395 protein-coding genes, 6 tRNA genes, 3 rRNA genes, 2 pseudogenes, 2 riboswitches and 1 other annotated feature (2 of these 409 running past the window's edge) are annotated in these 461,373 nt (G+C 56.4%); of the genes and pseudogenes, 162 read left to right on the forward strand and 244 right to left on the reverse strand.

The window, feature by feature from the left end; genetic code table 11:
- Both sbcD and sbcC read left to right on the forward strand, forming a co-directional pair.
- On the forward strand, positions 1-1,113 hold the 3' portion of the coding sequence (gene sbcD, locus AC3WS9_RS16975; RefSeq protein WP_492489467.1) for an exonuclease subunit SbcD. Its footprint begins 93 nt before the window's first position; the window shows 1,113 of its 1,206 coding nt (coding positions 94-1,206); its start codon lies beyond the left edge, outside the window; the stop codon is at positions 1,111-1,113.
- The gene (gene sbcC, locus AC3WS9_RS16980; protein WP_492489469.1) at positions 1,110-4,247 is read left to right on the forward strand and encodes an exonuclease subunit SbcC; all 3,138 of its coding nucleotides are present in this window, start codon (positions 1,110-1,112) and stop codon (positions 4,245-4,247) included. The genes sbcD and sbcC overlap by 4 nt, the downstream gene beginning before the upstream one ends.
- Positions 4,248-4,380: 133 nt before the next feature.
- Here the strand turns inward: sbcC and mak are convergent, their stop codons facing one another.
- The gene (gene mak, locus AC3WS9_RS16985) at positions 4,381-5,286 is read right to left on the reverse strand and encodes a fructokinase (RefSeq protein WP_285153302.1); all 906 of its coding nucleotides are present in this window, start codon (positions 5,284-5,286) and stop codon (positions 4,381-4,383) included.
- 123 nt (positions 5,287-5,409) lie between these two features.
- On the opposite strand from mak, the gene rdgC reads away from it, so the two are divergent.
- On the forward strand, positions 5,410-6,324 hold the full coding sequence (gene rdgC, locus AC3WS9_RS16990; protein WP_282492657.1) for a recombination-associated protein RdgC: 915 nt from the start codon (positions 5,410-5,412) through the stop codon (positions 6,322-6,324).
- A 48-nt stretch (positions 6,325-6,372) separates the two neighbouring features.
- Here the strand turns inward: rdgC and ppnP are convergent, their stop codons facing one another.
- The 5 genes from ppnP to AC3WS9_RS17015 form a co-directional block, all read right to left on the reverse strand.
- Positions 6,373-6,660, reverse strand: a complete 288-nt coding sequence (ppnP, locus tag AC3WS9_RS16995) for a pyrimidine/purine nucleoside phosphorylase (RefSeq protein WP_492489472.1) — start codon at positions 6,658-6,660, stop codon at positions 6,373-6,375.
- Positions 6,661-6,731: 71 nt separating this feature from the next.
- On the reverse strand, positions 6,732-7,409 hold the full coding sequence (locus AC3WS9_RS17000; protein ID WP_282492659.1) for an AroM family protein: 678 nt from the start codon (positions 7,407-7,409) through the stop codon (positions 6,732-6,734).
- A gap of 238 nt (positions 7,410-7,647) precedes the next feature.
- On the reverse strand, positions 7,648-7,839 hold the full coding sequence (yaiA, locus tag AC3WS9_RS17005; RefSeq protein ID WP_282492660.1) for a protein YaiA: 192 nt from the start codon (positions 7,837-7,839) through the stop codon (positions 7,648-7,650).
- A 45-nt stretch (positions 7,840-7,884) separates the two neighbouring features.
- Positions 7,885-8,409 (reverse strand): shikimate kinase AroL, encoded by a 525-nt coding sequence (gene aroL, locus AC3WS9_RS17010; protein WP_492489475.1) that lies wholly within the window; start codon positions 8,407-8,409, stop codon positions 7,885-7,887.
- 270 nt (positions 8,410-8,679) lie between these two features.
- A complete protein-coding gene (locus AC3WS9_RS17015; RefSeq protein ID WP_285145240.1) occupies positions 8,680-9,138 on the reverse strand; it encodes a YaiI/YqxD family protein in 459 nt (152 codons plus the stop codon).
- Positions 9,139-9,235: 97 nt separating this feature from the next.
- Between AC3WS9_RS17015 and proC the strand changes: the two genes are divergently transcribed.
- Complete coding sequence (gene proC, locus AC3WS9_RS17020; protein ID WP_492489476.1) at positions 9,236-10,045, forward strand: pyrroline-5-carboxylate reductase; 810 nt, start codon at positions 9,236-9,238, stop codon at positions 10,043-10,045.
- Between the two features lie 16 nt (positions 10,046-10,061).
- Here the strand turns inward: proC and adrA are convergent, their stop codons facing one another.
- The 6 genes from adrA to AC3WS9_RS17050 all read right to left on the reverse strand — a co-directional run bounded on the left by adrA (position 10,062) and on the right by AC3WS9_RS17050 (position 15,752).
- Entirely contained in the window at positions 10,062-11,177 is a 1,116-nt protein-coding gene (adrA, locus tag AC3WS9_RS17025; RefSeq protein WP_492489478.1) for a diguanylate cyclase AdrA, read from the reverse strand.
- A gap of 89 nt (positions 11,178-11,266) precedes the next feature.
- On the reverse strand, positions 11,267-11,587 hold the full coding sequence (gene psiF / locus AC3WS9_RS17030; protein WP_282492665.1) for a phosphate starvation-inducible protein PsiF: 321 nt from the start codon (positions 11,585-11,587) through the stop codon (positions 11,267-11,269).
- A 91-nt stretch (positions 11,588-11,678) separates the two neighbouring features.
- A complete protein-coding gene (gene phoA / locus AC3WS9_RS17035) occupies positions 11,679-13,094 on the reverse strand; it encodes an alkaline phosphatase (protein ID WP_492489480.1) in 1,416 nt (471 codons plus the stop codon).
- Positions 13,095-13,192: 98 nt separating this feature from the next.
- On the reverse strand, positions 13,193-13,453 hold the full coding sequence (iraP, locus tag AC3WS9_RS17040; protein ID WP_282492667.1) for an anti-adapter protein IraP: 261 nt from the start codon (positions 13,451-13,453) through the stop codon (positions 13,193-13,195).
- Positions 13,454-13,687: 234 nt separating this feature from the next.
- The gene (locus AC3WS9_RS17045; RefSeq protein WP_492489482.1) at positions 13,688-14,899 is read right to left on the reverse strand and encodes a multidrug efflux MFS transporter; all 1,212 of its coding nucleotides are present in this window, start codon (positions 14,897-14,899) and stop codon (positions 13,688-13,690) included.
- A 169-nt stretch (positions 14,900-15,068) separates the two neighbouring features.
- On the reverse strand, positions 15,069-15,752 hold the full coding sequence (locus tag AC3WS9_RS17050; protein ID WP_492489484.1) for an extensin-like domain-containing protein: 684 nt from the start codon (positions 15,750-15,752) through the stop codon (positions 15,069-15,071).
- 108 nt (positions 15,753-15,860) lie between these two features.
- Between AC3WS9_RS17050 and ddlA the strand changes: the two genes are divergently transcribed.
- Positions 15,861-16,961 (forward strand): D-alanine--D-alanine ligase, encoded by a 1,101-nt coding sequence (gene ddlA / locus AC3WS9_RS17055; RefSeq protein WP_492489485.1) that lies wholly within the window; start codon positions 15,861-15,863, stop codon positions 16,959-16,961.
- Here the strand turns inward: ddlA and AC3WS9_RS17060 are convergent.
- Complete coding sequence (locus AC3WS9_RS17060) at positions 16,958-17,194, reverse strand: DUF2754 domain-containing protein (RefSeq protein WP_285145244.1); 237 nt, start codon at positions 17,192-17,194, stop codon at positions 16,958-16,960. The two genes, ddlA and AC3WS9_RS17060, sit on opposite strands and share 4 nt — an antisense overlap.
- Positions 17,195-17,442: 248 nt before the next feature.
- Between AC3WS9_RS17060 and AC3WS9_RS17065 the strand changes: the two genes are divergently transcribed.
- Positions 17,443-17,745 (forward strand): DUF2755 family protein, encoded by a 303-nt coding sequence (locus AC3WS9_RS17065; RefSeq protein ID WP_282492671.1) that lies wholly within the window; start codon positions 17,443-17,445, stop codon positions 17,743-17,745.
- Between the two features lie 3 nt (positions 17,746-17,748).
- Here AC3WS9_RS17065 and AC3WS9_RS17070 read toward each other — a convergent pair whose 3' ends face one another.
- The 3 genes from AC3WS9_RS17070 to AC3WS9_RS17080 form a co-directional block, all read right to left on the reverse strand.
- The gene (locus AC3WS9_RS17070; RefSeq protein ID WP_285149901.1) at positions 17,749-18,849 is read right to left on the reverse strand and encodes a DUF1615 domain-containing protein; all 1,101 of its coding nucleotides are present in this window, start codon (positions 18,847-18,849) and stop codon (positions 17,749-17,751) included.
- A 14-nt stretch (positions 18,850-18,863) separates the two neighbouring features.
- Positions 18,864-20,084: a peptide antibiotic transporter SbmA gene (gene sbmA / locus AC3WS9_RS17075; RefSeq protein ID WP_492489488.1), complete on the reverse strand. Its 1,221-nt coding sequence runs from the start codon at positions 20,082-20,084 to the stop codon at positions 18,864-18,866.
- A 113-nt stretch (positions 20,085-20,197) separates the two neighbouring features.
- Positions 20,198-20,731 carry an isochorismatase family protein gene (locus AC3WS9_RS17080; protein WP_324723696.1) on the reverse strand — a complete coding sequence of 178 codons (534 nt, stop codon included), beginning with the start codon at positions 20,729-20,731 and terminating at the stop codon, positions 20,198-20,200.
- A gap of 203 nt (positions 20,732-20,934) precedes the next feature.
- On the opposite strand from AC3WS9_RS17080, the gene ampH reads away from it, so the two are divergent.
- Positions 20,935-22,092, forward strand: coding sequence for a D-alanyl-D-alanine-carboxypeptidase/endopeptidase AmpH (ampH, locus tag AC3WS9_RS17085; protein WP_285153287.1), 1,158 nt, complete (start codon positions 20,935-20,937; stop codon positions 22,090-22,092).
- A gap of 4 nt (positions 22,093-22,096) precedes the next feature.
- Here the strand turns inward: ampH and AC3WS9_RS17090 are convergent, their stop codons facing one another.
- Together AC3WS9_RS17090 and AC3WS9_RS17095 are read right to left on the reverse strand one after the other, a co-directional pair.
- On the reverse strand, positions 22,097-22,723 hold the full coding sequence (locus AC3WS9_RS17090) for a helix-turn-helix domain-containing protein (RefSeq protein WP_282492676.1): 627 nt from the start codon (positions 22,721-22,723) through the stop codon (positions 22,097-22,099).
- Positions 22,724-22,814: 91 nt separating this feature from the next.
- A complete protein-coding gene (locus AC3WS9_RS17095; protein WP_492489490.1) occupies positions 22,815-25,589 on the reverse strand; it encodes an autotransporter YaiT-related protein in 2,775 nt (924 codons plus the stop codon).
- Positions 25,590-26,051: 462 nt separating this feature from the next.
- Here AC3WS9_RS17095 and hemB point away from each other — a divergent pair, with 462 nt between their 5' ends.
- Positions 26,052-27,026, forward strand: coding sequence for a porphobilinogen synthase (gene hemB, locus AC3WS9_RS17100; RefSeq protein ID WP_285145250.1), 975 nt, complete (start codon positions 26,052-26,054; stop codon positions 27,024-27,026).
- A gap of 131 nt (positions 27,027-27,157) precedes the next feature.
- Positions 27,158-28,858, forward strand: a complete 1,701-nt coding sequence (gene olsF, locus AC3WS9_RS17105; protein ID WP_492489492.1) for a bifunctional ornithine lipid synthase OlsF — start codon at positions 27,158-27,160, stop codon at positions 28,856-28,858.
- A 60-nt stretch (positions 28,859-28,918) separates the two neighbouring features.
- Here the strand turns inward: olsF and tauD are convergent, their stop codons facing one another.
- From tauD to AC3WS9_RS17180, 15 genes are all read right to left on the reverse strand, one after another.
- Positions 28,919-29,770, reverse strand: coding sequence for a taurine dioxygenase (tauD, locus tag AC3WS9_RS17110; protein ID WP_492489494.1), 852 nt, complete (start codon positions 29,768-29,770; stop codon positions 28,919-28,921).
- Positions 29,767-30,594, reverse strand: coding sequence for a taurine ABC transporter permease TauC (gene tauC, locus AC3WS9_RS17115; RefSeq protein ID WP_282492680.1), 828 nt, complete (start codon positions 30,592-30,594; stop codon positions 29,767-29,769). Before tauC ends, tauD begins: the two co-directional genes overlap by 4 nt.
- Entirely contained in the window at positions 30,591-31,358 is a 768-nt protein-coding gene (tauB, locus tag AC3WS9_RS17120; RefSeq protein ID WP_492489496.1) for a taurine ABC transporter ATP-binding subunit, read from the reverse strand. Before tauB ends, tauC begins: the two co-directional genes overlap by 4 nt.
- A 12-nt stretch (positions 31,359-31,370) precedes the next feature.
- A complete protein-coding gene (gene tauA / locus AC3WS9_RS17125; protein WP_095280932.1) occupies positions 31,371-32,333 on the reverse strand; it encodes a taurine ABC transporter substrate-binding protein in 963 nt (320 codons plus the stop codon).
- Positions 32,334-32,471: 138 nt separating this feature from the next.
- Positions 32,472-33,062, reverse strand: a complete 591-nt coding sequence (locus AC3WS9_RS17130; RefSeq protein ID WP_492489498.1) for a hypothetical protein — start codon at positions 33,060-33,062, stop codon at positions 32,472-32,474.
- A 114-nt stretch (positions 33,063-33,176) separates the two neighbouring features.
- Positions 33,177-33,632 carry a hypothetical protein gene (locus AC3WS9_RS17135; protein ID WP_233210434.1) on the reverse strand — a complete coding sequence of 152 codons (456 nt, stop codon included), beginning with the start codon at positions 33,630-33,632 and terminating at the stop codon, positions 33,177-33,179.
- Positions 33,625-34,362 (reverse strand): winged helix-turn-helix domain-containing protein, encoded by a 738-nt coding sequence (locus AC3WS9_RS17140; protein WP_492489501.1) that lies wholly within the window; start codon positions 34,360-34,362, stop codon positions 33,625-33,627. Before AC3WS9_RS17140 ends, AC3WS9_RS17135 begins: the two co-directional genes overlap by 8 nt.
- A 145-nt stretch (positions 34,363-34,507) precedes the next feature.
- Positions 34,508-35,281 (reverse strand): EAL domain-containing protein, encoded by a 774-nt coding sequence (locus AC3WS9_RS17145; protein ID WP_492489503.1) that lies wholly within the window; start codon positions 35,279-35,281, stop codon positions 34,508-34,510.
- Entirely contained in the window at positions 35,281-36,147 is an 867-nt protein-coding gene (locus AC3WS9_RS17150; protein ID WP_492489505.1) for an MrpH family fimbial adhesin, read from the reverse strand. The genes AC3WS9_RS17145 and AC3WS9_RS17150 overlap by 1 nt, the downstream gene beginning before the upstream one ends.
- Before the next feature lie 13 nt (positions 36,148-36,160).
- Positions 36,161-36,643 carry a fimbrial protein gene (locus AC3WS9_RS17155; protein ID WP_492489507.1) on the reverse strand — a complete coding sequence of 161 codons (483 nt, stop codon included), beginning with the start codon at positions 36,641-36,643 and terminating at the stop codon, positions 36,161-36,163.
- On the reverse strand, positions 36,636-37,220 hold the full coding sequence (locus AC3WS9_RS17160) for a fimbrial protein (RefSeq protein ID WP_285145259.1): 585 nt from the start codon (positions 37,218-37,220) through the stop codon (positions 36,636-36,638). Before AC3WS9_RS17160 ends, AC3WS9_RS17155 begins: the two co-directional genes overlap by 8 nt.
- Positions 37,221-37,239: 19 nt before the next feature.
- Entirely contained in the window at positions 37,240-37,995 is a 756-nt protein-coding gene (locus tag AC3WS9_RS17165; protein ID WP_492489509.1) for a fimbria/pilus periplasmic chaperone, read from the reverse strand.
- Between the two features lie 29 nt (positions 37,996-38,024).
- On the reverse strand, positions 38,025-40,511 hold the full coding sequence (locus AC3WS9_RS17170; protein ID WP_492489511.1) for an outer membrane usher protein: 2,487 nt from the start codon (positions 40,509-40,511) through the stop codon (positions 38,025-38,027).
- A 1-nt stretch (position 40,512) separates the two neighbouring features.
- Positions 40,513-41,067, reverse strand: a complete 555-nt coding sequence (locus AC3WS9_RS17175) for a fimbrial protein (protein ID WP_095280923.1) — start codon at positions 41,065-41,067, stop codon at positions 40,513-40,515.
- An 89-nt stretch (positions 41,068-41,156) separates the two neighbouring features.
- Positions 41,157-41,672, reverse strand: coding sequence for a fimbrial protein (locus tag AC3WS9_RS17180; protein ID WP_103949952.1), 516 nt, complete (start codon positions 41,670-41,672; stop codon positions 41,157-41,159).
- A 662-nt stretch (positions 41,673-42,334) separates the two neighbouring features.
- On the opposite strand from AC3WS9_RS17180, the gene AC3WS9_RS17185 reads away from it, so the two are divergent.
- The 6 genes from AC3WS9_RS17185 (at position 42,335) to fbpC (ending at position 50,143) form a co-directional block, all read left to right on the forward strand.
- The gene (locus tag AC3WS9_RS17185) at positions 42,335-42,964 is read left to right on the forward strand and encodes a response regulator (RefSeq protein ID WP_492489513.1); all 630 of its coding nucleotides are present in this window, start codon (positions 42,335-42,337) and stop codon (positions 42,962-42,964) included.
- Complete coding sequence (locus tag AC3WS9_RS17190) at positions 42,964-44,505, forward strand: MASE1 domain-containing sensor histidine kinase (RefSeq protein WP_492489515.1); 1,542 nt, start codon at positions 42,964-42,966, stop codon at positions 44,503-44,505. The genes AC3WS9_RS17185 and AC3WS9_RS17190 overlap by 1 nt, the downstream gene beginning before the upstream one ends.
- A gap of 85 nt (positions 44,506-44,590) precedes the next feature.
- The gene (gene uhpC / locus AC3WS9_RS17195; protein ID WP_492489517.1) at positions 44,591-45,892 is read left to right on the forward strand and encodes an MFS transporter family glucose-6-phosphate receptor UhpC; all 1,302 of its coding nucleotides are present in this window, start codon (positions 44,591-44,593) and stop codon (positions 45,890-45,892) included.
- A gap of 12 nt (positions 45,893-45,904) precedes the next feature.
- The gene (locus AC3WS9_RS17200) at positions 45,905-46,936 is read left to right on the forward strand and encodes an ABC transporter substrate-binding protein (RefSeq protein WP_063135461.1); all 1,032 of its coding nucleotides are present in this window, start codon (positions 45,905-45,907) and stop codon (positions 46,934-46,936) included.
- 77 nt (positions 46,937-47,013) lie between these two features.
- Complete coding sequence (locus AC3WS9_RS17205) at positions 47,014-49,092, forward strand: ABC transporter permease (protein ID WP_282492694.1); 2,079 nt, start codon at positions 47,014-47,016, stop codon at positions 49,090-49,092.
- 4 nt (positions 49,093-49,096) lie between these two features.
- Positions 49,097-50,143: a ferric ABC transporter ATP-binding protein gene (fbpC, locus tag AC3WS9_RS17210; RefSeq protein WP_282492695.1), complete on the forward strand. Its 1,047-nt coding sequence runs from the start codon at positions 49,097-49,099 to the stop codon at positions 50,141-50,143.
- Between the two features lie 42 nt (positions 50,144-50,185).
- Here fbpC and AC3WS9_RS17215 read toward each other — a convergent pair whose 3' ends face one another.
- The 3 genes from AC3WS9_RS17215 to mmuP all read right to left on the reverse strand — a co-directional run bounded on the left by AC3WS9_RS17215 (position 50,186) and on the right by mmuP (position 53,870).
- Positions 50,186-51,148 carry an IS110 family RNA-guided transposase gene (locus AC3WS9_RS17215; RefSeq protein ID WP_492486735.1) on the reverse strand — a complete coding sequence of 321 codons (963 nt, stop codon included), beginning with the start codon at positions 51,146-51,148 and terminating at the stop codon, positions 50,186-50,188.
- A gap of 402 nt (positions 51,149-51,550) precedes the next feature.
- A complete protein-coding gene (mmuM, locus tag AC3WS9_RS17220; RefSeq protein ID WP_492489520.1) occupies positions 51,551-52,483 on the reverse strand; it encodes a homocysteine S-methyltransferase in 933 nt (310 codons plus the stop codon).
- 7 nt (positions 52,484-52,490) lie between these two features.
- Positions 52,491-53,870 carry an S-methylmethionine permease gene (mmuP, locus tag AC3WS9_RS17225; protein ID WP_492489522.1) on the reverse strand — a complete coding sequence of 460 codons (1,380 nt, stop codon included), beginning with the start codon at positions 53,868-53,870 and terminating at the stop codon, positions 52,491-52,493.
- A gap of 417 nt (positions 53,871-54,287) precedes the next feature.
- Here mmuP and AC3WS9_RS17230 point away from each other — a divergent pair, with 417 nt between their 5' ends.
- Entirely contained in the window at positions 54,288-55,397 is a 1,110-nt protein-coding gene (locus tag AC3WS9_RS17230) for an AI-2E family transporter (RefSeq protein ID WP_282492698.1), read from the forward strand.
- Between the two features lie 120 nt (positions 55,398-55,517).
- A complete protein-coding gene (locus AC3WS9_RS17235) occupies positions 55,518-57,302 on the forward strand; it encodes a diguanylate cyclase (RefSeq protein WP_492489524.1) in 1,785 nt (594 codons plus the stop codon).
- Positions 57,303-57,306: 4 nt separating this feature from the next.
- Here AC3WS9_RS17235 and AC3WS9_RS17240 read toward each other — a convergent pair whose 3' ends face one another.
- Positions 57,307-57,912, reverse strand: a complete 606-nt coding sequence (locus AC3WS9_RS17240) for a class I SAM-dependent DNA methyltransferase (protein ID WP_492489526.1) — start codon at positions 57,910-57,912, stop codon at positions 57,307-57,309.
- Positions 57,913-58,023: 111 nt separating this feature from the next.
- Complete coding sequence (locus AC3WS9_RS17245) at positions 58,024-59,577, reverse strand: peptide MFS transporter (RefSeq protein ID WP_285145271.1); 1,554 nt, start codon at positions 59,575-59,577, stop codon at positions 58,024-58,026.
- A 687-nt stretch (positions 59,578-60,264) separates the two neighbouring features.
- Between AC3WS9_RS17245 and AC3WS9_RS17250 the strand changes: the two genes are divergently transcribed.
- Both AC3WS9_RS17250 and AC3WS9_RS17255 read left to right on the forward strand, forming a co-directional pair.
- On the forward strand, positions 60,265-60,918 hold the full coding sequence (locus AC3WS9_RS17250) for a helix-turn-helix transcriptional regulator (RefSeq protein ID WP_492489529.1): 654 nt from the start codon (positions 60,265-60,267) through the stop codon (positions 60,916-60,918).
- Positions 60,919-60,935: 17 nt separating this feature from the next.
- Positions 60,936-62,384, forward strand: coding sequence for a capsule assembly Wzi family protein (locus tag AC3WS9_RS17255; protein WP_492489530.1), 1,449 nt, complete (start codon positions 60,936-60,938; stop codon positions 62,382-62,384).
- A 1-nt stretch (position 62,385) separates the two neighbouring features.
- On the opposite strand, the gene AC3WS9_RS17260 is transcribed toward AC3WS9_RS17255, so the two are convergent.
- The 24 genes from AC3WS9_RS17260 to tssB all read right to left on the reverse strand — a co-directional run bounded on the left by AC3WS9_RS17260 (position 62,386) and on the right by tssB (position 94,827).
- The gene (locus tag AC3WS9_RS17260) at positions 62,386-63,750 is read right to left on the reverse strand and encodes a VasL domain-containing protein (protein WP_492489532.1); all 1,365 of its coding nucleotides are present in this window, start codon (positions 63,748-63,750) and stop codon (positions 62,386-62,388) included.
- Positions 63,751-63,816: 66 nt separating this feature from the next.
- Positions 63,817-64,287: a hypothetical protein gene (locus AC3WS9_RS17265; RefSeq protein ID WP_285158352.1), complete on the reverse strand. Its 471-nt coding sequence runs from the start codon at positions 64,285-64,287 to the stop codon at positions 63,817-63,819.
- An 8-nt stretch (positions 64,288-64,295) separates the two neighbouring features.
- Positions 64,296-64,745 carry a type VI secretion system baseplate subunit TssE gene (gene tssE / locus AC3WS9_RS17270; protein WP_492489535.1) on the reverse strand — a complete coding sequence of 150 codons (450 nt, stop codon included), beginning with the start codon at positions 64,743-64,745 and terminating at the stop codon, positions 64,296-64,298.
- 718 nt (positions 64,746-65,463) lie between these two features.
- The gene (locus tag AC3WS9_RS17275; RefSeq protein WP_492489536.1) at positions 65,464-65,847 is read right to left on the reverse strand and encodes a hypothetical protein; all 384 of its coding nucleotides are present in this window, start codon (positions 65,845-65,847) and stop codon (positions 65,464-65,466) included.
- Positions 65,840-66,823, reverse strand: a complete 984-nt coding sequence (locus tag AC3WS9_RS17280) for a DUF6402 family protein (protein ID WP_492489538.1) — start codon at positions 66,821-66,823, stop codon at positions 65,840-65,842. The genes AC3WS9_RS17275 and AC3WS9_RS17280 overlap by 8 nt, the downstream gene beginning before the upstream one ends.
- Positions 66,824-66,827: 4 nt before the next feature.
- Positions 66,828-69,287: a type VI secretion system Vgr family protein gene (locus tag AC3WS9_RS17285; protein ID WP_492490343.1), complete on the reverse strand. Its 2,460-nt coding sequence runs from the start codon at positions 69,285-69,287 to the stop codon at positions 66,828-66,830.
- Positions 69,288-69,298: 11 nt separating this feature from the next.
- Positions 69,299-69,823 carry a type VI secretion system lipoprotein TssJ gene (tssJ, locus tag AC3WS9_RS17290; RefSeq protein ID WP_492489540.1) on the reverse strand — a complete coding sequence of 175 codons (525 nt, stop codon included), beginning with the start codon at positions 69,821-69,823 and terminating at the stop codon, positions 69,299-69,301.
- Between the two features lie 31 nt (positions 69,824-69,854).
- Complete coding sequence (gene tssG, locus AC3WS9_RS17295; RefSeq protein ID WP_492489542.1) at positions 69,855-70,937, reverse strand: type VI secretion system baseplate subunit TssG; 1,083 nt, start codon at positions 70,935-70,937, stop codon at positions 69,855-69,857.
- Positions 70,901-72,670: a type VI secretion system baseplate subunit TssF gene (tssF, locus tag AC3WS9_RS17300; RefSeq protein ID WP_492489544.1), complete on the reverse strand. Its 1,770-nt coding sequence runs from the start codon at positions 72,668-72,670 to the stop codon at positions 70,901-70,903. The genes tssG and tssF overlap by 37 nt, the downstream gene beginning before the upstream one ends.
- Positions 72,671-72,709: 39 nt before the next feature.
- Complete coding sequence (gene tssA / locus AC3WS9_RS17305) at positions 72,710-74,314, reverse strand: type VI secretion system protein TssA (protein ID WP_492489546.1); 1,605 nt, start codon at positions 74,312-74,314, stop codon at positions 72,710-72,712.
- The gene (locus AC3WS9_RS17310) at positions 74,315-77,692 is read right to left on the reverse strand and encodes an ImcF-related family protein (protein ID WP_492489548.1); all 3,378 of its coding nucleotides are present in this window, start codon (positions 77,690-77,692) and stop codon (positions 74,315-74,317) included.
- 24 nt (positions 77,693-77,716) lie between these two features.
- A complete protein-coding gene (locus AC3WS9_RS17315) occupies positions 77,717-78,877 on the reverse strand; it encodes a hypothetical protein (RefSeq protein WP_492489550.1) in 1,161 nt (386 codons plus the stop codon).
- 2 nt (positions 78,878-78,879) lie between these two features.
- Positions 78,880-79,143 (reverse strand): PAAR domain-containing protein, encoded by a 264-nt coding sequence (locus AC3WS9_RS17320; protein ID WP_492489552.1) that lies wholly within the window; start codon positions 79,141-79,143, stop codon positions 78,880-78,882.
- A 191-nt stretch (positions 79,144-79,334) separates the two neighbouring features.
- The gene (locus tag AC3WS9_RS17325) at positions 79,335-80,159 is read right to left on the reverse strand and encodes an FG-GAP repeat protein (RefSeq protein ID WP_492489554.1); all 825 of its coding nucleotides are present in this window, start codon (positions 80,157-80,159) and stop codon (positions 79,335-79,337) included.
- Positions 80,160-80,164: 5 nt separating this feature from the next.
- Entirely contained in the window at positions 80,165-82,393 is a 2,229-nt protein-coding gene (locus AC3WS9_RS17330) for a glycoside hydrolase family 19 protein (protein WP_492489556.1), read from the reverse strand.
- An 11-nt stretch (positions 82,394-82,404) separates the two neighbouring features.
- Positions 82,405-84,762, reverse strand: coding sequence for a type VI secretion system Vgr family protein (locus tag AC3WS9_RS17335; RefSeq protein WP_492489558.1), 2,358 nt, complete (start codon positions 84,760-84,762; stop codon positions 82,405-82,407).
- 71 nt (positions 84,763-84,833) lie between these two features.
- On the reverse strand, positions 84,834-85,649 hold the full coding sequence (locus AC3WS9_RS17340; RefSeq protein WP_492489560.1) for a lysozyme inhibitor LprI family protein: 816 nt from the start codon (positions 85,647-85,649) through the stop codon (positions 84,834-84,836).
- 47 nt (positions 85,650-85,696) lie between these two features.
- The gene (tssH, locus tag AC3WS9_RS17345; protein WP_492489562.1) at positions 85,697-88,348 is read right to left on the reverse strand and encodes a type VI secretion system ATPase TssH; all 2,652 of its coding nucleotides are present in this window, start codon (positions 88,346-88,348) and stop codon (positions 85,697-85,699) included.
- Between the two features lie 155 nt (positions 88,349-88,503).
- The gene (locus AC3WS9_RS17350) at positions 88,504-88,995 is read right to left on the reverse strand and encodes an Hcp family type VI secretion system effector (protein ID WP_042319939.1); all 492 of its coding nucleotides are present in this window, start codon (positions 88,993-88,995) and stop codon (positions 88,504-88,506) included.
- A gap of 2 nt (positions 88,996-88,997) precedes the next feature.
- Positions 88,998-90,677, reverse strand: coding sequence for an OmpA family protein (locus tag AC3WS9_RS17355; RefSeq protein WP_492489565.1), 1,680 nt, complete (start codon positions 90,675-90,677; stop codon positions 88,998-89,000).
- Positions 90,677-91,393 carry a type VI secretion system protein TssL, short form gene (tssL, locus tag AC3WS9_RS17360; protein ID WP_492489566.1) on the reverse strand — a complete coding sequence of 239 codons (717 nt, stop codon included), beginning with the start codon at positions 91,391-91,393 and terminating at the stop codon, positions 90,677-90,679. Before tssL ends, AC3WS9_RS17355 begins: the two co-directional genes overlap by 1 nt.
- Entirely contained in the window at positions 91,390-92,730 is a 1,341-nt protein-coding gene (gene tssK, locus AC3WS9_RS17365; protein WP_492489568.1) for a type VI secretion system baseplate subunit TssK, read from the reverse strand. Before tssK ends, tssL begins: the two co-directional genes overlap by 4 nt.
- A gap of 13 nt (positions 92,731-92,743) precedes the next feature.
- Positions 92,744-94,294, reverse strand: coding sequence for a type VI secretion system contractile sheath large subunit (tssC, locus tag AC3WS9_RS17370; RefSeq protein WP_492489570.1), 1,551 nt, complete (start codon positions 94,292-94,294; stop codon positions 92,744-92,746).
- Positions 94,295-94,329: 35 nt separating this feature from the next.
- Positions 94,330-94,827, reverse strand: coding sequence for a type VI secretion system contractile sheath small subunit (gene tssB / locus AC3WS9_RS17375; RefSeq protein WP_285145295.1), 498 nt, complete (start codon positions 94,825-94,827; stop codon positions 94,330-94,332).
- Positions 94,828-95,732: 905 nt separating this feature from the next.
- Here tssB and AC3WS9_RS17380 point away from each other — a divergent pair.
- From AC3WS9_RS17380 to AC3WS9_RS17420, 9 genes are all read left to right on the forward strand, one after another.
- The gene (locus AC3WS9_RS17380; RefSeq protein WP_285149858.1) at positions 95,733-96,749 is read left to right on the forward strand and encodes an iron ABC transporter substrate-binding protein; all 1,017 of its coding nucleotides are present in this window, start codon (positions 95,733-95,735) and stop codon (positions 96,747-96,749) included.
- Positions 96,750-96,774: 25 nt separating this feature from the next.
- Positions 96,775-98,349: an ABC transporter permease gene (locus AC3WS9_RS17385; protein ID WP_492489573.1), complete on the forward strand. Its 1,575-nt coding sequence runs from the start codon at positions 96,775-96,777 to the stop codon at positions 98,347-98,349.
- A gap of 1 nt (position 98,350) precedes the next feature.
- Positions 98,351-99,376, forward strand: coding sequence for an ABC transporter ATP-binding protein (locus AC3WS9_RS17390; RefSeq protein WP_492489575.1), 1,026 nt, complete (start codon positions 98,351-98,353; stop codon positions 99,374-99,376).
- 102 nt (positions 99,377-99,478) lie between these two features.
- The gene (locus tag AC3WS9_RS17395; RefSeq protein WP_492489577.1) at positions 99,479-101,119 is read left to right on the forward strand and encodes an ATP-binding protein; all 1,641 of its coding nucleotides are present in this window, start codon (positions 99,479-99,481) and stop codon (positions 101,117-101,119) included.
- Entirely contained in the window at positions 101,097-101,789 is a 693-nt protein-coding gene (locus tag AC3WS9_RS17400; protein WP_285145300.1) for a response regulator, read from the forward strand. The genes AC3WS9_RS17395 and AC3WS9_RS17400 overlap by 23 nt, the downstream gene beginning before the upstream one ends.
- 357 nt (positions 101,790-102,146) lie before the next feature.
- Entirely contained in the window at positions 102,147-102,629 is a 483-nt protein-coding gene (locus AC3WS9_RS17405) for a SymE family type I addiction module toxin (RefSeq protein ID WP_492489579.1), read from the forward strand.
- 689 nt (positions 102,630-103,318) lie between these two features.
- Positions 103,319-104,410, forward strand: coding sequence for an ABC transporter substrate-binding protein (locus AC3WS9_RS17410; RefSeq protein ID WP_282492738.1), 1,092 nt, complete (start codon positions 103,319-103,321; stop codon positions 104,408-104,410).
- 125 nt (positions 104,411-104,535) lie between these two features.
- Positions 104,536-106,305, forward strand: a complete 1,770-nt coding sequence (locus AC3WS9_RS17415; RefSeq protein WP_285154685.1) for an ABC transporter permease — start codon at positions 104,536-104,538, stop codon at positions 106,303-106,305.
- Positions 106,298-107,368 carry an ABC transporter ATP-binding protein gene (locus tag AC3WS9_RS17420; RefSeq protein WP_492489582.1) on the forward strand — a complete coding sequence of 357 codons (1,071 nt, stop codon included), beginning with the start codon at positions 106,298-106,300 and terminating at the stop codon, positions 107,366-107,368. The genes AC3WS9_RS17415 and AC3WS9_RS17420 overlap by 8 nt, the downstream gene beginning before the upstream one ends.
- A gap of 63 nt (positions 107,369-107,431) precedes the next feature.
- Here the strand turns inward: AC3WS9_RS17420 and AC3WS9_RS17425 are convergent, their stop codons facing one another.
- The 5 genes from AC3WS9_RS17425 to proB form a co-directional block, all read right to left on the reverse strand.
- Positions 107,432-107,875: a GNAT family N-acetyltransferase gene (locus AC3WS9_RS17425; protein ID WP_492489584.1), complete on the reverse strand. Its 444-nt coding sequence runs from the start codon at positions 107,873-107,875 to the stop codon at positions 107,432-107,434.
- A gap of 210 nt (positions 107,876-108,085) precedes the next feature.
- Positions 108,086-109,228 carry a hypothetical protein gene (locus tag AC3WS9_RS17430; RefSeq protein ID WP_492489586.1) on the reverse strand — a complete coding sequence of 381 codons (1,143 nt, stop codon included), beginning with the start codon at positions 109,226-109,228 and terminating at the stop codon, positions 108,086-108,088.
- 252 nt (positions 109,229-109,480) lie between these two features.
- A tRNA-Thr gene (locus tag AC3WS9_RS17435) sits at positions 109,481-109,556 on the reverse strand.
- 111 nt (positions 109,557-109,667) lie between these two features.
- Positions 109,668-110,921 carry a glutamate-5-semialdehyde dehydrogenase gene (proA, locus tag AC3WS9_RS17440; protein WP_492489588.1) on the reverse strand — a complete coding sequence of 418 codons (1,254 nt, stop codon included), beginning with the start codon at positions 110,919-110,921 and terminating at the stop codon, positions 109,668-109,670.
- Positions 110,922-110,931: 10 nt separating this feature from the next.
- Positions 110,932-112,035 carry a glutamate 5-kinase gene (proB, locus tag AC3WS9_RS17445; RefSeq protein ID WP_285145324.1) on the reverse strand — a complete coding sequence of 368 codons (1,104 nt, stop codon included), beginning with the start codon at positions 112,033-112,035 and terminating at the stop codon, positions 110,932-110,934.
- 306 nt (positions 112,036-112,341) lie between these two features.
- On the opposite strand from proB, the gene phoE reads away from it, so the two are divergent.
- Positions 112,342-113,394 (forward strand): phosphoporin PhoE, encoded by a 1,053-nt coding sequence (phoE, locus tag AC3WS9_RS17450; protein ID WP_282492746.1) that lies wholly within the window; start codon positions 112,342-112,344, stop codon positions 113,392-113,394.
- A 72-nt stretch (positions 113,395-113,466) separates the two neighbouring features.
- Here phoE and crl read toward each other — a convergent pair whose 3' ends face one another.
- The 3 genes from crl to gpt all read right to left on the reverse strand — a co-directional run bounded on the left by crl (position 113,467) and on the right by gpt (position 115,738).
- Positions 113,467-113,868 (reverse strand): sigma factor-binding protein Crl, encoded by a 402-nt coding sequence (gene crl, locus AC3WS9_RS17455; RefSeq protein WP_282492747.1) that lies wholly within the window; start codon positions 113,866-113,868, stop codon positions 113,467-113,469.
- A 57-nt stretch (positions 113,869-113,925) separates the two neighbouring features.
- On the reverse strand, positions 113,926-115,170 hold the full coding sequence (frsA, locus tag AC3WS9_RS17460) for an esterase FrsA (RefSeq protein WP_285145325.1): 1,245 nt from the start codon (positions 115,168-115,170) through the stop codon (positions 113,926-113,928).
- A 109-nt stretch (positions 115,171-115,279) separates the two neighbouring features.
- Positions 115,280-115,738 (reverse strand): xanthine phosphoribosyltransferase, encoded by a 459-nt coding sequence (gene gpt, locus AC3WS9_RS17465; protein ID WP_282492749.1) that lies wholly within the window; start codon positions 115,736-115,738, stop codon positions 115,280-115,282.
- 258 nt (positions 115,739-115,996) lie between these two features.
- On the opposite strand from gpt, the gene pepD reads away from it, so the two are divergent.
- Positions 115,997-117,454 (forward strand): cytosol nonspecific dipeptidase, encoded by a 1,458-nt coding sequence (gene pepD / locus AC3WS9_RS17470; protein WP_285149849.1) that lies wholly within the window; start codon positions 115,997-115,999, stop codon positions 117,452-117,454.
- Between the two features lie 105 nt (positions 117,455-117,559).
- Here the strand turns inward: pepD and dinB are convergent, their stop codons facing one another.
- Entirely contained in the window at positions 117,560-118,618 is a 1,059-nt protein-coding gene (gene dinB / locus AC3WS9_RS17475; RefSeq protein ID WP_492489592.1) for a DNA polymerase IV, read from the reverse strand.
- Between the two features lie 275 nt (positions 118,619-118,893).
- On the opposite strand from dinB, the gene dpaA reads away from it, so the two are divergent.
- Positions 118,894-119,634 carry a peptidoglycan meso-diaminopimelic acid protein amidase gene (dpaA, locus tag AC3WS9_RS17480; protein WP_282492752.1) on the forward strand — a complete coding sequence of 247 codons (741 nt, stop codon included), beginning with the start codon at positions 118,894-118,896 and terminating at the stop codon, positions 119,632-119,634.
- On the opposite strand, the gene AC3WS9_RS17485 is transcribed toward dpaA, so the two are convergent.
- Together AC3WS9_RS17485 and lpcA are read right to left on the reverse strand one after the other, a co-directional pair.
- On the reverse strand, positions 119,605-120,372 hold the full coding sequence (locus tag AC3WS9_RS17485) for a class II glutamine amidotransferase (protein WP_285154680.1): 768 nt from the start codon (positions 120,370-120,372) through the stop codon (positions 119,605-119,607). The genes dpaA and AC3WS9_RS17485 overlap by 30 nt on opposite strands.
- Before the next feature lie 45 nt (positions 120,373-120,417).
- Positions 120,418-120,996: a D-sedoheptulose 7-phosphate isomerase gene (gene lpcA, locus AC3WS9_RS17490; RefSeq protein ID WP_282492754.1), complete on the reverse strand. Its 579-nt coding sequence runs from the start codon at positions 120,994-120,996 to the stop codon at positions 120,418-120,420.
- Between the two features lie 237 nt (positions 120,997-121,233).
- On the opposite strand from lpcA, the gene fadE reads away from it, so the two are divergent.
- Together fadE and AC3WS9_RS17500 are read left to right on the forward strand one after the other, a co-directional pair.
- Positions 121,234-123,678: an acyl-CoA dehydrogenase FadE gene (gene fadE, locus AC3WS9_RS17495; protein WP_285145332.1), complete on the forward strand. Its 2,445-nt coding sequence runs from the start codon at positions 121,234-121,236 to the stop codon at positions 123,676-123,678.
- Between the two features lie 107 nt (positions 123,679-123,785).
- On the forward strand, positions 123,786-124,556 hold the full coding sequence (locus AC3WS9_RS17500; RefSeq protein WP_282492756.1) for an amidohydrolase: 771 nt from the start codon (positions 123,786-123,788) through the stop codon (positions 124,554-124,556).
- Between the two features lie 105 nt (positions 124,557-124,661).
- Here AC3WS9_RS17500 and AC3WS9_RS17505 read toward each other — a convergent pair whose 3' ends face one another.
- The 9 genes from AC3WS9_RS17505 to dnaQ form a co-directional block, all read right to left on the reverse strand.
- A complete protein-coding gene (locus AC3WS9_RS17505; protein ID WP_285145373.1) occupies positions 124,662-126,263 on the reverse strand; it encodes a gamma-glutamyltransferase family protein in 1,602 nt (533 codons plus the stop codon).
- Between the two features lie 9 nt (positions 126,264-126,272).
- On the reverse strand, positions 126,273-127,148 hold the full coding sequence (locus AC3WS9_RS17510; protein WP_100777517.1) for an ABC transporter permease: 876 nt from the start codon (positions 127,146-127,148) through the stop codon (positions 126,273-126,275).
- Positions 127,149-127,150: 2 nt separating this feature from the next.
- Positions 127,151-128,092, reverse strand: a complete 942-nt coding sequence (locus AC3WS9_RS17515) for an ABC transporter permease (protein ID WP_095280881.1) — start codon at positions 128,090-128,092, stop codon at positions 127,151-127,153.
- 21 nt (positions 128,093-128,113) lie between these two features.
- Positions 128,114-129,628 (reverse strand): ABC transporter substrate-binding protein, encoded by a 1,515-nt coding sequence (locus AC3WS9_RS17520; protein ID WP_282492758.1) that lies wholly within the window; start codon positions 129,626-129,628, stop codon positions 128,114-128,116.
- 2 nt (positions 129,629-129,630) lie between these two features.
- Entirely contained in the window at positions 129,631-130,713 is a 1,083-nt protein-coding gene (locus AC3WS9_RS17525; protein WP_492489596.1) for an ABC transporter ATP-binding protein, read from the reverse strand.
- Entirely contained in the window at positions 130,710-131,723 is a 1,014-nt protein-coding gene (locus AC3WS9_RS17530) for an ABC transporter ATP-binding protein (RefSeq protein WP_492489598.1), read from the reverse strand. The genes AC3WS9_RS17525 and AC3WS9_RS17530 overlap by 4 nt, the downstream gene beginning before the upstream one ends.
- A complete protein-coding gene (locus AC3WS9_RS17535; protein WP_282492761.1) occupies positions 131,720-132,439 on the reverse strand; it encodes a FadR/GntR family transcriptional regulator in 720 nt (239 codons plus the stop codon). The genes AC3WS9_RS17530 and AC3WS9_RS17535 overlap by 4 nt, the downstream gene beginning before the upstream one ends.
- A gap of 381 nt (positions 132,440-132,820) precedes the next feature.
- Positions 132,821-132,897: transfer RNA gene (locus AC3WS9_RS17540), tRNA-Asp, on the reverse strand.
- 130 nt (positions 132,898-133,027) lie between these two features.
- Positions 133,028-133,756 carry a DNA polymerase III subunit epsilon gene (gene dnaQ / locus AC3WS9_RS17545; protein WP_282492762.1) on the reverse strand — a complete coding sequence of 243 codons (729 nt, stop codon included), beginning with the start codon at positions 133,754-133,756 and terminating at the stop codon, positions 133,028-133,030.
- Between dnaQ and rnhA the strand changes: the two are divergent.
- Positions 133,710-134,289: pseudogene (gene rnhA, locus AC3WS9_RS17550) on the forward strand (ribonuclease HI). The gene dnaQ and the pseudogene rnhA overlap by 47 nt on opposite strands.
- On the opposite strand, the gene AC3WS9_RS17555 reads toward rnhA, so the two are convergent.
- Positions 134,290-135,006, reverse strand: a complete 717-nt coding sequence (locus AC3WS9_RS17555; protein WP_282492763.1) for a class I SAM-dependent methyltransferase — start codon at positions 135,004-135,006, stop codon at positions 134,290-134,292.
- A 32-nt stretch (positions 135,007-135,038) separates the two neighbouring features.
- Here AC3WS9_RS17555 and gloB point away from each other — a divergent pair, with 32 nt between their 5' ends.
- Together gloB and mltD are read left to right on the forward strand one after the other, a co-directional pair.
- Positions 135,039-135,794 carry a hydroxyacylglutathione hydrolase gene (gene gloB, locus AC3WS9_RS17560; RefSeq protein WP_492489601.1) on the forward strand — a complete coding sequence of 252 codons (756 nt, stop codon included), beginning with the start codon at positions 135,039-135,041 and terminating at the stop codon, positions 135,792-135,794.
- A gap of 71 nt (positions 135,795-135,865) precedes the next feature.
- Complete coding sequence (gene mltD / locus AC3WS9_RS17565; RefSeq protein ID WP_282492765.1) at positions 135,866-137,224, forward strand: murein transglycosylase D; 1,359 nt, start codon at positions 135,866-135,868, stop codon at positions 137,222-137,224.
- 55 nt (positions 137,225-137,279) lie between these two features.
- Here mltD and AC3WS9_RS17570 read toward each other — a convergent pair whose 3' ends face one another.
- The 3 genes from AC3WS9_RS17570 to AC3WS9_RS17580 form a co-directional block, all read right to left on the reverse strand.
- Positions 137,280-138,050 carry a class I SAM-dependent methyltransferase gene (locus tag AC3WS9_RS17570; RefSeq protein ID WP_492489604.1) on the reverse strand — a complete coding sequence of 257 codons (771 nt, stop codon included), beginning with the start codon at positions 138,048-138,050 and terminating at the stop codon, positions 137,280-137,282.
- A 77-nt stretch (positions 138,051-138,127) separates the two neighbouring features.
- Positions 138,128-138,928, reverse strand: a complete 801-nt coding sequence (locus tag AC3WS9_RS17575; RefSeq protein WP_282492767.1) for an endonuclease/exonuclease/phosphatase family protein — start codon at positions 138,926-138,928, stop codon at positions 138,128-138,130.
- Positions 138,929-139,066: 138 nt separating this feature from the next.
- The gene (locus tag AC3WS9_RS17580; RefSeq protein WP_492489606.1) at positions 139,067-140,242 is read right to left on the reverse strand and encodes an MFS transporter; all 1,176 of its coding nucleotides are present in this window, start codon (positions 140,240-140,242) and stop codon (positions 139,067-139,069) included.
- 104 nt (positions 140,243-140,346) lie between these two features.
- Here AC3WS9_RS17580 and yafC point away from each other — a divergent pair.
- A pseudogene (yafC, locus tag AC3WS9_RS17585) lies at positions 140,347-141,260 on the forward strand (DNA-binding transcriptional regulator YafC).
- A gap of 21 nt (positions 141,261-141,281) precedes the next feature.
- Here the strand turns inward: yafC and dkgB are convergent.
- The 8 genes from dkgB to gmhB form a co-directional block, all read right to left on the reverse strand.
- The gene (gene dkgB / locus AC3WS9_RS17590) at positions 141,282-142,085 is read right to left on the reverse strand and encodes a 2,5-didehydrogluconate reductase DkgB (protein WP_492489608.1); all 804 of its coding nucleotides are present in this window, start codon (positions 142,083-142,085) and stop codon (positions 141,282-141,284) included.
- 162 nt (positions 142,086-142,247) lie between these two features.
- Positions 142,248-142,324, reverse strand: a tRNA-Asp gene (locus AC3WS9_RS17595).
- Between the two features lie 55 nt (positions 142,325-142,379).
- A 5S ribosomal RNA gene (gene rrf / locus AC3WS9_RS17600) occupies positions 142,380-142,495 on the reverse strand.
- A 100-nt stretch (positions 142,496-142,595) separates the two neighbouring features.
- Positions 142,596-145,501: ribosomal RNA gene (locus AC3WS9_RS17605) — 23S ribosomal RNA — on the reverse strand.
- Between the two features lie 209 nt (positions 145,502-145,710).
- A tRNA-Ala gene (locus AC3WS9_RS17610) sits at positions 145,711-145,786 on the reverse strand.
- 109 nt (positions 145,787-145,895) lie between these two features.
- Positions 145,896-145,972 (reverse strand) — tRNA-Ile (locus tag AC3WS9_RS17615).
- Positions 145,973-146,043: 71 nt separating this feature from the next.
- Positions 146,044-147,583: ribosomal RNA gene (locus AC3WS9_RS17620) — 16S ribosomal RNA — on the reverse strand.
- Together the 16S, 23S and 5S rRNA genes with 3 tRNA genes alongside form the textbook arrangement of a ribosomal RNA operon.
- Positions 147,584-147,954: 371 nt before the next feature.
- Positions 147,955-148,521: a D-glycero-beta-D-manno-heptose 1,7-bisphosphate 7-phosphatase gene (gmhB, locus tag AC3WS9_RS17625; protein ID WP_282491730.1), complete on the reverse strand. Its 567-nt coding sequence runs from the start codon at positions 148,519-148,521 to the stop codon at positions 147,955-147,957.
- Positions 148,522-148,709: 188 nt separating this feature from the next.
- On the opposite strand from gmhB, the gene metN reads away from it, so the two are divergent.
- The 6 genes from metN to proS all read left to right on the forward strand — a co-directional run bounded on the left by metN (position 148,710) and on the right by proS (position 154,288).
- Positions 148,710-149,741, forward strand: a complete 1,032-nt coding sequence (gene metN / locus AC3WS9_RS17630) for a methionine ABC transporter ATP-binding protein MetN (protein WP_282491729.1) — start codon at positions 148,710-148,712, stop codon at positions 149,739-149,741.
- Complete coding sequence (locus tag AC3WS9_RS17635) at positions 149,734-150,387, forward strand: methionine ABC transporter permease MetI (protein WP_003856130.1); 654 nt, start codon at positions 149,734-149,736, stop codon at positions 150,385-150,387. The genes metN and AC3WS9_RS17635 overlap by 8 nt, the downstream gene beginning before the upstream one ends.
- Positions 150,388-150,425: 38 nt before the next feature.
- Positions 150,426-151,241: a methionine ABC transporter substrate-binding lipoprotein MetQ gene (gene metQ, locus AC3WS9_RS17640; RefSeq protein ID WP_095280865.1), complete on the forward strand. Its 816-nt coding sequence runs from the start codon at positions 150,426-150,428 to the stop codon at positions 151,239-151,241.
- Between the two features lie 107 nt (positions 151,242-151,348).
- Positions 151,349-151,753 carry an Rcs stress response system protein RcsF gene (gene rcsF, locus AC3WS9_RS17645; protein ID WP_095280864.1) on the forward strand — a complete coding sequence of 135 codons (405 nt, stop codon included), beginning with the start codon at positions 151,349-151,351 and terminating at the stop codon, positions 151,751-151,753.
- Positions 151,750-152,457: a tRNA (N6-threonylcarbamoyladenosine(37)-N6)-methyltransferase TrmO gene (gene tsaA / locus AC3WS9_RS17650; RefSeq protein WP_285145952.1), complete on the forward strand. Its 708-nt coding sequence runs from the start codon at positions 151,750-151,752 to the stop codon at positions 152,455-152,457. The genes rcsF and tsaA overlap by 4 nt, the downstream gene beginning before the upstream one ends.
- A gap of 112 nt (positions 152,458-152,569) precedes the next feature.
- Positions 152,570-154,288, forward strand: coding sequence for a proline--tRNA ligase (proS, locus tag AC3WS9_RS17655; protein ID WP_285150693.1), 1,719 nt, complete (start codon positions 152,570-152,572; stop codon positions 154,286-154,288).
- Between the two features lie 54 nt (positions 154,289-154,342).
- Here proS and nlpE read toward each other — a convergent pair whose 3' ends face one another.
- Genes nlpE through AC3WS9_RS17670 form a run of 3 tightly spaced genes read right to left on the reverse strand, consistent with a single transcriptional unit; the run spans position 154,343 to position 156,040 of the window.
- Positions 154,343-155,041 (reverse strand): envelope stress response activation lipoprotein NlpE, encoded by a 699-nt coding sequence (gene nlpE / locus AC3WS9_RS17660; protein ID WP_285153821.1) that lies wholly within the window; start codon positions 155,039-155,041, stop codon positions 154,343-154,345.
- Positions 155,042-155,075: 34 nt separating this feature from the next.
- A complete protein-coding gene (gene arfB, locus AC3WS9_RS17665) occupies positions 155,076-155,498 on the reverse strand; it encodes an alternative ribosome rescue aminoacyl-tRNA hydrolase ArfB (RefSeq protein WP_282491735.1) in 423 nt (140 codons plus the stop codon).
- Positions 155,495-156,040, reverse strand: a complete 546-nt coding sequence (locus AC3WS9_RS17670) for a YaeQ family protein (RefSeq protein ID WP_324723602.1) — start codon at positions 156,038-156,040, stop codon at positions 155,495-155,497. Before AC3WS9_RS17670 ends, arfB begins: the two co-directional genes overlap by 4 nt.
- 198 nt (positions 156,041-156,238) lie before the next feature.
- Between AC3WS9_RS17670 and AC3WS9_RS17675 the strand changes: the two genes are divergently transcribed.
- Together AC3WS9_RS17675 and rof are read left to right on the forward strand one after the other, a co-directional pair.
- The gene (locus tag AC3WS9_RS17675; protein ID WP_282491724.1) at positions 156,239-156,439 is read left to right on the forward strand and encodes a YaeP family protein; all 201 of its coding nucleotides are present in this window, start codon (positions 156,239-156,241) and stop codon (positions 156,437-156,439) included.
- Positions 156,426-156,686 (forward strand): Rho-binding antiterminator, encoded by a 261-nt coding sequence (gene rof / locus AC3WS9_RS17680; RefSeq protein WP_282491723.1) that lies wholly within the window; start codon positions 156,426-156,428, stop codon positions 156,684-156,686. The genes AC3WS9_RS17675 and rof overlap by 14 nt, the downstream gene beginning before the upstream one ends.
- A 28-nt stretch (positions 156,687-156,714) precedes the next feature.
- Here rof and tilS read toward each other — a convergent pair whose 3' ends face one another.
- The 20 genes from tilS to rpsB all read right to left on the reverse strand — a co-directional run bounded on the left by tilS (position 156,715) and on the right by rpsB (position 180,214).
- Positions 156,715-158,001, reverse strand: coding sequence for a tRNA lysidine(34) synthetase TilS (tilS, locus tag AC3WS9_RS17685; RefSeq protein WP_492489613.1), 1,287 nt, complete (start codon positions 157,999-158,001; stop codon positions 156,715-156,717).
- Between the two features lie 62 nt (positions 158,002-158,063).
- Complete coding sequence (locus tag AC3WS9_RS17690) at positions 158,064-158,453, reverse strand: VOC family protein (RefSeq protein WP_492489615.1); 390 nt, start codon at positions 158,451-158,453, stop codon at positions 158,064-158,066.
- Between the two features lie 59 nt (positions 158,454-158,512).
- Positions 158,513-160,651, reverse strand: a complete 2,139-nt coding sequence (locus AC3WS9_RS17695; RefSeq protein ID WP_492489617.1) for a lysine decarboxylase LdcC — start codon at positions 160,649-160,651, stop codon at positions 158,513-158,515.
- 102 nt (positions 160,652-160,753) lie between these two features.
- Complete coding sequence (gene accA / locus AC3WS9_RS17700) at positions 160,754-161,713, reverse strand: acetyl-CoA carboxylase carboxyl transferase subunit alpha (protein WP_095280853.1); 960 nt, start codon at positions 161,711-161,713, stop codon at positions 160,754-160,756.
- 12 nt (positions 161,714-161,725) lie between these two features.
- A complete protein-coding gene (gene dnaE / locus AC3WS9_RS17705; protein ID WP_492489619.1) occupies positions 161,726-165,208 on the reverse strand; it encodes a DNA polymerase III subunit alpha in 3,483 nt (1,160 codons plus the stop codon).
- A 38-nt stretch (positions 165,209-165,246) separates the two neighbouring features.
- Entirely contained in the window at positions 165,247-165,843 is a 597-nt protein-coding gene (gene rnhB, locus AC3WS9_RS17710) for a ribonuclease HII (RefSeq protein ID WP_285145959.1), read from the reverse strand.
- Positions 165,840-166,988, reverse strand: coding sequence for a lipid-A-disaccharide synthase (gene lpxB, locus AC3WS9_RS17715; RefSeq protein ID WP_492489621.1), 1,149 nt, complete (start codon positions 166,986-166,988; stop codon positions 165,840-165,842). Before lpxB ends, rnhB begins: the two co-directional genes overlap by 4 nt.
- Entirely contained in the window at positions 166,988-167,776 is a 789-nt protein-coding gene (gene lpxA, locus AC3WS9_RS17720) for an acyl-ACP--UDP-N-acetylglucosamine O-acyltransferase (RefSeq protein ID WP_282491715.1), read from the reverse strand. The genes lpxB and lpxA overlap by 1 nt, the downstream gene beginning before the upstream one ends.
- Before the next feature lie 3 nt (positions 167,777-167,779).
- Positions 167,780-168,235, reverse strand: a complete 456-nt coding sequence (fabZ, locus tag AC3WS9_RS17725; RefSeq protein ID WP_007373234.1) for a 3-hydroxyacyl-ACP dehydratase FabZ — start codon at positions 168,233-168,235, stop codon at positions 167,780-167,782.
- Between the two features lie 104 nt (positions 168,236-168,339).
- On the reverse strand, positions 168,340-169,365 hold the full coding sequence (lpxD, locus tag AC3WS9_RS17730) for a UDP-3-O-(3-hydroxymyristoyl)glucosamine N-acyltransferase (protein ID WP_492489624.1): 1,026 nt from the start codon (positions 169,363-169,365) through the stop codon (positions 168,340-168,342).
- A gap of 3 nt (positions 169,366-169,368) precedes the next feature.
- A complete protein-coding gene (gene skp, locus AC3WS9_RS17735; RefSeq protein WP_282491713.1) occupies positions 169,369-169,863 on the reverse strand; it encodes a molecular chaperone Skp in 495 nt (164 codons plus the stop codon).
- A gap of 122 nt (positions 169,864-169,985) precedes the next feature.
- A complete protein-coding gene (gene bamA, locus AC3WS9_RS17740) occupies positions 169,986-172,403 on the reverse strand; it encodes an outer membrane protein assembly factor BamA (RefSeq protein WP_492489626.1) in 2,418 nt (805 codons plus the stop codon).
- 31 nt (positions 172,404-172,434) lie between these two features.
- Positions 172,435-173,793: a sigma E protease regulator RseP gene (gene rseP / locus AC3WS9_RS17745; protein ID WP_282491711.1), complete on the reverse strand. Its 1,359-nt coding sequence runs from the start codon at positions 173,791-173,793 to the stop codon at positions 172,435-172,437.
- 11 nt (positions 173,794-173,804) lie between these two features.
- Positions 173,805-174,662, reverse strand: a complete 858-nt coding sequence (gene cdsA, locus AC3WS9_RS17750; protein ID WP_282491710.1) for a phosphatidate cytidylyltransferase — start codon at positions 174,660-174,662, stop codon at positions 173,805-173,807.
- 12 nt (positions 174,663-174,674) lie between these two features.
- Positions 174,675-175,433, reverse strand: a complete 759-nt coding sequence (gene ispU / locus AC3WS9_RS17755) for a (2E,6E)-farnesyl-diphosphate-specific ditrans,polycis-undecaprenyl-diphosphate synthase (RefSeq protein WP_282491709.1) — start codon at positions 175,431-175,433, stop codon at positions 174,675-174,677.
- Positions 175,434-175,617: 184 nt separating this feature from the next.
- A complete protein-coding gene (gene ispC, locus AC3WS9_RS17760) occupies positions 175,618-176,817 on the reverse strand; it encodes a 1-deoxy-D-xylulose-5-phosphate reductoisomerase (RefSeq protein ID WP_285150686.1) in 1,200 nt (399 codons plus the stop codon).
- 97 nt (positions 176,818-176,914) lie between these two features.
- On the reverse strand, positions 176,915-177,472 hold the full coding sequence (frr, locus tag AC3WS9_RS17765) for a ribosome recycling factor (RefSeq protein ID WP_095280841.1): 558 nt from the start codon (positions 177,470-177,472) through the stop codon (positions 176,915-176,917).
- A 170-nt stretch (positions 177,473-177,642) separates the two neighbouring features.
- Entirely contained in the window at positions 177,643-178,368 is a 726-nt protein-coding gene (pyrH, locus tag AC3WS9_RS17770) for a UMP kinase (RefSeq protein ID WP_100777558.1), read from the reverse strand.
- Positions 178,369-178,517: 149 nt separating this feature from the next.
- Positions 178,518-179,369, reverse strand: a complete 852-nt coding sequence (gene tsf, locus AC3WS9_RS17775; RefSeq protein ID WP_492489631.1) for a translation elongation factor Ts — start codon at positions 179,367-179,369, stop codon at positions 178,518-178,520.
- A gap of 119 nt (positions 179,370-179,488) precedes the next feature.
- Positions 179,489-180,214, reverse strand: a complete 726-nt coding sequence (rpsB, locus tag AC3WS9_RS17780) for a 30S ribosomal protein S2 (protein ID WP_282491706.1) — start codon at positions 180,212-180,214, stop codon at positions 179,489-179,491.
- A gap of 322 nt (positions 180,215-180,536) precedes the next feature.
- On the opposite strand from rpsB, the gene map reads away from it, so the two are divergent.
- The 4 genes from map to AC3WS9_RS17800 all read left to right on the forward strand — a co-directional run bounded on the left by map (position 180,537) and on the right by AC3WS9_RS17800 (position 185,431).
- On the forward strand, positions 180,537-181,331 hold the full coding sequence (gene map, locus AC3WS9_RS17785) for a type I methionyl aminopeptidase (RefSeq protein WP_102104629.1): 795 nt from the start codon (positions 180,537-180,539) through the stop codon (positions 181,329-181,331).
- A gap of 64 nt (positions 181,332-181,395) precedes the next feature.
- The gene (gene glnD / locus AC3WS9_RS17790; protein WP_282491705.1) at positions 181,396-184,071 is read left to right on the forward strand and encodes a bifunctional uridylyltransferase/uridylyl-removing protein GlnD; all 2,676 of its coding nucleotides are present in this window, start codon (positions 181,396-181,398) and stop codon (positions 184,069-184,071) included.
- Between the two features lie 34 nt (positions 184,072-184,105).
- The gene (dapD, locus tag AC3WS9_RS17795) at positions 184,106-184,930 is read left to right on the forward strand and encodes a 2,3,4,5-tetrahydropyridine-2,6-dicarboxylate N-succinyltransferase (RefSeq protein WP_282491704.1); all 825 of its coding nucleotides are present in this window, start codon (positions 184,106-184,108) and stop codon (positions 184,928-184,930) included.
- 111 nt (positions 184,931-185,041) lie between these two features.
- Positions 185,042-185,431, forward strand: coding sequence for a DUF3461 family protein (locus AC3WS9_RS17800; protein ID WP_100777563.1), 390 nt, complete (start codon positions 185,042-185,044; stop codon positions 185,429-185,431).
- Between the two features lie 175 nt (positions 185,432-185,606).
- Here AC3WS9_RS17800 and cdaR read toward each other — a convergent pair whose 3' ends face one another.
- The 3 genes from cdaR to dgt all read right to left on the reverse strand — a co-directional run bounded on the left by cdaR (position 185,607) and on the right by dgt (position 190,011).
- Positions 185,607-186,764 (reverse strand): DNA-binding transcriptional regulator CdaR, encoded by a 1,158-nt coding sequence (cdaR, locus tag AC3WS9_RS17805; protein WP_012016110.1) that lies wholly within the window; start codon positions 186,762-186,764, stop codon positions 185,607-185,609.
- Positions 186,765-186,917: 153 nt separating this feature from the next.
- Positions 186,918-188,366: a serine endoprotease DegP gene (gene degP, locus AC3WS9_RS17810; protein ID WP_285145963.1), complete on the reverse strand. Its 1,449-nt coding sequence runs from the start codon at positions 188,364-188,366 to the stop codon at positions 186,918-186,920.
- Positions 188,367-188,496: 130 nt separating this feature from the next.
- Positions 188,497-190,011: a dGTPase gene (dgt, locus tag AC3WS9_RS17815; protein ID WP_492489635.1), complete on the reverse strand. Its 1,515-nt coding sequence runs from the start codon at positions 190,009-190,011 to the stop codon at positions 188,497-188,499.
- Between the two features lie 82 nt (positions 190,012-190,093).
- Between dgt and mtnN the strand changes: the two genes are divergently transcribed.
- The 3 genes from mtnN to AC3WS9_RS17830 are packed head-to-tail and all read left to right on the forward strand — an operon-like array spanning position 190,094 to position 192,234.
- Complete coding sequence (gene mtnN, locus AC3WS9_RS17820) at positions 190,094-190,792, forward strand: 5'-methylthioadenosine/S-adenosylhomocysteine nucleosidase (RefSeq protein WP_282491701.1); 699 nt, start codon at positions 190,094-190,096, stop codon at positions 190,790-190,792.
- Complete coding sequence (gene btuF, locus AC3WS9_RS17825) at positions 190,785-191,582, forward strand: vitamin B12 ABC transporter substrate-binding protein BtuF (protein ID WP_285153800.1); 798 nt, start codon at positions 190,785-190,787, stop codon at positions 191,580-191,582. The genes mtnN and btuF overlap by 8 nt, the downstream gene beginning before the upstream one ends.
- 28 nt (positions 191,583-191,610) lie before the next feature.
- Entirely contained in the window at positions 191,611-192,234 is a 624-nt protein-coding gene (locus AC3WS9_RS17830; protein ID WP_282491699.1) for a TRIC cation channel family protein, read from the forward strand.
- A gap of 134 nt (positions 192,235-192,368) precedes the next feature.
- On the opposite strand, the gene erpA is transcribed toward AC3WS9_RS17830, so the two are convergent.
- Both erpA and clcA read right to left on the reverse strand, forming a co-directional pair.
- On the reverse strand, positions 192,369-192,713 hold the full coding sequence (gene erpA / locus AC3WS9_RS17835) for an iron-sulfur cluster insertion protein ErpA (protein WP_100777570.1): 345 nt from the start codon (positions 192,711-192,713) through the stop codon (positions 192,369-192,371).
- 85 nt (positions 192,714-192,798) lie between these two features.
- Complete coding sequence (gene clcA / locus AC3WS9_RS17840) at positions 192,799-194,199, reverse strand: H(+)/Cl(-) exchange transporter ClcA (protein WP_492489639.1); 1,401 nt, start codon at positions 194,197-194,199, stop codon at positions 192,799-192,801.
- A gap of 179 nt (positions 194,200-194,378) precedes the next feature.
- Between clcA and hemL the strand changes: the two genes are divergently transcribed.
- On the forward strand, positions 194,379-195,659 hold the full coding sequence (hemL, locus tag AC3WS9_RS17845) for a glutamate-1-semialdehyde 2,1-aminomutase (protein WP_285145970.1): 1,281 nt from the start codon (positions 194,379-194,381) through the stop codon (positions 195,657-195,659).
- Between the two features lie 96 nt (positions 195,660-195,755).
- Here the strand turns inward: hemL and fhuB are convergent, their stop codons facing one another.
- The 6 genes from fhuB to hrpB form a co-directional block, all read right to left on the reverse strand.
- Complete coding sequence (gene fhuB / locus AC3WS9_RS17850) at positions 195,756-197,738, reverse strand: Fe(3+)-hydroxamate ABC transporter permease FhuB (protein ID WP_492489640.1); 1,983 nt, start codon at positions 197,736-197,738, stop codon at positions 195,756-195,758.
- Positions 197,735-198,625, reverse strand: a complete 891-nt coding sequence (gene fhuD / locus AC3WS9_RS17855) for a Fe(3+)-hydroxamate ABC transporter substrate-binding protein FhuD (RefSeq protein ID WP_285153791.1) — start codon at positions 198,623-198,625, stop codon at positions 197,735-197,737. Before fhuD ends, fhuB begins: the two co-directional genes overlap by 4 nt.
- A complete protein-coding gene (gene fhuC / locus AC3WS9_RS17860; RefSeq protein ID WP_282491694.1) occupies positions 198,625-199,422 on the reverse strand; it encodes a Fe3+-hydroxamate ABC transporter ATP-binding protein FhuC in 798 nt (265 codons plus the stop codon). The genes fhuD and fhuC overlap by 1 nt, the downstream gene beginning before the upstream one ends.
- 47 nt (positions 199,423-199,469) lie before the next feature.
- Entirely contained in the window at positions 199,470-201,716 is a 2,247-nt protein-coding gene (fhuA, locus tag AC3WS9_RS17865) for a ferrichrome porin FhuA (protein WP_492489643.1), read from the reverse strand.
- 238 nt (positions 201,717-201,954) lie between these two features.
- A complete protein-coding gene (gene mrcB, locus AC3WS9_RS17870) occupies positions 201,955-204,477 on the reverse strand; it encodes a bifunctional glycosyl transferase/transpeptidase (RefSeq protein ID WP_285153788.1) in 2,523 nt (840 codons plus the stop codon).
- 170 nt (positions 204,478-204,647) lie between these two features.
- Positions 204,648-207,077: an ATP-dependent helicase HrpB gene (gene hrpB / locus AC3WS9_RS17875; protein WP_492489645.1), complete on the reverse strand. Its 2,430-nt coding sequence runs from the start codon at positions 207,075-207,077 to the stop codon at positions 204,648-204,650.
- 73 nt (positions 207,078-207,150) lie between these two features.
- On the opposite strand from hrpB, the gene thpR reads away from it, so the two are divergent.
- The 9 genes from thpR to panD all read left to right on the forward strand — a co-directional run bounded on the left by thpR (position 207,151) and on the right by panD (position 214,316).
- The gene (thpR, locus tag AC3WS9_RS17880) at positions 207,151-207,681 is read left to right on the forward strand and encodes an RNA 2',3'-cyclic phosphodiesterase (protein WP_282491690.1); all 531 of its coding nucleotides are present in this window, start codon (positions 207,151-207,153) and stop codon (positions 207,679-207,681) included.
- Between the two features lie 13 nt (positions 207,682-207,694).
- A complete protein-coding gene (sfsA, locus tag AC3WS9_RS17885) occupies positions 207,695-208,399 on the forward strand; it encodes a DNA/RNA nuclease SfsA (protein WP_282491689.1) in 705 nt (234 codons plus the stop codon).
- Between the two features lie 174 nt (positions 208,400-208,573).
- Complete coding sequence (gene dksA / locus AC3WS9_RS17890) at positions 208,574-209,029, forward strand: RNA polymerase-binding protein DksA (protein ID WP_001155232.1); 456 nt, start codon at positions 208,574-208,576, stop codon at positions 209,027-209,029.
- A gap of 71 nt (positions 209,030-209,100) precedes the next feature.
- Positions 209,101-209,991: a tRNA glutamyl-Q(34) synthetase GluQRS gene (gluQRS, locus tag AC3WS9_RS17895; protein WP_492489655.1), complete on the forward strand. Its 891-nt coding sequence runs from the start codon at positions 209,101-209,103 to the stop codon at positions 209,989-209,991.
- Between the two features lie 176 nt (positions 209,992-210,167).
- Positions 210,168-211,568 (forward strand): polynucleotide adenylyltransferase PcnB, encoded by a 1,401-nt coding sequence (gene pcnB / locus AC3WS9_RS17900; protein ID WP_282491734.1) that lies wholly within the window; start codon positions 210,168-210,170, stop codon positions 211,566-211,568.
- On the forward strand, positions 211,565-212,044 hold the full coding sequence (folK, locus tag AC3WS9_RS17905) for a 2-amino-4-hydroxy-6-hydroxymethyldihydropteridine diphosphokinase (RefSeq protein WP_492489657.1): 480 nt from the start codon (positions 211,565-211,567) through the stop codon (positions 212,042-212,044). The genes pcnB and folK overlap by 4 nt, the downstream gene beginning before the upstream one ends.
- Before the next feature lie 122 nt (positions 212,045-212,166).
- On the forward strand, positions 212,167-212,958 hold the full coding sequence (gene panB / locus AC3WS9_RS17910; RefSeq protein WP_285145979.1) for a 3-methyl-2-oxobutanoate hydroxymethyltransferase: 792 nt from the start codon (positions 212,167-212,169) through the stop codon (positions 212,956-212,958).
- 11 nt (positions 212,959-212,969) lie between these two features.
- Positions 212,970-213,824: a pantoate--beta-alanine ligase gene (gene panC, locus AC3WS9_RS17915; protein WP_282491685.1), complete on the forward strand. Its 855-nt coding sequence runs from the start codon at positions 212,970-212,972 to the stop codon at positions 213,822-213,824.
- 111 nt (positions 213,825-213,935) lie between these two features.
- Positions 213,936-214,316 carry an aspartate 1-decarboxylase gene (panD, locus tag AC3WS9_RS17920; RefSeq protein WP_095284178.1) on the forward strand — a complete coding sequence of 127 codons (381 nt, stop codon included), beginning with the start codon at positions 213,936-213,938 and terminating at the stop codon, positions 214,314-214,316.
- A 1-nt stretch (position 214,317) separates the two neighbouring features.
- Here panD and AC3WS9_RS17925 read toward each other — a convergent pair whose 3' ends face one another.
- The 4 genes from AC3WS9_RS17925 to AC3WS9_RS17940 all read right to left on the reverse strand — a co-directional run bounded on the left by AC3WS9_RS17925 (position 214,318) and on the right by AC3WS9_RS17940 (position 217,870).
- Positions 214,318-215,565: a polysaccharide deacetylase family protein gene (locus tag AC3WS9_RS17925; RefSeq protein WP_285145980.1), complete on the reverse strand. Its 1,248-nt coding sequence runs from the start codon at positions 215,563-215,565 to the stop codon at positions 214,318-214,320.
- A gap of 63 nt (positions 215,566-215,628) precedes the next feature.
- A complete protein-coding gene (locus AC3WS9_RS17930) occupies positions 215,629-216,069 on the reverse strand; it encodes a PTS sugar transporter subunit IIA (protein WP_285145981.1) in 441 nt (146 codons plus the stop codon).
- Positions 216,070-216,176: 107 nt separating this feature from the next.
- Positions 216,177-216,947 carry an ABC transporter permease gene (locus AC3WS9_RS17935; protein ID WP_285145982.1) on the reverse strand — a complete coding sequence of 257 codons (771 nt, stop codon included), beginning with the start codon at positions 216,945-216,947 and terminating at the stop codon, positions 216,177-216,179.
- Entirely contained in the window at positions 216,944-217,870 is a 927-nt protein-coding gene (locus tag AC3WS9_RS17940) for an ABC transporter ATP-binding protein (RefSeq protein ID WP_282491680.1), read from the reverse strand. Before AC3WS9_RS17940 ends, AC3WS9_RS17935 begins: the two co-directional genes overlap by 4 nt.
- 107 nt (positions 217,871-217,977) lie before the next feature.
- Here AC3WS9_RS17940 and can point away from each other — a divergent pair, with 107 nt between their 5' ends.
- Positions 217,978-218,640, forward strand: coding sequence for a carbonate dehydratase (gene can, locus AC3WS9_RS17945; protein ID WP_282491679.1), 663 nt, complete (start codon positions 217,978-217,980; stop codon positions 218,638-218,640).
- Between the two features lie 106 nt (positions 218,641-218,746).
- Here the strand turns inward: can and hpt are convergent, their stop codons facing one another.
- Entirely contained in the window at positions 218,747-219,283 is a 537-nt protein-coding gene (gene hpt, locus AC3WS9_RS17950; RefSeq protein ID WP_095280807.1) for a hypoxanthine phosphoribosyltransferase, read from the reverse strand.
- A gap of 204 nt (positions 219,284-219,487) precedes the next feature.
- Between hpt and AC3WS9_RS17955 the strand changes: the two genes are divergently transcribed.
- Complete coding sequence (locus tag AC3WS9_RS17955; protein WP_492489663.1) at positions 219,488-221,878, forward strand: glucose/quinate/shikimate family membrane-bound PQQ-dependent dehydrogenase; 2,391 nt, start codon at positions 219,488-219,490, stop codon at positions 221,876-221,878.
- Between the two features lie 75 nt (positions 221,879-221,953).
- On the opposite strand, the gene cueO is transcribed toward AC3WS9_RS17955, so the two are convergent.
- Positions 221,954-223,525 carry a multicopper oxidase CueO gene (gene cueO / locus AC3WS9_RS17960; RefSeq protein ID WP_492489665.1) on the reverse strand — a complete coding sequence of 524 codons (1,572 nt, stop codon included), beginning with the start codon at positions 223,523-223,525 and terminating at the stop codon, positions 221,954-221,956.
- A 145-nt stretch (positions 223,526-223,670) separates the two neighbouring features.
- Between cueO and AC3WS9_RS17965 the strand changes: the two genes are divergently transcribed.
- From AC3WS9_RS17965 to speD, 3 genes are all read left to right on the forward strand, one after another.
- Entirely contained in the window at positions 223,671-224,018 is a 348-nt protein-coding gene (locus AC3WS9_RS17965; protein ID WP_282491733.1) for a YacC family pilotin-like protein, read from the forward strand.
- 116 nt (positions 224,019-224,134) lie between these two features.
- Positions 224,135-225,004, forward strand: a complete 870-nt coding sequence (gene speE, locus AC3WS9_RS17970) for a polyamine aminopropyltransferase (RefSeq protein ID WP_285145984.1) — start codon at positions 224,135-224,137, stop codon at positions 225,002-225,004.
- 1 nt (position 225,005) lies between these two features.
- Positions 225,006-225,800, forward strand: a complete 795-nt coding sequence (gene speD / locus AC3WS9_RS17975; RefSeq protein ID WP_282491675.1) for an adenosylmethionine decarboxylase — start codon at positions 225,006-225,008, stop codon at positions 225,798-225,800.
- Between the two features lie 31 nt (positions 225,801-225,831).
- Here speD and yacL read toward each other — a convergent pair whose 3' ends face one another.
- Complete coding sequence (yacL, locus tag AC3WS9_RS17980; protein WP_100777595.1) at positions 225,832-226,194, reverse strand: protein YacL; 363 nt, start codon at positions 226,192-226,194, stop codon at positions 225,832-225,834.
- Between the two features lie 375 nt (positions 226,195-226,569).
- Between yacL and AC3WS9_RS17985 the strand changes: the two genes are divergently transcribed.
- Positions 226,570-227,532: an IS110 family RNA-guided transposase gene (locus AC3WS9_RS17985; RefSeq protein ID WP_492486735.1), complete on the forward strand. Its 963-nt coding sequence runs from the start codon at positions 226,570-226,572 to the stop codon at positions 227,530-227,532.
- A 74-nt stretch (positions 227,533-227,606) separates the two neighbouring features.
- Here the strand turns inward: AC3WS9_RS17985 and acnB are convergent, their stop codons facing one another.
- A complete protein-coding gene (acnB, locus tag AC3WS9_RS17990) occupies positions 227,607-230,204 on the reverse strand; it encodes a bifunctional aconitate hydratase 2/2-methylisocitrate dehydratase (protein ID WP_492489668.1) in 2,598 nt (865 codons plus the stop codon).
- Between the two features lie 925 nt (positions 230,205-231,129).
- Between acnB and AC3WS9_RS17995 the strand changes: the two genes are divergently transcribed.
- Together AC3WS9_RS17995 and AC3WS9_RS18000 are read left to right on the forward strand one after the other, a co-directional pair.
- A complete protein-coding gene (locus tag AC3WS9_RS17995) occupies positions 231,130-232,683 on the forward strand; it encodes a DUF3300 domain-containing protein (protein WP_492489670.1) in 1,554 nt (517 codons plus the stop codon).
- Between the two features lie 10 nt (positions 232,684-232,693).
- Positions 232,694-233,488: a DUF2950 family protein gene (locus tag AC3WS9_RS18000; RefSeq protein WP_492489672.1), complete on the forward strand. Its 795-nt coding sequence runs from the start codon at positions 232,694-232,696 to the stop codon at positions 233,486-233,488.
- Positions 233,489-233,532: 44 nt separating this feature from the next.
- Here AC3WS9_RS18000 and lpdA read toward each other — a convergent pair whose 3' ends face one another.
- The 4 genes from lpdA to pdhR all read right to left on the reverse strand — a co-directional run bounded on the left by lpdA (position 233,533) and on the right by pdhR (position 240,612).
- Complete coding sequence (gene lpdA, locus AC3WS9_RS18005; protein ID WP_100777599.1) at positions 233,533-234,957, reverse strand: dihydrolipoyl dehydrogenase; 1,425 nt, start codon at positions 234,955-234,957, stop codon at positions 233,533-233,535.
- Between the two features lie 199 nt (positions 234,958-235,156).
- A complete protein-coding gene (gene aceF, locus AC3WS9_RS18010; protein WP_282491671.1) occupies positions 235,157-237,046 on the reverse strand; it encodes a pyruvate dehydrogenase complex dihydrolipoyllysine-residue acetyltransferase in 1,890 nt (629 codons plus the stop codon).
- Positions 237,047-237,060: 14 nt separating this feature from the next.
- A complete protein-coding gene (gene aceE / locus AC3WS9_RS18015) occupies positions 237,061-239,724 on the reverse strand; it encodes a pyruvate dehydrogenase (acetyl-transferring), homodimeric type (protein ID WP_095280796.1) in 2,664 nt (887 codons plus the stop codon).
- Between the two features lie 123 nt (positions 239,725-239,847).
- Positions 239,848-240,612, reverse strand: a complete 765-nt coding sequence (gene pdhR, locus AC3WS9_RS18020) for a pyruvate dehydrogenase complex transcriptional repressor PdhR (protein ID WP_103947083.1) — start codon at positions 240,610-240,612, stop codon at positions 239,848-239,850.
- Between the two features lie 537 nt (positions 240,613-241,149).
- On the opposite strand from pdhR, the gene aroP reads away from it, so the two are divergent.
- From aroP to AC3WS9_RS18035, 3 genes are all read left to right on the forward strand, one after another.
- On the forward strand, positions 241,150-242,520 hold the full coding sequence (aroP, locus tag AC3WS9_RS18025) for an aromatic amino acid transporter AroP (protein WP_285145989.1): 1,371 nt from the start codon (positions 241,150-241,152) through the stop codon (positions 242,518-242,520).
- Between the two features lie 161 nt (positions 242,521-242,681).
- Entirely contained in the window at positions 242,682-244,079 is a 1,398-nt protein-coding gene (locus AC3WS9_RS18030; RefSeq protein WP_285150663.1) for a glycoside-pentoside-hexuronide (GPH):cation symporter, read from the forward strand.
- 10 nt (positions 244,080-244,089) lie between these two features.
- Entirely contained in the window at positions 244,090-245,040 is a 951-nt protein-coding gene (locus AC3WS9_RS18035) for a glycoside hydrolase family 43 protein (RefSeq protein ID WP_492489676.1), read from the forward strand.
- 18 nt (positions 245,041-245,058) lie between these two features.
- Here the strand turns inward: AC3WS9_RS18035 and ampE are convergent, their stop codons facing one another.
- Together ampE and ampD are read right to left on the reverse strand one after the other, a co-directional pair.
- On the reverse strand, positions 245,059-245,913 hold the full coding sequence (gene ampE, locus AC3WS9_RS18040) for a beta-lactamase regulator AmpE (RefSeq protein WP_282491666.1): 855 nt from the start codon (positions 245,911-245,913) through the stop codon (positions 245,059-245,061).
- Positions 245,910-246,473 (reverse strand): 1,6-anhydro-N-acetylmuramyl-L-alanine amidase AmpD, encoded by a 564-nt coding sequence (gene ampD, locus AC3WS9_RS18045; RefSeq protein WP_285145993.1) that lies wholly within the window; start codon positions 246,471-246,473, stop codon positions 245,910-245,912. Before ampD ends, ampE begins: the two co-directional genes overlap by 4 nt.
- An 87-nt stretch (positions 246,474-246,560) precedes the next feature.
- On the opposite strand from ampD, the gene nadC reads away from it, so the two are divergent.
- The 4 genes from nadC (at position 246,561) to hofC (ending at position 250,667) form a co-directional block, all read left to right on the forward strand.
- A complete protein-coding gene (gene nadC / locus AC3WS9_RS18050) occupies positions 246,561-247,454 on the forward strand; it encodes a carboxylating nicotinate-nucleotide diphosphorylase (RefSeq protein WP_282491664.1) in 894 nt (297 codons plus the stop codon).
- Positions 247,455-247,646: 192 nt separating this feature from the next.
- On the forward strand, positions 247,647-248,084 hold the full coding sequence (gene ppdD, locus AC3WS9_RS18055) for a prepilin peptidase-dependent pilin (RefSeq protein ID WP_492489679.1): 438 nt from the start codon (positions 247,647-247,649) through the stop codon (positions 248,082-248,084).
- A gap of 11 nt (positions 248,085-248,095) precedes the next feature.
- The gene (gene gspE / locus AC3WS9_RS18060) at positions 248,096-249,481 is read left to right on the forward strand and encodes a type II secretion system protein GspE (protein WP_492489681.1); all 1,386 of its coding nucleotides are present in this window, start codon (positions 248,096-248,098) and stop codon (positions 249,479-249,481) included.
- Positions 249,471-250,667 carry a protein transport protein HofC gene (gene hofC, locus AC3WS9_RS18065; protein ID WP_492489682.1) on the forward strand — a complete coding sequence of 399 codons (1,197 nt, stop codon included), beginning with the start codon at positions 249,471-249,473 and terminating at the stop codon, positions 250,665-250,667. Before gspE ends, hofC begins: the two co-directional genes overlap by 11 nt.
- Positions 250,668-250,702: 35 nt before the next feature.
- Here hofC and AC3WS9_RS18070 read toward each other — a convergent pair whose 3' ends face one another.
- Positions 250,703-251,746 carry a GMP reductase gene (locus AC3WS9_RS18070; protein ID WP_492489684.1) on the reverse strand — a complete coding sequence of 348 codons (1,044 nt, stop codon included), beginning with the start codon at positions 251,744-251,746 and terminating at the stop codon, positions 250,703-250,705.
- Between the two features lie 228 nt (positions 251,747-251,974).
- Between AC3WS9_RS18070 and coaE the strand changes: the two genes are divergently transcribed.
- The 3 genes from coaE to yacG are packed head-to-tail and all read left to right on the forward strand — an operon-like array spanning position 251,975 to position 253,542.
- Entirely contained in the window at positions 251,975-252,595 is a 621-nt protein-coding gene (gene coaE, locus AC3WS9_RS18075) for a dephospho-CoA kinase (protein ID WP_492489686.1), read from the forward strand.
- Positions 252,595-253,338, forward strand: a complete 744-nt coding sequence (gene zapD, locus AC3WS9_RS18080; RefSeq protein WP_282491657.1) for a cell division protein ZapD — start codon at positions 252,595-252,597, stop codon at positions 253,336-253,338. The genes coaE and zapD overlap by 1 nt, the downstream gene beginning before the upstream one ends.
- A 9-nt stretch (positions 253,339-253,347) precedes the next feature.
- The gene (gene yacG / locus AC3WS9_RS18085; RefSeq protein WP_282491656.1) at positions 253,348-253,542 is read left to right on the forward strand and encodes a DNA gyrase inhibitor YacG; all 195 of its coding nucleotides are present in this window, start codon (positions 253,348-253,350) and stop codon (positions 253,540-253,542) included.
- Positions 253,543-253,574: 32 nt separating this feature from the next.
- Here yacG and mutT read toward each other — a convergent pair whose 3' ends face one another.
- The 23 genes from mutT to leuO all read right to left on the reverse strand — a co-directional run bounded on the left by mutT (position 253,575) and on the right by leuO (position 280,817).
- The gene (mutT, locus tag AC3WS9_RS18090) at positions 253,575-253,976 is read right to left on the reverse strand and encodes an 8-oxo-dGTP diphosphatase MutT (protein WP_492489688.1); all 402 of its coding nucleotides are present in this window, start codon (positions 253,974-253,976) and stop codon (positions 253,575-253,577) included.
- A 59-nt stretch (positions 253,977-254,035) separates the two neighbouring features.
- Positions 254,036-256,741, reverse strand: a complete 2,706-nt coding sequence (secA, locus tag AC3WS9_RS18095) for a preprotein translocase subunit SecA (RefSeq protein WP_492489690.1) — start codon at positions 256,739-256,741, stop codon at positions 254,036-254,038.
- Between the two features lie 60 nt (positions 256,742-256,801).
- Complete coding sequence (gene secM / locus AC3WS9_RS18100; protein WP_285153767.1) at positions 256,802-257,305, reverse strand: secA translation cis-regulator SecM; 504 nt, start codon at positions 257,303-257,305, stop codon at positions 256,802-256,804.
- Between the two features lie 275 nt (positions 257,306-257,580).
- The gene (gene lpxC / locus AC3WS9_RS18105) at positions 257,581-258,498 is read right to left on the reverse strand and encodes a UDP-3-O-acyl-N-acetylglucosamine deacetylase (RefSeq protein ID WP_282491652.1); all 918 of its coding nucleotides are present in this window, start codon (positions 258,496-258,498) and stop codon (positions 257,581-257,583) included.
- 101 nt (positions 258,499-258,599) lie between these two features.
- On the reverse strand, positions 258,600-259,751 hold the full coding sequence (gene ftsZ / locus AC3WS9_RS18110; RefSeq protein ID WP_006173842.1) for a cell division protein FtsZ: 1,152 nt from the start codon (positions 259,749-259,751) through the stop codon (positions 258,600-258,602).
- A gap of 111 nt (positions 259,752-259,862) precedes the next feature.
- Complete coding sequence (gene ftsA / locus AC3WS9_RS18115) at positions 259,863-261,119, reverse strand: cell division protein FtsA (RefSeq protein ID WP_095280777.1); 1,257 nt, start codon at positions 261,117-261,119, stop codon at positions 259,863-259,865.
- Positions 261,116-261,958: a cell division protein FtsQ gene (gene ftsQ / locus AC3WS9_RS18120; RefSeq protein WP_095280776.1), complete on the reverse strand. Its 843-nt coding sequence runs from the start codon at positions 261,956-261,958 to the stop codon at positions 261,116-261,118. The genes ftsA and ftsQ overlap by 4 nt, the downstream gene beginning before the upstream one ends.
- A 1-nt stretch (position 261,959) precedes the next feature.
- Positions 261,960-262,880, reverse strand: a complete 921-nt coding sequence (locus AC3WS9_RS18125) for a D-alanine--D-alanine ligase (RefSeq protein WP_492489693.1) — start codon at positions 262,878-262,880, stop codon at positions 261,960-261,962.
- Positions 262,873-264,348 carry a UDP-N-acetylmuramate--L-alanine ligase gene (murC, locus tag AC3WS9_RS18130; protein WP_492489694.1) on the reverse strand — a complete coding sequence of 492 codons (1,476 nt, stop codon included), beginning with the start codon at positions 264,346-264,348 and terminating at the stop codon, positions 262,873-262,875. The genes AC3WS9_RS18125 and murC overlap by 8 nt, the downstream gene beginning before the upstream one ends.
- A 58-nt stretch (positions 264,349-264,406) precedes the next feature.
- Positions 264,407-265,471: an undecaprenyldiphospho-muramoylpentapeptide beta-N-acetylglucosaminyltransferase gene (murG, locus tag AC3WS9_RS18135; protein WP_492489696.1), complete on the reverse strand. Its 1,065-nt coding sequence runs from the start codon at positions 265,469-265,471 to the stop codon at positions 264,407-264,409.
- Positions 265,468-266,712, reverse strand: a complete 1,245-nt coding sequence (gene ftsW, locus AC3WS9_RS18140) for a cell division protein FtsW (RefSeq protein ID WP_095280772.1) — start codon at positions 266,710-266,712, stop codon at positions 265,468-265,470. Before ftsW ends, murG begins: the two co-directional genes overlap by 4 nt.
- Entirely contained in the window at positions 266,712-268,028 is a 1,317-nt protein-coding gene (gene murD / locus AC3WS9_RS18145; RefSeq protein WP_492489698.1) for a UDP-N-acetylmuramoyl-L-alanine--D-glutamate ligase, read from the reverse strand. Before murD ends, ftsW begins: the two co-directional genes overlap by 1 nt.
- A 2-nt stretch (positions 268,029-268,030) precedes the next feature.
- Complete coding sequence (mraY, locus tag AC3WS9_RS18150) at positions 268,031-269,113, reverse strand: phospho-N-acetylmuramoyl-pentapeptide-transferase (RefSeq protein ID WP_095280770.1); 1,083 nt, start codon at positions 269,111-269,113, stop codon at positions 268,031-268,033.
- The gene (murF, locus tag AC3WS9_RS18155; RefSeq protein ID WP_285146004.1) at positions 269,107-270,465 is read right to left on the reverse strand and encodes a UDP-N-acetylmuramoyl-tripeptide--D-alanyl-D-alanine ligase; all 1,359 of its coding nucleotides are present in this window, start codon (positions 270,463-270,465) and stop codon (positions 269,107-269,109) included. The genes mraY and murF overlap by 7 nt, the downstream gene beginning before the upstream one ends.
- Entirely contained in the window at positions 270,462-271,949 is a 1,488-nt protein-coding gene (gene murE, locus AC3WS9_RS18160; protein ID WP_282491646.1) for a UDP-N-acetylmuramoyl-L-alanyl-D-glutamate--2,6-diaminopimelate ligase, read from the reverse strand. The genes murF and murE overlap by 4 nt, the downstream gene beginning before the upstream one ends.
- Positions 271,936-273,702, reverse strand: a complete 1,767-nt coding sequence (locus AC3WS9_RS18165) for a peptidoglycan glycosyltransferase FtsI (RefSeq protein ID WP_282491645.1) — start codon at positions 273,700-273,702, stop codon at positions 271,936-271,938. Before AC3WS9_RS18165 ends, murE begins: the two co-directional genes overlap by 14 nt.
- 15 nt (positions 273,703-273,717) lie before the next feature.
- Positions 273,718-274,083 carry a cell division protein FtsL gene (gene ftsL, locus AC3WS9_RS18170; RefSeq protein WP_014068894.1) on the reverse strand — a complete coding sequence of 122 codons (366 nt, stop codon included), beginning with the start codon at positions 274,081-274,083 and terminating at the stop codon, positions 273,718-273,720.
- Positions 274,080-275,021 (reverse strand): 16S rRNA (cytosine(1402)-N(4))-methyltransferase RsmH, encoded by a 942-nt coding sequence (rsmH, locus tag AC3WS9_RS18175; RefSeq protein ID WP_282491644.1) that lies wholly within the window; start codon positions 275,019-275,021, stop codon positions 274,080-274,082. The genes ftsL and rsmH overlap by 4 nt, the downstream gene beginning before the upstream one ends.
- A 2-nt stretch (positions 275,022-275,023) precedes the next feature.
- Entirely contained in the window at positions 275,024-275,482 is a 459-nt protein-coding gene (gene mraZ, locus AC3WS9_RS18180) for a division/cell wall cluster transcriptional repressor MraZ (protein WP_282491643.1), read from the reverse strand.
- A gap of 600 nt (positions 275,483-276,082) precedes the next feature.
- The gene (gene cra / locus AC3WS9_RS18185) at positions 276,083-277,087 is read right to left on the reverse strand and encodes a catabolite repressor/activator (RefSeq protein ID WP_282491642.1); all 1,005 of its coding nucleotides are present in this window, start codon (positions 277,085-277,087) and stop codon (positions 276,083-276,085) included.
- Positions 277,088-277,267: 180 nt separating this feature from the next.
- The gene (ilvN, locus tag AC3WS9_RS18190; protein WP_006173870.1) at positions 277,268-277,759 is read right to left on the reverse strand and encodes an acetolactate synthase small subunit; all 492 of its coding nucleotides are present in this window, start codon (positions 277,757-277,759) and stop codon (positions 277,268-277,270) included.
- Positions 277,759-279,483 carry an acetolactate synthase 3 large subunit gene (gene ilvI / locus AC3WS9_RS18195; protein WP_492489703.1) on the reverse strand — a complete coding sequence of 575 codons (1,725 nt, stop codon included), beginning with the start codon at positions 279,481-279,483 and terminating at the stop codon, positions 277,759-277,761. The genes ilvN and ilvI overlap by 1 nt, the downstream gene beginning before the upstream one ends.
- A gap of 386 nt (positions 279,484-279,869) precedes the next feature.
- Positions 279,870-280,817 (reverse strand): transcriptional regulator LeuO, encoded by a 948-nt coding sequence (gene leuO / locus AC3WS9_RS18200; RefSeq protein ID WP_282491731.1) that lies wholly within the window; start codon positions 280,815-280,817, stop codon positions 279,870-279,872.
- 632 nt (positions 280,818-281,449) lie between these two features.
- Here leuO and leuL point away from each other — a divergent pair.
- From leuL to leuD, 5 genes are all read left to right on the forward strand, one after another.
- Positions 281,450-281,536, forward strand: a complete 87-nt coding sequence (gene leuL / locus AC3WS9_RS18205; protein WP_350315585.1) for a leu operon leader peptide — start codon at positions 281,450-281,452, stop codon at positions 281,534-281,536.
- A 91-nt stretch (positions 281,537-281,627) separates the two neighbouring features.
- Positions 281,628-283,199 (forward strand): 2-isopropylmalate synthase, encoded by a 1,572-nt coding sequence (gene leuA, locus AC3WS9_RS18210; RefSeq protein ID WP_282491640.1) that lies wholly within the window; start codon positions 281,628-281,630, stop codon positions 283,197-283,199.
- Complete coding sequence (leuB, locus tag AC3WS9_RS18215) at positions 283,199-284,290, forward strand: 3-isopropylmalate dehydrogenase (RefSeq protein ID WP_100777637.1); 1,092 nt, start codon at positions 283,199-283,201, stop codon at positions 284,288-284,290. Before leuA ends, leuB begins: the two co-directional genes overlap by 1 nt.
- Positions 284,291-284,292: 2 nt before the next feature.
- Positions 284,293-285,693: a 3-isopropylmalate dehydratase large subunit gene (gene leuC / locus AC3WS9_RS18220; protein ID WP_285146010.1), complete on the forward strand. Its 1,401-nt coding sequence runs from the start codon at positions 284,293-284,295 to the stop codon at positions 285,691-285,693.
- A gap of 10 nt (positions 285,694-285,703) precedes the next feature.
- On the forward strand, positions 285,704-286,309 hold the full coding sequence (leuD, locus tag AC3WS9_RS18225) for a 3-isopropylmalate dehydratase small subunit (protein ID WP_285146011.1): 606 nt from the start codon (positions 285,704-285,706) through the stop codon (positions 286,307-286,309).
- Between the two features lie 75 nt (positions 286,310-286,384).
- On the opposite strand, the gene AC3WS9_RS18230 is transcribed toward leuD, so the two are convergent.
- Together AC3WS9_RS18230 and sgrT are read right to left on the reverse strand one after the other, a co-directional pair.
- Entirely contained in the window at positions 286,385-287,563 is a 1,179-nt protein-coding gene (locus AC3WS9_RS18230) for a sugar efflux transporter (protein ID WP_492489707.1), read from the reverse strand.
- A 120-nt stretch (positions 287,564-287,683) separates the two neighbouring features.
- Positions 287,684-287,836, reverse strand: coding sequence for a glucose uptake inhibitor SgrT (gene sgrT, locus AC3WS9_RS18235; RefSeq protein WP_095280755.1), 153 nt, complete (start codon positions 287,834-287,836; stop codon positions 287,684-287,686).
- Positions 287,837-287,923: 87 nt separating this feature from the next.
- Here sgrT and sgrR point away from each other — a divergent pair, with 87 nt between their 5' ends.
- From sgrR to thiQ, 4 genes are all read left to right on the forward strand, one after another.
- The gene (gene sgrR, locus AC3WS9_RS18240) at positions 287,924-289,579 is read left to right on the forward strand and encodes an HTH-type transcriptional regulator SgrR (RefSeq protein WP_282491635.1); all 1,656 of its coding nucleotides are present in this window, start codon (positions 287,924-287,926) and stop codon (positions 289,577-289,579) included.
- Between the two features lie 36 nt (positions 289,580-289,615).
- Positions 289,616-289,716: riboswitch (TPP riboswitch) on the forward strand.
- 31 nt (positions 289,717-289,747) lie between these two features.
- Positions 289,748-290,731: a thiamine ABC transporter substrate binding subunit gene (gene thiB / locus AC3WS9_RS18245; RefSeq protein ID WP_492489710.1), complete on the forward strand. Its 984-nt coding sequence runs from the start codon at positions 289,748-289,750 to the stop codon at positions 290,729-290,731.
- Positions 290,707-292,317 (forward strand): thiamine/thiamine pyrophosphate ABC transporter permease ThiP, encoded by a 1,611-nt coding sequence (thiP, locus tag AC3WS9_RS18250; protein ID WP_492489711.1) that lies wholly within the window; start codon positions 290,707-290,709, stop codon positions 292,315-292,317. The genes thiB and thiP overlap by 25 nt, the downstream gene beginning before the upstream one ends.
- Positions 292,301-293,002, forward strand: a complete 702-nt coding sequence (gene thiQ, locus AC3WS9_RS18255; protein WP_492489713.1) for a thiamine ABC transporter ATP-binding protein ThiQ — start codon at positions 292,301-292,303, stop codon at positions 293,000-293,002. Before thiP ends, thiQ begins: the two co-directional genes overlap by 17 nt.
- Positions 293,003-293,088: 86 nt before the next feature.
- On the opposite strand, the gene AC3WS9_RS18260 is transcribed toward thiQ, so the two are convergent.
- Both AC3WS9_RS18260 and araC read right to left on the reverse strand, forming a co-directional pair.
- A complete protein-coding gene (locus tag AC3WS9_RS18260; protein ID WP_285150649.1) occupies positions 293,089-293,856 on the reverse strand; it encodes a DedA family protein in 768 nt (255 codons plus the stop codon).
- Positions 293,857-293,984: 128 nt separating this feature from the next.
- Complete coding sequence (gene araC, locus AC3WS9_RS18265) at positions 293,985-294,827, reverse strand: arabinose operon transcriptional regulator AraC (RefSeq protein WP_282491629.1); 843 nt, start codon at positions 294,825-294,827, stop codon at positions 293,985-293,987.
- Positions 294,828-295,164: 337 nt separating this feature from the next.
- On the opposite strand from araC, the gene araB reads away from it, so the two are divergent.
- From araB to rluA, 8 genes are all read left to right on the forward strand, one after another.
- Entirely contained in the window at positions 295,165-296,874 is a 1,710-nt protein-coding gene (gene araB, locus AC3WS9_RS18270; RefSeq protein ID WP_492489716.1) for a ribulokinase, read from the forward strand.
- 10 nt (positions 296,875-296,884) lie between these two features.
- Positions 296,885-298,387 (forward strand): L-arabinose isomerase, encoded by a 1,503-nt coding sequence (gene araA / locus AC3WS9_RS18275; RefSeq protein WP_492489718.1) that lies wholly within the window; start codon positions 296,885-296,887, stop codon positions 298,385-298,387.
- 103 nt (positions 298,388-298,490) lie between these two features.
- Complete coding sequence (araD, locus tag AC3WS9_RS18280) at positions 298,491-299,186, forward strand: L-ribulose-5-phosphate 4-epimerase (protein WP_282491626.1); 696 nt, start codon at positions 298,491-298,493, stop codon at positions 299,184-299,186.
- A 136-nt stretch (positions 299,187-299,322) separates the two neighbouring features.
- Positions 299,323-300,174, forward strand: coding sequence for a hypothetical protein (locus tag AC3WS9_RS18285; RefSeq protein ID WP_492489720.1), 852 nt, complete (start codon positions 299,323-299,325; stop codon positions 300,172-300,174).
- Between the two features lie 2 nt (positions 300,175-300,176).
- Positions 300,177-300,599 (forward strand): hypothetical protein, encoded by a 423-nt coding sequence (locus AC3WS9_RS18290; RefSeq protein WP_492489722.1) that lies wholly within the window; start codon positions 300,177-300,179, stop codon positions 300,597-300,599.
- 80 nt (positions 300,600-300,679) lie between these two features.
- Positions 300,680-303,037, forward strand: a complete 2,358-nt coding sequence (gene polB / locus AC3WS9_RS18295) for a DNA polymerase II (RefSeq protein WP_492489724.1) — start codon at positions 300,680-300,682, stop codon at positions 303,035-303,037.
- Positions 303,038-303,168: 131 nt separating this feature from the next.
- On the forward strand, positions 303,169-306,075 hold the full coding sequence (gene rapA, locus AC3WS9_RS18300) for an RNA polymerase-associated protein RapA (RefSeq protein ID WP_492489726.1): 2,907 nt from the start codon (positions 303,169-303,171) through the stop codon (positions 306,073-306,075).
- A 12-nt stretch (positions 306,076-306,087) separates the two neighbouring features.
- Positions 306,088-306,747: a bifunctional tRNA pseudouridine(32) synthase/23S rRNA pseudouridine(746) synthase RluA gene (rluA, locus tag AC3WS9_RS18305; RefSeq protein ID WP_285157957.1), complete on the forward strand. Its 660-nt coding sequence runs from the start codon at positions 306,088-306,090 to the stop codon at positions 306,745-306,747.
- A gap of 34 nt (positions 306,748-306,781) precedes the next feature.
- Here rluA and djlA read toward each other — a convergent pair whose 3' ends face one another.
- Positions 306,782-307,603: a co-chaperone DjlA gene (gene djlA / locus AC3WS9_RS18310; protein ID WP_282491619.1), complete on the reverse strand. Its 822-nt coding sequence runs from the start codon at positions 307,601-307,603 to the stop codon at positions 306,782-306,784.
- A 240-nt stretch (positions 307,604-307,843) separates the two neighbouring features.
- Between djlA and lptD the strand changes: the two genes are divergently transcribed.
- The 6 genes from lptD to apaH are packed head-to-tail and all read left to right on the forward strand — an operon-like array spanning position 307,844 to position 314,570.
- Positions 307,844-310,192 (forward strand): LPS assembly protein LptD, encoded by a 2,349-nt coding sequence (lptD, locus tag AC3WS9_RS18315; protein ID WP_492489729.1) that lies wholly within the window; start codon positions 307,844-307,846, stop codon positions 310,190-310,192.
- Positions 310,193-310,245: 53 nt separating this feature from the next.
- Positions 310,246-311,532, forward strand: a complete 1,287-nt coding sequence (gene surA / locus AC3WS9_RS18320) for a peptidylprolyl isomerase SurA (protein ID WP_282491616.1) — start codon at positions 310,246-310,248, stop codon at positions 311,530-311,532.
- On the forward strand, positions 311,532-312,518 hold the full coding sequence (gene pdxA, locus AC3WS9_RS18325; protein ID WP_492489731.1) for a 4-hydroxythreonine-4-phosphate dehydrogenase PdxA: 987 nt from the start codon (positions 311,532-311,534) through the stop codon (positions 312,516-312,518). Before surA ends, pdxA begins: the two co-directional genes overlap by 1 nt.
- Positions 312,515-313,336, forward strand: a complete 822-nt coding sequence (gene rsmA / locus AC3WS9_RS18330) for a 16S rRNA (adenine(1518)-N(6)/adenine(1519)-N(6))-dimethyltransferase RsmA (RefSeq protein ID WP_285146026.1) — start codon at positions 312,515-312,517, stop codon at positions 313,334-313,336. Before pdxA ends, rsmA begins: the two co-directional genes overlap by 4 nt.
- Positions 313,337-313,339: 3 nt before the next feature.
- Positions 313,340-313,717 (forward strand): Co2+/Mg2+ efflux protein ApaG, encoded by a 378-nt coding sequence (gene apaG, locus AC3WS9_RS18335; RefSeq protein ID WP_282491613.1) that lies wholly within the window; start codon positions 313,340-313,342, stop codon positions 313,715-313,717.
- Positions 313,718-313,721: 4 nt separating this feature from the next.
- The gene (gene apaH, locus AC3WS9_RS18340) at positions 313,722-314,570 is read left to right on the forward strand and encodes a bis(5'-nucleosyl)-tetraphosphatase (symmetrical) ApaH (protein WP_492489734.1); all 849 of its coding nucleotides are present in this window, start codon (positions 313,722-313,724) and stop codon (positions 314,568-314,570) included.
- A 205-nt stretch (positions 314,571-314,775) separates the two neighbouring features.
- On the opposite strand, the gene folA is transcribed toward apaH, so the two are convergent.
- The 8 genes from folA to AC3WS9_RS18380 form a co-directional block, all read right to left on the reverse strand.
- Positions 314,776-315,255, reverse strand: a complete 480-nt coding sequence (gene folA, locus AC3WS9_RS18345) for a type 3 dihydrofolate reductase (protein WP_100777676.1) — start codon at positions 315,253-315,255, stop codon at positions 314,776-314,778.
- Positions 315,256-315,369: 114 nt separating this feature from the next.
- Entirely contained in the window at positions 315,370-317,235 is a 1,866-nt protein-coding gene (gene kefC, locus AC3WS9_RS18350; RefSeq protein ID WP_285146029.1) for a glutathione-regulated potassium-efflux system protein KefC, read from the reverse strand.
- Positions 317,228-317,758: a glutathione-regulated potassium-efflux system oxidoreductase KefF gene (gene kefF / locus AC3WS9_RS18355; RefSeq protein ID WP_285146030.1), complete on the reverse strand. Its 531-nt coding sequence runs from the start codon at positions 317,756-317,758 to the stop codon at positions 317,228-317,230. The genes kefC and kefF overlap by 8 nt, the downstream gene beginning before the upstream one ends.
- Positions 317,759-317,885: 127 nt before the next feature.
- Positions 317,886-318,119: a YgdI/YgdR family lipoprotein gene (locus AC3WS9_RS18360; RefSeq protein ID WP_095280727.1), complete on the reverse strand. Its 234-nt coding sequence runs from the start codon at positions 318,117-318,119 to the stop codon at positions 317,886-317,888.
- A gap of 528 nt (positions 318,120-318,647) precedes the next feature.
- Positions 318,648-321,872: a carbamoyl-phosphate synthase large subunit gene (gene carB / locus AC3WS9_RS18365; RefSeq protein WP_282491606.1), complete on the reverse strand. Its 3,225-nt coding sequence runs from the start codon at positions 321,870-321,872 to the stop codon at positions 318,648-318,650.
- 18 nt (positions 321,873-321,890) lie between these two features.
- Positions 321,891-323,039, reverse strand: a complete 1,149-nt coding sequence (gene carA, locus AC3WS9_RS18370) for a glutamine-hydrolyzing carbamoyl-phosphate synthase small subunit (RefSeq protein WP_324723525.1) — start codon at positions 323,037-323,039, stop codon at positions 321,891-321,893.
- A 454-nt stretch (positions 323,040-323,493) separates the two neighbouring features.
- Complete coding sequence (dapB, locus tag AC3WS9_RS18375) at positions 323,494-324,315, reverse strand: 4-hydroxy-tetrahydrodipicolinate reductase (protein ID WP_492489738.1); 822 nt, start codon at positions 324,313-324,315, stop codon at positions 323,494-323,496.
- Between the two features lie 133 nt (positions 324,316-324,448).
- Positions 324,449-325,456: a LacI family DNA-binding transcriptional regulator gene (locus AC3WS9_RS18380; protein ID WP_492489740.1), complete on the reverse strand. Its 1,008-nt coding sequence runs from the start codon at positions 325,454-325,456 to the stop codon at positions 324,449-324,451.
- 189 nt (positions 325,457-325,645) lie between these two features.
- On the opposite strand from AC3WS9_RS18380, the gene AC3WS9_RS18385 reads away from it, so the two are divergent.
- The 5 genes from AC3WS9_RS18385 to AC3WS9_RS18405 are packed head-to-tail and all read left to right on the forward strand — an operon-like array spanning position 325,646 to position 329,941.
- Positions 325,646-327,382 (forward strand): class I mannose-6-phosphate isomerase, encoded by a 1,737-nt coding sequence (locus tag AC3WS9_RS18385; RefSeq protein WP_492489742.1) that lies wholly within the window; start codon positions 325,646-325,648, stop codon positions 327,380-327,382.
- 2 nt (positions 327,383-327,384) lie between these two features.
- Entirely contained in the window at positions 327,385-327,813 is a 429-nt protein-coding gene (locus tag AC3WS9_RS18390; protein ID WP_282491602.1) for a PTS sugar transporter subunit IIA, read from the forward strand.
- 10 nt (positions 327,814-327,823) lie between these two features.
- Positions 327,824-328,318 carry a PTS sugar transporter subunit IIB gene (locus AC3WS9_RS18395; protein ID WP_492489744.1) on the forward strand — a complete coding sequence of 165 codons (495 nt, stop codon included), beginning with the start codon at positions 327,824-327,826 and terminating at the stop codon, positions 328,316-328,318.
- A 10-nt stretch (positions 328,319-328,328) separates the two neighbouring features.
- Positions 328,329-329,126, forward strand: coding sequence for a PTS mannose/fructose/sorbose/N-acetylgalactosamine transporter subunit IIC (locus AC3WS9_RS18400; RefSeq protein WP_202674012.1), 798 nt, complete (start codon positions 328,329-328,331; stop codon positions 329,124-329,126).
- Complete coding sequence (locus AC3WS9_RS18405; protein ID WP_492489746.1) at positions 329,126-329,941, forward strand: PTS system mannose/fructose/sorbose family transporter subunit IID; 816 nt, start codon at positions 329,126-329,128, stop codon at positions 329,939-329,941. The genes AC3WS9_RS18400 and AC3WS9_RS18405 overlap by 1 nt, the downstream gene beginning before the upstream one ends.
- Positions 329,942-330,096: 155 nt before the next feature.
- Here AC3WS9_RS18405 and AC3WS9_RS18410 read toward each other — a convergent pair whose 3' ends face one another.
- From AC3WS9_RS18410 to ribF, 7 genes are all read right to left on the reverse strand, one after another.
- Positions 330,097-330,867, reverse strand: a complete 771-nt coding sequence (locus tag AC3WS9_RS18410) for a glucose-6-phosphate isomerase family protein (RefSeq protein ID WP_492489748.1) — start codon at positions 330,865-330,867, stop codon at positions 330,097-330,099.
- Positions 330,860-331,414: a glucose-6-phosphate isomerase family protein gene (locus AC3WS9_RS18415; protein WP_492489750.1), complete on the reverse strand. Its 555-nt coding sequence runs from the start codon at positions 331,412-331,414 to the stop codon at positions 330,860-330,862. The genes AC3WS9_RS18410 and AC3WS9_RS18415 overlap by 8 nt, the downstream gene beginning before the upstream one ends.
- A 154-nt stretch (positions 331,415-331,568) precedes the next feature.
- Positions 331,569-332,519 carry a 4-hydroxy-3-methylbut-2-enyl diphosphate reductase gene (gene ispH, locus AC3WS9_RS18420; RefSeq protein WP_282491596.1) on the reverse strand — a complete coding sequence of 317 codons (951 nt, stop codon included), beginning with the start codon at positions 332,517-332,519 and terminating at the stop codon, positions 331,569-331,571.
- Positions 332,500-332,970 (reverse strand): FKBP-type peptidyl-prolyl cis-trans isomerase, encoded by a 471-nt coding sequence (fkpB, locus tag AC3WS9_RS18425; protein ID WP_095280714.1) that lies wholly within the window; start codon positions 332,968-332,970, stop codon positions 332,500-332,502. The genes ispH and fkpB overlap by 20 nt, the downstream gene beginning before the upstream one ends.
- A 117-nt stretch (positions 332,971-333,087) precedes the next feature.
- On the reverse strand, positions 333,088-333,588 hold the full coding sequence (gene lspA, locus AC3WS9_RS18430; protein WP_282491595.1) for a signal peptidase II: 501 nt from the start codon (positions 333,586-333,588) through the stop codon (positions 333,088-333,090).
- On the reverse strand, positions 333,588-336,404 hold the full coding sequence (ileS, locus tag AC3WS9_RS18435) for an isoleucine--tRNA ligase (RefSeq protein WP_282491594.1): 2,817 nt from the start codon (positions 336,402-336,404) through the stop codon (positions 333,588-333,590). Before ileS ends, lspA begins: the two co-directional genes overlap by 1 nt.
- A gap of 37 nt (positions 336,405-336,441) precedes the next feature.
- Complete coding sequence (gene ribF / locus AC3WS9_RS18440) at positions 336,442-337,380, reverse strand: bifunctional riboflavin kinase/FAD synthetase (RefSeq protein WP_282491593.1); 939 nt, start codon at positions 337,378-337,380, stop codon at positions 336,442-336,444.
- A 327-nt stretch (positions 337,381-337,707) separates the two neighbouring features.
- On the opposite strand from ribF, the gene rpsT reads away from it, so the two are divergent.
- Positions 337,708-337,971: a 30S ribosomal protein S20 gene (rpsT, locus tag AC3WS9_RS18445; RefSeq protein WP_100777693.1), complete on the forward strand. Its 264-nt coding sequence runs from the start codon at positions 337,708-337,710 to the stop codon at positions 337,969-337,971.
- A 59-nt stretch (positions 337,972-338,030) separates the two neighbouring features.
- Here rpsT and nhaR read toward each other — a convergent pair whose 3' ends face one another.
- The 4 genes from nhaR to dnaK form a co-directional block, all read right to left on the reverse strand.
- Entirely contained in the window at positions 338,031-338,933 is a 903-nt protein-coding gene (nhaR, locus tag AC3WS9_RS18450) for a transcriptional activator NhaR (RefSeq protein ID WP_282491592.1), read from the reverse strand.
- Between the two features lie 60 nt (positions 338,934-338,993).
- Positions 338,994-340,172 (reverse strand): Na+/H+ antiporter NhaA, encoded by a 1,179-nt coding sequence (gene nhaA, locus AC3WS9_RS18455; RefSeq protein WP_285150631.1) that lies wholly within the window; start codon positions 340,170-340,172, stop codon positions 338,994-338,996.
- A 171-nt stretch (positions 340,173-340,343) separates the two neighbouring features.
- On the reverse strand, positions 340,344-341,489 hold the full coding sequence (dnaJ, locus tag AC3WS9_RS18460; protein ID WP_282491590.1) for a molecular chaperone DnaJ: 1,146 nt from the start codon (positions 341,487-341,489) through the stop codon (positions 340,344-340,346).
- Positions 341,490-341,575: 86 nt separating this feature from the next.
- Positions 341,576-343,495 (reverse strand): molecular chaperone DnaK, encoded by a 1,920-nt coding sequence (dnaK, locus tag AC3WS9_RS18465; protein WP_282491589.1) that lies wholly within the window; start codon positions 343,493-343,495, stop codon positions 341,576-341,578.
- A 296-nt stretch (positions 343,496-343,791) separates the two neighbouring features.
- Between dnaK and satP the strand changes: the two genes are divergently transcribed.
- The 5 genes from satP to AC3WS9_RS18490 all read left to right on the forward strand — a co-directional run bounded on the left by satP (position 343,792) and on the right by AC3WS9_RS18490 (position 348,903).
- Positions 343,792-344,355 carry an acetate uptake transporter gene (gene satP / locus AC3WS9_RS18470; RefSeq protein ID WP_282491588.1) on the forward strand — a complete coding sequence of 188 codons (564 nt, stop codon included), beginning with the start codon at positions 343,792-343,794 and terminating at the stop codon, positions 344,353-344,355.
- A 117-nt stretch (positions 344,356-344,472) separates the two neighbouring features.
- Positions 344,473-345,723 carry a chloride channel protein gene (locus tag AC3WS9_RS18475; RefSeq protein WP_492489756.1) on the forward strand — a complete coding sequence of 417 codons (1,251 nt, stop codon included), beginning with the start codon at positions 344,473-344,475 and terminating at the stop codon, positions 345,721-345,723.
- Between the two features lie 257 nt (positions 345,724-345,980).
- Positions 345,981-346,982, forward strand: coding sequence for a FecCD family ABC transporter permease (locus AC3WS9_RS18480; RefSeq protein ID WP_492490344.1), 1,002 nt, complete (start codon positions 345,981-345,983; stop codon positions 346,980-346,982).
- Positions 346,982-347,755 carry an ABC transporter ATP-binding protein gene (locus AC3WS9_RS18485; protein WP_492489758.1) on the forward strand — a complete coding sequence of 258 codons (774 nt, stop codon included), beginning with the start codon at positions 346,982-346,984 and terminating at the stop codon, positions 347,753-347,755. The genes AC3WS9_RS18480 and AC3WS9_RS18485 overlap by 1 nt, the downstream gene beginning before the upstream one ends.
- Before the next feature lie 23 nt (positions 347,756-347,778).
- Positions 347,779-348,903, forward strand: a complete 1,125-nt coding sequence (locus AC3WS9_RS18490; RefSeq protein WP_492489760.1) for an ABC transporter substrate-binding protein — start codon at positions 347,779-347,781, stop codon at positions 348,901-348,903.
- On the opposite strand, the gene AC3WS9_RS18495 is transcribed toward AC3WS9_RS18490, so the two are convergent.
- The 3 genes from AC3WS9_RS18495 to tal all read right to left on the reverse strand — a co-directional run bounded on the left by AC3WS9_RS18495 (position 348,890) and on the right by tal (position 351,969).
- The gene (locus AC3WS9_RS18495) at positions 348,890-350,191 is read right to left on the reverse strand and encodes an MFS transporter (protein ID WP_492489762.1); all 1,302 of its coding nucleotides are present in this window, start codon (positions 350,189-350,191) and stop codon (positions 348,890-348,892) included. The genes AC3WS9_RS18490 and AC3WS9_RS18495 overlap by 14 nt on opposite strands.
- A gap of 121 nt (positions 350,192-350,312) precedes the next feature.
- Positions 350,313-350,900, reverse strand: coding sequence for a molybdopterin adenylyltransferase (mog, locus tag AC3WS9_RS18500; RefSeq protein WP_285146048.1), 588 nt, complete (start codon positions 350,898-350,900; stop codon positions 350,313-350,315).
- A 115-nt stretch (positions 350,901-351,015) separates the two neighbouring features.
- Positions 351,016-351,969, reverse strand: coding sequence for a transaldolase (tal, locus tag AC3WS9_RS18505; RefSeq protein WP_100777705.1), 954 nt, complete (start codon positions 351,967-351,969; stop codon positions 351,016-351,018).
- Positions 351,970-352,229: 260 nt separating this feature from the next.
- Between tal and AC3WS9_RS18510 the strand changes: the two genes are divergently transcribed.
- Together AC3WS9_RS18510 and yaaA are read left to right on the forward strand one after the other, a co-directional pair.
- Complete coding sequence (locus AC3WS9_RS18510; protein ID WP_324723516.1) at positions 352,230-353,660, forward strand: alanine/glycine:cation symporter family protein; 1,431 nt, start codon at positions 352,230-352,232, stop codon at positions 353,658-353,660.
- 66 nt (positions 353,661-353,726) lie between these two features.
- Positions 353,727-354,500, forward strand: a complete 774-nt coding sequence (gene yaaA / locus AC3WS9_RS18515) for a peroxide stress protein YaaA (RefSeq protein WP_492489765.1) — start codon at positions 353,727-353,729, stop codon at positions 354,498-354,500.
- 69 nt (positions 354,501-354,569) lie between these two features.
- On the opposite strand, the gene AC3WS9_RS18520 is transcribed toward yaaA, so the two are convergent.
- From AC3WS9_RS18520 to yjjY, 7 genes are all read right to left on the reverse strand, one after another.
- On the reverse strand, positions 354,570-354,866 hold the full coding sequence (locus AC3WS9_RS18520; protein ID WP_285146053.1) for a DUF2502 domain-containing protein: 297 nt from the start codon (positions 354,864-354,866) through the stop codon (positions 354,570-354,572).
- Between the two features lie 244 nt (positions 354,867-355,110).
- A complete protein-coding gene (thrC, locus tag AC3WS9_RS18525) occupies positions 355,111-356,397 on the reverse strand; it encodes a threonine synthase (protein ID WP_492489768.1) in 1,287 nt (428 codons plus the stop codon).
- 3 nt (positions 356,398-356,400) lie between these two features.
- Entirely contained in the window at positions 356,401-357,330 is a 930-nt protein-coding gene (thrB, locus tag AC3WS9_RS18530; protein ID WP_282491577.1) for a homoserine kinase, read from the reverse strand.
- A 1-nt stretch (position 357,331) separates the two neighbouring features.
- Positions 357,332-359,794 (reverse strand): bifunctional aspartate kinase/homoserine dehydrogenase I, encoded by a 2,463-nt coding sequence (gene thrA / locus AC3WS9_RS18535; protein ID WP_282491576.1) that lies wholly within the window; start codon positions 359,792-359,794, stop codon positions 357,332-357,334.
- Positions 359,795-359,818: 24 nt separating this feature from the next.
- Positions 359,819-359,937 (reverse strand) — a sequence feature (Thr leader region).
- Positions 359,876-359,944 (reverse strand): thr operon leader peptide, encoded by a 69-nt coding sequence (gene thrL, locus AC3WS9_RS18540; protein ID WP_107704209.1) that lies wholly within the window; start codon positions 359,942-359,944, stop codon positions 359,876-359,878. Its footprint overlaps the feature before it by 62 nt.
- Positions 359,945-360,155: 211 nt before the next feature.
- On the reverse strand, positions 360,156-360,842 hold the full coding sequence (locus AC3WS9_RS18545) for a tRNA/rRNA methyltransferase (RefSeq protein WP_492489771.1): 687 nt from the start codon (positions 360,840-360,842) through the stop codon (positions 360,156-360,158).
- A gap of 399 nt (positions 360,843-361,241) precedes the next feature.
- Positions 361,242-361,382, reverse strand: a complete 141-nt coding sequence (gene yjjY, locus AC3WS9_RS18550; protein WP_001303782.1) for a YjjY family protein — start codon at positions 361,380-361,382, stop codon at positions 361,242-361,244.
- A gap of 95 nt (positions 361,383-361,477) precedes the next feature.
- Here yjjY and arcA point away from each other — a divergent pair, with 95 nt between their 5' ends.
- Positions 361,478-362,194 (forward strand): two-component system response regulator ArcA, encoded by a 717-nt coding sequence (gene arcA / locus AC3WS9_RS18555; protein WP_006174002.1) that lies wholly within the window; start codon positions 361,478-361,480, stop codon positions 362,192-362,194.
- Positions 362,195-362,239: 45 nt separating this feature from the next.
- On the opposite strand, the gene creD is transcribed toward arcA, so the two are convergent.
- From creD to creA, 4 genes are read right to left on the reverse strand one after another with little or no spacing between them, the layout of a single operon-like run.
- On the reverse strand, positions 362,240-363,592 hold the full coding sequence (gene creD / locus AC3WS9_RS18560) for a cell envelope integrity protein CreD (RefSeq protein WP_492489777.1): 1,353 nt from the start codon (positions 363,590-363,592) through the stop codon (positions 362,240-362,242).
- Positions 363,593-363,649: 57 nt separating this feature from the next.
- A complete protein-coding gene (gene creC, locus AC3WS9_RS18565; RefSeq protein WP_492489779.1) occupies positions 363,650-365,074 on the reverse strand; it encodes a two-component system sensor histidine kinase CreC in 1,425 nt (474 codons plus the stop codon).
- Complete coding sequence (gene creB, locus AC3WS9_RS18570) at positions 365,074-365,763, reverse strand: two-component system response regulator CreB (protein WP_492489781.1); 690 nt, start codon at positions 365,761-365,763, stop codon at positions 365,074-365,076. The genes creC and creB overlap by 1 nt, the downstream gene beginning before the upstream one ends.
- A gap of 14 nt (positions 365,764-365,777) precedes the next feature.
- Positions 365,778-366,248, reverse strand: a complete 471-nt coding sequence (creA, locus tag AC3WS9_RS18575) for a protein CreA (protein WP_282491571.1) — start codon at positions 366,246-366,248, stop codon at positions 365,778-365,780.
- Between the two features lie 211 nt (positions 366,249-366,459).
- Between creA and robA the strand changes: the two genes are divergently transcribed.
- Entirely contained in the window at positions 366,460-367,329 is an 870-nt protein-coding gene (gene robA / locus AC3WS9_RS18580) for an MDR efflux pump AcrAB transcriptional activator RobA (protein ID WP_282491570.1), read from the forward strand.
- Here robA and gpmB read toward each other — a convergent pair.
- Positions 367,326-367,973: a 2,3-diphosphoglycerate-dependent phosphoglycerate mutase GpmB gene (gene gpmB, locus AC3WS9_RS18585; RefSeq protein ID WP_282491569.1), complete on the reverse strand. Its 648-nt coding sequence runs from the start codon at positions 367,971-367,973 to the stop codon at positions 367,326-367,328. The two genes, robA and gpmB, sit on opposite strands and share 4 nt — an antisense overlap.
- 50 nt (positions 367,974-368,023) lie before the next feature.
- On the opposite strand from gpmB, the gene yjjX reads away from it, so the two are divergent.
- Positions 368,024-368,539, forward strand: coding sequence for an inosine/xanthosine triphosphatase (gene yjjX / locus AC3WS9_RS18590; RefSeq protein ID WP_492489784.1), 516 nt, complete (start codon positions 368,024-368,026; stop codon positions 368,537-368,539).
- 166 nt (positions 368,540-368,705) lie between these two features.
- Here yjjX and trpR read toward each other — a convergent pair whose 3' ends face one another.
- Together trpR and sltY are read right to left on the reverse strand one after the other, a co-directional pair.
- Positions 368,706-369,032, reverse strand: coding sequence for a trp operon repressor (trpR, locus tag AC3WS9_RS18595; protein ID WP_282493476.1), 327 nt, complete (start codon positions 369,030-369,032; stop codon positions 368,706-368,708).
- A 56-nt stretch (positions 369,033-369,088) separates the two neighbouring features.
- On the reverse strand, positions 369,089-371,026 hold the full coding sequence (gene sltY / locus AC3WS9_RS18600; protein WP_492489787.1) for a murein transglycosylase: 1,938 nt from the start codon (positions 371,024-371,026) through the stop codon (positions 369,089-369,091).
- Positions 371,027-371,252: 226 nt separating this feature from the next.
- Between sltY and ettA the strand changes: the two genes are divergently transcribed.
- A complete protein-coding gene (ettA, locus tag AC3WS9_RS18605; protein WP_100777722.1) occupies positions 371,253-372,920 on the forward strand; it encodes an energy-dependent translational throttle protein EttA in 1,668 nt (555 codons plus the stop codon).
- 83 nt (positions 372,921-373,003) lie between these two features.
- Here ettA and AC3WS9_RS18610 read toward each other — a convergent pair whose 3' ends face one another.
- Positions 373,004-373,903 (reverse strand): LysR family transcriptional regulator, encoded by a 900-nt coding sequence (locus AC3WS9_RS18610; RefSeq protein WP_285153723.1) that lies wholly within the window; start codon positions 373,901-373,903, stop codon positions 373,004-373,006.
- A 106-nt stretch (positions 373,904-374,009) separates the two neighbouring features.
- Here AC3WS9_RS18610 and AC3WS9_RS18615 point away from each other — a divergent pair, with 106 nt between their 5' ends.
- Positions 374,010-375,011, forward strand: a complete 1,002-nt coding sequence (locus AC3WS9_RS18615; protein ID WP_492489789.1) for a zinc-binding alcohol dehydrogenase family protein — start codon at positions 374,010-374,012, stop codon at positions 375,009-375,011.
- Positions 375,012-375,119: 108 nt separating this feature from the next.
- On the opposite strand, the gene nadR is transcribed toward AC3WS9_RS18615, so the two are convergent.
- The 3 genes from nadR to serB are packed head-to-tail and all read right to left on the reverse strand — an operon-like array spanning position 375,120 to position 378,752.
- Complete coding sequence (nadR, locus tag AC3WS9_RS18620; protein WP_282493472.1) at positions 375,120-376,352, reverse strand: multifunctional transcriptional regulator/nicotinamide-nucleotide adenylyltransferase/ribosylnicotinamide kinase NadR; 1,233 nt, start codon at positions 376,350-376,352, stop codon at positions 375,120-375,122.
- Between the two features lie 35 nt (positions 376,353-376,387).
- On the reverse strand, positions 376,388-377,770 hold the full coding sequence (gene radA, locus AC3WS9_RS18625; protein WP_282493471.1) for a DNA repair protein RadA: 1,383 nt from the start codon (positions 377,768-377,770) through the stop codon (positions 376,388-376,390).
- Between the two features lie 13 nt (positions 377,771-377,783).
- The gene (gene serB / locus AC3WS9_RS18630) at positions 377,784-378,752 is read right to left on the reverse strand and encodes a phosphoserine phosphatase (protein WP_492489791.1); all 969 of its coding nucleotides are present in this window, start codon (positions 378,750-378,752) and stop codon (positions 377,784-377,786) included.
- Positions 378,753-378,869: 117 nt separating this feature from the next.
- Between serB and AC3WS9_RS18635 the strand changes: the two genes are divergently transcribed.
- From AC3WS9_RS18635 to AC3WS9_RS18645, 3 genes are all read left to right on the forward strand, one after another.
- Positions 378,870-379,514: a YtjB family periplasmic protein gene (locus AC3WS9_RS18635; RefSeq protein WP_282493469.1), complete on the forward strand. Its 645-nt coding sequence runs from the start codon at positions 378,870-378,872 to the stop codon at positions 379,512-379,514.
- A 39-nt stretch (positions 379,515-379,553) separates the two neighbouring features.
- Positions 379,554-380,570 (forward strand): lipoate--protein ligase, encoded by a 1,017-nt coding sequence (gene lplA, locus AC3WS9_RS18640; protein ID WP_492489794.1) that lies wholly within the window; start codon positions 379,554-379,556, stop codon positions 380,568-380,570.
- Positions 380,571-380,824: 254 nt separating this feature from the next.
- A complete protein-coding gene (locus AC3WS9_RS18645) occupies positions 380,825-381,787 on the forward strand; it encodes an IS110 family RNA-guided transposase (protein WP_492486735.1) in 963 nt (320 codons plus the stop codon).
- Positions 381,788-381,889: 102 nt separating this feature from the next.
- Here the strand turns inward: AC3WS9_RS18645 and AC3WS9_RS18650 are convergent, their stop codons facing one another.
- Genes AC3WS9_RS18650 through AC3WS9_RS18670 form a run of 5 tightly spaced genes read right to left on the reverse strand, consistent with a single transcriptional unit; the run spans position 381,890 to position 386,575 of the window.
- The gene (locus AC3WS9_RS18650; RefSeq protein ID WP_285143985.1) at positions 381,890-382,777 is read right to left on the reverse strand and encodes a MurR/RpiR family transcriptional regulator; all 888 of its coding nucleotides are present in this window, start codon (positions 382,775-382,777) and stop codon (positions 381,890-381,892) included.
- The gene (locus AC3WS9_RS18655) at positions 382,774-383,721 is read right to left on the reverse strand and encodes an iron-siderophore ABC transporter substrate-binding protein (RefSeq protein ID WP_492489796.1); all 948 of its coding nucleotides are present in this window, start codon (positions 383,719-383,721) and stop codon (positions 382,774-382,776) included. The genes AC3WS9_RS18650 and AC3WS9_RS18655 overlap by 4 nt, the downstream gene beginning before the upstream one ends.
- Before the next feature lie 12 nt (positions 383,722-383,733).
- The gene (locus AC3WS9_RS18660) at positions 383,734-384,786 is read right to left on the reverse strand and encodes a FecCD family ABC transporter permease (RefSeq protein ID WP_492489798.1); all 1,053 of its coding nucleotides are present in this window, start codon (positions 384,784-384,786) and stop codon (positions 383,734-383,736) included.
- Positions 384,783-385,766, reverse strand: a complete 984-nt coding sequence (locus tag AC3WS9_RS18665; RefSeq protein WP_492489800.1) for a FecCD family ABC transporter permease — start codon at positions 385,764-385,766, stop codon at positions 384,783-384,785. Before AC3WS9_RS18665 ends, AC3WS9_RS18660 begins: the two co-directional genes overlap by 4 nt.
- Positions 385,763-386,575 carry an ABC transporter ATP-binding protein gene (locus AC3WS9_RS18670; RefSeq protein WP_492489802.1) on the reverse strand — a complete coding sequence of 271 codons (813 nt, stop codon included), beginning with the start codon at positions 386,573-386,575 and terminating at the stop codon, positions 385,763-385,765. Before AC3WS9_RS18670 ends, AC3WS9_RS18665 begins: the two co-directional genes overlap by 4 nt.
- A 380-nt stretch (positions 386,576-386,955) precedes the next feature.
- On the opposite strand from AC3WS9_RS18670, the gene AC3WS9_RS18675 reads away from it, so the two are divergent.
- Entirely contained in the window at positions 386,956-389,097 is a 2,142-nt protein-coding gene (locus AC3WS9_RS18675) for a TonB-dependent siderophore receptor (protein ID WP_492489804.1), read from the forward strand.
- Positions 389,098-389,195: 98 nt separating this feature from the next.
- Here AC3WS9_RS18675 and parE read toward each other — a convergent pair whose 3' ends face one another.
- Genes parE through nudF form a run of 5 tightly spaced genes read right to left on the reverse strand, consistent with a single transcriptional unit; the run spans position 389,196 to position 393,603 of the window.
- The gene (gene parE / locus AC3WS9_RS18680; RefSeq protein ID WP_282494293.1) at positions 389,196-391,088 is read right to left on the reverse strand and encodes a DNA topoisomerase IV subunit B; all 1,893 of its coding nucleotides are present in this window, start codon (positions 391,086-391,088) and stop codon (positions 389,196-389,198) included.
- Between the two features lie 27 nt (positions 391,089-391,115).
- Complete coding sequence (gene yqiA, locus AC3WS9_RS18685) at positions 391,116-391,697, reverse strand: esterase YqiA (RefSeq protein WP_282494292.1); 582 nt, start codon at positions 391,695-391,697, stop codon at positions 391,116-391,118.
- Positions 391,697-392,524 carry a 3',5'-cyclic-AMP phosphodiesterase gene (gene cpdA, locus AC3WS9_RS18690; protein ID WP_282494291.1) on the reverse strand — a complete coding sequence of 276 codons (828 nt, stop codon included), beginning with the start codon at positions 392,522-392,524 and terminating at the stop codon, positions 391,697-391,699. Before cpdA ends, yqiA begins: the two co-directional genes overlap by 1 nt.
- 27 nt (positions 392,525-392,551) lie before the next feature.
- On the reverse strand, positions 392,552-392,974 hold the full coding sequence (locus tag AC3WS9_RS18695) for a DUF1249 family protein (protein ID WP_102104786.1): 423 nt from the start codon (positions 392,972-392,974) through the stop codon (positions 392,552-392,554).
- Positions 392,971-393,603: an ADP-ribose diphosphatase gene (gene nudF / locus AC3WS9_RS18700; RefSeq protein ID WP_282494289.1), complete on the reverse strand. Its 633-nt coding sequence runs from the start codon at positions 393,601-393,603 to the stop codon at positions 392,971-392,973. Before nudF ends, AC3WS9_RS18695 begins: the two co-directional genes overlap by 4 nt.
- 201 nt (positions 393,604-393,804) lie before the next feature.
- On the opposite strand from nudF, the gene tolC reads away from it, so the two are divergent.
- The 3 genes from tolC (at position 393,805) to AC3WS9_RS18715 (ending at position 397,318) form a co-directional block, all read left to right on the forward strand.
- Positions 393,805-395,289, forward strand: coding sequence for an outer membrane channel protein TolC (tolC, locus tag AC3WS9_RS18705; RefSeq protein ID WP_492489808.1), 1,485 nt, complete (start codon positions 393,805-393,807; stop codon positions 395,287-395,289).
- 203 nt (positions 395,290-395,492) lie between these two features.
- The gene (locus AC3WS9_RS18710) at positions 395,493-396,155 is read left to right on the forward strand and encodes a DUF1190 family protein (RefSeq protein WP_285143991.1); all 663 of its coding nucleotides are present in this window, start codon (positions 395,493-395,495) and stop codon (positions 396,153-396,155) included.
- A gap of 2 nt (positions 396,156-396,157) precedes the next feature.
- Positions 396,158-397,318, forward strand: a complete 1,161-nt coding sequence (locus AC3WS9_RS18715) for a glutathionylspermidine synthase family protein (protein ID WP_103946988.1) — start codon at positions 396,158-396,160, stop codon at positions 397,316-397,318.
- Between the two features lie 87 nt (positions 397,319-397,405).
- On the opposite strand, the gene ygiD is transcribed toward AC3WS9_RS18715, so the two are convergent.
- On the reverse strand, positions 397,406-398,194 hold the full coding sequence (ygiD, locus tag AC3WS9_RS18720; RefSeq protein ID WP_285143992.1) for a 4,5-DOPA-extradiol-dioxygenase: 789 nt from the start codon (positions 398,192-398,194) through the stop codon (positions 397,406-397,408).
- 196 nt (positions 398,195-398,390) lie between these two features.
- Between ygiD and zupT the strand changes: the two genes are divergently transcribed.
- A complete protein-coding gene (zupT, locus tag AC3WS9_RS18725) occupies positions 398,391-399,164 on the forward strand; it encodes a zinc transporter ZupT (protein WP_100778889.1) in 774 nt (257 codons plus the stop codon).
- Between the two features lie 32 nt (positions 399,165-399,196).
- Here zupT and ribB read toward each other — a convergent pair whose 3' ends face one another.
- The gene (ribB, locus tag AC3WS9_RS18730) at positions 399,197-399,850 is read right to left on the reverse strand and encodes a 3,4-dihydroxy-2-butanone-4-phosphate synthase (RefSeq protein WP_095283406.1); all 654 of its coding nucleotides are present in this window, start codon (positions 399,848-399,850) and stop codon (positions 399,197-399,199) included.
- Between the two features lie 105 nt (positions 399,851-399,955).
- Positions 399,956-400,106, reverse strand: a riboswitch (FMN riboswitch).
- 121 nt (positions 400,107-400,227) lie between these two features.
- On the opposite strand from ribB, the gene ubiK reads away from it, so the two are divergent.
- Entirely contained in the window at positions 400,228-400,521 is a 294-nt protein-coding gene (gene ubiK, locus AC3WS9_RS18735; RefSeq protein ID WP_285148268.1) for a ubiquinone biosynthesis accessory factor UbiK, read from the forward strand.
- Between the two features lie 101 nt (positions 400,522-400,622).
- On the opposite strand, the gene hldE is transcribed toward ubiK, so the two are convergent.
- From hldE to AC3WS9_RS18750, 3 genes are read right to left on the reverse strand one after another with little or no spacing between them, the layout of a single operon-like run.
- Positions 400,623-402,053, reverse strand: a complete 1,431-nt coding sequence (gene hldE / locus AC3WS9_RS18740; RefSeq protein ID WP_282494285.1) for a bifunctional D-glycero-beta-D-manno-heptose-7-phosphate kinase/D-glycero-beta-D-manno-heptose 1-phosphate adenylyltransferase HldE — start codon at positions 402,051-402,053, stop codon at positions 400,623-400,625.
- Between the two features lie 40 nt (positions 402,054-402,093).
- On the reverse strand, positions 402,094-404,949 hold the full coding sequence (glnE, locus tag AC3WS9_RS18745) for a bifunctional [glutamate--ammonia ligase]-adenylyl-L-tyrosine phosphorylase/[glutamate--ammonia-ligase] adenylyltransferase (protein WP_492489813.1): 2,856 nt from the start codon (positions 404,947-404,949) through the stop codon (positions 402,094-402,096).
- 20 nt (positions 404,950-404,969) lie between these two features.
- Positions 404,970-406,271, reverse strand: a complete 1,302-nt coding sequence (locus tag AC3WS9_RS18750) for a CYTH domain-containing protein (protein WP_492489815.1) — start codon at positions 406,269-406,271, stop codon at positions 404,970-404,972.
- Positions 406,272-406,502: 231 nt separating this feature from the next.
- Between AC3WS9_RS18750 and AC3WS9_RS18755 the strand changes: the two genes are divergently transcribed.
- Positions 406,503-407,123, forward strand: coding sequence for a TIGR04211 family SH3 domain-containing protein (locus tag AC3WS9_RS18755; RefSeq protein ID WP_282494496.1), 621 nt, complete (start codon positions 406,503-406,505; stop codon positions 407,121-407,123).
- Between the two features lie 60 nt (positions 407,124-407,183).
- On the forward strand, positions 407,184-408,425 hold the full coding sequence (locus tag AC3WS9_RS18760) for a multifunctional CCA addition/repair protein (protein WP_492489817.1): 1,242 nt from the start codon (positions 407,184-407,186) through the stop codon (positions 408,423-408,425).
- Positions 408,426-408,435: 10 nt separating this feature from the next.
- Here AC3WS9_RS18760 and bacA read toward each other — a convergent pair whose 3' ends face one another.
- Both bacA and folB read right to left on the reverse strand, forming a co-directional pair.
- Positions 408,436-409,257 (reverse strand): undecaprenyl-diphosphate phosphatase, encoded by an 822-nt coding sequence (gene bacA / locus AC3WS9_RS18765; RefSeq protein ID WP_282494281.1) that lies wholly within the window; start codon positions 409,255-409,257, stop codon positions 408,436-408,438.
- Between the two features lie 105 nt (positions 409,258-409,362).
- Positions 409,363-409,731: a bifunctional dihydroneopterin aldolase/7,8-dihydroneopterin epimerase gene (gene folB, locus AC3WS9_RS18770; RefSeq protein ID WP_282494280.1), complete on the reverse strand. Its 369-nt coding sequence runs from the start codon at positions 409,729-409,731 to the stop codon at positions 409,363-409,365.
- A 107-nt stretch (positions 409,732-409,838) separates the two neighbouring features.
- Between folB and plsY the strand changes: the two genes are divergently transcribed.
- The 8 genes from plsY (at position 409,839) to ureG (ending at position 415,501) form a co-directional block, all read left to right on the forward strand.
- The gene (plsY, locus tag AC3WS9_RS18775) at positions 409,839-410,453 is read left to right on the forward strand and encodes a glycerol-3-phosphate 1-O-acyltransferase PlsY (protein ID WP_282494279.1); all 615 of its coding nucleotides are present in this window, start codon (positions 409,839-409,841) and stop codon (positions 410,451-410,453) included.
- Between the two features lie 98 nt (positions 410,454-410,551).
- Complete coding sequence (locus AC3WS9_RS18780; protein WP_492489820.1) at positions 410,552-411,379, forward strand: urease accessory protein UreD; 828 nt, start codon at positions 410,552-410,554, stop codon at positions 411,377-411,379.
- A gap of 9 nt (positions 411,380-411,388) precedes the next feature.
- Positions 411,389-411,691, forward strand: a complete 303-nt coding sequence (locus tag AC3WS9_RS18785; protein WP_285145541.1) for an urease subunit gamma — start codon at positions 411,389-411,391, stop codon at positions 411,689-411,691.
- Positions 411,692-411,700: 9 nt separating this feature from the next.
- Entirely contained in the window at positions 411,701-412,021 is a 321-nt protein-coding gene (locus AC3WS9_RS18790; protein WP_282494277.1) for an urease subunit beta, read from the forward strand.
- On the forward strand, positions 412,014-413,717 hold the full coding sequence (ureC, locus tag AC3WS9_RS18795) for an urease subunit alpha (RefSeq protein ID WP_492489822.1): 1,704 nt from the start codon (positions 412,014-412,016) through the stop codon (positions 413,715-413,717). Before AC3WS9_RS18790 ends, ureC begins: the two co-directional genes overlap by 8 nt.
- A 9-nt stretch (positions 413,718-413,726) precedes the next feature.
- Positions 413,727-414,185 carry an urease accessory protein UreE gene (gene ureE / locus AC3WS9_RS18800; RefSeq protein WP_492489824.1) on the forward strand — a complete coding sequence of 153 codons (459 nt, stop codon included), beginning with the start codon at positions 413,727-413,729 and terminating at the stop codon, positions 414,183-414,185.
- Between the two features lie 14 nt (positions 414,186-414,199).
- Complete coding sequence (locus AC3WS9_RS18805) at positions 414,200-414,874, forward strand: urease accessory protein UreF (protein ID WP_285153892.1); 675 nt, start codon at positions 414,200-414,202, stop codon at positions 414,872-414,874.
- 9 nt (positions 414,875-414,883) lie between these two features.
- On the forward strand, positions 414,884-415,501 hold the full coding sequence (ureG, locus tag AC3WS9_RS18810) for an urease accessory protein UreG (protein WP_282494272.1): 618 nt from the start codon (positions 414,884-414,886) through the stop codon (positions 415,499-415,501).
- Between the two features lie 89 nt (positions 415,502-415,590).
- On the opposite strand, the gene tsaD is transcribed toward ureG, so the two are convergent.
- A complete protein-coding gene (tsaD, locus tag AC3WS9_RS18815) occupies positions 415,591-416,604 on the reverse strand; it encodes a tRNA (adenosine(37)-N6)-threonylcarbamoyltransferase complex transferase subunit TsaD (RefSeq protein ID WP_282494271.1) in 1,014 nt (337 codons plus the stop codon).
- A 227-nt stretch (positions 416,605-416,831) separates the two neighbouring features.
- Here tsaD and rpsU point away from each other — a divergent pair, with 227 nt between their 5' ends.
- The 4 genes from rpsU to AC3WS9_RS18835 all read left to right on the forward strand — a co-directional run bounded on the left by rpsU (position 416,832) and on the right by AC3WS9_RS18835 (position 421,549).
- Positions 416,832-417,047 carry a 30S ribosomal protein S21 gene (rpsU, locus tag AC3WS9_RS18820; RefSeq protein ID WP_001144069.1) on the forward strand — a complete coding sequence of 72 codons (216 nt, stop codon included), beginning with the start codon at positions 416,832-416,834 and terminating at the stop codon, positions 417,045-417,047.
- Between the two features lie 148 nt (positions 417,048-417,195).
- Positions 417,196-418,941, forward strand: a complete 1,746-nt coding sequence (dnaG, locus tag AC3WS9_RS18825) for a DNA primase (protein ID WP_282494270.1) — start codon at positions 417,196-417,198, stop codon at positions 418,939-418,941.
- A gap of 150 nt (positions 418,942-419,091) precedes the next feature.
- Positions 419,092-420,936 (forward strand): RNA polymerase sigma factor RpoD, encoded by a 1,845-nt coding sequence (gene rpoD, locus AC3WS9_RS18830; RefSeq protein ID WP_282494269.1) that lies wholly within the window; start codon positions 419,092-419,094, stop codon positions 420,934-420,936.
- A 202-nt stretch (positions 420,937-421,138) separates the two neighbouring features.
- Complete coding sequence (locus tag AC3WS9_RS18835) at positions 421,139-421,549, forward strand: YuaE family lipoprotein (RefSeq protein ID WP_285158794.1); 411 nt, start codon at positions 421,139-421,141, stop codon at positions 421,547-421,549.
- Between the two features lie 33 nt (positions 421,550-421,582).
- Here AC3WS9_RS18835 and mug read toward each other — a convergent pair whose 3' ends face one another.
- Positions 421,583-422,089: a G/U mismatch-specific DNA glycosylase gene (mug, locus tag AC3WS9_RS18840; RefSeq protein ID WP_285145547.1), complete on the reverse strand. Its 507-nt coding sequence runs from the start codon at positions 422,087-422,089 to the stop codon at positions 421,583-421,585.
- A gap of 125 nt (positions 422,090-422,214) precedes the next feature.
- Between mug and AC3WS9_RS18845 the strand changes: the two genes are divergently transcribed.
- A tRNA-Ile gene (locus AC3WS9_RS18845) sits at positions 422,215-422,290 on the forward strand.
- A 73-nt stretch (positions 422,291-422,363) separates the two neighbouring features.
- Here AC3WS9_RS18845 and AC3WS9_RS18850 read toward each other — a convergent pair.
- Positions 422,364-422,663, reverse strand: coding sequence for a DUF1889 family protein (locus tag AC3WS9_RS18850; RefSeq protein WP_285145554.1), 300 nt, complete (start codon positions 422,661-422,663; stop codon positions 422,364-422,366).
- Between the two features lie 296 nt (positions 422,664-422,959).
- Here AC3WS9_RS18850 and AC3WS9_RS18855 point away from each other — a divergent pair, with 296 nt between their 5' ends.
- Positions 422,960-424,129 (forward strand): coiled-coil domain-containing protein, encoded by a 1,170-nt coding sequence (locus AC3WS9_RS18855; RefSeq protein ID WP_285145555.1) that lies wholly within the window; start codon positions 422,960-422,962, stop codon positions 424,127-424,129.
- On the opposite strand, the gene AC3WS9_RS18860 is transcribed toward AC3WS9_RS18855, so the two are convergent.
- Complete coding sequence (locus AC3WS9_RS18860; RefSeq protein ID WP_492489847.1) at positions 424,130-424,894, reverse strand: siderophore-interacting protein; 765 nt, start codon at positions 424,892-424,894, stop codon at positions 424,130-424,132.
- A gap of 235 nt (positions 424,895-425,129) precedes the next feature.
- Between AC3WS9_RS18860 and AC3WS9_RS18865 the strand changes: the two genes are divergently transcribed.
- Positions 425,130-425,678 (forward strand): PadR family transcriptional regulator, encoded by a 549-nt coding sequence (locus AC3WS9_RS18865; RefSeq protein WP_285145557.1) that lies wholly within the window; start codon positions 425,130-425,132, stop codon positions 425,676-425,678.
- Here AC3WS9_RS18865 and AC3WS9_RS18870 read toward each other — a convergent pair.
- Together AC3WS9_RS18870 and AC3WS9_RS18875 are read right to left on the reverse strand one after the other, a co-directional pair.
- Positions 425,675-427,234, reverse strand: coding sequence for a methyl-accepting chemotaxis protein (locus AC3WS9_RS18870; protein ID WP_285148229.1), 1,560 nt, complete (start codon positions 427,232-427,234; stop codon positions 425,675-425,677). The two genes, AC3WS9_RS18865 and AC3WS9_RS18870, sit on opposite strands and share 4 nt — an antisense overlap.
- Positions 427,235-427,465: 231 nt before the next feature.
- Positions 427,466-428,986, reverse strand: coding sequence for a methyl-accepting chemotaxis protein (locus AC3WS9_RS18875; protein ID WP_285148228.1), 1,521 nt, complete (start codon positions 428,984-428,986; stop codon positions 427,466-427,468).
- A 435-nt stretch (positions 428,987-429,421) separates the two neighbouring features.
- Between AC3WS9_RS18875 and ygjG the strand changes: the two genes are divergently transcribed.
- On the forward strand, positions 429,422-430,801 hold the full coding sequence (ygjG, locus tag AC3WS9_RS18880; protein ID WP_282494259.1) for a putrescine aminotransferase: 1,380 nt from the start codon (positions 429,422-429,424) through the stop codon (positions 430,799-430,801).
- 123 nt (positions 430,802-430,924) lie between these two features.
- Here the strand turns inward: ygjG and AC3WS9_RS18885 are convergent, their stop codons facing one another.
- Positions 430,925-431,257, reverse strand: a complete 333-nt coding sequence (locus tag AC3WS9_RS18885) for a tRNA-binding protein (protein ID WP_492489850.1) — start codon at positions 431,255-431,257, stop codon at positions 430,925-430,927.
- 136 nt (positions 431,258-431,393) lie between these two features.
- Between AC3WS9_RS18885 and ebgR the strand changes: the two genes are divergently transcribed.
- The 6 genes from ebgR (at position 431,394) to ygjK (ending at position 441,056) form a co-directional block, all read left to right on the forward strand.
- Positions 431,394-432,377, forward strand: coding sequence for a transcriptional regulator EbgR (gene ebgR, locus AC3WS9_RS18890; protein ID WP_492489852.1), 984 nt, complete (start codon positions 431,394-431,396; stop codon positions 432,375-432,377).
- A 220-nt stretch (positions 432,378-432,597) separates the two neighbouring features.
- Positions 432,598-435,657: a beta-galactosidase subunit alpha gene (ebgA, locus tag AC3WS9_RS18895; RefSeq protein WP_492489854.1), complete on the forward strand. Its 3,060-nt coding sequence runs from the start codon at positions 432,598-432,600 to the stop codon at positions 435,655-435,657.
- Complete coding sequence (locus tag AC3WS9_RS18900; RefSeq protein ID WP_285145563.1) at positions 435,657-436,106, forward strand: beta-galactosidase subunit beta; 450 nt, start codon at positions 435,657-435,659, stop codon at positions 436,104-436,106. The genes ebgA and AC3WS9_RS18900 overlap by 1 nt, the downstream gene beginning before the upstream one ends.
- A 56-nt stretch (positions 436,107-436,162) precedes the next feature.
- Positions 436,163-437,611, forward strand: coding sequence for an amino acid permease (locus AC3WS9_RS18905; RefSeq protein WP_285148221.1), 1,449 nt, complete (start codon positions 436,163-436,165; stop codon positions 437,609-437,611).
- Positions 437,612-437,629: 18 nt separating this feature from the next.
- Positions 437,630-438,688, forward strand: coding sequence for a protein YgjJ (gene ygjJ, locus AC3WS9_RS18910; protein WP_492489856.1), 1,059 nt, complete (start codon positions 437,630-437,632; stop codon positions 438,686-438,688).
- Positions 438,689-438,704: 16 nt separating this feature from the next.
- Positions 438,705-441,056: an alpha-glucosidase gene (gene ygjK / locus AC3WS9_RS18915; protein ID WP_492489858.1), complete on the forward strand. Its 2,352-nt coding sequence runs from the start codon at positions 438,705-438,707 to the stop codon at positions 441,054-441,056.
- Between the two features lie 42 nt (positions 441,057-441,098).
- Here ygjK and lsrG read toward each other — a convergent pair whose 3' ends face one another.
- Genes lsrG through lsrA form a run of 6 tightly spaced genes read right to left on the reverse strand, consistent with a single transcriptional unit; the run spans position 441,099 to position 446,785 of the window.
- Positions 441,099-441,392, reverse strand: coding sequence for a (4S)-4-hydroxy-5-phosphonooxypentane-2,3-dione isomerase (gene lsrG, locus AC3WS9_RS18920; protein WP_282494251.1), 294 nt, complete (start codon positions 441,390-441,392; stop codon positions 441,099-441,101).
- Positions 441,389-442,276, reverse strand: a complete 888-nt coding sequence (lsrF, locus tag AC3WS9_RS18925; protein ID WP_492489860.1) for a 3-hydroxy-5-phosphonooxypentane-2,4-dione thiolase — start codon at positions 442,274-442,276, stop codon at positions 441,389-441,391. The genes lsrG and lsrF overlap by 4 nt, the downstream gene beginning before the upstream one ends.
- An 11-nt stretch (positions 442,277-442,287) precedes the next feature.
- The gene (gene lsrB, locus AC3WS9_RS18930; protein WP_095283484.1) at positions 442,288-443,289 is read right to left on the reverse strand and encodes an autoinducer 2 ABC transporter substrate-binding protein LsrB; all 1,002 of its coding nucleotides are present in this window, start codon (positions 443,287-443,289) and stop codon (positions 442,288-442,290) included.
- Complete coding sequence (gene lsrD, locus AC3WS9_RS18935) at positions 443,286-444,269, reverse strand: autoinducer 2 ABC transporter permease LsrD (protein WP_282494248.1); 984 nt, start codon at positions 444,267-444,269, stop codon at positions 443,286-443,288. Before lsrD ends, lsrB begins: the two co-directional genes overlap by 4 nt.
- On the reverse strand, positions 444,270-445,301 hold the full coding sequence (lsrC, locus tag AC3WS9_RS18940) for an autoinducer 2 ABC transporter permease LsrC (RefSeq protein ID WP_285145568.1): 1,032 nt from the start codon (positions 445,299-445,301) through the stop codon (positions 444,270-444,272). It lies immediately after the preceding gene.
- Entirely contained in the window at positions 445,298-446,785 is a 1,488-nt protein-coding gene (gene lsrA / locus AC3WS9_RS18945; protein WP_492490345.1) for an autoinducer 2 ABC transporter ATP-binding protein LsrA, read from the reverse strand. Before lsrA ends, lsrC begins: the two co-directional genes overlap by 4 nt.
- Positions 446,786-447,002: 217 nt before the next feature.
- Between lsrA and lsrR the strand changes: the two genes are divergently transcribed.
- The 3 genes from lsrR to AC3WS9_RS18960 all read left to right on the forward strand — a co-directional run bounded on the left by lsrR (position 447,003) and on the right by AC3WS9_RS18960 (position 451,842).
- Positions 447,003-447,974, forward strand: coding sequence for a transcriptional regulator LsrR (lsrR, locus tag AC3WS9_RS18950; protein WP_282494246.1), 972 nt, complete (start codon positions 447,003-447,005; stop codon positions 447,972-447,974).
- 33 nt (positions 447,975-448,007) lie between these two features.
- On the forward strand, positions 448,008-449,588 hold the full coding sequence (lsrK, locus tag AC3WS9_RS18955; protein ID WP_492489863.1) for an autoinducer-2 kinase: 1,581 nt from the start codon (positions 448,008-448,010) through the stop codon (positions 449,586-449,588).
- Between the two features lie 232 nt (positions 449,589-449,820).
- On the forward strand, positions 449,821-451,842 hold the full coding sequence (locus AC3WS9_RS18960; protein WP_492489864.1) for an oxidoreductase: 2,022 nt from the start codon (positions 449,821-449,823) through the stop codon (positions 451,840-451,842).
- Positions 451,843-451,926: 84 nt separating this feature from the next.
- Here the strand turns inward: AC3WS9_RS18960 and rlmG are convergent, their stop codons facing one another.
- Positions 451,927-453,063, reverse strand: coding sequence for a 23S rRNA (guanine(1835)-N(2))-methyltransferase RlmG (gene rlmG, locus AC3WS9_RS18965; protein ID WP_282491739.1), 1,137 nt, complete (start codon positions 453,061-453,063; stop codon positions 451,927-451,929).
- 84 nt (positions 453,064-453,147) lie between these two features.
- Here rlmG and AC3WS9_RS18970 point away from each other — a divergent pair, with 84 nt between their 5' ends.
- From AC3WS9_RS18970 to AC3WS9_RS18980, 3 genes are all read left to right on the forward strand, one after another.
- Positions 453,148-453,651 (forward strand): YgjP-like metallopeptidase domain-containing protein, encoded by a 504-nt coding sequence (locus tag AC3WS9_RS18970; protein WP_492489866.1) that lies wholly within the window; start codon positions 453,148-453,150, stop codon positions 453,649-453,651.
- A 70-nt stretch (positions 453,652-453,721) separates the two neighbouring features.
- Entirely contained in the window at positions 453,722-454,720 is a 999-nt protein-coding gene (locus AC3WS9_RS18975) for a Gfo/Idh/MocA family protein (protein ID WP_492489868.1), read from the forward strand.
- 275 nt (positions 454,721-454,995) lie between these two features.
- Positions 454,996-455,964 carry a TerC family protein gene (locus AC3WS9_RS18980; protein ID WP_282491742.1) on the forward strand — a complete coding sequence of 323 codons (969 nt, stop codon included), beginning with the start codon at positions 454,996-454,998 and terminating at the stop codon, positions 455,962-455,964.
- A 99-nt stretch (positions 455,965-456,063) separates the two neighbouring features.
- Here AC3WS9_RS18980 and AC3WS9_RS18985 read toward each other — a convergent pair whose 3' ends face one another.
- Together AC3WS9_RS18985 and uxaC are read right to left on the reverse strand one after the other, a co-directional pair.
- Positions 456,064-457,551: a UxaA family hydrolase gene (locus AC3WS9_RS18985; RefSeq protein WP_492489870.1), complete on the reverse strand. Its 1,488-nt coding sequence runs from the start codon at positions 457,549-457,551 to the stop codon at positions 456,064-456,066.
- 17 nt (positions 457,552-457,568) lie between these two features.
- Positions 457,569-458,981, reverse strand: a complete 1,413-nt coding sequence (uxaC, locus tag AC3WS9_RS18990) for a glucuronate isomerase (RefSeq protein ID WP_285145576.1) — start codon at positions 458,979-458,981, stop codon at positions 457,569-457,571.
- A gap of 480 nt (positions 458,982-459,461) precedes the next feature.
- Between uxaC and AC3WS9_RS18995 the strand changes: the two genes are divergently transcribed.
- Together AC3WS9_RS18995 and exuR are read left to right on the forward strand one after the other, a co-directional pair.
- A complete protein-coding gene (locus AC3WS9_RS18995; protein WP_492489872.1) occupies positions 459,462-460,760 on the forward strand; it encodes an MFS transporter in 1,299 nt (432 codons plus the stop codon).
- 119 nt (positions 460,761-460,879) lie between these two features.
- Positions 460,880-461,373: the 5' portion of a transcriptional regulator ExuR gene (gene exuR, locus AC3WS9_RS19000; RefSeq protein WP_282491747.1), read on the forward strand. It continues 283 nt past the right edge of the window; the window shows 494 of its 777 coding nt (coding positions 1-494); it begins with the start codon at positions 460,880-460,882; the stop codon falls past the right edge of the window.

A 461,373-nucleotide genomic window follows, 5' to 3' on the forward strand; every position in this document is an offset into this window, starting at 1 on the left:
CTGGAGACCGCGCAGGCGCAGGAGGTGGACGCCATCATCGTCGCCGGGGACATTTTTGATACCGGATCCCCGCCGAGCTATGCGCGAGAACTCTACAACCGCTTCGTGGTGAATCTGCAGCAAACGGGCTGTCACCTGGTGATTGTCGCGGGCAACCACGACTCCGTCGCCACGCTCAACGAATCCCGGGACATTCTCGCGTTTCTGAATACCACTGTAGTGGCAAACGCCGGGCATGCCCCACAAATCCTGAAAAAACGCGACGGGACGCCGGGCGCGGTGCTCTGCCCGATCCCCTTTCTGCGCCCGCGCGATATCGTTCAAAGCCAGGCCGGGCTTTCCGGGGGCGAAAAGCAGCAGCATCTCTTGCAGGCGATCACCGATTATTATCAGCAGCAATATGCCGACGCCTGCGCACTGCGCGGTGATGCGGCGCTGCCGGTCATCGCCACCGGGCATCTGACCACCGTTGGGGCCAGCAAAAGTGACGCGGTGCGCGAGATTTACATCGGCACGCTGGATGCCTTCCCGGCGCAAAACTTCCCGCCTGCTGACTATATTGCCCTCGGGCACATTCACCGCGCGCAGGTCATCGGCGGGTGCGAGCATATTCGCTACTGCGGCTCGCCGATCTCCCTCAGCTTTGATGAAACCGGTAAAGGCAAAAGCGTCCATCTGGTGAGTTTTACCGACGGCAAACTGAGCGCCGTCGAGACGCTCACGGTTCCGGTGACGCAGCCGCTGGCGATGCTCAAGGGCGATCTCGCCGCCATTGCCGCGCAGCTTGAACAGTGGCGCGACGTGGAACAATCACCGCCCGTGTGGCTGGATATCGAAATCAGCACCGATGAATATCTGCACGACATGCAGCGCAAAATCCAGACCCTAACAGAAGAGTTGCCGGTTGAAGTGTTGCTGGTACGCCGCAGCCGCGAACAGCGCGAGAAAATTCTGTTAAGTGCGCAACGCGAAACCCTCAGCGAGTTAAAAGTCGAAGAGGTGTTTGAACGCCGCCTGGCGCAGGAGGAGATCGACGATGCGCAGCGCGCCCGACTTAACGAGCTATTCACCCATACCCTGCACGCGCTGCATGACGAGGAACACAACGCATGAAAATTCTCAGCCTGCGTCTGAAAAACCTCAACTCCCTGAAGGGCGAATGGAAAATCGACTTCACCGCCGAACCCTTTGCCAGCAACGGGTTGTTCGCCATCACCGGCGCGACCGGGGCGGGCAAAACCACCCTGCTCGACGCCATCTGCCTCGCGCTGTATCACGAGACGCCGCGCCTGAACACGGTGTCGCAGTCGCAAAACGATCTGATGACCCGCGACACGGCAGAGTGCCTGGCCGAGGTAGAATTTGAGGTTAAAGGCGTGGCCTATCGCGCATTCTGGAGCCAGAACCGCGCCCGCAACCAGCCGGACGGGAACTTACAGGCACCGCGCGTGGAGCTGGCCCAGTGCGAAGACGGCAAAATTCTCGCCGATAAGGTGAAAGATAAACTCGATCTCACCGCCTCTCTGACCGGTCTGGATTATGGCCGTTTTACCCGCTCAATGCTGCTGTCCCAGGGCCAGTTTGCGGCGTTTTTGAACGCCAAACCGAAAGAGCGCGCTGAGCTTCTGGAAGAGCTGACCGGCACGGAAATCTACGGCCAAATCTCCGCCATGGTGTTTGAGAAGCACAAAACGGCGCGAACCGAACTGGAGATGCGTGAAGCCCAGGCCGCAGGCGTGGTACTCCTGAGCGAAGAGCAGCAACAGCAGCTGCAACAGGGTTTGCAAGCACTGACTGACGAAGAGAAAACGCTGCTGAACGAGCAGCAACAACGTCAGGCACAGCATCAATGGCTGACGCGCCGCGATGAGCTCTTACGCGAACAGCAGCGTGCCCATTCCGCGCATCAGCAGGCCATCCAGGCGCAAACCGACGCCCAGCCTGAGCTGGCAAAACTGCAGCAGGCACAGCCTGCGCTGACCCTGCGACCGCTCTGGGACCGACAGCAGGAGCAGGCCGCCACGCTCACCCGCACCCGGCAGCAGATTACTGAAGTAAATACTCGCTTACTGTCGCGCAAAGCCCAGCGGGCGCGGATCCGCAACGGCGCAATGCGGGATGACGCGCAGCTCCAGTCCCGACACAAAGAGGTCGCCCTCTGGCTGGAGGAACATCGTCGCTTCGAACAGTGGAGCCAGCACATCGGAGGCTGGCGGGCGCTGTTTGCTCAGCAGCAGCGGGACAAATCACAATCCGCAACCCTGAGTCAGCGCCTTGCTGAGTTCCAGCAAAAACTGGCCGCGCTGCCGCCGAGCTCCCTGACGTTGTCTGCGGATGAGACGGCGCAGGCGCTCGAGCAGCAGGTGCAATATCGCCCGGCGTGTCAACGTCTGGCGACGCTACAGGCCCGCTATCAGCCTCTGCAAAAACGGCTGAAACAGACACGTGACGCGCAGGAAAAAGATCAGGCTACCCAGACAGGGCTAGAGCAAACCCTGGCCGCACGCCGTCAGCAGTACAAAGAGAAAAACCAGCACTACCTGGATCTGAAAACCCTGTGCGAGCAGGAAGCATTAATCAAGGGTCTGGAAGCGCATCGCGCCAGCCTGGAAGCGGGAAAACCCTGCCCGCTGTGCGGCGCAACGGAACACCCTGCCGTGGCGCAGTATCAGGCCCTGGAGCTCAGCGCCAACCAGCGTCGCCGCGACGAACTGCATGCCGAAGTGAAGCGCCTCGAAGAAGAGGGACAGCTGGTGCGCGGGCAGTTGAATGCTCTGGTCGCCCAGCGCGAGCGCGACGCCGCAGAAACCCTGACGCTCACCCAGGAGGAGCAAGCGCTCACTCAAGAGTGGCAGACGGTGTGCGCCTCCCTGAACGTCAGCCTGACGATTCAGGACGATATCGCCGCCTGGCTGGATGAGCAGGAGCAGTACGAGCGCCAGCTGTATCAGCTCAGCCAGCGCCAGGTGCTGCAAAATCAGCTCAACGAGCTGGAACAGCAGGTTCAACAGCTTGGGCAGCAGATCGAGGCGCAGCGCCAGTCGTTGCTGAGCACGTTAACCCCGCTCGGACTGAACACCCCAGAAGACGGCGAGGAAAACGCGTGGCTGATGCAGCGCGAAAGCGAAGCTCACGACTGGCAGGAAAAACAGAAGCAACTCTCGGCACTTCAGGAACGTATCAACGCACTGAAACCGCTGCTTGAAACCCTTCCGCCATCGGAAGAGGAAACCGCAGCCGAGCCGGTACCGGACAACTGGCGTGAGATCCACAGCGACTGTATCTCCCTGCAAAGCCAGCTCACCACCCTGCAACAGCAGGAGCAGAGCGACCGCGAACGGCTGGCCCAGCAGCAAACTCAGTTTGCTGCCGCGCTTCAGGAGAGCAGTTTTGCCAGTGAAGAAGCGTTCCTCGCAGCGCTGCTCGATGGCGACACCGTGCGCAAGCTGGAGCAGCTCCGGCACACGCTGGAACAGCAGCTCCAGCAATCTTCCGCGCTGGCCGCACAGGCGGATCAGCAGTTCCTGGAACACCAGGGACGGCAGCCGGAAGCACTTCCGGAGGATCTGGATGTGCAAAAGTTTCAGGAACAATTACAGCGACTGGCGCATCAACTGCGCGAAAACACCACGCGTCAGGGTGAGATCCGCCAGCAGCTCAAGCAGGACAGCGACAACCGTCTTCATCAGCAGGGTTTGATGCAGCAAATCGAAGACGCCGCGCGTCTGGCGGACGACTGGGGATATCTGAACTCGCTCATTGGCTCCAGCACCGGCGATCGCTTCCGCAAATTTGCCCAGGGGCTGACCCTCGACAATCTGGTATGGCTGGCGAACCAACAGCTGAACCGTCTGCACGGGCGCTATCTGCTGCAACGCAAAGCCAGCGACGCGCTGGAGCTGGAAGTGGTCGATACCTGGCAGGCCGACGCGGTGCGCGATACGCGAACTCTCTCCGGCGGGGAAAGTTTCCTCGTAAGCCTTGCTCTGGCGCTGGCGCTCTCTGACCTCGTCAGCCATAAAACGCGGATTGATTCGCTGTTCCTTGATGAAGGATTCGGCACCCTTGACAGCGAGACGCTGGATACGGCGCTGGACGCGCTGGATGCCCTGAACGCGACGGGCAAAACCATCGGCGTGATCAGCCACGTTGAGGCGATGAAAGAGCGCATTCCGGTGCAGATTAAAGTGAAGAAAATTAACGGGCTGGGGTATAGCAAGTTGGATCGGGAGTTTGCGGTGGAGTAGGTGCGGGCTGGGACCCTCACCCTAACCCTCTCCCTGAAAGGGAGAGGAGACCGTTCGTGCGGATATTAACTGTTTTGTAGGCCGGGTAAGGCGGAGCCGACACCCGGCAGCAAACGCGCTCGGGGCATTTTACCTACTGCGGCCACAACCATGCCGCACCGCGTACGCCGCTGGAATCGCCGTGCACCGCTTTGCGGATCGGCGTTTCGCACTCTCCGCCGAACACCCACTGTTTCACCAGCTGCGGAACCGTGGTGTAAATCCGGTCGACGTTGCTCATGCCGCCCCCCAGCACGATCACATCCGGGTCGAGAATGTTCACCACGTGTGCCAGAGATTTTGCCAGGCGCATTTCGTAGCGACTCAGCGCCAGCTCGGCCACGGCGTCCTGCTCTTCCACCAGACGCATAATCTCGTTGCCTTTGAGAGGCTTTCCGCTCAGGCGATGGTAGTCGGTGGCGAAACCGGTCCCGGAGATAAAGGTTTCGATGCAGCCCTGTTTCCCGCAGTAGCACGGCACTTCGGCGCGGTATTTGAGTTCGTCTTCGTCCATCCAGGGTAAGGGGTTGTGCCCCCACTCGCCCGCCGTGCCGTTGCCGCCGATGTGCGCGCGACCGTTGAACGCCACGCCCGCGCCGCAGCCGGTGCCGATGATCACCGCAAACACGGTCTGTGCGCCCGCTGCCGCGCCGTCGATCGCTTCCGAGACCGCCAGGCAGTTGGCGTCGTTCGCCAGCCGCACTTCACGGTTCAGGCGCGCGCTCAAATCTTTATCAAACGGTTGTCCGTTGAGCCACGTCGAGTTGGCATTTTTCACCACGCCGGTGTACGGCGAAATCGAGCCAGGAATCCCCATCCCGACCGAGCCGGTCTGCCCTGTGGCTTTTTCTGCCATCTCCACCAGTTGGGCGATGGTTTCGATAGTCTGCTGGTAGTCGTCGCGCGGTGTCGGCAGGCGGTGGCGAAAGAGCTGCTCGCCGCGATCGCTTAGTGCAATGACTTCTGTTTTGGTGCCGCCCAAATCAATACCAATACGCACAGGACTCTCCTCATTATTTTGATTATCAACAGAGTAGAAGCAGGCTACCCGATTAGCAATGCAAGCGCTGCCACAATTCGTTATCATGCCCGCTGATTTAACGACAAGGCCGTGGAAATTATCATGCTGTGGTTCAAAAATTTGATGGTTTACCGTCTCAGCCGCGACGTTTCGCTGCGTGCGGAAGAGATGGAAAAACAGTTAGCCGCTTACACCTTTACCCCATGCGGTAGCCAGGATATGGCAAAAACCGGTTGGGTTTCTCCGATGGGTTCTCAAAGCGATGCGCTGACCCACTCGACAACCAATGGTCAAATCATTCTTTGCGCGCGTCAGGAACAGAAAATCCTGCCGTCACCGGTGGTGAAGCAGGCGCTGGAAGCGAAAATCTTCAAGCTCGAGGCTGAACAGGGCCGCAAGCTGAAAAAAACCGAAAAAGATTCCCTGAAGGACGAAGTGCTGCACTCCCTGCTGCCGCGCGCCTTTAGCCGTTTCAGCCAGACCATGATGTGGATCGACACCGTCAACGGTCTGATCATGGTGGACTGCGCCAGCGCCAAGAAAGCCGAAGATACGCTGGCTCTGCTGCGTAAGAGCCTGGGCTCGCTGCCGGTGGTTCCGCTGGCGATGGAAAATCCGATCGAACTGACGCTGACCGAATGGGTTCGCAGCGGCAGCCCGGCGCAAGGGTTCCAGCTGCTGGATGAAGCCGAGCTTAAAGCGATGCTCGAAGATGGCGGCGTGATCCGCGCGAAGAAACAGGATCTGGTCTGCGACGAGATCGCGGTCCATATCGAAGCGGGCAAACTGGTGACCAAGCTGGCCCTCGACTGGCAGCAGCGCATTCAGTTCGTGATGTGCGACGACGGTTCGATTAAACGTCTGAAGTTCTGCGATGAGTTGCGCGATCAGAACGAAGATATCGATCGCGAAGATTTTGCCCAGCGTTTTGACGCGGACTTTATCCTGATGACGGGTGAACTGGCGGCGTTGATTCAGAATCTGGTGGAAGGTTTAGGCGGCGAAGCGCAGCGCTAAACCGTGAAGAAAAAGGCCGGGTGAGCGTTAACGCTACCCGGCCTTTTTTTATTTCAGATAACGACACAGATAAGAAGTCGGCTCGGCAACCTGCAGGTTAAATTCGCTGTGGCCAGGGACGTTGAAAACTTCTCCAGCAGAGTACACCTTCCACTCGGTTTCGCCAGGCAACAGCACGTTCAGCGCGCCACTGACGACCGTCATCTCTTCAGCCTCTGCGGTACCAAAGGTGTATTCCCCTTCAGCCATCACGCCGACACTGGCACGGCCAGTACTGCTGCTGGTAAAACCAATGGATTTCACTTTACCGGAAAAGTATTCGTTACTTTGAAGCATGAACTGGCCCTTATGTCTTTGGATAAAAATCCACTATAGGGGCCAGCCTCCGTGCCTGTCACGCAAAATCATCAGGCCAGTAATTCAGACGCCAGGCGCGTGACCAGTACGTTTGAGAGCAGCACCGGCACATCGAGCGCTTTTTGCAGGAGATCGCGGTGATGCTGGTGAAAACCGAGGCAATCCAGCATCAAGACGTCCGCGCCCTGCTCCAGCAGTTCACGCCCCGCTGAAATCAGTTTGGCTTCGCTGTCCCAAATCGGATTCGCCAGCGCAAACAGCGGCGTGCGTTGCAGAACTTTCCATTTGGCGATCTGATTAGCGAGAAGTTCTTCAATCGGCACAATCACCCCGACCTGATGCCCGTCCACAATCGAGGCCACCAGCGGAGGAATGATTCGCATCGGTTCAAGGAGGATAGAATTTCGTGCCATAAGACCGGAAATCGGAGCGGTGCTCATCAACAGGATCACGTCGTATCCCTGGTTATCGAGCACTTCAATGACACCCTGTAATGCACGTTCGATTTTGTGATGTGAAACGTGCGCTAGTTTACCGTCGCTTAACAATGTCGGCAGCGTCACCTCATCGGCGACGGGTGCGTAGTCTTCCATGACCTCTTCCCGACTCATCTTGCCCAGCAGGCTCAGATGGGTGATTTGTTGTTCAGAGACATGCTCCGTCAGGAGCGGTAAAACTTCGCTGACAGGGACCACTCCGATGGTGAGGATCGCCAATGTTGCCTTCATCTTTTTCGCCTTTCTTCACTACCACTGCGATAATACAGGCACAAGCTCAATACGCTGCGCGGTTCTTGTTTCAGCTTAAACAGGACAAAAGCGTAGCAGCATATCTCCACACCGAAATGTAAAGATCGAACGCCCGTTCTGAATCCCACTGTAATAACTAAATATTAACCCTCACTTAACATTATCGTTGAGTTAAAAGTGTGATTCAGACACGGTTATGGTGGATTTCAGATTTGTATCAGGACTTATCGGGATCTTCGTAGCGGCGTTTGGCATCCAGGGCTTCCTGCTCGCTTTCGTGTTCGCTGATCAGGGAGTCGGGTTTGGGATGATCCGCACGCAATTGATACCAGGTCACGGTTTGGGTACCGGTGCCTTTTTCAACAGTGACAATGCGTGCTTCGCGTGGGTATGGCGGTCTGGTTGGCATAGTTCATCCTTTTTACGAGGGCTAAACTATGAGTATAGACGCCAGTTAGCTGGCGCAAGCCAGACGCAGGGCGGTAACAATCTGATTTACGACCTGTTCCGGCGAGAGCGAAGCGCCGATCACGTGGTGCGCCGCTTCGCGGTACAGAGCGTCGCGCTCGGCGAGAATTTCGCTCACCTCTTCGCTGATGGGCTTTCCGGTGAGTGTCGGGCGCTGACCCTCTTCCGGGAAGGCTTCCAGGCGCTCTACCAGCGTAGAAACTGGCGCGCACAGGTAAATCACAATCCCTTTCTCGCGCATAAACTGGCGATTACGCTCTGCAAGAATAATTCCGCCGCCGGTGGCGACAATGGTCGAAGGCGCGGTGACAGCTTCCAGAGTTTCAGACTCACGCGTGCGGAAACTCTCCCAGCCTTCTTTTTCGACGATCTCCGCGATGGTCTGACGAGCGTGCGTTTGCAGCCAGTGATCGGTATCGACAAACTGGCTGTCACTCACGCGCGCCAGTTCGAGGCCTACGGTTGTTTTTCCGCAGCCACGGGGGCCAACTAAAAAGATGGGTTGGGTCATAGCCTGGTGTTCCCCTTGATACCGCGAGGTTGCGGCGTGTGATGTCAAAAAACGAGCAATAATACCATTAAACTAGTACGCAAGGTAACTGTAAAAATTGGATTACAACAAGAATATGTTTGCATGACAGAGAGCGTGATGAGTGAGTTTAGCGCGCAGTCTCTGTAAAGAAATCATTGCATAAGCGGGTGCGTCAACTTTACTGCAAAGCATCAGGCGATGACAACCCTGCGGTTGCCACACTATACCATAAATCAGCAATGCTTATCATTACGCGTTGCGGCGCTTCACTTCCAGCAGCCACTTATCCAGCTCAGCGGCGAACTGCTGGCGGTCACGTTGCGATAGCGAATCCGGCCCGCCGGTCTGCACACCGCTCGCGCGCAGGGTATCCATAAAATCGCGCATCGTCAGTTTTTGGCGGATCGTGGAGGGCGAGTAACGTTCACCGCGCGGATTCAGCGCCGCTGCGCCTTTCTCCAGCACTTCTGCTGCGAGAGGAATATCGGCGGTGATCACCAAATCTTCAGGGCTGCACAGGCGCACAATTTCGTTATCCGCCACGTCGAACCCGGCCGGAACGCGCATTGAACGAATAAATTTCGACGGCGGAATGCGCAAATTCTGGTTTGCAACCAGCGTCAACGGCATCTGCACACGCTCGGCCGCGCGGAATAAAATCTCTTTAATGACATTCGGACACGCATCCGCATCCACCCAAATCGCCATAGTTTCTCCCCTGGATGACATTGGTGGCTATTGTCGCCTGCTTTTCGTTGTTAAGCTATAAATCAGAACTCACAACGCATCATAACGGAGAGACGTGATGGACAAAAAAATCGGTTTTATCGGCTGCGGCAATATGGGAAAAGCCATTCTCGGCGGTCTGATCGCCAGCGGCCAGGTGTTGCCAGGGCAGATTTGGGTCTACACCCCGTCACCGGATAAAGTCGCCGCGCTGCGTGATGAATACGGAATTAACGCTGCCGAAAGCGCGCAGGAAGTTGCCCAGATTGCGGATATCGTCTTTGGTGCCGTCAAACCTAACATCATGATCAAGGTTCTGAGCGACATCACCTCCAGCCTGAACAAAGAGACCCTGGTGGTCTCCATCGCCGCGGGCGTGACCCTCGATCAGCTCGCGCGCGCCCTCGGCCACGATCGCAAAATTGTCCGCGCCATGCCAAACACCCCGTCGCTGGTCAATGCGGGGATGACTTCCGTCACGCCGAACGCGCTGGTGACACCGGAGGACGTGGCCGACGTGCTGAACATTTTCCGCTGCTTTGGCGAAGCCGAAGTGATTGCCGAAGCGATGATTCATCCGGTGGTGGGCGTCAGCGGCTCTGCGCCCGCGTATGTCTTCATGTTTATCGAAGCGATGGCCGATGCCGCGGTGCTCGGCGGAATGCCGCGCGCGCAGGCCTATAAATTTGCCGCCCAGGCGGTGATGGGCTCCGCGAAAATGGTGCTGGAAACGGGCAAACATCCGGGCGAACTGAAAGATATGGTCTGTTCACCGGGCGGCACCACCATCGAAGCCGTGCGCGTTCTGGAAGAGCGTGGATTCCGCTCGGCGGTGATTGAAGCGATGAACAAGTGCATGAAAAAATCAGAGCAACTCAGTAAGTCCTGATGAAGCGCGCCGGGCGTCAGGCCGCCACTTCGGTGCGGTTGCGTCCGGCATTTTTCGCTTTGTACAACGCCACATCCGCCGCTTTTAACCACTCCCGATAGTGACAAAACTCTTCCGTCAGAGGGGCCACCCCGACGCTGATCCGCAGTCGCACCTGCGGCGCGCAGGGCAGCGTTAAGACCGCCAGCCGCTCATGCACACGAGACATCGCCGCGATGGCACTTTCCGCTGGCGTGCCGCTCATGATCACCGCAAACTCATCTCCGCCGAAGCGCCCAATCATATCCCCGGCGCGCAGGGTCAACTGCAGCTGTCGCGTGACGGCGATAATCGCCTCGTCGCCCACGTCGTGGCCCCAGGTGTCGTTGATACTCTTGAAATGATCGATATCGATAATCAGGATCGCCGCTTCGCGATGAGCGCGCCGACAGGTGTCGTACTCATTGCGTAACAGGATCTCCCAGTGGCGGCGGTTGAACACCCCGGTCATGCCATCGCGGGTGCTCATCAACTCCAGGCGGCGCTTGTGCTCTGCCAGCCGAATCGCCGTCTGGTAGCTCACCCAGGCAAAAAACAGCGGATAGAGCACCATCACCGGCAACGCCAGCCAGAGTTCCAGCGGGGTAAGCGTAAAGCCAGGAGAGACGCCGGTGAGCTGTAGCGTCACCAGGGCTGCAATCGTCATCATGATTGCACCAGCAGTGAACAACCGGATCCCGCCCGCCCCCATCGTATTCATGCCGATGAGGATGATGAGTGCCGCGGTGGGCAGCACATTCACCCCTGTCAGGCCAATCCAGACGCCTGCGACTATGGCATCGGCCTTGAGATTGTTCATCTCACTGACGCGCGGATCGGCGGCGCGATAAGCCAGCTGCCAGGCCAGATGCGGCCAGACGAACGCCCATCCGACCAGCAGTAACCACCAGCCTCCAGGCGGAGCTTGCGCCACCAGCGCCCCGGCGATCGGGAAAAACATGGCCGCCAGCCCGAAGATACGCGGCAGTCGAACGCGCCGCGCAAACCGGATACCGGAACGGTGATGGTCATCCTGAGAAAGGCCCTGCTGCCACTCTTCTCGCGTGACGTTTTTATTGTAAAAGTTTTCGTCAATCATAATTTTTGGGAACATTCTGAAACATTTCCCAAATTATAGAGAGGGGTGTTGCGGGGAAAGTATGAAATTTCGGGTGAGTCGGCGTGGCCGCTCACCCGTTAGGACTACGCCGCTTTCTTCAGGCAGGCGCTCATAAACTTGCTGCGGTCTTCGCCTTTGAGGGACTGTTGCGTGGCGAGGCCGTTACATTCACGCATCTTTTGCTGCTGAGGCGTCAGGCTCTTTTCGCCCGGTTTCGAAGCGCTGTTTTTCAGGCAATCACTCATGTAGGTTTTGCGCGCATCGCCTTTCAGCGTCTGGGCTGTCGCCTGTTGATTGCAGCTGGTCATCCGTTGCTGCTGAGGCGTAAGCGTTCTCTCGGCGGCAGACGCGACAGACATCAGAAGCAGAGAAGAAAGCAGGGTTACAGCGAGGGTCAGTTTCATAGCACCATCCTTTTGTGAAGGTTCACACTAAGTCTGGTTCGTGGCGGGAAAAATACCACCCGGCGGAAGGGGATTTCCGCCGGGCGATAGATTATTTCAGACCGAGAGCGGCTTTCATGGTGTAGAACAGATCCGTTTGATCCGTCAGGCCCACCACGTTCGCAGCATGTGGGCCATACGCGGCGATACGCAGCTGCGTTCCGGTATGTTCCATTGAATCGCCTTCTGAGTTGCCGTAGCTCATCACCATCACCGCACCGTCTTTGGTGTTCAGCGCCTGGGTCAGGCCCGGAGCTTTGGTATCAGGCGCCACAATCTGGCTGGCGTGGGCGTGGTCAGCGGTGACGACGACAAGGGTGTTGCCGTCTTTCTTCGCGAACTCAAGCGCCTTCTGCACGGCTTCGTCGAGATCGACGGTTTCGCCAATCTGACCGCACGGATTGGCCGCATGATCCTGTTTATCGATCGACGCCCCTTCCACCTGCAGGAAGAAACCTTTCTCGCCCTTGCTCAGCAGAGAGATAGCTTTATCGGTCATCTGCGCCAGCGTAGGGACGCTGTCGTCACGTTTCGGGTTTGGCGTACAGGTGACGGCTGGTTTGTCGATGTTGCCGTGGTAAGAGGCTTTTGGCCCCTCCCAGCGCACCGGCATATTGCCGTCCGAGAACAGACCGAGCAGCGGCTTATCCTGGCCCGCTTCGGTGATAGCCTCCAGAGAAGAAGTATCGCTCACCAGCTGATAACCGCGCGCCTGCGCCTGTTCACGCAAGGTTTTGCCCTGCCACTCGCCCGCCGTCGCGGTTTCCGCGAAGGTTTTCGCCCCGCCGCCGAGCGTGACATCCGCGCGGGCGTTCAGCAGCTGTTCGGTGATGGACCCTTTACCACCCTTTTCCAGCGCGTTGGTCGGGCATTTTTCGCTGGTGACGGACGGGCCATAGCATTTACGCGAGGTTACGTGCGAGACCAGTGCGGCTGGCGTGGCATCCTGCAGTTCGGCGGTAGAGACATTGCCCGTTGCCAGCCCGGCGGCTTTCGCCATCTCGAGAATGGTCTGGTGATCTTTTTCGTGAATATCGACGCCCAGCGCGCCGTTATAGGTTTTCACGCCGGTGGTCCAGGCCGTGGCGGAGGCGGCGGAATCGGTGACGTAATCCGGTTTACCGGTTTTTTTATCCAGCGCGTAGTGGGTGTATTGTCCAGTCAACGGCAGTGCATCGATGCCTTTAAAAAAGCCACCGGCCCCTTCGGCATAATTTCGCGCGGCGGTGATTTCGGAATCACCCATCCCGTCGCCAATCAGCAGAATAATATTTTTAGCGGGTTTGTCATTCAGGGATGCACGCAGCGCTTCGGTTTGATCCTCTGTCAGGCGGCGCGCGCCACCCGGCTGCGTGATATCACCCTGGGCTGCACGATTATCCAGCACGTGGGTATTCGCGGTGTCAGCATAAATGGCAGGGGTAAATAATAACGGCATTAATGCGATGAAAAGTGCGCTCTGTTTCACTTTATTTTCTCCATGTACAAATACATAAAAAATAAACAGAGCGACTATAGGCATACCAGATGACAAATCTATGACAGGCTTTTAGATTCTGTGACAGATTAACTGCGTGGATGCCGCAACAACTTTTTTACGTATTGCTGTAGCATTTCGCTATCCTGAACCGGCACTTGAGAGTCGGGCCTGGCATCCTCCAGTGCGCCCTCGATACTTCGGATCAGCGTCTGCTGATCGTGCTGCGCCATTTGCCGTAACAGGGCAGTGACGACGATTTCCAGCGCTTCAACCTGGGCAACCAGTTCTTTTGACTCTTCTTCCTTTTGGGCAAGCTTAACCAGCAACTCTGCAATGAGATTTTTCATCGAGCTATTTCCTTATCAGGTTTTTGCTGACGGTATCATTACGGTTGAATAATGCAAAGAGGCGAAAAGTATTATCTTTATGAAAAAACACGCTATGTCGCAAATAACGATGATTTAATGCCAGCGAAACGTTTTGCTATTATAAAAAGTGATTGCAAGGCGGCGAATTATTAGAAAGCAGACGCCATTATTTTTGATAACAATGGCCATGTCTGCTTAATACATAATATATCTTCAGTCTGCACTATTTGCCGCTTTCTGACGGCGGCGACGCAAGGCAATTGCCAGCTGAATCACGTTGATCAGCACCACCACGGCTGTTGCCGCAAATACCCAGCGGAATCCTGCCATCGCCGAGACGGTCGCGCCCATCAACGGACCGGCGACATTCCCCAGATACATAAACGACTGGTTATAGCCGAAGATGCGTCCGGTCACCTGATCGCTTGAGTATTTCACCAGCAGGGTTTGTACCGCGGGCAGCATCGCCCCATCGGCAAAGCCGAGCAGGAAGCGCAGGACGCCGAGCTGGAACGGCGAGGTGACGAAGGACATCGCGAAAAACAGCACCACGGCGATAATCAGCGTCGCCATTAATATCCGCGCCGTGCCGATGCGATCCCCAAGTTTGCCCAGGCGCGGGGCCGAAATCAGTGCGGACACGCCGGGCACGGCGGCAATCATGCCGCTGAGAAAGGCAATATTGTTGCTGTCCGGCGCCATGGATTTAATAAACAGCGCCAGAATCGGCCCGATCGATCCGTTGCACAGCTGAATCACCATGGTGGTGATAAACAGGCTAATCATCAGGCCGGGATACGGCAGCGTGGCGAAGACCGCTTTGCCGCTCAGACGATCGGCTTTGCTGACGGTCGGCCGCACGCCCTCTTTAATCAGGAAGAAGGTCACCAGGAAACTCACCACCAGCAGCATCGCGGTGATGAAAAAGACCGCCCGCAAACCCACGTGGTCAGCCAGAAAACCGCCCATCAGCGGGCCGCCAATCACGCCGCTGATCTGCGCGGTGGAAAGGGTACTGATCGCCCAGCCGCTGCGCTCGCGCGGAACCTGCGAGGCCACCAGCGCCATGGCGTTAGGAATATAGCCGGAGGTCAGGCCCATCAGGCCGCGCAGTAAAAAGAGCTGCCAGACGTTGGTCGCGTAAGCCTGGAGCAGGATCGCAATCGCCATCCCGAGCGAAGCGCGCAGCAGCATCAGCTTGCGCCCTTTGCGATCCGCGAGGCTGCCCCACATGGGCGAGACTATGGCAGAAACCAGGAAAGTGATACTGAAGGTCAGACCGGACCACATCGACAGCGCTTCGTGCGACGTCACGCCGAGCTGGGAAACATACAGCGGCAGGAAGGGCAAAATCTGGCTGATAGCAAGGCCGGTGAAAAAACAGCCAAACCAGACCGAAATGAGGTTTACTTTCCAGGATTCCATAAGCGGCACAATCTTCATTTTTAGGCGAATTCGCCGACAGATTAGCAAGTTACGTCACATGACGTGGAACCAGAGATGCGACGGCGCGCATTTTGGTGTTTTATCTCCCCAGTCATCATATTTGTGAAATAAGTCACAAAGTATCCTCTTTCGACTGGTGAAATATGCTTTAACGACAGAGGCCAAACCCGCGCATGCCGAGATGAAAATGGTTGGCGTGCGCGGCGTTATACTCCGGCCCTAACCCGTTGCCGTAATAGTCACAGCTGGCGCTCAGCAACGCCTGCAGCCAGGGCTGCGTTTTTTCGTTTCGCCAGCCGGACAGGACTGTCACCCGCTGGCCGTCCGCCAGCTGAAAGCCGCTGATATCGAGCGCATCGGCGCTGGCGTGTTCGCTGCGGCGCGCATCAGGTCGGTGATAGATATTGCGACAGGCAAAACTCCCGAGGTGCTCAACGCGCACCAGGTCGCTGCCCATCATCGTTTTGGTCAGAGGCCGCGCCTGCTGCTGGATAAACAGCGCGGAGCTCAAGGCCAGCGGACAGCTGGCGATAAAACTGCTGCTTAACGTCACGGGGCCAAAATTGCGCACCCGCACCACGTCGCTCAGAGGGCAATCCCCTGCGCTGTTGGCCATCGCCTGCGTCTGGATCAGCCGTTTCTGGTTCGCCTCTGACAGCAAACGAGTGCAAGCCTCGGGCGTCAGGCGGCGCAGCTTAAACTGGCTGATTTTCCCCGGCGGATCGTCGAGACTCAGCGGCACAAAAGGATTGTAATACGACGGCAGCCAGCGATACCCCATCACCGCCGCTCCCGCGAGAATCACACAGATAAGCAGACTTTTCCCTCGCACATTCCCTCCTCTTTTCCACCTCAAAACATTATGGCAGAAGGCGGGGAAACCCACCGGGCATCGTGGTATGTTATAGGCTTTGATGAGTCGGACTGGAATAAAGTGAAGATGGCGAAGCAGCGGGTAGGAATTGTTTTTGGGGGAAAATCGGCAGAACACGAAGTGTCACTGCAATCGGCCAAAAATATCGTTGATGCGATTGATAAGAGCCGTTTTGATGTCGTTTTGCTGGGCATTGATAAACAGGGCCAGTGGCACGTTAACGATGCCAGCCAGTACCTGTTAAATGCCGACGATCCGGCACATATCGCGCTTAATCCATCGGAAATCAGCGTCGCCACCGTACCAGGCGTGGTGCAGGGCCAGTTGATTAACGCGGGCAATGCCCAGGCGCTTTCGCAGATTGACGTCGTCTTCCCGATTGTTCACGGCACGCTGGGCGAAGACGGTTCCCTGCAGGGGATGCTGCGCATGGCGAATCTGCCGTTTGTCGGATCGGGTGTTCTTGGCTCCGCCGCCTGTATGGACAAAGACGTGACCAAGCGCCTGCTGCGCGACACCGGACTGAACATCGCCCCGTTTGTGACGCTCACCCGCGCTAATCGTCAGCAGCACAGCTTTGCCCAAATCACTTCCCAGCTTGGTCTGCCGTTATTCGTTAAACCGGCGAACCAGGGCTCTTCCGTTGGCGTCAGCAAAGTGACCAGCGAAGCGCAGTTCACCGAAGCCGTGCGTCTGGCGTTTGAATTTGACCACAAAGTGGTGGTTGAACAAGGGATTAAAGGCCGCGAAATCGAATGCGCCGTGCTGGGCAACGATTTCCCGCAGGCCAGTACCTGCGGCGAAGTGGTGCTGAACAGCGATTTCTACTCCTACGACACCAAATACATTGATGACAAAGGGGCGCAGGTTGTGGTCCCGGCGGTGTTGGATCCCGAAATCAATGACAAGATCCGTGCGATCGCCATCGAGGCCTATCAGGCGCTCGGCTGCGGCGGCATGGCGCGCGTTGATGTGTTCCTGACGACGGAGAATGAGGTGATTATCAACGAAATCAATACGCTGCCTGGCTTCACCAATATCAGCATGTATCCGAAACTGTGGCAGGCCAGCGGTATCAGCTACCCGGATTTGATCACTCGCCTGATCGAACTGGCGCTGGAGCGTCACGCCGCTGACAGCGCCCTGAAAAGCTCGGTAAACGGTTAATCCGCTTTATCGGCGCTCTCAATACTTTCCGTCGTCGGCTCTTGTGGTCGACGGCGGATAATGAATCCCGCCAGCCAGAAACTAATAACCCAGGTCACCAGCCCTACCGCATAGGTTTGCCAGCCTTTCGCTTCAAATCCCAGCAGCCCGACAATACCGTTAAGAATAAAAATCAGGCCAATCGCAAAGGCGTAATAGTGCCAGTCGCGGCGTAGTTTGGCAGACAGGTTCATGGCAACTCCGACAGAATAAAAAGATATCCTCTCACAGTTTTCACACGCGGTCTGTGGCGGATACGGAAATTCTTAAATGCGAATCAATTTAACTTAAGTCAGTAAACTGTGACGCAGGACAGAAATCGATAAACCAGGAGAATTCCCTGGGCCAAATTACCACGATTCTGATATTGACAAATGTGATGACCTGTCAGACTTCACTGTGTACGACTGCAGATGGTCAGAGTGAGATATCGGAGGTTTTTATGGCAGACTTTACACTGGCGAAGCCGATTTTTGGTGATAAAAAACCAGGAACCTCCACGTCGGGAAACATCGCCTACGCCCTGTTCGTGCTGTTCTGCTTCTGGGCCGGTTCACAGCTGCTGAACATTTTGGTGCATGCCCCCGGCGTTTATGAACACCTGATGCAGGTCCAGGATACAGGCCGACCGCGTGTGGATATCGGCTTCGGCGTGAGCACCATTTTTGGTTTAGTGCCCTTCCTCGCCGGATGCGCGATCCTCGGCATCGTCGCCCTTGTTCTGCGCTGGCGCCGCTACCACTGACGCTTAGTTCAGTGACATACAGCGAGCCCGACGATCGTCGACGCGTTTTGCGAACCACGCTGTGGTGAGATTACGCGTGATCTTCGGGCTTTCGAGCTGAATGCCCGGCAAAATTTCTCGCGGTAAAGCTTTACCACTCTTCTGTTCCGCCAGCTTATAAACCTGCTGATACAGCTCCGTTTTCTCAAACGCCAGGCTGTCCCCTTTCTCCAGCTGATGGCGAATCTCGCTGTTGCTCATATCCAGTTTGATGGCCAGCTTACGCACCGCCTGTTCTGTCGTGCCCGCTTCGCTGCTGCCGTAGGCAATCAGATCGCCATCCAGGGCCAGTTTCGCCCCCGTTGCGCGGTTTACCGCATTCTGGAATGCGGCGTTACGACTGGCGTACCATCCGGCGTTGAAATCAGCAAAACGATACAGCGGCGCGCTGTAGTTGGCCGGGTAGTTCAGCAGATGATAAGTCCCGAACCACAATCCACCGCGCAGGGAGAACACCTCCTGGCGCACGGTGCCGTCGATTTTCCACGGATAGCCGCTGGTGTGTTTCTCGGCAAAGTCGATGCTGACCTGCATCGGGCCGCCCGTATGCACCGGATTGAGCGAGCCAAACAGCTTCTGCCCCATCGGCACCATGTCGATAAAATCATCGAAAATGGCGCTCAGCTGTTTCTCTGTTTTCACCGTATCCAGCCGTTCGCTGTAGCTTTTGCCGTTCGGCGAGGTGATTTTGAGCGCCGTATGCACCAGAAAGACCGGGATGTGCATCTTTTCCGCACGCCGGTCGATCTCTTTCCAGGCAATTTTGTTAAGACCTGGCACCGCCGGATCGGACTGGTACATGGACTCCTGCTGCGCCACCGCCAGCACCGAGCAGATATTCTCCTCGGTCGGGGCGATTTTCTGGCTCTCGAATGTCTTCGCGAGCACAATCGCCCAGTCGTCGCGATCCTTGACGCTGGCGGGCATTTTCTGACGCACCACACTTGCCACATCGACAGGCTTTTCGCCCTTTTTCAGCGGCGCGGCCCCTTTCTCGGCGCATCCAGCCAGCACGAAGGCGGCCAGCAGTGATAACGGTAACGCGCGTGGTACGGCAAATGGCATAGCAACTCCCTGTTTTACCCTAATGTGTTGGTCACTTCCTGCAGGTTCTGATCGTCCAACTCGCGTTCGAAGCTGCGCAGACGTTTGTAGATCGACATCAGCTCAACCAGCGTAGTCCATGAGGCAATCAGATACTGGAACGAGCCGCGAACCTGACCGAAAACGTTAGTGATCTGGGTCATCAGACCGAGCGTAATCGTACCCGCAACAATCGACGGGAACAGCAGGAACAAACCGAAAACGTTATCGACCTGCAAATATAAAATGCGCGCAATATTAAAATACATGTAGTGGAAATAGAGACGGAAATAGTTGCGACGCACTGCGCCAAACAGTTCGCGAACGGTCGGCGGCGAGGCGCGGTCCGCGTCATCTTCACCGTAGACCAGCTCTTTACGATAGGCGGCTTCCACGCGCTGATTTTTAAATTCCAGTCCCGGCAGTTTAATACCCACAACCGCCAGCAGACCAGTCCCCATCAGCGACCAGACGAGGGCGGCAATCACCAGGCCGTACGGTAGATGGCCGACAATCGGCAGATCCGGCACATGGGCCGAGAGTGTGACCAGAACGGGAAGGAACGCGATGAGCGTCATGATGGCGTTAATAAAGCTCACGCCCATATCCTCCAGGGTCGAGGCAAAACGCATCGTATCTTCCTGCACACGCTGGGCGGCACCTTCGATATGACGCAGTTGCTGCCAGTGCGCCATATAGTGTTCGTTCATGGCGGTACGCCAGCGGAACACGTAGTGGCTGACGAAGAAGTTATTCATCACCCCGATAATCACCGCAATCAGCGCGATGCCGAGGAAAACACCCACTTCGTGATAGAACTGATTGATGGTGACTTTATGCGGCGAACTGAGCGCGGTCTGAATGAGATCGTAGAACGGCGCATACCAGGCGTTGACCGCGACACCCACTTCCACCAGGAACCAGGTAACAAAGACGATCAGCGAGGTCCCAAGAATCGACCAGTATTGCCAGCGATGCGGAGCATAAGTGAACCAGAAAAGAGCAAAGATGCCCACGCACAAGGCGTAATACGCGTAAAACAGCAGATAGCTGCGCGACCAGAATCGCGCTGCGCTGATCGGCACATCTCCCGTTGCACCGGCCAGGCGCTCAATCCACGCGCCGCCGCCCGCCTGCCAGAAGATGACGGCGATCAGCGCCCAAATAAATGCCGAGAGGAAAAAAGGCCCCGGCTTTGGGAAAAAAGACTTAAACATTGTGCTTCCTTCTTGTTGTTATGGCGTTGCTGTGTTCAACAAAATACCACACGAAAATGCCGCCACGAGCCGCTCACCGGCTCGTGCGAAAAAATAGACCTGCGGTTTATAGGTTAGTTCGCCTGCCACTCGGCGAGAATTGTTTCGGTGAGTTTCACACGCGGCGGGTTGTCCGGCGCGGTGAAGGTTCGCCAGACATCGTTATAGTGGTTAATCAGCACCTGAGCCTCTGCGGCCGGGCGATGGGCGGTGGTGTGCGCGTCTTGTGCGACGGTGATGTGATATCCCCGACTGACGCCGTTTTTGAGCGTGGTATCGACGCAATAGTCGGTCGCGCAGCCGCAGATGACGAACTGCTTAATATTCAGCTCAGTCAACAACGCGTCCAGCGACGTGTGATAGAACGCATCGCAGGCGGTTTTGGTGACATAAAACGCGCCCTCAGGCTGATGCAGTTCAGGCAGCAGCGCAAAACCTTCGCTCCCCTCTTCCAGCCCGCCCGCCTCGGTATGCTGAATAAAAATGACCGTATCCGCGCTACGCGTGAGCTGATTGATTCGTGAAACGCATTGCTCGCGCTGAATTCGCGGGGTGGCGAACACACCCTGCTGCATATCGACCACCATGACCACTCGTTTATCCGACATCGCCGTCTCCAAAAATTGAGGAACACCTGCTCCTATCATAAGCCCGATGTCACAAAACTGGAGACAGAGCGCAACGAAATTGTTCTTATTTACCCGTGGTTACGTTTTTCACGCTATCGTTATGCAATTCGGCCCATTGCACCGCGCCGTTTAGTAGTATAAATACGCATTACTTCCTTCATTCACTTCATGGATGCTTTTCGTTGAAACGTTGTCTGCTCTCTTTCGCCGCGCTGTGTGCGGTGAGCCTAACTTCTGTCCAGGCCGCACAGCCGCTGACATCACCCGCTTTTGCTTCTGATATTGCAGATCGCTACGCCAATCTTATTTATTACGGCAGTGGCGCAACGGGTATGGCGCTGGTCGTTATTGATGGCAACCAGCGCGTGTTTCGCAGTTTTGGTGAAACACGTCCAGGCAGCAATGTCCACCCACAGCTGGATTCGGTTATTCGCATTGCGTCTCTGACTAAGCTGATGACCAGTGAAATGCTGGTGAAATTGCTGGATCAGGGTGTGGTGAAGCTCAACGACCCGCTAAGCAAATACGCACCGCAAGGCGCCCACGTACCCACTTATCAGGGTACGCCTATCACGCTGGTGAATCTGGCGACCCATACCAGCGCCCTGCCGCGTGAACAGCCCGGCGGCGCGGCGCATCGTCCTGTGTTTGTCTGGCCAACGCGCGAGCAGCGCTGGAACTATCTGACGACCGCCACGCTGAAATCGGCACCGGGTGCGCAGGCTGCGTATTCGAATCTGGCGTTTGATCTGCTGGCCGATGCGCTGTCTACGGCATCGGGTAAACCTTATACCCAGCTGTTTGAAGAGCAAATTACTCGTCCGCTGGGGATGAAGGACACGACGTTTACCCCATCTCCCGATCAGTGCAAACGCCTGATGGTGGCAGAAAAAGGGGCCAGCCCGTGCAATAACACGCTCGCGGCGATTGGCAGCGGCGGGGTTTACTCCACGCCAGGCGATATGATGCGCTGGATGCAGCAATTCCTGTCGTCCGATTTCTACGCGCGAAGCAATCAGGCCGATCGCATGCAAACCCTCATCTATAAACGCACTCAGCTTCATCGCGTGATTGGGATGGATGTCCCGGGCAAAGCCGATGCACTCGGTATGGGCTGGGTTTACATGGCCCCTAAAGATGGACGTCCGGGTATTATTCAGAAAACGGGCGGTGGCGGCGGGTTTATCACCTATATGGCCATGATCCCACAGTCGAATGTCGGCGCATTTGTGGTCGTGACCCGCTCGCCAAATACACGATTCATCAATATGAGTGACGGTATTAATAATCTGGTCACCGAGTTGAGCGAAAACAAAGCTCAGGTCGTTCCCGCTTCCTGATTGTTTAATATTCCGCGGGCAAACGGTTGATGCTGACCAGTTTGCCCCGGTTCATATTAATATAATTCCCCTGACGTAATGCCGATAAAACTTCCGCCACGACAGAACGCGAAATACGCGTACTTCGCTGAATATGATTCATCACACCGATTTTAGCGCGCAAGCTTTCATCCCATTCCGCCATATCCAACAGCATCGCACGAATCTGACTGTAGGAATTATTCCCTACTAACTGCATATTTCGCTTCGCTAATATTCGGTTTATCCATGACAGCCAACAAAATGCGTCCTGCCAAAGATCAGATTGCTGAATAAGTTGGCGAGCCGTTGTCGCGGGAAGATAAAAACCGCTGCTGGATGACTGGGAAATTATCGTATATTTCTGCTGATGCTCCGTCATTCCCGCTGCTAAACCAAATATAAAAGGATTAGTTACGATCCCGAGCAGAAGATCGTCTGGCTGACGATGAATAGCCACAATGCCTGTTTGTATAACAAAGGTGTATTGCTCTTTATCGAAGCATTCATGATAAATAATATTCTGCGCAGAGGCTTTAAAGGGTGTGCTTTCGGCTTTCAGACAGTGTTCGAGCCGTTTAAATTCAGAAAGGGGTTTCGCATCCGGGTTCATTCAGACCTCAAGCTATCCGTACTTATCGGTTCTGTTTCATTATTATCGTTATAAAAAAAGCGGGGAGATCACTCCCCCCGCGATTCAGGCATTACCAGGTATATTTCACACCCAGATTTGCGCCCCAGTTTTGGTCAACATCACCGCCACCGAGATAGTTAGCTTCCGTGTAGGTGCTGAAGTTTTTGGTGAAGCTGAACTGAGTGCCCAGGCCTACGCGAACAGCAGAGCCTTTCACACCATTGTCGATGCTGTCACCGTTAACGTTCGCATCGTTGCTGGAGTCGTCATAAACGTACGCCAGCGTGAAGTGCGGAGTCAGGGCCTGATCGCCACCGTAGTTGAAGGTATAACCCGCATCAATACCCGTTTCATAACGCATGCTGTCGTATGACTGACCGTCCATACGCATGTCGTTGCTGAGCTGGTAACTGTCGCCAGACTGGAACAGACCCGACACGGCAGCGTACGGAGTCACATAACCAGAGGTGTTTGGTTTCCAGTCATAACCCAGTTTCAGACCAAAGCCCCAGGCATCAGAGGTGGTGTTACCGTCCACATACTGACCGTTGCTCATGGTTGCGGAGAGATCGTTATTGAAGCGGGTGTAGTTCAGGGAGCCATCAACAAAGACATTGTTAGCAAAGTACGCGGATGAGTAGATCATCGCCGTCTGGCTATCCTGATCAACCTGACCAGAGTGATCGCTCACATCGCCTTTTGCGAAGCCTGCCGCACCACCGAGGATCCATTTCGCATTGTTACCGTCAATCTGCGTATCCAGACCGACCATTACGCCGTTAACATCCTGATCGTAGTTGATTACACCGTTATCACCGTCGAAGTTGCCACCGAAGTAGCTCACCCATGCGCCGCCTTTATCTGCCAGGCCATGACGGCTGTTGGTCAGACGGTTGCCCACGGCATCCTGCTCCAGGTTCCAGATATTGGTGTTGGCAGAAGGAATGCTCAGCGCCATGTTGGCGTAGTCAGTCAGCTCTTCCTGATGCAGAACCACGGCGTCGCCCTGCTGCTGCGCCTGATAGGTATAGGCGCCCAGATCGGCTTTGTTGGCTGCGGTGAAGGTAGCCTGAGTATCGGCATTGTTGTCATAAACGCGAATGACTTCGTTGCCTTTATAATCAGCAACCTTACCTGCGCCTGTTGCATTATCGATACGCACTTTATAGTTGCCAGCGACTTCGCCGTTCACCGCCAGGTGACCGTCGGAGTTCAGCGCAACCACGCCGTAGTCGTATTCAGCTTTGCTCTTATCGTTGGTGGTATAGCGTGCGTTGTTCAGATCGGAGTTCAGCACATAATCACGGCTGGCCACGTTCAGCACACCGCCATCGGTGAGCACCATGTTGTGGGTATCCACCTGGCCCAGACCCAGCGCCAGTTCGGCACCGTTGTCCACGGTAATGGTGTTGGCATAGAGTTCAGCGGTCTCTTCGGTCAGCGCAGCGCGGCTGTAGCTGTCCAGGTAGAGGCTATCTGTTGCTACGCCACCGCTGTCACCGATGTTCAGTGATGAGCCATTAGTCAGGGTGATGCTGTCAGCCAGCAAACCGGAATTTTCGACGTTAACCTGAGACTGGTTATTCACCGCCAGTTTATCGATGTTGGAGACTTTACGCGTGTCCCATTCAGATCCATTGTCCAGCGTGATATTGAACAGGCCGCTCTGATAAACCTCTTCACCCGCGACATGGTCGTTAGTGTCGTAGGTTGAATCAGGCCAAATGCTATTTGGTGACAGAGTGGTTAAGTCAACGCCGGTGTAACCCAGACCGTACATTTGTGCGGTGCCGATAGCTTCAACGCTGGACTGCGCTGCCCCGACCCATTTGCTGCCATTGGTTAAGGTCACATCCAGTTTGTCGGTGCCATCCCAGCCGTTAGTGGTTGGGTTATAGACGCCATCATCCGTGGTGTCGGTCGCCGGATCGCCGTTTTCGTAGAAGTTATTATCGAAGGTGCTGGCGAAAAGAATATCGCCGGTGATGGTAGAGTGGTCAAACGTTGCAGTGGTTTGCATCGCGTTGTCAGAATCACTCGAAGCAACGATCAGCGCTGCGTCATCTGCAGCCGTAGCATTAGTTTCGCCGTAGTCACTCGGCTTCGCACTTTGACCATAGAAACCGTTGGTTCCCAGGTCGCTATAAGCGCCAGAAGTCAGCACCGAATCTTTCACCACCAGCGTGTCAGTAAAGACGTGGCTGTTATTGGCAACGCCTTCAACATTATCGTATGGGGTGTTATCAACCTGCTGATAACCCTGCGTCAGCGTAATACCCGCTACATGCGAATTATTCTGGATAAAGATATCGGACTCAGTGTCCAGCGTAATGGCGTTACCCAGCGCGTAGGTATCAATATAATGAGTTTCGGTTTTATCACCATTCACTACGTCATAAGCAAAATGCTCATAGGTATCGTTAATGGTGGAATTATCTACCGTCAGGCTGAAACGATCGTATTGCTTGTGGTCAGTACCGTCCGAGTTCTGAACTTCATCGCAGTAGCCCGGCAAGCACTGGGAAGTGATCATCCCATTGACCTTGCTGTTAGAAATGCTCAGCGCATTCGCACGGCCATTGATTCCATCGTCCAGGTTGTACGTGGAAATAACACCGTTAACGATCGATTTATTGATAACCGGATAAATGTCGCCATTATGCGCGCTGCCTGAGTAATCCCAGTCAGCGTAGCCGTTATACCAAGGGGTTGTAACGGTATTATCGTAGCCGTAAGTATTGTACGTGGTGCCGGAAATATCTTTAGCATTAGCCTGAGAAGCGATAGCCAACGTGCACGCTAATGCAATTTGAGATACAACGAGTTTCTTTTTCCATGTTTGCATTGAGTCATCCCTCCTCAGGGACGTAAGCAAGTTTGTCCGTCAAAACACAAGTGCAACAAAATATATTGCGGAGCGAATTATGCAGTCTCCATTCAAAAAGGTTCAATGAATGATTCGATTAAGTCCGTTTCCAGACAATTATGGGCAATAGCCACTGAAAACATTAATAAATAAGCAAAAGACATTATAATTACAATGAATCACAGAATGAGAAAACCTTATTAATTAATATATTTCCATGAGATATAATATTTTGGAAAATACAACCAGGAGAAACAAGAAACACCATGAATAAATTAATAAAATCGTACCGCTGTCTTTAAATATAAATAAAGCCCCAGCTGCGACATTCCGCGGCACAGACCTCATCAACTCTGCCAGCAAAACCACCACTTTCGTAAAACAGCTCAGGGCCATTTCAGGTACAATACTGCCCATTGTTCTCCAGACATCAGGCATCCCATGACCGATTTAATTGCACGTCCCCGCCGCCTGCGCAAATCCCCTGCGCTGCGCGCTATGTTTGAAGAGACAACACTCAGCTTAAACGACCTGGTGTTGCCGATTTTTGTGGAAGAAGAGATCGATGACTACAAAGCCATCGACGCCATGCCGGGCGTGATGCGCATTCCGGAAAAACACCTGGCGCGTGAGATTGAACGCATCGCCAACGCCGGTATCCGCTCGGTGATGACCTTCGGGATCTCGCACCATACGGACGCGACCGGCAGCGACGCCCTGAAAGAGAACGGCCTGGTCGCGCGCATGTCCCGCATCTGCAAAGAGTCGGTGCCGGAAATGATCGTCATGTCCGACACCTGCTTCTGCGAATACACCTCCCACGGCCACTGCGGCGTACTTTGCGATCACGGCGTGGATAACGACGCCACCCTGATCAACCTCGGCAAACAGGCAGTGGTTGCCGCCGCAGCCGGTGCCGATTTCATCGCGCCATCGGCGGCGATGGACGGGCAAGTGCAGGCGATTCGCCAGGCGCTGGACGCGGCCGGTTTCACCGACACCGCCATCATGTCCTACTCCACCAAATTCGCCTCTTCGTTCTACGGCCCGTTCCGCGAAGCCGCAGGCACGGCGCTGAAGGGCGATCGCAAAACCTATCAGATGAACCCGCTCAACCGCCGGGAGGCGATCCGCGAATCCCTGCTGGACGAAGCCCAGGGCGCCGATTGCCTGATGGTCAAACCCGCCGGAGCGTATCTGGATATCCTGCGCGACATCCGCGAGCGTACCGAGCTGCCGCTAGGTGCCTACCAGGTGAGCGGTGAGTATGCGATGATCAAATTCGCCGCACAGGCGGGTGCCATTGACGAAGAGAAAGTGATCCTCGAAAGCCTGGGAGCGATCAAACGCGCCGGTGCGGATCTGATCTTCAGCTACTTCGCGCTGGATCTGGCCGAGAAGAAAATCCTGCGTTAATATGCCGGTGTGCCGGGTAGCGGCTTCGCCCTACCCGGCCTGCATTCCCGCCCCACGAAACTTCACCGAACTGCAATACAAACGACATCTGGAACTTCTACTGTCTGAGCAAGAGGACAGGAGAAACCACTATGTTTAGTCTCGACAGCGTTCTTGATGATCTTTGGCCTCAGGCGAGGCCCGCACCCTGGCAAAAAAGCCTGTTAAAACGACTGTTTTACGAAGAAGAGTTTCAGCAGTTCGCCGCAAAAAACCGCCACCTGAAAGGACTCGACATGGTGGAGCAGGTTCTGGAACATCTGGATATTCTCTGCACCACCTCCGCGCACGATCTCGAACAAATCCCCGAACACGGCCCACTGGTGATTATCGCCAACCACCCCACCGGCACGCTGGATGGCCTGGCACTGCTGTATGCGGTTTCCCGCGTTCGTCGGGATGTGAAAGTGGTCACCAACCGGATGCTGACGCATCTTGAGCCGCTCAGCTCACTGTTTATCCCAGTGGATAACATGGGCGGCAAAACGGCGAAATCGTCGCTCTTACAGATGGAAAACCATCTGCAAGACGGCGGCGTGCTGATCTTCTTCCCGGCGGGCGAAGTCTCGCGCCCGACGCGCAAAGGGATCCGCGATAAAAAGTGGCATTCCGGCTTTATCAAACTGGCCAGCAAGCTGCGAGCGCCGCTGCTGCCGGTCCATATTCAGGCGCACAACAGCCTGCTGTTTTATGCCAGCACGCTGGTCTCGCCGACGCTCTCGATGCTGCTGCTCATGCAGCAGATGTTCCGCCGTCGTCACAGCACCTTGCCGATAAAAATCGGCCAGCAGATTGCCTTTAGCCACTGGTTTAGCGCCACCCTTTCGTCGCGTGACATGGCCGAGCAGTGCCGCCAGCACGTGATCCGTCTTGGCAAGGGATTGCCGGGCCTGTTCAAAACCCAGTGCGCCATCGCCCGCCCGGAAGACAGGGCGACGCTGAAACGCGAACTGGCGCAGGCCGAATGCCTCGGTAAAACCGCTGATGGTAAAGGGATTTATCTGTGGCAACGCAACGGGCAAGAGGACGCGCCGCTCCTGCGCGAACTGGGACGCTTACGTGAGATCGCCTTTCGCGCCGTCGATGAGGGGAGCGGCAAGCGCCGCGACACCGACGGCTATGATGATGACTATCTGCATCTGATTTTGTGGGATGAAGAAGATCTGGAGATCGTCGGCGCTTACCGCTTTATGCCGACCGCCCGACAGATTGAACAGCGCGGGCTGGACGGTCTGTACAGCTATAGCCTCTTCCACTACGACGACAACATGCAGGACGTGCTGGAGCACGGCATTGAACTGGGCCGCAGTTTTATTCAGCCGCGCTACTGGGGCCGTCGGGGTCTGGATTATCTCTGGTCCGGGATTGGGGCGTATCTGTCGCGCTATCCGCAGTATCGCTATCTGTTCGGCCCGGTCTCGATTTCCGGCGGGCTACCTCCCGACGCGCGGGACCTGCTGGTGGCGTTTTACCGCCTGTGGTTCCCGGCAAGTCATCCTCTGGCCGCGTCGCGTCAGCCTTATCCGGCGTCGTTACCCGACGTGCTGGCGCAGTTTGGCGGCGTGGATTATGTCGAGGATCTGACAAAGCTGAAATCCCTGCTCGGCAATCTGGGCTGCGGCATTCCCCCGCTCTACAAGCAGTATTCCGAACTGTGCGAACCCGGCGGCGTGCAGTTTATCGATTTCGGCAGCGATCCGGCGTTCAACAACTGCGTGGATGGGCTGGTGCTGGTGGATTTATGCTATCTGAAGGCGAACCGGTATCAGCGGTATATCGAGGTGCATCTTTAGCTTTTTTTGCCGGGTGGCGGCTTCGCCTTACCCGGCCTACAAAACCGCCACCCGACGCCCTTACGGCGCACGATAAAACGGCTTATCCCCCAAAATCGTCGCCCGCTGCATAATCCGGCGCTGCGGCAGATAATCCGCATTGGCGTAATGCTGCGTCACGCGGTTATCCCAGATCGCCAGATCGTTTTGCTGCCAGCGCCAGCGCACCTGGAACTCCGGTTTCGTGATATGCGCAAACAGGAACCCTAACAGCGCCTCGCTCTCTTTCTCAGCCAGATCCACAATCCGCGTGGTAAACCCTTCGTTCACGTACAGCGCCTGTTTGCCCGTCACCGGATGGGTGCGCACCACCGGATGCAGCAGCGGCGGGTGTTTCGCCACTGCCTCATGCCAGCGCTGATGCTCTTCCTCGCTTTTGCGGTACTTATATTCCTGGAAGGATTTTTTGAAATCGTGCTCCGCGCGCAAACCGCTCAGCAGCTGTTTAAGCGGGGCTGACAGCGCATCAAACGCCGCAATCCCGCTGGTCCACAGCGTATCGCCCCCGGTGTCCGGCAGCAGCTTGGCCGCCAGAATCGCGCCTGCGGGCGGCGTCTCGATAAAGGTCACGTCGGTGTGCCAGTTGTCGTTATCCGGCGGATTATCGTTGTGGGTATCCAGCACGATAATCTCCTCCACCCCTTCGGCATGCGGATAGACCGGGTGAATATGCAGATCGCCAAAACGCAGCGCCAGGGCGCGTTGCTGCTGCGGCGTCACCGCCTGCTCGCGCAGGAACACCACCTGATGACGCAGCACCGCGTGATACAGCTGCTCAAACTGGTTGTCGCTCAGCGGGCGCGTCACGTCGAGGCCCGAAATTTGCGCGCCAATGTACGGCCCCAGCGGGGTAATGGTCAGACGTTCACTCATTGTATCTCTCCATGCCAGGGCGTCAGGCGGCGCTGTAACGCGCGCAGCCCCAGTTCTAAACTAAAGGCAATCACGGCGATCACCGCGATCCCTGCCAGCACCACATCCGTCGCCAGAAATTCGCCTGCCGACTGCACCATAAATCCAAGCCCGCGCGTGGCGGCAATCAGCTCCGCCGCCACCAGCGTCGACCAGCCCACGCCTAAACCAATGCGCAAGCCGGTTAAAATCTCCGGCAGCGCGCCGGGTAAAATCACAAACCACAGCACCTGTGCGCGGCTGGCGCCGAGCGACTGCGCCGCGCGGATCCGCACCTGCTGGGCGCTCTTCACCCCGGCCAGCGCCGACATGGCGACAGGGGCAAAAATCGCCAGATAGATCAGTAAGATCTTCGAGGTCTCCCCGATGCCAAACCAGATCACCATCAGCGGCAGATAGGCCAGCGGCGGCACCGGGCGGTAAAGCTCAATCAGCGGATCGAGGATGCCGCGCACCGTCGGACTGAGCCCCATCGCTATCCCCACCGGAATACCGATGATCACCGCCGCCAGCAGCGCCACCAGAATGCGCCCCAGGCTCGCCGCCAGATGCTGCCATAAGGTCGCATCCATAAAGCCCTGCGGCCCGGCGATGGAGATCAGCTTCGTCAGCACCTGGGCAGGCGGCGGCAGAAACAGCGGGCTAACCCACTGCTGCGCCGCGACGGCCCACCAGACAGCCAGCAGCACCAGCAGCGTGCCTGCGCTCAGGGTAATCTGACGAGAAAATGGCCAGCGGAAGGTGAAACGTTTTCCGGCCCGTTTTTCGCTAAAGACGATGCTCATGAGAACGCCTCCCGCTGCTCAAACACACGGCTCAACACATATTCGCGCTGAGCGATAAACTGCGGATCGGATTTGATGCTGCGCACCGGCTCTCCCGCGACAAAGCGACGGGCAAAGTCCAGCGGCATACGTTCCAGCACCCGGCCCGGCCCCGGCGAAAGCAGCACCAGTTCGGTCGCCATGAACACCGCTTCTTCGATGTCATGGGTAATCAGCAGCACCTGTTTGCCGGTCTCGTGCCACAGGCGCAGGAGCAGGGTTTGCATCTGTTCGCGGGTAAAGGCGTCCAGCGCGCCGAAAGGTTCATCCAGCAGCAACAGCTGAGGATTCGCCGCCAGCGCACGAGCAATCCCCACGCGCTGACGCTGCCCGCACGAGAGCTGCCAGATGAAGCGTTTTTCCGCCCCTTCCAGCCCCACTTTTTTCAGCATCTGGCGCGCCGTTTCAAGGCGCTGCGCGCGTTCGGTCCCCGCCAGTTGCAGACCGAAAGCGACGTTCTCCTGCACGTTGCGCCAGGGCAGCAACCCTTCGCTCTGGAAGACCACGCCGCGCTCCGCGCCGGGGCCTTCCACCCGTTTGCCTTCCAGGTGAATGGTGCCGTGCTGATACGGAACAAACCCGGCGATCAGATTAAGCAGCGTGGTTTTCCCGCAGCCGGACGGCCCAAGCACCACCAGCAGCTCTCCGCTGTCCAGCGTCAGATTGATATCCTCCAGCGCGGGCTTCCCGCCGTAGCTGGCAGACAGGTTTGTTATTTGCAGCATCACGGCCTCCCGTTACTTCACAAAGCGATCGGTCACGAACTGGCTGTAATCTGCCGCCACCGCAGGCACTTTGCCCTGCTCTTTCAGGAACCCGGCAGTGTCGACAATCGCTTTATTCACCGGGCCCGACAGCTGCTGCACCTGTTGCGCAGGGGTCAGGTAGGTATTGCCTTTCACCAGCCCCGGCACGTCGGATTCAGGTACGCCGCTCAGGCGCGAGAGTTTTTCCAGATTCGCCGGCTGTTTCAGCCATTCGTCCGGATTTTCGATATACGGCTGCTGGGCGTCGATGGCGCTTTTGGCGAAGGCTTTCACCACTTCAGGATGCTTCTCGGCAAAGTCCTTGCGAACCACCCAGACGTCCAGCGTCGGCGCGCCCCACTGGCCCACTTTTTCCGAGTCGGTCAGCACGGTGCCGTCTTTTTCCAGTTCGTTCACTGCCGGAGCCCAGACGTAGGCCCCGTCGATATCCCCGCGCTGCCAGGCGGCGATAATCGCCGGTGGCTGCAGGTTCAGGATCTGCACCTGACCGGGTTTGATCCCCCAGTGTTTGAGGGCCGCCAGCAGGCTGTAGTGGGTGGTGGAGATAAAGGGCACTGCGATGCGCTTACCGATCAGATCTTCCGGTTTGGTGATATTTTTCTTCACCACCAGCGCTTCGGAATTCCCGAGCTGCGAGGCGAGAAGGAAGACTTCAATCGGCACCTGCTGGCTGGCCGCTACCGCCAGCGGGCTTGAGCCGAGGTTGCCGATCTGCACATCCCCCGATGCCAGTGCCCGGACGATGCTCGCGCCGCTGTCGAACTTGCGCCAGTCAACTTTTGCGCCGCTCTCTTTGGCAAAGGTGTTGTCCGCCTGCGCGACTTTCGCCGGTTCCGCGGAGGTTTGATACGCGACGGTCACATCGACCGCCTGCGCCTGAAATGCCCACAGCGCCAGTGCGCCGAGTAAGGTAATACGCGATGAAATTGCCATAGTGTCTGCTCCCCTCTTGTTATGGGAGCAGTATTTCTGGCGCAGGAATTTTGATAAAGGAATAAAAAAGAATCTGTCATTCCAAACAGTTTTTAGATAAAGAAGTGCAAAGCAAAGTGAAAAAACGGATAACCCGATTTATCCGCGCAGCCAGGTGGTGGGGAGAAGGTATTCCCGGTTAAGCAGGTCGTGGCGAAACACATACAGGCAGACCATATAGAAGTGTTTGGCATTTAACCTCTGGCACATTTTGTCGCGTAATTTATAGACCTGCTTATAAGAGCAACACAGCCGTTTGGCGATCTCCTCAACGTCTATATCCGCCAGTAAGCTCCTGATTAACGTCGTCTCGCGCTCATTGATTTCAACATAAATTTTCCGCTGCCATTTATCGGCAGAAAACGTTTCAAGCTCGCTCAAAATGTCGCAGGCGATCTGTTCCCCGGGGGATTTCATATCGACAGCGTTATGTCGTCTTGGCATGGGCGAGACCTGACAGGTTTCGCTCTCCATTTTCAGGACCAGCGCTTTGGTTTTGTCGAACAGGGCGGACAACCATGAATAGACATCTTCGAGATAACGTAAAGAAACCCGGCTATCTATTAACACCAAACATTCGCTGGCATGTTCTTTGGAATAGATAATCTCCTGCAAACGACGAACCGGCAGGAATTGCTTTATTCCATTATACAAATAGTTATCTTTTGTTATTAACACCATAGAAGACATTCGATTACACCATCAAGCTTATATCAGTCAGAAAAAGGCACAGGAAAACGCTGGCCCTTGATATTCACAGGGCCAGGACAGGCAATTATCAATGAAAACTAATGAGATACCGCGTTATTCAGTTTTAGCGCATACCAGTACGGTTCGCCGTAAATCGCTAATACTCCAGATTTCGTTGTGTAATTTCCTTACTTTAAAGAAAAACACTTTTTGTGCCGAGGTGAGTTTTTGCGACAGAAACTCAGGCAAGGTTTCGCCACTGTTTTTATCAATCCCTTCGCGCTGGAATTCGACAAAAGCGTGGTTACTGTCATCGGAATATCGTAGCCGCACATAGCGATCGACGATATAGCGTTTATCACCGTAATTCACTACCCCATACTCGGTAATATAGCTGCGCGCATCCGGGACAAAATGGACCACGAGATGAATTCGGGCATCCAGTTTTTCCTCGTTACTGTCCATCGTGAGATGGATATCGGCAGTACAATCGAGATCGCTTTTACTCTTCGGTACGTAAAGCAGCGCCCCCACAAACAAGACAATCAACAGCGCAACAAGACTAATCACCTTTAGTCGTGATGTAGTTTTTACATTCACCCAGAGCCCCTTTCACATCCAGCGTGCATTTTGCGACAATGATTTCAAGAAGGTCCGTTTTTTCATGGAGCTTACTGTCATCGTAATAGATATTATGTGGGGTCGCGCATTTCTGTAATAACCTTACGCCTTTACCTTCCGCGAAATAGCGTTCGACACGATCCACATTGACGTTATTGAAATAGTAAATTTTGCACGCGTTCACTTGTTTGTAAAAAATGACCTCTTCACGCTTAGTAAAAAAATTGAGATACAGCGCGACCACGACGGCAATAATCATCACCAGCGTCGCGCCCGCACCTATCAGCCAGCTCTTATTGACACCCGGCTCCTTATCTGGCTGAGAAATGGCCTGCATCACCATATAGTCTCTGGATTTCTCATTAAATTGCAGATCGTCAAGCATCAAGGCAAACCCCTGTTTGGGGATGGTTTTCAGTACATCGTGAATGTCGAATTCTGAAAAAATCTTGCGCAGTATGCTGACATTATTGTTCAGACTATTGCTCGAGGGCGTCAATCCAAAATCTCCCCACACCTTCTGCAAGAGATCCTCTCGCGTCATGAGCTTATTATTATTCTCCAGAAGTACCAGTAAAAGCCGACACGCCGGATTGGAAAGCAAATGCTGATCTTTATCATCCGAAATCGTCCTCTCCGCCACTTTGAAAGAGACCTTTTTGTTTATTATAAAATGCATAGCACTGTCACCAGCTCCAATATTAATCCACACTTTTTATGGCGATAATGCCAATAACCATTTTAGCGTATATGAATAAGGGTGACAAAACACCAGAAAATCAACCAAACTAATAAACCACATTGTTCCGATGGTAATATTCAATTCAGGCCGCAAGGTATTGTTGTAATTGCGTTTTACTTAATGCATTTGAAAATAGATAGCCCTGTTGGATCTGAATTCCCATTTCACAAAGTGCCTGCGACTGGCACGCTGTTTCAACGCCTTCGGCGATGACATCCATTTTTTGCGACTGGGCAAGACTGGCAATCAGGGAAATAATCGACGTGGAACGCGCGCCTGAGGATAATCCTTCGACAAATAAGCGGTCGATTTTTAATCCATCGACATTGAATTGCTCAATGCAATTCAGGTTTGCACAGCCGGTGCCAAAATCATCAAAATAGACGGCGACATCCGCCAGCTGTAATTTCAGGATCGTTCCCGCCACTTCTGGCGTATTCGCCAGGGGCTGCGATTCGGTCACTTCCACCACCAGGTGATATTTCTCCAGCGGCAGGGCGGCAAGAAACGACAGCGTATCGAAAACAAAACCGGGCTTTTCAATTTGCTCCGGGCTGGCGTTAAAAGAGAGATGTAACCCGTCCGGCAGCAGCGCATCCAGTTCATTAATATCTTCCGCCACCTGGCGCAGCAGATGCTGGGTCATCTCTGGCATCAGCCCCTGCTCTTCAAACGCGGCAATGAGATCGACGGGCGTTGAGTCCACGTCGGCCAGCGCCCAGCGCATCAGCACTTCCAGCCCGTGAAGGGATTGCGTTCCGGCGTCAATTACCGGCTGATAATAGGGAACAATCTCCCCCATCATCAGGGCGCAGTAGAGATCGACACTGCTTAAAGACGATTCAGGATTTTTCATTATTCCACCGTGATCAGCATAATCGTTGAGCCCGAAAACTCGCCCGCTTCCGGCGTGCCATTGGTGCGCAGTACCGACTTCACAACCACGTTATCCTGGGCCTCAACATCCAGGGTAAAGCCCGAGGTGCCGAGCACGTTGTCGTTCATGTAGAGCTCTGAGTAGAGACTGCCGTCGTCGCGCAGTTCCACTTTGTCGGCGGAGTAGATGTAGAGTTTCAGCGTTTGCGAGGTCGTGCAGCTGATGCTGACATTTTCGCTGACTTCATGCCCTTCCAGCTCCTTGCGACTCAGCGTGCCGTGATCGAGGGTCAGCACGTCCTGGTCGAAATCGCAGGAGCCGCTCGGGGCGGGGGCCGCGCCGCAAATGCTGCCGGGCATGAGCGGGTAGCCCTCAAATGTCGTCGAGTTCACCTCCGAAGAGTTGCTGCCGAGGTTTTTTCCGGCTGCATAAAAGAACCCAACGCACTCTTCGGTGGCGACCGTACTTCCGCTATGACGCGTAGTGGAGGAGTAAGGCATCGGGAAGATGGCTTTCATCTCTTTGCCGAGATCGCCCAGCGTCTGTGCCGTCAATAAAAACGGATAGACACCCGCCCCCCATGAACGGTGCGTACGCGGGCCAGACGTCCCGGCTGCGTTGTGCCGGTGACCGACAAAAATCGTGCATGCTGTTAAGCCGTAGCAGGGATTGGGGGTGGTATCCTCCTCATCCCAGTCGGAAAGGGTAAAGCTGTAGTCGTAGCAGTAGGTCGCGGTGCTTGAGCAGGTCGCAAGACTGTCAATCCAGGTCCAGATCGACGCAGACGCAGCCTGGCTAAAGGCCAGCCCTCCCAGCAACATGATGGCGTACAGCAATCGTTTCATCAGAATGTGTCCCTTACTGGTACTGAATTTTCAGCGTGGCGGAGGCGGTAAAGACCCCGGTTTCCACCTCGGTCGCGTCATCTTTCATCGGTGCGGCCTGCAATACCGGCACTTCCGGCCAGGTGAACGGCATCCAGGTGTTGAGCGGCATCGACTCGCCGTTCATGTACAGCTTGATGCCCAGCCCTTCCCGGTCGGTGGCGAGATAATCGTCGCTGAACGAAGTGGCGGTGCCTTCAAACTGCATCTCCAGATCGTTGGAGGTCAGATCCTCGCAGGCCAGCGAGTAGTCGATGTTCTGCATAAAATGCTCGCCATCGATCTGCTTCGACTGCAGGTTATTGCCGAAATCCACGTGAATGGTCTCGCCGTTGTTGATCTCGCAGACCCCTTCCACGATCACCCCCGTCACGTTCACCGTCAGGGCGGCAAAACAGACGGGTGCCAGCAAGAGCGCGGATGCGCCTGAAAGCAGGCGAAGAAAGAAACTAGTCATAGTTAAGCCTGAAGTGGATCAGCGCATGCCACGCGCCCGCCACCAGCGGAGCAGCGGTACGTTCCGGCGCGATATAGTAGAAAAGCGTGTTGCCGCCCGGCTCGAGCAGCAGCGGCTGCCCTTCGCTTCCCAGACGCACATCACGGTGATAGCGATCGGTCAGGCGCAGCGCCACGCCGCTCGTCCCGGACACTTTTACCAGGCCGGGATTCAACACCTCGCCCGGTGCCACAAAGCTGACGGTGACGGAGGGCTGATCGCGGCTCCAGAGCAGATCCCCGCTCCAGGCATCGCGGATCGTCGCGGGTGACGGAAGGCAATCTTCCAGGCGGATCGCGACGCGTACCGGCGTGCCCTGATCGCCCGGTTTTTTCAGCTCACCGGTGGCGGTAGTGCCCATGTCGATCTCCTGCCACGCCGACTCCATCGCCAGCCGACAGGCGCTCTCGGTCAATGCGCCGTAAACCTGCAGCAGCCCGTACTCGCCGTCCACCAGCGCCACGTCATCGGCGGCGGCGGGTCCTGCGGCGAGCAGCAGCGCCAGCGCGCCCCCGTTTTTCCAGTCTCTGAATTTCATTCAGCCCTCCCGAAATCGCTTACTTTTTCTTTTCCTGCGGGACGGCTTTACACGCGTTGCCCCCGCAGCTAAAGACCAGCTTCGCTCGTCCACCAAAGTCGTTCACATAGGTCAGGACCGGCGCGCCGCCGAGTGCCGATGCGGCAGGCGCAAGAACCAGCTGCCCTTTCGGTTCGACCATCACCGGCTTAAACCCGGCCGCGGCTTTGCCGGTCAGCGTCGACGACGCATTCACCAGCGAGATGTAATACGGCGTCGGATTGGTGATGCGGTACTTGTCCCCTTCGCGCATCAGGGTCAGCTGTTCCTGGAACGGCGTGGCGTAATCCGTGCGCTTCACCTCGAGGGCCGACGGGCGATAGAACAGCTTGATGCGGGTCTGAAGCGCCAGCTGCAGGGTGTTTGGTTTGGTGCTTTTCGGCGGGATCTCACGCAGGTTGAAGTAGAACAACGACTCCCGATCCTGGGGCAGACGCTGGATCGCGGCGGTGGATTGCACCTTGATCTGGCTCTGCTCGCCCGGCTCGATGCGCTGAACCGGCGGGAGCAACACCAGCGGATCGGTGATCTTTTTGCCCTGAGGATCTTCCACCCAGCCCTGCGCCAGGTACGGCAGGGTTTTGTTTTCGTTGGTGATCCGTAGGCTGACGGATTTCGCCGCGCCGTCAAAAATCACCCGGGTACGGTCCAGCGCCACGGCGGCGTTGGCCTGGTGCGCAATAGCGCTAAACGCCAGCGCGATGCCCGCCAGGGCATGCAATCGTACATTCGTCATCTCAAAGCTCATCTCTTGTTCGGGCCGGTTCATTCCGGCGCACAGGTTAAAAGCAGGTTATCCAGTACCTGCGGAAGAACAGGTGGCAGGTTCACCACGCAGCGGGCTTTGCCGTCCCATTTCACGGTCATTTTTCCATTGGCCTGGATGCCGCTCAGCCAGACGCTTCCTTCGTCGTTCACGACGCCGGTTTCCTGATTTTTGTCATTCACGACGGAGGCGCCAAACGGCGGGTAGCTCCCGTCGGCTTTACGGATAAAGGCCATCGCTTTGCCCCCGGCAATCACATCAAACTGGCGGTAGCCGATGGCCCCTTCGGTGAGCGTGGCCTGAGAAACGGAGCGGGTGACGTCGGCGTTCTCGTCCAGTTTGTCGACGTCGATGCGGATCGGATTGCGGTAGTAGCTGTTCACATCCGCAATCACCGCCTTGCCGAAGCGGTTGGTTTTGACCGATGCGCCAAAGCCTTTCACCGGCACGCCGCTGACGCCTGCGGTATCCACCAGCACCCGGCTTCCGCCGCGCGCGTTGGAGCGATGCGCCGCCCCGCCCTCCGTGGTCATGGTCAGACCGCCGTTGAGGGTCATCCCCAGGGCGCTGTAGCTGCCGGCCTGATAGCTGGCGTTGGCCTGCACCTGGGTGCTGTCACCCTGCCAGGTGTAGTAGCCGTAGCCCGTCGGGCCGCTGCGCGACAGCCCGCTGCTCACCTGGAAGCTATTGTGCTCATCCAGACGACCGTAATAGCTGACGCGATGAGTGTTATCCGTGCGGTTGACGGTCGCGCCGTAGCTCAGGGAAGTGCCGTTGCCAATCGGGAGTGAGATCGACACATATGCCCCGTCATCCTTCAGGGAGTAGTACTCGCTGCGGTACACCGACAGGGAGACGCTCATGTTTTTGAACGGTCCGACGTCGAGGTAACGCGACATCGAAAGCGTCAGGCGATCGTTGTCGGCGCTGTTCCAGTAGGTCTGGTGGCTGTAGTTCAGATAGGTGCTCAGCCCCAGCTCGCGAAAGCGCTTGTTGAAGGAGAGCGTGTATTTCTCTTTCGGGCTGTGGGACGCCCCGCTGCCGTAGCGCGCGTCGAGATATTCCGACATGCTCATAAAGTCGCGCTCGGAGAAGCGGTAGCCCGCGAAGGTCACCTGGCTGTCGTATTCGTCGAAAGTTTTGGAGTAGCTGACCCGATAAGAGGTGCCGGAGAGCGTGCCGTCAGACGGGAGCGAGGCGCGCGACTGGGTGATATCCGCCGCCACGGCGCCCAGCAGGTAGAGGTCACGACCAATCCCCATCGACAGGGCGTTATAGTCCCCGCCGATCACCGTGCCGCCGTACAGCGTCCAGCCGTTGGCGATCCCCCAGGAAGCTTCCCCGGAGGTAAACAGCGGCCCGGTCATGCTGTGCTCCCACTCGGATGGCTTACCCGCCGCAAGCTTGTAGCGCACCGCACCGGGACGCGTCAGATAAGGTACCGACGCCGTCGTCACCTGAAAGGTCTGCACGCTGCCATCCAGTTCATCCACGCGCACGTCCAGGGTGCCGGAGACCGCGTCATTCAGCTCCTGAATGCGAAACGGCCCCGCCGCCACCTGGGTTTCGTACAGCACGCGCCCCTGCTGGCTGATGGTCACTTTCCCGCCGGAGCGGGCGATGCCCGTCACTTCCGGGGCATAGCCGCGCAGGCTCGGCGGGAGCATGCTGAGATCCGAGTTCAGACTGACGCCGCTAAAGCGGAAAGTGTCGAATATGTCCGAGCTCAGATAATCCTCGCCCACGGTCAGCTTGGCTTTCAGGGACGGGATGGCGCGATAGAGGTAGTAGCGGCTAAAGCTGAAATCTTTGTCGGTATTGCCGTTGCGCTTGTCCCAGTTGGTCTGCCAGTCGGCGCGGGCGCGCCACGGCCCGAGGTTGGCCCCGAACACGCCGGTTCCGCTCAGGCTCTGGCTGTCGGACGAATTGACCGAGTGCTGAGTCTGCACGTTGAGGTTGTAGTCGGCAATCACCCCAGGGATCCCCTCATCCCAGCGCGACGGCGGGTCCCAGTTCGGGGCGGTGAATTCGAGGTAGGCCTGCGGGATCGCCAGATAGAGGGTATCTTTCGCCAGATCGACGCGCATCTCCAGCCCCTCGAGGCTGGCTTTATCCAGACACTGACCGTCACGCAGCCAGCTTAACTCTCGCATGGCGCTGGCTTTCAGCGTCAGGCGTGAAACCAGCTCAGGTGAGAGGCAGATCAGGCTCTCCTGGCCATTTTCGCCGACGGGATAAACCACGATTTGCTCTTCTTTCAGGCTCTCTTTGTTCACCATAATGGTAAAGGTGTAGTCGCCAGGCATGACATAGCCGCGACGGGAGAAATGGCTGAGATCGATATTGTCTTTATCCTGAGTATCCAGCACATCGGTATTGAACTGGATCTCGTCATCGGCCCAGGACGCTGAAACCGGCAGCAGCATTCCCAGAATGAGCAAACTGAGGGTCGAGCGTCTGAATCGTGGCGGAGTCTGTTTATTCATCTCAGTAATAATCCATTCTGAAGCGAATCAGCGACTGATATGTCCCTGATTTCAGCGGCTGGCCGTCGCTTACCATCTGCAGCGCATAGTGAAGATCGATATTTCCCCGAGTGACCTCTTTCGCCGGAAGCGCCACGCCGGGCACCGCGAGATTGCCATCGGTATCGCGAATGGTGAGTTCAATGCCCTCGGCTTCACCGCGAATGGCAAAACGTTCCGTTCCGGTCATGGGATCAAAGGTGATTTGGTAATACTCAGAGTCGAACTGGCTGTTCCCTGGTGAGGGCAGCATCAGGCAATTGATTAAACGAACGGTAAAATGACGCGTTGGGCCATAGCCTTTGGTGGCTATTTCGGCGACGGGGGTTTCTCCCATATCAATCGTCTGGTCGCGGCTATCAAGATCAATGGCGCAGGGGGTATAAAGCACCTCCCCTTTAATGAATATCGCGCCGTCCCCCTGGTTTGCCGCCAGTAATGGCAGGCAATAACCAGACAGGAGAAAAAGGAAGATTTTCACGATCGGCGGTGTCGATGTAGATAATAAAAAATGCATCGCAATCCCTTTTCTCTTATTCGGTCAGAGTGGAATATCAGACGGCCCAAACAGGCCGCCTGAATAACATCGTGGAATAAGGGGAAACCTTATTCGTATGCCAGAGTCCAGTTCGTCACACCGGTGAAATCACCTTCGGTTGGCGCTTCGCCACCGATGATGTAGGCGGAGTACGCCAGGGTGTTGTCGCCGTTCTGAATGGTCTGGCCTACGGTCGCTTCACCCAGGGTGATCGCGTTGCTGTCGCCGTCGGTCATCACGATGCCCACGTCGGTTGCAGAGCCGGTCACGCCCAGTACCGCGCCGTCAACGCTGGAATCCGCGCCGGTAAAGGTGGTGGAGACGGTGTTAGCCGTATCCACAGAGCAGTTTTCCAGGTGGATGTAGAAAGGAACCGGCGTAGAGGTGCCGCCGTTAGCCACTGCGGAGCTGGAAACCTGGCCCAGGTCGATGGTCTGATCGTCATCGCCCGCCGCCACGGAGCATGGCGCGTCAATTACCGAGCCGGTGAAGGTCACTACGCCGCTACCTTGATCGGCCTGAGCGCCAAATGCAGTTAAACCTGAAGCCAATACCAGAGCAGAAAAAACGTTATTCAGTTTCATAAAAGTGGTCCTGTAATTTAAGGAAATGACACACAAATAAGATTTTTGATTAATGAATCTTGAGCAAAACTCTCCCGAGCCAGATAAATGCTCTGGCTTAATTCCCTCATCAATCAAAAAACCTCTAAACATATTCACCAGCAAGTTCAAACCTGATTGCGTATTTCGGCCTGCGCCTCGCTGATGCAATAAATAGTAACCCGTAATGACTGAAAAAAAAGGCGAGATAGCCCTTCCAGTCAATAACAAACAACTCCAACAAATAAGAGATTAAATTAGAATAATAAATACAGCAGAACCGAGAATTAGATTTTAATACTAACGAAACACGAAATAATAGGTTATTGAACCACAAGATAATGAATCCGTCGCGACAGGCAGAGGTAAAATCACTATTCGCAGCAGCAATGCGTTACATCTCTGTCACCTGTTTTCACACCATGTCAATAAACAGACAAATTGATTCATATATTAACGAGCCTCTGTTTCCGCCCACTGAAAAAGACAATACCCACGCCCTGCCCTGATATCGGCAGGGATATTGGCAAAGGTTTTTAATTTATTGCATTTTTGTTACACAGGTTACATAACCGCGCTCAGCTTATTGCCACGCCCGGCGCAACAGGCATCATGGATATCAACTTCGGTAAGAGAAATAAGCAATGATCAAAGTGGTGCTGGTGGATGACCATGTGGTAGTGCGGTCTGGTTTTGCGCAGCTGTTAAATCTGGAAGACGACCTGGTGGTCGAAGGCCAGTACAGCAGCGCGGCCGACGCCTGGCCTGCGTTAACGCACAGTGATATTGACGTCGCGGTACTGGATGTCGCCATGCCCGATGAAAACGGGCTGAGCCTGCTCAAACGTCTGCGCCAGCAGCGCCCGGCGTTTCGCGCCATCATTCTGAGCATCTATGACACCCCCGCCTTTGTGCAAAGCGCCCTCGACGCCGGGGCCAGCGGATATCTCACCAAACGCTGCGGCCCGGAAGAGCTGGTGCAGGCGGTGCGCTCCGTCTGCATGGGCGGCCACTATCTCTGCGCCGACGCGGTGAAAGCCCTGCGCGGCGGCCAGCCGGTGTCGAAAGTGCTGGATGTCCTCACCCCGCGCGAACGGGAAGTGTTCGACCTGCTGGTGAAAGGCGAAAGCGTCAAAGCCATCGCCTTTACCCTTGAACTGAGCCATAAAACCGTTCACGTGCATCGCGCCAACGTGCTGGGGAAATTACAGTGCAGCAGCACCATTGAACTGGTGCATTTCGCCCTCGACAATCAGCTGCTGACGGGCCACTGATGCGGCGTTCTCTGCGGCACATGGTCCTCTCCCTGTTCATTATGCTGGCCTGGGGAACCGGCTGGCTGATGCTGTGGACGCTGAGTTTTTATCTCACCCACAACGGCCAGCAGGCGGTACTGTTCCTGCCGCAGGGCGTCTATCTGGCGCTATTAATTCTTCTGTCGCGCCGCTTCTGGCCTGCGGTGGTGTTGCCGACGCTGGCCGCGATGTTGTGGCTGCACAGTGAGCAATTACTGACCAGCTATCTGATGCTGGCCGCCCCTGTGCTCGGGCTGTTCCCGGCTTACGCCGTGCAACGCTACTGGCACCGTTTTCCCCTTTACTGGCAGCGGCTGTCGCTGCTGATTGCGGCGGTGAGCGTCAACGCCCTGCTGCAAACCCTGTGCCTCGCGCCGTTTCTGCAAAGCCCGGCCACGCTGCTCGGGCTGGCGTCGTTTACCGGTGGCGTTCTGCTGACGCCCTTTGTCTATCTGGTGTTTGAATTTTTGCGCCAGCAGCACCGGTATCATCTCCTCGGGCTGGACACCACCAACCCGCCCCTGCGCACCTCGCTGATCATCTGGTGCAGCCTGTTTTTCATCATCGGTATTGGCACGCAGATGGTGCTCTCCCCCGCTCTGGAGCGGCTGCTGCTGATTGTGGTCTTCCTGCCGAACGTGGTGATGGCGTGGAAATTTGGCTGGCAGGGCGGCGTGCTCTCCGGGCTGCTTGGCAGCATGATGATCACCATTGCCCGCCAGGTCGGCGTCGGGTTTACGGATCTGCTGGAGCTGGAGATTTTTCTCGCCACCCAGTCGCTGCTCGGGATTGGGCTCGGGATCGCCATCAGCCGCCAGCAGCAGTTGGCGCTGAATCTCGACCACTATCGCCGCAGGCTGGAAGCGGAGCTGCAGGCCCGGCGTGAGCTCACCGAAAAGCTGATCCACACCGAAGAGGACACCCGCAAACACCTGGCCCGCGAGCTGCACGACGAAATCGGTCAGAACATCACGGCGATTCAGATCCAGTCCCAGCTGGTGAAACGCGCGGGAGATACCCCGCTGGCGGTCGAAGCCGCCGGGCAGATCAACGAGCTGGCGCGGCGCATTCACCACTCCACCCGCCAACTGTTGCGGCAGCTCCGTCCGCCGGTACTCGACGAGCTGTCGCTGAAAGAGGCGTTGCACCATCTGGTGAACGAATTCGCCTTCCCTGAGCGCGGCATTAGCTGCCGTTTTGACTGGCAGCTGGACGCCCCGCCGCAAAACGAAACCCTGGTCTTTACCCTCTATCGCCTGCTGCAGGAGCTGCTGAATAACGTCAGCAAACACGCGGACGCCAGCGAAGTGTGGATCGTACTGCGCCAGCAAAATCATCGTCTGATCCTCGACGTGTCGGACAACGGCAGCGGCATTCAGCCGGAAAAAACGCCCGGCTTTGGCATTCAGGGGATGCGCGAGCGCGTTCACGCTCTCGGTGGAGAATTCACGCTGGAATCCCAGGGCGGCACCCGCGTAATTGTTAACCTGCCCACAATTTTGCAACAAACACCGCGCTAACCAGGAAAAAGTCTTAGCCACTCCAGACTTTCTCTCATCCCTTTTGCCTTGCACTTCCCTACAGTCAGCTCAAACGGAGAACGCCATGCACGCACTGTCTGCTGAAGAGATTTCTCAACGCTATCGGGCCCTGCGCCCACGCCTGTTGCTGTGCATGGCCGTCGGCTACGCGGCGTTTTACCTGACGCGGAAAAGCGTCAACTACATCCTGCCCGCGCTGCAAATGGATTTAGGGCTGAGCAAAAGCGACATCGGGCTTATCGGGTCGCTGTTTTATCTGAGCTACGGACTGTCGAAATTTGCCGCCGGACTGTGGCACGACCGCCACGGACAGCGGGCGTTTATGGGGATCGGCCTGCTGGCCACCGGCGTGCTGAATGTGCTGTTTACCTTCAGCGATTCGTTTGGCCTGCTGCTGTTCATCTGGACGCTGAACGGATTCTTTCAGGGATGGGGCTGGCCGCCCTGCGCGCGCCTGCTCACCCACTGGTATTCGCGCAACGAGCGCGGCTTCTGGTGGGGATGCTGGAATACCTCCATCAATATCGGTGGCGCGATTATTCCGCTGATTTGTGCCCTTGCCGCCCATCTCTGGGGCTGGCAGGCCGCGATGCTGACACCGGGGATTATCAGCATTGTGCTCGGCATTTGGCTGACCACACAGCTGCGGGGGACACCGCAGGAAGAGGGTCTGCCAACGGTCGGGGAGTGGCGCAACGATCCGCTGGAGTTGCGCCAGGAGCAGCAAAGTCCGCCGATGGGTTTGTGGCAGATGTTACGCACCACCATGCTGCAAAATCCGATGATCTGGCTGCTCGGCGCGTCCTATGTGCTGGTGTATTTGATCCGCATTGCGCTCAACGACTGGGGCAACATCTGGCTGTCGGAAAGCCACGGCGTCAATCTGCTCAGCGCCAACGCGACGGTGATGCTGTTTGAGGTCGGCGGTTTGCTCGGCGCGCTGTTCGCCGGATGGGGGGCGGATCTGCTGTTCAGCGGGCAACGTGCGCCGATGATTTTGCTCTTCACGCTGGGCCTGATGGTCTCCGTCGCCGCCCTGTGGCTGGCGCCGGTTCACCACTATGCCCTGCTGGCGATGTGCTTTTTTGCGGTCGGATTTTTTGTCTTCGGCCCGCAAATGCTGATTGGTCTTGCCGCCGTCGAATGCGGGCATAAACAGGCGGCAGGCTCGATCACCGGTTTTCTCGGCGTCTTTGCCTATCTGGGAGCGTCGCTGGCCGGATGGCCGCTGTCGCTGGTGATTGAACGTTACGGCTGGTCGGGGATGTTCAGTTTGCTCTCCATCGCCGCCGTACTGATGGGTTTATTACTGATGCCGCTGCTGATGTCGGGCATCACCGCTTCTCGCAGTCACATAACGTCTTAAAAGGGCTGAATAATGAAAACAACGCTTCTCTCTACCCTCATTGCTTCCGGGATCGCGCTCGCCACCTTAACCGGTGCCGCGCAGGCCAAAGGCCGTCTGGTGGTCTATTGCAGCGCCACCAACGAAATGTGCGAAGCCGAAACCAAAGCCTTCGGCGATAAGTACGACGTCAAAACCTCATTCATCCGCAACGGCTCCGGCAGTACGCTGGCAAAAGTTGATGCTGAAAAGAAAAACCCGCAGGCGGACGTCTGGTACGGCGGCACGCTGGACCCGCAGTCGCAGGCCGGTGAAATGGGGCTGTTGCAGCCGTACAAATCGAAAAATCTTGAGCAGATCATGGAGAAATTCCGCGATCCGGCCAAGGTGAAAGGCAACCTATCTTCCGCCGTTTACGTCGGCATTCTGGGCTTTGGCGTCAACACCCAGCGCCTGAAAGAGAAAAACCTGCCGGTGCCGAAGTGCTGGAAAGATCTGACCAAACCGGAATACAAAGGCGAGATCCAGATCGCCGATCCGCAAAGCTCCGGCACCGCCTACACTGCGCTGGCAACCTTCGTGCAGCTGTGGGGAGAAGATCAGGCGTTCGACTACCTGAAACAGCTTAACGGCAACGTCTCTCAGTACACCAAATCCGGCATCGCCCCGGCGCGTAACGCTGCACGCGGTGAAACGGCTATCGGCATTGGCTTCCTGCACGACTACTCGCTGGAAAAAGAACAGGGCGCCCCGCTGGAGCTGATCTCGCCGTGCGAAGGTACCGGGTATGAGATCGGCGGCGTCAGCATCCTGAAAGGCGCGCGCAACGAAGAGAACGCGAAGCTGTTCGTCGACTGGGTGCTGTCGAAAGAGGCTCAGGAGCTGGCGTGGAAGAAAGGCAAGTCTTACCAGATCCTGACCAATACCACCGCCGAGACCTCGCCGAACTCCCTCAAGCTCGACGATCTGAAGCTGATCAGCTACGACATGGACAAGTACGGCTCAACGGATGTGCGCAAGGCTCTGATCAACAAATGGGTCAGCGACGTGAAGATGGGTAAATAAGCCTGCGATAAGTGGTCAATGCCGGGTGGCGGCTGCGCCTTACCCGGCCTACATTTTCCTCAACACCCGGAAAACTTATGTCACACACACTCGCTCTTCATCCCGTCAAAAAACGGGATGCGGTATTCCTTTGGGTTTTACTTGGCTGGGTGGCGTTTGCGCTGCTGCCGAGCTGGAGCCTGGATTACGGCCTGCTGGAGTCAACGCGCGAAGAAATTCTCGACGCCTACAGCTGGTCCCACTTCAATATCAGCTGGCTGTGGTATCTGTTGCCGAGCCTGCTGCTGGTGCGCCCGTTTAACGAAGCGAAGCGCGAACAGCGCAGCCGTCACTACCTCGACGCGGGCTGGGCGCTGCTGTGCATGGCCTTTATCGTCATCAGCGCGACGGTGGAAGGACGCGGGTTAGGCTTTGCCACTATCGTGCTGTTCGTGGCTCTCGGCGCGATCATGACTCTGGCGCTGACGCGTCTGGAGTGGCTGGGCGGCGACCGCTTTGTGATTGGCTCGCTGATTACCATCGTGGCGCTGATCGGCATCTTTATCGTCTGGCCGAGCATTGCCATTTTCATTCCGATGTTCACCAACGACGCAGGTGAGTTCGCTCCGCTGGCCTTTATGACCGTGCTGTCACAGGCGCACATCGTGCAGGTGATCATCAACTCGGTGCTGCTGTCGATCGCCGTCGGTATCGGCTGTACCTTCTTCGGGCTGGTGCTGGCGATCTACACCACCCGCATCGCCAAACGCAGCGCCATCATTGGGCGCATCTTCTCGATCCTGCCGATCGTGACTCCGCCGTTCGTGGTGGGTTTAGGCGTGACACTGATGATGGGCCGCTCCGGGTATGTCACCGAGCTGATGGTCGACTGGTTCGGCCTGACCAACACCAACTGGCTGTACGGCTTCACCGGCATCTGGCTGGCGCAGGTGCTGGCGTTCACCCCGATGGCGTTTATGATCCTCGACGGGGCGATCAAAACCATTCATCCCTCGCTGGAAGAGGCCTCTTACACCCTGCGCGCCAGCCGCTGGCAGACCTTTAACGGCGTCTTCGTCCCGCTGCTGAAACCGGCGCTGGCGAACGCGTTCCTGATCGTGATCGTCCAGTCGCTCGCCGACTTCAGTAACCCGCTGGTGCTCGGCGGCAACTTCGACGTTTTAGCGACGCAAATCTACTTCTACATCACCGGCTCGCAGCTGGATTATCAGGCCGCCAGTACCCTCGGCGCGTTTCTGCTGGTCTTCTCGCTGCTGGTGTTCTGCATCCAGTACATGTGGATTGGTAAGCGCTCGTACGTCACCGTCTCCGGTAAATCCTACCGTGGCGATGTACAGCCGCTGCCGGTGACGCTGGTGTGGAGTGTGGTCGCCCTGCTGGCGGTGTGGATTGCCTTTAACGCCCTGCTCTACGGCAGCATTTTCTACGGCAGCTTCACGGTCAACTGGGGCGTGGATTACACCCTGACGCTGGATAACTTTATCAAGCTGTTCGGCCAGGGGATGAGCGACGGCGCATGGCCTTCCCTGCTCGATACCCTGCTCTACGCCGGGATTGCCGCGCCGATCACCGCCGGTTTTGGCCTGCTGATCGCCTGGGTGGTGGTGCGCCAGCAGTTTAAAGGCAAAAAGACCATCGAGTTCACCACCATGCTGTGCTTCGCCGTACCGGGCACGGTAGCGGGTGTCTCTTATATCCTGGCCTTTAACAGCGCGCCGGTTTACCTCACCGGCACCGCGGCGATTGTGATTATTTCGATGGTGATGCGTAACGTGCCGGTCGGTATTCGCGCCGGGATTGCGGGCTTAGGGCAGATCGATAAGTCGCTGGACGAGGCGTCCCTCAGCCTGCGCGCCGGATCCCTGCGCACCATTACCCACATTCTGCTGCCGCTGCTGCGCCCGGCGATCCTGTCGGCGCTGATCTACAGCTTCGTGCGCGCCATTACCACCGTCAGCGCCATTGTGTTCCTCGTCACGCCGGATACCCGTGTGGCAACGGCCTACATCCTGAACCGCGTGGAAGACGGCGAATATGGCGTGGCGATTGCCTACGGCTCGATCCTGATTGTGGTCATGCTGGCGATCATTTTCCTCTTTGACTGGCTGATCGGTGAGGCACGCACCTCCCGCTCTAAAGCCAAAAACCAGGCGTAACACTATGACTCAGAAACATTTCGTTGAACTGCGCAATGTCACCAAGCGCTTCGGGACAAATACCGTTATCGAGAACATCAACCTGGCGATCCCGCAGGGACAGATGGTGACGCTCCTCGGTCCGTCCGGGTGCGGCAAAACCACCGTCCTGCGCCTGGTCGCCGGGCTGGAAAAACCGACGGAAGGGCAGATTTTGATTGATGGCGAGGATGTGACGCACCGTTCCATCCAGCAGCGTGATATCTGCATGGTGTTCCAGTCTTACGCCCTGTTCCCGCACATGTCGCTGGGTGAGAACGTCGGCTACGGGCTGAAAATGCTCGGCGTATCGCGCGCAGAAACCAAAGCGCGGGTGAAAGAGGCGCTGGCGATGGTCGATCTGGAGGGATTTGAAGATCGCTACGTCGATCAGATCTCCGGCGGCCAGCAGCAGCGCGTGGCCCTGGCGCGCGCCCTGATCCTGAAACCGAAAGTGCTGCTGTTTGATGAGCCGCTGAGCAACCTCGACGCCAACCTGCGTCGCAGCATGCGCGACAAGATCCGCGAGCTGCAAAAGCAGTTCAACATCACCTCGCTGTACGTGACGCACGATCAGAGCGAGGCGTTTGCGGTGTCGGATACGGTGCTGGTGATGAACAAAGGCAACATCATGCAGATCGGTTCGCCACAGGATCTCTATCGCCAGCCCGCGTCACGCTTCATGGCGAGCTTTATGGGCGACGCCAACCTGTTCCCGGCGCGTTTCAGCGAGGATTTCGTCGAGATCCACGGGTATCGTCTGCCGCGTCCGATGCATTTTGCGCAAGACGGAGAAGGCTCCGTCGGCGTACGCCCGGAAGCGATCACTCTGAGCGAGCGCGGCGAAGAGAGCCAGCGCTGCACTATCCGGCACGTCGCCTACATGGGACCGCAGTACGAGGTGATTGTGGAGTGGCACGGGCAGGAGATTTTGCTGCAGGTCAACGCCACGCGTCTGCAGCCGAACGAAGGGGAAAATTATTACCTGGAGATCCATCCGTACGGGATGTTTGTTTTGGCGGATGCGGCCTAGGGTTTGCTCCCTCTCCCTGTGGGAGAGATACCGTCTTGTCGGTTATCCGGCAAGCGGTATTTCAGCATTAAATTCTCGTCCGGATTTCACCACGCCATAAGCCAGCTGGAGCAGTTTTCTCATCCCGGCACATACGCGTTCCTTCCCTGTTTTTCCTCTCGCTGCCAGCCTGTCCATCAGATTTTTAACCACCTCATTGCACCTTCCCGCCACCACTGCCGGCATATACAGCGCACTGCGCAGCTCTGCGTGACCTACTTTTGACAGCCTGCTCTTTCCTTTCCACATCCCCGACTCACAGCGCCGTGGATTCAGCCCGGCGTAAGCCACCAGTGCCTTACTGTCACTGAACCGTCTCAGATTACCCGCGAACGCCAGCAGGCTCACGCTCAGCATTTCACCGATCCCGGGGATGCTCTTCAGCAGTTCCCTGTCCCGCTTCAGGTCAGGGTTATCATCGATGTGCTGGCTGATTTTCTTTCGTGTTTCGTCAATCAGTTCATCCAGCATGGCGACGTGTTCATGCAGTGAGGGAACAATGACCTCGTCGGCTGCTTCAAGGCGGTTCATCTCCATCTGCCGCATCTCTTCCAGATTACGCAGGTGGCGTACCAGCGCCGTCAGCTGACGCTCACTCAGTGGTGCAGGATACCAGGGGGCGGGTTGATGCAGGGCGCAGTAGCGGGCTATCAGTGCCGCATCACTTTTGTCTGTTTTGTTGCGGGTCAGCTCCGTATTGCCAAACGCGTGTATGCGGGCAGGATTTTCGAGGCTGACACAGCAGCCGTTATCGGCCAGCAGGGTGGCAAGTTCAGTGCTGTAGCAGCCCGTCGCTTCCATGCAGACATGGCAGTCGCCAAAACGTGCCAGCCAACTGAGGAACTCGCGGCATCCGGCAGAGGTGTTGGGGAATTTTTTGGTTTTGTATTTCTGATTAGGCAGCAGGACGGCGACATCAAATTTGAGTTTGGCGATATCAACGCCGACAGGAATAAGCTCCATCATGGCACTCCGTAACCTTATGAATAATATCGCCGGACCATCCTTATATGTGGGTGCTCAGGGCACAGGATACCGTTCGGTCTTGAGGCGACAGGGAAACAGGTTACCGGGGCATAATCTCTCCCACGGGCTCAGTGGCACCAGGGCCGGGTGATGCTCACCGGTAACCTCCCGATGATCAGTCGGGGATCTTCTCCGCAGAAGCGGAGAAGATCAAGACATAAGGGCCGGGGTGAGGGCACCAGCGCGCACCTTCCCCCCTCACCCTAACCCTCTCCCTCAAGGGAGAGGGGACTGTTCGGTGCGGCCTTCTTACCTGTAGGCCGGGTAAGGCGCAGCCGCCACCCGGCAATGTTCAGCGCAGTTTTGTAGGCCGGGTAAGGCGCACCCGCCACCCGGCAATGTTCAGCGCAGAGCTTTAAGCTCAGCAATATCCTTCGGCGTCGTGCGACAGCACCCGCCGATCAGCTTCGCCCCTGCTGCAACCCACTGCGGCAAATACCCCGCCAGCGTCTCACAAGCCTCACCGTGATGGTGCCAGGTTTTACTCACCGCGTCGTAATGCTCACCGGAATTCGGATAGACCACCAGCGGTAGCGCGGTCAGGGTTTGCAGATGCTCCAGCGCCGCCGTGGTGTTTTCCAGGGCGATACAGTTAATCCCCAGCGCCACAATCTGCGGATAATCCGCAAGCGTTGCCACCACGTCACGCAGCGGCGTGCCGTCGCTCAGATGCTCGCTATCGCGCAGGGTAAACGAGAACCACGCCTTCGCGCGCGGATAGCCAGTCAGCAGTTCCGCAAGGGCTTTGATCTCTGCAAAGCACGGCAGCGTTTCGCAGGCTAGTAGATCGGCCCCGGCGTCCAGCAGGGCTTCCACCCGCGAACGATGAAACTCGCTAAACTCCGCCGCACTGCGGACGTAATCCCCGCGATACTCCGAGCCGTCTGCCAGATACGCGCCGTACGGCCCGACCGATCCAGCCACCAGCAGCGTGCCCGCCTGCGGATTTTCTGCCAGATACGCTTCCCGCGCCTTGCGCGCCAGCTCCACGCTTTTGCCGATCAGCGCACGAGACTGCGCCTCGTCATAGCCGCGTGCGGCAAAACCCGCCGCCGTCGCCTGATAGCTGGCGGTGATCGCCACCTGCGCCCCGGCGCGGAAGTAATCGAGATGCACTTCACGAATGAGTTCCGGGTTTTCCACCAGCACTTTGGCGGACCACAGGCTGTCGGCAAGGTGGCAACCGCGCGCTTCCAGTTCCGTCGCCATCGCTCCGTCCAGCACGATAAAAGGCTGTGTTTCAAGGAGGGCGGTAAGCGGATTATTCTGCGACATGTTCAGGCTACTGGGTTTTCGGGGTTTGAGTCAGGTAGTACGCACCATAACACAACGCGACAAACGGCAGCCCGCAGTAAAGGGCGATGCGCTGGGTCGGGTCAAACGCCAGCCCGATGCAGGCCACCAGGCACAGCACAAATCCCAGCACCGGCACCAGGGGATACCAGGGCGCACGATACTGTAAATCAGCCAGCGGTTTCCCGGCCTGAAGGTGACGACGGCGGAACATAAAATGCGACGCGCAGATGCTTATCCACACCGCCACCACTGCAAAACCGGAAATGGCGGAGAGCGCGACAAACACCGTGTCCGGCGCGATCACGCTGGAGAACAGCGCCAGTACGCCGCCGAGCATACTCACGGAAATCGCCGTCAGCGGGACGCCGTTTTTATTCACGCGGGCAAAGCAGAGCGGCAGCGTCTTTTCATTGGAGAGAGACCACAACATACGTCCCGAGGCATACAAACCGGAGTTCGCCGCCGAGAGGATCGCCGTCAGGATCACGAAGTTAAAAATATCCGCCGCATAGGGAATGCCGACTTTCTCGAACACCAGCACGAACGGGCTTTTTTCGACGCCCGCCTGCTGCATCGGGATCAGCGCCGCCAGCACAAACACGGTGCCGATAAAGAAGATGATTAAGCGCGCGATGGTGGTGCGGATGGCCACCGGGATCACCTTGTGTGGGTTCTGCGTTTCACCCGCCGCGATGCCGATAAGCTCGGTTCCGGAGAAGGCAAAGTTAACCGCCACCATGGTCATCAGGATCGGCAAACCGCCATGCGGGAACCAGCCTTCTGCGGTGAGGTTCGCCAGCCCCGGCGCAGGTGAGCCGTCCTGCATCGGGATAAAACCAAAGATTGCCGCCCCGCCGAGGATGATAAAGGCGATGATGGTGATGACTTTCACCAGCGAGAACCAGAATTCCCCTTCCGCGAAGAAGCGCGTGGAGATGACGTTGAGGGCAAAAATGACGGCGCAGAACACCACGCACCAGATCCATACCGGCACCTGCGGGAACCAGTACTGCATACAAAATCCGGCGGCGGTAAAGCTCGAGCCGAGCGCCACCGTCCAGGTGAGCCAGTACAGCCACGCCACCGTATACCCGGTCGCCGGGCCGAGATAGCGCGCGGCATAAACGTGAAACGCCCCGGTCTCCGGCATCGCCACGGAGAGTTCGCCCAGGCACTGCATCACCAGCCACACCACCAGCGCGCCGATGAGATACGCCAGCAGCGTCCCGGCGGCCCCGGTGGTGGAAATAATGTAACCCGTATTGAAAAACAACCCTGTCCCAATCACGCCACCCAGCGAAAGCATAATCAGGTGGCGGGTTTTCATGGTGCGTTTTAGCTGCCCAGTTTCTTGTTCTGTTTGCATATTACCTTCTAAACGTATGGACATCTAAACATCCAAAGAAGGTTCGTTATACCGTGATTGTTAACAAAAAGCTAGCCGTGAACCAGCCGCAGCCGGGCGCGCCGCGCGCTGAGACGAGGGTGATTCGTGAGAATGACGTAGAGAATCGGTCGCCAGGCCATAAGCACCTCCACAGGCAGATACTTACAGCATGGCGCGAGGTGCTGACCTCTTCGGTCAGTCGAAAGTGGTATCTGCAGCTGATGAACTCATGCGCTCGTTGCCGGGCCTGCGGATTGACCGGGTTTGGTAGGCCGGGTAAGGCGCAGCCGCCACCCGACTTCTTTCACGGCAGCAATGTGACCCACGCAACAAAATTGGTAATTCCCTCAAAGGGTTCTATAGTCGACTCTGTTTCTTAGCCACTAGGACTCGCTAATGCGCTTTAACGGACTGACTAAAGGTTTCTTTATTCTTATTCTCGCCATTGTCTCAGTGGCTTTCTTTGACATCCTCGCGCCCTACTTCTCCGCCGTGCTATGGGCGTCGATTCTGGCCGTGATTTTCCATCCGGTGAAAAACAAACTGCGCGGCTGGGTTGGCGAGCGCAACGGCGTGGCGTCGCTGCTTACGCTGGTGGTGATCTGCCTGATCGTCTTTACGCCGCTGGTGGTGATCCTCTCGTCGCTGGCCATCGAGCTGAACGTGGTGTACACCAAACTTCAGCACACCAACCCGCAGTTCCCGGAGGTGGTGGCGAGCCTGTTTGCCCACCTGCCGGACTGGGCGCGGAACTTCCTCGTCGAGCACAATCTGGATAACGCAGCGCAGATCCAGCAAAAGCTGTCTGACGTCGCCCTGAAAGGCGGACAGTATCTGGCAGGCAGCGCCTTCCTGATCGGCAAAGGGACGTTTGGCTTTGCGGTGAGCTTCGGCGTGATGATCTACCTGCTGTTTTTCCTGCTCAAAGACGGGCCGTGGCTGGTGCGCCAGATCCTCGATTCGCTGCCGCTGTCGGATTTTGTTAAGCAGCATCTGTTTGCCAAATTCGCCGCCGTCTCGCGCGCGACCGTCAAAGGCACCGCCGTGGTAGCGGTCGTTCAGGGGATTCTGGGCGGGATCGCCTTCTACATTGCCGGCATCGACGGCAGCGTCTTGTGGGGCGCACTGATGGCGTTCCTGTCGCTCATCCCCGCCGTCGGCTCGGCGATTATCTGGGTGCCCGCCGCCATCTTCCTGTTCGCCACCCAGCAGCTGTGGCAAGGGTTCTTTATCGTCGGCTTCTTCGTGATTATCGTCGGGCTGGTGGATAACATCCTGCGTCCGCTGCTGGTCGGGAAAGACACCAAAATGCCGGACTATCTGATCCTGATCTCGACTCTCGGCGGGATGGAAATCTACGGCATCAACGGATTTGTCATTGGCCCGCTGGTGGCGGCGCTGTTTATCGCCTGCTGGAACCTGCTCTCCGGGCGCGATCACGCGGGGAACGTAGACGAAATCGACGAGGCTTTCATCGAAGAAGGGAGAAATCCTCCCGATCTGTGAATCCCGGATGATAAATAGCAAACAGGCGGCCACGGGCCGCCTTTTTTTGTCACGCAAAATCAGGCGTTTCCTATAATTCCAGTAACGCTATCCCACTTATGGCTGAAAAGGATCCAACAGGTGCGAATTGCCACCATAACCAACTGGGCCTACGGTGCCACGGTGTGCCTGACTCTCGCCTCCGGCGTGGTCATGCTGATGGCCTCGAATGCCGATAACGCCGAGCGTCGGGCCGTTGAGCAGCGGCAGATTTTCGATCAGCTGACCGAGGAGGTCGAAACCGACGCCTGGTCGCTCTCCGATCTGGCGCGCCTGTACGTCGTGAATAAAGATCCTGATGCGCTGAAGGAGTATCAGCAGAAAGAACAATCACTTAAAGGTATCGATCAGCGCCTTTCGCGGCTCAAAGATAACGGTGCCACCGGCGAAGAGCTGGCGCTGCTGCATGAAGGATTACAGGTTGCCGATGAGCTGCAGGATGAGCAGCAGGCAGCGCTCGCCAGTATGGCGCGCGGCGAGGAGAGGCAGGCCGTCACTCTGCTGTACGGCAAGCCCTACGAGCAGGAGCTGGATCGGGTGCAGAATCAGATCGACCATTTCCGCCTGATCCTGGATCGTCGCGCCCAGAATGCCGTGGAACAGGCGACGCAGGCGTCCCGCACCCTGCGTACCCTGTCAGAAGTGATGGTCGGCCTGACCGCCCTGCTGTTTTTGTTCGTGCTCGGCTTTATTTTGAAGCGTCGCGTGCTGCGCCCGGTGGTGCGGCTCAGCGATGTCGTGCATCGACTGGCATCGCAGGATTACGCCGTGGAAACGCCGAACTTTAATCAGATCGACGAGATCGGCGATATGGCACAGGCGATCCGTATTTTCCGCGAGAACGGCCTGGTTCGACAGCAGCTGGAGAAAGAGCGCGACGCCGACTGGGCGATCCGCGAGCTGCTGGCGCGCATGACCCAGCGCCTACAGGGTTGTGAGAATTTCGCCGACGTGATTAACGTCGCCCAGCTTTTCGCCCCCAATATCGCGCCGGGCATTGGCGGGCAGCTCTATATTCTCGACCGCGATCCCTGGCAGATGCGCTGCGTCGCGCAGTGGCTGATCGACGATGAAAAACAGCTCCCGTTCCACCCGGACGAGTGCTGGGCGGTGCGTCGCGGTCAGAGCCATCCGCCGGTGAACGGCGAACCGGATATCACCTGCTATCACCTGCCGGAATCAGCGGCGAATCAGTCGCTGTGCGTGCCGCTGATCGCTCAGGGCGAGGCCATCGGTTTGCTCTCGTTCCAGAACATTACCCCGGAGACCGCGCCGTCCCGCGCCTATCTGGAGCTGATGGCCGAAGCGCTCGGGCTGGCGCTGGCTAACCAGCGTCTGCGCGACGCCCTGCTGGAAAAAGCGCTGTACGACCCGTTAACCGGCCTGCGTAACCGCCATCATCTGGAAGACAAAATGCAGACCCTGATGAGCCAGGCGCTGCGCAATGACGAACCGGTGAGCTGCCTGATGATCGATATCGACCACTTCAAGAGCATTAACGACCGGTTTGGTCACGAGGCGGGCGATCAGGTGATCAAAAGCGTGGCGGCGATTGTGCAGCGCGCCGTCAGCGACAACGGCATCGCCTTCCGCTACGGCGGGGAAGAGTTTCTGGCGCTACTGGCCGGGATCGGTGAAGAAGGTGCCCACGCCTGCGCCACGGAGATTTATGATGGAGTTCGCGCCTTGTCCCTGCGCTACGGCCTGGCGGAGATTGGCCCGGTTGATGTGTCGATCGGCATCGCCAGCTATCCGCAGCACGCTCAGAGCGACAACCTGCTGCGCGCGGCGGACGTGGCCCTGTACCGCGCGAAAGAGCTGGGACGTTCGCGGATTGTGAGTTTTGGGATGCTGGAGGCGGGGTAAAGGCTTATCTGAACTGGCACAGCCAGACCGAATGCCCGCCGCACTCCGGATCTTCAAACATCACCTCAATGACCGTGAAGCCGTTATCCGCCAGCCGTTGCCGGTATTCATCCGGCGACAGGCTGGCGTGGTAAAGCGGCTCGCCCTCGAATTCCCCCATCGCGATACCGTTATCCGTCCCGCTGGTGAACATCAACACGCTGCCTGAGTGGCTGTGACGGGCGAAAATGGGGAACATCTGGCGCTGATCGTCGTGTGAGAGGTGGAAAAAACTGTCCCAGGCGATCAGCCCGTCGAAGGTCTCATTGAGCGCCATCTGGCGCATATCCAGATTCAACCAGCGCTGTTCTGGAAACGCCTGCTGCGCGCGTGCCAGCATACCGGGCGCGCCATCGACGCCCGTTAGCTGGTAGCCGTGGCGGATAAAATGCTCTGCGATCGGCACCCCATTGCCGCAGCCGATATCCAGAATCGTCCCCTCTTCCCCGACCAGCCGGGTGAATTTATCCAGCCAGCCTTTCTCCATCAGATGACGGGAGCGCAGCTTCGCAAACGCACCGGCATGAGTGTCGTAAATCGTGAGGATGTTTTTCGCGGCGGCATCAGACATGTTGAGTCTCATTTATGCGGGGTTTCTGGAATGTTTATACCCTACTCGCCAGGCTCAAAACAAAAAAACCGGCGCAGAGGCGCCGGTTTGTGAGTGCGAATAACGCGCTTATCAGGCGTTAGTCACCGGTTTCGGCTCAGTTTTGCTCTGAGCGTTTTCCAGCATACGACGCACCGGCACAATCAGCACCGCCAGGACCGCGGCGCAGATCAGCAGCGCGATGGAGCAGCGCGCGAAGAGATCCGGCAGCATGTCCAGCTGGTCAGCTTTCACGTGACCGCCAATCAGGCCCGCCGCGAGGTTACCCAGCGCGCTGGCGCAGAACCACAGGCCCATCATCTGGCCGCGCATTCTTTCCGGGGCCAGCAGGGTCATGGTCGCCAGACCAATCGGGCTCAGGCACAGCTCGCCAAGGGTCAGCATCAGAATACTGCCCACCAGCCACATCGGGGAGACGCCCGCGCCGCCGTTGCTCAGGACATTTTCCGCCGCCAGCATCATCAGGCCAAAGCCCGCCGCCGCGCACAGAATACCGATCACAAACTTAGTGATACTGCTCAGGCGCACGCCTTTCTGGGCCATCATCGGCCAGGCCCAGCTAAAGACCGGTGCCAGCAGAATGATAAACAGGGCGTTGATCGACTGGAACCACACGGCCGGGATTTCAAAATCGCCGATCATGCGGTTGGTGTAGTCGTTCGCGAACAGGTTGAAGGAGGTCGGTTTCTGCTCGAACGCAGACCAGAAGAAGGCCGCGGAGACCAGCAGGATAAAGCAGACCAGCAGTCGCGCGCGCTCTTTGCGGTTCAGCCCGGCAAAGACGAACAGATAGATGAAGTACAGCGCCACGGAAGCCGCAATGATGTAAACCAGCGTGCTGGCCACCGCGACCGGGTTGATCACAATGATGCCCTGCGCGATCAGCGTCACGACGACCGCCACACCGACGGCCAGCGCCAGCAGCCACGCGCCGACGCCGTTTTTCTTCGCCACCGGGTTGTTCCAGGTAGAGTCCAGACCAACTTCGCTGTCGTAGCGTTTCATCGACGGGACGGCAAACAGACGGAAGATCACCAGCGCCACCAGCATCCCGATACCGCCGATGCCAAAGCCCCAGTGCCAGCCGTGGGTTTTAATCAGCCAGCCGGAGATCAGCGGCGCGATAAACGACCCCATGTTGATGCCCATGTAGAACAGCGAAAAGCCGCCGTCACGGCGCGCGTCGCCTTTCTTGTAGAGCGTACCGACCATCACCGAGATACAGGTTTTGAACAAACCGGAACCAAGAACGATAAACATCAGGCCGATAAAGAACAGGTTGTTGCCCATAAACGCGGAGAGCGCGATCGACAGATGGCCGAGCGCAATCAGGATCGAGCCATACCACACCGCACGCTGCTGGCCGAGCCAGTTATCCGCCAGCCAGCCGCCCGGCAGTGCCGCCAGGTACATGCTACCCGCGAAGATACCGACGATCGCCGAGGCGTTTTCACGCGCCAGCCCCATGCCGCCGTCGTAGACTGTCGCAGCCATGAACAGGATCAGTAGCGGACGAATGCCGTAGAACGAGAAGCGCTCCCACATTTCCGTGAAGAACAGCGAGCCAAGGGGATAAGGATGACCGAAGAAAGTTCGACTTTCTTTTTGATTAACAGAGGATTGCATAATTCTCCCGAAGAGGTGTGTCGTGTTGCAAATCACCACCAGATTGTTTGCCGACCCTCAATCCTGAGAGTCGAACCGTTACATCCAGCGAAATATTATTTAACCATTTGATAACCGGACGGTGGTTTTGTCTAGTGCCCGGAGGGGGACTTTAAGATGAAAATTCGACAGATGTCTAGTTTTGTAGACTTTTAGTTTGATGAGAAAGGGTAAAGATTGACAAGAATGCAGAAGGCACGACCTGATTTTCGTTCCAAAATAACCTCTTCATAGCCGCCCTTTCTCATGAGATTTCCGGGTTATTTTCTTACGTTTTCCATCTTCAATAAACGCAATATCGCCAGGGAAATTAAAAGCGAAAAATAACTCTCCCGCGCGTTTAAGTGAAACCTGTCGGGTTATATGCGAAAAATCTCACATCCAATAGATTAATTCCCATCAGGTCTACAGTTAGACTCAGATAAAACTTGAGCAAAAGATGTCCCGTGGTTAAAAATCCTCTGTCACTCTAAGAAAAAAACCAAGGATAAAAGCATGTATCTTTTATCAAAAATAATGAAAGTCATAATCGTATTGATATTGATTAGTTCGGTTGTCTGGGCATTTATTCCTGAAGCAGAAGCCGCTATTTATTTACACTATCCGTGAGCGTCGTCATCTGGGATCGACTCTCTTTTCAGGTTTACTATGATAAATATTATTCTCAATGACCGTGATAGTTTTTATCGCCTCGGCATGCAGACGCTGTTTAGCGCCCTTTTTCCGGACGAATTTGATAATCGTATCGCCTTCACTCATGACCTGAACCCACAAAACGTGGGGGTCGCTGATGTGATTGTGATGGGGCTTTCCCATGGGGAAATCAGCATCTGCCATCCCGTGCTTCATGCCCGCAAGCAAAACAGCCTGATAATCGGCCTGTATGAAGGGAATGCGCCCCCGCACTGCGACCCACTCCCACTCTGTTTTAAGAATATTATTTTCGTCAATCGTACAGAACCCTTGCCCGAGATTAAAAAGCGGTTTTTACGCAGTTGGGAAAATTGTCGTATTCTGCCGATGATACCCCGGCAATGGAAATGTCAGGATTGCCGTCATAAAACACTTTCTCCACAGCAAATTAACGTCGCCAATCATTATTACCAGGGTGCCACCGCCGAGCAAATCTCGCAAATTCTGTGTATCAGTATCAAAACGGTATTTACTCATAAGCGAATGATCATGGGTAAATTCAATTTACATTCAGACTTTCAACTTTTCACGTTATTTAACGTGATAAAAGCGCTGAATAACGACACCCCAGATTTCCTCACGGCACACCGGGAGCTGAAGCGGGCATAATATCGCAGAGGATGCGTATGAAATACGTCAAAAAGGGGCTCCGGGCATGCTTCATTTTATGTCTGGCCAGTGGCCCATGGCACGCTTATGCCGGGGGAATGGTATTAAGCGATATTCAGCTTCGAAGCGATCTCACATGGCTGAGTAACAATAATGTTATTGCCATTAATCTCTCTACCTGGCCGCTTAGCCAGGATGACATTGCCCGGGCCCTCGCCGGGGCAAAACACAGCGACAACCTGATGGCCGGACAGGTCATCAACCGGGTGCACTATCGACTTAGCGAATTAAAATCGCCGGTCAGAGTGAAAACCTGGGCGCAGTCGATCCAATCCGCATTACCGCCTGGGTTTAGTGATTCCAGAGCCAGCGCCCACGGTGTCAGTGTGGCGCTGGAAATGAGCGGAGAAGCCTGGGACATTAATCTGCAGGGACAACAGGAGCATCATCAGTGCATCAACGATGTGACCCATGGGAATCTGAACGGAGCTTACGCCGGAATAAACCTCTTCAACCAATGGGTCGCCTTCGGCGAGATCCCGCAGTGGTGGGGGCCGGGCAATGACGGGAGCCTGATTCGCTCTGACGCAGCGCGACCGGTGGTGGGGTTTTTAATGCAGCGGGCAGAGCAGTCGCCTTTTGATACTCCGTGGCTTGCCTGGCTGGGAAGCTGGCAGTACCAGCTTTCCGCCGGGCAACTGCGCCAGTATCACAGCCCCGAAGAGGCCAAACTGATGGGAGCGCGCGTAACGTTCGCGCCTGTCGCCTCTCTTGAAACGGGCTTTTCGAGGATGATGATGTTGGGAGGAAAAGGTCGGCCAAACCATCTGGCATCGTTTCGGGATGCTTTTCTGGGACGTGACAATACCGGCAACCAGGATCGCGATCCGGGGAATCAGATGGCTGGTTTCGACGTTAACTGGAAACTGTTTAGCCTCACCGGGCTGCCGATCGCGTTTTACGGGCAGGCGATCGGAGACGATCAGGCGGGTATTTTACCCTCGCACAACGCGTTCTTAGCCGGTTTGCAGGGCAATCATTCCTGGGGCAATCAGCAGGTTAACTGGTACGTGGAAGGCGCAGATACCCGCGCAGGAATGAAAACCACGGGTAACACTTACTACCACTATTGCTACCACGAAGGTTACTACCAGCAAGGGGCTTCCCTGGGGGACGCGATGGGCGGAGACGGTACGCGCTATTCGGTAAAAACCGACGTCGTACTGGAAAATGAACAGCGCCTGAGCGCCAGGCTAATGTGGGCCAGAGTCAACCGCGACTCGCTGCGGATTAACAAAGCCTATCCACAGGCGGATACGCTGAAAGGTGCCGAGCTGGGGTGGTCGGTGCCTGTATCGCCACGGGTTACCGTCGGGAATGCCGTCTGGTTTACGGACCGCGACTCCGCCAGTCACGATACCGGAATCGCGGTCACACTCAGCTTTTTCTCCGGGGAAGTTCGCTAACTTATTTCGGCTGGGCGTCTCCCCCCTCCAGCTGCGAATAAGAGACAATCGATCGTTTCAGATGCTCTTCAACTCTCTGACGCTGGGCGATGCTATCCGCGCCTTGCGTCGGAGAACTCGCGGCCTGGCGGAGCTGTTCTTCCACCGGAACCGTCTGGCGAAAACTGTTCATCATCTCGTAAACGTTTGATTTCAGCTCGCTCACGGTAATGTATTTCCCTTTCTGCCCGTCCAGCGCATTGAGCCGATCTGCCAGCATCTGAAGCCGCTGCATGCCCTCGTACCAGCCGGTCAGTGAATTCGCGGGAAGCGTATTGGCCGCGAGACGCTGCTGCCAGTTTTTTTGCATCTGCCCCATTTCCGGGTTTTCCGGCCAGAGGGTTTTCCCCTGATTCAGCAGCGCGTTGCCATATTGAACCGTCCAGCCGGGCGGCAATGCTGCCAGGGCATCAAGCTGCTCCGACGCGCGTTTTAACCAGCGTGCCGGATCGCCGTTAACGCGATCAGGCTGGCGCAAACCCTGGATTTGATCCGGCGTGAGTGCCTGGGGTAACGGCGTGACAGAAGCCTGCAGCGCCATCGACAGTTCATCCGCCCGATGGGCAAAACTCCAGCCCCACAACGCCATCGCTCCGACCACCAGCGACGAGCAGGCTCCGGCGAGAAACACGGGCCAGCGTCTGGGCGGCGGCAGCGTTTCGTGGATGACTTCGACATTCACCTCCGGCTCTGGACGAATCACATACACCAGGCGGCTCACCGGCGCAGAGTCACCGTTTGCAGGCAGTGACGCCAGGGCCTGAGCGGGAAGCGTAATGGCGGCCGACAGGCTCTCCTGCGAGGAACTGTTCTCCAGCCGGGTCAACGCACCGCGCACTTGCTGCATCAGCGGTGCCGTCTGGCAGGCGTGCTTCAGTGCCTGCCGCGCCAGAATATCGTCCATCGCCTCAATCAGCTTCTCAGCCTGCTCCAGCGCGATAAGATCGGCCGGGTTGAGCGAGTAAGTGCGAAATATTTTCTGTAAGCGCTGGAACAATCCGTTGAGGATCTCGGCGCGGGCATGGACCGGCTGCGGCCAGAGCTGGGTCCACTGATGGCTGAGCAGCGCATTCAGGATCGCCAGCCCTTCATTGATCCCGTTGACGCGCGCCAGATGGCTCCGCGCCAGGGTATACCAGGCTCCGGTCTGCAGTTCGACGCCGTTTATCTCGAATAATGAAAGGGATAGTGCTTCGACCTGTTTCCAGTTTACGTCCGGACGCGCGGGATGGGTCAGCTTCGCCATCTCCTCACGCAGGGCGATAAAGTCAGGAAGCGCCCGCGGATCGTGCCCCGTTTTTACCGGGCGAGGGTGTACATCGTGCATAGTGGTTTCATCCCTGAGGGAAAGAGTGGCGGATAAGCGATGCTCGTCCGCCGGGGATTTTGTCGATCAGGGAAGCAGATTCCCGATCATTTCAAAGAACACATCTTCGTTAAAGGTTTTGCGAGGCGACGCGACGCCGCCATAAACGCTGTATGACCAGTTGACGTCATCGCTTGAGCGCATAAACAGGCGGTACAGTGAAGTGCTCTTGCCGTCGCCGTACAGCGTCACGTCGACGCCGCCCGTCACGCCCTGCCCGTATAAAAATTCCGGCGTGAACTTTATCTTCCGATTTTCGTAGCCCAACGCCAGGCCAGGAACAGTGAACGAACTCCCCCCGGCAAAAAGGTCAAGTACGGAAACGGACTCACTCTCAATCTGAATGCCCGTTCCCGCCAGCCAGTCGTCCATCGCGCCCTGAAGAAGCGTCATTCGTGTGCAGAACTCGGCAATATCCGCCTCACTTTTGCTGCTAAACGGGCGGGGATGAGGCTGTTGATCCTGAAGTTTTTTTAGAAAGCGTGCTTTTGCTGACATGTGCGGCCTTACATCCGGGATTTGTTATCAAGGTAGTGTTGCTGTTTGAGGTGGCGGATCAGCACCCGCCCTTCGGGCATAAAATCGGTTCCATAGCGCACCAGCCCGATGCCTTTCAATTCCGCATCAATGGCATAGCGCAGCTCACCGGGAACTTCCTGATCCTGTAGCACCACATTGATGCTTTTCAGGCGCGGCTCGTATTTGAGCAATACCTCTGAAAACGTGGTCATCAGCTGATGCGCGGTGCCGGGCATGCCCTGCAGGATTTTGGTCATGTCCGGCAGACCGTAGTCGGGCAGATGCGCCAGCGTGCCCGCGCGGCAGTTGAGGATCCGCTGCATGTTGTCGAGTACGGACAGGATCACCTGGTTGGGCTCGTTGACCTGATGGAGGTCGAGACCGCCGGTGAAGTTGCCGTAGAGGGTTTCGTAGAGGGATGGTGTATTATTTGGCATTTTTCAATTATTTAATGACAGTTATTAACTAACACAACGGCACAGGAATTAAACATCACTTAGTCATATTTTATAGGTTATCTTCTACTTCCCCAAGATATTACCCCCACCAACTAAATAACTTATACACTACAACCTTGAATGATTTGTCAGAAGCTGAACTTTCAAACAGTTTATTATGCTCACCAAAAAAAACAGACGTAGGAAATATCAAATAAATTACCACTAAAAGAAATAAAATTATTCTAGTTTTGATTCTATTATTCATTATATTCATAAAAAACAACCTCATCTCGCTCTAGTGGTTTTACCCAATACACATCAGACAGAATGATATGATCCCCACCGAAACCGTTTTTCTCGCCAACGTCTAAAATCGCTATTGAACACAGGAACAAAACTAGAGTAATGAAGTGCCATAACCTAATCCTCCAGGATAGAAAAATTCATACTTTTCACCATTAATTAACTCGTTCGAATTTTAAACTAAAATTCCAGACAAGCAATAACACAGAAAAATCTGAACATCCCCCATACAGAACAAAATAACAACCCTCGCCTTTAAAAGACTTGTAAAGAGAGGAGATATTATTTCATACCGATATACAGTCACTTTATATTTTTTAATCTGAACTGAATATATCGAATACTTTTGTATTTTCATTAAAGTGATACCACATCATTCCTGGCACCGTTCGATTGAGCTCTTCATTCTATGCTAACCGCATACTGGAATCCTCCATTCCGCCCACCCATCACTTGTTGGATATACGGCAAATTGTCCATGCCATTCTGGAGCCATTAAATCTGAGAATTGTGACTGCCAAAAGTACCATGCAGAGCTTTTTAATTTATTACCATCTTTATCATATACAATGAAGAATGATTGATTGGAGAACAGGTGCAGTAATCTACCAGGTGCTCCGTATGGGCGATAGTCTGGAATATAAGTCACTAACTCACATTTATTCTGATTATTCCAGAGAGAGTCCTCCTTTACCGCCCCGCGATAAGCCATTATTTTAATGAAAAGTAAAAATATAAATATCATAAAAAAAACCAACACTGTCGCGACGAGTATTTTTTTCATTAATCTAGCCATTCGCATTCTTCTCTTTCCAGTCCAAATACTCTTCAACATCTATAGCATTCAAATGAATTACAATATTTACCGGAATTTTCTTTACTGTTGAATAAACAAAAAAGTCTCCGGTTTTGTTATCAGCTTTATACTTTTCCCTATAGTTAACAAAAGCCGAGTTTGTGACTCGAAAGTATCGCTCATCGTCTTTATCAATATAGTCTTTATTCATCACCCCACTGATCAAATTTGGCTTAATCACACCTTTGAATCCCCAATACCCCAAAGGCTGATCATCACCGTCATTCATAAACTCATAAGTATCTCTGACATACAGACCAAGCTCGCTAATCTCTAATCTTATGAATCCACTTTTTTCTTTATATATAGAAAGATCTGTAAATGCTATTTTTATTATAAAAGAGCCTAGAGCACCATAGACATCATCAAGTTTATCTGTCGCCTTTTCCCATAGAGTACTGCCAATCCTTATGAAATTAAACTGACTTATCTTATCTAATTCCATTGCAGATAAGCCATTATAGTTAACATGGGCGTTTTTGAACACACCATCAACCAAAAAACCAGAATTCTCCAATCTATTTAAAATAAAACACAGCCCGCTAGACAATTGATTCAGAAGACTCTTTTTACGACCAAGAGTTTCATTATACTCTACAACATTTGACATCTCCCTTACAAAGCCATCATAGATAGGTTTAATGCGTGATGATGAGGTCAATAGCCAATCAAAACTTAAATCATCTAATATATTATACTTATCAATCATCCCCATATCGACTCTGTTGAGTTTTTGTTGTTTAGTCATTTCAAAATATGGGTCATTAAACCACTTTCGCATGAATCTTGCAGATTCGACCCACCCCATATTTTCCATAACCTGAGGGATATCGGTAATTTTAAAAACTTTTACGGGAACAGTTTCCTGAGCTTCCTTGTCATTAGTGAGCTTAGACTTTACTTTTATTTCAACCATTATTTTACCCAATAATTAGTGAATCTTGTTTCAAGATACTCAACTCGAGCTCAGATGCCTCTGAATCACTTATAAAACTAGTGAGACCATTGTCACAACTGCTTCCTTTTACTACACCTGATGCGGAAGATAATACATAACCAACTCCCGGAATTGGCTGAAGTGTTTTGTCATCAACAAGAACAAAACTTCTCCTATAAGTATCAGATATTCCAGGCATAAATGGATATTCGGCCTCCAGGGCTACACTTCCCGTCGTCACCGACCGCTTAATCTTCCGCGTATAAGTCGTATCCGTCCCGTACTCGATTTTCCCTTCCTGAATGATGAGATAACTCCCGCCGCCTATCAGCGTGACCTTCTTCTTGCCCGCAAACAGCATGTCGCTCGCCGATATCAGGCTCAGTTTCTGCTCCGCGCTGATGTGCATTTCGCCGTTCTGCGCCTGAATCTGCACCGGACCTTCGCTGGCGTTCAGGGTCAGTGAGCCACTGCGGGCAAACAGGCCAACGCTTTCCCCTGCCAGAATGGCCGTATTACCCAGCGCCCCGCTGCTGAAATCCCCCCCGGCGTTCATCGCCACGTTCTGGCTGGCAGTCATCTGCAGATGTTCTCCGCTGGTGAACGCCACACCCTGCGGGCCGTGGAAGTGGATCATCTCGTTCAGCGGTTTCAGGCGCTGGCTGAACATCGCCAGCTGGCTCACGATATCCGCCTCCAGCGCCTGCGCCTGTTCTGCCGCGGCGGCCAGGGCTTTCAGCTGCTGCTGGCAGACCTCGATTTCTTTCAGCGCCGTAGCCATATCCAGCACTTCACCTGCGGCCTTCTGCTGGCCATCGGCGGTGATGAACAGCCCCTTTGCCACGCGGATGACGCCGTACTCGTCCGTGCGCAGTTCGAAGCCACTGCCTCGCGGTTTGTTCTGCGCATCGACGATATGGCCCTCATTCAGCTGCGTGCCGCCGAACGGTGTGGTCAGCGCGATATGCTCCTCGCCGCGCTGGTCTTCCATCCGCAGTTCGTTTTGTGCTGCGGTGCGCAGGATGTTCTGGCTGCGGTTGTCACGGGTGACGATGTCAGCATGTTCTGAGTCGTGAAACGCGTGGGCGATGTAGGGCCGGTCGATGTCGCCGTCGTCATAGGCGATGCCCACTTCCGTGCCGTCGATAAGCGGCGTATGCCAGCCGTATTTGTCACCGGCGTACGGTTTCGCCTGGCGAACCCACAGGTAGTGATAACCCGGCTCGGCATCCTCGCGGCTGAAATCCAGCTTCACGCGGTAGCGGCCATGGTTATCCAGATGAGCGTAGATGTCGCCCTTCTCGCGGCTTTCAATCCGCGCAGGCTGGGTGCCCGGCATTTTTGGGCGCGGCACTTCCTGCGAGCGGAAGCAGAACTGTTCGCTGTACGGCATCCCCCACACCGACACATGCAGGCGGCTGTCGCGGGTGGCACTGAAGGTGGTGAGGGTTATCACCACGCCCTCTTTCAGGTCGTTCAGGCTGCTGCCGTCGGCTTCCAGCACCATCCCCGGCGTCAGGTGCGACGCGTTGCTGAACAGGTGCAGTCGGGCTGATTTATTCAGCTCGCGCTCATGGTGGATACGGGCGTAAAACGCCCCGCTTTCGGTGTCAGGCTCAGAAGTTGCATCATCACCCGCGTCGAGGAATGGCGCAGCGTAGCGGTAATGCTCACCCGTGGTGGTAGCGTTGTTTCTGACCGTCACCGCAGAATCTTTTGGCGTGGTCGCCGTGCGGTAGTTGTAGTCTCGTGTGCGGACCAGCCCGGTCACCGTGTTGTGCCAGGTGCGCAGGCCCCAGACTGATTCCACTGCGCCGTCGTACAGGGCAGACGGCTCCTGATACGGCAGATGCACGTCAAACTGGTAGTTGAGTTGGCTGTCGGCAAAGGTCAGCGTGTCCAGCCCGGTGACCTCGTTGACGCCGGAGCGAAACCAGATGCCGACTTCGGACAGCAGACGCTGGATAAACTGCAGGTCGCTTTCCCGCCACTGGGTGATGAGTTCCCGCGGCGGATAGCTGCGCTCCAGGCGGAACTCAAAATCCGAACCTTCCAGACCGTGCGCCCGCAGCACCTGCTCCACCAGCTCAGGGACGGAGAGATTCTGATACACCGCACAGCGGCGGGTATGCGAGAGCAGCGCCAGGCGGGATGATATTGTCACGCTGTAGTGGGTCTGGTCGGCGGTCGTGCCCAGCCATTCAAATCCGGTAATGATGCCCTGCACCACCCGCCCGCTCAGCATGCGCAGCGTGGCGTACTTCATCAGGACATCTTCTGCCGCCACATCATCCTGCGACGAGGTGAACTCAATCCGCCATCTGAAGGGCTCGTTCAGCGCCTCGCGTCCGTGAAACTTCAGGACATCCGTACTGACCCGGCTGTCGTTGATCTCAAGCCGGTAGCGGGTCTGTCCGTCAAACAGTGCCAGCCAGTTATCCATTGCCATTGTCGTCACTCCTTAACGGGGACCAGAGTCAGAAAACCATCGCCCAGTTCAATGGTACGCGGCTTATCCGGATCAAGATCGGCGCGGGTCAGCACCAGTTTCCAGGCATTGTTCTTCATGTCCGGGCGGTTGAACAACCCGACTACCGCCACAAATTGCGCCTCTTCATCCATGGGCATATTGAGCGTGACGCTGCCTTTCGGCATCACCAGCAGCGACTTGCTCGAAACCATATCCTCTTTCAGTACAGTGTCGGCATCACGCAGCAGCTTCTGGTAATCGGCGGCATCCACCTTCTGCCGGTCCTTTAGCTGATAGACCCGCACCATTGTCGCCAGCGGGGTCTGTGCCTCATCGGCATTGGTGGCCGCACGCGGTTCGAAATCGAGATGAAGCACCTTAATTTTTTTGTAGAAAATCGATTTGGTCATGTTTACCGCGCCATCGGATACGGACTGTGTCAGGCCGCAGCCCGCGAGCAAACAGCAGATGGCAAGCAGCACAACCTGCCGCAGAGAAACAGATGTCATTCGGAGGTTCCTTTCAGAATAAACAGGCGTATTAGTCGAAGCGGTAACTACCATCCTGGGCGGATGGCAGCGGGTGGCAATGGAGGCCTTCATAGCAGCCGAGGCTGACGGTCAGATGGCTGCGGTTAACATTCAGTTTTCCCGCTTTCAGGCCGAGAATCCCGGTCCGACCAAGCTGGATGCGTCGTTTCTGGCCGAGTCGCGGCTCAGGGAGCACGCTCACGGGCACCGTCAGACGCAGCCGCACATCTGATCGGTAGCCCATGTAGACGCGCAGCAGCACCATCAAATCCGTGTGGAGTTGGCCTCCCGGCAGCCAGCCTTCGGCTTCATCGGGATTGCTGGTCGCCAGCCACAGCGCGATCCGGCTACAGGCTTCCTTGCCGGTTTTCCCCAGCGTGGCGCGCTGAGATAATGCGACGCGGTTGGTTTTCCCCAGCCCGCTGCGCTGGGACACCTGCACTTTGATGGGGTCGGGGCTGATAAGGGTAGCCGTCGTTTCCGGTGCCAGCAGGGCGACTAACTGGCGAATACCTTCCGCATTTCGGGTCGGCAGACGCATCGCCCCGAGAAGCGCCAGGAAACGAGAAACCGGGGTGGCGATGTTTTCCGCCGTACCCGGGATTCCCAACCCCACCAGCCCCAGTAAGCACTGCGACGTATCGTCCGTTCCGCCGGATTCAAACGTCGCGGGGTAGGCATACTTACGCCAGATACGATAGTACTGGGTGGTGATGCGGTGGCTGAAAATATCCAGAAATGAGGTGGTCGCTTCGTACCCTTCCCTGCGCTGGGCGATATCGTCCAGGTAGGCCGTCGGTAAGGGAGAGTCGACGCCATACATCCCCAGGAATGTCGTACGCACCGTTGGCGGCAGATGCGGATTATCGTCATCTGTTTCAACCGTACGCAATTCGCTGGCCGGGAAACCCATGCCCGGCCAGGGACGAAAACGCACCGGATCGGTGGACGGTTTGTCAGATGTCCCGAGCAGAGGCGTTTTTGGATTTTCCTGTTCGAGCAACTGGCAGAAACGGTAGAAGTTAACCCGCCAGATATCCTTGCCAAGCCGCTCTGTCAGCCCGGCACGTGCTGGCTGTGACTCTCTTTCCATTGCAGTCGTTTCCCTGTCGGTTGCAGAACCAGCGTGAGTTGATTGAAAAGATGGACATCGGCATAGAGCGCAAAGAAGCGGTGCAGCATTTCGCCGAACAGATTGACGTCGCCCTCGCCGGCAAAATTATCGGCATTTAGCGTGACCTCAATCTCCACGCCGCGCAGCATATAGCCGCGCTCGAACCGACGAATCAGCGTGTGCTTCACGGCGACAATCGCTTCCAGACGACGGCGGTTCATCTCATCGTCAGTCCAGTCGTACAGGGCCAGCGTACCGCGCAGCACTTCCGGATTGTCCATCATGCTTAAGAAGCTCGAACCCAGATGGCTCATGACTCGCCAGTGGAAGCGGTCGTTGGCCGGGGGATACAGCGGCAAGGTCGGTGCGTTCAGATTAAGCACTCTCACCGGGACTTTTCCCGCTTTCACTACCCGGTCGAGAAGCGTACTTTCCAGCGCCTTGCGGGGGAGCTGTCCGTTGGTCCCGGTGATGCGCATCGACAGGGATTCTGGCTTATCAGACAGTTGCTCCATTTCAAAGGAACGGCCGCCCAGGATCAGCCAGGTGTCGTACAAACCTGACGGACCGCGCTTCACGCGGGTGTGGAAATAGCGCTCTGGGGCGTCGTGGCGCATCATGCCGCCGCGATGGCGGAAGCTGGTGAACGGCACGTACTGATGCTTGCCGTTTTTCACCGCGCCGTGAATGTTGTCGACGGAGTAGATTTCCGTGTGGCCGTCCTGAACACGCATGGGCCGCAGCAGGTATTCGTTTTCCAGTGGATCGATGGTTAGTGGATCGGCTTCCAGGGTGAAGAGGTTAATCACCGGCGCGCAGTGCAGACGGAAGTTTTCGGTTTCGAACGGCATGTCCGACGGCCAGCCGCCGTCGAGCACAATGTCGGTTTCAAACCAGGTCGTATCCTGATTAAGCCCGGTCAGTTCCAGACCGTGCAACTCGACAAACATAAACTTCTGCCGGAAGCTGAAATATTCCAGCAGCAGCTGATAGCCGCTAAAAGCCGAATCACCTTTCGGCCACAGACGTTCGTGGTCATCAAAGCCCATCGGTTTGCACCAGCCGTCAAAACGCATGCGTTCAGTGCGGGTCGCTGCATGGCGGGCGTAGATGGCATGCACCCGACGGGTTAGCGCCAGATGCAGGGCCGAGGCCACCGGGCTTTCCGCATCGAGATAAATCGCCACTTTATCGATGCCGCTTTTTGACCAGTCCACTTTGCTGCTGCACTCAAAACGCAGGCGGATCGCGGCGCGACCGTCCGGTTCGGTCTGCAAACGGGCATCCGCCAGATGTATTGGCTGCAGCGTGATATCACGGGTCGTGCGGTACTGGCAGACGGTTTTATCCGGTCCGACCGGTCGGGACAACACCGAGAAACCTTCCGGCAGCGTTTCAGCCTGCTTAAGCTGCTGCCACTCTGGCGATAACGCGACCACCGCCAGCGACGGGATGGAGCGCATATAGTGCGGCCAGAGCAGACTCACCAGCCCTTCGGTCAGCTCCGGGAGGTCATCGTCGAGCTTTTCACGCAGACGTCCCATCAGGAAGGCAAATCCTTCGAACAGGCGCTCGACGTACGGATCGCGGGCGCCGGTTTTATCCAGATTGAGCATGGCCGCCCGGTCGGGGTGAGCGCGGGCGAATTCCTTACCCGCTTCGCGCAGGTAGCGCATTTCTGCCTCAAAGTAACGCAGAGTTAAATCATCCATGCACGGGATTCCTGAATGTCATGTTCATCAAATAAGTCATTAGCCGCACAGCACCATCGCCCGGGCAGGATCGATGGCGATCAGGCCAGCCAGCAGCGCGTCCATTTCGGGCATCAGACGTGCTTTATCGGTTTCGCTGCGCCCGGCTTTCAGACGCAACAATTTCAGCCGTCGGGCCTGCACTTCAAATAACAGCGCGGGCTCCCAGTCGTTGAGCGTTAGCTGGGGGGCACTGCTGATGAGTTCGCCGAGCAGATGGAGCGCCATTTCATTGCGGCCAAACTGTTCGGCGACGCGTGCCATCAGCAAGCGCTGCAGCCAGCGGCTGCGGGGAGATTCCATACCTGGCCGGGTTTGCAGCCAGCCGAGCGCGACCTCCGGACCATCGCTGTCGCCTTTTGCCATGGCTTCCGCTTCCAGCGCGAGGATGTCATCCGACGGGCCCGAGACGGTTGCAGCTTCATCACCGAAGCCGGACATATCGTCATTCACTTTTTCGGTAATCCAGTTGAGCGTCACTTCATCGGCGAACGGCGTGCCGTCGCTCCAGGAGAGCTGTTCCAGACCGTGTAAACGGGCCAGCAGCAGCTTCAGGTCACTGATGATGTAATCAGCCCAGGATTCCCACGGCTGTCCGGCGCGGCTCAGGCCCTGCCACAGATACCATTGCAGATCGAGCCAGTAACGGTTGGCCCCTTCGCAGAACATATCGCTGGCCTGCTCCACCAGCTCTGTCCAGTTCTGCTGCAGATACAGGCGCTTGAGCTGCGCGCGGTAGTCCGGTTTTGGCGGCGAAAGACGCGTGCGACCGCTGGCATCCAGGGCAGGTATCTGCCCGACCGTATCCCAGCGAACCGCCTTCATCAGGCGGTGTGACGCCAGCCAGCCTTCCGGTTGATCGGCCAGCCAGCGGGCCAATACTTTTGTCTGGCTCAAAAACTCGCCTTCGGATTTCACCGTGATATCCGCAGCGGACGTTCTGACCGTTGAGACCGGCGCACTTTCAGATGAGCTGCCGTTCTGAGGCGATAATCCGTCCAGTCCGCCGGAGCCTGCCAGTCGCGTTTCCAGCGCCCGGGATAAACCTTCAAGCGTTGGGCGTTCGTTCTCCGACCAGCTTTCCAGCTGTGCATCGAGCAGGCTGAGGGCGGCGGCGGTTTGCGCCGTTTGTTCGCGGGTGGCCTCCGGCCAGCGGGAGAGCGTGTCCTGCATTCTGGTGCTGTTCAGCCATTCCAGCGCCGACTTACGCGCATTGGCGCGAAGCGGGTGACAGTGCTCGCCGTAACGACTGAGCATCGCGACCAGCAGCTGCACCCCTTCATATAATCCCTGCTCACCGTCACGTTGCAGTCGGGCGAAGATATACCAGGTCACCACGCGGACATCGCGGGCCGTCTGCGTGAGCATTTTCTCCGCCAGACGGCAGATCGTTTCGGTATCCGTGCCGGAGAGTTTGTTGATCTCCTCGCGCATCTGCTGGAAATCGTCGTCATAGGCGGGATCGTCTCCCGCCCCCTTACCCTGCGGCAGCGGCTGTAACCAGTTGTCCCAGTTTGTCAGGCCGTTTTGCATGCGTTCGAGCAGCGTATTCTGGCCCTCTGAGTCCGGCATACACAGGGTGAGCAGCGCATTTGCCTTCGCCATTTATTCAGCCTCCGTGGCGGCCAGCGCGTTGTTCACCGCACCCGGCTCTATTGAAAAGATCGATTCTGGCAGACTGAAGCCCTGCAATTTCAGCAGAGACAGTGGCCCATCGCCCAGCTCGCTGCGCAGGATAAATTTCAGCGGATTGCCGTCCGGCGTGATCCACACCAGTTGAGTGCGGCTGCTGTCGAGCGGAGTGATCAGCGCCTTATCCAGCAGACGAATAAAGCCCCAGTTGCCAGAGTTATGTTCGTAGAGACGCATCTCCGCCGTATTGCTGCGCCAGCTCAGATCCACACCGGGATAGTAGGTGTTTCCCGGCCAGGTAAAGCTCTGCCAGCTTTCCATCTGGTTGAAGTAATCCAGATTTTGCCCATCAACCGCTAACTGTATCCGCGCCACATCGCGTGACGGACGCGCCATTAACTCGAAGTGAACGCCTGCATCACCCTGAGCGAAGATAATGTCGGAGATATCCGCCAGCTGGTTGATGGCATTCAGGAACGCCGGGTTAACGGTCATGCCCTGGCTTGCCGCAGGATCGACCACCCAGTGGCTCCCCTCCTGATGCAGGATGCCGCCGAGATTGGTTTTCAGGAATGCGGCGATACGCCCGGAATCGCCGCGAAGGAACTGCGCCAGTAGCGGAAGTGAAGCATCACTTCCTGTCGCCTTGAACGGGTAGCGTCCGGCAAAGGCGGTATTCCACTGGGACACTATCGTGCTCTGCCAGCGGGCGTTCAGGCTGCCTGCCGCCGGGGCCAGTACCTGACGCCATGCGAGATCCAGCGGCTGGACAAACAGCGCCTGACCAAAACCGCTCCACTCCTGACCGAGACTCGCCGCCACCAGGCTGCCGTAATCGCGGGTGTCCGTCAGATCGATGGCTTTGCCCTGGAACACGGTCTGGGCCAGCATCTGCGCCATCGCCTGCGGATCCGGTGCGCTGGTGACCTGCTGTAACTTCAGGCGCACCTGAGTCACGCGCGCCAGCCACGACTGGAAGCTCAGATTGCCGTTGCTGCCGGTGCCGTCCTTCCCGGCCATCACGCCGGTCAGCGGGCCAAATACGCCATCCAGCGGACCTTTCGGCCCCTGCGCCTGTTCGATAAACTGCTGCGCATTCTTTTTCTTGCCGACCAGTTTCTTCGCGGAATCGACCAGCGAATCCGCCAGCGCTTCGCCTTTGGCGCCGGTCTGCCCTTGCCAGGCGAGGGTATTCATCAGCGCCACCAGCGGTGACTGACGCACATCCGCCAGCAGGTTTAGCTGGGCAATCGCCTCGGACAAGGATTCCGCTTCGTGCCACTGAATGCTGTTCGCCAGATTCAGCCAGGCGTTACCAAAATCGGTGAAGTAGCGCTCAGTCAGGCGCTGTTTCAGCGCTTCAGGCGAGATGTCGCTTCCCGCCTGATGGGTTTTGTCGGTCAGCACCCAGTCGATTTCATCGCGACGGGTTTTCACCACCTCATCAATGGCGTCTTCAACCTGCTCTTCCCACGCCTGACGGGTGAACATGCCCGGCACCACTTCTTCGGTGCTGAACAGGGTTGAGGCATCGGTATCGCCGGTCATGTCCGCCAGCGTCAGATCCGGCCAGTTACGGGCGATGCGTTGCAGCATCTCCTGATAGAGGCCGGATTCCGCATTTCGTTGCCCGATCTGCTTGAGCAAAATCTGGCGCACGGTGCTCACCAGGTCGACATCCGGTTTGATTCGCCACTCCGGGTGCGCGGGCAGGTTCTGGGCATAGAACCCCAGCAGTTTCGGGGCCTGCGTCTGCCAGGCGCTGTCGGCAACACCGGCGCGCTTTGGCCAGGCTTTGAGCATGTTGGTCGAAAGCCAGGACGCATCGGCTTTGTCCGGACGCGCGAGCATCAGATAGCCTTTGAGCAGACCGTAAGCTCGCTGGGTGGCAGACGTTCGGGCATCGCTTCCCGGCGGGAGTTGCACAAAAGCGGTGAGCTGCTGATGCAGCTGTGCCGCCAGCGCATCGCGCATCAGCACCTGATTATTTCGGGCATATAGCGGCCAGAGGGCATTAAGAGTGTCCCTGTCCTGGTTCAATCCGAAACGGGTGTACCAGGGCGCACCATGCGCTTCCCGGTCCTGCAGTCGGGCGATGGCCTGCTGCAACACCAGCTGGTTTCGCAGGCGTTCGGTCAGCGGCTGACGCGTGTCGGCGGCCACGCGGGCGGTCTCCTGGGCCTGATAAATCTGGGCGCGGTTGACGATGAGCGACAGCAGCGTTCCGGCTCCCCACAGCAAAATCACACCAAGCACAACAAGGCGCAGCGCGCGCTGCCAGTGGAAGCCAATTTTGCGGGCATGAACCTGCAGACAATCTTCTTCCAGTGCCTGCCAGGCTGGCGGGCTGAGACGTGCATGCGGCAGCGTTCCCGTTGCAGGCAGCGCGGGGCTGAACATGATGCCGCGCAGGCGATAAGGTGCCGGGCCTGTCATCAGGCTGTTCAGCAATGGCGTCAACTGTTGTTTGAGCCGTCCGCGCAGCTGATCGGAAACACGCAGCAGCCAGTTGTGGCGGGTGTCAGCCAGCAAAGCTGCCGTCCCTGCCCGGCGCAGACGGGAGGATAATGTCGAGACGGAATCCATCGCAGCATCGGGTATCGCGCCTGGGCCAAACAATGCACCCGTTGCCGGAACACCCTCACCCTCTTTTTCCCACCTTTCGTCATTGATGAACCATAACCAAACGGGAGCCTGCCAGCCCAGCAGCGCGTCCGCTTTCTGACGGCTACGGACCAGCGTGTCCAGCGCCGCGGCATCCGGAAGCTGTGCGCAGTCCATGACCTGGACAATACCATCCACAGGGCGCTCCGGGCGAACCTGATTAAGGATTTCAACGAATTCTGGCTCGGGCGCGGCTTCGGCAGGTCCGGCATGGATCAGGACGATGCCGTCGTTCTCCTGCCAGTGATCGCGTTTCAGGCCTGGTGCGACTCTTTCAATGTGTGCGTCGGTGCCCTGAACCAGCAGCAGGCGGACTTTGGATTTCCAGCGGCGGGTGTAGCGCAGGCGGAGGTGATCGATGAGCCCTTCAGAGGTAAAACGCGTGGTGTCCTCATCGGTATGAGGCGGCGCGTCGGGCTGAGCAGAATCACTGCTGCTTTCTGACCCGGCATCCTGATTGCCCCCTTTCTCCCCGGCAGTCATCATCAGCGTCTGGGCGAACCATCCCAGAATCAAAATGATGACGACTAAGATCAGACAAAAGACAACGACCCCCAGAGGACTGTAGGGACCCACGCGCACCGCACTGGCCGTCTCTTCCGGATAGATCCAGAGAAAAAAGCCAAATATGCCTGTGATACAGAGCGCAAAGATAAGAATGGAGGCGAGCGCGGACGGTCTTTTCATAACAAGCGGTAACATCCCTGATAATTATTCTGGAGTGACAGCACACAGCTGTCGGATATCTTTCGATGATTCAGTCACCACCATCTGCGCTTCGCCGTCGGCGAGGCACTGGCGGGTAGCGAGGATTAGTGCCTGCCAGGGGGCTGCGGCTCCGGCGAATCCAGCAACGGTATCGATATTTGTATATCGCTGGGCGGTCAGTTCAGGCGCATAGACTTCGCAGGCAGAGCTAAGCGCATCACTGGAAGCCAGTGCGCCACCGGTTATCCAGCCACGAAGGACGGTTTCCTTGTCGAGACCAGCCCATAGCATCGCGTGTTTGAATGCGTGTCCCATATCGCCCGTGTGATTGATTTGCGGGCGAGGAATACGTGCTGATTTGGGCGGCGTACCTTTAAGGCGGCAGTTGGTCATCAGCACAACCGAAATGGCTTCACCAGCATCGTTCTGCGGTACGTCATACAGCTGTGCGCTGATCACTAACAGCGCGGACGGTTTTGCATAATGATAATCGAGCCAGTAATCGAGGATTCTCAGCCCGGAGAGATCGCGAATGCGCACAATGGGACGGGTAATTTTGGGTAACAAGCTGAGCGAAAGATCGGGCAGGTCGTCCGCAATGTCCAGTGCCACAAAACAGACCATCGAAGCAGGCACTCCCTCAAGCAAATGATTGATATGCGTTAAGAGATCATCTTCATAGCTTGCCAACAGATCAGAGGCTTTTTCCCCACCCGATAAACGGGAATGCCTGACTGGCTTCTCAGCACCTCGCGGTATCACTGGCTGCAGGATGGGCTTTTTCTCAATTGCTGCTTTATGAGTGGCGACATTATTTTGCTCCAGGGCATTCACCAGAAATTCACCGACAAACCAGGCAAACCGCTGTCCACGCCCCTGCTCATTGGCATTGCGGGCTTTGATGGTTTTGTTGGCAGTATACTGACCTACGCTCCGGTACTTGTAACCAGCCCGTCGCGCTGAGAACATCGCCCCCCAGGTAAGTACCGGGAGCACGACAGCAAAGAGCCAAAAGCCAGGCCCGGATCGTTCTCCTTGCCAAAACAGAAATGTCAGACCCATCCCCACGATCAGAACGATTAAACCAAAAATCAGCCAGCGTCGGGTTACCGGGCGTGGTGGTTTGGCTTTCTTATCCGGAATTTTTTCAAGTACAACAGGCATGATCAGCCTACCAGTGCGTCAGGCAAGGAACTGATCAGCGTGCAGCCGCATGCGCATTTATGCCCGTGAAAAGCTACCGGAATACCGTTATCCAGATAATCAGGGTTACCTTCTGTAATAACCGTTGGGCCATGCCCCTGCATTGGGCAGGAGACTTTATCGCCCTTGCGGGCGACGCCAATGCCACCAAAAATCATGGCTGCAGAGCCCGACAGGACTGCGCCGCCGTGGGTGGTTTTATCGCCGATACGAATGATTCCTTGCATGATATCTCCATTACGATTATCGAATTACACAAGAACCCCGAGAGAAAAATTTACGATGAATTAGTAAAGCTTTTGCTGACTAACTTTTAGGGGGATTCCCCCACCACGCCTTCGTACTTTTAAAATTGAGGAACTTTATTATGTAAACGAATCTCTGTTTCGCTTACAAGCAAGAAGTTCTAACAAAGAACTTAATAGGACTCAAATTTCTCCTTGGAAATATCATCGCCTTTAGAGTTTTTACCTTTGTTAGATGTATAGTCAAAGGAAGCACTGCCATTCCTAACAACCTTACCGTTATCAAGGCTATAAACTATTTTATTATAATTATCACAACAATCATCCTTTGAATTAAAAACAATGTCTTTTTTGTAAGGATCATATACAAGAGTGCCATTTTCTTTTGATAAAGCTTCATTTTTAATGAAACCATTCTTAGAAGAAAGATAAACATTCTGACTGCCATTATTTGGCCTATGATCAGTTATGGCGATTAAATCGTAAAAACCATCTCCATTAATGTCTACAAAAACTAAAGACGGTAGATCTATCGCATCAGAAACAACCACATTCTCGTGTTTACTTCCAATTTCCATTTTAATATTGTAAGAACCCACATCGGATTCATCAATTTGAATATCTTTCAACTCACCATCTCTGAATGAGTTTGTTGTCTCTATATTTACTGGAACACACTTTTTATCACACCACTTACCCACATAACCTTTTTCTGTTCGGGCCAGGGTTATCGTAGCTGTACTTTTATTCGTATTTTCTTTTAATTCAATTGAATCAGCATCAACAACGCCATTTAACAAAATTTTCTTTTTATATTTATCATATATATAACTACCAGAGATTATACCTTTGGAGTTAACAAGATTCATTGTAACATTGCTCTTGCCAATAATTCCTGTATATATTGAAGAAACAGAATACCCCACCCCCATTGCATCCGAGGCATTACAGAACATTGGCAATGTACAAACCAAAAGTGATAGCGGTAACTTATTCATTTAATCTACTCCATTCCAAATGCTTTTTTGGCAATTGATAATTTATTAATTCGATCATCCATATGATTCGGTTCTCTAGCTTTATCTGGATAATACGGATGCGTCTGTACCGCCCATCCATTGACATAAACTGAAACCCAATAAATGTCATCTTTGTCAGCAGTAGCGTTTAACTTGGGCTTTATATACTTCCAAAAATATCCAGATGCTAATGCTGCATACCTAGGATTTGATGATAACTGCTTAGCATTAGACGCTGAAGATGTAATGTCAAACGTTGCATCATTAAGTTTTGTTCTGAGATATACTTGGCATTTTGTGTAATTACCTCGACCAGTGATCTGTAATAACCCTCGGCCCTTAAATAATGGACCATCTCCAACTTGAGTATTACCAAGATCACTTCGACCTTCATATGCATTCCCCGAGGCAGTCTCCTCTGTATACTTGAAAAAACCCGTTTCGTGGAGAATCTGCGCCATAAAATGCGATTTACGTAAAGGCGTATTGATTTCAAACAATCTCATTGTTTCATTAAGCGGTTCCAGATAAATACCGACTTCACTTTCGCGATCGGCTGGGAGCATCGATTTTAATTGCTCGTACGTAATTAGCTGATCACCACCAGATAATGCTGATAAAAACACCACCGGATGCATGTGCCACACCGCACTTCCCGACGTGAACGGTTCAACCTGGCTCATCCACTCCACATCATCCAGCCACTTCTTCGCAAAACCCACCCTTACCGGGTCGTAAGTCTCGAAAAACTTCGTCCACTTCGGCGCACTGCTCCCGCCAAACCACTCGCTCTCATGCTTCACCACCATACGCGCGGCAATATCGCGAATACCCATCTCCGGGTGATGCACGGCGTTATACAGCTCCATCCCGGACAGTTCACCATTCTGGTCGCTGTCCAGCCTGTCGACCATGGCCCTGTAAAAGTCCGACACCTGCTGCTGACGTATGCCGCGCTCCGGCACCACCTGCTCTGAATTCGCTGTAAATACCCCTGACACCCACTCTTCCATCAGGGACATCGACATATCCGGCGTGGACTCCTGTACCAGCGCAGTAAAGCCCAGCTTTTTCAGGTCATACTGGTTAAACTCTTCAACCTCGTCCTGGCTCAGCCAGCTTTGCTCACTAATCTGATAATACTTTTTCCCGCCGCTCTCTTTCGGACTGCATTTGTCTGTCGGGAGAATGCTGTGAATATCAGCCCCGACTTTCGCCGACGTCTGCGTGAAGGTCTCACCAGAGTTCGTATACAGCAGACTTTCAGGTTTGACGCGAATATATTTCTGCCCGGACGTTACCGCCCCCGGATTATCCAGAAACGCCGGCATCCGGCTGTCTGTACTGAGCACTTCGATATGCGCATAGGTGCTGCGGCTGACCTGCCCCATGCCCGCCGGGACAATGTCATCCCCCAGGAATCCAATCGCGTCTCCGGCCTTAATCTCAAGCTTTTCTGCCGGTTTCCCGACTGTATCAAATGTTCCGGCTGTCACCGCCTGCTGCATCCAGACAGGCAGGTGCGCGTACTGCTCACCGTCTTCTGTCATAAACTCCGGCAGCAGAGTCACCCAAAAGGTTTTACCCGTCACGTTCCCGCTGCTGTCAAGCTTCTGCGCCAGCCCGAACGGCTGCTCATCAGCCCCATTCATGAACGTCGTTTCTTTCAGGATGAGAACCCGGCTGCCTGCTGCCAGGTCACCTTCTTTCGCCGGTGCGGGCGCAGGACCTCCCGCTCCCTGACTGCTTTCATAATTCCCGGCCTTACGGGTTTTCACCTTCGTTTTCGCTTTCATGCACCTGCATTTCTGGAACGCTGACAGCGGGGCAAGCCCCATATACAGTGAATAAAAATCAAGCTGGGTCTGGGGCTTATCCTTATCCGGCAGACAGGTGGATTTCACCAGTACAAACGTCGTCGAGTACTGCAGCGTCTGACCGTTATAGCTATTTTCCTTGTATTCCTGACCCAGACGCCAGGCCACCACTTCACCATCCGCCATACACTGCAGCGGAACCACGGTATCAACCGTCTCTGCCGTCATGACCGAACCCGGGGCAGAAACCTGTGAGATATGAAGCCCGCCGTGCCACATGCGGTTCGTTCCGGCAAGCCAGGAACCATGCGGCTCACGCCCCACCATCCCCATCATCTCGTCCAGTGTGGCGTACTGTTCTCCGTTTGCCTTAAAGGCCGGGAAACTGGTTTTCATTTTGGCCGTCCTTAGCGTGAAATGTTGCCATCTGTCGCAGGCGGCAGAAGGTCAAGATTCGTTTTGTCGTAAACCGGTGGCTCACACTTCATTTTCGCCGCCGCCATCGGCACCTGATAGCGTGCCGCTTTGGTAATAAAATCCCCGTTCGTCCCGTGCTCAATCCCGCTTTCGCTCAGTTTCAGATATGACCCACCACCATTCAACGTCAGCGTTTTCGGCGTACTGATCACAACCTCATCTTTACTGCTGGTGACCGTGAACTGCTGGTCGGCACTCATCTCCAGCGTACTGTGCTGGGCGCGCACTTCGACATTCCCGAGGTTCGCTATCACCTTCGCCCCGGCTTTATGGGCAAACAACCCCAGAGACTGCTCAGCACTCACCGTGACATTTTTCATCGCCCCGATATCCACATGCTGCCCGGCGGTGACCATGGTGTTTTTAGCACTGGTCAGTTGAAGGTGCTCACCGGAGGTCAACGCGATACCCTGCGGGGCAGAAGCCAGAACCACGGCGGACTGCAAATCCTTCAGGCGGCTTTGCAGCAGGTTGTTCTGCGTCTGGATATCACAGGTCAGCGCTTTGGCCTGTCCGGCTGCGCCGTTCAGCGCCTGCATCTCGCTGTTGGCCTGAGTGATCTGGCTGACCGCCGGGTTCATCTCCAGCACCTGGCCCTGGCCTTTGGCCTGAGCATCTGCTGTCAGGTATACGCCACGGGCAGCGCGCACGGCCCCAAACTCATCGGTACGCAGTTCAAAACCCGCACCGCGCTGTTCGCGCTGGGCATCCACCAGATGGCCGATATTGAGCTGGGTCTTGCCGAACTCCGTCGCAAGTTTGATGTGCTCTTCCTGACGCTTATCCTCCAGACGGAGTTTGTTATTCGCTGGGGTGCGCAGGACGTTGCGCGTGTGGTTATCGTCAGTGACGTGGTCCGGATGTTCTGAGTCATGCTGGGCATGGGCGATATACGGACGGTCCGGGTCGCCCCCGTCAAACATCACCGAGACTTCGGTGCCGTCGAGCAGCGGCGCGTGGAAGCCGTAATTGTCACCGGCATACGGCTTCGCCATACGCAGCCACAGATAGGCATAGCCCTGCTCGCTGCTGTTGCGGTCGAAATCCAGCTTCGTGCGGTAACGGCCCTGATTGTCCAGCCAGGCATAGGTATCGCCCTTTTCAGTACTCTCAACGCGTGCCGGGAGCGTACCCGCAATCACCGGGCGATGATGCAGCGGCGGGCGATAGCAAACAGCTTCGCTGTAGGGGATCCCGGTAAAAGTCATCTTAAAGCTTTGCTTGCGGGAGCCACTGCTCTTCACGCCGGTAATGACGATGCCGTCTTTCAGGTTGGCGGGCAGGCTGCCCTGCGGTTCAAGCACCTCACCCGGAGCCAGCACCGGGCTGCTTGTTTTGCCGGTGACCGCCTGCTGCGCGTTCAGAATACGTTCATGACGCAGGCGGGTGTAGTAGGCTCCGCTCTCCGGCGTCTGGGTATCCCCTTCGCTCAGGAATGGCTCTGCGTAGTGATACACCTCGCCGGTGGTGATGCCGTCCGTCGTGCTGACAGACGCGGAACTGTCCTGCGGCGTCAGCGCCTCGCGATAGTTGTAATCGCGGTTGGCGACGCTTTGTGACACCACCTGATAGCCAGTTTTAATATCCCAGACGCTGAGCTGGCCGTTATCGCTGGTGCGTGACGGCGGGATCAGCGGCAGCGTCACGCCAAACTGATACTGCTCCGGGCTGTCCTGAAAAATCACCACATCCTGCTCAAGGCGGCCATTCATTTCGAAGCGCCAGAAGATGCCCACTTCAGCAAGAAGGCGCTGCACGAATTCGAGGTCGGTTTCGCGCCACTGAGTGATCAGCTCGCGTGCCGGGTAGGACTGCGACAGACGAAACTCAAAATCCGCCCCTTCCAGCTCATGCTCGCGCAGGATCTTCTCCACCACTTCCGGAACGGACTGATTGAGGTAAATCTCGCTGCGTCTGGTGTGCTTCATCAGGGCGATACGCGGCACCATCGTCAGGCTGTAATGCGTTTCATCCGCCGAGGTAGACAGGCGCTGGAAAGACTGGACCACACCAAAAACAGTACGTACAGGTGTGGCTGTTGCACCATCAAACATGGGAACCTGAAACGTAAATGACGCAGGTTTCAGCAGCAACGTCTCACTGGCGATATCATCGGCGGTGCAGGTTACTGTGACGGTGTAATGCCATGGCTGGCTAAGCTGTTCTTCGGCACGGAAATGTAATACGTCAAGAAAATGCGGGCAGTCATTCACGTCCATTCGATAACGGGATTGGCCCAGCAATTGCTGGATCTTTTGTCCTGCAGTACTGATCACTGAATTAATCATCCTTAAATCCTCACTCCCGCATTTTCTACGACTTAAATTGATTTGTGTATTAGCGAATACAAAATAAGGGGTTAATTATTGTTTCCGCTCAGATAGGTAATTCGCTCATTAGTCATTTTTGTTTGACACTGATAAATGCTAATTCTTTGTTTTACATCTATCGCTTCCGACTTACCATCAGAAAGTTTTCCACATTTATTTACTTTGTCATTCACCCATGCGACCTGTTCTTTTTTCATTGCGTTTCTTGCAGAATCAGGAAGATCTTTCCATACCGCATTAAGTTCACGATCTGAATTTGCATATGCGTTCTGGGCAGATTCGAGTGTGTTCCGGGAGAGCGAATTAATAATTTGATCTTTATTTGTCGCCAGCACACTGATGTTAAACATTGCATCGGAAATCTCATTCCTGTTGAATTCGTCGAACAGGATGTCTTTTTTGTTATCAGCCAACTTAGCACTATAGCTAACACCGCTCCAGATAACGCTCCCATTGTTAATCTTACCGTAACTCCGCGTTACATAAGATAAATACCCAGGTGTATTGCTTACGACATCCATTGTCTCTTGCGGAATTTTAATCGCAATGGTGGCACTACAAGTCAAGCCACTACTGCCTTCCCCTCCGGTCGACACGTTGGTGACAGATATCCCAACATTATTCAATTTATCCTGATATGTGGAAACAGGTTTGTCGTAGCTAAATCTGGATTTAGTAATGAAATCATTTTGCAACTGACCGGATGCATCATTCCTGATGTATTCTGAGAGTGCTTTAACAGCATCATCCCTGCCACATTTAAAATCATTAGAATCAAACAACCCAGCATTGGCCTCATAAGAAAAAACTGACACCAAAGTTAACAACGCTATTTTTTTGAACATATATTTTAATTCCATTTTTATATTGAACACTGAGTATTAATTGATTGTTACTGCATCTTTAGCTCTTGGTCGAACCCCAGCTCAATCCCCTCTTCCTCACTCCACCCCATCGTCAGCGACTGCGGTTTCTGCTTCGCCGCCATATGGCTTAGCAGCTGCTGGCTCAGCACCGGCAAAATCTGCTGGTTGAGCAGGCTATCGACGTTACGCGCCCCGGTATCCGGCAGCAGGCAAGCAGAGGTCAGCGCATCGTACAAACTAGATTCGACGTGCGTGGTCAGGCCGTAATGACGGTGCAGGCGCTTACTAACCTGACCGAGTTTCATCTCGACGATGGTGCGCATTGCGGTTTCTGCCAGCGGGCGATAGATCACCGTCTGGAAGCGGGCCAGCAGCGCAGGCTGGAAGTGATCGCGCAGGATCGGACGCAGCAGCTCGTGCAGATCCGCTTCGGTGGCGTCCGGCTGTTCGTCCAGGAGCTGCATCAGGTGGTCACTGCCGAGGTTGGAGGTCATCAGGATCACGGTATTACGGAAGTCGATCTCGCGCCCTTCGCCGTCGCGCATAAAGCCGCGGTCGAAGACCTGGTAGAACAGGTTCATCACGTCGCGGTGGGCTTTTTCAACTTCATCGAGCAGGACCACGCTGTACGGACGTTTGCGCACCGCTTCGGTCAGAATCCCACCCTGGCCGTAGCCGACGTAGCCCGGAGGGGAGCCTTTCAGCTGGGAAACCGTGTGCGGCTCCTGGTACTCGGAAAGGTTGATGGTGATGAGGGATTTTTCCCCGCCGTACATCACGTCCGCCAGCGTCAGCGCGGTTTCGGTTTTGCCGGTGCCGCTCGGGCCGACCAGCAGGAACACGCCCTGCGGACCGTTCTCAGACGCCAGCCCGGTTTTGGACGCCCGCAGGCGCTGGGCGATGGCGGTGAGCGCCACGTCCTGGCCGACCACGCGCTTGCCGATTTCATTTTCCAGACTCAGGAGTTCGGTCTGTTCGTCTTTCATGAGCGAGGAGAGCGGCACGCCGGTCCAGTCGGCGATGACGGTGGCGACGGTGCGCACATCGACATCCACGGCCAGCAGCGGGTTGGTGTGCTGCATCCCGTTCAGTTCCTGTTGCAGGGCGTGGGTTTCACTCTGGCGGGAGATGTCCTGGCGGGTTTCGAGCAGTTGTTCGGTGAGTTTCAGCTCCTTGCCGTACTGGGTTTCCAGTTCGTCGAGCTCGACAATCAGGCGCACCTCTTCCGTCTCAATCGCCGCCAGACGTTCGCCGTGCGTGGTGTGCCCCACCGCCAGATCTTCCAGCAGCGCCTGTTTCTCCATCGCCAGCGACGTGAGCTGCGCGCGGATGCGGGTCAGCGGCTCGGGCACGGTGTCGAGGCTCATGCGCACGCGGGCGGAGGCGGTGTCGAGCAGGTCGACCGCTTTGTCCGGCAGCTGGCGGCCCGTCAGGTAGCGGCGGGAGAGCGTGACCGCCGCGCGAACCGCGTCGTCATGGATGTGCACGTTGTGGTGTTCGGCGTAGCGGGATTTGAGGCCTCTGAGCATCAGGCAGGCGGTGTCATCGTCTGGCTCGTCCACTTTCACCATCTGGAAGCGGCGCTCCAGCGCGGCGTCGCGTTCGAAATACTGTTTGTACTCAGACCAGGTTGTGGCGGCGATGGTGCGCAGTTCGCCGCGCGCTAATGCTGGTTTCAGCAGGTTGGCGGCATCCGCGCCACCGGCCTGATTGCCCGCGCCGATGATGGTGTGGGCTTCGTCGATGAACAGCAAAATCGGCACCGGTGACTGCTGCACGGCATCAATGACGTTTTTCAGGCGCTGTTCGAATTCACCTTTCACGCCCGCGCCCGCCTGCAGCAGGCCGAGATCGAGGGTGCGCAGAATCACAGGTTTGAGCGACTCCGGGACATTGCCTTCGGCAATGCGCAGCGCCAGCCCTTCCACCAGCGCGGTTTTGCCGACGCCCGGCTCGCCGACCAGGATCGGGTTGTTTTTACGACGGCGGGAGAGGATGTCCACCATCTGACGGATTTCCGTATCGCGGCCAAACACCGGGTCGATTTTGCCCTCTTTCGCTTTGGCGGTGACGTCGAGGGTGAATTTATCCAGCGCGTTTTGCAGCGCCGGGCTGAGTTCGCCCTCTTTCACTTCTGCACCCACCGGACGGCCGACAAACTCCACTTCGCCGCCGTGAGTCTGCGCCAGCTCTTCTTCCTGCTGCACTTCGGCACGTTCATCGGACTGCGCGTCCAGCAGCGGACGCAGACGTTCAAGCTGGCTCTGGCCGAGGGTCAGCAGCGGCCACAGGCCGTCGCAGCGGATCAGCTTCGGGCTTTCCGTCAGGGCGATCAGCAGATGCTGGCTGCGGATCTGCTCTTCTCCCTGCAAAGAGGCGGCCATCCAGGCCTGTTTCAGCAGCGCGTTGAGAGAGTCAGAGAGCGTCGGGCGGCTGCGCACCGAGCGCGGAAGCTGATCCAGCCAGCCCAGCAGCGCCTGCCACATGCCGTCCATATCCCACTCGTAGCGACGCGCCAGCACCGTGAGATCGCCTTCACCCTGCTCCAGCAGTTTCAGCAGCCAGTGTTCAGGCAGGATTTCGGCGTGGGCGCGGGTCTGGCACAGGGACGCAGCGCCTTCCAGCGCGCGGGCGCAGTATGGATTAAGGCGACGTAACAGGACGGCTGAGTTTTCCATTTTTTCTCTCTTCTTTTTTCCGGGCACGCTACCGCCCTTCGCTGTGAACCAAAGCGCATGAGGTCAGGGAGGCGGATTGTGATTTTTGCTGAACGTCTGCGAACAGGCGCTCAGCAAAAAACTGCGGACAGGAAACCCTGCCCGCAAAGGACTTACTACGCGGTAGTACGTTCGTTCCAGGAATCGGAATGAATGATGTTGCCGTCTTTGTAGGTCCAGGTGATTTTTTCGTAACGCAGTTCGATCATTTCCAGATGGTTATGTTTTTCCATCGCAGGATCTTTGATGTCGTGCATTTTTGGTGCAACTTTCACCAGCTTCACGTTTTCCAGTTTGGTGTTGAAATACTCAACTTCCTGGCCCGCGTCGTTGATTTTGTACCACTTGAACTCAGCCGATTTCAGGGTCTGACCGGTGGTCACCGCCTTGTACAGATACGGGCTGGAGGAGTCGATTTCCTTGGTGAACAGGAACGGCGTGTGGATACGCGTACCGGTCAGTTTGCCGGTATTGTTATCGGTTGGGATGTACAGGCTGTGATCCTGTGCAACCACTTCGATGCTGCCTTCGCGGTCCTTCACATCGACAGAACCTTTGATGTCTGCACCGCCGTCATCTTTCAGCCACAGATAAACTGGAATTGCCATTTTTACTTCTCCATTTTGTTTTGGACGACGTCATCATCCTGCGATGGCGTCTGGGGTTTGCCCGGTATCTGACAGGCATTGGCCTGAGGTACCAGACTGATTTCGACACGACGGTTGAGCGCGCGGCCTTCCGGCGTGTCATTGGTTGCGATGGGGCGGCTTTCGCCATAGCCCTGTACTGCAAAACAGCTCTCCGGGACGTCACCGGTGTCGCGCATCCAGTCGCGCACCGCTTCGGCACGTTTCTGGGAGAGCGTCTGGTTTAGCCCAGGATTGCCGGTGTTATCCGTGTGCCCGGCGACCACGATCAGCCAGCCCGGCTTGGCTTTGATGCCCACCAGGGAGTTCACCAGCAGCTTGGTGGAGCCGGGTTTGAGGTCGTATTTGCCGGAATCGAACAGGGACATGCTGTCGAGGCGGACAATGGTTGGCACCACTTTCGGTTTTGGCGGCGGAGGCGGCGGCACGTAAGTGTCAATCGCCTGCTGAACGCTCAGCCACAGACGCTCACCCGGGTAGAAGCCCAGACCATAGCGTTGCGGTTCTCCCTGGCGCTGCCAGCGTTCCAGCAACAACGCATCCTGCTGAAGCGCATGCAGAGATTGTGCTTTTGGGGCGTAGTGCGTCATCGGAATGGCGTACCAGCGCTGAAGGTCAGCGCTAATCCGCCCGATAAGCCACTGGTTATGCAGCACGGACAGCCCCATAGCCGTGAGAGCACACAGCAACAGAACCATCACCACCCGACGCCCGGTTTTTCCGCCCTGCAGCGGCATCGCATACGGGATAAGCAAAGGCAAAACCGGATCGGGGAAATGCCACAATGATGGATAAGACTCGACCACTGCCGGAGGAAGCAATTTTGAATGACGGAAAAGCCACTGAGGCCAGACGGCGTCCGTCAGGCTACGGACAGCCCCGCTCCTCACAACGACAGCGAATGGCACCACCGTCGGAAAGAGTCTGTCCGCTTTGGTCAGTTCCTCTATCACGACGTTTTGTAACAGGGCCATCGCGTGTGACAGATAAGGCAGACTGGTGACGTTTTTTGGAATACAGCGCCACTCATCCAGAGACAGCGCAGGCTCATCAGCCGGACAGACCAGCGACGTTTTTCCACGAACGACAATCCACGGCGTTTCAGGCCCGGAAAATTCACCGGCCAGCACGACAGGAGGTGTGTAACCAGAAATCCCCTTCAGCTGTTTAACCTGTTGGCGCACGACTTTCAGGGAAGCACGCAGCAGCCCTTCATCCGCGTGCAAGTCCGGCAGCAAGCGGAACATGACCACCAGTTGCCCTGCCATACGGGGCTCTCGGGCGAGCAATCTGTCAGCAAACTTACTGAGGTGTTCTGCTGATCCCACGTTGAGATAGCAGCCCTGCGCCGTCGTTCTGCATGCGCCTTCCGCAAAAAGAGTCTCATCGGTATCACCGCAAACCAGTAAAACCGGTCCGCTAAAACCCGATGGCGGATAAACGCCGGCCTCTGCCTGTTGACCTGACGGCTGCTGGCGGCGATGACGGCGGCGTGCGAGCAGCACAGCCACAACGATCCCCACCAGCGTCAGCACGCTTTTCAACAGCACTGAGCCATTCAAAAATCCCCAGTTCAGCCAGAGCACAGCCGCCAGACAAATCAGGACCGGAAAGGCCGCGCGTAACAGGGCAGATTTTCGCATCAGCGCAGCTCCGGAAGTTGCTGGTGCAGCAGATCCTGCAGCCACAGATGACCACCTGCCCAGACCATCGCCGTCAGGACTACCGCCAGAACGATCCAGAACCACACTGAACGCAGAAGGTTGTAGCGGCGTTTTCCGGTTTTATGCACCACCAGCGAAACATTCGTATCGAGAGGAGGCACTCGCTCATTGAGCGCGGCAAGCACCTCTTCTCGTTGTTCCTGACCGACCCCGGAGAGACTGAATTGCCCCTGAAAGCCCAGCGCCAGAACACGCTGGTAACAGGTCAGTACTGCCGGAACCGGGGAGGGCTGACGCAACACCTCAGCAATGCGGTCATACAACGCACCACCGGCGCGTAATGAGCCGAAGTAACGGGCCTGCAACGGTGCAGCTCGCCAGGCTTTTAAACCTTCATCGGCATCGGCGCTCTGTTCAGCATGGCTATCGGAAGAGATCTGTTCAGACTCTGCAGACACGACAGGTTTACGATTCATCACCGCTTCGTCCAGCAGCGCACACTGGGCGTAGGAAATATGCGTGATGCTTTCCGAATCGTAGCCAGCACGTTCCAGGGCTTCACGGACGCTCTCCACCTGTGCGCAGCAGTTTTTATAAAGCTCTTTGCCGTCCGGCGCTTTGGCACCGTGGCGTAACTGAGCCACGGTAAGCCATGTGTCCGCCATCAGGGTGTCAAGATCGATATCTTTTCTCATGAGCGCAGTACCGCAAACAGTTCAAGTTCCAGCTCACCCAGCAGCGAAGGCACGTAGAACATGCAAACGCCCTGCTCCAGCATGTCGTGCGCCGCTTTACCCTCCATATCCAGCACGAAGTACTGATTCTCAAGGCGTACCGGTAAAGCAGCGGGGACACGGCTCAGCGGAATCAGCTCGATACCTTCCATCGCCACACCGGAAATCATCCCTACGTCGTCTGGCGTCCCGACCATCGCCATTTCGGCGAATTTCTCGGCCACCTGCCAGGCTGGCAGATTGGATCGAACGGAAAGATAAAAATCAGCTTCTTCGCGCAGGCGGATATCGTGCAGCACGGCTTTCCAGGTCTGCTCGTCCTGACGGGTCATGTTGACGGCGACGACACGCGACGGCAGGCTCGCTTCCAGCAGTTCGCTGATAAGCTCAAACAACCGTGGGAAGGTATTTTGCGGCTCGAGATGGTCGTAGCCTGGGATGGTGTCCAGATCATGCTCGAGGGAAAACGTCAGCATGCTGCCCGCCAGACGCGCCAGCTCAGCCCACAGCTGTTCTGGATGACGGGCCGGGAAGCGTTCATATTCCGACAACACGCGGGCATGGGTATTCAGGGCATTTAACAGCCAGAACAGGGAAACGTCCGCCACAGCAAAGTCTGCCATCCGATCGTTGCTTTCACGGCGCATCGACATCAGACGCTGGCGACGGGAACGTAGCTGGCGGTTGAGCAAGACCAGACGCTCGCGCAGCACGCTGCTGGCAGAGAACATTGCCATCGGCGGGATGAAATCAGGATCCTGCCGCCATCCGCCATGCCCGTCTTTCAGCAAACGCGCAATGGCACAGGTCTGCCAGCCATCGTTGCTTTCATGATCAAAGCGGAAGGAGAGATTAAAGCGGGCCACCGCCATCTGCTCTTCATCCTGACCGAAAGCATCAGCGACCGTGACCCACTCCTCCCGATAACGCAGCGGGCGTTCTGCTGGCATGTCTGGCGTCTGAACATTCACAATGCCCGTTTGCATGACGGGTAATGCCAGGAACACGGTTACGCGGTCCGCCTGACCTGCGACGATCTCGCGAGGTTCCGGTGGCAGGTCGCTACTTTGGGTGTCAATGAGGGTGCCGTCCGGCAGCCACAGGCGCAAGGCCTGTGACTGTAAAAGTCCGGATGAGAGTAATGCATCATTCAGCTCCACGCGCTCGATGCCCCAGGGGAATGGGCTGGTCAGCGCGGACAATCCGGCACGGGAAAAGGCATCCCAGCCAGATTGTTGCTGAAATTGCTGAGGGGCCAGCAAGGCCCCTTCGTTCCACAATGGACGATATATTTTCATCCCGGACATCGCCTTAAGATTTCGCTTTCGGCATCTGGGAAACCAGCGACAGGTTGACGTCCATTCCTTCCACCTGGAAGTGCGGCACGGCGTACAGTTTCACGCGGAAGAAGCCCGGGTTGTCTTCGATGTCTTCCACCAGCACTTTCGCGTCGCGCAGCGGGTGAGACGCCTGCAGCTCATCGCCCGGATCGGTCATTTCAGTGACCAGACCACGTACCCAGGTGTTCAGCTCGAGCTCCAGCAGACGGCGGTCTTTGGTGGTGCCGATGTTTTCACGCTGGATCAGTTTCAGGTAGTGGGCGATACGCGACAGCAGGAAGATGTACGGCAGACGGGCGTTGATACGGCTGTTGGCGGTCGCATCAGCGGTGTCATACAGCGCAGGTTTCTGGGTGGAGTTCGCCGAGAAGAAGCACGCGTAATCGCGGTTTTTGTAGTACGACAGCGGGATGAAGCCGAGGTTGGCGAATTCAAATTCGCGGGTTTCCGGAATCATCACTTCTGACGGAATTTTCACCTGGTTGCCGGTACCGAGATCGTACAGGTGGATTGGCAGGTCTTTCACTGCGCCACCGGCCTGCGGGCCGCGGATCTGCACGCACCAGCCGTTGTTGATAAAGCTTTTCACCATGTTGGCGGCGAAGGCAAACGAGGCGTTGGTCCACAGATATTTATCGTGATCCGGACCTTTCACTTCTTCGACGTAGTTGAAGCTGCGCACAGGAACGGTATCCGGACCATACGGCAGACGGCCCAGCACGCGCGGCATCACCAGACCGATATAGCGGGAGTCATCGGTCTCACGGAAAGATTTCCACTTGATGTACTCGGCGCGATCGAAGTAGTTACCGATGTCTTTGATGGCGGCTACTTCTTCCATCGAATCTTTGAGGAAGAATTTCGGGCCAGCGGAGCCGATAAACGGCATGTGCGCCGCGGCAGAGACTTTGGACAGGTTGCGCATCAGCGCCACGTCCTGCGGGCTGGCATCGAATTCGTAGGCAGAGATCACTGCGCCAATCGGCTCGCCGCCCGGGGTGTCGTATTCTGCGATGTAGGTCTGCTTGTAGAGGCCGCTCTGAATGATTTCCGGGGAGTCTTCGAAATCCTGACGCAGCTCGTCTTTGGAGAGATCCAGAATTTCCAGTTTCACGTTCTGACGGAAGTCGGTTTTATCGACCAGGTGTTTCAGACCGCGCCAGACGGATTCGATTTTCTGGAACTCGTCGTTGTGCATCACTTCATCAAGCTGACGGCTGATCTGGAAATCGAGCTCGGCGATGTGGTGGTCGAGCAGGGTTTTATCCAGTTTTTCGACGGTCTGACCGGATTTTTTCAGGCACTGCATGAAGACCTGCACCGCCGCGGTCACGCGCGCGTCGGCAGAGGTTTCCGCCATCACATTATTGTCCTGGAAACCATCCAGTTCACCGAGTTCAGAGACCGGCGTTAAATTGATTTTTTCGAACAGAGAGGCGTATACACCGCCCTGTGGCAGTGTTTTTTCCACGGTCATGCCGCCAGCATGAGCCTGGGATTCGTTATTAAGAGACATAAGCATTTTACTCGTAATTATTCCGTTAATAGTTTCCAGTATTAAGCCTGGATCGGGGCGAGTGCATTTAACTCATTACGCAGTTCGTCGCTAAGGGCAGGGTCTTTCAGAATCTTTTCCAGTTCTTTCCGGAAAGTGACGTTATCCAGCAAGTTGGATTTCAAATCACGCAGCAAATTGCGCATCGCCAGCATCGCGCGCAGCTGTGGGATTTGGCGGGCCACCTGCTCAGGTTCAAAATCTTTCATATCCTGGAATTGCAGGCGGATATTTTCTTCTGAACCATCGCTTGCCAGCGTGTTTTTTACGGTGAGATTGATTTCGGGATTCAGTTCGGACAGTACGCTGTTGAAATTATTCTTATTAACGTTGATTTTTTCGCGTTCAGACAGCGGGCCTTCGGCCTTGCCGTTACTGAAATCGCCTACACTCAATAACTTAAGAGGGAGTTCTACTTTTTTCTGCGCGCCGCCGGTGTGCAAATCTAAGCGAATATTAACGCGCGCCTTGGGGATTTCCGATTGAAATGAATCTGCCATGATATATTTTTCTCCTGAATAAATTTATCTATAAATATAGATAGAGCACTCACGTAAATATTGGAGCTTCTTTTTACCAGCAATCAATTTCAAGGTAAAGGATACATAACCGCTTTTAATATTTTAGCGGAGCTAAAGAACTATTCAATTTTCATGAAGAATGCCGTCAAATCAGGCTTCCGAAGAAACAAACAAAGAAAATTCCTAAGACAAATAACGCTGCTCCATAATAAAAATAGGAATATTCACAAAATATATATATCAAAAATCTTATGCTTGAAATATGTATGTATTTTACGTCATTACCTGGTTGAGTTTTGGCAGGGTAAGCCTGACAGGGGATGAAGGCTTACCATCATAATGACAAAGGGATGAGTATTAGGTTTGAATAACCTCGCAATAAAGGTGATGCAAAGTTATCAAATTGTTATCGAAGGTCACCTTTCTCGTGATTCTGAATAAAGAGTGCGCAGCATTATTCTGTAGCTTAATTCTGTTGTACTGGCACTTACATCTGCACCCTGCGGAAGGGTGTTTGCAACGATTATCTGGCATTTCAGCGCCACCTTTCGCCGTTTAGGGGCCTGACAGCTGTTAAAACCGTTAAGAGTCTGAAAAAACACATTCGGTCAATAAATGACTGAATCGTCTATTAAAAACACAGATCGCCTCGAGACTCGATCGGTATGGCAAAATAATTTCCCGTTCTTAAGTTTTTTTTAATCTTTCCCACCACCACACTCGGCAAACTGGTGTTTTATGCCGTAAAAACGGTGTTCCCCCCGATTTCGCTGTCTTATTTATAAGTGATAATAACTTTCATTATCATCCAATAATAATTGTGCTGTAATCCGCCTCGTTATGCTTTCTGGTGCTAATGACTCACTTTTATGAAGGATTAACTTATGAAATTTGGCGTATCGTCTTTGTGCTCCCTCGCGATGATGACCTCCTCGATGCTGCTGTCGCCGCTGGCACTGGCAGCCGATAACAACGAAGGTATCGTGGTGTATAACGCGCAGCATGAGAACCTGGTGCAGGCGTGGGTGGATGGCTTTACCAAAGAAACCGGCATCAAAGTGACGCTGCGTAACGGCGGCGACAGCGAGCTGGGTAATCAGCTGGTGCAGGAAGGCAGCGCGTCTCCTGCTGACGTGTTCCTGACCGAAAACTCCCCGGCGATGGTGCTGGTCGATAACGCTAAATTGTTCGCGCCGCTGGATGCCGCGACGCTGGCTCAGGTCGCCCCGGCTTACCGCCCGGAACATGGCCGCTGGACGGGCATTGCAGCCCGCAGCACCGTGTTCGTCTACAACCCGGCGAAACTCTCTGAAGCACAACTCCCGCACTCGCTGATGGATCTGGCGAAACCGGAGTGGAAAGGTCGTTGGGCGGCGTCTCCGTCAGGCGCTGATTTCCAGGCGATCGTCAGCGCCGTGCTGGCCCTGAAAGGGGAAAAAGCGACGCTGGAATGGCTCAAAGGGATGAAAACCAATTTCGTGGCCTACAAAGGCAACAGCACGGTGATGAAAGCGGTGAATGCCGGGCAGATTGACGGCGGCGTGATCTATCACTATTACCGCTTTGTCGACCAGGCGAAGACCGGTGAAAACAGCAAAAACACCCAGCTCCACTACTTTAAACATCAGGATCCAGGTGCGTTCGTCAGCATCTCTGGCGGCGGCGTGCTGGCTTCCAGCAAGCACCCTGAACAGGCTCAGGCCTTTATGAAGTGGGTCACCGGCAAAGCGGGCCAGGAATCTCTGCGCACCAACGACGCGTTCGAATATGCGGTGGGTGTGAATGCCGCGTCCAACCCGAAACTGGTTCCGCTCAAGGATCTGGATGCGCCGAAAGTCGAGGCGTCATCGCTGAACAGCAAAAAAGTGATCGACCTGATGACGCAGGCTGGCCTGCTTTAATCGTAACGAACGTGGTGAGTGCTGAATGTCCGTTGTGAATGTTTCCGAAAAATCTATCGCGCCGCGGCCGGTCTCAACGCATCGTCCCGCGCCCGTGATGGTGATAATGGCCGTGGTGTTTTCGCTGCTGTCGCTGATCCCCCCTGCCTTCATCGTTTACATCGGTTTTGACACGGGCTGGGAAACCGTTAAAGCACTCATCTTTCGTCCGCGTGTTGCTGAGCTGCTCAGCAACACGCTGTTATTGGTCCTGGTGACCGTGCCCCTGTGCGTGTTTGTGGGGGTACTGCTCGCCTGGCTGACAGAACGAACCACCCTCGCGGGCCGTCGGCTCTGGTCGATGCTGGCGGTTGCACCGCTCGCCATTCCGGCGTTCGTGCAAAGCTATGCCTGGGTGAGCGCCGTCCCCTCGATTCACGGTTTGAGCGCAGGCGTTTTCCTTTCTGTGCTCGCCTATTACCCCTTTATTTATCTTCCGGTCGCCGCGGTGCTGCGCCGTCTGGACCCGACGCTCGAAGATGTGGCGGCCTCATTAGGCACGCCGCCCCTGCGCGTCTTTTTTCGCATTGTCCTGCCGCAACTCCGGCTGCCGGTGTGGGGCGGCGCCCTGCTGGTCGCGCTGCATCTTCTGGCGGAGTACGGGCTGTATGCCATGATCCGCTTCGACACCTTTACCACCGCTATTTACGACCAGTTCCAGTCGACGTTCAGCGGCCCGGCGGCCAATATGCTGGCGGGCGTGCTGGCCCTGTGCTGCCTGGCGATCCTGACGCAGGAAGGGGCCACGCGCGGCAAAGCACGCTATGCGCGCGTCGGGGCCGGTGCGCCTCGCGAACAAAAACGCTGGCAGCTGAATGTCCTCTTCCAGGCACTGGGTCAGATGTTTGCCTTTGCGGTGATCCTGCTGGCTTTTGTGGTGCCTCTGGCGGTACTCAGCCGCTGGCTGTGGCTGGGCGGCATTGAGAACTGGAATCAGGCCAATCTGTGGATGTCGCTCCAGCAAACGCTGGTGCTCGCCGCCAGCGGCGCGGCATTAACGCTGCTTGCCAGCGTGCCCATTGCGTGGCTCTCGGTGCGTCACCCTCGCCCGCTGTTCCGCATGCTGGAAGGCTGTAACTATTTTACCAGTTCGCTGCCCGGCATCGTGGTGGCGCTGGCGCTGGTCACGGTGACCATCCATTACGCGCGCCCCATCTACCAGACCGAAATCACACTGTTCCTGGCGTACCTGCTGATGTTCGCCCCACGCGCGCTGATCAACCTGCGCGCGGGCATCGCTCAGGCCCCCGTTGAGCTGGAAAATGTGGCCCGCAGCTTAGGCAAAACGCCCGCCGCCGCCCTGTGGAGCGTGACGTTGCGCCTTGCCGCGCCCGGCGCTGCCGCCGGGGCCGCGCTGGTTTTCCTGGGCGTCTGCAATGAACTCACCGCCACGCTGCTGCTCTCCCCCCTCGGCACCCGCACGCTGTCGACCGGGTTCTGGGCGCTGACCAGTGAAATTGATTATGTCGCCGCAGCGCCTTATGCCCTGCTGATGATCCTTATCTCGCTGCCGCTCACCGGCATTCTCTACGTGCAGTCACAAAAACTGGCAGGGTTGTAAGATGATTGAGTTATCGAACATTTCGAAAAAATTTGACCAGACCACCGTGCTGGACGACCTGAGCCTGAAAGTGGAGGCCGGAAGCAGAACGGCGATCGTCGGGCCTTCGGGTTCCGGTAAAACAACCCTGCTGCGTATTCTTGCCGGGTTTGAAACCCCGGATGCCGGGCAGATCGTGCTGGGCGAACGGGTGCTTTTCGACCAGAACACCTTTATCCCCGCTCATGAGCGAGGCATTGGTTTTGTGCCGCAGGAAGGGGCGCTGTTTCCGCACATGAAAGTGGGGGACAACATCGCCTACGGCCTGAAAGGTTCGAAGGAAGAAAATCGCCAGCGCGTGGCGGAGCTGATGGCGCTGGTCTCTCTCGATAACCGTCTCGCCTCCCACTGGCCGCATGAGATTTCCGGCGGTCAGCAGCAGCGCGTGGCGCTGGCCCGCGCGCTGGCGCAAAAACCGGCGTTGATGCTGCTGGATGAGCCCTTTTCGGCGCTCGATACCGGCCTGCGTGCCGCCACGCGCAAAGCCACGGCGGATCTGCTGGAGCAGGCCGGTGTCGCCACGATTCTGGTGACGCACGATCAGCAGGAAGCGCTGTCGTTTGCCAGCCAGATTGCGGTCATCCGCAACGGACGTTTTACTCAGGTCGGCTCGCCGGTGGAGGTCTATTCCCGGCCCGTAGATGAAGAGACCGCGCTGTTTCTCGGTGACGCGTTGATTTTCCCGGCGCAGGTGAACGGCGGCGTGGCGCGGTGCTGTCTGGGCGATGTGCCGGTAAGTCATCCGCAGCAAACGGGCGACCGACGCATAATGCTGCGCCCGGAACAGCTGATGATCACGGCTGACCACCCGCAGCCGACAGCGACGATCTGCGAAGTGGATTTTACCGGTCAACTTTCGACTCTGACCTTAATGTCCCCGGACTGGCCAACGGCGCTGCAGATCAAAACCCTGAGCCAGCAGCACTGGCAGAAAGGGGCGTCGGTCAGGGTGATGATTCAGGGCCAGGCGTGCGTGTTAGCCTCCTGAAGTCTTAGCCAGGTTCACAACTCTGCAACATCCTGATTCCGGGGCTTCTGCCCCCATGTTAGGCTGCGAAAATGTCCTCTGGCCCTTTTTGTTGCAGGTCATATGAAACCCAGACTCCCTTTTCAGGTGAAGCTTTTTCTGTCGCTGGTGCTCTTTTCCTGCCTGCTGTTGGCGATACTGGGCGGGATTTTGTATCACGTCATCGACAAGCAACTGCACCACGATTTAGGCCAGCGCGCCCGCGTGCAGGCCAGCGAAATTGCCCTGATGCCGGGTCTGGCAGAGAAAGTGGCGGCCCGCGATCTCCAGGGCATCGCCCGCATGATCCAGCCGCTGCGCGAGCAAAGCGATGCCAGCTATTTTGTGATTGGCGATGTGAACGAGCAGCATCTGTATCACTCTGAATCGCCGGAGCGCCTGAACCTGCCGATGATTGGCGGTGATAACGCCGAGGTGCTGCGCGGCAAAACCATTATCTCGATGCGCCAGGGCGGGATTGGCGTGTCGCTGCGCAGTAAAGCGCCCATTTTCAATGCTCAGCATCAGGTGATCGGCATCGTCTCCATCGGCTATCTCACCTCTTACATCGCCAACATTAACGCCCGCCTGCTGTGGCAGGCAGCGTTTTATGGTCTGGCGCTGCTGTTGCTGCTGTTTCTCTTTTCGTGGATGTTTACCCGCAACGTGAAAAAGCAGATGTTCTGGCTGGAGCCGAAAGAGATTGCCCTGCTGGTCCGGCAACAAAAAGCGCTGCTGGAGGCGATGTACGAAGGGGTGTTTGCCGTCAACGCCGAGCGGCAGCTGATTCTGATTAACCGGGCCGCGCGGGAGTTGCTCGATTTGACCCAGTCCGAAGAGAAGCTGATCGGCAAACCGCTGGAGCAGGTGGTGCATCTCCCCCCGGCTTTTTTCGCCGATAGCGGGATGGCGCAGCACGATCAGATTACGGTGCTGAATCAGAAGCAGATGATCGTCAACCGCGTGGCGATCGCGCTCGATCCGAACGAAGCCAACGGCTGGGTGTTTAGTTTTCGCGATAAAAATGACATCAACACCCTGAGCAGCCAGTTGAGCCAGGTCCGGCGTTACGCCGACAACCTGCGCATCATGCGCCACGAGCAGCTGAACTGGACCGCCACGCTGGTCGGCCTGCTGCAAATGCAGCGCTATGAGGATGCGATCCGCTACATTCAGGCCCAGTCGGAAGGCGCGCAGAAGGTGCTGGATTTTGTCTCCTCGCGCTTTACCTCCCCGGCGCTGTGCGGGCTGCTGCTGGGGAAATACGTCAGCGCGCGGGAAAAAGGGATTGAGCTGCAGTTTGATCCCGTCTGCCAGCTGATGCGCATTCCGCCGGGGATCAGCGAAACGGCGCTGATGTCGGTGATCGGTAATCTGCTGGATAACGCCGTCGACGCCACGCTGAAAACGCCCCAGCCCCGCGCCCCCGTCGAACTCTATATTTCGGACCGCAATCGGGATCTGCTGATTGAAGTCGCCGACCAGGGCAGCGGCGTGGAAGATGCCCTCAAGCCGCATCTGTTTGAGCAGGGCGTGACCAGCAAACCGCAAGGCGAAGAACCGGCGGGGGTCGAGCACGGAATTGGTCTCTATCTGGTGGCAGGCTATGTGGAAGGGGCCGGTGGCAGTATTGAAGTGACGGACAACACGCCGCAGGGCACGCTGTTTTCGGTGTTCATTCCTTTTGAGACAGGAGGAGTCCATGACGCACAGCCAGCCGCTTGATGTCGTCATTGTGGAAGATGAGCCGCACCTTGCCGGGCTGCATCGCGAGTATATCGAGCAGAATTTCCACCTGCGCGTGGTCGGGATCGCGGGGACGATTGAGGAGGCCCGCGCCCTGTTGCAGCGCCACCAGCCGCGGCTGATCCTGCTCGATAACTATCTCCCGGACGGCCAGGGCGTGGACCTGATTGACAGCCCGTTGCTGAAAAGCTTCGAATGCTCGGTGATTTTTATCACCGCCGCCAGCGATATGCAGACCTGCAGCCACGCCATGCGCAGCGGGGCGTTTGATTACCTCATCAAACCGGTCTTTTTCCAGCGCCTGCGGGCGTCGCTGGAGCGCTTTATGCTGCTGGTCCACACCCTACGCCAGCAAAAAGTGGTGGATCAGCACGCGCTGGACAAGCTGTTTAATCTCCCCGCCGCCGACACTTCCGCGGTACCATCAACCAAAGGCATCGAACCCAATACCCTCGAGCGAGTGAAACAGGTTTTCACCGACGATCCCGACACCCACTGGTCCGTGGAACAGGTGGTGGAAAAAACCGGCATCAGCAAAACCACCTGTCGGCGTTACCTGGAATATTGCGTGGAAGCGAAGTTGATTAGCGCGGAGCTGCAATATGGCAGCATCGGGCATCCGCGCAGGTTGTACCGAAAAGTGCCATAACAACCGCCCGGTGGCGCTGCGCTTACCGGGCCTACGTTTCATGTCCTTGTGGCTTTTGTAGGCCGGGTAAGGCGCAGCCGTCACCCGGCAATTCGCGGGCACCGTTCAGCCATTCCTGCAACCGTTACATTCCCCTGCACTTTTCGCTGAAGCGCCCTCGCATTTAACAATATTGCCCATAATGACAGCGCCTGTATTTATATCCAGCAAGGTAGAATAGGCACGCACGCAATTAACAAGGTTCGAACCAGGGAATTAAAAGAAAGGCATTAAAGTTACGTAATTAAGAAGACGCAGCGCAAAGGTGCTAGAACACCTTCACGCCGCTAACCACAAACAACTTAGAAGGAGTTATTTATGGCTGTTCAGAAGTGTATGCCAGATCCCATCGTGGCCCAAACAGATCTTCCGGAATCACAGGCTAATGATCGTTTCCCCGAGGTGACTCGCAAAACCAGCGCCCGGCGTCTGCACGGAAAAGCGCCTGATGCCGCCACGATCCACCCAAGAGCCGACACTCCGGAATCCAGCGCCGCCTGCTGCGAGCTGCATTCGCGGATCCGCCAGAGCTATATTCCCCTTCAGGGCGAATGGCTAAAGAGAGCGGGGTTTTTCGACGAAATGCCGGTCAAAATCCGCGTCATGCCGGACTGCATCGTCATCACCCCGCAAAATACCCGCGAGCTGTGGGGTTGCCTGGAAGGTCTTAGCTTCATTGATATTAACCAGCACAGAGTCGCCACCTGGCTCAAAACCTTCCCTTATCCCCTGAACGATACCGGCAATATCCCGGTGATCCGCCGTAAACCAGAGGATGGTTTGATTCGTGGAGGGAGTTGACGGGTATGCTCCCGGCCTGAGGGCCGGGAGGTTTTGAGTAGGGGGTGTGGCTTTTTTGAGCGAGGAAGGGATGCTTCACTTCTTACGACTCATTCATAAATTGAGTTAAAAATACAATTCCCGCCAGGCATTTACCGTTGCAGCAATTGCTGATGCTCAAAAAACCATGACGCCACCGTTTCCATAAACATTTTTTCATCGCATGCTTTAAGCTGTGGATGCCAGTATGCGGCCGGAAGTGACGTTTCAGGACATTACAGCATGTCTATAGATATTCGTGTTAATCAGCATGATGAGGACAAGCTGTATTAATTACTCCGCCTCCCCACTGAACCAGAACCCCCACCATTCCCCTTAAGGCATCCGCTGCACTGTTTAAAACATCCGCCCGGTGGCGCTGCGCTTACCGGGCCTACAAGGTCATCACGCTTTTGTCGGCCGGGAGGTTTGGGATGGGCGGTTTAAAATAACCGCCTGCGTTTCGTGTCCTTGTGGCTTTTGTAGGCCGGGTAAGGCGAAGCCGCCACCCGGCAAAAAACCAATCACCCGTGGTTTCTATGGTGTTAATTGCTAAAAAAAGGCCAGCAATCACACTTCGGCAACTGAGCCCGCTCCACCCTATTGTCTGAAAATCGCCATCCGCTATGTTGAGTTTTGACTAATAAAATGTAACTGAAAGGTTAATTACAATGTCGAACACAACATTCCGTATTTCTCTGCTTACCGCTACTGTGCTGTTCTCTGTCTCCGCCCTGTCCGCGCTGCCGCAAGGCTATCCGGCGGACTATCAGAAAGTCGTCGATGCCGCGACCAAAGAGGGCAAAGTGGTGATCTACTCCACCACCGATACCAAAGCCGCCGGGCCGCTGATTAAGGGTTTTGAGGCGACCTATCCGGGCATCAAAGTTGAATACAACGATATGAACAGTACCGAACTGTACAACCGTTTTATCAGCGAACAGGCGTCCGGCAGCGGGAGCGGCGATGTGGTCTGGAGCTCTTCTATGGACACCGGCCTGAAGCTCGCCACCGACTATGCCATGGAGTACAAATCGCCTGAGCAGAGCCAGCTGCCAAAATGGGCGGTATGGAGCGACAAAGCCTATGGCACCACCTACGAGCCGGTGGTGTTTATCTATAACAAGCGCATGATCCCGGCGAACGAAGTGCCGGATTCCCACGCCGCGCTGGCAAAACTGATCGCCAGCCAGACCGATAAATTCAAAAGCAAAGTCACCACCTACGATATCGAGAAATCGGGCCTCGGCTTTATGCTTTCGGTGCAGGATTCCAAAGCCGATCCGAACTACTTCAAAACCCTGGCTGACGTCGCCAAAGGCGGTTTAGCCGTGCAGTCCTCCACCGGCACCATGATGGAACGCGTCTCCTCCGGCGAAAACCTGATTGGCTTTAACATTCTGGGCTCTTACGCCGAAGCGCGTGCGAAAACAGACCCATCGCTCGGCATTTCGTATCCGAAGGATTACACCCTGGTGCTGTCACGCGTGTCGTTCATCAGCCAGCAGGCGCAAAACAGCAACGCTGCGAAGCTGTGGTTTGACTATGTACTGTCGGAGAAAGGCCAGAGCATTCTGGCGAACCAGGCCGACATCCCGTCCATCCGTAACGATATCGAAGGCAAAAACGACATCGACGGCATGACCAAAATGCTGGGCAATGCCCTGAAGCCGATTCCGGTGGATGAAAGCCTGCTGGAATACCTGCAGCCGAAAAAACGCCTCGATTACATCAAACAGTGGCGCGAAGCGGCAGGTAAATAACCTCACTGCGTCTGATTGCCCGGTGGCGGCTCACGCCTTACCGGGCCTACAAAAAGTTGGCCGGATAAGCGCAGCGCATCCGGCAACCCATGTCGTTCCTCAGGGTCAACAGCCAGGGAAACCCTATGCAAGCCTTACAAAGAAAATGGCAAAGCCTGCCACGCGGCGTGGTGGTGTTGATCACGGCGCTGGTGATCTACATCCCTTTGTCGTTCATCGTGATACAAAGTTTCTTATCCGCGCCGTTCTTTTCCCCGTCGAAAGAGTGGAGCCTGGAGTCATTTGGCTTCATTTTCACCGACCCGGATTTTTATAAAGCGCTGAGAAGCGGATTTATTCTCGCCTTCGGCCTGGTCGCGATCGCCATTCCACTCGGGGGCGTGCTGGCCTTTCTGATGGTGCGAACCGACCTCCCCGGACGCCGTCTGATCGAGCCGCTGATCCTCGTGCCGATCTTTGTCTCGCCGATGGTCCTCGGCTTTGGCTACGTGGTGGCCGCAGGTCCGGTGGGGTTCTTCTCCCTGTGGGCGCAGTCGCTGATCGGCTTCGTGCCGTGGAACATCTACGACATGTCGAGCATCGTGGTGATTGCCGGGCTGACCCACGTTCCGCACGCCTATCTGTATATCTCCTCGGCGCTGCGCAGCGTCGGGTCCGATGTGGAAGAAGCCGCGCGTATCGCCGGGGCGTCGCCGTTGCAGGTGATGACCGCCGTCAGCCTGCCGATGGTGCGCCCTTCGATTCTCTACGCCGTCGTGCTGCTGTTTTTCCTCGGGCTGGAAGTGTTCGGCCTGATGCTGGTGCTCGGCGATCCGGAAGGCAACATGGTGCTGGCGACTTACCTGTACCAGCTGACCAATAAACTCGGCACGCCGTCTTACCATCTGATGGCCGCCGTCGCGGTGGTGCTGATCTGTATCACCATCCCGCTGGTGATGCTCCAGCGCCGCCTGATGCGTACCGCCAACCGTTTTGTCACCATGAAAGGCAAAGCCTCTCAGGCACGTGCGTTACCTCTCGGCAAATGGCGCTGGGTCGCCGGTGCCGTCGTCGCCTTCTGGCTGACGGTGACGATTGGCGTCCCGCTGCTGGGCGTGGTGCTGCGCGCGTTTATCTCCAACTGGGGCGTGGGCGTGTCAATCTGGGATGAGCTGTCGATCAACACTTTCCGCACCATCTGGCAGCAGCCAAACCTGCTGCGTGCGATCGTCAACTCGATGGCGATTGGCGTGTTCGGCGGCGCGCTGGCGGTGGTTTGCTATCTGTTTATCGGCATCGCCATGCACCGTAAACCGGACAACACCACGCGCTTCCTCGATTACAGCGTGCTGGTACCACGCGCGGTGCCGGGCCTGCTCGCCGGTCTGGCGTTCCTGTGGGTGTTCCTGTTCCTGCCAATGTGGCTGGATAACGCCCTGAAAACGGGCTGGCTTTCCGGGATGCCGTGGTCGCAGTGGCTGCGCGATAACCTGATTGTCTGGCTGCGATCGCTTCGCAGCACCATCTTCAGCGTCTGGCTGGCCTACACCGTGGTGTGGATGGCTTACGGTCTGCGACTCATCTCCTCCACGCTGCTGCAGGTGGCGCCGGAGCTGGAAGAAGCGGCGCGCAGCACCGGGGCCACGCGCGGGCAGATCACCCGCCACGTGACGATCCCGCTCTCCCGCTACGGTCTGATTGGTTCGTGGCTGTTGATGTTCCTGATTTTCGAGCGTGAATATTCTACCGGCGTGTACCTGCTTTCGCCGGGCACGGAGACCATTGGCTCGATGCTGGTTTCCCTGTGGGCGGCAGGCGCGATTGATATCGTGGCCGCGCTCTCCTTTATTAACATCCTGCTGGTGGTCGTCGGTCTTGGTATTGCCCTTCGTTTTGGAGTCAAATTACATGATTGAGTTAACGGTCGAGAATCTGCATTTAACCTACGGCGACAATCCGGTGTTGAAGGGTGTGTCCATGAACCTGAAGCGCGGCGAAGTGGTGTCGCTGCTGGGGCCATCGGGGAGCGGCAAAACCACGCTGCTGCGCGCCGTCGCCGGGCTGGAAAAACCCACTCAGGGCGCGATCGTCATCGGTAACAACAAAGTGTATGACGGAACGCCACGCAGCGAAGTGCCCGCCGAAGAGCGTAATCTCGGGCTGGTGTTTCAGTCCTACGCCCTGTGGCCGCATAAAACGGTGTTTGAGAACGTGGCCTACCCGCTGAAACTGCGTAAAGTGCCGGCCAAAGAGATCACCCAGCGGGTGCAGGATGTGCTGGATCAGCTCGGGCTGGGTCATCTGGGCAAACGCCATCCGCATCAGCTTTCCGGTGGTCAGCAGCAGCGCGTGGCGATTGGCCGTGCGCTGGTTTATAACCCGCCGGTGATCCTGCTGGATGAGCCCCTGTCGAACCTCGACGCCAAGCTGCGTGAGGAAGCCCGCGTGTTCCTGCGCGAGCTGATCATCAAGCTCGGGCTGTCGGCGCTGATGGTGACGCACGATCAGAATGAGGCGATGGCGATTTCTGACCGCATCCTGCTGCTCAACAACGGCAAAATCGAGCAACAGGGCACGCCGCAGGAGATGTACGGTTCGCCAAAAACGCTGTTTACCGCCGAGTTTATGGGGAGCAACAACCGTCTGCACGGCAAAATTACCGACGTGCGCGACGGCAAAGCGCGCATCGAAGGCAGTGGCTGGTCCCTGTGGGGCAAAGCTGCTGAGGGTGTGCAAAGCGGCCAGGAAGGCACGGCGGTGATCCGCGTCGAACGCGTGGCGTTAGTCGACGGGCCAGGGGAAAATCAGTTCGAACTCCCGCTGCTGACCAGCATGTATCTCGGCGATCGCTGGGAATACCTGTTCCGCACGAGCGGCGATGATTTTGTGATCCGCGCCTATGGCACTGAGGTTCGCGATCCGCAGCATTGCCACCTGGCGTTACCGGAAAAGCACGTCTGGATTTTCCCGAAAGGGTGATGATGAAAGGGAGCGGTTATGTCGCTCCCTTTTTGCAGGAAATTTGATTCTGGGTTGTAGTGGTCATCGGGTTTGTTTCAGATAAACCATATCACGTAACTGTATGCCGCCCTCAAAGATAGGATGATCATAATTATCGATAAAGAAATCCGTCACCCGATGGGACTCAACAAACCCACAACGTTGATAGAAATCAAGGGTAGAAGGCACATCGCCGGTACCGACATACATGGTGTTAAAAGACGTAAAGTAGGTTTTTTTCAGGAATTCGATCATAGCCTTGCCGTATCCCTTTCGTTGGGATGCAGGATCGGTCGCGATATTTTTCAGTTCACACTCGTGGCTGTTTAACGCCAGAACGACGGCAATGCATTTCACGCCATTATCATCCAGCTTGAACATCCGCCCTGCGTCGAGATAGCGATCGATCATATCCTCCTGCTCATCGCCTAAGAGAAGGAGTTCAAGGTAGTCTTTTTTGTTATGTAATACTTCCTGGATGAGCATGGGGGTTTCCTTGTTGGCTTGTTCCACTTAAAAAATGGCATCAGTCTTTAAGTTAATACTATAAATAAACAACTCTTTTTTATTCAAAGAAAATTCAACTCATAGACAGATATATAATCAAAAACCGCCTCCCTCACTTCAGAGAGAGACGGCCTTATATTCAAAAAACCTTAAATATAAAAAATTAAAATAAAAAGTTGACAGCATCAATCAAAGTGAATTTCTTTTCGCCCCATCAATCTCTTCCTGGCAAACCTCATCATTTGTAAATAAGTACTCGAGGTAAATATAACCTTGTTCAGAACTATTCGCTCTGGCTCCAATTGAGATAGCATGAATGTTATTTTTAAGCGGCGTCTCTTTTGTTCCTTTCCACGTAGCAGATAAGAAGCGTTCTTTTTTGTTTAGTCCCATCATCCAGTCTTGAGGTTCTTTCCAGATTGAACCCGCCAATAAAAGGTCAGTACTCTCAGCCTTTCCATAGAGCGTAGTTAAAGAATTGGTCAAATCTTCAAATTTGGATTTAAGAGCAATTCCATAGCTATCAGTATCAATGTTTTTACCCACAGCCCTGATTTCACATAAGCCCACTTTCGGCGAAATCAGCAAACCATACATTTCAAAATCAGCATTTTGCTTTGGTAACTTATCGGAAGTATACAGATTCACGCTGTCAGGAAGAGGCTTGAGCTTTGCACCGATCATATCTTCTATATTTTTCTGTGTCAGACCAGCTTCTAAGCCAAACGGACCTTCTGCTGGAGGCAGCAAAGCAGGTTGTTCTTGAGGCGCTTTAGCCGTTGCCTCCAACCCTGGGTTATTTTTGGAGATATTATCTTGTGCTGGTGCCAACTTGACTTCAGCGAGGCCATATTTCGCTGTGAGGTATTTTTGCTGGAGCATTGCCATACTCTGCTCTTCTGTGGCAACAGTTGATAATTTAAGTGCCTGTATTAACCCACCGCTATACTGACTGGCATCTGCCTTAGCTTCGTTGATTTTTACATTGAGGTTACCAATTTCATTTTTAATTGAGTCAGCAAGTTCAAGATCGGGTTTTACCCCAGATATGACGACGTCAATTTTGGCTCCGGATTCAACAGCATTAATTCGCTGCTCCAAAAGAGCCTTATTAGTTCCTAATATTTCCAGTCTTGCCGTAGTCAGATTCTTTATCAATCCACCCGAAAATTGTTTTTCAAGATCTTTCGCTGCGGAAATTTCCCCCTCAGTTTGGGACAATTCGGCTTTCAGAGCAGCAATTTCTTGTTTTTGTTCTGGAGTCAACTCTTGTGGCCCACATCCAGTTAACATCGTTATGCCCACTAACGTTGCAATCAAAGTTTTTTTCATATCCCTATCCCAGATAAAAAAGTACAGATTAATCCTATCAGGAAGCCAGCGACAATTGAACATTCGACTTTGCCCCATAATCGCTTTACAAAGAAACCTTGGTTAAGCTCTACGAGCTAATCGAAAAGGGCATACCTTAAATGAAGTCATAAACAAGTCATCCCGAGATCCCAAAAGAATAGGAAAGGGCTACAAGCTAGAGTATGAAGGTTGCAGAAGACTAGAATTAACTTTTTGAGATGCTTGCTTGAATGGTGCCGATAATAGGAGTCGAACCTACGACCTTCGCATTACGAATGCGCTGCTCTACCAACTGAGCTATATCGGCCCTGAGAGGCCGGTTACGAGTGTAACCACGGGGCAAAAGGTTAAAACTAACGGGGTGATGCGTCAATGGCCTTGAGAATCAAATGCCTATTTTTGCATCACCCTCGTTTATTTACGCACGAATCGTATCATCACCGAAGCCGATCCACTTGTAGGTGGTCAGCGCTTCCAGACCCATTGGGCCGCGGGCGTGCAGTTTTTGCGTGCTGACCGCCACTTCGGCACCCAGCCCAAACTGGCCGCCGTCGGTGAAGCGCGTTGAGGCGTTGACGTAGACCGCCGAAGAGTCCACTTCATTGATAAAGCGATCGGCGTTGCGCAGGGTGCGAGTCAGAATCGCGTCGGAGTGCTGCGTGCCGTGGGCGCGAATGTGGGCGATGGCATCGTCCAGATCGGCGACCACTTTCACGTTCAGATCCAGCGACAGATACTCGTCGTCATACTGTTCCGCTTTGACCGCTTCCACTTTGGCGGGGCCATCTTTCAGCAGTGCCAGCGCGTTGTCATCCGCATGCAGCGTCACGCCGCTCTCGGCCATTTGCTGACTTAGCGCAGGCAAGAACGTCTTTGCGATACCCTGATGCACCAGCAGTGTTTCAACGGTGTTGCAGGTGCTCGGACGCTGGGTTTTAGCATTGACGATAATCTTCAGCGCTGGCGCGAATTCGGCGCTCTCATCCACCAGGATATGACACACGCCAATCCCGCCGGTGATCACCGGAATGGTCGACTGTTCGCGGCACAGCTTGTGCAGACCCGCGCCGCCGCGTGGGATCAGCATGTCGATATATTTGTCCATGCGCAGCATTTCATTGACCAGCGCGCGATCCGGGCTCTCGATGGCCTGAACCGCACCCGCTGGCAGACCGCACTCTTCCAGCGCCTGCTGGATGACTTTCACGGTCGCCGCGTTGGTGCGCCATGTCTCTTTCCCGCCTCGCAGAATGGCCGCGTTACCCGTTTTCAAGCACAGGGATGCGACGTCGACAGTCACGTTCGGGCGCGCTTCATAAATCACGCCGATGACGCCGAGCGGCACGCGGCGGCGTTCGATGCGCAGGCCACTGTCGAGCAGCCCGCCGTCAATCACCTGCCCAACCGGGTCGGCCAGATTACAGACCTGACGCACGTCGTCGGCGATGCTTTTCAGGCGCGCAGGGTTCAGCGCCAGACGATCGAGCATCGCCTCGCTCAGGCCGTTGTTGCGCGCTTCAGCTAAATCCTGCTCGTTGGCGAGTAAAATTTGCGGCGACTGAGCTTCCAGATAGTCAGCGATTTTTTCCAGAACGCGGTTTTTCTCGCGGCTGGAAAGGAGCGCCAGTTTATAAGAGGCGGCTTTGGCAGCTGCGCCCATTTGTTCCAGCATGATTGGCTCCTTAGCGAATGATCATATCGTCACGATGCACAGCAACCGGGCCATATTCGTAGCCCAGAATTGCGTCGATTTGCTGTGAATGATGCCCGGCAATGCGTCTCAGCGCGTCGCTATTGTAGCGGCTAACGCCGTGGGCAATATCGCGACCTTCAAGATTGCAGATACGAATCACTTCACCACGGGAGAAGTTGCCTGTCACGCTTTTAATTCCTTTCGGAAGTAATGAACTCCCTCTTTCCAGAATCGCTGAGGTCGCCCCTTCATCCACGGTGATTTCACCGGCTGGCGGTGCGCCAAAGATCCAGCGTTTGCGGTTTTCCAGGGGGGAAGCCTGAGCGTGGAAACGGGTGCCGACAGAGAGGCCTTCCATCACGTCGCCAATCACGCCCGGACGGCTGCCCGCAGCGATGATAGTGTCGATCCCCGCGCGACAGGCGACATCGGCGGCCTGCAGCTTGGTACCCATTCCGCCGGTGCCCAGCCCGGAAACGCTGTCTCCGGCGATGGCGCGCAGGGCGTCGTCGATGCCGTGCACATCTTTAATCAGCTGTGCTTCCGGATTGTTACGCGGGTCGGCAGTGAACAGACCCTGCTGATCCGTCAGCAGCAGCAGTTTATCCGCACCGGCCAGAATCGCCGCCAGTGCCGAGAGGTTATCGTTATCGCCGACTTTGATTTCAGCCGTCGCCACCGCGTCGTTCTCGTTAATGACCGGAACGATGTTGTTATCCAGCAGCGCACGCAGGGTGTCGCGCGCGTTCAGGAAGCGTTCCCGGTCTTCCATGTCGGCGCGAGTGAGCAGCATCTGCCCAATGTGAATGCCATAGATAGAGAACAGCTGTTCCCACAGTTGAATCAGACGGCTTTGCCCGACCGCGGCCAGCAGCTGTTTAGAGGCGATGGTGGCGGGGAGTTCGGGGTAGCCCAGATGTTCACGCCCGGCGGCAATCGCCCCTGACGTAACAATCACAATACGATGACCTGCGGCATGAAGCTGTGCGCACTGGCGGACAAGTTCAACAATGTGGGCGCGATTAAGGCGGCGCGATCCGCCTGTTAAAACACTGGTACCGAGTTTTACGACCAGCGTCTGGCTGTCACTCATGATTCTCTGCCATTCAACAATAAGGGAAAATGATGTCAATCAGACGTTTTAACAGGACTCAGCGCCGTTGCCAACTGCTGGCGCACTGAGCACGCCACTTTGTTGCGCGGGATCAGGAAGCGTAGCGGCAGATTTTGACAGATTTATGACTGAAAAAATAAAACATACTTTTTTAAACATATTCTTACTTTGTCATAAAACCTTCACCCGCAGACGATAAAACCCTTCCTGTTTTTCACGGGGTAATAAGCCGAATCTTATTGCTCAGCGAATATTAGCGCGTTTTATAAAACATCAGGATTGAAAATGAAAAAGAGCACTCTGGCATTAGTGGTAATGGGCGTAGTGGCTTCCGCATCTGTACACGCAGCTGAAGTTTATAATAAAAACGGTAATAAACTGGACGTGTACGGCAAAGTAAAAGCAATGCATTACCTGAGTGATGACGATACTAAAGACGGCGACCAGACTTACGTCCGTTTTGGTTTTAAAGGCGAAACCCAAATTAACGATCAGCTGACCGGTTATGGCCGTTGGGAAGCTGAATTCTCCGGCAATAAAGCCGAGAGCGATTCCACACAGAAAACCCGTCTGGCCTTCGCGGGTGTGAAGCTGAAAGACTTCGGCTCCTTCGACTACGGTCGTAACCTCGGCGCACTGTATGACGTGGAAGCCTGGACCGATATGTTCCCGGAATTCGGCGGCGACTCTTCCGCGCAGACCGATAACTTCATGACTAAGCGTGCCACCGGCCTTGCGACCTATCGCAACACCGACTTCTTCGGCGCGATCGATGGCCTGGACATGACCCTCCAGTACCAGGGCAAAAACGAAGGTCGCGATCCTAAGAAACAGAACGGTGACGGCTTCGGCACCTCTCTGACTTACGATTTCGGCGGCAGCGATTTCGCCGTCAGCGGCGCGTACACCAACTCTGACCGTACCAACGCGCAGAATCTGCTGGCACGCGGCGAAGGCGATAAAGCGGAAGCCTGGGCGACCGGTCTGAAATATGACGCCAACGATATTTACCTGGCGGCGATGTATTCTGAAACCCGTAATATGACCCCAATTTCCGGTGGCTTCGCCAATAAAGCGCAGAACTTCGAAGTGGTAGCACAATATCAGTTCGATTTCGGTCTGCGTCCTTCCCTGGGCTATGTCCAGTCCAAAGGTAAGGATATTGAAGGTATCGGCGATGAAGACATCGTGAAATACATCGACGTCGGCGCGACCTATTATTTCAACAAAAATATGTCCGCGTTTGTTGATTATAAAATCAACCAGCTGGACGACGATAATAAACTGGGCGTGAGCAGCGATGATATCGTTGCCGTTGGTATGACCTACCAGTTCTGATATTGGATAAAAAAGAACCCGGCGCGAAAATGGCCGGGTTTTTTATTGTCTGTCGCTTAGGCGGGTAAAGCGTTAAGCGGAGAGCTTAACCTGCTGGTTAGTGAAGTCATCAGCCGGTTCGAGCTTTAAATCCAGCGTCGCCAGCAGTTCGCGCGCTCTGTCGTGGAAACCACGCAGGGTCAATTCCAGACGATCGATCACTTCCTGATCTTTGATAGTTGTCGCTTCCCAGTGGCCATCTTTGTTAAACAAACCAAAGTGATAGCTATAAGTAAAACGCTTCTCTTCCGCGTTCATCTCCATCCACCAGCCCCAGAACTCCCGTTTTTCGGGTGCAGGCTTCACGTTGACGCAAACAGCCAGGCAGTCGAAAAAAAAGCGATTCTCTTCACACTGCTCTTCTCGAATATACGGGCCAAGAGCCATGAACTTCTTAATCAGTCTACTTTTCGGGTGTCCACTCGGTAACGTCATTGCGATCTCCTTTTGTGAAGCCACTGTTTTACCAAACCATCAAAATTTAGCAATCTATTAACACAATCTCTGGGTGATCCAGCGTGTAATCTCGTTCAATGCTTTGTCAAAATTCTGATACACCGGGCTGAAGGGTATCTCGAGCAGCTTGCCATCCGAAGATGACGAGGTGATTAAACGCGACTCCTCTTCCGGGCTGAAGGGATCGTTCTTCCAGAAGCCGGACAGCATCGGCGTTGGGCAACGACGCCCGAGCAGACCCTGCGTTTTGAGGGAATAGCGATTCAGCTCCACGCGCAGCGCTTCGTCTGACGCATCATGCATGCCAAGGCGGCTGGCGAGGACGTCGAGATACATCTCCGGGACGCTTCCCTGACGCGTCGGATCGCTCAGCAGCGCATGGACAACTGGCCCCAGACAGGCCACCGCTTTCAGGCGCGACGATTCGAGATACGCCAGACGCACCGCGACGTTAGCACCAAACCGGAAGCCAAACGCCGCCACGCGGGTGTGATCCACCCAGGGAATATTCTCCAGCGCTTTTAACGCATGCTGGTGCAATAAACTGGAGTCCTGCGTCAGCTTCCACTTCGAGGAAAAACCGATCGACGGCATATCCAGCGTCAGCATCGCGACCCCTTTTGGTGCGAAGTAGCGCTCAAACAGGCTGAAATAATCAATTTGCAGAGAGTCCAGACCACCGCACATCATCACCGTCGGGAACGGGCCTTCGCCTGGCGGCATGTGCAGGAATCCAGTGACCGGCGCGCCGCCGGGAATGGTGAACTCGATTTCGCGGACGTTGCACGGCAAACGCTGGGCGGCTTCTTCATACGCGCGATTCGCCAGCGCCTGCGCCTGTTCCGCGAGGTCGTCGCCCTTCAGATGTGGATAAGCAGCGATGCTGTAGAGGTTGGCGGCGTGGAGCCAGTGCTTGCCGCTGAGGGTTTGGTCCTGCTCCTGGGAGGCTTTTTGCTGCCAAATCATCGCCTGAGAGGCCCACTCGTAGATCCAGTTGCCGCCGCGATAACCGACCACCGTATCGTAGAGATCGCTGTCGGTGCGATCGGCCTCGCTCATGACGATGCGCGCCTGCACGTCGAGAATTTCACGGGCATCAATGCCGCGCCAAATCCACATCAGACGGTTAATCATGCGATACCAGTGCGGCACGTTTTTGCCGTCCAGGGCGGACTGCACAGCAGGCTGAGTGCCAGGGTTGAAGCGACGAACAAGCGTCGACGTTTCCGGGTGTTTGAAACGAGGTTTGAACAGGGTTTCGCTAAGATTCGCCTGGGTCATTGCGCGCTGCCTCCATGATTACGTCACATAGAGTCCATTGTAACGCGCTGGAGGCTAAAAAAAACAACGCCCGGCATCACCGGGCGTTAAAAATAATTTCGTTCTGTCATTAACGGCCAGAAATCGGCGGCACGAAGACCACGCCCATATCCCACGGCTGCTCAATCCAGGTGTCCTGCGGGATGTCGATCACGTAGTCGTCAACCAGCGGCTTACCAGCCGGTTTGGCGAAGATGGTGACGAAATGCGCTTTTGGATACATATCGCGGATCGCAACCGCGGTACCGCCGGTGTCCACCAGATCGTCGATGACGATGAAGCCTTCGCCGTCGCCTTCAGCGCGTTTCAGCACGGTCAGCTCGCGCTGGTTATCGTGGTCATAGCTGGAGATGCAGACGGTATCGACATGGCGAATACCCAGTTCACGCGCCAGCAGTGCGCCCGGTACCAGACCGCCACGGCTCACGGCAATAATGCCTTTCCACTGTTCAGAAGGCATCAGGCGTGCAGCCAGTTTGCGCGCGTGAATCTGCAACATGTCCCAGGTGACGACGTATTTTTCGCTCATGTGATGTCCCAGCCTGTTTATATACGGCTTAAAAAGTGTTCGAAGGGGAAATAGGTTGCGCGAGATTATAGAGATCTGACGCACTAAAAACCAGTGTTAAGCGGCCCAGCGGGGAGTTTTTACTTGCTTTATGCTAGCAGCGGACGGAGAAAGTGGTATTCTCAACCTCATCTCGCAAGCCCGACTTGTGCTGACTATCACCCTGCTAACCCTGTGACCTGCAAGCTTGTTTGCAGCGCCACGACAAGGAGACTTATCGTGTCTGAACTGTCTCAATTATCTCCACAGCCGCTGTGGGATATTTTTGCCAAAATCTGTTCCATTCCTCACCCTTCCTATCACGAAGAACAGCTTGCCGAACATATTATGGGCTGGGCGAAGGAAAAAGGCCTGCACGCGGAGCGTGACCAGGTAGGCAATATTCTGATTCGTAAAGCGGCTACCGCAGGTATGGAAAACCGCAAACCGGTTGTGCTTCAGGCGCACCTGGATATGGTCCCGCAGAAAAACAACGACACCGACCACGACTTCACTAAAGATCCTATTCAGCCGTACATCGACGGCGAATGGGTGAAAGCACGCGGCACGACGCTGGGTGCGGATAACGGTATCGGTATGGCCTCCGCGCTGGCGGTGCTGGCTGACGATAGCGTTGAGCACGGCCCGCTGGAAGTGCTGCTGACCATGACCGAAGAAGCCGGGATGGACGGCGCGTTTGGTCTGCAGGCCAACTGGCTGCAGGCTGATATCCTGATCAACACCGACTCTGAAGAAGAGGGTGAGATCTACATGGGTTGCGCCGGTGGTATTGATTTCATCTCTACCCTGCCGCTGACTCGTGAAGCCATTCCTGCTGGTTTCCAGACCTTCAAGCTGACGCTGAAAGGGCTGAAAGGCGGCCACTCCGGTGGTGATATCCATTTGGGTCTGGGCAACGCCAACAAACTGCTGGCGCGCTTCCTGGCCGGTCACGCGGCCGAGCTGGATCTGCGTCTGGTCGACTTCAACGGCGGTACGCTGCGTAACGCGATCCCACGTGAAGCCTTCGCGACCGTGGCGGTCCCGGCAAATAAAGCCGACGAGCTGAAAAACCTGGCGAACGTCTACCTGGATATCCTGAAAAACGAACTGTCGATCAAAGAGAAAAACCTGACCGTGGTTCTGGAATCCGTCACCAGCGATAAAGCCGCGCTGACGACTCAGTCTCGCGACAGCTTTGTCCAGCTGCTGAACGCCACGCCAAACGGCGTGATCCGCAACTCTGACGTGGCGAAAGGCGTGGTGGAAACCTCCCTGAACGTCGGCGTGGTGACCATGACTGACGACAGCGCAGAAATCATCTGCCTGATCCGTTCGCTTATCGATAGCGGTAAAGAGTATGTGGTGAGCATGCTGGAATCTCTGGGCAAACTGTCTGGCGCGAAAACCTCCGCCAAGGGCAGCTACCCGGGCTGGCAGCCAGACGCGACCTCTCCGGTCATGGCGCTGGTGCGTGAAACCTATCAGCGTCTGTTCAACAGCACGCCGAACATTCAGGTGATCCACGCGGGTCTGGAGTGCGGTCTGTTCAAGAAACCGTACCCGGATATGGACATGGTCTCCATTGGGCCGACCATTACTGGTCCGCACTCTCCGGACGAGCAGGTGCATATCGAAAGCGTGGGCCACTACTGGACGCTGCTGACCGAACTGCTGAAATCGATTCCGGCTAAGTAAGTTGCTAGTGGGGATGGGTGCGGTCTGATGCCCTCACCCCAACCCTCTCCCACGGGAGAGGGAGCTAAACGTAGGCCCGGTAAGCGTTAGCGCCACCGGGCTTTTTTACAGTCCCAGCACCAGCTGCCGCTCCAGCTGCGGGTCCAACAGCGTGACGTGCAACCCCACCAGCCTCACTCCCCTTCCCCCTCGACGCTCCTGCCAGGCTTTCTTGGCCGTTGCAATCAGATCGTCTTTATTCAGGCGCGGCCAGACGTGCTCCTGGGTGGTTTGCTGGAAGTCGTTAAACTTGAGTTTCACCCCCTGACGGGCAATTAGCAGGTCGGGTTTGACCTTCGCCAGCCGTCGTTCCAGCTCGGGATAGAGCTGCTCGACAATAATAGTTTCGCAGTCGTTCCACTCATGAATATCTTCCGCCAGGGTGCGTTCCACCCCCACGGATTTACGCAGGCGCTCGCTATTAATACTGCGCTCATCGATCCCCTGACTGCGCTCCCACAGCACCCGGCCAAACTTGCCAAAGCGTTTGAGGAGCATCGCCAGATCGCTGTTCTGCACGTCTTCACTGGTGCGCAGGCCGAGCGTCTCCAGTTTGGCGGCAGAAACTTTACCGACGCCGGGGATTTTGCCCAGCGGCAGCGTTTTCAAAAACGCCGGAACCTCATCGGGAGTGATGACATACTGCCCGTCCGGCTTGTTGAGATCTGAGGCAATTTTGGCGAGGAATTTGACCGGGGCGATGCCCGCGGAGGCCGTTAAGTTCAGCTCGTTAAAAATGGTCTGGCGGATCTCCTGCGCCATCAGCGTGGCCGAGCCGTGGCAGTGCACGCTGTCCGTGACGTCGAGATAGGCTTCGTCGAGGGAGAGCGGTTCGATGAGCGACGTATAGCGGGAGAAAATTTCGCGGATGTGGATCGAGGCCTCTTTATAGGCATCGAAGCGACCGGGCAAAAGAATCAGATGCGGGCAGAGTTTGAGGGCCATCGCCGTTGGCATGGCGCTGCGCACGCCAAATTTGCGCGCCGGATAGTTGGCGGTGCTGATCACGCCACGCTTAACGCGGCTGCCGCCAATAGCGATGGGGACATCCCGCAGCGCCGGATTATCACGCATCTCCACTGCGGCAAAAAAGCAGTCCATATCGACATGGATTATTTTGCGCATACTCAACCCTCACCTTTCACTGGATAAGTATACAGTTAAAGAATCAGAATTGAAAAGTATCACCATGTTCACATCACATACAATTTCGCAAAGTTCCTGGATTCAAACGCCGCCGGATAAGTTATAAATGCCAACTAATTTGTAAACTCATTAGTTCACTCTTGCGAAAAAATGCAGCGATGCTAATGTGAGCGCTCCTAATCCAGAGTATTCTGATTTCGGGTCTCTTTTGCCGTCCTGGCAAGTTGGTTTGGCTTTATCAAGGAACTTGTAGTATGCGTAAAATCGCATTGTTCATTGCGATGCTTCTGATCCCGTGTGTCTCGTTTGCAGGGCTGCTTGGCAGCAACAGCTCAACCACACCGGTCAGCAAAGAATATAAACAGCAATTAATGGGATCACCAGTTTATATTCAGATCTTCAAGGAAGAACGCACGCTCGATCTATTTGTCAAAATGGGCGAGACATATCAACTGCTTGATAGCTACAAAATCTGTAACTATTCCGGTGGCCTCGGCCCGAAACAACGTCAGGGTGATTTTAAAAGTCCTGAAGGTTTCTACACCGTTCAACGCAATCAGCTCAAACCCGACAGCCGCTTCTATAAAGCTATCAACATCGGCTTCCCGAACGCTTACGATCGGGCGCATGGTTACGAAGGTAAATACCTGATGATTCACGGTGCCTGCGTGTCCATTGGCTGCTACGCCATGACGGACAGCGGTATTGATGAGATTTTCCAGTTTGTCACCGGCGCGTTAGTCTTCGGCCAGTCGGGTGTTCAGGTCAGCATCTATCCGTTCCGCATGACCGATGCCAACATGGAGCGTCATAAGTACTCAACCTACGCGGATTTCTGGAAACAGCTGAAACCGGGGTATGACTACTTCCAGCAGACGCACAAACCGCCGACCGTCTCGGTCGCGGATGGTCGCTACATCGTCAGCAAACCGCTGAGTCATGAAGTCGTCCACCCGCAGCTGGCGTCAAACTACGCGGTTCCCGAGACAAAATAACGCCCACTCGCCTGGCATAATCTTTTGCCAGGTTTCATTCCCCGTCAGGGGCTGAGTGGCGATAACCGTGACCACATCGTCAGGTGTGGTTTCGGTTTGAAAATCAATTTCCACATCCTGATCCAGCAGCTTGGCCACACCAAAGGGCGCGCGTCGCGTGATCCAGAACAGATTAGTCGAGCAGAACGCCATCACGTAACGCCCATCCGACAGCAGCATATTAAACACGCCCTTCTCACGCAGCTCGCGGGCCAAAGTGCCGATGTATTTAAACACTGCCTCCATGTTGCCCGGCGTGCGCGGATAACGCTCCGTCAGCTTGTGCAGTAACCAGCAAAAGGCCTTCTCGCTGTCGGTTTCGCCCACCGGACGGAAATTCCCCGTCTCAAGCGATTTATACCCGGTCAGCTGCCCGTTATGGGCGTAGGTCCAGTTGCGGCCCCACAGCTCACGGGTAAACGGATGGGTATTTTCCAGCGCCACTTCGCCGCGGTTTGCCTGACGAATATGGGCGATCACCGAACGAGATTTTATCGGATAATCCTGCACCAGGCGGGCGATGGGAGAGTTGAAGCTGGGTTGCGGATCTTTGAACGTGCGACAGCCTTTGCCTTCGTAGAAGGTAATGCCCCAGCCGTCTTTATGCGGCCCGGTTCCTCCACCGCGCTGCACCAGCCCGGTGAAACTAAAGCAGATATCGGTTGGCACATTGGCGCTCATCCCGAGCAATTCGCACATACTTCACCTCCACAACAGCGGGGGCAAAATGCCCCCAGCGAAGACTTACTTAACCATCTCTTTTTCGATCAGCTGGATCAGGATATGGATCACTTTGATGTGAATTTCCTGAATACGGTCAGCATAACCAAAATGCGGCACACGGATTTCGATATCCGAGGTTCCCGCCATTTTGCCGCCATCTTTGCCGGTCAGGGTGATGACTTTCATCCCCTTCTCACGCGCGGCTTCAATCGCTTTGATCACGTTACCGGAGTTACCGGAGGTCGAGATGCCCAGCAGAACATCGCCTTCACGGCCTACCGCTTCAACGTAGCGCGAGAAAATATGATCGTAACCAAAGTCGTTACCCACGCAGGAGATGTGGCTCACGTCAGAAATCGCAATCGCCGGGTAGCCCGGACGGTTTTCGCGATAGCGACCGGTCAACTCTTCCGCGAAGTGCATGGCGTCGCAGTGGGAGCCGCCGTTACCGCAGGAAAGCACTTTGCCGCCAGCTTTGAAGCTGTCTGCCAGCAGAACCGCCGCACGCTGAATCGCGTGAATATTGGCTTCATCTTTCAGAAAGTTAGCCAGCGTTTCCGCAGCTTCGTTCAGTTCGTTACGAATAAGATCCTGGTACATGAGGATAATCCTTCAGTATTGATGAATAACAAACGGAGTGTACCGGATAGCAGTAAAACCGAGAAGCTAAAGCCATGCAAATCCTCCGGCGTTTTGATGATTCGTGCCTGCGAAAACCCGAACAATGTGAACCAGGTTGTAATTATTTTGTGAATGCATTGCTAAAAGAAATAACATCCACTACAACCATATCATCACAAGTGGTCAGACCTCCTACAAGCAAGGGAGCTTTTCTTTATGATGATTTTGAGCATTATCGCAACCGTTGTACTGCTCGGTGTGTTGTTCTATCACCGCGTAAGTTTAGTTCTGAGTAGCCTGATTCTGCTGGCCTGGACTGCCGCGCTTGGCCTCGCGGGTCTGTGGAATATCTGGCTTGTCCTGCCGCTGGCCATCATTCTGCTGCCGTTTAACGTCCCGGCGATGCGTAAGTCAATGATTTCTGCCCCGGTGTTCCGCGGCTTCCGTAAAGTGATGCCGCCGATGTCACGCACGGAAAAAGAGGCGATCGACGCGGGCACCACCTGGTGGGAAGGCGATCTGTTCCAGGGCAACCCGGACTGGAAAAAGCTGCATAACTACCCGCAGCCGCGCCTCACCGCCGAAGAACAAGCCTTTATTGATGGGCCGGTAGAAGAAGCGTGCCGCATGGCCAACGACTTCGAGATCACCCATGAAATGGCCGATCTGCCTCCTGAACTGTGGGCGTACCTGAAAGAGCATCGCTTCTTCGCGATGATCATCAAGAAAGAGTACGGCGGCCTGGAGTTTTCCGCTTACGCTCAGGCTCGCGTGCTGCAAAAACTGGCTGGCGTGTCAGGCATTCTGGCGATCACCGTCGGCGTACCTAACTCATTAGGCCCGGGTGAGCTGCTGCAACACTACGGCACCGAAGAGCAAAAAGATCACTATCTGCCGCGCCTGGCGCGTGGTCAGGAAATCCCGTGCTTCGCGCTGACAAGCCCCGAAGCGGGTTCAGATGCCGGTGCGATCCCGGATACCGGCGTCGTCTGTATGGGCGAGTGGCAGGGCCAGCAGGTGCTGGGCATGCGCCTTACCTGGAACAAGCGTTACATTACGCTGGCCCCTATCGCCACCGTACTGGGCCTGGCGTTCAAACTCTCTGACCCGGACAGACTGCTGGGCGACGAGGAAGATCTGGGCATCACCTGTGCGCTGATCCCGACCTCTACCCCAGGTGTTGAAATCGGTCGTCGTCACTTCCCGCTGAACGTGCCGTTCCAGAACGGCCCGACCCGCGGCCAAGATATCTTTGTGCCGATTGATTACATCATCGGCGGCCCGAAAATGGCCGGTCAGGGCTGGCGTATGCTGGTGGAATGTCTGTCGGTCGGTCGTGGCATTACCCTGCCATCGAACTCTACCGGTGGCCTGAAATCCGTCGCGATGGGGATTGGTGCTTACGCCCATATCCGCCGTCAGTTCAAAATCTCCATCGGTAAGATGGAAGGGATCGAAGAGCCACTGGCACGTATCGCAGGCAACGCCTATGTGATGGACGCCGCTGCGTCGCTGATCACTTACGGCATCATGCTCGGCGAAAAACCGGCCGTGCTCTCGGCTATCGTGAAATATCACTGCACCCACCGCGCACAGCAGTCAATTATTGATGCGATGGATATTGCCGGCGGTAAAGGCATTATGCTCGGCGAAGGCAACTTCCTGGCGCGCGGCTATCAGGGCGCACCGATTGCCATCACCGTGGAAGGCGCAAACATTCTGACCCGTAGCATGATGATCTTCGGCCAGGGCGCGATTCGCTGCCATCCGTATGTACTGGAAGAGATGGCGGCGGCGCAAAACAACGATGTCGATGCGTTCGATAAACTGCTGTTCAAACACATCGGCCACGTCGGCAGCAACAAAATGCGCAGCTTCTGGCTGGGCCTGACGCGCGGTCTCACCAGCTCGACGCCAACGGGCGATGCGACCAAACGTTACTACCAGCATCTGAACCGCCTGAGTGCGAACCTGGCGCTGCTGTCAGATGTGTCGATGGCCGTCCTGGGCGGTAGCCTGAAGCGTCGCGAGCGTATCTCTGCGCGTCTGGGCGATGTTTTGAGCCAGGTGTTCCTCGCCTCTGCGGTTCTGAAACGTTACGACGATGAAGGCCGTCATGAAGCGGATCTGCCGCTGGTCCACTGGGGCGTGCAGGATGCCCTGTACCAGGCAGAGCAGGCGATTGACGATCTGCTGGCGAACTTCCCGAACCGCTTTGTGGCAGGCGCTCTGCGCGCGGTCATCTTCCCGACCGGTCGTCACCACCTGGCACCGTCCGATATTCTGGATCACAAAGTGGCGAAGATCCTGCAGGTGCCAAGCGCGACCCGCTCCCGTATCGGTCGTGGTCAGTACCTGAAACCGACGCCGCATAACCCGGTCGGTCTGCTGGAAGAGGCGCTGCTGGACGTGATGGCCGCCGATCCGATTCACCAGAAAATCTGTAAACAGCTGGGCAAAAACCTGCCGTTTACCCGCCTGGACGAACTGGCGAAACAGGCGCTGGCAGGTGGCATCATCGACCAGAATGAAGCCGCAGTGCTGGTGAAAGCGGAAGAGAGCCGTCTGCGCAGCATCAACGTGGATGATTTCGAGCACGACGAGCTGGCGACTAAGCCGGTAAAGCTGCCGGAGAAAGTCCGCAAACCTGAAGCGGCGTAAACGAAACGCTTCCACAAACCCCGCCGCGTGCGGGGTTTTTTATTGCCACATTTTCTCTTTTTCCCGTGCTACAGTGTCAAAAAGCCGTCTTTCGAGGAGTCCTGATTGTGCCTGGTCTGAAGATTACCCTTTTACAGCAACCCCTGGTGTGGATGGACGGTCCCGCCAACCTGCGCCATTTTGATCGCCAGCTCGAAGAGATCGCCGGACGCGACGTGATTGTCCTGCCGGAAATGTTCACCACCGGATTCGCCATGGAGGCGGCAAAGCAGTCCCTGCCGCAGGAGGAAGTGGTCGCCTGGATGCACAGCAAGGCGCAGCAAACCAACGCGCTCGTCGCCGGAAGCGCCGCGCTGCAGACCGAGCGCGGCCCGGTGAACCGTTTCCTGCTGGTCGAGCCGGACGGCACGCTGCACTTCTACGACAAACGCCACCTGTTCCGCATGGCCGATGAGCATCATCACTACGAAGCCGGGAACGAGCGCGTGGTGTTTGAGTGGCGCGGCTGGCGCATACTGCCGCTGGTCTGCTACGACCTGCGCTTCCCGGTCTGGTCCCGCAACCGCAACGATTACGATCTGGCGCTGTACGTCGCCAACTGGCCTGCGCCGCGCTCGCTGCACTGGCAGGCGCTGCTGGTGGCGCGCGCGATTGAGAATCAGGCTTACGTGGTAGGGTGTAACCGCGTGGGAACGGATGGCAACGGGCATCACTATCGCGGCGACAGCCGGGTGGTGAATCCGCAGGGAGAAATTATTGCGACCGCCGAGCCACATCAGGCGACGCGGATTGACGCGGAGCTGTCGTTGACGGCGTTGAAAGAGTACCGCGAGAAGTTTCCGGCGTGGCAGGATGCGGATCCGTTTAGCATTGGGTGAAAAAAAGCCGGGTGGCGGCTACGCCTTACCCGGCCTACATCTGTTTTCGCATCTGTTTTCGTAGGCCCGGTAAGCGCAGCGCCACCGGGCTCCAGACCGCACGGTTTAACTCACTAACGCCTGCCCGTCTTTGCGGCTTTCGGTCGCGGCGACGTAATGCCCTTCCGGCATGCGATAGATCACCTGCGCACCACCAAAGTTGTAATCCTGCAGCGGATCTTCCACCACGATCTGATGCCCGCGTTCACGCAGCGCCGCAATGGTGTTGCGATCAAAGGTCGATTCGACGATCACCTCCCGACCCTGCACCACGCGCCAGCGCGGGGCGTCGATCGCCGCCTGCGGGTTTTGCCCATGCAGCATAATGCGCAGCGCCATCTGCATATGCCCCTGCGCCTGCATTGGCCCGCCCATCACGCCAAACGACATCAGCGGTTTGCCCTGCCCGTCCATCGCAAAGCCTGGAATGATCGTGTGGAACGGACGCTTGCTGCCCGCCAGCGCATTCGGGTGTTTTGGATCCAGCACGAAGCCGCAGCCACGGTTTTGCAGGCTGATCCCCGTATCCGGGACCACCACGCCTGAACCAAAGCCCATAAAGTTGGACTGAATAAAGGAGATCATCATTCCGCTGGAATCGGCAGCAGAGAGATACACCGTCCCGCTCTGCGTTGGCGCGCCGTAGGTGAAATCAGACGCCTTATCCTGGTCGATCAGCGCCGCGCGCGACTTCAGATAGCGATCGCTCAGCAGCTCTTTCGCCGCAAACTCCATATGCTCTTCGTCGGCGACGTAGCGGTCGAGATCCGCCAGCGCCAGTTTCATCGCTTCGATCGACAGATGCAGGGACTGCACAGAATCCGGATGATGTTTTTCGATCCCGCACTGCTCGAGAATACCGAGCGCGATCAGCGTGGCGATCCCCTGCCCGTTTGGCGGCAGCTCCTGCACCGAACCGCCGGCGAAATCACGCGATAGCAATTCCACCCAGTCTACGCGATGGTTAGCCAGATCTTCTGCCGTCAGATGCGCGCCATGCTCTTTGGCAAAGGCGGCAATTTTCTGCGCCAGTTCGCCGCGATAGAAGGCTTCGCCGTTGGTTTTGGCAATCAGCTCCAGAGAATTTGCCTGCGCCGGGTTACGGAAGATCTCCCCGATGCGCGGCGCGCGCCCTTCTGGCGCAAAGCAGGCGCTGAAGCCCGGCTGATCTTTCAGTTTGGTAAACCCGCGCTGCCACAGATGACCGATCAGCGGCGATACCGGGAAACCGTTGCGCGCGTATTCAATGGCCGGCTGCGCAAGGGTCGTCAGGGGCAGCGTGCCAAAACGCTCGGCCAGCGCCACCCAGCCAGAGACGGCTCCCGGTACGGTGACCGCGTCCCAGCCCAGCTCGGGCACGGCGGTTTGGCCCGCATACAGATCCGCATGCCAGCTGGCAGGCGAACGGCCTGACGCGTTCAGACCGTGCAGCTTTTCCCCGTCCCAGATAATCGCAAAGGCGTCGCTGCCGATGCCGCAGCCCGTCGGCTCCACTACTGTGAGTGCCATCGCCGTGGCGATCGCGGCGTCAACGGCGTTGCCGCCCAGCTGTAACATCCGCATCCCGGCCTGCGCCGCCAGCGGCTGCGAGGTGGCCACCGCGTTGTGCCCCATCATTGGCGGGCGTCGTGAATCGTAACCGGTCGTAAAATCAAGCGCTTTGGTCATCATGACTCCTTAGTCGTGGCGCGGATCGAGCGCATCGCGCAGCCCGTCACCGAGTAAATTAAAGCCCTGTACCGCGAGGAAAATGGCGATACCGGGGAAAACAGACATCCATGGCGCCTGTTCCAGAAAACCTTTTGCCGTATTGAGCATCGAGCCCCAGGAAGGGTTCGGCGGCTGCTGGCCAAGACCGAGAAACGACAGGCTGGCCTCGGCGATAATGGCGGAGGCAATCGCCAGCGTGGCTTGTACCAGAATCGGTGACATCACGTTAGGCAGAACGTACTTCACGATGATCCAGCGATCCGGCAGGCCAATCGCCTTCGCCCCGTCGATGTACTCTTCGTTGCGAATGGCGATCACCTGGCCGCGCGTCAGACGTGCGAAGATCGGCATCGCCGACAGCCCGATGGCGATCATCGCGTTGGTGAGACTTGGGCCTAAAAACGCCCCCAGCGCGATCGCCATGATCAGGAACGGGCAGGCCAGCAGCGCCTCGATAAAGCGCGAGATCACTCCGTCCCAAATCCCCTGAAAGTAACCGGCCACCAGCCCGAGCGGGACGCCGATCACCACGGCGATCACCACGGACATGCACCCGGCCATCAGGGAGGTTCGTGCTCCCCAGACGATGCGCGAGAGAATGTCGCGCCCCAGTTCATCGGTGCCAAACCAGTAGAGTTCTGACGGCGGCTTACGCACCGCCAGGAAGTTGGCTTTCACCGGGTCAAAGGGTGCCAGCCAGGGAGCGATCAGGGCGATTAATACAAAGATGCCGACAATCACCGCGCCGATGACCGCGCTTTTGTTGGCGAGAAATTTCTTCAGCACCCGGTTTTGCGCGCGCGGCAGCGCCGGTACCACGGTTTGGGTCGTCAGTTCTGCCATGATTAGCCTCGCATTTTCGGGTTGATGAGGACGTAGAGCACGTCCGCCAGCAGGTTCAGCATCAGGAAGCCAATCGCGACGATCAGCACCACGCCCTGCACCACCGCGTAGTCACGGTTAAACACGGAATCGACGATCATTTTGCCAAAGCCCGGAATGGTGAAGACTTGCTCGGTCAGCACCGCACCGCCCAGCAGTTCGCCAAACAGCAACGTCGTGAGTGTGATCACCGGCACCAGCGCGTTGCGAAACGCGTGCTTAAGGATCACCGCTTTCGGCAGCAGCCCTTTTGCCCGCGCGGTGCGGATGTAATCGGCTTTCAGCACGGCGATCATCGAGGCGCGCGTGTGGCGCATCAGCGTCGCCGCCAGCCCGGTGCCGAGCACCGACGCGGGCAGCAGCAGCGTGCGCAGGTTTTGCAGCGGATCTTCGCTGAACGGCACGTAGCCCGAAGCGGGCAGCCACTGTAAGTTCACCGAGAAGACCAGAATCAGCAGGATCCCCAGCCAGAAGTGCGGTATCGAGATCCCGGAGATCGCCACAAAGTTAGCGCTGTGATCCACCCAGCTGTTTTTATTCACCGCCGCGAGGATCCCCATGCTGATGCCGAAGACCAGCGCGATGATCATCGCCAGCAGCGACAGCTCCATCGTCACCGGCAGTTTGCTGGCAATCAGCGACGTAACGGGCTCATGAGTGCGTAAAGAGACACCGAGATCGCCCTGCAGCGCGCGCGTCAGCCAGTCAAAATATTGCACCGGCAGGGGCGCATCGAGATTCAGTTCTGCGCGCAGCTGAGCAATCACCGCCGGATCGCGCTCTTCCCCCGCCATCGCAATCAGCGGGTCGCCGGGCAGCAGTTTTTGCAGCCCGAAGACCATCATGCTCACCAGCAGTAAGGTCGGGATCGCCAGCAGCAGGCGTTTGCAAATCAGTTCCAGCATGGTTTCTCCTCACGCCCTCAGTTACTTAGCAAGCGACAAGCCCGCCAGACGCACGATGCCGTCCGGATACGGTTTGAAGCCTTGCACGCTCTTGTTCAGACCAAAAATGCGCGGCTCAAAGTAGAGATAAGCAATCGGCATATCGGTTTGCAGCTGCTTCACGACCTTGTCGTACAGCGGCTGACGGGCGGCGGGATCGGTGCTCAGACGCGCCTGGGTCAGCCATTCGTCGACCTGCGCATTGCTGTAGCGACCGTCGTTGAGATTGCCTTTGCTGTTGATGAAACCAAAGATGCTGCCATCCGGATCCGGACGACCGGACCAGCCGGAGAAGCTCAGCTGATAGTCGCCGCTCTGCTGACGGTCGAGCAGCGTGGCGAATTCGGTCATCTGCAGATTGAGGTTAATACCCGCTTCCGCCGTCATCGCCTGCAGCACCTGGCCCACCTGCTGTGAGGTTGGGTTGTTCGGCACCAGCAGATTGACGTTCAGCGGCCCGTTGATGCCCGCTTCTTTCAATAACGCTTTGGCTTTTTCTACGTCACGCGCCGGAACCGGGACGTTAACGTGATACGGGCTGACCGGGGAGAACGCCTGGTTTGCCGGGGTGTACAGACCTTCGAACACCACCTGGTTCAGCGCCTCGCGGTCGATCGCCAGGGAGAAGGCTTCGCGCACGCGTGCGTCTTTAAACGGATCGTTAGCCGGAACTTTGCCGTTATTGATGTTGAAGGTGATGCCCTGATAGCCAAGGCCGGTGACTTTCGCCAGCGCCAGCTTGCTGTCCGCTTCGACGGTTTTCACGTCGCTGGCGGCGATGCCTTCCGTCAGATCCAGATCGCCCGCGCGCAGGTTAGCCAGGCGCACGGAGGCGTCCGGGATCGGCAGATAGATGATTTTGTCGAAATGGTAGGCGTCTTTGTTCCAGTAGTTGTCGAAACGACTCAGAACGATGCGGTCCTGAGAGACGCGGCTGTCAAATTTGTACGGACCGGAGCAGACCGGATGGGCGGCGAAATCCGGCTTTTTAGCCGCTTCCGGGGCCATCATCGCGCCCGCGCGGTCGGTGAGCTGCATCAGCAGCGCCGCATCCGGGGTTTTCAGGTGGATGGCGATTTGCGTCGGGCTTTTCACTTCCACCGATTCGACGGAGGAGATTTCACTTTTACGCAGGGAGCCTTTCAGCGTCAGGGCGCGTTCGAGGTTGTATTTTGCCGCTTCGGCATCGAATTTTTCGCCGTCGTGAAAAGTCACCCCTTCACGCAGATTCATGGTCAGAGTTTTGTTGTCGTCGCTCCAGGACCAGTCTTTTGCCAGGCCCGGCACGACTTTCAGGTTTTCATCCACGTCCACCAGCCTGTCGCACAGGGAGGCAAAGACGAAACGCCCGTAATAGGTACGCGCCAGATGGGGATCGAGCATGTCCGGATCCGCACCGAGGCCGATTCGCAGAACACTTTCCGAGTGCGCGGGGATCGCCGCGCCCAACAACATAACACTTCCCAGTACGGTCAAAAGAGAATTACGCATTGTCATTATCATGAGTTCCTTGCTGGAAGAGACGAGAGTGATGCCGCATGTTCAAACAGCGCGCGGCGGCGCAAAAAGGCGGCGGATGGCGGTGCAATCTGGATAACACTGCGATCGCGGTTGATCTCCTGCCAGCGGTGGCAAGCGACCTGACGTCCGCCGTCCAGAACCTGAGCGATGGGCTCGACCTGGCGGCATTCATCTGTGACGTACGGACAGCGGGTGTGGAACCGACATCCGGAGGGCGGATTCGCCGGATTCGGTAAGTCGCCCTGCAGCAGTGGGGTTTCACGCTGCATGCCCGGCTGCATTTGCGGCGCAGAGACAATCAGCGCCTGGGTGTACGGGTGCAGCGGCGCGTCAAAGATTTCATCGACGGTCGCCAGCTCGACAATCTGGCCGAGATACATCACCGCCACGCGGTCGCTCATGTGGCGGATCACCGCCAGACCGTGGGCGACGATGACCATCGTCAGCCCCAGCTGGTGCTTCAGGCTTTCCAGCAGGTTCACCACCTGCGCCTGAACGGAGACGTCCAGCGCCGAAACCGGTTCATCGCCCAGCAAAAGCTTTGGCCCGGAGGCCAGGGCGCGCGCGATGCCGATACGCTGACGCTGCCCGCCGGAAAATTCGTGCGGATAACGCCCGGCCCAGGCGGCTGGCAGACCGACGGTTTTCAGCAGCTCCGCCACGCGATACTGGCGGTCGGCTTTTTTCATATTCTGGTGTAGCCACAGGGGTTCGCCGACGATCTGCTCCACGGTCATGCGCGGGTTGAGCGAGGCAAAGGGGTCCTGGAAGATAATCTGCAGCTCACGACGGAGCTGGTTCAGGCGCGAACCGGACGCATGGGTAATCTCTTCGCCCTGATAAAATACGCGCCCTTCACTGGCCGCCAGTAGGCGGAGCAGCAACCGCCCGAGGGTGGATTTCCCGGAACCAGACTCGCCGACGATCGCCAGGGTTTCTCCGGGCATCACGGCCAGTGACACCCGGTCGACGGCCGTGACAAAACGGGCCGGAGCAAAGAGCTTTTTCGGGCCGGGGAAGAGTTTGCTCAGGTCGCGAGCTTCAAGGATCGGGGTGGTCATGCTATTTCTCCCAGCGCAATGTGTTGCTCAAGCGGTACGCGGAAACAGGCCACCTGATGGCCCGCACTCATGGTGTGAAGCTGCGGCTTTTCATCGTGGCAGCGCGTCTGGGCGAACGGACAGCGGGTGGCAAAACGGCAACCCTGCGGCATGGATTCAGGCAGCGGGACGCTGCCGGGGATCGTCGACAGCTGGCCTTTACGCGCGCCAAGGGACGGGATAGATCCCATCAGGCCGATGGTGTAAGGGTGCTGCGGATCGGCAAAGATACTCTCGACGCTGCCCTGCTCCACCACCTGACCGGCATACATCACCGCCACCTGCTGGGCGACTTCCGCCACCACGCCCAGATCGTGGGTGATCATCAGCACGGCGGTGCCGGTTTCGGCTTTTAAGGTATTCAGCAACGTCAGGATTTGCGCCTGAATGGTGACGTCCAGCGCCGTGGTCGGTTCGTCGGCAATCAGCAGACGCGGGCGGTTGATCAGCGCCATCGCAATCATCACGCGCTGGCGCATCCCGCCGGAGAGCTGATGCGGGTAAGATTTGAGACGCATCTCCGGGGCCGGGATTTGCACTTTTTCCAGGATCTGCAGCGCCACCTTCATGGCCTCGGCTTTCGACATTTTCTGGTGGCGAATCACCGCTTCGCTAAGCTGATCGCCCAGCGTGAACGCCGGATTAAGCGACGTCATCGGCTCCTGAAAAATCATCGCCAGTTCGCTACCGCGCACATCGGCGTATTCCCGCGGAGAGAGCTTGCGCAGGTCGTGACGGCGGAACTGCATTTCACCGCTGACGATTTGCGCGCTGGAGGGCAGCAGCCCCATCAGCGCCAGCGAGGTGATACTTTTTCCGCAGCCAGACTCGCCCACCAGCGCCAGCGTTTCACCGGATTTGACGGTCAGGGATATGCCGTCGAGCACGCTCACCGGCGACCCGGCGAATTTCACATTCAGATTGTGCAGGCGAAGGACCGGCGCTGCCTCCTTAAAAGGGATCGTCGTCATAACAGGGAATCATCCTCAAGGTTGATGGCCTGAATCAGGGCAGTTTGCAGGGTGAGCAGATGTTCGCGCATGGCGGCGGCTGCTTCATTGGGCTGGCGATGGATAATCGCGGTCATGATTTTGTGGTGGTGGTCGTTGTAGCTGTCGACGCGCTCCGGCGTTCGCGCCAGCTCACGCAGATGCTGCCAGCCGGGCTCGCGCCGGACGGCATCAATGGCGTCGAACAAGCCCAGCATCAGGCGGTTGCCTGCGGCTTCGGCAATGGCGCGGTGAAAGGCGCTGTCCCACAGTTCGTTCAGATCGCGGTCATCCGGGCTGACCTTATCGATGCGTTCCAGCATGCGCTGCATCAGCGCGAGGTTTTCCCTGGTGGCACGCAGTGCCGCAAGACGGGCTAAGCCGGGTTCGAGCTGCAGGCGGGCTTCCATCACTTCCAGCAGGTTGGTCTGTTGCACCAGCCCCTGAAGCGCCAGAGGTTCAACCGGCGCAGCGGGGCCAATAAAAGTGCCTTTCCCCTGCTTACGCCAGATGCGTCCCTCTTCTTCCAGCACGTCCAGCGCACGGCGGACTTCGCGTCGCCCTACGCCGAGTGTTTCCGACAGCTCACGTTCCGTGGGCAGCGGAATGCCTGGTGTTGACTCGTGCTGATTGATTAGACCGCGCAGCTGCTCAAGCGCGGTGCTGGAATTAGCCAGAAACCGTGACGGTTTTTCCATATTGGTTCGCCTGCTCTCATCATTGCTTTATTTTTATTAACAATAAGTTATTGATATAGATAACGTCTTATTGCGCATAGAGTTAAGCAATTCCTGAACCAATAAATCATTGGTTCAGGAACTTTCTGGAAAACGATAAGTAAGCTAATGATTCTTGAGAGATTATTTTTACAAGATTGTTACAAGCGGAAATGCTTTAAGGGGAGGGAGAGACTAAATTTGCACAATTTAAGTGCAACAAACGCACCAAAACTGAACAATTGTTAATTAATTGCACTGTGGATATTAACTTTTTGTTAACTAAGAATGAGGGCGTGATAAGAATTGCAGGAGGCTGAAATGACGAAAGCCTGAATCATTTCTGATTCAGGCTTTCTAATGTGGCGGAACGGACGGGACTCGAACCCGCGACCCCCTGCGTGACAGGCAGGTATTCTAACCGACTGAACTACCGCTCCGCATTGTTCCCTTGGGAACGAGGCAAATATTACGGTTTGGTTCCGATCCCGTCAACGCTTTTTCTCAACTTTTGAATCAGTTGCTGCAAAATTCGCCCACACGGTGATTTTTGCAGCATTACAGGGCACATTACGCGCGCCAGAGGCAGCTGCCGCCTTTCTTCTGCACGATATCCAGACGCGATTCGTGCGCGGCAACCTCTTCATCGCTGGCTAAAATGACCCGCAGGCGGCTCGCTTGACGCACCACACGCTGAATACTCGTATCACCCGCCTGGCGGGTATCGTTTTCGTTGCTAAAGGCCATCGACGTCTGACCGCCCGTCATGGTCAGATACACATCAGCCAGAATCTGGGCATCGAGCAGTGCGCCGTGCAGCGTACGCTTGGTGTTATCTATTTCGTAACGCGAGCATAAGGCATCGAGGCTGTTACGCTTGCCGGGGAACATTTTCCTCGCCAGCGCCAGGCTATCGGTGACTTTACAGAAGGTGTTGGTTTTCGGGATATCGCGGTTGAGCTTGCTGAACTCATAGTCCATAAAGCCGATATCGAACGACGCGTTATGGATGACGAGCTCTGCCCCACGAATGTAGTCCATGAACTCATCAGCAACCTCGGCGAAGGTCGGTTTATCCAGCAAAAACTCATCGGCAATTCCGTGAACGCCGAACGCTTCCGGGTCCACCAGCCGATCGGGCTTCAGGTAAACGTGGAAGTTATTGCCGGTGAGACGGCGGTTGATCACTTCAACGGCACCGATCTCAATGATCTTGTGTCCTTCGTAGTGCGCGCCAATCTGGTTCATACCGGTGGTTTCGGTATCGAGGACGATCTGTCGTGTAATTGCAGTGCTCATATCGGTCATTTATGTCAGACTCGTCGTTTTACTGATCATTTTCAAATACAGGAAGTCTACCAGAGATGACTAAGCAGGTAGAAATTTTCACCGATGGATCTTGCCTCGGGAATCCAGGGCCGGGCGGCTATGGCGCCATTTTGCGTTACCGTGAGCATGAGAAGACTTTTAATGAAGGCTTTCGTCTGACCACCAACAACCGTATGGAGCTGATGGCTGCCATCGTTGCGCTGGAAGCATTAAAAGAAGATTGCGATATCGTGATCAGCACCGACAGCCAGTATGTGCGTCAGGGCATCACCCAGTGGATCCACAACTGGAAAAAGCGTGGCTGGAAAACGGCCGATAAGAAACCGGTCAAGAATGTCGATCTCTGGAAACGTCTGGACGCGGCGCTGAGCCATCACACTATTAAGTGGGAGTGGGTGAAAGGCCACGCGGGACATCCGGAAAACGAACGTTGTGACGTTCTGGCACGCGAAGCGGCGATGAACCCGATCCACGACGACGTGGGTTATCAGCCGGAATCCTGATCAGGGCTTACGGTACTGTCGCGTCGCACCCACGGTCTGACGGATGTGTGCTTTTGATTTGCTCTGCTTCATCGGGTTGAGCGTAAGAGGAACCGTTCGCTTACGCGCCACGATGAGCTGCATGCATCCGAGTGCTGGCAGATGGGTTGTCAGCATTTTCCCGCCCTTCCCCGCCCAGGGTAAAACCTGGAAGCCGCTGTAATACATCACTTCGAAATTCAGCAATGACAGCCAGTCGAGTTGACGGGTGAAGGTAAACATGCGGCTATTATAAGGTGGCGTGCGACGTAAAACCGGCACCAGCTTGCGCAGCCCCATCAGGCTTATCGGGTTGAAACCGCTGAGCACAAGCCAGCCGTCATCGATCAACACGCGATCCGCTTCACGCAGCAAACGGTGCGGATCGGTACACCAGGGCAAGGTGTGGGCCATCAGACAGGCATCGACAGATTTCTCAGCGAATGGCAAATGGAGCGGATCGGCTTTAACCTGAAGGGGATGGCCGTTGAGTGACACATTCACCTGGTGAGAGATGGCGCAGCTTTCCGAGTTGATTTCCGCGCTGAGGTTGCCAATCTTAAGCAGATGAAAACCATACATTTTGGCAAACCAGGGATTGAGCTGGCGCTCGAGCGCCTCGCGATAGTATTCACCCCATCGCAACTGGGACCAGTGTTCTGGTGCTGAGACAATCTGAGGTATCCTTGCCGGCTTCATCAACACACCCGTTACGTTATGAGAGGTAATTTATGAATCTTATCAGCATTCCCGCGTTTCAGGACAACTACATCTGGGTTTTAGTGGACGACGATCGGCGCTGCATTATTGTCGACCCAGGTGAAGCTGCGCCAGTTTTAACGGCGATTGAGGAAAACGGCTGGCAACCTGAGGCCATTTTGCTAACTCACCATCATAACGATCACGTTGGCGGCGTTCCGGCTCTGCGGGCTAAATTTCCTCATTTAGTGGTATATGGCCCCGAGGAGACACAAGATAAAGGAACCACGCGGGTAGTCGAAGATGGCGAAAAAATCCTCATACTGGGATGCGATTTTTCTGTATTTGCCACACCAGGTCACACTTCCGGACACATTTCTTTCTTCAGTTTCCCTTATCTTTTCTGCGGAGACACAATGTTCTCCGGCGGCTGCGGAAGACTGTTCGAAGGCACACCAACCCAGATGTATCAATCCTTCCAGAAAATTAATGCCCTTCCTGACGAGACGCTTATTTGTTGCGCGCATGAGTATACATTAGCAAATATGAAGTTTGCTTTGAGCATCCTGCCACAGGATCCTGCGATTCAGGATTATTACCACAAAGTGAATGAGTTACGGGTAAAAAAACAAAATACACTGCCCGTAATTCTGAAAAATGAGCGCAAAATAAATTTATTTTTGAGAACCGATGACGTTGATTTAATTAATAAAATCAACAAAGAAACAAATTTGCAACAACCTGAAGAACGTTTTGCATGGTTACGGTCAAAGAAAGATAACTTCTGACAATTGCGGGTTGCCTTTTAAAAAATTCGCCGTTATCATCGCTCGTCTTTTAAGCAACTATTGACACACACATGAAGGCAAAAGCGATATTACTCGCCTCTGTCCTGCTCGCGGGGTGCCAGAATACTGGTAACGTTCAGCAGCACGCACAGAGCCTTTCTGCAGCTGGTCAAGGGGAAGCAGGGAAGTTTACAAGTCAGGCGCGCTGGATGGACGATGGGACATCATTCGCGCAGGAACAGGACTTGTGGGCCTCCATTAGCGACGAGCTGAAGATGGGAATTCCGGAAAACAACCGGATTCGCGATCAGAAACAGAAGTATTTAAGTAATAAGAGCTATCTCCACGATGTAACTTTACGGGCAGAGCCGTATATGTACTGGATAGCAGGGCAAGTTAAGAAACGTAACATGCCTATGGAACTGGTACTACTACCCATAGTGGAGAGCGCTTTTGACCCGCACGCGACGTCTGGCGCCAATGCCGCAGGCATTTGGCAGATCATACCGAGCACAGGGCGCAATTATGGATTGAAACAGACTCGCGGCTACGATGCGCGTCGGGATGTGGTCGCTTCAACGACTGCGGCTCTCGACATGATGCAACGTCTGAATAAGATGTTTGACGGTGACTGGTTATTAACGGTCGCAGCGTATAACAGCGGCGAAGGTCGTGTACTGAAGGCAATGAAAGCGAACAAGGCGCGTGGTAAACCCACCGATTTTTGGTCCCTCTCATTGCCACAGGAAACCAAGCTTTACGTACCGAAGATGCTGGCTTTGAGCGATATTCTCAAGAACAGCAAACGTTATGGCGTCAAGCTGCCAACGTCTGACGAAAGTCGCGCGCTGGCCAGAGTGAGCCTCAGCAGCCCGGTTGATATGAAACAGGTTGCTGATATGACGGGTATGTCGGTGCAGAAGCTGAAGACCTTCAATGCAGGCGTGAAAGGCTCAACGCTGGGTGCCAATGGGCCTCAGTACGTACTGGTGCCGCAGAAGCATGCTGCGCAGCTACGTGAGTCGCTGGCATCCGGTGAAATCGCTGCCGTTCAGTCAACGCTGATCGCAGACGCTTCATCCGTCAGCAGCCGCAGCTATAAGGTTCGCTCAGGCGACACCATTTCAGGCATTGCATCACGTCTCGGCGTGAGCACGAAAGATCTGCAGCAGTGGAATAATCTGCGCGGTTCAAACCTGAAAGTGGGCCAGAACCTGACGGTTGGCGCAGGTAGCAGCGCGCAGCGTCTCGCCCGCAACAGCGATAGCATTACCTATCGCGTACGCAAAGGTGATTCGCTGTCCAGTATCGCGAAAACGCACGGCGTGAACATCAAAGATGTGATGCGCTGGAACGACGATACGGCCAATCTGCAGCCAGGCGATCAGCTGACACTGTTTGTGAAAAACAGCATCACGCCAGATTCCTGACAGCCAGTCCGATAAAAAAAGGCACCGATTCCCCCGGTGCCTTTTTTGTTTGTGCTTATCCCGCTTTTTGCGCTTCGGCCAGAATCGTATCGCTGGTAAAAGACCCCTCTTCCTGCAATTCAAAGTACGCCTTCACTTCTGCCGAGGCACTCTCCTGATACAAACGAATCGCCTGGCTTAACGCCTCCGGTGTACGCATCCGTGCAATCCACGAGGAGAATTCGAGTGGCAGGCGGTCGGTTACCAGCGAGCGAGAGATTAAGCCGGCCTCGGTGATCATCGCGAACCATTCACCACTGGAATAATTGCGAACGTGTGACGTATCGCGCAGGGCTTCGACCGTTTGCAGCCAGATATCGCGCACCGGGTTTCCCGGCGACATGATATCCATAATGATAAAAATCCCGCCCGGCTTCAGCACACGCTTGATTTCGCGTAATGCCTGGCCCACGTCGTGCCAGTGATGCGCCGAGTAGCGGCTGATCACAATCTCAAAGGATTCATCGTCAAACGGCAGTGATTCGGCGTAGCCCTGTCGGGTCGAAATATTATTCAGCCCTTTGTCTCTCGCAGCCTGGGTGACAACATCCAGCATCTGACCAGACAGATCGTAGGCCGTGACCTGCGCGACATGCTGCGCGGCGACAAAGCTGGCATGCCCTGCTCCACAGCCTAAATCGAGAACCTGCGCGTGCGGGAAAGCGGCCAGTCGCTCGCCAAGACGCACCAGATCGCGGCCAGAAGCGTGTACCGCGCTGGTCAGATAGGCGTTTGCCTGAGAGCCGAACTGTTTTTCTACGTTGTCATGATGGGATTGTGTTGTCATCGTACTGTCCTTTGGTTGTGAGAAAAATAAAGGGCAGTACCTGCGCAGGCCTGCCCGACGGCAGACCTGACGCACCATTACTTATCAGGTTTGCCGGGACTGAATTCGACTAGTAGTGGGTTGTGATCGGAGGCGCGCGTGACCAGCACAGAGGCTTCGTGCACGTTCAGACCACGGTAGAAGACAAAATCGAGCGGGCGACCAAAGGCTTTACGCCGCTGGTCGTCGGTAAAGCGCACTTCGCGCAGGGACATCTCACGCGCAAAGCGATACAGGGCATTCATACGCGGACGACTCCAGGCATTGAAATCCCCCGCCATAATAATCGGCCCACTGTGATGCGCGATCTGATCGCCAATGGGAAGTAACTGCTTACTATAGACATCTACACCCAGACTGAAATTCACGGCGTGAATGTTCACCACCATCAGCAGGCGAGTATCCGGCAACGGATAGACGGTCACCAGTGCCGATTTTGCCAGTCGCAAAATGGGTTCGCGTTCACGCAGCGGGCAGCAATAAACCGGGTGCGCGGCGGAGAGCGTCATGACGCCAGATGGGTGTTGGGGTAAAACGAAAGCGGGAACCTGGTCGGCGGCCAGATAGTTAGTGGTTGCGAACCGGACCAGTTCAGGCGTGGTTTGCGCCTCCTGCAACAGCACCAGATGCGCATCCTTACCAAAATTCTTCAGGACGGATAACCATTCTGCGCGCTGCTGCTTGAAGATGTTCCACACCAGCACGCGAATTTTGTCATCGCTGCTTAAGGGTGCGCCAGCGGGCAATGCCTGGCCAAGACTCGCAAACGAACCCGGAGGCAAAATTCTCTCCGCAGGCTGTCCGGCAATATAGCGCATGGCATAGGTATTTTTTCGCACTTTTGGAAACGACCTCTATAGCATTGAACCAGCCCGGAAAACGGACTGGTTCTACTGTTATAGGGATTTTAGGTCACACTTTCAACGCAATTACTCATAAACCTCTGTCTGGTTTTGTAAGCAAGCGCTAACTCATGCTTAACCCAGGGCAACGCGAGACGGTTTATCCAGACGACCGCTCAGGCCAATCAGCAGGAAGGCAGCCAGAACGATCACCGCACCAATCCACGGCGTCTGCGCTAAACCAAAGTGCTCAACCGTTTGCCCGCCGATAATGGAACCCAGCGCGATGCCCACATTAAACGCCGCGATGTTGAGACCAGAGGCGACGTCTACGGCGTTAGGCGTGTACAACTCGGCCTTCTGCACGACATAGACCTGCAGACCCGGTACGTTCCCGAAGGCAAAGATCCCCATCACCAGGATGGTTCCCAGGGCCGCGTACTGCATGGAGGCGGTAAACTGGAACACCATCAGCAACACTACCAGAGCCGCAAAGATGAATTTCAACGCGGGTACAGCACCGTGTTTATCGGCGAGTTTCCCACCCCAGATGTTACCGATCGCCACAGAGACGCCGTATCCCAGCAAGATCCAGCTCACCGCGCTCGGCGAGAATCCGGCCAGATCCTGCATCATCGGGGCCAGGAAGGTGAACGCTGTGAACACACCGCCGTAACCCAGAGCTGTGATGGCATAGATGATCAGCAGGCGAGGATGGGTCAGGACTTTCACCTGGTCGCGAAGACTGGCACTCGCACGGCCCGGAATATTCGACGGGACCAGGATCGCGCTGGCAACCAGGGCGATGACCCCCAGCAATGAGACGGCCAGGAAGGTTTCACGCCAGCCGAAATGCTGTCCGATAAAGGTCCCCAGCGGAACGCCAGTCACCAGTGCAACCGTTAAACCGCCGAACATAATGGCGATGGCAGATGCCGCTTTCTCTTTAGGTACCAGGCTGGTTGCGATGGTTGAACCAATGGAGAAGAACACGCCGTGCGCGAGGCCGGTCAGCAGACGGGCAATCACCAGCGTGGTGTAGTCCGGGGCCTGCCAGGCCAGAATATTACCGGCAGTGAACAGCACCATCAGCGCCATCAACAGCTGTTTGCGCGGAAAACGGCCGGTCAGTGCGGTCAAAACCGGCGCGCCAATCGCAACACCCAGCGCATAAATAGAGACCAGCAAACCGGCAGAAGGTAAAGAGATGGAAAGTTGATCGGCAATCGTAGGAACCAGACCTACGATGACAAATTCGGTCGTGCCGATTGCGAAGGCACTGATCGTCAGGGCCAGAAGCGCCAGTGGCATAAAATACTCCGTGTCATCAGGATTAAGATGACACGAAGTATGCGCCAGTGTTTAAATAACAAAAATGGTCAAAATCTCAATAGAATTTTGCAGGTGGTGCAACAATGAAAGCAACCTCAGAAGAGCTGGCAATCTTCGTGGCCGTGGTGGAAAGCGGGAGTTTTAGCCGCGCTGCGGAGCAACTGGGACAGGCCAATTCGGCAATAAGCCGCTCCGTCAAAAAGCTGGAAATGAAGCTCGGGGTGAGTTTGCTGAACCGGACAACGCGCCAGCTCAGCCTGACGGAGGAAGGAGAGCGCTATTTCCGTCGCGTGCAGTCGATTTTGCAGGAGATGGCCGCAGCAGAAACCGAGATCATGGAAACGCGGAGTACACCGCGTGGACTTTTGCGTATCGATGCAGCGACGCCCGTCGTATTGCATTTCCTGATGCCGCTGGTGAAACCCTTCCGGGAACGCTATCCCGAGATGACGCTGTCGCTTGTCTCTTCTGAAACCTTCATCAATTTGATTGAGCGTAAAGTGGACGTGGCGATCCGCGCCGGAACGCTGACTGATTCCAGCCTGCGTGCCCGTCCGCTGTTTACCAGCTACCGTAAAATCATCGCCTCTCCCGATTACATTGCTCAGTATGGAAAGCCGGAAACGGTAGAAGATCTGAAAAATCATCTTTGCCTGGGCTTCACCGAACCGTTATCGCTGAATACCTGGCCGATTGCCTGCAGCGACGGTCAGCTTCATGAGATTACCAGTGGGTTGTCTTCTAACAGTGGTGAGACACTGAAACAGCTTTGCCTCAGCGGGAATGGGATCGCCTGCCTGTCTGACTATATGATTAATAAAGAAATAGCGCGGGGTGAACTGGTCGAGTTGATGGAGGATAAACGGCTGCCGGTAGAGATGCCGTTCAGTGCGGTGTATTACAGCGATCGCGCCGTCAGTACCCGGATTCGGGCGTTTATCGACTTTCTGAGCGACCATATAAAACAGCTCCCGAAGGAGCTGTGAGAGGGTTTTGAGGCTACAGAGGGTGGATTGAATTAATCCCAGTCTGGCGCTAAGCCTTCCGGGCTCACCAGGCGATCGTTGCAATCCAGTGCGGCGATCGCTTTTTTATCTTCATCGTCCAGCTGGAGATCCAACGCCAGCAGATTACTCGCCAGGTTTTCACGTTTCGTGGAAGATGGGATCACGGCATAACCCTCTCCCATCGCCCACCCCAGGATAACCTGCGCAGCCGTTGCATTGTGCTTATCAGCAATACCCGCAATCACTCCATCTTGCAGCGCCTTGCCGTAAGCCAGCGTCATGTAAGACGTGATGTGAATGCCGTGATCTTTTGCCCAGTCAACCACTTTGCGGTTTTGCAGATAAGGGGAAAGCTCAATTTGATTTGTCGCAATGTTTTCTGCGCCAACGGCGGCAATCGCCTTTTCCATCAATGGGATAGTGAAGTTGGAGATCCCGATTTTGCGCGTCAAACCTTGCTCTTTGGCTTCCAGCAGCGCCTGCATGAACTCTTCAACAGACACCGCATCACCTGGAGAAGGCCAGTGGATCAGCGTCAGATCGACATAGTCAGTCCGCAGCTTTTCCAGACTCTCTTTCAGACTTGGGATCAATTTGTCTTTGCTGAGGTTTTCAGTCCAGATCTTTGTCGTGATGAATAATTCTTTGCGCGGTACACCACTTTCTTCAATCGCCTGACCTACAGCACCTTCGTTGCCATAGATTTGAGCCGTATCAACGGCGCGATAGCCTAACTCAAGCGCGGTTTTGACAGATGCGATGACAACGTCGTCTTTAAGGCGGAAGGTGCCGAGACCGAATGCAGGGATAGTCATAATTCCTCTTTAATCATAGTGTTCGTTAACTGAGGATGATTATCGCGTGTTATCGGTATGTTGAAAAAGGGCGAAAAATGCAGAGGATTTTTGCGTTTGCAGCAATAATTAAATTGTAGACAAGAAAAAGCCCTGAGCGTTAGCTCAGGGCTTCTTAATAAGTGGCGGAACGGACGGGACTCGAACCCGCGACCCCCTGCGTGACAGGCAGGTATTCTAACCGACTGAACTACCGCTCCACCGAAGACTTCTGTAACCACCGGATTCATGCACCGGTTTACCACTTAATTTGATGCCTGGCAGTTCCCTACTCTCACATGGGGAGACCCCACACTACCATCGGCGCTACGGCGTTTCACTTCTGAGTTCGGCATGGGGTCAGGTGGGACCACCGCGCTAAAGCCGCCAGGCAAATTCTGTTTTATCAACACGCATCTCTGCACGTCGATTAATCTGTTATCAGGCTGAAAATCTAAGTCTCTGCTTTCGCCAAAACATCTTCGGCGTTGTAAGGTTAAGCCTCACGGTTCATTAGTACTGGTTAGCTCAATACATCGCTGCACTTACACACCCAGCCTATCAACGTCGTAGTCTTCAACGTTCCTTCAGGACTCTCAAGGAGTCAGGGAGAACTCATCTCGGGGCAAGTTTCGTGCTTAGATGCTTTCAGCACTTATCTTTTCCGCATTTAGCTACCGGGCAATGCCATTGGCATGACAACCCGAACACCAGTGATGCGTCCACTCCGGTCCTCTCGTACTAGGAGCAGCCCCCCTCAATTCTCCAGCGCCCACGGCAGATAGGGACCGAACTGTCTCACGACGTTCTAAACCCAGCTCGCGTACCACTTTAAACGGCGAACAGCCGTACCCTTGGGACCTACTTCAGCCCCAGGATGTGATGAGCCGACATCGAGGTGCCAAACACCGCCGTCGATATGAACTCTTGGGCGGTATCAGCCTGTTATCCCCGGAGTACCTTTTATCCGTTGAGCGATGGCCCTTCCATTCAGAACCACCGGATCACTATGACCTGCTTTCGCACCTGCTCGAGCCGTCACTCTCGCAGTCAAGCTAGCTTATGCCATTGCACTAACCTCCTGATGTCCGACCAGGATTAGCTAACCTTCGTGCTCCTCCGTTACTCTTTAGGAGGAGACCGCCCCAGTCAAACTACCCACCAGACACTGTCCGCAACCCGGATTACGGGTCTACGTTAGAACACCAGCCATTAAAGGGTGGTATTTCAAGGTCGGCTCCACGCAGACTGGCGTCCACGCTTCAAAGCCTCCCACCTATCCTACACATCAAGGACCAGTGTTCAGTGTCAAGCTATAGTAAAGGTTCACGGGGTCTTTCCGTCTTGCCGCGGGTACACTGCATCTTCACAGCGAGTTCAATTTCACTGAGTCTCGGGTGGAGACAGCCTGGCCATCATTACGCCATTCGTGCAGGTCGGAACTTACCCGACAAGGAATTTCGCTACCTTAGGACCGTTATAGTTACGGCCGCCGTTTACCGGGGCTTCGATCAAGAGCTTCGCCTTACAGCTAACCCCATCAATTAACCTTCCGGCACCGGGCAGGCGTCACACCGTATACGTCCACTTTCGTGTTTGCACAGTGCTGTGTTTTTAATAAACAGTTGCAGCCAGCTGGTATCTTCGACTGGTTTCAGCTCCGTCCGCAGGGACTTCACCTACACACCAGCGTGCCTTCTCCCGAAGTTACGGCACCATTTTGCCTAGTTCCTTCACCCGAGTTCTCTCAAGCGCCTTGGTATTCTCTACCTGACCACCTGTGTCGGTTTGGGGTACGATTTGATGTTACCTGATGCTTAGAGGCTTTTCCTGGAAGCAGGGCATTTGTTACTTCAGCACCGTAGTGCCTCGTCATCACACCTCAGCGTTAAAAAAGGTCCGGATTTACCTAAACCTTCCGCCTACATGCTTAAACCGGGACAACCGTCGCCCGGCTAACATAGCCTTCTCCGTCCCCCCTTCGCAGTAACACCGAGTACAGGAATATTAACCTGTTTCCCATCGACTACGCCTTTCGGCCTCGCCTTAGGGGTCGACTCACCCTGCCCCGATTAACGTTGGACAGGAACCCTTGGTCTTCCGGCGAGCGGGCTTTTCACCCGCTTTATCGTTACTTATGTCAGCATTCGCACTTCTGATACCTCCAGCATCCCTCACAGGACACCTTCAACGGCTTACAGAACGCTCCCCTACCCAACAACGCATAAGCGTCGCTGCCGCAGCTTCGGTGCATGGTTTAGCCCCGTTACATCTTCCGCGCAGGCCGACTCGACCAGTGAGCTATTACGCTTTCTTTAAATGATGGCTGCTTCTAAGCCAACATCCTGGCTGTCTGTGCCTTCCCACATCGTTTCCCACTTAACCATGACTTTGGGACCTTAGCTGGCGGTCTGGGTTGTTTCCCTCTTCACGACGGACGTTAGCACCCGCCGTGTGTCTCCCGTGATAACATTCTTCGGTATTCGTAGTTTGCATCGGGTTGGTAAGCCGGGATGGCCCCCTAGCCGAAACAGTGCTCTACCCCCGAAGATGAGTTCACGAGGCGCTACCTAAATAGCTTTCGGGGAGAACCAGCTATCTCCCGGTTTGATTGGCCTTTCACCCCCAGCCACAAGTCATCCGCTAATTTTTCAACATTAGTCGGTTCGGTCCTCCAGTTAGTGTTACCCAACCTTCAACCTGCCCATGGCTAGATCACCGGGTTTCGGGTCTATACCCTGCAACTTAACGCCCAGTTAAGACTCGGTTTCCCTTCGGCTCCCCTATACGGTTAACCTTGCTACAGAATATAAGTCGCTGACCCATTATACAAAAGGTACGCAGTCACCCCATAAAGAGGCTCCCACTGCTTGTACGTACACGGTTTCAGGTTCTTTTTCACTCCCCTCGCCGGGGTTCTTTTCGCCTTTCCCTCACGGTACTGGTTCACTATCGGTCAGTCAGGAGTATTTAGCCTTGGAGGATGGTCCCCCCATATTCAGACAGGATACCACGTGTCCCGCCCTACTCTTCGAGTTCACAACGTGTGCATTTTTGTGTACGGGACTATCACCCTGTACCGTCGGACTTTCCAGACCGTTCCACTAACACACGCGCTGATTCAGACTCTGGGCTCCTCCCCGTTCGCTCGCCGCTACTGGGGGAATCTCGGTTGATTTCTTTTCCTCGGGGTACTTAGATGTTTCAGTTCCCCCGGTTCGCCTCATGCCACTATGTATTCATGACATGATAGTGTGTCGAAACACACTGGGTTTCCCCATTCGGGTATCGCCGGGTCAAAGGTTCATATCACCTCGCCGACGCTTATCGCAGATTAGCACGCCCTTCATCGCCTCTGACTGCCAGGGCATCCACCGTGTACGCTTAGTCGCTTAACCTCACAACCCGAAGATGTTTCGTAAAACATCGTCGTGTTGCGAAAATTTGAGAGACTCGAACACACCGTCACTCTGTTCTTATTACGGAGAACAGACGCAGCGTGTCGTTTCAATTTTCAGCTTGATCCAGATTTTTAAAGAGCAAAACTTCGCAGTGAACCTTTTCAGGTACACTCTGAAGTTTTCTTGTGTTTTCGCAGTAAAAAGGATGGTGGAGCTATGCGGGATCGAACCGCAGACCTCCTGCGTGCAAGGCAGGCGCTCTCCCAGCTGAGCTATAACCCCATCACAAATGCTAATCTCATTACCGGTAATTTAGACTGAGACAAGGCGTGGAAGGGCGAAGCATACTGAAGTATGCGAGTCGTTTCACAACGCAGTATCAGGATAAATTTGGTAGGCCTGAGTGGACTTGAACCACCGACCTCACCCTTATCAGGGGTGCGCTCTAACCACCTGAGCTACAAGCCTGCAGAGATTTTTTACTGCTTATTTTTCATCAGACAATCTGTGTGGACACTACAAAGGCAGGTTCTTTCAGGTAAGGAGGTGATCCAACCGCAGGTTCCCCTACGGTTACCTTGTTACGACTTCACCCCAGTCATGAATCACAAAGTGGTAAGCGCCCTCCCGAAGGTTAAGCTACCTACTTCTTTTGCAACCCACTCCCATGGTGTGACGGGCGGTGTGTACAAGGCCCGGGAACGTATTCACCGTAGCATTCTGATCTACGATTACTAGCGATTCCGACTTCATGGAGTCGAGTTGCAGACTCCAATCCGGACTACGACGCACTTTATGAGGTCCGCTTGCTCTCGCGAGGTCGCTTCTCTTTGTATGCGCCATTGTAGCACGTGTGTAGCCCTACTCGTAAGGGCCATGATGACTTGACGTCATCCCCACCTTCCTCCAGTTTATCACTGGCAGTCTCCTTTGAGTTCCCGGCCGAACCGCTGGCAACAAAGGATAAGGGTTGCGCTCGTTGCGGGACTTAACCCAACATTTCACAACACGAGCTGACGACAGCCATGCAGCACCTGTCTCACGGTTCCCGAAGGCACTAAAGCATCTCTGCTAAATTCCGTGGATGTCAAGAGTAGGTAAGGTTCTTCGCGTTGCATCGAATTAAACCACATGCTCCACCGCTTGTGCGGGCCCCCGTCAATTCATTTGAGTTTTAACCTTGCGGCCGTACTCCCCAGGCGGTCGACTTAACGCGTTAGCTCCGGAAGCCACTCCTCAAGGGAACAACCTCCAAGTCGACATCGTTTACGGCGTGGACTACCAGGGTATCTAATCCTGTTTGCTCCCCACGCTTTCGCACCTGAGCGTCAGTCTTTGTCCAGGGGGCCGCCTTCGCCACCGGTATTCCTCCAGATCTCTACGCATTTCACCGCTACACCTGGAATTCTACCCCCCTCTACAAGACTCTAGCCTGCCAGTTTCGAATGCAGTTCCCAGGTTGAGCCCGGGGATTTCACATCCGACTTGACAGACCGCCTGCGTGCGCTTTACGCCCAGTAATTCCGATTAACGCTTGCACCCTCCGTATTACCGCGGCTGCTGGCACGGAGTTAGCCGGTGCTTCTTCTGCGAGTAACGTCAATCACTGCGGTTATTAACCACAATGCCTTCCTCCTCGCTGAAAGTACTTTACAACCCGAAGGCCTTCTTCATACACGCGGCATGGCTGCATCAGGCTTGCGCCCATTGTGCAATATTCCCCACTGCTGCCTCCCGTAGGAGTCTGGACCGTGTCTCAGTTCCAGTGTGGCTGGTCATCCTCTCAGACCAGCTAGGGATCGTCGCCTAGGTGAGCCATTACCCCACCTACTAGCTAATCCCATCTGGGCACATCTGATGGCAAGAGGCCCGAAGGTCCCCCTCTTTGGTCTTGCGACGTTATGCGGTATTAGCTACCGTTTCCAGTAGTTATCCCCCTCCATCAGGCAGTTTCCCAGACATTACTCACCCGTCCGCCGCTCGTCACCCGAGAGCAAGCTCTCTGTGCTACCGCTCGACTTGCATGTGTTAGGCCTGCCGCCAGCGTTCAATCTGAGCCATGATCAAACTCTTCAATTTAAGTTTGATGCTCGTGAATTAAACTTCGTAATGAATTACGTATGTTCACTCAGAGACTTTGGTATTCATTTAGCGTCTTTCGACGTTTAGAATCCATGTCACTTTGAGTGCCCACACAGATTGTCTGATAAATTGTTAAAGAGCAGTGCAACGCGGCTTTCGCTCACCGTTGCGAGGTGGCGTATATTACGCTTTCCTCTTTCAGAGTCAACCCTGAATCTCAGGATTTTTTCTCTTCAACCGACCCGGTGGTTAGTGTGAAGTGATTCACATCTGCCGTGTCGATGGAGGCGCATTATAGGGGGCTTCCGAGGAATGACAAGCGGAAAAATACAATTTTATTTCAACCGCTCATATTTTCAACACAACGCCTATTTTTGCTGCTTTTTGATCGCTTTTGGCAGCTCTGCGAGGCTATTCAATACCCAATCCGCGGCGCTTTCGGCTTCTGGGGTCACAGGCTTACCGGTGCGAACCAATACTTTAGTCCCTACGCCCGCTGCCGTTGCAGCCTGCATATCTTCCAGTTTGTCGCCCACCATATAAGAAGAAGCCATATCAATGTGCAGGAACTCCTGCGCAGAGATAAACATCCCCGGATGCGGTTTACGGCAATCACAGGTCTGGCGATACTCTTCGACCGTCCCTTGTGGGTGATGAGGACAATAGTAGATACCGTCCAGCTCAACGTCGCGATCGGCCAGCGACCAGTCCATCCATTCGGTCAACGTTTCGAATTGCGCTTCGGTGAATTTGCCCCGGGCGATACCCGACTGATTGGTGACCACCACCAGCGCATAGCCCATCGCTTTAAGTTCGCGCATGGCATCAATAACGCCGTCGATGAATTCGAACTCATCAATCTCGTGAACGTAACCGTGATCGACATTAATGGTGCCGTCACGATCGAGAAAAATTGCGGGTACTGATTTTGCCACGGGTTTGCTCCTGAAAAAGGCATGTCCCGCTATTATCTCACGTTTCACCGCGCAAGAAAGTGCTCATCGCGCAGAGCGACATTGATTTAGACGTCTGGATGCCTTAACATCCATTTTGTTTACGGCTGAACCCCGTATCTGGCAGAACAAAATGCCACGGCTAACTTACATACGATAAAAATAATCTAATGATTAAACTTTCCAATATCACCAAAGTGTTCCAGCAAGGGACCCGAACCATTCAGGCGCTGAACAATGTCAGCCTGCACGTTCCGGCTGGACAGATTTATGGCGTCATTGGCGCATCGGGTGCCGGTAAAAGTACGCTCATCCGCTGCGTTAACCTGCTCGAACGTCCGACCGAAGGCAGCGTCCAGGTCGGCGGCCAGGAGCTGACCAAACTTTCCGAAAAAGAATTAACTCAGGCCCGTCGTCAGATTGGCATGATCTTCCAGCACTTTAACCTGCTGGCCTCGCGCACCGTTTTTGGTAACGTCGCGCTGCCGCTTGAGCTGGACAATACCCCAAAAGAAGAAGTGAAACGCCGGGTAACCGAGCTGTTAGATCTGGTTGGGCTTTCTGATAAGCACGACAGCTATCCTGCCAACCTGTCCGGTGGACAGAAACAGCGCGTGGCGATCGCCCGTGCGCTGGCAAGCAACCCGAAAGTGCTGCTCTGCGACGAAGCCACCAGCGCACTGGATCCTGCGACCACCCGCTCCATCCTGGAATTATTGAAAGACATTAACCGCCGCCTCGGGCTGACCATTCTTCTTATTACCCATGAGATGGATGTCGTGAAGCGCATCTGCGACTGCGTGGCGGTGATCAGCAACGGTGAACTGATTGAGCAGGACACCGTGAGCGAAGTGTTCTCGCATCCGAAAACGCCTCTGGCCCAGCAGTTCATTCAGTCCACGCTGCACCTGGATATTCCGGAAGATTATCTGGCACGTTTAAAAGCGGAGTCTGGCGTCGACAGCGTACCAATGCTGCGCATGGAATTCACCGGCCAGTCCGTTGATGCCCCACTACTTTCCGAAACCGCTCGCCGCTTCAATGTGAACAACAACATTATTAGCGCGCAGATGGATTACGCCGGTGGCGTGAAGTTCGGCATCATGCTGACGGAAATGCACGGAACACAAGAAGAGACGCAAGCCGCGATCGCCTGGCTGCAGGAACACCATGTAAAAGTAGAGGTACTGGGTTATGTCTGAGCCGATGATGTGGCTGCTGGTTCGCGGCGTTTGGGAAACGCTGGCAATGACCTTCGTATCAGGATTCTTTGGTTTTGTGATTGGCCTGCCGGTTGGCGTGCTGCTGTACGTCACGCGCCCGGGGCAGATTATCGAAAACGCGAAGCTTTACCGCACGCTCTCTGCGCTGGTAAACATCTTCCGTTCGATTCCTTTTATTATCCTGCTGGTGTGGATGATTCCGTTTACTCGCGTCATCGTGGGAACCTCGATAGGTCTGCAGGCAGCTATCGTGCCGCTGACCGTGGGTGCCGCACCGTTTATCGCGCGTATGGTTGAAAACGCCCTGCTGGAAATTCCAACCGGTCTGATTGAAGCCTCTCGTGCCATGGGCGCGACGCCGATGCAGATCGTGCGCAAAGTTCTGTTACCTGAAGCGCTGCCGGGCCTGGTGAATGCGGCCACCATTACGCTGATCACCCTGGTAGGTTATTCCGCGATGGGCGGTGCTGTTGGGGCTGGCGGTCTGGGCCAGATTGGCTATCAATACGGTTATATTGGTTATAACGCTACCGTAATGAACACGGTTCTGGTATTGCTGGTTGTGCTGGTTTATCTCATTCAATTCTCTGGCGATCGCATCGTCCGGGCTGTTACTCACAAATAACATTACACAACGCAAACTCGACGAATTAAGGATATGACATGACGTTTAAATTGAAGACCTTTGCCGCGGTAGGCGCGCTGATTGGCTCTCTGGCTCTGGTGGGTTGCGGTCAGGACGAAAAAGATCCTAACCACATCAAAGTGGGCGTCATTGTTGGCGCTGAGCAGCAGGTTGCTGAAGTTGCCCAGAAAGTGGCAAAAGAGAAATATGGCCTGGACGTTGAGCTGGTCACCTTTAACGACTACGTTCTGCCGAACGAAGCGCTGAGCAAAGGCGATATCGACGCTAACGCCTTCCAGCACAAACCGTATCTGGATCAGCAGATCAAAGACCGTGGCTACAAACTGGTTGCCGTCGCGAATACCTTCGTTTACCCAATCGCGGGCTACTCCAAAAAAATCAAATCTCTGGAAGAGCTGCAGCCGGGTTCTCAGGTCGCGATTCCTAACGATCCAACCAACCTGGGCCGCTCCCTGTTGCTGCTGCAGAAAGTGGGGCTGATCAAACTGAAAGATGGCGTGGGCTTGCTGCCAACCGTACTGGACGTGACTGAAAACCCGAAAAACCTGAAGCTGGTTGAGCTGGAAGCACCGCAGCTGCCACGTTCTCTTGACGATGCGCAGATTGCACTGGCCGTGATCAACACCACTTACGCCAGCCAGATTGGCCTGACGCCAGCGAAAGATGGCATCTTCGTTGAAGACAAAGACTCCCCGTACGTGAACCTGATCGTGAGCCGCGAAGACAACAAAGACGCGGAAAACGTGAAAAAATTCGTACAGGCATACCAGTCTGACGAAGTTTACCAGGAAGCCAACAAAGTGTTTAACGGCGGCGCTGTTAAAGGCTGGTAATCTGACCTTTCTGTAATATCATTCATGACGGGCGAAAGCCCGTCTTGTCATTTATGCGGGCAACTGATTCAATAACTGACGATTTGATTATTCATTGAGGAAATATTATGCGTGCTTTACCGATCTGTCTTTTAGCACTCATGCTGAGCGGCTGTTCAATGCTAAGCAGATCTCCTGTTGAACCTGTTAAAAGCACTGCAACCCCACCGAAGGTGGAGCCAGCCAAACCGAAAGCGCCTCGCCCTGCGCCGGTAAGAATCTATACCAAAGCTGAAGATCTGATTGGCAAACCGTTCCGCGATCTGGGTGAAGTCACCGGCGAATCCTGCCAGGCCAGCAACCAGGACTCTCCGCCAAACATCCCAACCGCGCGTAAACGTCTGCAGATTAACGCCGCCAAAATGAAAGCTAACGCCGTTCTGCTGCACAGCTGCGAAGTGACCAGCGGCACGCCAGGCTGCTATCGCCAGGCTGTGTGTATGGGTAACGCCCTTAACGTCACGGCGAAATGAGTGCATTTCAGTTTGAGCAGATAGGTGTTATCCGCTCGCCTTATAAAGAGAAGTTTGCCGTACCGCGCCAGCCTGGTCTGGTCAAAAGCTGTGGCGGCGAACTTCACTTAATTCCTCCTTATAATCAGGCCGACGCCGTGCGTGGGCTTGAGGCATTCAGCCATCTATGGGTGCTGTTTATCTTTCATCAAACGATGGAAGGCGGCTGGCGTCCAACGGTGCGCCCTCCGCGTCTCGGCGGAAATGCCAGAATGGGAGTGTTTGCTACCCGCTCCACCTTCCGTCCTAATCCTGTCGGGATGTCGCTGGTTGAGCTCAAAGACATTCGCTGCCAGAAAGATCAGGTGATTCTGCAGTTAGGTAGCCTGGATCTGGTCGACGGCACGCCGGTGGTGGATATCAAACCTTACCTGCCCTTTGCCGAAGCGCTGCCCGATGCTCGTGCGAGCTATGCCCAGCAGGCGCCTGTCGCTGATATGACCGTCGGTTTTACGTCCGATGTCGACGCGCAGCTTCTGCACCTGGAAAAGCGCTATCCTCGCCTGAAGGATTTTATCGTCGAAGTCCTGGCGCAAGACCCTCGACCCGCATACCGAAAAGAGGAAGAGGCAGGCAAAACCTACGCCGTTCTGTTGCTTGATTTTAACGTTCGCTGGCGCGTCACCCCGGCAGGTTTTGAAGTCTTTGCGCTGGAAGTGCGCTAATTTTATTTTCCTCTCTTTTGGCATCTTTGCCACACTGGTAAACTAAACCACTTTTTTTGTGTCAGTCTGACGTTTCAGCCTGGTCCAATCGTCGAAATGGAACCGTAACAACATGCGTACTAGCCAATATCTGCTCTCCACACTGAAGGAGACACCTGCCGACGCCGAAGTCATCAGCCATCAGCTGATGCTCCGCGCCGGGATGATCCGCAAGCTGGCCTCCGGGTTGTACACCTGGTTGCCGACCGGCCTGCGCGTCCTGAAAAAAGTCGAAAACATCGTGCGTGAAGAGATGAACAACGCCGGTGCTATCGAGGTGTCCATGCCTGTGGTTCAGCCTGCTGACCTGTGGATGGAAAGTGGTCGCTGGGAGCAGTACGGCCCGGAGCTGCTGCGCTTTGTTGATCGTGGCGAGCGCCCGTTTGTGCTCGGCCCAACGCATGAAGAAGTGATCACCGACCTGATCCGTAACGAGCTGAACTCGTACAAACAGCTGCCGTTGAACTTCTTCCAGATCCAGACCAAATTCCGCGACGAAGTTCGCCCACGCTTCGGCGTGATGCGTTCCCGCGAATTCCTGATGAAAGATGCCTACTCTTTCCATACTTCTCAGGAATCCCTGCAGGAAACTTACGACGTGATGTACGGCGCCTACAGCAAGATCTTCTCCCGTATGGGTCTGGATTTCCGCGCGGTACAGGCTGACACCGGTTCTATCGGCGGCAGCGCCTCCCACGAATTCCAGGTGCTGGCGCAGAGCGGCGAAGACGATGTGATCTTCTCCGACACCTCTGACTATGCGGCGAATATTGAATTCGCAGAAGCGCTGGCCCCTGCCACGCCACGCGCGGCGGCGACGGAAGAGATGAAGCTGGTCGACACCCCGAACGCCAAAACCATCGCCGAGCTGGTTGAGCAGTTCAATCTGCCGATCGAGAAAACGGTGAAAACCCTGCTGGTGAAATCCGTTGAAGGCAGCGCGTATCCGCTGGTTGCCCTGTTGGTGCGTGGCGATCACGAGCTAAACGAAGTTAAAGCAGAAAAACTGCCGCAGGTCGCCAGCCCGCTGACTTTCGCTACCGAAGCGGAAATCCGAGCCGTCGTCAATGCAGGCCCAGGCTCTCTGGGTCCGGTTAATCTGCCAATTCCGGTTGTGATTGACCGTACCGTTGCCGCCATGAGCGATTTCTCTGCTGGCGCGAATATCGACGGTAAGCACTACTTCGGCATCAACTGGGATCGCGACACCGCGACGCCAGAAGTGGCAGATATCCGTAACGTGGTAGCTGGCGATCCAAGCCCGGACGGCCAGGGTACGCTGATGATCAAACGCGGTATCGAAGTGGGGCATATCTTCCAGCTCGGGACCAAGTACTCCCAGGCGCTGAACGCAGCCGTTCAGGGTGAAGACGGTCGTAACCAGATCCTGACCATGGGTTGCTACGGTATCGGTGTGACTCGCGTGGTGGCTGCTGCCATTGAGCAGAACCACGACGAGCGCGGCATCGTCTGGCCAGACAATATCGCTCCGTTCCAGGTTGCGATTCTGCCGATGAACATGCACAAGTCCTACCGTGTTCAGGAGCTGGCTGAGAAGCTGTACAGCGAACTGCGCGCGCAGGGCATTGAAGTGCTGATGGACGACCGTAAAGAGCGTCCAGGCGTGATGTTTGCGGATATGGAACTGATCGGTATCCCGCACACTGTCGTCATCGGCGACCGTAACCTCGACAGCGACGAGATTGAGTACAAATACCGTCGCAGCGGCGAGAAGCAGATGATCAAGACGGGCGACATCCTTGATTACCTGGTGAAAGCCATCAAAGGTTAAGACATAAAAAAACCCCGCTTCGGCGGGGTTTTTCTTTTCACATCTGATTCCGTCTTACTTACTGTCGCAGTCTTTACCCGCCACAAACTTCGCGCTCTTATCCGCCACCAGCGTTTTGACCATCTCACCGCTGTCCGGGTTCGGCTCCAGCGTAAAGTGACCGTCCACCGTCAGCAGCACAGGCTTGCTGTCGTTTCCGCGCGCCACGGCATAATCACGTTCCAGCTGCGCGTTGTTCGCCACGCTCACTTTCTTGCCCGTTGCACAGTCGGTGAAAACTGCCGCATCGGCCATGTAGAAATACATGCCGCGCATCGCCATTGGCGTAGATGGCAGAGCCGCTTTGACCGGCGCTAAGGTGTAGTTGAACTGGGATTCGATCGGATTTCCTTCCCGATCGAGCATCTCCATGCCCTCGCCTTTAGCACGGAAATAGGTTTTCTCGCCTTCGGCGTCCGTCAGCACCAGCTTCTCAGCCGTACGCGCCCATTTGCCGTAGGTCGCAAAGGAGGAAGGCTCTTTCGCGCCCTGATAGCGCTGGTTCATCACCCATGAGCCGTCCTTTTCCAGGAACAGCGTGGTTTCAATGCCTTCGCAGTCAGCGCACGGCAGTACGCCGCGCCAGCTCTGCTGCATCGGCTTTAACTCTGCGGCGTGCGTCGGCTGCAGCGTCTGCATCTCGGCGCGGTTGTTACACCCTATTAATGCGAACAGTGTGGACGCCGCCAACACTGACAATATCGTTTTATTCACGATGAATTCCTTATAACAATGTAATCCTGGTACGTTATTCCTGCGGCCGACGTACTTTTCCACGCAGTGATTTTACGGTGGATTTCTGCGCTTTTGATGACAACCGGCGCTCTTTCGAGGCCCGCGTCGGTCGCGTGGCCCGGCGGCTTTTTTGCACCGCAGTAAGCTCCTGTATGACCGCCACCAGCCGGGAAAGTGCGGCTTCGCGATTTAAATCCTGGCTGCGGTACTCTTGCGCTTTAATAATGATCACCCCGTCGCTGGTGATGAGGTGATGACTGGCCGCCAACAGGGCTTCTTTATAGGACTCTGGCAGGCTGGAGGCCCGAATGTCAAAGCGCAAATGAATCGCCGTTGAGGCTTTATTCACATGCTGCCCACCCGCGCCCTGAGCCCGGATCGCGGTGATCTCAAACTCATTGTCGGGAATTGTAACGGTTCGGGACACCACAATCATGACGGTGACTGCCACGCAGTAAGATGAATTTCCAGATTATTCTGAGCATCAGACAGCCAGATCGCACCGTCCTGAATCGTCGCCTGCAGCGCCATGGTCCGCGTGGCAAACTCGGTCAACTGCGCCAGCTGTTCGTCATCCAGATACCACACTGAAAGATGCGAATACTGCGCGCATTTGCGCTGATTCTGCTGCCACCAGATTTCCGCAGCACGTTGATTATAGGCAAAAATCGCGACTTCTGCGGACTGGGTGCAGGCCTTTTTGATGCGACGTTCATCTGGCAAGCCGAGTTCGATCCACAGATCGATACCCATATGATCGTTGCGCAGCCAGGCTTCCGGCTCCTCTTCTGCGCTTAATCCGCGGGTAAATTGCAGGCGTTCATTGGCGTACTTAATCCACGCCAGCAGGCGCAGCATCATGCGCTCCTGGGTTTCCGACGGGTGACGGGCCAGCGTTAACGACGCATCGAGAAACTGGTTGCGGTCAAGGTCAGCTACGTTGACTACCGCTTTATAAATTGTCGCTTTCAGCGCCATGAGAGAACTCCAATCGAATCAGGCGCTCATTGTAGCGAAATTCCGGCCAAAAGGCTGTTACCGCGCGGTGAATCGCAGCAATATCAAGGCGCTGATATTGCTTGAATGAGTATGGTATAGTCACCTTGCTAAACCGAGTTTATCTTCGTAGGCTTAAGTGTATCTCACAGTAACGTCAGTGCGCTGGCAGGAGGGGATGTGGAAAATTATTGTGAGTTAATTCGCAAAAGGTATGCGGAAATTGCCAGCGGAGATCTGGGGTATATCCCCGATGCGTTGGGCTGTGTATTGAAAGTGCTGAATGAAGTGGCGTTGGACGCCAGCCTTTCAGAATCGGTCAGGGAAAAAGCGGCGTATGCTGCTGCGAATTTACTGGTGAGCGATTATGTCAATGAATGATACCTATCAACCCATCAACTGCGATGACTACGACAACCTCGAGCTCGCCTGTCAGAACCACCTGGTTCTGTCGCTGGCGTTAAAAGACGGCGAGGAATTGAAGGCCAAAGCGAGCGATCTGGTCTCACGCAAGAACGTTGAATATCTGGTCGTCGAAGACGCTGGAGCAACGCGTGAACTTCGCCTCGATAAAATTGCAAGCTTCAGTCATCCGGATATCGGCACCGTCGTGGTGAGCGAAGAGTAATTCTCTGTAACGGGCAGTGCGCTGCCCGTTACGCCTTCCATTCAAAGCTTACACCCTCTTCCGCCCAGCCTTCCTGCGTGACAAAGATCCCCGCCGCCGCCATCAAGTTTTCACCATAAAAAAGCAGAGGCGTGGTATCGCGCCGCCACGGCGGAACGTTGCACTCCTGCCAGATTTTTTTCAGCTTACGTCCTCCGTTTCGGCCCACAATGTGTAAATTCCCGCTGGCCTTAAAGCGGATCGCCACCTCTTCACCCAATTCTGGCAGACGCACATTTCCGGGTGCCGCAAGAGAAACCCAGCCCGCCCCTTGCGGGAGATTCAGCGGCTCGTGAATATCAGGCCAGGGGATGATGTTATCTGCCAGCGACGGCTGGTGCTTCACCCACCAGAGCTGCTCTTTGAAGCGTCGAATTTCAAAGCCATTCAGATACAGACACGGATTGGCATCTTCGCGCGCCTGAACCACTTCATCCCAGATTAGGTTGAGCATATCGCGCGAGGGCATTTGCGCGTGATGACCCGCCAGCCAGCGCCGGAGCAGCGCACCGCGACGCATCGCGCTCATCGCTTGCAGCGGCGCCATCCTCAGAGCCCCCTCTTCCGTGACGAGGCTTGTCAGCTCTTCACTCAGCAATTCATCCAGCAGGCTCTCCTGCTCTGCGCAGAGTCTCGCACTTCTTGCCGTCGCCTCGGCGAAATGCGGCCAGCGCTGCGAGAGCGCAGGCAAAATACGCAGGCGCAGGAAGTTACGATCGTAGCCGTCGTCCTGATTACTATCGTCTTCTATCCAGCGCAAGTTGTGTTCCTGCGCCCAGTGTTCCAGCGACGCGCGGGTTTCACTCAGTAAAGGACGCAGCAGGTGTGTTCCGGCAAACTCACTGCGCTCAGCCATTGCGGATAAACCCGCCGGGCCGCTGCCGCGCTTAAGTGCTAATAAAAAGGTTTCACACTGATCGTCGAGATGCTGCGCCGTCACCATCGCTTCACCGGGCAGAAGCGTTTTTTCAAATGCGCCGTAGCGCGCTTTCCGCGCCTGAGCTTCCGTCCCGAGGCCTTCATCCTTAAGCGTCACGCGTTCAACGATTAAAGGGATTTTCCATGCCAGGCAAAGCGCTTCGCAGTGGGCGACCCACTCGTCGGCATGCGCGCTCAGCCCGTGGTGAATATGTATGGCGCGGATCTGCACCTCAGGCTGGTGTTCGCGCCACAGCATCAGCCGGTGCAGCAGGACGGTGGAATCCAGGCCACCGCTAAAGCCCACCAACAGCTGGCGGTACGGGTAAACAGACTGAGCGATCGCAGGTTGCGTCATAGGGGATTTCACAGAAAGACAATGCCCGGAAAATTACCGAGCATTGTCATGGATGGCAAGCTTTACTGCTGATAAAGCTCCAGCGGCAAACCATCGGGATCGTTGAAGAAGGTAAAGCGCTTGTCGGTAAACGGATCGATGCGAATGGCTTCGCACTTCACGCCATGCCCTTCGAGATGCTTCACCGCCTGTTCGATATCGTCCACGCTGAAAGCGAGATGACGAAGCCCGCAGGCTTCCGGTCGCGACGGGCGCGCTGGCGGGAAAGGAAAGGAGAACAGCTCAATCACATATTGCCCGTTCAACGCCAGGTCACCTTTCCACGAATCTCTCTCGGCGCGATAAGCTTCGCTCATCAGCGTGAACCCAAGAATGTCGCAATAAAACACCTTACTTTTGGCGTAATCAGTCGCAATGATCGCAATATGGTGAACCTGTTTTAAACCCAGCATAGCCTCTCCTTTTTATGAGGAGTCAACGTTACAACCGAAAACCCTGAGCACGCAAGCGCTCACCCCTTTTTTAAGACTCGCACCCAGTAACCGCCATTCTCATCGCGCTTCGTGCCGTGGATATCGGTTTCAAAACCGGGATAGTGACGCCCTACCGAACAGAGCATCAGCAGGAAGTCGAGCACCGCCCGGCTTTGTTCGGTGATCATCTCGCCCGGCATCAACAGCGGCACGCCCGGCGGATATGGCAGGATCATGTTCGCCGAGATGCGTCCCACCAGATTTTCGAGTTCAATGGTTTCCACCTCGCCTTTCACCTGACGCTGCCAGGCCTTGTGCGGCGTCAGTTTCATCTCCGGCAAAACGTCGAATGCCTGCAGCATTAGCCTCGGCAGATCGTGCTGACGGATCAGCTTGTGGATCCCCTGGGCCAGATCCTGGATCCGCATGTTGCGATAGAAATCGGGATCTTCGGCGTACAGATCCGGCAGCATGTTTTTCACTCGCAGATTGAGATCGTAGGCGCGTTTGAACTCCATTAGCCCCCGCAGCAGCCCCATCGCACGGGTTTTATCGATCCCGATACTGAACAGGAAGAGCAGATTATACGGCCCGGTTTTCTCGACCACCACGCCGCGTTCATCCAAGAATTTCGCCACCAGCGCAGCGGGGATCCCTTCGTCGCTCATCGTTCCCTGTTCGTCCATCCCTGGCGTCAGAATCGTGACTTTCACCGGATCGAGGAACATATGATCCGCATCGGCGTCGCGGAACCCGTGCCAGCTCTCGCCCGGCGCGACGGACCAGCACTCGGCTTCATCAATCTCTTCCGGCTGCCAGATATCAAAGAACCAGCCGTCGGCCTCATCTTTAAGCCGCTGGACCTCTTTCCGGAAATGCAGCGCGCGCTCAACCGAACGATTGATCAGGCGTTTGCCCGGATTCCCGCGCAGCATCGCCGCCGCCGTTTCAATCGAGGCCACCAGCGGATAGCTCGGCGAAGTCGTGGTGTGCATCATAAAGGCTTCGTTGAAGGTCTCTTCGTCGTATTCGCCCTTAATATGGATCAGCGAGGCCTGGGAGAACGCCGCCAGCATTTTGTGCGTCGACTGAGTTTCGAAGAACACTTTGCCCGGCACCCGCTCGCCGCTCATGCCACTTTTGCCCGCATAAATCGGGTGGAAGTTGGTGTAGGGCACCCAGGCGGAATCAAAGTGAATCGACGGCACATCCAGCGTTTGCTTGATCCAGTTGGTGTTGTAGAGCAGGCCGTCGTAGGTCGAGTTGGTGATCACCGCGTGAATCGGCCAGCTCGCGCCGGCAACCGTTGCGACTTTCTGTTCGATTGCCGCGTGAGAAAACTCACGACGCGGAATGCCGCCCAGAATCCCCAGCGCATTACGCGTCGGCGACAGCCAGAGCGGGACGACGTCGCTCATCATTAATAAGTGCGCCAATGATTTGTGGCAGTTGCGGTCAATCAGCAGCGTGCTTCCGGCAGGCGCCGCGTACATCCCGACAATCTTATTGGAGGTAGAGGTGCCGTTGGTCACCATATAGCTCTGCTCGGCCCCAAAGGTGCGGGCGATATACTCTTCCGCCTCCAGATGCGGACCGGTGTGGTCCAGCAGCGAGCCGAGTTCCGTCACCGAGATCGAGACATCCGCTTTCAGCGTGTTGCCGCCGAAGAAATCGTAGAACAGGCAGCCGACCGGGCTTTTCTGGTAAGCCGTGCCCGCCATGTGTCCCGGCGTACAGAAGGTGTATTTGCCCTCTTTCACATAGTTGAACAGCGCGCGGGTAAAGGGCGGCGTGATGTTGTCGAGATATTCATGGGTGTATTGTTCAATGCGCGTCGCAATATCGTCGGCAGCCCCGAGCGCATACTCAAAGAACCACAGGGCCATACGCATGTCGTGGGCGCTGACGTCCATCGTCGAATGGGTGTTGATAAATGCATACAGCGGTAGATATTCGTTGAGCTGATTGATATCGCTGCACAGTTCCAGGTCGTATTCATCCCAGTCAAAAACGACGCCGCAGATGCGCGGATTGTGCTCGATAACCTTCAGCAGGTCAGCGCTGTTGTGCGGCCAGATCAGCTGAAATCCGCGATCCTTTAGTGATTGTTCCAGCTCCTTGATGGGCTCGTCTTTGTAAAAGACGCCATGTGGACCCATGATGGCAATGATGTTCATGGTCTACCTCCTTGAAAAACATTAGATAAGCATAGCCGAGGTAAACGGCAGGTATAAAAAAAGCCGCAACAGTGTGCGGCTTTTAAGATTTATGTGTATCGCTTAGGCGTAACCGTAGTTCATCAGGCGCTGATAGCGACGGTTGAGCAGATCTTCTTTGCTCAGCACATCGAGATCGGCCAGGTCAGCCAGTAGCTGTGCCTTGAGGGAAGCGGCCATCACTTCCGGCTTACGATGCGCACCACCCAGTGGTTCTGGGATCACGGTATCGATCAGCTTCAGCTCTTTCAGACGTGGCGCGATGATACCCATCGCTTCCGCCGCCAGCGGCGCTTTGTCTGCGCTCTTCCACAGAATGGACGCACAGCCTTCCGGAGAGATAACGGAATAGGTGCTGTACTGCAGCATATTCACTTTATCGCCCACGCCGATAGCCAGTGCGCCACCGGAACCGCCTTCACCGATCACGGTACAAATCACCGGAACGGACAGACGAGACATTTCACGCAGGTTGCGTGCGATAGCTTCAGACTGACCGCGCTCTTCTGCACCGACGCCCGGGTAGGCACCTGGGGTGTCGATAAAGGTCACGATCGGCATGTTAAAGCGCTCGGCCATTTCCATCAGGCGCAGGGCCTTGCGGTAACCTTCCGGCGCTGGCATACCAAAGTTACGACGAATCTTCTCTTTGGTTTCACGGCCTTTCTGATGACCAATGATCATCACCGGGCGACCATCCAGACGTGCGATACCGCCGACAATGGCTTTGTCGTCAGCATAAGCGCGATCGCCTGCCAGTTCGTCAAATTCATCAAACGCCAGGCGGACATAATCCAGGGTGTACGGGCGCTGTGGATGACGAGCCAGCTGGGCAATCTGCCATGCGCCGAGATCGGCAAAGATTTTGCGCGTCAGTTCTACGCTTTTTTCACGCAGACGATGCACTTCTTCGTCGATGTTAATATCCAGTTTTTCATCCTGACGGCTTACCGCTGTCAAAGAATCGATTTTCGCTTCCAGCTCTGCAATCGGCTGTTCGAAATCAAGGAAATTCAGACTCATAGTATTCCTGTATTAGTCAAACTCCAGTTCCACCTGCTCCGAACCAATGAGGCCACGGAGATCGTTGAGTAAACGATCGCTCGGAGAGACACGCCACGTTGCACCAAAGCGCAATCGCGCACGTGCATCCGCCCTCTGATAGTAGAGATGTACTGGAATGGTCCCCGAACGATGGGGTTCCAGAGACTGACGGAGTCGGTTTAAAAGCTGGTCATCAATTTGCCTGTCCGTCAGCGAGATAGCAAGCCCGCGAGCATATTTTTCCCGGGCTTCGTCAATATCCATCACTTCACGGGCCATCATTTTAAGCCCGCCGCTGAAGTCATCAAAGCTGACCTGTCCGCTGACGATAAGTATGCGGTCGTTTTCCAGCAAATGCTGGTATTTTTCCAGCGCTTCGGTGAATAACATCACCTCCAGCCGCCCGGAGCGGTCATCCAGCGTACAGATGCCGATGCGATTACCGCGCTTGGTGACCATAACCCGCGCAGCAATGACGAGCCCCGCCGCCGTGGTCATTTTACCACGTTCCGTCGGATGCATGTCTTTTAGCCTGTAGCCTCCGACATAGCGCTCAATTTCTTTCAGATACTGGTTGATCGGGTGACCCGTTAGGTACAACCCCAACGTTTCACGCTCACCTTCCAGCACCGTATGTTCTGGCCACGGCTGGCAGTTGGCATAAGACTGCTCAATCTGCTCAGGCTCTTCCGCCAGCACGCCAAACATATCTGCCTGACCAATCGCTTCCGCTTTCGCGTGCTGGTCAGCCGCTTTCAGCGCATCGCCGAGGGAATTCATCAGCGCCGCGCGGTGCGGGCCGAGGCGGTCAAACGCCCCGGACATAATCAGTTTTTCCAGCACCCGACGGTTCAGCTTTTTGGTGTCGGTACGGGCGCAAAGATCGAACAGTTCGCGGAAGTAGCCGCCGTTGTTACGCGCTTCGATGATCGCTTCGATCGGGCCTTCGCCCACGCCTTTGATGGCGCCGATCCCGTAAACAATTTCGCCGTCGTCGTTAACGTGGAAATGGTACATCCCGGCGTTAATGTCCGGCGGCAGGATTTTCAGCCCCATGCGCCAGCACTCATCCACCAGGCCGACCACTTTTTCGGTGTTATCCATATCGGCGGTCATCACGGCCGCCATAAATTCTGCCGGATAGTGCGCTTTCAGCCACAGGGTTTGATACGAGACCAGCGCGTAAGCAGCGGAGTGCGATTTGTTAAACCCGTAACCGGCGAATTTCTCCACCAGGTCGAAGATTTTCATCGCCAGCTCGCCGTCTACGCCCCGGCTTTTCGCGCCCTCTTCAAAGGTGCCGCGCTGCTTGGCCATCTCTTCCGGCTTTTTCTTACCCATCGCACGACGCAGCATATCCGCGCCGCCCAGGGTATAGCCGGAGAGTTCCTGGGCGATCTGCATCACCTGTTCCTGGTACAGGATAATGCCGTAGGTCGGCTCCAGAACCGGCTTCAGACACTCATGCTGCCACTGAACGTCAGGGTAGGAAATCTCTTCGCGACCGTGCTTACGGTCGATAAAGTTATCTACCATCCCGGACTGCAACGGGCCCGGACGGAACAGGGCCACCAGCGCGATCATATCTTCGAAGCAGTCGGGCTGCAGACGCTTAATCAGGTCTTTCATACCGCGGGATTCAAGCTGGAACACCGCTGTGGTTTCCGAGCGCTGCAGCATGTCGAAGCTTTTCTTGTCATCGAGCGGAATGGCGGCGATATCAATCGGCTCCAGACCCTGTTTGGCCCGGCGCGGGTTGATCATCTTCAGCGCCCAGTCGATGATAGTGAGCGTTCGCAAACCGAGGAAGTCGAACTTCACCAGGCCCGCGTACTCCACGTCGTTCTTGTCGAACTGCGTAACCGGGTGCTGGCCCGATTCGTCGCAATACAGCGGCGCAAAATCGGTAATTTTGGTCGGGGCGATCACCACACCACCGGCGTGTTTACCGGCGTTACGCGTCACGCCTTCCAGCTTGCGCGCCATGTCGATCAGCGCTTTGACCTCTTCGTCCGCTTCGTAGATTTCCGGCAGCTGCGGCTCGGCTTCGAAGGCTTTCGCCAGGGTCATGCCCGGATCGGGCGGCACCAGTTTGGAGATGCGATCGACAAAACCGTACGGGTGGCCCAGCACGCGGCCCACGTCGCGGATAACCGCTTTCGCCGCCATCGTACCGAAGGTAATAATCTGCGATACCGCGTCACGACCGTACATATCCGCGACGTGCTCAATCACCTGGTCGCGTTTCTCCATGCAGAAGTCAACGTCGAAGTCGGGCATCGAGACACGTTCCGGGTTAAGGAAACGTTCGAACAGCAGGTCAAACTCCAGCGGATCGAGGTCGGTAATTTTTAGCGCATAGGCCACAAGCGAACCCGCACCGGAACCACGGCCAGGCCCTACCGGCACGCCGTTGTCCTTCGACCACTGGATAAATTCCATTACGATCAGGAAGTAGCCCGGGAATCCCATCTGGTTGATCACCTGGAGTTCGATATCCAGACGTTCATCATACGGTGGGCGTTTTTCGGCGCGTACCGCCGGATCCGGGAACAGGAATTCCAGACGCTCTTCCAGACCCTCTTTCGATTTCACCACGAGGAAATCTTCGGTGGTCATATCGCCGGTCGGGAACTGCGGCAGGAAGTATTCGCCCAGGCGAACGGTGACGTTGCAGCGACGGGCGATTTCGACGCTGTTTTCCAGCGCTTCCGGGATGTCGGCGAACAGCTCGCACATCTCCTCTTCGTTACGCATGTACTGCTGCGAAGAGTAGTTACGCGGTCGTTTCGGGTCGTCGAGGGTAAAACCATCGTGGATGGCGACACGGATCTCGTGCGCATCAAAGTCGCCCGCTTCAAGGAAACGCACGTCATTGGTAGCCACGACAGGCAGACCGCGCTCTTCCGCAAGGGCTACCGCCGCATGCAGATAGCTCTCCTCATCAGGACGACCGGTACGGATCAGCTCCAGATAGAAGCGATCCGGGAAGTGTTCTTCATAAAATGCAACGCACTGATCGACGAGCACGCTGTTGCCACGGATCAGGCTTTTACCGACATCACCCATGCGGCCGCCAGAGATGAGCAGTAAGCCCTCATTCAGCTCTGCCAGCCACTCGCGGTCGATCCATGGGCCTGCCGCGCCGTAGCCGCGCTGGTAGGCGCGGGAGATCAGCAGCGTCAGGTTTTGGTAGCCCGTGTTATTCATCGCGAGCACGGAAATTTGCGTCAACTCATCGCCGATCAGATCGCTCTGGACGTGAAAATCTGCGCCGACAATGGGCTTAAGCCCCGAGCCATGCGCCGTTCCGTAGAACTTCACCAGACCGCAAAGGTTAGTGAAATCGGTGATCGCCAGCGCAGGCATGCCAAGAGAGGCCGCCTTTTTTACCAGCGGCCCGGTCTTCGCCAGCCCATCAATCATGGAGTAGTCGCTATGCACCCGCAGGTGTACGAAACGTGGTTCAGCCATCTTCAGATTCCGCGTTACTTAATTGCTTGCGTATTGATTCAGGACACCAGTCCCAGTGCGCGTTTCACCGGACCAAAACTGCGTCGATGATGTTCAGTTGCGCCGTGTTCAGCCAGTCTTTCCAGATGGAAAGCGGTCGGATACCCCTTGTGCTGGGCAAAGCCATACTGGGGAAAAGTGACGTCCAGCGCGGCCATTTCAGCATCGCGCGTGACTTTAGCAATAATGGATGCCGCACTGATTTCAGGCACGCGGCTGTCGCCCTTCACTACTGCCAGCGACGGCATCGGCAGTGCCGGGCAGCGGTTGCCGTCGATCAGCACATATTCCGGGACGATGTTCAGCCCGGCAACGGCGCGCTGCATCGCCAGCATGGTGGCATGCAGAATATTAAGCCGGTCGATCTCTTCAGGCTCGGCGCGGCCTAAGCTCCACGCCAGCGCTTTTTCTTTGATCTCATCGAACAACGCCAGACGGCGCTTTTCGGAAAGCTTTTTTGAGTCGTTCAGCCCAACAATCGGGCGATTAGGGTCGAGGATGACGGCGGCAGTCACCACCGCACCGACCAGCGGACCGCGTCCGACTTCGTCCACACCCGCAACAAGGTGCGTGTGAGGGTAAACAAATTCCATCATTTTGCTAACTCCAGCACCGCATCCGCCGCCTGCTCATCGGCATTACAGCGGATCTGCTGATGCAACTCCCGGAATGTGTCATGCATCTGGTGGCTGGTTTTACCGTCGGCCAGCAGCGGCAGCAACGCATCGGCTAACGCCTGCGACTGACACTCTTCCTGCAATAACTCTTTCACCAGTTCACGACCGGCCAGCAGGTTCGGCAGCGACACATAATCCGTTTTCACCAGGCGTTTCGCCAGCCAGAAGGTGAACGGCTTCATGCGATAACCCACCACCATCGGACATTTGGCGAGCATGCACTCCAGCGCCGCCGTGCCCGAAGCAAGCAGCGCAGCATCGCTGGCGACCATCGCCTCACGACCTTTACCATCCAGCAGGTGGATGTGCAGGTCCGGGGCCACTTCGGCTTTGATGCGCTCGAACTGCTCGCGGCGTTTCGCATTCACCAGCGGGACGACCACTTCCAGATCCGGGTAGGTCTGACGCAGGATTTGCGCCGTTTTCAGGAAATCGGCGCTGAGCATTTCCACTTCCGCACCGCGACTACCTGGCAATAAGGCCAGACAGTGGGCGTCGTGAGGGATGCCGAGAATATCGCGCGCCGCGATTTTATCCGGATCAAGCGGCATGGCGTCTGCCATGGTATGACCGATAAAGCGGCACGGAACGTTGAATCTATCGTAAAACGCTTTTTCGAAAGGCAGAAAAGCAAGCACCAGATCGGTCGATCTGCCTATTTTGAAAACACGTTTCTGTCGCCACGCCCAGACGGACGGACTGACGTAGTGGATCGTTTTGATACCCTGCTTTTTCAGGTTCCCTTCAAGGGTGATATTGAAATCTGGGGCATCGATACCGACAAAGACATCGGGTTTGAGATCGGTAAAACGACGGGTGAGATCGGCGCGGATGTGCAGCAGACGTCGCAAACGGCCCAGCACTTCCACAATGCCCATCACCGCCAGCTCTTCCATTTCGTACCAGGCTTCGCAGCCTTCGGCCTGCATCAGCGGACCGGCGACGCCGACAAAGCGGGCGTTAGGTACGCGTGCCTTGAGTGCGCGGATAAGACCTGCACCAAGAATATCGCCGGAGGTTTCTCCGGCGACCAGGGCTATCGTTAATGGACGATTGTCGACCATTAACGAATCAGACCGCGAGTTGAGCGTTCAAAGAACTCGGTGAACGCTTTCACTTCAGGGTGCTGTTCTGCCAGCTCTGCCACTTCTGGCTTGGCCTCTTCCAGCGTTTTGCCGCTACGGTACAGAAGTTTGTACGCGTTGCGGATCGCGGTGATCGCTTCGCGGCTAAAGCCACGACGCTTGAGACCTTCAATGTTGACGCCAAACGGCGTCGCATGGTTGCCCTGCGCAATCACATACGGTGGGACATCCTGTGCCACACCGGAGCAGCCGCCGACCATCACGTGTGCACCAATGATGCAGAACTGATGGACTGCGGTCATGCCGCCAATGATCGCGAAATCATCAACCGATACGTGCCCCGCCAGCGTTGCGTTGTTGGCGAGGATACAGCGGCTGCCTACGGTACAGTCATGCGCGATGTGCGCATTCACCATAAAGAGGTTGTCGCTGCCCACCTTCGTCAATCCACCACCCTGTACTGTGCCACGATGAATGGTGACGCTTTCGCGAATGCGATTACGATCGCCGATTTCCACACGGGTTGGTTCGCCAGCATATTTCAGATCCTGGTTCACTTCGCCAATGGAGGCAAACTGATAGATCTCGTTGTCGCGGCCAATGGTCGTATGACCATTCACGACGACGTGAGACTTCAGTACGGTACCCTCGCCAATAGTGACGTGGGGGCCAACAATACAAAAAGGACCAATGTGGGCGTTAGCACCGATAACGGCACCCTCTTCCACAATGGCAGATGGATGAATAAAGGCGGATTTATCAATCACGTATCAGGCCTCCCGGCTACGCGCACACATCATGGTCGCTTCGCAAACAACTTTGCCGTCAACCAGCGCAACGCCTTTGAAGCGCGTCAGGCCACGGCGCGTTTTCTCAAAAGTCACTTCCATGATCATCTGATCACCAGGCACGACGGGACGCTTAAAGCGCGCTTCGTCGATACCTGCGAAGTAATACAGCTCACCTGGCTCCAGTTTACCGACGCTTTTAAACGCCAGAATACCGGTAGCCTGAGCCATCGCTTCCAGGATCAACACACCCGGGAAGATAGGTTTGCCAGGGAAGTGTCCCTGGAAGAATGGCTCATTTACAGAGACATTTTTCACTGCGCGCAGAAAACGACCTTCTTCAAAATCCAGCACACGATCTACCAGCAAAAACGGGTAGCGGTGCGGCAGAAGCTCTAAAATCTCTTCAATATGCAGAGTATGAGTGTCGGTAGTCAAAATACTCTTCCTGTCAAAATTTACTGAATAGCAATAATAACACGGCCTGCCGGTTTAGAAGAAAGCCGACAGGCCGGGAAATTTAGCGTTATAGGGATGAACCTTTAGTCTTGTTGATCGATTTTGCGCTCAATAGCTTTGAGGCGCTTGCTCATATCATCAATATTCATCACCAGAGCTGCGGTTTTACGCCACATCTTATTCGGTTGCAGCGGAATGCCGGAGGAGTAGACACCCGGTTCAGTGATAGGACGCATCACCATACCCATGCCTGTCACCGTAACCTTGTCGCATATTTCCATATGCCCGTTGATTACGCTGGCACCACCGATCATGCAGTAACGACCAATTTTCAGGCTGCCTGCCATGATTACGCCACCTGCAACTGCCGTATTGTCGCCAATCACAACGTTATGCGCAATCTGACATTGGTTATCAATGATAACACCATTGCCAATAATGGTGTCGTCGAGCGCACCGCGGTCAATGGTTGTGCATGCACCGATCTCAACGCGATCGCCGATAATCACGCGGCCGAGCTGAGGGATCTTAATCCAGTTACCCCGATCGTTAGCATAGCCGAACCCGTCCGAACCGATCACGGTACTGGACTGAATCAGGCAGTTTTCGCCAATTTCGATCTCATGGTAAACGGTGACATTGGCCCACAAACGGGAGCCAGCACCAATTTTCGTGTGTTTCCCAACGAAACAGCCCGCGCCAATCACCACGTTATCACCGAGAACCACATCGGGTTCGATAACGGCATTTGCGCCGATTGAAACGTTGTTACCCAGCTTAGCCGAAGGATCAATCACTGCACTGGCAGCAATGTTCTGCGCCGGCTGCGGCGTGGTATCAAGAATTTGAGCCATACGCGCGTAAGTCAGGTAGGGATTTTTCACTACCAGCGCGCTAGAGGTGGCAAACGGAAGGTCGTCCTGCGTCAGAACGACAGCAGACGCCTGGCATTGAGCCAGGTGCTCACGGTACTTCGGGCTTACCATGAACGTAATTGTGCCTGCTTTAGCAGATTGCATGGACGCAACAGCGGTGATGACGATATCGCCATCACCGTGTAATTCTGCATCCAACTGCTGAGCGAGATCAGCCAGTCGAATTGAAGGCATTACTTATTTAACCTGTTTCAGTACATCAGCAGTGATGTCTTTCACATCGCCACTGTTGAAAGCAACGGCATTCGCATCAACAACCAGATCGATGTTCTGATCGGCTGCAACTGCTTTCACAGCAGACTGGATACGGGTAACCAGTTTGCCACGTTCTTCGTTAGAACGACGCTGACGATCCTGCTCGAAAGCCTGTGCTTTCTGAGAGAAAGTCTGGCGCTGTGCCATTACGTCTTTTTCCAGCTTGCTACGATCGGCAGCTTTCATGGTAGAACCATCACGCTGCAGACGCTGCATTTTGGACTGAAGGTCGTTTTCCATACCCTGCAGTTCGCCAGCACGGCCTTTGAATTCGTTTTCCAGAGTCGCGGAAACACCCGTTTTCTGGGCTACCTGCTGGAAAAGATTACCCATGTTGACGATTGCAATTTTGTCCGCTGCCTGAGCAGAAGTCACCATTGCCAAACCCAGACCTGCAGCTAATAACCACTTTTTCACAATAAACTCCTTACCATCCCATTGGTACCCGAAGGTACCGTTCTTTGCGTGGCAAGGCGATCGTCTGTGCGATCGCCGGTTGTCAGCGCTACACTGCCAACGCATTCCATTGCAGCGGATTATTACCAGGTTTTACCAATGTTAAACTGGAACTGCTCCGCTTTGTCTCCATCGTATTTCTTAAACGGCTGGGCGTAGGAGAAGACCAACGGCCCCAACGGTGACATCCATTGTAATGCGATACCCGCAGACATGCGAATGTTGCTCGGATCGCTATAATCCGGCACACCAGCGGCTTTCATCTGAGCGGTGTTCTCCCAGTTGGTATCCCACACGGTACCCGCATCCCAGAAGAACGAAGTACGCACGGAGTTCGCATACTTGTCGCTGATGAATGGCGTAGGCGTGATGAATTCCAGGCTGGCGACACCCATGGCGTTACCACCTACCGCGTCATTAGAACTACACACTTCTGACGAGGATTTTTTATCACAGTTATCTGTATCGTTACCGCCGTAGTACACCGCTTTCGGACCAATGTTATTGGACTGGAAGCCACGAACGGTGCTGGAACCACCGGCATAGAAGTTCTCATAGAATGGCAGCTCTTTGCCACCTAAGCCATCGCCGTAACCCCAACGAGTACGACCCAGAACGACCCACTTGTGATCGTCATCAATTGGGAAGTAAGACGCGGTATCCAGCGTCAGCTTATAGAACTCGTTATCAGAACCCGGAACGGTCACTTTACCGTTCAGGTTGACGCGAGAACCTTCTGTCGGGAAGAAACCACGGTCAAGACGGTTATACGTCCAGCCATAGTTAAAGGTGAAGTCATCTGCAGCGAAACCGTTGTTATCGCTGGAGGTGCTAGCCTTCTGCCCGATGGAGTCCAGATAACGCCACATCGCCACCTGAGGTTGCATATTGGACAGGTCGTTATGCACGTAACCTAAGCCAGCACGCAGGGTGTTGTATTCGTTAATCGGGAAGCCCAGCGTGCCATCAACACCATAACTTTTGTTGGTGTATGAGGACAGGTCCGCATCGTCTGCTTTAAAGTCGTTATAGAAAATACGACCGCCCAGACTCACACCGTCAACGGTGAAGTATGGGTTGGTAACAGAGAACTCAGAATAGGTCTGGTAGTCGTTCTTGGTACCATTGATACCCACAGAATAACCCGTACCCAACCAGTTATCCTGCTGAACGCCGACCTGGAAGCTCACACCACTTTCTGTGCCGTAGCCCACACCGAAGTTAAAGCTACCAGTGTTACGTTCTTTCACCTTGTAGACGACGTCTACCTGGTCCGGACTACCTGATACACGCTGTGTATCCGTATCAACCGTTTCGAAGTAACCCAGACGGTTCAGACGCTCTTTACCCTGGTCAACGAGATCGCTGCCCAGCCATGCGCCTTCCATCTGGCGCATTTCGCGACGCAGTACGGAATCTTTGGAGGTATCGTTACCTTCAAAGCGAATCTTACGCACGTAGAAACGGTTACCCGCATCGACGTTCACGTGGAGTTTCACGGTTTTATCCGTGTCATTGATTTCAGGCTGAGTCTGTACGCGCGGGTAAGCATAACCATAACGGCCGAGCAGCTTTTTAATGCCGTCTTCCATTTTGGTCACTTTCGCGCCGCTATACAGTTCGCCCGGCTGGAGCTTAGTCAGGCTCTCGATCTCAGCGGAGTGACCCGCCAGGTTCCCACTGACTTCAACACCAGAAAGCTTGTACTGATCGCCTTCAGTGATGTTAACCGTAATGTAGATCCCTTTCTTGTCCGGAGTCAGACTGACCTGAGTCGAATCAATGTTGAAACGGGCGTAACCGCGATCCAGATAGTAGCTACGCAGGGTTTCGAGATCGCCCGCCAGTTTCTGTTTCTGGTATTTACGATCGCCAACCACGTTCCACCATGGCACTTCATCGCGCAGCTGGAAGGTAGAGATCAGCTCGTCCGTACTGAACGCGTGGTTGCCCACGATGTTGATCTGCTGGATCTTCGCAGAGACGCCTTCCTGGAAGACGAGCTTCAGGTCGACGCGGTTACGCGGCAGCGGGGTGACAACGGCTTTGACGCTCGCGCTGTATTTACCGACGCTGTAGTAGAAATCTTCCAGCCCTTTTTCGATGTCGGACAGGGTGGTGCGGTCCAGAGATTCACCGACACGAACACCAGATGCTTCAAGGTTTTGCTTGAGCATATCGTCTTTCACCGATTTGTTACCGGAGAAAGTGATACTGGCGATCGTCGGGCGTTCTTTCACCTGAACCAGCAGCGTATCACCATCGCGCAGGACGCGAACGTCCTCAAAGTTGCCAGTGGCAAACAGTGCACGAATGATATTACTGATATCTTCATCATTAACCGTGTCGCCCTGGCGAACTGGCATACTGAGGAGGGCCGCACCGACGGCGACACGCTGAAGACCTTCGAAATGAATATCCTTCACTACGAAACCTTCAGCACCGTATACGGTTGCGCTGCTAAACAGCAGCGACGCTATGAGCAACTTTTTCATCGCCATCGTTATTATGCATTCTTCCTAACTATCTCTCTTACAACCGAGAGAAATCATTGAAAAGCGCAAGCCCCATTAACAGCACTAGCAGTATCGAGCCAATGCGATAACTAAAGTCTTGAACTCGCTCGGATACCGGTCCACCTTTTAGCTTTTCAATCGCTAAAAACAGCAGATGCCCCCCGTCTAAAACGGGAAGCGGGAACAGGTTGATTATCCCGAGGTTCACGCTAATGAGCGCGAGAAACATGAGATAGTAAATCACCCCGAATTCCGCTGACATCCCAGCCCCTTGAGCGATAGAAATCGGCCCACTGAGGTTGTTCAGTTTTACGTCACCGGTTATCAATTTCCCCAACATGTTGACCGTCAGCTTCATCAGTTGCCATGTTTTATCCGTGGCTTCAAGGATGGCGCTGAACGGCCCATACTGGCGTATTGTCTTGTACTCATCTGGCAGCGGGATCACTTTTGGCACGACGCCCGCAAATCCTTCTGCCTTACCACCACCCGGTTTAGTATCCGGGATGAGCGTCAGAGAGAGCGGACTCCCCTGTCGTTCGATTTCTACTGCCAGCGGTGTGCCAGGATTATCGCGCACCAGAATAACAAAGGTCATCCATTGTGTTAACGGCTGACCATCGACTTTAACGATCCTGTCGCCCGCTTGCAAACCTGCTTTACTGGCTGCCGAATCTGCCTGGACTTCCGCTAACACCGGTTCAATCTGCGCACCGCGTGGGCGAATGCCTAATGCCGCAACCGGATCTTCTTTGTCAGGTTCAAAGGTCCAGTGACGCAAATCGAGCACTTTGTCCTGACGTTGACTCTGACTGGCACCAAACGGAGAAACCGTGATGGTGGTCTGGTCATCGCCAATTTTCGACACCAATTGCAGCCTGACGGCATCCCAATCAGGGGTTTCGATACCATCGATCGCTTTAAGTTCCATGCCCGGCGCAATTTGCGCAGATGCTGCGACGGAGTTGGCGGTTATTTCACCAACAACCGGACGAACACCAGGGACACCGATGATAAACACCAGCCAGTAAGCGAAAACGGCAAAGATGAAATTCGCCACCGGACCGGCGGCTATGATGGCGGCGCGCTGGCCGACAGTTTTGTTGTTGAACGCGTAGTGTCGCATTTCGGGTGCGACAGGCTCTACGCGCTCATCGAGCATTTTGACGTAGCCGCCGAGCGGGATCAGCGCAATGACAAACTCGGTACCGTGGCGGTCAGTGCGACGCCACAGGGATTTACCGAAGCCAATCGAGAAACGTTCGACCCGCACTCCGCAGCGCCGGGCAACCCAGAAATGGCCAAATTCGTGCACAGTGATAAGCACACCAAGTGCAACAATGAACGCCGCCAGATTCCATAGGATGCTCAGCATAAAACCTTCCGTTAAATCGTGCCAAATACCAGCAGCAGCAGGCATGCAAAGACCGGTACCGCAGCCGTCAGGCTATCGATGCGATCCAGTATTCCACCATGTCCTGGGATAAGATGGCCGCTGTCTTTGATCCCTGCTTCACGCTTGAACATACTCTCGGTCAAATCGCCAAGAACCGACGCCAGCGCAGCAAAGATAGAGCAGATCAGCAGCGTGGACGGAGCGACGTCAAGATTCGCCCATACGCCATATCCCCAGGAGATAATCGCAGCTGTAAACAGACCGCCGATGAACCCCTGCCAGGTTTTGCCAGGCGACACTTTCGGCGCCAGTTTATGTTTGCCAAACAGTTTACCAAACATATAGGCCCCGGAGTCAGCACCCCAGACGAGAATCATCACATACAGCAGCCACAGAGAGCCGCTATAGTGGTTGTCGTCGTAGTGCCAGACGCGCAGCACGATCATACCCCAGAAAAAAGGAACAATTGTGAGCAGACCGAAAATCAGACGCCACGTTTTAGAGTTGCGCCAGAACGCTGCCGAGCCGGGATAGAAAAGCACCAGCAGCAGCGCAGCAACCCACCAGCCCAGGGAAGCCCACAGGGAACCCTCGATCAGCGGTTGATGAATATCGTGATGATATTCAGGCAACATAAACAGCATCAGCGCCAGTAACAGGCCACAGAGTACCGCCAGCCATACCCGCTGAGTGCGCGAAGTAAAGCCGCTAAGCTGCCCCCACTCCCACGCGGCGAGCATACACACCACCAGCGTGACAATGGCAAATCCCACTGGCGGCAGTAAAAACAGCGCCGCGATAACGATGGGTATTAATACAAAAGCGGAAATCAGGCGATACTTCAGCAAAAGCTACCCCCATCAGACTTTTTCGGTGCCCGGCTCCGTGCCGCCGAAGCGACGCTCACGATTGGCAAAGGCATTCAGCGCACCTTCAAAGTCTTGTTCATCAAAATCGGGCCAAAGAACATCCGTAAAGTAAAGTTCGGCATAGGCAATTTGCCAAAGCAAAAAATTACTGATTCGATGTTCTCCCCCTGTCCTAATAACCAAATCCACAGGTGCCAGTTCGTTCATGCAGATTTGCTGACCCAGCGCCTCTTCATCAATTTGGTCGGGTGTTAACAGCCCTTCCTGAACCTGTTCGGCCAAATGCCGAACACCCTGGATAATGTCCCAACGTCCACCGTAATTCGCCGCGATATTGAGCGTCAGACCGGTATTATTTTCGGTCACCGCTTCCGCTTTACGAATGCGTTCCTGCAGACGTGAGTTGAAACGACTGGTATCGCCGATAATGCGCAGGCGAACGTTGTGGCGGTGCAGGCTTTTTACTTCGCTGTCTAACGCCCACACAAACAATTCCATCAACGCCGTCACTTCCTGCGGCGGTCGATTCCAGTTTTCACTGCTGAAAGCATAGAGCGTTAACGCATCAATGCCGTTATTGGCGGCAAAAGAAACGGCGCGGCGAACAGACTTCGCCCCAGCTTTATGCCCAAAGGCTCGTATCTTCCCTTGTCTTTTCGCCCAGCGGCCATTGCCATCCATGATGATTGCTACATGGCGACAGCCATGAGCTGGCAAGTTTTCGCTTATTGGTTGATTCGCAGACAACATAACGCGTTTTTAGTCCCTGAAAGGATTTAACGGTACTCAGGAATACTGAAGCCTTTCCACAAAAAAGCCGTGTAAACCACGGCTTACCTGACCGCTCAACGTCTAATACCCGCAATCAGGTGGCGCAGACTATATCACTGAAGCCCAACGCTAACAAATAGCACGACCTGTAGCAGGTGGATTATCACCTGCTTGCGAGGCGCGTCACTTGTTCGCGTGCAACGATGCGCGCTGCCGCATCAACTGCCAGCACTTCTTCCACGCTCTGCGGTTCACGCAGATCCATCGCTTCAAGTACCGACAGATTAAGTGCCGCGATATCCGTAAAGCGGATGTGCTGATTCAAAAATGCCTCAACGGTAATTTCGTTTGCGGCATTGAGCGCCGTCGTTGCGGCTTGCCCCTGATCGAAGGCGTTCATCGCCAGTTTCAGACAAGGGTAACGATCATAGTCAGGTTCGCTGAAAGTCAGTGAGCTGATTTTGCAAAAATCGAGCGGCTTTGCCCCGGAGATCACACGGTTAGGCCACGCCATCGAATGGGCGATTGGCGTGCGCATATCCGGTTCGCCCAGTTGCGCCAGCACGCTGCCGTCCTGATATCGCACCATGGAATGAATCACCGACTGCGGGTGGATCAGCACTTCCATCTGTTTCGCTGACGCATTAAATAACCAGCGAGCTTCAATGTATTCCAGACCTTTGTTCATCATAGTGGCGGAATCGACGGAGATTTTACGTCCCATCGACCAGTTCGGATGCCGACAGGCCTGATCGGGCGTCATCGAGGCCAGTTCAGACAGCGGCGTTTCACGGAATGGGCCACCAGACCCGGTAAGCAGAATCGATACTACGCCATTCTGCTCAAGGGAAGCGTACCCCAGGTCCTGTTGAAAAGGTTGCGGTAAACTCTGAAAAATCGCGTTATGTTCGCTATCTACCGGCAAAAGGCGCGCACCTCGCGCTTTCACCGCGTCCATAAACAGACGTCCGCAGGTCACCAGCGACTCTTTGTTTGCCAGCAGTACGGTCTTACCGGCATCAATGGCCGCAAGGGTTGGCAGCAGACCGGCAGCACCAACGATAGCCGCCATCACCAGATCCACTTCGCTTAACGCGGCCATGTCACAGGCGGCCTGCTGTCCGCTCAGAACTTTCGTACGGCTGCCATTCTCTGCCAGCAATGTTTTGACCTGGCGAGCACTTTCCTCGTCATCCATCACCGCATAGCGGGGAGTAAACTCGAGACATTGCTCAACCATGCGCTGCACGTTCTTTCCGGCCACAAGGGCAGTCACCGTGTACTGTTCAGGGTTATGACGAACAACGTCGAGAGTGCTGCAACCGATAGAGCCGGTCGAGCCGAGGAGAGTTAAATGCTTCATGAGATGCCCGGAAGAAAGTTAGACCATATAAAAGCAAAACGCCGCCAGCAAAGTCACAGGACTTTCTGAACGGCGTTTTATCAGATGACGTCAGAAATCAGAACTGCATCAGTTCCGCTTCTTTATCTGCCAGCGCCGCGTCAACTTTCTTGATCGCTGCGTCTGTCATTTTCTGCACGTCGTCCTGGGAGCGACGATCGTCGTCTTCGCTGATTTCTTTCTCTTTCAGCAGTGCTTTCACTTTGTCGTTCGCATCACGACGCACGTTACGCACAGCAACGCGAGCGCCTTCAGCTTCGCCACGCACCACTTTGATCAACTCTTTACGACGCTCTTCCGTCAGCGGAGGCAGTGGAACGCGGATGTCAGTGCCCGCAGAGCTTGGGTTCAGACCCAGGTCAGAAGCCATGATCGCTTTTTCTACAGCCGGGCCCAATGAACGATCGAAAACGTTGATTTTCAGGGTACGGGTGTCTTCTACCGTTACGCTCGCCAGCTGACGCAGCGGAGTTGGCGTACCGTAGTATTCCACTACAATGCCATCCAGCAGGCTTGGGGAAGCACGACCAGTACGCACTTTGCTGATTTGGTTTTTGAACGCTTCTACGCATTTTTCCATGCGTGTTTCAGCATCTTTTCTGATGTCGTTAATCACGTTACGAATCCTTGAACACTAGTCTCAGGCAGACTATCCGCCAGCACAGCCGCTATGGGTGTGCTAAGTATAGTCGCGTTTAATTCATGACAACGCCAAAGGCGCGTCCAGGTAACAAACCCACTACAAAAGTAATGCGGAATCTTACCTGTATTTGTCGTCAACGGAAATTATTCCGTGATCAAAGTGCCTTCTTTTTCGCCCATCACTACGCGACGCAGTGCACCAGGCTTATTCATGTTGAAAACACGAATCGGTAATTTGTGGTCACGAGCCAGCGTGAAGGCGGCAAGATCCATCACTTTCAGCTCTTTATCCAGCACTTCGTTGTAGCTCAGCTGATCGTACATCGTGGCGGTAGGATCGGTTGCCGGATCGGCAGTAAACACGCCGTCAACTTTGGTCGCTTTCAGCACCACGTCAGCTTCGATTTCGATCCCGCGCAGACAGGCAGCGGAGTCGGTGGTAAAGAACGGGTTACCGGTACCGGCGGAGAGGATTACCACGCGGTTATTGCGCAGCAGACTGATTGCCTCTGCCCAGCTGTAGTTATCACACACGCCATTCAGGGGAATAGCGGACATCAGGCGGGCGTTCACATAGGCACGGTGAAGCGCATCACGCATCGCCAGGCCATTCATCACGGTTGCCAGCATACCCATGTGGTCGCCCACAACGCGGTTCATACCCGCTTTCGCCAGACCAGCGCCACGGAAAAGGTTGCCGCCGCCAATAACTACGCCAACCTGGATACCCAGTTCAACCAGTTCTTTGATTTCCTGTGCCATGCGGTCGAGAATGCTTGCGTCAATACCGAAGCCTTCCGTTCCCTGCAGTGCTTCGCCACTCAGCTTAAGCAGAATGCGTTTGTACACGGGTTTTGCATTGGTAGCCATGTTTCTTTCCTGAGACTGTCAACGATTAAGATGGGGGTTAATTCTGGCGACATTGTATGTCGCATATCAGCACAGAAACTAGCGGAGTCTGTCTGATTTACACACGAGGGGCAAAAAGAAGCCGCCCTCAGGCGGCTCCTTCGCAATCATTAAGACTGCTTGGACATTGCAGCAACTTCTGCTGCGAAGTCAGTTTCAACTTTCTCGATGCCTTCGCCCACTTCGAAGCGGATGAAGCCAGTCACGTCAGCGTTGTGCTCTTTCAGCAGCTGAGCAACAGACTTGCTTGGATCCATAACGAAAGGCTGGCCAGTCAGAGAAACTTCGCCGGTGAATTTCTTCATGCGGCCTTCAACCATTTTCTCTGCGATTTCTTTCGGCTTGCCAGACTGCATGGCGATGTCCAGCTGAACCTGGTACTCTTTTTCTACCACTTCAGCAGACACGTCTTCTGGTTTAACGAATTCTGGTTTGCTTGCAGCGATGTGCATAGCCAGCTGTTTAACCAGCTCTTCGTCAGCGCCTTTAGCGGCAACCAGTACACCGATACGAGCGCCGTGCTGGTATGAACCCAGAACTTCGCCTTCCAGTGCAGCAACACGACGGATGTTGATGTTCTCACCGATTTTAGCAACCAGAGCAACACGTTCTTCTTCGAACTGTGCTTTCAGAACCTCAACGTCAGTGATTTTGCCAGCAACAGCTGCGTCCAGTACTTTGTTAGCGAAAGCCTGGAAACCGCCATCTTTAGCCACGAAGTCAGTCTGGCAGTTAACTTCCAGAATGATGCCGTAGGTGCCGTCGATTTTGGTGATGATCACGCCGTCAGCTGCAACGTTACCTGCTTTTTTCGCCGCTTTGATTGCGCCGGATTTACGCATGTTTTCGATTGCCAGCTCGATGTCGCCGTTCGCTTCAGTCAGCGCTTTTTTGCAATCCATCATGCCTGCGCCAGTACGCTCGCGCAGCTCTTTTACCAGGGATGCGGTAATTTCAGCCATTCTTTAATCCTCGGGAGAGATGTCCTGCCCGGCTTAAGAAACCAGACAGTCTTAAAAGTGAAAAAGGGGCCAGATAGAGGCCCCTATTTATACACGGTACTAAATAAGGGAGGACCTTATTATTCAGCTTCTACGAAGCTTTCTTCCGCCTGAGAAGCCAGATCCTGGGAACGGCCTTCACGAACGGTAGCTGCAACAGCGCTCAGATACAGTGTAACTGCACGGATTGCATCGTCGTTACCCGGGATAACGAAGTCAACACCGTCCGGATCGGAGTTGGTATCAACGATAGAGAATACCGGGATACCCAGGTTGTTCGCTTCTTTGATAGCGATGTGCTCGTGATCAGCGTCGATAACGAACAGAGCGTCTGGCAGACCGCCCATGTCTTTGATGCCGCCCAGGCTGTTTTCCAGCTTGTCCAGCTCACGAGTACGCATCAGCGCTTCTTTCTTGGTCAGCTTATCGAAAGTACCGTCCTGAGACTGGGTTTCCAGATCTTTCAGGCGCTTGATGGACTGACGAACAGTTTTCCAGTTGGTCAGCATGCCGCCCAACCAGCGATGGTTCACGAAGAACTGATCGCAGCTGTTTGCAGCTTCTTTCACAGCTTCGCTTGCAGCGCGTTTAGTACCAACAAACAGAATCTTACCTTTACGGGAAGAGATCTTGCTCAGCTCAGCCAGGGCTTCGTTGAACATTGGTACAGTTTTCTCAAGGTTGATGATGTGAACTTTGTTACGCGCGCCGAAGATGAAAGGCTTCATTTTCGGGTTCCAGTAACGGGTCTGGTGACCGAAGTGAACACCAGCCTTGAGCATGTCGCGCATGGAAACAGTTGCCATGTTTAAAACCTCTATTTAAATGTTGGGGTTATGCCTCCACGTATCCCATATTACCGACCCCGAAGGGCACCCCGGAATATGTGCCGATACGTGTGTGTTATTTACACAATGTGAGAGTTGTCGCTTCTGGTCCATCTTGTGTATGACAAATGGATCGGAAGTCCGGCGCGCTTTATACCACAAAACGCCACCATAAACCAACAGTTGTTGGCGGTGTGTGCTGTTAATGATTCTCAATTTGGCAGGCAACGCTCCAGACTGGTACCATTGACAACACTTAGACTAGTATTGTCGAAAAAATCGACACCGATGGACAGATTACATGGCTATCTCTATTAAGACCCCTGAAGAAATTGAAAAGATGCGCGTCGCCGGTCGTCTGGCCGCTGAAGTGCTGGAAATGATCGAGCCGTACATCAAACCGGGCGTCAGCACCGGCGAGCTGGATCGCATTTGTAACGACTATATTGTCAACGAGCAGCACGCGGTCTCCGCCTGCCTCGGCTACCACGGTTTCCCGAAATCCGTCTGCATCTCTATTAATGAAGTGGTGTGTCACGGTATTCCGGACGACGAGAAACTGCTGAAAGATGGCGATATCGTCAACATCGACGTGACCGTCATCAAAGACGAGTATCACGGCGATACCTCCAAAATGTTTATCGTCGGCAAACCGACCATCCTCGGCGAGCGCCTGTGCCGCATCACCCAGGAGAGCCTCTACCTGGCGCTGAAAATGGTGAAGCCGGGCATCCGCCTGCGTACCATCGGTGCCGCGATCCAGAAATTCGTCGAAGCGGAAGGTTTCTCCGTGGTGCGCGAATACTGTGGGCACGGCATTGGTCGCGTCTTCCACGAAGAGCCGCAGGTTCTGCACTACGATGCAGATGACGGCGGCGTGGTGCTGCAGAAAGGCATGACCTTCACCATCGAACCCATGGTGAACTCCGGCGACTACCGCATCCGCACCATGAAAGATGGCTGGACGGTAAAAACCAAAGACAGAAGCTTGTCTGCGCAGTACGAGCATACTATTGTGGTAACAGACAACGGCTGCGAAATTATGACGTTGCGAAAGGATGACACCATCCCGGCGATACTCTCGCACAACGAATAATAAGAAGCCGGCAAATGCCGGCTTTTTTAATGGCTATAGCTTTTACTTATGGGTGGCGCACGAGATGAGTAACCTTTTACCTGAACAGTATCCGAACACAGCTCTGCCCACCCTGCCCGACCAGCCGGACAACCCCGGCGTCTGGCCGCAGCGCGATCTCACGGTGGCGGATATCAAAGCGCATATCGACGTTTTTCAGCGCTGGCTGGGGAAAGCCTTTGACGAAGGCATTTCGGCGGAAGAGCTCATCGAAGCGCGCACCGAATTTATCGATCAGCTGCTGCAACGTCTGTGGATCGATTACGGCTTTGGCCAGATCAGCGACGTCGCGCTGGTCGCCGTCGGCGGTTACGGACGCGGCGAACTGCACCCGCTCTCCGATATCGACCTGCTGGTACTGAGCCGCAAAAAGCTGCCCGACGAGCACGCACAAAAAATTGGTGAACTGCTGACCCTGCTCTGGGACGTCAAACTGGAAGTCGGCCACAGCGTGCGCACTCTTGAAGAGTGCCTGCTGGAAGGCCTATCGGATCTCACCGTCGCCACCAACCTGATCGAAACACGCCTGCTGATCGGCGATGTCGCCCTGTTCCTCGAGCTGCAAAAACACATTTTTAGCGACGGCTTCTGGCCTTCGGAGCGTTTCTTCGCCGCCAAGGTTGAAGAGCAAAACATCCGCCACCAGCGCTATCACGGCACCAGCTACAACCTCGAACCCGATATCAAAAGCAGCCCCGGCGGCCTGCGGGATATCCACACGTTGCAGTGGGTCGCCCGCCGCCATTTTGGCGCCACCTCGCTGGATGAGATGGTCGGTTTTGGCTTTTTGACCGAGGCCGAGCGCAACGAACTCAACGAATGCCTGCATCTGCTGTGGCGTATCCGCTTCGCCCTGCATCTGGAAGTCACCCGCTACGACAACCGTCTGCTGTTCGACCGTCAGCTCAGCGTCGCCCAGCGCCTCAACTACAGCGGCGAAGGCAACGAGCCGGTCGAGCAGATGATGAAGGATTTTTTCCGCGTCACCCGCCGTGTCTCAGAGCTTAACCAGATGCTGCTGCAGCTGTTTGACGAAGCGATCCTGGCGCTAACCACTGATGAAAAACCGCGTCCGATTGATGACGAATTCCAGCTGCGCGGCACCCTGATCGATCTGCGCGACGAAACGCTGTTTATCCGCGAGCCGGAAGCGATCCTGCGCATGTTCTACACCATGGTGCGCAACAGCACGATCACCGGGATCTACTCCACCACGCTGCGCCATCTGCGCCACGCGCGTCGCCATCTGACGCAGCCCCTGTGCTATATCCCGGAAGCGCGCTCGTTATTCCTGAGCATGTTGCGCCACCCCGGCGCGGTCAGCCGCGGTCTGCTGCCGATGCACCGTCACAGCGTGCTCTGGGCCTACATGCCCCAGTGGTCGCACATCGTCGGCCAGATGCAGTTTGACCTGTTCCACGCTTATACGGTGGATGAACACACCATTCGCGTGATGCTGAAGCTGGAAAGTTTTGCCAAAGAAGAGACGCGTTCGAAGCACCCGCTGTGCGTCGAACTCTGGCCGCGCCTCAGTCACCCGGAACTGATACTGATCGCCGCGCTGTTCCACGATATCGCCAAAGGGCGCGGGGGCGACCATTCGGTGCTCGGTGCCCAGGACGTGCTGAAATTTGCCGAACTCCACGGCCTGAACTCCCGCGAAACCCAGCTCGTCGCCTGGCTGGTGCGCCATCATCTGCTGATGTCCGTCACCGCACAGCGTCGCGATATTCAGGACCCGGAAGTGATTAAGCAGTTCGCCGAAATCGTACAAACCGAAAACCGTCTGCGTTTTCTGGTCTGCCTGACGGTGGCGGATATCTGCGCCACCAACGAAACCCTGTGGAACAGCTGGAAGCAGAGCCTGTTGCGCGAGCTCTATTTCGCCACCGAAAAACAGCTGCGCCGCGGGATGCAAAACACGCCGGATATGCGCGAGCGTGTGCGCCACCATCAGCTTCAGGCGCTGGCGCTACTGCGGATGGACAATATTGATGAGGAAGCGCTGCATCAGATCTGGACGCGCTGTCGGGCCAACTATTTCGTGCGTCACAGTCCAAATCAGCTCGCCTGGCACGCACGGCACCTGCTGAAGCACGATCTGAAAAAACCGCTGATCCTGCTGAGCCCGCAGGCCACGCGCGGCGGCACGGAGATCTTTATCTGGAGCCCGGATCGGGCCTATCTGTTTGCCGCCGTCTGCGCTGAACTCGACAGGCGCAACCTGAGCGTTCACGACGCGCAGATCTTTACCACCCGCGACGGCATGGCGATGGATACCTTTATCGTGCTGGAGCCGGACGGCAGCCCGCTCTCGTCCGACCGTCACGAAGGCATTCGTTTTGGTCTGGAACAGGCGATTACCCAGCACAGCTGGCAGCCGCCGCAGCCGCGTCGCCAGCCGGCGAAATTGCGCCACTTTACCGTCGATACGGAGGTCAATTTCCTGCCGACGCACACGGACCGCAAATCGTTCCTCGAACTGATTGCTTTGGACCAGCCGGGCCTGCTGGCGCGGGTCGGCCAGGTTTTTGCGGATCTGGGAATTTCGCTGCATGGGGCCAGAATTACAACCATTGGCGAGCGAGTAGAAGATTTATTCATAATCGCCACCGCCGACCGGCGTGCCCTTAATAATGAGCTGCAACTTGAGGTGCAACAACGGTTGACAGCAGCCCTCAATCCAAACGATAAAGGGTGACGTGTTTTTTAGTGAAATGGAAAGAGTAAAAACAATGCAGCAGTTACAGAACGTTATTGAGTCCGCCTTTGAGCGTCGCGCCGAAATTACCCCGGCAAATGTGGATACCGTCACCCGCGAAGCGGTGAATCAGGTGATTTCTCTGCTTGATTCCGGCGCGCTGCGTGTCGCGGAAAAAATTGACGGCCAGTGGGTAACTCATCAGTGGCTGAAGAAAGCCGTGCTGCTCTCTTTCCGTATTAACGATAACCAGGTTATCGACGGAGCTGAAAGCCGCTACTTCGATAAAGTGCCAATGAAATTCGCTGATTACGACGAAGCGCGTTTCCAGAAAGAAGGTTTCCGCGTGGTTCCGCCTGCGGCCGTTCGCCAGGGTGCATACATCGCACGCAACACTGTACTGATGCCTTCATACGTGAACATCGGTGCCTACGTTGACGAAGGCACCATGGTGGATACCTGGGCAACCGTCGGCTCTTGCGCGCAGATCGGTAAAAACGTTCACCTGTCCGGCGGCGTCGGCATCGGTGGCGTGCTTGAGCCACTGCAGGCCAACCCAACCATCATCGAAGACAACTGCTTCATCGGTGCGCGTTCAGAAGTAGTTGAAGGCGTGATCGTCGAAGAAGGCTCAGTAATCTCGATGGGCGTTTACATCGGTCAGAGCACCCGCATTTACGATCGTGAAACGGGTGAAGTGCATTACGGCCGCGTACCGGCGGGTTCTGTTGTTGTCTCCGGCAACCTGCCGTCGAAAGATGGCAAATACAGCCTGTACTGTGCGGTTATCGTGAAAAAAGTCGATGCGAAAACGCGCGGCAAAGTCGGCATCAACGAACTGCTGCGTACCATCGATTAATCGGGTATAACAAAAAGCGGGGGCCACCCCGCTTTTTTTACATCTGATGGTGGCGAAGATAGATTTTTTCGTTAATTATTCATAGGTTATGTTGAGCTCAAGGGTACCGCTATGTACGATAATCTGAAAAGTCTGGGCATTACCAATCCTGATGAAATTGATCGTTACAGCCTCCGCCAGGAAGCGAACAACGATATTCTGAAAATCTATTTTCACAAGGACAAAGGAGAGTTTTTCGCGAAGAGCGTGAAGTTCAAGTACCCGCGTCAACGTAAAACCGTCGTCGCCGATGGCGTCGGCCAGGGGTATAAAGAGGTTCAGGAAATCAGCCCGAATCTCCGCTATGTCATTGATGAACTCGATCAGATCTGCCAGCGCGATCGCACCGAAGTCGATCTTAAACGTAAGATCCTGGATGATCTGCGTCATCTGGAAAGCGTTGTAACCAACAAGATCAGCGAAATCGAATCGGATCTTGAGAAGTTAACGCGCGGGAAGTAAATGCTGTGGTGCGAGCTTCCTGTAGGCCGGGTAAGGCGAAGCCGCCACCCGGCACAAAGGTGAGGTTCGTACAGTTAAACGCCCGGTGGCGCTGCGCTTACCGGGCCTACGATCCCGCCACTGGTGCGGTGACCTTGTTGGCCCGGTAAGCGCAGCGACACCAGGCATGAATAACTCACCTTTGCTCATCCAGCTGCAACGCCACATACAGCAACAGCCTGTCATCGAAATTGCCCAGATCCAGCCCCGTCAGCTCCGAAATGCGGTTCAACCGGTACTCCAGCGTATTGCGATGAATAAACAGCGCTTTCGAGGTCGCCAGCGGCTGCACGTTATGGCGAAACCAGGCCTGTAGCGTCCGGCGCAGCAGCCCGTTGTTATCCATCGCCTTGAGGCGCACCAATGGCCGCGCCAGCTCATTGGCCTGCCAGCCGCCGCGAAGACTGTCGAGCAGGACGGGCAGCATTAAATCCTGATAGAAATAGCCCCGGCTTTCGGGCATCCGCTGTTTCCCCACCATCATGGTGGTGCGCGCCGTGCGCCAGGAACGGGCGATGCTGCCCGGCCCGGTGAAATAGTTGCCGAGGGCGACGCGAAAACGCAGCTGACCGTTCTCTTTCATCCGCGCGATAAGCTGCTCAACGCGACGACGATGATCTTCCGCATCCCAGCGGCCAAACTGATTAAGCGCCGGTTTCAGGACCACCATCTCGGTCAGGGACACAATCGCCACCAGGTTATTGCGCTCCGGCGTCGCCAGCGCATTTTGCAGCTGCTGCAGCTCCGCCATCGCGCTGTCCACGCCGAGCTGGCCGCTGTCCACTTCAATCACCGCCACCACGCGCGGCTGATTGAGATCGATGCCCAGACGCTGCGCCCACTCCGTCAGCGCTGGCGTATGCTCTTCGGCCTGGATCAGGTTCATCACCAGCTCTTCGCGCAGACGGCTGTCCTGTGCCAGGAGGTGCATCAGACGCGACTGCTCGAGCATCATCTCGGCGGTCATACAGACCAGCTCACCGTATTTGCGCAGGGATTCCGGTTCACCGGTCAAACCGATGACACCGACGATCTCCCCTTCGAGACGCAGCGGCAGGTTGATCCCCTGACGCACGCCGTGCAGGTGCCGCGCCACTGCGTCGTCGATATCCACCACCCGCCCCTGAGAGAGCACCAGAAGCGCGCCTTCGTGCAATTCCCCAATGCGCTCACGATCGCCGCTGCCGATGATTCGCCCACGGGCATCCATCACGTTGATATTGGTATCAATGATGCGCATGGTTCGTGCCACGATTTCCTGCGCCATTTTGGTATCGAGATGCCAGCCAGCCATGTACCCCTCCTGTGAGCAGAGCTCAAGCATAGGGGAGTTCAAAGGGTGTGGCATTGTGCGGATGCACAAAGTCAGGGAGAGAAGTATGGACTTGTGGAAAGGGTCACAGAAACGAAGAAACCCCTGCCTGATTGCAGGCAGGGGTTGGGGAGATTACTGCATTAACAGGTACAGGCTGGTGTCACCACGCTGGATATTCAGCGCCAGCACCGTTGGTTTGCTGTCGAGAATTTTGCGCAGTTCAGCAATGTTTTTCACCGGCTGCTGGTTCGCGCCGATAATCACATCGCCTTTTTTCAGGCCGATACGCGCCGCCGGGGAGCTGGCTTTAACGTCATTCACCACCACGCCTTTATCCGCGCCTTTGTTGCTCATATCCGCACCTTCGATGCCGCTAAAGATGGTGCTGGAGTCGACCTGATTCTGGCTGCTCTGCTGCAGCTCCAGGCTCACGTTCACCGGTTTGCCGTCACGCAGCAAGCCGAGGGACACTTTGCTACCGACCGGCATAGAGCCGACTTCAGCACGCAGCGCCGCAAAGCTGCTGATTGGCTTGCCGTTCAGGGTGGTGATCACGTCACCCGCCTTGATACCGGCTTTCGCCGCAGAGGAGTTCGGCATCACCTGGCTGACGAATGCGCCGCGCTGAGCGTCCACTTTCATCGCTTTTGCCAGCTCGGAGTTCAGTTCGGTACCCAGAATGCCCAGCTCGCCGCGTTTCACCTGACCAAACTCAACCATCTGACCGGTCAGGTTTTTCACCATGTTACTCGGGATCGCAAAGCCGATACCGATGTTGCCGCCGTCCGGTGCCAGGATCGCGGTGTTAATCCCGATCAGCTCACCGTTCAGGTTCACCAGCGCGCCGCCGGAGTTACCGCGGTTAATCGCCGCATCGGTCTGAATGAAGTTTTCGTAGTTTTCCGCGTTCAGGCCGCTACGGCCCAGCGCAGAAACGATACCGGAGGTCACGGTTTCACCCAGACCAAACGGGTTACCGATAGCGACGGTGTAGTCACCGACGCGCAGGGCATCGGAGTCAGCCAGTTTAATCGCCGTCAGGTTTTTCGGATCCTGAATCTGGATCAGGGCGATGTCAGAGCGTGGGTCTTTACCCACCACTTTGGCATCAAATTTACGGCCATCGCTCAGCTGCACTTTGATGGTGCTGGCGTTGTCGACCACGTGGTTGTTAGTCACGACATAGCCTTTCGCCGCATCAATGATCACGCCTGAACCCAGGGCCATGAATTTCTGCTGCTGGCCGCCGCCGTTACCGCCGCCTGGGGCGTCATCACCAGCGCCGCCACCCTGACAGAATGGGGAGCTCTGGAACGGAGAACCGTCCTGGCAGAACGGTGAGTTATCACCGAAGAACTGCTGGAAGTTGCGCGGCATGCGCGGTGTATTAACGGTCGTGCTCCCCTCAACGTTAATACTCACCACCGATGGCATCACTTTTTCGAGCATCGGGGCAAGGCTTGGCATCGGCTGCGCCGTAGCGGCCGACGATGCGGTCTCCGCTGCGGTTGCAGTCAGAGGGGATAACGCTAAACCTAAACTCAGAGCCAGTGCACTCATTGCTAATGTGGTTTTTTTCATGTTCTCAATCTCGATTTACAGATAACGCAAAATTGCTGTGTACGTCAGATTCGTTTTATAGCCCGAAGTTCCGGGATTAAGTTTTTGGAAAAAGTAAAAATTTATTGTTTGTCTTTACAAAACTCATTCATTATTCCACTGCCATCAGGCGGCGGTATTCATCCCAGGCATACAAATCGGTCATGCCGCTGATATAGTCCTGAATAAGACGGCAGCGATAATAATATTCCAGAACCGGCCACTGCACGGATTCGCGATCGATTTTACTGACCGCTTCAACGTAGGCAAGTCGATGACGAGTCGAGAGTTTATGCAGCAGCCGCGTTTCAATCGGCAAACGTTTGATGCGATCTTTTTCCACCAGCTCGGTAAAGTCGTCGACGGATAATTGCAGCAGCGGTCGATAGATTTCCAGCAGGCCGCTGATCACCCGATAACCCTGTAATTCCAGCTGTTCAACGTCCGGATGACTGAAGACGTGGCGCATGGCGACATCTTTATACAACTCAAGGAGTTGGCTAAACCCGCTGTCATCTTCCAGCAGCGCATGATTAAACTCACCGCTAAAAATCGCCGGTAAATTGTCGATAAAACGCGACGCCGCGTAGGGCACCAGTTTATTTAAGGTATTGACCCGCAAATACATAAAGAACTGATCTTCCGTACTGCGACTCAATGAATTGGAACGGGATTTTTCCCACGCGTTTTCGACCACCTGAGAAAAGAGCGAGCCTTTTTCAGGCTTGCCCCAGGCGTCGTAAAGATGCTGATAAAGCTCCTCGACGCTAAATATTCTTTTCTCAACGGCGTCTTCCAGATCGGCCACGCAATAGGAAATATCGTCAGCGGCTTCCATAATCCACGTCAATGGAAAGCGCCCGTGCGGGGTCAGTGATAGTTCTTTACGCAGCCTTTCAATATAGCGTTCTTCAGACAAATAATAGCCGGGCTTTTTCATCAAATAGCTGTGCGACGCGGGCGGTTCACCCATCCACCACGCCGGGCGGGTATATTTGAGAATGCAGCCCACCTGCGCCCAGGTCAGGTTCATGCGCATCAGAGAATGCACCAGACGAATTCCCTGGGCGTTGCCTTCGAACTGGCAGAGATCCTGACGCACCTTGCGCCGCAGGTCGTTTAAGGCCTCTTCGCCTTCGCGCAGTTTTAGGGCTCTGACGATACAGCGGTCTTCGCTCAGGGGCTGACTTGCCGCATCGGACGGGAAAAGTTTCTGTTTGAACCAGTCATTGATCGCCGCCTCGCCGAAATGGCCGAACGGCGGGTTGCCGATGTCGTGCATCAGGCAGGCCATCTCCACGATGCTTTCGAACGGCCCGGTGAGTTCATCCAGACCATAAGTTTCCAGCAAACGCTGCTCTTTCAGACGGCTTAAAATCTCTTTGGCAATGTAGCGCCCGACCTGCTGTACTTCCATAGAATGGGTCAGACGGGTGCGAACGGCGGCATTGCGCTCCAGCGGGAAGACCTGAGTTTTTTGCTGCAGGCGGCGGATCGCCGGCGAGTTCACAATACGCCCGCGATCGCTTTCGAAGATACGCAGGATCTCGTGCTCGCTCTTTTCTCCCTGCGGAGAACGGAAACGACGATGCCAGTTAATTTTATTGCGAAAATCGATTGGTGCCATGAGCTCCCCCGCCTGAGAATGCGTTTCCCCTGATGCGCATGATAGACTATGCATCTTAACAAGGCACATCGCGAGTAAATCTATGAAAATCGGCATTATTGGTGCAATGGAAGAAGAAGTTACGCTCCTGCGTGACAAAATTGAGAACTGTCAGACGCTCTCTCTGGGTGGGTGTGAAATCTACACCGGCCAGCTGAACGGGACTGACGTCGCTCTGCTGAAATCAGGCATCGGTAAAGTGGCGGCAGCACTGGGCGCGACCCTGCTGCTTGAGCGCTGCAAACCGGATGTGATCATCAACACCGGTTCCGCTGGCGGTCTGGCTCCTACGCTGAAAGTGGGCGATATCGTGGTCTCCGATGAAGCGCGCTATCACGATGCCGATGTGACGGCATTCGGTTACGAATACGGCCAGCTGCCTGGCTGTCCGGCAGGCTTTAAAGCCGACGATAAACTGATTGCTGCGGCAGAAAGCTGCATCGCCGAGCTGAACCTGAACGCCGTGCGCGGCCTGATCGTCAGCGGCGACGCCTTTATCAACGGCTCCGTGGGCCTGGCGAAAATCCGCCACAACTTCCCGCAGGCGATTGCCGTAGAAATGGAAGCGACCGCGATTGCACACGTGTGCCATAACTTCAACGTGCCGTTTGTGGTGGTTCGCGCCATCTCCGACGTGGCCGATCAGCAATCCCACCTGAGCTTCGACGAGTTCCTGGCGGTTGCCGCCAAACAGTCCACCATCATGGTCGAAACCCTGGTGCAGAAACTGGCGCGTGGCTAAGTTTTCAAGGGCGCTGGTCGCCCTCTTTTTGCTGGCCCCGGCGTGGCTTTTCGCTGCGCCGCGAGTCATTACCCTCTCCCCCGCCAATACGGAACTGGCTTTTGCTGCCGGGATCACCCCCGTGGGCGTCAGCAGCTTTTCCGACTACCCACCCGAAGCGAAAAAGATTGAAGAGGTCTCGACCTGGCAAGGGATGAACCTTGAGCGGATCGTGGCGCTCAAACCGGATCTGGTGCTGGCCTGGCGCGGTGGGAATGCCGAGCGGCAGGTCAATCAACTCTCCTCACTGGGCATCAAAGTGCTGTGGGTCGATGCCATCAGCATTGAGCAAGTCGCGCAGGCGTTACGCGAGTTAGCCCCCTGGAGCCCAACGCCGAAAAAGGCCGAACAGGCCGCACAGCAACTGCTGAACGACTATGCTGCCCTCAAGGCGAAGTACGACACACCCAATAAAAAGCGCGTGTTCCTGCAGTTTGGCAGTCAGCCGCTGTTTACCACCGGAAAAGGCTCAATCCAGAACCAGGTTCTGGAGGTGTGCGGCGGTGAAAATATCTTTGCCGCCAGCCGCGTTCCCTGGCCGCAGGTCAGCCGCGAACAGGTGCTGGCGCGTCAGCCACAGGCCATTGTGGTGATTGGGAATGCGAGTGAGATTCCGAAAATTGAACAATTCTGGCAAAGCCAGCTAAAAATTCCGGTTATAGCCCTGCACAGTGACTGGTTTGAACGCGCAAGCCCGCGTATTATCCTCGCCGCAAAACAACTCTGCTCTGCCCTCGCGCAGAGCCAGTAATTAACCCTCATCGTCTGAGGATTGAAAAATGCTCGTTTATTGGCTGGATATCCTTGGCACAGCCGTTTTTGCTATCTCCGGCGTTCTGCTTGCGGGCAAGCTGCGCATGGATCCGTTTGGCGTGTTAGTGCTCGGCGTAGTGACGGCCGTCGGCGGGGGTACGATCCGCGACATGGCCCTCGATCATGGCCCGGTGTTTTGGGTCAGAGATCCCACGGATCTGGTGGTGGCGATGGTGACCTGTCTGTTGACGATCGTGCTGGTACGCCAGCCGCGCCGTTTACCGAAATGGATCCTGCCGGTGTTGGATGCCGTCGGCCTGGCGGTGTTTGTCGGGATCGGCGTCAATAAAGCCTTTATGGCGGGAACCGGTCCGCTGGTGGCGATTTGCATGGGCGTCCTGACCGGCGTCGGCGGCGGGATTATCCGCGATATTCTGGCCCGCGAAATCCCGATGATTCTGCGCACCGAAATCTACGCCACCGCCTGTATTATCGGCGGCATCGTTCACGCGACAGCGTTCTACACCTTTGGCGTTGAGCTGGAAACCGCGGCGATGATCGGCATGGTGGTCACGCTGGTGATTCGTCTGGCGGCCATTCGCTGGCATCTAAAATTGCCGACGTTTGCGTTGGATGAAAATGGAAGGTAAAAGCAAAACAGCAACCCATGGTTGCTGTTTTTAGTGTTTTCTCCCTCTCCCTGTGGGAGAGGGCCGGGGTGAGGGCATCAGGCCGCACCCTTCTGCACTTACCCGTAGGCCGGATAAGCGCAGCGCATCCGGCATTAAATGCTGAACGAAGAACCACACCCGCAGGTGCTTTTCGCGTTCGGGTTGGTCACCACAAAGCGCGATCCTTCCAGGCCTTCGGTGTAATCCACCGCGCCGCCAACCAGATACTGCAGGCTCATCGGGTCAACGACCAGCGCGACGCCCTGCTTCTCAATCGTCATATCTCCGTCGTTGATCTGATCGTCGAAGGTAAAACCATACTGGAAGCCGCTGCAACCGCCGCCGGTAATATACACACGCAGTTTCAGCTCCGGATTATTTTCATCCGCAATCAGGCTTTTCACTTTAATGGCTGCTGCTTCGGTAAACTGCAACGGCAGCGCTACGTCATCACTCATTTTTTGCTCCCATGAATACTGCTACTGAATCGGATTAAAAAACATCCAATTCTTTTTTTCATTATCTAATACCCTGGTAATTCATTCAAGTATTCTGCTTCTCAGCCAGTGCCGCCTCCTGCTTCGCCAGAGTACGAGCAAGAATAGTGGAGTATAACGGCTTTCCGCCCAGGAATTGGGCTAATAGTGTCGCGCCGAGACAGGTAATGATCATTGGCAAAATGAGCTGATAATTGTCCGTCATCTCGAGAACCAGCACGATGGCGGTCAGCGGCGCGCGCAAAGAGGCCGCCAGCAGCGCGCCCATTCCGGCGATCGCAAAGGTTCCGGCCTGCAGTTGATACGCCGGGAATCCTGCGGCAGCGGCCATGCCAAACGCGGTGCCGAGCAACATGCCCAGCGCCAGCATCGGGGCAAAAATGCCGCCCGGTGCGCCGGACGAGAAACAGAGCAGCGTTGTCACTACGCGAAAAATAAACAGAAACAGCAGCATGCCGAGGCTAAAATTCCCCGCCATGGCGATAGGGATCAGGCTAAACCCACCGCCCGCCGAACCCGGCTGGATCACGCCCAGCACGCCACACAGGCCGCCGAGCACACCGCCGATCAGCACCCACTTCGTAATATTCCCGCCATGAATGCGCTGGAACAAATCCTGGGTTTTGAGCACCAGGAAGTTAAACAGCGGCCCCAGCACGCCGAAAATCATCCCCAGGATCAGATACAGCCACAGCGTATTCACCGGCGCATTGGTGAGTTTCCCCACCTCAATCACCGCCGATTCGCCGTTAAAAATGCGGAACACGATGCTCGACATGATCACGCCGGTGAAGACCGCCTTGATCGAAATAAGGTTGTAGCGAAACTGCGGGCGCATCTCTTCGATGATAAACAGGATCCCGGCCAGCGGCGCGTTAAAGGCCGCCGACAGCCCTGCCGCCGCCCCGGTTGCCAGCAGCGTATGCCGCGCTTCGCCGCTGCGCATGCGGAAAATATCCCCCACCATGCGTCCGATATTCCCGCCGAGCTGCACCGTTGGCCCTTCGCGCCCCAGCACCATTCCCGCCCCGAGCGTGCCCATCCCGCCGATAAATTTGACCGGAATGACGCGCCACCAGCGCACCGGACGTAACTCTTCCAGCGCCCCTTCGATTTCAGGAATGCCGGACCCGCCCGCCTCCGGGGCGAATTTACGCACCAGGAAATAGCCGACCATCGCCAGCACTGCCGACAGCCCAAACGCCAGCGACCACAGCAGCCACGGGTTATCCGCCACGCCGCCGAGGGTGCCGATGCGCCAGTTCTGAACGCCATTCACGGCTTTCTCAAACGCCACGCCCACCAGCCCGGCGAGGGTTCCGACCACCGCTGCCGCCACCAGGATCATCAGCGGGGTTTTATCGCGATTCAGTAAGCGTCGGACGCTGTCCCGACGGCGACGGCGCGCAAATTGCTGTTCTTCAAAAGAGGAGTTTTCTGCTGTCATCTGGGGTTCTTATATTGGTCATACAAATAACGCAGGAGATTTTAAAGCCCCTGACGCCGCCCGTCGCCTGAAAAATCCTTAACAATTGTTTAGGATCATGCGGGCAAAAATTTTATAACGTCTGGCGAATCCCTTAGAATAGCTGGCTTAACCCTTTTCTACGAACCAGGAACGACGCTATGAGTAAGTCTGAAAACCTCTACAGTGCTGCACGCGAACTCATCCCAGGCGGGGTGAACTCCCCTGTTCGCGCCTTTACCGGCGTCGGCGGCACGCCGCTGTTTATCGAACGTGCGGACGGCGCGTATCTGTACGATGTGGATGGCAAAGCCTATATCGATTATGTCGGCTCCTGGGGTCCGATGGTGCTGGGTCATAACCACCCGACCATCCGCAACGCGGTAATTGAAGCGGCACAGCGCGGTCTGAGCTTCGGCGCACCGACCGAGATGGAAGTGAAAATGGCGGAGCTGGTGACCGAACTGGTCCCGACCATGGACATGGTGCGCATGGTGAACTCCGGTACGGAAGCGACCATGAGCGCGATTCGTCTGGCGCGTGGCTTTACCGGCCGCGACAAAATCATCAAATTCGAAGGCTGCTACCACGGCCACGCCGACTGCCTGCTGGTGAAAGCCGGTTCTGGCGCGCTGACCCTCGGCCAGCCGAACTCTCCGGGCGTGCCAGCGGATTTCGCCAAACACACCCTGACCTGCACCTATAACGACCTGGACACGGTTCGCGCCGCGTTCGAGCAGTATCCGCAGGAGATCGCCTGCATCATCGTCGAACCGGTCGCGGGTAACATGAACTGCATTCCACCGCAGCCGGAATTCCTGCCGGGCCTGCGCGCCCTGTGCGACGAGTTTGGCGCGCTGCTGATCATCGACGAAGTGATGACCGGCTTCCGCGTCGCGCTGGCAGGTGCCCAGTCTTACTACGACGTGGTACCGGATCTGACGTGTCTGGGCAAAATCATCGGCGGCGGTATGCCGGTGGGCGCATTCGGCGGACGTAAAGACGTGATGGAAGCTCTGGCCCCAACCGGCCCGGTTTATCAGGCGGGAACGCTGTCCGGTAACCCGATTGCGATGGCCGCCGGTTTCGCCTGTCTGACTGAAGTGGCGCAGCCGGGAATTCACGAAACCCTGACCGATCTGACCACGCAGCTGGCAAACGGCCTGCTGGAAGCCGCAGAAGAGACGGGGATTCCGCTGGTGGTGAACCACGTCGGCGGGATGTTCGGGATCTTCTTCACCGATGCGAAAACCGTGACCTGCTATCAGGACGTGGTGAAGTGCGACGTTGAGCGCTTTAAGCGCTTCTTCCACCTGATGCTGGAAGAGGGTGTGTATCTGGCACCGTCGGCGTTCGAGGCAGGCTTTATGTCGGTGGCGCACAGCGAAGAGGATATCAACAACACCATCGACGCGGCGCGCAGGGTGTTTGCGAAGCTTTGAGTTTGTCTTTGCCGGGTGGCGGCTTCGCCTTACCCGGCCTACAAAACCATGCCGTTCCTGTAGGCCGGGTAAGCGTTAGCGCCACCCGGCTTTTTATTACCTGCTCTGCTTCCTCAGCAAATAAATAAAGTACGGCGCCCCGATAAAGGTCGACAGCAGCCCTGCCGGGATCTGATACGGGAACAGCACCATCCTGCCCAGCCAGTCGGCAATCACCAGCATCATCCCACCGACCAGCGCCGACATCACGATATGCGGCATCGTGCGGCGGAAGCCCATCATGCGCGCGATGTGCGGCGCCATCAGGCCAACAAAGCTCAGCGGCCCGATGGTCATGGTCGCGACGGCGGTCAGACAGGCGGCCAGTAGCAACAATCCAACCCGCGACGGCGTCAGCGCAACCCCAACCGCCCGCGCGGTTTCACCGCCCAGTGGCAGAATGGTCATCCAGCGACGGCACAGCGGCGTGATCGCCAGCAGCAACACCATGGCGATCCCGGAATGGAACACCTGCGCGCCTGTCGCTTTGTAGGTCGACCCGGAAATCCAGGTCAGGATCTGCGCCATACGCGGATCGCCGCTGGCCTGCAGCATCATCAGCAGCATGGTAAATGCGGTGCTCAGCGCCATCCCGGCAAGCAGCATCCGGTGCGGTGAAAAGCCTCCACGTCCGGCGGCGATCATAATGATCATCAGCGTCGCGGCGGCACCGATACTCCCCGCAGGCATCAGCCAGCCAAAGGCGTCGCCCGGCACGAAGAACAGCATCATCACCACGCCAAACGCCGCGCCGGAGCTGATGCCTAACACTTCCGGACTCGCCATCGGGTTGCCGGTCAGACGCTGAATAATGCACCCCGCCACCGCCAGCATCACACCTGCGATCAACGCCGAGAAAATACGCGGCCAGCGCCACTGCATCAGTTCATCCAGCATCGGGCCGGTCGCCCAGTGCCAGCCGCTGGCGTCACGTCCCAGAGAGAGTGCGATCCAGGCGACGATCAACAGCACGATCAGGCCCGTCAGAACAAACCACTGAATGTGCTGCCGTTCCGCATAGACTTTATCCCCGGCGTCCATCGCCGGGGCGCTCATGCTGCGCAGACGCGGCAGCAGCCAGAGCAGGAGCGGCGCACCAATGAGGGCGGTGACGGAGCCGGTCGAGACCTCCATCCACACCCGCGCCAGCCAGAGAATGATTTGATCGGATAGCCAGAGGATCAGCGCCCCAATCAGCGGGGCCAGCATCAGGCGCGACAGCAGACGGCGCGCGCCGAGCATCTTCGCCAGCAGCGGCGCAAACAGCCCGATAAAGCCGATGATCCCAACAGCATTCACCAGCAACGCGCTGAGCACAATCGCCAGCGTCAGCGCCGCGAGGCGCGCCAGGGAAAGCGCCAGTCCGAGATTGCGCGCCACGCCGTCGTCCAGCCCCATCAGGGTCAGCGGACGCAGCAGCAGCAAGGTCAGTAAGACGCCGCCGATCAGCTGCGGCCACAGGCGCTGAACGATGCTCCAGTCGGTCTGGGTCAGCGTCCCGGTACTCCACAGGAACATGCTTTGCAGCTGGTCGTGATGGAACAGCACCAGCAGCTGGTTGATCGCCCCGCAGTAGAGGCTCACCACCAGACCGGCCAGAATCAGCGTCACCGGAGAAAGGCGTTTTCCCCAGGCCACGCCGAACACCAGCGCGCCCACCACGCAGGCGCCCGCCAGCGCCGCGAACTGGCTGGTGAGTGCCCCGGGCAGCGCCCAGAGCGTGGTAATGGTGATCCCGAGCTGTGCGCCGGTGGCGACGCCGAGCGTGGTCGGTTCCGCCAGCGGATTACGCAGCACCTGCTGGAACAGCACGCCGACCAGCCCCAGCCCTGCGCCCACCAGCAGCGAAATCGCCAGGCGTGGCAACAGGCTGTAGTGGAACAGCATCTGCTGGATGTTATCGATATCCGGAACGGAAAATGCCTGGCCCCACTGCGCGCGCGGCAGGGCAATCGACAGATTCGACCAGGTTAAAACCAGTGCGACAACGAAAACGACGCTCAGTAACAGCGCCGGGAAAAGTGCGATCCGTGACTTCATGCTTTGCCTCCCAGCGCACCGTCAAGCACGCGGGCAAAGTGCATCGCCGACAGCGTCGCCCCGTAGAACCACACCGCAGGCACGCGCTGGAATCGCTGCTCGCGCACGAACGGCATCGCCTGCCAGAGCGGCGTCGCCATCAGCTTTTGCATTTCGCGGTCATTGCCATGATCGAAACAGAGCACATCTACATCGCGGAATTGCGCCAGACGGTCGATGCCGACGGTGGTGCTGCCCCAGAAGGTCATCTCTCCTTCCCAGGCATTCGGAATATTGAAACGATCGAGCACTTCCTGGAACAGGCAGTTTTTGCCAAACACCAGCACGTGACGCGCATCCAGCAGCGTGACCATCAGCAACGGACGGTCGCCGCGCGCGGCAAAGCGCGGTTTGAGGGAGTCGATAAAATGGTCGAAATGGTCGAGGTGCTCTTTTGCCGCCGCCTCGCGGTCCAGAAGCTGGGCCATTTCGTTAATCGAGTGACGCGCCATGGTCAGCGGTTTTTTCCCGTCGCTGAAGGTGAAGCCCCGCCCCGGCGCGATGCGCGCCAGCGTCTCCGGCGAAGGGCCGTAGCCCGCAGACCAGACCAGATAAGAAGGTTTCATCTGGGTCAGCAGCTCGAGATTCGGCTCGGTGCGCAGACCGATGTCGATAGTCGAAGCCGGGATTTTCGGCTCGTTGACCCACATGTTGTAGTTGGGAATATCCGCGACGCCGTAGGGCGCGATCCCCAGGGCCAGCATCAGCTCAACCGGAAGCCACTCCAGCGCCACGATGCGGTGTGGATCGATGGCTGCCGCGCGCGCGGTATTCATTTTTAGCAGCAGTGGCGAAAGCGCCAGCGCCGTCAGTAACCGACGACGACTTATCAAAGTTGGATCCAGCATCAATACACAAAGCTCACCGGTGCAGCCCCTGCAGGATGAGGCAGGATACCCATTGGAATACCGTAGATCAGTTCCAGCGTTTCGCCGCGCATCAGCTCAGACGGCGTGCCCTGAGCAATCATCTCGCCGCCGCGCAGGGCCACCAGATAATCGCAGTAGCGTGCGGCCATGTTGATATCGTGCAGAACGGCAATCACCGTCAGCCCTTTCTGCTGGCTGAGGCGATGGATCAGCGCCAGGACATCCACCTGATGGGCGATGTCCAGCGCCGAGGTCGGTTCGTCGAGCAGCAGGCAGTTGCTGTCCTGCGCCACCAGCATCGCAATCCACGCGCGCTGACGCTCGCCGCCCGAAAGGCTATCCACCAGACGATGCGCCAGCGGTTTTAGTCCCACCAGTGCGATCGCCTCTTCCACTTTCTCTCTGTCGGCCACCCCAAAACGCCCGAGCGCGCCGTGCCACGGATAACGTCCAATCGCTACCAGCTCGCGCACGGTCATCCCTTCGGCCTGCGGCAGTTGCTGCGGCAGATAGGCCACCTTGCGGGCAAAGGCTTTGCTTTTCCAGCTGTCGAGCGGCTGCCCGTCGAGCAGGATCTCCCCTTCGGACGGCGGCTGATGGCGACCCAACATTTTGAGCAGTGTGGATTTACCAGAACCGTTGTGACCGATAAGGCCCGTGACTTTACCGACAGGGAATGTCAAAGAGAGCGGATGCAGCAGCGTGCGTCCAGGGACGCGAAAGGAGGTGTTATCAAGCGCAAACGTGGTATCGGAGTGCGTTTTATTTTCCTGCATAGTGGCCAACTTGTTAAAGGGCACGGCGAACCGTGCCCGAAAAGAGATTAGAAGCGGAAGGTCGCCGTGGCGACAACCTGGCGTTCAGCACCCCAGAAGCAGCCGTAGGTGTTGAAGCAGCTCGCGACGTATTCACGATCCAACAGGTTGTTGACGTGAACCGCGACGTTCGATCCCGCCATACCAAAGCGCGCCAGATCGTAACGCACTAGGGCATCGACAACGGTGTAACTGCCCACTTTGAAGGAGTTCGCCGGGTCGCCGTAGCTGGAGCCGGTCAGACGTCCGCCGGTACCCAGGGTCAGGCCAGACAGCGCGCCATCATAGAAGGTGTAGTCGCCCCACAGGGAAGCCATGTGTTTTGGCACCTGCGCTGGGGTGTTGCCTTTGTAGTTGGTGTCGGTGGTGTATTCCGCATCGGTGTAGGTGTAAGACCCGACCACGTTAACACTCGCAGACAGCGCCGCTTTGGCTTCGATTTCCACGCCGCGGGAGCGGATTTCGCCGCCTTCAACGGAGAAGAAGGAGCCCGCAGGATCAGCCATCAGGTTGTTGGTTTTGGTCAGCTGGTAGACCGCACCGGTCAACACGATAGGACGATCGCTCGGCACATATTTCACACCGGCTTCGTACTGCTTACCTTTAGAAGGTGCGAACGGTTTACCCTGTGCGTCAGTCTGTGATGACGGTTCAAAAGATTCGCTGTAGCTGAAGTACGGGGTTACGCCGTTATCAAACAGGTAGTTAACGCCGCCACGCCAGGTGAACTGAGTATCATCGCGGCTGGCAGTCGTACCCGCCACGCGGTTGTAGGACTCCTGATCGGCCCAGTCGTAACGACCGCCTAAGGTGACCAGCACTTTATCCCACTGCGCCTGATCCTGAACGTACAGACCCGTTTGCTTCTGCTTGTTCAGAACCTGATACGGACCGGAGTTCGCCGGATCTTTCGAATTGAAATCGAAATCGGTGTACACCGGGTTGTAGAGATCCAGCAGCGGTACGGAGTCGTCGTAGCCGAACCAGGAGTTGATGTCGTTACGCATACGCATAAAGTCAACGCCGGTCAGCAGGGTGTGATCCCACGCGCCGGTAGCAAATTTGCTCTGCAGCTGGGTATCGACGGTGAAGTTTTGCAGCTTCTCATCATCCACCACGTATTTACGTGCCAGATAATGGCCTTTGTCCGCTGGCGCTAACGCCGCGCACTGCTTGTTAAAGCTGTTCGCTGGATCGGAACAGACGCCGTAACCGTAGACGCTGTTTTGCGAGGTTTTGTTCTCAGCAAAGCGCAGGTTCTGACGCACGGTAAAGGTGTCGTTGAACTCGTGGTCGAAGCTGTATCCCACCATTTTCTGGTTACGGGAATAGGTGTTGTTCTTCGCGCCTTCGTTGAAGTCGGTCGGCAGACGGCTGCCGTTTGGCAGCGGATCAACCGTCCCCTCTTTTGGCAACCAGCCGTAGTAGCCGGTTTCTGGCTCATTCTGGAAGTAAGAGAGGAAGGTGAAGTTAGTTTTGTCATCCGGACGCCAGGAGAACGACGGTGCGATGGCATAACGCTGCTCTTCTGCACGCTCCTGCTGGGCGTTATTGGAACGCGCCACGCCGGTCAGACGGTAGGAGTACACGCCGTCATCATCGATAGCATCGCTGAAGTCAAACCCGGTCTGGAACAGGCTGTCGGTGCCGACTTTAAACTGGATCTCTTTCAGCGGCTCCGTCATCGGGCGCTTGCTGACCATGTTCAGCAAACCGCCTGGGCTGCTTTTTCCGTACAGGACAGAAACCGGACCACGCATGATTTCCGCGCGCTCTAGCATATAAGGGTCGATTACCGCGTCGTTATAGAAGTTGCCCTGCATCTTCATACCGTCGAGGTAGTTGTTCTGGCTCTGACCATCGGCCGCAAAACCGCGGATCACCAGATAGTCATAGGTGTTCGATGCGCCACGCGTGCCAACGGCAACGCCTGGGGTGTAGCTCAACGCCTCTTTCACCGAGCGTGGCTGGTGCAGCGCCATCTCTTCGGCAGTCACCACAGAAATAGACTGCGGCACCTTCTGGATAGGCGTATCGGTTTTGGTCCCGGTCGCAGATTGACGCGCCGCGATGGTCGCCGCCGGTCCCCATGCACTTTCCGTCGCAGCAGGCGCCGCGGTGACGGTGATGGTTTCTTCTTTTTTAGGGGTTTCAGCCGCATGTGCTAAAGCAGACATGCCGCTTACCGCTGTGGCTACGACGACTGCGATTTTACGCAGCGAAGGACTCATTGGCTGAGCAGTTTTGAGCGCCATTGGTATATCTCTGATGAAAGAGTGAATGATAACGTAAACGAGAATTATTATTATGACCGCAGAATAATATGCGAAACGCTGGCGGCATAGCAAGCGATATGCGGCCCTACAAGAATTGAGGGTTTAAGAAATAACCAGAGGGAAAATGAGGAGTTAAAACAGGATTAAATAAGGGTTAGGAATATGTTCTGTATGCGTGAATAAATTCCCTCTCCCGCAGGAGAGGGGATTCACTGGCTTAGTTACTGCCGAACATATCCTTAATCCAGCCCGCCACGCCGTCGCTGTCTTTCTTCTCATTCTGCGGCTGCTGCTGTTGCTGCTGCGGCTGCTGTTGAGGCTGAGACTGCTCAAACGGGTTGCCCGTTGGCTGTTCAGGCTGGCTTTGCTGGCACAGGGATTCCGGCTTGTCGGTCCACACCGGAAGCGTTCGCATTCCGCCGCCGCAGACAAAGTTACCGGACTCATCCACGCCCATATCGACGATATCTTCCGGCGGCGTCAGGTTCAGCGGCACCGGCGACTGGTTGGTCAGGTAGCGCTGGTAGATTGACATCGCACCGCTCGCACCGTACAGCTTGGTCGGCTGGTTGTTGTCGCGTCCTACCCAGGTGATCACCACTTCACGCCCGTCAATACCGGCGAACCAGGTATCGACGTTGTTGTTGGTGGTCCCGGTTTTACCCGCCAGATGCAGGCCCGGATATTTCGCGCCCAGCTGGCGACCGGTACCGCGCTGCACGACCTGCTGCATGGTCCACAGGGTCATGTAGGCCGCCTGCGCCGGAACCACGCGTTCCGCCTGCGGGAAGCTCTGATACAGCACCGTGCCGTCTTCGGCAATGACCGAACGCACCGCAGAGAGCTGCGCGCGGTTACCGCCGCTGGCGATGGTCTGGAACGCCTGCGCCACTTCGATTGGCGTCAGGTTCAGTGCCCCCAGAATCATGGCCGGAACCGGATGGAGCTGATCTTTCGGCACGCCCAGTTTTTCCCAGGTGTCGGTAATCGCTGGTAGTCCCAGCGCCATACCGAGGTTCACCGTCGGAACGTTCATGGAACGCGTTAACGCATCCACCAGCATCACCTGGCCGCTGAACTGTTTATCGTCGTTCTGCGGAGACCACACCTGACCGTTCGGCTGACGCAGTGCAATCGGCGCATCGGCAATCCAGGTATTCAGTCGATACTGATTCGGCTGGCTCAGCGCGGTGAGATAGGTCGCCGGTTTAGCCAGAGAACCAATCGAACGACGCGCCTGCATCGCACGGTTGTAGCCCGCAAACTGCGGCTCTGCCCCGCCGACCATCGCGCGCACTTCGCCGCTGTAGCGATCGACCACCACCATCGCGGTTTCCAGATCGCTCAGCTTACGCTGCTTTTTCAGCGCCGGAATGCCGTCAACGGCGGCTTTCTCGGCGGCGTCCTGGGCAACGGAGTCAAAGGTGGTAAAGATCTTCACGCCGGAGAGATCTTTCACTTTGTCGCCGAGCTTAGTCTGCAGCTCCTGACGCACCATCTGCATAAACGCAGGCTGTGGCGAAATCACACCACCGCGCGGCTGCACGCCCAGAGGACGGGCGCTCAGCATGTCGTACAGCTCCTGATCGATCACCTGCTGCTGTTGCAGCAAGCGCAGAACCAGGTTACGACGCTCCAGCGCCAGTTTCGGGTTACGCCACGGGTTGTAGATTGACGCCCCTTTTACCATGCCGACCAGCAGTGCCTGTTGGTCGAGGCTCAGCTCTTCCACCGGACGACCAAAGTAGTACAGGCTCGCCAGCGGGAAGCCGCGGATCTCGTTATCGCCGCTCTGACCGAGATACACCTCGTTCATGTACAGCTCAAGAATGCGATCTTTGCTGTAGCGGGCGTCCATCAGCACGGCCATGTACGCTTCGTTGGCCTTACGCCAGTAGGAGCGTTCGCTGGAGAGGAACAGGTTTTTCACCAGCTGCTGGGTCAGGGTACTCGCCCCCTGCACCGTACGACCGGCGGTCAGGTTCGCCAGCACCGCACGCCCGATGGAGTACAGGCTCACGCCGTCGTGCTCGTAGAAGTGACGGTCTTCGGTCGCCAGCAGGGTATCCACCAGCAGATCCGGGAAGCCATTACGCGCCACAAACAGGCGCTGCTCGCCGTTTGGCGAGGAGAGCATGGTGATCAGGCGCGGATCGAGACGGAAGAAACCGAACTGACGGTTGCTGTCCAGGTTCTCGATGGTTTCCAGATGATCGCCGTCAAAGGTCAGACGCGCGCGCACCTGGCCCTCTTTGCTGTCCGGGAAATCAAACGGACGGCGAATCATCTCGATGCTGCTCGCCTGCACGGTGAACTCGCCAGGACGGGTCATTTTCGACACCTGACGGTACTGCGTGGCTTCCAGCAGTTTGACCATTTCGTTCTTGCTGATGGACATGTCCGGCTCAAGGTTCACCATGCGGCCATAGACCGCCGCAGGTAACTGCCAGACTTTCCCGTCGATACGGCTGCGGATCTTCTGATCCAGATAGACGCCGTAGATCGCCATCAGCGCGACAAATACAATAAACAGCTTCAGCAGCAGCCAGAACCAGCCGCGTCTGCCGCGAGGTTTACCCCCTTTGCCCTTCCCTTTACGTGGCATCGGTTCATCCTCATCATCGTCTTCATAGTCATCGTCATAATCCTCATCTCTGAGGCGACGACGGCTGATTTTTTCCTTCGCCGGACGCGCAGGTTTCCCTTTACGTCCTATTGGCTCGCGGTCATTCCCCGCCATGCTTTTTCTCCGCAACATTCAGGCGCAATGGCCCGATTCTCTTTTCTTCCACCCAACGGTGAAAGAAGAAATCTCTCAAAAACATTAACTCCCTCTCCCTGTGGGAGAGGGCTGGGGTGAGGGCATCAGCGCGCACCTTTCCCTCACCCTAACCCTCAAGGGAGAGGGGATCACGAATACTTCTTCGTCCGCCGCGTTGGCGCGGTATTCGCCGGATCGTCCGGCCAGACGTGTTTCGGGTAGCGCCCTTTCATCTCTTTCTGCACTTCACGATAGCTTCCGGCCCAGAACGCGCCCAGATCGCGGGTGATTTGCAGCGGACGATGGGCCGGCGACAGCAGCTCCAGCACCAGCGGCACGCGCCCGTCGGCAATCGACGGCGTGGTGGCCTCGCCAAACATCTCCTGCATCCGTACCGCCAGCGCCGGTGGATTATCTTCATGATATCGAATGGCAATCCGACTTCCGGTGGGCACAGTGTAATGCGAGGGGAGCGAACTCACCAGCCGTTGACGTAATGACCAGTCGAGTAAATTCTCAAGCGCGGCCTTCACATCCAGCGATTTCAGGGCCTTCAGGGAGTGGACACCGCTCATTTCGGGCAACAGCCAGGTTTCCAGCGAGGCCAAAAGCGACTCGTCGTCCACCGCAGGCCAGCCGATTTCCGGCAGCCAGCGCGCGGCGCAGTGCAACCGCAGACGATACTGTTCCGCCTCCGGCGTCCAGTTCAGTACGCTTAGCCCTTTATCGCGAATGCCGTTGAGCATCGCCTGATGCAGCTCCTCTTCCGAGGGTTTCGCCAGCGGTTTAACGCTCACGGTAAGCTTGCCGATCTGGCTGCGACGAAAGGCTTTCAGCGTCCCATGCGCATCGTCCCACTCGATGGTGTCCGACTGCTGCAACAGCTGCGGGCAGACGCGCGTGAGTGCGTCGATATCCACGGCAATCGCCTGCAATATCCGCGCATCCGGGGACGAACTCCCCTGCAACAGCAGCGGGGCGATCAGCCATTCGTGGCGGGTGAGTGCATCGTCGCTGTCGAGCATCGCCCCCATGCCGTTCGCCAGCTGATAGCGGCCGTCCAGCCCGCGACGGCGTGCGATGCGATCCGGGAAAGCCTGCGCCAGCAGACGGGCGATCAGATCGCTGTCCAGCGCCCCGCCGCGACTGTTCAGGCGCTGACAAAGCCGCTGGGCGCGCTGCTGCCAGTTGGGCTGATTGCGCGAAAATGCCGACGCCAGATCGCAGCTCCCACCGCGCGGAGGCTCTTCGAGGATCGCCGCGAGCTTTGCGGCAGTCGCGATTTCGTCATCGTTTTTGGCCGACACCAGCATCGCCGCCAGACGCGGTTCGTTGCCGAGCGTCGCCATCTTTTGACCGCGTGACGACAGGCGATCGTTCTCCAGCGCGCCGAGCTGAGTGAGCAGCCGACGCGCCGCCGCCAGATTCACCGCAGGCGGCTGATCCAGCCAGATCAGTTGGCTCGGGTCCGGACAGCCCCACTGCAGCAGCTCCAGCAGCAGCCCGGAGAGATCGCTTTGCAGGATTTCCGGCGTACTTTGGGCCGCCGCCCGTTCCGCCTGCTCCGCGCTGGTGAGATGCAGACAGATACCCGGCTCCAGACGCCCGGCGCGGCCCGCGCGCTGGGTCATTGACGCCTGGCTGATGCGCTGGGTCAGCAGGCGCGTCAGGCCGGTGCGCGGATCGAAACTCGCCACCCGCTCCTGGGCCGTATCGACCACCAGACGGATGCCTTCGATGGTTAAACTGGTTTCGGCGATATTGGTCGCCAGCACCACTTTGCGCTGCCCGGCGGGTGGCGGAAGAATGGCTTTGCGCTGTTCATTGAGGGACAGCGCGCCGTACAACGGGCAGAGCAGCACATCGCTCCCGACGCGTGCCGCGAGCTTCTCCTGCACGCGCTGAATTTCGCCGACGCCGGGTAAAAACAGCAGCAGCGAGCCGGGCTCCTGACGCAGCAGTTCTGCTGTAGCGATAGCCACCGCCTCATCAAAGCGCTGATTCGCCGACAGAGACTGGTAGCGACGCTCGACCGGGAACGCCCGCCCTTCGGAGGCGATCGTCGGGGCATCCGGCAGCCTCTGCTGCAAACGTGCGTTATCCAGCGTTGCGGACATGATTAACAGTTTGAGATCGTCGCGCAGCCCTTGCTGCACATCGAGCAACAACGCCAGCGCCAGATCGGCCTGCAGGCTGCGCTCGTGAAATTCATCGAGGATCACCAGCCCCACGCCGCTCAGTTCAGGATCGTTTTGCATCATCCGGGTGAGAATGCCCTCCGTCACCACTTCGAGGCGCGTCGCGGGGCCGACGCAGGTTTCGGCGCGCATGCGATACCCGACCGTCTCGCCCGGCTTTTCGCCCAGCAGTTCGGCGAGTCGTTGCGCCACGTTGCGCGCCGCCAGCCTGCGCGGCTCGAGCAGAATAATTTTTCCGGGAATGTTGCCCTCTTTGAGGATCTGCAGCGGCAGCCACGTCGATTTACCCGCGCCCGTGGGGGAATTGAGCAGGATCTGCGGGGCATGTCGTAGGGCAGCAAGAAGCTCAGGAAGGACGGCGGCGACCGGCAATGAGGACACGAACAGCTCCAGAGGGTTAACATTAGACGGCGGACATTGTAGCATCGGCGCATATCATTACCGAGCCCCCCTTATGTCTGAGCCGAAACGCCTGTTTTTCGCCATTGAGCCACCTGCAAAAATTCAGCGACAGATCGTCCGCTGGCGCGCCGCGAATTTCCCGGCAGAAGCGGGCCGCCCGGTGGCGGCCGCTAATTTACATCTGACGCTGGCGTTTCTCGGTGAGGTGAGCGCGGAGAAGCAGCAGGCGCTGTCGGCGATGGCCGGGCGCATCCGCCAGCCGGGCTTTACTCTCAATCTGGACGATGCCGGTCAATGGCTGCGCTCGCGCGTAGTATGGCTGGGCACGCGTCAGCCGCCGCGCGGTTTGTTGCAGCTGGCGAATTTACTGCGCGCTCAGGCCGCGCGCAGCGGTTGCTATCAAAGCCCGCAGCCGTTTCACCCGCATCTCACCCTGCTGCGCAACACCAGTCACGCCGTTGCCATTCCCGCACCCGGTTTTAGCTGGAGCTTTCCGGTGACGGAGTTTGTGCTTTACGAATCGGTATTCCACCAGGGACGCACTCGCTACACGCCGCTCTCACGCTGGACGTTGAGCGACTAATCAAGGATCCACGATGAAGTTTACCCCTGCCCTACAGCACGCCACTCTGATTCAACGCTATAAGCGTTTTCTCGCCGACGTCGTGACGCCCGAAGGCGAGCATCTGACGCTGCACTGCCCAAACACCGGCGCGATGACCGGCTGCGCCACGCCGGGCGACAGGGTTTGGTACTCCACGTCGTTGAATCCTAAACGCAAATATGCCCACACCTGGGAAATCACAGAAACTCAGCAAGGGGCGTTTATCTGCGTTAATACCCAGCGCGCCAACCCGCTGGTGAAAGAGGCCATCGACGCCGGGCTGATTCCGGAGCTCACCGGATACAGCGTCATAAAAGGCGAAGTGAAATATGGCGAGGAAGGCAGCAGAATTGACTTTATGCTACAGGCGGATGACCGCCCTGAGTGCTATATTGAAGTCAAATCAGTGACGTTAGCAGACAAGGATAATGGCTACTTTCCGGATGCGGTGACGCTACGCGGCCAAAAGCATCTGCGAGAGCTAATGAGTGTTGCGGCGGCGGGCAAGCGCGCCGTATTGCTGTTTGCCGTGTTGCATTCAGCCATTGAACGATTCTCACCCGCCCGCCACATTGACCCGAAGTACGCACAATTGTTGAATGAGGCACAAAAGCAGGGGGTAGAAGTTTTCGCTTATAAAGCGGAACTTTCTGCCGATAATATGACTCTGAAGTCGACGCTCCCCGTTGTGTTATAAGGGGTTAGAAGATGACGATTTGGTGTTCTGGCCGCGTGCGCAAATACGCTTTTCCTCACAGGCTTGTCAAGTGTTACGTTTAGATAATTGCCTTACGGAAAAGCATCTGCTATTTATAGCGACCTGATTTTTCCCCCACACGGGGATCGATAGTGCGTGTTAAGGAGAAGCAACATGCAAGAAGGGCAAAACCGTAAAACATCGTCCCTGAGTATTCTCGCCATCGCTGGGGTGGAGCCGTACCAAGAGAAACCGGGCGAAGAGTATATGAACGAAGCCCAGCTGTCTCACTTCAAGCGTATTCTTGAAGCATGGCGTAATCAACTTAGGGATGAAGTCGATCGCACTGTTACACATATGCAAGACGAAGCAGCAAACTTCCCGGATCCGGTAGACCGTGCCGCTCAGGAAGAAGAGTTCAGCCTCGAACTGCGTAACCGTGACCGCGAACGTAAACTCATCAAAAAGATTGAGAAAACGCTGAAGAAGGTCGAGGACGAAGATTTCGGTTACTGCGAGTCCTGCGGTGTGGAAATTGGCATTCGTCGCCTGGAAGCGCGTCCGACTGCCGATCTGTGCATCGACTGCAAAACGCTGGCTGAAATCCGCGAAAAACAGATGGCCGGTTAATCCCTGCCCTGTCGTAACGATCATAAAGGCGGGAGTCACTCCCGCCTTGTGACTTTTTGTCTGCTGTGAATATGCCTCAATCCGACTATATCGGGCGCTTTGCGCCATCTCCCTCTGGTGAGCTGCACTTTGGCTCGCTCATCGCCGCTCTCGGCAGTTATCTGCAAGCGCGCTCTCAGCACGGCATCTGGCGCGTGCGTATCGAAGATATTGACCCCCCTCGTGAAGTTCCCGGTGCGGCAGAAACTATCCTGCGTCAGCTGGAACATTACGGCCTGAACTGGGACGGTGAAGTTTTTTGGCAATCGCAACGTCATGAGGCTTATCGCGAGCGCCTGGCGTGGCTGTATGAGCAAGGGCTCTCGTATTATTGCACCTGCACCCGTGCGCGTATTCAGAGCGCAGGCGGCGTGTATGACGGTCATTGCCGGACCCTGAATAATGGGCCAGACAATGCGGCGGTGCGTCTGCTTCAACATCATCCGGTGACCCGCTTTGAGGATTTACTGCTCGGCGAAATTAACGCCGATGAACGTCTGGCGCGGGAAGATTTCATTATTCATCGTCGCGACGGCTTATTTGCCTATAATCTTGCCGTGGTGGTGGACGATCATTTCCAGGGCGTGACGGAAATTGTGCGCGGCGCGGATTTGATTGAACCGACGGTGCGACAAATTTCCCTGTATCAGCACTTTGGCTGGCCGGTACCGGATTATATTCATCTGCCGCTGGCGATGAATGAACACGGGAATAAACTTTCAAAGCAGAATCACGCGCCGGCGCTGCCTGACGGCGATCCGCGCCCTGTTTTGATCGACGCATTACGATTTCTAAACCAAAATGTAAACAATGAATGGCAGGATTTATCCGTTGAGGAATTGCTGAAAAAAGCTGTCGAGGGCTGGTCGCTCTCCGCAGTGCCAAAAATCCAGCATTCTCAAATGCGTCTCGCTGAGCTATGATTAGCCGCTTTTTACACGAAGCATCCATGCTGCATCAAGGCGGCAACTGAGTGAATCGCTGGGAGTTTACACGTGTAAACGACCAGTGTGAGCGAAGGCAGCCAACGCAGAGGCAGCATGGAGGATGACGTGTAATTTTTTTGTCCTATAAATGAAACACACTACCGAGGTGTACTATTTTTACTCGAGTCGCTAATTTTTGCCGTAAGGTGCTAAGCCGCGATGAGAGCGTAGCGAATGACGCTATTGCTCAATCCCATATGTCGGTTATTCCGCGTGAGCAGCACACTATTTCCCGCAAAGATATCAGTGAAAATGCCCTCAAGGTGCTCTATCGTCTGAATAAAGCAGGCTACGAGGCCTATCTCGTGGGCGGCGGGGTTCGCGATTTACTGCTTGGCAAAAAACCAAAAGATTTTGACGTGACGACCAGCGCCACGCCGGAACAGGTGCGTAAATTATTCCGCAACTGTCGTCTGGTCGGCCGTCGTTTCCGTCTAGCTCACGTGATGTTTGGGCCGGAAATTATCGAAGTGGCCACCTTCCGCGGTCACCACGAAGCGGGCGCTCCGACCGATCGCACCACTTCTCAGCGCGGCCAGAACGGCATGCTGCTGCGTGACAACATCTTTGGTTCCATCGAAGAAGATGCCCAGCGTCGCGATTTCACCATCAACAGCCTTTACTACAGCGTGGCCGATTTCACGGTGCGTGATTTCGTCGGCGGCGTGCAGGATCTGAAAGAGGGCGTGATTCGCCTGATTGGTAATCCTGAGACGCGCTACCGCGAAGATCCGGTGCGCATGCTGCGTGCCGTGCGCTTTGCCGCCAAGCTGAATATGCAGATCAGCCCGGAAACGGCCGAGCCGATCCCGCGTCTGGCAACGCTCATCAACGACGTGCCACCGGCGCGCCTGTTCGAAGAAGCGCTGAAAATGCTGCAGGCGGGTTATGGGTATGAAACCTATAAACTGCTGCGCGAAAACAGCCTCTTCCAGCCGCTGTTCCCAACCATCGTGCGCTACTTCACTGAAAGCGGTGACAGCCCAATGGAGCGCATCATCGCCCAGGTGCTGAAAAACACCGACACCCGCATTCATAACGATATGCGCGTGAACCCGGCGTTCCTGTTCGCGGCAATGTTCTGGTATCCGCTGCTCGAAACCGCGCAGAAGATTGCCCAGGAAAGCGGTCTGGCCTATTACGACGCCTTCGCGCTGGCCGCGAACGACGTGCTGGATGAAGCCTGCCGTACGCTGGCAATTCCTAAGCGCATTACCACCCTGGTTCGCGATATCTGGCAGCTGCAGCTGCGTATGTCTCGCCGTCAGGGCAAGCGCGCGTGGAAGCTGATGGAACATCCAAAATTCCGTGCGGCTTACGATCTGCTGGCGCTGCGCGCTGAGATCGAAAACAGCAAAGAGCTGCAAAGTCTGGCCCAGTGGTGGGGTGAATTCCAGGTGTCCGCGCCGCCGGAACAGAAAGGGATGCTCACCAACCTGGACGAAGAGCCAGAACCGCGTCGCCGTCATCGTCGCCCACGCAAGCGCGCACCGCGCCGCGAAGGCAGCGCATGACCCTCGCGTATATCGCCATCGGCAGCAATCTGGCCTCTCCGCTGGAGCAGGTCAACGCTGCCGTTCAGGCGTTAAGCGAGATCCCACAGAGCCGCCTGGTGGCGGTTTCTGCGTTTTACCGCACGCCGCCGCTCGGGCCACAGGATCAACCTGATTACCTGAACGCCGCCGTGGTGCTGGAAACGGCTCTCGATGCCGAAACCTTGCTGGATAACACCCAGCGCATTGAGCTCCAGCAGGGCCGCCAGCGCAAAGCAGAACGCTGGGGACCGCGCACGCTGGATCTGGATATCATGCTGTTTGGCGATGAAGTGATTCATACGGAACGCCTGACAGTGCCGCATTACGACATGAAAAATCGCGGTTTTATGCTCTGGCCGCTATTTGAAGTCGCCCCTGAATTAACCTTCCCGACCGGCGAATCGCTGCAGACTATTTTGCAGAAGCTTAACGCCGAAAAACCCGCCCTCTGGTAAACCCGCTTTTTTGCTGATTAACCCCAAAATATTTGCTGTTAATCGGTTGCCTAAAATCATTGTTCCACTGAATGTTACTGTTAGAATGCGCAAAGATTCGTTTTGGGCCATCAGGAAACATTATGAAACCAACCACCATCGCCTTATTGCAGAAATGCAAACAGGAAAAGAGACGCTTCGCCACGATCACCGCCTATGACTACAGCTTTGCGAAGCTGTTTGCCGATGAAGGCATTAACGTCATGCTGGTCGGCGACTCGTTAGGGATGACGGTACAAGGACATGATTCCACCCTGCCAGTGACGGTAGAAGAGATTGCTTATCACACCCGCGCCGTACGTCGCGGCGCGCCAAACTGCCTGCTGCTTTCCGATCTGCCTTTCATGGCCTATGCCACGCCAGAACAAGCCTTTGAAAACGCCGCTGCGGTGATGCGCGCGGGCGCTAATATGGTGAAAATCGAAGGCGGGGCATGGCTTATCGAGACGGTGAAAAAGCTGACCGAGCGCGCCGTACCGGTGTGCGGCCACCTTGGGTTAACCCCGCAGTCGGTGAACATCTTCGGCGGGTATAAAGTTCAGGGTCGCGGTGAAGCAGGACAAACGCTTCTGGACGATGCCCTGGCCCTGGAAGCCGCCGGTGCGCAGCTGCTGGTGCTGGAGTGCGTGCCTGTAGAACTCGCTAAACGCGTCACCGAAGCGCTCTCCATTCCGGTGATCGGTATTGGCGCAGGCAACGTCACCGACGGGCAGATCCTGGTGATGCACGACGCCTTCGGCATTACCGGCGGCCATATTCCTAAATTTGCGAAGAATTTCCTGAGCACCGCGGGCGACATGCGCGCTGCGGTCAGGCAGTATATTGCCGACGTCGAATCCGGTGTTTACCCGGGTGAAGAACACAGTTTCCATTAAGGAGTCTCGTTGTGCTAATCATTGAAACCCTGCCGCTGCTGCGTCAGCACATTCGCCGCCTGCGTCAGGAAGGTAAACGTATCGCCCTGGTTCCAACCATGGGAAATCTGCATGACGGCCACATGAAACTGGTCGAGGAAGCCAAAGCCCGCGCCGATGTGGTGGTGGTCTCTATCTTCGTGAATCCGATGCAGTTCGACCGCGCAGACGATCTGGCGCGCTATCCGCGCACGCTGCAGGAAGATTGCGAGAAGCTCAAAAAACACCACGTGGATTTCGTCTTCTCGCCTGCGCCTGCCGATATCTATCCGCAGGGCACCGAAGGCGCGACCTTTGTCGACGTGCCGGGCATTTCAACGATGCTCGAAGGGGCCAGCCGTCCGGGCCATTTCCGCGGCGTTTCGACCATTGTCAGCAAGCTCTTCAACCTGGTGCAGCCGGACGTCGCCTGCTTCGGCGAGAAAGATTTCCAGCAGTTGGCGCTAATCCGCAAAATGGTCGCCGACATGGGGTATGACATCGACATCGTCGGCGTGCCGATTGTGCGCGCCAAAGACGGCCTGGCGCTCAGCTCCCGCAACGGGTATCTGACCGCTGACCAGCGCAAAATCGCACCTGGACTCAGCAAAGTGATGAACGCGATGGCGGAAAAGCTCAAAGCTAACGAGCTGACGGCGGAAGAGATTATCGCCATCGGCGAACAGGAGCTGAACGAAAAAGGGCTGCGTGCCGACGACGTGCAAATCCGCGATGCGGACACGCTGCTTGAGCTTTCTGACACCAGCAAACGCGCCGTGATTCTGGTTGCCGCGTGGCTTGGTCAGGCCCGTCTGATCGACAATAAAGTGGTTGAGCTGACGCAGTAGACAGCGACTAAAAATCGGGCAATACTGCGCTGATATTTGCCTGGGGAATGTTTCCCCCCACCCTGCCCTCTCCAGCCGGAGAGGGACTGCATGAAGAGTAAAGGTAACGTTATGATTCGCACAATGCTGCAAGGTAAGCTTCACCGCGTCAAAGTGACGCAGGCAGACCTGCATTACGAAGGTTCCTGCGCAATTGACCAGGATTTCCTTGAGGCGGCGGGTATTCTCGAATACGAAGCCATTGATATTTACAACGTCACCAACGGCAAGCGCTTCTCGACCTATGCGATTGCCGGTGAGCGCGGCTCGAAAATCATCTCCGTGAACGGCGCGGCGGCACACTGTGCGGACGTGGGGGATATCCTGATTATCGCCACCTACGTCACCATGCCGGACGAACAGGCGCGCAGCTGGCAGCCGAAAGTGGCCTATTTTGACGGCGACAACGAGATGAAACGTACCGCGAAAGCCGTACCGGTTCAGGTTGCCTGATTTATCCCTGCGGCTGATTGCTGATCAGCCGCGACATGGTCTCCAGCGAATCCGTTCTTAAGATATACAGGCGTTTCAGTAAGAACGGATTATCCCCCGGCTTTACCTTCCCTTTCACCGTCGTCACCGCCAGATGAAAACCGGCATCGTTCGCCGCTTTCACCGCTTTGTCATCGTACCCGCCGAACGGATACGAGAGATAGAGCACGCGCGGGTTGAACTGCGCCAGCGCGCGGCGCGAGCGTTCAAAATCAAACAGGATCACATGCGCGCTGCGGCTCAACAAAATCGGATGTTTGTTGGCATCGACGCGGTGCAGGAAGTGGGTATGCGACTGGATATCAAACACATCCTGAATCTCTTTCAGCTCCGACACGCTCATAAACTGCAGTGATTTCGGGTCCCACTTCTGCGGGTGACCTTTGATGCGCGACGAGATAATAAACGCCGTCGCTTTAAATCCGTACTGCTTCAGAATCGGCCAGGCGTAGCGGTTCACCGACTTCAGACCATCGTCAAAGGTGATCACCACCGCCCGCGCGGGCAGGTTCATTTTATTGCGCACGTACCCTTCCAGCTGATACATGGTCAGCGTGGTGTAGCCCTGATCGCGCAGCCAGGTCATCTGGTTGTTGAACGCACGCACGCTGGTGGTCGTGGAGGTATGGCGGAAACGGGTGTTCTCTTCGTCACGCAGGATATGGTGATAAGTGATCACCGGAATACCGTTATCTTCCTGAGCATCAAGGCTGCTGATCCACGCCAGGCGGTTCCCCATGCGGATTTGAAACCAGGTCTGGTTGAGCCTGTCTTTCAGCTTGCTGAGGATCGGATAGCGCAGGTTGGAACTGAGCGTACCAAAGGGCGCGCTTCCGCTGTTAGGGGCGTTATAAACCGGGGTGTCTTTCCAGGTAATGAGATTCTGATTGCTGAGCGGCTTGTTGAGATCGCCCAGGCTGTCCTGAACGCGCTGCTTGCCCTGCACCTTTTCCAGGTGGCCTTTGTCGATAAAACCGGTGCCAAAGCCGAAGCGAAATTCGTAGTAATCGGCTGCGGTAGGAACCACCGCAAGAATTTGCCCCGCGCGGACGTTGCCGACGTTCACGACCTCGTTGCCCACCTGCGCCCAGATCGCCGCATCTTCAGTGGTTTGCATGTATTGAGCGGGCAAGCCTTGCTGGCTTAATAAACTGGCAGATGCGCCGCCGGAGACCAGCAGCAACAGCAGGAAAAAAACGCGCATAAACATGGGATTATTATCGACACAAAAAATCAGCCGCCATTGTAGCAAAAGCGACATCAATACCAATGTTTAATTCTTATACAGATCGTGGAGCAGGACGAAAGGCGGGTTTTTCTGCTGCTGATGCCACAGACTGCTGACGCCGGGGATCTCCTGCCCGACCAGCATGTCGCGGAACTCCGCGCTGCTCAGCGTCTCGCGCAGGGGAGACATCATCTCCAGCAAGGCGTAGGTTATTCCGGAAATCACTTCGCAGTTTTCATGCTTGTGGCTCAACAACGCGGCGGCACGGTACGGCGCAGCGCCCGATTTGTCGGTGAGAAATATCACCCCTTCGCCGGTATCCGTCTGATGCAATGCATCACACATCATACGGCTGAGCATATTAGTACTGAGGCCACGCCAGTAATTCACCGCCCGACACTGCGGCAGCGGACCAAACTTCTTTTCCAGGCGATCAATCATTGCCTGGGCATCGTCATCATGACAGGTAATCACCCAACCCAGCATAGCGTCTCTCCTTTAGGGGAAAGTAGTTTAGCGGAGTGAAGATTGATTTAGGGTGATAACTATCAAAGAAAAGGCCCCGGCAGACAGAGTACTGCCGGGGATAAGGCTTAGGTGCGCAGTCCGCGTCCGCGCTGGATCAGATACCAGCAGAGGATGTAGAAGGCAATGATGAACACGGCCAGCACGATAACGGTGGTGAACAGCGGCACGTCGGTAATGCCGAGGAAGCCGAAGCGGAAGCCGCTGATCATGTACACAATCGGGTTCAGGTGCGACAGCGCCTGCCAGAATGGCGGCAGCAGCGTCAGAGAGTAGAACACCCCGCCGAGATAGGTCAGCGGCGTCAGAACGAAGGTCGGGATCAGGCTGATGTCATCGAAGGTGGTCGCGAAGACCGCATTCAGCAGACCGGCCAGCGAGAACAGGATCGCCGTCATCAGCAGCGTCACCGCCACGAACGTCCACGAGTGCACCTGGAACGGAACAAAGAACAGGGAAATCGCCGTCACCAGAATCCCAACCGCCAGCCCGCGCGCCACGCCGCCGCCGACATACCCGGCGATGATCACATGCGTGGGCACCGGGGCCACCAGCAACTCTTCGATGTTGCGCTGGAATTTAGCGCTGAAGAACGACGACGCCACGTTGGCGTAGGCGTTGGTGATCACCGCCATCATGATCAGGCCCGGTACGATAAACTGCATGTAGGTAAAGCCATGCATTTCACCAATGCGGGAGCCAATCAGGTTCCCGAAGATGATGAAATAGAGCGTCATGGTGATCACCGGCGGCACCAGGGTTTGCACCCAGATGCGCATAAAACGGTTAATCTCTTTGGCCCAGATACTTTTTAGCGCCACCCAGTAAAGATGCATCATGCCTGCTCTCCTTGTTTATCATGGACCAGCGAGACAAACAGTTCTTCCAGTCGGTTGGCTTTGTTACGCATACTCAATACCTGAATGCCCTGCGCGCTCAGCTGCGCAAAGACGCTGTTAATGCCCTGCTCGCGCAGCACTTCCACTTCCAGCGTTGAGGTATCCACCAGACGATACTGATAGCCCTCCAGCTTCGGCAGCGGGCTTTTCGCCGCCAGGTCGAGGATAAAGGTTTCGGATTTCAGCTTGGAGAGTAGGTTTTTCATCGAGGTGTTTTCCACCAGCTCGCCGCGCTGAATGATACCGATATTGCGGCACAGCATTTCCGCCTCTTCCAGATAGTGGGTGGTCAGAATAATGGTCGTGCCTTTGTCGTTGAGATCCTTCAGGAAACCCCACATCGAGCGGCGCAGTTCGATATCGACCCCCGCCGTCGGCTCATCGAGGATCAACAGCTTTGGCTCGTGCATCAGAGCACGGGCGATCATCAGACGACGCTTCATCCCGCCGGAGAGCATCCGCGCACGTTCGCCGCGTTTTTCCCACAGATCGAGCTGTTTGAGGTACTTTTCGCTGCGCGCAATGGCGTCCTGACGCTCCACGCCGTAGTAACCCGCCTGGTTAACCACAATCTGCTGCACGGTTTCAAACGGGTTGAAGTTAAATTCCTGCGGCACCAGCCCCAGCTGACGTTTGGCGTTCACCACGTCTTTTTCGAGGTCATAACCAAACACCGCGACGCTGCCGGACGTTTTGTTCACCAGAGAACTGATGATGCCGATGGTGGTGGATTTCCCTGCGCCATTCGGCCCCAGCAGCGCGTAGAAATCCCCCGCTTCGACCTGCAGATCGATTCCACGCAGCGCCTGAACGCCGCCGGAATAGACTTTTTTAAGCTGCTTGAGCTCAAGTGCGATTGTCATGAATTAAACTTACCTATAGTTCTGACACACGTTGTGTGGTTTCAATAAAAGTCGAGTTACCCTATATTAGCGCAACGCTATTACTCGGTTACAGGTCGTTAACCTCTATGAATGACATAGATACACTCATCAGCAACAATGCACTATGGTCAAAAATGCTGATAGAAGAGGACCCGGGATTTTTTGAGAAGCTGGCTAAAGCGCAGAACCCACGCTTTTTGTGGATTGGCTGCTCTGACAGCCGCGTCCCGGCGGAACGCCTGACAGGTCTTGATTCAGGTGAGCTGTTCGTTCACCGTAACGTCGCAAACCTGGTCATTCACACCGATCTCAATTGCCTTTCCGTCGTGCAGTACGCGGTGGACGTGCTGGAAGTGGAGCACATTATTATTTGCGGCCACTACGGCTGCGGTGGCGTGCAGGCGGCGGTCGAGAACCCGGAACTGGGGTTGATCGATAACTGGCTGCTGCACATTCGCGATATCTGGTTCAAACATAGCTCACTGCTGGGCGAAATGCCGCAGGAGCGCCGCCTCGATACCCTTTGCGAGCTGAACGTGATGGAGCAGGTTTATAACCTGGGCCATTCGACCATCATGCAGTCGGCGTGGAAGCGCGGGCAGAAAGTCTCGGTTCACGGCTGGGCGTACGGAATTCACGACGGGTTGCTGCGTAACCTGGAAGTGACCGCCACCAACCGCGAAACCCTGGAGCAGCGCTATCGTTCCGGGATTGCCAACCTCAAACTCAAGCACGTTAACCACAAGTAACCTGCAAAAAAGCCGGGTGGCGGCTTCGCCTTACCCGGCCTACGATTCACCGTTCACGCTTTTGTAGGCCCGGTAAGCGCAGCGCCACCGGGCAATACCGCTGAGATTACTCGTCCAGCAATACCACTTTTCCGACATACGGCAGATGGCGATAGCGCTGTGCATAATCAATGCCGTAACCCACCACGAACTCGTCCGGGATTGAGAAACCGACAAATTCAACCGGGACGTCCACTTCGCGACGCGTCGGTTTATCCAGCAGGGTACAAATCGCCAGGGATTTTGGTCCGCGCAGGCTCAGGATCTCGCGCACTTTAGAAAGGGTGTTACCGGAATCGATAATGTCTTCTACGATTAACACGTCCTTGCCGCGAATGTCTTCGTCCAGGTCTTTCAGGATTTTCACATCACGGGTGGTCGACATCCCGCTGCCGTAGCTGGAGGCGGTCATGAAATCCACTTCATGGGACACCTGAACTTCACGGCACAGGTCTGCCATGAACATGAATGAGCCGCGCAGCAGACCCACCAGCACCATATCGCTGCCGCTGTCCTGATAACGTTCGGTGATTTGACGACCCAGTTCGGCGATACGCGCTTTGATCTCCGCTTCCGGGATCATCACTTCAACAGTATGTTTCATATTACTAACCGTATGATTTAAAACCAATCTATCACTGCGGATGCTGATACGTCCGGCAATGATTCACAAGTTCAGCAGTATACCAGCAAATGGATTGGCCTGGCGCATGAGTTACAAAAAGCTCATTTTGTGATTCCGATCACACTTGTTAATACCTATAATTAATTGCTATCAAATAATTAACAAACTACAGAGTACTTTTCTATGGCTGAAACAAAATCTCCACAGCCGCGTCTACTGGTAACCTTAACAGCCGCATTTGCCGCTTTCTGCGCGCTGTATCTGTTAGCCGGTGGCGTATGGCTGGTCGCGTTAGGCGGCTCCTGGTACTACCCAATTGCGGGCCTGGTCATGGTTGGCGTGACTATCCTGCTGTTACGTCGTAAACGTTCCGCGCTGTGGCTTTACGCAGCATTACTGCTCGCGACGATGGTCTGGGGTGTCTGGGAGGTCGGCTTCGACTTCTGGGCGCTCACGCCGCGTAGCGACATCCTCGTCTTCTTTGGTGTCTGGCTGATCCTGCCGTTCGTCTGGCGTCGCCTGGTGGTGCCTTCTAACGGTGCCGTCGCTGGGCTGGTCGTTGTCCTGCTGATTACTGCTGGCATTCTGACCTGGGCCGGATTTAACGATCCGCAGGAAGTGAAAGGCACCCTGAGCGCCGATTCCACCCCTGCCGCCGCAATCTCTCAGGTGGCGGACGGTGACTGGCCGGCGTATGGCCGCAATCAGGAAGGTCAACGCTACTCGCCGCTGAAGCAGATCAACGCCGACAACGTGAAAAACCTGAAAGAGGCCTGGACCTTCCGTACCGGCGATCTGAAGCAGCCGAACGATCCGGGTGAACTGACCAACGAAGTCACGCCGATCAAAGTGGGCGACATGCTCTACCTGTGTACCGCTCACCAGCGTCTGTTCGCGCTGGATGCAGCGACGGGCAAGGAGAAGTGGCACTTTGATCCGCAGCTGAACACCAATACCTCGTTCCAGCACGTGACCTGTCGCGGTGTCTCTTACCACGAAGCGCGCGCGGAAACGGCCTCTCCGGAAGTGGTGGCAGACTGCCCTCGCCGTATCATTCTGCCGGTGAACGATGGCCGTCTGTTTGCCATCAACGCCGAAACCGGTAAGCTGTGCGAAACCTTTGCCAACAAAGGTATCCTCAACCTGCAGACCAACATGCCGGATACCACGCCGGGCCTGTATGAGCCGACGTCTCCGCCTATCATCACCGATAAAACCATCGTCATCGCCGGGTCGGTCACGGATAACTTCTCTACCCGTGAAACCTCTGGCGTGATTCGTGGTTTCGACGTGAATACCGGGAAACTGCTGTGGGCCTTCGATCCGGGCGCGAAAGATCCAAACGCGATCCCGTCGGATGAACATACCTTTACCTTCAACTCCCCGAACTCCTGGGCACCGGCCGCGTATGACGCGAAGCTGGATCTGGTCTATCTCCCGATGGGCGTGACCACGCCAGATATCTGGGGCGGAAACCGCACGCCAGAGCAGGAGCGTTACGCCAGCGCGATTGTGGCGCTGAACGCCACGACCGGGAAACTGGCCTGGAGCTATCAAACCGTTCACCACGATCTGTGGGATATGGATATGCCGTCTCAGCCGACGCTGGCCGACATTACCGTCGACGGTAAAACGGTTCCGGTGATTTACGCTCCGGCAAAAACCGGCAACATCTTCGTGCTGGATCGTACTAACGGCAAACTGGTGGTTCCGGCTCCGGAAAAACCGGTCCCGCAGGGTGCGGCGAAAGGCGACTATGTTTCTAAAACGCAGCCATTCTCTGACCTGAGCTTCCGTCCGAAGAAAGATCTGACCGGCGCGGACATGTGGGGCGCCACCATGTTCGACCAGCTGGTGTGCCGGGTGATGTTCCATCAGCTGCGCTATGAAGGCATCTTCACCCCGCCTTCTGAGCAGGGCACGCTGGTCTTCCCGGGTAACCTGGGGATGTTCGAATGGGGCGGTATTTCCGTCGATCCAAACCGTCAGGTGGCGATTGCTAACCCGATGGCGCTGCCATTTGTCTCGAAGCTGATCCCACGCGGTCCGGGTAATCCGATGGAGCAGCCGAAAGACGCGAAAGGCAGCGGTACAGAAGCCGGTATTCAACCGCAGTATGGCGTGCCGTTTGGCGTGACGCTGAACCCGTTCCTGTCGCCGTTTGGTCTGCCGTGTAAACAGCCTGCGTGGGGTTATATTTCCGCGCTGGATCTGAAAACCAATCAGGTCATGTGGAAAAAACGTATTGGCACACCGCAGGACAGCATGCCGTTCCCGATGCCGGTTCCGGTGCCGTTCAATATGGGGATGCCGATGCTCGGTGGCCCAATCTCTACCGCCGGTAACGTCCTGTTCATCGCCGCAACCGCAGATAACTACCTGCGCGCGTACAACATGACCAACGGTGAGAAACTGTGGCAAGGCCGTCTGCCTGCAGGCGGACAGGCCACACCGATGACCTACGAAGTGAATGGCAAGCAGTACGTTGTCATCTCGGCGGGCGGTCACGGATCGTTTGGCACTAAAATGGGCGATTATATTGTCGCGTATGCGTTGCCGGATGATGTGAAGTAACAGCAAAACGGCAACCCGAAGTTGCCGTTTGTAGAACCGTAGGCCGGGTAAGGCGCAGCCGCCACCCGGCTTTTTTTACACCGTAAACCCTAACATCATCCCCGTATCTTCATGCTCCAGCAGATGACAGTGCGCCATATAGGCAAACTCCTTCGGCGCGTCATGCTCAAATTTCACCAGCACTTCGCTGACGCCCCCTTCCACCCGCACCGTATCTTTCCAGCCCGTACGATGGGCCGCAGGCGCCTGGCCGTTCTCGGACAAAATGCGGAACTGCGTGCCGTGAATGTGGAACGGATGCAGCATCATGTCACCCTCACCTGAAATCACCCAGCGCTCGTACTGCCCTTTTTGCGCCGCAAACATCGGGGTGTTCATATCGAAGGCCTGCCCGTTGATGCGGTTGGCGTTGGGGAAATCAAAGCCTTTCCCGCCGCCGTGATTCATATGGCCCATGTTGCCCATCTTGCCGTGATCCATGTTCATATGACCCATCGACTGTCCGTGATGCATCCCGGCCATCGCCTGGTCGCCATATTTATTCATCAGCGCCTGCATGCCCATCATGTCGAGCATGGGGTCCATCGACAGCTGGAGTTTACGCTGGGTGAGCCCGTCGAGGGACGGCAGCGCAGGCACGGCAACGAGGGTGTCCGGCAGCGTGCCCGACGCGGTAACCACCAGCGGCTGGATGCGCAGCACCGGGTGCGGCTTATCGAACGGCGCAACCGCCATCCCCATCTGGCTCACCGGGAGCGTGACGATATCAAACGGCTTACCGTCGCTGATATCCACCAGCACTTCAAAGCGCTCGCCCATCAGCATCGGCAGCTCGCTGACTTTCACCGGCTCGGCTAACAGCCCGCCGTCGCTCGCCACCACGTACAGCGGGCGCTGGTCGCTGGCGGCAAAATTGAGAGATCGCGCGTTACAGCCGTTGAGCAGGCGCAGACGCAGCCAGCCTCTCGGCGCCGAATGCTGCGGATAGATCGCCCCGTTGGTCAGGAGCGTGTCGCCAAACCAGCCGACCGCCGCGCTCATCACATCCAGCTGATAGTCGATCTGCCCGTCAGCGGTAAATTTCTTGTCCTGCACGATCACCGGCACATCGTCGATGCCCCACTGTTTCGGCAGGCGCAGCATTCGGCTCTCGTCGTCTTCAATCAGCACCAGACCCGCCAGCCCCATCGCCACCTGATGGCCGGTTTTACCGTGCTGATGCGGGTGGAACCAACAGGTTGCCGCGTGCTGATCCGGTGTAAAGGTCACCGTGCGCTCGCCGCCCGCTTTGATGACACCCTGCGGGCCGCCGTCCACTTCACCGGGAACTTCCAGGCCGTGCCAGTGCAGCGTCGTCTCCTCCGCGAGGGTATTGTGAATATTCACCGTCACCTGTTTGCCGCGGGAGAGCTGCAGCGCAGGACCGAGCAAATTGCCGTTATATCCCCATGTCGTCGCCTGATGCGCGCCAAAGGTCGATTTTCCGGACTGTACGACAAGCTGAATGCGGCTGCGGGCGTCCGCCGTCAGTAAATTAGGGATCGGGAGCGCCGGTCTGTCGGCCGCAAACACCGCGCGGCTCCACAAAGGTAACGCGCTGGCAGCCCCGATGACGGCTGAATATTTCAAAAAATCACGACGTTGCATGTTCATTCCTTTTTTCCGTGCAGGCGATATTTTGAGCTTAAACCCTCCCCTAAGCGGAAGGTCAAGTAAAGCCGCAATAATAAAGGTCGTCGCGCTGGTATCAAGTATGCTAACGTTTAATTTCCGTGACGCAGTGGTAGAAGCAATGAAGACGTTTTTCAGGACAATTTTGTTCACAAGCCTGGTGGCGATGAGTGCGAACAGTTATGCGCTGAGTGAAAACGAAGCGGAAGATATGGCCGATTTAACGGCAGTTTTTGTTTTCCTGAAAAACGATTGTGGATACCAGAATTTACCCAACGGGCAGATTCGTCGCGCACTGGTCTTTTTTGCCCAGCAGAACCAATGGGATCTCAGCAACTACGATAGCTTTGACATGAAGGCGCTCGGTGAAGACAGCTACCGCGATTTAAGCGGCATTGGCATTCCTGTCGCGAAAAAATGCAAAGCGCTGGCCCGCGATTCGCTGAGCCTGCTCGCCTACGTGAAGTAACCTTCCCGACGCCCCTTTGTTGCAATGATGACCGTGCATGCGCGGTCATTGTTGGCTATGATGTTGCGCCCATTTTGCGTGGGTGTAATGGATGTTAACAAAGGAGGTATCAGCCTGTGACCGAGAAAACCCTGTGGCACGAAACGCTGCATGACCAGTTTGGTCAGTACTTTGCCGTTGATAACGTGCTTTATCATGAGAAAACCGATCATCAGGATCTGATCATTTTCGAAAACGCCGCGTTCGGGCGCGTCATGGCGCTGGACGGCGTGGTGCAAACCACCGAGCGCGATGAGTTTATCTATCACGAAATGATGACCCACGTGCCGCTGCTGGCGCACGGGCACGCGAAACACGTGCTGATTATCGGCGGCGGCGACGGCGCGATGCTGCGCGAAGTCTCCCGCCATAAAACCGTCGAAACCATCACCATGGTCGAGATCGACGCCGGTGTTGTCTCCTTCTGCCGCCAGTATCTACCGAACCACAATGCGGGCAGCTACGACGATCCACGCTTTACGCTGGTGATCGACGACGGCGTCAACTTCGTGAATCAGACCAGCCAGACTTTCGACGTGATCATCTCCGACTGCACCGATCCCATCGGGCCGGGCGCGACGCTCTTCACCTCGTCCTTCTACGAAGGCTGCAAGCGCTGCCTGAACCCTGGCGGGATCTTCGTGGCGCAGAACGGTGTCTGCTTCCTGCAGCAGGACGAAGCCCTCGACAGCCACCGCAAGCTCAGCACCTATTTTGGTGACGTGAGCTTCTACCAGGCGGCGATCCCGACCTATTACGGCGGTATCATGACCTTCGCCTGGGCGACGGACAACGAGGCGCTGCGCCATCTCTCCACCGAGATTATCCAGGCGCGCTTCCATCAGGCAAACCTCATCTGCCGCTACTACAATCCGGCAGTGCACACGGCCGCTTTTGCCTTGCCACAATATCTGCAAGACGCGCTGTCCTCTAAGGGGGTGAACTAAATTGAAAAAGCTGAAACTGCATGGCTTTAACAACCTGACCAAAAGCCTGAGTTTTTGTATTTACGATATCTGCTACGTGAAAACAGCGGAGGAGCGCGATGGTTATATCGCCTATATCGATGAACTCTACAACGCCAACCGACTGACCGAGATCCTGTCAGAAACCTGCTCCATTATCGGGGCCAATATCCTGAACATTGCGCGTCAGGACTATGAACCGCAGGGCGCGAGCGTCACGATCCTCGTGAGCGAAGAGCCGATTGATCCTAAGCTTATCGACCCGACTGAACACCCCGGCCCGCTGCCCGAAGCGGTGGTCGCCCATCTCGATAAGAGCCACATCTGCGTGCACACCTACCCCGAGAGTCACCCGGAAGGCGGGTTGTGTACCTTCCGCGCGGACATTGAAGTCTCCACCTGCGGGGTGATTTCTCCGCTCAACGCGCTGAACTATCTCATCCACCAGCTGGAATCCGATATTGTCACCGTCGATTATCGCGTGCGTGGTTTCACCCGTGATATCAACGGCATGAAACATTTTATCGACCATGAGATCAATTCGATTCAGAACTTTATGTCCGAGGATATGAAGGCGCTGTACGACATGATGGACGTGAACGTTTACCAGGAAAACATCTTCCACACCAAGATGTTACTGAAGGAGTTCGACCTTCAGCACTACATGTTCCACACAAAGCCTGAAGATTTAAGCGAAGAAGAGCGGAAGACAATCACCGACCTGCTCTGGAAAGAGATGCGCGAAATCTACTACGGCCGCAATATTCCGGCCGTGTAAAACGCGCGGGGAGCAAGGATGCTCCGCTGGTTTACTTCTGTTTCATAAAATCGCGGTACGCTGCCACCACCTGTAAAAAGTCCTCTACGCCGCACAGCGACAGGCTCTCTTCGTCGTAGTAGCTCATCCCCTCTTCCATCTCATCGCCGGAAAACTCGAGCTGATTGGCGCGAACCATCACCTCTTCGCCGTCCATCCAGAGGGTGTACTCGTGTCCGACGCGCTGCCAGGAGCGCTCGCTGCCTTTGACGGTTTGTGCAGCGTCTTCGACTTCATCGAGCAGGGCGAGATTTTCTTTAACTTCTTCGTTAAACCAGTGCCCGACCACTTCGTGGCCCATCGACATGCGCACTTTCACCACTCCGGTGATATCGCGCAGAAATTCGTAATCCATGGTGTTTTCCTCTGCAGAGCCATGGCGTAATTATCGCAGATAGAGAGGAGATAAAAAGCGGGACGGGTGTCAGGAGTGGAAAATAAAAAACCCCGCGTTGAATAACGCGAGGTTTTTGGGGGGATTGTGCGGGCTGATGCCCTCACCCCGGCCCTTATGTCTTGATCTTCTCCGCTTCTGCGGAGAAGATCCCCGACTGATCATCGGGAGGTTACCGGTGAGCATCACCCGGCCCTGGTGCCACTGAGCCCGTGGGAGAGATTATGCCCCGGTAACCTGTTTCCCTGTCGCCTCAAGACCGAACGGTATCCTGTGCCCTGAGCACCCACATATAAGGATGGTCCGGCGATATTATTCATAAGGTTACGGAGTGCCATGATGGAGCTTATTCCTGTCGGCGTTGATATCGCCAAACTCAAATTTGATGTCGCCGTCCTGCTGCCTAATCAGAAATACAAAACCAAAAAATTCCCCAACACCTCTGCCGGATGCCGCGAGTTCCTCAGTTGGCTGGCACGTTTTGGCGACTGCCATGTCTGCATGGAAGCGACGGGCTGCTACAGCACTGAACTTGCCACCCTGCTGGCCGATAACGGCTGCTGTGTCAGCCTCGAAAATCCTGCCCGCATACACGCGTTTGGCAATACGGAGCTGACCCGCAACAAAACAGACAAAAGTGATGCGGCACTGATAGCCCGCTACTGCGCCCTGCATCAACCCGCCCCCTGGTATCCTGCACCACTGAGTGAGCGTCAGCTGACGGCGCTGGTACGCCACCTGCGTAATCTGGAAGAGATGCGGCAGATGGAGATGAACCGCCTTGAAGCAGCCGACGAGGTCATTGTTCCCTCACTGCATGAACACGTCGCCATGCTGGATGAACTGATTGACGAAACACGAAAGAAAATCAGCCAGCACATCGATGATAACCCTGACCTGAAGCGGGACAGGGAACTGCTGAAGAGCATCCCCGGGATCGGTGAAATGCTGAGCGTGAGCCTGCTGGCGTTCGCGGGTAATCTGAGACGGTTCAGTGACAGTAAGGCACTGGTGGCTTACGCCGGGCTGAATCCACGGCGCTGTGAGTCGGGGATGTGGAAAGGAAAGAGCAGGCTGTCAAAAGTAGGTCACGCAGAGCTGCGCAGTGCGCTGTATATGCCGGCAGTGGTGGCGGGAAGGTGCAATGAGGTGGTTAAAAATCTGATGGACAGGCTGGCAGCGAGAGGAAAAACAGGGAAGGAACGCGTATGTGCCGGGATGAGAAAACTGCTCCAGCTGGCTTATGGCGTGGTGAAATCCGGACGAGAATTTAATGCTGAAATACCGCTTGCCGGATAACCGACAAGACGGTATCTCTCCCACAGGGAGAGGGTGCAAACACTAAAACCGCCTCTGGAGAGGCGGTTTGCTGTTTATACCGCAGTCTGGAAGATCACGCCATCCGCTTTCTCGGTGTACTGAGAGAGCTTATCGAAGTTCAGATAGCGATAGGTATCCACCGCCGTCTTATCAACCTGCGCCACATAGGTCTGGTACTCTTCCGGCGTCGGCAGTTTGCCGATCAGCGCCGCAACCGCCGCCAGCTCCGCAGAGGCCAGGTAGACGTTCGCGCCGGTTCCTAAACGGTTCGGGAAGTTACGGGTAGACGTGGAGACCACGGTCGCACCGTCAGCCACGCGCGCCTGGTTACCCATACACAGGGAACAGCCAGGGATTTCGATACGCGCACCACTCTTACCAAACACGCTGTAGTAGCCTTCTTCCGTCAGCTGTGCCGCATCCATACGCGTTGGCGGAGCGACCCACAGACGGGTTGGCAGCTGGCCTTTATGGGTATCCAGCAGCTTACCGGCCGCACGGAAGTGACCGATGTTGGTCATGCAAGAGCCGATGAACACTTCGTCGATCTTGTCGCCCTGCACGTCAGACAGCAGACGCGCATCGTCAGGATCGTTTGGTGCACACAGGATTGGCTCTTTGATGTCCGCCAGATCGATGTCGATCACCGCTGCGTACTCTGCGTCAGCATCGGCTTCGAGCAGCTGCGGATCGGCCAGCCATTTTTCCATGCCCTGCACGCGACGCTCCAGCGTACGACGATCGCCGTAACCTTCGGCAATCATCCACTTCAGCAGCACGATGTTAGAGGTGAGATACTCAACGATCGGCTCCTGGTTCAGCTTGATGGTGCAGCCTGCCGCAGAACGCTCGGCGGACGCATCGGTCAGCTCAAACGCCTGCTCGACTTTCAGATCCGGCAGACCTTCGATCTCCAGAATGCGGCCAGAGAAGATGTTCTTCTTGCCTTTCTTCTCAACGGTCAGCAGACCCTGTTTGATCGCGTACAGCGGGATCGCATGAACCAGATCGCGCAGAGTGATGCCCGGCTGCATTTTGCCTTTGAAGCGCACCAGAACGGATTCCGGCATGTCCAGCGGCATCACGCCCGTCGCGGCAGCAAACGCCACCAGACCAGAACCGGCCGGGAAGGAGATGCCGATCGGGAAACGGGTATGGGAGTCACCACCGGTACCGACGGTATCCGGCAGCAGCATACGGTTCAGCCAGGAGTGGATCACACCATCGCCCGGACGCAGGGAGACGCCGCCACGGTTCATGATGAAGTCTGGCAGGGTGTGGTGCGTGGTGACGTCGACCGGCTTCGGATAGGCCGCCGTGTGGCAGAAGGACTGCATCACCAGGTCAGACGAGAAGCCCAGACACGCCAGGTCTTTCAGCTCATCACGGGTCATTGGACCGGTGGTGTCCTGAGAACCGACGGAGGTCATTTTTGGCTCGCAGTACGCGCCCGGACGAACGCCCGTCACGCCGCATGCACGACCGACCATTTTCTGTGCCAGGGAGAAGCCGCGATTGCTCTCGGCCACGTCTTTCGCCTGACGGAACACATCGCTGTGCGGCAGACCGAGCGCTTCACGCGCTTTGGTGGTCAGGCCGCGACCGATGATCAGCGGGATACGGCCACCGGCGCGCACTTCGTCGATCAGCACGTCGGTTTTCAGCTCGAAGCTTGCCAGCAGCTCGTTGGTCTCGTGATTGCGGACTTCGCCTTTGAACGGATAAACGTCAATCACGTCACCCATGTTGAGGTTGTTGACGTCCACTTCGATCGGCAGTGCGCCCGCATCTTCCATGGTGTTGAAGAAAATCGGTGCGATTTTACCGCCAAGACACAGGCCGCCGCCGCGCTTGTTCGGCACATGAGGGATATCATCGCCCATGAACCACAGCACGGAGTTGGTCGCGGATTTACGCGAAGAGCCGGTCCCGACTACGTCACCGACGTAGGCCAGCGGGAAGCCTTTCTTATTTAATTCTTCGATCTGTTTGATCGGGCCAACGCTGCCCGGCTGATCCGGATGGATGCCTTCGCGGGCGTTTTTCAGCATCGCCAGGGCGTGCAGTGGGATATCCGGGCGGGACCAGGCATCCGGAGCCGGAGACAGGTCATCGGTGTTGGTTTCACCGGTCACTTTGAAGACGGTGACGGTAATTTTTTCGGCAAGCTGCGGACGGTTCAGGAACCATTCGGCATCAGCCCAGGATTGCATCACCTGTTTTGCGTGACGGTTGCCGGCTTTGGCTTTCTCTTCCACATCGTAGAAGTTATCAAACATCAGCAGCGTCTGAGACAGCGCTTTGGCGGCAATCGGTGCCAGCGTGTCGCTATCCAGTGCATCAATTAACGGATGAATGTTGTAGCCGCCCTGCATGGTGCCGAGCAGTTCAATGGCTTTTTCAGGAGTGACCAGTGGGGAGGTGGCTTCGCCTTTGGCAACGGCAGCAAGGAATCCGGCTTTAACATACGCGGCTTCATCGACGCCAGGCGGAACGCGGTTGATCAACAGATCTAACAGGAATTCTTCTTCGCCCGCAGGCGGGTTCTTCAGCAGCTCGACGAGGCCGGCCATCTGGGTTGCATCTAAGGGTTTCGGTACAATTCCCTCGGCGGCACGTTCTGCTACGTGCTTACGGTATTCTTCTAGCACGACGGTTCTCCTCGCTCTCATTGTCATATTGCGGCATACACTTCATTTGAAAGCTTTCGTGTACTGGGCGTTCTCTTCACGCTCCTGTGAAACAGCAGTTTGTAGGGTAAATGCCCGATACCGCGTCGGGCAGCATAGCAGGATTTCTGCACAGTGTTAATCCGTTTACAAAAAAGCAACATTAAATCGTTTGCTGAATCGTTAAGGATGGTATAGCGCGCAAAGAGAGAGATTTTTCGGACACAAAAAAACCGCCTTTCAGCGGTTTAGTTGTTGCCTTGCGGTGGTAGCACACCGGGCTGGCAGGTTTTGCGGCAACTTCTAACGCAGTAAATATTGCGCTTTCATTCTCTGCTGTGCAAGCCCTGATTTTTGTTTTGCGTAGCGTCTTCAGGTTTCGAATGAAAACCAAAGTAATGCTCTTTCTCCGCTTTTGTAGCACTTGCTAATACGATAACGTTCACCCCGGCCTGCTTCGCTGGTGTAGCAACCAGTCACCGGGCCCGGGAGCAGTTCCGTAACCTACGCGGCAACTTCTAATTTGCCAGGTTCTGCCTTTCCCGGTGAAGAAGGAACCCGCGTAGCCCTGCAAAGGAACGCACGCAATGGAGATGCGATATATCTATGCGCTGATCGTTGTGACCGGTTTACTGCTGACGGCGCTGCATGGTGGCTGGAATATTTCCGACATCACGGTGCTGTTGGTCGTCAATCTCGGCAACTAGCTGCTGGCCGCTCGCAAGAGCGGCCTTTTGAATTTCCCACGCCTTTTTTCCCATCGGATATAATTTGTGTAATAAATGCTCACACTCTTTATCAGGACACTTCCGCCGTTTCCCAACATTAATCAAAACGGCACAGCACGGGTGAATATACTCGCGGCAACAAGAACGCCCATCGACACTGCTTACGCTGGAGTCACACTATGAAGTTGCCCTTTAAGCCACACCTTCTGGTCCTGCTGTGCAGTGCCGGGCTGTTAGCCGCATCCGGCGTGATGTTTGTGAAGAGCCGGGCTCCCGAGACGGTCTCAACGCCGCCGGTCGCGGCGGTGCCTCAGCCCGTCCCCCCACCGCCTGCACCGGTTGTTGCCCCAACCTATACCGCCGCGCAGATCGATCAGTGGACAGCCCCTATCGCGCTCTATCCCGACGCGCTGCTCTCGCAGATTCTGATGGCTTCCACCTATCCGGCGAACGTGATTCAGGCCGCGCAGTGGTCGAAAGACAATCCTAAAATGCAGGGCGACGCGGCCATTCAGGCGGTGAGCAATCAGCCGTGGGACCCGAGCGTCAAATCCCTGGTCGCCTTTCCTCAGCTAATGTCACTGATGGGTGAAAACCCGCCGTGGATACAGAGTCTCGGCGATGCGTTTCTGGCGCAGCCTAAGGATGTGATGGATTCCGTTCAGCGTCTGCGTCAACTGGCCCAGCAAACAGGCGCGCTGCAGTCCACGCCGCAGCAGACGGTCACCAGTGTGAAGAAAGCGGAACCGGCTGCCAGCACGACATCCGGCTCAACCGCAACGACCACCACGGCCACGACAACCAGCCCGACGGTTATCAAAATTGAATCTGCCGATCCGCAGGTAGTTTACGTCCCGACCTATAACCCCAACACGGTCTATGGCACCTGGCCCAGCACCAGCTATCCGCCGGTCTACCTTCCCCCTTCCCCGGGCGAGCAGTTTACCGACAGCCTGGTAAAAGGCCTCGGCTTTAGCCTCGGAGTCGCCACCACCTACGCGATATTCAGTAATATCGACTGGGATGACGACGATCACCACCATGACCACGATGATTATGACCACCACAACGGCGGCTATAACCGTAATGGCGATAACAATATCAACATCAACCTGGATAACTTCAACAAAATCAGCGGCCAGCGCCTGACGGATAACAACCGCACATGGCAGCATAATCCTGCCTATCGTGAAGGGGTTCCGTATCCGAATAATCAGCTCAATAACCGTTTCCACTCGACGAACAGCGCGACGGGCCTGAGTGCCACGCAGCAAAAACCGGTTAACCGCGACAGTCAGCGCCAGGCAGCACTGGCTCAGGTTCAGCAATCCACCGGGAAAAACCTGTCGCAAACCCAGCGTCCGGCAACGAAAGACGCTCAGCGTCAGGCGGCCAACAATCAGCTGAAGCAGATTTCCCAGCGCAATAACTATCGCGGGTATGACACCGATAAGCCACAGACCGCGCAGCGCGCGAATAACAAAGCCCAGCGCGAGAACCGTCAGAATCTGTCCCAGCGGCAGGAGCGACCGGCTGCGCAACCCGCTCGCCAGCGAAATACGCAACCGCGAGCCAATGCCTTAAGCGGCAACGATAGCCGGTCAGCCAACTGGCAGGCGCAGCAGCAACGCGGCGCGCAAAGTCGTCAGTTCACCGCACAACACCAGAACCGTCAGCAGCCGCGGCAAATGCCAGCGGGCCGCACTGAACACCGTGAATTCCGCCACCGCTAAGGGCATCAAAATGAAAAAGAAATTACTCAGTGGAATGATGCTGCTTATGGTCTCAACGTTTGCCCTCGCGCAGCAGGAGTTCGCTACACCGGACGAAGCAACCAGCGCCCTGGCGAAGGCCATCAGCACACAAAACGAAGGCGAGATGAAAAACCTGCTCGGCGATGACTGGCGTGATTTTTTACCGCCGGAGGGCGTCGACCCTGACGCCGTTGATCGTTTTCTGCGTGACTGGCAGGTCAGCCACCACACGGTCATCAATGGCGATGTCGCGCATCTCAACGTGGGCGATAGCGACTGGCAACTCCCGATCCCCGTCGTGAAGCGCGAGGCTGGCTGGCAGTTTGATATGAAAAAAGCCGCCGAGGAGATCCTGACGCGCGAGATTGGCCGCAACGAGCTCGCCGCCATTGAAGCCCTTCACGCCTATGTTGATGCGCAGCAAAGCTATTTCTTACTCAATCATCAATACGCGAAAAAGGTGATTAGCTCAGAAGGGAAAAAAGACGGCCTGTACTGGCCAGCCGCTCCCGGTGAAGCGCCAAGCCCGCTTGGTCCCGCTTTCAGCCCACCGGTGCCGGGAACCGGTTATCACGGCTACCAGTTCCGGATCCTGCCGGATAGCGACAGCGGTTTTGCGATGATCGCCTGGCCCGTCAGCTATGGCCAGACCGGCGTCATGAGTTTTATGGTGAACGGTGAAGACAAGGTCTATCAGACGGATCTCGGCAGTGAGTCGCAGAAGAAGGCGCAGGAGATAAAGGCTTATCATCCGGATAAAGCGTGGCAGCCCGTCACTCCATAATAAAAAAAGCCGCTCAGTTGAGCGGCTTTTTCATATTCAGAAGATTACTTCTTCTTGGCTTTCGCGTTCGGCAGGTCGGTGATGCTACCTTCAAACACTTCTGCCGCCAGGCCCACGGACTCGTGCAGAGTCGGGTGTGCGTGGATGGTCAGCGCGATGTCTTCAGCGTCACAGCCCATTTCGATAGCCAGACCGATCTCACCCAGCAGCTCGCCGCCGTTGGTGCCGACAATCGCGCCACCGATCACACGGTGAGTCTCTTTGTCGAAGATCAGTTTGGTCACGCCATCGGCGCAGTCGGAAGCGATCGCACGGCCAGAAGCAGCCCACGGGAAGGTGGCGGTTTCGTAGCTGATGCCTTTCTCTTTCGCTTCTTTCTCGGTCAGACCTACCCAGGCAACTTCTGGCTCGGTGTAAGCGATCGATGGGATCACTTTCGGGTCGAAGTAGTGCTTCATGCCCGCGATAACTTCAGCGGCAACGTGGCCTTCGTGAACACCTTTGTGTGCCAGCATTGGCTGACCGACGATATCGCCGATGGCAAAGATGTGCGGCACGTTGGTGCGCAGCTGTTTGTCGACACGGATAAAGCCACGGTCGTCCACTTCAACGCCCGCCGCGCCTGCATCCAGGTTTTTGCCATTCGGTACGCGACCGATAGCCACCAGCACCGCGTCGTAACGCTGCGCTTCAGCAGGAGCTTTTTTGCCTTCCATGGAAACGTAAATACCGTCTTCTTTCGCTTCAACGGCAGTCACTTTGGTTTCCAGCATCAGGTTGAATTTCTTGCTGATGCGTTTGGTGAAGACTTTCACGATGTCTTTATCGGCAGCCGGGATAACCTGGTCGAACATTTCAACCACGTCAATCTCTGAACCCAGCGCATGGTAAACGGTACCCATTTCCAGACCGATGATACCGCCACCCATAACCAGCAGGCGTTTTGGAACGGTTTTCAGTTCCAGAGCGTCGGTGGAATCCCACACGCGTGGATCTTCATGCGGAATGAACGGCAGTTCGATCGGACGGGAGCCCGCCGCGATGATCGCGTTGTCGAAGTTGATCACGGTTTTACCGTTTTCACCTTCCACTTCCAGGGTGTTAGCCCCGGTGAATTTACCCAGACCGTTGACCACTTTCACTTTACGGCCTTTAGCCATGCCAGCCAGACCGCCGGTCAGCTGAGTGATCACTTTCTCTTTCCAGGTACGAATCTTGTCGATATCGGTTTTCGGCTCGCCGAAGACGATACCGTGGTCAGCCAGTGCTTTGGCTTCTTCGATAACTTTTGCTACGTGCAGCAGTGCTTTAGAAGGGATACAGCCGACGTTCAGACAAACACCACCGAGGGTGTTGTAACGTTCTACGATAACGGTTTCCAGACCTAAATCAGCGCAACGGAAGGCAGCAGAGTAACCTGCCGGGCCTGCCCCAAGTACCACGACCTGAGTTTTGATTTCAGTACTCATCATGACCTCTTATTGATTTCCGGCGGTCCAGGTACTTGTCGCCCTTCATCCACCGGGACGTTCTATCCGCCCGTATTTTACAAAATTGTTAACAATTTTGAAACAACAAACGGCTCATGAATTCTTGTCTTTACCCATAACCTCACAATTATCATGAGATTACAAGACAAAAAGCCGGCCGACTGGCCGGCTTTTGCGATTACATCACCAGGCGGCGAATATCGCTCAGGGTGTTGTTGATGATGGTAATGAAGCGAGCACCATCAGCACCGTCGATCACGCGGTGGTCGAAGGAGAGAGAGATTGGCATCATCAGACGCGGCACAAACTCTTTACCATTCCACACCGGTTCCATCGCGGACTTGGACACACCAAGGATCGCCACTTCCGGCGCGTTAACAATCGGCGCGAAGTGGGTGGTACCCAAGCCGCCGATGCTGGAGATAGTGAAGCAACCGCCCTGCATTTCGCCGGCTGTCAGCTTACCATCACGCGCTTTCTTGGAGATGACAGTCAGTTCACGGGACAGCTCAGTGATGCTCTTCTTGTTCACGTCTTTGAAGACCGGAACAACCAGACCATTTGGCGTATCAACCGCGACACCGATGTTGATGTATTTCTTCAGCGTCAGACGCTGTGCGTCTTCAGACAGAGAGCTGTTGAAACGTGGCATCTGCTCAAGGGCTGCCGCAACCGCTTTCATGATGAAGACCACTGGGGTGAATTTCACGTCCAGTTTACGTTTCTCAGCTTCGGCGTTCTGCTGTTTACGGAACGCTTCCAGATCGGTGATATCGGTTTTGTCGAAGTGCGTAACATGCGGGATCATCACCCAGTTACGGCTCAGGTTGGCACCAGAGATTTTCTGGATACGGCCCAGTTCCACTTCTTCGATTTCACCAAACTTGCTGAAGTCCACTTTCGGCCATGGCAGCATGCCCGGGATACCGCCGCCGGTAGCAGCAGTTGGTGCCGCTTCAGCGCGTTTCACCGCTTCTTTCACGTAAGTCTGAACGTCTTCGCGCAGGATACGACCCTTACGGCCTGTCCCTTTCACTTTCGCCAGATTCACACCGAATTCGCGCGCCAGGCGACGAATCAGTGGGGTGGCGTGAACGTACGCGTCGTTCTCAGCAAACTCAGATTTGCCTTCGGCTTTCGCAGCCGGTGCCGCTGCTTTTGCAGCTGGAGCCGGAGCGGCAGCAGCAGGTGCTGGAGCAGCAGCCGGAGCCGCGGCAGGCGCAGCGCCTTCCACTTCGAAGACCATGATCAGAGAGCCGGTGGACACTTTGTCGCCGGTGCTGATTTTAATTTCTTTCACGGTACCTGCGAACGGAGCCGGGACTTCCATAGAGGCTTTGTCGCCTTCTACGGTGATCAGTGACTGCTCAGCGGCAACTTTGTCGCCCACTTTCACCATCACTTCAGTCACTTCAACTTCGTCACCGCCGATATCCGGAACGTTAACGTCTTTCGCGCCAGACGCTGCTGGTGCAGCCGCGGCCGCCGGAGCAGCTGCCTGTGCTGGAGCCGCAGCAGGTGCAGCACCCGCCACTTCGAAGACCATAATCAGGGAGCCGGTAGACACTTTGTCGCCGGTGTTGATTTTGATCTCTTTAACGACGCCCGCGAACGGAGCCGGGACTTCCATAGAGGCTTTGTCGCCTTCTACGGTGATCAGGGATTGTTCAGCGGCAACGGTGTCGCCCACTTTCACCATGATCTCAGTCACTTCAACTTCGTCACCGCCGATGTCTGGCACGTTGACGTCTTTTGCAGCCGCAGCTGCTGGTGCAGCTGCCGGAGCCGCTGCTTCTTTCTTCTCTTCCTGCGCAGGTGCAGCAGCTGCTGCACCGTCGGCGGAATCGAAAATCATGATCAGTTTGCCAGTCTCGGTTTTGTCGCCAACAGAGACTTTGATCTCTTTAACGATGCCAGCCTGAGGAGACGGGACTTCCATAGAGGCTTTGTCGCCTTCTACGGTGATCAGCGACTGTTCAGCTTCAACTTTGTCGCCTACTTTGACCAGGATCTCGGTGATTTCAACTTCATCAGCCCCGATGTCCGGTACATTGATTTCGATAGCCATTATTCTTTTACCTCTTACGCCAGACGCGGGTTAACTTTATCTGCATCGATGTTGAATTTGGTAATTGCTTCCGCAACCACTTTCTTATCGATTTCGCCACGTTTAGCCAGTTCGCCCAGCGCTGCTACGACCACATAAGAAGAGTCAACTTCGAAGTGGTGACGCAGGTTTTCGCGGCTGTCAGAGCGACCGAAGCCGTCGGTACCCAGTACGCGGTAATCATCAGCCGGTACGTAAGTACGAACCTGCTCGGCGAACAGTTTCATATAGTCAGTCGATGCCACTGCCGGTGCGTCGTTCATCACCTGAGCGATGTACGGTACGCGTGGAGTTTCCATCGGGTGCAGCATGTTCCAGCGCTCACAATCCTGGCCATCACGCGCCAGTTCAGTGAAGGAGGTCACGCTGTACACGTCGGAGCCAACGCCGTAGTCGTTCGCCAGGATCTGCGCTGCTTCACGAACGTGACGCAGGATAGAACCGGAGCCCAGCAGCTGAACTTTACCTTTGCTACCCGCGATGGTTTCGAGTTTGTAGATACCTTTACGGATACCTTCCTCGGCACCTGCTGGCATAGCCGGCATGTGGTAGTTTTCGTTCAGAGTGGTGATGTAGTAGTAAACGTTCTCTTGCGCTTCACCGTACATACGTACCAGACCGTCATGCATGATGACTGCCACTTCGTACGCGTAAGACGGGTCATAAGAGATACAGTTCGGGATAGTCAGAGACTGAATGTGGCTGTGACCATCTTCGTGCTGCAGACCTTCACCGTTCAGGGTTGTACGACCGGAAGTACCACCGACCAGGAAGCCGCGAGCCTGTTGGTCGCCAGCCTGCCAGCACAGGTCACCGATACGCTGGAAACCGAACATCGAGTAGTAGATGTAGAACGGAATCATCGGCAGGTTGTTGGTGCTGTAAGAGGTCGCAGCAGCCAGCCAGGATGCGCCTGCGCCCAGCTCGTTGATCCCTTCCTGCAGAATCTGGCCTTTCTCGTCTTCTTTGTAGTAAGCAACCTGCTCACGGTCCTGCGGGGTGTACTGCTGGCCGTTCGGGCTGTAAATACCGATCTGACGGAACAGACCTTCCATACCGAAGGTACGCGCTTCATCGGCGATGATTGGAACCAGACGATCTTTGATCGACTTGTTTTTCAGCATCACGTTCAGGGCACGAACGAAAGCGATAGTGGTAGAGATCTCTTTGTTCTGCTCTTCCAGAAGCTGGGAGAAGTCTTCCAGAACCGGCAGTTCCAGTTTCTCAGTGAAGTTCACCTGACGGGACGGCAGGTAGCCGTTCAGTTTCTGACGCTGTGCGTGCAGGTAGGTGTGTTCTTCAGAGCCTTCCGGGAAGGTGATGTAAGAGAGGTTTTCAACCTGCTCGTCGGTGACAGGAACGTTGAAACGGTCGCGGATATAACGCACGCCGTCCATGTTCATTTTCTTCACCTGGTGAGCAATGTTTTTACCTTCGGCGGTGTCACCCATGCCATAACCTTTGATGGTATGTGCCAGGATAACTGTTGCTTTGCCTTTGGTGTCTTGTGCGTTTTTCAGTGCTGCGTAGACTTTCTTCGGATCGTGGCCGCCACGGTTCAGAGCCCAGATCTGATCGTCAGACCAGTCTGCAACCAGCGCTGCGGTTTCAGGGTATTTGCCGAAGAAGTGTTCACGAACGTAAGCACCGTTTTTGGATTTGAAGGTCTGATAGTCGCCGTCAACGGTTTCGTTCATCAGCTGGATCAGTTTACCGCTGGTGTCTTTACGCAGCAGCTCATCCCAACGACCGCCCCACATCACTTTAACCACGTTCCAGCCAGCACCGCTGAAGATGCCTTCCAGTTCGTTGATGATCTTGCCGTTGCCGGTTACCGGACCATCCAGACGCTGCAGGTTACAGTTGATGATGAAGCACAGGTTGTCCAGTTTCTCACGGGTGGCGATGGTGATCGCACCTTTAGATTCTGGCTCATCCATCTCGCCGTCGCCGAGGAAAGCGTAAACGGTCTGCTGGGAGGTATCTTTCAGGCCACGGTGTTCCAGATATTTCAGGAATTTAGCCTGGTAAATAGCACCGATTGGACCCAGACCCATAGATACGGTCGGGAACTGCCAGAATTCAGGCATCAATTTAGGGTGCGGGTAAGAGGAGAGACCTTTACCGTGAACTTCCTGACGGAAGTTGTTCATCTGCTCTTCAGTCAGACGACCTTCCAGGAACGCACGTGCGTAAACGCCCGGAGAGATGTGGCCCTGGAAGTACACCAGGTCGCCGCCGTCTTTCTCGGTGCGTGCGCGGAAGAAGTGGTTGAAGCACACTTCGTATACGGTCGCAGAAGACTGGAAGGAAGCCATGTGGCCGCCCAGCTCCAGGTCTTTCTTGGATGCGCGCAGAACGGTCATGATCGCGTTCCAACGAATTGCAGAACGGATACGACGTTCCAGATCCAGATTGCCCGGGTATTCCGGTTCGTCTTCGACGGCAATCGTGTTTACGTAGTTGCTAGCCCCTGCACCTGAGGCTACTTTCACGCCACCTTTACGGGCTTCTGAAAGCAGCTGATCAATCAGATACTGAGCGCGCTCAACACCTTCTTCACGGATGACCGATTCGATCGCCTGTAGCCAGTCGCGAGTTTCGATCGGATCCACGTCATTTTGGAGACGTTCTGACATGGGGGTATTCCTTATCTATCTAATACGTTGATTTGTCTGGAACCTGTCCCATTGTGCTCTCAACAAAGAACACAATAAGACAGGTTCTGCGTTTAGTTGCCGCGCTCTAAAAATGCCAGGCGCTTAATCCTTTCGTTGCTGTATGCGGCGCAGTGAACGTTCTCGACGACTCTGTTCACGGCTGCGGTCCAGCAAGATTTCCTCAATGAAAGCCAGGTGGCGGTGCGACGCTTCACGCGCCTGCTCCGGTTCCCCGGCCATTATCGCCTCGAAAACTCGGGTGCGATGGTTGCTGACCAACGGGAGCATTTCCCGGCGGGCGTACAACAATTCAAAATTTTGTCGAACATTCTGGGCCAGCATCGGCTCCATGCAGCGTAGCAGATGGAGCAGCACCACATTGTGCGCCGCTTCGGTGACGGCAATTTGATACTGGACGACGGCATCGGACTCAGCGTCGAGATCGCCTGACTGCTGGGCCCGTTCAATGGCCTGATGAAGCTCGCGAATACGTTCACGATCTTCATCATTGCTGCGCAGGGCCGCGTAATAAGCCGCGATACCTTCAAGCGCGTGACGGGTTTCAAGCAGGTCAAACTGGGATTCTGGGTGGTCAGAAAGAAGCTCTACCAGCGGATCGCTGAAGCTCTGCCACAGGCTGTTTTGCACAAAAGTTCCGCCGCCCTGACGACGAAGCAGCAAGCCCTTCGCTTCGAGACGTTGAATCGCCTCACGCAGAGAGGGACGGGAAACGTCGAACTGTTTAGCCAGTTCGCGTTCAGGCGGGAGTTTTTCACCGGGGCGCAGAGTCCCTTCGAGGATTAAAAACTCCAGCTGCTGCTCTATCACATCCGATAGTTTTGGTTGGCGAATTTTGCTGTAGGCCATATTCCCTGTCTTACGCCTTTTTGCCCGGAGTCAATTGGTCTTACCAATTTCATGTTCGTATCGCTAAAGTAACAAAGTATTCACCTTCTGTCCATATTGGTTTTGATTGAAATCAGTAAACCCTGCACATTTTAACAACTTTACAGAAATAACGTTTCAGAAATGTAACTTTGCACAAATGAACTGGTTACCACTAAAGAGGGTGTTTTAACCTTATTGAAACGAGGGGATTTGCAATCTGAAGCGATTCAACAAGGTAAATAATGAAAATTCGCCCACTTATGGAGCATTTTTATTCTATAGATGGGTTACGGGAGTGAAGCGGACGTATTTACAAATGCTTTCTTTTTATTCAAGCGATCGACATCCCTTCATAAAGCAGGTGCATTCGGGTCCGCTTACCACTATTCTGGCGTCAACGGAAGTCACCCCCGCTTTTTTCGGTCAACTTCACCGTAAAGAAAAAAATACAGAAAATGGACTTTCATAATTACACACGCCCGAGCGTGAACATAACAACCACACACGAGGTTTCAAATGGAAGCTCAACAGCATGGCGATCAGCTAAAGCGCGGCCTTAAAAACCGCCATATACAGCTCATCGCGTTGGGTGGCGCTATCGGTACCGGCCTGTTTCTGGGCAGCGCATCCGTCATTCAGTCGGCAGGTCCGGGGATTATTCTGGGTTACGCCATCGCGGGCTTTATTGCCTTCCTTATTATGCGCCAGCTCGGCGAAATGGTGGTTGAAGAGCCAGTAGCGGGCTCCTTCAGCCACTTTGCCTATAAATATTGGGGCAGCTTTGCCGGTTTCGCCTCAGGCTGGAACTACTGGGTGCTGTACGTTCTGGTTGCCATGGCGGAACTGACCGCCGTCGGTAAGTACATCCAGTTCTGGTATCCGGAGATCCCAACCTGGGCATCGGCCGCGGCCTTCTTCGTGATCATCAACGCCATCAACCTCACCAACGTCAAAGTGTTCGGTGAGATGGAGTTCTGGTTTGCAATTATCAAAGTGATCGCGGTTGTGGCGATGATCATCTTCGGCGGCTGGCTGCTGTTCAGCGGCAACGGCGGCCCGCAGGCGACCGTGCGCAACCTGTGGGAGCAAGGCGGGTTCCTGCCTCACGGCATGACCGGTCTGGTAATGATGATGGCAATCATTATGTTCTCGTTCGGTGGGCTGGAACTGGTCGGGATTACCGCCGCAGAAGCCGATAACCCTGAGCAGAGCATCCCGAAAGCCACCAACCAGGTTATCTACCGTATTCTGATCTTCTATGTGGGTTCGCTGGCGGTTCTGCTCTCCCTGCTGCCGTGGACGCGCGTCACCGCTGACACCAGCCCGTTCGTGCTGATCTTCCATGAGCTGGGCGATACCTTCGTGGCTAACGCGCTCAACATCGTGGTACTGACGGCGGCGCTGTCTGTCTATAACAGCTGCGTCTACTGCAACAGCCGTATGCTGTTCGGTCTGGCTCAGCAGGGCAACGCGCCAAAAGCGCTGCTGAACGTCGATAAACGCGGCGTGCCGGTGAACTCCATTATGGTCTCCGCCGTGGTGACCGCCCTGTGCGTACTGATCAACTACCTGGCACCGGAATCGGCATTTGGTCTGCTGATGGCGCTGGTGGTATCCGCACTGGTGATTAACTGGGCGATGATCAGCCTGGCGCACATTAAGTTCCGTCGGGCCAAGCAGAAGCAAGGTGTGAAAACCCGCTTCCCTGCCCTGTTCTATCCGCTGGGCAACTGGGTGTGCCTGATCTTTATGGCAGCGGTGCTGGTCATCATGCTGATCACACCGGGCATGGCGATCTCCGTCTATCTGATCCCCGTGTGGATTTTGATTCTCGGCGTGGGCTATCTGTTCAAACAGAAAAATGCCAAAACCGTAAAAGCGCATTAATCCCGTCTCGCTCTGTGCCCGACTGTGGCACAGAGCGTGTTACCTGCCTCACAAATTCTCACCCACAGCCATTTCATCCATATCACCGCCCTTATCCTGCAACGCATATATTCCTTCGCCAGCGAATAATTCTCTCCATACCGAAACTCGGAGAGCTGTCGATGGATAACAATAAACTGTCTGTAAAAGAAAAGATTGGCTATGGCATGGGCGACGCGGGATGCAACATCATCTTTGGCGCCATTATGTTGTTTGTTAACTATTTTTATACGGATATCTTCGGCCTGGCCCCCGCGCTGGTCGGGGTGTTGTTACTCTCAGTTCGCGTGATTGACGCCATCACCGACCCGATCATGGGCGCTATCGCTGATCGTACCCGCAGTAAATATGGCCGATTTCGTCCATGGTTGTTGTGGATTGCGTTCCCCTATGCCCTGTTCAGTATTCTGATGTTCACCACGCCGGAGTGGACTTACAACAGCAAAGTTATCTATGCGTTTGTCACCTACTTCCTGCTGTCGCTCACCTATACCGCCATCAACATCCCTTACTGCTCGCTGGGTGGTGTGATCACCAACGATCCAAAAGAGCGTGTAGCCTGTCAGTCGTATCGCTTTGTGATGGTCGGGATTGCGACGCTGCTGCTCTCGTTAACGCTACTGCCGATGGTGGAGTTTTTTGGTGGCGACGACAAAGCCAAAGGCTATCAGATGGCGATGACCGTGCTGGCGCTGATTGGCACTTGCATGTTCCTGTTTAGTTTCTCAACCGTACGGGAACGTATTCGCCCGGCGGTACAAACCAATGATGAACTGAAAAACGATCTGAAAGACGTGTGGAAGAACGATCAGTGGGTGCGCATTCTGCTGCTGACCCTGTGCAACGTCTGCCCTGGCTTTATCCGCATGGCGGCGACCATGTACTACGTCACCTGGGTGATGGGGCAAAGCACCCATTTCGCCACCCTGTTTATCAGCCTCGGCGTGGTGGGCATGATGCTCGGCAGCATCCTCGCAAAAACCCTGACCGACCGCTGGTGCAAGCTGAAAGTATTCTTCTGGACCAACATCGTGCTAGCCATTTTCTCCAGCGCGTTCTACTTCTTCGACCCGAAAGCCACCACCACCATCGTGGTGCTCTACTTCCTGCTCAACGTTCTGCATCAGATCCCGTCCCCGCTGCACTGGTCCCTGATGGCCGACGTGGACGACTACGGCGAGTGGAAAACCGGGAAGCGCATCACCGGGATCAGCTTCTCCGGCAACATTTTCTTCCTCAAACTGGGGCTGGCGATCGCCGGGGCGATGGTCGGATTCCTGCTCTCCTGGTACGGCTACGACGCGGGTGCTAAGGCGCAAAGCGCCGACGCCATCAACGGAATCGTCCTGCTGTTTACCATCATACCGGGCGTTGGCTATTTGATTACCGCAGGTGTGGTGCGTCTGCTGAAAGTAGACCGTGACCTGATGAAACAGATTCAGGAAGACCTGGAGAAACGCCGCATGAACTATCGCGAGCTGAATGACTATCAGGAACTCAAAGCCGCTGAAACCAAATAAGGAAAGCCCAATGCGTGACTGGCCCAATCCCTTTATCGAACAACGTGCCGACCCGTTTATTCTGCATCACGAAGGGCTGTATTACTTTATCGCCTCGGTGCCCGAGTACGACCGGCTGGCAATCCGCCGCGCCGATTCGCTGGAAGGATTGCGCAGCGCCGAAGAGATGGTGGTCTGGCGAAAACCCGAGACCGGGCCAATGAGCGAGCTGATCTGGGCACCGGAACTGCATCACATCGACGGCAAATGGATCATCTACTTTGCCGCCGCGCACACTCAAGCGCTCGATGGGCTGAATATGTTCCAGCACCGGATGTTCGCCCTGGAGTGTGCCGACAGCGATCCGCTGAGCGGGAAATGGGTCGAGAAAGGGCAAATCGTCACGCCGTTCGATACTTTTGCGCTCGATGCCACCACTTTCGTTCATCAAGATAAGCGCTGGTATCTGTGGGCGCAAAAAGCGCCGGATATCTCAGGCAACTCGAATCTCTATCTGTGTGAAATGGAAAACGCGTGGACGCTTAAAGGCGAGCCGGTGATGCTCAGCAAACCGGAGTATGACTGGGAGTGTCGCGGGTTCTGGGTCAATGAAGGCCCGGCAGTGCTGGAGCACGGCGACAGGCTGTTTATCAGCTACTCCGCCAGCGCGACGGATGAGAACTACTGCATGGGGCTGCTGTGGATCGATAAAAGCGCCGATCCGCGCGTCGCAGCCAACTGGCATAAATCACCGCGCCCGGTGTTTACCACCAGCTACGAAAATCGTCAGTATGGGCCGGGGCATAACAGCTTTACGCAGACGCCAGACGGGGAAGATGTGCTGGTGTATCACGCGCGCAATTACACCGAAATTGAGGGCGACCCGCTGTACGATCCGAACCGTCACACTCGCCTGAAAGTCGTGCGCTGGAACGAAAACGGGATGCCCGATTTTGGCATCCCGCCTACGGATACATATTGAGGAATGCGGTGCGCTGGCTTACACCAGCGTGCCGTAAATCGTCAGCAACGCTACCAGAACTACAATCACAAAAGAGGTTTTCTTCGCCATCGACACCGCCGCTTTCGGGGTTTCGACTTTGTCCGTGTGCGGCTCGCGTGCCAGGGAGAACTGCGCCAGACGCGTCAGCACCTGATACTGCGAAGTGTGCCTATCCGCCAGGGAAGCAAACCACGCCGGAAGCGCCTTCTCGCCGTGACCAATCAGGGCATACACCACGCCAACCAGGCGCACCGGCAGCCAGTCCAGCACGTGTAAAATCGCGTCGATGCCCGACAGCAAGCGTTCGTGCGGCGTCAGATAGCGCGCCAGCCAGGTCTGCCAGGCGCGTAAGAAAGCGTAGCCCATCAGGAACACCGGACCCAGTGGGCCGCCCACCACAAACCAGAATAGCGGCGCGAGGTAATAGCGGAAGTTAATCCACAGCAGCGCGTTTTGCAGCTCGCGCAAGTAATCGCGCTCATTGCAGTCAGGCGGAACGCCGTGGATCAGCGTCAGCTCGCTCGCCATCGCGCCACGCGCGTGGCTATCGTCGCGGGATGCGGCTTTCAGATAGGCATGGTAGTGCAATCGAACCTTTCCAGCACCGATGCACAGCACGCCCAGCAGGATCCACACCACCAGCAGCGGCACGTTGAAAAACAGGCCATGCAGCGCGCGCAGCAGCAGGAACACCACGCCCATCACCACGGCGGTCATCAGGAGAGTGCGCAGCATCGAGAAATGTTTAATCCGACGGAAGACCACTTCCATCCGGTGATCCAAATGCCAGTGCTCGCCCAGTTTAAACAACCGTTCAGCGATCATCACCAGCAGCATGGTAAACAACGTCATGTCATCTCCTTATCTGACGAAGCGGTTAGCATGGCGCGAAACCGGGACCAGTCAAACGCCGGGCCTGGATCGGTTTTTCTCACTGGCGCAATATCGCTATGCCCGGTGATGTTGTCAGCAATTTTTGGGTACAACGCGGTCAACTCACGCGTCACCGCCACCAGCGCCTGGTACTGCGCGTCGGTGTACGGCGTAGTATCTGTGCCTTCCAGCTCAATACCAATCGAAAAATCGTTACAGCGTTCACGCCCCTGATACACAGAGACACCGGCGTGCCACGCGCGTTTATCGAAAGGAACATACTGGACGATCTCACCGTCACGGCGAATCAGACAATGGGCAGAAACGCGCAGGTGCGCAATTTCCGCAAAAAATGGATGGGCGTTGGGATCGATTGTTCCGGTGAATAATGCGTCGATCCACGGACCGCCAAATTCACCCGGTGGCAGGCTAATATTGTGGACCACCAGCAGTGAGGGCGTTTCATCCTCCGGGCGGCAATCATGGTGCGGCGACGGTACGTGCCGCGCATCCACCAGCCATCCGTCTTGTAACTGCATGCTGGCTCTCCTTATATATGGTGCAGATTCTCGGTTCAGAGTAGCATGTTTCAATCTTATGATTCGTTACCAATTTGGAGTTTTATCATGCCGACTCGCCGTTACAACCCCGACCACCGACGTGAAGCGCTTCTGGAACGTATTAACCTCGATATCCCGGCGAGCGTCGCCCACGCACTGCGTGAAGATCTGGGCGGCGAGGTCAATGCGGACAACGATATTACCGCACAATTATTGCCTAAAGAGACGCGCTCGCACGCGGTGATCATCACCCGCGAAGACGGCGTGTTCTGCGGAAAACGCTGGGTCGAAGAGGTCTTCACACAGCTCGCCGGCGATGACGTACAGATAACCTGGCACGTTCAGGATGGCGACAGCATCAGCGCCAGTCAGCCTCTTTTTGAACTTCATGGCCCGTCCCGCGTACTGTTAACGGGCGAGCGCACCGCCCTGAACTTCGTCCAGACCTTGTCCGGCGTGGCGAGTGCCGTTCGTCGCTATGTTAACCTGCTGGAAGGCACCAAAACCCAGCTGCTGGATACCCGTAAAACGCTGCCAGGCCTGCGCACCGCCCTGAAATACGCGGTGCTGTGCGGCGGCGGCGCCAACCACCGTCTGGGCTTATCCGACGCCTTCCTGATCAAAGAGAACCACATTATCGCCTCCGGCTCCGTACGTCAGGCGGTGGAAAAAGCCTTCTGGCTGCACCCGGATGTGCCTGTCGAAGTGGAAGTCGAAAACCTCGACGAGCTGGATGCCGCGCTCAAAGCCGGGGCCGATATCATCATGCTCGATAACTTCGAAACAGAGCAGATGCGCGAAGCGGTTAAACGCACCAACGGTCAGGCGCAGCTGGAAGTCTCCGGTAACGTCACCCATGAAACCCTGCGCGAGTTCGCTGAAACTGGCGTGGATTTCATCTCCGTTGGCGCGCTCACCAAACACGTCCAGGCCCTCGACCTCTCTATGCGCTTCAAATAATACAGGTTTATTCCTCCTCTTCTACGGGAGAGGAGGAACTTCGCACGCGTTTACGACGCGCCTCGCAAAGTGTTAATGCAGCAATGCAACCGCTTTAAAATCCTCTGAATCGCCCTTCACGATCCTTTTTTCGCTCCTCGTGTTTGTCTCTTCGCGCTGCCACAGTGGCATCACGAAACCCAAGGAGCAGACATGAACAGACAACAAGGATTTACCCTCATTGAGCTAATGGTCGTCATTGGCATTATCGCGATTCTCAGCGCCATCGGCGTGCCTGCGTACCAGAACTATCTGCGCAAAGCCGCGCTGACGGATATGTTGCAAACCTTTGTCCCCTATCGCACGGCCATTGAACTTTGCGCACTTGAGCACGGCGGTGTCGATACCTGCGACGGTGGAACCAACGGCATTCGCTCTCCAACGACCACGCGCTATGTCTCTGCGATGAGCGTTGCCAAAGGTGTGGTGGCACTGACAGGCCAGGAGAGCCTGAACGGTCTGGAAGTTCTGCTGGCACCGGTCTGGAGCGACGGGGACGGCATCACCGGCTGGACACGCGACTGCACTATCGCTAATGACAGCGCGTTAAAGCAGGCGTGCGAAGACGTTTTCCGCTTCGATAGCAAATAGAGGTGCTGACCATGAATACAGAGCAACTGACGCTGCTGTGCCAGCGCCATCATGCGCTGCTGTTAGGCAGCAACGATGAGACGATCAACATTGCCGTGGTCGACACACCGGCATCACAGATGATGGAAGCCCTGCGCTTCGCCACGCAAAAGCGGATTGATATTGAGTGCTGGACGAAAGAGCGGATGGAGAAGCATCAGCAGGCGTCATCGCAATCCTCTTTACCCGTTACCACTCTGGTGACGAGTTCGGCGGTCGATATTCTCAACCGGACGCTTTTGCAGGCTCTCAGCCAGCGCGCCTCGGACATCCACGTCGAGCCCGCGGGCGAGACCTGGCAAATCCGTTTGCGTATCGACGGCGTGCTGTACCCGCAGCCTCCCTTAACGGCAGCGGTGGCGACCACGCTGATCGCCCGCCTGAAGGTATTGGGGGAGCTTGATATCGCCGAGCGCCGTTTGCCGCAGGACGGGCAGTTTACCGTTGAGCTGGCGGGCAACGCCGTCTCGTTTCGTATCGCAACGCTCCCCTGCCGAGGAGGTGAAAAAATCGTTCTGCGCTTACTGCACCAAGTGCAACAGGCGCTGGAACTGGATGCCTTAGGCATGACGGAAGCCCAGCGCGCGCTGTTTACCGATGCGCTTCATCAGCCGCAGGGGCTTTTACTGGTGACCGGCCCGACCGGCAGCGGGAAAACCGTTACGCTCTATAGCGCGCTGCAGGCGCGGAACGACCAGGATGTGAATATTTGCAGCGTCGAAGATCCGATTGAAATCCCCCTTGCCGGGCTGAATCAGACGCAGATCAACCCGCGCGCCGGTCTGTCCTTTCAAAGCGTGCTTCGGGCACTTTTGCGCCAGGATCCGGACATCATCATGGTGGGCGAGATCCGCGATGGTGAAACGGCTGAGATCGCCATCAACGCTGCGCAGACCGGGCATCTGGTGCTCTCAACGTTGCATACCAACTCTACCACCGAAACGCTGATCCGCTTGCAGCAGATGGGCGTAGCCCGCTGGATGGTCTCCTCAGCCCTGACGCTGGTGATTGCCCAGAGGTTGGTCCGCCGCCTGTGCCCGCACTGCCGAAAAGAGACTGACCAAAGGATAACGCTTCCAGAGACTGTCTGGCCACGCGAGCTTCCTCACTGGCAGCCGACAGGATGCGATCGCTGTTATCGCGGCTTTTATGGCCGCGTCGCCCTGTTTGAAGTGCTCTCGGTAAACAGCGACATCCGCCAGGCCATTGCCAGCGGCGCGTCGATTGAACAAATTGACCACACCGCACGGTGCACCGGGATGACCACGCTCTTTGAACACGGCTGCCTGACCGTTGAGCAAGGTCATACCACGCTAGAGGAGATCGTTCGCGTGCTGGGGCTACCGTATGGCTGCTAACCATCTCTGGCGCTGGCGGGCTTTGACGTTAGAGGGAGAGTTCCAGCAGGGCACCCTTTGGGCAGTCGACCGGGAGGCGGCCTTGAGTCTGTTGTCCGGTCGAGCACTCTGTCCGCTGGCACTCTCGCGCAGTCTTATGCTCCAGAAATGGCAGCCGCAGCACTGCTATGAGCTTTTCCGCCAGCTTGCCGCCCTGCTTCAGGCAGGGCTCACGCTCGCTTACAGCCTGCAAATGCTGGCCGAGCAACATCCTGTCAAGCAATGGCAGGCGCTACTTTCGAGTCTTGCGGAAGATCTCAGCGCAGGCTGCGCGTTTTCCGATGCCCTGAAAAAATGGCCAGAGGTTTTTTCTCCACTGTATGTCTCAATGATGAAAACCGGAGAGCTGACCGGAAAACTGGAAGAGTGCTGCCGCCAGCTGGCGCAGCAGCAAAAATCTCAGCAGCAACTGAGCGCGAAGGTGAAAAAGGCCCTGCGTTACCCGGCGATCATTCTGAGCCTGGCGGCTGTCGTGGTGCTGGCGATGGTCACGCTCGTATTACCGGAATTTGCGGGTATCTATAAAACCTTTAATACGCCTCTTCCGCTGCTGACGCGCTGGGTGATGGAGTTTGCGGATTTTATTCGTCAGCACATTATTGGGCTGGTTTTCGTCATGCTCTTTCCATTCATCGCACTACGCAGCGTGCGGCAACATGAGGGATGGCAGCGCTTTAGCCAGCGCAGGGTATTGAGTTTGCCAGTCATGGGGGCGCTTGTTCGCGGGCAGAAACTGAGTCAAATCTACACCGTGCTCTCCCTGACGCAGCAGGCGGGTATCGCCTTTTTACAAGGACTAGAGAGCGCACAGGAATCCGTCGAGGGCCTGTTCTGGAAAGAGGTGCTGCGGGATATCAGGGAGCGCGTAGTGCAAGGTGCCCCCATCTGGTCATCACTGAGTGAAGCGGGGATCTTCACGCCATTATGTATTCAACTGGTGCGAACTGGTGAGATCTCCGGTGCGCTGGACACGATGCTCGCGAATCTGGCGCGTCATCATAATGAGCAGACATTTCAGCACGCGGATAATCTGGCGTCGCTGTTAGAGCCGCTGCTATTAATTGTGACAGGCGTGATTATCGGAACGCTGGTGGTGGCGATGTATCTGCCGATTTTCCATTTGGGGGATGCGATGAGTGCGGGATAACGCTGGCGCACGGGTGCGCGCCAGCGGGAGAGCGATTACAGGCTATTGAATACGCGGTTTTCCTGTTCCTGAACGCGGATAAACGTCGTACGTTTAGTCAGCTCTTTCAGGCGGGATGCACCGACGTAGGTACAAGCAGAACGCAGGCCACCCAGAACATCGCGAGCGGTGTTCTCAACCGGACCGCGCAGCGCCAGTTTTACAGTTTTACCCTCGGCTGCACGATACTGCGCCACGCCGCCAACATGGCGATTCATGGCGGATTCAGAGCTCATGCCGTAGAACAGCATGAATTTCTCGCCGTTTTCTTCAACCACCGTGCCGCCGCTCTCTTCGTGACCGGCCAGCATACCGCCCAGCATCACGAAATCTGCGCCGCCACCGAAGGCTTTCGCCACATCGCCCGGCATGGTGCAGCCACCGTCGCTGATGATCTGACCGCCCAGACCGTGCGCCGCATCGGCACACTCGATCACGGCGGAAAGCTGCGGATAGCCGACACCCGTTTTCACACGCGTGGTGCAAACTGAGCCAGGGCCGATACCGACTTTGACGATATCCGCGCCGGACAGAATCAGCTCTTCACACATCTCGCCGGTCACAACGTTACCCGCGATGATGGTTTTGGTCGGCCAGGCCGCACGCGCTTTGCTGACGAACTGCACGAAGTGTTCGGAATAGCCGTTCGCCACGTCGATACAGACAAAATTGAACTCAGGTTTTGCGACCAGGATTTGCTTGGTTTTCTCGAAATCCGCATCGGATGTACCGGTCGATACCATGATGTGTTTCTTCACATCATCGGATGCAGAAGCGGCAAACGCGCTCCACTCTTCGATACTGTAGTGTTTGTGCACGGCGGTCAGAATATCGAATTTCGCCAGCGCCGTTGCCATCGCAAAGGTACCCACGGTATCCATATTGGCAGCAATCACAGGCACGCCAGACCAGGTCTGACCGGAGTGTTTAAAGGTGAATTGACGTTCGAGTTCAACGTCTGAGCGGCTTTTCAGCGTAGAGCGTTTAGGGCGGATAAGAACGTCTTTGAAACCTAACTTCAGATCTTCTTCGATACGCATGTGCGGATTCCTGGGGTTAGAGGCAAATATATTAAAAGCACAACTCCAGTGACGCTATCATACGCACTAATACCTGCTCCGCAAGACTGCGATTTTCTCTTTTTTTACGCTACAATCCTATAAATTTACCTGGTCAAAAGCGGGTAAACAGAGTTAACCATTCGCTAGTGTAAGTTTACTTTCTAACCAGCTGATTTTAAAAATGAATAATTCCCAGGATTTGGTTTAATGGGGTACATCGTTGCGTTAACGGGCGGTATCGGCAGTGGCAAAAGCACCGTAGCTGACGCTTTTTCTCGCTTAGGTATCGCGATTATTGATGCGGATATTATTGCCCGTCAGGTGGTAGAGCCTCATACACCCGGTCTTCATGCTATCGCCGCACATTTCGGACAGAGCGTGATCAACGCCGATGGCACGCTGAACAGGCGTCTGCTGCGCGAGCATATCTTTTCGCAGCCGGCGGAAAAAGCCTGGCTCAACGCCCTCCTGCACCCCATGATTCACCAGGAAACTCAGCGCCAGATCGCCGGGTCCACGTCGCCTTATGTTCTCTGGGTTGTTCCCTTGCTTGTTGAAAATCAGCTTCAGCATAAGGCAGATCGTATTCTGGTGATTGATGTGTCGCCTGAGACACAGCTTCAGCGAACGATGCTGCGCGATAATGTCTCCCGCGAGCACGCTGAACAGATTCTTGCTGCGCAGGCAACGCGTGAAGCGCGCCTTGCCGTCGCAGATGATGTTATTGATAATGATGGCGCGCCCGACCGCATTGCCTCGGATGTCGCCCGCCTGCACGCCCAATATCTGACCTACGCCGCGCAGGCCGTAGCACAGGAAAAACCATAATGAATACGCACATCCTTTTTGAGCACCCGCTCAATGAAAAAATGCGCACCTGGTTGCGCATCGAATTTCTCGTTCAGCAGATGTCGCACCACCGTCCTATCGCCGATCACGCCACCGCACTGCATTTTTTTCGCAACGTCGGCGATCTGCTGGATGTCATTGAGCGCGGTGATGTCCGCACCGAGTTACTGAAAGAGCTTGAGCGTCAGCAGCGTAAATTGCAGGGATGGGCGGAAGTCCCGGGCGTCGATCAGAGCCGGATTGATTCCCTGCGTCTGCAGTTGAAACAAAGCAGCACAGTTCTGATGGCCGCACCTCGCGTGGGGCAGTTTCTGCGTGAAGATCGCCTGATTGCCCTGGTGCGCCAGCGTCTGAGTATTCCCGGCGGCTGCTGCAGCTTTGACCTGCCAACGCTGCACATGTGGCTGCACATGCAGCAAGAACAGCGTGATGCGCAGGTGAACAGCTGGATGGAAAGTCTGGAGCCGATGAACCAGGCGCTGACGCTGATCCTCGATCTCGTGCGCCACTCATCACCGTTTCGTAAGCAAACCAGCCTTAACGGTTTCTACCAGGATAATGGCGACGATGCCGATCTGCTGCGCCTGAATCTGTCGCTCAGCGATCAGCTCTATCCGCAGATTTCCGGGCATAAAAGCCGTTTCGCGATTCGCTTTATGCCGCTGGATAGTGAGAATGGCACCGTGCCAGAACGTCTCGATTTTGAACTGGCTTGCTGCTGAGGAGTATTGATGTCTGAAATTATTACCGTAAACTGCCCGACCTGCGGCAAAGCCGTTGTCTGGGGAGAGATAAGCCCGTTTCGCCCGTTCTGCTGCAAACGCTGCCAGTTAATCGATCTGGGAGAGTGGGCGGCAGAAGAGAAACGCATCCCGAGCGCGGGCGATCTGTCCGATAGCGATGACTGGAGCGAAGAGCAACAGTAACGCGATATCCGTTGTGCCTGCTGAGAACGTGCTTAGCAGGCCTTCAGTTCCTGAGTCAGTTTTGTGATCACCGGCTCATTGGCAGGCGGGAATTTATCGGCGTCCAGCGCCTCCAGTTCAACCCAGTTTCCAGGCTGCCCTTCTTTGCCCCACGGCTCGCCTACCCAGCGTTCAACCATCCAGAACCACAGCGTGATATGCCTGTCCGGGAATTGATATTCGAGCTTATCGAACAGTCTCGGTTCCAGCGCAGTAATTCCTACCTCTTCCTGCAGCTCTCGTACCAGCGCCTGTTCCGGCGTTTCTCCTGATTCGATTTTACCGCCAGGAAATTCCCACTTATTGGCCATGTGGGCATCCGCGGCGCGCTGAGTAATAAAGATTTGATTTTGCGGGTTACGAATAATCCCGACAGCGATTTGCAGTACTTTCATATTGTGACTTCCATAAAAAAGGCGCAGAAATCTACGCCTTTTCGATTGGTGATACGTGTTTAGCTCAGACGGCCATGACACGCTTTGTATTTTTTACCGGAACCGCATGGGCACGGATCGTTACGGCCCACTTTGCGATCGCCCGTCTGGGCTGCGATCGCCGCGGCGGCTTCGTCCTCATCGGTCTGATGACTCAGCTGCTGCATCTGTGCCAGACGCTCAGCTTCTTCACGACGCTGCTGCTCCATCGCTTCTACTTCTTCCGGCATACGCACCTGAACTTTGCTCAGGGTGCTGATCACTTCGTATTTCAGTGACTCCAGCATAGACGCGAACATCGCGAAGGATTCACGTTTGTATTCCTGCTTAGGATCTTTCTGCGCATAGCCACGCAGATGGATACCCTGACGCAGGTAGTCCATCGCTGCCAGGTGCTCTTTCCACAGGGAGTCCAGAGTCTGCAGCATGACGCCTTTCTCGAAGTGACGCATCATCTCAACGCCAACCACTTCTTCCTTCTGCTTGTAAACAGCAACCGCAGTTTCCAGAATACGTTCGCGCAGCGTCTCTTCGTGCAGCTCTGGCTCTTTGTCCAGCCACTCTTTGATCGGCAGTTCGAGATCGAAGTCGTTTTTCAGGCGTTCCTGCAGGCCTTCAACATCCCACATCTCTTCCAGAGACTGCGGCGGAATGTGCGCATCGATGGTCACTTTGAAGACATCTTCGCGAATGCTGTTGATGGTTTCGCTCACGTCGGACACTTCCAGCAGTTCGTTACGCTGGGAGTAGATCGCGCGACGCTGATCGTTAGCTACATCATCATATTCAAGCAGTTGCTTACGAATATCGAAGTTGCGGCTTTCCACTTTACGCTGGGCGTTGGCAATCGCTTTGGTCACCCATGGGTGTTCGATCGCTTCGCCTGGTTTCATCCCCAGTTTACGCATCATGCCGGACACGCGGTCAGAGGCGAAGATACGCATCAGGGCATCTTCCATCGACAGGTAGAAGCGGGAAGAACCGGCATCACCCTGACGACCCGCACGACCACGCAGCTGGTTATCGATACGACGAGATTCGTGACGCTCGGTGCCGATAATGTGCAGACCGCCAGACGCCAGAACCGCGTCGTGACGTACCTGCCAGTCGGCTTTGATCTGCGCAATTTGTTCTGGAGTTGGGTTTTCCAGCTCGGCGATTTCGGCCTGCCAGCTACCACCCAGCATAATATCGGTACCACGACCCGCCATGTTGGTGGCGATGGTCACTGCCGCCGGATAACCGGCCTGAGCAACGATATCCGCTTCTTTGGCGTGGAATTTGGCGTTCAGCACGTTGTGCTTGATGCCCGCTTTATCCAGCTCGTGAGAAACCACTTCGGATTTCTCGATGGAAATCGTACCCACCAGTACCGGCTGGCCTGCAGCGGTACGCTCGCGGATATCTTCGATGATTGCCTGGATTTTTTCCGCTTCGGTCATGTACACCAGATCCGGCATGTCTTTACGGATCATTGGGCGGTTAGTCGGAACAACGACGGTATCCAGTTTGTAGATGGAGCTGAACTCGAACGCTTCGGTATCCGCTGTACCGGTCATGCCCGCCAGTTTTTCATACAGACGGAAGTAGTTCTGGAAGGTGATAGAAGCCAGCGTCTGGTTTTCGTTCTGGATATCCACGCCTTCTTTAGCTTCCACAGCCTGGTGCAGACCATCGGACCAGCGACGGCCCTGCATGGTACGGCCGGTGTGTTCATCTACGATGATGACTTCGCCGTCTTTCACGATGTAATCCACATCGCGGGTGAACAGCACGTGAGCGCGCAGCGCTGCGGTTACGTGGTGCATCAGCATGATGTTGGTTGGGGAGTAAAGTGACTCGCCCTCTTCCATGATGCCCTGCTCAACCAGCAGCTCTTCGATCTGCACCAGACCACGTTCGGTCAGGTTAACCTGACGCGCTTTTTCATCCACGGAGAAGTGACCTTCGCCCTGGAAGGTATCGGAGTCTTCTTTTTCCTGACGGATCAGGTGCGGAATGATTTTGTCGACTTTGCGGTACATCTCGGAGCTGTCTTCAGCCGGGCCAGAGATGATAAGCGGGGTACGAGCTTCATCGATCAGGATTGAGTCGACCTCATCCACCAGCGCGTAGTGCAGTTTGCGCTGTACGCGCTCTTCCGGGCTAAACGCCATGTTGTCGCGCAGGTAGTCAAAACCGTATTCGTTGTTGGTGCCGTAAGTGATATCCGCGCCGTAAGCTTCGCGCTTGGCCGGAGCAGGCAGGCCAGACATGTTGATACCCACGGACATACCGAGGAATTCGAACAGTGGACGGTTGTTTTCGGCGTCACGCTGCGCCAGATAGTCGTTGACGGTGACGACGTGAACGCCTTTACCGGTCAGTGCGTTGAGGTACGCAGGTAGCGTTGCGGTCAGGGTTTTACCTTCACCCGTACGCATTTCTGCGATGCAGCGTTCGTTCAGAACCATACCGCCGAGCAGCTGAACGTCGAAGTGACGCATCCCGAACACGCGTTTACTCGCTTCGCGAACCACGGCGAAGGCTTCCGGGATCAGGCTTTCCAGAGTTGCGCCTTTTGCCAGACGCTCACGGAATTCACCGGTTTTCGCTTTCAGTTCGTCATCGGAGAGTTTTTCCATCTCCGGTTCCATACCGTTGATGACGGTGACCGCTTTGCGCATGCGGCGCAGGGTACGATCGTTACGACTACCGAAAACTTTGGTTAATAACTTGATTAGCATAATAAATTCTCACACGCCCCATCATGGGCAGATAAATTAAGGTATTGAAAAAAAGTTAATTTAGCTGAGGCGTTGGGGCCCGGCGCGGATACCCTGCACCTGGCTTATCCAGGCGGAGACCGAGAAGGCGGCGTGTGGAATGAAAGCGATATTCGTCATCTGACGAACGATGACCGGCGGTTTGCTCTCCTGCGTCAGCAGGGCATTGAGCGTATCCAGCAGAGCAAGATGTTGCGCCTGAACCGGGAGCGACTCTTCCACGACAGGCACAGCCTGTGGAGCCATGGCGAAAGAGAGGTGACGGATGACAGTGCGGATAGCATGCTGATGCCAGTAATCGACGGTAAAGTTAGGACGGCGATTAGCTTCCAGCAGCGCGAGGTTCGTGAAATTAACCCGCGTGGAAAGATCGTGCTTGGCCGTGGTGGTGTTCGCAGGCGTTGCCGCTTCTGCGCTATGGCTGAGTACAGGCAAGCCGAAGCTCGCCGCAACCATCCCTAATAAGAGATGCGGCCAGAAGTAACGTCTGCCAAATTGTCGCCAGCGCGTTAGAATTCCGCTCACCTAATCCACCATCGTATGCAGGCCCGTACAGGCATGCGTTCAGATACTATTTAGCGCACAGATATTATCACTAAAGCGATAATTCAGCAGCAGGAATGACAGATTGCCACGGGTAAAAACGGTCAAGAATGCAGCGAACGCGCGCACATTCTGTGCTTAGCGGGCAATTATCATGCGGGGAAGAGATTTAGAAGTGCAAAAACAAAAACGACTGGTCTTCCTGGCCGGAGAGAGTACCAGGTCAACCAGTCGATTTTACGATACGGAATGAACCGTTACGCCAGAACCGTGCTCGGTGCTTTGAACGCCAGTGGAAGCTCGGCTTCGTCCTGGAAGGTCACAAATTCCCAGGCTTCCTGTTTTGCCAGGACTGCCTGCAACAATTTGTTGTTCAGTGCATGACCGGATTTAAACGCGGTAAATGCACCAATGATGTTGTGACCACACATGAACAGGTCGCCGATTGCATCCAGCATTTTGTGACGAACGAATTCATCTTCAAAACGCAGGCCGTCTTCGTTCAGTACGCGATAATCGTCAACAACGATGGCACAATCGAAGCTGCCGCCCAGGCACAGGCCACGGGACTGCAGATATTCGATATCACGCATAAAACCGAAAGTACGTGCACGGCTAATCTGACGCATAAACGCATCAGCAGAGAAGTTCATCGCATAGCGCTGGTTGCTGCCATCAATCGCCGGATGGTTAAAGTCGATGGTAAAGTCCAACGAGAAACCATTAAACGGCTTGAATTCAGCCCACTTGTCGCCGTCTTGAACGCGAACTGTCTCTTTAATGCGTACAAATTTCTTCGCGCAGTTCAGTTCATCAATACCCGCATCAAGCAGGAGATAAACGAACGGAGCAGCACTACCGTCCATGATTGGGATTTCTGGCGCATCGACTTCAATCACAATGTTGTCGATACCCAGACCCGCCAGGGCGGCGTTCAGGTGCTCTACGGTAGAAATCCGCACGTCATGCTCATTCACCAGGCAAGTACAGAGCATAGTATCACGCACAGATTTGGCATCGGCCGGAAAATCTACCGGTGGATTCAAGTCGGTGCGACGATAGATGACCCCGGTATTGGCCGGCGCAGGGCGTAACGTCAGTGTGACTTTTTTGCCGGTATGTAAACCGACGCCAGTCGCCTGAACGATACGTTTAAGAGTCCTTTGTTTGATCATCGTATAATCTCGCCAAATTACTTATCCAACCGAGAGTGTATATCACTAACGGTGGGCCAGTTTAGCACAAAGAGCGAAAATCCCCAAATTCCAGCCAATTCTTAGTCAGCTTGCTTACGCAGGAACGCTGGGATATCCAGATAATCTGGTTCTTTCGCAGTTTGCGGCGTATTGTCGTTAACCACTTTCGCGGCCGGTTTTTGCTCCTGCGTCAGCGGCGCCATGCCGTGCTGCTGGTAGCGATCCATCACCGGCTGCTGAGTCTGTTTGTTGGTGACCAGGGTGATCTCAGGACGTTTGTCCATGCCGATACCGGTCGCCACAACAGTCACACGCAGTTCATCGTTCATTTCCGGATCAAGGGAAGTACCGATCACCACAGTAGCATTATCAGAAGCGAATGCGCGAATGGTGTTACCTACTGTTTCAAATTCGTCCAGACGCAGATCGAAGCCAGCGGTAATGTTGACCAGCACGCCGCGTGCGCCAGACAGATCGATGTCTTCCAGCAGTGGAGAAGAAATCGCCATTTCAGCGGCTTCTTCTGCACGGTCTTCACCGCTCGCCACGCCAGAGCCCATCATCGCATAGCCCATTTCGGACATCACGGTGCGGACGTCCGCGAAGTCGACGTTCATCAGACCCGGACGAGTAATCAGCTCAGCGATACCCTGAACCGCGCCTTTCAGCACGTCGTTCGCTGCGCCAAACGCGTCAAGCAGGGAGATACCGCGACCCAGCACTTTCAGCAGTTTGTCGTTCGGGATAGTAATCAGAGAGTCCACGTGTTTGGACAGCTCAGTGATACCCTGCTCCGCGAATGCCATACGCTTCTTGCCTTCAAAGTTGAAAGGCTTAGTCACGACAGCGACGGTCAGAATACCTAAATCTTTTGCCACTTCAGCCACGACTGGCGCAGCACCTGTACCCGTACCGCCGCCCATGCCCGCTGCGATAAACACCATATCGGCGCCATCGAGTGCAGCACGCAGTGCTTCACGGTCTTCTTCAGCCGCGTTGCGACCGACTTCCGGGTTAGCCCCAGCGCCCAGACCTTTGGTGATACCACCACCGATCTGAATGGTCTGGCCTACCGCCGTCTTTCGCAGGGCCTGAGCGTCGGTGTTAACAGCGAAGAACTCAACACCTTCGATGCGCTCACGCACCATATGCTCGACAGCGTTACCGCCGCCGCCACCGACGCCGATGACTTTAATCACCGCGTCGTTGGTTAATTCCATTGGTTCAAACATGGTTTCTCTCCGTTTTTACACTTCACCATTCTGCCTGCCTGGGCATAGTGAATGATTCCGCGTATGTGCCTGTCGCCTGAGACCGCTAATTCTCTCCGGTCTCTTTAAAAATTAAAATTCTTTTCTCAGCCAGGAATTGAGTCGTTTGACCCAGGAACCGACCGACGTACGTTTTTCGACTTCTGCTTCACCACTCAAGTGGGACTCTTTCCCGTAGTGCAGCAGGCCCACGGCCGTTGAATAATACGGCTCCTGAGCGTAATCCGTTAAACCGGTAATATTCAGCGGCGCACCAATACGCACTTGCGTATGGAACACGCGCTGGGCACAGGCAGCGAGACCTTCAATTTGCGCTGCACCACCGGTTAAGACAATCCCCGCCGCAAGATGGTGTTTCACACCCTGCTGACGAAGCTGTTCCTGTAACTGTAAAATCTCTTCGTTGACCAGGTTAAGCAGCTCGGTGTAACGCGGCTCGATCACCTCGGCCAACGTCTGGCGCTGCAGACTGCGCGGCGGACGACCGCCCACGCTTGGCACTTCAACGCTCTCGTCTTTGCCGACGATGGAGCCTAATGCACAACCATGGCGCACTTTAATGGCCTCAGCATCGCTCGGAGGCGTACCAAAGGCGTAAGCGATATCGCTGGTCACCACATTCCCGGCGTATGGGATCACTTTGGTGTGACGCAATGCACCGCCCGTATACACGGCCATGTCCATTGTACCACCACCGATATCAACCACACAGACACCCAGTTCACGTTCGTCTTCGGTCAGCACCGAGTAGCTTGCTGCCAGTCCTGCAAAAATAAGTTGGTCAACTTTCAGGCCACAACGTTCAACGGCTTTAACGATGTTTTTCGCCATATCGTTGTGACATGTGATCAGGTGCACTTTTGCCTGCATACGCACGCCGGAAAGGCCGACCGGGTTTTTGATACCCTCTTGATAGTCGATCGCATATTCCTGCGGGATCACGTGCAGTACACGATGTTCATCGCGCACGCGCACGGATTTAGCCGTGTGCACAACGTTTTCAACGTCTTCCTGCGTCACTTCCTCTTCGGAAATCGGCACCATCCCGATCTCGTTCTGGCAGCTAATGTGCTTACCAGAGAGGGCCAGATAGACGGAGGAAATCTGGCAATCTGCCATTAATTCTGCCTGATCGATGGCGCGCTGTACGCATTTCACCACCGACTCGAGGTCGTTTACCCCACCTTTATCCATACCACGGGACGGGCAACTGCCCACGCCAATGATATTGACCATACCGTCGGGCAGAACTTCCCCTACTAAAGCGGCAACCTTAGCGGTGCCAATCTCCAGTCCAACTACCAGTTTTCTGTCCGTCGCCTTGATCATTGTTGTTCTGCCTGTACCTGTGCCTGATTCTGTTGCTGATTAGGTTCCTCAACCGGAGCCGGTACCCAACCGACTGCTGCGCCTGAGTCATAGCGCAAATCAACGTAGCTTATCCGTTTGCCGTCGGTCTGCGCCTGCTGCTGTAAAACGGGGTACAGTTCTACAAAACGCGCCAAACGCTTCATCGTGTCGCCGCGGCCGAGATTGAGCTTAATCCCATTCGTTAACGTCAGCTGCCATGAACGGCGCGCTGTCATTGCCGCGTCTTTTAACGCAAATCTGTCCTTAGCCAGCACCTGACCCATTTCGCGAAAACCTTGTAGCACTTCGTTTTCGCTGCCTTCCGGGCCAGACAACATCGGTAAACTTTGCTTGCTGACACGATCGGCCGGGACGCTGAACGAATTTCCGTCTACGTCGACCATATGCTGATCATTCCAACGCGCAATGGGCACATATTCAACCAGATGAATCTTCAATTCATCTGGCCATTGCTTTCTGACGCTCGCCTGTTTTATCCACGGCAGACGTTCAATCTGGCTCTGGATAATGTTGACGTCCTGGGTCATGAAGGTTCCAGGCGATCCCAGCGCCAGGATCGACTGGCGAATATCATCGTTACGCGTGTAGTGACGCTCGCCGGTGACCACCAGTTTTGACAGCGGCAACCGTTGCGCATCTTCCATCCAGCCCAACACCATCCAGCCGCTGATAAACACGGTACACAGCACACCCAGCAGGAACAAAATCCCTGCAAGACGCGTTCCATTACTCCGACCCGAAGAAGAATATTCCTCTTCTTCTTCGCGGTTGCGCGTGTTCAGTGCAGCCTGAGACATATCAGTTCGCCTGGTCCAGAATACGGACGACTAGCTGCGAGAAGCTCATGCCCGCCTGACGCGCCGCCATCGGCACCAGGCTGTGGCTGGTCATACCCGGAGAGGTATTGGCTTCCAGCAGATAAAATTCACCGTCGCTGTCCTGCATCACGTCGATACGTCCCCAACCACGACAACCTAAAACAGTCCAGGCTTTGAGCACCAGGTCCTGTAAATCTGATTCACGTTCTGCTTCCAGACCACTTGGACAGAAATATTGCGTCTCATCAGAGAGATACTTCGCTTCATAATCATAGAAGGTTCCAGCGGGTTGGATGCGAATTGACGGCAAAATTTCTTCACCGAGCATCGCCACGGTAAATTCTGGACCGCTGAGCCATTTTTCAATCAGAACTTCTTCATCGTGTTGAAAAGCCAAAGCTAACGCCGATGTTAAATCACCAGCTTGTTCCACTTTGGACATACCCACACTTGAACCTTCACGGCTCGGTTTTACAATAACGGGTAAACCCAGCTCTGCAATGCGTGTATTGACGCTCTCGTCGAGGCCCATTTCGAACTCACGGCGGGTCAGCGCAACCCACGGCGCAACGGGTAAACCCGCCCCCTGCCACAACAATTTGCTGCGCAGTTTATCCATTGAAATCGCGGAGGCCATCACACCGCTGCCGGTGTAAGGCAAACCGATCAAATCCAACAGCCCTTGCAGGGTGCCATCTTCGCCGCCGCGCCCGTGCAGCGCGATAAAGACTTTATCGAAGCCCATCTCTTTCAGACGCGTGACGTCCGTCTCTTTTGGATCCACCGGGTGGGCGTTGACACCACCTTCACGCAGCCCCGCCAGCACGGCGGCACCGGAGTTCAGCGAAACGTCGCGTTCAGCAGAGGTTCCGCCGAAGAGGACCGCAATCTTATCAGCCATTGCGTTCATCCTCTGAGGTTTGCGGCTTCAGTTTGATTTGCGCTAAGTTACGGGCGATTTTGCCGATATTTCCCGCGCCCTGAATCAGAATCAAATCGTTCCCAGTCAACACAGGTGCCAGAATTTCAGCAGCTTGCGCTGGATCGGAGACCAGAATCGGGTCTACCTTACCGCGTCCACGGATAGTCCGACACAAAGATCGACTGTCTGCGCCCGGAATCGGAGTTTCACCCGCTGAATAAACATCCAGCATCAGCAGCGTATCCACCTGCGACAACACGTTGGCGAAGTCGTCATACAGGTCACGGGTACGCGTGTAGCGGTGTGGCTGGAAGACCATCACCAGATTTTTATCCGGCCAGCCCGCACGTGCCGCTTTAATAGTCGCATCTACTTCTGTTGGATGGTGACCGTAATCATCCACCAGCATCGCGGTGCCCGCTTTACCGTTGACTGGCTCGAGCGGGAATTCGCCGAGGAAGTCGAAACGACGCCCGGTGCCCTGGAAACCTTCCAGCGCGCGTAAAATATCGTCGTCTTCAATGCCTTCTTCAGTGGCAACCGCCACCGCAGCCGCCGCGTTGAGCGCATTGTGGCGGCCCGGCGCGTTCAGCGTCACACACAGCGGGGCTTTATCCTGACGGACCAGGGTGAAATGTCCCTGCGCACCCAGTTGGGTATAGTCTTCCACACGCACGTCAGCATCTTCGCTGAAACCGTAAGTCGTAATCTGACGACCCACGCGCGGCAGCAGTTCGCGAATCACCGGATCGTCCACACACATCACCGCACGACCATAAAACGGCAAATTGTGCAGGAAATTAATAAACGTCTGCTTTAAATTTTCGAAGTCGCCCTGGTAGGTATCCATGTGGTCGGCTTCGATGTTGGTGACAATCGCCACCATCGGCTGCAGATGCAGGAACGACGCGTCGCTCTCATCGGCTTCCGCAATCAGGTAACGGCTATGGCCGAGACGGGCATGCACGCCCGCCGCTTTCACCAGGCCGCCGTTGACGAAGGTCGGATCCAGACCCGCTTCGGCATAAATGCTCGAGACCATTGCCGTGGTCGTCGTTTTGCCATGCGTACCCGCAACGGCGATACCGTGACGAAAACGCATCAGCTCGGCCAGCATCTCCGCGCGGCGGATCACCGGGATACGCGCTTCGTGCGCGGCAACAATTTCCGGGTTATCGGCAGAGATCGCGCTGGAGACCACAACAACGCTCGCATCCAGTACGTTTTCAGGACGATGGTTGAAATAGATGGTCGCCCCAAGCGACACCAACTGTTGCGTGACAGGGTTCGGCGCCAGATCGGAACCGCTGATCTGGTAACCTTCGTTCGCTAAGACTTCGGCAATACCGCCCATACCTGCGCCGCCGATGCCAACGAAGTGAATGTGCCGGACGCGACGCATCTCGGGCACGATTGAACGCAGTTTCGCCAGTTGTTGTGTATTCATTCTCTAACCGCCATCGATACTTCTCAAAATTCGTGCAACGCAAAACGCGCTACAAGGGTTAAGCCTTTGCTGCCAGGCTCACTTCATTTGCCACCCGCTCGGTCGCATCCGGGATCGCCGTCGCGCGCGCGCGTTCGGCCATCTCCAGCAGCGTCGCCCGGTTCCAGCCCGCGAGGGTGGAAGCGACGGCGTCGGCGGTAAACTGTGGCTGCTCAAAAATTTTGGCGGCACCGGCTTTCTCAAGCGGTAACGCATTCCAGTACTGCTGCCGGTCTTTGTGCTGGAAAGGCACAAACACCGCTGGCAAACCCGCAGCGGCAATTTCACTGACCGTCAGCGCACCGGAACGACACACCACGACATCGGCCCAGGCATAGGCTGCCGCCATGTCGTCAATAAATTCAGTGACTTTATGCTGCGGCTGACCCGCCCCGGCATAAGCCTGTTCAACCGTCTGCTGCGCGCCCTTCCCGCTCTGATGCCAGATCGTGACGCTGTTGCCGAGCTTTGCGGCTACCTGCGGAAGGGTCTGATTCAGGATACGTGCGCCCTGCGAGCCACCGACGACCAGCACCCGAACCGGGCCTTCGCGCCCGATCAGACGCTCCTGCGGCAGTGGTAACGCCAGCACATCAACGCGTACCGGGTTGCCCACCACGTCCGCTTTTGGAAACGCACCGGGGAAGGCCTGCATCACTTTGGTGGCAATTTTTGCCAGCCATTTGTTGGTCAACCCGGCGATACCGTTCTGCTCGTGGAGCACAACCGGAATGCCGAGCGACCAGGCCGCCAGTCCACCAGGACCGGAAACGTAACCGCCCATACCCAGTACCGCATCAGGTTTAAAACGCTTCATGATCGCGCGCGCCTGACGCCAGGCGTTGAAGATGCGGACCGGAGCCAGCAGTTGCGCTTTGATGCCTTTGCCGCGCAAACCTGAAATCCGAATAAAGTCGATTTCGATACCGTGCTTCGGCACCAGATCGGCTTCCATGCGATCGGCGGTTCCCAGCCAGCGCACTTGCCAGCCTTGATCCATTAAATGGTGCGCAACCGCGAGCCCCGGGAAAACATGTCCGCCGGTACCGCCCGCCATCACCATTAACCGCTTCGGTTGATTCATCGTGAACCTCGTGTAAACGCCTGGGCTTTTTCCAGACGCGTCTCATAATCTATGCGTAACAAGAACATAATCGCTGTCGACATGATCAACAGACTCGAACCACCGTAACTGATCAGCGGCAACGTCAGGCCCTTCGTCGGCAACATACCCGCTGCCGCGCCAACGTTCACCAATGCCTGGAAGCTAAACCAGATACCAATTGAGCAGGCCAGGAAACCTGAGAAGCGGTGATCGATTTCCAGCGCTTTTCGGCCAATCGACATGGCGCGGAAAGCGACGAAGAATACCATTAAAAGTGCCAGTACCACACCGATATAACCCAGTTCTTCCCCAATAATGGAGAAGATGAAGTCGGTGTGTGCCTCCGGCAGATACTCCAGTTTTTGCACTGAATTGCCCAGCCCCTGGCCCCAGACCTCGCCTCGGCCAAAGGCCATCAGCGACTGAGTCAGCTGATAACCGCTGCCGAACGGATCTTCCCAAGGGTTCCAGAAAGAGGTCACGCGGCGAATACGATACGGCTCGGCGAGGATCAGCAGAACCACGGCCGAGATGCCCATCCCGATAATCGCGATGAACTGCCACAGCTTCGCGCCCGCCAGGAACAGCATCGCCAGCGTGGTGACAAACAGTACCACCACCGTACCGAGGTCCGGCTGCGCCAGCAAAAGAACCGCCAGCACCAGAATCACGCCCATCGGTTTTAAGAAGCCGCGCAGGTTATTTCGGACTTCATCGACCTTGCGCACCAGGTAGTTGGCGAGATAGCAGAACAGCGACAGCTTGGTGAATTCCGCAGGCTGAATACGCAGCGGACCAAAAGCGATCCAGCGCGATGCCCCGTTCACCGAGCTCCCCACCACCAGCACGATCAGCAGCATAATGATGGAGGCAATCAGCATCGCGGTACTGTGGCGCTGCCAGAACTCCATTGGCAGACGCAGCGTGATCATCGCCAGACAGAACGCGAGGATGATGTACAAACCATCACGCTTGGCGAACAGGAAAGGATCGTTCGCCAGACGCTGCCCGACAGGCATCGAAGCCGAAGTCACCATGATGAAACCGACCGCCGCCAGGCCCAGGGTGAACCACAGCAGCGCACGGTCGTACATCACGAGGCTATCGGAATCTTTATCCCGCGAGCCCATCACCCAGCCTTTCAGCGCCGCAAACAGCCAGCCGAAGATACGCGATCCCGGCATACGCGGCATTCTCAGGCGAGGGAGAGATAAACGCATCAGCCTAACTCCCTCGCGAGGCGGGTAAAGAGATCACCACGCTGTTCGAAATTCTTAAACTGGTCGAGGCTGGCGCAGGCAGGAGACAGCAGCACCATATCGCCCGCTTTGACCAGAGGTGCGATCTGGCGGATAGCCTGTTCCATGGTTTCGGTTTGCTGAGCCATCTCAGGGCGCAGTTCCGCCAGCTCAGCGCCGTCACGACCAAAGCAGTACAGGCGAATGTTATCGCCCGTCAGATACGGTTTCAGGGAGGAGAAATCGGCCGATTTGCCGTCGCCACCGAGCAACAGGTAGAGCGTGCCATCCACGCGCAGGCCGTTCAGCGCCGCTTCGGTGCTACCCACGTTGGTGGCTTTTGAGTCGTTAATCCAGCGCACGCCGTTGTGTTCCAGCGCCAGCTGGAAGCGGTGCGCCAGACCGGTAAAGGTGGTCAGGGCTTTCAGGCTGGTCGCGCGCGGTAAACCTGCCGCATCCGCCAGTGCCAGCGCCGCCAGTGCATTGGTGTAGTTGTGTTGACCGGAAAGCTTCATCTCTTTCACGTTCAGCACTTTCTCGCCTTTCACCCGCAGCCAGGTTTCGCCCTGCTGATGATTCAGGTGATAGTCACCCATATTCACGCCAAAGCTAATGCAACGCTCGTCCGCGCCACGCACCGGCATGGTCAACGCATCGTCCGCGTTCACCACACACACTTTTGCGTTTTCATAGACGCGCAGTTTGGCAGCACGGTACTGCTGCAGACCAAACGGGTAGCGATCCATATGATCTTCCGTCACGTTCAGGATCGTGGCGGCCACGGCCTGCAGACTGGAGGTGGTTTCCAGCTGGAAGCTGGAGAGTTCAAGCACATACAGCTCGCGAGCCGGATCGAGCAGCATCAACGCTGGCAGGCCGATATTGCCGCCGACGCCGACGTTCACGCCCGCCGCTTTTGCCATGTCGCCGACCAGCGTCGTGACGGTGCTTTTTCCGTTAGAGCCGGTAATCGCTACGATCGGGGCCTGCGCTTCGCGGCAGAACAGTTCGATATCGCCGACAATCTCAACGCCCGCGTCCGCCGCCGCGCTTAAGGACGGATGCGCCAGCGCCATTCCTGGGCTTGCGACAATCAGATCGGCAGCAAGCAGCCAGGTATCATTCAGACCACCAAGGTGGCGTTCAACCTGTTCTGGCAACTTGTCCAGACCAGGCGGAGAAACACGCGTATCCATCACACGCGGCGTGACGCCGCGCCCGAGGAAAAAGTCCACGCAGGACAGGCCCGTAAGGCCTAACCCGATGACAACGACTTTTTTACCCTGGTAATCTGCCATGATTAACGTACCTTCAGCGTGGCCAGGCCAATCAGGACCAGCATCAGCGAAATAATCCAGAAGCGCACAATCACGCGCGGTTCCGGCCAGCCTTTCAGTTCATAGTGATGGTGAATCGGTGCCATGCGGAAGATGCGCTGACCGCGCAGCTTGAAGGAGCCGACCTGCAAAATCACGGAAAGGGTTTCAACCACAAACACGCCGCCCATGATCACCAGCAGGAACTCCTGACGCAGCAGCACGGCGATAATGCCGAGCGCGCCGCCCAGCGCCAGCGAGCCGACGTCGCCCATAAAGACCTGCGCCGGATAGGTGTTGAACCACAGGAAGCCCAGCCCCGCGCCGACAATCGCCGTACAGACGATCACCAGCTCACCGGCGTGGCGCAGATAGGGGATATGCAGGTAGCTGGCAAAGTTCATGTTACCGCTCGCCCACGCCACCAGCGCAAAACCACCGGCCACAAAGACGGTTGGCATAATTGCCAGGCCATCCAGACCATCGGTCAGGTTCACGGCGTTGCCGGTACCGACAATCACGAAGTAGGCCAGCAGGATGTAGAACAGGCCCAGCTGCGGCATCACGTCTTTGAAGAACGGCACCACCAGCTCGGTCGCCGGAGTGTCTTTCCCGGCCAGATAGAGTGCGAAGGCCACGCCGAGGGCAATCACCGACATCCAGAAGTATTTCCAGCGCGCAATCAGGCCCTTGGTGTCTTTACGCACGACTTTGCGATAGTCATCGACAAAACCGATAATACCGTAGCCGATCAGCACGGTCAGGACGCACCAGACGTACGGGTTAGAGGGATAAGCCCACAGCAGAACCGAGACGACAATGGCGGTCAGGATCATGATCCCGCCCATGGTTGGCGTACCGCGTTTGCTGAAGTGCGATTCCGGACCGTCGTTACGCACAACCTGACCAAAGGAGAGCTTTTGCAGACGGGCGATCATGCGCGGGCCCATCCACAGAGAGATGAACAGCGCGGTCAGCAGGCTGACGATGGCGCGAAACGTCAGATAGGAAAAGACGTTAAAGCCTGAATAATATTTGACCAAATGTTCGGCCAGCCAAACTAACATGTTCCGTTCTCCTGTAATGCGTGCACAACCTCTTCCATGGCGGCACTACGTGAACCTTTCACTAAAACCGTCACAATTTGGTGTTCTTCTACCAGTGTTTTAAGGCGCGTAATCAGCGCCGATTTATCAGCGAAATGTTCACCGACGCCACTCGCCTGGCTAATCGCCTGGCTCAAGGTTCCGGCGCTCAATACACGATCAATTCCTGACGCTTTCGCCGCTTCGCCGACCTGGATATGACAGGCTTCGCTCTCAACACCCAGCTCAGCCATGTCGCCCACAACCATCACGCGATAGCCCGGCATCTCAGACAGCACCTGCACGGCAGCAGTCATCGAGCCGACGTTGGCGTTGTAGGAGTCATCCAGCAGCAGTTTGTTTTCAGCCAGCTGAACCGGGAACAGACGCCCCGGCACCGCTTTCAGATTCGCCAGACCCGCTTTGATCGACTCGTGCGTGGCGCCGACCGCCATCGACAGCGCGGCCGCCGCCAGGGCGTTCGCGATGTTATGGCGTCCCGGCAGCGGGAGTAACACGTCCACACCGCCCGTTGGGGTTTGCAGCGTAAATTCGGTGCCGTGCGAGGTCACGTGGATATTGGTCGCGGTGAAATCGCTGTTGGCAGCATTCGGTGAGAAGCGCCAGGTTTTGCGCGCGCCAATCACCTCTTTCCAGTTCAGCCAGTCGTTGTTATCGGCATTCATGATGGCGATGCCGTCTGTCGGCAGACCGGTGTAAATTTCACCTTTAGCTTTTGCCACGCCTTCCAGCGAGCCAAAACCTTCAAGATGTGCGGCGGCGAGGTTATTGACTAACGCCGCTTCCGGACGCGTCAGACCGACGGTCCAGGCAATTTCGCCCTGGTGGTTGGCGCCTAATTCAATCACGGCGTAGTCGTATTCTTTGGTCAGACGCAGGAGCGTCATCGGCACGCCGATATCGTTATTCAGATTGCCCGCCGTGTAGAGGGTGTTCCCGCACTGGCTCAGAATGGCCGCGGTCATCTCTTTCACGGAGGTTTTGCCGGAAGAACCGGTCAGCGCGACCACGCGCGCCGGAACCTGCTGACGCACCCAGGCCGCCAGCTCACCAAACGCCAGACGGGTGTCTTTCACCACAATCTGCGGCAGGTCGATATCAAGCTTACGGCTCACCAGCAGTGCGCCCGCGCCGTTTGCTTTCGCCTGATCGGCAAAATCGTGCGCGTCAAAGCGCTCGCCTTTCAGCGCCACAAACAGACAGCCCGCGGTGATTTTGCGGGTGTCGGTCGTGACGGCATCAATAGTCAGATCCTGACCCTGCAGCTCGCCCTTGAGCACAGAGGCAGCCTGACTTAGCGTTAAGCTAATCATGCCACCACTCCCAGCAGACGGGCCGCGGTGACGCGGTCGGAATAGTCGAGACGACGCGCGCCGACAATCTGGTAATCTTCGTGGCCTTTACCGGCCAGCAGCACCACGTCATTCTCTTTGGCCTGCATGATGGTGTTCGTCACCGCTTCCGCGCGGCCTTCCATCACGCGCGCATGCCCTGCATCGAGCATACCTGCGAGAATATCGTTGATGATCGCGCGCGGCTCTTCGGTACGCGGGTTGTCATCGGTGACAACCGGGATATCAGCGAACTCCTCGGCAATTGCTCCCATAAGTGGGCGCTTACCTTTGTCGCGATCGCCGCCGCAGCCGAAGACGCACCACAGTTTACCGGTGCAGTGCAGACGTGCCGCCTGCAACGCTTTTTCCAGTGCGTCCGGAGTGTGGGCATAATCGACGACGACCGTCGGTTTACCCGGTGCGGTAAACACTTCCATACGGCCACAAACAGGTTGCAGACGCGCGGCGGTTTTCAGCAGATCGGCCAGCGGATAGCCCAGCGCCAGCAGCGTAGCCAGCGCCAGCAGCAGGTTACTGACGTTAAACGCGCCCATCAGGCGGCTTTCAATTTCGCCGACGCCCCAGGAGGAGTCAAAGCGGATCGTCGCCCCGCTGTCGTGATACTTCACGTCCGTCGCCTTCAGCCAGCGGCCATGGCAGTTCGGATTAATATGGTCTTCCATCGACACGGCAACCGCATCCGGCAGCTTCGCCAGCCAGCGGCGGCCCACTTCGTCGTCGGCGTTGACAATCGCCTGACCGCAGTGGTGAGTGGAGTACAGCAGCCATTTCGCGGCTTCGTAGCTTTCCATGTCGCCGTGATAGTCGAGGTGATCGCGGCTCAGGTTGGTAAACACCGATGCGGCAAATTTCAGCGCGGCCACACGGTGCTGGACCAAGCCGTGAGAAGAGACTTCCATCGCGGCAAAGGTCGCGCCCTGCCCTGCCAGACCGGCAAGCACATGCTGCACGTCGACTGCAGAGCCGGTGGTGTTTTCCGTCGGGTTCACTTTGCCCAGCAAACCGTTGCCGACGGTACCCATCACCGCGCTGGTTTCACCCAGCAGCTCAGCCCACTGCGCCATCAGCTGCGTGGTGGTGGTTTTACCGTTGGTGCCTGTCACGCCAACCAGACGCAGCTGATCGGACGGCTCATCGTAAAAACGTCCCGCCAGAGCGGATAGGCGTTCATTCAACTGGCTGAGATAGATGACCGGCACACCGTGAATTTCACGCACTTCGCCATCGGTTGCTTCATCTTTTGCCTCAGCAATAATGGCAGCTACACCTTGCGCTATCGCCTGCGGGATATACCGACGCCCGTCCGCCTGATGACCGACTACTGCTACAAAAAGATCGCCCGACGCAGCCACACGGCTGTCGAGTACCATCTCTCGCAGTGCTCGCGCGGGCAGCGTTTGCACCCACGGAGCAAGAAGGTCGCGCAAATTACGATCTGCCACCTGTTCCCTCGCCTTGATTAGTTACAAATTCATTTTTATCGCCCGTGTCCAGCGCATCAGGCTCGATGTTCATGGTACGCAGAACACCGCCCATGATGGCACCGAACACTGGCGCGGAGACGGCGCCGCCGTAGTATTTACCCGCCTGTGGATCGTTAATGACGACCACCAGCGCAAAACGCGGATTACTGGCAGGCGCGACGCCTGCGGTATAAGCAATGTATTTGTTGATGTAGCGGCCATCTGGCCCCACTTTTTTCGCGGTACCGGTTTTAATCGCGATGCGATAGCCCTTGATGGCGGCTTTGACGCCACCGCCGCCCGGCAGGGCGACGCTCTCCATCATGTGCACCACGGTACGCACGGTGGCTTCCGGGAAGATACGCTCGCCGGGAACCGGTGGATCAACTTTGGTAATCGACAGCGGGCGATAGACGCCATAGCTGCCAATCGTTGCGTAGACTCGCGCTAACTGTAACGGCGTTACCATTAGCCCGTAGCCGAAAGAGAAGGTGGCCCTCTCTATGTCAGACCACCGTTGTTTTTGAGGATATAAGCCACTGCGTTCTCCGACCAACCCCAAATTGGTCGCCTTTCCTAGCCCAAAACGTGAGTAAGTCTCTACTAACGCTGAGGACGGCATCGCTAACGCCAGCTTAGAAACACCGACGTTACTCGACTTCTGCAAAACCCCGGTGAGGGTCAATTCGCTGTAACGCGCCACGTCTTTGATTTCGTGACCGTTAATTCGGTAAGGGATCGTATTCAGAACGGTATTTTCGTTGACGATGCCGCGCTGCAGGGCGGTCATCACCACCATCGGTTTGACGGTCGAACCGGGTTCGAAGACGTCGGTGATGGTACGGTTACGCATCACATCTTTCTGCGTCCCCGTCAGGTTGTTCGGGTTGTAGGACGGGCTGTTCGCCATTGCCAGCACTTCACCGGTGCTGACATCCACCAGCACGGCGCTGCCGGATTCGGCTTTGTTGAACGCTACGGCATTGTTCAGCTCGCGATACACCAGCGCCTGCAGACGTTCGTCGATGCTCAGGGCCAGGTTGTGCGCGGCCTGGCTGTCGGTTGAGGAGATATCCTCGATGACACGCCCGTAGCGGTCTTTACGCACCACACGTTCGCCCGGCTGGCCCGTCAGCCATTTATCAAAGCTTTTTTCGACCCCTTCGATCCCCTGGCTATCGACGTTAGTGAAGCCAATGAGGTGAGCGGTCACTTCTCCCGACGGGTAATAACGGCGTGACTCTTCACGCAGATGAATGCCCGGCAGTTTCAATTTTTTGATGTAGTCGGCCATGTCAGGGTTCACCTGACGCGCCAGATAGATAAAGCGCCCTTTCGGGTTAGCGTTCACGCGCGCTGCCATCTGGTCAAGGGGCATTTTCAGCGCGTCGGCCAGCGCCTTCCAGCGGTTATCGAGGGTCACGCCGCCAGCATCGTGGAGCTCTTTCGGATCGGCCCAGATCGCTTTCACCGGCACACTCACCGCCAGTGGACGACCGGAACGGTCGGTGATCAGACCGCGCGATGTCGCCACTTCCTGCACGCGCAGGGAGCGCATGTCACCCTGACGCACCAGCATGTCAGGAGCGATGATCTGCAACCACGCCGCACGGCCCAGCAGGAACACCAGCGCCAGTAAAATACAGCCACAAAGCAACGCAAAACGCCAACTGACAAAGTTGGCCTGTTCTTCCTGACGTTTCGGTTTTTGCGTTTTCGCCGCTGCTCTCATGCGTCGCGTGTTCCCTTATTTTTGTACTACGATATTTTCCTGAGAAGGATCAACATGCTGCAGCTGCAGCTTTTCCGTTGCGATCCGTTCAACCCGGCTGTGATCGCCGAGCGCGTTTTCTTCAAGAATCAGGTTTCGCCATTCGATATCCAGCGCATCGCGTTCGAGCACCATCTGCTCGCGCTGCGCGGTTAATAAACGGGTATGGTGCGCGGTGGTCACCACCGTCACAGCCGTCACAATGATGCAAATGAACAGGCAGAGTGGCAGCTTCCCAAACCGCAAGAGATCGTCGCCGATCACGCCAGGCAAGGCATGGCGCTCGTTGCTTCCTAACGATCCTTTAACCTTGCTTAAGGTCTCTGTCACTCTGCTGATCATGCGTTCGTCCTCTCTGCGATACGCAGCACTGAACTACGGGCACGTGGATTCTCTGCCACCTCTTCTTCACCCGGCATCAACTTGCCTAATACTCGCAACTGACGGCCGCCCAGCTTCCTGAGTTGTTCTTCCGTCATCGGCAGCCCAGCTGGCACCTGAGGACCGCGGCTTTGCTCACGCATAAAGCGCTTCACAATACGGTCTTCCAGCGAGTGGAAGCTGATGATGGATAACCGCCCACCTGGGGCCAGCACGCCGAGCGAGCTTTTTAGCGCCTGCTCTATCTCCTCCAGTTCACTGTTCACCCAGATGCGCACCGCCTGGAAGGTACGGGTCGCGGGATGTTTGAATTTGTCTTTGACCGGCGTTGCCGCGGTCACGACCTCTGCCAACTCTTTGGTGCGGGTCATCGGTTCAATGCGATTACGCTCCACGATGCCGCGGGCAATACGTTTGCCAAAACGCTCTTCGCCGAAGGTTTTGATCACCCAGGCAATGTCGGCTTCGTCAGCGGTTTGCAGCCATTCGGCGGCAGACTGGCCGCGGGTCGGGTCCATACGCATGTCCAGCGGACCGTCGCGCATAAAGGAAAAACCGCGCTCTGCGTCATCAAGCTGGGGTGAAGAGACGCCAAGATCGAGAAGGATTCCGTCGATCTTGCCCGTCAGGCCGCGCTCGGCGACATAATCCGCCAGCGCAGAGAAAGGTCCATGGACGATGGAAAAGCGTGGATCATCGATGGTCTTCGCCACGGCAATCGCCTGCGGATCGCGATCGATTGCCAGTAAGCGGCCTTCCGCTCCCAGTTGGGAGAGGATCAGACGCGAGTGACCACCGCGACCAAATGTTCCATCGATATAGATGCCATCAGGACGAATATTCAGGCCGTTGACGGCCTCATCCAGTAGCACCGTTGTATGTTTATAATTTTCCATCATATTTATAGAGACAAGTCCTGCAGCCTGTCCGAAAGCACTACGGATTCAGACTGCTCAGCGTCGATATCTTCCTTGACCTGTTGATACCAGGTCGTTTCATCCCACAGTTCAAACTTATTGAACTGCCCGACCAGCATCACTTCTTTCGTCAGACCAGCATGTTGCCGTAACACAGGGGCTATCAATAAACGTCCTGCGTTATCCATCTGACATTCACTGGCATGTCCCAATAACAACCGCTGTACGCGGCGTTCCTGCGGATTCATGCTCGACAGTCGCGACAGCTTTTGCTCAATAATTTCCCACTCGGGTAAGGTGTAAAGCAGCAGGCAGGGGTGGTTGATGTCAATGGTGCAAACCATTTGACCCGAAGCGTTTTCGATCAGCTGATCGCGATATCGGGTTGGTACCGATAAACGCCCTTTGCTGTCGAGATTGACTAACGCCGCCCCACGGAACATGCCAGCCTCACCCCTTATCACCACTTTAACCCACAAATTCCCACATAAAGGAGTTTACGGAGCGAAGGAAAAGCTTGTCAAGCCAGGACTACCGCGATAAGGGCATGGATGCCACCTATTTACGGACATAACCCAACTTGATTAATAACTGCACAACTAACGAGGCAAAATTAACGTCATGAATATTTGTAAGAAAAAAAACAAATAGACCCATGGGCGTTAAAATTCACTCCATACCACCACGGGCAAATATAAAGTGTCAGTTTGCGACGCGGGCGGCATTTTAAGACATTACGCACGGGGATAACAGCGCCAGATTCACCGGAGAAGCCAGAAGAGACAAGACCTGGCGCTCAGGCCGGAGTCAGAGAGGAAAAAACGGCTGATAATTCAGCGCGGGAATGGCCTTTGTAACAAAACAATACAAAAAATAGCGATAACTGTTGCCGAAATAACCTTAAAAAGCACTCGAACAAAGCAAAAAGAATTAAGACGAATAGCAGGCTAAGATTCTTAGAGAATTATCTTAATTTTAGTCAGGATATTATTTGACGTGATAATGAGAAACAGTCAGGGCAGTTAACCTGCCCTGATGTGTGATTAATGACGGCTTAACACGCCGCGACGGTAGAGATTACGTTTGATACGCGTCAGGCCCGGCTTTGGCTTACGCGGTTCATCGAGGCTCGCCAGCACGATCTCCAGCACACGCTCGGCCACATCACGATGACGCTGAGCGACGGCCAGCACCGGACATTGCAGGAAGTCGAGCAGTTCGTTATCACCAAAGGTGGCAATCGCCAGTTCGGAAGGGAGTTTCCCTTCGCGGCGCAGCGTCACGTCCATCACGCCCTGTAAGAGTGCGAAAGAGGTGGTGAACAGCGCCTGCGGCATCGGGTGCGTCTCTAGCCATTTTTCAAACAGCTGAGCAGCGGCTTCGCGCTCGTAGCTATTGGCGTAGAGGTAGTGCACCTCGCGCGGATCGTCTTTCCAGGCGGTACGGAACCCCTGCTCGCGCAGGAAGCTGACGGAGAGCTCTGGCAGCGCGCCGAGATAGAGCACGGTTTCCGCCGGGAAAGTTCTTAGCTCAGCGGCCAGCATCTCGGCATCGTCTTGATCGGCACCCACGACGCTTGTGAAGTGTTCGCGGTCTAGCGCACGATCGAGCGCCACAATCGGGAACGAACCATTCGCCCAGCGCTGGTAGAAAGGATGCTCAGGCGGCAGAGAGGTCGACACAATAATCGCGTCGACCTGGCGCTGCAGCAGGTGTTCAATGCAGCGCATCTCGTTGTCGGGCTGATCTTCCGAGCAGGCAATCAGCAGTTGATAGCCACGCTGACGCGCCTGACGTTCGAGATAGTTCGCAATGCGGGTGTAGCTGGTGTTCTCCAGATCCGGGATCACCAGACCAATAGAGCGGGTGCGCCCGGCACGTAACCCGGCCGCGACAGCGTTCGGATGGTAGTTATGCTCACGAACCACCGCCATAACTTTTTCAACGGTTTTGTCGCTAACACGGTACTGCTTTGCTTTACCGTTAATCACATAGCTCGCCGTAGTTCGTGACACGCCGGCTAGCCGGGCGATTTCATCCAGTTTCACAATTGCCCCTTAAACGAAATAAAAGAGTCCATGGCCTTGTCAGGTTTATGGTTATATCTTTTAACATCTAAACGCAGAATAGTTCTTGCGGCAACCGCTTTTATTGTCCTTAGGCGGTGTTTAGGCAAAAAAAAGCCCGGCTTTGCAGACCGGGCTGAAAGAGGCGAACTTTTTTGGTCGTTAGCGCATGATTTTATCACCGCGGGACAAGCCCACGATGCCTGAGCGCGCGACCTCGACAATTTTTGCTACATCGCGAACGGAAGCCAGAAAGGCATCGAGCTTATCGCTGGTTCCGGCAAGCTGAACGGTATAGATAGAAGGTGTCACGTCGATGATCTGCCCACGGAAGATATCCGTATTGCGCTTCACCTCTTCGCGTCCGTATCCGCTGGCCTGAATTTTCACCAGCATCACTTCGCGCTCGACGTACGCCCCCTGCCCTAATTCACTCACTCGCAGCACATCCACTAATTTATGCAGTTGCTTTTCAATTTGCTCAAGCACTTTCGCATCCCCGACGGTCTGGATGGTCATCCGCGACAGGGTCGGATCGTCGGTCGGTGCCACGGTCAGGCTTTCAATGTTGTAGCCGCGCTGCGCAAAGAGCCCAATGACGCGCGACAGCGCGCCAGATTCGTTTTCCAGGAGTACAGATAATATCCTGCGCATCAGGTTCTCTCCGTTTTGCTTAACCACATTTCATCCATACCGCCGCCGCGGATATGCATCGGATAGACGTGCTCCGTTCCATCGACGATGACATCCACAAAGACCAGGCGATTGTTCCTGACGTGCTCCAGCGCTTCGCCGAGCTTCGCTTCCAGCTCTTTTGGATCGCTGACGCGAATACCGACGTGACCGTAGGCTTCCGCCACGCGTACAAAGTCCGGCAGGGATTTCATATAGGATTGCGAATGGCGTCCGGAGTAGATCATGTCCTGCCACTGCTTCACCATCCCCAGATAGCCGTTGTTAAGGTTCAGCACCAGTACTGGCAGATCGTACTGCAGGGCGGTGGAGAGCTCCTGAATGTTCATCTGGATACTGCCATCGCCGGTGACGCACACCACCGTTTCATCCGGCAGCGCCAGCTTCACGCCTAAGGCAGCGGGCAGACCGAAGCCCATGGTGCCGAGGCCGCCGGAGTTTATCCAGCGACGCGGCTTATCGAACGGATAATAGAGGGCAGCAAACATCTGGTGCTGGCCGACATCAGAGGTGACGTAGGCATCGCCCTGGGTCAGGCGCCAGATCGTTTCGATCACCGCCTGCGGCTTGATGTGTTCGCTCTGAGTGTCGTATTTCAGACACTGACGGCCACGCCACTGCTCAATCTGCTGCCACCAGTCGCGAATATCATCCAGGGGCTGTGCAGGAGCATCATGCGCCAATAGCTCCAGCATTTGTTCCAGAACCTGCAAAGCATCGCCCACGATCGGCACATCGGCAGGAACGGTTTTAGAGATAGAGGTCGGGTCGATATCGATATGCAGCACCGTCGCATTCGGGCAGTACTTCGTCAGATTGTTGGTGGTGCGATCGTCAAAGCGCACCCCGACGGCAAAAATCACATCGGAGTTATGCATGGTCATGTTGGCTTCATAGGTGCCATGCATCCCCAGCATACCCAGCGCCTGACGGTGCGTAGCCGGAAATGCGCCCAGCCCCATCAATGACGATGCGACAGGCAGGTTCAGCTTTTCGATTAGCTCACGAAGCTGCGCGTGGCAATGGGCGTTCACCGCACCGCCACCCACATACACCACCGGTTTTTTCGCGGCGACCAGCGTCTGCAGCGCGCGTTTGATTTGACCTTTATGGCCCTGCGTCGTGGGATTATAAGAGCGCATGCTCACGGAATCAGGCCAGACGTACGGCAGTTTGTTGGCCGGATTGAGAATATCTTTGGGTAAATCGACAACCACCGGGCCAGGACGGCCGCTGGCGGCCAGCCAGAAGGCTTTTTTCAGCACGCCCGGAATATCTTCCGTTTGTTTGACCAGGAAGCTGTGCTTCACCACCGGGCGGGAGATCCCGACCATGTCGCACTCCTGAAAGGCGTCGTAGCCAATCAGCGAGGTGGCAACCTGCCCGGATAAAATGACCAGCGGGATGGAATCCATATAGGCAGTCGCAATGCCGGTAATGGCGTTGGTGGCTCCTGGGCCCGAGGTGACCAGCACCACGCCCACTTCCCCGGTGGCACGCGCCAGACCGTCAGCCATATGTACGGCGGCTTGCTCATGGCGCACCAGTACATGATCAATACCGCCCACGGTGTGTAACGCATCGTAAATATCGAGGACCGCGCCTCCGGGATAGCCGAATACTTGCTTGACGCCCTGATCGATAAGCGACCGGACGACCATTTCGGCGCCAGACAACATCTCCATGGTTTGCCTCCAGGCTTCTTGTTGTTATAGACGAACACAGGAATTCATTTCCTCGCCGTCTTGCTGACCAGGGTTGCCCCTGTCTTACATTTTTGCAGAGTGACCTTCACCTTAACCGCTCCCTATGAGGCAGGCAATCAGCAAACGGAGGCGTGAAAAAGGGACTAAAAGCAGAATACACAGGGATTATGACAAGATATGGTGAATTCCACTGGAATACACTTTGGCGATGATGATTCGTCGCTTAAAAGGAGACTGAATCAGTAATTCATCTATTTTTGCGCGGTAAAAAGCGAAGGGAAAAATTCATGACAGGATAAAATACTACCTCTGGAAATAAAGGCAGGATAAACCGGATGATTTACACCGATTTATCCTGATGGCGATTAACGCCGGCAAACGCTCACCAATAACTCTTCCATCCACTGATGGCCTTTATCTCGCCCTGCAGCTTCGTGCCAGGAAAGATAACAGGTGCGACTATTTAGTTTCAGCGGCAGCGATAATATTTGCAGATTGAGCTGGGAGGAGAACTCTTCCGCCAGCCAACGAGGGGCAATGGCCACCAGGTGCGTCTGCGAAACGATATTCAACACGCTCACCATGGCCATTCCCTGGTATGCCACGCTGGCTTGTTTATCCGGGGTATCGTACCAGGGCTGGCTAAATGAGGCGTAGCGATCAAGCGCCACCACCGCATGCTGTTCATTATAAACATCGCTTTCCAGCAGCGGACCATTAATGCGCGGATGGGTTTTGCTGGCGACTAACACCATTTCATCTTTGAACAAGGGAACGCAAGAAAATTCCGGGCGACGAAACTCTTCATAGCCAAGAACAAATTCTGTTTCCTGATAACGAAGCTGATGCTCAGTGTTTTGATTTAAGGATGACTTAAATATCAGATGAATATTAGGCGCGATGGCCTCGACTTTATTATAGATAACGGAAGTCAGATAATTATCCAGCGGACTGCACACGCAAAGGTGGAAAACACGTTCACTGCTTAGAGGTTCGAATCCGGACCCTGGCAACTCATTCTGGACCAGCTGCAACGCCTGACGCACGGAGGCAAAAAGCTGATAGGCTCTGGCGGTAGGCTGGATCCCGCGGCCATAGCGGACGAAGAGTTCATCGTTAAACATCAGTTTAAGTCTGGCAACGGCATTACTGACGGCAGGCTGAGACATCCCTAAAGACTGCGCGGCTCGGGTAATATTCTGTTCCTGCATAACAGCATCAAAAACGGTTAATAAGTTAAGATCTACCGTACGCAGTTGCGGCCTGGTCCCTTCACTTGTCGTGTGAGGCTGATCATTTCTTTTTTCTAACATATCTAACTCCACTGTCACGCTAAACTCCCTTTGCCTTAGTGCAGAAATAACTTTTAAAAATATTATTTATCATGCAGATAAAACCAGAAAAAGAGAAAAGTTTAAAATTCGGAATATATAAAATGCTTATGCCAAATAACAGGTGCAGGTATACACGAGTTCAAGCGATAAGGAACCAAGCAATAACCAGAACATTAGGATTTGAATGAAACCATAAATCCAATGAATAAACAATAAGCCTTCCGGTAAACAAATATTTAAGTTTTATTAAACTATTCAACATGACCAACGTCTGTTGGTTAACAATCCATTATCATTGGTGGACTTTCATTCACTCACTGCGTATCTGAAAAAATCACAACCCAATGAATTTAATGACTTTAGCAGTAGCGCCGCAAACACATTTGGTCATGATTAATTGAAACGAATTATATTAAATTTATTTTCAATCATTATTTAAAGTCCAAAAGTAGACAATTTAAATAAGCTCTGTAGCAAAACCCAGCACAATACGCTAAAGCAGAAATCCGATTATCATGACGGTTTGAGGGTGTTTTTCACTTCGGGGGTTGACTTGAATCCGCATATCCAGTACCACTAAAAGCATAACGCATTCATCTGGAGCCCGATTCATGATTCGTACCACTCGCCACTTCAGCCTACTACTACTAAACGCATCCACTGTGCGCGGTAGGCTGGCGGGCGAAATTCAACGTTGAATCGTCTTCAGTAAACAAACAAACCCGCGCCACTGCGCGGGTTTTTTTATGCTCGTAGCAAGGCGCCCCAGGACAGACAAGGACCTAACCCATGAGCCAGCAAGTCGTTATTTTCGATACAACTTTACGTGACGGTGAACAGGCGTTACAGGCAAGCCTGAGTGTGAAAGAGAAACTGCAGATTGCGCTGGCCCTCGAACGTATGGGTGTCGACGTGATGGAGGTGGGTTTCCCGGTCTCTTCTCCGGGTGATTTTGAATCCGTACAGACCATCGCACGCACCATCAAAAACAGCCGCGTGTGTGGCCTGGCACGCTGCGTCGAGAAAGATATCGACGTCGCCGCCGAGTCGCTGAAAGTGGCCGAAGCTTTCCGCATTCACACCTTTATCGCCACCTCGCCGATGCATATCGCCACCAAGCTGCGCAGTACGCTGGATGAAGTGATTGAACGCGCAATCTATATGGTGAAACGCGCCCGCAACTACACCGACGACGTCGAATTCTCCTGCGAAGATGCAGGCCGTACGCCCATCGCCGATCTGGCGCGCGTGGTTGAAGCTGCGATTAACGCCGGTGCCACCACCATCAACATCCCGGACACCGTCGGCTACACCATGCCGTTCGAGTTCTCCAACATCATTACCGGCTTGTACGAGCACGTGCCGAATATTGATAAAGCCATTATCTCCGTCCACACCCATGACGATTTGGGTTTGGCCGTGGGCAACGCCATTGCCGCAGTCCACGCCGGTGCGCGCCAGGTAGAAGGCGCGATGAACGGCATCGGCGAACGCGCCGGTAACTGTTCGCTGGAAGAAGTGATCATGGCGATCAAAGTGCGCAAAGACATCATGAATGTGCAGACCCGCATCAATCACAACGAAATCTGGCGTACCAGCCAGACCGTCAGCCAGATCTGCAACATGCCGATCCCAGCGAACAAGGCGATTGTCGGCACCGGCGCGTTCGCCCACTCCTCAGGCATCCACCAGGATGGCGTGCTGAAGAACCGCGAAAACTACGAAATCATGACCCCGGAATCCATCGGCCTGAACCAGGTGCAGCTGAACCTGACCTCCCGCTCTGGCCGTGCGGCGGTGAAACACCGTATGGAAGAGATGGGTTACAAGGAAAGCGACTACAACATGGATCATCTGTACGACGCGTTCCTGAAGCTGGCGGACAAAAAAGGTCAGGTCTTCGATTACGACCTGGAAGCATTAGCCTTCATTAACAAACAGCAGGAAGAGCCAGAGCACTTCCGTCTGGACTACTTCAGCGTGCAGTCCGGCTCCAGCGACATCGCCACCGCCTCCGTCAAACTGGCCTGCGGTGATGACGTTAAAGCCGAAGCCGCCAACGGCAACGGCCCGGTCGATGCGATTTACCAGGCGATCAACCGCATCACCAGCTACGACATTGAACTGGTCAAATACGATCTCAGCGCCAAAGGCCACGGCAAAGACGCACTGGGTCAGGTCGACATCGTTGTCACCTACAACGGCCGCCGCTTCCACGGTGTGGGCCTGGCGACAGACATCGTCGAATCCTCCGCCAAAGCCATGGTGCACGTCCTGAACAACATCTGGCGCGCCGCAGAAGTCGAAAAAGAGTTGCAACGCAAAGCTCAGAATAAAGAGAACAATAAGGAAACCGTGTAATGTCGAAGAATTACCATATTGCTGTGTTGCCGGGCGATGGCATTGGTCCGGAAGTGATGACACAAGCCCTGAAAGTCCTGGAAGCGATCCGCGCCCGTTTCGCAATGAAAATCACCACCAGCCACTACGATGTGGGCGGTATTGCGATTGATAACCACGGCACCCCGCTGCCGAAAGCCACCGTCGAAGGCTGCGAAAACGCCGATGCGGTCCTGTTCGGCTCCGTCGGCGGCCCGAAATGGGAACATCTGCCGCCAGCAGAGCAGCCTGAGCGCGGCGCGCTGCTGCCGCTGCGTAAGCATTTCAAACTGTTCAGCAACCTGCGTCCGGCGAAGCTGTATCAGGGGCTGGAAGAGTTTTGCCCGCTGCGCGCCGATATTGCCGCCAACGGCTTCGACATTCTGTGCGTGCGTGAATTAACCGGCGGTATCTATTTCGGCCAGCCGAAGGGCCGCGAAGGCAGCGGTCAGCATGAAAAAGCCTTTGATACCGAGGTGTATCACCGTTTTGAAATCGAACGTATTGCCCGCATCGCCTTTGAATCTGCGCGCAAACGTCGTCACAAAGTGACTTCCATTGATAAAGCCAATGTCCTGCAATCCTCGATTCTGTGGCGCGAGATCGTCAACGAAATCGCCAAAGAATATCCGGACGTTGAGCTGGCCCATATGTACATCGACAACGCCACCATGCAGTTGATTAAAGACCCGTCGCAGTTTGACGTCCTGCTGTGCTCCAACCTGTTCGGCGACATTCTCTCTGACGAATGCGCAATGATCACCGGCTCGATGGGCATGCTGCCGTCCGCCAGCCTGAACGAAGAAGGGTTTGGTCTGTACGAGCCTGCAGGCGGTTCAGCGCCGGATATCGCGGGTAAAAATATCGCCAACCCGATTGCCCAGATCCTCTCCCTGGCCCTGCTGCTGCGCTACAGCCTGGATGCAAACGATGCGGCAGACGCCATCGAAAGCGCCATCAACCGCGCATTAGAAGAAGGTATCCGCACCGGCGACTTAGCGCGCGGCGCGGCGGCCGTCAGTACCGATGAAATGGGCGATATCATTGCCCGCTATGTCGCTGAAGGGGTGTAATCATGGCGAAGACGTTATACGAAAAATTGTTTGATGCTCACGTGGTTTTTGAGGCACAAAACGAAACCCCGCTGCTGTACATCGACCGTCATCTGGTGCACGAAGTGACGTCTCCACAGGCATTTGACGGCCTGCGCGCGCACAACCGTCCGGTTCGCCAGCCGGGTAAAACCTTCGCCACCATGGATCACAACGTATCCACGCAGACCAAAGACATCAACGCATCCGGTGAAATGGCGCGTATCCAGATGCAAGAGCTGATTAAGAACTGCAACGCGTTCGGCGTTGAGCTGTACGATCTGAATCACCCGTATCAGGGCATCGTCCACGTGATGGGGCCTGAGCAAGGCATCACCTTGCCGGGCATGACCATCGTCTGCGGCGACTCTCATACCGCGACCCACGGGGCGTTCGGTGCGCTGGCCTTTGGTATCGGCACCTCCGAAGTGGAGCACGTTCTGGCGACGCAAACCCTGAAACAGGGCCGCGCGAAAACCATGAAAATTGAAGTTAACGGCCAGGCGGCACCAGGCATTACCGCCAAAGACATCGTGCTGGCGATTATCGGTAAAACCGGCAGCGCAGGCGGAACCGGTCACGTGGTGGAATTCTGCGGCGACGCCATCCGCGCACTGAGCATGGAAGGTCGTATGACCCTGTGCAACATGGCGATCGAGATGGGGGCCAAAGCCGGTCTGGTCGCGCCTGACGAAACCACCTTCAACTACGTGAAAGGTCGTCTGCACGCGCCGAAAGGCAAAGATTATGACGATGCGGTGCAATACTGGAAAACCCTGCAAACCGACGACGGCGCGACCTTCGACACCGTGGTGACGCTGCAGGCCGAAGAGATCGCCCCGCAGGTCACCTGGGGCACCAACCCAGGCCAGGTGATTTCCGTCAACGACAACATCCCCGATCCAGCCTCGTTTGCCGATCCGGTTGAACGCGCGAGCGCCGAAAAAGCGCTGGCCTACATGGGCCTGAAACCGGGGGTGCCGCTGACCGACGTGGCGATCGATAAAGTGTTTATCGGCTCCTGCACCAACTCCCGTATCGAAGATTTGCGCGCGGCGGCGGAAATTGCCAAAGGCCGCAAAGTGGCTCCTGGCGTGCAGGCGCTGGTCGTGCCTGGCTCCGGCCCGGTAAAAGCGCAGGCGGAAGCCGAAGGTCTGGATAAGATCTTTATCGAAGCCGGTTTTGAGTGGCGCTTACCGGGTTGCTCCATGTGTCTGGCGATGAACAACGACCGTCTGAACCCAGGCGAGCGCTGCGCCTCCACCAGCAACCGTAACTTTGAAGGCCGTCAGGGCCGCGGGGGACGTACCCATCTGGTGAGCCCGGCGATGGCAGCGGCTGCCGCTGTGACCGGTCATTTTGCCGATATTCGTGGTTTGAAATAAGGAGACAATCATGGCAGAGAAATTTACCCAACATACGGGCCGGGTTGTCCCGCTGGATGCGGCGAACGTGGATACGGACGCCATCATTCCGAAACAGTTTTTGCAGAAAGTGACCCGCACCGGCTTCGGCGCGCACCTGTTCAACGACTGGCGTTTTCTCGACGATCAGGGCCAGCAGCCGAATCCCGAGTTCGTTCTGAACTTCCCGGAATTTAAGGGCGCATCGATCCTGTTAGCGCGCGAAAACTTCGGCTGCGGTTCTTCCCGTGAACACGCGCCGTGGGCCCTGACCGACTACGGTTTTAAAGTGGTGATCGCCCCGAGCTTTGCCGACATCTTTTACGGCAACAGCTTCAACAACCAGCTGCTGCCGGTGACCCTGAGCGACGAACAGGTCGATGAGCTATTCGCGCTGGTGAAAGCCAATCCGGGCATTTCGTTTGAAGTGGATCTGGAAGCCCAGGTAGTGAAAGCGGGTGATAAAACCTACAGCTTTAAAATCGACGATTTCCGCCGCCACTGCATGATTAACGGTCTCGACAGCATCGGTTTGACGCTTCAACACGAAGCGTCGATTGCGACCTACGAAAACAAACAACCGGCGTTTATGCGCTAACGAAAAAGGCCCGCTTTCGCGGGCCATTTTGTTGGGTTTGTAGGCCGGGTAAGGCGAAACCGCCACCCGGCAAAACTAAACATCCCTGACGCGCAACGTCAGCCCCAGCGTCACCAGCGAAATCCCCGTAATCACCCAGTACACCGCGAAGTGCCCGTAGCTTTGCGCCAGCGCCCCCTGAATCACCCCCGCCAGAATCACACCGGTCGAAATACTGTTGGTAAACAGCGTGGTCGCAGATCCCGCCCGTCCGGGCATCAGATCCTGGAACCACAGCATGCCAATCCCGGCGACGATGCCGATAAAAATCGCGTTAAACAGCTGGAGCGCCAGCAGCGCCTCGCGGGAATGGAACAGAATCAATCCGAGATAAAACAGCACGCCAGCCGCCACCGCGATCACCATCATCCGGCGCTTGCCAAAGCGTTTCACGTAGAAACCCGCGAGGATCATCGCCGGGATCTCCAGCCCTGCCGCAGTGCCCATCAAAATCCCGGCGAGCTTATCCGGCAGCCCCAGATCGCTGCTGATCCACAGCGGCATATCGATGATGTACATGGTGTTGCAGGTCCACATCAGCGTGGAGGCGATAAACAGCATGCGCACATTTTTGTTGTGCCAGCCGCTCACCTGAGTGATCGGCCTGTCCGCCGCCTGCTCCACCCTCGCCACGGACGGCAGGACGAAGGCGATGAGCGCGAGGCTAATGGCAAAAATCCCCGCCGCGATAGAAAACATCATCGTAAAGCCGTAATTCAGCGCCAGCATAAAAGCCAGCGGCGGGCCGATCACCCACGCCAGCGATAGCTGCGCACGCATCACCGAGCTGAACATCACCACTTCCCGCGCAGAGCTGTCGGCGTATTCACGCGCCAGCGCAAAGAGCTGCGGCATGGCGGTATTGGCAAGTGACGCCAGCAGCACCCCGCAGGTGAGCAGCGTCAGATAGTGGCGGTTGAAAGCAAACAGCAGCGCGTTACCGATCGCCATCGCGCAGCAGAACAGGATTAATTTGCGACGATCGCCCTGGCTGTCGGATCGTTTTGCCAGCCACAGGCTGACCAGGATCCCGGCAATGGCGTTGACCGTATAAAACAGGCCGACCCAGAAAGGCTGCGCTCCGACCTCGCGACTCAGGAACAGGCTCAGGGTCGGTGCCTGTAGCGCGCCCGCGACGCCCATCATAAAGGCCACCAGCATAAAAGCGGCATACACGCCGTTCAGGCGGCGGCCCATCGTCATCAACCAGAGCATGCGCAGTTCCTTGTCAAAGAGGAGCGAAATCAGGAGGCAGTGTAAACGAAAAAAGCCAGCAAAAACATTTTGCTGGCGGGTGATAAGCACCAATACTCAGTCACACATGATCGAGGCAAGTCAGCGGGAAGAGGTCGGATTCGTAACATCCCACTGCATCAGATCTTCGAGCATTTTCAGGCGCTGTTCTGCACACTGGCGGGCCAGCCAGGACACTCCTTTTGTCGCTGAAAAGTACTGCTGATAAAACTGACGTGCGGTAGACCTCTTCATAATCACCTCCTCACTTCAACAGGAAGAAGTATTGGCTTATTATGAGGAATAATAAATTGCTGATTTTTTGTCAGGAGTTCCCCTTTTATGCCATCTGGTCGTCTGCAACAACAATTCATCCGCCTCTGGCAGTGCTGCGAAGGCCAGTCAAAAGAGACCACGCTGAACGAGCTGGCCGAACTCCTGAACTGCTCGCGCCGCCATATGCGTACCCTGCTCAACACCATGCAGCAGCAGGGCTGGCTTAACTGGGAAGCCGAAGCCGGACGCGGAAAACGTTCGCGCTTAACCTTCCTCTACACCGGCCTGGCACTCCAGCAACAGCGCGCCGAGGACCTGCTGGAGCAGGATCGCATCGATCAGCTGGTGCAACTGGTGGGCGACAAAGCCGCCGTGCGTCAGATGCTGGTCTCTCATCTGGGCCGCAGCTTCCGCCAGGGGAAACACATCCTGCGCGTGCTCTACTATCGTCCGATGAAAAACCTGCTGCCCGGCACGGCGTTACGCCGTTCCGAAACGCACATGGCGCGCCAGATCTTCAGCGGCCTGACGCGCATAAATGAGGAAAACGGGGAACTGGAAGCGGACATCGCGCACCACTGGCAGCAATTATCCCCCTTGCACTGGCGCTTTTTTTTGCGTCCCGGCATCCATTTTCATCATGGCCGCGAGCTGGAGATGGAAGACGTCATCGCCTCCCTGCAGCGCGCCCGCGAGCTGCCGCTCTACTCCCACATCACGCAGATTCACTCTCCCACCGCCTGGACGCTGGATATTGAGCTGTCCGAACCCGACCAGTGGCTGCCGTGGCTGATGGGCTACGTCCCGTCGATGATTTTGCCCCACGAGTGGGGAACCATGCCGAATTTCGCCAGCCAGCCGGTCGGGACCGGCCCTTACGCGGTGATGCGCAACAATAGCAATCAGCTCAAAATCCGCGCCTTTGATGACTACTTTGGCTATCGCGCGTTGATTGACGAGGTGAATGTCTGGGTGCTGCCGGAGATCAGCGAAGAGTTCAGCCCCGGTCTGACGCTGGAAGGCCCGACCGACGGGGAAAAAGCCGTCGAAAGTCGCCTCGAAGAGGGCTGTTACTATCTGCTATTTGACTCCCGTACCCACCGGGGCGCGAGCCGCGAGGTGCGCCAGTGGGTCAGTCAGATTCTCGCGCCTGCGAATCTGATTTATCAGGCGGAAGATCAGCATCAGACCTATTGGTTCCCGGCCTACGGACTGCTGCCGCGCTGGCACCACGCCCGCCCTGGGCGGTGCGAAAAGCCCGCCGGGCTGGAATCCATTACCCTGACCTATTATCGCGAACATGTGGAGCACCGGTTTATTGCCCGCATCATGAGCAAACTTCTGGCGGCAGAAGGCGTGACGCTGGAGATTCAGGAGGTGGAATACGATGAATGGCATCGCGGCGAAGCAGTCAGCGATATCTGGCTCAACAGCGCAAACTTCACCCTGCCGCTCGATTTCTCGTTATTCTCACATCTGTATGAGATTCCGCTTATCCAACACTGCATCGCCCGCGACTGGCAGCAGGACGCCGCCCAGTGGCGAGCGGGCGATATGAATCTGGCGGTCTGGTGCCAACAACTGCTCTCCCAGCAGGCGATGGTGCCGCTGATCCACCACTGGCTGATGATTCAGGGACAGCGCAGTATGCGCGGCCTGCGCATGAACACCCTGGGCTGGTTTGACTTTAAATCCGCCTGGTTTGCGCCGCCGGAGCCATAACACTTTCGTAATATTCACCAAATCATTACAATACCGCCGTTCTCAACGGGGTGCTGCATCGATGATGTGCGCTGAGATAATACCCGTCGAACCTGATCCGGATAACGCCGGCGAAGGGATTTGAGGCTGTCGCTCAAAATCCTTTGCCACTCAACTTTGAGGTGCAAAGTGTTAAAAAAAGTTCTCCCCCTGCTGGCGCTCTTCGCGCTGCCTGCTTTTGCCAAACCCGTTTTGACGGTCTACACCTACGACTCCTTTGCCGCCGACTGGGGCCCTGGCCCGGTGGTCAAAAAAGCCTTTGAAGCCGATTGCAACTGCGAACTGAAATTCGTGGCGCTGGAAGACGGCGTTTCCCTGCTGAACCGTCTGCGGATGGAAGGCAAAAACAGCAAAGCCGACGTGGTGCTGGGTCTCGACAACAATCTGCTGGAAGCGGCCTCGCAAACTAATCTGTTCGCCAAAAGCGGTGTCGCCGCCGATGCGGTCAGCGTGCCGGGCGGCTGGAAAAACGACACCTTCGTGCCCTTCGATTACGGCTACTTCGCCTTCGTCTACGACAAAAACAAGCTGAAAAACCCGCCGAAAAGCCTGAAAGAGCTGGTCGAAAGCGACCAGAAATGGCGCGTGATTTATCAGGATCCGCGCACCAGCACGCCGGGCCTGGGCCTGCTGCTGTGGATGCAAAAAGTGTACGGCGATAAAGCGCCGGAAGCCTGGCAAAAACTGGCTGCCAAAACCGTCACCGTCACCAAAGGCTGGAGCGAAGCCTACGGCCTGTTCCTGAAAGGTGAAAGCGATCTGGTCCTGAGCTACACCACCTCTCCGGCCTATCACATCATCGAAGAGAAGAAAGACAACTACGCCGCCGCGAACTTCGCCGAAGGCCACTATCTGCAGGTGGAAGTCGCCGCGCGTACCGCCGCCAGCAAACAGCCGGAACTGGCAGAAAAGTTCCTGAAATTTATGGTCTCTCCTGGGTTCCAGAATGCGATCCCGACCGGCAACTGGATGTACCCGGTGACGGACGTTACGCTGCCCGCCGGCTTTGACCAACTGAGCAAACCGCAAACCACGCTCGAGTTCACCCCGCAGCAGGTTTCCACTCAGCGCGCCGCCTGGATCAGTGAATGGCAACGCGCCGTCAGCCGCTAATTCCCGGCTGGCTGATCCCCGGGCTGACTGCCGCCACGCTGATGGTGGTGGTGAGCCTGGGGGCTTTTCTTGCCCTGTGGCTGAACGCACCGGAAAGCGACATCGCCGCGCTGCGGCACGATAGCTATCTCTGGCACGTGGTGCGGTTCTCCTTCTGGCAGGCGTTTCTCTCTGCCCTGCTTTCTGTGGTTCCGGCGATCTTTTTAGCCCGGGCGCTCTATCGCCGCCGCTTCCCCGGCAGGCAAGCCCTGCTGCGCCTGTGCGCGATGACGTTGATTCTGCCCGTGCTGGTCGCCGTCTTCGGTATTCTGAGCGTGTACGGACGCCAGGGGTGGATCGCCACGCTGTTGAATGCCTTCGGACTGGAGTGGACTTTCTCCCCTTACGGCCTGCAGGGCATTTTACTCGCTCACGTGTTCTTCAATATGCCGATGGCGACGCGCCTGTTCCTGCAAGCGCTGGAAAACATTCCCGGCGAGCAGCGCCAGCTGGCGGCTCAGCTCGGGATGCGCGGTTTTGCCTTTTTCCGCTTTGTCGAGTGGCCGTGGCTGCGTCGGCAGATCCCGCCCGTTGCGGCACTGATTTTTATGCTCTGCTTCGCCAGCTTTGCCACCGTGCTGTCGCTTGGCGGCGGGCCGCAGGCTACCACCATTGAGCTGGCGATCTATCAGGCGCTGAGCTTTGACTACGATCCAGGCCGCGCGGCAGTGCTGGCGATGATCCAGATGTTCTGCTGTCTGGGGCTGGTGCTGCTCAGCCAGCGCCTGAGCAAGGCGATTGCCGTCGGCAGCCATCAGGTGAACGGCTGGCGCGACCCGCAGGACAGCCTGCGCAGTCGTCTGGGCGATCTCCTGCTGATTGCCCTCGCGCTGCTGTTATTACTTCCGCCACTATTGGCGGTGGTGGTGGATGGGCTCAATCTGAATCTGTTTTCCGTGCTGCAACAGCCGGTGCTGTGGCAGGCGCTGTGGACGTCGTTGCGTATCGCTCTCGGGGCCGGATTGCTGTGCATTCTCCTGACCATGATGCTCTTGTGGAGCAGCCGTGAGCTCTACGCCCGCCAGTCGCGCATCGCCGGACAGGCGCTGGAGTTGAGCGGAATGTTGATTCTGGCGATGCCGGGGATCGTGCTGGCGACCGGGTTCTTTTTGCTGTTTAACAGTACCATCGGCTTACCCGAACACGCTGACGGGATCGTGATTTTCACCAACGCGCTGATGGCGATCCCCTACGCGCTGAAAGTGCTGGAAAACCCGATGCGCGACCTGAGCGCCCGCTACACCTTGCTGTGCCAGTCGCTGGGGATGCGCGGCTGGCAGCGGCTGAAAGTGGTGGAACTGCGCGCTCTGAAACGCCCGCTGGCACAGGCGCTGGCGTTTGCCAGCGTGCTGTCGATTGGCGATTTCGGCGTGGTGGCGCTGTTTGGCAACGACGATTTCCGCACCCTGCCGTTCTGGCTGTATCAGCAGATCGGCTCGTATCGCAGTCAGGATGGCGCGGTCACCGCTCTGCTCCTGCTGCTGCTCTGTTTTACCCTCTTCACCGTTATCGAAAAACTTCCGGGGCGCGATGCTAAAACTGACTGATGTAACCTGGCTTTATCAGCATCTGCCGATGCGGTTTACGCTCTCCGTCGGGCGCGGGGAGATGATGGCGATCCTCGGCCCGAGCGGTGCGGGGAAAAGCACGCTGCTCAATTTGATTGCCGGTTTTCTGCCTCCGGCGCGCGGGGAGATGGTGATTGACGGGCAGAATCACACCCACACGCCGCCGTCCCAGCGGCCGGTGTCGATGCTGTTTCAGGAAAACAACCTGTTTACCCATCTGACGGTGCGCCAGAATATCGGGCTGGGGATGGACCCCGGTCTCAAACTGTCGGCGGCTCAGCGTGAAAAACTGGAATCTATCGCACAGCAGATGGGGCTGAACGAATTTCTCGACCGCCTGCCGGGCGAGCTCTCTGGCGGGCAGCGTCAGCGCGTCGCCCTTGCGCGCTGTCTGGTGCGCGAACAGCCGATTTTACTCCTCGACGAACCTTTCTCCGCCCTCGACCCGGCCCTGCGCCAGGAGATGTTGCTGCTGGTGAAAGAGGTGTGCCAGCAGAAGAACCTGACCATGCTGATGGTGTCGCACAGCGTAGAAGACGCCGCGCGGATCGCAGCGCGTTCAGTGGTGATCGCCGACGGGCGAATTGCGTGGGATGGGGAGACGCAGGAGTTGGTGAGCGGTAAGGCGAGTGCCTCCGCGTTGTTGGGGATCGTGCCGCAGTAAAAAAGCCGGGTGGCGGCTGCACCTTACCCGGCCTACGGAATGAGTGGTTTGTAGGCCCGATAAGCGTAGCGCCATCGGGCGATAAACTACCGGCTTACCACCTTCAACAAAATCTCGCCATACACCGGCATCAGCGGATGACGAATCAACGCCACCAGCGCTACCACGGCGATCCCGAGCGTTAAGGGCGCGAGCATCATCAGGCGCCCACGCGGCAGATAGTGGGTCAGACGATCCGTCCCCGCCTTCGCACTGCGCCACAATCTCCAGCACAACCAAAACGCGACCCACAGCAGCAGCGCGGTCCCTAACAGCAGCCATTTAAAATGACCGCTTTGCGCATCGGCGGGGATATCAATCGCCGCACCGGCCAGAATGCCCGGCAGGAAGTAAACTGGCGGCCAGAGAAGACAGCCGATGATGTTCGGCAGCAGAAACTTTGCGACGGGCAGGTCCAGCATCCCGGCAACCATCGGCACAATCGGGCGCGTCGGCCCAATGAATCGCCCAATCAGAATGGTAAACATGCTGTGCTGATGCAGGGCATGCTCGGTTTTATCGAGCAACGCTTTGTTCTTTTTCATGAACGACCAGCGATGCAGCGGCTTTTTGAAGCGCCAGCCGAGCCAGAAAGAGATCCAGTCCCCCAGCAAACAGCCCACGATACCGGCCATCCATGCCTGCCAGAAGTTCACCTCGCCGCTGCCGATCAGCGCCCCGAGGCCCGCCATCATCACCGTTCCGGGTAATATCAGCCCGACCAGCGCCAGCGATTCAAGAAAGGCGACCAGCGCGACGGCAATCAGCGAATAGGCGACGGACTGCGTAATAAAATGTTCCAGCAATGCCTGCATAACGTTTCCGGTCAGATAACAGAGCAGGGATTCTGCGAAGTGCTTCCTGCCGCGTCAAGACAACAATTGTCTGAATAGTTTACCGGGTGCCGCCAGACTTCACCTGTTTGTTTAGTTTTATTTACGTTTTATTCACACCCGGCGCGGAATTCACTGGGGCTGGCGCCAGTACATTTCTTAAAGACGCGGGAGAAATAGAGCTGATCTTCAAAGCCGACGTTACGCCCGACGGTGGCAATGGGCATGCGCGTGGTGCTGAGCAGCAGTTTGGCCTGGCTGATGCGCTGATCCTCGCGCCAGCTCAGGACGCTCACGCCAAGCTGCTGGCGGAAGAGATGCGACAGGCGCGACGGCGACAGACAGACGTGCTGGGCGACCCCCGCGATATCAAACTGGCTGTCCGCCAGATGATCGCTGATGTACTGACAGGCATCGCGCACGCGGTTATCCAGCGGCGGGTTGAGCGACGCGTTGATCGCCTCCATGCGCCGCAGCAGCAGCTGTTCCAGCAGATTGATCGCCAGCAGTTCGGCGTAGCGCCCGCCCGCCTGGGCTTCGATAATCTGCGCAAACAGCTCGCGGAACTGCGCCTGATGCGCTTCGTCGGGGCGATAAAAACCGGTGTGGGCAAAAATCGCCGGCCAGGCCAGCCACTCCTGCCAGTAGGCGCGCGGGCGGAAGTAGACCCACTGGTGATACCACTCTTTCGCGTCCGGATGGCGTCCGTAGTGGTGAATCTCCCCCGGCGGAAACAGCAAAATATCGCCCGGACGACAGACAAACTGCCGATCGTGATTTTTGATGATCCCTTCGCCGCGCACGGTGATATTCAGGATATAGCCTTTCATCCCCAGCGGACGATCGACGAAAAAGTCGAGGTAGCCGTCGGCTTCAATGGGGGTCAAACCCGCCACCAGATGGGCGTTGAAGGAGTAGCCCGGCAACAGGGGATCGTTTTGTATTTCGGCCATAAACAGGTGACTCCCGACGGTCAATAAGGAAACAAATTGTCCATATCGATAAAAGCCGTATAAAAACGGGTCGTTAAAAGATCTCAATCACCTGCCCGCTCTTTTAATTCCGCTTTGCCTCAGCCTTTACCCCAGATTTTTCCGCGACATCATGTCAATCAGCGGTAACAAAAGTGTCTATAACTGCGGCAGAAATGTCCACATTGAATATTTGCACGGCGTCACACTTTCCACCTCAACAGCAATTTAATCCATAAGATTAGCGGATCCTGCCTGACGATTTTCGCCCCCAATCTCTAATGTTGATCCATACCCGTTTTTTGATGGAGCAACATAAATGGCAATTGCGATTGGCCTCGATTTTGGCAGTGACTCGGTACGCGCCCTGGCGGTGGAGTGTCGTACGGGCCAGGAGATAGCAACCAGCGTGGAGTGGTATCCGCGCTGGCAAGAGGGGCGTTACTGCGATGCGCCAAATAACCAGTTCCGCCACCACCCGCGCGACTACATCGAATCGATGGAAGCGGCGATCAAAACCGTGCTTGCTGAACTGAGTGAAGCCCAGCGCGCGGAGATCGTCGGCATTGGCGTAGACAGTACCGGCTCGACGCCAGCTCCGGTGGATGCCGAAGGCCGCGTGCTGGCGCTGCGTCCTGAGTTTGCCGACAACCCGAACGCCATGTTCGTGCTGTGGAAAGACCATACTGCGGTTGAAGAGGCCGAAGCCATCACCCGTTTGTGCCATCAGACAGGCAAAACCGACTACTCCCGCTACATTGGCGGGATTTATTCCAGCGAGTGGTTCTGGGCCAAAATTCTGCACGTGACCCGCGCCGACCGCGCCGTGGCGCAGGCTGCAGTGTCGTGGATTGAGCTCTGCGACTGGGTGCCAGCCCTGCTGTCAGGCACCACCCGCCCGCAGTATATTCGCCGCGGCCGCTGCAGCGCCGGGCATAAATCCCTGTGGCATGAAAGCTGGGGCGGACTGCCTCCGGCGTCGTTCTTCGATGAACTCGATCCGCTCATCAATCAAAGCCTGAAATACCCGCTCTTTACCGACACCTTTACCGCCGACATTCCGGTCGGAACCCTCTGCGCCGAGTGGGCGCAGCGTCTGGGTCTGCCGCAAAACGTGGCGATTTCCGGCGGGGCGTTCGACTGCCATATGGGTGCCGTCGGCGCGGGCGCACAGCCGAATACGCTGGTGAAAGTCATTGGCACCTCGACCTGCGACATCCTCACCGCCGATAAAGCCACCGTCGGCGATCGCGCCGTGAAAGGGATTTGCGGTCAGGTGGACGGCAGCGTGGTCCCTGATTTTATCGGGCTAGAAGCCGGGCAATCCGCCTTCGGTGATATCTACGCCTGGTTTGGCCGCGTGCTCGGCTGGCCGCTGGATCAGCTGGCGGAAACCCATCCGGAACTGAAAACGCAGATCGCCGCCAGCAAAAAACAGCTTCTTCCGCAGCTGACCGAAGCCTGGGCGAAAAACCCGTCGCTGGATCATCTCCCGGTGGTGCTTGACTGGTTTAACGGCCGTCGTACCCCGTTTGCCAATCAGCGTCTTAAAGGCGTGATCACCGACCTGAATCTGGCGACCGACGCGCCCGCGCTGTTTGGCGGCCTGATTGCGGCTACCGCCTTTGGCGCACGCGCCATCATGGAGTGCTTCACCGAGCAGGGGATCGCCGTGAACGAGGTGATGGCCCTTGGCGGCATTGCGCGTAAAAACCCGGTGATCATGCAGGCCTGCTGCGACGTGCTGAACCGTCCGCTGCAGATTGTCGCCTCCGATCAGTGCTGTGCCCTCGGGGCCGCCATTTTCGCCGCCGTCGCGGCAGGCGTTCACGTGGATATCCCGACCGCGCAGCAGCACATGGCAAGCAAAGTTGAGAGCACGCTCCAGCCACGCGCTTCGCAGGCCCAACGCTTCGAACAGCTTTATCAGCGCTACCTGCAGTGGTCGAAAAGCGCCGAACAACACTATCTCCCTGTCGCCGCCCCGGCCAAAAACACCGCGGAAAAACCGGCAACCCTGACACATTAAGGACACGATAATGAGCATTTTTAATAATTATGAAGTGTGGTTTGTCATTGGCAGCCAGCATCTATATGGGCCGGAAGCGCTGCAGCAGGTGACGAAACACGCGGAGCACGTGGTTAACGCCCTGAACGCCGAGGCCAAACTGCCGTGCAAACTGGTGCTGAAACCGCTCGGCACCACGCCGGACGAAATTACCCATATCTGCCGCGATGCGAACTACGACGACAAATGCGCCGGGATGGTGGTGTGGCTGCACACCTTCTCCCCGGCCAAAATGTGGATCAACGGCCTGACGATCCTCAACAAGCCGCTTCTCCAGTTCCATACCCAGTTCAACGCCTCCCTGCCGTGGGACAGCATCGATATGGACTTTATGAACCTGAACCAGACCGCACACGGCGGCCGCGAGTTTGGCTTCATCGGCGCGCGTATGCGTCAGCAGCACGGCGTGGTGACCGGTCACTGGCAGGATCAACACGCGCAGCAGCGCATTGGATCCTGGATGCGCCAGGCGGTATCGAAACAGGATACCCGCCATCTGAAAGTGGTGCGTTTTGGCGATAACATGCGCGAAGTAGCGGTGACCGACGGCGATAAAGTCGCCGCGCAGATCAAATTCGGTTTCTCGGTTAATACCTGGGCCGTGGGCGATCTGGTGCAGGTGGTGAACGACATCAGCGAGGGCGATATCAGCGCGCTGGTGGATGAATATGAAAGCAGCTACCGCCTGACCGCGGCGGCGCAGATCAACGGCGACAAGCGCCAGAACGTCATTGATGCGGCGCGCATCGAACTGGGCATGAAACGCTTCCTGGAACAGGGCGGATTCCACGCCTTTACCACCACTTTTGAAGACCTCCACGGCCTGAAACAACTACCAGGCCTGGCGGTGCAACGTCTGATGCAGCAAGGCTACGGCTTTGCGGGCGAAGGCGACTGGAAAACCGCCGCCCTGCTTCGCATCATGAAGGTGATGTCGACCGGTCTACAGGGCGGCACCTCCTTTATGGAGGATTACACCTACCACTTCGAGAACGGCAACGATCTGGTGCTGGGCTCGCACATGCTGGAAGTGTGTCCTTCCATCGCCGTCGAAGAGAAACCGATCCTCGACGTGCAATACCTGGGCATTGGCGGCAAAGCCGATCCGGCCCGTCTGATCTTCAACACCCGCACCGGCCCGGCGATTAACGCCAGCCTGATCGATCTGGGCGATCGCTTCCGCCTGCTGGTGAACTGCGTGGATGCCGTCGAAACCCCGCACTCCCTGCCAAAACTGCCGGTGGCGAACGCCCTGTGGAAAGCGCAGCCGGATCTCCCGACCGCGTCAGAGGCCTGGATCGTCGCCGGTGGCGCGCACCATACGGTCTTCAGCCACTCGCTGGATCTGAACGATATGCGCCAGTTCGCGGAGTTGCATGACATCGAGCTGGCCGTCATCGACAACGACACCCGTCTGCCAGCGTTTAAAGATGCGCTGCGCTGGAACGAAGTCTATTACGGTTCAAAACGTTAAGTACGGTGACGGATTGCCCGGTGGCACTTCGTTTACCGGGCCTACGGGAGCGCACAAACACTGTAGGCCGGGTCAGCGAAGCGCCACCCGGCATGGAGACAACATGTTAGAAGATCTCAAACGTCAGGTGCTGGAAGCCAACCTCGCCCTGCCGAAACACCATCTCGTTACCCTCACCTGGGGTAACGTCAGCGCCGTCGATCGGGAGAAAGGCGTCTTTGTGATTAAGCCCTCCGGCGTGGATTACAGCGTAATGACCGCCGACGACATGGTGGTGGTGAGCATCGCCACCGGCGAAGTCGTCGAAGGGACCAAAAAGCCCTCCTCCGATACGCCAACCCATCGCCTGCTCTATCAGTCATTCCCGTCGATTGGCGGCATCGTCCACACCCACTCGCGCCACGCCACCATCTGGGCGCAGGCCGGGCAGTCGATTCCGGCGACGGGCACGACGCATGCCGACTATTTCTACGGCTCCATCCCCTGCACGCGCAAAATGACCGACGCCGAAATCAACGGCGAATATGAGTGGGAAACGGGCAACGTGATCGTCGAAACCTTTGAAAAACAAGGGATCGACGCAGCGCAAATGCCGGGCGTGCTGGTGCATTCCCACGGCCCATTCGCCTGGGGCAAAAACGCCGAGGATGCGGTACATAACGCCATCGTGCTGGAAGAAGTCGCCTACATGGGGATCTTCTGCCGCCAGCTGTCACCGCAGCTCCCGGACATGCAGCAAACGCTGTTGGATAAACACTATCTGCGCAAGCACGGGGCGAAGGCGTATTACGGGCAGTAAAACTTTAGGGCGTCTGCGAAACGGACGCCCTGTCAATAATATAAATCATCAATAGTTTTGTTGAAATAATAAAAAAATCACATTTGTTCCCCCAGACCTCCTTTGCTATAAAAATAATCCACAAGGGAGGTGAATAATGAGCACTCGCAGCGATATTACCGATGGGATCTTTTCAACAACCCGGAAGAGCGGATTAGTTTACACGGAAGAGCTGGGCTGGATAGATTTAGGTCATGCTCAGGGGAACGATGCCCGGATGTTAAAAGATAAGCTGGATAGTGAGTCTTTTTCCCGATATTTCGAAGAGTATGGTGAATGGTACTTTCCGGTCTCATATCATCAGGAAATGGCGAAAAAAGGACAATTCCCTGGGTATGAATTGACCTTTCATACAGGTGTTAATACCCAGGTCATGGTGAAAGCGTGTTTATCGCCGGAATCAAAAGCAAGAGTGGCACTAACAATCATGTATGGCACAGCTATAAGGTTCGAGGCATGGCAAAATTCGATCCTTTTTAACTGGTATACCGATAGTGGCTTTAGCGCTGAGGATCTAGTGTCAGATTTAGTCGGCTTCTATCGCGTGTTTGGTAAGGGGCCAGACCCACTTTGGCTTGCTAAACCTGTATCCTATGAGACTGCCATCCAGATATGGGATTCGCACGATCCTATCGGACATTACAAGAATACGACGTTCTCGCCACTCCATTTCTCTTTGCATCCGCCTATGAAGCATGGCGAGCCTGTCCGAAAAAATTTACCTGCATGGTTAAATTACATTAAGCCGTTCGGCCAGGAGTACAATAACTTTTTTCTCAATCAATTTAGAAACAGACCTATCGATAACTTCTTTAGCGATCGTTCGCGTATAAACCATGAGCTTTATGGTTCGATCACGTTATCCAACACAAAAAACTATTCAGATGATCCTTTCGAACGCCCAATGTACTTCTTATTAAATCCCCACCAACCTCATTACGGCTGGTAAAAATGAAAACATGGATCTCACTCTTATTCGTTGCTTTATTATTACCATCATTTTTAATTTATGGATGGTTTTCTCTGACAACCGGAGAACATCATTATTCTCGCACAGATGTTTTTTCTTACTGGCTATATACCCCCACCAGTTTGCGACAAGCCCCCACAATCTCAGAAAATGCAGAATACAGATATGTTTATGATCCTGACACGCAGCACATGACTGTAACCATTCTCTGGAGAAACATCAGGAGTAGGGTTTTACAAAAGACTAAGCTCATTGATTTTATCCAAAAACAAGGCGGCTTTGAACAATACGACTGCGTGTGGCGATATTACGATGATAAGGACTACACGGATAACTACCAGCGGTACTGTGTGTTTCAAAAATCAGAAACGCTCGAATTAGAATATTTTGAAACTGAGAGATGAATAAGTACTGTACAAAAAATCAGTGAAATCGATTAAACCAGGCTATACTCACGCCTGGTTTTGTTTTATGGGATTACGGCGTGGCGCAGGCGCGAGAAGGCTTTTTACTGACCCGGCACTGGCGGGATACCCCTCAGGGCACCGAAGTGGAATTCTGGCTGGCAACGGACGAGGGTCCGCTGAACGTCACACTTCCGCCGCAAGAGTCTGTGGCCTTTATCCCGGAACAGTACGTTGAAAAAACGCGCGAGGTATTGCGCGGAGAAAACGGCTGGCGCATCACGCCGCTGGAGCTGAAAGATTTCCACCGTACGCCTGTGTTTGGGCTGTACTGCCGTGCGCATCGCCAGCTGATGCGCTATGAAAAACTGCTGCGTGAAGCAGGCGTAACGCTCTACGAAGCGGATATTCGTCCGCCGGAACGTTTCCTGATGGAGCGCTTTATCACCGCGCCCGTCTGGGTCGACGGCACGCCGCAAGGCGACAAACTCATTAATGCCCGTCTGAAACCCAATCCCCACTACCGCCCGCCGCTGAAATGGGTGTCGCTGGATATCGAAACCACGCGCCACGGCGAGCTCTACTGCATCGGCCTGGAAGGCTGCGGCCAGCGGATTGTCTACATGCTGGGCCCGGAAAATGGCGACGCCTCGGGACTGGATTTTGAGCTTGTGTACGTCAACAGCCGCCCGCAGCTGATCGAAAAACTCAACCAGTGGTTTGCCACCCACGATCCCGATGTGCTGATCGGCTGGAACGTGGTGCAGTTTGACCTGCGCGTGCTGCAAAAACATGCCGAGCGCTACCGCATTCCCCTGATGCTCGGGCGCGGCAACAGCGAGCTGGAGTGGCGCGAGCACGGTTTTAAAAACGGCGTGTTCTTCGCGCAGGCCAACGGGCGGGTGATTATCGACGGCATCGAAGCCCTCAAATCCGCGTTCTGGAGTTTCTCCTCTTTCTCGCTGGAAGCGGTGTCCCAGGAGCTGCTCGGCGAAGGGAAATCCATCGACAATCCCTGGGATCGCATGGACGAGATCGACCGGCGCTTCAACGAAGACAAACCGGCGCTGGCGACCTACAACCTTAAAGACTGCGAGCTGGTGACGCGGATTTTCCATAAGACCGAGATCATGCCGTTCCTGCTGGAGCGCGCCACCGTCAACGGCCTGGCGATCGATCGTCACGGCGGATCCGTCGCCGCCTTTGGCCACCTTTATATTCCGCGTATGCACCGCGCGGGTTATGTCGCGCCGAATCTCGGCGAAGTCCCGCCGCAGGCCAGCCCCGGCGGGTATGTGATGGACTCCCGGCCAGGGCTGTATGATTCGGTGCTGGTGCTGGACTATAAAAGCCTGTACCCGTCGATCATTCGCACCTTCCTGATCGATCCCGTCGGGCTGGTTGAGGGCATGGCGCAGCCCGATGACGCCCACAGCACGGAAGGTTTTCTCGGCGCGCGTTTCTCGCGGGAAAAACACTGCCTGCCGGAGATCGTCAGCCAGATCTGGCACGGGCGCGACGAGGCCAAACGTCATCACAACAAACCCCTTTCTCAGGCGCTGAAGATCATCATGAACGCCTTCTACGGCGTGCTCGGCACCAGCGCCTGTCGGTTTTTCGATCCCCGCCTCGCCTCGTCGATCACCATGCGCGGGCATGAGATCATGCGCCAGACCAAAGCCCTGGTGGAATCCCAGGGCTATGACGTGATCTACGGCGACACGGACTCGACCTTTGTCTGGCTGAAAGGCGCCCACAGCGAAGAGGACGCCGCCAAAATTGGCAACGATCTGGTGGCTTTCATTAACGCCTGGTGGCAGAAGCATTTGCAAAAAGAGCGCTTAACCAGCGCCTTAGAGATTGAATTTGAAACCCATTTCAGCCGCTTTTTGATGCCGACCATTCGCGGTGCCGAACAGGGCAGCAAGAAGCGTTACGCCGGTTTGATTCAGGAAGGCGACTCGCAGCGCATGGTGTTTAAAGGGCTGGAAACCGTGCGCACCGACTGGACCCCGCTGGCGCAACAGTTCCAGCAGACGCTCTATCTGCGCGTGTTTCGCAACGAGCCGTATCAGGATTATGTCCGCGAGACCATCGCCAGCCTGCTGGCCGGTGAGCTGGATAGCCAGCTGGTCTATCGTAAGCGTCTGCGCCGCCCGCTGGCGGAGTATCAGCGCAACGTCCCGCCGCACGTTCGCGCCGCCAGACTGGCCGATGAAGAGAACCTGCGTCTCGGTCGCGCGCCGCAGTATCAAAACCGGGGAACCATCAAATACGTCTGGACCACCAGCGGCCCGGAGCCGTTGGATTATCAGCACTCGCCGCTGGATTACGATCACTATCTGACGCGCCAGTTAATGCCGGTTGCCGATGGAATATTACCCTTCGTCGACGATGATTTTGCTACACTCATGACAGGGCAACTGGGGCTATTTTGACGCGTGACGAAAACGCCGCCATCCAGTACCATAGCGCCCTTTCCATTCCCGGACCCATTTTTCGATGGCCGTCACTCTGCGACGGTGGTCGAACTATTGCCTGCAAAACTAAAGATTAGAGCCCAATAACTATGCCTTTTACACTTGGTCAACGCTGGATCAGCGATACAGAAAGCGAACTTGGATTAGGAACTGTGGTAGCGCTGGATGCGCGTATGGTCACGATCCTCTTCCCGGCCACGGGTGAAAACCGTCTGTATGCACGCAATGATTCCCCTGTTACCCGCGTCATGTTTAACCCGGGTGACACCGTTACCAGCCATGAAGGCTGGCAGCTGAAGATTGAAGACGTAAAAGAAGAGAATGGGATCCTCGCCTACATCGGTACGCGAGTGGACACCGAAGAGACCAATGTCATCCTGCGCGAAGTGCTGCTCGACAGCCGCCTGGTCTTCAGCAAGCCACAAGACCGTCTGTTTGCCGGTCAGATTGACCGCATGGACCGTTTTGCCCTGCGCTATCGCGCGCGTAAATTCCAGAGTGAACAGTACCGTATGCCGTGGAGCGGCCTGCGCGGTCAGCGTACCAGCCTGATCCCGCACCAGCTGAACATCGCCCACGACGTCGGTCGTCGTCATGCGCCGCGCGTCCTGCTGGCCGATGAAGTGGGCCTCGGGAAAACCATCGAAGCGGGTATGATCCTGCATCAACAGCTGCTCTCTGGCGCCGCCGAGCGCGTGCTGATTGTGGTGCCAGAAACCCTGCAACACCAGTGGCTGGTCGAGATGCTGCGCCGCTTCAACCTGCGTTTCTCCCTGTTCGATGACGAGCGCTACGCCGAAGCTCAGCACGACGCGGACAACCCGTTTGAAACAGAGCAGCTGGTGATCTGCTCCCTCGATTTCGTGCGCCGCAGCAAGCAGCGCCTTGAGCATCTGTGCGACGCCGAGTGGGATATCATGGTCGTCGACGAAGCGCACCACCTGGTGTGGAGCGAAGACGCGCCAAGCCGTGAGTATATGGCTATCGAACAGCTGGCAGAGCGCGTGCCGGGTATTCTGCTGTTGACCGCCACGCCGGAACAGCTGGGTCTCGAAAGCCACTTTGCCCGTCTGCGTCTGCTTGACCCGAACCGTTTCCACGATTTCTCGGTATTTGTCGAAGAACAGCAAAACTATCGCCCGGTTGCCGACGCGGTGGCGCTGCTGCTGGCCGGGAAACACCTCTCCAACGATGAACTCAACACCCTGAGCGAGCTGATTGGCGAACAGGATATTGAGCCGCTGCTGCACGCCGCGAACAGCGACCGCGACGACGCCGAAACCGCGCGTCAGGAGCTGGTCTCGATGCTGATGGACCGCCACGGCACCAGCCGCGTGCTGTTCCGAAACACCCGTAACGGCGTGAAAGGCTTCCCGAAACGCGAGCTGCACACCATCAAGCTGCCGCTGCCGACCCAGTATCAGACGGCGATTAAAGTCTCCGGCATCATGGGTGCGCGTAAAAGTGCGGAAGAGCGCGCGCGTGACATGCTCTATCCGGAACAGATTTACCAGGAGTTCGAAGGCGATACCGGAACCTGGTGGAACTTCGATCCGCGCGTCGAGTGGCTGATGGGTTATCTGACGGCTCACCGTTCCCAGAAAGTGCTGGTGATTTGCGCCAAAGCGGCCACCGCGCTGCAGCTGGAGCAGGTCCTGCGCGAGCGGGAAGGGATCCGTGCCGCCGTGTTCCACGAAGGGATGTCGATCATCGAGCGTGACCGCGCAGCGGCCTGGTTCGGCGAAGAGGACAGCGGCGCGCAGGTTCTGCTCTGCTCCGAAATCGGCTCCGAAGGGCGTAACTTCCAGTTCGCCAGCCATCTGGTGATGTTCGATCTGCCGTTTAACCCGGACTTGCTGGAGCAGCGTATTGGCCGTCTGGACCGTATCGGTCAGGCGCACGATATTCAGATCCACGTCCCGTTCCTCGAAAAAACCGCTCAGTCCGTACTGGTGCGCTGGTTCCACGAAGGGCTGGACGCGTTTGAACATACTTGCCCGACCGGGCGCACGATTTACGACCAGGTGCACAGCGATCTGATCGGCTACCTAGCAGCCCCGGAAGAGACCGAAGGTTTTGACGAGCTGATCAAATCCTGTCGCGAGAAGCACGACGCGCTGAAACTGCAGCTTGAACAAGGCCGCGACCGTCTGCTGGAAATTCATTCCAATGGTGGCGAAAAAGCGCAGCAGCTTGCTGAAAGCATTGAAGAGCAGGACGACGACACCAGCCTGATCAGCTTTGCGATGAACCTGTTTGATATCGTGGGTATCAACCAGGACGATCGCGGCGAAAACATGATCGTCCTGACGCCGTCCGATCACATGCTGGTCCCGGATTTCCCGGGTCTGCCGGAGGATGGCTGCACCATCACCTTCGAGCGTGACGTCGCGCTTTCCCGTGAAGACGCGCAGTTCATCACCTGGGAACACCCGCTGATTCGCAACGGCCTGGATTTGATCCTCTCCGGCGATACGGGCAGCAGCACCATTTCCCTGCTGAAAAACAAAGCGCTGCCTGTCGGGACGCTGCTGTTAGAGCTTATCTACGTGGTGGAGGCGCAGGCGCCGAAACAGCTGCAGCTCAACCGCTTCCTGCCTGCGACGCCGGTACGTCTGATGCTCGACAAAAACGGCACCAACCTCGCCGCACAGGTGGAGTTTGAGAGCTTTAACCGTCAGCTGAGCGCGGTGAACCGTCACACGGGCAGCAAGCTGGTGAATGCCGTTCAGCAGGATGTTCACGCCATCCTGCAGCAGGGCGAAGCGCAGATTGAGAAAGCTGCGCGTGCGCTGATTGATGCGGCTCGCAGCGAAGCGGACGATAAACTCTCGGCCGAACTGTCGCGTCTGGAAGCGTTAAAAGCGGTGAACCCAAACATCCGTGACGACGAGCTGGCTGCGATCGAGAGCAACCGCGAGCAGGTCATGGAAAGCCTGGATCAGGCGAGCTGGCGACTGGACGCGCTGCGTCTGATCGTTGTGACGCATCAGTAACCGGAGCGCGACATGATCATGGAGACCTACAATCCGCCGATGGACCCGTGGCTGGTCATTCTGTATCAGGATGAGCACATCATGGTGGTCAACAAGCCCAGCGGCCTGTTGTCCGTGCCGGGACGTCTGGAGGAGCACAAAGACAGCGTGATGACGCGCGTGCAGCGCGACTATCCGCAGGCGGAGTCCGTGCATCGCCTGGATATGGCGACCAGCGGCGTGATTGTGGTGGCTCTGACCAAAGCGGCTGAGCGCGAATTAAAGCGCCAGTTCCGCGATCGTGAACCGAAGAAACAGTACGTCGCGCGCATCTGGGGACACCCGGAGAAGGCAGAAGGTCTGGTGGATTTACCGCTGATTTGCGACTGGCCGAACCGGCCTAAGCAAAAAGTCTGTTTTGAAACCGGCAAGGCGGCGCAGACGGAGTATGAAGTGCTGGAGTACGCGCCGGATAACACCGCGCGTATTCTGCTCAAACCGATTACCGGGCGTTCGCACCAGCTGCGCGTGCATATGCTGGCTTTAGGTCATCCGATTTTGGGGGACCGTTTTTACGCCACCCCGGAAGCGCTGGTGATGGCGCCACGCCTACAATTGCATGCTCAGATGCTGACAATAACGCATCCGGAGTTTGGCAATCTGATGACCTTTAAAGCACCCGCTGACTTTTAACAGTGTGGCCCGGCGCTTGCCGGGCCAACGCGTATTACTTAAAGCCCTTCTGCTCTTTAATGAGCTCGTACGCTTTCTGAATTTCCTGCGCTTTCTGCTTCGCCATCTCCATCATCTCCGGCGGTAACCCTTTGGCCACCAGTTTATCCGGGTGATGTTCGCTCATCAGCTTGCGATAGGCGCGTTTGATGGTGGTCGCATCGTCGGTCGCTTTCACGCCCAGCACGTTACAGGCATCTTCGAGCGTAGGACCGCGCTGCGCTTGCTGCCAGCCGCCGCCCGCAGACTGCTGCTGGTGCTGATAGCCGCCGCCAAACTGCGCCCCGCCCTGCATCATGCGCAGGAACTGGTCGAACTGCATGCGGGAAATACCCAGCTCTTCGGCAATCACATACAACACGTCGCGTTCGTTCGGATGCAGAGAACCGTCGGCGAACGCCGCCTGGATCTGAATTTCGAGAAACATCCGAATGAGATCAAAACGTCCGAAACAGATGCTGCGGAACTGGCGCATTTTCTCGCGCAGGGGATAGTTATCCGCCTTGCCGATACGAAACGCATTTTGCGCGGCAACGCGTGACTCACCGTGCAGGCTCATGCGATCCATAAACACGCTGGCAATCTGAATGTCCGCTTCGGTAACGCGCCCTTTCGACTTGGTTAAATGCCCCATCACCTCAAAGGTGGTGGAGAAAAAGAGTGCCTGACGCTCGCGCTGATTGGCAAAGAAGGCCATTTTGCGGCTGCGCGCCTTATCAAACATATGCCCGATAATGAGGCCCAGCACGATGCCCCAGAACCCTGCGCCCATCAATAAAGCGAACGCCACGCCAATGATTTTACCCCAATACTGCATAGACTCCCCGTATGGTCATGTTCCAGGTCTCGACGCAACTCCATCATCTCAGTGGTCGAGCCACGGTCAATTGAGGGACATCGCCTATAATTTGCATTATCATACTCGTCATTCGATAGCGAGCCTAACACTCTGACTCGTAACCGGGCAGGATTAACGCTGGCACTGCGCAGATGAGTAAGATAGTCTCTGAGCGTTTGTAAGCCGTAGCCACTGATGACGGAACACTAAATATAACGTATGAAAAAACGTATCCCCACCCTCCTGGCCACCATGATCGCCGCCGCTCTGTACAGTCAACAGGGCATGGCCGCCGATCTTGCCTCGCAATGTATGCTGGGCATTCCAAGCTATGATCGCCCACTGGTGCAGGGTGATACCAATAACTTGCCTGTCACGATTAATGCCGACCACGCGAAGGGGAATTACCCTGATAACGCGACCTTCACGGGTAATGTCGACATTAACCAGGGTAACAGCCGTCTGCAGGCGGACGAAGTTCAGCTGCATCAGAAGCAACCCGAGGGCGCGGCTGAGCCGGTCCGAACGGTGGATGCTCTGGGCAATGTGCACTATGACGACAATCAGGTCATCCTGAAAGGTCCGAAAGGCTGGGCAAACCTGAATACTAAAGATACCAACGTCTGGGAAGGTGATTACCAGATGGTGGGTCGCCAGGGGCGCGGTAAAGCGGACCTGATGAAACAGCGCGGCGAAAACCGCTACACCATTCTGGAGAACGGCTCCTTTACCTCCTGTCTGCCGGGTTCCAACACCTGGAGCGTGGTCGGGAGCGAAGTGATCCACGACCGCGAAGAGGAAGTGGCGGAGATCTGGAATGCGCGCTTTAAACTCGGCCCGGTGCCGGTGTTCTACAGCCCCTATTTGCAGCTTCCGGTTGGCGATAAGCGTCGTTCAGGCTTCCTGATCCCGAACGCCAAGTACAGCACCACGAACTATTTTGAGTTCTACCTGCCGTATTACTGGAACATCGCGCCCAACATGGACGCCACCATTACGCCGCACTATATCCACAAGCGCGGCGGTATTCAGTGGCAGAACGAATTCCGCTATCTGACCCAGGCGGGTGCAGGTTTGATGGAACTGGATTATCTGCCATCTGACAAGGTTTTTCAGGACGATCACCCAACAGAGGGCGATCGCCACCGCTGGTTATATTACTGGCAACACTCAGGTGTAATGGATCAGGTGTGGCGCTTCAACGTCAACTACACCAAGGTCAGCGATCCTTACTACTTTAACGACTTCGATTCCAAGTACGGTTCCAGTACTGACGGCTACGCGACGCAGATCTTCAGCGCTGGCTATGCCATTCAGAACTTCAACGCCACGGTATCGACCAAGCAGTTCCAGGTCTTCAGCAACCAGACGCGTAGCACCTACGGCGCCGAGCCGCAGCTGGACGTGAACTGGTACCAGAATGACGTCGGTCCGTTTGACACCCGTGTTTATGGTCAGGCAGTGCACTTCGTGAATACCAATTCCGACATGCCGGAGGCGACGCGTGTTCACCTTGAACCGACCATTAACCTGCCGATCTCTAACGACTGGGCGAGTCTGAATACCGAAGCCAAGATGATGGCCACCCATTATCAGCAGAAAAATCTGGACTGGTACAACACCCGTTACGGCACCGATCTCGAAGAGTCGGTTAACCGCGTGCTGCCGCAGTTCAAAATGGACGGCAAGCTGATTTTCGAACGTGATATGAACCTGGCGAGCGGGTATACCCAAACGCTGGAACCGCGCATGCAGTACCTGTATGTGCCGTATCGCGATCAAAGCAAAATCCAGAACTACGACTCCTCTTTCCTCCAGTCCGACTATAGCGGCCTGTTCCGCGATCGGACTTATGGTGGCCTTGATCGTATCGCCTCCGCGAACCAGGTCACGACCGGTGTGACGACTCGCGTATATGATGATGCTGCGGTTGAACGTTTTAACGTTTCTGTTGGTCAAATCTACTACTTCACCGAAGCACGTACCGGTGATGACAACATTAACTGGGAGAAAGACAACAAAACGGGCGCCCTGGTGTGGGCAGGTGATACCTACTGGCGTATGACCGATCGCTGGGGTCTGCGCGGTGGGCTGCAGTACGATACGCGACTGGATAACGTTGCCACCAGCAGCACAAGCGTTGAGTACCGTCGTGATGAAGATCGGATGCTGCAGTTGACTTACCGTTACGCCAGCCCGGAATATATTCAGGCGACGCTGCCAAACTACGCCACCGCCGAGCAGTACAAGGACGGTATTTCGCAGGTGGGTGGTGCGGCAAGTTGGCCGATCGCCGATCGCTGGTCAATTGTGGGCGCTTACTACTTCGACACCAATACCAGCAAGCCAGCGGATCAGATGGTTGGTTTGCAATATAACTCCTGCTGTTACGCGCTTCGCGTCGGTTACGAACGCAAGCTTAACGGCTGGGATACCACGAATAATCAGAGCAAATACGATAACGTCATTGGCTTCAATGTCGAATTGCGCGGCCTGAGCTCCAACTACGGCCTGGGCACGCAGCAGATGCTGCGCTCGAACATTCTGCCATATCGTAGTTCCTTGTAATGTGCTTGATTTACAACGCCATCCGCTTTGCGGTTAATTGAAATGGAAAAAGTATGAAGAACTGGAAAACGCTGCTGCTCGGTATCGCTATGGTTGCGAACACCAGCTATGCCGCGCCACAGGTTGTTGATAAAGTCGCCGCCGTTGTGAACAACGGTGTAGTACTTGAGAGCGACGTTACTGGTTTAATGCAATCTGTGAAGCTCAATTCGGGCGAGGCAGGTCAGCAACTTCCCGATGACGCCACGCTGCGCCATCAGATCCTCGAACGTCTGATCATGGATCAGATTGTGCTGCAGATGGGTCAAAAAATGGGTGTGAAGGTGACCGATCAGCAGCTCGATGAGGCCATCGCTAACATTTCCAAGCAGAACAACATGACGCTCGACCAGATGCGCAGCCGTCTGGCTTACGATGGCATCAGCTACGCGACCTACCGGAATCAGATCCGCAAAGAGATGCTGATTTCTGAAGTGCGTAACAACGAAGTGCGTCGTCGCGTCACTATCCTGCCACAGGAAGTGGATCAGCTGGCGAAGCAGGTTGGCAGTCAGAACGATGCCAGCACCGAGCTGAACCTGAGCCACATCCTGATTCCTCTCCCGGAAAACCCAACCTCCGATCAGGCGGCCGAAGCGGAAAGCCAGGCGCGCTCTATCGTGGATCAGGCGCGTAACGGCAGTGACTTCGGCAAACTGGCGATCAGCTACTCTGCTGACCAGCAGGCGCTGAAAGGCGGCCAGATGGGCTGGGGTCGTATTCAGGAGCTGCCGTCTATCTTTGCGCAGGCGCTGAGCACGGCGAAGAAAGGCGACATTATCGGTCCAATCCGTTCCGGTGTGGGCTTCCACATTCTGAAAGTGAACGATATGCGCGGCCAGAGCCAGAGCATTTCTGTGACCGAAGTTCACGCTCGTCACATCCTGCTGAAGCCTTCTCCGATCATGACTGACGATCAGGCACGCGTGAAACTGGAGCAGATTGCTGCGGATATCAAGAGCGGTAAAACCTCGTTCGCCAATGCCGCGAAAGAGTTCTCTCAGGATCCTGGCTCTGCAAACCAGGGCGGCGATCTGGGCTGGGCGGCAGCGGATATCTACGATCCGGCCTTCCGCGATGCGCTGATGAAGCTGAACAAAGGCCAGATGAGCGCGCCGGTTCACTCCTCCTTCGGCTGGCACTTGATCGAGCTGATGGATACCCGCAACGTGGATAAAACCGATGCGGCGCAGAAAGACCGCGCTTACCGTATGCTGTTCAACCGTAAGTTCTCTGAAGAAGCGGCGACCTGGATGCAGGAACAACGCGCCAGTGCTTACGTGAAAATCCTGAGCAACTAATGAAACCACAACGTGTTGTCATCACTCCCGGCGAACCCGCCGGGATTGGTCCTGACCTCGTCGTCCAGCTCGCACAGCAGAGCTGGCCGGTGGAACTGGTTGTCTGCGCTGATGAAACACTGTTAAAAGACCGGGCTGAATGGCTCGGTCTGCCTTTAACGCTCCTGCCCTACGACGCCAGCCAAACACCTGTTCCGCAAACGGCGGGCACATTAACGATTCTTCCGGTCCCCCTTCGCGCTCCTGTCACGCCCGGTCTGCTCAGTACCGAAAACGGTCACTACGTTGTCGAGACGCTGGCGCGCGCCTGTGATGGTTGCCTGAGCGGTGAATTTGCCGCGTTGATTACCGGCCCAGTGCATAAAGGCGTGATTAACGACGCGGGTGTGCCTTTTACCGGCCATACGGAGTTCTTTGAAGAGCGCTCCCACAGCGACAACGTGGTGATGATGCTGGCAACAGAAGAGCTGCGCGTCGCGCTGGTGACGACCCATTTACCGCTGAAAGCCATTTCAGAGGCGATCACGCCGGACCTGCTGCGCGAAATCATCACCATTTTGCATCACGACCTGCAAACCAAATTCGGCATTAAGGCACCGCATATTTTGGTCTGCGGGCTGAATCCGCATGCGGGCGAAGGCGGGCATATGGGCACGGAAGAGATCGATACCATCATTCCGGTGCTGGAAGAGATGCGCGGCAAAGGGATGAATCTTAGCGGGCCGCTGCCTGCCGATACCCTTTTCCAGGCTAAATATCTCGATAACGCGGATGCGGTGCTCGCGATGTACCACGATCAGGGCCTGCCCGTGCTAAAATACCAGGGATTTGGCCGCGCCGTGAACATCACGCTCGGTTTACCCTTTATTCGAACGTCCGTGGACCACGGTACTGCGCTGGATCTGGCAGGAAAAGGCCAGGCGGATGTCGGCAGTTTTATTACGGCGCTTAATCTCGCCATCAAAATGATTGTTAATACTCAATGAATACTAGAGTCCATCAGGGCCACTTAGCCCGCAAACGCTTCGGGCAAAACTTCCTTAACGATCAGTTCGTTATCGAAAGCATCGTCTCCGCCATTAATCCACAGAAAGGCCAGGCGATGGTCGAAATCGGTCCGGGCCTTGCGGCGCTGACGGAGCCTGTGGGCGAACGCCTCGACGAAATGACGGTTATCGAGCTGGACCGCGATCTGGCCGCTCGTCTGCAAACGCATCCGTTCCTTGGCCCTAAGCTGACGATTTATCAGCAGGACGCCATGACCATGAACTTCGCCGAGCTGTCCGAGAAACTGGGCCAGCCGCTGCGCGTGTTCGGCAACCTGCCATATAACATCTCCACGCCGCTGATGTTCCATCTGTTTAGCTATACTGATGCCATTGCCGACATGCACTTCATGCTGCAAAAAGAGGTCGTCAACCGACTGGTTGCAGGGCCGAACAGTAAAGCGTATGGTCGATTGAGCGTCATGGCGCAATACTATTGCCAGATTATCCCGGTGCTGGAAGTGCCGCCGACGGCGTTTACGCCAGCGCCAAAAGTGGATTCAGCGGTCGTGCGTTTGGTGCCACACGCCGTGATGCCGTACCCGGTTAAAGAGCTGCGTGTGCTGAGCCGCATCACCACCGAAGCCTTTAACCAGCGTCGTAAAACGATTCGTAACAGCCTGGGTAACTCGTTTACCGTCGAAGTGCTGACCGAATTAGGTATCGATCCAGCGATGCGTGCGGAAAACATTTCCGTTGAGCAGTACTGTAAGTTGGCTAACTACATCAGCGACAACGCACCGCCAAAGGAGAGCTAAGCCATGATTGATTCGCCCCGCGTATGTGTTCAGGTGCAAAGTGTCTATATCGAGTCTCAGTCCACGCCGGACGAAGAACGTTTTGTTTTTGCTTACACCGTAACCATTCGCAATCTGGGGCGGATGCCTGTGCAACTGCTCGGGCGCTACTGGCTTATCACCAACGGCAATGGCCGTGAAATTGAAGTTCAGGGTGAAGGTGTGGTCGGCGAACAGCCCCACATCGCCCCTGGCGAAGAGTTTCAGTACACCAGCGGTGCCGTCATAGAGACACCGATGGGCACCATGCAGGGCCATTACGAAATGGTCGATCCAGACGGCAATACCTTCCGTATTGCTGTTCCTGTTTTCCGTCTCGCCGTTCCTACTTTCATTCATTAAAAATATGTCTACATATCTCATTGGCGACGTTCACGGTTGCTACGATGAACTGATCGCATTGCTTAAACAGGTCGATTTTACGCCTGGACAAGACACCCTCTGGCTGACGGGCGATTTAGTGGCGCGCGGGCCGGGCTCACTGGACGTCTTGCGCTTCGTTAAATCGCTGGGCGACAGCGTGCGCGTGGTGCTGGGTAATCACGATCTGCATCTGCTGGCGGTGTTTGCCGGCATCAGTCGCAACAAGCCGAAAGACAGGATCACGCCGCTGCTGGAAGCACCAGACGCCGACGAGCTGCTCAACTGGCTGCGTCGTCAGCCGCTGCTGCAGGTCGACGAAGAGATGAAGCTGGTGATGGCCCACGCCGGGATCACGCCGCAGTGGGATCTGCAGACCGCCAAAGAGTGCGCACGCGATGTCGAAGCGGTGCTGGCGAGCGACTCCTATCCGTTCTTCCTTGATGCGATGTACGGCGATATGCCGAACAACTGGAGCCCGGAGCTAAGCGGTCTGGCGCGCCTGCGCTTCGTGACCAATGCCTTTACCCGCATGCGCTACTGCTTCCCGAACGGTCAGCTGGATATGTACTGCAAAGACACGCCGGAAAACGCCCCTGCGCCGCTGAAGCCGTGGTTTGCCATTCCTGGCCCGGTAACGGATGAGTACAGCGTGGTGTTTGGCCACTGGGCGTCGCTGGAAGGCAAAGGCACACCAGAAAATATTTACGGGCTGGATACGGGATGCTGCTGGGGCGGGAATTTAACCTGTCTGCGCTGGGAAGATAAAACGTATTTTGTTCAGCCGTCGAACCGGCATCTTGAGTTAGGGGATGGCGAGGCGGTTGCCTCCTGATGTCATTGCCGGATGGCGGCATACGTTCTTAGATGGTCTTTTGTAGGCCTGATAAGCGAAGCGCCATCAGGCAAACTCACCGCACAAGTGCCGGATGGCGGCTTCGCCTTATCCGGCCTACGTTCTTAGATGGTCCTTCGTAGGCCTGATAAGCGAAGCGCCATCAGGCAAACTTACCGCACGAATGCCGAATGGCGGCTTCGCCTTAACGACGCTCTAACACTTCGAAGCAATAGCTGTGCGAGTTCTGCGCGTCAGCGTCGTGGAATTCGCTGAACACAGATTCCCACTCGTCAGGATCGTAGTCCGGGAAATGCGTGTCCCCTTCCACTTCCGCGTCAATGTGGGTCAAATAGAGCTTCTGCGCTTTTGGCAGGAATTGCTCGTAAACGCGGCCCCCACCAATCACCATAATCTCTTCTGCGTCGCCGCAAGCGGCAATCGCATCGTCGACGGATTTTACCCATTCAACGCGATCGTCGGTACCCGGCTGGCTACTGATAACGATGTTCTTACGACCCGGCAACGGACGACCGATTGACTCCCAGGTCAGGCGGCCCATCACTACCGGCTTGTTAAGCGTGGTACGTTTAAACCATGCGAGATCGGCAGGCAGGTTCCACGGCATGGCGTTTTCCATACCGATAACGCGGTCTACCGCCAGCGCTGCAATCAGACTGATCATTGAAAATTTCCCGGATGCAAAAAATTGCCGCCACTATACGGAAAGCTTAATCTTTCGTCGACTGGCGGCAGAGTAAAGAACGGGAAATATTTCAATATTGCTGGCAACTCCACTTCACGCCAGAGGTTTACTCTCCGGTTCATCCTTCGGATCGCCGGTATGTTTGCCCTCTTCCGTGCCCTGCCAGCCGTGACGCTGAGTCAACGACAGATGATTTCGATCCTCGTTGATGATCTCCGTCAGCATCGCGCTGGTGCGTTTCACTACCGCAGCGCGGGACGTCGCATCCTCTTCAGCCATCTCCACCATCTCTTCGACCATCCCAGTGTTAAACCGGCGGAACAGATCGGCCCGCTCTCGCGCTTCATAGGCACCCAGCCCTAATCCTTCCAGCGCCATGCGCCCGGATTTCAGCGCCCCTTCAAAGGTTTCACGCTCCGGCGCTTCCACCCCGGCCTGACGCAGTTTGATATAGTGGTCCACATCGCGCGCACGGGAGATGATTTTCAGGTTCGGGAAATGCTCCATCGCCAGCTCAGCCAGCTGGAGGCTGGCCTGCGGATCGTCAATCGCGTTAATCAGCACCTCGGCTTTCGCCGCCCCGGCGGATTCCAGCAGATCGACGCGCGTCGCATCGCCGTAAAAGACCTTCATGCCAAATTTACGCAGAGTTTCAATGTGGTCAGGATCGTGATCCAGAATGACCATTTTCACTCCACTGGAGAGCAGCAAGCGGCCAGTGATCTGTCCGAAGCGGCCAAACCCGGCGATGATCACCCGCGGCTGTTCTTCGTCAATCTCATCCGCTTCGCGGTCCTGCCCGCTGCCGGATTGCTCCAGACGCGTAAGCAGCACCAGTAAAATCGGCGTGGCTGCCATCGACAGCGCCACCGCCAGGGTCAGCGCCTTCGCCCACTCGGCGTCGAGCACGTTCGCCATCTGCGCCGCACCAAACACCACGAAGGCAAATTCACTCCCCTGCCCCAGCAGTACCGCAAACCAGCGGCGCTGTTTATTCGGCACATTCAGCGGGCGGGCGATCAGCCACAGCATGCCCATTTTAATGACCAGGAAACCGACCAGTAGGATCAGAATGCGCAGCGGGTGCGTCACCAGCGTGCCAAAGTCGATGGACATCCCGACGCCGATAAAGAACAGCCCCAGCAGCAACCCTTTAAACGGCTCGATATCGCTTTCCAGCGCATGACGGTATTCGGAGCTGGCCAGCAGCACGCCCGCGAGGAATGCCCCCATCGCCATCGACAGACCGGCCTCTTCGAGCAGCAGACCAAAACCGAAGACCAGGAACAGTGCCACGGCGCTGAACACTTCCCGCAGCCCGGAGCGCGCGACAAAACGCAGCAGCGGACGCGTCACATACCGGCCCAACAGGATCACCAGCGCCAGCGCGCCCGCCACTTTCAGCGCCGACAGAGCAAAAGCCCCCAGCGTAGTGGACGAACCGCTCGCCGCCAGCAGCGGGATCATCGCCACCAGCGGAATCGCGGCGATATCCTGGAACAGCAAAACGGAGAAGGTGCTGCGCCCCATCTGGGACACCGTCAGGTTACGCTCATTCATCGCCTGCATGGCAATCGCCGTCGAGGAGAGCGCCAGGGTCATACCGATTAGCTCGGCGACCTTCCAGTCCATCCCGAGCAGAATACAGAAACCGCCCAGCAGCGCGCCGCAGGCGATCATCTGCAACGCCCCGCCGCCAAACACCGAGGCGCGCAGTTTCCACAGACGCTGCGGGTCGAGCTCCAGACCAATGACAAAAAGCATCAGCACCACGCCGATTTCGGCGAAATGCAGAATAGACTCGGCGTCCGTGACCAGCCCCAGCCCCCACGGGCCGATGGCGCAACCGGCGATCAAATACCCGAGCACCGAGCCCAGCCCCAGTCGCACCGCCACCGGAACGATCAGCGCGGCCGCACCCAGGTAGATCAATGCCTGTATCAGCGTATGGCTATCCATGGTGGTGCTCCTGCCAGTCGAGTAGACGTTGTTTGTAGTGACGGGCCTGCGCCTGCAAGGTTTCGTCGTCGCAGACAAAGGTGCAGTGCATGGCGAAAGGCGGCAGCCACTGCAATCCGCAGTACACCGCCGTCGCCTGCAGCGGCTGAGACAGCACCTCAAATCCCGGATGTTCGCCAATATCGAAATGACTTTCCCCACCCCCAGTGGTCACGGCCCACATCAGGCTTTTGCCTTTCAGCGCGTGACCGTTATGCCCGTAGGCCCAGCCGTGGGAGAAAACTTTGTCGATCCACAGCTTGAGCAGCGGCGGCGTGCTGTACCACTGCATCGGGTGCTGCCAGACGATCAGATCCGCGCGGGCAATCGCCTCCTGTTCGGCGGCAATATCGATGTTGAAATCGGGATAGAGTTGATAGAGGGAGCGTATTTCTACGCCGTCAATTTCCCTGACTTGATCGAGCATTCGCTTATTCGCATGCGAGTGTTGCGGATAAGGATGCGCGTAAATGATTAAAATCATGAATTAGCCTGTTGTTTTACTGCGCTCTTTTAACCAAAGAGTGTAGTCAGTTATTCAACAGGCTAATAGTCAATATTCTTGACGGGCTAAGAGGATAATTCTGAATCAGCCCGGCGCGGAAAATGTCTTAGTTATCCAGTTCACTCATGTTCTTAACCTGGTCGCGGTTAATTTGCTCGGTTTTACCGGTTTCAGCGTTTTTATAAGAGACCAGACCGGTATCGTCATCGACCTGCGGTTTACCGTCGGTGACGATGGTTCTGCCGTCGGTAGTTTTGACCGCCTGGTTGGATGAACAACCGGCAACGGTAAAGAGGGCTGCTGCAGCAAAAATTGAGGTAGCCAGAAGTTTATTTCGCATGGTGTTCTCCCTGCTTTTCAGTTGAATTTAATTATCGACCTAACCATTTTAGGCTAACTGACTGACGGGAGATGGAAAACCAGAACACTCTGAAGAAGTACGGTGAGGGTTGTTGCCGGGTGGCGGCTTCGCCTTACCCGGCCTACAGGTGGAGAATGTGAGTTTTGTAGGGCGGGTAAGCGCAGCGCCACCCGCCAGAGGTCCGCACGGAAAACAAATTGCCGGGTGGCGGCTGCGCCTTACGCGGCCTACAGGTGGAAAATGTGGTTTTGTAGGGCGGGTAAGCGCAGCGCCACCCGCCTGAGGACCGCACGGAAAACAAATTGCCGGGTGGCGGCTGCGCCTTACCCGGCCTACAGGTGGAAATGTGGGTTTTGTAGGGCGGGTAAGCGCAGCGCCACCCGCCAGAGGTCCGCACGGAAAAAACATGCCGGGTGGCGGCTACGCCTTACCCGGCCTACAGGTGGAAAATGTGGTTTTGTAGGGCGGGTAAGCGCAGCGCCACCCGCCGGATACACGCGGGGCGGCTTACTTGTTAATTTGCGCGTGCATTTCCTGCACCGAAATCACCTTCTCGGTGGCATCCGCGTTCAACGCCATCGCTGTCGCGAAACCGCCGTTCAGGGTGGTGTCGTAATGCACTTTGTACTGCAGCGCGCTGCGGCGAATCAGCTTGGAGTCCTCAATCGCCTGACGACCTGCGGTGGTGTTGATGATGTAGGTGTACTCGCCATTCTTGATACGGTCCTGAATGTGCGGACGACCTTCATGCACCTTGTTGACCAGACGCGGGTTGATACCGGCTTCACCCAGCACGATAGCCGTGCCGTGGGTCGCATCCAGCTCAAAGCCCTGTTTCAGCAGTTTCGCCGCCAGGTCTACCACACGCTCTTTGTCGCCTTCGCGCACGGAGAGAAGCGCACGGCCCTGCTTTCTCATGGTCGAGCTGCTGCCCAACTGTGCTTTAGCGAAAGCTTCCGCGAAGGTACGGCCCACGCCCATGACTTCACCGGTTGAGCGCATCTCTGGCCCTAACAGCGGGTCAACGCCCGGGAATTTGTTGAATGGCAGGACCACCTCTTTCACCGAGTAGTACGGTGGGATGATCTCTTTGGTCACGCCCTGCTGAGTCAGCGTCTGGCCCGCCATCACGCGCGCCGCCACTTTCGCCAGCGGAATCCCGGTCGCTTTGGAGACGAACGGCACGGTACGCGCCGCACGCGGGTTCACTTCAATCAGGTAGACTTCGTTATCTTTCACCGCGAACTGGACGTTCATCAGGCCGCGAACCTGCAGCTCAAAGGCCAGTTTCTGCACCTGCTGGCGCATCACATCCTGAATTTCCTGGCTCAGGGTGTAGGCTGGCAGAGAACACGCGGAGTCACCGGAGTGCACGCCCGCCTGCTCGATGTGCTCCATGATGCCACCAATCAGCACCATTTCGCCGTCGCAGATGGCATCCACGTCCACTTCTACCGCGTCGTCAAGGAAGCGGTCGAGCAGCACCGGCGCATCGTTAGAGACGCTCACCGCAGTCTGGAAGTAGCGGCGCAGGTCAGCTTCGTCGTAGACGATTTCCATCGCGCGGCCGCCCAGTACGTAGGACGGGCGCACCACCAGCGGGTAGCCAATCTCTTTCGCCTTCTCAACCGCCATTTCAATCGCGGTCACAGTGGCGTTCGCCGGTTGTTTCAGCTTCAGACGGTCAACCGCCTGCTGGAAACGCTCGCGGTCTTCCGCGCGGTCAATCGCATCCGGGCTGGTGCCGATAACCGGCACACCTGCTGCTTCCAGCGCACGCGCCAGTTTCAGCGGGGTCTGGCCGCCGTACTGTACGATAACGCCTTTTGGCTTCTCGATGCGCACGATTTCCAGCACGTCTTCCAGCGTTACCGGCTCGAAGTAGAGGCGGTCAGAGGTGTCGTAGTCAGTCGATACGGTTTCCGGGTTACAGTTGACCATGATGGTCTCGTAACCGTCTTCACGCAGCGCCAGAGAGGCGTGTACGCAGCAGTAGTCGAACTCGATGCCCTGGCCGATACGGTTTGGACCGCCGCCCAGCACCATGATTTTATCGCGGTCGGTGGACGGATTCGCTTCACACTCGTCTTCGTACGTGGAGTACATGTAGGCGGTGTCGGTGGCAAACTCAGCCGCACAGGTGTCCACGCGTTTGTAGACCGGGTGCAGGTTGTACTGGTCGCGCAGCTTGCGGATTTCAGATTCACGCACACCCGCCAGTTTCGCCAGACGCGCATCGGCGAAGCCTTTGCGTTTCAGCATACGCAGGAAGTCAGCGTCGAGACCGGTGATGCCCATCTCTGCCACTTTCTCTTCGAGGCGCACCAGCTCTTCGATTTGCACCAGGAACCAGCGGTCGATGTTGGTCAGGTTGAAGACGCCGTCGACGGACAGGCCCGCGCGGAAGGCATCGGCGATGTACCAGATACGCTCAGCGCCCGCGTCTTTCAGCTCGCGGCGGATTTTGGTCAGCGCTTCCGGGTCATCCAGGCTCACTTTCGGGTCGAAGCCCATCGCGCCCACTTCGAGGCCGCGCAGCGCTTTCTGCAGAGATTCCTGCTGAGTACGGCCAATCGCCATCACTTCGCCGACGGATTTCATCTGGGTGGTCAGACGGTCGTTCGCGCCCGCGAATTTCTCGAAGTTGAAGCGAGGAATCTTAGTCACAACATAGTCGATGGACGGTTCAAACGAGGCCGGAGTACGACCGCCGGTGATGTCGTTCATCAGCTCGTCGAGGGTGTAACCCACGGCCAGTTTCGCCGCCACTTTCGCAATCGGGAAACCGGTCGCTTTGGAGGCCAGCGCCGAGGAGCGGGATACGCGCGGGTTCATTTCGATAACAATCAGGCGACCATTTTTCGGGTTTACGGAGAACTGCACGTTGGACCCGCCGGTTTCGACGCCGATTTCACGCAGTACCGCCATCGAGGCGTTACGCATGATTTGGTACTCTTTGTCGGTCAGGGTCTGAGCCGGTGCCACGGTGATGGAGTCGCCGGTGTGGATACCCATCGCATCGAAGTTTTCGATAGAGCAGACGATGATGCAGTTGTCGTTTTTATCACGCACCACTTCCATCTCGTACTCTTTCCAGCCAATCAGCGACTCGTCAATCAGCAGCTCTTTGGTTGGGGAAAGATCCAGACCGCGTTCGCAAATCTCTTCGAACTCTTCGCGGTTGTAGGCGATACCGCCGCCGGTGCCGCCCATGGTGAAGGAAGGACGGATGATGCACGGATAGCCCACGTCAGCGGCAACCGCCAGCGCTTCTTCCATGGTGTGTGCGATGCCGGAGCGCGCGGTGTCGAGGCCGATTTTCTTCATCGCCACGTCGAAACGGCGGCGGTCTTCAGCTTTATCAATCGCGTCAGCGGTGGCACCAATCATGGTCACGCCGAACTCGGCCAGTACGCCCTGACGTTCCAGCTCCAGCGCGCAGTTCAGCGCGGTCTGGCCGCCCATGGTTGGCAGCACGGCGTCCGGACGCTCTTTTTCGATGATTTTGCGTACCACTTCCCAGTGAATCGGCTCGATGTAGGTCGCATCGGCCATTTCCGGGTCGGTCATGATGGTGGCCGGGTTAGAGTTCACCAGAATAACGCGGTAACCCTCTTCGCGCAGGGCTTTACACGCCTGTGCGCCGGAGTAGTCGAATTCGCAGGCCTGGCCGATAACGATCGGACCAGCGCCAAGGATCAGGATGCTTTTTATATCTGTACGTTTTGGCATTTTTTTCTCGGCTCCTGATTATTTAGCGGTCTGACGGTATTGCTCGATAAGTTCGATGAAGTGATCGAACAGCGGCGCGGCATCGTGCGGGCCTGGGCTGGCTTCAGGGTGACCCTGGAAGCTAAACGCCGGTTTGTCGGTGCGATGGATACCCTGCAGGGTATGGTCGAACAGCGACTTGTGGGTGACGCGCAGGTTGGCAGGCATTGACGCCTCGTCCACCGCAAAACCGTGGTTCTGCGCGGTAATCATCACCGTGTTGTTGTCGATATCTTTCACCGGGTGGTTACCACCGTGGTGGCCGAACTTCATCTTGACGGTTTTCGCACCGCTCGCCAGCGCCAGCAGCTGATGGCCGAGGCAGATGCCAAATACCGGAATATCGGTTTCGAGGAAGCTTTTAATCGCTTCAATCGCGTACTCGCACGGCGCCGGGTCACCAGGGCCGTTGGAGAGGAAGATCCCGTCCGGATTCATCTTCAGTACTTCGTCCGCAGGCGTTTTCGCCGGAACCACCGTCAGGCGGCAGCCGCGGTCCACCAGCATACGCAGGATGTTGCGCTTCGCGCCGTAGTCGTAGGCGACCACGTGGAACGGCAGCTCTTCTTCTTTCTTCGCTTCCGGCAGTTCGCCCGCCAGCGTCCAGCTCCCCTGCGTCCAGCTATAAGCTTCCGCGGTGGTCACTTCTTTCGCCAGGTCCATCCCGTTCAGGCCAGGGAAGGCTTTCGCTTTTTCCTGCGCCAGGGCCGCATCCAGGTTATCGCCCGCGATGATGCAGCCGTTCTGTGCGCCCTTCTCGCGCAGCAGACGGGTCAACTTACGGGTATCGATATCGGCAATCGCCACGATGTTGTGACGCTTCAGGTAAGAAGAGAGGTCTTCGGTGTTGCGGTAGTTGCTGGCAATCAGCGGCAGGTCGCGAATAATCAGACCTTGTGCGTGGACCTGGGAAGATTCGGCATCGGCTTCGTTGGTGCCGACATTACCAATATGAGGATAAGTAAGGGTGACGATTTGGCGGGAATAGGAAGGATCAGTGAGGATTTCTTGATAACCGGTCATTGAAGTATTGAAAACGACTTCCCCAACCGCCGAACCTGTTGCCCCTATGGCCCGACCGATAAACTGGGTTCCGTCTTCCAGAACCAATAGCGCTGACTTAATCAAAACACCCTCCAGAGAATATTCACTCACTTTATCTGCATATTAATTCACAACGACGCCATGAATCAATGCAAATTTGCTGCCAGTGGATTTTCGGCAAACGGCGGCATTCTGGGGATTTGGAGGGGTAAAGTCAACTCAAAATGGCTTTTTTGTTTATTATTTTACGCACCTTTGGCGTTTAACGGAGTTTAAGCCATAAAAAGATCAACAAAATCACGTTAGAAAACGTTTGAACGCTGAGTTTATTAGGATCTGAGTGTGAGGGGCAATAAAAACCAGACCAGATGGTCAAAATTTACAGTGCGATAACACAAAACTGAGAGAAGATGATATTTTTAACGCTTTTAGCTAAAGAAAACACGCCAAAATGGCAAAATAAAAGGGCAATAAAATATTGCCCTGTGCAATCAATCAATTAAGACTGCAATAACCACATCACGATGGGTAATAACACTTATAAATCGTTAAGATTAAGCACATCTCGCATATCAAAAAGACCGTTATCTAACGTTTTAAGCCACAATGCGGAGCGTACTGCGCCGTTGGCAAAGGTCATACGGCTGGATGCTTTGTGGGTAATCTCCACGCGCTCGCCAATATCGGCGAAGATCGCCGTGTGTTCGCCGACGATATCGCCCGCACGCACTGTCGCAAAGCCGATGGTGCCCGGAACACGCTCGCCGGTATGCCCTTCGCGAGCGTAGACCGCGCAGTCCTTTAAATCCTTATCAAGTGCATAAGCAATCGCTTCGCCCATCGCCAGCGCCGTACCGGACGGAGCATCCACTTTATGCCGGTGGTGCGCTTCGATAATCTCGATGTCCGTGTATTCGCCCATCACTTTGGCCGCTTTCTCCAGCAACTTGAGCATCACGTTGACGCCGACGCTAAAGTTAGCCGCGAAGACAATGGCGATCTCCTGGGAGGCGTCTTTGATGGCCTGTTTGCCCGCGTCGTCAAAACCGGTGGTGCCGATGACCATGCCTTTCCCGTGCTGACGGCAAAACGCCAGATGGTGCAGCGTCCCTTCCGGACGGGTGAAATCGATGAAAACGTCAAAATCGTCTTTCACCGCCTCCAGGTTGCTCTGCACGGTCACGCCCGTCTTGCCTACGCCTGCCAGTTCGCCCGCGTCGGTTCCCAGAAGCGAAGAGCCGTCGCGCTCCAGCGCCGCGCCAAGCGCAACGCCGTCTAACTGCAGCGCTGCCTGAATTAACTGACGGCCCATACGGCCACCCGCGCCCGCTATCGCGACACGTACCTGTGCATCATGCATAGTTATTCTCTTACGTTAAAAGTATGTAAATCGTTTTCAGATTAACCAGCCTTCGGCAATGCTGCTATCTGAAAACGCCGATAATTAGAATTTTATGATAAACAGGGAGCAGTATCAGTAAAAGACATGAGGATCAGCGAAAACCGCATGATTCACGCACCACCAGCGCCGGTGGCAGGATGATCCGTTTTGCCGGTTCGTCGTTGCCCTGAATCCGGCTGAACAGCAGCTCCCCGGCTTTACGTCCGATCTCTTTCGCCGCGACCGATACCGTGGTCAGCGCGGGCTGAACCAGCGCCGCTTCGGTGATGTCATCGAAGCCCACCAGCGCGAAATCCCGCCCCGGTTCGCGGCCCAGTTTGCGTAAACTCTGCATAACGCCGAGCGCCACAATATCCTGGTAGCAAATGGCCGCCGTGATCTGCGGATTGTCCCGCAGCAGGGTTTCCGCCACGCGTGCCCCGTCGCTCTGGCTGGCCTGCGAGGTGATGATCCACTCGGGATTCGGCGCAACGCCGTACTCCAGCAGCTGACTGGTAAAGCCGCCGATACGCTGCGCCCGCGAGCCGGAATTCTGGCTGCCGCCGATAAAGGCAATCTGGCGATGGCCCATCCGCAGCAGATGTTCGGTCGCCATTTGTGTGCCGAGGAAGTTATCCGTCCCGACAAAATCGAAATCCGGATCGTTAAGCGGGCGCACCACCATAATCGCCGGAATGTTGCGCCGCTTCAGGCCGTCGAAAAAGGCCTGCGGCGTTTCCCGGGCGGCGCACAGCACCATCCCGCCGACGTTATTGCGCATCAGAGAGTCGACAAATTTCTGCTGCCGCTGGGACGACTCTTCGCTGTTCGCCAGAAACAGCATCAGATCGTGACGCTCCATTTCGTGGCTTAATCCCGCCGTCATCTCCCCGTAAAAAGGGTTGGTGATATCGTGCAGCAGCAGTCCGACCTGATTGCTGCTGCGATTGCGCAGGTTGGCCGCCGTCTGGTTATAGACGTAGCCCGATTCATCCAGCGCTTTCAGCACCCGCTCGCGCGTCGCCTGTGAAATGCGCCCTTTGTTGCACAACACCATCGAGACCGTCGCCGTTGAGACTCCGGCCCGCTTCGCGACATCGGCCAGCGTGATTCCTGTCATAGTGACTCCTTTAAGACTTCATTCCAGATTAATCGAATAACCTATTTTTTGCATTTTTCCCTGTGAGCCTCTTCACATTCCGCCCGCTTTTTCCCCTTTCATTGCCTGGAATGGCGGGTTAATCGCGTTAACCACCCTTCTCAAACGCGGTTAATCGAATAACCTTAAGCAACGATTACGGAGGATAAAATGAGCTACTACGAGAAATATCCCACGCTCCAGATTGAAGGCTACGACGACAGCGCCTGGCAGGGTTGGGAAGCGATAACGGCCCGGCTTCGCGCCAGAACAGGCCAGCGAACCGTTCTGGTGATTGACTGCTATCCGGGCGTTCGCCTGGCCGAGCTGGAAGAAAATCTGCTGTCCGCGCTGAACCCGGCCCTTGTAATTAACGCCGAACTGGCGCGGCTCGATGAGTCGGCCCTGCACCAGCTTCTGGCGCGCAACCTCACGGATGACCGCGTCTTTGGCGTGCTCTCCTGCCATCAGCTCAGCGAGTTTATCGATCCGCAAAAGCTGCACGCGCTGAAAGAGCAGGTCAGCAACGCCCCTGACGGACTGATCGTGATTTACGGCCCCGGCGCGGCGCTGGTGCATCCGGGTGATGTGCTGGTGTATGCGGATCTGCCGCGCTGGGAGATCCAGCAGCGGATGCGCAGCGGCGAGCTGGATAACTGGGGCGCAGAGAATCAGAGCGAAGACATGCTGCGTCGCTACAAGCGGGCATTCTTTGTCGAATGGCGCGTGTTCGACCGCCATAAAACCCCGCTTCTCAAACGCGCTGATTTTCTGCTGGATACCACCCTTGCTGACAACCCGGCAATGGTCACCGGCGACGCGCTGCGTGCCGGACTCAAACAAACCACCCAGCAGCCGTTTCGCGTCGTCCCCTTCTTCGACCCCGGCGTCTGGGGCGGCCAGTGGATGAAGCAAAAATTCGATCTCGATCCCTCCGCGCCCAATTACGCATGGTGTTTTGACTGTGTGCCCGAGGAGAACAGCCTGTTACTGCGTTTTGGCGCGGTGCGGATCGAGATCCCCTCTCAGGACCTGGTGTTGCTTGAGCCTCGCGCGCTGTTAGGCGAGAAAGTCCACGCGCGCTTTGGCGCCGAGTTCCCGATTCGCTTCGATTTTCTCGATACCATCGGCGGGCAGAACCTCAGTTTCCAGGTACACCCACTGACGGAGTACATCCAGCAGCAGTTTGGCATGCACTACACCCAGGATGAGAGCTACTACATTCTGGAAGCGGAGCCGGGCGCGATGGTCTATCTCGGGACCAAAACCGGCACTGAGCCGCAGGCGATGCTCGATAACCTCCGAAGCGCCGGTCGCGGCGAACAGCCGTTTGATGATGCGCGCTTTGTGAATCAGATCACGGCGAAGAAGCACGATCATTTCCTGATCCCCGCGGGAACGGTTCACTGCTCCGGTGCCGGAACGATGGTGCTGGAGATCAGCGCCACGCCGTATATCTTCACCTTCAAGCTGTGGGACTGGGGCCGCCTGGGCATGGACGGCCTGCCGCGCCCGGTGCATCTCGATCACGGCGAGAAGGTCATTGACTGGCAGCGCGATACCCGGTGGGTACATCAGCATCTGGTGAATCAGGTGGAGCCGATTGCCGAGGGCGAAGGCTGGCGGGAGGAGCGCACCGGACTGCACGAGCGCGAATTTATCGAAACGCGTCGCCACTGGTTTAGCGCCCCGGTCGTGCATCACACCCACGGCGGCGTCAACGTGCTCAATCTGGTGGAAGGCGATCGAGCCATCGTCGACAGCCCGAGCGGCGCCTTTGCTCCTTTCACCGTGCGTTACGCCGAGACCTTTATCATCCCGGCAGATGTCGGCGAATACCGCATCTCACCGACCGGTGAAACTTCCGACAAGCCGCTCGCCACCATCAAAGCCTGGGTAAGGGGGTAATCATGATCCGATTTATTGTCGCCACCCACGGGCCGCTAGCCAGCGCGCTGCTGCAAAGCGGGCAGATGGTATATGGCGAGCTTCCTCATATTCAGGCGGTGTGCCTGACGGAACAGGCGGGCATCGAAGGCTTTCGCCGCGAGTTTGCCGCGGTGCTGGAAGCCGCCAGCGCACAGGCCGACGGGGTGCTGGTACTGTGCGATATGCAGAGCGGAACGCCGTGGAACGTGGCCTGCGAAGCGGCCTTTAATCCCCACACCCAGCCGCCGGTCGCCGTGGTGGCCGGGGTGAATTTCCCGATGCTGCTGCAGACCGACGACGTGGCGCACCTGCCCGACGTCAATATCGCGGCGGCCCGACTGATTGAACTGACCCATCCTACGTTGATTCAGGCAAAACCTGTCGTCTCAGCGCAGTCAGATGACTTTTAAGGAGCATGCTATGAGTATTTCATTTGTACGCATTGATGACCGGGTGATCCACGGGCAGCTCATCACGCGCTGGGCCAAAGAGCTGCCCTGTGACGGTATCGTCGCCATTGACGATGCGGTCGCGGCCGATCCGCTGCTCTCCTCGGTGATGAAAGGGGCGGTCTCCGACACCAAAGTGTGGCTGTTCGATACCCCCACTGCCATCGAAAAACTGCCGAAGGTGATTGCCAGCGAGAAGCGCTATTTCGTGATTGGCAAATCGCCCGTCACCCTGCAGCGTCTTGAGCAGGCGGGTATTAGCCTGAAAAACAGCAACGGCAAAATCAACGTCGGGCCAATGAGCGCCCGCGCCAATACCACCACCATCGGCCCCAATCAGTCTGTCACCACCGACGAAGCTGCCGCGTTTGAGTGGCTGACGGCGCAGGGGCATAACGTTGAGTTTCGCCTCGTGCCGGATGCCAGCTTTTACACCTGGCAGGACGCCCGCCAGAAGCTGAAATGAGGAGCGCAGAATGATTATCGAAGCGTCATTAATTGGGCTGCTGTGCTATCTCGGCGCACTCAGCAGCCCGTGGCTGCTGGGCCTGACCGGCGGCTGGTATTTGATCTCCCGTCCGCTGGTTTCCGGCATGCTGGTCGGTCTGATTCTGGGCGATGTGAAAACCGGGATCATGATCGGCGTGGCGGTGCAGGCGGTTTATATTGCGATGGTCACGCCGGGCGGCTCAATGCCTGCGGATCTGAACTTCGTCGCCTACCCCGCCATTGCGCTGGGCATTCTCTCCGGAAAAGGGCCGGAGGTGGCCGTGGCGCTAGCGGCGACCATCGGCATCGCCGGAACCATTCTGTTCAACGCGATGATGGTGCTGAACTCGTACTGGAACCACCGCGCCGATGTGGCGCTGGAGAAAGGCGATGAGCGCGGGATCTACTTCAACAGCGCCATCGGGCCGCAGGCGATGAACTTTGTCCTGCGCTTTGTGCCGACCTTTATCGCGGTCTATTTCGGCGCGCAGTACATCAGCGGGTTTATGGACAGCCTGCCGAAAATCGTGCTCTCCACCATGAACGTGCTGGGCGGGATTTTGCCTGCGGTGGGGATCGCCATTCTGCTGAAACAGATCATCAAAAATTACACCATGCTGATCTACTTCCTCGTCGGCTTTATCTGCATCGTTTTCCTGAAGCTGAACATGGTGGCGCTGGTGATCGTCGGCAGCCTGCTGGCGCTGATCCACTATAACTACAAACCGGAAGCCCCGCAGGCGGTGGCTGCACGCCGGGTTGACGACGATGAGGATGAATTCTGATGGAAGAGCGTAAATTAACCCGCAAAGATCTGCGCCGCTGCTGGCGCGCGTGGATGATGCACAACCTGTCGTCGATGAGTTTTGAGCGTCTGGAATCGTTCGGCTTCTGTCTGAGCATGCTCCCGGTGGCGAAAAAACTCTACCCGGATGCCACTCAGCGCAAGGAGATGCTTAAGCGCCATGCGTCGTTCTACAACACCGAGCCGCAAATCGGCGCGATCGTCAACGGAATGGCGCTGGGCCTGGAAGAGAAAAAAGCCAACGGCGAACCGATCGACGGCGAGACCATTAACACCCTCAAAGTCGGGCTGATGGGGCCGATCGCCGGGATCGGCGATTCGATGATCCCCGGCATGCTGATCCCGATCCTGCTCAGCATCGGGATGGCGCTGGCGGCGGGCGGCAATATTCTCGGCCCGCTGTTCTACACCGTCGCGTGGCTGGCGATCATCATTCCGGGCTCCTGGTATCTGTTCCTCAAGGGCTATCAGATGGGCTCGGGGTCGGTGGAGATGCTGGTCAGCAGCAAATCGACTCGCCTGCGTGAGGCCCTGTCGTTGCTGGGTGTGTTCGTCATGGGTGGCGTGGCGGCGAGCTACGTGAAGCTCGGCACCGGGCTGGAGTTCATCACCAAAGACGGCGTGAACATTCATATACAGCAGATGCTCGACGGGATTTTCCCGCAGCTGTTGCCGCTGATTGTGGTGCTAGGGACCTGGTATCTGATGGCGAAACGCGGCGTGTCGCCGGTGAAAGCGATGGTGTTGCTGCTGGTTCTGGCGGCCGCGGGCGTGGCGAGCGGATTGTTTGCCTGAGGATGAAAAATGTCGGGTGGCGGCTACGCCTTACCCGACCTACAAAACCCCGAATCGTAGGCCGGGTAAGGCGTAGCCGCCACCCGGCAAAAGGTCAGGTTCGAGCGGTTTATTGCCCGGTGGCGCTGCGCTTACCGGGCCTACGTTTACACTGTTTATGGATGGAAATTCTGCCACAGCTCCGCCGTTCGATCCGGGCGGGAGATAAACTGGAAGCGCGCCGGGTCATCAATAAACTGCTGATAAATCGGCGCGTCGGTAATGCCAAACTCACTGTAACGACGCGGCGTGATGGTCTGCAGCCGCCCCGGCTGATAGTGAGGGTTGTGCTGCCAGATAATGTGATTCCCCTGCACCAGCGGATACCAGGCCAGCCCCTTGCGCGCGCGAACCGCGTCGTATTCAAACCCGTACTCCCGGTCGCACCACGCGCCGAACGTCAGCGGTACATCGGGCGAAGCGGAGATGGTGGCGTGCCCCCATCCCGGCGGAACCAGCATTTTATCGCCTGGCCCGGCGAGCACCGCGAAACAGCGCCCCGGATCGTCTTCGACCCTTTCCTGCATGTAGATAATCGCTTTGCCCTGCCAGATCTCGTACAGCTCCGGCGGCGACCAGCCGCTGTGCTGGCTGATACGATGCACATGCCCCTGGCTGCGCACCGGTTCATCGCCCAGCGTCCCGGCGGCATAGGTCACGACGCCGAACAGCAGCATCCGTTTTTCCAGCTCCTGGCGATCCGCCAACCGCGCGACGTCCATCGCGATGGCATAGACCTGCTCCGGCCCGGTGCAGTCAGGGTTGCGCAGCGACGGACGAATCTGATCCAGCGTGCGGATCTCCGGCATCGGCCCGGTAACGTCATCGCCGTAGCTAAAACCAAGCGGCTGATGGGTGATGGTCATCTCCAGCCCAAACTTATCCATGTCGCACCTCCCAGCCACTTTCTGAGACAAAAACGCGAAGGGCGAAACCGCCTGCCAGCGCGGCGTAATCGTGCCCGGCCACCGTCGGCCAGACGGCTAATGATGAGAGCGTTTCAGTTCCGGTGTTGATTAAGCGGTGCGCGGTGAAGGGAGGAATAATGTGGACCGAGCCTGGCGCGACGCGTTCCAGCCGCGCTTCACCCTGCTCCGTCTGCAGTAGCAGCAAACCTTCCCCGCTCAGCCCGAAATAGACTTCGCCCTGCTCCCGCTGTTTATGAAAATGGCCGCGCGTCATATAAAACTCGTCGCCAATTTTCCCGGCATTGAGATGGGTTACGCCGACATACAGCGCCCCCGCTTGCGCCGGGGAGTCGAGCATTTCCACGCTATACACGATATCGTTTGGATCGCGCTGCTGCCAGGCGAGCGTATCGCTGAACACACCCGTCAGATCGCCCACGCGCGTGGCTTTGCGGATAAGAGGACCATTGGCGAACGCGCCGCTGGCCCATGCCACCTGGGGTGGCAGGATAATATCAGGATTCATGTTTCTCTCCGGCCCAAGGAGAACGGCACGATCAGCCTATCAGATTAAACGATTAACCTGAGGTCGGGAGGGAGGAACTGTCGGGTTAATCACAGGTAACCAGACAAAAAAATGCCGGTCGCTTACGGGACCGGCATTTTCAAAACCGAGGGGATTATTCGACTTCTTTCGCGTCGATGCGCAGCTCTTTCGGCACTTCGAAGACGATATTCTCTTCGCGGCCTTCCAGCGGCACCGCTTCGCCACCGCCCAGCTCCTGCAAACGCTTAATCACGTTTTGCACCAGAATATCTGGCGCAGAGGCGCCGGCGGTGACGCCGACACAGGTCGCGTCTTTCACCCAGGCTTCCTGGATATCGGTAGCGTCGTCGATCAGAAACGCCGCTTTCCCCATGCGCTGCGCCAGTTCGGCCAGACGGTTGGAGTTAGAGGAGTTTTTGGAACCGACCACCAGCACCACATCCGCCTGTTCGGCCAGGGCACGCACCGCTTCCTGACGGTTAGTGGTGGCGTAGCAGATGTCGTCTTTGCGCGGCCCGACAATTTTCGGGAAGCGGCTGCGCAAAGCGTCGATAACGTCGGAGGTGTCATCCACCGAGAGCGTGGTCTGGGTCATGAACGACAGACGGGCTTCGTTTTTGACGTTAAGCGTCAGCACATCGTCCGGCGATTCGACCAGATACATGCCCCCTTCCGGGTTGCTGTACTGGCCCATGGTCCCTTCGACTTCCGGGTGACCGGCGTGACCAATCAGAATCGACTCTTCGCCACGGCGGCTGGCGCGGGCGACTTCCATATGGACTTTGGTCACTAACGGACAGGTGGCGTCGAAGACCGTCAGGTCACGGCTTTTCGCTTCGTTACGCACCGCCTGAGAGACGCCGTGCGCCGAGAAGATCAGGATCGCGCCGTCGGGCACTTCGCTGATCTGCTCGATAAAGATTGCGCCGCGCTCGCGCAGGCTGTCCACCACATAGCGGTTGTGAACCACTTCATGACGGACATAAATCGGCGCGCCGTAAATCTCCAGCGCGTTTTCAACAATGCTGATAGCGCGGTCTACTCCGGCACAGAAACCGCGCGGGTTAGCCAACAGGATCTGCATTCACTTCCTCCAGTGCCGGGTCGATCTCCAGCACTTCAACATCAAAATGGACGGTACGCCCGGCCAGCGGATGGTTGAAATCGACGGTGATGGAATCGCCATTGATTTCACGGATCACGCCAGGCATTTCGCTGCCATCCATTGCGGTAAAGAGCATAATCGCGCCGATTTCCGGCTCGCCCGCGTCCATGAATTCACGGCGCGAGAAATACTGGATCAGATCCGGGGTCGGCACGCCAAACGCCGCATCAGGCTCCAGGGAGAAGGCTTTTTTCTCGCCCTCTTTCAGCCCGAGCAGCTGTTGCTCCAGACCTTCCGAAAGAGAGGTATCACCCAGGCGGAACAGCGCAGGCTTGCCGTTATTGCGGGTCGATTCTGCAGTAGAACCGTCGTCCAGTTTCAGGGTGAAATGGACCAGCACCGCGCTATTGCTCTGTATGGATTTTGACATGCCAGTTGCTCGCTTGTTTTGCCCCATCGGTTTGCCCGGTGGCGCGCAGCGATCCGGGCCTACGGGAGGCGACAATTCTGTAGGCCGGGTAAGCGAAGCGCCACCCGGCATTAACATTTACGCCTGCTCTTTCGCTGCTGGTTTTGGCAAGAAGCCTTCCAGCACAATCAACGCCGCACCGATGCAAATCGCGCTATCGGCCAGGTTGAAGGTGGCGAAGTGCCAGTCACCGACGTAGAAGTCGATCATATCGACGACAAAGCCGTGCCACAGACGATCAAACAGGTTGCCCAGCGCGCCGCCAATGATCAGCGCGTAGGCGATGTTGTTCAGCTTCTGCGTCGCTTTCGAGCGATACATCAGCACCGCGAGGATCACGCTGATACCGATAGCGATACCCGCGAAGAACCAGCGCTGCCAGCCGCCGCTGTCGGCGAGGAAGCTAAACGCCGCGCCGTAGTTGCGCGCATAATGCAGATTAAGTGACGGGAACAGCGGGACCGTATCCCCCAGAGCAAAATTCTGGAGGATCAGGAACTTGCTGCCCAGATCAATAATCAGTACGACGACGACCAGCCACAGCCAGCGCAGTCCACTTTTACAGATTGATTGACTCATCAGGCAAACTTACGTTTTTCGCCATCACCGGCGATGTTGCTGACACAGCGTCCACAGATATCTGCGTGTTCCGCCACCTGGCCGACGTCGGTGGTGTAATGCCAGCAGCGCGGGCACTTCTCACCTTCGGCTTTCACCAGCGCCACTTTCAGCCCTTTGAGCAGTTCGCTCTGCTGGGCATCGGCACTCGCCTGTGCATAATCGGCAACAGCAGCACCGGAGGTCAACAGGACAAATCGCAATTCGTCGCCGAGCGCCGTCAGTTTCGCCGCCAGCTCAGGTTCAGCGTACAGGGTCACTGCCGCTTCCAGAGAGCCACCGACTTTCTTGTCAGCACGCGCCTGCTCGATCACCTTGTTCACTTCGCCGCGCACTTTGAGCAGCTCGTCCCAGAAGTCATCGTTCATCGCTTCAGTGTCCGCCAGACCAAACAGGCCTTCGTACCACTCGCCGGTGAAGACGTATTTCTCGCGCTCACCCGGCAGGTAGGCCCAGATTTCATCTGCGGTGAAGGACATGATCGGCGCCATCCAACGCACCAGCGCTTCTGCAATGTGGAACAGCGCAGTCTGGCAGCTACGACGCGCCACGCTGTCCGCTTTCGCGGTGTACTGGCGGTCTTTGATGATGTCGAGGTAGAACGAGCCCATCTCGATGGAGCAGAAACGCATCAGGCGCTGCACCACTTCGTGGAAGTCGTAAGACTCGTAGGCTTTCAGGATATCTTCCTGCGCCGCTTGCGCGCAGCCCACGGCCCAGCGATCCAGTACCACCATCTCTTCCGGTTTCACCATGTCTTTAACCGGATCGAAACCGTTCAGGTTAGCGAGCAGGAAGCGCGCGGTGTTACGGATACGACGATAGCTGTCGGCAGCGCGTTTGAGGATTTCATCGGAAACCGCCATTTCGCCGGTGTAGTCCGTTGAGGCCACCCACAGACGCAGAATGTCGGCGCCCAGTTTGTTCATCACATCCTGCGGAGAAACGGTGTTACCGATGGATTTGGACATCTTGCGTCCCTGACCATCCACGGTAAAGCCGTGGGTCAGCACCTGACGGTATGGCGCTTTGCCTTTCATCGCGGTAGAGATCATCAGAGATGACATGAACCAGCCGCGGTGTTGGTCAGAGCCTTCCAGATACATATCGGCCGCGTGACCGTAGAACTCAGGGCGCACGTCCACCACGGAAGAGTGGGTGGAGCCGGAGTCGAACCACACGTCGAGGGTGTCTGGCACTTTCTCGTAGTTGGCCGCGTCGTCGCCCAGGATCTCTTTAGAGTCCAGATCCCACCACGCCTGGATGCCATCCACTTCAACGCGTTTGGCAACTTCTTCCATCAGCTCCAGCGAGCGAGGGTGCAGTTCCTGCGTCTCTTTATGGACGAACAGGGACATTGGCACGCCCCAGGTACGCTGACGGGAGATACACCAGTCAGGACGATTAGCGACCATGGATTCGATACGCGCCTGGCCCCAGTCCGGGATCCACTGCACGCCTTTGATCTCTTTCAGTGACTGCTCGCGCAGGCCTTTCTGATCCATGCTGATGAACCACTGCGGGGTCGCACGGAAGATGATCGGCGACTTGTGACGCCAGCAGCATGGATAGCTGTGCTGCATCTTCTCGACGTGCAGCAGCGCGCCGCTGGTGCGCAGCATGTCGACGATGATGTCGTTAGCTTTGAAGACGTTGATACCGTCCAGCGCCGGGTAAGTGCCAGGCAGGTAAGCCCCGTCCGGACCGACCGGGTTAGCGATTTCCAGACCGTATTTCAGGCTGATATTGTAGTCGTCCGGGCCGTGGCCACCGGCGGTATGTACCGCACCGGTACCCGCTTCCAGGGTGACGTGATCGCCCAGAATCGCCGGAACGTCGAAGTCGAGAAACGGATGTTTGAAGCGCATCAGTTCCAGCTCAGCGCCGTTGACGGTGCCGAGAATAGTGTATTCGCTGATGTGCGCGCGTTTCAGAACGCTCTCCACCAGATCTTTTGCCAGGATAACCGCCTGACCTTCAACCTGCACCAGCGCGTAATCGAAATCAGCGGACAGGGAGATCGCACGGTTCGCTGGCAGGGTCCACGGGGTGGTGGTCCAGATCACCAGAGAAATTGGGCCGTTGACGGAGGTCACGCCGAATTTCGCTTTCACCGCATCCTGATCGACCGCGTGGAAAGCCACGTCGATGGACGGAGAGGTTTTGTCGTAATACTCCACTTCCGCTTCTGCCAGCGCAGAACGGCAGTCAACGCACCAGTGCACCGGCTTCGCGCCTTTATGCAGATGACCGTTGCCGATGATTTTGCCCAGCGCGCGGATAATGTTGGCTTCAGTTTTGAAGTCCATAGTCAGATAAGGACGAGACCAGTCGCCCAGCACGCCCAGACGGATAAAGTCTTTGCGCTGACCGTCAACCTGCGCGGCGGCGTATTCGCGGCATTTCGCGCGGAACTCGGCGGCGGTGAATTTCTCACCCGGCTTGCCGTATTCCTGCTCCACTTTCAGCTCGATTGGCAGACCGTGGCAGTCCCAGCCCGGAACGTAAGGCGAGTCAAAACCGGTGAGTCCTTTGGACTTCACGATAATGTCTTTCAGAATCTTGTTTACAGAGTGACCAATATGAATGCTGCCATTCGCATATGGAGGGCCATCATGCAGAATGAAGGTTTTTTTGCCTTTCTTGGCTGCACGGATGATGCCGTACAGGTCATCATCGGTCCAACGCGCCAGCATTCCCGGTTCGCGCTTGGCGAGATCGCCGCGCATCGGGAACCCTGTTTCCGGCAAATTCAGGGTTGATTTATAGTCACTCATCAGATTCTCGGTTCCGTATTTAAAACTCGTTCAGGCATTAAGCCGGGTTCGATAGCCCAAAAAATTCGCGGGCCGTTAACTCATCACGCGCAATTTGTGCTTTCAGCTCATCGAGCGAAGCAAATCGCTGCTCATTGCGTATTTTTTTACGCAGGATTACATCTATATGGCGACCGTAGAGGTCCATTACAACGTCCAGCAGATGCACTTCCAACTGCTGGCGCACACCTGCCACCGTTGGACGGGTGCCAATATTGGCGACGCCCGGCAACGGCTTGTCACCCAGTCCGGTGACTTCTACCGCATACACCCCTTTTACCGGGGACACCTGACGACGCAGCGGGACGTTCGCCGTCGGGAAACCTATGGTGCGACCTAATGCATCGCCGTGCACGACGCGCCCGGAAATGGCGAACGGATGCCCTAACAGGTTCTCCGCCACGTCCAGCTGATCGTCGGCCAGGGCCTGCCGCACCGCCGTGCTGCTCACGCGCACGCCGCCTTCGCAGAAAGTCATGGTGCTGGTGACATCAAAACCATACTCCAGACCGGCCTTCTGTAATAACAAGAAATCGCCCTGACGACCAGCGCCGAAGCGGAAATCATCGCCCACGGCGAGAAACTGCACGCCCAGACGTTTGACCAGCAAATCGCCGACAAAATTCTGCGCCGTCAGAGCCGCGAAACGTCGGTCGAAGCGCACGCACAGCACGTAGTCCACGCCGCACTCCGCCAGATAGCGCAATTTCTCGCGCAGACGGGTCAAGCGTGCGGGCGCTTTATCACCGGCAAACAGCTCCAGCGGCTGCGGTTCAAAAATCATCACCACGACCGGCAGCCCGCGGGCCTCGCCCTCTTTACGCAATCCCTGCAACAGCGCCTGATGCCCACGATGCACGCCGTCGAAATTACCAATGGTCAGTACGCACCCGTGCGGGGCGTGACTGAGATTATGTATGCCGCGTATCAGCTTCATGACAGGCTCAAAACAGTGAAAATCGCCCGAGTATACCTTGTACAGCGGTTAAGGTTAACCGGCGATTGTTGCCTCAAATCAGAAAGCCGTAATGATTTCATGATGCTTAGCTTTCGGAGGGGAAAAAACTACCGGCAAAGTGCGTTTTTTACATCGAAAGACTGTATTCAGGGGAGACAAGCTGGTAGAATCCTGCGCCATCACTACGTAACGTAGCGTCGCCATTCAACGGCGCTTATTTGCACAAATCCATTGACAAAAGAAGGTATAGAGGGCATATTCCTCGGCCTTTGAATTGTCCACATAGATCATATTTGGGAGTTGGACTTGGCTAATATCAAATCAGCTAAGAAACGTGCCATTCAGTCTGAAAAGGCTCGTAAGCACAATGCAAGCCGTCGTTCTATGATGCGTACTTTCATCAAGAAAGTATACGCAGCAATCGAAGCTGGCGACAAAGCTGCAGCGCAGAACGCATTTAACGAAATGCAACCAATCGTGGATCGTCAGGCTGCTAAAGGTCTGATCCACAAAAACAAAGCAGCGCGTCATAAAGCAAACCTGACCGCGCAGATCAGCAAACTGGCTTAATCGCCACTTGTTGTTGCTTGTTTATAAAGAACCCGCTTAATGCGGGTTTTTTTATAGGCTCATTTTGACGCGGGCGGCGTAAAGAGCGCCGAGTAGTCGCGGTTACAGATGCGCTGCACCGCCGGATGCTGAATCATCCGTTCGGCAAAAATCGCGTGATACTCCTCCATCACGTTATCCACCCGTCCAATCTCAGTGACCCGGTCATCGGTGTACAGATCGTGCGCGTAGAGCGTTGGCGCAACGAAAATCGCGTTATGCGCTTCACCGAAGGCTTTCATCAGCGCCGCATCATCAAACTCCCCGAGAATCTCCACTTTCAGACCCTGCGAGTTAAACCAGTTCAGCAGCTTGCGGCCTAACATCGAACGTCGTCCGGGCACCAGCAGGCGCCTTTCTTCCAGGCACGCCGGGAAGGGTTTTTCTGGCGGGGGATTGATGCACCAGAAGCTCACGCCGCATTCGCCAATCTTCACCGAGAACAGCCCTTCCTGCTGGGTGGAATCGATCGGGCAGTCCGAGATGATGATATCCAGCTTATGCTGGCTCAGCTGCTCCAGCAGCATCTCGTGCGTCGATTCAAAGCAGCGCAGATGGATTTGTTCGTCTTCCACCACCGCCGCGTCCAGCACGCCGCTGACGAGGCGTTTGGACAGCGCATCCGCCACGCCCACATCAAACAGCAGGTTGGACTCTTTTCGGTAGTTCACGATATCGAGCATCTCCTGGCTCAGGGTGAACATCTTGTCCGCATAGCGAAAGACCAGCTCGCCCAGTTCGCTCGGCTCAATCCCGCGGCCTTTGCGTTTGAACAGTTTCCCCTGGAGGCGTTCTTCGAGCGCTTTAATCTGGCCGGTAATAGTCTGGGGCGTCAGATACAAGGCTTCCGCCGCGCCCACCACCGAGCCTTCTTTGTAGACATGCCAGAAATAGTACAGATGGTTGTAATTGATGTGAGACATCGCGTTTTCGCTCCCTGAGAGTATTGTCAGGGGAGGGCCTCTGCCCTCCCCCGTTTTCTGTTATGCCGGTTGCACCTGCCCCGACAGCTTCACTTTCAATAGCGTATAACCCGTAAAGGCCGCGAGCAGCGAGCCGGTCAGGATGCCGAGTTTCGCCCACACGATGAGCTGCGGATCCATCGACGCAAACGCCAGGGTCGAGATGAAGATCGACATCGTAAAGCCGATTCCGCACAGCACGCCGACCGCCATAATCTGCCGGAAGGTGGTTCCCTGCGGCAGGGAAGCCAGTTTCAGCTTGAGCGCCAGCCAGCAGAACAGGCTGATCCCCAGCGGCTTACCAATAAACAGACCGGCGATGATACCCATCGGCAGCATAGATGTCAGACCGCTCAGCGTCACGCCCTGCAGCGACACGCCCGCGTTGGCGAAGGCAAACAGCGGCAGGATCATAAAGGCGACCCACGGATGCAGAACATGCTCCAGCTGCTTCGCCGGGGATTTGCCCTTCTCATCCGCTTTAAGCGGTACAAAGAAGCCGATGATAACCCCCGCCAGCGTCGCATGAACGCCGGATTTGAGTACCGCCGTCCACAGCACCACGCCCACCAATACGTAAATTCCGATTCGGCGCACGTTGAAGAGATTGAGCAATGCCAGTACGGCGATAGCCCCCGCCGCCACGCTCAGCGACAGCACCGACAGTTCGCTGGTGTAGAACAGGGCGATGATCACGATCGCGCCCAGGTCATCGATAATCGCCAGCGCCATCAGGAAAATCTTTAACGCCACCGGCACGCGGCTGCCCAGCAGCGCCAGCACGCCCAGTGCAAAAGCAATATCCGTCGCCGCCGGAATCGCCCAGCCATGGCGCGCAACCGGATCCTGATAGTTAAACGCCAGATAGAGCAGCGCAGGCACCACCATACCGCCCAGCGCCGCGATGACCGGGAAAGCGGCCCGCTGACGGCTGTTCAAAGAGCCCAGCACCAGCTCGCGCTTCACTTCCAGACCCACCAGCAGGAAGAACACCGCCATCAGCGCGTCGTTAATCCACAGCAGCATATTCTTGTTAATTTCCAGCGCGCCCACGCGCAGTTCTACGGGCGTATCCAGAAACGCACGATACAGGCCCTGGGTCGCATCCAGGTTTGCCAGAACCATGGCGGCTATCGCGGCAAGGATCAAAATGACCCCGCCGGACGCCTCATTGCTGAAGAATCGTTGTAAAAGTTTCACTTTAGTTCTCTCTTAAGACCATACCTCGTTAAAACCATAATACCAAGGCTAACAGATCGAAAAAATCAGATTAATATTGGGTTTTGATTCAGTTTTACCGAGCTGTCCCTCGCATAAAGAAAAAGCCCGGAATCGCTTCCGGGCTTTGAAAAATTCACACTCGCTAAGGGATTAGCGGGTCAAATCATCGAAGAATTTTTTCACGCCATCGAAGAAGCTTTTAGAACGCGGGCTGTTTTTCTCGCCCGTTGGACCGCCGAAGCTTTCCTGCAGTTCTTTCAACAGCTGTTTCTGTTTGTCATTCAGGCTGACCGGCGTTTCAACGACCACGCGACACAGCAGGTCACCCTGCGCACCGCCGCGAACGGATTTGACGCCTTTTCCGCGCATGCGGAACAGCTTACCGGTCTGCGTTTCACCTGGAACTTTCAGGTTCACGCGTCCGTCCAGCGTAGGCACTTCGATTTCGCCGCCCAGCGCTGCCATCGCGAAGTTGATCGGCACTTCGCAATACAGGTTATTCCCTTCACGCTCAAAGATGGCGTGCTGTTTCACCTGGACCTGAACGTACAGATCGCCTGCCGGTGCGCCGTGCTCGCCAGCTTCACCTTCGCCTGAGAGACGAATGCGGTCGCCCGTATCCACCCCGGCCGGGATTTTGACGGACAGGGTTTTGGTCTTCTCAACGCGACCGTGACCGTGACATTTGTTGCACGGATCTTTAATCAGCGTACCGCGACCATGACAGTGCGGACAGGCCTGCTGCACCGCGAAGAAGCCCTGGCGAATCTGCACCTGGCCGGAGCCGTGACAGGTTGGACAGGTTTGCGGTTTGGTCCCCGCTTTCGCGCCGCTGCCGTGGCAGATATCACACTCTTCCAGCGTTGGAATACGGATCTCTTTGGTCACACCGCGAACGGCTTCTTCCAGCGTAAGATCCATGTTGTAGCGCAGATCCGCGCCGCGCGCTGCGCGCTGACGACCGCGGCCACCGCCGAAGATATCACCGAAAACATCACCAAAGATGTCGCCGAAATCAGCGCCACCGCCACCAAAGCCACCGCCGTATCCGCCGCCGCCCATGCCGCCTTGTTCAAACGCCGCATGACCGTACTGATCGTAGGCTGCACGTTTCTGAGCGTCGGTCAGGATTTCATACGCTTCTTTGATCTCTTTAAATTTGGCTTCGGCCTCTTTGTCACCCTGGTTACGGTCCGGGTGAAACTTCATGGCCAGGCGCTTGTACGCCTTTTTGATTTCACGCTCTTCCGCAGTTTTCGGAACGCCTAAAATCTCGTAGTAGTCTTGCTTTGCCATTGGTTTTTTCAGCCCCTTAACATGCGAGCACGGGCGGAGAGGAAACCTCTTCGCCCGTGCTGATTAATTACCCTGCATCAGGGCGATTATTTTTTGTCTTTGACTTCTTCGAACTCAGCGTCGACAACGTCGTCGTCTTTCGCGTTGTTCGCGGAAGCACCCGCTTCAGCGCCAGCTTGCTGCTGTGCGTGCTGTTGCTGAGCGATTTCCATCAGCTTCTGGGACGCCTGCGCCAGTTCCTGCATCTTCGCTTCGATGTCCGCTTTGTCTTCGCCTTTCAGGGAAGTTTCCAGCGCGCTCAGTGCAGCAACGATTGCGGTTTTGTCATCAGCTGGCAGCTGTTCGCCGGCTTCTTCAACCTGCTTGCGAGTGCTGTGCAGCAGATGGTCACCCTGGTTACGGGTCTGAACCAGCTCTTCGAATTTACGGTCAGATTCAGCATTCGCTTCTGCTTCACGAACCATTTTTTCGATCTCTTCTTCGTTCAGACCAGAAGAAGCTTTGATGGTGATCTTCTGCTCTTTACCGCTGTTTTTGTCTTTCGCGGACACGTGCAGGATACCGTCAGCATCGATGTCGAAGGTGACTTCGATCTGTGGCATACCGCGTGGAGCCGGGCTGATACCGTCGAGGTTAAACTGGCCCAGATCTTTGTTATCCGCAGCACGTTTACGCTCACCCTGCAGCACATGGATGGTCACCGCAGACTGGTTGTCTTCAGCGGTAGAGAACACCTGGCTGTGCTTAGTCGGGATAGTGGTGTTTTTGCTGATGAGCGCAGTCATCACGCCGCCCATGGTTTCGATACCCAGCGACAGCGGGGTCACGTCCAGCAGCAGAACGTCTTTCACTTCACCCGTCAGTACACCGCCCTGAACCGCAGCACCGATGGCCACAGCTTCGTCCGGGTTAACGTCTTTACGCGGCTCTTTACCAAAGAATTCAGCGACTTTCTTCTGAACCATTGGCATACGCGTCTGACCACCGACCAGGATAACGTCCTGAATGTCAGAGACAGACAGGCCAGCATCCTGCAGAGCAACTTTCAGCGGCTCGATGGAACGGTTCACCAGGTCTTCGACCAGGCTTTCCAGTTTCGCGCGAGTCACTTTGATGTTCATGTGTTTTGGACCAGACGCATCTGCAGTGATGTACGGCAGGTTAACGTCGGTCTGCTGCGCAGAAGAGAGCTCAATTTTCGCTTTTTCTGCGGCTTCTTTCAGGCGCTGCATTGCCAGCGGATCGTTACGCAGGTCAATGCCCTGATCTTTCTTAAACTCGTCAACGAGGTAGTTGATCATACGGCTGTCGAAGTCTTCACCACCCAGGTGGGTATCACCGTTGGTTGCCAGAACTTCGAAGGTTTTTTCGCCGTCAACTTCGTCGATTTCGATAATAGAGATATCGAAAGTACCACCACCGAGGTCGTAAACCGCGATAGTACGGTTGCCAACTTCTTTATCCAGACCGTAAGCCAGTGCGGCTGCGGTAGGTTCGTTGATGATACGTTTGACTTCCAGACCCGCGATACGACCGGCATCTTTAGTTGCCTGACGCTGAGCATCGTTGAAGTATGCAGGTACAGTGATAACCGCTTCAGTTACTGGTTCGCCCAGGTAATCTTCAGCCGTTTTCTTCATTTTCTTCAGCACTTCTGCAGAGATCTGCGGAGGTGCCATTTTCTGGCCCTTCACGTCGATCCATGCATCGCCGTTGTCAGCACCGATAATTTTGTACGGCATGATGGCTTCATCACGCTGCACTTCTTCGTCCTGGAAGCGACGGCCAATCAGGCGTTTAATCGCAAACAGCGTGTTTTGCGGGTTAGTCACGGCCTGACGTTTAGCCGGCTGGCCAACCAGAGTTTCACCATCCTGGGTATAAGCAATGATAGAAGGCGTGGTGCGATCGCCCTCGGCGTTCTCCAGCACACGTGCAGTAGTGCCGTCCATAATCGCTACACAAGAGTTGGTAGTACCCAGGTCGATACCAATAATTTTACCCATCTAAACGTCTCCACTAAAAATTTGTTCATCATGTGGTTGTGAATCTGTAATAAGGGCGAAACGTGCGGTTTCAACTGCCCTGATTTGATTTTTTTCAGCTTCACTCACTGCGGTTGACTACAAGATGGGGTCGTAACGGCATGCATCAAGGGGCAAGGATAAAAAATTTTTTAAATTCACCCTGCTCAGATCATAGACGGCAGGGATCGCGCCGATTATTATGCCGCGCCACTGCTCGGGAGAGTGGGCGTGGTTTAACCATTTCACCATACTAATGATGATTTTTTTGAGGACTTATGGGCAACACTAAGTTGGCTAATCCGGCTCCGCTGGGCCTGATGGGTTTCGGCATGACCACTATTCTGCTGAACCTGCATAACATCGGCTTATTCCCGATGGACAATATTATCCTGGCGATGGGCATTTTTTACGGCGGTATCGCGCAAATCTTCGCGGGGCTGCTGGAGTATAAAAAAGGCAATACCTTCGGTTTAACCGCTTTCACCTCTTACGGCGCTTTCTGGCTGACCCTGGTCGCCATTCTGGTCATGCCAAATATGGGCTTTGCTGCCTCTAACGCGCACTTCCTCGGCGTTTACCTGGGCCTGTGGGGCGTCTTCACCCTGTTCATGTTCTTCGGTACGCTGGTCGGTAACCGCGCCCTGCAGTTCGTGTTCCTGAGCCTGACCGTGCTGTTCGCCCTGCTGGCGATTGGTCATCTGGCTGATAACGAAAGCATCGTTCACGTTGCGGGCTGGGTTGGCCTGGCGTGTGGCGCGAGCGCAATCTACCTGGCAATGGGCGAAGTGCTGAACGAACAGTTTGGCCGCACCGTACTGCCGATTGGTGAAAAACACTAATCCCCCTTCGTGCCCGCCTCGCGGGCACGAATCTCCCGCTTTAATTCTTCTGATTGATTCCTCGTTTTGTCGCTTTGTGGGACACTGTTTCTCCCTCTTTTTATCAAGACATTCCGTATGATGGCTCATGATCCGTCTCGCACATATTGGCTGCATCGCTGGACTGCGTTACTGCTCACCGGGATTCTGGCCGGGCTCGGCGGCATGCTGCTCGCCATGCTGCTGCATGAAGTACAGCACCTCGTTTACGGCTACAGCCAGACGCTCCTCATCAGCCCGCAGTCGTTTTTAGAGGGCGTGACGGATGCCAGCGCCCAGCGGCGTTTTCTTGCTCTCACAGCTGCGGGTCTGGTGGCGGGTATCGGCTGGTGGCTGCTGGCGCGCTACGCCAAAAAACGCATCAGCATTGGCGAGGCGATCAAAAACCCAGACCAACCGATGCCTGCCGTCACCACGCTCATTAACTCGCTTCTGCAAATCATCACCGTCGCGATGGGCTCACCGCTCGGTCGGGAAGTCGCCCCGCGCGAAGTCGGCGCCCTGTTTGCCGGCGGCGTCGCCCGTCGTCTGCACCTGAGCCTGGCCGATATCCAGCTGATGATCGCCTGCGGTGCCGGTGCCGGTCTGGCGGCGGTGTATAACGTTCCGCTGGCCGGGGCCATTTTTACACTGGAAGTGCTGCTGGTCAGCTTCAGTTGGGAGAAAGCCATCGCCGCGCTGGTCACCTCCGCGCTGGCGGCGTGGATCGCCACGCTCGGACTGGGCGATGAACATCAGTACCATTTCACCACCGAAATCGCCGCCACTTCGCTGGTCTTCTGGGGGGCGCTTTCCGGCCCGCTGTTTGGCGCGGCGGCGTTTCTGTTCCGTCGCGTGACGCAGCGCGCACGCAGCAAAGTGCGTAGCAACTGGCAAATGCCGGTTTTCAGTCTGATTGCTTTTACCGCGCTGGGTGCGCTATCCGTCTGGTTCCCGCAGTTGCCCGGCAATGGCAAAGGCCCGACGCAACTGGCCCTTAGCGGCGATGTGACACTTCAGCTCGCCGTCGCGATCCTCATGCTTAAAGTGGTGGTGATCTGGGCGGTACTGCGCGCCGGTGCTCAGGGCGGTTTGCTCACACCCGGTCTTGCCGTCGGCGGGCTGCTCGGCTCGGTGCTGTTTATTCTGCTGGGCCGCTGGTTCCCCGGCGCGGATATGGCGAGTTTTGCCCTGACGGGGGCCGCGGGTTTTCTCGCCGCGTCTCTGCAAATGCCGATCACGGCCATCGCGCTGATCATGGAATCCACCCGGATGGACCACAGTTTCCTGGTGCCCGTCGCGCTGTGCGTAACGGGCGCGTACATGACCTGCCGCCATCTGGAAGGTTAATTTTTGCGCACAACAGAAACCGCAGCTAAACGAGCTGCGCGCTTCATATCATTTTAATTGATAAGCATTATCATCCCGAATATTGTCGCCGGGAGCATCCCCGGATATTGGATATCAGGCAGCATCAAGGACAGGAACGTTTCGGGATAAACTACGATTCTGCTTTTGTTGCATAAGGTAAGCCAATGAGTTCCCCTCTTGTCGCCAGCGTGAAACCTGACGGATCTGCGGTGGCGTCACAGTACCGTAAAGTCGTGATGCGCCGCTTTGTCGTCGCAGGTGTGATTCTGCTGCTGATCATCCTCTCGCTCCTGCTGGATTTTACCCTCGGCCCGTCCGGGATTTCCGTTGCAACCCTCTGGCACACGCTGTTTGATGCCGCCTCCGCTGACGCAGGCACACGGGTGATCGTCTGGGATATCCGTCTGCCCTTCGCGCTGATGGCGGTCGTCGTGGGAATGGCGCTGGGCCTCGCGGGCGCTGAGATGCAAACCATTTTGAATAACCCGCTCGCCAGCCCGTTTACGCTGGGCGTCTCTTCCGCCGCCTCCTTTGGCGCCGCGCTGGCGATTATCCTTGGGCTGGGGATCCCCGGTATTCCCGATCAATGGTTCATCTCCGCCAATGCCTTTATTTTCGCGCTGATGGCCTGCTTCGTGCTCGACGGCATCAGCCGCTGGACGCGCGTCGCCACCTCCGGCGTGGTGCTGTTTGGCATTGCGCTAGTCTTCACCTTTAACGCGCTGATCTCCATTCTGCAATTTGTCGCCAGCGAAGATACGCTCCAGGGGCTGGTGTTCTGGACGATGGGCAGCCTGGCCCGCGCGTCGTGGGACAAGCTCGCGATTCTGGTCGTGGTGCTGCTGATCGTCGTACCGCTGTCGCTGAAAAACGCCTGGAAGCTCACCGCCCTGCGGCTTGGCGAAGACCGGGCCGTCAGCTTTGGCATTAACGTACGCAAACTGCGGCTGGCGACGCTCCTGCGCATCAGCATTATCTCGGCGCTGACGGTGGCGTTTGTCGGCCCGGTCGGGTTTATCGGCCTGGTCGCCCCACATATTTCGCGGATGATGTTTGGCGAAGATCATCGCTTTTACCTGCCGGGCAGTATGCTGATCGGCGCGCTGGTGCTGTCCCTGGCCTCGGTGCTCTCCAAAAACATCGTTCCCGGCGTCATTATTCCGGTCGGGATCGTCACCTCGCTGGTCGGCGTGCCCTTCTTCCTGAGCATTATTATTCGCCACCGGGGGACGCTGTAATGGATGGATTGATCGTCACCGACCTGCACACCGGCTATCGCAAAAAGAAAATCATCGACGGGCTGACGACGCCCCTGCTGCCGCGCGGCAAAATCACGGCGCTGCTCGGGCCAAACGGTTCGGGGAAATCGACGCTGCTGCGCGCCATGGCCGATCTGAACCCGGCCCAGGGCAAGCTTGTGCTGAACGGTGAAGACCTGATGACGTTACCTTCCGCCAGGCGGGCACAAAAAGTGGTTTATCTTCCGCAGTCGCTCCCGGCGGGCGTGCATCTCCATGCCCTGGAATCAGTGATAGTCGCCCGACGCGCCAGCGGCTCTCCCGTTGACAGCAACGCCGGGGAGGAAGCTTTTGCGATCCTGGAAAAACTCGGCGTTGCCCATCTGGCAATGAGTTATCTCGACCAGCTCTCCGGCGGGCAAAAACAGCTGATTGGTCTGGCCCAGTCCCTGATCCGCCAGCCCGATCTTCTGCTGCTTGATGAACCCCTCAGCGCCCTCGATCTCAACTATCAGTTTAACGTCATGGACATCGTTGCCCGCGAAACGCGGCTGCGCAACATCGTGACGGTGGTGGTGATCCACGACATCAACATCGCCCTGCGCCACGCGGAATACGCCGTGATGCTTAAAGAGGGTGCCCTGGTAGCCAGCGGTATTCCGGGCGAGGTGGTCACCCCCGCGAACCTGGCGACGGTCTACGGCGTGAAAGGCCGGGTGGAAAAGTGTTCGCAAGGGCTGCCGCACGTGGTGGTCGATGGTTTAACGGCATAACACAAATCATAAGACGGGGAAGTATGACGATTAAGAAGACGATATTCGCAGCGCTACTGCTGCTCTCACCGCTGCTGGCGATGGCCCAGAACTGGCCGGTGACTGTGAAAGATATGGCTAGCCGCACGGTCACTATCCCACAGGAGCCGCAGCGCATTATTTTGCAGGATGGCCGCGATATCCTGACGCTGGCGATGCTCGAGCGTGACGATCCCTTCGCCAAAGTGGTGGCGTGGAACAACCTGCCGAAGAAACAGGACACTGAAACCTGGAACGTGCTGAAGCGCAAATGGCCGGAAGCCGAGAAGATCCTCGATATGCAGTTCTCGGATCAGGGGAACGTCGATCTGGAGACGGTGATTTCGCGCCACCCGGATCTGATGATTGCCCAGCTGCGTGCTAAACCTTCGCTGACGCAAAGCGGCGTACTGACCCAGTTGGAAGCCCTGCACATCCCGGTGGTCTTCGTCGATTACGAACTGCATCCGGTGGAAAACACGCTGCCGAGCATCGATCTGCTGGGCAAAGTTTTGGGCCAGACGGATCGTACGCAGGCCTATGTCGACTTCTATCAGCAGCGTCTGGACAGAATTCACCAGCGCCTGACGGAAGCAGAGAAAAAGCCGCTGGTGTTTATCGAACCGATTGCCGGGGTTGCCGGGCTGGATAACGGCTGTTGCTTCACCCACGCGCACAACGGCTGGGGCGGGCTGGTAGAAGCCGCAGGCGGCGTGAATATTGGCTCGCAGCTATTGCCGGGCGCAACCGGGAATATCTCGGTGGAGAAAATTATCTCCCTGAACCCGGATTACTACCTGATGACCGGATCAAAGCGCTCGGGGAAAGGCACCGCGATTATTCCGTTTGGCTATAACGTGCCGGAAAGCGATGTCGCCGCCGCCTTTAAGGCGCTGGTGTCGCGCCAGGGCGTGAGAAGCATTCCGGCCGTCGCGCAGGGTCATACCGGTGCGCTGTACCATCACTTCTACAACAATCCGTACAACATCATCGCCATTGAAGCTCTGAGTAAAATCTTCTACCCAACGCTGTTCAAGGACGTTGATCCGCAGGCGGATTATCACGAGCTGATCAAAAGCTTCACCCATATCCCGGATGACAACATCATCCTGAGCTTTACCCCTCGTTAACCGGCGTATGCGCCATCAGCTGATGGCGCTCACCGCGAAGCCAGATCCCCAGCACCAGTCCCATCAACGCCAGCGCCAGCACGTACCAGGCCGGTGCCATCGGCGAGACGCCCATCAGCAGCGTGACGGCTATCGGCGTTAAACCGCCGAAAATGGCGTACGAGACGTTGTAGGAGAACGAAATGCCCGTGAAACGTACTTCTGCAGGGAAGGCGCGAACCATCACGTAAGGCACGGCCCCGACGACGCCAACGCACAGGCCCACGATGCCGTAGAGCAGGAACAGCTGTTCCGGATGCGCGCCCGCCAGGTGATAGAACGCCCAGCTCGATCCGGCGAGCAGCAGACTGCCGACGATAAAGGTCAGGCTGGCCCCGAAGCGATCCGCCGCCAGACCGGCAATCAGACAGCCAAAGCAGAGCATAATGGTCGCGATGCTGTTGGCCTGCAGCGTCACCGCCGGGGCAAAGCCATACTGTTTTTGCAGCCAGACCGGCGACATCAAAATCACGACGACAATTCCGGCGGACAGCAGCCAGGTCAGCAGCATGGAAATCACTACCGCTTTCTGATGGCGCACCACCACCGCTTTCACCGGAAGCTCTTGCGCCAGGGCTTTACGCTGCTGCATTTCGAGGAAAATCGGCGTCTCCTGCAGCCAGCGGCGCAGATACATCGCCACCAGGCCAAACGCCCCGCCCAGCAGGAACGGGATTCGCCAGCCCCACTCATGCACGGCTTGCGGCGTCATGCTGGTGTTGATCAGCGTGGCCACGACCGAGCCGAGCAAAATCCCGACGGTCAGCCCGGCGGTTAAGGTCCCGCAGGCGATCCCGATACGACGCGCCGGAACGTGTTCAGCGACAAACACCCACGCCCCCGGCACTTCCCCGCCAATCGCCGCACCCTGCAAAATACGCATCAACAGCAGCAGAACCGGTGCCACAATCCCCATCGAGGCATAGGTGGGTAGCAGACCGATCGCCAGCGTCGGCACCGCCATCAGCAGAATGCTGAGGGTAAACATCTTTTTGCGCCCGACCAGATCGCCGAAGTGGGCCATGATAATGCCGCCCAACGGGCGCGCCAGATAGCCTGCGGCAAAGATGCCAAAGGTCTGCACCTGACGCAGCCATTCAGGGATATTCGCCGGGAAGAAGAGTTCGCCGACAACGGCGGCAAAGAAGACGAAGATGATGAAATCGTAAAACTCCAGCGCGCCGCCGAGGGCCGCGAGCGTGAGCGTTTTGTAGTCCTGACGATTCAGAGGCCGGGTGTAATGTGACATAGCAAAACCTTTACTGGCAGTGTTGATTTAATTTTACAGTGGTCGTAAAGAAAAAATGACTATACCGTAAATCAATCACCACGCCATTGAGGCTGTAGCTTATGTCACAAACACATAAATTTCAGGAGATTGTTTCGCGCCGTGCGCTTTTCGGGCGAAAAGCTGCTACCACTTGCGGATCGGTCTCGACGTAAGGCCCGTCCAGCAGCTGTATACAATACGGTACACTGGCAAAGATCCCCGCCACGACCACCTTGCCGTCTTCGGCTTTCACCCCTTCGAGCGTCTCTTTGATGGATTTTGGCTGGCCTGGCAGATTCAGGATCAACGCCTGTTTGCGGATGACACCCACCTGACGTGACAGGATCGCCGTCGGCACAAAGTGCAGGCTAATCTGACGCATCTGCTCGCCGAAGCCTGGCATCTCGCGATCGGCGACCGCCAGCGTGGCATCCGGGGTCACGTCGCGGCGCGCGGGGCCGGTACCGCCGGTGGTCAGCACCAGATGGCAGCTCATTTCGTCCACCAGCTCGCACAGGGTTTGCTCGATGATCGGCTGTTCATCCGGGATTAAACGGGTTTGCACTTCAAACGGGGTGGTTAGTGCGGCAGCCAGCCATTCTTCTAACGCCGGGATGCCTTTGTCGGCGTACACGCCGCTGGACGCGCGGTCAGAAATCGACACCAGGCCGATGCGTAAGGTATTCATATCCATTCCCTTCATAACAATACTGATTAGGGAGAATGATACACGCAGAGGGGAAAATCAGACAGGGGACGAGAGAAGTAACGTGGCCGGGAAGGGCTCCCGGCCAGGGAAATGATTACAGCAGATCGCCGATCATTTTTTCCAGTTTTTCCTGGTCAACAGCAAACTTACGGATACCGTCCGCCAGTTTGTCTACTGCCATTGGATCCTGGTTGTGCTGCCACAGGAACTCAGACTCGGTGATACGCTCTGGACGTGCTTTCACTTCGCCGGTGTAGCTCAGTTTACGCTCCAGCGCGCCTTCGCTCTCTGCCAGCTCTTTCAGCAGCGCAGGGGCGATGGTCAGACGGTCACAACCGGCCAGCTCGATGATTTCGCCGACGTTACGGAAGCTTGCGCCCATCACGACAGTCTCGTAGCCGTGCTGTTTGTAGTATTCGTAGATTTCAGTCACGGAAACCACGCCTGGATCTTCAGAAGCTGCATACTCTTTCTTGTCGGTGTTGGCTTTGTACCAGTCCAGAATACGGCCCACGAACGGAGAAATCAGGTACACGCCCGCTTCTGCACACGCACGCGCCTGCGCGAAGGAGAACAGCAGAGTCAGGTTACAGTTGATGCCTTCTTTTTCCAGCTGTTCTGCAGCGCGAATGCCCTGCCAGGTGGAAGCCAGTTTGATCAGGATACGATCGTTGCTGATGCCCGCATCGTTATACAGTTTGATCAGGTGTTTGGCTTTGGCGATAGACGCTTCGGTGTCGTAAGACAGACGCGCGTCAACTTCGGTAGAGATACGACCCGGAACCAGTTTCAGGATTTCCAGACCGATGTTCACAGCCAGTTTGTCAGTTGCATCCACAACCTGCTGCGCACGATCGTTGCTCTGGCCTTTCGCCCAGGTCACAGCTTCGTCGATCAGTTTGCGGTACTCAGGGATCTGCGCGGCGTTAAGAATCAGAGAAGGGTTAGTTGTGGCATCCTGCGGCTGGTACAACTTCATTGCCGCGATATCTCCGGTGTCAGCTACGACAGTGGTGAACTGACGAAGGGAGGTCAATTTATCCGTCATGATAGTGTTTCTCTTTTAACGTGCCCTGGATAATTCACGCTACCGACAGCCTGCCAGCAGCGGAAAAATGACAGGTTTACTTGTTAGGGGGATGTAACCGGTCTGCCCTGATGATAACACGACGGAATGACAGCGCAACCGCAGACAGTGCGCTTACGGATAGTATGGTAAACTCTGAATATTAACAGCCTGCTAATTAACAGCGTGCTCATTCAGCGTTACCGCGTATCTATTCAGTGGCATCAACAAGAGGGACGTTAATGCCTGATTTCTTTTCTTTTATCAATGAAGTCCTGTGGGGCTCAGTAATGATTTATCTGTTACTGGGAGCCGGGGTGTGGTTTACCTACCGCAGCGGTTTTATTCAGTTTCGCTACATTCGCCAGTTTGGCAAAAGTCTTAAAAACAGCGTTAACCCCCAGCCCGGCGGATTAACCTCTTTTCAGGCGCTCTGCACCAGCCTGGCGGCACGCGTCGGCAGCGGAAATCTCGCAGGCGTAGCCCTCGCGATCAGCGCCGGTGGCCCTGGCGCCGTGTTCTGGATGTGGGTGACGGCGATTATCGGCATGGCGACCTCTTTTGCCGAGTGCTCGCTGGCCCAGCTCTACAAAGAGCGCGATAAGCACGGTCAGTTCCGCGGCGGCCCGGCCTGGTATATGTCCCGTGGTCTGGGGATGCGCTGGATGGGCGTCCTGTTTTCTCTCTTCCTGCTTGCCGCCTACGGCCTTATCTTTAACACCGTCCAGGCGAACTCCGTGGCCCACGCCCTGCGCTATGCCTTCAGCTTCCCGGAATGGATAACGGGCGCGGTGCTGGCCGTATTGACGCTGCTGGTCATCGTGACCGGTATCAAAGGCGTCGCGCGCCTGATGCAGTGGATGGTTCCCGTCATGGCCCTGCTGTGGGTATTCGCCAGTCTCGTCGTCACAGCTACGCATATCGAACAGGTGCCTGGCGTCATCGCCATGATTTTTAAAGCCGCATTTGGCTGGCGAGAAGCTGCCGCAGGCGCGCTGGGTTACACCATCAGTCAGGCGCTGACGGCCGGTTTCCAGCGCGGTATGTTCTCGAACGAAGCCGGGATGGGTTCCACGCCGAATGCCGCAGCGGCGGCTGCCTCTTGGCCCCCTCACCCGGCGGCGCAGGGGATCGTGCAGATGATCGGCGTGTTTACCGACACCATTATCATCTGCACCGCCAGTGCGATGATTGTGCTGCTGGCGGGTCCGGTTCCTCATTCCGCTGATATGGCGGGCATACAGCTCGTCCAGCAGGCGTTGGTGAATCTCTCCGGCAGTTGGGGGGCAGGATTTGTCTCGCTGATTGTGATGCTGTTTGCCTTTAGCTCTATCGTTGCCAACTACATTTATGCCGAAAATAACCTGATATTCCTGCGCCTCGACTCGCGTAATAACCTGTGGTTTTTACGCCTCGGCATCGCCGGGATGGTGTTGATGGGTTCGGTGATGAGCCTGCCGCTGGTCTGGCAGTTGGCGGACGTGATTATGGCGCTGATGGCGATCACCAACCTGACCGCGATTTTGCTGCTGTCGCCGGTGGTGGTACTGATCGCCCGCGATTACTTGCGCCAGCGCAAAATGGGCGTGCAGCCGGTATTTGACCCCACCCGTTACCCCGAAATTGAGTCGCAGATTGCACCGGGCAGCTGGGATGATTTGCCACGGCAATAACAGTCATCGATCAAATCAGGCCATTTTTTTGCTAAAGTCGCTCTAAATTTCCTGCAAGGACTGGATATGCTGATTCTGATTTCACCTGCAAAAACGCTCGATTACCAGAGCCCGCTCGCCACCGAGCGCTATACCCAGCCCGAACTGCTGGATCATTCACAGCAGCTGATCCGCGAGGCGCGTAAACTCTCCGCCCCGCAGATTGGCAAGCTGATGAGCATCAGCGACAAACTCGCCGATCTCAACGCCACCCGCTTCCACGACTGGCATCCGGATTTCACCCCGAAAAACGCCCGTCAGGCGATCCTCGCGTTCAAAGGCGATGTGTATACCGGCCTGCAGGTGGAAGAGTTCAGCGAAGCCGATTTCGATTTTGCCCAGCAGCACCTGCGCATGCTGTCGGGTTTGTACGGCGTGCTGCGCCCGCTGGATCTGATGCAGCCGTATCGCCTGGAGATGGGAATCCGTCTGGAAAATGCCAAGGGCAAAGATCTGTACCACTTCTGGGGCGATATCATCACCGGGAAGCTGAACGACGCGTTGAAGGCCCAGGGCGATAATATCGTCATCAACCTGGCGTCCGACGAATACTACAAATCCGTGAAGCCGAAAAAGCTCAACGCGGAGATCATCAAGCCGGTATTTTTGGACGAGAAGAACGGCAAGTTCAAAGTGATCAGCTTCTACGCCAAAAAAGCGCGCGGGCTGATGAGCCGCTATATCATTGAGAACCGCCTGACGAAGCCAGAGCAGTTGACCCAATTTAACACTGACGGGTATTTCTTTGACGGCGAAGCGTCAGGGAAAGGCGAGCTGGTGTTTAAGCGGCACGAGCAGTAATTTCCCCGGTGGCGCTACGCTTACCGGGGCGACTCGTAGGCCTGATAAGCGCAGCGCCATCAGGCGTTGTTAATGATGCTTCCAGTCCGGCCCCTTGCCAGGCTTATCATGTTTATCGCCATGGCGGTTATCGTGAGGCTCGCGATGCTCATCATGCTGGTGCCAGCGGTTGTCCCGCCACTCGTAATGCGATTTCCACCAGTCATGGTCGCGCCAGCGGCCGCCATCCCAGTAGTGCCCGCTTCTATCCTGATCGCCAATCTGTAATTTTACCGCCGGAACCAGGGTGATTTCCCCGGCCTGAACCACTGCGGGAGCGACCAGCATCAGTGAAAGCACGAGCAGTGCAGGTTTCAGTTTAGACATAGGTTACTCCTTTTCATTCTTGCCCAACGAGGGCCGATGTAAGGAGAGTACGTGAGGGAAGTCGGGGATGTTATTCTCTGCAATCCTAATCTCTAAGTGACCGCATTTATTGGGAATTTCTGCTTTTTCCCTGCATTTTTTCTCCTTAATTTCTCCATAAAAAAAGCCCGGTGGCGCTTACGCTTACCGGGCCTACAAAAACCGTAGGTCGGGTAAGGCGAAGCCGCCACCCGACACAACAAGGCTATCCGCGCGTCATCATCAGCTGGCGCAGCGCCGCGAAATCCGCTGGCAGATTATGGGACAGCAGCGGCAGATCGGCGCGATCGGCCAGCTCTTTCGGCAGCGGCAGCGATTCACCCAGGATCTCATCCACGCTCTCTTTGAACTTCGCCGGATGCGCCGTTCCGAGGAACAGGCCATACTCGCCCGGATTGAGCTGGTCGCGCAGCGCACGGTAGGCAATCGCCGCATGCGGCTCGGAGGTGTACCCCACAGCTTTCAGCTCGCGCATCGTCTCTTTGGTGGTGTCATCGCTCACCGCCGCATAGCCCAGATCGCCCAGACGCCAGATCTTACGGCGGAACAGCTCTTCCACGCGCGGCCAGTTGTTCGGCTGGCTCACATCCATCGCGTTCGACAGGGTCGCCTGGGTCGCGTTTGGCGTCCACTTGCCCTCTTTCAGGAAGCGTGGAACCGTGTCGTTGGCGTTGGTTGCCGCGATAAAACGCTTCACCGGCAGGCCGAGGGATTTCGCCAGCAGACCGGCGGTCAGATCGCCGAAGTTACCGCTTGGCACGGAGATCACCAGCTGATTACGCGCTTCCTGCGGCAGCTGTGCCACCGCTTCGAAGTAGTAGCAAATCTGCGCCAGCAGGCGGCTGATGTTGATCGAGTTCGCCGAGTTCAGCCCCAGCGCCACTTTCAGCTCTTCGTCGTCGAAGGCCTTTTTCACCAGCGCCTGGCAGGCGTCAAAATCGCCGTCGATGGCGACGGTTTCAATGTTGCCGCCGAGCGTACAGAACAGTTTTTCCTGCAGCGGGCTGATTTTCCCCTGCGGATAGAGGATCACCACGCGGACGTTTTTCAGGCCGTAAAACGCGTGAGCCACCGCCGCACCCGTATCACCGGAAGTCGCCGTCAAAATCGTGACAGGCTTGTCGCCGCTGATGTGCGTTAGCATCTGCGCCATAAAGCGCCCGCCGAAATCTTTAAATGCCAGCGTCGGACCGTGGAACAGCTCCAGGCAGCCCACGTCTGGCTGAACGGATTTCACCGGAGCCGGGAAGGCAAAGGCGCTACGCACGCGCTCTTCCAGCAGCTCGTGAGGAATTTCATCGCCAATAAAGGCGGAGAGGATTTTCGCGCTGCGGGTGACGAAATCCTGCTTCAGCATGTCGTCCACTTCCGTCAGGCTAAACTCGGGTAAATCATGCGGGAAAAACAGCCCCTGATTTTTGCCCAGCCCCTGAGTCACCGCCTGCGCGAAGCTCACCTGCTCGTTATGATCTTTAAGATTGTAGAGTTTCATCGTTTATCCCAGTACTCGTGCGCCGGCCGTGTCCAGACGGCAAATATGAACAAAGCCTTCCTGATTTTGCAGGTAGTTTTTCGACAGCCAGTCCGCCACGCGCTGCGCGGTGTCAGGCTTGTCGCATAAGGCGAACAGCGTCGGGCCGGAGCCCGAAATTCCGCACGCTTGCGCGCCGATATCCAGCGACGCCTGACGCGCTTCGTTGAAGCCCGGCAGCAGTTTGGTGCGGTAAGGTTCGGCGATCACATCTTTCATCAGCTTCGCGGCAAGCGCCGGCTGACGGGTGTAGCAGGCGTGAATAAAGCCCGCCAGATGGCGACCATGCGCGATGCAGTCCTGACGGCGATACTGCGCGGGCAGGATCGCGCGCGCTTCGGCGGTCGAGACTTTAATCCCCGGATAGGCCAGCACCCACAGCCACTCATCAAAGCCTGGCACCTGCTGGCTGATAATGCCGTTCTCTTCGATCATCAGCTGCATGCCGCCAAGGAAGCACGGCGCGACGTTATCGTAGTGAATGCTGCCGGAGATGCGCCCTTCCAGCTCGCCCATCAGGGAGAGCAGACGGGTGTTGTTCAGCGGTTTGCCGCAGTGTTCGTTCATCGCCACCAGCGCGGCGACGACGGAACAGGCGCTGGAGCCGAGGCCCGAGCCAATCGGCATACTTTTTTCGAGGGTCATGGCAACCGGCACGTTTTTGCCGATCTCCTGACAGAAGCGTTCCCAGCACTGATAAACAATATTCTCGCGCGGTTCTGGCGGCAGCTTGCTCGCGAAGCGGCCAATATTATTGAGGCTGAAACTGTCCGCCGCTTCGACGGTGACCGTATCACCCAGCAGCGAACCGTCGAGAGGCGTAACCGCCGCACCCAGCACATCAAATCCGACGCTCATATTGGCGCTGGAAGCCGGGGCATAAACTTTGACCATGTTAAACTCCTAACTTCCATGACAGGGTACGCAGCAGATCGGCAAACACGCCCGCCGCTGTCACATCATTCCCTGCGCCGTAACCGCGAAGCACCAACGGTAATGGCTGATAATAGTGGCTGTAAAACGCCAGAGCGTTTTCGCCGTTTTTCACTTTAAAGAGCGGATCGTTCCCGTCCACTTCGGCAATCTTCACGCGGCACACGCCGTCGTCTTCGATGTTGCCAACATAGCGCAATACTTTGCCTTCATCACGGGCTTTTGCGATACGCGCCGCAAAGTCGTCGTCGAGTTGCACTAAGCGGTCCATAAAGGTCGCGACATCGCCGCTGTCGTCAAAACTCGCTGGCAGCACCGGCTCGATGACGATATCGGACAGCTCCAGCTCGCGGCCCGTTTCACGGGCGAGGATCAACAGCTTGCGCGCCACGTCCATGCCCGAGAGATCGTCGCGCGGATCCGGCTCGGTGTAGCCCAGCTCACGCGCCTCGCGGGTGGCTTCCGAGAGGCTCATTCCTTCATCCAGCTTGCCAAAAATAAACGACAGCGAGCCGGAAAGAATGCCGGAGAATTTCTGCAGTTCGTCACCCGCATTAAGCAGGTTTTGCAGGTTCTCGATGACCGGCAGCCCTGCGCCCACGTTAGTGTCGTACAGGAATTTGCGACGAGACTTGCTGGCGGCGGTACGCAGCTGATGGTAGTAATCCATCGACGAGGTGTTGGCCTTTTTATTCGGCGTCACCACGTGGAAGCCCTCGCGCAGGAAGTCAGCATACTGATCGGCGACGGCCTGGTTTGAGGTACAGTCCACAATCACCGGATTGAGCAGGTGATACTCCTTCACCAGACGGATCAGGCGGCCCAGATTGAACGGCTCTTTGGCCTGGGCCAGTTCGTCCTGCCAGCTTTCCAGATTCAGGCCGTGGACGTTAGTCAGCAGCGCCTTAGAGTTCGCCACGCCGCAGACGCGCAGGTCGATATGTTTGTTCTTCAGCCAGCCCTGCTGGCGCTTGACCTGTTCCAGCAGCGCGCCGCCCACACCGCCGACGCCAATCACGAATACCTCGATCACCTGATCGGTGTTGAACAGCATCTGGTGCGTCACACGCACGCCGGTGGTCGCGTCGTCATTGCTCACCACGACGGAGATGGAGCGCTCGGAAGAGCCCTGGGCAATGGCGACAATATTGATGTTCGCGCGTGCCAGCGCGGCAAAGAATTTGGCGGAGATCCCGCGCAGCGTGCGCATTCCGTCGCCGACGACGGAGATGATCGCCAGGCGTTCCTGAATCGACAGGGGTTCCAGCAGCTCTTCCTTCAGCTCCAGATAGAACTCCTCTTCCAGCGCACGGCGCGCACGGCCACAGTCGGCCTGCGGCACGCAGAAGCTGATGCTGTATTCGGAGGAGGACTGAGTAATAAGCACCACGGAGATGCCATTGCGTGACATCGCGGCAAACACGCGCGCGGCCATGCCGACCATCCCTTTCATCCCCGGACCTGAGACGCTGAACATCGCCATGTTATTCAGATTCGAAATGCCTTTCACCGGCAGATCGTCTTCGTCATGGCTGGCGCCAATCAGGGTACCTGGCGCCTGCGGATTACCGGTGTTTTTGATGAGGCAAGGGATCTGGAACTGGGCAATCGGGGAGATGGTACGTGGGTGGAGAACTTTCGCGCCGAAGTACGACAGCTCCATCGCCTCCTGATACGACATCGATTTCAGGAGCCTTGCGTCCGGCACCTGGCGCGGGTCGCAGGTATAGACGCCGTCAACGTCAGTCCAGATTTCACAACAGTCGGCGCGCAGACAGGCGGCGAGCACAGCGGCGGAGTAGTCGGAGCCGTTACGGCCCAGCACCACCAGTTCACCTTTGTCGTTCCCGGCGGTGAAGCCTGCCATCAGGATCATGTGGTCAGCCGGGATTTTGCTGGCGGCGATGCGGCGAGTGGATTCGGCGATATCGACGGTGGACTCGAGGTAATGGCCCACGGCGAGCAGTTTTTCGACCGGGTCGATCACCGTGACCGCGTGGCCGCGCGCTTCCAGCAGCCCCGCCATGATGGCGATAGAGAGTTTTTCACCGCGGCAAATCAGCGCCGCGTTGATGCTGTCCGGACATTGGCCCAGCAGGCTAATGCCATGCAGGACGTGTTTGATCTGTGCGAATTCTTGTTCAACCAGAGTTTTCAGCTGTGCGTGCGGGAAGCCGGGCTGGCTGTCGGCGAGCCCCTGCAGCAGCTCAGCAAAAATACGCTCGGCATCGCTGATGTTCGGCAGCGCATCCTGGCCACCGATGGTTTTTTCAATCATCGCCACCAGGTGGTTAGTAATTTTCGCCGGGGCAGAGAGCACGGTTGCCACCTGCCCCTGCCTGGCGTTGCTTTCCAGGATATCGGCAACGCGCTGAAAGCGTTCTGCGTTTGCCACTGATGTACCGCCGAACTTCAAGACTCGCATGGTTTACCTCGTGATCTTTGGTCGAAAAAAAAAGCCCGCACTGTTCAGGTGCGGGCTTTTTTCTGTTTTTCCTGTTACGCGTCAGCCCGCATCGTTACCTGTGGTAATGATGATGGTTGTTGTAATGGTGGTGGTGCTAACGCGATTCATGGATGTTGTGTGCTCTGTGTTGTTTTCTGTCTGTCCTGTATCCTTTTAGGGTTAAAGTATCCGGCACCTTAAGTCAATGAATTTTTAATTTGATCACAGTTTGTAACCCTTTCACGACCCGCTGCTTGCGGATTTATTTTTGTCCGGATACGACCAGTTGCAACCCTTATCGACAGACGGTTAATCCATACGAAAAACAAATATCAGATTTTTATTCTGCCAATTTTTTTTCAATATCATGCAGCAATCGGTGCAGCATCGCCGTGTCGCGCTGCTCAAGAAGACCGAGACGCTGGTGTAACCAGTCCACCATTTTCTGATCGTCGGCCACACCCAGCTGCGTCAAAAGCGATAGGGTTCGTGCGCGTAATGCCCGCAGCTGGTTTTCATCCACGCTCTCTGTGGCAGGTGCCGGGGTTTGCATTAAGGATGCTAATTGATAGCAATACACCATCACCGCCTGGCCCAGATTGAGGGACGGGTAATCCGCCACCATCGACACGCCCGTGAGCACGTCTGCCAGCTCAAGCTCTTCGTTGGTCAGGCCGGAATCTTCGCGGCCAAACACCAGCGCAGCTTTGGTCAACCACGCGCTTTTTTCCTCAAGCATCGGGACCAGTTCGGTCGGCGTCGCATAGTAATGATACTTCGCCCGGCTGCGCGCGGTGGTCGCCACGGTGAAGGAAATGTCGTGCAGTGCGTCAGCGAGCGTGGCGTAAGTGGTTATGTTGTCGAGAATTTCACCCGAACCGTGCGCCACCCAGCGGGCAGCCGGTTCGAGGTGCGCCTCACTGTCGACAATACGTAAATCGGTGAATCCCATCGTCTTCATTGCACGGGCGGCGGCGCCAATATTTTCGGGTCTTGCTGGCGAAACCAGCACTATCGATAAGTGCATTTATGCTCTCTTTTTAATCAGTTAGCCTGTAAAAGTGTGATACAGCTCAACATATTACGCAGCGCGAATTTACAAAATTGCAACACAAATCACCGAAATCGCGTTTCACAACAAATTAAAAACGCTAAACTGTTGCATGACTGAATCATTGATTTAAATGTTAACAGATATTGCTTATCCGTATGTTTATTAATGATAATACTCTGATTGATTGCTTTTTCGTATTGGATTCGCGTTGTTTATTAATCAATATCTGCAACTAGTTGGTTTATTGAAAATTTGTGACAAAGGCTAGCAATCCGATACGATGATTTCATCAAACTGTTAACGTGCTACAATTGAACTTGATATATGTCAACGAAGCGTAGTTTTATTGGGTGTCTGGTGTCACTTAGCCTGTTATGTTGCTGTTAAAATGGTTAGGATGACAGCCGTTTTTGACACTGTCGGGTCCTGAGGGAAAGTGCCCACGACCAAGCTAATGATGTTGTTGACGTTGATGGAAAGTGCATCAAGAACGCAATTACGTACTTTAGTCACGTTAGGCCGATCATGTTAATTTGCGACATGCATCAGGCAGGTCAGGGACTTTTGTACTTCCTGTTTCGATTTAGTTGGCAATTTAGGTAGCAAACATGCAGACCCCGCACATTCTTATCGTTGAAGACGAGTTGGTAACACGCAACACGTTAAAGAGCATTTTCGAAGCAGAAGGCTACGATGTCTTTGAAGCGACCGATGGCGCAGAGATGCATCAGATCCTTTCTGAAAATGATATCAACCTGGTCATCATGGATATCAACCTGCCCGGGAAAAACGGCCTTCTGCTGGCGCGCGAGCTGCGTGAACAGGCGAACGTCGCACTAATGTTCCTGACAGGCCGTGATAACGAAGTGGATAAAATTCTTGGCCTGGAAATCGGCGCTGATGATTACATCACCAAGCCGTTTAATCCTCGCGAGTTAACCATTCGTGCACGCAACCTGCTGTCCCGTACCATGAATCTGGGTACGGTGAGCGAAGAGCGTCGTAGCGTAGACAGCTACAAGTTCAACGGCTGGGAACTTGATATTAATAGCCGCTCGCTGGTTAGCCCGAACGGTGAACAGTACAAGCTGCCGCGCAGCGAATTCCGCGCCATGCTGCACTTCTGCGAAAACCCGGGCAAAATTCAGTCCCGTGCAGAGCTGCTGAAGAAGATGACCGGTCGCGAGCTGAAGCCGCACGACCGTACGGTTGACGTGACGATCCGTCGCATTCGTAAACACTTCGAGTCTACGCCGGATACGCCAGAAATCATCGCCACTATCCACGGCGAAGGGTATCGTTTCTGCGGCGACCTGCAGGAATAATCCCGCACTCAATGCAGTAAAAACGGCGCTTAATGCGCCGTTTTTTTATTTCCAGATCCGTAACGCATCGTCGTCCGGTTCACCTTTTGGCACACTTTGTTTCACCTGTGAAAGCGAGTACCAGTCAAAGTTTCGGGTGAGATACATCACCGCAAACAGCGCGATCGCCAGCACGCCGGAGCCCAACAGCAGCGCGCTGTCTTCCGAGCGCAGCAAGAACCACATCACGCCGTCGAGACCTAACAGCGCCACCACAAACAGCGCGCTGCGCTTCCAGCCTTTCAGCACCGCCTGCAGATAAACCCCGTTCATCATCGCCCCGACCAGGCTTGCAATAATCCAGGCTGGCGTAAAGCCCACGTGTTCAGAGAGCGCCAGCAGCACCAGATAGAACAGCACCAGCGACAGCCCTACCAGCAGGTACTGCATCGGGTGCAGGCGAAGGTGAGTCATTGTTTCGTAGACGAAAAAAGCCATAAACGTCAGAGCAATCAGCAAAATAGCGTACTTAATCGCCCGGTCCGTCAGCTGGTACTGGTCCGCAGGCGTTGCCACCGTGACGCTAAACGCCGGAACGCTACGAAACTCAGGCGGTTCGATGGCACTAAACTGGCTTTCAAGATTGTTGGCAAACCAGCTGCTCTGCCAGTGCGCCTGGAAGCCCGACTCGCTGATTTCACGCTTCGAGGGTAAGTAATCGCCCATAAATCCCGGATGCGGCCAGTTGCTGCGCAGCGTCAGCTCGCTGTTGCGCCCAACCGGTACGACGGAAAAACTCCCCGTTCCGTTGAGATTGAGCGACATCTCCAGGTCGATGTTTTTCGCATTGAGCGTCTCCCAGGTCAGCGGAATATGGATCCCCGCCTGTTGCCCTGAAATGCCCGAACCCGGTTCGACGGTCAAGGTTTCATCGTTCACTTTCGAGACCTTCACCGCCCCGATCCCCCGCGCATCGCCCACGCCGACGGCAATAAACGGCTGTCCGAGGGTAATGGTTTCGCCTTTCAGCTCGTCGAGCTTATCGGTGTTAAATTGCGCCTTCAGCTTGAGATCGGTGCTCCAGATTTGTCCGTCGTAGATCCCGATGCTGCGGGACTCGACCTGCTGATTCCCGTCAACCACCAGCGATTCAGGCAGCAAAAAGTGCAGGAAACTGCGCTTGTGCTCAACCTTCACGTTATCTTCGAACTTGTAATAAATTTCCGTTACCGGGATCGCGATCAGCGGCCCGGTGAGCTGCTGCGGCCCGCTGGTGCTTTGACGCAGCGTATCTTCAACGTCATCGCGATAGCTGGCGCGCTCCGAAATCAGGTTACTCACCATGAACAGCGGAACTAACAGCAGCAGGATGCACCCCATCAGGGTGCTAACTTTCCAGAACAGGGGGGATTTTTTCATTGCCTTCTCCTTAGTGATGGAGAGAGCGTAACGCGGCTATGTGCGCTGAATTTGAAGTTATGTGAAGGGACGGTGAAGTCTCAAAATCGCCTCAACGCCGCCCGCTTCACGGTTGTGAAGCTGAATATCGCCGTGATGCAGCCGCGCTACCTCCTGCACAAATGCCAGCCCAAGGCCGCTGCTTTTCAGGCCGTTATCACGCGCAAGTGAGTAGAAGCGCTCAAAGATGCGAGCCAGCGCGTAATCCGGGATACCGCTGCCGCTGTCCGTGACTTTCAGCAGAGTCTGTTTCTGCGTCTCTTCGGCGCTGAGCACAATGCTTCCGCCGGATGGCGTGAAGTCGATAGCGTTGTCGAGCAAATTGCCGAGCGCCTGCTCCAGCAGATCCGCGTCGCCTTCAACCGTTAGCGCTGCGCCGTTGCCTGTCAGCCTGATGTTCTTTGCCGCCAGCTGCGTCGAACGGGCGTCGGTGATGCGCGCGAACAGCGCGTCAATACTTACCCTGGTCGGGACAATCTCCACGCGGTTTTCAAGTTTCGCCTGCTCGAGCAGCTTTTCGACCAGCGACTGCATCCGCGCATTCTGCACCAGAATGTTATCGATAAACCGCGCGGCCACCGGCGGCGGCGGCTGTTCCGCTAAGATCTCCGCCGCACCGCGAATCGCCGCCAGCGGGCTTTTCAGTTCGTGGGTGAGTGCGTGAACGTAGTGCTCAATGTAATTTTTGCCTTCAAGACGAATACGCATGTTTTCCAGCGCCTGCGCCAGCTTGCGCAGCTCGCTGCTGCCGGGGTCGGGCAACGGCAGCGGCGTCTCGTGGGTGACTGAGTCGGCGTAACGCGACAGAGAGCTGATGGAGCGGTTAATCCACCAGGCGACGATCAGCCCGATCAGCAGGGCAATCCCCAGCAGCGCGCCGCCCGCCCAGAGAATGCGTCGCTCGCTGCGCTGGATCACCGGCGCCATCGCGCTGTTCGGTTTCCCCACCGACAGGACGCCGATAATTTTTCCCTGATCCACAATCGGCGCCGCCACGTACATCACTGTGCTGTTGGGATCGTTCGGATCGTCCTGAGTGCTGCGCGCGCCGTACTGCCCGCGCAGGGTGCGCCAGACGTCGTTCCAGCGGGAATAATCCTCGCCCAGCCCTTTTCCGGTGGAATCAAACACCACCCGGCCCTGGGCGTCGGTCATGTAGACGTGATACTCGTTACGCACCTTGTAAATGCCGCCAATGTTGGCGCGAAACGGGCGCTGATGGAGCTGAGAAAATGCCTGCGCCACCCTGCCGTTTTGCGGATCGCCATTCAGCAGATCGTCACGCCCCACTTCCGCCAGCAGCGTGGCAGTGTCGATCAGCGTGCCTTCAGTCGCCCGACGCACGCCGGGTTTGACCTCCTGCACAAAGATCGACAGCACGAACCAGGCCGCGATAGCAACGATCAGGAAATAGCCCAGCAGCAGGCGCATGCCAATGCGCATTACACCAGCCCCAGGCTGTAGCCCATGCCGCGATGGGTGCTGATTGGCGAAAGATCTGCATTCACGGCGCGCAGTTTCGCGCGCAGGGTTTTGATGTGGGTATCAACGGTGCGATCAAAGCTGTCGCCGTCCTCGCCCCAGACTTTGTCCATCAGCTGCTGGCGGGAAAAAACCCGGCCCGGCGCGTGGAGCAAGGTTTTGAGCAGCAAAAATTCGTAGCGCGTCAAAAGTAATGGCTCGCCGCACCAGCTGATCTGCGCCGCCGGCTCATTGAGTTCAAACTGTCCGATGCGCACGATGTCCGACGGAAGCGCGGACTTTTGCATCCGGCGCAAAATGGTCCGCACCCTGGCGCACACTTCGCGCGGGGAAAAGGGTTTGGCGACGTAATCATCCGCCCCCATTTCCAGCCCGAGTAGCTTATCCACTTCGTCACTGCGGGCCGTGAGGAACAGCACCGGCAGCGACGGGTGCTGCGCCAGCAGCTGACGACACAGCTCAAATCCGCTGATATCCGGCAAACCCACGTCCAGAATCGCCAGCGCAGGGGCCTGACGTCGCGCCTGGTCGAGCGCAGGCAGCCCGCGCTCGAACGCTTTTACCGCAAAACCTTCCTGTGAAAGCATGTAGATCAGCGTCTCGGCGATGCTGATTTCGTCTTCCACCAGCCAAATCAAGGGTTGCTGCATCGTCTTTCCCTGGGTTAGCGCCACGGCATAATCGGCACTGCGCTCAGTGCGTTTTTCGGCGATCCTTCGACCACTTTATCGGAGTAGGCCAGGTACGCCAACGTGTTGCGTTTCGCATCGTAGAAACGCACCACCTGCAGCTTTTTGAACACCAGCGAGGTCCGTTTCTGGAACACCACATCGCCCTGCGCTTTGCCGTTTTTGATTTTGTCGCTCAACTCGACGGGCCCGACCTGCTGGCAAGAGATCGCCGCATCGGCCGTGTCTTCCGCCAGCCCTAAGCCGCCTTTAATGCCGCCCGTTTTCGCGCGGCTGATGTAGCAGGTGACGTTTTTCACATCCGGATCGTCGAAGGCTTCGACCACAATTTTATGGTCCGGACCGAACATCTTAAACACGGTATCGACGGAGCCAACTTCTTCAGCCAGCGCGTTACGGCCTACGATTAACATCAGAGCAGTGAAGATCAATGTCTTGTATTTCATATTGTTACCATTCTTTAAAATTACATTGAGCGATTATTCAACAAACAGAATAAAAATGTAGCAAGATCACAGGATTAGCAATTTCTTGCCCATAATGTGCGGCAAAAAGCATTAATGCGCAAAAAAAACACTGAATGCTAAAACATCAAAAAATGCTATTATCCGCTACCCTGTTATCAGGCACCTGCTGTTTTAAGGATGAGGATAGTATATGGATCAGGCTGGAATTATTCGCGATCTGCTTACCTGGCTGGAAGGTCATCTGGACCAGCCTTTGTCACTGGATAATGTGGCGGCAAAAGCAGGCTATTCCAAGTGGCATTTGCAAAGGATGTTTAAGGATGTCACCGGTCATGCTATCGGTGCCTATATTCGTGCACGTCGTCTTTCAAAATCGGCTGTGGCACTGCGCCTGACGGCACGCCCTATTCTGGATATTGCCCTGCAGTACCGTTTTGACTCGCAGCAGACGTTTACCCGCGCCTTCAAAAAACAGTTCTCGCTGACGCCTGCGCTCTATCGTCGTTCACCCGACTGGAGTTCGTTTGGTATGCGTCCGCCGCTGCGCCTGGGTGAATTCGCGATGCCAAAATACGAATTCACCGTCCTGCCAGAGACCCATCTCATCGGCACGACGCAAAGCTACACCTGTTCTCTGGAGCAGATCTCCGAATTCCGTCATCAGATGCGCACCCAGTTCTGGCGCGATTTCCTGAGCCACGCCCCGGCGCTTCCGCCGCTGCTGTATGGTCTCAACGAAACGCATCCGAGCATGGAAAAAGACGACGAGCAGGAAGTGTTCTACACCACCGCGCTCACGCCGGAGATGGCCAACGGCTACATCCAGGGCTCGAAACCGGTGGTGCTGGAAGGCGGTGAATACGTGATGTTCACCTACGAAGGGCTGGGCACGGGTGTTCAGGAGTTTATCCTGACCGTTTACGGCACCTGCATGCCGATGCTGAATCTGAACCGCCGCAAAGGTCAGGATATTGAGCGCTACTACCCGGCCAGCGATGCCCGACCGGAAGTAGGCCCAATCAATCTGCGGATGGAATACCTGATTCCAGTGCGCCGCTAGCGCTGCAGTTCATCCAGCGCAGGGGCGTCCAGATGCGAGATGTCCCCTGCCATTTCCACCACCCAACCTGAAGCCAGCCACGGGCTTTCCTGATAGTCGATACGGGAAATTGAGCAGTTACGCAGGCGCAAACGGCGTTCCGCGTAGGCTGGCAGCCCGAGAATGGTACTCACCAGACATCCCAGCGCGATACCGTGACTCACCAGCAGCGGACGGCTGCCCTGCGGCAGTTTAAGGCAATCCGCCAGCGCCGCCTGAACGCGCACGCTCAGCTCCTGCATGGATTCGCCTTGCGGAATACGGCCATCTTCCGTGCCATTTACCAGCGTACGCCGCCAGCCCTCTTCCTGTTCCGTCAGCGTATCCACATGACGCTTTTCGAGCACGCCCATGTCGAGTTCGCGCAGGCGAGGATCGAGGATAATGTCGCACCCGCAGGCCTCGGCAATAATGCGCGCCGTTTGCTGCGTGCGACCTAAATCGCTGGCGATAATGTGCGTGATGCCTAAGGATCTGGCTCGTTCCGCGACCTGCCATGCCTGTTGCTCACCCTTGGCGGTGAGAGGACTGTCTGACTGCCCTTGAATACGTCGCTCGGCGTTCCACTGCGTTTCACCGTGGCGAACAAGGTAAACCTGTAACATGCTTTTTTTCCGTTATACTGCGATGAGTTTTTTTTGAATCGAGCTTAATTATGCACCATGTTGTCTCTGCTACCACTAATCCTGCCAAAATTCAGGCAATTCTAAGGGCATTTGAAGAGATCTTCGGCGAAGGATCCTGCCACATTGACGCCGTCGGCGTCGAGAGCGGCGTCCCTGAACAGCCGTTCGGGAGCGAGGAAACGCGGGCTGGCGCACGAAATCGCGTCGTGAATGCGAAGGCCGCGCGCCCTGAGGCAGATTTCTGGGTGGCGATTGAGGCGGGCATTGACGAGGGAGCCACCTTTAGCTGGGTGGTGATCGAGAGCCGCGAGCAGCGCGGTGAATCGCGCTCGGCGACGCTGCCTTTACCGGCCGTCATTCTGGAAAAAGTGCGCGCCGGAGAGGCGCTCGGGCCGGTGATGTCGCAGTACACCGGCATTGATGAGATTGGTCGTAAAGAAGGGGCGATTGGCGTGTTTACCGCCGGAGCCTTGACGCGTTCGAGCGTGTATCATCAGGCGGTGGTGTTGGCGTTAAGCCCGTTTCATAACGCGGTATACGGCTGATTCCGCCGTTGTAGGCCTGATAAGCGCAGCGCCATCAGGCAACCGGCCACGCTATTGCCGGGTGGCGGCTTCGCCTTACCCGGCCTACAGGAACATGCCATCAGGCAACCTGCCGCGCCATTGCCGGGTGGCGGCTTCGCCTTACCCGGCCTACAGGAACATGCCATCAGGCATTTTTCAACAACACTTCCTCAAGCCACTGGCGCAACTCCACCGGGGCTGATTTCAGACTGTTCGAGCCACGGGTGATCGTCGCGATGCCCGCCCCCAGCTCGCTTTTCAGCTCACGCTGGCTCATCTCACCGCGCAGTAACTCTTCGATAATGCGCACACGCGTGCCCAACGCTTCACGCTCGTCGGGTGTCAGTATCAATTGCATCAGCGGTAAGTGCAGATCTTTCTCATAGGACTGGCGAAGCAGCTCCACAAAACGAAGCCACTCCTGATTGCGCTGTTCGGCCATCGCCGATGAATAAGGGGAATGCTGGGTCATGTTATGCCGCCGTTTGTACTCTTAGACGAGTACAAGCATAACACAACCCCACTGGATTAATACTTTCTCTGCCACTCGGCGTCGCTCATCAGGGTATCTTTCTGCCCCATGAAGTAGCGATAGTAAGCGTCATAGGCCAGCACATTCTTCACATACCCGCGCGTTTCTGAGAACGGAATGCTCTCGACAAACGCCACCGCGTCGATGCGCCCGGCGCTGTTGCCAAGCCAGGTCCGCACGCGTCCAGGCCCTGCGTTATAGGCCGCAGACGAGAAGATACGGTTATTGCCGAACTGGGAATAGACATACTGCAAATAGCTGGTGCCGATGTTGATGTTAGTATCCGGGTCCAGCAGCTGCGACGGGCTGCTGTAGCCTGGAATATTAAACATCTTCACCGTGTGCGTGGCGGTGCCGGGCATGATTTGCATCAGGCCGCTGGCCCCAACCGGTGAGCGCACTTTCGGGTTCCACGCGCTCTCCTGACGGGCAATCGCCATCGCGTAGCTCTGCGGAATGTCTTTCCCGCTGGTGTAACGATCAAACAGATCTTTGTAGGCCAGCGGGAAACGCTCTTCCAGATGATCCCACAGCTTGCCGGCGATCGTCGCCTGCACGCTCAGATCCCACCAGCGGTTATCAAACGCGTAGCGCGCCAGCTGGGCTTTTTCGTCGTTACTGCGGCTGGTCACCAGTTTGGCCCACTCGCTGCGCGCCGTGTTATCCATGCTCCAGTACATCAGCTCGCGCACCCGCGCCATTTCCGGACCCTGAATCAGGGCTGAGTTGACGTTGGTCGGGGCTTTGTCGATTTTAAGCGTGTACTCCTCACCCAGGCGCTGCGCCGCCGCCATCGGGTAGAAGCCGCGCTGCTGCATCAGAGAGTGAAGGATCTCTTTCGCTTCGTCATCGCGCCCACGCTCCATCAGCAGATCGGCCTGCCAGTAGCGCCATTCGTCTTTCTCTTTGGCATCCATCGGCAGGCGGGAGAGCCAGGTATTTAAGCCCCGGCGATCGCCGGTGCCCAGCGCCATACGCACCCGGCGTTCCACCAGCGACGTAGAGTTCGAACGCATGATCGCATCGTCACGCCAGCGCGCCTGTTCGTCGGTGACATCGGTGCCCATCAGACGCCACGCGACGATATCGCGCAGATCCTGGGTTTGATCGTCGTTAAGCTGCTGCGCCTGAACCAGCTGCGGGATCATCAGCCGCGCGTTTTCTACATCGTCACGCGCCACGCTGGTAAAGGCCACCGCCGCCATCTGGCGCGTGAAATCCGTCGCGCCGGTCGAGCGGGCGAAGGTCAGTACGGAATTGGGATCGTTGGCGAGCTGAAGCACCGCCGTGGAAATGGTCTGATAATCGGACGGCATCTGTCCGGCCAGTGTGGTCACCAGACGGGTGTTCCCGGCTTTCATCGCCAGACGAATACGTTCGAGATAGGCCAGCGGATCTTGCTGGCCCGATGCACGCCAGGCGCCAAACAGCGAGTCACAGGCATTCGGCAGATTTTTACCCGTCAGCCACAGATCTTTTGCGCCGTTCCAGGCTTCCTGCTGTTGGCCCGTCGCCCATTTGGCGTAATAGAAATTACACTGCGCCTCGGTGGTGCCCGGTTTTTCCGGGCTGAAGGCCAGCAGGCCGCGCCAGTCTTCGCGTCGCGCCAGTTCGTTCACAAAGCGTGATTGCAAGGTGCGGGCGGGCGGCAACGTGGGGTTGGCCTGAATAAAATTAGCGACGGTGAGCGTCGGTTGGTTCATGAGATCGTCGGTTATCTGGCGATATTCCAGATACGGGTAGAGCGGATACTCTTTCAGCGTCGGCATAAGGGCCTGCACGGTATCCATCTGCTTACTGTCCCACGCCTGCTTGATCTGCGCATAGCGGTTGCGCTGTTCATCCAGTGAATCGGCATGCGCTGCGTGGCTTATCGTCATCACGCAGACGCTGGCAGCCAGCAGACGCCAGACCACCTGTTTGGCTTTTTCCACAAGCTCTTCCTCATTTTGTTGAATACTGTTGCGGCGTCTTGCCACCTACAAATGTAATGGATCTATGCTAACCAGGCATTCCGCAACACGCCACGTCATGGACACTTTTTTACCTTTCTTGCGCGTTTTAACACTCCCGACGTTCGTGTCTGGGATTAGGCCATGAAAAAGGCTACACTTCGCAGCTGTATACCATTTTCTTTACTATAAAAGAGGCGAAGTCCACGTGGCTCAATTCGTTTATACCATGCATCGTGTCGGCAAAGTGGTTCCGCCGAAACGTCATATTCTGAAAAATATCTCGCTGAGCTTCTTCCCGGGCGCAAAAATCGGTGTCCTGGGTCTCAACGGTGCCGGTAAGTCCACCCTGCTGCGCATCATGGCCGGCATCGATACCGATATCGAAGGTGAAGCTCGCCCGCAGCCTGGTCTCAAAATCGGTTATCTGCCGCAGGAACCGAAGCTGAACCCGGAACACACCGTTCGCGAATCCATCGAAGAAGCTGTTTCTGAAGTCGTTAACGCACTGAAAGGTCTGGATGAAGTCTACGCGAAGTACGCTGAACCGGATGCAGACTTCGACAAACTGGCGGCGCAACAGGGTAAATTCGAAGAAATTATCCAGGCGCACGACGGCCACAACCTGAACGTTCAGCTGGAGCGTGCGGCCGATGCCCTGCGCCTGCCAGACTGGGACGCGAAAATCGAAAAACTGTCCGGGGGTGAACGCCGCCGCGTCGCGCTGTGCCGTCTGCTGCTGGAAAAGCCAGACATGCTGCTGCTCGACGAACCAACGAACCACCTGGATGCCGAATCCGTTGCCTGGCTGGAACGCTTCCTGCACGACTTCGAAGGGACCGTTGTGGCAATTACCCACGACCGTTACTTCCTCGATAACGTCGCAGGCTGGATCCTGGAGCTGGACCGCGGGGAAGGTATTCCGTGGGAAGGCAACTACTCCTCCTGGCTGGAGCAGAAAGATCAGCGTCTGGCGCAGGAAGCTTCTCAGGAAGCGGCTCGTCGTAAATCGATTGAGAAAGAGCTGGAGTGGGTTCGTCAGGGCGCGAAAGGCCGTCAGTCTAAGGGCAAAGCCCGTCTGGCACGCTTTGAAGAGCTGAACAACTCCGAATACCAGAAACGTAACGAAACCAACGAACTGTTTATCCCACCTGGAGCACGTCTGGGGGATAAAGTCGTTGAAGTGAGCAATCTGCGTAAATCTTACGGCGATCGCCTGCTGATCGACGACCTGAGCTTCTCCGTGCCGAAAGGGGCGATTGTCGGGATTATCGGTCCGAACGGCGCGGGTAAATCGACGCTGTTCCGCATGATGTCCGGTCAGGAACAGCCTGACAGCGGCACCATTACGCTGGGCGACACCGTGAAACTGGCCTCCGTGGATCAGTTCCGTGACGCGATGGACAACAGCAAAACCGTGTGGGAAGAAGTTTCCGGCGGGCAGGATATCATGCGTATCGGTAACACCGAGATGCCGAGCCGCGCCTACGTTGGCCGCTTCAACTTCAAAGGTGTGGATCAGGGTAAACGCGTCGGCGAGCTGTCCGGTGGTGAACGTGGTCGTCTGCACCTGGCGAAACTGCTGCAGGTTGGCGGTAACGTTCTGCTCCTCGATGAACCTACCAACGACCTGGACATCGAAACCCTGCGCGCGCTGGAAAACGCCATGCTGGAGTTCCCGGGCTGTGCGATGGTGATCTCCCACGACCGTTGGTTCCTCGACCGTATCGCGACCCACATTCTGGATTACCAGGACGAGGGTAAAGTGGAGTTCTTCGAAGGTAACTTCACCGAATACGAAGAGTACAAGAAACGTACCCTCGGCGCGGATGCGCTGGAGCCAAAACGTATCAAGTACAAGCGTATATCCAAGTAAGTGCGTGGTTCGCCCGGCGGCGCTTCGCTTGCCGGGCCTACAAAAGAACGTAGGCCGGGTAAGGCGTAGCCGCCACCCGGCAATCACACCCCGACGTAAAACCGCTTCACCTCATCAAACTGCATCGCAAACTGGATATAGCTCATCAGCGCAGGCGAATTCAGCTTCCTGCTCGGATAGACCAGCCACAGCTCGTTTCCTTCTACGCTCCACTCCGGCAACACCTGCACCAGCGCCCCCTTCTCGATTTTATCTTCCAGCAAAAAAGCGGGCAGCAGCGTGATCCCCGCCCCGGCGATGGCACTTTCGCGTGCATACACCAGGTTATCCGTGACGTGCGCGTTGTCAGGCAGATGACGATAATCCTCGCCGTGCTGTCGCAGCAGCCACTCCGGCCAGGCTTTGTGGGTGATACAGCGGTGATCCACCAGCTGGCGCGGAAGGTCCAGCGGGGCAAATCGCGCCAGATAGTCGGGCGAGGCCAGCATGTAGCGCGGGCAGTTGCCAATCATGCGGCCAATCAGGGACGAATCCTGCGGTTTACCGGTGCGCAGCGCCACGTCATACCCCGACTCCACCAGATCCTGCACATCATCCGAAATACAGACATCGAGTGAGACATCCGGATAACGACGCTGGAACTCCGCGTTCAGATGAGCCAGCAGCGTGGCACCAATTCCCGCCGGGGAAGTGACGCGCAGCCGTCCGCCGGGGTTGTCGCGCAGACGCTGAATGGCGTATTCCGCGCGCTCGCTGGCCGCCAGCATCTCGCGGCAGTGCACCAGATAGTGCTCACCCGCATAGGTGAGATTGAGTTTGCGGGTGGTGCGGTTCAGCAGCCGGATACCAACCTGCTGCTCAAGTTGGCTGACCCGCTGGCTGACGCTCGATTTCGGCAGTCCCGCTTTTTGCGCCGCCGCGGTGAAGCTGCCCATCTCCGCCACCAGCGCAAACAGGGCCATATCCTGAAGCTGTTTAAACATCACTGTTCATCTCATGCGAACACTTTGTTATTGATTGTCCATCTTATCACGCAAGTGGCGACTTAATAGACTAGCCTCAACACACGCATTCCATAAGGAGTTCACCATGTCCGTTAAAGCTATTGCCGTTAATCCCGACCAGCCATCCACATTTATTGAGATCTCCCAGCCGATGCCGCAGCCCGGCGAGCACGACCTGCTGGTCGAAGTGAAAGCCGTCTCCGTGAACCCGGTCGACACCAAAGTCCATGCCAGCCTGAGTAAAAATGGCCTGCAAGCCCCGCGAATTCTGGGCTGGGACGCCAGCGGGATTGTGAAAGCGGTCGGCGCGAGTGTTACGCAGTTCAAAGCCGGTGACGAAGTGTGGTACGCCGGGGACATCACCCGTCCGGGCAGCAACGCCACGCATCAGCTGATTGACGCGCGCATCGTCGGCCACAAACCGCAGAGCCTCGACTGGGCCGCCGCCGCGGCACTGCCGTTGACCGCGCTAACGGCATGGGAAGGACTGTTTGAACGCCTGAATATTCAGGACGCCGGATCGGACAAAACGCTGCTGATCATCGGCGGTGCGGGCGGCGTCGGATCGCTGGCGATCCCCTTCGCCAAACACAACAGTAAGATCAAGGTGATCGCCACCGCCTCGCGCGAAGACTCAGCCCAATGGTGCCGGGATCGCGGCGCGGATCTGGTGGTGAATTATCGTGACCTGAAGGGTGAGCTGGCGAAGCACGACATCACATTCGTGGATTATATTTTCATCCTCAACGACACCGACGGGCACTGGGACGCGGTCAGCGAGTTGATTGCGCCGCAGGGGCATATCTGCACCATCGTGGAGAACGATCGTCCGCTGGATCAGAGCAAGCTGAAGTCGAAATCTGCCGCGCTGCACTGGGAATTTATGTATACGCGCAGCATGTACCAGACGGCGGATATGGCGCGCCAGGGTGAGATTCTGAACGAGGTGGCGAAGCTGGTGGATACCGGCGTGGTGGAAAGCTCGCTGAGCGAAACCCTGCACGGCTTAAGCGTAGAGAGCATCACCGAGGCGCACCGGAAAGTGCTGGACGGGCATATGCGCGGGAAGGTGGTGGTGGAGTTCTGAGGTCATTGTCCCCTCACCCCGGCCCTCTCCCCAAAGGGGCGAGGGAGAAAAGACAGCTCCGAGCGATCCCCTCTCCCCTTTGGGGAGAGGGGTAGGGTGAGGGGAATGTTACTCCCGCTCCCCCATCAACTCCTTCACCAGCTCCACGCAGCGCAGGAACCGGCCATCGTAGTCCGACTCCTCGACGTGAACGAATTCGACATTATTCTCGCGCAGCATATCCACCAGCATGGTCTGGAACTCTTTGCGGTCGACGGAACTGCCGAGGCTGCGCATTCCGTCGGCGACCCACGGGGTGTTGTTTTCCAGCAGGATCACCAGGTCGAACCGGTACTCGTCAATCAGCGCCTGCACGAACGGGTGCTCGCGCCCTTCGTACTTTTTACAGAACGCCTGGGTGGTGACAAAATCCGTATCGACAAATGCCACTTTGTTGGCGTATTTCACCGCGAAATCAATGTACTGAGCGTGGCCCAGCGCGATTTTGTCGTAGTCGGAATACTGGAGCGCCATCTCGTCACCGCCGAGGTGTGAGAAGACGTAATCCCGCCCATACTCCCACGCGCTGCTGGTGTTGAAGATGTTCGCCAGCTTGTTGACCAGCGTCGATTTACCGCTCGATTCGCCGCCCAGAATCGCCACCGTGCGCACAAAGAAGGGCTTCACTTCTGTCGGGATGTATTCCCAGTAGCGGAACGGGTTTTCGCGGATCTGCCCGCCGCTGATGTTCATGAAGGTGCGCTTAGGATCGATCAGCACCGTTTCGGTGCCCAGATGCTCGCGGAACTGCGGCGCATCGGACTCTTCAGAGGTGTAGATCCAGTTCGGAGCGATCCCCTTCTCTTCCATAAAGGCTTTGATGCCGTTGCTCCACACATCCCAGCCGTGCGGATATGGCTCCATGCCCTCTTCGTTAAAGGCATGAATGCGAATATTTTTCTGGTATTTAAAAGTCTGAAGCAGCCAGCGCAGGCGGTCCGAGACGGTCGGCTGCTGGGACATGGCGCTGTCTTCAAACAGGGCGCGGTCACGCGTGTCGTCGTAACCCATGATGATATGCAGCTCATCCACCTGACTACAGGCGCGCTGAATCAGATAGATATGGCCGGTGTGCAGCGGGTAGAACTTGCCAAACACCACGCCGATGTTCTTTTGCATGCGCGGGAATTCGAGGCCCAGAAAGCGGTGCAAAGCTTCCAGCTTTTGCGCGCTCGGGCTTTTGATTTTGGCATTCAGAAGCTGGCTTAAATAGCCCTTGGTCATTCCGCTGGCTTCCGCCACCTGCTGCAACGTGCAGCCCTTCTGGCGGATCGCGGTTTTCAGGTAGTCAAATGTTGACATAAATTACGGTGCCTCCTGCAAAATCGAATAGGTAATTATATGTCGTCAAAAACATTTAACGCATCAGACAGTTTCTTCACCGGGAAAATCTTCATCCCTTCCGGCACTTTTTTCGGCACGTTGGCAGCAGGCACAATCGCGCGACGGAAACCATGTTTCGCCGCTTCGGAGATACGCTCCTGTCCGCTCGGAACCGGGCGAATTTCCCCTGCCAGCCCCACTTCGCCAAAGACCACCAGATCCTGCGGCAACGGTCGGTTGCGCAGGCTGGAGACCATCGCCAGCAGCAGCGCCAGGTCAGCACTGGTTTCTGTCACTTTCACGCCGCCGACCACGTTGACGAACACGTCCTGATCCGCCATCTGTAGCCCGCCGTGGCGGTGCAGTACCGCCAGCAGAATCGCTAAGCGGTTTTGCTCAAGGCCGACTGCGACGCGACGCGGGTTACCCATCATCGACTGATCCACCAGCGCCTGAATCTCAACCAGCAACGGGCGCGTCCCTTCCCAGAGCACCATCACCGAGCTGCCCGGCGTCTCTTCTTCGCCACGGCTGAGGAAAATCGCCGACGGGTTGCTGACTTCACGCAGACCCTGTTCGGTCATGGCGAAAACGCCCAGTTCATTCACCGCACCAAAACGGTTTTTGTGGCTGCGCAGGGTGCGGAAGCGGGAATCAGCGTCGCCGTCGAGCATCACCGAGCAGTCGATGCAGTGCTCCAGCACTTTCGGACCGGCCAGCGAGCCGTCTTTGGTGACGTGACCAACCATCACGATTGCCACGCCGCGCGTTTTGGCGAAGCGCGTCAGATAGGCTGCGGTTTCGCGCACCTGGGCAACGCTGCCCGGCGAGGACTGAATGTCCGCCATGTGCATCACCTGGATGGAGTCGATAACCATCAGCTTCGGCTGCTCTTCATCGGCGATCATGCAGATCTGTTCGATGCTGGTTTCCGACAGCATGTTCAGATTGCCGGTCGGCAGACCGAGACGGTGCGCGCGCATCGCCACCTGTTGCAGTGACTCTTCCCCGGTGACATACAGGGTTTTCATTTGCTCAGAGAGCTTGCACAGGGTTTGCAGCAGCAGCGTCGATTTACCGGCACCGGGGTTACCGCCGATCAGGATCGCGCTGCCGGGTACCACGCCGCCGCCCAGGACGCGGTCGAACTCTTTAAAACCGGTGGAGAAACGCGGGACTTCATCGAGGCTGATCTCAGAAAGTTTTTGCACTTTCGAGACGCCGGCGTTGCCCGCATAGCCCGTCAGACGCTCGTTGCGGGCCACGGTTGGCGAAGCGGCCACGCGCACTTCGGTGATGGTGTTCCAGGCATGACAGGCGCTGCACTGCCCCTGCCAGCGCGGATAATCCGCACCACATTCATTACAGACAAATGCGCGTTTTGGAGCTTTCGCCACGGTTTACCTCTGATTATTTCTGATTCACGCTGCCAGACAGGATGCAGAACACGCCCATCAGATCAGCATGACGAATGGTGACTTCCGTCTTTTCGTTTACTTTTGGCTTGGCATGATAGGCGATGCCCAGACCCGCCACTTTGATCATCGGCAGATCGTTCGCGCCGTCGCCGATGGCAACGGTCTGCGCGAGAGGGATTTCGAATTTTTCCGCCAGGCGCGTGAGGGTGTTGGCCTTGTACTGCGCATCCACGATATCGCCGATCACTTCCCCGGTCAGTTTACCGTCGCGGATCTCCAGCTCGTTGGCCACCACCGTGGTCAAACGCAGTTTGTCGCGCAGGTAGTCCGCAAAGAAGGTGAAGCCGCCGGAGGCAATCGCCACTTTCCAGCCAAGCGTTTCGAGCTTCAGCACCAGCTGAGTGAGGCCTGGCATTAACGGCAGTTCATCGCGCACCTGGCGCAGGATGTTGGCATCGGCCCCTTTCAGGATGGCGACGCGCTGTTTCAGGCTGGCGGCAAAATCGAGTTCGCCGCGCATCGCGCGCTCGGTCACTTCCGCCACCATCTCGCCGCTGCCGGCCAGTTTGGCGATTTCGTCGATGCACTCAATCTGGATGGCGGTCGAATCCATATCCATCACCAGCAGCCCTGGCGTTTTAAGATGCGGGATTTTCCCCAGCGGAGCCACATCCAGCCCGGCTTCGTGTGCCAGACGGGTGGCGCGCTGCGTCAGCGAACCGGCCAGACGTAGCACCTGATAATCTTCCACGCACCAGGCCGCCACGATCACCATCGCCGCGCCGAGCTTGGTTTGGTATTGGGTCAGGCGCTGCTTATCCAGGCCACGGCCATACAGCAGCCAGCCGCTACGCCCCGCATGGTAGTCCAGAGGCATGACCTCGTCGCCACTTAATGAGAGCGGCAATCCTGGCCATAAAGAGACGTCATCGGTCAGGTCGCACCAGGTAATGTTCGGCATTGAAGCTCCTGTAAATTGGTTCGCGCCGGAAGGTTCCAGGGGGAAAATAACGCATGAGGCTACCCTGTAACCATCACTTCTGGCAACATTAAGCCGTAAATTTTCAGCAGGTGGAATATGGCTCGCGCAAAACTGAAATTCCGGCTACATCGTGCAGTGATTGTCCTGTCCTGCCTCGCGCTTCTGGTAGCGCTGATGCAAGGGGCATCCTGGTTTAGCCAGAATCATCAACGACAACGTAATCCACAGCTCGAAGAGCTGGCGCGAACCCTCGCCCGCCAGGTGACCCTGAGCGTCGCCCCCGCCATGCGCACCGAGACGCCGGACGATAAACGCATCGCGCAAATCCTGCGTCAGATTACGGAAAACAGCCGCATTCTGGACGCGGGCGTGTACGACGAAGAGGGCGATCTCATTGCCCGCGCCGGTGAGCACGTTGACGTCCGCGACCGGCTGGCACTGGACGGCAAAAAGGCCGGCGGCTATTTCAATCAGCAAATCGTCGAGCCGATTCAGGGCAAAAATGGCCCGCTCGGCTATCTGCGTCTCACCCTCGACACCCACACCCTGCCGACCGAAGCCAAACAGGTGGATAACACCACCAACATTCTGCGTCTGATGTTACTCCTTTCGCTGGCGATTGGCGTGGTGTTAACGCGCACGCTGTTGCAGGGCAAACGCACGCGCTGGCAGCAGTCGCCTTTCCTGCTGACGGCCAGCAAATCGGTGCCAGAAGAGGAAGAGAGCGAGAAGAAAGAATAGTGGTAAAATGGGCGGACGATTCGGAAAAGGAAATCTGCCATGACGACGCTCCGCCTGCTTATCTCTGACTCTTACGATCCCTGGTTCAACCTCGCGGTGGAAGAGTGCATCTTCCGCCAGATGCCTGCCACCCAGCGCGTGCTGTTCCTCTGGCGCAATGCCGATACGGTTGTCATTGGCCGCGCACAGAACCCGTGGAAAGAGTGCAATACGCGACGCATGGAAGAGGACAACGTCCGCCTGGCCCGTCGCAGCAGCGGCGGCGGCGCGGTGTTCCACGACCTCGGGAATACCTGCTTTACCTTTATGGCCGGGAAACCGGAGTACGATAAAACCATCTCCACGGCGATTGTGCTGAACGCCCTAAATGCCCTCGGCGTGACGGCGGAAGCCTCCGGGCGCAACGACCTGGTGGTCAAAACGCCGGAAGGCGATCGGAAAGTCTCCGGCTCGGCCTATCGCGAAACCAAAGATCGCGGTTTTCACCACGGCACTCTGCTGCTCAACGCCGATTTAAGCCGTCTGGCAAACTATCTCAATCCCGATAAGAAAAAGCTGCAGGCCAAGGGGATTACCTCGGTGCGCGGCCGCGTGGCGAATCTGGTTGAGCTGTTGCCCGGCGTGACCCACGAACAGATCTGCGCGGCGATCCAGGAGGCGTTCTTTGACCATTACGGCGAGCGCGTCGAGGCGGAAGTGATCTCCCCGCACCACACCCCGGACCTGCCGAATTTTGCCGAGACCTTTGCGCGTCAGAGCAGCTGGGAGTGGAACTTCGGTCAGGCTCCGGCGTTCTCGCATCTGCTGGATGAGCGTTTTACCTGGGGCGGCGTGGAGCTGCATTTCGACGTCGAGCGCGGAGTTATCACGCGCACGCAGGTGTTTACCGATAGTCTGAACCCGGCCCCGCTGGAAGCGCTGGCAGCCCGATTGCAGGGATGTTTGTATCGCGCGGAGTGTTTGCAGCAGGCGTGTGATGCGCTGATAGCAGAATTCCCGGAGCAGGAAAAAGAGTTGCGGGAGTTGTCGGCGTGGGTGGCGAAAGCGGTGCGGTGAGATGAGTGCGGTCTGGTGCCCTCACCCCGGCCCTTATGTCTTGATCTTCTCCGCTTCTGCGGAGAAGATCCCCGACTGATCATCGGGAGGTTACCGGTGAGCATCACCCGGCCCTGGTGCCACTGAGCCCGTGGGAGAGATTATGCCCCGGTAACCTGTTTCCCTGTCGCCTCAAGACCGAACGGTATCCTGTGCCCTGAGCACCCACATATAAGGATGGTCCGGCGATATTATTCATAAGGTTACGGAGTGCCATGATGGAGCTTATTCCTGTCGGCGTTGATATCGCCAAACTCAAATTTGATGTCGCCGTCCTGCTGCCTAATCAGAAATACAAAACCAAAAAATTCCCCAACACCTCTGCCGGATGCCGCGAGTTCCTCAGTTGGCTGGCACGTTTTGGCGACTGCCATGTCTGCATGGAAGCGACGGGCTGCTACAGCACTGAACTTGCCACCCTGCTGGCCGATAACGGCTGCTGTGTCAGCCTCGAAAATCCTGCCCGCATACACGCGTTTGGCAATACGGAGCTGACCCGCAACAAAACAGACAAAAGTGATGCGGCACTGATAGCCCGCTACTGCGCCCTGCATCAACCCGCCCCCTGGTATCCTGCACCACTGAGTGAGCGTCAGCTGACGGCGCTGGTACGCCACCTGCGTAATCTGGAAGAGATGCGGCAGATGGAGATGAACCGCCTTGAAGCAGCCGACGAGGTCATTGTTCCCTCACTGCATGAACACGTCGCCATGCTGGATGAACTGATTGACGAAACACGAAAGAAAATCAGCCAGCACATCGATGATAACCCTGACCTGAAGCGGGACAGGGAACTGCTGAAGAGCATCCCCGGGATCGGTGAAATGCTGAGCGTGAGCCTGCTGGCGTTCGCGGGTAATCTGAGACGGTTCAGTGACAGTAAGGCACTGGTGGCTTACGCCGGGCTGAATCCACGGCGCTGTGAGTCGGGGATGTGGAAAGGAAAGAGCAGGCTGTCAAAAGTAGGTCACGCAGAGCTGCGCAGTGCGCTGTATATGCCGGCAGTGGTGGCGGGAAGGTGCAATGAGGTGGTTAAAAATCTGATGGACAGGCTGGCAGCGAGAGGAAAAACAGGGAAGGAACGCGTATGTGCCGGGATGAGAAAACTGCTCCAGCTGGCTTATGGCGTGGTGAAATCCGGACGAGAATTTAATGCTGAAATACCGCTTGCCGGATAACCGACAAGACGGTATCTCTCCCACGGGGAGAGGGAGAAAACCCTACCGGACGGTCCCCTCTCCCTTGAGGGAGAGGGTTAGGGTGAGGGTGAGGGGGAAATGTTATGCACTTTTCTTCCCCGGTTTTAACCCGCGGTGAAATTCGTTGATACGCTTCATGGACTTGATCGTGCGCTGCGGCGCGGTGGAAGCCACGGACAACACAATCATCTCCAGGCACAGCATCACCGTGCCGTGCAGCGGGATTTTGCCCTTCTCATTCCCGCGCGGAACGTGGATCACCACGCTCGCCTCTTTGCTGAACCGCGAATCGACGGCATTGGTCAGCAGAATGGTCGGAATCCCTAAACGGCGGGCTTCGCGCAGAGTGGTCTGCCCTTCCCGGTGCGCGGATTTTTGCGCCATCATCACCAGCACATCCCCACGCTGGAGGTCGATAAGCTGCTCGGCGAGGTTAATCCCCGTGCGGTTCAGCGCCGTGGCGGGCAGGCCGATGCGGCTGAACAGCCGTGCGGTGTATTCCGCGAGAATCCCCGAGGCGCCGATGCCGAAAATCGCCACCTGGCGCGCCTCGCCCAGCAGCGCCACCGCCTGCGCCAGGGCGTAACGGTTGGCGGGTTCAGACAGCACTTCGCAGGTGTGCTGATGCCCCTCCAGAACAAAATCGATGCTCGAATTAACGTCGCTGGTCAGCGCCTTCACGGTGGTGGTGATCTTCTCGCTGGAACTCAGCGTCGGGCCAAACCAGTGCTCCAGTGTCTGTTTCAGATCGCGCAGTCCGGCAAAACCCAGCGCCTGAATAGCGCGCACCACGGTGGCATCGGAGGTTTTTAGCGTGGCGGCGATCTCCATCGCCGTCTGCTCCATCACCGCCTCACGGTTGTCGTTGATGTAGCTGGCGACCAGCAGCAGGCGCGGCGTCAGCTGATGCCCACGGGCGCGAAAACGCTCGCCGTACACGTCCACCCGCGATTTGTCTTTTCGGATCATTTCGCCTCCGGCAACGGACGACCGGCGATCTGCGACTGGATCTGCGCGGCCATTAACCCCAGCGAGGCGAAGGAGTTGGAGATCGCCTCTTCGCGTGAAATCAGCACGTAATGCCCGGTGCGACAGGCGTTGAGGAACTGGCACCAGCCGGGCATCACGGCGTCCATCGCCGCCAGCTCGTCCTGCGGTTTACCGCCCGTATCGCCGCGCCAGGTGGCAAACACGAAATCCGCATCCAGCTCCGGCAGCCGCTCGGCGCTGACGTCAATGCGCCCGCCTTCGGGAATGCTCTCGACCAGCGGCGGGAAAGTAAACCCGGCGTCACGCAGCACGCGGCCCAGAGAGTGATAGCTGTGCATGACGGTGATTTTGCCCTGATTGGCCTGGATCACTGAAACACTGATTTTCTTCGTCTCGATCGTCGCTTTTAGCGCTTTAATCTGCTCCTGATAGCGACGCTCAAGGAGCTTGAGCCGTTCCTGGGTTCCGGTCAGCTGCGCCAGCTTGCGGTAGATTTCCGGCGCACCGCCGTCGAGGTGATCGATGCTCACCGTCGGCGCGATTTTCTCCAGCTGCGCCACCGGCGTATTGCGGGTCGGCTCGGTAATAATCAGATCCGGTTTGGCGGCGGCAATGGCTTCGATATCAATATCCGCCGTGCCGATAAACTGAATCGATGAATTGTCGAAATCCACGCCCGTCAGCAGCCCGCCGGAGCGAATAAAATGGCTGCCATCCGGACGCGTGCGCCCGTGACTGGCCACCGGCGGCACGCCCAGTTCGATCAGCGGAATAGTGATGTCGAGATCGTGCAGCGACACGATGCGTTTCGGGTGCAGGGGCACCGTCACCGTGCGCCCCAAATCATCCGTAAACGTCTGAACCGGTTCGGCTGCGCTCGCGGAAAACCCCGCCAGCAGCAGCATCAATAACATGACGCGCATAACCTTCCCCTTTTAAAACCTGTCCCGGCGCGCCCAGAGCAACACCAGGAAAAATGGCCCGCCAATCAGCGAGATAACAATGCCCGCAGGCAGTTGCAGCGGCAGAAACGCCAGCCGCCCAATGTTGTCTGCCAGCAGCACCAGCAGCGCACCCAGCGCCGCACTGCCCACCAGCAGCGTGGTCTGGCCGCCGCGCAGCAGAAAACGTGCCATGTGCGGGGCGATCAAACCAACAAATCCAATACTCCCCACGCAGGAGACGCAGGCCGCCGTCAGCAGCACGGGGGCCAGCACGCGCAGCAGCGCCAGATGCGAGGTGCGCACACCCAGCCCGGTGGCGGTGTGGTTGCCGAGCAGGGCAACATCCGCCGCGCGGGCCGTGAACAGCAGCAAAGCAAACGCGGGCAGCGCCCAGCCCGCCGCCACGCTCACCAGCATCCAGTTTGCAGCATGCAGGCTTCCCGCCAGCCACAGCAGCGCGGTCTGCACGTCGCGCACGTCCGCCGTGGTCATGAACACGCCCATTCCGGCGGCGAAGGCCCAGGAGACGCCAATCCCAATCAGGATAAAGCGCGGACGGGAGATATCACGGGCGAGAAGCACCACCAGCAGCGCGGTCAGCAAGCCGCCCGCCATTCCCACCACCGGACGCCAGAGCACCGACAGCGCCGGGAACTGGAATATCAGCAGCAGCACCGCCACGCTACAGCCCTCTTTCACCCCGATAAGACCGGGATCGGCCAGCCCGTTGCGGGTGATGGACTGCATCGCCGCCCCGGCCATGCCGAGCATCGCCCCGCAGAGCAGCGCCATCACCAGACGCGGCAGGCGGATCTCCTGCACGATATAACGCGCGTCGGCGCTCAGGGCCTCGGGATAAAACAGGGCGCGCGCCACGTCGGACGTGGGGATCGGCAGCGTGCCGTGGGTCAAGCCCAGCACCAGCAGCGCAGCGATCAGTGCCATGAGTCCTGCCAGCCAGGCCAGCGCCTTGGGGCGGATCAATGTTGAATACCGGCCCCAACGCAGCGGACGCAACTCAGCGCGCAGCACGGCCCGGCTCATCGGAACATCCTCGCGGCCATCAGGATAAACACTGGCGCGCCGACCAGCGCGGTCATCACGCCGGTCGCCAGTTCGTGCGGCGTAAACAGAGTCCGGGCCGCGATATCCGCCAGCAGTAACACCAGCGCGCCGCAGCAGGCAGAGAGCGGGACCATCACCCGCAAATCCACCGACACCAGACGGCGGATAATCTGCGGGACGACGAGCCCGATAAAGCCGATCGGCCCGGCAATCGACACCGCTGCGCCGCACAGCAACGCAATGGCGATCAGGGCGAATATCCGCGTGCGCACGAGCGACACGCCCAGCCCCTGCGCCATGCGATCGCCCAGCGCCAGCATGTTCAGGGAAGGCGAAATCCACACGGCAAGCGCCAGTCCCACCGCCGCAACCCAGGCGGCGTTTTGCGTCGTCGCCCAGCTTAAGCCCGCCAGATCGCCCGCCAGCCAGGTGCGCATCGCCAGCAGGGTTTGTTCGTCAAGAATCAGCACCGCCGCAGTAATCGACGACGCAAACGCCGACAGCGCCACACCGCAGAGGGTCACTTTCATCGGCGTCAGGCCGGTGCGCCCGGCAGACGACAGGGTGAGCACCAGCAGAAACAGGATCGCCGCGCCCGCCGCCGCAATCAGCGGACGGCCTACCGGCAGCGCCAGCCCAAGAGCGCTGGTGATGACCACGGCCAGCGCGGCGCCAGCGTTCAGGCCGAGAATATGCGGTTCGCCGAGAGGATTGCGGATCACCGCCTGCAGCAGCACGCCCGCCACGCCGAGCGCCGCGCCGGTGGTCAGCGCTGCCGCCAGACGCAGCAGGCGCAGATTGATGATCACGTTGTGGTCGAAGTTGCGCGGATCAAACGCCAGAAACGCCTGCACCACGGCCTGCGGAGCGATAAAACGCGCGCCGAGGCCGAGATGAACAATGGCGCCCATCAGCAGCAGCGCCAAAAATACGACGGAAGCCAGACTCGTGCGCATCATGCTGTTACGCCGCTGCGGCGAAACGGGATAAAGAAGGGTTTGCCGGTCATCGGGTTGATGGACATCTGCACGTCGACATCGAACACGGTTTTGATAAGTGTAGGCGTGCAGACGTCGCCCTCGTGCAGCACGCCCTCCACCCTGCCTTCGCGTAAGAACACCAGCGTATCGCCGTAGTTCACCGCAAAATTGAGATCATGGAGCACCACCACGACGGTACGCCCGTGATGACGGGTGAGATCGTGCAGCAGTTCGAGGATCTCCACCTGGTAGCGCAGATCGAGGAAGGTCGTGGGTTCGTCCAGCAGAATGGTGGGCGTTTGCTGGGCCAGCGCCATCGCGATCCAGCAGCGCTGGCGCTGACCGCCAGAGAGACTCTCGACGGGCAGATGCGCGAAGGCCCGGGTGCCCGTCAGACGAAGCGCCTCTTCGACCGCCAGCTCGTCGGCGTCGGTCCACTGGCGCATAAAGTTCTGCCACGGAAATCGCCCGCGCGACACCAGCTCAAACACCGTCAGCCCTTCTGGCAGCAGCGGCGATTGCGGCAAAATGCCCAGCTCGCGCGACACCGCTTTGGTCGGCTGGTCGTGGATCGCTTTGCCGTCCAGCAAGACTGTGCCGCCCATCGGCTGCAGCAGGCGCGCCATGGTGCTGAGGAGCGTCGATTTCCCGCAGCCGTTCGCCCCGACCAGCACGGTCATTTTTTCAGAGGGAATAGTGAGGGAAATATCATCGACGATGATGTTTTTCTGATAGCCAGCAGAGAGGTTTTCAAGAACCAGCCCCTGCTTTGTCGCGTTATGAGCCACGTGTACGCCAACTTAATCAAATAACCAATAAATAAAAATAAATCTCATTCTCTTTTGTGAGTTTGCCGCTGCGCCATGTAGTAGTCAAGGGGATAAACACCCTAAGAAAACCAGGGGTTAATGGGCTGCATCGCTTTAAGGAATCACTTAATTAATCCCGTATTTTCAATGCATTAATAGTTTATCTTCTATCGCAAATTCAGCGATTTTTGACTGTAGCCAAATTTTGCTTTTTTCCATTTACTACTACATTCCCGCATGATTGAATGATTCTCAATTACATACCCGATACCGGACAGGCAAACGGGTAGCGCTTTACGGGCAATGACACACCATCTTCATCCGCGACCCTTCGCGGGTATTTCGGGAAAACAGATTTAATGGCTAAGTTCACACCTTCATTCTCTGGGATTAAAGGGCGCGCGCTCTTTTCACTGCTGTTCCTCGCCCCCTTCGCACAGGCGGCCGACAGCGCCACCGCGAAAGACGGCGAAACCCTGACCGTCACCGCCGATACGTCTGCGAAAACGGATGCTACCAACGGCTATCAGCCGCTGAACACCTCCACCGCCACGCTCACCAACATGCCGATGCTGGATATTCCGCAGGTGGTGAATACCGTGAGCGACAAGGTGCTGGAAGATCAGCACGCCACCACGCTCGACGAAGCGCTGTATAACGTCAGCAACGTGGTGCAAACCAACACCCTCGGCGGCACGCAGGATGCGTTCGTGCGCCGCGGTTTTGGCGCCAACCGTGACGGGTCGATCATGACCAACGGCCTGCGCACCGTGCTGCCGCGCAGCTTTAACGCCTCGACGGAGCGCGTCGAAGTGCTGAAAGGCCCGGCGTCGACGCTGTACGGCATTCTCGATCCGGGCGGGCTGATCAACGTGGTGACAAAGCGTCCGGAGCAGCAGTTTGGCGGCTCGATCTCGGCGACCTCCACCAGCTTTGGGGGCGGCACCGGACAGCTCGACGTGACCGGTCCAATTGAAGGCACGCGTCTGGCCTATCGCCTGACGGGTGAATATCAGAAAGAGGATTACTGGCGCAATTTCGGCAAAGAGCGCAGCACTTTTATCGCGCCGTCCCTGACCTGGTTTGGCGATGACGCGACCGTCACGGTGCTCTATTCCCACCGCGATTATCAGACGCCGTTCGATCGCGGGACGATCTTCGATCTGACGACCAAGCAGCCGGTGAATGTCGATCGCAAAACGCGCTTTGACGAACCCTTCAACATTACCGACAGGGAGTCCGATCTGGCTCAGCTGAACGCCGAATACCGCCTCAACAGCCAGTGGACCGCGAAATTCGACTACAGCTTTAGCCAGGATAAATACACGGACAACCAGGCGCGCGTAATGGCCTATGACTCCGCCACCGGCAACCTGACCCGCCGCGTGGACGCCACTCAAGGCTCGACCCAACGCATGCACTCGACCCGCGCGGATCTGCAGGGCAACGTGGATATTGCCGGGTTTTACAATGAGATCCTGACCGGGGTGTCGTACGAGAATTACGATCTGCTGCGCACGGACATGATCCGCTGTAAGAACGTGAAAGATTTCAATATCTACAATCCGTCTTACGGCAATCTGGGCAAATGCACCACGGTGTCAGCCTCCGACAGCGACCAGACCATCAAGCAGGAGAGCTACTCCGCCTACGTGCAGGATGCGCTCTATCTGACGGATAAATGGATTGCGGTCACCGGCCTGCGCTATCAGTCTTACACCCAGTACGCGGGGAAAGGCCGTCCGTTTAACGTCAACACCGACAGCCGCGACGATCAGTGGACGCCGAAAGCGGGCCTGGTCTACAAGCTGACGCCGCAGGTGTCGTTGTTCGCCAACTACTCGCAGACGTTTATGCCGCAGTCGTCTATCGCCAGCTACATTGGCAACCTGCCGCCGGAAACGTCGAATGCCTACGAAGTGGGCGCCAAGTTTGATCTGTTCGACGGGATTACCGCCAATATCGCGCTGTTTGATATTCATAAGCGCAACGTGCTGTACACCGAGAGCGTGGGGGATGAGACGGTGGCGAAAACCGCCGGACGCGTGCGTTCTCAGGGCGTGGAAGTGGATCTGGCGGGGCGTTTGACCGAGAACACCAACGTGATCGCCAGCTATGGCTACACGGACGCGAAGGTGCTGGAAGATCCGGACTACGCGGGTAAACCGCTGCCGAACGTGCCGCGTCATACGGGTTCTCTGTTCCTGACTTACGATATTCAAAACGCGATCGGCGGGAATACCCTGACGCTCGGCGGCGGTGGGCATGGCGTGAGCCGTCGCTCTGCGACCAACGGTGCGGATTACTATCTGCCGGGCTATTTTGTGGCTGACGCCTTTGCGGCGTACAAGCTGAAGTTACAGTATCCGGTGACGCTGCAGCTGAACGTAAAAAACCTGTTTGATAAGACCTACTACACGTCGTCGATTGGCACCAATAACCTGGGCAACCAGATTGGCGATCCGCGCGAAGTACAGCTTACGGTGAAGATGGATTTTTGATTCGAGCGGGGTTCTCCCCTCACCCTAACCCTCTCCCCAAAGGGGCGAGGGGATCGATCGTAGGCCCGGTAAGCGTAGCGCCACCGGGCTTTTTCGCATCAACCTTCGATATCCGCCAGGTCGCCTTTTTCCTGCAACCAGTTGCGTCGATCTTCGGAACGTTTCTTGGCTAACAGCATGTCCATCATGGCGTTGGTCTGCTGTTCGTCTTCGTCGCTGATCACCAGCTGCACCAGACGGCGGGTGTTCGGATCCAGCGTGGTTTCACGCAGCTGCATCGGGTTCATCTCACCCAGCCCTTTAAAGCGCTGGACGTTCGGTTTGCCCTTCTTGCGTTTCAGCTGCTCCAGCACGCCCGCTTTCTCCTCTTCCGTCAGGGCGTAATAGACCTCTTTGCCGAGATCGATACGGTACAACGGCGGCAGTGCGACGTGGACGTGACCGTTCTTCACCAGCGTGCGGAAGTGTTTCACGAACAGCGCGCACAGCAGCGTGGCGATGTGCAGACCATCGGAGTCCGCATCCGCGAGGATACAGATCTTGCCGTAGCGCAGCTGGCTCAGGTCGTCGCTGTCCGGATCGATGCCGATCGCCACCGAGATGTCATGCACCTCCTGCGAGGCCAGCACTTCATCGGAAGAGACTTCCCAGGTGTTCAGGATCTTACCCTTCAGCGGCATGATCGCCTGGAATTCACGGTCGCGCGCCTGTTTGGCAGAGCCGCCCGCCGAGTCACCTTCGACGAGGAACAGTTCGGTGCGATTCAGATCCTGCGCGGTACAGTCGGCCAGTTTGCCCGGCAGGGCCGGACCGCTGGTCAGCTTTTTACGCACCACTTTCTTCGCCGCACGCATACGGCGCTGGGCGCTGGAGATCGCCATTTCCGCCAGCATTTCGGCGGTCTGAATATTCTGGTTCAGCCACAGGCTGAAAGCGTCTTTCACCACGCCGGAAACGAAGGCCGCGCACTGACGCGAGGAGAGACGCTCTTTGGTCTGCCCGGCAAACTGCGGATCCTGCATTTTGACCGACAGCACATACGCGCAGCGATCCCAGATATCTTCCGCCGAGAGCTTCACGCCGCGCGGCAGAATGTTGCGGTATTCGCAGAACTCACGCATCGCATCCAGCAGACCCTGACGCAGACCGTTGACGTGCGTACCGCCCTGCATGGTTGGGATCAGGTTGACGTAGCTTTCCGTCAGCAGTTCGCCGCCTTCCGGCAGCCACAGCAGCGCCCAGTCGACCGCTTCCGTATCGCCGGAGAAATTACCGAGGAACGGTTTTTCCGGCAGGGTCGGCAGGCCGTTAATCGCCTCGCCCAGATAGTCGTTCAAACCATCCTGATAGCACCAGCGCTGCTCGCTGCCGTTCACTTCGTCTTTGAAGGTGATTTCCACGCCAGGGCACAGCACCGCTTTCGCTTTCAGAATGTGCGTTAAGCGCGAGACGGAAAAACGTGGGCTGTCGAAGAAGCTTTCGTCGGGCCAGAAGTGGACGCTGGTCCCGGTATTGCGTTTGCCGCAGGTGCCGATGACCTGCAGTTCCTGAACTTTGTCGCCGTTTTCAAAGGCGATGTTGTAGACCTGGCCGTCGCGGCGCACGGTCACTTCCACGCGCTTAGACAGGGCGTTAACCACGGAGATCCCCACGCCGTGAAGGCCGCCGGAGAACTGGTAGTTTTTATTGGAGAACTTACCGCCTGCATGCAGACGGCAAAGGATCAGTTCAACGGCCGGGACACCCTCTTCCGGGTGAATATCGACCGGCATACCGCGCCCGTCGTCGATCACTTCGAGCGACTGGTCGGCGTGCAGGATCACGTCGATGCGTTTGGCATGGCCTGCCAGTGCTTCATCGACGCTGTTATCAATTACTTCCTGGCCCAGGTGGTTTGGGCGCGTGGTATCGGTGTACATCCCTGGGCGGCGGCGAACCGGCTCAAGCCCGGTGAGTACCTCAATGGCATCAGCGTTATAGGTTTGCGTCATGATTTAGCTAGCAATTCGCATTGGTTGTCAGAGGCTGTGCAGCCCAAGAAAATCGACAATCTGGGTGAAATGATTCTCAAAGCCCGTGAAAGCATGGTTTCCGCCTTCTTCTACAGTCTGGCGGCAAGACGCGTAATACGCCACCGCCTGGCGGTAATCCAGCACTTCATCACCCGTCTGTTGCAGCAGCCAGAGGAGATCTGGCGCGTCCAGCGGGTCTATTTGCATCACTTTGAGGTCGTAAATATGGCGTGACTCTAGCACATATTGCTGCCCCGTGTAGGGGTTCTCGTTGTGGCCGAGAAAGTCCGTCAGCAGCTCAAACGGGCGTACCGCCGGGTTAACCACGACCGCAGGCAGCATGAAGCATTGCGACAGCCAGGTCGCGTAATATCCGCCCAGCGACGAGCCGACGACGCCGAAGGATTCTCCGCCGTGTTCCATCACGATCGACTCGAGCATTTCGGCGGCGTCCGCCGGGTAGGGCGGCAGCTGCGGGACGATCATCTCGATGTGCGGATGATGCTCGCTAAGCCACTGGCGAAACTGGGTCGCCTTCGCAGAACGCGGGGAGCTATTAAACCCGTGCAGGTAGAGGAGCGTAGACATCAGTATCCTTCTGAAGCGGTGTCCGGGCGGAACTGCGCGCCTTCCAGACGACAAACTTCCGTGGTCAGCCGACCATCCGCATGGAGGTCCAGCCAGCGCCATCCCGGCGCAATGGTATCTAAGGTAAAGTTGGCGCAGTGGGGTTTAAACTGTACGCAGGTTGACGGGGTCGCCAGCAGACGGCGGCCATTCCAGTCGAGATCTTGTTCCTGGTGAATGTGTCCGCACAGCAGATTATTCACATGAGGATATTTCGAGAGCACGCGATCCAGCGCGGCAGAGTTGCGCAGACTGTGCTGATCGAGCCAGCTGCATCCCGCCGGAAGCGGATGATGGTGCAGCAACAGCAGAGTGTGGCGATCTGGCACATCAATGAGCTTGTTCTCAAGCCACTCGAGCTGGAAATCGCTCAGCTCACCGTGCGGCACGCCGAACACCTGGGTGTCGAGCAGCAGGATTTGCCAGTGATCGCCCACGAACACGCGCTTGGCCGGGGAGATCCCCGCTTCCTGCAACGCACTGTACATGGCAGGCTGGAAGTCGTGATTGCCCGGTAACCAGACGCAAGGCACGCTGAAGCTCGCGATCCCGGTAGCAAAATGCTGATAGGCCGCGGCGCTTTGATCCTGTGCCAAATCGCCGGTCGCGACGATTAAATCGCAGTCGCGGTTTTCGGTACGAATGGCATCAAGTACAGCCTGATAACTCTCCCAGGTGTTGACCCCCAGCAGCGTTTCATGCTTTTCGGCGAACAGGTGAGTATCAGTAATTTGTAATATCCTGACTGGCGCCCCACCAGCAACAGTCAGGTTCAACAGGCTTTCCAAATGGTGTCCTTAGGTAGGTTTATGACGCTAACAAACCGGAATCGCCATTGCTCCATGTGCTAAACAATATCTTAGCCAGTCAGCTAAAAACTGGTTAATTTGATGCTTTTCGTCGCGTTGATGCAACTTTTTATTAGGATAATCATATCGCGCTTTGAAGCGAAAGATCTGCTGACTTGAACACACTTCAGCCACCATCGCGTCGTGATAAAGCCTGACGGTCATCGACGGCAGGCTCCAGTAGCTCACCGAGGGAGCCGTCTGTTTGATCTCGACAAGCGTAGTGTAGCGAGTGGATTCCACAATCGTTAAGCGATATTGCGCGTTGCTCACCTGATAGCTCACCGTTTCGCCGGCCGCGTCGGTGCGCGGCAACAGGCGACGTAATTGTGCGAAGTTGGTCTCGCACAGACGCATCATTTCTGGGAAGTCAGGTGTATAACGCTTCATTTTTTCCACTCTTTTCGTAAGTCTTGATAATGCAGCTGGAGCCATTGCAAAGCGATGACAGAGGCTGCGTTGTCGATTTTCCCCTCATTGACCCATTGATAAGCCTGCTCCCGACTCACCACATGAACACGAATATCTTCGTTTTCATCTGCCAGACCGTGAATACCTTGCGCGGTCGTGGCGTCCACTTCACCCACCAGAATCGAAGAGCGCTCGGTGGCACCACCCGGGCTTGCCAGGTAGCTCAGCACCGGTTTGGTTCGGCCCACAATCAGCCCTGCTTCTTCCTGCGCCTCGCGGCGGGCGACGTCTTCCGGCGTTTCGCCCTCTTCGATCATCCCGGCGACGATCTCCAGCAGCCACGGGCTTTCGCTGGTATCCAGGGCGGCAATTCGAATCTGCTCAATCAATACCACTTCGTCACGCACTGGGTCAAAGGGTAGCAAGACTGCGGCATGCCCGCGCTCAAAAATTTCGCGGCGGACTTCGCCACTCATTTCACCGTTAAACAGCCGATGCCTGAAACGGTAAAGTTCCAGTGAAAAAAAACCGCTATAAAGCTTTTCCCGTGCAATAATTTCTACATCGTTTTTGGTGAAAGTCACTGGCAACTTATCTGGTTTCTGCATGGCGGTATCCTGGTCACAATTGTGTTGAAATCATGAATTTCAAGCTGTTTGGCTGCCGTTTCAAAGGCTATATGATAGATTGGTGCAAATTACCGCCAGATGGCACGTAACGCCAACCTTTTGGTGTGGATGATTCTGTTAGAATCGGCAATTATTTTTAATTAGATCAGCGCTAATACTGCTTCACAACAAGGAATGCAAATGAAGAAATTGCTCCCCATCCTTATCGGCCTGAGCCTGACGGGCTTCAGCGCGATGAGCCAGGCAGAAAACCTGTTACAGGTTTATCAGCAAGCACGTCTGGGCAACCCTGAGCTGCGTAAGTCAGCCGCCGACCGTGATGCTGCGTTCGAAAAGATTAATGAAGCACGTAGCCCGCTGCTGCCGCAATTGGGTTTAGGCGCAGATTATACCTACAACAATGGCTTCCGCGATGCGAACGGCGTGAACTCCAACGTCACCAGCGCGTCCCTGCAATTAACGCAGACCTTGTTTGATATGTCCAAATGGCGCGCGCTCTCCCTGCAGGAAAAAAGCGCCGGTATCCAGGATGTGACCTATCAGACCGATCAGCAAACGCTGATCCTGAACACCGCCACTGCCTATTTCAACGTGTTGAGCGCGATCGATTCGCTCTCCTACACCGAAGCGCAGAAACAGGCGATTTACCGTCAGTTAGATCAAACCACCCAGCGCTTCAACGTGGGTCTGGTGGCGATCACTGACGTGCAGAACGCCCGTTCACAGTACGATAGCGTGCTGGCGAACGAAGTGACTGCCCGTAACAACCTGGATAACGCACTCGAATCCCTGCGTCAGGTGACCGGCAATTACTACCCTGAGCTGGCGTCCCTGAACGTCGACAATTTCAAGACGGACAAGCCGCAGGCGGTTAACGCCCTGCTGAAAGAAGCTGAAAACCGTAACCTGGCGCTGCTGCAGGCTCGTCTGAGCCAGGATCTGGCGCGCGAGCAAATCCGCCAGGCGCAGGATGGCCATCTGCCAACCGTGGGCCTGACCGCATCGACGGGCGTTTCTGACACCAGCTACAGCGGTTCAAAAACCAATAATTCGACCCAGTACGATGACAGCAACATGGGTCAGAACAAGATTGGCCTGAACTTCTCTCTGCCTCTGTACCAGGGCGGCATGGTGAACTCTCAAGTTAAACAAGCGCAGTACAACTTTGTTGGCGCGAGCGAGCAGCTTGAAAGCGCGCACCGCAACGTCGTGCAGACCGTGCGTTCTTCCTTTAACAACGTGAACGCCTCCATCAGCAGCATCAACGCGTACAAACAGGCCGTTGTGTCTGCGCAAAGCTCCCTCGATGCGATGGAAGCGGGTTACTCCGTCGGTACACGTACCATCGTTGACGTGTTAGACGCGACCACCACGCTGTATAACGCGAAGCAACAGCTCTCCAGCGCACGTTACAACTACCTGATCAACCAGCTGAATATCAAATCAGCGCTGGGTACGTTGAACGAGCAGGACCTGCAGATGCTGAACAGCACGCTGGGCAAACCGGTTTCCACCACGCCTGAAAGCGTGGCACCAGAAAACCCACAGCAGGACGCTAACGCTGATGGCTACAACGCCAACAGCACCGCCCCTGCTGCGCAGCCAGCCACCGCTCGCACCACCACGACCGGTAGCAACAGCAACAACCCGTTCCGTAGTCATTAAGTTTTGCCCGATGGCGCTTCGCTTATCGGGCCTACCGTCGTGTAGGCCGGTTAAGCAGAGCGCCAGCTGGGGCGAAATCACATCCAAACGTAAGCCAACGTAAAGATCCCCCCGAATCCCCCTCTGCGCTTCATTTTCGACCACTCATCCTCTATCCTGAGCCTTATTTACTGTGTGTTCACCTCTGGGTCCTGGAAGACAAAATGAAACGGACAAAAACGATTAATCACGCTTCGTTCCGCAAAAACTGGAACGCGCGCCACCTCACCCCTGTCGCCCTGGCGTTCACCGCCGTCTTTATGCTGGCAGGCTGTGAGCAATCCGATGAAACGGTATCGATGTATCAGAATGCCGATGACTGCTCGTCAGCCACCGGTAAAAGCGCAGAATGTACCACTGCCTATAACAACGCCCTGAAAGAAGCAGAACGTACCGCCCCGAAATATGCCACCCGTGAAGACTGCATCGCCGAGTTCGGTGAAGGTCAGTGCCAGCAGGCACCGGCTCAGGCCGGTATGGCGCCAGAAAACCAGGCGCAGGCTCAGTCCAGCGGCAGCTTCTGGATGCCGCTGATGGCGGGTTACATGATGGGCCGTATGATGGGCGGCGGTATGGGCCAGCAGCAGCCGCTGTTCAGCTCCAAAAATCCGTCCAGCCCGGCGTACGGTAAGTACACCGATGCGAGCGGCAAAAACTACGGCGCGGCAACGCCTGGCCGTACCGCGACCGTTCCGAAATCCGCTATGGCACCTAAACCCGCGACCACCAGCACCGTGACGCGCGGTGGCTTTGGCGAGTCCGTGGCGAAACAGTCCACCATGCAGCGTAGCGCGACAGGCTCCACTTCTCGCTCAATGGGCGGCTGATCATGGAACGAGTCAGTATTGTCGAGCGCCCGGACTGGCGCGAAAAAGCCACTGAATACGGTTTTAACTTCCACACCATGTACGGCGAACCCTACTGGTGTGAAGATGCCTACTACAAGCTCACCCTCGCCCAGGTCGAAAAACTGGAAGAGGTGACCGCCGAGCTGCACCAGATGTGCCTGAAGGTGGTGGAAAAGGTGGTTGCCAGCGATGAGCTGATGACCAAATTCCGCATCCCTAAACACACCTGGGGTTTTGTGCGTCACGCCTGGCAGACTAACCAGCCTTCCCTCTACTCGCGCCTCGATCTGGCGTGGGACGGCGTGGGCGATCCTAAGATGCTGGAAAACAACGCTGATACGCCGACCTCGCTGTACGAAGCGGCGTTCTTCCAGTGGATTTGGCTTGAAGATCAGATTGCTGCGGGCAACCTGCCGGAAGGCAGCGACCAGTTCAACTCCCTGCAGGAGAAGCTGATCGAGCGCTTCGCAGAGCTGCGCGAGCAGCACGGGTTTAATTACCTGCATCTGGCCTGCTGCCGCGATACCGTGGAAGATCGCGGTACCGTGCAATATCTGCAAGATTGTGCCGCTGAAGCGGAAGTGGCGACGGAATTCCTGTACATCGAAGATATCGGTTTAGGCGAGCGCGGTCAGTTTACGGATACTCAGGACCAGGTGATCAGCAACCTGTTCAAACTCTATCCGTGGGAATACATGCTGCGCGAAGTGTTCTCCACCAAGCTGGAAGACGCGGGCGTACGCTGGCTGGAACCCGCCTGGAAGAGCATTATTTCTAACAAAGCGCTGCTGCCGATGCTGTGGGAGATGTTCCCGAACCATCCGAACCTGCTGCCCGCGTATTTCGCCGAAGATGACTATCCGCCGATGGATAAGTACGTCATCAAGCCGATCTTCTCCCGCGAAGGGGCTAACGTTTCGATTATTGAAAACGGCAAAACCCTGGAAGCGGCCGAAGGGCCATACGGCGAAGAAGGGATGATCGTGCAGGAGTTCTATCCCCTGCCGAAATTTGGCGACAGCTATGTGCTGATTGGCAGTTGGCTCATCAACGATCAGCCAGCCGGGATTGGCATTCGCGAAGATCGCGCGCTGATCACTCAGGATCTGTCACGCTTCTATCCGCATATTTTTGTGGAGTGATGGGTTTCGCCGGGTGGCGGCTTCGCCTTACCCGGCCTACGATCTGCCTTTGTAGGCCCGGTAAGCGCAGCGCCACCGGGCTTTCTTTTAGCCCACCTGCACCGAAAGCATACTCAGACTTCCCATCTCAATCCCATCGACTGGAATCGTCACCGGCTCACTGCCATCCCACGCACCCAGCACATACAGCAGCGGCAGGAAGTGTTCCGCCGTTGGGTTAGAGAGCGAACCGCCCTCATGATCCAGATAGTTCACCAGCGGATGCTCTTCCGCCGGGCCCTGCCAGGCCAGATTCGCTTTAACAAAATCATTGAACGACGTCGCCCACGGATACGGCGTGTTTTCACCGTGCCAGCGCGCCGTGCGCAGGTTGTGGACCACGTTACCGCTCGCCACCAGCATGATGCCTTCGTCGCGCAGTTTCGCCAGCTTGCGGCCCATCTCCAGGTGCCACGCCGCCGGTTTGGTGCTGTCGATACTCAGCTGCACCATCGGGATGTCAGCATCCGGGTACATTTTGATCAGCACGCCCCAGGAGCCGTGGTCGAAGCCCCAGGCCTCTTTATCCAGCGTCACAGGAACCGGGGCCAGCAGATCGACCAACTGCTGTGCCAGCGCTGGCGAGCCCGGTGCCGGGTAGTGCGTGTCGTACAGCGCCTGCGGGAAGCCGCCAAAATCATGAATGGTTTTCGGTGCTTCCATCGCCGTCACGCCGGTGCCGCGGGTAAACCAGTGCGCAGAGACCACCACGATCGCCTTCGGACGGGGCAACGTCTCGCCGAGATGACGCCAGGCGCGGGTGTAGACGTTATCTTCCAGGACGTTCATCGGGCTACCGTGGCCCAAAAACAGTGCTGGCATACGAGAAGAAGTCATGGTGATATCCTTACATAGGGTGTCTGTTTAATGTCACTACATTACCCGCTATCTGCACAACATGAACTCAGATAAGCATGATGAAGATCTTCAGAAAATTTGAATGTAAGGAAACTGTAAAGCCGGGGGTCCCCTCTCGCTTTGCAGCAGATTAATCATTAGCATTAATGAGAATCATTATCATAAGGAGCGATTCATGTCAGTACCCTTGATTCTGACGATACTTGCGGGTGCCGCCACCTTCATTGGTGCGATTCTTGGCGTGCTCGGGCAAAAGCCTTCGAACCGCGTACTGGCATTTTCTCTCGGCTTTGCCGCCGGGATCATGCTGCTGATCTCCCTGATGGAGATGCTGCCCGCGGCGCTCGGCACCGAGGGGATGTCGCCGGTGCTCGGCTACGGCATGTTCGTCGTGGGTCTGCTGGGCTATTTCGGTCTCGACCGCATGCTGCCCCACGCGCATCCACAGGATTTGATGCAAAAAAGCGTCAAACCGTCGCACGGAAATATCAAACGCACGGCCATTTTGCTCACCCTCGGCATCAGCCTGCACAACTTCCCTGAGGGCGTCGCCACCTACGTGACGGCGAGCAATAACCTCGAGCTGGGCTTTGGCATTGCGCTGGCTGTAGCGTTGCACAATATTCCTGAAGGACTGGCCGTCGCAGGACCGGTTTATGCGGCAACGGGCTCAAAACGCACGGCGGTGTTCTGGGCCGGGATTTCGGGTCTGGCGGAAATTTTAGGCGGCGTGCTGGCGTGGCTGATTCTCGGAAGCATGATCTCCCCGGTAGTGATGGCGGCGATTATGGCGGCGGTGGCGGGGATTATGGTCGCGTTGTCGGTTGACGAGCTGATGCCGCTGGCGAAAGAGATCGATCCTAACAACAACCCCAGTTACGGCGTACTGTGCGGAATGTCGGTGATGGGATTAAGTCTGGTGCTGCTACAAACAGCGGGCATTGGATAAAAAAAACGCCGGGATCACCCGGCGTTTTTTATTTAGCTGGCTTTGCGTTCGTGCGCCTGGCGGTAGGCCACCAGGTCTTCGATCGTCACCACAGCCATATTGTGTTTCTTCGCAAACTCGATGCACTCCGGCGCGCGCGCCATGGTGCCATCGTCGTTGGTCAGTTCACACAGCACACCCGCAGATTTAAAGCCTGCCAGCGTCACCAGATCGATGGTCGCTTCAGTGTGGCCGCCGCGAGTCAACACGCCGCCCGGCTGCGCGCGCAGTGGGAAGACGTGGCCAGGACGGTTCAGGTCTGAAGGTTTAGCGTTGTCAGCGGTAGCGGCACGAACGGTCGTCAGACGGTCAGCGGCAGAAACGCCGGTGGTCACACCGTGCGCGGCTTCGATGGTCACGGTAAAACCGGTGCCGAATGCGCTGGTGTTGTTTTCGACCATCATCGGCAGATCGAGCTGTTTACGACGTTCGTCGGTCAGACAAAGACACACGATGCCACTGCCGTGACGGATGGTCAGCGCCATCTGCTCAACGGTCATGGTTTCTGCGGCGAAAATCATATCGCCTTCATTTTCACGGTCTTCGTCATCGAGAACCATCACACCGCGATGTTCACGGAGTGCGGTCAGTGCAAGCTCTACACGATCGGTAGAGGTGCCAAAAGCGGAAAGTAGCGTCTGATTCATGGTAAAAAAACCTCATTAAAATTATGGTTACCAGAATCAGGGCAGTCTTAGGAGCACCGCGTAAGCGGCAAAAAAATAACGTGAGCGGGCCTCGCCCGGCTGGATCGTTACTCTCTCCCATCCGGACTCTAACCGTCGGCTCTGGAATTACACCAGATCTGCTGACCTTTGAGTTTTCACCCAAAGCGCTCGCGGGCTTTCAGCGCAAGGCTGATTTACCGCCGGTGGGGAATTTCGCCCCGCCCTGAGAATAAGCGAGATAACTATAACGCTATTGATTATGCTGGGCAATGCATAAGCATCAAACAATTCTGGTTTATGTCTATGGGTTACGCGCTACAATGTTCGCTAACACCTTCCGATCAAGGGAAACGACCATGATTGACCCGAAAAAAATTGAACAAATTGCCCGTCAGGTTCATGAATCCATGCCGAAAGGTATTCGTGAGTTTGGCGATGACGTCGAGAAGAAAATCCGCCAGGTACTGCAGTCGCAGCTGACGCGTCTTGATCTGGTGAGCCGTGAAGAGTTTGACGTGCAGACGCAGGTTCTGCTGCGTACCCGCGAAAAGCTGGCGCTGCTGGAACAGCGTCTGACCGAGCTGGAAAACCGCAGTCAGCCTGCGGAAGTGAAACCGGCGCCGGCGATCCCGCCCGTCGAAGAAGCATAAGCACTTATTGCCCGGTGGCGCTTCGCTTACCGGGCCTACAAAACCGTAGGCCGGGTAAGGCGCAGCCGCCACCCGGCGAAAAAGCGCCACCGGGCTTTTTGTTACTGACTATCCTTCTGGATCTTCTTAATGATGTTGGTGGTTGAACACCCGTCCTCAAAGTTGAGCACCATCACTTCGCCGCCATTGGCCCAGACCTCTTCGCTACCCGCAATCTGCTCTGGCTTGTAATCGCCGCCTTTCACCAGCAGATCCGGCAGGATGCCGGCAATCAGACGCTGCGGCGTGTCTTCTTCAAAAGAGACCACCCAGTCGACCGCTTCCAGCGCGCCGAGCACAATCATGCGCTGCTCCAGCGGATTCACCGGACGCGTTTCGCCCTTCAGACGTTTGGTCGATGCATCGCTGTTCACCGCGACAATCAGACGATCGCCGAGCTTGCGCGCATTCGCCAGATACGAAACGTGGCCCGCGTGCAGAATGTCGAACACGCCGTTGGTCATCACCACTTTCTCGCCGCGCTTACGCGCCGCCGCGACGGCTGTTTTCAGCTCGTCTTCGCTCATCACGCCAAAACCGGTATCCGCACGACCGCGCACCGCGTTTTCCAGCTCGATCGGTGACACGGTAGAAGTCCCGAGTTTCCCGACAACCACGCCCGCTGCCGCGTTCGCGAAATAGCAGGCTTCTTCGAGGGAATTGCCCGCCGCCAGCGTTGCCGCCAGCACGCCAATCACCGTATCGCCCGCACCGGTCACGTCGTAAACTTCCTGTGCCTGGGTCGGCATATGCAGCGGTGGTTTGCCCGGCTGCAGCAGCGTCATGCCCTGCTCAGAGCGCGTTACCAGCAGCGCGGAGAAGTCGAAATCGGCGATGATTTTCATCCCGCGTTCAACGATCTCTTCTTCGTTTTTGCACTTACCGGCCACCGCTTCAAACTCAGACAGGTTTGGCGTCAGCAGCGTCGCACCGCGATAGCGCTCGAAATCGGTCCCTTTCGGGTCGATCAGCACCGGAACGCCCGCTTTACGCGCCAGCTGGATCATCTGCTGTACGCTGGCGAGCGCGCCTTTGGCGTAGTCAGACAGCACCAGCGCGCCGATATTGCCCAGCGCCTGCGCGATACGCTCGTGCAGCGGCTCAGGATCTACGCCTTCAAAACCTTCTTCAAAGTCGAGGCGGATCAACTGCTGGTTGCGGGAGAGCACGCGCAGTTTGGTGATAGTCGGATGCGTCGGCACGGAAACGAAGTCGCATTTCACGTTGACTTCGGTCAGCGTTTTGCTGAGCGCGCGCGCCGCATCATCAATGCCGGTCAGCCCCACCAGACGCGAATGCGCGCCGAGAGAAGCAATGTTCATCGCCACGTTGGCCGCGCCGCCAGGACGCTCTTCAATAGTATCGACCTTAACGACCGGGACCGGGGCTTCCGGCGAGATGCGGCTGGTTGGCCCGTACCAGTAGCGGTCCAGCATCACATCACCGACAACCATAACCCCAGCACGTTCAAACTCTGGCAGTGTTACTTTCATTCCTGACTCCAGAAAGATTCACAATTTGCGCGCGATAATATCACACTTGTTTCGATACGCACGGCTCCACCAGCCACTTCTGCCAGCTGGTACGAACGCGTTCTCGCTCGATGTTAAAACATTCCGGCGCCACATGGCCCGGCTGTTCCTGTAACGCCAGATGATGCAATTCATCGCGCAGCGTGGTGTAAGCGTGGGTCAACGCCTGCGCTTCCTGCTCATCCATAATGTCGTTTTGCGCCAGCAGTTCCAGAATGCGCACGTTATCAGACCAGCGCGTCAGCTTCGGCTTGTCGTGCGCATGACGGAGCACCAGATATTGAGTAATAAACTCGATATCGGTGATCCCGCCCTCATCGGCTTTGATATCAAAGCGATCGCGATGTTTGTTGCCCAGATGGGCGCGCATTTTCTCGCGCATTTCGCGCACGTCGGTCTGCAACTTTTCGCCCTCGCGCGTCGCGGTCAGGACATCGCGGCGAATCGCGTCGAACTGCGTTTTCAGCTGCGGATCGCCGTACACCACGCGAGCGCGCACCAGCGCCTGATGCTCCCACGTCCATGCCTCGTTTTGCTGATAATCCGCAAAAGATTCAGTGGAAGTGACTAACATGCCCGCCGCGCCGGACGGACGCAGACGCGCATCCACTTCGTACAAAATCCCGGACGAGGTGCGGGTGCTGAACAGATGCATAATGCGCTGCGCCAGGCGCAGGTAGAACTGACGCCCGTCGATTTCCCGCTCGCCGTCGGTCATGACATCAACCGGGCAATCGTGAAGGAAGATCAAATCCAGATCGGAGCTGTAGCCCAGCTCCCAGCCGCCCAGTTTACCGTAGCCAACCACGGCAAACCCGCGACCCTCGCGGTCCGCCAGATGTTTCGGCTGACCGTAGCGCACCACCATCTGGCCCCACGCCTGCTGGACCACCGCGTCGATGATCGCTTCCGCAAGCCAGGTGAGATGGTCGCTGACTTTCATCACCGGCAAAGTTCCGGCGATATCGGCGGCCGCCACGCGCAGCATCTGCGCCTGCTTAAACTGGCGCAGCGCTTCGAGCTGTTGCTCTTCGTCCTCTTCCGGCACACGCAGCAGATACTGGCGCAGCTCATCGCGATAGGCATCCATCGCCGTCGGCTGATAGAGCGTATTCGGGTCGAGCAGTTCGTCCAGCAGCAGCGGGTAGCGCGCGAGTTTACTGGCCACCATCGGCGACGCGGCGCAGAGCGAAATCAGGTGTTTGAGCGCGCCGGGGAATTCGCTCAGGAGTTCAAGATAAGTCGTGCGGGTGATAATCCCGGTGAGCAGCGGCGTCAGGCGCGACAGCGGGATCGGCGCATCCGCTCGCGAGCAGACGTTGCTCAGCAGATGCGGCATCAGGTGATCGAGCACCTGTCGCCCGCGCGGCCCGATGGCGCGTTTGTTCATTTCCATGCGGAAATCAGCGATCAGCGCCACCACGCGATGACGGTCGTCATCGCTCAAATGCGCCAGCACTGGCGTGGTGTCGTCCTCCTGCAGCGCATCCTGCCACAGTTCGCGCCAGTGTTCGGACAGGGTATCGTCAGCCGATTCGGCTTCGTCATCGCCAATCAAATCGTTGAAGATCCGCCGCACGCCCGCCATATGGGCGTCCAGTTGTTCAGTCAGTTTTTGCCAGTCGTCAACGCGCATCCCCCAGGCCAGACGCGCCCGGTTGAGCTCGTCGCCCGGCAGGGTCTGGGTCTGTTCGTCGTTGATACTTTGCAGCAGGTTTTCGAGGCGACGCAAATAGAGATAGGCATCGTGCAGGGTTTGCGCGTCGCCTTCCGGCAGTAAATGCAGTTGTTCGATGGCGTTCAGCGTCGGGAGCAGCGAACGGGATTGCAGGGACGGCTCGCGCCCGCCGCGGATCAGCTGGAAGACCTGAACGATAAACTCAATTTCACGGATACCGCCCGCGCCGAGTTTGATGTTGTCTTTCAGGCCCCGACGACGCACCTCGCGGGCAATCATCCCTTTCATGTTGCGCAGGGACTGAATGACGCTGAAATCGATATAGCGGCGGAAAACGAACGGGCGCAGCATGGCGCGCAGCTCATCGGCGTAAACGTCGCCGTTATCGCCCATGATCCGCGCTTTCACCATCGCGTAGCGCTCCCAGTCGCGGCCCTGCTCCTGGTAATAATCTTCCAGCGCGGCAAAGCTCAGCACCAGCGGACCGCTGTCGCCGAACGGACGCAGGCGCATATCCACGCGATAGACGAAACCGTCCTGGGTCGGCTGATCCAGGGCTTTAATGAGCCGCTGGCCGAGACGGGTAAAGAACTGCGCGTTATCGAGCTCACGGCGTCCGCCGCGGGTTGCGCCCTTTTCCGGCCAGGCGAAGATCAGGTCGATATCCGACGAGAAATTCAGCTCGCCGCCGCCCAGTTTCCCCATGCCCAAAATCATCAGCGGCTGCGGCGTGCCCTCTTCGCTGCACGGCGTGCCCCACTCTTTGCAGCAGGCGTCGTACAGCCAGTCGCGCGCGGCCACAATCAGCGTCTCCGCAAGAACGCTCAGCTGCTGCAGGGTGCTCTCTTCGCTCACCAACTCCAGCGACTGCGCCCAGGCGATACGCACCATCACGCGACGGCGGAACTGGCGCAACACGCGCATCAGCGTCGGCTCATCGTTCACCTCAGCCAGCGCGTCGCTCAGCCACTGCGCATAGTGCTGCCACTCGTCGGCCTGCGGCGGTGCCGCTTCCAGTTCAGCCAGCCAGTCAGGATTTGCGGTGATGCTGTCCTGGACAAAATCACTAAAAGTAAGCACTTGCTGCGCCTGCTCACTGAGTGAGTCGGCGGGTAATGATTCCGGCAGACGCGCACAAACCGTCTGCCAGTGCTGCGTGAGCTGTGAAGAAAGCGGCATTATCGGGTTCCTTGCCTGAGTTAACGTTTTCCGCTGTGCAGCCAGAACGGCTCTTGCGAAATAGCCTCATTGCGGAAATGTTCAATTTCAATACGCTGGCGCGTTTCAATGGCATGGCGAAGCCCCTGCCAGTTCTCCAGCCACGCCTGCGCTTTCGGGCCGTCGTAGCTCCCCGCCAGCAGCAGAACGCTGTCGATATCGCGGTTCAGACGCACCAGCTGATCGCTGTACTGATCGCCGAGCGGGCGGTCAAAAATGGTTTTCAGCTCCGAGTTACTGCGGGAGAGATGCGTATCGGCGAAACGCTTGAATGAGTCGGCGATTTTCTTCTGGGTTTTGTCATCCAGAAAACGCTGCCAGCCGCGCGTCACCAGAAACTCGGTTAACGCCAGTTTGGCGGCCGCAGTTTGCGGGCTGTAGACCGCCGTTTCAGCAGAGACGTCCGTCGCCATCAGGGTTTCGGTCTGGGTTAGGAAATCACGTAAGTGAGCGCTCGCTTTACGCGGCACCACACCGCCAAACAACGTCAGGGTGCTGCGCACCAGGCCCATCGCCGCAATCACCTGTTTTTTCGCTTCGCTCACGCCGCGCACCCACAGCTCTTCGTGGTATTGCCACTGGCTCAGAGCCAGCTCCAGCGAGGCTTCCAGCCCCTGCTCGACGCTGGATTTGGGTGCCACGTGCAGAAGGGGGGTGGCTTTCACCTGACGCGGCGCATTGCCCGCCGCCAGATGGTACCCGCGCGCGGCTTTGCTGAGGCTGCCCTGACGCAGGCCAGACTGGCCCACCAGCTTACGCGCCAGCTTCAGCACGTCGTCGGCGTTGCCTTCCAGCAGTTCAAGTTCCAGCTCGCAAATCGGCTCCTGGAACTCGCCCGCTTTCACTTCACCCAGATCGAGCGCGATTTCAATGCGACTTTTCCCTTCGTTCACCAGCCACTTTTCGCGCCAGAAATCGGTGCTGAACAGCGGCTGCACCTGGTCAGACAGCCCGTCCGGCAGTTCTCCGTTCGGCCAGACGTCTGCCGGAAGTCGACTCAGTTCAAGTTCTGGTTTTTCAATGTCGATATTATATTCAGGACGCTGATGTAAACCGCCGACCACACGCCCGGCAATTTTCATCGTCATCTCGTAGCGCCCGTTCGCGCCACGAATGCGCAGCCCCATATCATGGCTACGCAGCCAGTTATCGGCGGTTTCGTAATAGATATTAAGGAGTTGAACCGGTTCGTGATGTTCAGCGGTCAGCTGATTCAGATGGGTTCGCAGCGCATCCACGCTGCCCTTTTCGACGATAAATTTTAGTTCGATTTCTTGTGCCATAGCCCTGTACTTTCGGTTGCGTCACAGCCGCGTCAATGAAGGCGAACTTCCTCGCCATTTGTTTGTCAGTACATAGTATTTTGCGCCAAATTGCCACGCAATGAGCAATTTGACGGGCGTAAAAGTTTAACGCGGTGGCACAGATGATTCCGATAGCTGATGCGAATGCTTTGCGTGGAGACACTGTTGCCACTACTATCGTTCCACTTTTTATGAAAATAACGACTAATGATGCTTAAATTACGCCTGATTGGACTGACTTTACTTGCTTTCAGCGCCGCGACCGCGGTCCATGCTGAAGAGAAACGTTATGTTTCTGACGAATTAAACACCTGGGTACGTAGCGGCCCTGGAGACAATTATCGCCTCGTGGGCACGGTGAATGCCGGCGAGGAAGTGGTTCTGTTACAGACAAATCAGGACAGTAATTACGGTCAGGTGCGCGACAGCACGGGCCGTACGTCGTGGATCCCGCTGAAACAGCTGAGCAACGTGCCGAGCCTGCGCACCCGCGTGCCGGATCTGGAAAATCAGGTCAAAACCCTGACCGACAAGCTGACCAACATCGACACCACCTGGAATCAGCGCACGGCCGAGATGCAGCAGAAAGTGGCCCAGAGCGACAGCGTGATCAACGGCCTGAAAGAAGAGAACCAGAAGCTGAAAAACGAGCTGATTGTGGCGCAGAAGAAAGTGAGCGCCGCCAATCTGCAGCTCGATGACAAACAGCGCACCATCATTATGCAGTGGTTTATGTATGGCGGTGGCGTGCTGGGCGTGGGTCTGTTCCTCGGTCTGGTGCTGCCGCATCTGATCCCGAGCCGTAAGCGTAAAGATCGCTGGATGAACTAATTCGTCTTCTCTGCCAGACTTACGTATTATCTGGTCAAAAGAGAATTCGGGAGTTCAGGCGTGAAGATTTATCTGGTCGGTGGTGCGGTTCGTGATGCGTTGTTAGGTCTGCCGGTCAAAGATAAAGACTGGGTTGTGGTGGGTGCCACGCCCGAAGAGATGCTTAACGCGGGCTACCAGCAGGTAGGCCGCGATTTTCCCGTGTTTCTTCACCCTAAAAGCCGCGAAGAGTACGCCCTGGCGCGCACGGAGCGTAAAGCCGGTTTCGGTTATACCGGTTTTACCTGCTATGCCGCGACGGACGTCACGCTCGAGCAGGATCTGCTGCGCCGCGATCTGACCATCAACGCCCTCGCGCAGGACGACGACGGCCAGATCGTCGATGCCTACGGCGGCCAGGCCGATCTGCAAAACCGGATTTTACGCCACGTCTCCCCGGCCTTCTCTGAAGACCCGCTCCGCGTCCTGCGCGTGGCGCGTTTTGCTGCCCGCTACGCCCATCTGAGTTTCCGCATTGCCGATGAGACCATGGCCTTAATGACCGCCATGACCGACGCGGGCGAGCTGGAACATCTCACGCCGGAACGGGTGTGGAAAGAGACGGAAAACGCCCTCACGACGCGCAATCCGCAGGTCTTTTTCCAGGTGCTCCGCGACTGCGGCGCGCTAAAAGTGTTGTTCCCGGAGATCGACGCCCTGTTTGGCGTCCCGGCTCCGGCGAAGTGGCACCCCGAAATCGACACCGGTATTCATACCCTGATGACCTTAAGCATGGCGGCGATGCTCAGCCCGGAGGTGGACGTGCGTTTCGCCACGCTCTGTCACGATCTGGGCAAAGGCTTAACCCCAAAAGCGCTCTGGCCGCGCCATCACGGGCACGGCCCGGCGGGGGTCAAACTGGTGGAAAATATCTGCCAGCGTCTGCGGGTACCCAACGAGATCCGCGATCTGGCAAAACTGGTCGCTGAATTCCATGACCTGATCCACACCTTCCCGATCCTGAAACCGGCCACCATCGTCAAGCTGTTCGACAGCATCGACGCCTGGCGCAAACCGCAGCGCGTCGAGCAGATCGCGCTCACCAGCGAAGCGGACGTGCGCGGGCGTACCGGTTTTGAAGCCTGTGATTATCCGCAGGGCCGTTTGCTGCGTGAAGCCTGGGAAATTGCGAAAGCGGTGCCGACGAAAGCGGTGGTGGAAGCTGGATTTAAAGGCCCGGCAATCCGCGACGAGTTAACCAAACGCCGGATTCAGGCCGTAACAGACTGGAAGGAAACGCGTTGCCCTCAGCCGAAAGACTGAGGGCAGTGGCTCAGAAGAAGACCACGTAAACGGCCGCTGCCACGATGAAGCGGTAGATCGCAAACGGAATGAACGAGATACGTTTGATGATCTGCAGGAAGGTTTTGATCGCCACCAGCGCGACCAGGAACGCGGTCACAAAGCCCACGGCGAACATTGGAATGTCACCCGCCGTCAGGAAGTGGTAGCTCTTATAGAGATCCAGCGCGGTCGCCCCCATCATCATCGGCACCGCCAGCAGGAACGAGAACTCGGACGCCGCGTAGCGGCTCACGCCCATCAGCATCCCGCCGGAAATCGTCGCCCCTGAACGGGAAAAGCCCGGCCAGAGCGCCAGACACTGGAAGCAGCCAATCATAAACGCCTGACGGTAGGTCATGTCGTCCAGACCCGGCGCTTTCGGCTCTTTTGGTTTCAGCAGTTCGGCGGCAATCAGCAGCACACCGCCAACCACCAGCGCGTACATCACGTTAATCGGGTTAAACAGCGATTTGATCGTGTCGTGGAAAATCAGCCCCAGCACCACCGCCGGCACCATACCGAGCAGGATGTGGATCAGCGTCAGACGGCCTTTACCCTCGCCTTCGTGCTGCGGCGGACGGCCAAAATGAATGCCGATAAGCCCAAACAGGCGACGCCAGAACATCACCACCACGGCCAGAATGGAGCCCAGCTGAATCACCACTTCAAAGGTCTTTGCCGTTTCACCTTCGAAGCCGAGCAAATGACCGACGATGATCATGTGTCCGGTACTGGAAACGGGCAAAAATTCCGTCAATCCTTCGACCACACCCAGTATTGCCGCCACCAGCAGCGAGTGTATATCGCTCATCTATTAACCCTTCTAAAAATGTAAAAAACGGCGCACCACAATGGACGCCGTGAAAGAGACAGCTTTAAGACCTGTATATCTAAAAATGGTTTAGCATTTATGACGTTAAATCTTTGCTTTAAGATTTGTGCCACGCTCGATGATCACGCCAACGTTGGCGGCACGCGCCACGGCCCCCGGTTTGCTGAGTTTAATGCGCACCCACGGCGAGTTGAAACGGCTTAACAGCAGATCGGCCACCTCTTCTGCCACACGCTCTACCAGTGCAAAACGTTGTCCTTCGACATGCTTCACTACCGTTTCGCTGATATCGGCATAGCTCAGGCAGTCTTTGACATCATCACTTTTGGCAGCGAGACGGTTATCCCAGCCCATTTCGATATCGAACACCAGCTTCTGCTCGATGGTCTGTTCCCAGTCGTAAACACCAATTGTGGTGATTACCGAAAGTTGCTCTATAAATACAATATCCATCACGACCTGCCTGGTTTTTGGCTAAACCGGATACCACTTCCGGCGAATTATGCGTATTATCCACAGATGCAGAGAATACAGATACATTTTCAAAACGGAACAGCGTTATGAGTGCAATCGCGCCTGGAATGATCTTCCTCGCTTACCTTTGCGGCTCAATCTCCAGCGCCATTCTGGTCTGCCGCATCGCCGGATTGCCTGACCCTCGCGTCAGCGGATCCGGGAATCCAGGGGCGACCAATGTATTACGAATTGGCGGCAAGGGAGCAGCCGTAGCGGTATTGATCTTTGATGTTCTGAAAGGGATGTTACCCGTCTGGGGCGCTTATGCTCTGGGCGTGACGCCGTTCTGGCTGGGGCTTATTGCCATCGCCGCCTGTCTGGGCCATATCTGGCCGGTATTCTTTGGTTTTAAAGGCGGCAAAGGCGTCGCCACTGCGTTCGGCGCGATTGCCCCTATCGGCTGGGATTTAACCGGCGTGATGGCAGGCACCTGGCTGCTGAGCGTGCTCTTGAGCGGCTATTCGTCGCTGGGCGCGATTGTCAGCGCGCTGATCGCCCCGTTCTATGTCTGGTGGTTTAAACCCCAGTTCACCTTCCCCGTATCCATGCTCTCCTGCCTGATCCTCCTGCGGCATCACGACAACATCCAGCGTCTGTGGCGTCGCCAGGAAACCAAAATCTGGACCAAGTTGAAGAGAAAGAAAAAAGACCCGGAGTAATTCGGGTTTTACGCCTCCATCCATAAGCGTCTCATATGACAAGGTTCATTTCTGCCAGGGCATACTGAAGCAGTAAATGGCGAGCGGATGGATGCAGCATGTTAGCAACCCAGGTCACTGATAACGCGTATAAAGGCTGGCAGGCATCGCTTGCGTTGCAGTTTCGCCACACCCCTGAAAAAACCATCCTGCACTCGGCGCGACACGTCGGCCCGCTCACCGTTCAGCGCCCGTTTTATCCCGAAGACGAAACCTGTCATCTCTATTTATTGCACCCGCCCGGCGGGATTGTCGGCGGCGATTCGCTCGATATTTCGGTTGAACTGGCCGCGAATAGCCATGCGCTTATTACTATGCCGGGTGCCAGCAAGTTCTATCGTAGCCAGGGCGCGCAGGCCCTTCTCAATCAGCGATTTTTCATTGAAGAGAACGCGACGCTTGAGTGGCTGCCGCAGGACACGATTTTCTTCCCCGGTGCGAATGCCCGGCTTCGCTCCGTATTCCATCTGCATCACTCCAGTACGCTGCTGGCCTGGGAGTTGCTGTGCCTGGGCCGCCCGGTGATCGGCGAGACCTTCAGCCACGGCAGGCTCGACAGCCGACTTGAGGTGTGGCTCGACGACGTACCGCTGCTCATTGAGCGCCAGCATCTGGTCGATGGCGATTTAACCCCGGTTGCGAATCACCCGTGGATCGTCACCCTGCTCTGTTATCCGGCGAGCGACACCCTGCTGGACGGCGTGCGCGAGCGCCTCACGCCGCTTGAACATTTTGCCGGTGCGACCCTCACCGACGGCCTGCTGTCGGTGCGTTTTCTCTCTCACGACAACCTGATTTGCCAGCAGGCGATGCGCGACATCTGGCAGTACCTGCGACCGTTTGTTACCGCCAAAGCGCCGCACGCCCCCCGAATCTGGCAGACCTAAGAGAACCCTATGGAACTGACCCCCAGAGAAAAAGACAAGCTGTTGCTGTTTACCGCCGCGCTGGTCGCGGAGCGCCGCCTCGCGCGCGGCGTCAAACTCAATTACCCGGAATCGGTCGCGCTGATCAGCGCCTTCATTATGGAAGGCGCGCGCGACGGACAAACCGTGGCGGAGCTGATGGAAGCGGGCCGCCATGTCCTGACGCGCGCGCAGGTGATGGAGGGCGTGCCGGAGATGATCCCGGATATTCAGGTGGAAGCCACTTTCCCGGACGGCTCCAAGCTCGTCACCGTCCACAATCCGATCATGTAAGGGGGAACGATGATCCCAGGCGAATACCAGATTAAACCCGGCCAGATCGCCCTCAACGTCGGGCGCAAAACCCAGCGCACGATCGTCGAAAACCACGGCGACCGCCCGATCCAGGTCGGATCCCATTACCATTTTTACGAAGTCAACCCGGCGCTGAAATTCGATCGCGAAGCGACCAAAGGCTATCGCCTGAACATTCCGGCAGGCACCGCCGTGCGTTTCGAGCCGGGGCAAAAGCGCGAGGTGACGCTGGTGCTGATCGCCGGGGCGCAGCGGGTGTTTGGTTTTCGCGGCGAAGTGATGGGTCGTCTGGAGGAGAACAATGGCTGAGATTTCGCGGCAGGCGTATGCCGACATGTTTGGCCCGACGACGGGCGATAAAGTGCGGCTGGCCGACACCGAGCTGTGGATCGAGGTGGAAAACGATCTGACGATTTACGGTGAAGAGGTCAAATTCGGCGGCGGAAAAGTGATCCGCGACGGCATGGGTCAGGGGCAGATGATCGCTCAGGACTGTGTAGACCTGGTGCTGACCAACGCGCTGATCGTCGATCACTGGGGGATCGTGAAGGCCGATATCGGCGTCAAAGACGGCAGGATCTTCGCCATCGGCAAAGCCGGAAATCCGGATATTCAGCCCGGCGTGACGATCCCGATCGGCGCGGCGACAGAGGTGATCGCCGCCGAAGGGAAGATCGTCACCGCCGGCGGGATCGATACCCACATCCACTGGATCTGCCCGCAGCAGGCGGAAGAGGCGCTGGTCTCCGGCGTAACGACGATGATTGGCGGCGGCACCGGTCCGGCGGCGGGCACTAACGCTACCACCTGTACGCCGGGGCCATGGTACATCGCGCGGATGCTGCAGGCCGCGGATACCCTGCCGGTGAATATTGGCCTGCTCGGCAAAGGCAACGCGTCCAATCCTGATGCCCTGCGCGAACAGGTCGCGGCGGGCGCGATCGGCCTGAAAATTCACGAAGACTGGGGCTCAACGCCAGCGGCGATCAACTGCTCGCTGGAGGTTGCCGAAGAGATGGACATTCAGGTGGCGCTGCACAGCGACACCCTCAACGAAGGCGGGTTTGTCGAAGACACGCTGGCAGCCATCGGCGGGCGAACTATTCACACCTTCCATACCGAAGGGGCGGGCGGCGGCCATGCGCCGGATATTATCACCGCCTGCGCGCACCCGAACATTTTGCCCTCCTCCACCAACCCGACGCTGCCGTACACGGTCAATACCATCGACGAGCATCTCGATATGCTGATGGTTTGCCACCATCTTGATCCGGATATCGCCGAGGACGTGGCCTTTGCCGAATCGCGCATTCGCCGCGAAACCATTGCCGCCGAAGATGTGTTGCATGATATCGGCGCCTTCTCCCTGACCTCGTCCGATTCCCAGGCGATGGGCCGCGTGGGCGAAGTGATTATCCGCACCTGGCAGGTGGCGCACCGCATGAAGGTGCAGCGCGGGGGGCTTGCGGAAGAGTCCGGGGATAACGACAACTTCCGCGTCAAACGCTACGTCGCCAAATACACCATCAACCCGGCGCTGACCCACGGCATCGCCCACGAGGTCGGATCGATTGAAGCGGGAAAACTGGCGGATCTGGTGGTCTGGTCCCCGGCATTTTTTGGCGTCAAACCGGCCACGATCGTCAAAGGCGGGATGATCGCCTGCGCGCCGATGGGGGATATCAACGCCTCGATCCCCACACCGCAGCCGGTGCACTATCGCCCAATGTTTGGATCGCTTGGGGCTGCACGTCACGCCACGCGCCTGACGTTTGTCTCCCAGGCCGCCGCCGCGAACGGCATTCCCCAGCAGCTCAATTTGCAGAGCACCATTGCCGTGGTGAAGGGCTGCCGGATGGTGAAAAAAGCCGACATGATCCACAACAGCCTGCAGCCGAACATCACCGTCGACGCGCAAACCTACGAGGTACGTGTCGACGGCGAACTGATCACCAGCGAACCGGCAGAGATCCTGCCGATGGCGCAACGCTATTTCCTGTTCTGAGGAGAGATAATGATCTATTTAACCCAACGCCTTGATCACGCCCACCCGGTCACCGCCAGCGTCACCCTGCCGATTGATGTGCGGGTGAAAAGCCGCGCCCGCGTGGAGTTGAACGATGGGCGCGAAGCGGGCCTGATGCTGCCGCGCGGGCTGTTGCTGCGGGGCGGCGATCTGCTGACCACCGCCGACGGCCTGGAAGTGATCGAAGTGATCGCCGCGCCGGAGTCCGTATCGGTGGTGCGCTGCGCCGACCCGTATCTGCTCGCCCGCGCCTGCTATCACCTTGGTAATCGCCACGTGCCGCTGCAAATCATGCCCGGCGAACTGCGCTATCACCACGATCATGTCCTCGACGACATGCTGCGCCAGTTCGATCTCGACGTGACTTTTGCGCATCTGCCGTTTGAGCCGGAAGCCGGGGCCTACACCAGTGAAGCCCACGGCCATTCGCACGCCCATTCCCATTAAGGCGCGCTGAACAAATGGAGCACAACCGCCAGCAGTTACGCTTGATGCAGCTCTCCAGCAGCAGTCTGCCGGTCGGCTCGTTCACCTGGTCCCAGGGGCTGGAGTGGGCGGTGGAAGCAGGCTGGATTACTACGGTGGCAGAGTTCAGCCACTGGCAGATTCAGCAGATGGAGCAGAGTTTTTTGTGCGTCGATTTGCCGTTGTTTCTGCGCCTGTATCGCGCCTGCGAGCAGAACGACTTCGCCGCCGCAAAACGCTGGACGGCGTACCTGCTCGCCTGTCGGGAAACGCGCGAACTGCGCGAAGAGGAGCGCAATCGCGGCGCGGCTTTTACCCGGCTGATTAAGAGCTGGGAGCCGGACTGTCCACCCGACTGGCTGCCGCTGTTTTCACAGAGCCAGCTGTGCGGCATGGCGTGGCTCGGCGTGCGCTGGAAAATTGACGCTCATGCCCTGGCCCTGAGTCTCGGCTACAGCTGGATAGAGAGCGCGGTGATGGCGGGTGTGAAGCTGGTGCCCTTTGGCCAGCAGGCGGCCCAGCAGTTGATTATCGAATTAAGCGACCATTTTGCTGAAAAGCTCGGTCAGGCGTGGGCGCGCAGCGATGACGAACTGGGTGCGGCGACGCCGCTCTCGGCCATCGCCTCGGCGCGTCACGAAACCCAATATTCACGGTTATTCCGATCCTGAGGATTTTTTATGGCTGATTACAAACATCCCCTGCGCGTGGGCGTCGGTGGCCCGGTGGGTTCGGGGAAAACCGCCCTGCTCGAAGCGCTGTGCAAAGCGATGCGCGACACCTACCAGCTGGCCGTTGTCACGAACGACATCTACACCAAAGAGGATCAGCGCATCCTGACGGAAGCCGGGGCGCTGGAGCCGGAACGCATTGTCGGCGTGGAAACGGGCGGCTGCCCGCATACGGCGATCCGCGAAGATGCCTCGATGAATCTCGCGGCGGTGGAAGCGTTAAGCGAGAAGTTCGGCAATCTGGATCTGATTTTTGTCGAAAGCGGCGGGGATAATCTCAGCGCCACCTTCAGCCCGGAGCTGGCGGATCTGACGATCTACGTGATTGACGTCGCCGAGGGCGAAAAGATCCCGCGCAAAGGCGGACCGGGGATCACTAAATCGGATTTCCTGGTCATCAATAAAACGGATCTGGCGCCGTACGTGGGGGCGTCTTTAGAGGTGATGGAGCGCGATACCAACCGGATGCGCGGCGAACGTCCGTGGACCTTTACCAACCTGAAGGCGGGTGACGGCCTGGCGAGGATTATTGAATTTTTGGAAGTGAAAGGGATGTTGAGGGTTTAGCGGGTTTTGCCGGGCGGCGCTTCGCTTGCACCGGCCTACGGTTTTGTAGGCCCGGTAAGCGCAGCGCCACCGGGCAATACAGACCGCACTTATGCCGCAGGCAACTCCGCCAACGGCCAGCGTGGACGCACGGAAACGCTCAAATCCGCCGTCGCGCCCGCTTTCGCACGCACCATGCCCGCGTAGGCAATCATCGCGCCGTTATCGGTGCAAAACTCCGGACGCGCGTAAAACACTTCGCCGCGACGTTTTTGCATCATCTCCGCCAGCTTCGCACGCAGCGTGCGGTTGGCGCTCACGCCCCCCGCCATCACCAGACGCTTAAAGCCGGTCTGATCCAGCGCACGTTTGCACTTGATCATCAGCGTATCCACCACCGCATCTTCAAACGCACGAGCGATGTCCGCGCGGGTCTGATCGTCGTTTTCATTATTACGAATGGTGTTCGCCGCGAAGGTTTTCAGGCCCGAGAAGCTGAAATCCAGCCCTGGGCGATCGGTCATCGGGCGCGGGAAAACGAAGCGTTTTTCAACACCCTGCGACGCCAGTTTTGACAGCATTGGGCCGCCAGGATAATCCAGGCCCAGCAGTTTGGCGGTTTTATCGAAAGCTTCACCGGCGGCGTCATCGATGGACTCGCCGAGCAGCTCGTACTCACCAATGCCGGTTACGCTGATTAGCTGGGTATGACCGCCGGAAACCAGCAGCGCTACGAACGGAAACTCAGGCGGATTCTCTTCCAGCATCGGTGCCAGAAGGTGCCCTTCCATATGGTGAACCGCAATCGCCGGAACATCCCACGCAAACGCCAGCGAACGCCCGACTGTCGCCCCGACCAGCAGCGCGCCGACCAGACCCGGACCGGCGGTATAAGCCACCGCATCGATATCTTTTGCGGTCAATCCGGACTCTTTCAGCGCCGCCTGAATCAGGGGAACCGTTTTGCGCACGTGATCGCGAGACGCCAGCTCAGGCACCACTCCGCCGTAATCAGCGTGCAATTTCACCTGACTATACAGTTGGTTGGCTAACAGACCTTTTTCGTCGTCGTATATGGCGATGCCGGTTTCATCGCAGGATGTTTCAATACCCAGTACACGCATGGCTTAATTTACCTCTTTTCGATACCGCGCAGTGTAGGGCGAATGCGGGTCGATGTATACCCTGAGGGGTGAGTTCGTGTATACTCTCACCCCTTACAAAAGTCCCGTTCAAAAACGGCATTGGTGCTTTACAAAGCAGCATTAGTTGCAGTAAAATTCCGCACCATTTTGAAATAAGCTGGCGCCGATGCCAGCGGCAAACCGAATTTATCAAAGGTGAGAGTTACATGCCGGTAATTAAAGTACGTGAAAACGAGCCGTTCGACGTAGCACTGCGTCGCTTCAAGCGTTCATGCGAGAAAGCAGGTGTTCTGGCGGAAGTTCGTCGTCGTGAGTTCTATGAAAAACCGACTACCGAACGTAAACGCGCTAAAGCTTCTGCTGTGAAACGTCACGCGAAGAAACTGGCTCGCGAAAACGCACGCCGTACTCGTCTGTACTAATCTGTTGAGGGCGCACGCCCTCAATGGTCAGACTGAGTTATAGTCGTAAGGCCGTGCTTCCGGAAGGAATGCGCGGCTTATTTTCGTTTATGCATTAGCAAATACACGTCATCTGGAAATATCAGACTGAGGTGTACTAACGGGGCCTATGGCTGGACGAATCCCACGCGTTTTTATCAATGACCTGCTGGCCAGAACCGACATCGTCGATCTCATCGACGCGCGGGTAAAGCTCAAAAAGCAGGGCAAGAACTACCATGCGTGCTGTCCGTTCCATAACGAAAAAACCCCCTCTTTCACCGTAAACGGTGAAAAACAGTTTTACCACTGCTTTGGCTGTGGCGCACACGGTAATGCCGTCGACTTCCTGATGAACTACGACAAGCTCGAGTTCGTGGAAACCGTCGAAGAACTGGCGGCGATGCATAACCTTGAAGTGCCTTACGAAGCAGGCAGCGGTCCGAGTCAGATAGAGCGTCATCAACGACAAACGCTTTACCAGCTGATGGACGGTCTGAATTCGTTTTACCAACAGTCTCTTAAGCAAAAAGTAGCTGAACCTGCGCGTCAGTATCTGACCCGACGCGGTTTAAGCGACGAAGTCATTGCGCGTTTCGCTATTGGTTACGCCCCGCCCGGCTGGGACAACGTGTTAAAGCGTTTTGGTGGCAATAGCGAAGATCGTCAATCTCTGATCGACGCCGGCATGCTGGTGACAAACGATCAGGGAAGAAGCTACGACCGTTTCCGCGAGCGGGTGATGTTCCCCATTCGCGATAAGCGAGGCCGGGTGATTGGTTTTGGTGGGCGCGTGCTGGGTGACGGCATGCCGAAATACCTCAACTCCCCGGAAACCGATATTTTCCACAAAGGTCGCCAGCTGTATGGCCTTTATGAAGCCCAGCAGGATAACGCTGAACCCCGGCGTTTACTGGTGGTCGAAGGCTATATGGACGTGGTCGCGCTGGCGCAGTACGACATCAACTACGCGGTAGCGTCGTTGGGAACGTCCACCACCGCCGACCACATTCAGCTCCTGTTCCGGGCGACGAATAACGTCATCTGTTGTTACGACGGTGACCGAGCCGGACGCGACGCCGCCTGGCGCGCGCTGGAAACTGCACTACCTTATATGACCGACGGGCGCCAGCTGCGCTTTATGTTCCTGCCCGACGGTGAAGACCCGGATACGCTGGTGCGTAAAGAGGGCAAAGCGGCGTTTGAAGCGCGGATGGAGCAGGCTCAGCCGCTCTCCACGTTTTTGTTTAACAGCCTGATGCCGCAGGTGGATTTGAGTACCCCGGACGGGCGCGCTCAGCTGAGTACGCTGGCCCTGCCGCTGATTTCTCAGGTCCCAGGCGAGACGCTGCGCATTTACCTGCGTCAGGAGCTCGGCAACAAGCTCGGCATTCTGGATGACAGCCAGCTTGAACGTTTAATGCCTAAACTGGCGGAAAACGGTGCGGTTCGCCCCGCGCCACAGCTAAAACGCACAACCATGCGTATACTGATAGGGTTACTGGTGCAAAACCCGGAGCTGGCGCCGCAAGTGCCGCCGCTCGCGGGTTTGAATCACGAAAAGCTGCCAGGACTTGGCCTGTTTTCAGAACTGGTCAACACCTGTTTGTCGCAGCCTGGTCTGACGACCGGCCAGCTTCTGGAGCACTATCGCGGCACAAAAGAGGCCGCCACCCTTGAAAAACTGTCGATGTGGGACGATATAGCAGATAAGGACATTGCAGAAAAAACGTTCACCGACTCACTCAACCATATGTTTGATTCGATGCTTGAACTGCGCCAGGAAGAGTTGATTGCTCGCGAGCGAACTCACGGCTTAAGCAGCGAAGAACGCCGGGAACTCTGGATGTTAAACCAGGAACTCGCAAAAAAATGAATTTAACGGCTTAAGTGCCGAATATCGATCGGGAAGCCCCCGGCAGCCGCACTGAGAGGCAGCGGCAAAAATATAAGTACGCCCTCGCTTCAAAGGTTGGCAGCGACACCGCCGACACCAATTAAACGAATTAAGTGTGGATACCGTCTTATGGAGCAAAACCCGCAGTCACAGCTGAAACTTCTTGTCCAACGTGGTAAGGAGCAAGGCTATCTGACCTATGCCGAGGTCAATGACCATCTGCCGGAAGATATCGTCGATTCAGATCAAATCGAAGACATCATCCAAATGATCAATGACATGGGTATTCAGGTGATGGAAGAAGCACCGGATGCCGATGATCTGTTGCTGGCTGAAAACTCCAACAACACCGACGAAGATGCAGAAGAAGCCGCTGCACAGGTGTTGTCCAGCGTTGAATCTGAAATCGGCCGTACCACTGACCCGGTGCGCATGTACATGCGCGAAATGGGTACCGTTGAACTGCTGACCCGCGAAGGCGAAATCGACATCGCGAAACGCATCGAAGACGGGATCAACCAGGTTCAGTGCTCCGTTGCCGAATACCCTGAAGCGATCACCTATCTGCTCGAGCAGTACGATCGCGTCGAAGCCGAAGAAGCGCGTCTTTCTGACCTGATCACCGGCTTTGTCGATCCAAACGCGGAAGAAGACCTGGCGCCAACGGCGACTCACGTCGGTTCTGAACTGTCTCAGGAAGAGATGGATGACGACGAAGACGAAGAGGAAGAAGACGACGACGACAGCAGCGACGATGACAACAGCATCGATCCTGAGCTGGCGCGCGAGAAGTTTGGCGAGCTGCGTACCCAGTACGAACTGGCTCGTGACACCATCAAAGCCAAAGGCCGCAGCCATGCAGCCGCTCAGGCCGAGATTCAGAAGCTGTCTGAAGTCTTCAAACAGTTCCGCCTGGTGCCGAAGCAGTTCGACTACCTGGTAAACAGCATGCGCGTCATGATGGACCGCGTTCGTACTCAAGAACGTATCATCATGAAGCTGTGTGTTGAGCAGTGCAAAATGCCGAAAAAGAACTTCATCACTCTGTTCACCGGCAACGAAACCAGCGAAACCTGGTTCAACGCGGCTATCGCGATGAACAAGCCATGGTCTGAAAAACTGCACGATGTGGCTGATGATGTTCAGCGCGGCCTGCAGAAACTGCGTCAAATCGAAGAAGAGACCGGCCTGACCATCGAGCAGGTTAAAGACATCAACCGTCGCATGTCCATCGGCGAAGCGAAAGCCCGTCGTGCGAAGAAAGAGATGGTTGAAGCGAACTTACGTCTGGTTATTTCGATCGCCAAGAAATACACCAACCGTGGTCTGCAGTTCCTGGATCTGATTCAGGAAGGTAACATCGGTCTGATGAAAGCGGTTGATAAGTTTGAATATCGCCGTGGTTACAAATTCTCTACCTATGCTACCTGGTGGATCCGTCAGGCAATCACCCGCTCTATCGCGGATCAGGCGCGCACCATCCGTATCCCGGTGCATATGATTGAGACCATCAACAAACTCAACCGTATCTCCCGACAGATGCTGCAAGAGATGGGCCGCGAGCCGACGCCAGAAGAGCTGGCCGAGCGCATGCTGATGCCAGAAGATAAGATTCGTAAGGTGCTGAAAATCGCCAAAGAGCCTATCTCCATGGAAACGCCAATCGGCGACGATGAAGATTCGCATCTGGGTGATTTCATTGAGGATACCACCCTCGAGCTGCCGCTGGACTCTGCCACGACCGAGAGCCTGCGTGCTGCGACCCACGACGTTCTGGCGGGCCTCACCGCTCGTGAAGCGAAAGTCCTGCGTATGCGTTTCGGTATCGATATGAACACCGACCACACGCTGGAAGAAGTGGGTAAACAGTTCGACGTTACCCGCGAACGTATCCGTCAGATCGAAGCGAAGGCTCTGCGCAAACTGCGCCACCCAAGCCGCTCTGAAGTTCTGCGTAGCTTCCTCGACGATTAATCGCAAATCGTTCTGAATAAGGCCACAGCTTGCTGTGGCCTTTTTTTATCTCTCGATAACTGCCCTGTGAAAATCATCGCAACAGCGATAAACCCACGTTGCTATTGTTATCTTTCATCATATAATCAATCCCTCAGATGATTCTTACCTAAGTAACAGAGTATTCCCCACTCTCCATTACCCAGCAGGGACTGATAAAAAAATGAAAAAAGCATGGCTTCTGATGATATGCGTGGCCCTGGCGGGTTGTGTCAATAAACAGCAAAATGCGCCTAAATCTCTGGTGACTCCTGCTGCAACACCGGTAGCGCAAGAAACTCAGGGTGTGACTAACGACGATACGGTGAAGAGCCGCTCCCTGACGGCAAACGAGACCTGCGTCCGCTCATTGAACGCCCTGCGCGCCTATAACCCAAAAACCTGGGAAAAATACAGCCTCGCAATGGCCGATCTGAATAAGAAAAACAGCCTGTTCCTGTCCGTGAAAAACGATCTGAACCCACAGCTGAACGATCTTGTGGTTAACGCGTACGACTCGAAAATGAAGACGCTGTGCTATCGCATTGAAAGCACGCTCGGTCAGTCGATGATTGCCCAGGTTGACTCGCTGTAACGGAATACCGGATCCCGGCAGCCTCTGTCGGGATCATCTCCCCCGCACCATCAACGCTTCATCCAGCTCCCGATATGCCTCCACCAGCTTGTCCAGCGTCGCTCGGTTCAGCCCACTCGGATTCGGCAGCACCCACACCTGCGTCGTGCCAATGGTGATGTTCTGTTTGCCCCACTGCGCCCCGCGCTGGCTAAATGCCTGCTCGTACGCCTGCTTGCCGAGGATCGCCAGCGCCGAAGGCTGGTAGTCTTCGATCTTCTTCACCAGCTCCCGCCCGCCGCTGCGCAGCTCGTGCAGGTTCACTTCCGTCGCCTGCACCGTCGGACGTTCCACCAGCATGGTGATGCCGCAGCGCGTATCCAGAAGATGCATTTCCTCTTCAGGCTTCAGTAATCTATCGGTAAAACCCGCCTGATGAATCACCTTCCAGAAGCGGTTCCCCGGATGAGCAAAGTGAAAACCCGTATGCGCGGAGGACTTGCCAGGATTGATGCCGCAGAAGACCACCCGCAGGCCAGGTGCCAGAATGTCGTTGATCATCTCATTCCCCGATGAATGTATCAGGTGGTCAGTATAAAGGATTGATAATGCGTTGTTTATAAAAACAGCAGGCAGGTGCGAATGTCTGGATTGCGGCAGGGAGTTACTCTATAATTCACCGCCACGGCCCCTTAGCTCAGTGGTTAGAGCAGGCGACTCATAATCGCTTGGTCGCTGGTTCAAGTCCAGCAGGGGCCACCAAACATCAAGGGCTTACGCCAAAACGTAAGCCCTTAGTCATTTCCAGGATTAACCAATCAGCGTCGTGGACAACTCACACGAGCTCCCGCAATTGCTCCTGCATATACGCAGAAAAATATTCAGGGTTCTTGATCACTACGTGGTCGGTTGCGTTAATTTTCTCGGCCCATCCGGCCACTTTCTTCGTAAAGTCGGGATCCCATCCCTCCTGAGCCCCGCGCGCCATTACGTCGGCGGCGCTGGCCGGTGTACCCAACTCTTTCAAATACTTGAATATTCCCTTCGCTGTACTCTCGTCCATCGACTGCGGCACTGACGCGGAAGTGTCCATACCACCGATGAAATCCAATGCTTTCTCAATGACTGTTGGCATACTCTTATCCTTAAAATTAACCTTTAGTAAACAAAGGTTTGCTATGGCCTGAAATTGATCGGAAATTCAAAGAGATTGTCACGGTACCGGAAACCACATCACACACCCTTGAGCGCTTCCGATACATTCCTGAAGCATTGCATAAACCACACCCCCGAACCATTAACCCCCTCACAAACATCTAAAACTAAAGAAATCCCCCGTCGCGCCGATCATCATCCGTGTGTATTATTTCCTGTAGCTCTTACCACAACTAACCTTAACTCAAATACTTAAGCGCTAAAGCGAAAGGCATCATGAGCACACCGATCAAGCGGCTAGAAATTATTAAAAATGCCATTGAACTGGAAGATGACGACATCATCGACAGCCAGCTGGCACGGCTGAAAAGTGAAGCGTTTGACGATGAGCTACAGGCGATCGTCGCGGCGCTTGAGAATAAAAATTACACCGCAGCGATAAAAGCCATCACCGCCTGGCTGCAGAGTCAGCGCTCACTGACGCAGTGGCGCGATCCGCAGGTGGCCGCCAGCAAGCTGGAGCTGCGAGCGCTGGAAGAGCGTCTGCGCGATCTGATTGACCGCCGCAACGCCCGCGTTCAGCAGCTCGATGAGTTCAACGATCTCTATTTCTCCCGCCTCGGCCCTTTGATGTCGCAAATCCTTCAGTTGCGTAAAACGCTGGCGGAGCTGAATCTGCGCCGTCAGCAGGCGGAGGCGCGTCGTCGCGAAGAGGATTATCGTCGCTGCCAGCAATATATGGCGCAGGCCGTCGAAGTGCTGACAACGCTCACCCAGCGCTGGCGCGCCCTGCCCGCCGATTCGGTGCAGGCCGCCGATGCGCGTAAGCATCTGCAGCAGCAGAGCGATCTGATTGCCAATCTGCTGGCCGAAGCGCAAGAGCTCGAAATGGGCTTAACGCGCGAAGAAGAGCCGGCGCGACAGGCGCGGGACGAGGCCAACGAAGAGTATGAGAAATACCGCGAGCAGCACCACGATGCCGAAGTGCGTCTGCGCAAAGGCAAGGACTTGTCGGAAGAGGATCAGAACGAGCTGAAACGGCTCTGGCGTCAGGCCAGCAAGCTCTGCCATCCGGATCTGGTGGCGGACGATCTGAAAGAAGAAGCCAACACCATGATGGTGCAGCTCAATCAGGCCAAACAGCGCGGCGATGTGAAAGCGATCCGTTCACTGGTGGCGCGTCTGCAGCAGGGCTTTGAACCGCTGATGGCAAGCGACCGTCTGAACGATCTGGAACGTATTCGCAAAAAGATGGCGCAGGTACGCGAGCAAATCGACACGTTAGTGAACGAGCTGGCGGAGCTGGAAAAAGAGGAGTCGTGGCTGTTGGTCTCCTCGCTGAGCAATATGGAGTCCTATTTTGCCCAGCAGGAGAAAGCGCTGCACGACGTGCGCGCTGCGCTCGAAAATCAGGTGAACGAAGCGCAGCTCGACGAAGTGGCTTGATTACTTCGCGTGCCAGTACGCGCTGGCACGCACTAGCTGCGGGTCAATCGCGTCCGTCTCAAACTGGCGGCTCAGGTTTTTGACCACCTTCCCTTCCCCGGTAAGCCAGATAAAGTAATCTTCGACAGGCACACTCACTTCGGCCAGACAATCCGCCACCGCCTGCTCGCTGTGCCCGACAATCCAGGTGATGTTGAAGTCACTCAGATGCGCCAGATAGTCCTTGTAAGATTCTTCACCGACGGTCACCACCGCGCGGATCTCCGGGCGAACCGGCAGCTGCGCGATGGCTTCCAGACGGCGGCGCAGCGCAGGCATCCCGGACTCATCACACACGTACAGCTGCCACGCATAATCTTCCGGCACCACCAGCGATCCGCGCGGGCCGCCGATGGTCAGCTTATCGCCCTCTTTCGCCTGCACCGCCCACTGGCTTGCGACACCGCCATCGTGCACGAAGAAATCGAGCACCAGTTCGTGGCGCGCGTCGTCGTACAGCGGCGTGTAGTCACGCGCCATCGGGCGCACGCCGTCGCCCCAGTCGATGCCTTCGTCGGTCACCACCGGCGGGACAAAAGTTGCGCCCGGAGCCGGGAAAAAGACTTTGGTATGGTCGTCAAAACCCTGTGAGCTAAAGCCCTCCAGCGCGTCGCCGCCTAAGACGATGCGTTGAAAGCCAGCACTGACACGCTCAACGCGGAGCACGGTCAGCTCGCGAAAGCGCAGTTCATTGCGTACACGTTGTGGGTAGCGGGTTGATGTCATTTATCTGCCTTCGTGAAGTGAATACGATATATCTAAATAAATTTTAAATGATAATGATTGCTAACAATGGAGATTGCAAGTCTTTTTTTGATATACAAAGCCCAGCACATTCCAGAGCATGATAATCAAAAATAAAATCAATAATTTCAATCAACTAAAACATAACCAGAAATCAGCATTGCTAAAAAGAGAGATTTAGATATAAATTAGATATATCAAATCAAGGAGAAAACCTATGCGACATTCACACGACGATTTCGATCGCGGCCACCATCATCATGGCCGCGGCGGGGAGCACCACGGCGGGGGCGGCGGGCGCCGTCAGCGCTTCTTCGGCCACGGCGAATTACGCCTGGTGATTCTGGAGATCCTGACCCGCAACGCCAGCCATGGCTATGAGCTGATCAAAGAGATTGAGAGCATGACCCAGGGGAATTACACCCCCAGTCCTGGCGTGATCTACCCGACCCTCGATTTCCTGCAGGATCAGGCATTTATTACCATTTCGGAAGAGGAAGGCGGGCGCAGGAAGATTGCGATCACCGTAGCCGGTCAGCAGTGGCTGGACGAGAATCAGGAACATCTGGAGCACATTCAGGCGCGTATTACAGCGCGCTGCGTCGGCTTCCAGCTGCGTAAAAACCCGCAGATGAAGCGGGCTCTGGATAACTTCAAAGCGGTTCTGGACCTGAAAGTGAATCAGGGAGAGTTAAGCGACGCGCAGCTTAAACAGATCATCGGCGTGATCGACCGCGCGGCGCTGGATATCTCCCAGTTGGATTAAGCCAGCGCATCCTCGCTCACGCGGAACACTTTGACTAACTCTTTCAGGTGCATGGCCTGATCGTTAAGCGACGCCGCTGCCGCAACCGACTCCTCCACCAGCGCAGAGTTCTGCTGGGTGGTGGAGTCAATCAGGCCAATCGCGCTGTTAATCTGCGAGATGCCCTGCGTCTGCTCGTGGCTGGCCTGACGAATCTCCTGCAAAATCACATCCATCTCTTCGACGTTCCCGACCATACCGTTAATCAGCCCGCTGGCTTTTTCGACCAGGGTCATCCCGTCCTGCGCCTGGAGGGTTGAGTTTTCGATCAACTGGCGGATTTCGCGGGCTGAGGAGGCACTTTTTTGCGCCAGCTGGCGTACTTCACCTGCCACCACCGCAAAACCTCGTCCGTGCTCACCGGCGCGCGCGGCCTCAACCGCCGCATTGAGTGCCAGGATATTGGTCTGGAAGGCAATGGTGTCGATCAGGTTGATGATGTCCGACATGCGATGAGTCGTGTCATTAATCAGGCGCATTTTCTGCGTCACCTGCATCATCATCTCGCCGTTGTTTTTGACCGCACTCGCGGCATCGGCAGACAAATTCGTCGCGTCTCCCGTATGGGCAGCCGTGTTTTTCACCGTCACGGTGATCTGCTCCATCGAGGCCGCCGTCTGCTCCACGGAGCTGGCCTGCGCTTCGGTGCGCGCCGCCAGATCCTGATTCCCCGCCACAATTTGCGCCGCCGCGCTGGAGATGTTTTCAGAGCCGGACTGCACCCGCTGCACAATATCCAGCAGGCGGGTTTTCATCTCCATCAGTGCAGAGAGCAGTTGCCCGGTCTCGTCCTGGCTGTGAGTGGTGATGTTGCGGGTCAGATCGCCGTCGGCAATGGCTTTGGCAAACGAGACCGCCTCGCCCAGCGGACGAGTAATGGAACGCACGATCAACCAGCCGATCGCACTGCCGATCACCACGCTAAACGCGGTCAGGGTCATCATCCACATGCGGTTGCTGCTGGAATCCTCCTCCACCAGCGCGCCTGCGTTTTGCATCTCGGTATTTTGTACCGCGATCAGCTCCTGCACTTTGTCTTTGTAAGTCTGCTGCACCTCGACCGTTTTGGTCATCATCTCCCGAATCGCCCCCTCCCGGTCGTGGTTTTGCACCGCTTTGAGAATGCGAAAACGGGAATCCAGATACTGCTGACGTACGTCGCGAAACTCCGCCAGGATCTGTACGGATTTAGGATCGTGCAGAGTATTCGTCAATTCTTTATAAATGACGCTGATATGCGCGCTGATCTCTTTCAGGCGCTCCTGCGACTGCCCGGTATATTGGCCTTTCTCGTCGAGCAGCATCAGTTGCTGGATGCTGACAAATTCCTGGAATGAATCAATTAATTCATTGGCTTTAACCGTCGCGGGATAATCATGGGTGAGAATGGATTTCATCTCATTATTTCCCCGGCTCAGCCCCACGAGCGACAGGCTGGCGCTGAGCACCATCAACACCATTAAAAAGCCAAAACCCAAAAATAATTTTTTCCCGATCTTCACGTTATGCAAGAACATCGCTACACCATTAATGTGGTTATTTCTTAGATACTCAGCGTTATCGGATATTGGCGCGGTAACTTTATTAATAGAATAAATAATTTCACCAACACTATTACAATATATAATCCACATGAATTAATGATGTTTAGATTTAATTTAATATCAATAATTACCGCGTATTTATTAATAAAAAAAGCCCGCTTATTCATGCCGAAATAAGCGGGCTTGTTCCTGAATCTTACTGACTCAGTGGAGAACCGTCACCGCATCTTCAAGACGTCCGGCGCGGTGCTTCACCATCGCCGAGACGCGAGCGCTCTCTTCCACCAGATCGGCGTTTTTCTGCGTGATGTCGTCCAGTTCGGCCACCGCGCGGGTCAGGTCCGACAGCCCGGTTGCCTGCTCGGATGTCGAGTGGCTGATCTGGGCAATCAGGCGCGTCACGTTTTGCACCTGCTCGACAATGTCATCCATGGTGCGCCCGGCGGCGTGAACCTGATCCGACCCCGACTGCACCTTGCTGGCGCTGGCATCAATCAGCTTGCGAATGTCGTTCGCGGCGCTGGCGCTGCGGCTTGCCAGATGGCGCACCTCTCCGGCCACCACGGCAAAGCCTTTACCCTGCTCGCCCGCGCGCGCCGCTTCCACCGCCGCGTTCAGCGCCAGGATATTGGTCTGGAAGGCGATGTCGTTGATAAGCTTGGTGATGGAGCCAATGCGCTGGGTACTGTCGGCAATATCATCCATGGTTTTGACGACGGTCTGCATCGCGTGGCCGCCCTCTGCCGCCGCGCCGCTCGCCACGATAGAGAGTTTATCGGCCGCCGCTGCGGTTTCAGAATTACTCTGCACCGACGCCGCCATCTGATTCATGGTGCTCACGGTCTGCTGCACATTCGCCACCGTCTGACGGGTGCGGTCGTTGAGATCTTCATTGCCTTTCGCCAGTCGGTCGCTGCCATCGCGCACGCTCACCACCTGGCTGGAGACATCATTGATCAGCCAGCGGCACATCAGCCCCAGCTGTCCGACCGAACGCAGGGTCAGCCCCAGCTCGTCGCTGCGGTTCAGATGGTCGACGCTGTTGCGCTCGCCGGTCGCCACTTTGAGGGCCTGGCGCGCCACATTCTCTACCGGACGGACGATTTGCTGCTCGAACAGTACGGTGCCCAGCAGCATCACCAGCGCGCTCACGCCCAGTGCGGCCCAGCTCGCATTTGTCGCAATAAGGGTGGCCGCCAGCACCGCAAACAGCACCGCCATCACGCCACGCACCCGCCAGCGCAGCGGCATCGCCGGTATTTTCCCGAGCCAGCCCTTACTCACCACCAGCCCTTTATGGACGCGCTTCTTGCAGCGTCCCTCGTTCAGGGCTTGATAGAGCGGCTCCACCGCCGCGATCTCCTCCGCCGTCGCCCGGGTACGAATCGACATGTAACCCGTTACCTCGCCGCCGCGCACCATCGGCACCGCGTTCGCGCGCACCCAGTAGTGGTCGCCATTCTTACGGCGGTTTTTCACAATCCCGCTCCACGGCTCGCCCTGTTTCAGGGTGTACCACATATCGGCAAAGGCCGCTTTCGGCATATCCGGATGGCGCACCAGGTTGTGCGGCTGGCCCAGCAGTTCATTGAGTTGGTAGCCACTCACTTTCACGAAAGTGTCGTTGGTGTGGGTCATGTGGCTGTGGAGGTCGGTGGTGGACATGAGGGTGGTATCGTCGTTCAGAGGATAGTCATTCTGAGTGACATACGGTTGAGCGGACATGATGGGCATCCCTTGCAGGTTATTTGAATGTTAATTTTGTGGGTTTATCTCTTTTCGGCGGTAAATAATTTATCTTTAGTTGTTAAATCCGATCGAGATCGCAAATTGCAGTTAAACCGCACTTTTTGTACGCATTTCTAATTGATTGATTTCAAATACTTTCATGGAGAAATTACCCACATAGCCTGACCAGTTAACGCCTCCTTAAGTAGCACACCTCGCACCACGCCGGTGCAATTGACGTTTTTCCGGGCATCTGCCACGCAATAAAGCCCACCGGCAAAGCTGAGAACCTTCCTTCCGGCACGATTAAATTTTGCGCAACATTATTTTAACCTGGCGTTTATCCCGATTTTCGTTAAGTCACCGGAAGTGGCGTAATCCCTGCAATAATTAATTCAGTATCATGTGATACGCGATCCCCCGGAGCTCATTTTGAACAGGTTACCTTCCAGCGCCTCGGCTCTCGCCTGTACCGCGCACGCACTGAATCTCATCGAAAAGCGAACGCTTGACCATGAGGAGATGAAACAACTTAACCGAGAGGTGATTGACTACTTTAAAGAGCATGTGAATCCAGGGTTTTTAGAGTACCGAAAATCTGTTACCGCTGGCGGGGATTACGGAGCCGTAGAGTGGCAAGCGGGAAGTCTGAATACGCTTGTCGACACCCAGGGACAGGAGTTTATTGATTGCCTGGGTGGTTTTGGAATTTTCAACGTGGGGCACCGTAATCCAACTGTGGTTTCCGCCGTACAGAATCAACTCGCGAAACAACCCCTTCACAGCCAGGAACTGCTCGACCCGCTTCGCGCGATGCTGGCGAAGACGCTGGCGGCCTTAACGCCTGGCAAACTGAAATACAGCTTCTTCTGCAATAGCGGCACGGAATCGGTCGAAGCGGCGCTGAAACTCGCCAAAGCGTACCAGTCGCCGCGCGGCAAATTCACTTTTATTGCCACCACCGGCGCGTTCCACGGGAAATCCCTTGGCGCACTGTCGGCGACGGCAAAATCGACTTTCCGCAAACCCTTTATGCCGCTGCTGCCGGGCTTTCGCCACGTGCCGTTCGGCGATATCAACGCGATGCGCACCGTACTGACCGAGTGCCGGAAAACCGGTGACGACGTGGCGGCGGTGATCCTCGAGCCGATTCAGGGCGAAGGCGGAGTGATCCTGCCGCCGCAGGGCTATCTGCCTGCGGTGCGTAAGCTGTGCGATGAGTTTGGCGCGCTGCTGATCCTCGACGAAGTGCAAACGGGAATGGGCCGCACCGGGAAGATGTTTGCTTGCGAGCATGAGAACGTGCAGCCGGATATTCTCTGTCTGGCGAAAGCCCTCGGCGGCGGCGTGATGCCGATTGGCGCGACCGTTGCCACCGAAGAGGTGTTCTCGGTGCTGTTCGATAATCCGTTCCTGCACACCACCACTTTTGGCGGCAACCCGTTGGCCTGTGCGGCCGCGCTGGCGACCATCAACGTGTTGCTGGAGCAGAACTTACCGGCTCAGGCTGAGCAGAAAGGCGATATGTTGCTGGACGGCTTCCTGCAGTTAGGCCGTGAATACCCGGATTTGGTGCAGGACGCGCGCGGGAAAGGGATGCTGATGGCCATCGAGTTTGTGGATAACGAAATCGGCTACAACTTCGCGAGCGAGATGTTCCGCCAGCGGGTGTTAGTGGCCGGGACGTTGAACAACTCGAAAACCATTCGTATCGAACCCCCGCTGACGCTGACCATTGAGCAGTGCGAGACCGTGTTGAAAGCGGCCCGTAAGGCGCTGGCGGCGATGAGGGTGAGTGTGGAAGAGGCATAAAATATCACCCTCACCCTAACCCTCTCCCCAAAGGGGAGAGGGGACCGCACGGATCCGTCTTTTCCCCCTCGCCCCTTTGGGGAGAGGGCCGGGGTGAGGGGCAAACGCCCATCTGGCATTTTTTTAAACGATGCGAACCCCTGACGCCATCGCCCGCTCCGCCGTCAACAACACGCTTTCGCTACCGTCCTCGGTTTCGGCGCATAGCAACATGCATTCCGACACTTCCCCGCGCATTTTGGCCTTTTCCAGATTACACAGCACCACCACCGATTTCCCCAGCAGCTCCTCCTCCGTGTAATACGGCACCAGGCTGGTGACGGTCTGCAACTGGCGCTCGCCAATATCAACCTGCACGATGTACAGCTTATCGGCATTCGCGTGGCGCTTAACGTCGATAATTTTCCCGGTGCGCATCTCCAGGCGGGCGAAATCCCCGTACGAAACCTTTTCCATGACAACCCCTTAAGTAAACATTTAGTAAAATTATCACAGCATAAGCGGCGCTGGCGATCAACGGATTTTTACTAAACAGGCGGGATTCATTACAATGGCGGCAGACTCTATTTTAACTCCCGCGCTGAGGGGCCCCATGGCAACACTGAAAGATATCGCAAAGGAAGCGGGCGTGTCGCAGGCCACCGTGTCGCGCATTCTGAACGACGACCGGACGCTGAACGTCAAAGAGGAGACCCGCCACCGGATCCTCGAAATCGCTGAAAAACTGGAATATCGCGGGAGCAGCGCGCGCAAAAGCCTGGTCCAGCACGACGCCTGTCACCACGTGCTGGCGCTCTACAGCTACCGCCAGGAGCTGGAAATCAACGACCCCTACTACCTCGCCATCCGCCACGGCATTGAAACCCAATGCGAAAAGCTGAATATCGGCCTGACGAATTGCTATGAAAATCAGGGGCTGCCGGAGATCAGCAAGGTCAGCGGGATCCTGATTGTCGGCAAACCGGCAGAACCAATGCGCCAGGCGGCAGAGGCCCTGAGCGACAATATCTGCTTTATCGATTTTCACGAGGCGGGTTCCGCTTTTGACTCGGTGGATATCGACCTGGTGCGCATCAGCAAAGAGGTGATCGACTTCTTCGCCGCACAGGGCGTGCAGCGCATCGGCTTTATCGGCGGGGAAGACGAGCCGGGCAAAGCGGACATCCGCGAAAAAGCCTTCGTCGAATACGGCCAGCTCAAAGGCGTGGTGTCGGAGAAAGACATCTGGCGCGGCGGCTTCTCCAGTTCGTCGGGCTATGAGCTGGCGACGAAGATGCTGGCACAGGGGGATTTCCCCGAAGCGCTGTTTGTCGCCTCGGATTCTATCGCCATCGGCGTGCTGCGGGCGATTCACGAGAAAGGGCTGACGATTCCGCAGGATATCAGCCTGATTAGCGTCAACGATATCCCCACCGCCCGCTTTACCTTCCCGCCGCTGACCACCGTGCGCATCCACTCGGAAATGATGGGCAGCCAGGGCGTGAACCTGCTGCTGGAAAAAGCGCGCGATGGCCGTGCGCTGCCGCTGCAGGTGTTTGTGCCGAGCCGGTTGAAGCTGCGTGGTACGACGCGTTAAACCCCATGCCCGGTGGCGGCTACGCCTTACCGGGCCTACAAAAAACCGAGCCCGTTGACGGTTTTGTAGGCCCGGTAAGCGCAGCGCCACCGGGCAATGACCTCATCTCTCTCTCCCTATTTTCGTGATCCGCTTAACTCATTTCAGTTTTACTGATTTTATTTAGTAAAATATTTACTAAACTCCCCTGCAATGATGTTTTAACCCGCAGGGAGATGAGATGAACCGCTGGGAGAATGTTCAACTGACGCACGAAAACCGGCTGCCGCCGCGCGCGTACTTTTTTGCTTATCAGGATATCGACCAGGCCCGCCGCTTTGCCCGTGAGGCCAGCAGCCATTTTCTGCTGCTGAGCGGCCAATGGACGTTCCGCTATTTCGACCACCCGCTGGAAGTGCCAGAGTCCTTCCCCCACCAGCTGATGAGCGACTGGGGGCAGATTGGCGTGCCGTCCATGTGGCAGCTGGAAGGCCACGGCAAACTGCAATACACCGACGAAGGCTTCCCCTTCCCGATTGACGTGCCGTTCGTGCCGAGCGCCAACCCGACCGGGGCCTATCAGCGCCTGTTCACTCTCGGCGACAGCTGGAGCGCACGCCAGACAATTATCAAATTCGACGGCGTAGAGACCTATTTCGAAGTCTACGTGAACGGCCACTACGTCGGGTTCAGCAAGGGCAGTCGCCTGACCGCTGAATTTGACGTTTCCCCTTACGTTCACACAGGTGAAAACCTGTTGTGCGTGAAAGTGATGCAGTGGGCCGACTCCACCTACATCGAAGATCAGGATATGTGGTGGACGGCGGGGATTTTCCGCGACGTCTACCTGGTGGGCCGACCACTCACTCATATCGACGATTTCACCGTCACCACCACCTTTAACGACGACTACCGCGACGCCACTCTCGCCTGCCACGTCGAGCTGGAAAACCTGACTGCGCAGTCGGAAAAGGTCACCCTCGAGGTTCAGCTTTTCGACGGCGAAAAGCCGCTATATCAGGGCGAAACCCAGGCCAGCGTCGGGAAGCGTCAGGCCGTTGATTTCAGCATCGACGTGAAGCAACCAAAGCAGTGGTCTGCCGAAACGCCGCACCTGTATCACCTGCTGCTGATCCTGAAAAACGCCGCAGGCGACACGCTGGAAGTAGTCCCGCAACGCGTGGGCTTCCGCGATATCCAGGTGCGCGACGGCCTGATGCTCATCAACAACCGCTACGTGATGCTCCACGGCGTTAACCGCCACGATAACGATCATCGCAGAGGCCGCGCGGTGAGCATGGATCGCGTCGAAAAAGATCTGATCCTGATGAAGCGGCACAATATCAACTCGGTGCGCACCGCCCATTACCCAAACGATCCGCGCTTTTACGAGCTGTGCGATCTCTACGGCCTGTTTGTGATGGCGGAGACGGACGTCGAGTCCCACGGTTTTGCCAACGTCGGCGATCTGAGCCGCATCACCGACGATCCGACATGGGAACCGGTCTACGTTGAACGCATCGTGCGCCACGTGCAGGCGCAGAAAAACCATCCGTCGATCGTCATCTGGTCGCTCGGCAACGAGTCCGGCTACGGGTGCAACATCCGCTCGATGGCGAAAGCCTGCAAGGCGCTGGATCCCACCCGTCTGGTGCATTACGAAGAGGACCGCGACGCCGAAGTGGTGGACATCATCTCCACCATGTACACCCGCGTGCCGCTGATGAACGAGTTCGGCGAATTCCCGCACCCGAAACCGCGCATCATCTGCGAATACGCCCACGCCATGGGCAACGGCCCCGGCGGCTTAAGCGAATATCAGAACGTCTTTTATCGTCACGACTGTCTGCAGGGGCATTACGTCTGGGAGTGGTGCGATCACGGCATTCAGGCCCAGGACGCGGACGGCAAAACCTTCTACCAGTACGGCGGTGACTTTGGCGACTACCCGAATAACGCCAACTTCTGCCTCGACGGGCTGATCTACTCCGATCAAACGCCAGGCCCTGGCCTGCGGGAGTACAAGCAGGTGATCGCCCCGGTGAAAATTCACGCCGTCGATCTGGCGCGCGGCGAGCTGCGGGTCGAGAACAAACTGTGGTTCAGCACAGTCGACGACTACACCCTGCGGGTGGAGATCAAAGCCGAAGGCGAGTTGCTGAGCAGCCAGGTGTTGAAAGTGAGCGATTTAGCCCCGAACAGCGCCCGCACCGTTCAGATTACCGTCCCAGAGACAGACGGTCGCGAAAGCTGGGTCAACGTGTTCGTCAGCAAAGATTCCGCCACGCCCTACAGCGACGCGAATCACCCGATTGCACAGTATCAGTTTTCGCTGGCCCCGCGCACGCAGGTTGCGCAGCCGCTGGCCGTCAGCGCCACGCCGCTGATCGTTCACGATGAACGCCTGACCTGCACCGTCAGCGGACATAACTTCCGCATGCTGTTCTCAAAACTCAGCGGCAAGCTCACGTCGTGGCGGGTGAACGGTGAAGAGCTGATTGCCAAAGAGGGCAAAATCAATTTCTTCAAGCCGATGATTGATAACCACAAGCAGGAGTACGAAGGGCTGTGGGAACCGAATCATCTGCAGATCATGCAGGAGCATCTGCGCACCATTGAGATTTCCCGCGACGGCGATGACCTGGTGATGGAAACCCGCACCACCATCGCGCCGCCGGTGTTTGATTTCGGCATGCGCTGCACCTACCGCTGGCGCGTCACACCGGCGGGCGCACTGAGCGTCGTGCTGGCGGGCACTCCGTACGGGGACTACCCGCACATCATCCCGTGCATCGGCTTTACGCTCGGCATCAACGAAAGCCTCAACCAGGTGACGTACTACGGGCGCGGGCCGGGCGAGAACTACCCGGACAGCCAGCAGGCGAACCTGATCGACGTCTGGAAAAGCGACGTCGAGGCGATGTTCGAGAACTACCCGTTCCCGCAGAACAACGGCAACCGCCAGCAGGTGCGCTGGGCGGCGCTAACCAGTCATAGCGGCCACGGCCTGCTCGTGGTGCCGCAACAGCCGATCCACTTCAGCGCCTGGCCGTACAGCGCCGGGGCGATCCACGCCGCGCGCCACTGCAACGAACTCGAGCGCAGCGGGCACATCACGCTGAATTTAGACCACCAGCTGCTGGGGCTGGGTTCGAACTCCTGGGGCAGCGAAGTGCTGGACAGCTGGCGCGTGCGCTTCCAGCCGTTCCGCTACGCCTTCACCCTGCTGCCGACCTGCGGCGATGTGCAGGCCCAGGCGTTTTCTCTCACTCCCGCAGCCGCCGAAAGCGAGGCCGAATAATGGATATTTTGAACAACCTGGAAGAGTTTACCCGCCGCTACCAGGGCGGACGCAAATGGCAGCGCTGCGTGGAAGCCATCCACAACATCGACAACATTCGCCCCGGCGTGGCCCATTCGATTGGCGATTCGCTGAGCTATCGCCTGACCACCGACACCACCACCGACGCGCTGTTTCTCGGGCACAGACGATATTTCGACGTGCATTACTACCTGCAAGGGGCGCAAAAAATCGAGTTTGCCCCGAAAGCACAATTACAGGTGGTGGAGTGCTACCGCGACGAAACCGACCGCGAGTTTCTCAAAGGCTGCGGCAATACGGTGGAGGTGCATGAAGGACAGATGGTGATCTGCGATATCGACGAAGCCTACCGTTTTATCAGCGACGGCGCGGTGAAAAAGGTCGTCCTGCGGGTGACCGTTGAAGACGGCTATTTCCATAACAAATAAAAGATCCGGTGGCGCCGAAGTAGCGCCACTACACTCCTCGTACCCGGAGATTCGTTATGTCAGAGTCCACTGTTTTACAGTCCAAGCGTAATACCATCGGCAAGTTCGGCCTGCTGTCGCTGACCTTTGCCGCCGTTTTTAGCTTTAACAACGTCATCAACAATAATATCGAGCTGGGGCTGGCGTCCGCGCCGATGTTCTTCCTGGCGACGCTGTTCTACTTTATTCCGTTTTGTCTCATCATCGCCGAATTCGTCTCGCTGAATAAAAACTCCGAGGCGGGCGTATATGCGTGGGTGAAAAGTTCCCTCGGCGGGCGCTGGGCGTTTATTACCGCCTACACCTACTGGTTCGTGAATCTGTTCTTCTTCACCTCGTTATTACCGCGCGTCATTGCCTACGCCTCCTACGCTTTTCTCGGCTATGAGTACATTCTCACGCCGTTTGCCACCGTGGTGCTGAGTCTGGTGCTGTTTGCCTTTTCGACGTGGGTTTCGACCAACGGCGCGAAGATGCTCGGGCCGATCACCTCCGTCACTTCCACGCTGATGCTGCTCCTGACGATGTCCTATATTCTGCTGGCGGGCGCGGCGCTGGTCGGAGGCGTGCAGCCTGCGGATCCGATCACCGTCGAAGCGATGATCCCCAACTTTAACTGGGCGTTCCTCGGGATTACCACCTGGATCTTCATGGCCGCGGGCGGTGCGGAATCCGTCGCCGTATACGTCAACGACGTGAAGGGCGGATCGAAGTCGTTCGTCAAAGTGATCATCCTCGCCGGGATCTTCATCGGCGTGCTCTATTCCATCTCCTCGGTGCTGATCAACGTCTTTATCAGCAGCAAAGAGCTGAAGTTTACCGGCGGCTCGGTGCAGGTGTTCCACGGTCTGGCGGTGTACTTTGGTCTGCCGGAAGTGCTGATGAACCGCTTTGTCGGCCTCGTCTCCTTTACCGCCATGTTCGGCTCCCTGCTGATGTGGACCGCCACACCGGTGAAAATCTTCTTCTCGGAAATCCCGTCCGGCATTTTTGGACCGAAAACCGTCGCCCTCAATGAGAACGGCGTTCCGGCGCGCGCGGCGTGGATCCAGTATCTGATCGTGATCCCGCTGATGATTATCCCGACCATGGGATCGAACACCGCGCAGGATCTGATGAACACGGTGATCAACATGACCGCCGCCGCCTCGATGCTGCCGCCGCTGTTTATCATGCTGGCCTACCTGAACCTGCGCCGCAAACTCGATCACCTGCCGCGTGATTTCAAAATGGGCTCACGCACCACGGGTACGGTCGTTGTGTCGATGCTGATTGTGATTTTCACCATTGGCTTTATTGCCTCCACCTTCCCGACGGGCGGCAATATTCTGACGATTGTGTTCTACAACGTCGGCGGCATCGTGATTTTCCTTGGCTTTGCGTGGTGGAAATACAGCAAATACATCAAGGGATTATCGCAAGACGAAAAAAAGATTGAAGCCGCTCCTGCTTCGACGGCCTCCTGATCACACCCGAAAAACAAAATGAAAATAACACCGACTCTTTACGGGGCACTGGCTGCCCTCTCTTTTTGCACGCCATCGATGGCCGCGGAAGAAGCACGACCAGCAGAACATGACGACACCCGCACGCCGGAACTGAGCGCCACGTCGTACCGTTTTTACGGCGAACTGGGCATCGGCGGGTATATGGATCTCGAAGGCCCGGAGAAACACAAATACAGCGACGGAACCTATATCGAAGGCGGGCTGGAGATCAAACACGGCCCGTGGTTTGGCCTGATTTACGGCGAAGGCTGGACCGTACAGGCGGACCATCAGGGCAACGCCTGGGTTCCCGACCACAGCTGGGGCGGGTTCGAGGGCGGTCTGAACCGTTTTTACGGCGGCTATCGCACGGAGGACAGCACCGAAATCATGCTCAGCCTGCGCCAGGATTCGTCCCTCGACGACCTGCAATGGTGGGGCGATTTCACCCCGGATCTGGGCTATGTCATCCCCAACACCCGCGACATCATGACCGCGCTGAAAGTGCAAAACCTGGCGGGCAAACTGCGCTACAGCGTGACCGCCACGCCCGCTGGGCATCACGACGAGAGCAAGGCCTGGCTGCACTTCGGGAAGTACGATCGCTACGACGATAAGTACACCTATCCGGCGATGATGAACGGTTATTTACAGTACGAATTCATCGACGGCGTGACCTGGATGAACGGCCTGGAAGTGACCGACGGCACCGGCGAATTGTTCTTAACCGGACTGCTGTCACCCCATCTGGCCGCCCGTGCATGGCATCATACCGGGCGCGCCAAAGGGCAAAACGTGCCGGGAACGGAGACCGGGTTTATGGCGAGCGCGATGGTCGAAACCCTGAAAGGGCTCTACTTCTCCACCGCCTGGAGCTACGCCAAACATCGCCCTGATGAGTCCGCCGACGAAACCACCTCGTTTATGCAGTTCGGCATCTGGTACGAATACGGCAACGGGCGCTTTGCTACCGCCGCCGACAGCCGCTGGTACATGAAAACCGCCTCGGGCGACCCGAGCGACCAGGTTTTCCTGATGCAATATTTCTACTGGTAACAAGGATCGATTGACCATGAAACTGACCACCCCACTTGCCCCGCTGGCCTGCGCGCTGTTGTTCAGCCTGTCGGCGCATGCAACGACTGCCGACCACTATAAAAACGTGATTAATCGCGTCGGCGCGCCGCACTACATGCAGGATTTCGACAGCGACGACCACCAGCGTTTTAACCCCTTCTTCGATCTCGGGGCGTGGCACGGACATCTCCTGCCCGACGGCCCGGAAACCATGGGCGGCTTCCCCGGCCCGGCGCTGCTGACGGAAGAGTACATCAACTTTATGGCCACTAACTTTGACCGGCTGACGGTCACGCGCGGCGGCAAGAAAGTGGATTTCACGATGCAGGCCTGGAGTCTTCCTGGCGCGTTAGTCCAGACCCTGACCGCGCCGGGCGTGAAGATCGTCATGACCCTGCGCTTCGCCAGCCCGCGCACCTCGCTTCTGGAAACGCAAATCACCACTGACGCGCCGCTGGTGCTGCAATGGGACGGCGAGCTGCTGGAAAAACTGGAAGCCAAAGAGGGTAAACCGGTCTCCGATAAGACGATTGATGCGGCGTATCCGGACTATCAGCGCCGCCTGGTCGCCACGCGAGACGGCGTGAACGTGACCTTTGGCAAAGTGCGTTCGACCTGGGATCTGCTGACCTCCGGGGCGTCGCAGTATCAGGTGCATAAGTCGATTCCTGTCGAGACCACCGTAGACGGGTATCGCTTCACCAGCTCCGCGCGCGTCAACGGTTCAACGACGATCTGGACGACGTATTCCCATCTGCTGACCGCCGATGACGTCAGCCATGAGAAGGCGCAAATCCGCGACATTCTCGCCCGCCCTGCGCACTTTATGCAGGCGTCGGAGCAGCGCTGGGAAGGTTATTTGCAGCGTGGGCTGACCAACCCGGACGCCACGCCGGAACAGACGCGCGTCGCGGTGAAAGCCATCGAAACCCTGAACGGCAACTGGCGCTCGCCGGGCGGCGCGGTGAAATTCAATACCGTCACCCCGTCGGTCACCGGGCGCTGGTTCTCCGGCAACCAGACCTGGCCATGGGACACCTGGAAGCAGGCGTTTGCGATGGCGCACTTCAACCCGGAGATCGCTAAAGAGAACATCCGCGCGGTCTTCTCCTGGCAGGTCAAAGCCGACGATAAAGTGCGTCCGCAGGATGCCGGGTTTGTCCCGGATCTGATCGCCTGGAACCTCAGCCCGGATCGCGGCGGCGACGGCGGGAACTGGAACGAACGCAACACCAAGCCGAGCCTTGCGGCGTGGTCGGTGATGGAGGTGTATAAAACCACCCAGGACAAAGCCTGGCTGGAAGAGATGTACCCGAAACTGGTGGCCTATCACGACTGGTGGCTGCGCAACCGCGATCACAACCACAACGGCGTGCCGGAGTACGGCGCGACGCGCGATAAAGCCCATAACACTGAAAACGGCGAGATGCTGTTCACGGTGAAAACTGGCGACAAAGAGCAGACGCTCTCGGGGCTTAAGAATTACGACGCGACCGTCAGCAAAGGCCAGTACGACAGCCTGCAAATTCCGGCGCAGGTGGCGGCCTCCTGGGAGTCCGGGCGCGACGACGCGGCGGTGTTTGGTTTTATCGACAAAGATCAGCTGGATAAATACGTGCAGAACGGCGGGAAGCGCAGCGACTGGACGGTGAGTTTCGCCGAAAACCGCGACGCCAAAGGCACCCTGCTCGGCTATTCCCTGATGCAGGAGTCCGTCGATCAGGCGAGCTATATGTTCAGCGATAACCGCTATCTGGCGGAAATGGCGACGATCCTCGGTAAACCTGAGGCGGCGAAGCACTACGGACAGCTGGCGGATAAACTCGCGGACTACATCAACACCTGCATGTTTGATGCGAAAACGCAGTTCTATTACGACATTCGCATCGAAGATAAACCGCTGGCCAACGGCTGCGCGGGCAAACCGATCGTCGAGCGCGGCAAAGGGCCGGAAGGCTGGTCGCCGCTGTTTAACGGCGCGGCAACGCAGGCGCACGCCGATGCGGTGGTGAACGTGATGCTCGACCCGAAAGAGTTTAATACTTTTGTGCCGCTCGGCACCGCGGCGTTAACCAACCCGGCGTTTGGGCCAGATATCTACTGGCGCGGACGCGTGTGGGTGGATCAGTTCTGGTTTGGGCTGAAAGGGATGGAACGCTACGGGCATCGCGACGCGGCGCTAAAACTGGCGGATACGTTCTTCCAGCACGCCAAAGGGCTGACCAGCGATGGGCCGATTCAGGAGAACTACAACCCGCTGACGGGCGCGCAGCAGGGTGCGCCGAACTTCTCGTGGAGTTCTGCGCATTTGTATATGTTGTATAACGATTTTTTCCGTAAGCAGTAGATTTTAAATGCCCGGTAAGCGTAAGCGCCACCGGGCAATGTTTCACTCGGGCAATAACCCCACAAAACTCCGCTTCTTACGCGGCTCCGACATCAACGCTTCAAGCTTATCGACGCACGCCAGATAGTGCGGGGTCTGCTTGTGCGCCAGCACCGCCTCTTCGTCTTTGTACGCCTCGTAGATAAAGAATCGGGTCTTCACCCGCGGGTCCTGCAGTACGTCAAAACGCAGATTCCCCGGCTCCTGAATCGCCCCTTCGTGATTGGCGCGAAACACCTCCAGAAACTCATCCACGCGTTCCGGTTTGATATTGATTTCCACTAACGTCACATTCATTTCACCTCTCCCTGTTTCTCTTCCTGCCAGAACTGGAACGCCTCGCGGGCGCTCATGTTCTCATGTACCACTTTCTTCACCGCTTTCAGCATCGCCAGCGGCGCGCTGGACTGGAAGATGTTGCGCCCCATGTCCACGCCCGACGAGCCCTGATCGATGGCACGGAAACACATCTCCAGCGCCTCGTGCTCCGGCAGCTTTTTACCCCCGGCGATCACAATCGGTACCGGGCAGCTGGCGGTCACTTTTTCGAAGCCCTCTTCCACGAAATAGGTTTTGACGAACTGCGCCCCCATTTCGGCGGCAATGCGGCTGGCGAGCGAGAAGTAGCGCGCGTCGCGGGCCATCTCTTTCCCGACGCCGGTCACCGCCAGCGTCGGAATGCCGTAGCGGTTGCCCGCATCCACCAGCTTGATAATGTTGTTGATCGACTGATGCTCAAACTCGCTGCCGATGTAGACCTGCGCCGCCACGGCGCAGACGTTCAGGCGCAGCGCATCTTCCATCGCCACCGCCACGCACTCGTTCGACAGCTCGCCCAGAATCGAGTTACCGCCCGACGCGCGCAGCACCACCGGTTTGTTAGTGGCGGGCGGCACCTGGCTTCGCAAAATGCCGCGGGTACACATCAGCACGTCGGTTTCGGCAAACAGCGGGGCAATCGACAGGTCGATGCGTTCAAGCCCGGTGGTCGGCCCCTGAAAATAGCCGTGGTCAAAGGCCAGCATCACCGTGCGGTTGCTTTTCGGGTTGAAGATGCGCGCCAGCCGCGACTGCATTCCCCAGTCCAGCGCCCCGCAGCCCTTCAGGGTAAAGGGCACGTTCTGCTGCGGCGTGCCGATGCCAAAATCTTTTCCGTCTTTGATGTCATCTAAATCAGCCATGTTCTCCCCCGTCAGAAGTCGTATTTGTCGATGTTCTCTTTGGTGAACACCACGCGCTCCGGCAGCAGCACGATGCCGTTCCCTTTCGCCTCATACTGATAACCCTGCACGCTGTTCGGCTCGACCTTCAGCACGCCGATGCCTTTCACATCCACGCTGTCGCCCACGTTAAGATCGCCTTTTTTCAGCAAATGATCGGCGACATTGACCGCAATTTTGCCTTGCTGCACCACATCCCACAGGCCGAAGGCTTTCACCGTGCCGCGCTCGACGTACGGGCGCATCACGTTTGGCGTACTAAAGCCGACAATCGCCACCCCTTCGCGCTTGAGGTTTTCCGCCGCCTGCGCCGCCGCTGGCAGGGCGTTGGCATCCGGGGCGATGATCGCATCCAGATCCGGATAGGCTTTCAGGATCCCCTCAGCGGTTTGCAGGGATTTGGTGGCGTCGTTATAGCCAAATTGCGTGGTCACGACCTGCCACTGCGGATGGTCTTTCTCGATTTTGGCCTTCGCCTCTTTCACCCACTGGTTCTGGTCGGTCACGGTGGGGCTGGAGTAGAAGAAGGCGACTTTGGCGTTCGGCTTGGTGACCTGTTTTCCTGCCATATCGACCAGCAGGCCGCCGAGCTGTTCCGGCGTGCCCTGGTTGATGTAGACGCTGCGGCACTCGGGTTTAGTGTCGGAATCCCAGGTCAGCACTTTCACACCGCGCTGCATCGCCCGTTTCAGCGCCGGGCAGAGCCCGTCGGGCGAGACGGCGGAGACGATAATGGCGTTGAAGCCCTGGTTGACGAAGTTGTTGATGAGCTGCACCTGGCCGGAGACGCTCGGCTCGGTCGGACCGTCGTAGGTCACGTCCACGCCGAGTTCTTTACCCGCCTCTTTCGCGCCGTTGCCGCCGCTGGTAAAGAAGCCGACGCCAACCAGTTTCGGAATGAAGGCAATCCGTTCGGCGGCCTGCGCCGAGGCAAAGCTTAACGCCATCGCCAGGACTATCAGTTTTGTTTTCATCTTACGCTCCGGGTATTTTTTGTGAGAAGAGTGCGCAGCCATTCACGGTGCAGACTCAGCGAACGTCCCATCACCACCACAACCAGCAGCGCCCCTGACAGCGCGCTCGACACCTGATTGGGGATGCCGACCATCTGTAAACCCTGCTGCAGATACCCCACCAGCAATGCCGCCAGCGCCGTACCGACAACCGAACCTGAACCGCCATAAATATTCGCCCCGCCAAGCACCGCCGCCGTGAGCGCAGGCATCAGCAGGTCGCGCCCCAGATCGGAACGCGCCGAGCCGAAATAGGAGACCATCACCAGGGCGGCAATCGCCGAGGCCACGCCGACCAGACCGTACAACGCATAGGGCATGCCGTTGACCGACAGCGCCGCATAGCGCGCCGCGCGCGGGTTTTGCCCGATCAAAAACAGGTGTCGGCCAAAGCGCCCGCGATGGGTGATCAGCCAGAAGAAGAAAGTGATGACGGCGAACAGCACGAGCGGGATCGGCAGGCCGAACAGCGTGAGGTTGGCAAACGCCGTGAAGCTGTCCGGGAAGCCGCCGATGCCTTCGTAGCCGGTCGCGCCAGCCATGCCCGAGAGCAGCAGCGCCCCGCCGCCGTAGAGGTAGAGCGTGCCGAGAGTGATCACCAGCGGGCTGATGCCGGTGTAGTGAATTAGCGCGGCGTTAAACAGGCCGCACAGCAGGCCGAGCACCAGCGTGAGCGGGATTGCCAGCGCCATCGGCCACCCCGCCTGCATCATCACGCCCAGCGCAATCGCGCACAGGCCGATAGTCGAGCCGAGAGAGATATCAATCCCACCGCTGATGATCACCAGCGTCAGCGGCAGCGCCACGATACCGATGCAGATGAAGTCACTGGTGCTGAACAGCAGCATGTTGATGTCTAACATCCGTGGGTTGATGGCCCCGAACAGCAGGATCTCCAGCACCAGTAAAATCAGCAGCGCGCTTTCCCAGTTAAGCTTCATTTACGCCACCTCTTTTTTGCGTTTCGGAAACGGGGTGACGTGCTTTCCCCCTTTGTTGCCCGGCTGGAAACGGCTGTACTTCAGCGCGCGCTGATGGCGGGTCAGCGCCTGGCGCAGTCGCCCGTCGAGGACCAGCACGCCGAGCAGCACCAGCCCGGCGATAAAGTCATTCCACCAGGCCGGAAGTTTGAACAGCACCAGCACAGTGTCGATTTGGGTGAGGAAAAAGGCACCGAGAAACGCGCCGATCAGCGTCCCGGTTCCGCCGAGAAGCGAAATCCCGCCCAGCACGCAGGCGGCGATGGCTTTCATCTCCAGCCCGCTGCCGGTCTGATTGGGCACAAAACCGATCTGCGAGGCGAAGACGATCCCGGCGCAGGCGGCCAGCACGCCATTAAGCGTAAAAGCGATCATCCGGGTACGGTTTACCGCCACGCCGAGCTGACGCGCGGCGGCAAGGTTATCGCCCACGGCGTAAAAATCGCGGCCCGACGCGGTGCGCGACAGGGTCCACGCGCCGATCAGCGCCAGAAACAGCACTACCATCCCAAGCGGTGAAATGCCGACAGCGACGGGCTCCGACAGGGCTTTCAGGCTTGAGGGCAAACCTTCGATCCACTTCCCGCCCGTCCACAGCAGCATCGCCCCGCGGTACAGCCCCAGCGTGCCGAGGGTGGCGACAATCGCCGGGATGCGCAGCCCGACCACCAGCAGCCCGTTAAAGGCCCCGGCCAGCGCGCCAATCGCCACGGCAAACAGCATGGAAACCGGCAGGCTGTAGCCGTTGTTCAGCGCTACGCCGACGGCAATGGCGCACAGCCCGACGGTAGACCCGACCGAGACATCAATGTTGCGCGTCAGCATCACCAGGGTCGCGCCCAGGGCCAGCAGGATCAGGATTTGCGAGCTGGCGAAAATCATCCCCAGAGTTTGAAAACTCAGATAGGCCGGATTGAGCGCCACCAGCACGCCGAACAGCGCCAGAATGGCGAGGAAGGCGCTCAGCTCGCGGTTTTTCAGTAACGTCTTCATGATTGCCCTCCAAAGGCCAGCGCCATCATCCGGTCGAGGCTGACGGCGTGGCGCGGCAGTTCGCCGCTGAGTACGCCCTGATGCATCACCAGCACCCGGTCGGCAAGGCCCGGAAATTCATCGAGATCGCTGGAGATCATCAGCACCGCCACGTTCTGCGCCGCCACGCTTTTGATCAGCTGATAGATGTCTGCGCGGGCCGATACGTCGACCCCGCGCGTCGGTTCATCGACGATCAGCAGCAGCGGATTGGCCTCCAGACAGCGCGCCAGCAGCACCTTCTGCTGATTGCCGCCCGAGAGCGTGCGCACGGTTTGATCCGGGTGATTGAGTTTGATCCCCAGCGCCCGGTGATAACGCTCCACCACCGCCGCCTCGCGCTTGCGCTGCTGCCAGATGGAGGGCTCATTCAGCGCCACGGTGTTCCAGCGGATCGGCGCATCGAGGAACAGGCCGGAAACCTGACGATCCTCCGGAAGATAGACCAGCCCTTTGTCGAGCCGCGACAGCACCGAATCGCCGCCGATCTCCTGATTCTCCAGCCAGATCTTTCCGCCACGCACGGGCCGCAGCCCGTACAGCGTTTCGGCAAACTCAGTGCGCCCCGATCCCACCAGACCCGCCAGGCCAACGATCTCCCCGGCGTAGATCTCGATATTCAGATCGATAAAGCCTTCGCCCGTCAGATCTTCCACCCGCAGCACCGGGAAATCCTGCGCCTGAGTGCGGCGATTGCCCGGCAGGGCCAGCCACAGTTTTTGCGTGTCGCTTAAGGCATGATCCCGGCTGACGGGCGTCATGGCGGCGATCAGGGCGTTGTCATCATAGGCTGTCGTTTCGCCGCTCAGCACCACCGCCCCGTCGCGCATGACGGACACATGGCTGGCAAGCTGGCGGATCTCCGGCAGTTTGTGGGAGATAAACACGATGCCGACGCCAAGGGCCTGCAGGGCGCGGATCTGGCGAAACAGGCGCTCGGTTTCCCCTGGGGTGAGCGACGCCGTCGGTTCATCGAGGATCAGGATCTTCGCCTCGCGCATCAGTCCGCGCAGGATCTCCACCATCTGCTGATCCGCCACTTCCAGGGTGCTGGCGGCGGCGTCGAGATTGAGCTGGCACTGGAGCTGCTGGAGTTTATCGGCGAGGCGTTTTTCGAGCGTATTCTCGCGCGGCAGGCGAAAGAGAATGTTTTCCCGCACGGTGAGATTGGGAAACAGCATCGGCTCCTGCGGCACCAGATAAATGCCTAACTGGTGCGCCTGGCCGGGCTTGAGGCGCGCAAATGGCTTCCCTTCCACCATCAGTTCACCGCCGTCGGGCGTTTCCACCCCGGCGATAATTTTCATCAACGTCGATTTTCCCGCGCCGTTACCGCCCATTAAGGCGTGAACCTGACCGGACAGCAGCGTGAAATCAATGCCTTTCAGCACCGGTACGCCGGAGAACTGCTTGTGGATATCACGCGCTTCGATCAGGACCGTCATCATCGCTCCGTTATTGAACAAATGATTTTTTGATTTAATAATGTTCAAAAGCGTAGACGGTGAACTATATTGACAACCGTGCAGGGATCACAATTTCATGGATTGAGATCCTAATTACCGGGCATCGATTTTTAAATGATCCGTTTTGCCGCGTGGCTCACACTTTCTGCCCGCGTCAGAGCGAACATATGATCTAAATTTTTATAAGAGTTCAAATATGGGCGATAAACGCATTGCCGAAGAGAGTCGGTTTGCCGGACTGGCGCTGGCAGAGGAAGAACTGGTCGCCCGGGTGGCGTGGTGTTACTACCACGATGGCCTGACGCAGAACGATATTGGCGAGCGCTTAGGCCTGCCGCGCCTGAAGATCTCGCGCTTGCTGGAAAAAGGGCGCCAGTCGGGGGTGATCCGCGTACAGATTAACTCCCGCTACGAAGGGTGTCTGGCGCTGGAGACCGAATTGCAGCAGCGCTTTAACCTGAAAATGGTTCGCGTGGTGCCGGCCCTGAATACCGCGCCGATGAACGTGCGCCTCGGGATTGGCGCGGCGCAGTCGCTGATGGGTTTACTGGAACCCGGACAGCTGCTGGCGGTGGGATTTGGTGAAGCCACCATGAGCTGCATTCAGCACTTAAGCGGCTTTATTAGCTCCCAGCAGGTGCGGCTGGTGACGCTATCCGGCGGCGTGGGGCCGTATATGACCGGCATCGGCCAGCTGGATGCGGCCTGTAGCATCAGCATGATCCCGGCTCCGCTGCGGGTTTCATCGGCAGAAGTGGCCGGAATTTTAAAACGCGAAGCCAGCGTGCGGGATGTGATCCTCGCCGCGACCGCCGCCGACGCAGCGGTCGTGGGGATTGGCTCCGTGAATCAGCGCCGTGACGCCACCATTTTGCGCTCGGGCTATATCAGCGAAGGCGAACAGCTCATGTATGCGCGCAAAGGGGCGGTCGGCGACATCCTCGGCTATTTCCTTAACGCCGCAGGCGAGCGAGTACCGGATCTGGAGATTCATCAGGAATTGCTCGGCGTCACGCTCGATGAACTGGCGCAGTTGCCAACCATCGTCGGCGTGGCCGGAGGGGAAGAGAAAGCAGATGCGATTTACGCCGCACTGAAAGGTCGCCTGATTAATGGCCTGGTGACGGAAGAGACGACAGCCCGCGCGGTGCTGGCCCTGGCGAACTAAGCCACCTGCCCCGTGCCAGACACGAGGCATGCTATGAGTTATCTTTTAGCGTTAGATGCAGGGACGGGAAGCGTTCGCGCCGTAGTTTTTGATTTGCAGGGCAACCAGATCGCCGTCGGCCAGGCGGAGTGGAAACACCTGAGCGTGGAGAACGTGCCTGGCTCGATGGAGTTCGATCTCGACACCAACTGGCGGCTGGCCTGCCAGTGCATCCATCAGGCGCTGGAGCGTGCGCACCTGAGCGCGGCGGATATTCAGTCCGTCGCCTGCTGTTCGATGCGCGAGGGGATTGTGCTGTACGATCGCAACGGCGACGCCATCTGGGCCTGCGCCAACGTCGATGCCCGCGCCAGCCGCGAAGTGGCCGAACTCAAAGAGATCCACGACTACCGTTTCGAATCCGAAGTGTATGACGTCTCCGGCCAGACTCTGGCTCTCTCCGCCATGCCGCGCCTGCTGTGGCTGGCGCACCATCGCCCGGATATTTATCGCAAAGCGGCGACGATCACCATGATCAGCGACTGGCTGGCGGCGAAACTCTCCGGCGAGCTGGCGGTGGACCCTTCGAACGCGGGCACCACCGGGATGCTCGATCTGTTCAGCCGCGACTGGCGTCCTGCCCTGCTGGATATGGCCGGGCTGCGCGCCGATATTCTCTCGCCGGTCAAAGAGACCGGTACCGTACTGGGAGCCGTGACCCGCGTTGCCGCGCAGCAGAGCGGTCTGCGCGAAGGCACGCCGGTGGTGATGGGCGGCGGCGACGTGCAGCTGGGATGTCTGGGCCTCGGCGTGGTGCGCGCCGGGCAAACCGCGGTACTGGGCGGGACCTTCTGGCAGCAGGTGGTCAATCTCCCGCAGGTACGTACCGACCCGGAGATGAATATCCGCGTGAATCCCCATGTGATCCCCGGTATGGCGCAGGCGGAATCCATCAGCTTCTTTACCGGGCTGACGATGCGCTGGTTCCGCGACGCGTTTTGCGCCGAAGAGAAGCTGATTGCCGAGCGAATGGGGATGGACGCCTACGCCCTTCTCGAAGAGATGGCGAGTCGCGTTCCGGCGGGTTCACACGGCGTGATGCCGATCTTCTCCGACGCGATGCATTTTAAGCAGTGGTACCACGCGGCACCGTCGTTTATTAACCTCTCCATCGACCCGGAAAAATGCAACAAAGCGACGCTGTTCCGCGCGCTGGAGGAGAACGCGGCGATTGTCTCCGCCTGCAATCTGGCGCAGATTTCGCACTTTTCCGGCGTGACGTTTGAGAGCCTGGTCTTTGCCGGTGGCGGTGCAAAAGGGGCTCTCTGGAGCCAGATCTTATCCGACGTCACTGGACTGCCGGTGCGCGTCCCGGAAGTCAAAGAGGCGACTGCGCTGGGCTGCGCGATTGCGGCAGGTACGGGGGCGGGGATGTATGCGGATATGGCCTCAACGGGGGAAAAACTGGTGCGCTGGAGCCGGGAGTTTACGCCTAATCCTGAACACCGCGAGCTGTACGACGGCATGATGCAGAAGTGGCAGGCTGTGTACGCCGATCAGCTCGGGCTGGTGGACAGCGGGCTGACGACGTCGATGTGGCAGGCGCCGGGGCTTGTGCGGGCAGTTGCGCCTTAAGAAAAATGCCGGATGGCGCGAAGGCTGCACGCCTGCGAGTTTGTAGCCCCGGTAAGCGCAGCGCCACCGCGGAAACGCCGGATGGCGCTGCGCTTATCCGGCCTACGCTCCCATCGCTGCTTTATTTGAGTTCTATCACAATCATTTGATCCCGTTTTCCCCTTTTGCCCGCGACTGGCTAAATTAGTAACTCATCCGACCACATAACAATAATTTTACACTGGAAGAGATTATGAGCCGCTATCCGTCGCTTTTTGCCCCCCTCGATCTGGGGTTTACTTCGCTCAAAAACCGCGTGTTGATGGGCTCTATGCATACCGGTCTGGAGGAGCATCCGGACGGCGCTGAGCGTCTGGCGGCGTTTTATGCCGAGCGTGCGCGCCACGGCGTGGCGCTGATTGTCACGGGAGGCGTGGCCCCTGCCCCTTCTGGCGTCGGCATGGAGGGCGGTGCGGTGCTGAACGACGTCAGCCAGCTACCGCATCACCGGATTGTGACCGACGCGGTGCACAAAGAAGGCGGCAAAATCGCCCTGCAAATCCTGCACACCGGGCGCTACAGCTATCAGCCGCATCTGGTCGCACCTTCCGCCATTCAGGCACCGATTAACCGCTTTAAACCCCACGCCCTCACCCACGAGGAGATCCTCGCGCTGATCGACGACTTCGCCCGCTGCGCCGCACTGGCGCGTGAAGCTGGCTACGACGGCGTGGAAATCATGGGTTCCGAAGGCTATCTGATTAACGAATTTCTGGCCGCACGCACCAACCAGCGCGACGACGAATGGGGCGGCGATTATCCGCGTCGGATGCGCTTTGCCGTCGAAGTGGTGCGGGCCGTACGCGAGCGCGCCGGGGCTGATTTTATTATCGTCTTCCGCCTGTCGATGCTCGACCTGGTCGAAGGTGGCGGTACGTTCGACGAGACCGTGCAGCTGGCGCAGGCCATCGAAGCGGCGGGCGCGACCATCATTAATACCGGCATCGGCTGGCACGAGGCGCGCATTCCGACGATCGCTACGCCGGTCCCGCGCGCGGCGTTTAGCTGGGTGACGCGCAAGCTGAAAGGCAAAGTGTCTATTCCGCTGGTCACCACCAACCGAATCAACGATCCGCAGGTCGCGGACGACGTGCTGGCAAAAGGCGATGCCGATATGGTGTCGATGGCGCGTCCGTTTCTCGCCGATGCGGAGCTGCTGTCCAAAGCGCAGAGCGGTCGCGCGGATCAGATCAACACCTGCATCGGCTGTAATCAGGCGTGTCTGGACCAGATTTTCGTCGGCAAAGTCACTTCCTGCCTGGTCAACCCGCGCGCCTGTCACGAAACTAAAATGCCGATTGTTCCGGCGGTGAAAACCAAACGTCTGGCGGTGGTCGGTGCTGGTCCGGCGGGGCTGGCGTTCGCCATTAATGCCGCATCACGCGGGCATTCGGTGACGTTGTTCGACGCCCTGGCGGAGATCGGCGGGCAGTTCAATATCGCCAAGCAGATCCCCGGCAAAGAGGAGTTTTACGAAACCCTGCGCTATTACCGCCGGATGATCGCCCTGACGGGCGTGGATCTGCGGCTCAATCAGTTTGTCCGGGCGGAAGATCTGACCGCGTTCGATGAAGTGATCCTCGCCAGCGGGATCGCTCCGCGCACGCCAGCGATCGAGGGCATCGATCATCCGAAAGTGCTGAGCTATCTCGACGTGCTGCGCGATAAAGTCCCGGTCGGCGAACGCGTGGCGATTATCGGCTGCGGCGGTATTGGCTTTGATACGGCGATGTATTTGAGTCAGCCGGGCGAAGCGACCAGCCAGAATATCGCTGAATTTTGCGTGGAATGGGGGATCGACACCAGCCTGAATCAGTCCGGCGGTCTGCGTCCGGAAGGACCGCAGTTGCCGAAAAGCCCGCGCCAGATCGTGATGCTCCAGCGTAAAGCCAGTAAACCGGGCGAAGGACTGGGCAAAACCACCGGCTGGATCCACCGCGCGACGCTGCTGTCGCGCGGCGTGAAGATGATCCCGGCGGTAAGTTATCAGAAGATCGACGATGAGGGGCTGCACCTGACGATCGGCGGTGAGCCGCAGGTATTACGCGTGGATCATGTGATTTTGTGCGCCGGACAGGAGCCAAAACGCGATCTGGCAGATCCGCTGCGCGAGGCCGGGAAAACGGTGCATTTGATTGGCGGGTGCGATGTGGCGATGGAGCTGGACGCCCGACGCGCGATTGCGCAGGGAACAAAACTGGCGTTAACCATTTAACTTATTGCCCGGTAGCGCGGCGCTTACCGGGCCTACAAAACCTCACAGGCCGGTGCAAGCGACGCGCCGCCCGGCAAAAACAGTTTAGCGACGACGACCCAGTTTCACCGCTTTCAGCACCACGAATTTGTTATTGGTGGCGACGGTTGCGCAGTTACCGAAGATCTTCTTCAGTTTGTGGAAGTAGTCGAGGTGGCGGTTCGCCACGATGTACAGCTCGCCGTTAATTTTCAGGCAACGACGCGCGTGGTGGAACATCTCCCATGCCACGTTATCCGTCAGGGCGTGTTTCTGGTGGAACGGCGGGTTGCAGATCACCGCGTTGAAGCGGAACGGCTCCACGCCTGACAGGGCGTTGTTAATCATGAACTCGCAGCGATCCAGGTTTTCCGGCATGTTGGTTTCAACATTCAGGCGGCTGGAGGCCACGGCCATTGGCGATTCATCGGTAAAGATGACGCTGGCTTCCGGGTTTTTCTCGAGCAACGTCAGGCCAACCACGCCGTTACCACAGCCGAGGTCGACGATTTCACCTTCCAGATTGTCCGGCAGATGTTCCAGGAAAAAGCGTGCGCCGATATCCAGACCCGTGCGCGAGAAGACGTTAGCATGGTTGTGAATGGTCCAGTTGGTTCCATCCAGCTTCCAGCTCAGGGTCTCTGGCGCATCGGCAAGTTCAGGTTTGGTGAACGTCGGGTTGATCAAACGCGCTTTTTTCCACGCCAGGGTGGTGGTGGTTGGACCCAGCACTTTTTCGAACAACTCAATCGTGGAGTTGTGAATATCACGCGCTTTGGCGCCCGCGATAATACGTGTCTCTGGCGTCACGACCTGACGCAGGGCGCGCAGCTGCTGTTCCAGCAGAGCCAGCGTTTTAGGAATTTTAATGAGCACCACGCCCGGCGCCTGCGGGTATTCCGCTGTGCTGTCGAGGAACTTGACGCTGGATTCTGCGATATCGTTGTGACGCAGATTTTCACGCGTCGCGAGCTCGCTTAAATAGGAGTCGCCGATGCTGTAAGGCGTGTGTTCGGCCAGCGCGCAACCCAGCGCACCGAAGGTGTCATTCAGGATCAGAACCGGGCCGACAATTTCGGTGTCATCCAACTGTTGCAGCAGATATTCATCCGCCGCTTCCCACGCCTGAAGCGGGTTAACGTCGTCCGTTTCCGGGAAACGTTTAAGATTGAGTGAACGGAAACCGTTGTCTAAGTGGCTCATCGGCCCTCCTGAGTGGTAAAATTTGGCGTTATCCCTGAAAAGGGTGCGTGAGTATACCCTTTTTATAATCTGCGTGGAGCGTTGATGAGCAATCTTAGTTATCTCCATGGCTATCCGGAGAATTTACTCTCCCAGGTTCGCACCTTAATTGCCGAACAGCGCCTGGGCAGTGTTCTTGAAAAACGTTATCCAGGAACACACAGCTTCGCGACAGATAAAGCGCTCTGGCAGTACACCCAGGATCTGAAAAGTCAGTTTCTGCGTAACGCCCCGCCGATCAACAAAGTGATGTATGACAACAAGATCCACGTGCTGAAAAATGCGCTGGGTCTGCACACCGCTGTGTCCCGCGTACAGGGTGGAAAGCTGAAGGCTAAAGCGGAGATCCGCGTCGCCACGGTGTTTCGCAATGCACCGGAAGCCTTTTTACGGATGATCGTGGTGCATGAGCTGGCGCATCTGAAAGAAAAAGAGCATGACAAAGCGTTCTATTCGTTGTGCTGCCACATGGAGCCGCAGTACCACCAGCTGGAGTTTGATACGCGCCTGTGGCTAACGCATTTATCGTTAAATGGTAATGCGGCGTGAAGCACTGGTTTTGTCATCAACGCGTGCTAAAGTGACAAAAGGTTCCCCGCTACGGAGTACGTGAACGTTTATGATACGTTTCGCAGTTATAGGCACGAACTGGATCACGCGCCAGTTCGTCGACGCCGCACATGAAACCGGCAAATTCAAACTCACCGCCGTCTATTCCCGCAGCCTTGAACAGGCACAGACGTTTGCGAACGATTATCTCGTTGAGCATCTCTTTACCTCGCTCGATGAGATGGCGCAGAGCGATGCGATTGACGCGGTGTATATCGCCAGCCCTAACTCCCTGCACTCCCCTCAAACCCTGCAGTTCCTTGCGCACAAAAAACATGTGATTTGCGAGAAGCCGCTGGCGTCCAATATTGAGGAAGTGGAAGCCGCCATCCAGATGGCGCGGGAAAATCAGGTGGTGCTGTTCGAAGCATTCAAAACCGCCAGCCTGCCTAACTTCCTGCTGTTGCAGCAGTCGTTGCCGAAGCTCGGCAAAGTGCGCAAAGCCTTTATCAACTACTGCCAGTACTCCTCGCGCTACCAGCGCTATCTCGACGGCGAAAATCCCAATACCTTTAATCCGGCCTTCTCGAATGGCTCGATTATGGATATCGGTTTTTACTGCCTGGCCTCTGCGGTGGCCCTGTGGGGCGAGCCACACGGCGTGACCGCCACCGCCAGCCTGCTGGATAGCGGCGTAGATGCCCACGGCGTTGCGGTGCTGGATTACGGCGATTTCAGCGTGACGCTCCAGCACTCCAAAGTCAGTGATTCGGTGCTGCCGAGCGAGATTCAGGGCGAAGAGGGTTCGCTGGTTATCGAGAAGATCTCCGAGTGCCAGAAGGTGAGCTTTATTCCGCGCGGCGGCAAGGCGCAGGAGCTGACGCAGCCTCAGCATATAAACACTATGCTGTATGAGGCAGAGGTATTCGCACGCCTGGTAGAGACCAATGAAGTGAACCACCCGGGGCTGGCCGTGAGCCGCACCACGGCGAAACTGCAGACCGAAATTCGCCGTCAGACCGGTGTAGTGTTCCCTGCGGATGACGTGAGCGCTAAAGCGATCGCGTAAAGCTGTGTAATAGAATCGTTAAGGGCATTGACGAAATCAGTGTCCTGACATATTTTGTTACCTGCAAAGGGGAGTAACTTCATTGCCGGTGGGTCGTCATTACGATGCGTGCAATACCGCATCCGGTCGCCGGGCAACGAAAAAGAGTCACGACACGTGTTCTTTTTGGTTGTAAGTGAGACCTTGCCGGAAGGCGAGGTCCCTGCATAAATAACGCAACGGCTATCGTCTTCTGACGTTGGCCGTTTTTGTTTTTTATGGAAGGAAAAATCTCTATGCACTCTGTCGGCACTCCAATGTTATGGGGCGGATTCGCAGTCGTGGTGGTCATCATGCTGGCGATCGACCTCTTTTTACAGGGCCGTCGCGGCGCACATGGTATGACCATGAAACAGGCCGCGGCCTGGTCGCTGGTATGGGTCACCCTCTCCCTGCTGTTCTGCGCCGCATTCTGGTGGTATCTGGCACAAACGGAAGGCCGTGCGGTGGCCGATCCTCAGGCGCTCGCCTTCCTCACCGGCTATCTGATTGAGAAAGCCCTCGCCGTTGATAACGTCTTTGTCTGGCTGATGCTGTTCAGCTATTTTGCGGTGCCTGCTGCACTGCAGCGTCGCGTACTGGTCTACGGCGTGCTGGGCGCGATTATCCTGCGTACGGTGATGATCTTCGCCGGTAGCTGGCTGATTACCCAGTTCGAGTGGCTTCTGTATGTCTTCGGCGCGTTCCTGCTGTTCACCGGTGTGAAAATGGCGCTGGCGAAAGAGGACGAAACCGGGATTGGCGAGAAGCCGCTGGTGAAGTGGATCCGTGGGCATCTGCGCATGACCGACACCATCGACAACGAGCACTTCTTCGTGCGTAAGAACGGTCTGCTGTTTGCCACGCCGCTGCTGCTGGTGCTGATTCTGGTTGAGCTGAGCGACGTGATCTTTGCGGTCGACAGCATTCCGGCGATCTTCGCGGTGACCACCGACCCGTTTATCGTGTTGACCTCTAACCTGTTTGCGATCCTCGGCTTGCGTGCGATGTACTTCCTGCTGGCGGGCGTGGCGGAGCGCTTCTCGATGCTGAAATACGGCCTGTCGGTGATTCTGGTGTTTATCGGTATCAAGATGCTGATCGTCGATTTCTACCATATCCCAATCGCGATTTCGCTGGGCGTGGTGTTTGGTATTCTGGCGCTGACGCTGATCATTAACGCGTGGGTTAACCATCAGCACGATAAGAAACAGCAGGCGCAGTAAAAGATTGCCCGGTGGCGCTGCGCTTACCGGGCCTACGGGTGACCTTGACCTTGTAGGCCGGGTAAGGCGCAGCCGCCACCCGGCAACACATGCGACACCTTATAACGTCACACCGCTTTTGAAAATCGCCAGTTCGCGGAAGTCGTTCTTTTCGTTACAGGTCTGCTTGCCATTGGCGAAATCGACGATGGTATCGATGAACTCATTCAGCAGCTGCGGCATGGCTTTGCCGTGAATCAACTGCCCCGCATCAAAGTCGATCCAGTGCTTTTTCTTCGCTGCCAGCTCGCTGTTGGTGGCGATTTTCACCGTCGGCACAAAACCGCCGTACGGCGTGCCGCGACCGGTGCTGAACAGCACCATATGACAGCCCGCGCCCGCCAGTGCGCTGGTGGCGACGGCGTCGTTCCCCGGCGCGCTGAGCAGATTCAGACCGTGCGTTTTCAGGCGTTCGCCATAGCGCAAGACGTCGACGACCTGGCTGGCACCGGCTTTTTGCGTGCAGCCGAGGGATTTCTCCTCGAGCGTGGTAATGCCGCCCGCTTTGTTGCCCGGTGACGGGTTCTCGTAAATCGGCTGGTTGTGGGCGATGAAATACTGTTTGAAATCGTTCACCATGGTGACGGTTTTTTCAAACGTCTCTTCGTCGCGGCAGTGGCTCATCAGGATACGTTCCGCACCGAACATCTCCGGCACTTCGGTCAGCACGGTGGTGCCGCCGTTGGTGATCATATAATCCGAGAAGCGGCCCAGCATCGGGTTGGCGGTGATGCCTGACAGACCATCGGACCCGCCGCACTCCAGACCGAACTTCAGCTCGCTCAGTTTGCCCTGCTCGCGTTTGTCGTGGCGCATCACCTCATACAGCTGATGCAGCTGTTCAAGGCCCGCTTCCACTTCGTCGTCCTGATGCTGACACACCATAAAGTGCACGCGCTCAGGATCGAAATCCCCCAGCGTTTCGCGGAATGCATCAACCTGGTTGTTTTCACATCCGAGGCCAATCACCAGCACCGCGCCTGCGTTCGGGTGGCGCACCATGTTTTGCAGCATGGTGCGCGTGTTGATGTGGTCGTCCCCCAGCTGCGAGCAGCCGTAGGTGTGGCTGAACAGGAACACGCCGTCGGTGCCTTCGGCATTGTTCGTCTCTTTCAGAAAACGGTTCTGAATTTGACGCGCGATCCCGTTCACGCAGCCGACGGTTGGCAGGATCCACAGTTCGTTGCGGATCCCGACTTCTCCGCTGGCGCGGCGGTAGATCTCGACGTCACGATCTGCCCCCTGCCCCTCTTCAGCCTGAAAATCAGGTTGATAGCTGTACTCGTCCAGATCGCTGAGATTGGTGCGGGTATTGTGGGAATGAATATGTTCACCCGGCGCAATATCCGCCAGCGCATGACCGATCGGCAGACCATACTTCACCACGTTTTCGCCTTTGGCGATGGGGAACACGGCAAATTTATGCCCGCGTACAATCGCCTGGCGCAAGGTGATGGTCTGGTTTTCCACGGTCACTTCCGCGCCTTCACTCAGATCCGCCAGCGCTACGGCAACGTTATCCAGCGAATGGATCTTGATGTATTGCATATCAACCTCAAACGGCCTTAGTTCAGTTCAATGGCGAAGTAATCGCGCGCATTGTTAAAGCAGATGTTTTTCACCATTTCGCCCAGCAGCTGGATATCGGCCGGGGCTTCACCCGCAGCCACCCAGCGGCCAATCATCTGGCACAGAATGCGGCGGAAATATTCATGGCGGGTATAAGAGAGGAAGCTGCGGCTGTCGGTCAGCATACCGACGAAGCGGCTTAACAGGCCCAGCTGCGCGAGCTGCGTCATCTGACGTTCCATGCCGTCTTTCTGATCGTTGAACCACCAGCCGGAACCGAACTGCATCTTGCCTGGCATCCCTTCGCCCTGGAAGTTACCGGTCATAGTGCCCAGCACTTCGTTATCGCGCGGGTTCAGGCAGTACAGAATGGTTTTTGGCAGCAGATTTTGTTCGTTCTGTTTGCTCAGCAGTTTCGACAGCTCTTCCGCCATCGGGCGATCGTTGATGGAGTCGAAGCCGACGTCTGCGCCCAGCAGTTTGAACTGGCGCTGGTTGTTGTTGCGCAGCGCACCGATGTGGTACTGCTGCACCCAGCCACGACGCGCGTATTCCGCGCCGAGGAACACCAGCACGGCGGTTTTGAACTGAGCCACTTCATGCCCGGTCAGGGATTCACCCGCCAGACGGCGCGCCAGGATGCTGTCCAGTTCGGCTTCATTGGATTCCGCGAACAGCACCACATCCAGCGCATGGTCAGAGACTTTACAGCCGTGAGCCGCAAAGTGGTCGAGACGTTTGGTCAGCGCCGTTTGCAGATCGGTGAAACGACGAATATCCGTATCAGAGACTTCGGCCAGCTTCGCCATGTAGTCGCCAAAGGTCGCCTGTTCAATGTTGAAGGCTTTATCCGGGCGCCAGCTCGGCAGCACTTTGATGTCAAAGCTGCTGTCCTGTGCCACCACCGCATGGTGCTCCAGGGTGTCGATCGGGTCGTCGGTCGTGCCGACCATCTTCACGTTCATCTGCTTCATGATGCCGCGCGCGGAGAATTTGTCCTGCGCCAGCAGTTCGTTGCACTGGTTCCAGATTTCGTCAGCGGTAGAAGGCGACAGCAGTTTGCCGGTGATGCCGAACGGACGACGCAGTTCCAGATGAGTCCAGTGATACAGCGGGTTGCCGATGGTGTGCGGCACGGTCGCGGCCCAGGCATCAAACTTCTCGCGGTCAGTCGCGTCGCCGGTACACAGACGCTCGGCCACGCCGTTGGTACGCATGGCGCGCCATTTGTAGTGGTCACCCTTCAGCCAGATGTCATACAGGTTTTTGAAACGGTAATTTTCGGCAACCTGCTGCGGCGGTAAATGGCAGTGGTAGTCGAAAATCGGCTGGTCTTTTGCGTAGTCGTGGTACAGACGGCGGGCAAATTCGGTATCTAACAGGAAATCTTCGGTCATAAACGGCGTCATTATCGTCTTCCTCTATCACGAGAGTGTCGGAAAGCTAAAGCGTGTGTTCAGATGCTGCAAAGTTATCACACCAATTTCCAGAGACCGATGTTTTTTTCGTGAGTTAGATCAATAAACGCTGACAAATAAATTACCCCTAAAGGAGCAAACCCCGCCGCAGGCCGCGCCGCATCTGGCTTTGCGCAGGGTTAATAATGACCACACAAAGATTCACACATTTGTGATGTCACTCACCTTTTAAAGCTGTATGACAAGTTATCTTTTCGCCGTCGCAACATATAAGCCGACGGAATGCGTTACCGGTGTGAAATCACCGGAATTAGCGGTACGGATACCGACTTCTGCACGATGACAACTGGCAAGGTTCGGGCCGTTCCGGGAGACACTCCCGGTTACGCCCTCCCGTTACAAGACAGCTCCCGGAAACGGTCGAGATGTACCGTGCTCCGGCGCGGCAATACTATAACGATGAGGTTTTAGATGCGTAAAATTAAAGGGTTACGTTGGTACATGATTGCACTGGTGACGCTCGGCACCGTGCTGGGTTACCTGACGCGTAACACCATAGCGGCGGCTGCGCCAACGCTAATGGAAGAGCTGCACATCTCCACCCAGCAGTATTCCTACATTATCGCGGCCTACTCCGCGGCTTATACCATCATGCAGCCTGTTGCGGGCTACCTTCTGGATATCCTGGGTACCAAAGTGGGCTACGCCTTCTTCGCCGTCACCTGGGCTATCTTCTGCGGCGCGACAGCGCTGGCAGGCAGCTGGGGCGGACTGGCGCTGGCGCGTGGTGCGGTCGGTGCGGCGGAAGCGGCGATGATCCCTGCGGGTCTGAAAGCGAGCTCCGAATGGTTCCCGGCAAAAGAACGCTCTATCGCGGTCGGCTACTTTAACGTCGGTTCCTCTATCGGTGCGATGATTGCTCCACCGCTGGTGGTCTGGGCGATCGTGACGCACAGCTGGCAGCTGGCGTTCATTATCTCCGGCGTGCTGAGCTTCGCCTGGGCGATGGCCTGGCTGATCTTCTACAAACACCCGCGCGATCAGAAGAAACTGTCTGACGAAGAACGCGAATACATCATTGGCGGTCAGGAATCCCATCACCAGACCAACAACGGTAAAAAAATGTCCGTGTGGCAGATTCTGGGTACCCGTCAGTTCTGGGGTATCGCCCTGCCGCGCTTCCTGGCAGAACCGGCCTGGGGGACATTCAACGCCTGGATCCCGCTGTTCATGTTTAAAGTCTACGGCTTTAACCTGAAAGAAATCGCGATGTTTGCCTGGATGCCAATGCTGTTTGCTGACCTCGGTTGTATCGTCGGCGGCTACCTGCCACCGCTGTTCCAGCGCTGGTTCGGTGTGAACCTGATCGTCTCCCGTAAAATGGTGGTGACCATGGGCGCACTGCTGATGATTGGCCCTGGCATGATCGGCCTGTTCACCAGCCCATACGTGGCCATCGGCCTGCTGTGTATCGGTGGTTTTGCGCACCAGTCTCTGTCTGGGGCACTGATTACCCTCTCTTCTGACGTCTTTGGACGTAACGAAGTCGCCACCGCCAACGGCCTGACCGGGATGGCCGCCTGGACCGCGAGTACCATGTTCGCTCTGGTGGTCGGTGCGCTGGCCGATACCATCGGCTTCAGCCCGCTGTTCGCGGTACTGGCTATCTTCGACCTGATGGGTGCCGTGGTGATCTGGACGGTGCTGAAAAACCAGTCCGCCGAGGAGCTACTCAACTCTCAGGTTGGCGGACCCGCGGAACAGAGTTAGCGCAATTTATCTGATATCAACGAAGCCGCCTTCCGGGCGGCTTTTTCATGGGGAAATCTGGAGACTGGCTCGCAAAAGTGGTATAACAAATCATCCGCCGTACCCTGCCTGGAGCGCATATGGAAATCACCGAATCACGTCGTTTGTATCAGCAACTTGCTGCCGAGCTGAAAGATCGCATCGAGCAAGGTGTCTATCTCGTCGGTGATAAACTGCCTGCTGAACGTTTTATTGCTGATGAAAAGAGCGTCAGCCGCACCGTGGTGCGTGAAGCCATCATCATGCTGGAAGTCGAAGGCTACGTTGAGGTGCGCAAAGGTTCCGGCATTCACGTGATCTCCAACCTGCCAAAACACTCCCCGGTGCCGGATGAAAGTCTGGAGTTCGCCAGCTACGGTCCGTTCGAACTGCTCCAGGCCCGTCAGCTGATCGAAAGTAATATCGCTGAATTTGCCGCGACCCAGGTGACCAAGCAGGACATCATGAAGTTGATGGAAATCCAGGATCAGGCGCGCAAAGAAAAATGTTTTCGCGATTCCGAATGGGATCTGCAATTCCACGTTCAGGTCGCCCTCGCCACGCAAAATACGGCGCTGGCCGCAATCGTCGAAAA

The sequence above is a fragment of the Lelliottia sp. EB106-05-01-XG201 genome, assembly GCF_058791735.1.

Coding starts and splice junctions, on each gene's coding strand:
- ileS (WP_282491594.1), bottom strand. CDS start 336,404: ATGAGTGACTATAAATCAACCCTGAATTTGCCGGAAACAGGGTTCCCG.
- gspE (WP_492489681.1), top strand. CDS start 248,096: ATGAATACAGAGCAACTGACGCTGCTGTGCCAGCGCCATCATGCGCTG.
- clcA (WP_492489639.1), bottom strand. CDS start 194,199: ATGACAGCAGAAAACTCCTCTTTTGAAGAACAGCAATTTGCGCGCCGT.
- AC3WS9_RS18660 (WP_492489798.1), bottom strand. CDS start 384,786: ATGAGCCGGGCCGTGCTGCGCGCTGAGTTGCGTCCGCTGCGTTGGGGC.
- mraY (WP_095280770.1), bottom strand. CDS start 269,113: ATGTTAGTTTGGCTGGCCGAACATTTGGTCAAATATTATTCAGGCTTT.
- rlmG (WP_282491739.1), bottom strand. CDS start 453,063: ATGAGCCACTTAGACAACGGTTTCCGTTCACTCAATCTTAAACGTTTC.
- lsrF (WP_492489860.1), bottom strand. CDS start 442,276: ATGGCTGATTTAGATGACATCAAAGACGGAAAAGATTTTGGCATCGGC.
- AC3WS9_RS17350 (WP_042319939.1), bottom strand. CDS start 88,995: ATGGCAATTCCAGTTTATCTGTGGCTGAAAGATGACGGCGGTGCAGAC.
- hofC (WP_492489682.1), top strand. CDS start 249,471: ATGGCTGCTAACCATCTCTGGCGCTGGCGGGCTTTGACGTTAGAGGGA.
- AC3WS9_RS17520 (WP_282492758.1), bottom strand. CDS start 129,628: ATGACAATGCGTAATTCTCTTTTGACCGTACTGGGAAGTGTTATGTTG.
- lsrG (WP_282494251.1), bottom strand. CDS start 441,392: ATGAATGTGACGTTAGTGGAAATCAATATCAAACCGGAACGCGTGGAT.
- thrC (WP_492489768.1), bottom strand. CDS start 356,397: ATGAAACTCTACAATCTTAAAGATCATAACGAGCAGGTGAGCTTCGCG.
- AC3WS9_RS17145 (WP_492489503.1), bottom strand. CDS start 35,281: ATGAAAAATCCTGAATCGTCTTTAAGCAGTGTCGATCTCTACTGCGCC.
- hemB (WP_285145250.1), top strand. CDS start 26,052: ATGACCGATTTAATTGCACGTCCCCGCCGCCTGCGCAAATCCCCTGCG.
- serB (WP_492489791.1), bottom strand. CDS start 378,752: ATGCCGAACATTACCTGGTGCGACCTGACCGATGACGTCTCTTTATGG.
- mmuP (WP_492489522.1), bottom strand. CDS start 53,870: ATGCAAACAGAACAAGAAACTGGGCAGCTAAAACGCACCATGAAAACC.
- ygjJ (WP_492489856.1), top strand. CDS start 437,630: ATGAAAATAACACCGACTCTTTACGGGGCACTGGCTGCCCTCTCTTTT.
- AC3WS9_RS18165 (WP_282491645.1), bottom strand. CDS start 273,702: ATGAGAGCAGCGGCGAAAACGCAAAAACCGAAACGTCAGGAAGAACAG.
- rluA (WP_285157957.1), top strand. CDS start 306,088: ATGATCATGGAGACCTACAATCCGCCGATGGACCCGTGGCTGGTCATT.
- AC3WS9_RS17070 (WP_285149901.1), bottom strand. CDS start 18,849: ATGCCATTTGCCGTACCACGCGCGTTACCGTTATCACTGCTGGCCGCC.
- frsA (WP_285145325.1), bottom strand. CDS start 115,170: ATGACCCAGGCGAATCTTAGCGAAACCCTGTTCAAACCTCGTTTCAAA.
- AC3WS9_RS18970 (WP_492489866.1), top strand. CDS start 453,148: ATGAGCAATCTTAGTTATCTCCATGGCTATCCGGAGAATTTACTCTCC.
- AC3WS9_RS17485 (WP_285154680.1), bottom strand. CDS start 120,372: ATGTGCGAATTGCTCGGGATGAGCGCCAATGTGCCAACCGATATCTGC.
- creD (WP_492489777.1), bottom strand. CDS start 363,592: ATGAAAAAATCCCCCCTGTTCTGGAAAGTTAGCACCCTGATGGGGTGC.
- tssK (WP_492489568.1), bottom strand. CDS start 92,730: ATGAAAATATATCGTCCATTGTGGAACGAAGGGGCCTTGCTGGCCCCT.
- ebgA (WP_492489854.1), top strand. CDS start 432,598: ATGAACCGCTGGGAGAATGTTCAACTGACGCACGAAAACCGGCTGCCG.
- AC3WS9_RS17060 (WP_285145244.1), bottom strand. CDS start 17,194: ATGAACCTGTCTGCCAAACTACGCCGCGACTGGCACTATTACGCCTTT.
- olsF (WP_492489492.1), top strand. CDS start 27,158: ATGTTTAGTCTCGACAGCGTTCTTGATGATCTTTGGCCTCAGGCGAGG.
- tsaA (WP_285145952.1), top strand. CDS start 151,750: ATGAGTGCATTTCAGTTTGAGCAGATAGGTGTTATCCGCTCGCCTTAT.
- AC3WS9_RS18070 (WP_492489684.1), bottom strand. CDS start 251,746: ATGCGTATCGAAGAAGATCTGAAGTTAGGTTTCAAAGACGTTCTTATC.
- sgrT (WP_095280755.1), bottom strand. CDS start 287,836: ATGAAGAGGTCTACCGCACGTCAGTTTTATCAGCAGTACTTTTCAGCG.
- gpmB (WP_282491569.1), bottom strand. CDS start 367,973: ATGTTACAGGTTTACCTTGTTCGCCACGGTGAAACGCAGTGGAACGCC.
- dapB (WP_492489738.1), bottom strand. CDS start 324,315: ATGCATGATGCACAGGTACGTGTCGCGATAGCGGGCGCGGGTGGCCGT.
- ftsQ (WP_095280776.1), bottom strand. CDS start 261,958: ATGTCTCAGGCTGCACTGAACACGCGCAACCGCGAAGAAGAAGAGGAA.
- AC3WS9_RS17530 (WP_492489598.1), bottom strand. CDS start 131,723: ATGACGACGATCCCTTTTAAGGAGGCAGCGCCGGTCCTTCGCCTGCAC.
- leuA (WP_282491640.1), top strand. CDS start 281,628: ATGAGCCAGCAAGTCGTTATTTTCGATACAACTTTACGTGACGGTGAA.
- rof (WP_282491723.1), top strand. CDS start 156,426: ATGTCAATGAATGATACCTATCAACCCATCAACTGCGATGACTACGAC.
- AC3WS9_RS17525 (WP_492489596.1), bottom strand. CDS start 130,713: ATGACCACCCCGATCCTTGAAGCTCGCGACCTGAGCAAACTCTTCCCC.
- AC3WS9_RS18035 (WP_492489676.1), top strand. CDS start 244,090: ATGCGTGACTGGCCCAATCCCTTTATCGAACAACGTGCCGACCCGTTT.
- AC3WS9_RS18520 (WP_285146053.1), bottom strand. CDS start 354,866: ATGTCTAAACTGAAACCTGCACTGCTCGTGCTTTCACTGATGCTGGTC.
- creC (WP_492489779.1), bottom strand. CDS start 365,074: ATGCGCATTGGCATGCGCCTGCTGCTGGGCTATTTCCTGATCGTTGCT.
- nhaR (WP_282491592.1), bottom strand. CDS start 338,933: ATGTCTCACATCAATTACAACCATCTGTACTATTTCTGGCATGTCTAC.
- pdhR (WP_103947083.1), bottom strand. CDS start 240,612: ATGGCCTACAGCAAAATTCGCCAACCAAAACTATCGGATGTGATAGAG.
- mrcB (WP_285153788.1), bottom strand. CDS start 204,477: ATGGCGGGGAATGACCGCGAGCCAATAGGACGTAAAGGGAAACCTGCG.
- djlA (WP_282491619.1), bottom strand. CDS start 307,603: ATGCAGTATTGGGGTAAAATCATTGGCGTGGCGTTCGCTTTATTGATG.
- rcsF (WP_095280864.1), top strand. CDS start 151,349: ATGCGTGCTTTACCGATCTGTCTTTTAGCACTCATGCTGAGCGGCTGT.
- rapA (WP_492489726.1), top strand. CDS start 303,169: ATGCCTTTTACACTTGGTCAACGCTGGATCAGCGATACAGAAAGCGAA.
- ampD (WP_285145993.1), bottom strand. CDS start 246,473: ATGCAGTTACAAGACGGATGGCTGGTGGATGCGCGGCACGTACCGTCG.
- tsf (WP_492489631.1), bottom strand. CDS start 179,369: ATGGCTGAAATTACCGCATCCCTGGTAAAAGAGCTGCGCGAGCGTACT.
- AC3WS9_RS17185 (WP_492489513.1), top strand. CDS start 42,335: ATGATCAAAGTGGTGCTGGTGGATGACCATGTGGTAGTGCGGTCTGGT.
- thpR (WP_282491690.1), top strand. CDS start 207,151: ATGTCTGAGCCGAAACGCCTGTTTTTCGCCATTGAGCCACCTGCAAAA.
- ilvN (WP_006173870.1), bottom strand. CDS start 277,759: ATGCGCAGGATATTATCTGTACTCCTGGAAAACGAATCTGGCGCGCTG.
- AC3WS9_RS17555 (WP_282492763.1), bottom strand. CDS start 135,006: ATGAAGCCGGCAAGGATACCTCAGATTGTCTCAGCACCAGAACACTGG.
- aceE (WP_095280796.1), bottom strand. CDS start 239,724: ATGTCAGAACGTCTCCAAAATGACGTGGATCCGATCGAAACTCGCGAC.
- AC3WS9_RS17215 (WP_492486735.1), bottom strand. CDS start 51,148: ATGATGGAGCTTATTCCTGTCGGCGTTGATATCGCCAAACTCAAATTT.
- AC3WS9_RS17275 (WP_492489536.1), bottom strand. CDS start 65,847: ATGGCTAGATTAATGAAAAAAATACTCGTCGCGACAGTGTTGGTTTTT.
- AC3WS9_RS17325 (WP_492489554.1), bottom strand. CDS start 80,159: ATGAATAAGTTACCGCTATCACTTTTGGTTTGTACATTGCCAATGTTC.
- proS (WP_285150693.1), top strand. CDS start 152,570: ATGCGTACTAGCCAATATCTGCTCTCCACACTGAAGGAGACACCTGCC.
- ddlA (WP_492489485.1), top strand. CDS start 15,861: ATGGCGAAGCAGCGGGTAGGAATTGTTTTTGGGGGAAAATCGGCAGAA.
- bacA (WP_282494281.1), bottom strand. CDS start 409,257: ATGAGCGATATACACTCGCTGCTGGTGGCGGCAATACTGGGTGTGGTC.
- AC3WS9_RS17930 (WP_285145981.1), bottom strand. CDS start 216,069: ATGCTGGGTTGGGTGATTACCTGTCATGATGACGATGCCCAGGCAATG.
- AC3WS9_RS18650 (WP_285143985.1), bottom strand. CDS start 382,777: ATGATCCGAAAAGACAAATCGCGGGTGGACGTGTACGGCGAGCGTTTT.
- AC3WS9_RS17570 (WP_492489604.1), bottom strand. CDS start 138,050: ATGACAACACAATCCCATCATGACAACGTAGAAAAACAGTTCGGCTCT.
- AC3WS9_RS18860 (WP_492489847.1), bottom strand. CDS start 424,894: ATGACATCAACCCGCTACCCACAACGTGTACGCAATGAACTGCGCTTT.
- AC3WS9_RS17165 (WP_492489509.1), bottom strand. CDS start 37,995: ATGACGAATGTACGATTGCATGCCCTGGCGGGCATCGCGCTGGCGTTT.
- lpxD (WP_492489624.1), bottom strand. CDS start 169,365: ATGCCTTCAATTCGACTGGCTGATCTCGCTCAGCAGTTGGATGCAGAA.
- fadE (WP_285145332.1), top strand. CDS start 121,234: ATGATGATTTTGAGCATTATCGCAACCGTTGTACTGCTCGGTGTGTTG.
- tal (WP_100777705.1), bottom strand. CDS start 351,969: ATGACGGATAAATTGACCTCCCTTCGTCAGTTCACCACTGTCGTAGCT.
- ygiD (WP_285143992.1), bottom strand. CDS start 398,194: ATGACTTCTTCTCGTATGCCAGCACTGTTTTTGGGCCACGGTAGCCCG.
- AC3WS9_RS17690 (WP_492489615.1), bottom strand. CDS start 158,453: ATGCTGGGTTTAAAACAGGTTCACCATATTGCGATCATTGCGACTGAT.
- AC3WS9_RS18905 (WP_285148221.1), top strand. CDS start 436,163: ATGTCAGAGTCCACTGTTTTACAGTCCAAGCGTAATACCATCGGCAAG.
- araA (WP_492489718.1), top strand. CDS start 296,885: ATGAGCATTTTTAATAATTATGAAGTGTGGTTTGTCATTGGCAGCCAG.
- AC3WS9_RS17830 (WP_282491699.1), top strand. CDS start 191,611: ATGCTCGTTTATTGGCTGGATATCCTTGGCACAGCCGTTTTTGCTATC.
- AC3WS9_RS18750 (WP_492489815.1), bottom strand. CDS start 406,271: ATGGCACAAGAAATCGAACTAAAATTTATCGTCGAAAAGGGCAGCGTG.
- AC3WS9_RS17130 (WP_492489498.1), bottom strand. CDS start 33,062: ATGTCTTCTATGGTGTTAATAACAAAAGATAACTATTTGTATAATGGA.
- AC3WS9_RS18260 (WP_285150649.1), bottom strand. CDS start 293,856: ATGCAGGCATTGCTGGAACATTTTATTACGCAGTCCGTCGCCTATTCG.
- rsmH (WP_282491644.1), bottom strand. CDS start 275,021: ATGATGGAAAATTATAAACATACAACGGTGCTACTGGATGAGGCCGTC.
- fhuD (WP_285153791.1), bottom strand. CDS start 198,625: ATGCTGGATCCAACTTTGATAAGTCGTCGTCGGTTACTGACGGCGCTG.
- ppnP (WP_492489472.1), bottom strand. CDS start 6,660: ATGCTTCAAAGTAACGAATACTTTTCCGGTAAAGTGAAATCCATTGGT.
- nadC (WP_282491664.1), top strand. CDS start 246,561: ATGCCGACTCGCCGTTACAACCCCGACCACCGACGTGAAGCGCTTCTG.
- AC3WS9_RS18885 (WP_492489850.1), bottom strand. CDS start 431,257: ATGGAAAAGGTTTCGTACGGGGATTTCGCCCGCCTGGAGATGCGCACC.
- AC3WS9_RS17190 (WP_492489515.1), top strand. CDS start 42,964: ATGCGGCGTTCTCTGCGGCACATGGTCCTCTCCCTGTTCATTATGCTG.
- erpA (WP_100777570.1), bottom strand. CDS start 192,713: ATGAGTGATGACGTAGCGCTGCCGTTGCAGTTTACCGAAGCAGCAGCC.
- AC3WS9_RS18380 (WP_492489740.1), bottom strand. CDS start 325,456: ATGACAGGAATCACGCTGGCCGATGTCGCGAAGCGGGCCGGAGTCTCA.
- cueO (WP_492489665.1), bottom strand. CDS start 223,525: ATGCAACGTCGTGATTTTTTGAAATATTCAGCCGTCATCGGGGCTGCC.
- gpt (WP_282492749.1), bottom strand. CDS start 115,738: ATGAGCGAAAAATACGTCGTCACCTGGGACATGTTGCAGATTCACGCG.
- tssG (WP_492489542.1), bottom strand. CDS start 70,937: ATGGAAAGAGAGTCACAGCCAGCACGTGCCGGGCTGACAGAGCGGCTT.
- leuD (WP_285146011.1), top strand. CDS start 285,704: ATGGCAGAGAAATTTACCCAACATACGGGCCGGGTTGTCCCGCTGGAT.
- lpxB (WP_492489621.1), bottom strand. CDS start 166,988: ATGGTCGACAATCGTCCATTAACGATAGCCCTGGTCGCCGGAGAAACC.
- kefC (WP_285146029.1), bottom strand. CDS start 317,235: ATGGATAGCCATACGCTGATACAGGCATTGATCTACCTGGGTGCGGCC.
- dkgB (WP_492489608.1), bottom strand. CDS start 142,085: ATGACTATCCCTGCATTCGGTCTCGGCACCTTCCGCCTTAAAGACGAC.
- ppdD (WP_492489679.1), top strand. CDS start 247,647: ATGAACAGACAACAAGGATTTACCCTCATTGAGCTAATGGTCGTCATT.
- creA (WP_282491571.1), bottom strand. CDS start 366,248: ATGAAATACAAGACATTGATCTTCACTGCTCTGATGTTAATCGTAGGC.
- proB (WP_285145324.1), bottom strand. CDS start 112,035: ATGAGTGACAGCCAGACGCTGGTCGTAAAACTCGGTACCAGTGTTTTA.
- ampE (WP_282491666.1), bottom strand. CDS start 245,913: ATGACGTTGTTTACCATGCTGCTGGTGATGATCGCTGAACGGTTGTTT.
- rpoD (WP_282494269.1), top strand. CDS start 419,092: ATGGAGCAAAACCCGCAGTCACAGCTGAAACTTCTTGTCCAACGTGGT.
- lpxC (WP_282491652.1), bottom strand. CDS start 258,498: ATGATCAAACAAAGGACTCTTAAACGTATCGTTCAGGCGACTGGCGTC.
- mutT (WP_492489688.1), bottom strand. CDS start 253,976: ATGAAAGTACTGCAAATCGCTGTCGGGATTATTCGTAACCCGCAAAAT.
- robA (WP_282491570.1), top strand. CDS start 366,460: ATGGATCAGGCTGGAATTATTCGCGATCTGCTTACCTGGCTGGAAGGT.
- lsrB (WP_095283484.1), bottom strand. CDS start 443,289: ATGAAAACAAAACTGATAGTCCTGGCGATGGCGTTAAGCTTTGCCTCG.
- AC3WS9_RS17250 (WP_492489529.1), top strand. CDS start 60,265: ATGATAAATATTATTCTCAATGACCGTGATAGTTTTTATCGCCTCGGC.
- dnaQ (WP_282492762.1), bottom strand. CDS start 133,756: ATGAGCACTGCAATTACACGACAGATCGTCCTCGATACCGAAACCACC.
- AC3WS9_RS18475 (WP_492489756.1), top strand. CDS start 344,473: ATGATGGCTCATGATCCGTCTCGCACATATTGGCTGCATCGCTGGACT.
- AC3WS9_RS18510 (WP_324723516.1), top strand. CDS start 352,230: ATGCCTGATTTCTTTTCTTTTATCAATGAAGTCCTGTGGGGCTCAGTA.
- AC3WS9_RS17320 (WP_492489552.1), bottom strand. CDS start 79,143: ATGCAAGGAATCATTCGTATCGGCGATAAAACCACCCACGGCGGCGCA.
- AC3WS9_RS17175 (WP_095280923.1), bottom strand. CDS start 41,067: ATGCATTTTTTATTATCTACATCGACACCGCCGATCGTGAAAATCTTC.
- AC3WS9_RS17405 (WP_492489579.1), top strand. CDS start 102,147: ATGGCTGTTCAGAAGTGTATGCCAGATCCCATCGTGGCCCAAACAGAT.
- AC3WS9_RS17045 (WP_492489482.1), bottom strand. CDS start 14,899: ATGGAATCCTGGAAAGTAAACCTCATTTCGGTCTGGTTTGGCTGTTTT.
- dnaJ (WP_282491590.1), bottom strand. CDS start 341,489: ATGGCAAAGCAAGACTACTACGAGATTTTAGGCGTTCCGAAAACTGCG.
- AC3WS9_RS17410 (WP_282492738.1), top strand. CDS start 103,319: ATGTCGAACACAACATTCCGTATTTCTCTGCTTACCGCTACTGTGCTG.
- AC3WS9_RS18400 (WP_202674012.1), top strand. CDS start 328,329: ATGATTATCGAAGCGTCATTAATTGGGCTGCTGTGCTATCTCGGCGCA.
- thiP (WP_492489711.1), top strand. CDS start 290,707: ATGGCAACGCGCCGTCAGCCGCTAATTCCCGGCTGGCTGATCCCCGGG.
- AC3WS9_RS17160 (WP_285145259.1), bottom strand. CDS start 37,220: ATGAAATTCAGAGACTGGAAAAACGGGGGCGCGCTGGCGCTGCTGCTC.
- AC3WS9_RS17065 (WP_282492671.1), top strand. CDS start 17,443: ATGGCAGACTTTACACTGGCGAAGCCGATTTTTGGTGATAAAAAACCA.
- mtnN (WP_282491701.1), top strand. CDS start 190,094: ATGAAAATCGGCATTATTGGTGCAATGGAAGAAGAAGTTACGCTCCTG.
- yacL (WP_100777595.1), bottom strand. CDS start 226,194: ATGGATTACGAATTTCTGCGCGATATCACCGGAGTGGTGAAAGTGCGC.
- ilvI (WP_492489703.1), bottom strand. CDS start 279,483: ATGGAGATGTTGTCTGGCGCCGAAATGGTCGTCCGGTCGCTTATCGAT.
- AC3WS9_RS18490 (WP_492489760.1), top strand. CDS start 347,779: ATGACGATTAAGAAGACGATATTCGCAGCGCTACTGCTGCTCTCACCG.
- hpt (WP_095280807.1), bottom strand. CDS start 219,283: ATGAAACATACTGTTGAAGTGATGATCCCGGAAGCGGAGATCAAAGCG.
- gluQRS (WP_492489655.1), top strand. CDS start 209,101: ATGCCTCAATCCGACTATATCGGGCGCTTTGCGCCATCTCCCTCTGGT.
- AC3WS9_RS17090 (WP_282492676.1), bottom strand. CDS start 22,723: ATGAACCCGGATGCGAAACCCCTTTCTGAATTTAAACGGCTCGAACAC.
- bamA (WP_492489626.1), bottom strand. CDS start 172,403: ATGGCGATGAAAAAGTTGCTCATAGCGTCGCTGCTGTTTAGCAGCGCA.
- AC3WS9_RS17380 (WP_285149858.1), top strand. CDS start 95,733: ATGAAATTTGGCGTATCGTCTTTGTGCTCCCTCGCGATGATGACCTCC.
- aroL (WP_492489475.1), bottom strand. CDS start 8,409: ATGACCCAACCCATCTTTTTAGTTGGCCCCCGTGGCTGCGGAAAAACA.
- ftsL (WP_014068894.1), bottom strand. CDS start 274,083: ATGATCAGCAGAGTGACAGAGACCTTAAGCAAGGTTAAAGGATCGTTA.
- AC3WS9_RS18695 (WP_102104786.1), bottom strand. CDS start 392,974: ATGAAGCGTTATACACCTGACTTCCCAGAAATGATGCGTCTGTGCGAG.
- AC3WS9_RS17000 (WP_282492659.1), bottom strand. CDS start 7,409: ATGAAGGCAACATTGGCGATCCTCACCATCGGAGTGGTCCCTGTCAGC.
- lsrD (WP_282494248.1), bottom strand. CDS start 444,269: ATGAAGCTTAACTGGGAAAGCGCGCTGCTGATTTTACTGGTGCTGGAG.
- AC3WS9_RS18360 (WP_095280727.1), bottom strand. CDS start 318,119: ATGCGAAATAAACTTCTGGCTACCTCAATTTTTGCTGCAGCAGCCCTC.
- folK (WP_492489657.1), top strand. CDS start 211,565: ATGACCCTCGCGTATATCGCCATCGGCAGCAATCTGGCCTCTCCGCTG.
- glnD (WP_282491705.1), top strand. CDS start 181,396: ATGAGTAACCTTTTACCTGAACAGTATCCGAACACAGCTCTGCCCACC.
- metN (WP_282491729.1), top strand. CDS start 148,710: ATGATTAAACTTTCCAATATCACCAAAGTGTTCCAGCAAGGGACCCGA.
- AC3WS9_RS17420 (WP_492489582.1), top strand. CDS start 106,298: ATGATTGAGTTAACGGTCGAGAATCTGCATTTAACCTACGGCGACAAT.
- AC3WS9_RS18780 (WP_492489820.1), top strand. CDS start 410,552: ATGTTAGCAACCCAGGTCACTGATAACGCGTATAAAGGCTGGCAGGCA.
- AC3WS9_RS17330 (WP_492489556.1), bottom strand. CDS start 82,393: ATGAAAACCAGTTTCCCGGCCTTTAAGGCAAACGGAGAACAGTACGCC.
- trpR (WP_282493476.1), bottom strand. CDS start 369,032: ATGACCCAGCATTCCCCTTATTCATCGGCGATGGCCGAACAGCGCAAT.
- ispU (WP_282491709.1), bottom strand. CDS start 175,433: ATGTTGTCTGCGAATCAACCAATAAGCGAAAACTTGCCAGCTCATGGC.
- accA (WP_095280853.1), bottom strand. CDS start 161,713: ATGAGTCTGAATTTCCTTGATTTCGAACAGCCGATTGCAGAGCTGGAA.
- AC3WS9_RS17095 (WP_492489490.1), bottom strand. CDS start 25,589: ATGCAAACATGGAAAAAGAAACTCGTTGTATCTCAAATTGCATTAGCG.
- proA (WP_492489588.1), bottom strand. CDS start 110,921: ATGCTGGAACAAATGGGCGCAGCTGCCAAAGCCGCCTCTTATAAACTG.
- mug (WP_285145547.1), bottom strand. CDS start 422,089: ATGATCAACGACATTCTGGCACCTGGCCTGCGGGTGGTCTTCTGCGGC.
- tilS (WP_492489613.1), bottom strand. CDS start 158,001: ATGACGCAACCTGCGATCGCTCAGTCTGTTTACCCGTACCGCCAGCTG.
- AC3WS9_RS17985 (WP_492486735.1), top strand. CDS start 226,570: ATGATGGAGCTTATTCCTGTCGGCGTTGATATCGCCAAACTCAAATTT.
- dgt (WP_492489635.1), bottom strand. CDS start 190,011: ATGGCACCAATCGATTTTCGCAATAAAATTAACTGGCATCGTCGTTTC.
- AC3WS9_RS17510 (WP_100777517.1), bottom strand. CDS start 127,148: ATGGCAGAACTGACGACCCAAACCGTGGTACCGGCGCTGCCGCGCGCG.
- araD (WP_282491626.1), top strand. CDS start 298,491: ATGTTAGAAGATCTCAAACGTCAGGTGCTGGAAGCCAACCTCGCCCTG.
- aroP (WP_285145989.1), top strand. CDS start 241,150: ATGGAAGCTCAACAGCATGGCGATCAGCTAAAGCGCGGCCTTAAAAAC.
- uxaC (WP_285145576.1), bottom strand. CDS start 458,981: ATGACGCCGTTTATGACCGAAGATTTCCTGTTAGATACCGAATTTGCC.
- tssE (WP_492489535.1), bottom strand. CDS start 64,745: ATGCCAAATAATACACCATCCCTCTACGAAACCCTCTACGGCAACTTC.
- sbcC (WP_492489469.1), top strand. CDS start 1,110: ATGAAAATTCTCAGCCTGCGTCTGAAAAACCTCAACTCCCTGAAGGGC.
- arcA (WP_006174002.1), top strand. CDS start 361,478: ATGCAGACCCCGCACATTCTTATCGTTGAAGACGAGTTGGTAACACGC.
- rseP (WP_282491711.1), bottom strand. CDS start 173,793: ATGCTGAGCATCCTATGGAATCTGGCGGCGTTCATTGTTGCACTTGGT.
- rpsU (WP_001144069.1), top strand. CDS start 416,832: ATGCCGGTAATTAAAGTACGTGAAAACGAGCCGTTCGACGTAGCACTG.
- AC3WS9_RS18675 (WP_492489804.1), top strand. CDS start 386,956: ATGGCTAAGTTCACACCTTCATTCTCTGGGATTAAAGGGCGCGCGCTC.
- AC3WS9_RS17670 (WP_324723602.1), bottom strand. CDS start 156,040: ATGGCGCTGAAAGCGACAATTTATAAAGCGGTAGTCAACGTAGCTGAC.
- AC3WS9_RS18290 (WP_492489722.1), top strand. CDS start 300,177: ATGAAAACATGGATCTCACTCTTATTCGTTGCTTTATTATTACCATCA.
- AC3WS9_RS18615 (WP_492489789.1), top strand. CDS start 374,010: ATGTCCGTTAAAGCTATTGCCGTTAATCCCGACCAGCCATCCACATTT.
- AC3WS9_RS17400 (WP_285145300.1), top strand. CDS start 101,097: ATGACGCACAGCCAGCCGCTTGATGTCGTCATTGTGGAAGATGAGCCG.
- phoE (WP_282492746.1), top strand. CDS start 112,342: ATGAAAAAGAGCACTCTGGCATTAGTGGTAATGGGCGTAGTGGCTTCC.
- AC3WS9_RS18405 (WP_492489746.1), top strand. CDS start 329,126: ATGGAAGAGCGTAAATTAACCCGCAAAGATCTGCGCCGCTGCTGGCGC.
- AC3WS9_RS17205 (WP_282492694.1), top strand. CDS start 47,014: ATGTCACACACACTCGCTCTTCATCCCGTCAAAAAACGGGATGCGGTA.
- araC (WP_282491629.1), bottom strand. CDS start 294,827: ATGGCCGAAATACAAAACGATCCCCTGTTGCCGGGCTACTCCTTCAAC.
- AC3WS9_RS18835 (WP_285158794.1), top strand. CDS start 421,139: ATGAAAAAAGCATGGCTTCTGATGATATGCGTGGCCCTGGCGGGTTGT.
- AC3WS9_RS18900 (WP_285145563.1), top strand. CDS start 435,657: ATGGATATTTTGAACAACCTGGAAGAGTTTACCCGCCGCTACCAGGGC.
- map (WP_102104629.1), top strand. CDS start 180,537: ATGGCTATCTCTATTAAGACCCCTGAAGAAATTGAAAAGATGCGCGTC.
- murG (WP_492489696.1), bottom strand. CDS start 265,471: ATGAATCAACCGAAGCGGTTAATGGTGATGGCGGGCGGTACCGGCGGA.
- lsrC (WP_285145568.1), bottom strand. CDS start 445,301: ATGAAGACGTTACTGAAAAACCGCGAGCTGAGCGCCTTCCTCGCCATT.
- tauD (WP_492489494.1), bottom strand. CDS start 29,770: ATGAGTGAACGTCTGACCATTACCCCGCTGGGGCCGTACATTGGCGCG.
- AC3WS9_RS18870 (WP_285148229.1), bottom strand. CDS start 427,234: ATGTTCTTGCATAACGTGAAGATCGGGAAAAAATTATTTTTGGGTTTT.
- leuO (WP_282491731.1), bottom strand. CDS start 280,817: ATGTTAGAAAAAAGAAATGATCAGCCTCACACGACAAGTGAAGGGACC.
- AC3WS9_RS17280 (WP_492489538.1), bottom strand. CDS start 66,823: ATGGTTGAAATAAAAGTAAAGTCTAAGCTCACTAATGACAAGGAAGCT.
- degP (WP_285145963.1), bottom strand. CDS start 188,366: ATGAAAAAAACCACATTAGCAATGAGTGCACTGGCTCTGAGTTTAGGT.
- metQ (WP_095280865.1), top strand. CDS start 150,426: ATGACGTTTAAATTGAAGACCTTTGCCGCGGTAGGCGCGCTGATTGGC.
- ureG (WP_282494272.1), top strand. CDS start 414,884: ATGGCTGATTACAAACATCCCCTGCGCGTGGGCGTCGGTGGCCCGGTG.
- AC3WS9_RS17515 (WP_095280881.1), bottom strand. CDS start 128,092: ATGCTGGAACTGATTTGCAAACGCCTGCTGCTGGCGATCCCGACCTTA.
- folB (WP_282494280.1), bottom strand. CDS start 409,731: ATGGATATTGTATTTATAGAGCAACTTTCGGTAATCACCACAATTGGT.
- AC3WS9_RS17935 (WP_285145982.1), bottom strand. CDS start 216,947: ATGATGCATCTTTACTGGGTGGCGCTAAAAAGTATCTGGGCCAAAGAG.
- AC3WS9_RS18755 (WP_282494496.1), top strand. CDS start 406,503: ATGCTTAAATTACGCCTGATTGGACTGACTTTACTTGCTTTCAGCGCC.
- AC3WS9_RS18610 (WP_285153723.1), bottom strand. CDS start 373,903: ATGTTTAAACAGCTTCAGGATATGGCCCTGTTTGCGCTGGTGGCGGAG.
- fhuC (WP_282491694.1), bottom strand. CDS start 199,422: ATGCAGGAAAATAAAACGCACTCCGATACCACGTTTGCGCTTGATAAC.
- thrB (WP_282491577.1), bottom strand. CDS start 357,330: ATGGTCAAAGTTTATGCCCCGGCTTCCAGCGCCAATATGAGCGTCGGA.
- mraZ (WP_282491643.1), bottom strand. CDS start 275,482: ATGTTCCGTGGGGCGGCGTTAGTCAATCTCGACAGCAAAGGGCGTTTA.
- uhpC (WP_492489517.1), top strand. CDS start 44,591: ATGCACGCACTGTCTGCTGAAGAGATTTCTCAACGCTATCGGGCCCTG.
- dnaE (WP_492489619.1), bottom strand. CDS start 165,208: ATGGCTGAACCACGTTTCGTACACCTGCGGGTGCATAGCGACTACTCC.
- panD (WP_095284178.1), top strand. CDS start 213,936: ATGATTCGCACAATGCTGCAAGGTAAGCTTCACCGCGTCAAAGTGACG.
- AC3WS9_RS18415 (WP_492489750.1), bottom strand. CDS start 331,414: ATGAATCCTGATATTATCCTGCCACCCCAGGTGGCATGGGCCAGCGGC.
- AC3WS9_RS17415 (WP_285154685.1), top strand. CDS start 104,536: ATGCAAGCCTTACAAAGAAAATGGCAAAGCCTGCCACGCGGCGTGGTG.
- ftsW (WP_095280772.1), bottom strand. CDS start 266,712: ATGCGTTTATCTCTCCCTCGCCTGAGAATGCCGCGTATGCCGGGATCG.
- AC3WS9_RS17940 (WP_282491680.1), bottom strand. CDS start 217,870: ATGACAATCGCACTTGAGCTCAAGCAGCTTAAAAAAGTCTATTCCGGC.
- AC3WS9_RS18665 (WP_492489800.1), bottom strand. CDS start 385,766: ATGATGCGCACGAGTCTGGCTTCCGTCGTATTTTTGGCGCTGCTGCTG.
- AC3WS9_RS17390 (WP_492489575.1), top strand. CDS start 98,351: ATGATTGAGTTATCGAACATTTCGAAAAAATTTGACCAGACCACCGTG.
- gloB (WP_492489601.1), top strand. CDS start 135,039: ATGAATCTTATCAGCATTCCCGCGTTTCAGGACAACTACATCTGGGTT.
- mltD (WP_282492765.1), top strand. CDS start 135,866: ATGAAGGCAAAAGCGATATTACTCGCCTCTGTCCTGCTCGCGGGGTGC.
- AC3WS9_RS17260 (WP_492489532.1), bottom strand. CDS start 63,750: ATGCACGATGTACACCCTCGCCCGGTAAAAACGGGGCACGATCCGCGG.
- iraP (WP_282492667.1), bottom strand. CDS start 13,453: ATGAAAAATCTCATTGCAGAGTTGCTGGTTAAGCTTGCCCAAAAGGAA.
- AC3WS9_RS17080 (WP_324723696.1), bottom strand. CDS start 20,731: ATGTCGGATAAACGAGTGGTCATGGTGGTCGATATGCAGCAGGGTGTG.
- lsrR (WP_282494246.1), top strand. CDS start 447,003: ATGGGCGATAAACGCATTGCCGAAGAGAGTCGGTTTGCCGGACTGGCG.
- yacG (WP_282491656.1), top strand. CDS start 253,348: ATGTCTGAAATTATTACCGTAAACTGCCCGACCTGCGGCAAAGCCGTT.
- AC3WS9_RS18805 (WP_285153892.1), top strand. CDS start 414,200: ATGGAGCACAACCGCCAGCAGTTACGCTTGATGCAGCTCTCCAGCAGC.
- tsaD (WP_282494271.1), bottom strand. CDS start 416,604: ATGCGTGTACTGGGTATTGAAACATCCTGCGATGAAACCGGCATCGCC.
- AC3WS9_RS18545 (WP_492489771.1), bottom strand. CDS start 360,842: ATGCACTTATCGATAGTGCTGGTTTCGCCAGCAAGACCCGAAAATATT.
- tolC (WP_492489808.1), top strand. CDS start 393,805: ATGAAGAAATTGCTCCCCATCCTTATCGGCCTGAGCCTGACGGGCTTC.
- AC3WS9_RS17140 (WP_492489501.1), bottom strand. CDS start 34,362: ATGCATTTTATAATAAACAAAAAGGTCTCTTTCAAAGTGGCGGAGAGG.
- ribF (WP_282491593.1), bottom strand. CDS start 337,380: ATGAAGCTGATACGCGGCATACATAATCTCAGTCACGCCCCGCACGGG.
- sgrR (WP_282491635.1), top strand. CDS start 287,924: ATGCCATCTGGTCGTCTGCAACAACAATTCATCCGCCTCTGGCAGTGC.
- fkpB (WP_095280714.1), bottom strand. CDS start 332,970: ATGTCAAAATCCATACAGAGCAATAGCGCGGTGCTGGTCCATTTCACC.
- sfsA (WP_282491689.1), top strand. CDS start 207,695: ATGAAGTTTACCCCTGCCCTACAGCACGCCACTCTGATTCAACGCTAT.
- adrA (WP_492489478.1), bottom strand. CDS start 11,177: ATGTTCCCAAAAATTATGATTGACGAAAACTTTTACAATAAAAACGTC.
- AC3WS9_RS18635 (WP_282493469.1), top strand. CDS start 378,870: ATGGCTCGCGCAAAACTGAAATTCCGGCTACATCGTGCAGTGATTGTC.
- pyrH (WP_100777558.1), bottom strand. CDS start 178,368: ATGGCTACCAATGCAAAACCCGTGTACAAACGCATTCTGCTTAAGCTG.
- AC3WS9_RS17335 (WP_492489558.1), bottom strand. CDS start 84,762: ATGATTAATTCAGTGATCAGTACTGCAGGACAAAAGATCCAGCAATTG.
- AC3WS9_RS18480 (WP_492490344.1), top strand. CDS start 345,981: ATGCGCCGCTTTGTCGTCGCAGGTGTGATTCTGCTGCTGATCATCCTC.
- rdgC (WP_282492657.1), top strand. CDS start 5,410: ATGCTGTGGTTCAAAAATTTGATGGTTTACCGTCTCAGCCGCGACGTT.
- AC3WS9_RS17180 (WP_103949952.1), bottom strand. CDS start 41,672: ATGAAACTGAATAACGTTTTTTCTGCTCTGGTATTGGCTTCAGGTTTA.
- ygjK (WP_492489858.1), top strand. CDS start 438,705: ATGAAACTGACCACCCCACTTGCCCCGCTGGCCTGCGCGCTGTTGTTC.
- AC3WS9_RS18645 (WP_492486735.1), top strand. CDS start 380,825: ATGATGGAGCTTATTCCTGTCGGCGTTGATATCGCCAAACTCAAATTT.
- AC3WS9_RS18980 (WP_282491742.1), top strand. CDS start 454,996: ATGCACTCTGTCGGCACTCCAATGTTATGGGGCGGATTCGCAGTCGTG.
- AC3WS9_RS17240 (WP_492489526.1), bottom strand. CDS start 57,912: ATGTCTGATGCCGCCGCGAAAAACATCCTCACGATTTACGACACTCAT.
- apaG (WP_282491613.1), top strand. CDS start 313,340: ATGATTGATTCGCCCCGCGTATGTGTTCAGGTGCAAAGTGTCTATATC.
- aceF (WP_282491671.1), bottom strand. CDS start 237,046: ATGGCTATCGAAATCAATGTACCGGACATCGGGGCTGATGAAGTTGAA.
- AC3WS9_RS17695 (WP_492489617.1), bottom strand. CDS start 160,651: ATGAACATCATTGCCATCATGGGTCCACATGGCGTCTTTTACAAAGAC.
- murF (WP_285146004.1), bottom strand. CDS start 270,465: ATGATTAGCTTAACGCTAAGTCAGGCTGCCTCTGTGCTCAAGGGCGAG.
- mmuM (WP_492489520.1), bottom strand. CDS start 52,483: ATGTCGCAGAATAATCCGCTTACCGCCCTCCTTGAAACACAGCCTTTT.
- thrA (WP_282491576.1), bottom strand. CDS start 359,794: ATGCGAGTCTTGAAGTTCGGCGGTACATCAGTGGCAAACGCAGAACGC.
- hldE (WP_282494285.1), bottom strand. CDS start 402,053: ATGAAAGTAACACTGCCAGAGTTTGAACGTGCTGGGGTTATGGTTGTC.
- dinB (WP_492489592.1), bottom strand. CDS start 118,618: ATGCGCAAAATAATCCATGTCGATATGGACTGCTTTTTTGCCGCAGTG.
- dapD (WP_282491704.1), top strand. CDS start 184,106: ATGCAGCAGTTACAGAACGTTATTGAGTCCGCCTTTGAGCGTCGCGCC.
- AC3WS9_RS17315 (WP_492489550.1), bottom strand. CDS start 78,877: ATGCCTGTTGTACTTGAAAAAATTCCGGATAAGAAAGCCAAACCACCA.
- murC (WP_492489694.1), bottom strand. CDS start 264,348: ATGAATACACAACAACTGGCGAAACTGCGTTCAATCGTGCCCGAGATG.
- ureE (WP_492489824.1), top strand. CDS start 413,727: ATGATCTATTTAACCCAACGCCTTGATCACGCCCACCCGGTCACCGCC.
- tssA (WP_492489546.1), bottom strand. CDS start 74,314: ATGGCGAAGGCAAATGCGCTGCTCACCCTGTGTATGCCGGACTCAGAG.
- AC3WS9_RS18495 (WP_492489762.1), bottom strand. CDS start 350,191: ATGTCACATTACACCCGGCCTCTGAATCGTCAGGACTACAAAACGCTC.
- fhuA (WP_492489643.1), bottom strand. CDS start 201,716: ATGGCGCTCAAAACTGCTCAGCCAATGAGTCCTTCGCTGCGTAAAATC.
- dnaG (WP_282494270.1), top strand. CDS start 417,196: ATGGCTGGACGAATCCCACGCGTTTTTATCAATGACCTGCTGGCCAGA.
- AC3WS9_RS17580 (WP_492489606.1), bottom strand. CDS start 140,242: ATGCCACTGGCGCTTCTGGCCCTGACGATCAGTGCCTTCGCAATCGGC.
- ribB (WP_095283406.1), bottom strand. CDS start 399,850: ATGAATCAGACGCTACTTTCCGCTTTTGGCACCTCTACCGATCGTGTA.
- AC3WS9_RS18785 (WP_285145541.1), top strand. CDS start 411,389: ATGGAACTGACCCCCAGAGAAAAAGACAAGCTGTTGCTGTTTACCGCC.
- folA (WP_100777676.1), bottom strand. CDS start 315,255: ATGATCAGTCTGATTGCAGCGCTGGCGGTAGACCGCGTTATCGGTATG.
- AC3WS9_RS17150 (WP_492489505.1), bottom strand. CDS start 36,147: ATGAAACGATTGCTGTACGCCATCATGTTGCTGGGAGGGCTGGCCTTT.
- lplA (WP_492489794.1), top strand. CDS start 379,554: ATGACGACGCTCCGCCTGCTTATCTCTGACTCTTACGATCCCTGGTTC.
- nudF (WP_282494289.1), bottom strand. CDS start 393,603: ATGCAGAAACCAGATAAGTTGCCAGTGACTTTCACCAAAAACGATGTA.
- AC3WS9_RS18875 (WP_285148228.1), bottom strand. CDS start 428,986: ATGTCCGCTCAACCGTATGTCACTCAGAATGACTATCCTCTGAACGAC.
- rnhB (WP_285145959.1), bottom strand. CDS start 165,843: ATGATGGAATTTGTTTACCCTCACACGCACCTTGTTGCGGGTGTGGAC.
- AC3WS9_RS18850 (WP_285145554.1), bottom strand. CDS start 422,663: ATGCCAACAGTCATTGAGAAAGCATTGGATTTCATCGGTGGTATGGAC.
- mog (WP_285146048.1), bottom strand. CDS start 350,900: ATGAATACCTTACGCATCGGCCTGGTGTCGATTTCTGACCGCGCGTCC.
- AC3WS9_RS17200 (WP_063135461.1), top strand. CDS start 45,905: ATGAAAACAACGCTTCTCTCTACCCTCATTGCTTCCGGGATCGCGCTC.
- AC3WS9_RS17340 (WP_492489560.1), bottom strand. CDS start 85,649: ATGTTCAAAAAAATAGCGTTGTTAACTTTGGTGTCAGTTTTTTCTTAT.
- AC3WS9_RS18030 (WP_285150663.1), top strand. CDS start 242,682: ATGGATAACAATAAACTGTCTGTAAAAGAAAAGATTGGCTATGGCATG.
- leuL (WP_350315585.1), top strand. CDS start 281,450: ATGATTCGTACCACTCGCCACTTCAGCCTACTACTACTAAACGCATCC.
- ureC (WP_492489822.1), top strand. CDS start 412,014: ATGGCTGAGATTTCGCGGCAGGCGTATGCCGACATGTTTGGCCCGACG.
- dpaA (WP_282492752.1), top strand. CDS start 118,894: ATGCGTAAAATCGCATTGTTCATTGCGATGCTTCTGATCCCGTGTGTC.
- AC3WS9_RS17800 (WP_100777563.1), top strand. CDS start 185,042: ATGTACGATAATCTGAAAAGTCTGGGCATTACCAATCCTGATGAAATT.
- AC3WS9_RS18485 (WP_492489758.1), top strand. CDS start 346,982: ATGGATGGATTGATCGTCACCGACCTGCACACCGGCTATCGCAAAAAG.
- sbmA (WP_492489488.1), bottom strand. CDS start 20,084: ATGTTTAAGTCTTTTTTCCCAAAGCCGGGGCCTTTTTTCCTCTCGGCA.
- dksA (WP_001155232.1), top strand. CDS start 208,574: ATGCAAGAAGGGCAAAACCGTAAAACATCGTCCCTGAGTATTCTCGCC.
- rsmA (WP_285146026.1), top strand. CDS start 312,515: ATGAATACTAGAGTCCATCAGGGCCACTTAGCCCGCAAACGCTTCGGG.
- tssC (WP_492489570.1), bottom strand. CDS start 94,294: ATGCTTATGTCTCTTAATAACGAATCCCAGGCTCATGCTGGCGGCATG.
- AC3WS9_RS17395 (WP_492489577.1), top strand. CDS start 99,479: ATGAAACCCAGACTCCCTTTTCAGGTGAAGCTTTTTCTGTCGCTGGTG.
- AC3WS9_RS17925 (WP_285145980.1), bottom strand. CDS start 215,565: ATGTTTATGCGCGTTTTTTTCCTGCTGTTGCTGCTGGTCTCCGGCGGC.
- ispC (WP_285150686.1), bottom strand. CDS start 176,817: ATGAAGCATTTAACTCTCCTCGGCTCGACCGGCTCTATCGGTTGCAGC.
- AC3WS9_RS17245 (WP_285145271.1), bottom strand. CDS start 59,577: ATGCAATCCTCTGTTAATCAAAAAGAAAGTCGAACTTTCTTCGGTCAT.
- AC3WS9_RS17535 (WP_282492761.1), bottom strand. CDS start 132,439: ATGGAAAAACCGTCACGGTTTCTGGCTAATTCCAGCACCGCGCTTGAG.
- AC3WS9_RS17965 (WP_282491733.1), top strand. CDS start 223,671: ATGAAGACGTTTTTCAGGACAATTTTGTTCACAAGCCTGGTGGCGATG.
- can (WP_282491679.1), top strand. CDS start 217,978: ATGAATGACATAGATACACTCATCAGCAACAATGCACTATGGTCAAAA.
- AC3WS9_RS17155 (WP_492489507.1), bottom strand. CDS start 36,643: ATGACTAGTTTCTTTCTTCGCCTGCTTTCAGGCGCATCCGCGCTCTTG.
- AC3WS9_RS17385 (WP_492489573.1), top strand. CDS start 96,775: ATGTCCGTTGTGAATGTTTCCGAAAAATCTATCGCGCCGCGGCCGGTC.
- AC3WS9_RS18385 (WP_492489742.1), top strand. CDS start 325,646: ATGAGCTACTACGAGAAATATCCCACGCTCCAGATTGAAGGCTACGAC.
- AC3WS9_RS18995 (WP_492489872.1), top strand. CDS start 459,462: ATGCGTAAAATTAAAGGGTTACGTTGGTACATGATTGCACTGGTGACG.
- parE (WP_282494293.1), bottom strand. CDS start 391,088: ATGACGCAAACCTATAACGCTGATGCCATTGAGGTACTCACCGGGCTT.
- AC3WS9_RS18285 (WP_492489720.1), top strand. CDS start 299,323: ATGAGCACTCGCAGCGATATTACCGATGGGATCTTTTCAACAACCCGG.
- AC3WS9_RS18390 (WP_282491602.1), top strand. CDS start 327,385: ATGATCCGATTTATTGTCGCCACCCACGGGCCGCTAGCCAGCGCGCTG.
- ftsZ (WP_006173842.1), bottom strand. CDS start 259,751: ATGTTTGAACCAATGGAATTAACCAACGACGCGGTGATTAAAGTCATC.
- yaiA (WP_282492660.1), bottom strand. CDS start 7,839: ATGCCAACCAGACCGCCATACCCACGCGAAGCACGCATTGTCACTGTT.
- ubiK (WP_285148268.1), top strand. CDS start 400,228: ATGATTGACCCGAAAAAAATTGAACAAATTGCCCGTCAGGTTCATGAA.
- fhuB (WP_492489640.1), bottom strand. CDS start 197,738: ATGAAGTCACGGATCGCACTTTTCCCGGCGCTGTTACTGAGCGTCGTT.
- ebgR (WP_492489852.1), top strand. CDS start 431,394: ATGGCAACACTGAAAGATATCGCAAAGGAAGCGGGCGTGTCGCAGGCC.
- AC3WS9_RS18985 (WP_492489870.1), bottom strand. CDS start 457,551: ATGCAATACATCAAGATCCATTCGCTGGATAACGTTGCCGTAGCGCTG.
- tssJ (WP_492489540.1), bottom strand. CDS start 69,823: ATGACATCTGTTTCTCTGCGGCAGGTTGTGCTGCTTGCCATCTGCTGT.
- rpsB (WP_282491706.1), bottom strand. CDS start 180,214: ATGGCAACTGTTTCCATGCGCGACATGCTCAAGGCTGGTGTTCACTTC.
- AC3WS9_RS18975 (WP_492489868.1), top strand. CDS start 453,722: ATGATACGTTTCGCAGTTATAGGCACGAACTGGATCACGCGCCAGTTC.
- glnE (WP_492489813.1), bottom strand. CDS start 404,949: ATGCCGCTTTCTTCACAGCTCACGCAGCACTGGCAGACGGTTTGTGCG.
- AC3WS9_RS17170 (WP_492489511.1), bottom strand. CDS start 40,511: ATGAATAAACAGACTCCGCCACGATTCAGACGCTCGACCCTCAGTTTG.
- AC3WS9_RS18655 (WP_492489796.1), bottom strand. CDS start 383,721: ATGCGCGTCATGTTATTGATGCTGCTGCTGGCGGGGTTTTCCGCGAGC.
- lptD (WP_492489729.1), top strand. CDS start 307,844: ATGAAAAAACGTATCCCCACCCTCCTGGCCACCATGATCGCCGCCGCT.
- lsrA (WP_492490345.1), bottom strand. CDS start 446,785: ATGACGGTCCTGATCGAAGCGCGTGATATCCACAAGCAGTTCTCCGGC.
- lsrK (WP_492489863.1), top strand. CDS start 448,008: ATGAGTTATCTTTTAGCGTTAGATGCAGGGACGGGAAGCGTTCGCGCC.
- AC3WS9_RS18410 (WP_492489748.1), bottom strand. CDS start 330,867: ATGGATAAGTTTGGGCTGGAGATGACCATCACCCATCAGCCGCTTGGT.
- surA (WP_282491616.1), top strand. CDS start 310,246: ATGAAGAACTGGAAAACGCTGCTGCTCGGTATCGCTATGGTTGCGAAC.
- AC3WS9_RS17285 (WP_492490343.1), bottom strand. CDS start 69,287: ATGGATAACTGGCTGGCACTGTTTGACGGACAGACCCGCTACCGGCTT.
- AC3WS9_RS17995 (WP_492489670.1), top strand. CDS start 231,130: ATGAAGTTGCCCTTTAAGCCACACCTTCTGGTCCTGCTGTGCAGTGCC.
- AC3WS9_RS17355 (WP_492489565.1), bottom strand. CDS start 90,677: ATGCGAAAATCTGCCCTGTTACGCGCGGCCTTTCCGGTCCTGATTTGT.
- ftsA (WP_095280777.1), bottom strand. CDS start 261,119: ATGATCAAGGCGACGGACAGAAAACTGGTAGTTGGACTGGAGATTGGC.
- AC3WS9_RS17505 (WP_285145373.1), bottom strand. CDS start 126,263: ATGACCAAAGCGCTTGATTTTACGACCGGTTACGATTCACGACGCCCG.
- psiF (WP_282492665.1), bottom strand. CDS start 11,587: ATGAAACTGACCCTCGCTGTAACCCTGCTTTCTTCTCTGCTTCTGATG.
- nadR (WP_282493472.1), bottom strand. CDS start 376,352: ATGTCAACATTTGACTACCTGAAAACCGCGATCCGCCAGAAGGGCTGC.
- lpcA (WP_282492754.1), bottom strand. CDS start 120,996: ATGTACCAGGATCTTATTCGTAACGAACTGAACGAAGCTGCGGAAACG.
- lspA (WP_282491595.1), bottom strand. CDS start 333,588: ATGAGTCAATCAATCTGTAAAAGTGGACTGCGCTGGCTGTGGCTGGTC.
- AC3WS9_RS18230 (WP_492489707.1), bottom strand. CDS start 287,563: ATGCTCTGGTTGATGACGATGGGCCGCCGCCTGAACGGCGTGTATGCC.
- dnaK (WP_282491589.1), bottom strand. CDS start 343,495: ATGGGTAAAATTATTGGTATCGACCTGGGTACTACCAACTCTTGTGTA.
- araB (WP_492489716.1), top strand. CDS start 295,165: ATGGCAATTGCGATTGGCCTCGATTTTGGCAGTGACTCGGTACGCGCC.
- AC3WS9_RS18715 (WP_103946988.1), top strand. CDS start 396,158: ATGGAACGAGTCAGTATTGTCGAGCGCCCGGACTGGCGCGAAAAAGCC.
- AC3WS9_RS17230 (WP_282492698.1), top strand. CDS start 54,288: ATGCGCTTTAACGGACTGACTAAAGGTTTCTTTATTCTTATTCTCGCC.
- AC3WS9_RS18960 (WP_492489864.1), top strand. CDS start 449,821: ATGAGCCGCTATCCGTCGCTTTTTGCCCCCCTCGATCTGGGGTTTACT.
- zapD (WP_282491657.1), top strand. CDS start 252,595: ATGAATACGCACATCCTTTTTGAGCACCCGCTCAATGAAAAAATGCGC.
- AC3WS9_RS17635 (WP_003856130.1), top strand. CDS start 149,734: ATGTCTGAGCCGATGATGTGGCTGCTGGTTCGCGGCGTTTGGGAAACG.
- tssL (WP_492489566.1), bottom strand. CDS start 91,393: ATGAGAAAAGATATCGATCTTGACACCCTGATGGCGGACACATGGCTT.
- AC3WS9_RS17310 (WP_492489548.1), bottom strand. CDS start 77,692: ATGAAAAGACCGTCCGCGCTCGCCTCCATTCTTATCTTTGCGCTCTGT.
- proC (WP_492489476.1), top strand. CDS start 9,236: ATGGACAAAAAAATCGGTTTTATCGGCTGCGGCAATATGGGAAAAGCC.
- AC3WS9_RS17955 (WP_492489663.1), top strand. CDS start 219,488: ATGGCTGAAACAAAATCTCCACAGCCGCGTCTACTGGTAACCTTAACA.
- apaH (WP_492489734.1), top strand. CDS start 313,722: ATGTCTACATATCTCATTGGCGACGTTCACGGTTGCTACGATGAACTG.
- thiQ (WP_492489713.1), top strand. CDS start 292,301: ATGCTAAAACTGACTGATGTAACCTGGCTTTATCAGCATCTGCCGATG.
- coaE (WP_492489686.1), top strand. CDS start 251,975: ATGGGGTACATCGTTGCGTTAACGGGCGGTATCGGCAGTGGCAAAAGC.
- leuB (WP_100777637.1), top strand. CDS start 283,199: ATGTCGAAGAATTACCATATTGCTGTGTTGCCGGGCGATGGCATTGGT.
- yqiA (WP_282494292.1), bottom strand. CDS start 391,697: ATGTCTACGCTCCTCTACCTGCACGGGTTTAATAGCTCCCCGCGTTCT.
- yjjX (WP_492489784.1), top strand. CDS start 368,024: ATGCACCATGTTGTCTCTGCTACCACTAATCCTGCCAAAATTCAGGCA.
- AC3WS9_RS18395 (WP_492489744.1), top strand. CDS start 327,824: ATGAGTATTTCATTTGTACGCATTGATGACCGGGTGATCCACGGGCAG.
- AC3WS9_RS18865 (WP_285145557.1), top strand. CDS start 425,130: ATGCGACATTCACACGACGATTTCGATCGCGGCCACCATCATCATGGC.
- kefF (WP_285146030.1), bottom strand. CDS start 317,758: ATGATTTTAATCATTTACGCGCATCCTTATCCGCAACACTCGCATGCG.
- fbpC (WP_282492695.1), top strand. CDS start 49,097: ATGACTCAGAAACATTTCGTTGAACTGCGCAATGTCACCAAGCGCTTC.
- cdaR (WP_012016110.1), bottom strand. CDS start 186,764: ATGGCTGGCTGGCATCTCGATACCAAAATGGCGCAGGAAATCGTGGCA.
- tauA (WP_095280932.1), bottom strand. CDS start 32,333: ATGGCAATTTCATCGCGTATTACCTTACTCGGCGCACTGGCGCTGTGG.
- AC3WS9_RS18125 (WP_492489693.1), bottom strand. CDS start 262,880: ATGGCTGATAAGATTGCGGTCCTCTTCGGCGGAACCTCTGCTGAACGC.
- AC3WS9_RS18790 (WP_282494277.1), top strand. CDS start 411,701: ATGATCCCAGGCGAATACCAGATTAAACCCGGCCAGATCGCCCTCAAC.
- tauB (WP_492489496.1), bottom strand. CDS start 31,358: ATGCTGCAAATAACAAACCTGTCTGCCAGCTACGGCGGGAAGCCCGCG.
- carB (WP_282491606.1), bottom strand. CDS start 321,872: ATGCCAAAACGTACAGATATAAAAAGCATCCTGATCCTTGGCGCTGGT.
- satP (WP_282491588.1), top strand. CDS start 343,792: ATGGGCAACACTAAGTTGGCTAATCCGGCTCCGCTGGGCCTGATGGGT.
- creB (WP_492489781.1), bottom strand. CDS start 365,763: ATGCAGCAACCCTTGATTTGGCTGGTGGAAGACGAAATCAGCATCGCC.
- AC3WS9_RS18000 (WP_492489672.1), top strand. CDS start 232,694: ATGAAAAAGAAATTACTCAGTGGAATGATGCTGCTTATGGTCTCAACG.
- murD (WP_492489698.1), bottom strand. CDS start 268,028: ATGGCAGATTACCAGGGTAAAAAAGTCGTTGTCATCGGGTTAGGCCTT.
- leuC (WP_285146010.1), top strand. CDS start 284,293: ATGGCGAAGACGTTATACGAAAAATTGTTTGATGCTCACGTGGTTTTT.
- AC3WS9_RS18855 (WP_285145555.1), top strand. CDS start 422,960: ATGAGCACACCGATCAAGCGGCTAGAAATTATTAAAAATGCCATTGAA.
- yaaA (WP_492489765.1), top strand. CDS start 353,727: ATGCTGATTCTGATTTCACCTGCAAAAACGCTCGATTACCAGAGCCCG.
- AC3WS9_RS18710 (WP_285143991.1), top strand. CDS start 395,493: ATGAAACGGACAAAAACGATTAATCACGCTTCGTTCCGCAAAAACTGG.
- AC3WS9_RS17015 (WP_285145240.1), bottom strand. CDS start 9,138: ATGGCGATTTGGGTGGATGCGGATGCGTGTCCGAATGTCATTAAAGAG.
- ispH (WP_282491596.1), bottom strand. CDS start 332,519: ATGCAGATCCTGTTGGCTAACCCGCGCGGTTTCTGTGCCGGAGTAGAC.
- lpdA (WP_100777599.1), bottom strand. CDS start 234,957: ATGAGTACTGAAATCAAAACTCAGGTCGTGGTACTTGGGGCAGGCCCG.
- crl (WP_282492747.1), bottom strand. CDS start 113,868: ATGACGTTACCGAGTGGACACCCGAAAAGTAGACTGATTAAGAAGTTC.
- tssF (WP_492489544.1), bottom strand. CDS start 72,670: ATGGATGATTTAACTCTGCGTTACTTTGAGGCAGAAATGCGCTACCTG.
- AC3WS9_RS17425 (WP_492489584.1), bottom strand. CDS start 107,875: ATGCTCATCCAGGAAGTATTACATAACAAAAAAGACTACCTTGAACTC.
- secA (WP_492489690.1), bottom strand. CDS start 256,741: ATGCTAATCAAGTTATTAACCAAAGTTTTCGGTAGTCGTAACGATCGT.
- tssH (WP_492489562.1), bottom strand. CDS start 88,348: ATGGAAAACTCAGCCGTCCTGTTACGTCGCCTTAATCCATACTGCGCC.
- hemL (WP_285145970.1), top strand. CDS start 194,379: ATGAGTAAGTCTGAAAACCTCTACAGTGCTGCACGCGAACTCATCCCA.
- arfB (WP_282491735.1), bottom strand. CDS start 155,498: ATGATTGTGGTGTCCCGAACCGTTACAATTCCCGACAATGAGTTTGAG.
- panB (WP_285145979.1), top strand. CDS start 212,167: ATGAAACCAACCACCATCGCCTTATTGCAGAAATGCAAACAGGAAAAG.
- tssB (WP_285145295.1), bottom strand. CDS start 94,827: ATGGCAGATTCATTTCAATCGGAAATCCCCAAGGCGCGCGTTAATATT.
- AC3WS9_RS17265 (WP_285158352.1), bottom strand. CDS start 64,287: ATGTCAGCAAAAGCACGCTTTCTAAAAAAACTTCAGGATCAACAGCCT.
- AC3WS9_RS17255 (WP_492489530.1), top strand. CDS start 60,936: ATGAAATACGTCAAAAAGGGGCTCCGGGCATGCTTCATTTTATGTCTG.
- plsY (WP_282494279.1), top strand. CDS start 409,839: ATGAGTGCAATCGCGCCTGGAATGATCTTCCTCGCTTACCTTTGCGGC.
- zupT (WP_100778889.1), top strand. CDS start 398,391: ATGTCAGTACCCTTGATTCTGACGATACTTGCGGGTGCCGCCACCTTC.
- tauC (WP_282492680.1), bottom strand. CDS start 30,594: ATGAGCATCGTCTTTAGCGAAAAACGGGCCGGAAAACGTTTCACCTTC.
- pdxA (WP_492489731.1), top strand. CDS start 311,532: ATGAAACCACAACGTGTTGTCATCACTCCCGGCGAACCCGCCGGGATT.
- AC3WS9_RS17430 (WP_492489586.1), bottom strand. CDS start 109,228: ATGAAAAAAACTTTGATTGCAACGTTAGTGGGCATAACGATGTTAACT.